Annotated in this window: 391 protein-coding genes, 5 tRNA genes, 1 rRNA gene, 2 pseudogenes and 3 riboswitches (2 of these 402 only partly in view); of the genes and pseudogenes, 196 read left to right on the top strand and 203 right to left on the bottom strand. The window is 52.8% G+C overall.

All coding sequences use genetic code 11. The features are described from left to right. Positions 1-1,262, bottom strand: partial view of an aspartate kinase gene (locus CCALI_RS02545; RefSeq protein ID WP_016481905.1) — the 5' portion only. It extends 139 nt beyond the left edge of the window; the window shows 1,262 of its 1,401 coding nt (coding positions 1-1,262); its start codon is at positions 1,260-1,262; the stop codon falls past the left edge of the window. Beyond that, a complete protein-coding gene (locus CCALI_RS02540) occupies positions 1,259-1,846 on the bottom strand; it encodes an ACT domain-containing protein (RefSeq protein WP_016481904.1) in 588 nt (195 codons plus the stop codon). The genes CCALI_RS02545 and CCALI_RS02540 overlap by 4 nt, the downstream gene beginning before the upstream one ends. 146 nt (positions 1,847-1,992) lie before the next feature. Here CCALI_RS02540 and msrA point away from each other — a divergent pair, with 146 nt between their 5' ends. The 7 genes from msrA to CCALI_RS02505 all read left to right on the top strand — a co-directional run bounded on the left by msrA (position 1,993) and on the right by CCALI_RS02505 (position 7,576). After that, entirely contained in the window at positions 1,993-2,469 is a 477-nt protein-coding gene (msrA, locus tag CCALI_RS02535) for a peptide-methionine (S)-S-oxide reductase MsrA (protein WP_016481903.1), read from the top strand. 520 nt (positions 2,470-2,989) lie between these two features. Continuing rightward, positions 2,990-3,328, top strand: coding sequence for a zinc ribbon domain-containing protein (locus tag CCALI_RS16885; RefSeq protein WP_155850454.1), 339 nt, complete (start codon positions 2,990-2,992; stop codon positions 3,326-3,328). A gap of 35 nt (positions 3,329-3,363) precedes the next feature. Then, positions 3,364-3,448: transfer RNA gene (locus CCALI_RS02525), tRNA-Ser, on the top strand. Between the two features lie 57 nt (positions 3,449-3,505). Then, complete coding sequence (locus tag CCALI_RS02520) at positions 3,506-4,021, top strand: tetratricopeptide repeat protein (RefSeq protein WP_016481901.1); 516 nt, start codon at positions 3,506-3,508, stop codon at positions 4,019-4,021. Between the two features lie 252 nt (positions 4,022-4,273). Next, on the top strand, positions 4,274-5,245 hold the full coding sequence (locus tag CCALI_RS02515; RefSeq protein ID WP_016481900.1) for an ABC transporter ATP-binding protein: 972 nt from the start codon (positions 4,274-4,276) through the stop codon (positions 5,243-5,245). Positions 5,246-5,249: 4 nt separating this feature from the next. Continuing rightward, a complete protein-coding gene (locus CCALI_RS02510; protein WP_016481899.1) occupies positions 5,250-6,023 on the top strand; it encodes an ABC transporter permease in 774 nt (257 codons plus the stop codon). A 2-nt stretch (positions 6,024-6,025) separates the two neighbouring features. Continuing rightward, a complete protein-coding gene (locus tag CCALI_RS02505) occupies positions 6,026-7,576 on the top strand; it encodes a tetratricopeptide repeat protein (RefSeq protein ID WP_016481898.1) in 1,551 nt (516 codons plus the stop codon). A gap of 76 nt (positions 7,577-7,652) precedes the next feature. Here CCALI_RS02505 and CCALI_RS02500 read toward each other — a convergent pair whose 3' ends face one another. The 3 genes from CCALI_RS02500 to dps all read right to left on the bottom strand — a co-directional run bounded on the left by CCALI_RS02500 (position 7,653) and on the right by dps (position 9,184). After that, positions 7,653-8,090: a DoxX family protein gene (locus tag CCALI_RS02500; RefSeq protein WP_016481897.1), complete on the bottom strand. Its 438-nt coding sequence runs from the start codon at positions 8,088-8,090 to the stop codon at positions 7,653-7,655. A 15-nt stretch (positions 8,091-8,105) separates the two neighbouring features. Then, on the bottom strand, positions 8,106-8,723 hold the full coding sequence (wrbA, locus tag CCALI_RS02495) for an NAD(P)H:quinone oxidoreductase (RefSeq protein ID WP_016481896.1): 618 nt from the start codon (positions 8,721-8,723) through the stop codon (positions 8,106-8,108). A gap of 125 nt (positions 8,724-8,848) precedes the next feature. Beyond that, positions 8,849-9,184 carry a DNA starvation/stationary phase protection protein Dps gene (dps, locus tag CCALI_RS02490; RefSeq protein ID WP_016481895.1) on the bottom strand — a complete coding sequence of 112 codons (336 nt, stop codon included), beginning with the start codon at positions 9,182-9,184 and terminating at the stop codon, positions 8,849-8,851. 134 nt (positions 9,185-9,318) lie between these two features. Between dps and CCALI_RS02485 the strand changes: the two genes are divergently transcribed. After that, a complete protein-coding gene (locus CCALI_RS02485; RefSeq protein ID WP_044949592.1) occupies positions 9,319-9,966 on the top strand; it encodes an SGNH/GDSL hydrolase family protein in 648 nt (215 codons plus the stop codon). A gap of 50 nt (positions 9,967-10,016) precedes the next feature. On the opposite strand, the gene CCALI_RS02480 is transcribed toward CCALI_RS02485, so the two are convergent. Further along, on the bottom strand, positions 10,017-11,210 hold the full coding sequence (locus CCALI_RS02480; RefSeq protein WP_016481893.1) for a cofactor-independent phosphoglycerate mutase: 1,194 nt from the start codon (positions 11,208-11,210) through the stop codon (positions 10,017-10,019). Between the two features lie 422 nt (positions 11,211-11,632). Between CCALI_RS02480 and CCALI_RS02475 the strand changes: the two genes are divergently transcribed. From CCALI_RS02475 to CCALI_RS02465, 3 genes are all read left to right on the top strand, one after another. Next, complete coding sequence (locus tag CCALI_RS02475) at positions 11,633-12,442, top strand: sugar phosphate isomerase/epimerase family protein (protein ID WP_016481892.1); 810 nt, start codon at positions 11,633-11,635, stop codon at positions 12,440-12,442. Positions 12,443-12,576: 134 nt separating this feature from the next. After that, positions 12,577-14,562: a PDZ domain-containing protein gene (locus tag CCALI_RS02470; protein ID WP_044948793.1), complete on the top strand. Its 1,986-nt coding sequence runs from the start codon at positions 12,577-12,579 to the stop codon at positions 14,560-14,562. A 24-nt stretch (positions 14,563-14,586) separates the two neighbouring features. Continuing rightward, the gene (locus CCALI_RS02465; RefSeq protein ID WP_016481890.1) at positions 14,587-15,528 is read left to right on the top strand and encodes a hypothetical protein; all 942 of its coding nucleotides are present in this window, start codon (positions 14,587-14,589) and stop codon (positions 15,526-15,528) included. On the opposite strand, the gene CCALI_RS02460 is transcribed toward CCALI_RS02465, so the two are convergent. The 7 genes from CCALI_RS02460 to CCALI_RS02430 all read right to left on the bottom strand — a co-directional run bounded on the left by CCALI_RS02460 (position 15,518) and on the right by CCALI_RS02430 (position 23,100). Continuing rightward, entirely contained in the window at positions 15,518-16,639 is a 1,122-nt protein-coding gene (locus CCALI_RS02460) for a deoxyguanosinetriphosphate triphosphohydrolase (RefSeq protein WP_016481889.1), read from the bottom strand. The genes CCALI_RS02465 and CCALI_RS02460 overlap by 11 nt on opposite strands. A 12-nt stretch (positions 16,640-16,651) precedes the next feature. Further along, a complete protein-coding gene (gene ppk1 / locus CCALI_RS02455; RefSeq protein ID WP_016481888.1) occupies positions 16,652-18,739 on the bottom strand; it encodes a polyphosphate kinase 1 in 2,088 nt (695 codons plus the stop codon). Between the two features lie 71 nt (positions 18,740-18,810). Beyond that, positions 18,811-20,250 carry a DUF512 domain-containing protein gene (locus tag CCALI_RS02450; protein WP_016481887.1) on the bottom strand — a complete coding sequence of 480 codons (1,440 nt, stop codon included), beginning with the start codon at positions 20,248-20,250 and terminating at the stop codon, positions 18,811-18,813. Between the two features lie 200 nt (positions 20,251-20,450). Further along, on the bottom strand, positions 20,451-21,092 hold the full coding sequence (locus tag CCALI_RS02445; protein WP_044948791.1) for a hypothetical protein: 642 nt from the start codon (positions 21,090-21,092) through the stop codon (positions 20,451-20,453). 167 nt (positions 21,093-21,259) lie between these two features. Further along, a complete protein-coding gene (locus tag CCALI_RS02440) occupies positions 21,260-21,496 on the bottom strand; it encodes a hypothetical protein (protein WP_016481885.1) in 237 nt (78 codons plus the stop codon). A 29-nt stretch (positions 21,497-21,525) separates the two neighbouring features. Then, positions 21,526-22,830 carry an Nramp family divalent metal transporter gene (locus tag CCALI_RS02435; RefSeq protein ID WP_016481884.1) on the bottom strand — a complete coding sequence of 435 codons (1,305 nt, stop codon included), beginning with the start codon at positions 22,828-22,830 and terminating at the stop codon, positions 21,526-21,528. Positions 22,831-22,866: 36 nt separating this feature from the next. Then, positions 22,867-23,100, bottom strand: a complete 234-nt coding sequence (locus tag CCALI_RS02430) for a hypothetical protein (protein ID WP_016481883.1) — start codon at positions 23,098-23,100, stop codon at positions 22,867-22,869. A gap of 462 nt (positions 23,101-23,562) precedes the next feature. Beyond that, positions 23,563-23,734, bottom strand: a riboswitch (M-box (ykoK) riboswitch). A 133-nt stretch (positions 23,735-23,867) separates the two neighbouring features. On the opposite strand from CCALI_RS02430, the gene nagA reads away from it, so the two are divergent. The 5 genes from nagA to CCALI_RS02405 all read left to right on the top strand — a co-directional run bounded on the left by nagA (position 23,868) and on the right by CCALI_RS02405 (position 28,422). Continuing rightward, positions 23,868-25,025, top strand: coding sequence for an N-acetylglucosamine-6-phosphate deacetylase (gene nagA / locus CCALI_RS02425; RefSeq protein ID WP_016481882.1), 1,158 nt, complete (start codon positions 23,868-23,870; stop codon positions 25,023-25,025). A gap of 81 nt (positions 25,026-25,106) precedes the next feature. After that, positions 25,107-26,294, top strand: coding sequence for a LacI family DNA-binding transcriptional regulator (locus CCALI_RS02420; RefSeq protein ID WP_016481881.1), 1,188 nt, complete (start codon positions 25,107-25,109; stop codon positions 26,292-26,294). A 73-nt stretch (positions 26,295-26,367) separates the two neighbouring features. Beyond that, positions 26,368-27,168: a DUF1559 family PulG-like putative transporter gene (locus tag CCALI_RS14705; RefSeq protein ID WP_016481880.1), complete on the top strand. Its 801-nt coding sequence runs from the start codon at positions 26,368-26,370 to the stop codon at positions 27,166-27,168. A gap of 66 nt (positions 27,169-27,234) precedes the next feature. Next, positions 27,235-27,423, top strand: coding sequence for a hypothetical protein (locus CCALI_RS02410; protein ID WP_016481879.1), 189 nt, complete (start codon positions 27,235-27,237; stop codon positions 27,421-27,423). A gap of 9 nt (positions 27,424-27,432) precedes the next feature. Further along, positions 27,433-28,422 carry a tetratricopeptide repeat protein gene (locus CCALI_RS02405; protein ID WP_016481878.1) on the top strand — a complete coding sequence of 330 codons (990 nt, stop codon included), beginning with the start codon at positions 27,433-27,435 and terminating at the stop codon, positions 28,420-28,422. On the opposite strand, the gene CCALI_RS02400 is transcribed toward CCALI_RS02405, so the two are convergent. Together CCALI_RS02400 and CCALI_RS02395 are read right to left on the bottom strand one after the other, a co-directional pair. Further along, positions 28,419-29,477, bottom strand: coding sequence for a protein-glutamate methylesterase/protein-glutamine glutaminase (locus CCALI_RS02400; RefSeq protein WP_016481877.1), 1,059 nt, complete (start codon positions 29,475-29,477; stop codon positions 28,419-28,421). The two genes, CCALI_RS02405 and CCALI_RS02400, sit on opposite strands and share 4 nt — an antisense overlap. A gap of 284 nt (positions 29,478-29,761) precedes the next feature. Next, positions 29,762-30,883 (bottom strand): hypothetical protein, encoded by a 1,122-nt coding sequence (locus tag CCALI_RS02395; protein ID WP_016481876.1) that lies wholly within the window; start codon positions 30,881-30,883, stop codon positions 29,762-29,764. A 212-nt stretch (positions 30,884-31,095) separates the two neighbouring features. On the opposite strand from CCALI_RS02395, the gene purN reads away from it, so the two are divergent. From purN to CCALI_RS02375, 4 genes are read left to right on the top strand one after another with little or no spacing between them, the layout of a single operon-like run. Next, positions 31,096-31,767, top strand: coding sequence for a phosphoribosylglycinamide formyltransferase (gene purN / locus CCALI_RS02390; RefSeq protein ID WP_052572313.1), 672 nt, complete (start codon positions 31,096-31,098; stop codon positions 31,765-31,767). Between the two features lie 16 nt (positions 31,768-31,783). Further along, positions 31,784-32,458: an OmpH/Skp family outer membrane protein gene (locus CCALI_RS02385; protein ID WP_016481874.1), complete on the top strand. Its 675-nt coding sequence runs from the start codon at positions 31,784-31,786 to the stop codon at positions 32,456-32,458. Between the two features lie 11 nt (positions 32,459-32,469). Further along, positions 32,470-33,660, top strand: a complete 1,191-nt coding sequence (locus CCALI_RS02380; RefSeq protein ID WP_016481873.1) for a sensor histidine kinase — start codon at positions 32,470-32,472, stop codon at positions 33,658-33,660. Further along, positions 33,657-34,085: an acyl-CoA thioesterase gene (locus CCALI_RS02375; RefSeq protein ID WP_016481872.1), complete on the top strand. Its 429-nt coding sequence runs from the start codon at positions 33,657-33,659 to the stop codon at positions 34,083-34,085. The genes CCALI_RS02380 and CCALI_RS02375 overlap by 4 nt, the downstream gene beginning before the upstream one ends. A gap of 47 nt (positions 34,086-34,132) precedes the next feature. On the opposite strand, the gene CCALI_RS02370 is transcribed toward CCALI_RS02375, so the two are convergent. Beyond that, complete coding sequence (locus tag CCALI_RS02370; RefSeq protein ID WP_016481871.1) at positions 34,133-34,951, bottom strand: succinate dehydrogenase/fumarate reductase iron-sulfur subunit; 819 nt, start codon at positions 34,949-34,951, stop codon at positions 34,133-34,135. Positions 34,952-34,970: 19 nt separating this feature from the next. Further along, positions 34,971-36,779, bottom strand: coding sequence for a fumarate reductase/succinate dehydrogenase flavoprotein subunit (locus tag CCALI_RS02365; protein ID WP_016481870.1), 1,809 nt, complete (start codon positions 36,777-36,779; stop codon positions 34,971-34,973). Between the two features lie 218 nt (positions 36,780-36,997). Between CCALI_RS02365 and CCALI_RS02360 the strand changes: the two genes are divergently transcribed. Then, a complete protein-coding gene (locus CCALI_RS02360) occupies positions 36,998-37,744 on the top strand; it encodes a ThuA domain-containing protein (RefSeq protein WP_016481869.1) in 747 nt (248 codons plus the stop codon). A gap of 7 nt (positions 37,745-37,751) precedes the next feature. Here CCALI_RS02360 and CCALI_RS02355 read toward each other — a convergent pair whose 3' ends face one another. Beyond that, the gene (locus CCALI_RS02355; protein ID WP_016481868.1) at positions 37,752-38,261 is read right to left on the bottom strand and encodes a Cif family virulence factor; all 510 of its coding nucleotides are present in this window, start codon (positions 38,259-38,261) and stop codon (positions 37,752-37,754) included. A 165-nt stretch (positions 38,262-38,426) separates the two neighbouring features. Here CCALI_RS02355 and CCALI_RS02350 point away from each other — a divergent pair, with 165 nt between their 5' ends. Both CCALI_RS02350 and CCALI_RS02345 read left to right on the top strand, forming a co-directional pair. Continuing rightward, a complete protein-coding gene (locus CCALI_RS02350; protein WP_172636616.1) occupies positions 38,427-39,071 on the top strand; it encodes an RNA polymerase sigma factor in 645 nt (214 codons plus the stop codon). 17 nt (positions 39,072-39,088) lie between these two features. Then, positions 39,089-40,306 (top strand): hypothetical protein, encoded by a 1,218-nt coding sequence (locus tag CCALI_RS02345; protein WP_016481866.1) that lies wholly within the window; start codon positions 39,089-39,091, stop codon positions 40,304-40,306. A gap of 38 nt (positions 40,307-40,344) precedes the next feature. Here CCALI_RS02345 and CCALI_RS02340 read toward each other — a convergent pair whose 3' ends face one another. Beyond that, positions 40,345-41,472, bottom strand: coding sequence for an exo-beta-N-acetylmuramidase NamZ family protein (locus tag CCALI_RS02340; RefSeq protein WP_016481865.1), 1,128 nt, complete (start codon positions 41,470-41,472; stop codon positions 40,345-40,347). Between the two features lie 24 nt (positions 41,473-41,496). Next, complete coding sequence (locus CCALI_RS02335; RefSeq protein ID WP_016481864.1) at positions 41,497-42,975, bottom strand: MiaB/RimO family radical SAM methylthiotransferase; 1,479 nt, start codon at positions 42,973-42,975, stop codon at positions 41,497-41,499. A gap of 155 nt (positions 42,976-43,130) precedes the next feature. Here CCALI_RS02335 and CCALI_RS02330 point away from each other — a divergent pair, with 155 nt between their 5' ends. The 4 genes from CCALI_RS02330 (at position 43,131) to CCALI_RS02315 (ending at position 46,829) form a co-directional block, all read left to right on the top strand. Beyond that, entirely contained in the window at positions 43,131-43,850 is a 720-nt protein-coding gene (locus CCALI_RS02330; RefSeq protein WP_016481863.1) for an MgtC/SapB family protein, read from the top strand. Between the two features lie 70 nt (positions 43,851-43,920). Continuing rightward, positions 43,921-44,706, top strand: a complete 786-nt coding sequence (locus tag CCALI_RS02325; protein ID WP_016481862.1) for an enoyl-ACP reductase FabI — start codon at positions 43,921-43,923, stop codon at positions 44,704-44,706. Between the two features lie 16 nt (positions 44,707-44,722). Next, positions 44,723-45,823 carry a pyridoxal-phosphate-dependent aminotransferase family protein gene (locus CCALI_RS02320; RefSeq protein WP_016481861.1) on the top strand — a complete coding sequence of 367 codons (1,101 nt, stop codon included), beginning with the start codon at positions 44,723-44,725 and terminating at the stop codon, positions 45,821-45,823. Positions 45,824-45,854: 31 nt separating this feature from the next. Then, positions 45,855-46,829, top strand: a complete 975-nt coding sequence (locus tag CCALI_RS02315) for a hypothetical protein (protein ID WP_016481860.1) — start codon at positions 45,855-45,857, stop codon at positions 46,827-46,829. Positions 46,830-46,917: 88 nt separating this feature from the next. On the opposite strand, the gene selB is transcribed toward CCALI_RS02315, so the two are convergent. From selB to CCALI_RS02270, 9 genes are all read right to left on the bottom strand, one after another. Beyond that, on the bottom strand, positions 46,918-48,831 hold the full coding sequence (gene selB, locus CCALI_RS02310; RefSeq protein WP_016481859.1) for a selenocysteine-specific translation elongation factor: 1,914 nt from the start codon (positions 48,829-48,831) through the stop codon (positions 46,918-46,920). Between the two features lie 10 nt (positions 48,832-48,841). Further along, complete coding sequence (locus CCALI_RS02305; protein ID WP_016481858.1) at positions 48,842-49,783, bottom strand: glycosylasparaginase; 942 nt, start codon at positions 49,781-49,783, stop codon at positions 48,842-48,844. Next, positions 49,780-51,432: an FGGY-family carbohydrate kinase gene (locus CCALI_RS02300; RefSeq protein ID WP_016481857.1), complete on the bottom strand. Its 1,653-nt coding sequence runs from the start codon at positions 51,430-51,432 to the stop codon at positions 49,780-49,782. The genes CCALI_RS02305 and CCALI_RS02300 overlap by 4 nt, the downstream gene beginning before the upstream one ends. A gap of 20 nt (positions 51,433-51,452) precedes the next feature. Next, complete coding sequence (dapF, locus tag CCALI_RS02295; protein ID WP_016481856.1) at positions 51,453-52,292, bottom strand: diaminopimelate epimerase; 840 nt, start codon at positions 52,290-52,292, stop codon at positions 51,453-51,455. A 24-nt stretch (positions 52,293-52,316) separates the two neighbouring features. Continuing rightward, positions 52,317-52,622, bottom strand: a complete 306-nt coding sequence (gene hfq / locus CCALI_RS02290) for an RNA chaperone Hfq (RefSeq protein WP_016481855.1) — start codon at positions 52,620-52,622, stop codon at positions 52,317-52,319. Between the two features lie 42 nt (positions 52,623-52,664). Next, positions 52,665-53,615 carry a tRNA (adenosine(37)-N6)-dimethylallyltransferase MiaA gene (miaA, locus tag CCALI_RS02285; protein ID WP_016481854.1) on the bottom strand — a complete coding sequence of 317 codons (951 nt, stop codon included), beginning with the start codon at positions 53,613-53,615 and terminating at the stop codon, positions 52,665-52,667. Positions 53,616-53,911: 296 nt separating this feature from the next. Then, positions 53,912-54,958 (bottom strand): coiled-coil domain-containing protein, encoded by a 1,047-nt coding sequence (locus CCALI_RS02280; RefSeq protein ID WP_172636615.1) that lies wholly within the window; start codon positions 54,956-54,958, stop codon positions 53,912-53,914. 101 nt (positions 54,959-55,059) lie between these two features. After that, entirely contained in the window at positions 55,060-55,707 is a 648-nt protein-coding gene (locus CCALI_RS14700; RefSeq protein ID WP_016481852.1) for a restriction endonuclease, read from the bottom strand. 478 nt (positions 55,708-56,185) lie between these two features. Beyond that, positions 56,186-56,914, bottom strand: a complete 729-nt coding sequence (locus CCALI_RS02270) for a metal-dependent hydrolase (RefSeq protein ID WP_016481851.1) — start codon at positions 56,912-56,914, stop codon at positions 56,186-56,188. 106 nt (positions 56,915-57,020) lie between these two features. Here CCALI_RS02270 and CCALI_RS02265 point away from each other — a divergent pair, with 106 nt between their 5' ends. Further along, entirely contained in the window at positions 57,021-57,551 is a 531-nt protein-coding gene (locus tag CCALI_RS02265) for a KdsC family phosphatase (protein ID WP_016481850.1), read from the top strand. A gap of 52 nt (positions 57,552-57,603) precedes the next feature. On the opposite strand, the gene CCALI_RS02260 is transcribed toward CCALI_RS02265, so the two are convergent. Beyond that, positions 57,604-59,361, bottom strand: coding sequence for a hypothetical protein (locus CCALI_RS02260; RefSeq protein WP_016481849.1), 1,758 nt, complete (start codon positions 59,359-59,361; stop codon positions 57,604-57,606). Beyond that, the gene (locus CCALI_RS02255; RefSeq protein WP_016481848.1) at positions 59,358-60,476 is read right to left on the bottom strand and encodes an aldose 1-epimerase family protein; all 1,119 of its coding nucleotides are present in this window, start codon (positions 60,474-60,476) and stop codon (positions 59,358-59,360) included. The genes CCALI_RS02260 and CCALI_RS02255 overlap by 4 nt, the downstream gene beginning before the upstream one ends. Before the next feature lie 238 nt (positions 60,477-60,714). Between CCALI_RS02255 and CCALI_RS02250 the strand changes: the two genes are divergently transcribed. Beyond that, positions 60,715-61,860, top strand: a complete 1,146-nt coding sequence (locus tag CCALI_RS02250) for a copper amine oxidase N-terminal domain-containing protein (protein ID WP_016481847.1) — start codon at positions 60,715-60,717, stop codon at positions 61,858-61,860. Between the two features lie 115 nt (positions 61,861-61,975). Here CCALI_RS02250 and CCALI_RS02245 read toward each other — a convergent pair whose 3' ends face one another. The 8 genes from CCALI_RS02245 to CCALI_RS02210 form a co-directional block, all read right to left on the bottom strand. Then, positions 61,976-64,789: a DUF499 domain-containing protein gene (locus CCALI_RS02245; protein ID WP_016481846.1), complete on the bottom strand. Its 2,814-nt coding sequence runs from the start codon at positions 64,787-64,789 to the stop codon at positions 61,976-61,978. A gap of 162 nt (positions 64,790-64,951) precedes the next feature. Then, positions 64,952-67,915, bottom strand: coding sequence for a DUF1156 domain-containing protein (locus CCALI_RS02240; RefSeq protein ID WP_231730012.1), 2,964 nt, complete (start codon positions 67,913-67,915; stop codon positions 64,952-64,954). 29 nt (positions 67,916-67,944) lie between these two features. Continuing rightward, the gene (locus tag CCALI_RS02235; protein WP_016481844.1) at positions 67,945-68,439 is read right to left on the bottom strand and encodes a hypothetical protein; all 495 of its coding nucleotides are present in this window, start codon (positions 68,437-68,439) and stop codon (positions 67,945-67,947) included. Between the two features lie 3 nt (positions 68,440-68,442). Next, complete coding sequence (locus CCALI_RS02230) at positions 68,443-69,720, bottom strand: ATPase domain-containing protein (protein ID WP_016481843.1); 1,278 nt, start codon at positions 69,718-69,720, stop codon at positions 68,443-68,445. A 147-nt stretch (positions 69,721-69,867) separates the two neighbouring features. Beyond that, complete coding sequence (locus CCALI_RS02225; RefSeq protein WP_016481842.1) at positions 69,868-73,314, bottom strand: helicase-related protein; 3,447 nt, start codon at positions 73,312-73,314, stop codon at positions 69,868-69,870. A 584-nt stretch (positions 73,315-73,898) separates the two neighbouring features. After that, complete coding sequence (locus tag CCALI_RS02220) at positions 73,899-75,026, bottom strand: type IV pilus twitching motility protein PilT (RefSeq protein WP_016481841.1); 1,128 nt, start codon at positions 75,024-75,026, stop codon at positions 73,899-73,901. A gap of 112 nt (positions 75,027-75,138) precedes the next feature. Continuing rightward, positions 75,139-75,795, bottom strand: coding sequence for a hypothetical protein (locus CCALI_RS02215; RefSeq protein WP_156415917.1), 657 nt, complete (start codon positions 75,793-75,795; stop codon positions 75,139-75,141). A gap of 107 nt (positions 75,796-75,902) precedes the next feature. Next, a tRNA-Ala gene (locus CCALI_RS02210) sits at positions 75,903-75,975 on the bottom strand. Positions 75,976-76,143: 168 nt separating this feature from the next. Between CCALI_RS02210 and mutL the strand changes: the two genes are divergently transcribed. From mutL to metH, 3 genes are read left to right on the top strand one after another with little or no spacing between them, the layout of a single operon-like run. After that, positions 76,144-77,970, top strand: coding sequence for a DNA mismatch repair endonuclease MutL (gene mutL / locus CCALI_RS02205; protein ID WP_016481839.1), 1,827 nt, complete (start codon positions 76,144-76,146; stop codon positions 77,968-77,970). Between the two features lie 20 nt (positions 77,971-77,990). Next, positions 77,991-78,746, top strand: coding sequence for an SDR family NAD(P)-dependent oxidoreductase (locus CCALI_RS02200; protein WP_016481838.1), 756 nt, complete (start codon positions 77,991-77,993; stop codon positions 78,744-78,746). Between the two features lie 35 nt (positions 78,747-78,781). Further along, positions 78,782-82,504, top strand: a complete 3,723-nt coding sequence (gene metH / locus CCALI_RS02195) for a methionine synthase (RefSeq protein WP_016481837.1) — start codon at positions 78,782-78,784, stop codon at positions 82,502-82,504. Here metH and CCALI_RS02190 read toward each other — a convergent pair. Together CCALI_RS02190 and dacB are read right to left on the bottom strand one after the other, a co-directional pair. After that, positions 82,491-83,615: a zinc-binding dehydrogenase gene (locus tag CCALI_RS02190; RefSeq protein ID WP_016481836.1), complete on the bottom strand. Its 1,125-nt coding sequence runs from the start codon at positions 83,613-83,615 to the stop codon at positions 82,491-82,493. The two genes, metH and CCALI_RS02190, sit on opposite strands and share 14 nt — an antisense overlap. A gap of 4 nt (positions 83,616-83,619) precedes the next feature. Continuing rightward, entirely contained in the window at positions 83,620-85,137 is a 1,518-nt protein-coding gene (gene dacB / locus CCALI_RS02185; RefSeq protein WP_016481835.1) for a D-alanyl-D-alanine carboxypeptidase/D-alanyl-D-alanine endopeptidase, read from the bottom strand. A gap of 106 nt (positions 85,138-85,243) precedes the next feature. On the opposite strand from dacB, the gene CCALI_RS02180 reads away from it, so the two are divergent. From CCALI_RS02180 to CCALI_RS16435, 9 genes are all read left to right on the top strand, one after another. Beyond that, entirely contained in the window at positions 85,244-86,464 is a 1,221-nt protein-coding gene (locus CCALI_RS02180; protein ID WP_016481834.1) for a tetratricopeptide repeat protein, read from the top strand. Further along, positions 86,461-87,255: a bifunctional metallophosphatase/5'-nucleotidase gene (locus tag CCALI_RS02175; protein WP_016481833.1), complete on the top strand. Its 795-nt coding sequence runs from the start codon at positions 86,461-86,463 to the stop codon at positions 87,253-87,255. The genes CCALI_RS02180 and CCALI_RS02175 overlap by 4 nt, the downstream gene beginning before the upstream one ends. Further along, entirely contained in the window at positions 87,252-89,324 is a 2,073-nt protein-coding gene (locus tag CCALI_RS02170; protein ID WP_016481832.1) for a hypothetical protein, read from the top strand. The genes CCALI_RS02175 and CCALI_RS02170 overlap by 4 nt, the downstream gene beginning before the upstream one ends. After that, a complete protein-coding gene (locus CCALI_RS02165; protein WP_016481831.1) occupies positions 89,314-90,621 on the top strand; it encodes an ArnT family glycosyltransferase in 1,308 nt (435 codons plus the stop codon). Before CCALI_RS02170 ends, CCALI_RS02165 begins: the two co-directional genes overlap by 11 nt. 201 nt (positions 90,622-90,822) lie before the next feature. Then, on the top strand, positions 90,823-91,602 hold the full coding sequence (locus CCALI_RS02160; protein WP_156412875.1) for a hypothetical protein: 780 nt from the start codon (positions 90,823-90,825) through the stop codon (positions 91,600-91,602). Then, complete coding sequence (guaA, locus tag CCALI_RS02155) at positions 91,595-93,145, top strand: glutamine-hydrolyzing GMP synthase (RefSeq protein ID WP_016481829.1); 1,551 nt, start codon at positions 91,595-91,597, stop codon at positions 93,143-93,145. The genes CCALI_RS02160 and guaA overlap by 8 nt, the downstream gene beginning before the upstream one ends. Further along, positions 93,142-93,714, top strand: a complete 573-nt coding sequence (gene hpt, locus CCALI_RS02150; protein WP_016481828.1) for a hypoxanthine phosphoribosyltransferase — start codon at positions 93,142-93,144, stop codon at positions 93,712-93,714. Before guaA ends, hpt begins: the two co-directional genes overlap by 4 nt. Before the next feature lie 387 nt (positions 93,715-94,101). Next, on the top strand, positions 94,102-95,391 hold the full coding sequence (gene rho, locus CCALI_RS02145; protein WP_016481827.1) for a transcription termination factor Rho: 1,290 nt from the start codon (positions 94,102-94,104) through the stop codon (positions 95,389-95,391). Positions 95,392-95,418: 27 nt separating this feature from the next. Next, complete coding sequence (locus CCALI_RS16435; RefSeq protein WP_016481826.1) at positions 95,419-96,018, top strand: bifunctional nuclease family protein; 600 nt, start codon at positions 95,419-95,421, stop codon at positions 96,016-96,018. Between the two features lie 109 nt (positions 96,019-96,127). On the opposite strand, the gene CCALI_RS02135 is transcribed toward CCALI_RS16435, so the two are convergent. The 16 genes from CCALI_RS02135 to CCALI_RS02060 all read right to left on the bottom strand — a co-directional run bounded on the left by CCALI_RS02135 (position 96,128) and on the right by CCALI_RS02060 (position 112,619). After that, positions 96,128-96,430 carry a hypothetical protein gene (locus tag CCALI_RS02135; RefSeq protein WP_016481825.1) on the bottom strand — a complete coding sequence of 101 codons (303 nt, stop codon included), beginning with the start codon at positions 96,428-96,430 and terminating at the stop codon, positions 96,128-96,130. 24 nt (positions 96,431-96,454) lie between these two features. Continuing rightward, positions 96,455-96,862 carry a response regulator transcription factor gene (locus CCALI_RS02130; protein WP_016481824.1) on the bottom strand — a complete coding sequence of 136 codons (408 nt, stop codon included), beginning with the start codon at positions 96,860-96,862 and terminating at the stop codon, positions 96,455-96,457. Positions 96,863-96,976: 114 nt separating this feature from the next. Then, complete coding sequence (gene gcvPB, locus CCALI_RS02125; RefSeq protein WP_016481823.1) at positions 96,977-98,506, bottom strand: aminomethyl-transferring glycine dehydrogenase subunit GcvPB; 1,530 nt, start codon at positions 98,504-98,506, stop codon at positions 96,977-96,979. Continuing rightward, positions 98,496-99,851 (bottom strand): aminomethyl-transferring glycine dehydrogenase subunit GcvPA, encoded by a 1,356-nt coding sequence (gene gcvPA / locus CCALI_RS02120; RefSeq protein ID WP_016481822.1) that lies wholly within the window; start codon positions 99,849-99,851, stop codon positions 98,496-98,498. The genes gcvPB and gcvPA overlap by 11 nt, the downstream gene beginning before the upstream one ends. Continuing rightward, a complete protein-coding gene (gene gcvH, locus CCALI_RS02115) occupies positions 99,852-100,238 on the bottom strand; it encodes a glycine cleavage system protein GcvH (RefSeq protein ID WP_016481821.1) in 387 nt (128 codons plus the stop codon). It abuts the gene before it with no gap. After that, complete coding sequence (gene gcvT / locus CCALI_RS02110) at positions 100,235-101,368, bottom strand: glycine cleavage system aminomethyltransferase GcvT (protein WP_231725958.1); 1,134 nt, start codon at positions 101,366-101,368, stop codon at positions 100,235-100,237. The genes gcvH and gcvT overlap by 4 nt, the downstream gene beginning before the upstream one ends. Before the next feature lie 25 nt (positions 101,369-101,393). Continuing rightward, the gene (locus CCALI_RS02105) at positions 101,394-102,218 is read right to left on the bottom strand and encodes a hypothetical protein (RefSeq protein ID WP_016481819.1); all 825 of its coding nucleotides are present in this window, start codon (positions 102,216-102,218) and stop codon (positions 101,394-101,396) included. A 110-nt stretch (positions 102,219-102,328) separates the two neighbouring features. Then, on the bottom strand, positions 102,329-103,042 hold the full coding sequence (locus CCALI_RS02100) for an ABC transporter ATP-binding protein (protein WP_016481818.1): 714 nt from the start codon (positions 103,040-103,042) through the stop codon (positions 102,329-102,331). Position 103,043: 1 nt separating this feature from the next. After that, a complete protein-coding gene (locus CCALI_RS16430) occupies positions 103,044-105,272 on the bottom strand; it encodes an ABC transporter permease subunit (RefSeq protein ID WP_016481817.1) in 2,229 nt (742 codons plus the stop codon). Positions 105,273-105,274: 2 nt separating this feature from the next. Continuing rightward, positions 105,275-106,420, bottom strand: coding sequence for a branched-chain amino acid ABC transporter permease (locus CCALI_RS02090; RefSeq protein ID WP_016481816.1), 1,146 nt, complete (start codon positions 106,418-106,420; stop codon positions 105,275-105,277). 13 nt (positions 106,421-106,433) lie between these two features. Further along, positions 106,434-107,633: an ABC transporter substrate-binding protein gene (locus tag CCALI_RS02085; protein WP_016481815.1), complete on the bottom strand. Its 1,200-nt coding sequence runs from the start codon at positions 107,631-107,633 to the stop codon at positions 106,434-106,436. A gap of 1 nt (position 107,634) precedes the next feature. Next, complete coding sequence (locus tag CCALI_RS02080; protein WP_016481814.1) at positions 107,635-108,474, bottom strand: homocysteine S-methyltransferase family protein; 840 nt, start codon at positions 108,472-108,474, stop codon at positions 107,635-107,637. Beyond that, the gene (locus CCALI_RS02075) at positions 108,461-108,859 is read right to left on the bottom strand and encodes a CBS domain-containing protein (protein ID WP_016481813.1); all 399 of its coding nucleotides are present in this window, start codon (positions 108,857-108,859) and stop codon (positions 108,461-108,463) included. Before CCALI_RS02075 ends, CCALI_RS02080 begins: the two co-directional genes overlap by 14 nt. 53 nt (positions 108,860-108,912) lie before the next feature. Further along, positions 108,913-109,545 (bottom strand): hypothetical protein, encoded by a 633-nt coding sequence (locus CCALI_RS15625; RefSeq protein WP_075060760.1) that lies wholly within the window; start codon positions 109,543-109,545, stop codon positions 108,913-108,915. Between the two features lie 220 nt (positions 109,546-109,765). Then, a complete protein-coding gene (locus tag CCALI_RS16880; RefSeq protein ID WP_425481500.1) occupies positions 109,766-110,269 on the bottom strand; it encodes a phospholipid carrier-dependent glycosyltransferase in 504 nt (167 codons plus the stop codon). A gap of 211 nt (positions 110,270-110,480) precedes the next feature. Then, positions 110,481-112,619 carry a YfhO family protein gene (locus tag CCALI_RS02060; RefSeq protein ID WP_016481810.1) on the bottom strand — a complete coding sequence of 713 codons (2,139 nt, stop codon included), beginning with the start codon at positions 112,617-112,619 and terminating at the stop codon, positions 110,481-110,483. Between the two features lie 190 nt (positions 112,620-112,809). On the opposite strand from CCALI_RS02060, the gene CCALI_RS02055 reads away from it, so the two are divergent. Together CCALI_RS02055 and CCALI_RS02050 are read left to right on the top strand one after the other, a co-directional pair. Beyond that, positions 112,810-113,550 carry an MTAP family purine nucleoside phosphorylase gene (locus tag CCALI_RS02055; RefSeq protein ID WP_016481809.1) on the top strand — a complete coding sequence of 247 codons (741 nt, stop codon included), beginning with the start codon at positions 112,810-112,812 and terminating at the stop codon, positions 113,548-113,550. 72 nt (positions 113,551-113,622) lie between these two features. Continuing rightward, complete coding sequence (locus tag CCALI_RS02050; protein ID WP_016481808.1) at positions 113,623-114,006, top strand: RidA family protein; 384 nt, start codon at positions 113,623-113,625, stop codon at positions 114,004-114,006. Between the two features lie 128 nt (positions 114,007-114,134). Here the strand turns inward: CCALI_RS02050 and ftsY are convergent, their stop codons facing one another. The 5 genes from ftsY to CCALI_RS15615 all read right to left on the bottom strand — a co-directional run bounded on the left by ftsY (position 114,135) and on the right by CCALI_RS15615 (position 120,452). Beyond that, positions 114,135-115,031 (bottom strand): signal recognition particle-docking protein FtsY, encoded by an 897-nt coding sequence (ftsY, locus tag CCALI_RS02045; RefSeq protein ID WP_016481806.1) that lies wholly within the window; start codon positions 115,029-115,031, stop codon positions 114,135-114,137. A 45-nt stretch (positions 115,032-115,076) separates the two neighbouring features. Beyond that, positions 115,077-115,997, bottom strand: coding sequence for a carbohydrate ABC transporter permease (locus tag CCALI_RS02040; protein WP_172636614.1), 921 nt, complete (start codon positions 115,995-115,997; stop codon positions 115,077-115,079). 423 nt (positions 115,998-116,420) lie between these two features. After that, positions 116,421-116,912 (bottom strand): helix-turn-helix domain-containing protein, encoded by a 492-nt coding sequence (locus CCALI_RS02035; RefSeq protein ID WP_016481804.1) that lies wholly within the window; start codon positions 116,910-116,912, stop codon positions 116,421-116,423. Positions 116,913-116,958: 46 nt separating this feature from the next. Further along, positions 116,959-117,975 (bottom strand): tyrosine-type recombinase/integrase, encoded by a 1,017-nt coding sequence (locus CCALI_RS02030; RefSeq protein WP_016481803.1) that lies wholly within the window; start codon positions 117,973-117,975, stop codon positions 116,959-116,961. Next, on the bottom strand, positions 117,972-120,452 hold the full coding sequence (locus CCALI_RS15615) for an extracellular solute-binding protein (RefSeq protein WP_016481802.1): 2,481 nt from the start codon (positions 120,450-120,452) through the stop codon (positions 117,972-117,974). Before CCALI_RS15615 ends, CCALI_RS02030 begins: the two co-directional genes overlap by 4 nt. Positions 120,453-120,667: 215 nt before the next feature. On the opposite strand from CCALI_RS15615, the gene CCALI_RS02020 reads away from it, so the two are divergent. Further along, complete coding sequence (locus tag CCALI_RS02020) at positions 120,668-120,976, top strand: hypothetical protein (RefSeq protein WP_016481801.1); 309 nt, start codon at positions 120,668-120,670, stop codon at positions 120,974-120,976. Positions 120,977-120,990: 14 nt separating this feature from the next. Here the strand turns inward: CCALI_RS02020 and CCALI_RS02015 are convergent, their stop codons facing one another. From CCALI_RS02015 to CCALI_RS02005, 3 genes are all read right to left on the bottom strand, one after another. Continuing rightward, positions 120,991-121,515 carry a hypothetical protein gene (locus tag CCALI_RS02015; RefSeq protein WP_016481800.1) on the bottom strand — a complete coding sequence of 175 codons (525 nt, stop codon included), beginning with the start codon at positions 121,513-121,515 and terminating at the stop codon, positions 120,991-120,993. Positions 121,516-121,590: 75 nt separating this feature from the next. Further along, positions 121,591-122,265: a 16S rRNA (guanine(527)-N(7))-methyltransferase RsmG gene (gene rsmG / locus CCALI_RS02010; RefSeq protein WP_016481799.1), complete on the bottom strand. Its 675-nt coding sequence runs from the start codon at positions 122,263-122,265 to the stop codon at positions 121,591-121,593. Beyond that, complete coding sequence (locus CCALI_RS02005) at positions 122,259-123,281, bottom strand: RluA family pseudouridine synthase (RefSeq protein ID WP_016481798.1); 1,023 nt, start codon at positions 123,279-123,281, stop codon at positions 122,259-122,261. The genes rsmG and CCALI_RS02005 overlap by 7 nt, the downstream gene beginning before the upstream one ends. A 268-nt stretch (positions 123,282-123,549) precedes the next feature. On the opposite strand from CCALI_RS02005, the gene CCALI_RS02000 reads away from it, so the two are divergent. Continuing rightward, a complete protein-coding gene (locus tag CCALI_RS02000) occupies positions 123,550-124,170 on the top strand; it encodes a hypothetical protein (protein ID WP_016481797.1) in 621 nt (206 codons plus the stop codon). Between the two features lie 41 nt (positions 124,171-124,211). On the opposite strand, the gene CCALI_RS01995 is transcribed toward CCALI_RS02000, so the two are convergent. Next, positions 124,212-124,297, bottom strand: a tRNA-Ser gene (locus CCALI_RS01995). A gap of 34 nt (positions 124,298-124,331) precedes the next feature. Further along, positions 124,332-124,404, bottom strand: a tRNA-Arg gene (locus CCALI_RS01990). A gap of 118 nt (positions 124,405-124,522) precedes the next feature. Here CCALI_RS01990 and CCALI_RS01985 point away from each other — a divergent pair. Further along, on the top strand, positions 124,523-125,497 hold the full coding sequence (locus CCALI_RS01985; RefSeq protein WP_016481796.1) for an ornithine cyclodeaminase family protein: 975 nt from the start codon (positions 124,523-124,525) through the stop codon (positions 125,495-125,497). Between the two features lie 3 nt (positions 125,498-125,500). Here CCALI_RS01985 and CCALI_RS14685 read toward each other — a convergent pair whose 3' ends face one another. From CCALI_RS14685 to tgt, 6 genes are read right to left on the bottom strand one after another with little or no spacing between them, the layout of a single operon-like run. Next, a complete protein-coding gene (locus tag CCALI_RS14685) occupies positions 125,501-127,900 on the bottom strand; it encodes a response regulator (RefSeq protein WP_016481795.1) in 2,400 nt (799 codons plus the stop codon). Between the two features lie 12 nt (positions 127,901-127,912). Continuing rightward, positions 127,913-128,866: a Rossmann fold nucleotide-binding protein involved in DNA uptake gene (locus CCALI_RS01975; RefSeq protein WP_016481794.1), complete on the bottom strand. Its 954-nt coding sequence runs from the start codon at positions 128,864-128,866 to the stop codon at positions 127,913-127,915. Between the two features lie 2 nt (positions 128,867-128,868). Next, complete coding sequence (gene thrC, locus CCALI_RS01970) at positions 128,869-129,924, bottom strand: threonine synthase (protein WP_016481793.1); 1,056 nt, start codon at positions 129,922-129,924, stop codon at positions 128,869-128,871. A 55-nt stretch (positions 129,925-129,979) separates the two neighbouring features. Then, positions 129,980-131,338 carry a 3-keto-disaccharide hydrolase gene (locus CCALI_RS16425; protein ID WP_155850449.1) on the bottom strand — a complete coding sequence of 453 codons (1,359 nt, stop codon included), beginning with the start codon at positions 131,336-131,338 and terminating at the stop codon, positions 129,980-129,982. A gap of 33 nt (positions 131,339-131,371) precedes the next feature. Further along, positions 131,372-132,169 (bottom strand): HD domain-containing protein, encoded by a 798-nt coding sequence (locus CCALI_RS01955; protein WP_016481791.1) that lies wholly within the window; start codon positions 132,167-132,169, stop codon positions 131,372-131,374. Further along, positions 132,162-133,307 (bottom strand): tRNA guanosine(34) transglycosylase Tgt, encoded by a 1,146-nt coding sequence (gene tgt, locus CCALI_RS01950; RefSeq protein ID WP_016481790.1) that lies wholly within the window; start codon positions 133,305-133,307, stop codon positions 132,162-132,164. The genes CCALI_RS01955 and tgt overlap by 8 nt, the downstream gene beginning before the upstream one ends. A 225-nt stretch (positions 133,308-133,532) precedes the next feature. Between tgt and CCALI_RS01945 the strand changes: the two genes are divergently transcribed. Beyond that, the gene (locus CCALI_RS01945; RefSeq protein WP_044949550.1) at positions 133,533-134,492 is read left to right on the top strand and encodes an aldo/keto reductase; all 960 of its coding nucleotides are present in this window, start codon (positions 133,533-133,535) and stop codon (positions 134,490-134,492) included. A gap of 55 nt (positions 134,493-134,547) precedes the next feature. On the opposite strand, the gene rsmI is transcribed toward CCALI_RS01945, so the two are convergent. Both rsmI and srlD read right to left on the bottom strand, forming a co-directional pair. After that, positions 134,548-135,306 (bottom strand): 16S rRNA (cytidine(1402)-2'-O)-methyltransferase, encoded by a 759-nt coding sequence (gene rsmI, locus CCALI_RS01940; RefSeq protein ID WP_016481788.1) that lies wholly within the window; start codon positions 135,304-135,306, stop codon positions 134,548-134,550. A 2-nt stretch (positions 135,307-135,308) separates the two neighbouring features. Next, the gene (gene srlD, locus CCALI_RS01935) at positions 135,309-136,100 is read right to left on the bottom strand and encodes a sorbitol-6-phosphate dehydrogenase (protein WP_016481787.1); all 792 of its coding nucleotides are present in this window, start codon (positions 136,098-136,100) and stop codon (positions 135,309-135,311) included. Between the two features lie 292 nt (positions 136,101-136,392). On the opposite strand from srlD, the pseudogene CCALI_RS16975 reads away from it, so the two are divergent. Continuing rightward, positions 136,393-137,474: pseudogene (locus tag CCALI_RS16975) on the top strand (aldose epimerase family protein). A gap of 8 nt (positions 137,475-137,482) precedes the next feature. Here CCALI_RS16975 and CCALI_RS01925 read toward each other — a convergent pair. From CCALI_RS01925 to rph, 3 genes are read right to left on the bottom strand one after another with little or no spacing between them, the layout of a single operon-like run. Continuing rightward, on the bottom strand, positions 137,483-139,162 hold the full coding sequence (locus tag CCALI_RS01925; RefSeq protein WP_172636613.1) for an alcohol dehydrogenase catalytic domain-containing protein: 1,680 nt from the start codon (positions 139,160-139,162) through the stop codon (positions 137,483-137,485). A gap of 50 nt (positions 139,163-139,212) precedes the next feature. Continuing rightward, positions 139,213-139,836, bottom strand: a complete 624-nt coding sequence (gene rdgB, locus CCALI_RS01920; protein ID WP_016481785.1) for an RdgB/HAM1 family non-canonical purine NTP pyrophosphatase — start codon at positions 139,834-139,836, stop codon at positions 139,213-139,215. A gap of 3 nt (positions 139,837-139,839) precedes the next feature. Continuing rightward, the gene (gene rph / locus CCALI_RS01915; RefSeq protein WP_016481784.1) at positions 139,840-140,565 is read right to left on the bottom strand and encodes a ribonuclease PH; all 726 of its coding nucleotides are present in this window, start codon (positions 140,563-140,565) and stop codon (positions 139,840-139,842) included. Between the two features lie 497 nt (positions 140,566-141,062). On the opposite strand from rph, the gene CCALI_RS01910 reads away from it, so the two are divergent. The 4 genes from CCALI_RS01910 to CCALI_RS01895 all read left to right on the top strand — a co-directional run bounded on the left by CCALI_RS01910 (position 141,063) and on the right by CCALI_RS01895 (position 145,583). Beyond that, a complete protein-coding gene (locus tag CCALI_RS01910; protein WP_016481783.1) occupies positions 141,063-142,421 on the top strand; it encodes an ammonium transporter in 1,359 nt (452 codons plus the stop codon). Between the two features lie 77 nt (positions 142,422-142,498). Next, a riboswitch (TPP riboswitch) is annotated at positions 142,499-142,599 on the top strand. Between the two features lie 98 nt (positions 142,600-142,697). Beyond that, the gene (locus CCALI_RS14675; protein WP_016481782.1) at positions 142,698-143,501 is read left to right on the top strand and encodes a type II secretion system protein; all 804 of its coding nucleotides are present in this window, start codon (positions 142,698-142,700) and stop codon (positions 143,499-143,501) included. Between the two features lie 4 nt (positions 143,502-143,505). After that, positions 143,506-144,165 carry a thiamine diphosphokinase gene (locus CCALI_RS14670; protein WP_052572311.1) on the top strand — a complete coding sequence of 220 codons (660 nt, stop codon included), beginning with the start codon at positions 143,506-143,508 and terminating at the stop codon, positions 144,163-144,165. Beyond that, positions 144,162-145,583 carry a sodium:solute symporter family protein gene (locus tag CCALI_RS01895; RefSeq protein WP_016481780.1) on the top strand — a complete coding sequence of 474 codons (1,422 nt, stop codon included), beginning with the start codon at positions 144,162-144,164 and terminating at the stop codon, positions 145,581-145,583. The genes CCALI_RS14670 and CCALI_RS01895 overlap by 4 nt, the downstream gene beginning before the upstream one ends. Position 145,584: 1 nt before the next feature. Here the strand turns inward: CCALI_RS01895 and CCALI_RS01890 are convergent, their stop codons facing one another. Then, positions 145,585-146,688: a Gfo/Idh/MocA family protein gene (locus tag CCALI_RS01890; protein ID WP_016481779.1), complete on the bottom strand. Its 1,104-nt coding sequence runs from the start codon at positions 146,686-146,688 to the stop codon at positions 145,585-145,587. 347 nt (positions 146,689-147,035) lie between these two features. Here CCALI_RS01890 and CCALI_RS14665 point away from each other — a divergent pair, with 347 nt between their 5' ends. Continuing rightward, positions 147,036-147,833 carry a DUF1559 family PulG-like putative transporter gene (locus tag CCALI_RS14665; protein ID WP_016481778.1) on the top strand — a complete coding sequence of 266 codons (798 nt, stop codon included), beginning with the start codon at positions 147,036-147,038 and terminating at the stop codon, positions 147,831-147,833. Between the two features lie 42 nt (positions 147,834-147,875). After that, positions 147,876-148,121 (top strand): hypothetical protein, encoded by a 246-nt coding sequence (locus tag CCALI_RS01880; RefSeq protein ID WP_016481777.1) that lies wholly within the window; start codon positions 147,876-147,878, stop codon positions 148,119-148,121. Positions 148,122-148,211: 90 nt separating this feature from the next. Here CCALI_RS01880 and CCALI_RS01875 read toward each other — a convergent pair whose 3' ends face one another. The 9 genes from CCALI_RS01875 to CCALI_RS01835 form a co-directional block, all read right to left on the bottom strand. Beyond that, positions 148,212-148,505: a YggT family protein gene (locus CCALI_RS01875; protein WP_016481776.1), complete on the bottom strand. Its 294-nt coding sequence runs from the start codon at positions 148,503-148,505 to the stop codon at positions 148,212-148,214. 4 nt (positions 148,506-148,509) lie between these two features. Beyond that, the gene (locus CCALI_RS14660) at positions 148,510-149,169 is read right to left on the bottom strand and encodes a tetratricopeptide repeat protein (RefSeq protein ID WP_172636612.1); all 660 of its coding nucleotides are present in this window, start codon (positions 149,167-149,169) and stop codon (positions 148,510-148,512) included. 183 nt (positions 149,170-149,352) lie between these two features. Beyond that, positions 149,353-150,609 (bottom strand): HEAT repeat domain-containing protein, encoded by a 1,257-nt coding sequence (locus tag CCALI_RS01865; RefSeq protein ID WP_016481774.1) that lies wholly within the window; start codon positions 150,607-150,609, stop codon positions 149,353-149,355. Next, positions 150,575-152,029, bottom strand: coding sequence for an Asp-tRNA(Asn)/Glu-tRNA(Gln) amidotransferase subunit GatB (gatB, locus tag CCALI_RS01860; protein WP_016481773.1), 1,455 nt, complete (start codon positions 152,027-152,029; stop codon positions 150,575-150,577). Before gatB ends, CCALI_RS01865 begins: the two co-directional genes overlap by 35 nt. A gap of 30 nt (positions 152,030-152,059) precedes the next feature. Further along, positions 152,060-154,648, bottom strand: a complete 2,589-nt coding sequence (locus tag CCALI_RS01855; protein WP_016481772.1) for a beta-mannosidase — start codon at positions 154,646-154,648, stop codon at positions 152,060-152,062. A 220-nt stretch (positions 154,649-154,868) separates the two neighbouring features. After that, positions 154,869-155,456 (bottom strand): MarR family winged helix-turn-helix transcriptional regulator, encoded by a 588-nt coding sequence (locus CCALI_RS14655; protein WP_016481771.1) that lies wholly within the window; start codon positions 155,454-155,456, stop codon positions 154,869-154,871. 200 nt (positions 155,457-155,656) lie between these two features. Further along, positions 155,657-156,541 carry a DUF58 domain-containing protein gene (locus CCALI_RS01845; protein ID WP_016481770.1) on the bottom strand — a complete coding sequence of 295 codons (885 nt, stop codon included), beginning with the start codon at positions 156,539-156,541 and terminating at the stop codon, positions 155,657-155,659. A gap of 18 nt (positions 156,542-156,559) precedes the next feature. Then, the gene (locus tag CCALI_RS01840; protein ID WP_016481769.1) at positions 156,560-157,120 is read right to left on the bottom strand and encodes a TlpA family protein disulfide reductase; all 561 of its coding nucleotides are present in this window, start codon (positions 157,118-157,120) and stop codon (positions 156,560-156,562) included. 49 nt (positions 157,121-157,169) lie between these two features. Beyond that, positions 157,170-158,258, bottom strand: coding sequence for an alanine racemase (locus CCALI_RS01835; protein ID WP_016481768.1), 1,089 nt, complete (start codon positions 158,256-158,258; stop codon positions 157,170-157,172). Positions 158,259-158,431: 173 nt separating this feature from the next. Here CCALI_RS01835 and CCALI_RS01830 point away from each other — a divergent pair, with 173 nt between their 5' ends. The 4 genes from CCALI_RS01830 (at position 158,432) to CCALI_RS01815 (ending at position 163,267) form a co-directional block, all read left to right on the top strand. Next, complete coding sequence (locus CCALI_RS01830; RefSeq protein ID WP_016481767.1) at positions 158,432-159,355, top strand: proline dehydrogenase family protein; 924 nt, start codon at positions 158,432-158,434, stop codon at positions 159,353-159,355. A gap of 172 nt (positions 159,356-159,527) precedes the next feature. Beyond that, positions 159,528-160,574, top strand: a complete 1,047-nt coding sequence (locus CCALI_RS01825) for a sensor domain-containing diguanylate cyclase (protein ID WP_155850446.1) — start codon at positions 159,528-159,530, stop codon at positions 160,572-160,574. Between the two features lie 181 nt (positions 160,575-160,755). After that, on the top strand, positions 160,756-162,228 hold the full coding sequence (gene lpdA, locus CCALI_RS01820) for a dihydrolipoyl dehydrogenase (protein ID WP_016481765.1): 1,473 nt from the start codon (positions 160,756-160,758) through the stop codon (positions 162,226-162,228). A 4-nt stretch (positions 162,229-162,232) separates the two neighbouring features. Next, positions 162,233-163,267: a BMP family lipoprotein gene (locus CCALI_RS01815; protein WP_016481764.1), complete on the top strand. Its 1,035-nt coding sequence runs from the start codon at positions 162,233-162,235 to the stop codon at positions 163,265-163,267. Positions 163,268-163,348: 81 nt separating this feature from the next. Here CCALI_RS01815 and CCALI_RS01810 read toward each other — a convergent pair whose 3' ends face one another. Next, positions 163,349-164,188 carry an HDOD domain-containing protein gene (locus tag CCALI_RS01810; RefSeq protein ID WP_016481763.1) on the bottom strand — a complete coding sequence of 280 codons (840 nt, stop codon included), beginning with the start codon at positions 164,186-164,188 and terminating at the stop codon, positions 163,349-163,351. A gap of 271 nt (positions 164,189-164,459) precedes the next feature. On the opposite strand from CCALI_RS01810, the gene CCALI_RS01805 reads away from it, so the two are divergent. Genes CCALI_RS01805 through CCALI_RS01795 form a run of 3 tightly spaced genes read left to right on the top strand, consistent with a single transcriptional unit; the run spans position 164,460 to position 167,366 of the window. Then, positions 164,460-165,422, top strand: coding sequence for a hypothetical protein (locus CCALI_RS01805; RefSeq protein ID WP_155850445.1), 963 nt, complete (start codon positions 164,460-164,462; stop codon positions 165,420-165,422). A 9-nt stretch (positions 165,423-165,431) separates the two neighbouring features. Beyond that, positions 165,432-166,280, top strand: coding sequence for a dihydroorotate dehydrogenase electron transfer subunit (locus CCALI_RS01800; RefSeq protein ID WP_016481761.1), 849 nt, complete (start codon positions 165,432-165,434; stop codon positions 166,278-166,280). A gap of 39 nt (positions 166,281-166,319) precedes the next feature. Continuing rightward, positions 166,320-167,366, top strand: coding sequence for a C39 family peptidase (locus CCALI_RS01795; RefSeq protein ID WP_016481760.1), 1,047 nt, complete (start codon positions 166,320-166,322; stop codon positions 167,364-167,366). Positions 167,367-167,375: 9 nt separating this feature from the next. Here the strand turns inward: CCALI_RS01795 and CCALI_RS01790 are convergent, their stop codons facing one another. Beyond that, positions 167,376-168,239, bottom strand: coding sequence for a sugar phosphate isomerase/epimerase family protein (locus CCALI_RS01790; protein WP_016481759.1), 864 nt, complete (start codon positions 168,237-168,239; stop codon positions 167,376-167,378). 5 nt (positions 168,240-168,244) lie between these two features. After that, positions 168,245-169,258, bottom strand: a complete 1,014-nt coding sequence (locus CCALI_RS01785) for an SMP-30/gluconolactonase/LRE family protein (protein ID WP_016481758.1) — start codon at positions 169,256-169,258, stop codon at positions 168,245-168,247. An 83-nt stretch (positions 169,259-169,341) separates the two neighbouring features. Between CCALI_RS01785 and mnmE the strand changes: the two genes are divergently transcribed. The 14 genes from mnmE to CCALI_RS01715 all read left to right on the top strand — a co-directional run bounded on the left by mnmE (position 169,342) and on the right by CCALI_RS01715 (position 188,088). Beyond that, the gene (mnmE, locus tag CCALI_RS01780) at positions 169,342-170,736 is read left to right on the top strand and encodes a tRNA uridine-5-carboxymethylaminomethyl(34) synthesis GTPase MnmE (RefSeq protein ID WP_016481757.1); all 1,395 of its coding nucleotides are present in this window, start codon (positions 169,342-169,344) and stop codon (positions 170,734-170,736) included. A 76-nt stretch (positions 170,737-170,812) separates the two neighbouring features. Further along, positions 170,813-171,739, top strand: coding sequence for a hypothetical protein (locus CCALI_RS01775; RefSeq protein WP_016481756.1), 927 nt, complete (start codon positions 170,813-170,815; stop codon positions 171,737-171,739). Then, the gene (locus CCALI_RS01770; RefSeq protein ID WP_016481755.1) at positions 171,736-172,557 is read left to right on the top strand and encodes a Cof-type HAD-IIB family hydrolase; all 822 of its coding nucleotides are present in this window, start codon (positions 171,736-171,738) and stop codon (positions 172,555-172,557) included. Before CCALI_RS01775 ends, CCALI_RS01770 begins: the two co-directional genes overlap by 4 nt. Continuing rightward, positions 172,554-173,390 (top strand): PPK2 family polyphosphate kinase, encoded by an 837-nt coding sequence (locus tag CCALI_RS01765; protein ID WP_016481754.1) that lies wholly within the window; start codon positions 172,554-172,556, stop codon positions 173,388-173,390. The genes CCALI_RS01770 and CCALI_RS01765 overlap by 4 nt, the downstream gene beginning before the upstream one ends. Then, a complete protein-coding gene (locus CCALI_RS01760) occupies positions 173,380-174,570 on the top strand; it encodes a class I SAM-dependent methyltransferase (protein ID WP_016481753.1) in 1,191 nt (396 codons plus the stop codon). Before CCALI_RS01765 ends, CCALI_RS01760 begins: the two co-directional genes overlap by 11 nt. Positions 174,571-174,771: 201 nt before the next feature. Then, entirely contained in the window at positions 174,772-178,068 is a 3,297-nt protein-coding gene (gene secA, locus CCALI_RS01755) for a preprotein translocase subunit SecA (RefSeq protein WP_016481752.1), read from the top strand. A 14-nt stretch (positions 178,069-178,082) separates the two neighbouring features. Further along, positions 178,083-178,607: a peroxiredoxin family protein gene (locus CCALI_RS01750; protein WP_016481751.1), complete on the top strand. Its 525-nt coding sequence runs from the start codon at positions 178,083-178,085 to the stop codon at positions 178,605-178,607. 175 nt (positions 178,608-178,782) lie between these two features. Next, a complete protein-coding gene (locus CCALI_RS14650) occupies positions 178,783-182,115 on the top strand; it encodes a CBM96 family carbohydrate-binding protein (RefSeq protein WP_016481750.1) in 3,333 nt (1,110 codons plus the stop codon). Between the two features lie 213 nt (positions 182,116-182,328). Beyond that, positions 182,329-183,243, top strand: coding sequence for a pyrroloquinoline quinone biosynthesis protein PqqB (pqqB, locus tag CCALI_RS01740; RefSeq protein WP_016481749.1), 915 nt, complete (start codon positions 182,329-182,331; stop codon positions 183,241-183,243). A gap of 18 nt (positions 183,244-183,261) precedes the next feature. Further along, positions 183,262-183,984 carry a pyrroloquinoline-quinone synthase PqqC gene (gene pqqC / locus CCALI_RS01735; protein ID WP_016481748.1) on the top strand — a complete coding sequence of 241 codons (723 nt, stop codon included), beginning with the start codon at positions 183,262-183,264 and terminating at the stop codon, positions 183,982-183,984. After that, on the top strand, positions 183,984-184,304 hold the full coding sequence (gene pqqD / locus CCALI_RS01730) for a pyrroloquinoline quinone biosynthesis peptide chaperone PqqD (RefSeq protein WP_016481747.1): 321 nt from the start codon (positions 183,984-183,986) through the stop codon (positions 184,302-184,304). The genes pqqC and pqqD overlap by 1 nt, the downstream gene beginning before the upstream one ends. Further along, positions 184,301-185,395: a pyrroloquinoline quinone biosynthesis protein PqqE gene (gene pqqE, locus CCALI_RS01725; RefSeq protein ID WP_016481746.1), complete on the top strand. Its 1,095-nt coding sequence runs from the start codon at positions 184,301-184,303 to the stop codon at positions 185,393-185,395. The genes pqqD and pqqE overlap by 4 nt, the downstream gene beginning before the upstream one ends. 15 nt (positions 185,396-185,410) lie before the next feature. Further along, a complete protein-coding gene (locus CCALI_RS14645; RefSeq protein WP_016481745.1) occupies positions 185,411-186,943 on the top strand; it encodes an HAF repeat-containing protein in 1,533 nt (510 codons plus the stop codon). Then, the gene (locus CCALI_RS01715; protein ID WP_016481744.1) at positions 186,943-188,088 is read left to right on the top strand and encodes a DUF1573 domain-containing protein; all 1,146 of its coding nucleotides are present in this window, start codon (positions 186,943-186,945) and stop codon (positions 188,086-188,088) included. The genes CCALI_RS14645 and CCALI_RS01715 overlap by 1 nt, the downstream gene beginning before the upstream one ends. A gap of 266 nt (positions 188,089-188,354) precedes the next feature. Here the strand turns inward: CCALI_RS01715 and feoB are convergent, their stop codons facing one another. The 3 genes from feoB to CCALI_RS01695 all read right to left on the bottom strand — a co-directional run bounded on the left by feoB (position 188,355) and on the right by CCALI_RS01695 (position 191,717). Next, positions 188,355-190,514, bottom strand: a complete 2,160-nt coding sequence (gene feoB / locus CCALI_RS01705; protein WP_016481743.1) for a ferrous iron transport protein B — start codon at positions 190,512-190,514, stop codon at positions 188,355-188,357. Beyond that, entirely contained in the window at positions 190,511-190,876 is a 366-nt protein-coding gene (locus CCALI_RS01700) for a FeoA family protein (protein ID WP_016481742.1), read from the bottom strand. The genes feoB and CCALI_RS01700 overlap by 4 nt, the downstream gene beginning before the upstream one ends. Before the next feature lie 73 nt (positions 190,877-190,949). After that, positions 190,950-191,717, bottom strand: coding sequence for a metal-dependent transcriptional regulator (locus tag CCALI_RS01695; protein WP_016481741.1), 768 nt, complete (start codon positions 191,715-191,717; stop codon positions 190,950-190,952). A gap of 261 nt (positions 191,718-191,978) precedes the next feature. Here CCALI_RS01695 and CCALI_RS01690 point away from each other — a divergent pair, with 261 nt between their 5' ends. The 5 genes from CCALI_RS01690 (at position 191,979) to CCALI_RS01670 (ending at position 197,407) form a co-directional block, all read left to right on the top strand. Next, positions 191,979-192,788, top strand: coding sequence for a type II secretion system protein (locus CCALI_RS01690; protein ID WP_016481740.1), 810 nt, complete (start codon positions 191,979-191,981; stop codon positions 192,786-192,788). A gap of 241 nt (positions 192,789-193,029) precedes the next feature. Next, complete coding sequence (locus CCALI_RS14640) at positions 193,030-193,908, top strand: lipase family protein (protein ID WP_016481739.1); 879 nt, start codon at positions 193,030-193,032, stop codon at positions 193,906-193,908. Between the two features lie 52 nt (positions 193,909-193,960). After that, entirely contained in the window at positions 193,961-194,527 is a 567-nt protein-coding gene (locus tag CCALI_RS14635; protein ID WP_016481738.1) for a GNAT family N-acetyltransferase, read from the top strand. 88 nt (positions 194,528-194,615) lie between these two features. Next, positions 194,616-195,413: a menaquinone biosynthetic enzyme MqnA/MqnD family protein gene (locus tag CCALI_RS01675; protein WP_016481737.1), complete on the top strand. Its 798-nt coding sequence runs from the start codon at positions 194,616-194,618 to the stop codon at positions 195,411-195,413. A gap of 170 nt (positions 195,414-195,583) precedes the next feature. Continuing rightward, complete coding sequence (locus tag CCALI_RS01670) at positions 195,584-197,407, top strand: AMP-dependent synthetase/ligase (protein ID WP_016481736.1); 1,824 nt, start codon at positions 195,584-195,586, stop codon at positions 197,405-197,407. A 47-nt stretch (positions 197,408-197,454) separates the two neighbouring features. On the opposite strand, the gene CCALI_RS01665 is transcribed toward CCALI_RS01670, so the two are convergent. From CCALI_RS01665 to lepA, 3 genes are all read right to left on the bottom strand, one after another. Beyond that, positions 197,455-198,309, bottom strand: a complete 855-nt coding sequence (locus CCALI_RS01665) for a phytanoyl-CoA dioxygenase family protein (RefSeq protein ID WP_016481735.1) — start codon at positions 198,307-198,309, stop codon at positions 197,455-197,457. A 1-nt stretch (position 198,310) separates the two neighbouring features. Then, positions 198,311-198,817 (bottom strand): HEAT repeat domain-containing protein, encoded by a 507-nt coding sequence (locus CCALI_RS01660; RefSeq protein ID WP_155850444.1) that lies wholly within the window; start codon positions 198,815-198,817, stop codon positions 198,311-198,313. 214 nt (positions 198,818-199,031) lie between these two features. Then, entirely contained in the window at positions 199,032-200,831 is a 1,800-nt protein-coding gene (lepA, locus tag CCALI_RS01655; protein WP_016481733.1) for a translation elongation factor 4, read from the bottom strand. Between the two features lie 99 nt (positions 200,832-200,930). Here lepA and metF point away from each other — a divergent pair, with 99 nt between their 5' ends. Together metF and CCALI_RS01645 are read left to right on the top strand one after the other, a co-directional pair. Continuing rightward, the gene (gene metF, locus CCALI_RS01650) at positions 200,931-201,848 is read left to right on the top strand and encodes a methylenetetrahydrofolate reductase [NAD(P)H] (RefSeq protein ID WP_016481732.1); all 918 of its coding nucleotides are present in this window, start codon (positions 200,931-200,933) and stop codon (positions 201,846-201,848) included. Positions 201,849-201,934: 86 nt separating this feature from the next. After that, entirely contained in the window at positions 201,935-202,414 is a 480-nt protein-coding gene (locus CCALI_RS01645) for a hypothetical protein (RefSeq protein ID WP_016481731.1), read from the top strand. Here the strand turns inward: CCALI_RS01645 and CCALI_RS01640 are convergent. The 5 genes from CCALI_RS01640 to CCALI_RS01620 form a co-directional block, all read right to left on the bottom strand. Beyond that, complete coding sequence (locus CCALI_RS01640; RefSeq protein ID WP_016481730.1) at positions 202,411-203,598, bottom strand: glycosyltransferase; 1,188 nt, start codon at positions 203,596-203,598, stop codon at positions 202,411-202,413. The two genes, CCALI_RS01645 and CCALI_RS01640, sit on opposite strands and share 4 nt — an antisense overlap. A gap of 75 nt (positions 203,599-203,673) precedes the next feature. Beyond that, a complete protein-coding gene (locus CCALI_RS01635; RefSeq protein WP_016481729.1) occupies positions 203,674-203,943 on the bottom strand; it encodes a hypothetical protein in 270 nt (89 codons plus the stop codon). 2 nt (positions 203,944-203,945) lie between these two features. After that, a complete protein-coding gene (locus CCALI_RS01630; protein ID WP_044948765.1) occupies positions 203,946-204,464 on the bottom strand; it encodes a hypothetical protein in 519 nt (172 codons plus the stop codon). 98 nt (positions 204,465-204,562) lie between these two features. Continuing rightward, positions 204,563-206,380: an alpha-L-fucosidase gene (locus CCALI_RS01625; RefSeq protein WP_016481727.1), complete on the bottom strand. Its 1,818-nt coding sequence runs from the start codon at positions 206,378-206,380 to the stop codon at positions 204,563-204,565. Positions 206,381-206,444: 64 nt separating this feature from the next. After that, the gene (locus tag CCALI_RS01620; RefSeq protein ID WP_016481726.1) at positions 206,445-207,221 is read right to left on the bottom strand and encodes an alpha/beta hydrolase; all 777 of its coding nucleotides are present in this window, start codon (positions 207,219-207,221) and stop codon (positions 206,445-206,447) included. A gap of 192 nt (positions 207,222-207,413) precedes the next feature. Between CCALI_RS01620 and CCALI_RS01615 the strand changes: the two genes are divergently transcribed. The 5 genes from CCALI_RS01615 to CCALI_RS01595 are packed head-to-tail and all read left to right on the top strand — an operon-like array spanning position 207,414 to position 212,344. Then, on the top strand, positions 207,414-209,042 hold the full coding sequence (locus CCALI_RS01615) for a DHA2 family efflux MFS transporter permease subunit (RefSeq protein ID WP_016481725.1): 1,629 nt from the start codon (positions 207,414-207,416) through the stop codon (positions 209,040-209,042). A gap of 5 nt (positions 209,043-209,047) precedes the next feature. Further along, on the top strand, positions 209,048-210,316 hold the full coding sequence (locus CCALI_RS01610; protein ID WP_016481724.1) for an MFS transporter: 1,269 nt from the start codon (positions 209,048-209,050) through the stop codon (positions 210,314-210,316). A gap of 59 nt (positions 210,317-210,375) precedes the next feature. Further along, complete coding sequence (locus CCALI_RS14630) at positions 210,376-211,170, top strand: inositol monophosphatase family protein (protein WP_016481723.1); 795 nt, start codon at positions 210,376-210,378, stop codon at positions 211,168-211,170. 20 nt (positions 211,171-211,190) lie between these two features. Further along, positions 211,191-211,421, top strand: a complete 231-nt coding sequence (locus CCALI_RS01600) for a hypothetical protein (protein ID WP_016481722.1) — start codon at positions 211,191-211,193, stop codon at positions 211,419-211,421. A 17-nt stretch (positions 211,422-211,438) separates the two neighbouring features. Then, complete coding sequence (locus tag CCALI_RS01595; protein WP_016481721.1) at positions 211,439-212,344, top strand: phytanoyl-CoA dioxygenase family protein; 906 nt, start codon at positions 211,439-211,441, stop codon at positions 212,342-212,344. 26 nt (positions 212,345-212,370) lie between these two features. On the opposite strand, the gene CCALI_RS01590 is transcribed toward CCALI_RS01595, so the two are convergent. Beyond that, positions 212,371-216,084 carry a trifunctional glycoside hydrolase family 18/polysaccharide deacetylase/glycosyltransferase family 2 protein gene (locus CCALI_RS01590; RefSeq protein WP_052572307.1) on the bottom strand — a complete coding sequence of 1,238 codons (3,714 nt, stop codon included), beginning with the start codon at positions 216,082-216,084 and terminating at the stop codon, positions 212,371-212,373. After that, complete coding sequence (locus CCALI_RS01585; protein ID WP_052572306.1) at positions 216,047-216,892, bottom strand: polysaccharide deacetylase family protein; 846 nt, start codon at positions 216,890-216,892, stop codon at positions 216,047-216,049. Before CCALI_RS01585 ends, CCALI_RS01590 begins: the two co-directional genes overlap by 38 nt. A 168-nt stretch (positions 216,893-217,060) precedes the next feature. On the opposite strand from CCALI_RS01585, the gene CCALI_RS01580 reads away from it, so the two are divergent. Together CCALI_RS01580 and CCALI_RS01575 are read left to right on the top strand one after the other, a co-directional pair. Then, complete coding sequence (locus tag CCALI_RS01580; RefSeq protein ID WP_016481718.1) at positions 217,061-217,885, top strand: outer membrane lipoprotein-sorting protein; 825 nt, start codon at positions 217,061-217,063, stop codon at positions 217,883-217,885. Positions 217,886-217,887: 2 nt separating this feature from the next. Beyond that, positions 217,888-219,441 carry an ArnT family glycosyltransferase gene (locus CCALI_RS01575; RefSeq protein ID WP_016481717.1) on the top strand — a complete coding sequence of 518 codons (1,554 nt, stop codon included), beginning with the start codon at positions 217,888-217,890 and terminating at the stop codon, positions 219,439-219,441. Positions 219,442-219,445: 4 nt separating this feature from the next. Here the strand turns inward: CCALI_RS01575 and CCALI_RS01570 are convergent, their stop codons facing one another. The 9 genes from CCALI_RS01570 to CCALI_RS01530 form a co-directional block, all read right to left on the bottom strand. Beyond that, positions 219,446-219,964 carry a BsuPI-related putative proteinase inhibitor gene (locus CCALI_RS01570; protein WP_016481716.1) on the bottom strand — a complete coding sequence of 173 codons (519 nt, stop codon included), beginning with the start codon at positions 219,962-219,964 and terminating at the stop codon, positions 219,446-219,448. A gap of 11 nt (positions 219,965-219,975) precedes the next feature. Then, the gene (locus tag CCALI_RS01565; protein WP_155850443.1) at positions 219,976-220,479 is read right to left on the bottom strand and encodes a hypothetical protein; all 504 of its coding nucleotides are present in this window, start codon (positions 220,477-220,479) and stop codon (positions 219,976-219,978) included. A gap of 152 nt (positions 220,480-220,631) precedes the next feature. Beyond that, the gene (locus CCALI_RS01560; protein WP_016481714.1) at positions 220,632-222,254 is read right to left on the bottom strand and encodes an HlyD family secretion protein; all 1,623 of its coding nucleotides are present in this window, start codon (positions 222,252-222,254) and stop codon (positions 220,632-220,634) included. Positions 222,255-222,259: 5 nt separating this feature from the next. Next, the gene (locus CCALI_RS14625; RefSeq protein WP_016481713.1) at positions 222,260-222,835 is read right to left on the bottom strand and encodes a MarR family winged helix-turn-helix transcriptional regulator; all 576 of its coding nucleotides are present in this window, start codon (positions 222,833-222,835) and stop codon (positions 222,260-222,262) included. A gap of 56 nt (positions 222,836-222,891) precedes the next feature. After that, positions 222,892-223,818 carry an alpha/beta fold hydrolase gene (locus CCALI_RS14620; RefSeq protein ID WP_155850442.1) on the bottom strand — a complete coding sequence of 309 codons (927 nt, stop codon included), beginning with the start codon at positions 223,816-223,818 and terminating at the stop codon, positions 222,892-222,894. 113 nt (positions 223,819-223,931) lie between these two features. Next, positions 223,932-224,387: an OsmC family protein gene (locus tag CCALI_RS01545; protein ID WP_016481711.1), complete on the bottom strand. Its 456-nt coding sequence runs from the start codon at positions 224,385-224,387 to the stop codon at positions 223,932-223,934. Between the two features lie 130 nt (positions 224,388-224,517). Next, on the bottom strand, positions 224,518-225,378 hold the full coding sequence (locus tag CCALI_RS01540) for a polysaccharide deacetylase family protein (RefSeq protein ID WP_016481710.1): 861 nt from the start codon (positions 225,376-225,378) through the stop codon (positions 224,518-224,520). Between the two features lie 17 nt (positions 225,379-225,395). Then, entirely contained in the window at positions 225,396-226,115 is a 720-nt protein-coding gene (locus CCALI_RS01535; protein WP_016481709.1) for a fused DSP-PTPase phosphatase/NAD kinase-like protein, read from the bottom strand. Between the two features lie 20 nt (positions 226,116-226,135). Next, positions 226,136-227,941, bottom strand: a complete 1,806-nt coding sequence (locus tag CCALI_RS01530; protein ID WP_172636611.1) for a polysaccharide deacetylase family protein — start codon at positions 227,939-227,941, stop codon at positions 226,136-226,138. Between the two features lie 222 nt (positions 227,942-228,163). Here CCALI_RS01530 and CCALI_RS01525 point away from each other — a divergent pair, with 222 nt between their 5' ends. From CCALI_RS01525 to CCALI_RS01505, 5 genes are all read left to right on the top strand, one after another. Further along, the gene (locus CCALI_RS01525; protein WP_016481707.1) at positions 228,164-228,832 is read left to right on the top strand and encodes a hypothetical protein; all 669 of its coding nucleotides are present in this window, start codon (positions 228,164-228,166) and stop codon (positions 228,830-228,832) included. 226 nt (positions 228,833-229,058) lie between these two features. After that, complete coding sequence (locus CCALI_RS01520; protein ID WP_052572304.1) at positions 229,059-230,615, top strand: ABC transporter ATP-binding protein; 1,557 nt, start codon at positions 229,059-229,061, stop codon at positions 230,613-230,615. Between the two features lie 2 nt (positions 230,616-230,617). Continuing rightward, positions 230,618-231,754, top strand: a complete 1,137-nt coding sequence (locus tag CCALI_RS01515; protein ID WP_016481705.1) for an ABC transporter permease — start codon at positions 230,618-230,620, stop codon at positions 231,752-231,754. Next, positions 231,751-232,659: an ABC transporter permease gene (locus CCALI_RS01510; RefSeq protein WP_016481704.1), complete on the top strand. Its 909-nt coding sequence runs from the start codon at positions 231,751-231,753 to the stop codon at positions 232,657-232,659. Before CCALI_RS01515 ends, CCALI_RS01510 begins: the two co-directional genes overlap by 4 nt. A gap of 171 nt (positions 232,660-232,830) precedes the next feature. Next, positions 232,831-234,279: a clostripain-related cysteine peptidase gene (locus tag CCALI_RS01505; protein WP_016481703.1), complete on the top strand. Its 1,449-nt coding sequence runs from the start codon at positions 232,831-232,833 to the stop codon at positions 234,277-234,279. 51 nt (positions 234,280-234,330) lie between these two features. On the opposite strand, the gene CCALI_RS01500 is transcribed toward CCALI_RS01505, so the two are convergent. Then, positions 234,331-235,455: an aminopeptidase gene (locus CCALI_RS01500; RefSeq protein WP_016481702.1), complete on the bottom strand. Its 1,125-nt coding sequence runs from the start codon at positions 235,453-235,455 to the stop codon at positions 234,331-234,333. 192 nt (positions 235,456-235,647) lie between these two features. On the opposite strand from CCALI_RS01500, the gene typA reads away from it, so the two are divergent. From typA to CCALI_RS01485, 3 genes are all read left to right on the top strand, one after another. Further along, positions 235,648-237,477 carry a translational GTPase TypA gene (gene typA, locus CCALI_RS01495; RefSeq protein WP_016481701.1) on the top strand — a complete coding sequence of 610 codons (1,830 nt, stop codon included), beginning with the start codon at positions 235,648-235,650 and terminating at the stop codon, positions 237,475-237,477. A gap of 280 nt (positions 237,478-237,757) precedes the next feature. Then, on the top strand, positions 237,758-238,930 hold the full coding sequence (locus tag CCALI_RS01490; RefSeq protein ID WP_016481700.1) for a site-2 protease family protein: 1,173 nt from the start codon (positions 237,758-237,760) through the stop codon (positions 238,928-238,930). A gap of 75 nt (positions 238,931-239,005) precedes the next feature. Continuing rightward, positions 239,006-240,202: a C45 family autoproteolytic acyltransferase/hydrolase gene (locus CCALI_RS01485; protein WP_016481699.1), complete on the top strand. Its 1,197-nt coding sequence runs from the start codon at positions 239,006-239,008 to the stop codon at positions 240,200-240,202. Here CCALI_RS01485 and CCALI_RS14615 read toward each other — a convergent pair. The 4 genes from CCALI_RS14615 to tsaD all read right to left on the bottom strand — a co-directional run bounded on the left by CCALI_RS14615 (position 240,186) and on the right by tsaD (position 245,520). Further along, positions 240,186-241,454: an FAD-binding oxidoreductase gene (locus tag CCALI_RS14615; protein ID WP_016481698.1), complete on the bottom strand. Its 1,269-nt coding sequence runs from the start codon at positions 241,452-241,454 to the stop codon at positions 240,186-240,188. The genes CCALI_RS01485 and CCALI_RS14615 overlap by 17 nt on opposite strands. 102 nt (positions 241,455-241,556) lie before the next feature. After that, positions 241,557-242,828, bottom strand: a complete 1,272-nt coding sequence (locus tag CCALI_RS01475; protein ID WP_016481697.1) for a transaldolase family protein — start codon at positions 242,826-242,828, stop codon at positions 241,557-241,559. 399 nt (positions 242,829-243,227) lie between these two features. After that, positions 243,228-244,496, bottom strand: a complete 1,269-nt coding sequence (locus tag CCALI_RS14610) for a TrmH family RNA methyltransferase (protein ID WP_016481696.1) — start codon at positions 244,494-244,496, stop codon at positions 243,228-243,230. A gap of 10 nt (positions 244,497-244,506) precedes the next feature. Continuing rightward, positions 244,507-245,520: a tRNA (adenosine(37)-N6)-threonylcarbamoyltransferase complex transferase subunit TsaD gene (gene tsaD / locus CCALI_RS01465; RefSeq protein WP_081648424.1), complete on the bottom strand. Its 1,014-nt coding sequence runs from the start codon at positions 245,518-245,520 to the stop codon at positions 244,507-244,509. Between the two features lie 348 nt (positions 245,521-245,868). On the opposite strand from tsaD, the gene CCALI_RS01460 reads away from it, so the two are divergent. From CCALI_RS01460 to CCALI_RS01445, 4 genes are all read left to right on the top strand, one after another. After that, positions 245,869-248,454, top strand: a complete 2,586-nt coding sequence (locus CCALI_RS01460; RefSeq protein ID WP_016481694.1) for a GH116 family glycosyl-hydrolase — start codon at positions 245,869-245,871, stop codon at positions 248,452-248,454. 203 nt (positions 248,455-248,657) lie between these two features. Then, a complete protein-coding gene (locus tag CCALI_RS01455) occupies positions 248,658-249,680 on the top strand; it encodes an NHL repeat-containing protein (protein WP_016481693.1) in 1,023 nt (340 codons plus the stop codon). A gap of 289 nt (positions 249,681-249,969) precedes the next feature. After that, a complete protein-coding gene (locus tag CCALI_RS01450; RefSeq protein ID WP_016481692.1) occupies positions 249,970-250,977 on the top strand; it encodes an NHL repeat-containing protein in 1,008 nt (335 codons plus the stop codon). 193 nt (positions 250,978-251,170) lie between these two features. Next, positions 251,171-252,148, top strand: a complete 978-nt coding sequence (locus tag CCALI_RS01445; RefSeq protein ID WP_016481691.1) for an NHL repeat-containing protein — start codon at positions 251,171-251,173, stop codon at positions 252,146-252,148. A gap of 105 nt (positions 252,149-252,253) precedes the next feature. Here the strand turns inward: CCALI_RS01445 and clpB are convergent, their stop codons facing one another. The 6 genes from clpB to CCALI_RS01415 form a co-directional block, all read right to left on the bottom strand. Then, positions 252,254-254,881, bottom strand: a complete 2,628-nt coding sequence (gene clpB, locus CCALI_RS01440; RefSeq protein ID WP_016481690.1) for an ATP-dependent chaperone ClpB — start codon at positions 254,879-254,881, stop codon at positions 252,254-252,256. A 93-nt stretch (positions 254,882-254,974) separates the two neighbouring features. After that, positions 254,975-255,910: a ribonuclease Z gene (gene rnz, locus CCALI_RS01435; RefSeq protein WP_016481689.1), complete on the bottom strand. Its 936-nt coding sequence runs from the start codon at positions 255,908-255,910 to the stop codon at positions 254,975-254,977. A gap of 6 nt (positions 255,911-255,916) precedes the next feature. After that, positions 255,917-256,822 carry an aldo/keto reductase gene (locus tag CCALI_RS01430; RefSeq protein ID WP_016481688.1) on the bottom strand — a complete coding sequence of 302 codons (906 nt, stop codon included), beginning with the start codon at positions 256,820-256,822 and terminating at the stop codon, positions 255,917-255,919. Between the two features lie 53 nt (positions 256,823-256,875). Next, positions 256,876-257,760, bottom strand: coding sequence for a sugar phosphate isomerase/epimerase family protein (locus CCALI_RS01425; protein ID WP_016481687.1), 885 nt, complete (start codon positions 257,758-257,760; stop codon positions 256,876-256,878). Between the two features lie 58 nt (positions 257,761-257,818). Continuing rightward, positions 257,819-258,664, bottom strand: a complete 846-nt coding sequence (locus CCALI_RS01420) for a GNAT family N-acetyltransferase (RefSeq protein WP_016481686.1) — start codon at positions 258,662-258,664, stop codon at positions 257,819-257,821. A 7-nt stretch (positions 258,665-258,671) separates the two neighbouring features. After that, entirely contained in the window at positions 258,672-259,325 is a 654-nt protein-coding gene (locus CCALI_RS01415) for a riboflavin synthase (protein ID WP_016481685.1), read from the bottom strand. 251 nt (positions 259,326-259,576) lie between these two features. Here CCALI_RS01415 and rimO point away from each other — a divergent pair, with 251 nt between their 5' ends. From rimO to CCALI_RS01385, 6 genes are read left to right on the top strand one after another with little or no spacing between them, the layout of a single operon-like run. Then, positions 259,577-261,022 (top strand): 30S ribosomal protein S12 methylthiotransferase RimO, encoded by a 1,446-nt coding sequence (rimO, locus tag CCALI_RS01410; protein ID WP_016481684.1) that lies wholly within the window; start codon positions 259,577-259,579, stop codon positions 261,020-261,022. Between the two features lie 22 nt (positions 261,023-261,044). Continuing rightward, positions 261,045-262,943 carry a hypothetical protein gene (locus CCALI_RS01405; protein ID WP_016481683.1) on the top strand — a complete coding sequence of 633 codons (1,899 nt, stop codon included), beginning with the start codon at positions 261,045-261,047 and terminating at the stop codon, positions 262,941-262,943. A gap of 9 nt (positions 262,944-262,952) precedes the next feature. Further along, positions 262,953-264,440 carry a glutamate--tRNA ligase gene (gene gltX, locus CCALI_RS01400; RefSeq protein ID WP_016481682.1) on the top strand — a complete coding sequence of 496 codons (1,488 nt, stop codon included), beginning with the start codon at positions 262,953-262,955 and terminating at the stop codon, positions 264,438-264,440. A gap of 24 nt (positions 264,441-264,464) precedes the next feature. Then, complete coding sequence (locus CCALI_RS01395; RefSeq protein ID WP_016481681.1) at positions 264,465-265,187, top strand: amidohydrolase family protein; 723 nt, start codon at positions 264,465-264,467, stop codon at positions 265,185-265,187. 6 nt (positions 265,188-265,193) lie between these two features. Next, on the top strand, positions 265,194-265,931 hold the full coding sequence (locus CCALI_RS01390; protein WP_016481680.1) for an amidohydrolase family protein: 738 nt from the start codon (positions 265,194-265,196) through the stop codon (positions 265,929-265,931). Between the two features lie 50 nt (positions 265,932-265,981). Next, positions 265,982-266,830 carry a sugar phosphate isomerase/epimerase family protein gene (locus CCALI_RS01385; protein WP_016481679.1) on the top strand — a complete coding sequence of 283 codons (849 nt, stop codon included), beginning with the start codon at positions 265,982-265,984 and terminating at the stop codon, positions 266,828-266,830. Positions 266,831-266,923: 93 nt separating this feature from the next. Here the strand turns inward: CCALI_RS01385 and CCALI_RS01380 are convergent, their stop codons facing one another. The 4 genes from CCALI_RS01380 to CCALI_RS01365 are packed head-to-tail and all read right to left on the bottom strand — an operon-like array spanning position 266,924 to position 272,888. Then, positions 266,924-268,387: a DUF1501 domain-containing protein gene (locus tag CCALI_RS01380; protein WP_016481678.1), complete on the bottom strand. Its 1,464-nt coding sequence runs from the start codon at positions 268,385-268,387 to the stop codon at positions 266,924-266,926. 12 nt (positions 268,388-268,399) lie between these two features. Further along, on the bottom strand, positions 268,400-270,937 hold the full coding sequence (locus CCALI_RS01375; protein WP_052572300.1) for a DUF1549 and DUF1553 domain-containing protein: 2,538 nt from the start codon (positions 270,935-270,937) through the stop codon (positions 268,400-268,402). A 19-nt stretch (positions 270,938-270,956) separates the two neighbouring features. After that, complete coding sequence (locus tag CCALI_RS01370; protein WP_016481676.1) at positions 270,957-272,411, bottom strand: WD40 domain-containing protein; 1,455 nt, start codon at positions 272,409-272,411, stop codon at positions 270,957-270,959. A 21-nt stretch (positions 272,412-272,432) separates the two neighbouring features. Then, entirely contained in the window at positions 272,433-272,888 is a 456-nt protein-coding gene (locus CCALI_RS01365; protein ID WP_044948758.1) for a c-type cytochrome domain-containing protein, read from the bottom strand. A gap of 451 nt (positions 272,889-273,339) precedes the next feature. Between CCALI_RS01365 and CCALI_RS01360 the strand changes: the two genes are divergently transcribed. The 4 genes from CCALI_RS01360 to CCALI_RS01345 all read left to right on the top strand — a co-directional run bounded on the left by CCALI_RS01360 (position 273,340) and on the right by CCALI_RS01345 (position 279,032). Then, positions 273,340-275,391 carry a choice-of-anchor tandem repeat GloVer-containing protein gene (locus CCALI_RS01360; protein ID WP_016481675.1) on the top strand — a complete coding sequence of 684 codons (2,052 nt, stop codon included), beginning with the start codon at positions 273,340-273,342 and terminating at the stop codon, positions 275,389-275,391. Positions 275,392-275,569: 178 nt separating this feature from the next. Beyond that, entirely contained in the window at positions 275,570-276,517 is a 948-nt protein-coding gene (locus tag CCALI_RS01355; protein ID WP_016481674.1) for an undecaprenyl-diphosphate phosphatase, read from the top strand. Positions 276,518-276,520: 3 nt separating this feature from the next. Continuing rightward, positions 276,521-278,302, top strand: a complete 1,782-nt coding sequence (locus CCALI_RS01350) for an FAD-dependent oxidoreductase (protein ID WP_016481673.1) — start codon at positions 276,521-276,523, stop codon at positions 278,300-278,302. Between the two features lie 244 nt (positions 278,303-278,546). Further along, the gene (locus CCALI_RS01345) at positions 278,547-279,032 is read left to right on the top strand and encodes an SRPBCC family protein (protein ID WP_016481672.1); all 486 of its coding nucleotides are present in this window, start codon (positions 278,547-278,549) and stop codon (positions 279,030-279,032) included. 143 nt (positions 279,033-279,175) lie between these two features. Here CCALI_RS01345 and CCALI_RS01340 read toward each other — a convergent pair whose 3' ends face one another. From CCALI_RS01340 to pdxT, 3 genes are all read right to left on the bottom strand, one after another. Continuing rightward, positions 279,176-279,439 carry an RNA recognition motif domain-containing protein gene (locus tag CCALI_RS01340; protein WP_016481671.1) on the bottom strand — a complete coding sequence of 88 codons (264 nt, stop codon included), beginning with the start codon at positions 279,437-279,439 and terminating at the stop codon, positions 279,176-279,178. Positions 279,440-279,745: 306 nt separating this feature from the next. Continuing rightward, a complete protein-coding gene (locus CCALI_RS01335) occupies positions 279,746-280,513 on the bottom strand; it encodes an SDR family oxidoreductase (protein WP_016481670.1) in 768 nt (255 codons plus the stop codon). A 30-nt stretch (positions 280,514-280,543) separates the two neighbouring features. Next, a complete protein-coding gene (gene pdxT / locus CCALI_RS01330; protein ID WP_016481669.1) occupies positions 280,544-281,155 on the bottom strand; it encodes a pyridoxal 5'-phosphate synthase glutaminase subunit PdxT in 612 nt (203 codons plus the stop codon). 141 nt (positions 281,156-281,296) lie between these two features. Here pdxT and CCALI_RS01325 point away from each other — a divergent pair, with 141 nt between their 5' ends. The 5 genes from CCALI_RS01325 (at position 281,297) to CCALI_RS01305 (ending at position 287,902) form a co-directional block, all read left to right on the top strand. Next, the gene (locus CCALI_RS01325; protein ID WP_016481668.1) at positions 281,297-282,187 is read left to right on the top strand and encodes a polyprenyl synthetase family protein; all 891 of its coding nucleotides are present in this window, start codon (positions 281,297-281,299) and stop codon (positions 282,185-282,187) included. A 190-nt stretch (positions 282,188-282,377) separates the two neighbouring features. Continuing rightward, positions 282,378-284,618: a hypothetical protein gene (locus CCALI_RS01320; protein WP_044948756.1), complete on the top strand. Its 2,241-nt coding sequence runs from the start codon at positions 282,378-282,380 to the stop codon at positions 284,616-284,618. 88 nt (positions 284,619-284,706) lie between these two features. Then, on the top strand, positions 284,707-285,672 hold the full coding sequence (locus CCALI_RS01315) for an aldo/keto reductase (RefSeq protein WP_016481666.1): 966 nt from the start codon (positions 284,707-284,709) through the stop codon (positions 285,670-285,672). A gap of 102 nt (positions 285,673-285,774) precedes the next feature. After that, positions 285,775-286,293 (top strand): peroxiredoxin, encoded by a 519-nt coding sequence (locus CCALI_RS01310; protein WP_016481665.1) that lies wholly within the window; start codon positions 285,775-285,777, stop codon positions 286,291-286,293. Positions 286,294-286,354: 61 nt separating this feature from the next. Then, on the top strand, positions 286,355-287,902 hold the full coding sequence (locus tag CCALI_RS01305; RefSeq protein WP_016481664.1) for a phytoene desaturase family protein: 1,548 nt from the start codon (positions 286,355-286,357) through the stop codon (positions 287,900-287,902). A gap of 22 nt (positions 287,903-287,924) precedes the next feature. Here CCALI_RS01305 and CCALI_RS01300 read toward each other — a convergent pair whose 3' ends face one another. From CCALI_RS01300 to gyrB, 8 genes are all read right to left on the bottom strand, one after another. Then, a complete protein-coding gene (locus CCALI_RS01300; protein ID WP_016481663.1) occupies positions 287,925-289,769 on the bottom strand; it encodes a cation:proton antiporter in 1,845 nt (614 codons plus the stop codon). Further along, complete coding sequence (locus CCALI_RS01295; RefSeq protein WP_016481662.1) at positions 289,766-291,919, bottom strand: outer membrane protein assembly factor BamB family protein; 2,154 nt, start codon at positions 291,917-291,919, stop codon at positions 289,766-289,768. The genes CCALI_RS01300 and CCALI_RS01295 overlap by 4 nt, the downstream gene beginning before the upstream one ends. 73 nt (positions 291,920-291,992) lie before the next feature. Then, entirely contained in the window at positions 291,993-292,955 is a 963-nt protein-coding gene (mdh, locus tag CCALI_RS01290; protein ID WP_016481661.1) for a malate dehydrogenase, read from the bottom strand. Position 292,956: 1 nt separating this feature from the next. Continuing rightward, positions 292,957-294,036 (bottom strand): isocitrate/isopropylmalate dehydrogenase family protein, encoded by a 1,080-nt coding sequence (locus tag CCALI_RS01285; RefSeq protein ID WP_016481660.1) that lies wholly within the window; start codon positions 294,034-294,036, stop codon positions 292,957-292,959. Between the two features lie 65 nt (positions 294,037-294,101). Beyond that, positions 294,102-295,334 carry an alpha/beta hydrolase gene (locus CCALI_RS01280; protein WP_016481659.1) on the bottom strand — a complete coding sequence of 411 codons (1,233 nt, stop codon included), beginning with the start codon at positions 295,332-295,334 and terminating at the stop codon, positions 294,102-294,104. A 58-nt stretch (positions 295,335-295,392) separates the two neighbouring features. Beyond that, positions 295,393-295,650: an NIL domain-containing protein gene (locus CCALI_RS01275; RefSeq protein ID WP_016481658.1), complete on the bottom strand. Its 258-nt coding sequence runs from the start codon at positions 295,648-295,650 to the stop codon at positions 295,393-295,395. A gap of 98 nt (positions 295,651-295,748) precedes the next feature. Then, positions 295,749-297,824 (bottom strand): amylo-alpha-1,6-glucosidase, encoded by a 2,076-nt coding sequence (locus CCALI_RS01270; RefSeq protein WP_016481657.1) that lies wholly within the window; start codon positions 297,822-297,824, stop codon positions 295,749-295,751. A 109-nt stretch (positions 297,825-297,933) separates the two neighbouring features. Beyond that, positions 297,934-300,006, bottom strand: a complete 2,073-nt coding sequence (gene gyrB, locus CCALI_RS01265) for a DNA topoisomerase (ATP-hydrolyzing) subunit B (protein ID WP_016481656.1) — start codon at positions 300,004-300,006, stop codon at positions 297,934-297,936. A gap of 260 nt (positions 300,007-300,266) precedes the next feature. Here gyrB and CCALI_RS14600 point away from each other — a divergent pair, with 260 nt between their 5' ends. Genes CCALI_RS14600 through CCALI_RS01245 form a run of 4 tightly spaced genes read left to right on the top strand, consistent with a single transcriptional unit; the run spans position 300,267 to position 303,328 of the window. Further along, positions 300,267-301,064 carry a phytanoyl-CoA dioxygenase family protein gene (locus tag CCALI_RS14600; protein ID WP_016481655.1) on the top strand — a complete coding sequence of 266 codons (798 nt, stop codon included), beginning with the start codon at positions 300,267-300,269 and terminating at the stop codon, positions 301,062-301,064. Between the two features lie 5 nt (positions 301,065-301,069). Continuing rightward, positions 301,070-301,642 (top strand): CDP-alcohol phosphatidyltransferase family protein, encoded by a 573-nt coding sequence (locus CCALI_RS01255; protein WP_016481654.1) that lies wholly within the window; start codon positions 301,070-301,072, stop codon positions 301,640-301,642. A 22-nt stretch (positions 301,643-301,664) separates the two neighbouring features. Continuing rightward, positions 301,665-302,387: an endonuclease/exonuclease/phosphatase family protein gene (locus CCALI_RS01250; protein ID WP_016481653.1), complete on the top strand. Its 723-nt coding sequence runs from the start codon at positions 301,665-301,667 to the stop codon at positions 302,385-302,387. Continuing rightward, positions 302,384-303,328 carry a transglutaminase-like domain-containing protein gene (locus CCALI_RS01245; protein WP_016481652.1) on the top strand — a complete coding sequence of 315 codons (945 nt, stop codon included), beginning with the start codon at positions 302,384-302,386 and terminating at the stop codon, positions 303,326-303,328. The genes CCALI_RS01250 and CCALI_RS01245 overlap by 4 nt, the downstream gene beginning before the upstream one ends. Before the next feature lie 324 nt (positions 303,329-303,652). Here the strand turns inward: CCALI_RS01245 and CCALI_RS01240 are convergent, their stop codons facing one another. Both CCALI_RS01240 and CCALI_RS14595 read right to left on the bottom strand, forming a co-directional pair. After that, complete coding sequence (locus tag CCALI_RS01240) at positions 303,653-304,042, bottom strand: YtxH domain-containing protein (RefSeq protein ID WP_016481651.1); 390 nt, start codon at positions 304,040-304,042, stop codon at positions 303,653-303,655. Between the two features lie 247 nt (positions 304,043-304,289). After that, positions 304,290-304,853: a YbjN domain-containing protein gene (locus CCALI_RS14595; RefSeq protein ID WP_016481650.1), complete on the bottom strand. Its 564-nt coding sequence runs from the start codon at positions 304,851-304,853 to the stop codon at positions 304,290-304,292. Between the two features lie 253 nt (positions 304,854-305,106). Between CCALI_RS14595 and ygfZ the strand changes: the two genes are divergently transcribed. The 13 genes from ygfZ to fabF all read left to right on the top strand — a co-directional run bounded on the left by ygfZ (position 305,107) and on the right by fabF (position 316,903). Continuing rightward, entirely contained in the window at positions 305,107-306,090 is a 984-nt protein-coding gene (gene ygfZ, locus CCALI_RS01230; RefSeq protein ID WP_016481649.1) for a CAF17-like 4Fe-4S cluster assembly/insertion protein YgfZ, read from the top strand. Continuing rightward, the gene (locus CCALI_RS01225) at positions 306,087-307,001 is read left to right on the top strand and encodes a DMT family transporter (protein ID WP_016481648.1); all 915 of its coding nucleotides are present in this window, start codon (positions 306,087-306,089) and stop codon (positions 306,999-307,001) included. Before ygfZ ends, CCALI_RS01225 begins: the two co-directional genes overlap by 4 nt. A gap of 156 nt (positions 307,002-307,157) precedes the next feature. After that, the gene (gene recG, locus CCALI_RS01220) at positions 307,158-309,260 is read left to right on the top strand and encodes an ATP-dependent DNA helicase RecG (RefSeq protein WP_016481647.1); all 2,103 of its coding nucleotides are present in this window, start codon (positions 307,158-307,160) and stop codon (positions 309,258-309,260) included. A 48-nt stretch (positions 309,261-309,308) separates the two neighbouring features. Continuing rightward, on the top strand, positions 309,309-309,797 hold the full coding sequence (gene coaD / locus CCALI_RS01215) for a pantetheine-phosphate adenylyltransferase (protein ID WP_016481646.1): 489 nt from the start codon (positions 309,309-309,311) through the stop codon (positions 309,795-309,797). 28 nt (positions 309,798-309,825) lie between these two features. Beyond that, complete coding sequence (locus tag CCALI_RS01210; protein WP_155850439.1) at positions 309,826-310,512, top strand: hypothetical protein; 687 nt, start codon at positions 309,826-309,828, stop codon at positions 310,510-310,512. Positions 310,513-310,524: 12 nt separating this feature from the next. Beyond that, positions 310,525-311,076 (top strand): YceD family protein, encoded by a 552-nt coding sequence (locus CCALI_RS01205; RefSeq protein ID WP_016481644.1) that lies wholly within the window; start codon positions 310,525-310,527, stop codon positions 311,074-311,076. A gap of 101 nt (positions 311,077-311,177) precedes the next feature. Further along, entirely contained in the window at positions 311,178-311,378 is a 201-nt protein-coding gene (rpmF, locus tag CCALI_RS16840; protein ID WP_016481643.1) for a 50S ribosomal protein L32, read from the top strand. A gap of 21 nt (positions 311,379-311,399) precedes the next feature. After that, positions 311,400-312,440, top strand: a complete 1,041-nt coding sequence (gene plsX, locus CCALI_RS01195) for a phosphate acyltransferase PlsX (protein WP_016481642.1) — start codon at positions 311,400-311,402, stop codon at positions 312,438-312,440. A 31-nt stretch (positions 312,441-312,471) separates the two neighbouring features. Then, positions 312,472-313,488 carry a beta-ketoacyl-ACP synthase III gene (locus CCALI_RS01190; protein ID WP_016481641.1) on the top strand — a complete coding sequence of 339 codons (1,017 nt, stop codon included), beginning with the start codon at positions 312,472-312,474 and terminating at the stop codon, positions 313,486-313,488. 7 nt (positions 313,489-313,495) lie between these two features. After that, entirely contained in the window at positions 313,496-314,458 is a 963-nt protein-coding gene (gene fabD / locus CCALI_RS01185) for an ACP S-malonyltransferase (RefSeq protein WP_044948754.1), read from the top strand. Next, positions 314,455-315,198, top strand: a complete 744-nt coding sequence (gene fabG, locus CCALI_RS01180; RefSeq protein WP_016481639.1) for a 3-oxoacyl-[acyl-carrier-protein] reductase — start codon at positions 314,455-314,457, stop codon at positions 315,196-315,198. Before fabD ends, fabG begins: the two co-directional genes overlap by 4 nt. A gap of 139 nt (positions 315,199-315,337) precedes the next feature. Then, positions 315,338-315,580, top strand: coding sequence for an acyl carrier protein (acpP, locus tag CCALI_RS01175; RefSeq protein WP_016481638.1), 243 nt, complete (start codon positions 315,338-315,340; stop codon positions 315,578-315,580). Positions 315,581-315,658: 78 nt separating this feature from the next. Next, positions 315,659-316,903, top strand: a complete 1,245-nt coding sequence (gene fabF, locus CCALI_RS01170) for a beta-ketoacyl-ACP synthase II (RefSeq protein ID WP_044949443.1) — start codon at positions 315,659-315,661, stop codon at positions 316,901-316,903. A gap of 32 nt (positions 316,904-316,935) precedes the next feature. Here the strand turns inward: fabF and CCALI_RS01165 are convergent, their stop codons facing one another. Beyond that, positions 316,936-317,784 (bottom strand): mechanosensitive ion channel family protein, encoded by an 849-nt coding sequence (locus CCALI_RS01165; RefSeq protein ID WP_016481636.1) that lies wholly within the window; start codon positions 317,782-317,784, stop codon positions 316,936-316,938. A gap of 129 nt (positions 317,785-317,913) precedes the next feature. Here CCALI_RS01165 and CCALI_RS01160 point away from each other — a divergent pair, with 129 nt between their 5' ends. Then, a complete protein-coding gene (locus tag CCALI_RS01160; RefSeq protein ID WP_044948752.1) occupies positions 317,914-318,441 on the top strand; it encodes a DUF5658 family protein in 528 nt (175 codons plus the stop codon). Here CCALI_RS01160 and CCALI_RS01155 read toward each other — a convergent pair. After that, on the bottom strand, positions 318,438-318,665 hold the full coding sequence (locus tag CCALI_RS01155) for a cold-shock protein (protein ID WP_016481634.1): 228 nt from the start codon (positions 318,663-318,665) through the stop codon (positions 318,438-318,440). The two genes, CCALI_RS01160 and CCALI_RS01155, sit on opposite strands and share 4 nt — an antisense overlap. Positions 318,666-319,108: 443 nt before the next feature. Here CCALI_RS01155 and CCALI_RS01150 point away from each other — a divergent pair, with 443 nt between their 5' ends. Together CCALI_RS01150 and CCALI_RS01145 are read left to right on the top strand one after the other, a co-directional pair. Continuing rightward, positions 319,109-320,674: an aldehyde dehydrogenase family protein gene (locus tag CCALI_RS01150; RefSeq protein ID WP_016481633.1), complete on the top strand. Its 1,566-nt coding sequence runs from the start codon at positions 319,109-319,111 to the stop codon at positions 320,672-320,674. Then, positions 320,674-322,212 (top strand): phytoene desaturase family protein, encoded by a 1,539-nt coding sequence (locus CCALI_RS01145; protein ID WP_016481632.1) that lies wholly within the window; start codon positions 320,674-320,676, stop codon positions 322,210-322,212. Before CCALI_RS01150 ends, CCALI_RS01145 begins: the two co-directional genes overlap by 1 nt. A 60-nt stretch (positions 322,213-322,272) precedes the next feature. Here the strand turns inward: CCALI_RS01145 and CCALI_RS01140 are convergent, their stop codons facing one another. Continuing rightward, positions 322,273-323,646 carry a Gfo/Idh/MocA family protein gene (locus CCALI_RS01140; RefSeq protein WP_016481631.1) on the bottom strand — a complete coding sequence of 458 codons (1,374 nt, stop codon included), beginning with the start codon at positions 323,644-323,646 and terminating at the stop codon, positions 322,273-322,275. 404 nt (positions 323,647-324,050) lie between these two features. Between CCALI_RS01140 and CCALI_RS14590 the strand changes: the two genes are divergently transcribed. Beyond that, positions 324,051-325,178, top strand: a complete 1,128-nt coding sequence (locus CCALI_RS14590) for an LCP family protein (RefSeq protein ID WP_016481630.1) — start codon at positions 324,051-324,053, stop codon at positions 325,176-325,178. Between the two features lie 64 nt (positions 325,179-325,242). Here CCALI_RS14590 and rpsU read toward each other — a convergent pair whose 3' ends face one another. Beyond that, on the bottom strand, positions 325,243-325,452 hold the full coding sequence (rpsU, locus tag CCALI_RS01125) for a 30S ribosomal protein S21 (RefSeq protein WP_016481629.1): 210 nt from the start codon (positions 325,450-325,452) through the stop codon (positions 325,243-325,245). 125 nt (positions 325,453-325,577) lie between these two features. Between rpsU and CCALI_RS01120 the strand changes: the two genes are divergently transcribed. Both CCALI_RS01120 and CCALI_RS01115 read left to right on the top strand, forming a co-directional pair. Further along, positions 325,578-327,188 (top strand): hypothetical protein, encoded by a 1,611-nt coding sequence (locus CCALI_RS01120; protein ID WP_016481628.1) that lies wholly within the window; start codon positions 325,578-325,580, stop codon positions 327,186-327,188. Beyond that, positions 327,188-327,883 (top strand): CAAX prenyl protease-related protein, encoded by a 696-nt coding sequence (locus CCALI_RS01115; protein ID WP_016481627.1) that lies wholly within the window; start codon positions 327,188-327,190, stop codon positions 327,881-327,883. The genes CCALI_RS01120 and CCALI_RS01115 overlap by 1 nt, the downstream gene beginning before the upstream one ends. Positions 327,884-327,944: 61 nt before the next feature. Here CCALI_RS01115 and CCALI_RS01110 read toward each other — a convergent pair whose 3' ends face one another. The 12 genes from CCALI_RS01110 to CCALI_RS01055 form a co-directional block, all read right to left on the bottom strand. After that, positions 327,945-328,286: a cytochrome C oxidase subunit IV family protein gene (locus CCALI_RS01110; protein WP_016481626.1), complete on the bottom strand. Its 342-nt coding sequence runs from the start codon at positions 328,284-328,286 to the stop codon at positions 327,945-327,947. A 3-nt stretch (positions 328,287-328,289) separates the two neighbouring features. After that, positions 328,290-329,054, bottom strand: a complete 765-nt coding sequence (locus CCALI_RS01105) for a cytochrome c oxidase subunit 3 (RefSeq protein ID WP_016481625.1) — start codon at positions 329,052-329,054, stop codon at positions 328,290-328,292. Continuing rightward, the gene (locus CCALI_RS01100; RefSeq protein WP_016481624.1) at positions 329,051-330,760 is read right to left on the bottom strand and encodes a cytochrome c oxidase subunit I; all 1,710 of its coding nucleotides are present in this window, start codon (positions 330,758-330,760) and stop codon (positions 329,051-329,053) included. The genes CCALI_RS01105 and CCALI_RS01100 overlap by 4 nt, the downstream gene beginning before the upstream one ends. A 65-nt stretch (positions 330,761-330,825) precedes the next feature. After that, on the bottom strand, positions 330,826-331,854 hold the full coding sequence (coxB, locus tag CCALI_RS01095) for a cytochrome c oxidase subunit II (protein WP_016481623.1): 1,029 nt from the start codon (positions 331,852-331,854) through the stop codon (positions 330,826-330,828). Positions 331,855-331,857: 3 nt separating this feature from the next. Continuing rightward, positions 331,858-332,712, bottom strand: a complete 855-nt coding sequence (locus tag CCALI_RS01090) for an SCO family protein (protein ID WP_016481622.1) — start codon at positions 332,710-332,712, stop codon at positions 331,858-331,860. A 150-nt stretch (positions 332,713-332,862) separates the two neighbouring features. Beyond that, a complete protein-coding gene (locus CCALI_RS01085; RefSeq protein WP_016481621.1) occupies positions 332,863-333,429 on the bottom strand; it encodes a hypothetical protein in 567 nt (188 codons plus the stop codon). Then, positions 333,419-334,642 carry a hypothetical protein gene (locus CCALI_RS01080; protein WP_016481620.1) on the bottom strand — a complete coding sequence of 408 codons (1,224 nt, stop codon included), beginning with the start codon at positions 334,640-334,642 and terminating at the stop codon, positions 333,419-333,421. Before CCALI_RS01080 ends, CCALI_RS01085 begins: the two co-directional genes overlap by 11 nt. Then, the gene (locus CCALI_RS01075) at positions 334,639-335,388 is read right to left on the bottom strand and encodes a c-type cytochrome (RefSeq protein WP_016481619.1); all 750 of its coding nucleotides are present in this window, start codon (positions 335,386-335,388) and stop codon (positions 334,639-334,641) included. Before CCALI_RS01075 ends, CCALI_RS01080 begins: the two co-directional genes overlap by 4 nt. Beyond that, complete coding sequence (locus tag CCALI_RS01070) at positions 335,385-335,918, bottom strand: DUF3341 domain-containing protein (protein ID WP_016481618.1); 534 nt, start codon at positions 335,916-335,918, stop codon at positions 335,385-335,387. The genes CCALI_RS01075 and CCALI_RS01070 overlap by 4 nt, the downstream gene beginning before the upstream one ends. 26 nt (positions 335,919-335,944) lie before the next feature. Continuing rightward, positions 335,945-337,399: an NrfD/PsrC family molybdoenzyme membrane anchor subunit gene (gene nrfD / locus CCALI_RS01065; RefSeq protein WP_016481617.1), complete on the bottom strand. Its 1,455-nt coding sequence runs from the start codon at positions 337,397-337,399 to the stop codon at positions 335,945-335,947. After that, a complete protein-coding gene (locus CCALI_RS01060) occupies positions 337,392-340,589 on the bottom strand; it encodes a TAT-variant-translocated molybdopterin oxidoreductase (RefSeq protein ID WP_016481616.1) in 3,198 nt (1,065 codons plus the stop codon). Before CCALI_RS01060 ends, nrfD begins: the two co-directional genes overlap by 8 nt. Before the next feature lie 39 nt (positions 340,590-340,628). Then, positions 340,629-341,375, bottom strand: a complete 747-nt coding sequence (locus tag CCALI_RS01055; protein ID WP_016481615.1) for a cytochrome c3 family protein — start codon at positions 341,373-341,375, stop codon at positions 340,629-340,631. Positions 341,376-341,835: 460 nt separating this feature from the next. Between CCALI_RS01055 and pyrE the strand changes: the two genes are divergently transcribed. The 4 genes from pyrE to CCALI_RS01035 all read left to right on the top strand — a co-directional run bounded on the left by pyrE (position 341,836) and on the right by CCALI_RS01035 (position 347,013). After that, the gene (gene pyrE / locus CCALI_RS01050) at positions 341,836-342,423 is read left to right on the top strand and encodes an orotate phosphoribosyltransferase (protein ID WP_016481614.1); all 588 of its coding nucleotides are present in this window, start codon (positions 341,836-341,838) and stop codon (positions 342,421-342,423) included. Positions 342,424-342,492: 69 nt separating this feature from the next. After that, positions 342,493-344,964: a DUF2231 domain-containing protein gene (locus tag CCALI_RS14585; protein ID WP_016481613.1), complete on the top strand. Its 2,472-nt coding sequence runs from the start codon at positions 342,493-342,495 to the stop codon at positions 344,962-344,964. Positions 344,965-344,974: 10 nt separating this feature from the next. Further along, positions 344,975-346,207, top strand: a complete 1,233-nt coding sequence (locus CCALI_RS01040; RefSeq protein ID WP_016481612.1) for an ornithine cyclodeaminase, nickel-pincer nucleotide-dependent — start codon at positions 344,975-344,977, stop codon at positions 346,205-346,207. Next, entirely contained in the window at positions 346,204-347,013 is an 810-nt protein-coding gene (locus CCALI_RS01035; RefSeq protein WP_016481611.1) for a dimethylarginine dimethylaminohydrolase family protein, read from the top strand. Before CCALI_RS01040 ends, CCALI_RS01035 begins: the two co-directional genes overlap by 4 nt. On the opposite strand, the gene CCALI_RS01030 is transcribed toward CCALI_RS01035, so the two are convergent. Both CCALI_RS01030 and CCALI_RS01025 read right to left on the bottom strand, forming a co-directional pair. After that, positions 346,999-348,333 carry a neutral/alkaline non-lysosomal ceramidase N-terminal domain-containing protein gene (locus tag CCALI_RS01030; protein ID WP_016481610.1) on the bottom strand — a complete coding sequence of 445 codons (1,335 nt, stop codon included), beginning with the start codon at positions 348,331-348,333 and terminating at the stop codon, positions 346,999-347,001. The two genes, CCALI_RS01035 and CCALI_RS01030, sit on opposite strands and share 15 nt — an antisense overlap. A gap of 4 nt (positions 348,334-348,337) precedes the next feature. Then, positions 348,338-349,258, bottom strand: a complete 921-nt coding sequence (locus tag CCALI_RS01025) for a GHMP family kinase ATP-binding protein (RefSeq protein WP_016481609.1) — start codon at positions 349,256-349,258, stop codon at positions 348,338-348,340. 100 nt (positions 349,259-349,358) lie between these two features. On the opposite strand from CCALI_RS01025, the gene CCALI_RS01020 reads away from it, so the two are divergent. Then, a complete protein-coding gene (locus CCALI_RS01020; protein WP_016481608.1) occupies positions 349,359-351,296 on the top strand; it encodes a putative alpha-L-arabinofuranosidase in 1,938 nt (645 codons plus the stop codon). A 19-nt stretch (positions 351,297-351,315) separates the two neighbouring features. Here CCALI_RS01020 and CCALI_RS01015 read toward each other — a convergent pair whose 3' ends face one another. Next, positions 351,316-352,311, bottom strand: a complete 996-nt coding sequence (locus CCALI_RS01015) for a GHMP family kinase ATP-binding protein (RefSeq protein WP_016481607.1) — start codon at positions 352,309-352,311, stop codon at positions 351,316-351,318. A 117-nt stretch (positions 352,312-352,428) separates the two neighbouring features. Here CCALI_RS01015 and CCALI_RS01010 point away from each other — a divergent pair, with 117 nt between their 5' ends. Then, complete coding sequence (locus CCALI_RS01010; protein WP_016481606.1) at positions 352,429-353,412, top strand: ROK family protein; 984 nt, start codon at positions 352,429-352,431, stop codon at positions 353,410-353,412. A gap of 22 nt (positions 353,413-353,434) precedes the next feature. On the opposite strand, the gene CCALI_RS01005 is transcribed toward CCALI_RS01010, so the two are convergent. Both CCALI_RS01005 and CCALI_RS01000 read right to left on the bottom strand, forming a co-directional pair. Further along, positions 353,435-354,439, bottom strand: coding sequence for an ABC transporter substrate-binding protein (locus CCALI_RS01005; protein ID WP_016481605.1), 1,005 nt, complete (start codon positions 354,437-354,439; stop codon positions 353,435-353,437). A gap of 37 nt (positions 354,440-354,476) precedes the next feature. After that, positions 354,477-355,496, bottom strand: a complete 1,020-nt coding sequence (locus tag CCALI_RS01000; protein ID WP_172636610.1) for an ABC transporter permease — start codon at positions 355,494-355,496, stop codon at positions 354,477-354,479. Between the two features lie 228 nt (positions 355,497-355,724). On the opposite strand from CCALI_RS01000, the gene CCALI_RS00995 reads away from it, so the two are divergent. Then, on the top strand, positions 355,725-356,780 hold the full coding sequence (locus tag CCALI_RS00995; RefSeq protein ID WP_016481603.1) for an endonuclease/exonuclease/phosphatase family protein: 1,056 nt from the start codon (positions 355,725-355,727) through the stop codon (positions 356,778-356,780). On the opposite strand, the gene CCALI_RS00990 is transcribed toward CCALI_RS00995, so the two are convergent. The 13 genes from CCALI_RS00990 to gspE form a co-directional block, all read right to left on the bottom strand. After that, entirely contained in the window at positions 356,777-357,571 is a 795-nt protein-coding gene (locus CCALI_RS00990) for an alpha/beta hydrolase (protein ID WP_016481602.1), read from the bottom strand. The genes CCALI_RS00995 and CCALI_RS00990 overlap by 4 nt on opposite strands. A 6-nt stretch (positions 357,572-357,577) precedes the next feature. Next, positions 357,578-357,988 carry a peptide-methionine (R)-S-oxide reductase MsrB gene (gene msrB, locus CCALI_RS00985; RefSeq protein WP_016481601.1) on the bottom strand — a complete coding sequence of 137 codons (411 nt, stop codon included), beginning with the start codon at positions 357,986-357,988 and terminating at the stop codon, positions 357,578-357,580. A 192-nt stretch (positions 357,989-358,180) separates the two neighbouring features. Beyond that, a complete protein-coding gene (locus tag CCALI_RS00980) occupies positions 358,181-361,024 on the bottom strand; it encodes a secretin N-terminal domain-containing protein (RefSeq protein WP_016481600.1) in 2,844 nt (947 codons plus the stop codon). Further along, entirely contained in the window at positions 361,021-361,899 is an 879-nt protein-coding gene (locus CCALI_RS00975) for a hypothetical protein (RefSeq protein ID WP_016481599.1), read from the bottom strand. Before CCALI_RS00975 ends, CCALI_RS00980 begins: the two co-directional genes overlap by 4 nt. Further along, entirely contained in the window at positions 361,880-362,476 is a 597-nt protein-coding gene (gene pilO, locus CCALI_RS00970) for a type 4a pilus biogenesis protein PilO (protein WP_016481598.1), read from the bottom strand. Before pilO ends, CCALI_RS00975 begins: the two co-directional genes overlap by 20 nt. Next, positions 362,463-364,493 (bottom strand): pilus assembly protein PilM, encoded by a 2,031-nt coding sequence (pilM, locus tag CCALI_RS00965; RefSeq protein ID WP_016481597.1) that lies wholly within the window; start codon positions 364,491-364,493, stop codon positions 362,463-362,465. Before pilM ends, pilO begins: the two co-directional genes overlap by 14 nt. Before the next feature lie 41 nt (positions 364,494-364,534). Then, entirely contained in the window at positions 364,535-366,328 is a 1,794-nt protein-coding gene (locus tag CCALI_RS16700; RefSeq protein ID WP_016481596.1) for a helix-hairpin-helix domain-containing protein, read from the bottom strand. After that, positions 366,325-367,242, bottom strand: a complete 918-nt coding sequence (locus CCALI_RS00955) for a PulJ/GspJ family protein (RefSeq protein ID WP_016481595.1) — start codon at positions 367,240-367,242, stop codon at positions 366,325-366,327. The genes CCALI_RS16700 and CCALI_RS00955 overlap by 4 nt, the downstream gene beginning before the upstream one ends. Further along, complete coding sequence (locus CCALI_RS00950) at positions 367,239-367,658, bottom strand: type IV pilus modification PilV family protein (protein WP_016481594.1); 420 nt, start codon at positions 367,656-367,658, stop codon at positions 367,239-367,241. The genes CCALI_RS00955 and CCALI_RS00950 overlap by 4 nt, the downstream gene beginning before the upstream one ends. Positions 367,659-367,660: 2 nt before the next feature. Next, positions 367,661-368,215 (bottom strand): pilus assembly FimT family protein, encoded by a 555-nt coding sequence (locus CCALI_RS16695; RefSeq protein WP_016481593.1) that lies wholly within the window; start codon positions 368,213-368,215, stop codon positions 367,661-367,663. A gap of 3 nt (positions 368,216-368,218) precedes the next feature. Further along, the gene (gene gspG / locus CCALI_RS00940; RefSeq protein ID WP_016481592.1) at positions 368,219-368,647 is read right to left on the bottom strand and encodes a type II secretion system major pseudopilin GspG; all 429 of its coding nucleotides are present in this window, start codon (positions 368,645-368,647) and stop codon (positions 368,219-368,221) included. 30 nt (positions 368,648-368,677) lie between these two features. Beyond that, the gene (locus tag CCALI_RS00935; RefSeq protein ID WP_016481591.1) at positions 368,678-369,925 is read right to left on the bottom strand and encodes a type II secretion system F family protein; all 1,248 of its coding nucleotides are present in this window, start codon (positions 369,923-369,925) and stop codon (positions 368,678-368,680) included. A 5-nt stretch (positions 369,926-369,930) separates the two neighbouring features. Then, the gene (gspE, locus tag CCALI_RS00930; protein WP_016481590.1) at positions 369,931-371,691 is read right to left on the bottom strand and encodes a type II secretion system ATPase GspE; all 1,761 of its coding nucleotides are present in this window, start codon (positions 371,689-371,691) and stop codon (positions 369,931-369,933) included. A 246-nt stretch (positions 371,692-371,937) separates the two neighbouring features. Here gspE and CCALI_RS00925 point away from each other — a divergent pair, with 246 nt between their 5' ends. The 11 genes from CCALI_RS00925 (at position 371,938) to rfbD (ending at position 384,833) form a co-directional block, all read left to right on the top strand. Next, on the top strand, positions 371,938-372,501 hold the full coding sequence (locus tag CCALI_RS00925; RefSeq protein WP_016481589.1) for a heme NO-binding domain-containing protein: 564 nt from the start codon (positions 371,938-371,940) through the stop codon (positions 372,499-372,501). Next, complete coding sequence (locus tag CCALI_RS00920; RefSeq protein WP_016481588.1) at positions 372,502-374,472, top strand: bifunctional diguanylate cyclase/phosphodiesterase; 1,971 nt, start codon at positions 372,502-372,504, stop codon at positions 374,470-374,472. A gap of 165 nt (positions 374,473-374,637) precedes the next feature. After that, complete coding sequence (locus CCALI_RS00915; RefSeq protein WP_016481587.1) at positions 374,638-375,219, top strand: formylmethanofuran dehydrogenase subunit E family protein; 582 nt, start codon at positions 374,638-374,640, stop codon at positions 375,217-375,219. 50 nt (positions 375,220-375,269) lie between these two features. Beyond that, positions 375,270-375,343: transfer RNA gene (locus CCALI_RS00910), tRNA-Met, on the top strand. Positions 375,344-375,523: 180 nt separating this feature from the next. Then, on the top strand, positions 375,524-377,653 hold the full coding sequence (locus CCALI_RS00905; protein WP_016481586.1) for a right-handed parallel beta-helix repeat-containing protein: 2,130 nt from the start codon (positions 375,524-375,526) through the stop codon (positions 377,651-377,653). Between the two features lie 15 nt (positions 377,654-377,668). Beyond that, positions 377,669-380,740: a hypothetical protein gene (locus tag CCALI_RS00900; protein WP_016481585.1), complete on the top strand. Its 3,072-nt coding sequence runs from the start codon at positions 377,669-377,671 to the stop codon at positions 380,738-380,740. A gap of 231 nt (positions 380,741-380,971) precedes the next feature. Beyond that, positions 380,972-381,421, top strand: coding sequence for a polysaccharide biosynthesis C-terminal domain-containing protein (locus tag CCALI_RS00895; protein ID WP_016481584.1), 450 nt, complete (start codon positions 380,972-380,974; stop codon positions 381,419-381,421). Continuing rightward, on the top strand, positions 381,418-382,473 hold the full coding sequence (gene rfbB / locus CCALI_RS00890; RefSeq protein WP_016481583.1) for a dTDP-glucose 4,6-dehydratase: 1,056 nt from the start codon (positions 381,418-381,420) through the stop codon (positions 382,471-382,473). The genes CCALI_RS00895 and rfbB overlap by 4 nt, the downstream gene beginning before the upstream one ends. 2 nt (positions 382,474-382,475) lie before the next feature. Next, entirely contained in the window at positions 382,476-382,961 is a 486-nt protein-coding gene (gene rfaE2, locus CCALI_RS00885; RefSeq protein ID WP_016481582.1) for a D-glycero-beta-D-manno-heptose 1-phosphate adenylyltransferase, read from the top strand. Positions 382,962-382,970: 9 nt separating this feature from the next. Continuing rightward, positions 382,971-383,945 carry a decaprenyl-phosphate phosphoribosyltransferase gene (locus tag CCALI_RS00880; RefSeq protein WP_016481581.1) on the top strand — a complete coding sequence of 325 codons (975 nt, stop codon included), beginning with the start codon at positions 382,971-382,973 and terminating at the stop codon, positions 383,943-383,945. A gap of 12 nt (positions 383,946-383,957) precedes the next feature. Then, entirely contained in the window at positions 383,958-384,833 is an 876-nt protein-coding gene (gene rfbD, locus CCALI_RS00875) for a dTDP-4-dehydrorhamnose reductase (protein WP_016481580.1), read from the top strand. Positions 384,834-385,913: 1,080 nt separating this feature from the next. Here rfbD and CCALI_RS00865 read toward each other — a convergent pair. The 4 genes from CCALI_RS00865 to CCALI_RS00845 form a co-directional block, all read right to left on the bottom strand. Then, complete coding sequence (locus CCALI_RS00865) at positions 385,914-386,909, bottom strand: hypothetical protein (protein WP_044948738.1); 996 nt, start codon at positions 386,907-386,909, stop codon at positions 385,914-385,916. Between the two features lie 10 nt (positions 386,910-386,919). After that, positions 386,920-387,480, bottom strand: a complete 561-nt coding sequence (locus CCALI_RS14575; RefSeq protein ID WP_016481578.1) for an RHS repeat-associated core domain-containing protein — start codon at positions 387,478-387,480, stop codon at positions 386,920-386,922. A gap of 80 nt (positions 387,481-387,560) precedes the next feature. Further along, on the bottom strand, positions 387,561-388,187 hold the full coding sequence (locus CCALI_RS15885; RefSeq protein WP_155850437.1) for a hypothetical protein: 627 nt from the start codon (positions 388,185-388,187) through the stop codon (positions 387,561-387,563). A gap of 717 nt (positions 388,188-388,904) precedes the next feature. Further along, positions 388,905-389,237: an RHS repeat-associated core domain-containing protein gene (locus tag CCALI_RS00845; RefSeq protein WP_044948735.1), complete on the bottom strand. Its 333-nt coding sequence runs from the start codon at positions 389,235-389,237 to the stop codon at positions 388,905-388,907. A gap of 566 nt (positions 389,238-389,803) precedes the next feature. Between CCALI_RS00845 and CCALI_RS00840 the strand changes: the two genes are divergently transcribed. From CCALI_RS00840 to CCALI_RS00815, 6 genes are all read left to right on the top strand, one after another. Continuing rightward, on the top strand, positions 389,804-390,250 hold the full coding sequence (locus CCALI_RS00840) for an RrF2 family transcriptional regulator (RefSeq protein ID WP_016481574.1): 447 nt from the start codon (positions 389,804-389,806) through the stop codon (positions 390,248-390,250). A 27-nt stretch (positions 390,251-390,277) separates the two neighbouring features. Then, positions 390,278-391,213: a cysteine synthase A gene (cysK, locus tag CCALI_RS00835; protein ID WP_016481573.1), complete on the top strand. Its 936-nt coding sequence runs from the start codon at positions 390,278-390,280 to the stop codon at positions 391,211-391,213. A gap of 12 nt (positions 391,214-391,225) precedes the next feature. After that, positions 391,226-392,071 carry a DUF6807 family protein gene (locus tag CCALI_RS00830; protein WP_016481572.1) on the top strand — a complete coding sequence of 282 codons (846 nt, stop codon included), beginning with the start codon at positions 391,226-391,228 and terminating at the stop codon, positions 392,069-392,071. Between the two features lie 8 nt (positions 392,072-392,079). Then, on the top strand, positions 392,080-393,084 hold the full coding sequence (locus CCALI_RS00825; RefSeq protein ID WP_016481571.1) for an ABC transporter ATP-binding protein: 1,005 nt from the start codon (positions 392,080-392,082) through the stop codon (positions 393,082-393,084). A 141-nt stretch (positions 393,085-393,225) separates the two neighbouring features. Continuing rightward, on the top strand, positions 393,226-394,794 hold the full coding sequence (locus tag CCALI_RS00820; protein WP_016481570.1) for a tetratricopeptide repeat protein: 1,569 nt from the start codon (positions 393,226-393,228) through the stop codon (positions 394,792-394,794). Next, positions 394,794-395,015, top strand: a complete 222-nt coding sequence (locus tag CCALI_RS00815) for a hypothetical protein (protein WP_016481569.1) — start codon at positions 394,794-394,796, stop codon at positions 395,013-395,015. Before CCALI_RS00820 ends, CCALI_RS00815 begins: the two co-directional genes overlap by 1 nt. A gap of 87 nt (positions 395,016-395,102) precedes the next feature. On the opposite strand, the gene CCALI_RS00810 is transcribed toward CCALI_RS00815, so the two are convergent. The 5 genes from CCALI_RS00810 to CCALI_RS16275 form a co-directional block, all read right to left on the bottom strand. Further along, positions 395,103-396,353, bottom strand: coding sequence for a (Fe-S)-binding protein (locus tag CCALI_RS00810; RefSeq protein ID WP_016481568.1), 1,251 nt, complete (start codon positions 396,351-396,353; stop codon positions 395,103-395,105). 3 nt (positions 396,354-396,356) lie between these two features. Further along, a complete protein-coding gene (locus CCALI_RS00805) occupies positions 396,357-397,151 on the bottom strand; it encodes a class I SAM-dependent methyltransferase (RefSeq protein ID WP_016481567.1) in 795 nt (264 codons plus the stop codon). Continuing rightward, positions 397,148-397,954, bottom strand: coding sequence for a dolichyl-phosphate beta-glucosyltransferase (locus CCALI_RS00800; RefSeq protein WP_425481496.1), 807 nt, complete (start codon positions 397,952-397,954; stop codon positions 397,148-397,150). Before CCALI_RS00800 ends, CCALI_RS00805 begins: the two co-directional genes overlap by 4 nt. Positions 397,955-398,104: 150 nt before the next feature. Then, the gene (locus CCALI_RS00795; RefSeq protein WP_016481565.1) at positions 398,105-399,238 is read right to left on the bottom strand and encodes a metallophosphoesterase family protein; all 1,134 of its coding nucleotides are present in this window, start codon (positions 399,236-399,238) and stop codon (positions 398,105-398,107) included. A gap of 10 nt (positions 399,239-399,248) precedes the next feature. Continuing rightward, on the bottom strand, positions 399,249-400,058 hold the full coding sequence (locus CCALI_RS16275) for a DUF1559 family PulG-like putative transporter (protein ID WP_052572293.1): 810 nt from the start codon (positions 400,056-400,058) through the stop codon (positions 399,249-399,251). A gap of 262 nt (positions 400,059-400,320) precedes the next feature. Here CCALI_RS16275 and CCALI_RS00785 point away from each other — a divergent pair, with 262 nt between their 5' ends. From CCALI_RS00785 to lon, 3 genes are all read left to right on the top strand, one after another. Continuing rightward, positions 400,321-401,079, top strand: coding sequence for a hydroxypyruvate isomerase family protein (locus tag CCALI_RS00785; protein ID WP_016481563.1), 759 nt, complete (start codon positions 400,321-400,323; stop codon positions 401,077-401,079). Positions 401,080-401,369: 290 nt separating this feature from the next. Next, positions 401,370-401,810, top strand: coding sequence for an Hsp20/alpha crystallin family protein (locus CCALI_RS00780; protein ID WP_016481562.1), 441 nt, complete (start codon positions 401,370-401,372; stop codon positions 401,808-401,810). Between the two features lie 68 nt (positions 401,811-401,878). After that, complete coding sequence (gene lon / locus CCALI_RS00775; protein WP_016481561.1) at positions 401,879-404,419, top strand: endopeptidase La; 2,541 nt, start codon at positions 401,879-401,881, stop codon at positions 404,417-404,419. 114 nt (positions 404,420-404,533) lie between these two features. Here the strand turns inward: lon and pgi are convergent, their stop codons facing one another. From pgi to CCALI_RS00745, 6 genes are all read right to left on the bottom strand, one after another. Beyond that, the gene (gene pgi / locus CCALI_RS00770) at positions 404,534-406,183 is read right to left on the bottom strand and encodes a glucose-6-phosphate isomerase (RefSeq protein WP_016481560.1); all 1,650 of its coding nucleotides are present in this window, start codon (positions 406,181-406,183) and stop codon (positions 404,534-404,536) included. 87 nt (positions 406,184-406,270) lie between these two features. After that, on the bottom strand, positions 406,271-407,044 hold the full coding sequence (gene cobS, locus CCALI_RS00765; RefSeq protein WP_044948731.1) for an adenosylcobinamide-GDP ribazoletransferase: 774 nt from the start codon (positions 407,042-407,044) through the stop codon (positions 406,271-406,273). Beyond that, positions 407,034-408,089 carry a nicotinate-nucleotide--dimethylbenzimidazole phosphoribosyltransferase gene (gene cobT / locus CCALI_RS00760; RefSeq protein ID WP_016481558.1) on the bottom strand — a complete coding sequence of 352 codons (1,056 nt, stop codon included), beginning with the start codon at positions 408,087-408,089 and terminating at the stop codon, positions 407,034-407,036. The genes cobS and cobT overlap by 11 nt, the downstream gene beginning before the upstream one ends. Positions 408,090-408,114: 25 nt before the next feature. Continuing rightward, entirely contained in the window at positions 408,115-408,825 is a 711-nt protein-coding gene (locus CCALI_RS00755; RefSeq protein WP_016481557.1) for a Dph6-related ATP pyrophosphatase, read from the bottom strand. Further along, positions 408,822-409,406, bottom strand: coding sequence for a bifunctional adenosylcobinamide kinase/adenosylcobinamide-phosphate guanylyltransferase (gene cobU, locus CCALI_RS00750; protein WP_016481556.1), 585 nt, complete (start codon positions 409,404-409,406; stop codon positions 408,822-408,824). Before cobU ends, CCALI_RS00755 begins: the two co-directional genes overlap by 4 nt. Further along, positions 409,381-410,343 (bottom strand): ABC transporter substrate-binding protein, encoded by a 963-nt coding sequence (locus CCALI_RS00745; RefSeq protein ID WP_016481555.1) that lies wholly within the window; start codon positions 410,341-410,343, stop codon positions 409,381-409,383. Before CCALI_RS00745 ends, cobU begins: the two co-directional genes overlap by 26 nt. Before the next feature lie 146 nt (positions 410,344-410,489). After that, a riboswitch (cobalamin riboswitch) is annotated at positions 410,490-410,629 on the bottom strand. A gap of 241 nt (positions 410,630-410,870) precedes the next feature. Here CCALI_RS00745 and ruvC point away from each other — a divergent pair. The 3 genes from ruvC (at position 410,871) to CCALI_RS00730 (ending at position 416,732) form a co-directional block, all read left to right on the top strand. Further along, positions 410,871-411,365, top strand: coding sequence for a crossover junction endodeoxyribonuclease RuvC (gene ruvC / locus CCALI_RS00740; RefSeq protein ID WP_016481553.1), 495 nt, complete (start codon positions 410,871-410,873; stop codon positions 411,363-411,365). Positions 411,366-411,544: 179 nt separating this feature from the next. Then, on the top strand, positions 411,545-414,559 hold the full coding sequence (locus CCALI_RS00735; protein ID WP_016481552.1) for a tetratricopeptide repeat protein: 3,015 nt from the start codon (positions 411,545-411,547) through the stop codon (positions 414,557-414,559). Positions 414,560-414,734: 175 nt separating this feature from the next. Next, positions 414,735-416,732: a DUF6785 family protein gene (locus CCALI_RS00730; RefSeq protein WP_016481551.1), complete on the top strand. Its 1,998-nt coding sequence runs from the start codon at positions 414,735-414,737 to the stop codon at positions 416,730-416,732. A 162-nt stretch (positions 416,733-416,894) separates the two neighbouring features. Here the strand turns inward: CCALI_RS00730 and CCALI_RS00725 are convergent, their stop codons facing one another. From CCALI_RS00725 to CCALI_RS00700, 6 genes are all read right to left on the bottom strand, one after another. Next, positions 416,895-417,149, bottom strand: a complete 255-nt coding sequence (locus CCALI_RS00725) for a hypothetical protein (protein ID WP_016481550.1) — start codon at positions 417,147-417,149, stop codon at positions 416,895-416,897. Between the two features lie 752 nt (positions 417,150-417,901). Further along, entirely contained in the window at positions 417,902-419,128 is a 1,227-nt protein-coding gene (locus tag CCALI_RS00720; RefSeq protein ID WP_016481549.1) for an MFS transporter, read from the bottom strand. A 298-nt stretch (positions 419,129-419,426) separates the two neighbouring features. Then, positions 419,427-420,964: ribosomal RNA gene (locus CCALI_RS00715) — 16S ribosomal RNA — on the bottom strand. Positions 420,965-421,209: 245 nt separating this feature from the next. Continuing rightward, the gene (gene pth / locus CCALI_RS00710; protein WP_016481548.1) at positions 421,210-421,794 is read right to left on the bottom strand and encodes an aminoacyl-tRNA hydrolase; all 585 of its coding nucleotides are present in this window, start codon (positions 421,792-421,794) and stop codon (positions 421,210-421,212) included. 415 nt (positions 421,795-422,209) lie between these two features. Then, the gene (serS, locus tag CCALI_RS00705; RefSeq protein WP_016481547.1) at positions 422,210-423,502 is read right to left on the bottom strand and encodes a serine--tRNA ligase; all 1,293 of its coding nucleotides are present in this window, start codon (positions 423,500-423,502) and stop codon (positions 422,210-422,212) included. Positions 423,503-423,541: 39 nt separating this feature from the next. Then, a complete protein-coding gene (locus CCALI_RS00700) occupies positions 423,542-424,810 on the bottom strand; it encodes a cellulase family glycosylhydrolase (RefSeq protein ID WP_016481546.1) in 1,269 nt (422 codons plus the stop codon). A 258-nt stretch (positions 424,811-425,068) separates the two neighbouring features. Between CCALI_RS00700 and CCALI_RS00695 the strand changes: the two genes are divergently transcribed. The 8 genes from CCALI_RS00695 (at position 425,069) to lexA (ending at position 434,589) form a co-directional block, all read left to right on the top strand. Next, positions 425,069-426,112, top strand: a complete 1,044-nt coding sequence (locus tag CCALI_RS00695) for a S1C family serine protease (RefSeq protein WP_016481545.1) — start codon at positions 425,069-425,071, stop codon at positions 426,110-426,112. A gap of 169 nt (positions 426,113-426,281) precedes the next feature. After that, on the top strand, positions 426,282-427,448 hold the full coding sequence (gene mqnE, locus CCALI_RS00690) for an aminofutalosine synthase MqnE (protein ID WP_016481544.1): 1,167 nt from the start codon (positions 426,282-426,284) through the stop codon (positions 427,446-427,448). A 4-nt stretch (positions 427,449-427,452) separates the two neighbouring features. Beyond that, positions 427,453-428,406 carry a S66 peptidase family protein gene (locus tag CCALI_RS00685; RefSeq protein WP_016481543.1) on the top strand — a complete coding sequence of 318 codons (954 nt, stop codon included), beginning with the start codon at positions 427,453-427,455 and terminating at the stop codon, positions 428,404-428,406. Positions 428,407-428,572: 166 nt separating this feature from the next. Next, positions 428,573-429,688 (top strand): prenyltransferase/squalene oxidase repeat-containing protein, encoded by a 1,116-nt coding sequence (locus CCALI_RS00680; RefSeq protein ID WP_016481542.1) that lies wholly within the window; start codon positions 428,573-428,575, stop codon positions 429,686-429,688. A 20-nt stretch (positions 429,689-429,708) separates the two neighbouring features. Then, a complete protein-coding gene (locus CCALI_RS00675) occupies positions 429,709-430,737 on the top strand; it encodes an AAA family ATPase (RefSeq protein WP_016481541.1) in 1,029 nt (342 codons plus the stop codon). Between the two features lie 10 nt (positions 430,738-430,747). Further along, positions 430,748-431,647, top strand: a complete 900-nt coding sequence (locus tag CCALI_RS00670; RefSeq protein ID WP_155850588.1) for a DUF58 domain-containing protein — start codon at positions 430,748-430,750, stop codon at positions 431,645-431,647. Further along, positions 431,647-433,791, top strand: coding sequence for a BatA domain-containing protein (locus CCALI_RS00665; protein ID WP_016481539.1), 2,145 nt, complete (start codon positions 431,647-431,649; stop codon positions 433,789-433,791). The genes CCALI_RS00670 and CCALI_RS00665 overlap by 1 nt, the downstream gene beginning before the upstream one ends. Before the next feature lie 162 nt (positions 433,792-433,953). Next, positions 433,954-434,589 (top strand): transcriptional repressor LexA, encoded by a 636-nt coding sequence (gene lexA / locus CCALI_RS00660; RefSeq protein WP_016481538.1) that lies wholly within the window; start codon positions 433,954-433,956, stop codon positions 434,587-434,589. Positions 434,590-434,683: 94 nt separating this feature from the next. On the opposite strand, the gene CCALI_RS00655 is transcribed toward lexA, so the two are convergent. Then, entirely contained in the window at positions 434,684-435,367 is a 684-nt protein-coding gene (locus CCALI_RS00655; protein WP_016481537.1) for a Bax inhibitor-1/YccA family protein, read from the bottom strand. A 174-nt stretch (positions 435,368-435,541) separates the two neighbouring features. Here CCALI_RS00655 and CCALI_RS00650 point away from each other — a divergent pair, with 174 nt between their 5' ends. Genes CCALI_RS00650 through CCALI_RS00640 form a run of 3 tightly spaced genes read left to right on the top strand, consistent with a single transcriptional unit; the run spans position 435,542 to position 439,772 of the window. After that, a complete protein-coding gene (locus tag CCALI_RS00650) occupies positions 435,542-437,665 on the top strand; it encodes a right-handed parallel beta-helix repeat-containing protein (RefSeq protein WP_016481536.1) in 2,124 nt (707 codons plus the stop codon). Further along, positions 437,662-438,729 (top strand): alcohol dehydrogenase catalytic domain-containing protein, encoded by a 1,068-nt coding sequence (locus CCALI_RS00645; RefSeq protein WP_016481535.1) that lies wholly within the window; start codon positions 437,662-437,664, stop codon positions 438,727-438,729. Before CCALI_RS00650 ends, CCALI_RS00645 begins: the two co-directional genes overlap by 4 nt. Continuing rightward, positions 438,726-439,772 (top strand): zinc-dependent alcohol dehydrogenase, encoded by a 1,047-nt coding sequence (locus CCALI_RS00640; RefSeq protein WP_016481534.1) that lies wholly within the window; start codon positions 438,726-438,728, stop codon positions 439,770-439,772. Before CCALI_RS00645 ends, CCALI_RS00640 begins: the two co-directional genes overlap by 4 nt. Here CCALI_RS00640 and pruA read toward each other — a convergent pair. Together pruA and CCALI_RS16875 are read right to left on the bottom strand one after the other, a co-directional pair. Then, positions 439,769-441,328, bottom strand: coding sequence for an L-glutamate gamma-semialdehyde dehydrogenase (gene pruA / locus CCALI_RS00635; protein ID WP_044949398.1), 1,560 nt, complete (start codon positions 441,326-441,328; stop codon positions 439,769-439,771). The two genes, CCALI_RS00640 and pruA, sit on opposite strands and share 4 nt — an antisense overlap. A gap of 60 nt (positions 441,329-441,388) precedes the next feature. Beyond that, the gene (locus CCALI_RS16875; protein ID WP_016481532.1) at positions 441,389-441,769 is read right to left on the bottom strand and encodes a DUF192 domain-containing protein; all 381 of its coding nucleotides are present in this window, start codon (positions 441,767-441,769) and stop codon (positions 441,389-441,391) included. 224 nt (positions 441,770-441,993) lie between these two features. Between CCALI_RS16875 and CCALI_RS00625 the strand changes: the two genes are divergently transcribed. Continuing rightward, complete coding sequence (locus tag CCALI_RS00625) at positions 441,994-442,209, top strand: cold-shock protein (protein WP_016481531.1); 216 nt, start codon at positions 441,994-441,996, stop codon at positions 442,207-442,209. A 225-nt stretch (positions 442,210-442,434) separates the two neighbouring features. Further along, positions 442,435-442,758, top strand: coding sequence for a thioredoxin (gene trxA / locus CCALI_RS00620; protein WP_016481530.1), 324 nt, complete (start codon positions 442,435-442,437; stop codon positions 442,756-442,758). A gap of 72 nt (positions 442,759-442,830) precedes the next feature. On the opposite strand, the gene CCALI_RS00615 is transcribed toward trxA, so the two are convergent. Beyond that, positions 442,831-443,502, bottom strand: coding sequence for a hypothetical protein (locus CCALI_RS00615; RefSeq protein WP_016481529.1), 672 nt, complete (start codon positions 443,500-443,502; stop codon positions 442,831-442,833). Between the two features lie 88 nt (positions 443,503-443,590). Between CCALI_RS00615 and CCALI_RS00610 the strand changes: the two genes are divergently transcribed. The 4 genes from CCALI_RS00610 to CCALI_RS00595 all read left to right on the top strand — a co-directional run bounded on the left by CCALI_RS00610 (position 443,591) and on the right by CCALI_RS00595 (position 447,268). Then, a complete protein-coding gene (locus tag CCALI_RS00610) occupies positions 443,591-444,307 on the top strand; it encodes an N-acetylmannosamine-6-phosphate 2-epimerase (RefSeq protein WP_016481528.1) in 717 nt (238 codons plus the stop codon). Between the two features lie 42 nt (positions 444,308-444,349). Beyond that, positions 444,350-444,658 (top strand): hypothetical protein, encoded by a 309-nt coding sequence (locus CCALI_RS00605; RefSeq protein ID WP_016481527.1) that lies wholly within the window; start codon positions 444,350-444,352, stop codon positions 444,656-444,658. A gap of 244 nt (positions 444,659-444,902) precedes the next feature. Beyond that, complete coding sequence (locus CCALI_RS14565) at positions 444,903-446,183, top strand: vitamin K epoxide reductase family protein (RefSeq protein WP_016481526.1); 1,281 nt, start codon at positions 444,903-444,905, stop codon at positions 446,181-446,183. Then, positions 446,180-447,268 (top strand): carboxypeptidase-like regulatory domain-containing protein, encoded by a 1,089-nt coding sequence (locus CCALI_RS00595; RefSeq protein WP_016481525.1) that lies wholly within the window; start codon positions 446,180-446,182, stop codon positions 447,266-447,268. Before CCALI_RS14565 ends, CCALI_RS00595 begins: the two co-directional genes overlap by 4 nt. A gap of 11 nt (positions 447,269-447,279) precedes the next feature. Here CCALI_RS00595 and CCALI_RS00590 read toward each other — a convergent pair whose 3' ends face one another. After that, positions 447,280-448,302, bottom strand: coding sequence for a Gfo/Idh/MocA family protein (locus CCALI_RS00590; RefSeq protein ID WP_016481524.1), 1,023 nt, complete (start codon positions 448,300-448,302; stop codon positions 447,280-447,282). Positions 448,303-448,649: 347 nt separating this feature from the next. Here CCALI_RS00590 and CCALI_RS00585 point away from each other — a divergent pair, with 347 nt between their 5' ends. Continuing rightward, the gene (locus CCALI_RS00585) at positions 448,650-449,210 is read left to right on the top strand and encodes an RNA polymerase sigma factor (RefSeq protein ID WP_016481523.1); all 561 of its coding nucleotides are present in this window, start codon (positions 448,650-448,652) and stop codon (positions 449,208-449,210) included. 233 nt (positions 449,211-449,443) lie between these two features. Here CCALI_RS00585 and selD read toward each other — a convergent pair whose 3' ends face one another. Further along, complete coding sequence (gene selD, locus CCALI_RS00580) at positions 449,444-450,508, bottom strand: selenide, water dikinase SelD (protein WP_269431618.1); 1,065 nt, start codon at positions 450,506-450,508, stop codon at positions 449,444-449,446. A 515-nt stretch (positions 450,509-451,023) separates the two neighbouring features. On the opposite strand from selD, the gene pyrR reads away from it, so the two are divergent. Genes pyrR through lepB form a run of 6 tightly spaced genes read left to right on the top strand, consistent with a single transcriptional unit; the run spans position 451,024 to position 457,286 of the window. Then, positions 451,024-451,605: a bifunctional pyr operon transcriptional regulator/uracil phosphoribosyltransferase PyrR gene (gene pyrR / locus CCALI_RS00575; RefSeq protein ID WP_016481521.1), complete on the top strand. Its 582-nt coding sequence runs from the start codon at positions 451,024-451,026 to the stop codon at positions 451,603-451,605. Positions 451,606-451,630: 25 nt separating this feature from the next. Next, positions 451,631-452,563 carry an aspartate carbamoyltransferase catalytic subunit gene (locus tag CCALI_RS00570; protein ID WP_016481520.1) on the top strand — a complete coding sequence of 311 codons (933 nt, stop codon included), beginning with the start codon at positions 451,631-451,633 and terminating at the stop codon, positions 452,561-452,563. A gap of 1 nt (position 452,564) precedes the next feature. Continuing rightward, entirely contained in the window at positions 452,565-453,857 is a 1,293-nt protein-coding gene (locus CCALI_RS00565; protein WP_016481519.1) for a dihydroorotase, read from the top strand. After that, complete coding sequence (locus tag CCALI_RS00560) at positions 453,850-455,478, top strand: amidohydrolase (RefSeq protein WP_016481518.1); 1,629 nt, start codon at positions 453,850-453,852, stop codon at positions 455,476-455,478. Before CCALI_RS00565 ends, CCALI_RS00560 begins: the two co-directional genes overlap by 8 nt. 27 nt (positions 455,479-455,505) lie before the next feature. Continuing rightward, the gene (gene carA / locus CCALI_RS00555; protein WP_016481517.1) at positions 455,506-456,636 is read left to right on the top strand and encodes a glutamine-hydrolyzing carbamoyl-phosphate synthase small subunit; all 1,131 of its coding nucleotides are present in this window, start codon (positions 455,506-455,508) and stop codon (positions 456,634-456,636) included. Next, positions 456,633-457,286 (top strand): signal peptidase I, encoded by a 654-nt coding sequence (lepB, locus tag CCALI_RS00550; RefSeq protein WP_016481516.1) that lies wholly within the window; start codon positions 456,633-456,635, stop codon positions 457,284-457,286. The genes carA and lepB overlap by 4 nt, the downstream gene beginning before the upstream one ends. A 123-nt stretch (positions 457,287-457,409) precedes the next feature. On the opposite strand, the gene CCALI_RS16805 is transcribed toward lepB, so the two are convergent. Beyond that, positions 457,410-457,727: a hypothetical protein gene (locus CCALI_RS16805; RefSeq protein ID WP_016481811.1), complete on the bottom strand. Its 318-nt coding sequence runs from the start codon at positions 457,725-457,727 to the stop codon at positions 457,410-457,412. 78 nt (positions 457,728-457,805) lie between these two features. Between CCALI_RS16805 and CCALI_RS00540 the strand changes: the two genes are divergently transcribed. The 3 genes and pseudogenes from CCALI_RS00540 to CCALI_RS00530 all read left to right on the top strand — a co-directional run. Beyond that, complete coding sequence (locus CCALI_RS00540) at positions 457,806-458,987, top strand: hypothetical protein (RefSeq protein WP_156412888.1); 1,182 nt, start codon at positions 457,806-457,808, stop codon at positions 458,985-458,987. A gap of 16 nt (positions 458,988-459,003) precedes the next feature. Then, positions 459,004-460,704, top strand: a pseudogene (gene carB / locus CCALI_RS00535) (carbamoyl-phosphate synthase large subunit); the annotation flags it as partial. 16 nt (positions 460,705-460,720) lie between these two features. Further along, positions 460,721-461,373 carry the 5' portion of a class I SAM-dependent methyltransferase gene (locus CCALI_RS00530; protein WP_016481512.1) on the top strand. The gene runs 151 nt beyond the window's last position, so only the first 653 of its 804 coding nucleotides appear in the window; it begins with the start codon at positions 460,721-460,723; its stop codon lies off the right edge, out of view.

Below are 461,373 nucleotides of genomic sequence, written 5' to 3'. Positions count from 1 at the left end.
CCAGCATTTGTTAACAGCGCATATATCCGAGCCATCACGCCTGGCATGGTGCGATGCCCGCTCGTAATGACCGACACCATGGTACAACTTTCGATGACACTGGCATTGACGTCTATCACGTGCACATGCTGCTCGAGGGGACGGAGCAGGGGGCGTTGCACGCTGTAGGCAAGATCGAGCCCTTCGGAGAATTTAAAAATATAGAAGGCTGCAAGGCGTCCTGTTTCATCCGGTTGTTCGAATGTGATGGGCACCACCATGCCATCGAGCAGATCGCGGGCGATGGGATAGACCTTACGCTCGACGGCAAAGGAGAGCGAGCGATTACTGAAGGTGACGAGGTAGATGGAGACGCCCGCGCGTGCCATCATGCGATAGACTTCGCGCTCAATAAGCGGTTTGTATTCGGTCTCTCCGATCTCGAGGCGAATATAGACAATTTTTCCGGTATGGGTAATGCCGGTAATGCGCGGGTAGGTCGCTTCAGAGGCTTGACGTCCTACAATGCGTGTTCCGGGCGCGTCGGAAAAGGTTGATTTCACCCATAGGGGGATATTGTAGTCCATAGCGATCTCCGCTGCACGGGGATGGACCACCTTGGCTCCTTGATGAGCGATCTCGGCGACCTCCTCGTAGGAGCAGACGTCGAGGGTACGCGCGGTTGGGACGATATCTGGGTCGGCTGTTTTCACGCCATCTACGTCGGTATAGATCTCAACGGCTTCAGCGCCTAAGGCAGCACCGAGCGCTGACGCGGTGGTATCGCTGCCTCCGCGACCGAGGGTGGTGATAGCTCCATGTTCATGGGTATCTTCCGGCTCAGTGGTTCCCTGAAAGCCACAGACTACGGGAATGTAGCCCTGTTCGAGCAAGCGCAGGATATATTGAGGGCGTATTTCGCGGATACGTGCATCGCCGAACTGCGGATCGGTGATAATGCCGGCTTGCCCACCGGAGAGCGCGATGGATTTATAGCCGAATGTTTGGAGGGTATGGGCGAACACCACGGTGGAGATGATCTCTCCGCAGGCCATGATCATATCGAGTTCACGTGGGGCTGGGGGCACTTGGGGGTCTATGCTTTTTAGAAACTGCACAAGGGTGTCGGTGGCATAGGGAGCGCCCGCACGCCCGATGGCTGAGACAACGACAACGGGATAATAGCCGGCCTCTCGCGCTTTGATGACCTTGCGGACGGCCATCTCTCGGTGCTCTTTGGTATCTACAGAGGTACCTCCGAATTTTTGGACGAGGATTTTCATGATGGCAGCTCTTGAATGGGCAGATGCTCTTCGTGGATAGCACTCTTATCAAGATGAAAAACTTTACACAGCTGCTCGATGGCGGCGGGAACTCGATCGGCCTCGATGAGACACTGCACGGTATCATGCGAATCGCCGGCTTCATAGATGCGGGCGCCAGCTTCATAGAGGGCGTCGGCAATGTCCACCATGATGCCGGCCATCTCTCTCATGGAGGAGGCAACAACGGTTACCATGGCGAGGTCTCGCCTTGTGGAGACATCGTACCCAGCAGTTTGCAGCACCTCTGCGGCTCTGTCAAGGTAGGCACCGGCAAGTGCAAAGGTAACGGAAGAGCGATGAAGTTTGATAAGAAAAAGAGGGATTCCCGCTTTAGCAACGGTGTTGAACAGGTTTTGGATAGCGTCTGTTCGGGAATCGGCCTTAGGAAAGCGAACAACAGCATGGGCGACATCGCGCAGGATACGCAATGCATAGACCCCACGTTCACGCTCGTAGAACACATCACGTGCGCGCGAGGGTTCTGACGAGCTTGGAGAAGTAGCTTGATCCATAGTGATGGCGTCAGCAGTGACTTTGTGCATAATTTCACTAATCAGTATAGCATCCTATTGTTGGCGGTGTCAACAGTGCGAACTTTTCCTTATCCCCTATGAGCTGGGTTACTAAGGGGAACGGATGGGCAGCGGATTACGTTCTATGGTATAGAACTTTTTTAGGGGGTGACCGAATGGCCACGGAAAAAGCGATGTTCGGTGCCGGGTGTTTTTGGGGAGTCGAGGCAACCTTTCGTAGGGTCCCTGGGGTTGTTAATACAACAGTGGGATATGCGGGGGGGCATACGAAGAATCCAACGTACGAGGAGGTTTGTACAGACCTTACCGGTCATGCTGAGGTCGTTTTGGTGGAGTACGATCCAGACCGTATCCGTTATGATCAGCTCCTAGAGGTGTTTTGGAACTGCCATGATCCGACCCAACTCAATCGGCAAGGGCCGGATGTAGGTACTCAGTACCGCTCCGTGATTTTTACTTTTACGCCGGAGCAACAAGAGGCGGCAGAGGCCTCACGGGAGCGTTTGGAGCGTTCTGGGAAATACTCTCGACCTATTGTGACACAGATTTTACCAGCACCCGAATTTTATCCAGCGGAGGAGTATCACCAGCGCTATTTAGAGAAGCGTGGGTTGCGGTCTTGCCATTTGTAACTTTTTCGTGAACGGGTACCTTAGTAAGCATGAAGTGCGGACTCTCGGCTTGAGGCGACACGGGGAAGCGTCATCGTCAAAGTCGCCAATGCCAACAAGCGTGAGACCGCTGTTCAGCAGAGCAGAAAGCGCTCCTGCACGGCCAACGCACAGGCGGGCACCATCTGCTGCGGAAGGGGCGTCTCTCCCTTGGGGTTGCTGTCAGGCTCGCAGGGGCTGAGCCTGTCGTTGTGCAGCTGCCCTCGGCATAGACCTATTCGGAAGCAAACGTTTCTACAAGGGCACCTATCCAACGTGTTCGCAGAAAGTGCAGCCGTCTGCGCCAACTTTTGCAACCGAAGAAGACCCGTTTAGCGGGCAAGCAGCTTCAGAAAGTACGGCGGAAAGAGAGCCGGTTTGTCAGAAACGAAAACACCGTATTTCCAAAGACCTAGTTCCTCTTGCCCTCAACCGACAAAGGGCACTCACTTGCAAAACCCTGAGAGGGGTTCGGCAGCGAGGAGACGGTTTGGAAGGGGAGATGCGAGTCGAACTCCATGCGAGGACATTTAACCGACTCAAGCTGTTTCTGGGGTATGAGGGGCGTTGTAGGGGTGCTGTCTTGATCGAGGGAGACCTATGCTCCTCTTCACAGCCTTGCTCAGCATGTGGTCACTGCGAAGATGCGAACCGCAAGAGCCAGGAGAAGTTGGGAGGTGTTCGTTGTGGCTTTGAGGCCAATGCGGACTTCCATGCCGCGCTGAAGCTGAAAGCAGGGGGGCAAATTGTCAGCGCTCTGATGTTCTGGGAGGAAGCAGACGCTTCCCATCAGGAACAAGCTATCTTCCTTAGGGGACAGGAGCTGACTTGGCCTACTTGACGAAAACTGGCATTCTGGGTTATCTTAGAAAGACTGGAGAGGTGGCCGAGTGGTTGAAGGCGCCTGTCTTGAAAACAGGTTACCCGCAAGGGTACGCAGGTTCGAATCCTGTCCTCTCCGCATTTGTTTTTGAGTTGGAAGGCTGAAGGCGGCTCGGTCCTTGGAAAGAGGCTGCGAATGGCGATCGAAGGTTGGTCGGGCTCTGCCGGAGATGCTGAGGAGGGTTTTTGGCGCGCCTATGCGCTTTATAGCGCAGGGAGTTGGCGTGAGGCCCTCACGATGCTAGAGGAGCTCATCGGTAAGGAGGGTGTTCCGGCGGAGGCATGGTGGCTTCGGGCTGGGCTGATGCGAGGGGTTCATGGCGATTTTGACCCACGCGTTCTTTCTGCTTACGACGAGGCTTTAGTGCACGACCCGAGCAATCCCTATGTACGTGTGGAGCGCGCCGATATTTTGAGGAGTTTAGGTAGAACTGAGGACGCCCGTTCGGAATATGAGGCGGTAATGGCTCAGATAGTGGAGAGCGCTCTGCGGTGTGAGGTGGCCTTTAAGCTTGGTTGCGTTTATTTGGCATTAGATAGTCCTAGAGAAGCTTTGGCGGCTTTTCATACGGTGTTGGAGCACGATCCGGCGAACGCAGAGGTGCGACAGTTATGTGATAGGTTGTCGGGTGAGTTGGGCTTAGGAGATTAGTTTTGAGATTAGGTGTATGCAACGTGGGTGTAACTCACCGAGATGTTTGTGACAAAACCTGCGTGAAAGTACGTAATTAAGACGGGAGAGTGTAGCACTTCTCGTATTTTTAAGATTGTGCGCTGCCCCAATAGGATGGTAAGGTATAATACGCCGGTTTGGTGGTCTCCATGGGAGACCGCTGCTGTACTTCATCATTACCCAAACACAAAACAACAGCTCCGTTACGTGCGGAGGGAGGAATTCTAACCTATGACCACTGCGATCTCTATCCGGGGTCTCACCAAAAAGTACATTGATGTCTGGCAGAGGCAAGAGGTTGTTGCTGTTAACAACCTTGACCTCGAGGTAGAAGAGGGAGAGATATTCGGGTTTCTCGGCCGTAATGGTGCCGGTAAAACCACAACGATCAAGATGCTACTTGGCCTCATTTTCCCTACGGCGGGGGATGCGACAATCCTCGGTAAACCAATGGGAGACAATTCGGTGAAGCATCTGATCTCCTATCTTCCAGAAGAGACCTACTTTTATGAATCGATGACCGGTTGGGACCTGATGGACTTTTACGGGCGTCTATTCCGCATTCCTCAGCCGGAGCGAAAGCGCCGAATACAGATATGCCTCGAGAAAGTTCGTCTGCAACCAGATGCCTGGCATCGAGCCATTCGGGGTTACTCAAAGGGAATGCGCCAACGCATCGGTATTGCCCAAGCGCTGATCAACGATCCACAACTTCTCTTCCTCGACGAGCCCACTTCGGGGCTAGACCCTATTGCGCATGCTGAATTGCGCGATATTGTGGCCAGCTTGAAAGACGAGGGCAAGACGGTCTTTCTCTCTTCGCATCAGTTAGCCGATGTAGAGATGATCTGTACGCGAGTTGCCATCATTCATCGCGGCAAATTACTGAAGACAGGTACCATTAAAGAGTTGGTGGAGGGGGAGCACACGGAGATCACCGTTCGGGGGAAAGAGTTGGCAAACGGGCTCATCGATCGGCTGCGTCCCATTGCCACGAGCGTGGAGCCTATAGGTAACGATACGCTAAAGCTCTCCAGCAACGACCCGGAACGTGTTTCGGCACTTATCGATCTGGTGCGAGGCGCGAAAGGGCAAGTTATCTCTGTGATGCCTCATCGACGAACATTAGAGGAGGTCTTTGTGGAAACAGTACGTAAAGAAGAGCTGGCTTCGATAGGAGCCGCTTCAGAAGAGGGAGTCTGAACGGATGTTTGCAGCTATTTATGCAATCGCTCATCAAACAGTTCGTGAGGCCTTACGGCGACGCGTAATGTGGATTTTCCTCGTTACCGGGATATTTCTTATCGCCATGGGGCCGGTGTTCGGTTTTCTCAGCCCGCGGGATAGCCAAACCGTGTTACGCAGCCTTGGTTTGGCGGCGATTCTATTGGCGGGGCTTTTCACAACTATCGTCACTTGCATCTACCTTATCCCCGTTGAGATAGAGCGCAGGACGATCTACACGGTGCTATCTAAGCCAGTTCAGCGCTTTGAGTTCGTCTTGGGGAAGTTTCTCGGTGGTTTTGCGGTGGTGTTCATCAACATTGCCGCGATGGGGATCGTCTTTTTAGCGATGCTGCGAATGCAAGAGCATCAGATACCGCCGGAGATGGTGCGCGGAGTTATCTTCACCTTTTTCCAAATGATGCTCTTGGCGGCCCTCACCATTTTCTTTTCCACCTTTGCCACTCCAGTGGTCAACTTTTTCCTCTCCTTTGGGATCTTTTTGGTGGGGAATTTAAGCTCCGTAACGGATACTCTAACGACCTCTCATAACAAGATATCTCAGATGGTCGGTTTAGCGATTCACTATCTGCTTCCACAATTCGGCAACTTTAACGTGCAGAACCAGCTTATTCACCCCGAAGAAGATATCGTGAATATGTCGGTCTATATGCGCAATAATATCGCCTATGCGCTTCTCTATTCGGCCGTTTTGCTAGCTCTGGCGGTCTTCATCTTTGATCGGCGAGAGGTGTAGCAATGGCGGCTGTAACCGAGAAGCGACCGGCAAAAATCATTCCCGTAGACGTACAACGTCGTGGGCGAGGGCTGATTGTCTTTATTGTGATACTGCTGATCATAGCGGGGGTCGTGCAGCATAAGGCTGTTGATCCCTATCGTAAGCAGCTCGATAAGACAGAACGCAACGAGGCCCTAGCTCTTGGAGGCCTTAACAGTGAGTTTCTGTTGCTGCCTTTGTTGGGGTTTCGCGAGGCAGCAGCTGGACTACTGTGGGTTCGTTGTGATGAATTTTTCCACAGTGGCGATTACGACGCCATCTTGCCGTTGGTTCGTATCATCACGTGGCTTGATCCTCATGCGGCCAACGTTTACGTGACCGGGGCATGGCACATGGCCTATAACTTTACCGACTCGACCGGTGAACGTTCCGATAGACGGTACATCGCGCCATCGGAGGCCTTACTCAACGAGGGCATTCGTAACAACCCACGTATTTATGACGTGAAGTTTGAGAAAGGGTGGGAGAATTTCGATAAGATCAAGAACTACGCCATCGCCGCGGAGGCCTTTCAGGATGCCATCAACACGCCGGCGAACAAAGAGGTTGATTCGGACGACTACCCCTACGGTGCCCCGTTGAAGGTGTGGCATATTCTGGCACATACCTACGAACGAATGGGGCGCATTCCGGATGCGATTGCTGTGTGGGATCAGGCGATACAGATCAGCACACAACGTTTAAAGCAGCGTGGAGGTCGAACGAAAGACTTTGCCGACTTCGAGCTTCATCAAGCGGAGTTGCATAATCGTGCAGAGGACTATCAGCGGTATTTCGACCGATATACTAGCATAAACCACGATCACGTGAATACATCGCCATATCCGGGAGTAGAGTGGCCTTTCGGAGGCAGCAGCAAGCCAGGCCCTTGGGATGTTAGCTTCTCGGCAACCGTGACGGTGAAACGACCCAAAGTTCTCGATATCAAAGGCTATTTCAATGCTGCCGACGGTGCCAGAATTGATGTACTGCTTGAGGATTGGGATTACAAGCCGCACATTGTCAACAATACAACCACCGCTTTTGCGGTGGACCCAAATCAGACCATCATGATGGACTCTATTGCTGTGCGCAAAGCGGAGTTCGAGCGTGAAATTGATATGAGCAAGGACCCCAAGATGTACAGCTTTGCTCATGAGTATTATCGCCTCGTGCTAAGTTATGACCCGCGCACGACGGCCCCACACCTTCAAGATCGTTTCGGATGGAGCGGGGAGGGCATGACAGACAGCAATGCGGCTCATGTGGTTGTTGACAATACGCCCGAGATGTTGGGCACAAAAATGATAGATGGCTTTGGAGGAACAGGACCTAATTGGGACGGAAAAACCATTCCGGTTTGGGATGGCCACACACCGCCCCGAGACGTCTATCCTCCATCCCAACCTCGACGACTTATTATGATCACGTACAAACTGTCGAGAGACCAGATTCTGGGTTTGAAGCCCATCACAGATAAGGACATCGTGCCTAATCAGATTATGCCGTTAGGGCCTGGGCAAGAGCCGTAAGGTTTTTGCCCACGAAGTTTTAGAGAGCCTCAATTGAGGCTCTCTAAATTTTTGAGGGGGTTATTAAAGTGGCGGACTAGCTTGATTGTGTGGTTTGCTTTGCACGGAACCATTCCACAAGGGAGATGGGACCTGCACCTCGAATGAGAATCGCCACACCAATAAGGAGTTGAGTGAGCGCATACTCGTAACCATTATTAGTGATGTCGAAGCCTTTTGACCAATGCACGAGAACAATGGCTCCGAGCATGATGATGCTAATAACGCCGCCGCCAAGACGCGCAAGCACACCGGTGAGCATAGCTAGTCCACCACAGAGTTCGCCAAGCCCAACAAGAAAGGCGATCGGCACCGATAGATGGGTGAACCGGGCAAAATTCTGGATACCGGGGCCGCCAATAATCCCTAAGATGTGTGTACCGTGATAGAGAAATGCAGCGGCCGATGCAAGACGAATGGATAACAAGGCGAGTGCCTCCTGTTTCTCTGTGAGCGATAGAGTGTTCCACTGCATTGTGCCTACTCCTTTTTAACTAGCTTTTGACGTTTTCAATGCACGGGCGACCTGTGTTACCCTTCTGCCTTGGAAACGTGCGGCAGCGAGAGCACTTTCTCCAGGTGGATTCCCTTGCGGGCCGGAAACGTGGGTGGCGCCGTAGGGTGTGCCTCCTTGAAACATGACAGGGTCGGCGTAGCCTGTTGGGACGATGATCAGCCCAAGATGGGCCATAAAGTTGTACATACTAAGATTGGTGCTTTCGTTGCCGCCATGCATTGTTTGGGTAGAATTGAAAGCACTACCAACTTTGCCGTTTAGTTTGCCTTGGAACCAAAGCCCACCAAGGCTATCCACAAACGCTTTAAGTTCGGCGGAGACGTTGCCAAAGCGGGTCGGAGTGCCGAAGATGATGGCGTCGGCCCACTCAACATCAGCTTCCGTTGGCGCTTCATAAAGGGCGTACATACGGTCACGATTTTCTGCCCAACCAGGTACGCGTTGAATAATCTCTTCTGGAACAAAATCGCGCACGCGGCGAATACGTACTTCGGCTCCTTCTGCCCGTGCTCCTTCTGCGACGGCAAGAGCCAGTTTCTCCGTAGAGCCGTTACGAGAATAGAACACGATCAATACATTCGGTACAGACATGCGGATACTCCTTTCTATCAAAGATTCGGAAGGCGTTGAGTTTGGAGACGGGAAGTGTTAGTCTCTTGAGCGGTCTGGTTGCTTTCTCGTGCCTGAAGGCGCTCGGTTAAATGATGTGCTGCTACTTATCGGCTTGCAGATGCGCTTTCGCGACCGGTTGTAATGCTGAGAGGATATTCATAGAGGGAAGATTTTTCTGCCGCAACACGGGCAGTGCCTAGGGCGACGCCACCGAGCTGTACGGCGCGTTCAGCGAGAAGGTCGGCATAGTCTTCAACGGCTTCGGCCACCTGATCGAAAAGTTCATGGAGAGCGATGAAAGCAGGACCTTTAACGTTCCAGTGTGCTTGCTTGGTTTGTGTGTAGAGGTCTATGGCGTCGGCAAGGCGGGCGTTCAAGAGCTCAATGATCTGCTCCCGCGTCGCTTGTGGCAAGTCGTTGTGGGTTGGATAGAGTTCCATTACAACAATCTCCGTGAGAATTTTTGAACGCCAAGGTTATTAGCGTTCGTCTTCGTTTACGCTCTGTGGAGGCAGGAAGTTGCGGCTTCTATGTTGGAATAACAGGAACAACAACTTTACAAAGGGGGCTACGTGTGAAAATAGAAACGGGACAAAAACTGCTTATGATCGGCGATTCGATTACTGATGCCGGTCGCGCACGCCCGGTGGGGGAGCGCGCTTTCGGTGGATTAGGACAAGGCTATGTCTGTTTTGTGGACGCCCTTCTTGGGGCAGTGTATCCTGAGAAGCAGATTCGAGTGGTGAACATGGGTGTGAGTGGCAACACCGTGCGCGATCTAAAAGCGCGATGGCAGAGCGATGTCCTCGAGTTAAAGCCCGATTGGCTTTCGATAATGATTGGGATCAACGATGTGTGGCGCCAGTTCGACGCACCATTGAACCCCACTCTTCATGTTTATCCGGATGAGTATGAAAAAACGCTTGAGGATCTTGTTGTGCAGACAAAGCCGTTGCTACGCGGGCTTGTGCTCATGACTCCTTTTTACATCGAGCCAAATCGAGAAGATGCAATGCGAGCCATGATGGATAGGTATGGGGCGATTGTGCGAAGCATTGCAGAAAGGCACTGTACCTACTTTGTAGACACGCAAGCGGCTTTTGACGAAGTCATGCGTTATGCCTATCCCGCCTCTATCGCCTGGGATAGGGTTCATCCAAACCCTCTTGGCCATATGGTGCTTGCAAGGGCGTTTTTACGAGTTTTGGACTTTCAATGGTAAAACGAAAGGCTATTCTAGCTCTAGCGCTTAAGATCTTCCTGCTGAGGTGACTAGGCATCATCGAACAGGAAGCGGATAAGTTTCCAGCCTTCCTCGATGTGTACTGAGGCTCGTGTTAGCGCGCTCTCGTCGAACAGGACGGGGTTTGGTGATCGGGATATTCGTTGAGAATCGAAAAAGAGGAAGGGCACAGGGCCTTTTGCATGTCCTCGTGTTGAGATAGGGGTTTTATGATCGGGTGCACATAGGAGACGAAACGGTTCTTGCCCTCGAAGGCCTTCCACGAGAGTGCCGACGATCCAGCGATCGAAGTTTTCGATCGCTCGAATCTTCTCCTCGACATTGGCCTGATGCCCTGCCTCATCTGGTGCCTCAAGATGAACCCAGACGAATCCATGACGTTGTAGAGCAGCGAGGGCATAGCGTCCTTTTGCAGCGTAGTCTGTATCGAAATAGCCGGTGGCTCCTGGAACGTTAACCACTTCGAGGCCAGCCAGACGACCAAGGCCTCTAATGACATCGACAGCGGCTATCACAGCACCTGTAGTGCCATGGAGATGGGGAAAAGGGGTGAGTTCGGGCATTTTACCGGGGCTCCAAGGCCAGAGCATGTTGGCGGGCAGTTTACCTTGGGCACGGCGTTGTTGATTGAAGGGGTGGGTATCTAGCAGAGCGTAAGACTCCTCGATGAATTGTCGTAGTTGTTCAGCGCCTTCGCCTTTTGGATAGATATCCTGCAGCGCCTTGCCCATACTTTCATGGGGGAGGGCGGTTTGGGCATGGGCTGGTCCGTTTTTCCAGATCAGAATATGCCGGTAGCTCACTCCGGGGTAGAGACGGCGAAAAGGGGTGGCGAGGCGTTCATTGATCCATTCGATCAGGGGACTCGCCTCTTCGGTGGTGATATGGTCGGCGCTATAGTCTACAAGCTGCTTTCCGTCGGTAGAGATAAGCGAGCAGCGAAAAGCTACATCCTCTTGGTCGAGTAGAATACCCATTGCAGCGGCCTCGATGGGACCTCTGCCCGTATAGTACCGTCTGGGGTCATAACCAAGCAGAGCCATATTGGCCGCATCGCTACCAGGGTACATATCGAGAGGGGTCACTTGTACGGTGCCCACTAAGCCAGCACATGCGAGCTCGTCGAGATAGGGGGTTCGTGCCACCTGCAGTGGGGTACGGTTATTGAGTATCTCTAGGGGTTCATCTGCTGCGCCGTCAGGGACAAGCAGGATACGTTTCATACTGACATTCTCCATATGAGTACCGCGCTCTTTAGGAGTTCGGAAGCAGCGTGGTCTCCTCTGTTCTTCAAACTGTGCGATAAGTTGACACTTGAAACAAAAATAATGATGGATGGTAAGTGGTCGCGAATGGTGAATAGCGGATGGCGAACAGGGCAGGAGAACCACTCGCTATTCCCTCGCTAGGGCAAAGGCAAAGCCATTGCGTGCTAGCCAGACGGTATTTACCGTATCATAAGTATACCTCTTCTACGAGAGTAAGGAACCCCGTTTCACTGAGCCTCCGTAGAAACTTCACAAGAGGAAAGAGAGTTGTTCAGATGGGCTGCAGGAATCTCCCTTGGCAAGAGCGTATATGTTCGCATAAACGCAACGAAGTCGGCCAAATGCACGACTCTAAAAAGAGGGAGGTAAGAAGAAAGATGGAACTTGGGTGCAGCACGCTTTTATATGGTGGTTTCCCCGTCGAGGTGGCTTTGGATCACATAGCGCGGACTGGATATCGGGCTATTGAATTGGCGGCGATACCTGGAATGGGAGATCATCTTTCGCAGGAGGTCTATCAATCTCCAACGTTACTCAAGGAATTAGGTCGCAAAATTGCCGATAGCGGTCTAGCTCTAGAGTCCATTGGGGCTAGTACAAACCTACTGAACCCTGACGCGCGCCAACGTTTTATTCGCCTCATGGAGGCAGGCAGTATTTTGGGGGCGCCAGCTATCACAACCGGTTCTGGTGGTGTATCTGATGACGAGGAATCGTTCAAAACGGTTGTAAATTTGCTGAACGAATTGTCGCGAGTGGTGCGAGAGACGGGAGTAAAGATCAGTATCAAGCCGCACGTGAACTGTGCTGTCTACTCTACGCGAACCGCTTTACGACTTATGGAACACGTAGATGCGAACTACATCGGTTTAAACGTGGATGCATCTCATCTTTGGCGCACGCCGGAGCAGGAAAACCCTGAGGAGACGATCCCGTCTCTACTGCCCTACCTTTGCACAGCTCGCATTCGAGATACGAAGGGGCGTGAGAAGCCGATCGGTCCGGTGGAGGAGCAGATACCCGGTGGAGGTGCCATGAACTTGCCTGCGATCATTGCGGCATTCAAGAAGAAGTCCGATCTGAAGTATCTTACCCTCGAGATTGTAGGCACAAAGGACTATCCGCTGGAAAAGGTGGATGAGGTAGTGCAGCGATGCTATCAGGCTCTCGCTCCTTTGGTAGAATAAGTGGGGGGTGCGTTTGGAGAGAGGAAACGATGAAGCGGTGTCTTTCAGTGTTATTTTTGAGTGGCTTGCTATTAGGTACTGGAATCGCTTGTACCGGTGCACGGCCTGTGAAGAGAGGGATTTCTTCATCGGTAATGCATCACAGGGTGGAACTCATAGACACGCTTCACAAGGAGATCGCGTTTGCTAAGGCACGAGTGTATCCGGCATTAGTAAATATCTTTGTTGTCTATCGCTATTACGATGGAGGTCGGGCTCAGCGCGATTTAGCGGGTGGTAGCGGCGTTATCATCAGTCCGGACGGCTACGTTATTACCAATTACCATGTCGCTGGGCACACGACCTATATTGAATGTACTCTTACCGATGGGGAACGGATAGAAGCGAAGGATATCTATGATGACCCGCTAACCGATATCAGCATCTTGAAGCTTAATTTAAACCAGAGGACGAACCCGAAGGCGCCTCTGCATTATGCTGTATTAGGAAATTCGGACGCTCTTCATGTGGGCGATTTCGTGTTGGCCATGGGCAATCCATTGATGTTATCTTCTTCAATGACATTAGGAATCGTCTCAAACACTCAGCGTGTATTTACAGACTTTACCGGAAACCGCATCGAGCAGGTGGAGCTAGATAATGGACAGCAGACAGGGCTTTTAACTCGATGGATTCAACACGATGCACTCATTTTACCAGGGAATTCCGGTGGACCTTTGGTGAACATGCAGGGTGAGGTTGTGGGGATCAATGAGTTGGGAGGGGCTGGTGTTGGCTTTGCGATCCCTTCTAATCTTGTACGGAGGGTATTTGAACAGGTTCTCGCGCATGGGAAAGTGGTTCGTGGGTACCTAGGATTTGAGCCGTTGCCGGTAGATAAGTTAGGACGCAAGACGGGTACATTGGTTGCCGCCGTTATTCCAAAATCACCGGCAGCGGAGGCTGGGATGAAACCAGGAGATGTACTGTTAAGCATTAATGGGGTGCCTACCAACGTCCGATTTTTAGAACAGGTGCCACTACTTTATCAGCAGGTAACCGCTATAAAGCCCGGCACTCGGGTGACCTTACGGGTGTTGCGGCAGGGGCGGGTGCTTACGTTACATACGGTGGTGGCGCCCATGCAGCCCTATTTGGGGCATGAGAGCGAGCTAGCGGATCTAGGGCTGACCGTTCGATCTATCACTCCGATGATGGCTCTGCTTAATCATCTACCGGATACGAGCGGATTGATGGTGACAGGGATACGCCCAGGCTACCCTGCGGATAACTCTCAGCCAAAGCTTGCTGTAGGCGATGTGATTCGAGCGGTAGATGGAAAGCCGACGCCGAATTTAGCTGCGCTGGAACAGGTGGTGAAGGCCGATGAGCGGCAAGGGCGTCTAGTAGTTGCCTATTTGCGACAGAACCAGAGCTGTTTAAGCGTATTGCGGATGGAGAAGCCGGAGACCTCCAGCACCGATTTTGAGCTTCCCCATGCCTGGCTTGGAGTACGCACGGAGGTCGTGACGCCTGAGATTGCGGAAGTGTTGCATGTTCCGGGAACACAGGGCTTTTTGGTAACGGAAGTCTTTCCAGGAACCAACGCAAGTGAGGCAGGGTTACGTGTTGGCGACATTATAACCTCATTGAATGGGCAGAGTTTAGAGGCCTCTCGCCCTCAGGACGAGGAGATGTTAACCCATGCCATTGAGAACTTGGATGTTGGCAGTAAGGCGGCCTTAGGAATATTGCGAGGGGGTAAGCCGCTTACTATTGAAGTAACTTTGCAGGCATCGCCCAGCTCGGCATCGGAGGTTCCATCGTATCAAGAGAAGACGTTTGAGTTTACTGTAAGAGATTTGACGCTTTATGACCGGATCGAGCGGCATTTGCCGTTAGATCAGCAGGGGGTTATTGTAACCGAAACGACGGAAGGAGGATGGGCGAACATTGCCGGCTTGAACGTAGATGACATCATACTATCGGTAAACGGGCAATCGATCAAGGATGTAAGCAGTTTCAAGCGGGTCATGTCTGAGGTGGTACACAGCAAGCCAAAGGTAGTAACTTTATTTGTGCATCGTCAAGCATTGACGTATTTCGTGTTTATCCAGCCGGACTGGGCTCATTTAAACTAGGGGGTAAGGGAGGGGACATAGACGATGTCGGTTAGTCATCATATCATAACAAACTTTATCGGACAATTTATTGCGCTTACAACGCTCTGTGGACTTATAGGAGTAGCTGAGGCTCAGCAGACGCCTGAGAGTACTTTGCTTTCGGGGCACGAGTCACAAAACCCGGTTCAGCTCATGCAGAGGTTGACACCAGCGCTCGTCACTGTAAAGATTGTCTACAAGACTCAGATGAGCGCAGAAGGGCAATCAACAACTTCAGAAGGCAAAACCGAGGCTACGGGCGTTGTGGTATCTCCGGATGGGCTTATCATGCTGGCAACTAGCAGCTACTCGTTCGATTTTGGTGGCTTTTTAGGTAACTTTGGAGGTGGCGGAGATAACACAGATTTTAAGTCCAAAACCATCCCAACCGACTTCAAGGTTACGGTAGGACATGAACAGAAAGACTACAATGCCACGCTGGTCGCCACGGATACCATATTGGGGTTGACCTTTATTCAGATTACCGATTTGCAAGGCAAGAAGTTAGATGCGGTGGACATGAGCCAGGCCGCCCAGCCTACGTTAGGTGAGAAGGTCATCCTCTTCTCACGCCTGAGCAAGGGGTACGATTACGCACCCTATTTCCACATAACCACCATTTGCGGAGAGATACAGATTCCGCGCCATGCCTATCTGCTAGATGGGGCCGGTTTACCGATAGGGCTGCCCGTATACGACTTAGGCGGGAAGCCCCTAGGCATACTTACCACGTTGGCACCTACGGTTGTTGACACCGATTCGAGTGGAATGGGCATGCAGATTGTACAGCGTCTGTTTAGTGGAGGTGGGTTCGGCCAGATATTTTTGGTTCCCGCCGAATCGGTGAATACGATTATTATGCAGGCCAAGGAGCGTGCGGCGAAGCTATCGGCTACGACATCATCGAGCTCCTCAGGTACTACGGTGGCGCCCTCTAAGAAGTAGGCATTCCATCGCGCCGGATAGGTTTGGGAACGAAGTGAGCAACGAACCGAGACACAGCATAGCGGTCGGTCATACCTGCTATGAAGTCGCACACGTTTTGTGCACGCTCTGCCGGAGAGCATTCACGCAGATGCGTTTCGCCCTTCATGAGCTCCGGCTGCTCCATATACAGATGGAAAAGCGCACGAATGACATGCTGGGCTTTCCTCAAATCTTCGTTTCCTCTGGCCGCGTTCCAATAGACCCGTTCAAACATAAAGTCTTTGAGACGATCAACACACTCTGACATCGCTGCAGACATTGTTACGTCGGGGCGGTCGCAGCTTGTGAGCACGACATCCTCCACCATTCTGGCAATACGCTGTGAATAGGAGCGCCCCAGTGTTTTCATAATATCTTGAGGCAAATCGGCATAGGTAATGACCTTTGCCCGGATGGCGTCGTCTATATCGTGATTGATATAGGCCACGCGATCGGCTATCCGAACTACTTTTCCCTCGAGAGTGGTGGGCAGATCGGTTTCCTGGTTAAGGTCTGCTTTGCCTTTACTATGTCTTGCAATCCCATCTTTTACTTCCCACGTTAGATTCAGGCCAGGCTGTTTAGGGGTTCCGTCGGGGTTTTCGGTGTTGTCTTCGGGGACGAAATCCGTGCGATATTCTAGCAGTTCCACAACACGAAGGCTCTGCTCATAATGTCGAAAGCCTGCATCCGGTACAAACTCGCGATAGGCAGCATCGAGAGCTTCTTCTCCGGCATGACCAAAAGGCGGATGTCCGAGATCATGTGCAAGAGCGATGGCTTCGGTAAGGTCTTCGTTCAACCGCAGGGCACGGGCGATGGTACGCGCTATTTGGGCGACTTCGAGGGTATGAGTTAATCGCGTGCGATAGTGATCCTCCTCAGGATCAATGAAGACCTGGGTTTTATGTTTTAGACGGCGGAAGGCCTTAGAATGGAGGATGCGATCACGATCTCTCTGAAAAGCCGTACGGACGGGATCAGGTGGCTCTGGCTTTTCTCTACCGCGCGAGAGAGCAGCTTTGGCCGCCCAAGGGGCGAGATAGCTTAGTTCCCATTGTTCCTGTCGTTCACGTGGTGTGAGAGGCATAGAATAACGCTCCTATACATTTGCTAATCGCTGTAGCAAGATACGTTGCGAGCTTCTTTCGGCTTCCCCAAGAGCTGGGTGACGTCGTGTGTAGCATCCATCGGGGTGGAGGTCCCAGGCTTGAATGTTATCTTCGAGCATGATCTGGAGGACCTCTAGGAGCTCTTTACGATTGTTAGGGTCAAGAATGGGAACAACTACTTCGATACGGCGATCGAGATTGCGCGGCATCCAATCCGCGCTGCCAATGTAGATGTCTTCACTTCCGCCATTACGGAAGTAGAAGATTCGGCTATGTTCTAGGAAGCGCCCTACGATGCTGATGACTCGAATGTTCTCGGATAGCCCAGGTACACCTGGGCGAAGGCAGCACATACCGCGAACAATAAGATCAATTTGCACGCCCGCTTGAGATGCTCGATAGAGGCTTTGGATGATCTCTGGGTCTACGAGCGCATTCATTTTTGCAATGATACGCCCTGGGGTATCAGGGCGATGGACAGAGATCTCTCGTTCAATAAGCTCCAACAGGCGAGATCGGAGATTAATGGGAGCCACGAGGAAGCGACGATAGTTTTTTTGATGAGAATAACCGGTAAGGTAGTTAAAAAGCTCAGTAGCATCGGCGCCGAAGTCGTCATCGCACGTAAGAAGCCCGATATCCGTGTAGACGGTGGCGGTACGAGGATTATAGTTTCCGGTTCCGACATGAAGGTAGCGTCGCAGGCCATGTGACTCTCGGCGCACGACAAGAGTCACTTTGCAGTGTGTCTTAAGGCCGAGCAGCCCATAGACCACATGAACGCCGGCGTTTTCCAGCTGTCGCGCCCAGGTGATGTTATTTGCCTCATCAAAGCGCGCTTTAAGTTCTACAAGACAAGCCACTTGTTTTCCATTAAGGGCGGCGTCCATGAGAGCGTTTAGGATAGGCGAGTCGCCGCTGGTGCGGTAGAGGGTGTGTTTGATAGTGAGCACGTTCGGATCGTCTGCAGCGGCGCGCAGAAAGTCGGTAACGCAGTCGAAGGACTGATAGGGATGATGAAGCAGGATGTCTTGTTTCTTAATTGCGTCGAACGGGTTTTGGGCACCTCGCAGGGCTGGGGGAATAGATGGTGTAAAAGGGGGATCGCGTAGCTCAGGGATATCGAGCGAGGCGATAGGCATGAGATCGTTAAGAGCGAGCGGGCCATCTACAGTGTAAACTTCTTCTTCCAAAGCTTTCACTCCGGCTATAATCGTACGACGAATCTCGCAAGGCATTTGACTGGAAAGCTCCACGCGCTCGACCTCACCAAAACGGCGACGAACGAGGGCCTCTTCGATGAACTCAAGGAGGTCGGTTGCGACGTGTTCTGGTAGCTCGAGGTCGGCGTTACGCGTGATACGAAAAGGATAGGCACCTAGTATCTCCATACCGACGAAGAGCCGGTCGAGATGCGCCATGATCAGCTCTTCTAGGTAGATGTAACGGTAGGTATGGCCAGGTACGGGTACCATGCGAGGGAGCGTAGAGGATTCAGGCACTTTAACACGGGCGAAACGTTGTTGACCCGATAGAGGGTCTCGAACGATGACCGCCAAGCTAAGACTTAAGTTCGATATATAGGGGAAGGGGTGGCCGGGATCCACCGCGAGCGGGGTTAGCACAGGGAAGACCTGTTTTTCAAAGTAGGTTGTTAATGCCGCTTTTTCTTTATCACCGAGGTCCTGGTAACTATCAATATGGACACCGTGTTGGGCTAGGCAGGGGAGCAGGGCGCGATAGCAGTCGTACTGTGCTTTAAGAAGCGGCTCGAGGCGCGCTTTGATAGCACGAAGATCGTCGAGATAACTCTGTTCGGTGGGCAGTTTGCCGGTTTCTTGGCTCACCCGTTCGCGCATGCCGGAAACATAGATCATGAAAAACTCATCGAGATTGCTACTAAAGATGGCCAGAAACTTCAAGCGTTCCAGCAGTGGATTCCTGGGGTTGTTTGCTTCATCGAGTACACGTGCATTAAATTCAAGCCAGCTCAGTTCCCGATTGAAGAAAAGGGGTGACTGAACTTTTTGTTTCAATCTACGGTTTGGTTTGCGGCTTTCGAGCGGTTCGTGCTGCATGGAAGCTGCCCCTCATATAAGTACGTATCAGCGCTAGAAACTATTTTTCGATTTTTGTCAACGACTAGTAGTCACGAGGTTTGTGCGTCCAGCTGGTGTTCTGCGAGATGTTCGTTTACAACCCAAGCTGATCCCTGTGTTTTAGGGGAAGCGGAGTAGGAAGGAAGCAGACCTAGAGCAGAGGCGAGCGCGCGTGGCGAGTTGCCTACGATCTGAAGGTCGAGGCCCGATAGTTCTCGTGCCTGTGCGACGGTAAGGTCATCGAGAAAGAGGGTATTATCCCGAAGGCAGATACTCGGAATAAATACCGTTTGACGGCAGTCAGGAAACTGCGCGAGGTGATGAAGAATATCTTGTGCTGTAAGGAGTCCGGCGATGTGTATGTTGCCTCCAAAGAAATGGTTTTGAACCACACAGACGTTTAGCTCGATTCCCTCAATACGATTAAATAGAGCGGCCAATTGCTGGATTTGAGCGGCGGGCAGCTCGGCCGTAACAAGGGTAGCGGAAACTGGGTAAGGCGCTTTGCGAGGCAGTCGTGGTGCTATACGACGCAGTTCTTCGAGGAAGAGGCGCATGGTGCCGATGCCGTCTTCTAGTTGAGGAAACTCTTCATAGTGCGCGCGACCCGGATAGGGATATTGAGCTACGTAGTACCACTCGTCGCCGAGCCATGCGAAGCGAGTTCCTAGCATTTTACGAAATCGGCGTGTATGACGTTGTACTTGCGCAATGAGCGTACGTGCATAGTCTCGATCGGCACAGCGAAGCGGCGTAAGTTTTGTGCGGAAACGGGTAAGCCCTACAGGCACAATGGCAACGGAGCAGACGCCAGCTCGCTTGCCGGTGATAGCACGATGTTCTGCGGCAAGTTCAACAAGAGTCTGATCGAGCGCGGGACCATCGTTAAGATCGGGGCAGAGAACGATTTGGGCGTGGACATCAATGCGGTTATCTGCGAGCATGCGTAGTTGGGGCAGAATAGGAGCTGGCTCTTTTCTGCCCAAAAGCCGGCCACGTAGGATGGGATCGGTGGCATGGACGGAGACATAGAGGGGGGAGAGGCGCTGTTCAAGAATGCGTTCCCACTCCTGTGTGGTGATATTAGTTAGGGTAACGTAGTTGCCATGCATGAAGGAGAGTCGAAAATCGTCATCCATGAGATAGAGAGAGCGGCGCATACCTTTAGGTTGTTGGTGAATGAAGCAGAAGACGCAGCGGTTTTTGCAGGTATGCACCTTATCACCAAGTTCATGCTCAAATTCGAGACCTAAGTCCTCTTCAGGCTCTTTGTATAGCTCGAACTCTAGTTCATGTTCGCTCCGTTGGATGGTGAGACGCAGCTGTTCCTCTGCAGCGTAGAATCGATAATCCAAAATATCGAGTATCTGTTTTCCATTGATGCGTTTTAGCAGGTCGCCCGGACGAATGCCGACTTGTGCAGCTGGACTGTGGGGTACCACCTGCGATACAACCAGAGCATTGAGATTTTTTACAAAGATTTCTGACATAGCAGGATCTATTTTACCGGAAAAATGATTTTTTCGCGAGATGGAGAGGGGGTTAAGGGGCGAAGAGAATGGTATACCTTGATCGGGTGCTGCTAGTGCTGTATTGAGTGCCTAGAACCCTTCAAACATTTAAGCAACTGAGCAAAAGTAGAAAGGGTGAGATACCCATAAGGGTATCTCTAGATAGGAGTTACAAGCCACTATTTAAACAGCTGCACGCTCCAAGTGATGACGGCATAGGGAAAGAGGCGATGGTGGCCATGATTGCTGATGTAGACAGCCGGATTGAGACTGAGGTTTGGGGTGAGGTAGTAGGTGCCACCGATCGTGCTGGCATTTTCCCCTCCACCTTGGTGGTCAAGCATGAGCGTGAAGTGCGAGGATATTTGGTACCCAAAGCCGACGATAGGCTCAGTACTGTGCCCTGTATATATTGCGCCTAATACCCATTGTTGACGGCCCGCATTGGTACCAAACTCAAACAGTTCTTGAGGCCCGCCATGGGAGATGGGCCAGTTTAGAAGACCTGTGGTAACAGTGAAACCGGTTTTGAGTTGAACAAGGGCATACTGAAAGTTTATTAGATCTTCTTGTGTGGGAGTGAAGTTATGGAACCAGTCTATTGAAAAATTTTTTGTGAGCCCAAGTTCGAACTGAGTCTGCCAAGGGGTACCGATGTGAGCATCTTGAGCTTGGAGGGTTATGCTGAGTACGCCTTTGGGGTGGGTTGGCGGAGTTGGTATTTGGTTAAGCCCGATTACATCGGCATGGGCTTGCGGTTTTAAGGCGCAGAGGATGCCGAGGAGGATTGGGCAGGATGCGAGTTGAAAGCGTTTCATCATTTCATCTCTCCTTTGACATATCTGTTTTTGGGGTTACTTCGCACGAAAATTACTGTATAGAGAACTCTATCGTCCCGAATTTTTACAAGCATAGGTATCTATAGGACATCAGTAGGTGGTAACATCCCAACTTTTTTATGTTATTGTTCGGGACGATAGAGGGCAATCTAGCTATGTGGGCCGTGGCTGCCGAAGAGGTGCATTTGGACAATAAGGCGATAGAGCAGCAGCAGCCCCATAATGATCAGGTAGGCTCGAAGGGTGATCAGAGAGAACTTCACGCTGCGGCTCATGGGCATAGGCCCGGCCTTCTCGGGATCGCACTTCTCTTCCGGTTCATCCTCAAGCGGATGAACCACATAGTAGACAAGATTGTCATTGTTTTTCAGTTCAGACACGGTCATTTTTTAACCTCCTTGACACTAAATTGTTTTTAGGACGATGCGGGAAACAGGTTCGGTGCGATCACTTGAGCTGCGAGGATAAAGGAGAGCGCGAACAACAGGATGATAATGATCCAGTTGATCCAGTTGTTCCAAGGCTTATTGGTGAACTCTTCTCCTAAAAGCTCGCGATCGTTGAGCAGCAGTTGCAGGAAGACGATGGCGGCAGGGAGCATAATGCCCGCGAGCACCTGCACGCTGATAATGATAAGCTGCAGTGGGGCTCCTGGGATGAGGACGATACCTGCTGCCAAAAGCACGCAGATGGCATAGATGCTATAAAAGCCTGGCGCTTCCTTAAATGTCGCATTGAGGGTGTGCTTCCAGCCTTTCACTTCTCCAAAAGCCCATGCGCTAGAAAGAGAGACTGCGGTAGCGCCTAAAACGGCAGCATTGCACATGAGCAACAGAATGGCGTATTTCACGAAGGGGCCAATAATTGGCCCAAGCGCCACAGCCATTTGAGCTGGATCCGTATAGTTGATATGGTGCCGATAGGCCGCATCGCCGGCAAGCATCATGCAGCCAGCCACAATAATGGTAAAGCAGGCACCAAGAAAAGTGTCTAGACGTTCCCATTTAAGATCGGAGAAGCGAAGGCGTTTATCGGCCACGCAGGACTGTTGGAAGAAGAGCTGCCACGGTGCGATCGTTGTTCCCACCAGGGCGATAACGAGAAACACCAAGTTTGACGTGAGGCCTCCGGGCGGAATGTTGGGTACGATCGAGTCGTGGACAACTTGTTTGGAGACAGGATGGCAAAGCATTGCGACAATGAGCCAGATACTATCGAGTAGGCAGAGAACGATAGTGGGGCGCTCCCATCGCAGGTAGTGACCAGTAACAACTAGCACGATCAAGCCAATGGCGAAGACCGGTACGGCGATATAGGGGCTGACGCCCATTTTTTCCCAAGCCAGAGCAATCGCTGCAAACTCAGTGACGATGGTTAGAAAATTAACGATGAGGAGATCCATCAGGGAGAAGAACCCCCACCATTTTCCAAATCGCCGATAGATCATGGCTGCATGGCCTTGACCGGTGGCGATTCCAAGCCGTGCTACCATCTCTTGAACGAAGTAGGTAATGGGCAGGAGCAGAAGGAGTACCCATAAGAGGTGGGTTCCATACTGCGCTCCTGCCTGCGTGTAGGTTGATACCGCTCCGGCATCATTGTCGGCCTCCATAACGATAAGCCCAGGCCCAAACACGAGAAGAAAGGTGAGTAGCTCCTTTTGCCAGCGGTGACGTACCACATGGCCTTTGGTTTTTGTTTGCTCTTTAAGAATAGTCATTTTCTCGTCCTCGCATTGCTGTTATTCACCTTAAGCTTAAACTGCAGCTATGCCGATGTTTTGCGGTCGACTCAAGGGTTCCCATTCGGCGGGTTCTTCCGTTTGCGTCTCCATCAAGTCGTTTGCGCGATTGGGGGTATGAATGGGCTGATGGATCGGCTGGGGCTGAGACGCTTCCAACAGATAGGTAAGCGGAGGTGCCTCTGCGGCAACCACCCATTTGGGCACCAGCTGCCCCATTTCATTCTTAAACCAGACCATTTTGAGCATAGTGCGCCCTCCTCTCTAGCTAGTTGAGGTCGATCTTATCCCGTCGTGCGCTGCCTTAACAGGCGGGAGTAGGCGCGTGTTACATGAATGCATGAATGGAGGAAGAAATCATTCATGCAAGATGTAACACACTGCGGTCACCTGCCTAGAAGGCGGCGCACGCGGCGTTTTAGAAGGAGGGACGGGCAAGAGGTAGAGGTGAAGAGAGGACATACCTCGCACGTCCCGTCGGCCCTGCCGTGAGCCGAGCGGGAGTGCCAGGTAATAACCTATGAGGCTAGAGAAGCATTCCGTCGGCTACACGGCCAAGTTGTGCTTTGCCTCCTTCATGCGGAGGCTCGATACTGTTGGTATCCATAGTGCTACAGATATCTCCGTGTGCCAAGGGCTTTAAGACGTTTACGACGCAATAAAGCCCGCCTTTTGAGCGAGAGGCGGGCTTTGTACTCGAAGCTAACGTCCACAACAACCCACTCGCTCAAGATTTGGCACCGCGTACCCTAGAGGCTTAAAGCCTCAGCCACGTTAGGTAGACCCTTCAAACGGGAATACCTGTTAAACCCTCCTTGTGTCTCTGGACACGAAAGGGCAGTGGCATCTATGTATGCGGGAGCCTCACCTATCGAGGTGAATTCCCTTTTTCGATTATCGGCGCGCCAAGTAGACTACGCCAGATTTTCATACGAAGTATACTAAATCTGAGTTCCACTTGTCAAGTCAATTTCGCCATGTTTTATCCCACTCTACAGACGATCAGGAGGTTTACAATGCGTATTTTGGCGAGCGTAGCTGCGGATGCCCTATCCTTTAGGGAAAATGCTCTTGTATCGCTTGAAGAGGGCCGAATCCGTTCGGTTGAAACTTGGAACAATGCGACCACAGCGCAAACGGGGGACTTGGATGTGCGCAGGTGGAGACTTGTTCCAGGGTTTGTAGATATCCATGTTCATGGTGGGGCGGGGCGCTCGGTAATGGAGGCAGATGAGGAGGCGATACAGGAAATTTCGTACCATCTTGCACAGCATGGAGTGACTAGTTTTTTACCGACAACGATCACCGGCCCTCGAGATCGTTTAGCATCCGTTTTAGAGGTAGTCACTCGTCTAATGCAAAGTGGGGATTACGAGGGGGCTCAAATTCTCGGTTGTCATCTTGAGGGGCCTTATATCAATCCGCAGAAAAAGGGGGCACAGCCCGAAGCGTACATTTTGGAGCCAGATGGTGGTGATTTCTTGCGTTGGGCTGGGCCCTATTTGGAAACGGTGCGGATCATGACGCTGGCGCCGGAGTTGCCGGGTGCGGAACAGATGATGAGTATCTTAGCGACAGCAGGAGTTATTGTATCTATTGGGCATACCAACGCCACCTATGTGGAAGTTGATAGGGCTATTGGATTTGGAGCACGTCATGTAACGCATTGTGGCAATGCAATGCGTGGTATGGAGAGCCGAGAGCCAGGGGTTTTGGGGGCTGCACTCGCCCGATCAGAGTTAGTGGCAGAGCTGATTTGGGATAACATCCATGTGCATCCTGCCGTTTGTAAAGCTATTATAGAGGCAAAGGGAGCACACGGGGTTATCCTGATTTCCGACGGTATTCCGGGGGCGGGCATGCCAGATGGATATACCTTCTCCTTGGGCGATCTACCCGTGGTGGTAGCTAGCGGTGCAGCGCGTTTGCCGGATGGAACTTTAGCCGGCAGCTTATTGACCCTCGATCGCGCATTTTCCAATGCAGGAGACTATGACTTACGGAAACGTACCTGCATGTCATCCTATAACGCCCTATGCGCTTTGGGGTTGAATCATCGAAAGGGGCGCATCGCCCCTGGCTATGATGCCGACTTAGTGGTTTTAGATGAAGAGGGAACGGTACGCCTGACGATAGTAGGGGGGCGTATCGTTTACGATAAACGGGAGAATTAAGCGAAAAAATTCAGAAAAACGCTTGACAAGATCTGGAATTGGTGATATAATGAGTCTATACTACTAGGTAGCTAGGAAAATATGTCATCGCAGTTGTTAAAGCCAATGACGGTTGAGCTCGGAGCCGTGCGTGTCGTGAGAGACGGGCCTTTGCCGCGTCATCTCCAAGTAAAGCAGATTCTTCGCGATCTTGTGCACCGTGGGGTGTGGAAGGCGGGTGACAAAATACCGGCGGAGACAGAGATCGCTAGCAGTTTGGGAGTCAGCAAAATGACGGTGAATAAGGCCATCTTGGCTTTAGTAGAAGAGGGGCTTTTCTACCGAGAAGTGGGACGAGGCACCTTTGTGAAGGACACTTCTGCTAGTGGGGTTCGTACGCATCGTAAACGGGTTTCCGATTGGCCTCGCCGTCAAACGTCCACCATCTATCATGTGATAACGGTGGGCCCTACCGAGATGGTTGCTGACAACGAGTACCTTTGCGCGCTCCTGTTAGCGATGCGCTGTCAGGTAAGTCCCCTAGAGGTAACCCTGATGCTTCAACAGGTGCGTGGGCAGGATTATGTGCGTTTCTGGCGCGCTGATCATAGTGCTGGTTGGATCATTGTAGCGCCGCGCCAGGAGGACGTAGAGGGACTGTATGCTCTTGCTGCAGAGGGAGCAAGAGCGGTGGTTGTTGGAGCATCCTGGCAGGGTGTGCCGCTTCCCTGTGTGGATAGTAATAACCGCGAAGGCGCGGAAATGGCCGTGGATTACCTATTTCGTTTAGGGCACCGCAAGCTTGGTTTAGTTTATGCCGAGCCAAATGCGATCAACACCCAAGATCGAATTCTTGGTTTTCAGGCCGCCTTACAAGCAAAGGTTTTGCCGTTTCGGCCGGATTGGATGATAGACGCTGGAACTCCAGAGGGTATTGCGGAATCTGCCCGCTCCAGGCTGCGTGAGCTTCTTAGCGCGCCGGAGCGTCCAACAGCCTTTTTGGCTGCCGGTCCCTTTTTGGCGCGGACTTTGCTGGAGCTTGCTCAGGAAGAGGGCATAAGTGTTCCGGAACAGCTTTCTATCGTTGGGTTTGACGATCCGACGGCGATGGCTCAGGCAGTACCTAAGCTAACGACCGTTAAACAACCATTGGAAGCTATGGGACGAGAGGCGATCAAAAAGCTGCAGGAGATGCACGCGAAAGGCATGATCAAGCTCACCGAGCCTGATCGAGTCTTTCTATCTTGTAGCCTCGTCACACGTGAATCGACGGCTCCGCCTCCGCCATAAGGCGTGAACGAACCACTGTCTGTGCCAAACAACAACGCACAGAGCTATCAAAAACACTATAGGAGGTATGGTAATGAAAACCAAAAAGGCGTTTACATTGATCGAATTGCTTGTTGTGATCGCAATAATAGCGATTCTTGCAGCAATTCTGTTTCCGGTGTTTGCGCAGGCACGCGAAAAAGCGCGCTCGATCTCATGTCTGTCAAATCTCAAACAGATCGGGCTAGCGACGATGATGTATGTGCAAGATTACGATGAAACCTTCTTCCAGCTGCCCTGGCATCAAAACCCTGGAGACACAGGATGTCCCCCAAACCCGAACGCTCCCTGCCCAACTGTATGGTGGAGCGATCTACTGATGCCCTATATTAAGAACCAGCAGCTCTTCAGCTGCCCTAGCAATAGCGATACGCTATTCAGTACGTGGGGATATACTCCACCTAACTATCGTGTAACGTATGGTTTGAGCGATTTTATTTTCGATGAAAATAACGATCAGGGAGGACCTTATACTTTAGCTCGTCTTCAAAGCCCAGCTGATTTAGCGATTATTAGCGATGATCGTTATGGATGGAATTGGCATACCTGTCAACCAAACGGTACAGGAGGGTATGCCTTTTATTGGGATTGGTCGGATCCTCTATCCATATGGGCTGGTTATGGCGACTTCAAGGGGAATTCGCGAAACCCGCGTCATTTCAATGGACAAAACTTCGCTTATGCCGACGGCCACGCGAAGTTTGGCGTGCTGAGTGTTCCTGCACCAGATGCTGGACAGGGTTTTGCAAATGGGTTGTACTACGGAGCCTTTCGTAGTGCCAAGGTGTACGACCAGAACTACAGCGACAAAGGTTGTAGCCAACCAACGAACTAGCAGCCGATCTAAAAGCATAGGGAGGATTCCATTCCTCCCTATGTAATTAGCTCTAGGAGAAGAAAAATGCGCCAGAACGTGAACCCGGTTGTTGCTGGGATCATATTTGCTGTGATCGTCGTTATCCTGATCCTTATCGGGATCAAGGTGTTTGGAGGAGGAGGCGGCTCAAAGCCGCAGCCGATGGACTATAAGATTCCGCCGCCCGCGGCTAGTGCCGCGCACTCGGAGATCAAACATCCAACTTCCCCTTAGATAGGAAGAATGGACTCTACGGCTCGGATCAAGGGCGGCCTTATCGTCGCAGCTTTTCTTGTTGGCGCTGCACTCTGGTTCCGGATGCGCTTTACTGAGCCCACCCTTCTTATGCAGCGCTATATGGAGGCTGTTCATCTTGCGGAGACTGGCGACTACGAAGATGCCATTGCCATTTGGCGGCGTCTAATGGTGGAGTATCCCTCTTTTCCTTACACCTACTTTCAGCTAGGACGTTTTTACACGAAAACCGGACATGCCGCACAGGCCGTTCCCCTATTGCAGAGCCTCGTAAGTGAACATCCCACGTTTCCGGAGGCACAACAGACTTTAGCAGAGGCCTGTTTGGCAATAGGTGATGGACAATGCGCCTTACAGGCCGCGAAACAAGCTGTGGCCCAATCGCCCCATTCGGGGACAGCTCATGATCTACTCTCTGCTGCCTATGGTAAAAGTGGTGATCTTGGGGATTGTATCCGAGAAGTTCTAACGGCGGAGCGTTATGCTCCCTCCAATGCAGCAATATGGCTGCATGGAGCCAACATTTTCCAGCAGGCGCAAGACGTCCGTCTTACAGAGCAGCAGGCACGACGTTGTATTCAGCTCGATCCTAACAACGCGCGGGCGTGGTACCTTCTCGGATGGGCACTGAACAACGAGCCAGGAAGACCAGAGAGCCTAGAGGCGCTGCATGCCCTACAGCGTGCAACTGCGCTGCAACCACAAGATCCTCTTGCGTTGGCGGAACTAGGTGCTGTCTACTTGAAGTTGCAAAGAAATCGTGAGGCCGTGCAGACTCTGTTGAATGCTCTTCATGTTACCGCTGTTCCCGATGCGAATGGGGGCTACAGTCAGAAGCATCTTCTAGCTCGCGCGCGTGTAGCTCGGTTACTTGGGATCGCGTTTTTGCGAATGCATAAGCCGGATGCCGCACAGAAGATGTTCACGGAATGCCAAGTTCTTTCGCAGAGAGCAGATAAGGCACCTATTAGGGATTAAGCACTCATGGGGGGCCGCATGTTTTCTAGAAGGCGAACAATCTCTTGCGCGATGCGCGGCAAGGGGAGAACGAACTCGGCAGCTCCCAGCGCGATGGCCGCTCGCGGCATCCCGAAAACGACACTTGTTGCCTCGTCTTGAGCGATGGTGAGGGCCCCAGCTTGCCGTAGTTGATAAAGCCCACGGGCTCCATCCTCTCCCATACCGGTAAGCAGTACGGCAATGACGTTGGCCTTGGCGCTATCTGCAGCCGAGTTGAAGAGGGCATCTACGGAAGGCCGATGCCGATTGACCGGCTCGGATTTTTGGACCTGAACATAATAGCCTGTGTAGGCACGATGCAGGGTGGTTTGAAAGTCACCTGGAGCAAGCAGGGCGAGTCCAGGTTGAACTCTGTCGCCATCTTGTGCCTCCTTTACATGGAAGGGGCATAGCTTATCGAGGCGCTGTGCGAAGGAGGACGTGAAGCCAGGAGGCATGTGTTGTACCATGACGATGCCGGGAATATTAGGGGGAAGTGAGGTGAGGATTTCGCGTATGGCCTCCGTGCCGCCGGTGGAAGCGCCGATGAGAATCACTTGATGCATGAGCTGCTGAGGCGCTAGTTTCGCTACGAGCGCCTCGGATCTACTTGCTGATCGGCGAACAACGCGAGCAGAGGCGGCAGCCTTCACTTTTGCAAGTAGCTCTAGGGCGGCGTCGTTTGACGTGTTGAGCTGTTGTAGAGTAGGCTTTGGGAAGAAATCTACTGCCCCAAGCTCCAGCGCTTTAATCGTTGTTTCGCACCCATGTTGGGTTAGGGAGGAGACCATGACGACAGGCAATGGATGGTGGTTCATGAGATCGGCTAGGAAGGTTAGCCCATCCATATGAGGCATCTCAACATCGAGCGTGAGCACGTCGGGCGAGAGCTCTTCAATTTTCTGTGAGGCTTGTAGGGGATCTGAGGCGGTACCCACCACCTCAATTTGTGGGTCGGAGGTAAGCAGCTTAGTGAGCAAGAGACGTATAAGCGCGCTATCGTCCACAATAAGAACTCGAATCCGTTTCTCCATACAAGGAGAGCCTCCCCTTGACTCCGTGAAATCTACTCTATTGTTGGCTATGTGCGGAGGGGTCTTAAGTGTGGTTCTTCGTAAAATGTGCACTGGGGTAGGGGCGCAGGGCTAGTACGGGCGCAACGCCTTGCGTCCTCCATTCGCACCTGTTTGGCTGGGCTAGCGGATGAGATTGCGGCTGGCCCTATTGCCAGTCGGCCGCTGTAAACCAGCCATGCGACTCGGAGGCAGCCTCGTCTGTCGCGCCAGAGCAAAGCCGCCGGCTTAAGGCGCACGGTCGTTTACTCATACAGTTTGCGGAAGACTCCTGCAAATATCCAGCCGACGATGACCACGATGGGTGACCAACCCATAGCGAGGTGGGCTATGAGCTGCAGTGGATTGGTTTGTACTCCGGCGAAAGGGGCGAGCCATTGCGCATCGAGGTGTCCAAGCCATGCCGGCTGAACGACCAGGAGCGACAGGCTGCCGACGATGAGACAGCCCATGAGACCAGGGTTCGTGTTATGGCGCAGTAGGGAGAGGATAATGTAGATGACAAGACCAATGAGAGGACCGAAGAAGAAGACGAGACCGATGACCAAAGGGAGATCGTCAGGATCTTCATCGAACCAGGGCACCACCCGCATGACGGGCAGCAGGAGACCTCCAAGAAACTGCGCGAGCAGCATGGGCGCCCAAAACAGATGTTTCTGATAGATGGGGAATAGCCCGGCAAAAGCGAGGAGTAGGGCAAGGACGGCGGCATAGCGGGCGGTGATAGGCCAAGGATTTGGCGGGGCGTAGGCCTCTAGCTCTTCCGCCGCAGTTGGGCGTGGAGTTGGTTGCGTAGGTTGAGATGGCTCTTGTTGAGGAAGAGGAGTTATGGAAGGCGCCGACTCAGCGGATGTTGACGTTTGAGATGGAAGGTTGGATGCTGGTGGCAGAGAAGTTTCCGTTGAAGCTTGGGGGGCATCGGCAACCGCAGGGGCCTGGGTTTCAATGGTTTCCTTTTGAGGTAGCTTAAGGTTAGACAGAACCGAGGCGAGCGGATCAGGAGCTTTATTGGAGTAGGCCGGGGCGGGCGTGTTGTCTATGGTCGTTTTCGATTCAAGAATCTCCGAGAGGGAGGCCACGCGGCGGGACGGAGGAGGGACTGCGGGAGGGGGGCTATGTTTTGCACCACCAAAAGCAGGAGTGGAATGCTTTTTGGCTGGTGGAACGATGGCCGGAGCGGGACGATGTGCTTTAATGATCTCCTTCTTTTGGGGGGGCGTTACCGTGGAATCGGCCACAGGCACGCTCTCTTGGGTAGCCTCTGTGGTGGTTTGTTCTGCGGTTTCTTGGGTCGGCTGTAGAGGAAGACCACAAACGCTACACCGATCGGTGGTGGTGCTTTCCATGCCGCAGTGTTTGCAGATCATCGCTAAAATCTATCTCCTCACCCAAATTGAGGGAAGCCTATCCTTGCTGAAAACGGCCCTTACCTCAGTTATTATAGCATAGTTCATTTCATCGGCACGAATTGGCCTTTGGATACGCTAGAATCTTCTAACACAGCGCTTTACAGAGCGTCTAAGAGAACGGGTGATCTCGCGTTAACACGTAAGGGGCACCTAGTCGGGGGGAACGCAGCTTGACTGAGATTTTGGAGCCTCTGGGAGAGGCACAGATAGCTGTATTCGTGTCGGGAGAAGCCCGAGGCAGCAACATGCAAGCGCTGCTAGATGCCTGTATGGAGCAGCGGATTAAGGGTGAAGTTCGTGTTGTGATCGGAACGCGAGCAGAGGCTCCTGCGTTGACACGAGCGCGCGAGGCCGGAGTGGCCGTTCATGTCGTTTCTCCAAAAAAGTATGAGGGGCAAGAAGAAGCGTATGCGCACGCCCTTCTACGCCTGTTGCGCCGCTATGAGATCAACTTAGTCTGTTTAGCGGGCTACCTCCTACGGCTACCGGCGCCGATCGTAGCGGCTTATTCCTACCGCGTGCTTAACATCCATCCGGCCTTATTGCCGCTATTCGGAGGGAAGGGAATGTATGGGAGACGGGTTCATGAGGCCGTCATTGAGAGCGGTATGAAGGTAACCGGTTGTACCGTGCATTTTGTGGATAATGATTACGATACGGGGCCGATCCTCGTGCAGCGTGCGATACCGGTGTTCGATGAGGATACGCCGGAAACGTTGGCCGCGAGGCTTTTACCCGAAGAGCATCGGGCCTATGTGGAGGCTGTGGACATACGCACGTCGAGATGGTTGTGCGTGAAGGGGCGTCGAGTGCTCGTATATGATCCTTTCAAGTCGTGCTAGTAAAGGAGGAAAGAGAGTGAAGGTAACACCGTTTTTACATATGGGCGCATTTACGCTGGCTCTGTTGATTGCGGCGGGAGGACTGCGAGTCAACGCGGGAGATAACCAGAGCGCTTCATCGCCACTGCTCCGGTCTGACATTGCAAGAGTAGATATGCAACGGGTCTATGAGGCCTCAGATGCGCCGACGGTTGTAGAGCAGAAGTATCAGGACGCCATGCTGAAAGCGGCCGATCAGTCGCGCCAAGCGCGGCGTGTGGCCTTTCTCACTCCGGAGGAGCTAGGCGAGTTTTTACATCTTATCACCTTGGACAACCCCACGCCGGCGCAGCAGGCGCGAATAAAGGAGCTGCAGAACCTTTCCGATCAGCGCAGTGCACAGCTGAACGCTCTAATTACGAAGCCGGATAAAGAGTTGACCGCTGCCGATCGCACCACCATGCAGACGCTGCAAGCGCGTCAACAACAGTATCTACAAGACATATTGCCGGGCATTGACAAGGAGCTTAGCGATAAGGCGCTTCAGACGGTGGATGATTGCCGTAAAGATCAGTTAGAGCAGTTACGCAACCTGGTCGCCGAGGTGGCGAGAAAAAAGGGAATTCATGAGGTATGGAGCGCCGACTCCCTCGTCTATTCCGACAACGACATTACGAATGACGTTATTCAGGTCTTGCAGAAGAAACACTAAAGGTAGTGCCCATGCAGAGCGTAACAGCGATGGAGGCTGCCGCCCAAGCTCTTCTCTCTCATCGCCGCAAGCTGTTGAGCGAATGGTGTCAACAGGTTAGCCGAATTTTATGGCATTTAGATCCTTCCTTGCTTGGGCCTCGCGGTGAGCTGAGACAGGCGGTATCCCAAATCTATGACTGTGTCGTGCGGAACCATTTACTTCAACAGTCGCTCGACCCGGTAACAGAAGAGGAGGCGCTTCTGGCGGAAAAGATCGCTGAAATGCCGCTTGAATGGGGCGATTTGGGCGCTTGTTTCAAGACTCTCGCACGGTTGGTTACGAAACAACTTGATTCGATGCCAGAGGGTGGAGCTACAGCCGCCTATCTATGTAGTGCGTGCATTAACGACTTCCTCTTGCGTGCTGCCTCGCTACGCCTGCATAAAAGCGAGGCAATAGAGATCGCTCGGCGTGATGCGGAGGTGGTAAGGCGCCATCAACTCATGCGGTTTCTCTCTAACGCTTCCCACGATGCCCGAGCCCCTCTTACGACCTTGCTAGGTTTTACAGAACTTTTGCAAGAGGAGACCTATGGACCTTTAAACGAGGCACAGCAGACTGCTCTTGGGCATATCTACCACGCTTCCCTCCATCTGCAAGAGATACTTGATAATCTCTTCGATCTGTTGAGAATACAAGATCAACGACGGGAACTTCATCCCAGGGTCTTTGATCTCAACAGCTCTCTAAGGGAGATCGTCGAAATGTTGCAACCGTTAGCTCAGCGACAAGATGTGCAGCTGAGGTACGATGCGAACCTCCCGTCGTGCTGGATTATCGCCGACGAGAGCCTCATACGGCATATTGTCTACCAGATAGTACACGAGAGCCTTCGCTCAAGTAGAACGGAGGGGGTTGTTGACCTGAGAGCCCATGTGGGGGGAGAGGAGCTTATCCTTGTGGTGTCCGATTCGGCGGCACCCATTTCCCAGCAAAAGCTTTCGACCATCTATGGTCTTTCGTTGGAGAGGGAGCCGTATGCTGCTGGAGGTCTTGAGTGGGATTTTGGTCTGTCGTTAGCCTGTCGTTACATCGCATTGCATCAAGGAAGACTGGAGGTAAAGGCCAACGAGGACAATAGCGGCAATGTCTTCACTATACACCTGCCGGTGCGTATTCATGTGGACTACGAGGCGACGATGGAGTCGAACCAGCCATGAAGGGACGTATGCCGCTTGAGAGGGGCTCTCAGACGGAGATTCGTGTTCGATATGCGGAGTGTGATCCTATGGGGGTGGTTCATCATTCGAACTATCCCATTTGGTTTGAGGCTGCACGCAGCACATTTTGCAGAGAGCGGGGCATTGACTACGCACAGATGGAGCGCGACGGCTACGCCATGCCCGTGCTGGAACTGCATTGCCGTTTTATAAAACCGGCGTATTATGAGGACTTAGTCGTTGTACGAACATGGCCTATAGAGTGTCGGCGCAGTTTACTAAGAATGGGCTATGAGGTATGGCGTGGGGAAGAGCTTTTGACGGAGGCCGAGACGTTGCAGATGTTGATCGAGCGGGCGAGCGGCAAACCACGTCGTTTTTCTGAAGCATTGTACGAGCGATTTATGAGCCCAAAAATAGTTTAGCCGGCTACCTCGTTGCTGGTGCCGGCCTGTCACAAAGACACGCTCTTCTACTTTCCGGGACGCGGACTTTTGCTCATAATTTGCGTTGTGCTTTGAGGCACACTGCTCATAGGTTGCTTCTGTTCGTGCTGAATAACGCCAATGCGTCGGAGGATACGAGTAACCGGATCGAAGTAATCGTCAGCGACGCGTTCCTTTAGCGGAATGATGGCGTTATCCGTAATGTGGATATGTTCGGGGCAGACCTCGGTACAGCATTTGGTGATGTTACACATACCGACTCCTGCCTCGCCCACAAGTTGTTCACGCCGATTGAGGTTATCCATAGGATGCATGTCGAGTGCAGCGATGCGAACCATCTGACGAGGGCCGAAGAACGCATCTTGGCGATTGTGCTCACGCAGAATATGACACACATCCTGACATAAGAAGCATTCGATGCATTTACGGAACTCCTGAATGCGGTCTACATCGGCTTGTTGCATTCGGAAGGGTTTTCCTGCAACCTCGGGTTTGGGCTGCAGAGGTGGGATTTTTGCTGCAACGCGATAGTTCCAAGAGACATCAGTCACAAGATCTTTAATGAGCGGGAAGGTGCGCATAGGACCGACGGTAATAACCCCGGAGGGAAATTGATCCACGCGAGTTTTGCACATCAGGCGTGGTTTTCCATCGATCTCAGCGCTGCAAGAGCCGCATTTGGCTGCCTTACAGTTCCACCGGCAGGCTAAGGTTGGGTCAATATGCTGTTGAATATAGTGGATGGCGTCAAGCACAACCATGCTTGGTTGCACAGGTACCTCGTAGGAGACCATGTGACCTCCATGGATATCTCCTCGAAAAACACGGAGGGTAACTTTCTCCATAGGTTTTTCTCCTCATTTCTCACTTAAAGAGCGCTTTCAGGCGTTCGGGCATTTCTGGCAGGGGGCGCGGCTCTATCTTAATGTGCTGTCCATCCTTTACCGCGATAAGGTTGTGTTTGCCCCAGAACTCATCATCGCGGTCGGGATAATCGAGACGCCATTGGGCACCGCGGCTCTCTTTACGTTCTAGGGCGCAGCGTACAATGATTTCGGAAGTTTTGAGCATAAAGCGTATCTCACGTGCAGCATGCCAACCCGGATTGAAGCAGCGATCCCCATCTACATGGAGATGTTCTGCACGTTTTTGCAGCTCTTGAATCTTCTCCAAGGCTTCTAGGAGTCCTTTCTCCGTGCGAGCGATCATTGCGTGTTTTTGCATGGTCTCCTGAAGCTCACGATGGATGTCGTAGGGGTTTTCACCCTCTTTTGTCTCCAGCGGTAGGAGAAGATAGTCTTCCTCTTCGGCGATCTGTTGTTCGTCTATCTTACCCAAGTTCACGGTTTTCGCATAGAGAGCCGCATGTTCACCTGCGCGCTTTCCGAAGACAAGAATGTCGGACAAAGAGTTACCGCCGAGCCGATTGGCCCCATGAAGCCCTGCCGCGACCTCTCCCGCCGCATAGAGCCCTGGTACCGTCGTTGCGCACGTTTCTGGGTCTACCTTCACCCCACCCATGGTATAGTGAATCGTCGGATAGACCTCCATGGGTTGTTTGGTGATATCCACGTCACCGAGGGCATGAAACTGTTCGTACATGCTTGGTAGTTTCCGTTTGATGTAGTCCGCACCGCGATGACTAATATCAAGGTAGACGCCGCCGTGTTCAGAGCCACGTCCCTCTTCGACCTCACGATAGATCGCGCGGGATACAACGTCTCTTGGCAGCAGTTCTGGGGGACGACGGTTGTTCTGTTTGTCGGTGAGCCATCGCTCCGCTTCCTCTTCGGTCTCTGCAAACTGGCCTCGATAGAGCTCTGGCATGTATTTAGGGTTAAACATAAAACGCTCTCCCTTACCATTGCGCAGAATGCCGCCTTCTCCGCGCACTCCTTCCGTCACGAGGATGCCGCGCATGCCAGGAGGCCAGACCATGCCGGTGGGGTGGAACTGCACCATCTCCATATCGAGCAGTTCGGCTCCGGCCTCAAAGGCCATCATCACACCGTCGCCGGTTCCCTCCCAAGAGTTGGAGGTATAGCGGTACATGCGCCCCCAACCACCGGTTGCGAGGACGATGGCCTTCGCTCGAAAAACAATGAAGTTGCCGGATTCGCGATAGTAGCCAAAGGCTCCTACGACCCTATCCCCATCTTTGAGGAGGCGAGTGATCACGACCTCCATGAAGACATCTATGCCGAGGCTGACCGCTTTATCTTGGAGGGTTCTGATGATCTCCAGACCCGTACGGTCGCCTACATGGTTGAGACGACGATATTTGTGACCTCCAAAGGGGCGTTCCGCTATGAGGCCGTCAGGCGTTCGGTCGAACACGGCACCATATTGCTCGAGTTCCAATACACGTTCCGGTGCCTCTTTCGTGAAGATCTCAACCATCCGCCAATTGTTAAGGAAGGCACCGCCCTTCATGGTATCAACGAAATGAACTTCCCAGCTGTCCGGCTCTTTGGTACCGTCGGGCTGATCCATATTGCCAAGTGCTGCGGCGACACCGCCTTCGGCCATAACCGTGTGGGCTTTGCCCAGAAGCGACTTGCAGACCACCGCAACACGACAACCGGCCTCTCTAGCCGCTATAACCGCTCGAAGGCCCGCGCCGCCTGCCCCGATGACCAGTACGTCGTAGTCGTATGTCTCGTAGTTTTCCATGACTGCTGCACCTAGTTTCTAGCGCTCTCAAACCCTTTCTACGTCTATCTAGAATGATAATAGCACAGATCCGACATAAAAGTGAATGAAATGTTAAAATAGGAATTAGAAGTTATTCTAATAGATGGCGCGTCGAGGAACTTGATATTTGAAAGTAGAATAAGAATACACCAAAATTTGATAGACTGGTCTACAGACCTGTAAGGGAGGAAGCGATCTTGGAGAACCGTTTCATTCGCGTTACTGTATGGGGTGAAAATGTGCATGAGAAGCGTCAACCGGAGGTACGGGCGATCTATCCTCAAGGCATGCACACCACGATAGCAGAGGGTATTAAAAAGCATTTGGGAGATAGGGTAGAGGTTCGGACGGCCACACTGGATCAGCCCGAACATGGGTTAACAGAAGAGGTATTAGATACCACCGATGTCCTGACATGGTGGGGGCACATGGCCCATCATGAGGTGGAAGATAGAGTTGTTGAGAGAGTGCATGAGCGCGTGTTAAGTGGAATGGGATTGATCGTGCTTCATTCCGGCCATTGGTCGAAAATCTTTATCCGCCTTATGGGAACGACCTGTGCCTTGCGTTGGCGTGACGACGATAGGGAGATCGTCTATACGGTGAATCCGGGGCACCCCATCACGCGCAATGTGCCACCAGTTTTTATTATCCCTCAGCAGGAGATGTATGGAGAGTACTTTGATATTCCTCAGCCGGACGAACTGATTTTTATTAGCTCTTTTCGAGGCGGAGAAGTATTTCGCAGCGGCTGTTGTTTCACGAGAGGACAAGGACGCATTTTCTATTTTAGCCCTGGGCACGAGACATATCCGGTGTATCATCAAAAGGAGGTTCAACAGGTTATTGCTAACGCCGTGGAGTGGGCCTATTCGCCGCCGAAGCCCCGCTATGCCACTTCAACGTGCATCCACTCTCCGTTAGGGTGGTACGAGCAGCTGTAGGTAAAGTTCAGAAATCACCAAAGTTATCGGGGTTTGGGCCGGTGGTTTCCGCGTGCACAATGCGCCATTCAACCGTGTGATACAGTCCAAAGAGATGCGTTATTGTGACCTGGCGAAAGTAGAGCGTAATGCGCCCTTCGTACTCGTCGGAGGTATAGTCTGGCCCTTGATCGCGCAGATTGAGGTCGAAAGACACCGACGGTTCGTCGGCATCGGCATGGAACTGGACGTCGCTAACACTGGGTTCGGGGTTCTGCATGGTGCGGAAGGCTCGTGCCAACAGCAGCCTGGCTTTCTGGGTGTCCATATCGCCAATAAGGCGTGCGTTTGGAGCAACATAGTGCATAATGCCTTCGACGTCTTTTTGACGCACCGCCACTTGCAGATCGTGCAGAATCTGCTGCGCTTGGGTGGCGTCAAACGGCTTTGGTCTTGCTTGAGAGACGAAATAACTCACCACCAGGATTGCGATAAGGAGCACACTCAATCCCAAGGCGATCCAGGAGCTGCGTTGCATATCTTTTCCCCTTTGTGCAGTGTAACATTGTATTCTAGATGCGGTAGCACGTCAAGTGGATCGTAGGAGAGCGAAAGTAAGGCTTGTATGAACCCTTTGCCGCCTAAATACAACAAAAAGGATGGAGCTGCTGCAAGTGAGACAGAAGCACAGAGAGCATCCGTCATGTCTGCTTATCCGGAACACGGCAAATCGCTGCCGGCGCAAAGACCTGTAAAGAACGAGGTTGCTTCCCGTTCGCTTAGGTTGGCGGACCAGGAGCTGGTCGCCAAGATCGTTGCGGGCGACAAGGAGGCATTTGCCCAAATTGTAGATCGCTTCAGCGTTCGTATCTACCGCTTGGCTTACCGGATGTGCGGATCTACGATGGATGCAGAAGACCTAACCCAAGAGATATTTCTCGCGATCTATCGGAGCCTGCAGAGCTTTCGGGGCGACTCTTCTCTCTCCACTTGGGTCTATCGGATTGCGATGAATCACTGTGTAGATTTTCAACGAAGACATCGTCCACAGACTCTGTCGCTTGATGAGCAGCTCATTGTAGTGACGGATAGGTGGTGCGATAACCCTCAAGAAGCGCTCCATAAGGAGGAGCTGGGAAGGCAGATCGAGGAGGCGTTATCGCATCTTGCTCCGCACCATCGCGAAGTTGTCATATTGCACGAACTGCACGGGCTAACCTATACCGAGGTGGCCAAGGTGCTACAGATACCGGTGGGCACGGTGAAATCGCGCTTGTCGAACGCTTTTCGACAGCTTAGGGAGCTCCTGAGAGATTATGTAGAGGACGAGGAGGATGAGGTCTCCTAGGTAGAGTGAGGTGTTTTATGCGCTATTATCATTATTTGCGATCTCAGCTGCATGCTTGGTATAGAGGTCAGTTAAAGGCCTGTTTGGATGGGGAGGTTTCTCCGCTGGTCTATGCCCTCTTGCGCCATCATATTGCACGATGTAGGGAGTGTCGAGATGAGCTCGGCGCCTTGCGCCGTATTGGCTCGCTGCTTCAGGTGGGTGTGCAGGAACCGACCCCGTGGCCTGGGCTGGCGTCACAGATTTTAAGCGTTATTCCTGAACAGCCCGTGAGACCGTCCCAATCAACAGACAAGAAGAAGGGGCTGTCGTGGCAGCGCGGCGGATTTGCGATAGCGGGCGTTGTTGGCGCTATCGGTTTGTGGGCTCTCGCCCAAAGCTACCTGCCTTATCTGAGAGCGCCAGGGAGGCAGCAGATGCCTTCAAGTTCTCGCATTTCGGCGGACTCCAACCGAACGTCGTCCCAATCCCAAACGGCAACTTCAAATAGGCCATTGGTGAAAGATCCGTTTTTGGCGGAGAGTGGAGCTCGAAACCGTCAGAAGCTACCGATAGCAAGCCCTAAGACGGAAGAGCCTTCCACCCAGCTCGCTCAAAAGCGTCGGGAGGGCGAAATCCTTCCTCCCACTCCTCATGCGACGCCTTTTGGGAGCGGAACGCCCAGCGATCCCCTGCGTCTTTCCGTGGCCGTTGACAACATCGGTGCCTCTTGTGCCCACTTAATGGACGTTGTACAGCGCTATGGGGGGGCGCTTACAATGGCCAGCAAGCCGATAGATAGCGCTTACAATTTGCCGGTGGATTCTGACCCAGAAGCTTGTTACCTGTTGGTTCGCCTGCCAGCGAGCCATGCAAAAGCTTTCTACCTGGAGTTGCGTCGGATGGCAACCGGTCTGCCCGGACGCCCTATGCAGACCAGCAAGCCGTCAACGAGCCCGCCTGAAACGGCCTTGAAGGAAAGCGCTTCAGCCTTGAATGGGTTCAGACCGCCGATCGCCTTTGTGAAGCCGTCGCCATTTCTGTTCGATTCGCCTGTCCCCACGCAGAAAAGCCACGAAGCAAAGAGGCCCTCTGCGCAACCGTCGCCTGATCTCCCGCCGCATCGTCAGCAGCCATCGGGTATATCTCTTGCTAACCCGGTGGGGCCTGGTGGGACAGTCGTCTATGTCATTCGCTTGCATGTCCAAAATCCAACCTCGAATCTAACGGAAAGAGGGGCGTTCTTAGACCGTTAGGATCTGGCCGCTATTGCCGTCATCACGGAGTTCACATCTCAATAGAGCAGGCAAGCAGCGATGCGCTCGCGGAATGCCTGCTCGTCTTCTTCGAGCATCGTAAAGATCTCCTCTTTGGGGGCGCCCTGGATTATAGCCTGGAAGACCTTTTGATTCGCCAGAAGTCTAAGATAGTTCTCCGGTTCCCAATGTTCTGGGAACAGTTGGCGTAGCGCTAAAGCGATCGTGAGGCCGGTTCGCACGGGGCGAAACACCTCTCGATGAGTAACGATGATCTCCACCCCAGAGCAGGTTTGCCCCGCATACTGGCGGGTAGAAGGTTGGAATTGGACGGGGATGAAGCAGACCCCCGGCAGGGAGGCTGCATTGAGAGCCGCAGCAAGTTTTCTGGCATCTATCCAGGGGGCGCCAATCCATTCGAAGGGGGTATCCGTCCCCCGCCCTACCGAGAGGTTCGTGAACTCTAACAGGCCGATGCCGGGATAGAGGAGTGCCTGGCGCAGGGAACGCATATTGGGCGAAGGATTGATCCAGGTTAAATTTGTGGCATCCCAATAGTCGCTGCGCTTCCACCCCTCGAGGCGAACGACGTCGAGCTGGAGAGGTAGTTTCAGCTCCCGCACATAGAGGGTAGCCAGTTCACCTAAGGTAAGCCCGTGGCGGATCGGAATAGGGTGACAGGCGGTGAAGTCGAGTCGATCGGCATCGGCCAGCGGCCCTTCGATCTGCTGACCCCCAAGTGGGTTTGGGCGGTCAAGAACGAGGAAAGCGATTTGGGCCTCGGCGGCCGCCTCGATAGCGTATTTCAGCGTGCTGATATAGGTATAAAAGCGTACTCCGATATCTTGGATATCGTAGACGAGAACATTCACCTCCAGGAGTTGCTCGGGTTGAGGGCGTAGTCGTGTTCCATACAAGCTGTAGATAGGAAGCCCGGTGATGGGATCGTGTGCGTCGGATACAGCATCATCGGCAACGCCCCGAAGGCCGTGTTCTGGAGTGAAAAGAGCCGTGAGTTTAACACCGTTAGCGTTATAGAGAAGGTCTATGGTTGATCGCCCGTTGCTATCGCGTCCAGAGTGATTGGTGATAAGCCCCACTCGTTTGCCCTTCAGTAGGGAGAAGTTCTCTTGGGAGCAGCGATCGATTCCAAGAAGTACAGCCATCTTTTAGATTTCCTTAAATGGGCGTCAAGAGAGAAGCTGGCCGGATAGGGTTGCTAGGGGAAGAGAATGGGAATCTGCAGGAGGTTCTGGCATTGGTTCTAGCGTATCGTCGCCGATCTCCCCTATGGCTCCGTCAAGGGTGGTCTCAAGCAGTCGTACTTGTACGAGTTTTCCAATAAGGTGAGAACCTCCGGTGAACTGCACCCGAATATAGTTTCCCGTATAGCCTCCAAGCAGGCCAGAGGGCTCCTCTTTTATAAGAGGGATCGATTCGTTCTCGGAGGAAGGTTCGACTGCAGCGCCTTTTCCCTCCACAAGAACCTCCATTGTACGGCCGAGGTAGCTTTGGATAAACCGCTTTTGGGTTTCACGACAGAGCGCGATCAGTTCCTGACTGCGAGCCTCCTTTTCGGCGTCGCTAACCTGATCCGCCATGGTTGCTGCCGGCGTGTTGGGGCGTGGAGAGTACCGGAAGACGTGGGCGCGCGCATAACCCACTTCACGAGCGACGTAGAGAGTCTGTTCGAAATCCTTACGGTCTTCTCCGGGAAAGCCGACCATGATATCGGCGGTTATGGCCAAGTCGGGAATGCGAGCTTTAGCCGCGGCACAGCGTTCTAAGTAGAAGCGCTGGTTATAGGGTCGGTTCATGGCAGCGAGAATTTTGTCGGAGCCGCTTTGCAGCGGAATATGCAGGTGCGGACATAGCTTTTGTTCCGACGCAAAGGCTTCGAGGAGCCGATCCGTAATCTGGGTGGGCTCGATCGAAGAGAGCCGAATCCGCCGAATCCCTTCTACCTTAGCTAGCGCTAGCAGGAGATCGGCCAGATCGGGGCGTTGATAAATACGGTCTGGTGTCCAGGCCGTACCGCGCGGCAATCCTTCAGAACGCCCTTCGAAACCTGGCTCTTGACCGTAGGCTCCCACGAGCACACCAGTTATAACGATCTCGGTGAAACCCTGATCGGCAAGCCTCTCCACTTCGGAGACGATCTCCCCCATCGGTCTAGAAACCATTTGGGTACGGGTATAGGGGATCGAGCAAAAGGTGCAGAAGACATCGCATCCATCCTGAACCTTGATGGTGGCCCGTGTACGGCGATGGAGGGTAGGTGCTGTTGAGGATGGGGGCCGACTGTTCTGAAGAGAGGCACGAATCTCGGGAAACGCCTCTAGGAGGCGGTTAAGGGTCTGCATCTTATGGGGGTTAGGAACGATCAGGTTGACCTCTTCAAAAGCTTCCCCCTTAATGCGCGCCATCTCTGCATAGCAACCAGTCATAACAACGATAGCGTTCGGGTTGAGGCGGCGAGCACGGCGGAGGGTATTGCGCGATTTTCTTTCGGCTGCCTGGGTAACGGAGCAGGTGTTAACCACATAGATGTCAGCAGGTCGGTGAAACTCGGTAATCGTGAAACCGTGACGTTCGAAATCGTCTAGGATACGCTGCGTTTCGTACTGATTGACTTTACACCCCAATGTCATGAAGGCTGCAGTTGGCATGGGCTTTCAGAACATTCCTTTAAAGCAGGAGGTTCAAGAGAGTTTGTGTAACATTTTACTACATACAGGGCTCAGGCGTTCTGGGTTCCCATCGGATAGCGTGTCGTCGTTGAAATGGGTGCATAGAAAAGCCGATGTGAGACGAGGAGGGCGTGGTGGAGGCAGAGAGATTTTTTTGGTTCCATATTCCATCTCAGACGATGTGGGGACAGGTGTTTGCGCTGCTGCTGTCCGTGATCGTAGGGGGTGTGATCGGTTTCGAGCGGGAACGGCGTGGCCAGCCGGCTGGCTTACGCACGCATGCGCTTGTTTGTGCAGGCGCGGCCCTTATTGCGATCGTCTCACAAGGCTATGGCAATGGCCTCGCCGGGCGTATACAGGACAGTCCAGCCCGCGTAGCAGCCAATGTGGTGGTGGGTATAGGTTTTTTAGGAGCCGGTGCCATTGTGCGCGAGGGAATGAGCATTCGTGGACTCACCACGGCCGCGAGTATTTGGGTCGTTGCTGCGATGGGAATGGCTATCGGAACCTCTCCTCGTCTTGGCGAGGTGGCTTGTATCTGCTTTGTTATCGTATTAACCACACTGACCCTGTTAAATCGTTTTGAGCAGATCTTGAAGCTAAAGGGGCGCTTTCGCGAAATGGAGATAGGCGTGAATCCCGCACTGCTGCGGCCCGATAGGCTACTAAAGATTCTGGAGGAGCGGCGCATCGGGGTGTTGTCGTTTCAGTTGGAGACTCAGAAAAGCGCCCAGGGCGAACCTTACACACAGGTTCGGCTGCGAGTTCGTGTACCTGATGACTTTGACCTAGTGGCTTTTCAGCACCACATCGTGAATCTCGACGGGATTGTGAGCTGCACGGTAGAGGCTTGACGTAGATTTCGGGTAGAATGGCCGATGGTCTAAGCTGGGATCATCTAAAAATGACGACAAGGAGATATGGATGCCGCAACTAATGGAGGGGAAGCGCATTCTTGTGACGGGGGTGCGCAATAAATGGAGTATTGCGTGGGGAGCTGCGAGCGCTCTGCGACGAGAGGGAGCCTCGCTGGCTTTTTCCGTGATGGGCGATCGTGAAGAGGGAAACGTTAAAAAACTCCTTGAAGAGGAGAAGCTGGAGGCGCCCATCTTTCAATGCGATGCCTCGGATGATGCACAGATAGATGCGCTGTTTGAGCAGGTTGGGCGCCATTTTGATGGAGCCCTCGACGGATTCGTCCACTCCATTGCTTTCGCCAATAAAGATGAGCTTTCCGGCGAATACATTAACACCTCCCGTGAGGGATTCGCTCTGGCCCACGATCGCAGTGTCTACACCTTAGTGCGCATGGCACGTGCCGCAAGACCTCTGATGCAGGCGGCAAATGGTGGTTCCATCGTTACGCTGACCTACCTTGGCTCCGAGCGTGTCGTGCCGAACTACAACGTGATGGGGGTGGCCAAGGCTGCTTTAGAAGCGAGCGTTCGCTATTTGGCAGCGGATCTCGGCCCCGATCAGATACGCGTCAACGCCGTTTCGTCCGGGCCTATTAAAACCTTAGCGGCTTCGGCCATAGCGGGGTTCGATGCCATGTTGCAGCGTGTCGAGCAGACCGCCCCATTGCGGAGACGCGTTACGATCGAAGAGGTGGGAGACACGATCTTGTATCTGCTGAGCCCTCTTGCAAGGGCAGTGACCGGGGAGGTTATCTATGTAGATTGTGGCTACCACATCATGGGCATGGTCTAGTAAGCAGGAGCATAGGATGCAAACCCCTTTACCAAGAGTGCTATTAGGACCTGGGCCGAGCAGCATTAGCCCAAAGGTGCAGGAGGCCCTTAGTCGGGCTCCCATCGGCTATCTTGATCCGGAGCTCTTTGAGATCACGGATAGGATCCGCGCGCGTTTACGAACGGTGTTTGGGACGCAAAATGCGTTCACGATCCCCTTAACAGGCACAGGAATGGCGGGCATGGAGTGCTGTTTTGCCAACGTTATCGAGCCCGCCGATAAGGTGCTCGTAGGGATTCATGGCTTCTTCGGGCATCGCATGGCCGAGATCACGCGGCGCCTTGGGGCCGAAGTCATAACCGTTGAGGCCGAATGGGGCGAGGTGCTAGAGCCAGCCGCGATCGCCAAGGCGCTAGACGCTGCAGGCAAAGTGAAGCTGGTTGCCTGCGTTCATGCCGAGACCTCTACAGGCATTTGCCAGCCGTTGGAGGAGATTGCGAAGTTGGCTAGGGAACACGGTGCCCTGTTTTTGGTAGATACGGTGACCTCTTTGGGAGGGATGCCTGTGGAGGTCGATCGCCTCGGAATAGACATAAGCTACTCCGCGACCCAGAAATGCATTGGAGCCCCTTCAGGGATCTCGCCGATCACCGTTTCTGAGCGCGCATGGGCGGTAAGGCAGCAGCGGCGAGCGCCGGTAGAGTGGTACTTTGACTGGGTTCTTCTCAAAGATTACTACGATGCGCCACATACTTATCACCACACCGTGCCGGCGAATCTACTCTACGCCCTGGACGCCGCTCTAGAGGAGATCGAGGAGGAGGGATTGGAGGATCGATGGCGGCGCCATGTGGCTGTCAGCACGCTTTTGAGAGAGCAGCTGAAGGAGCTTGGCATTAAAGCCTTTGGCCGGGCTGAACATCGGCTGCCGACATTAAACGCCTTTTACGTTCCGGATGCCGTTGACAATGAAGCGAACGTTCGGGCCCGGCTGCTTCAAGACTATGGCATCGAGATAGGGGGAGGCCTTGGCAAGCTAAAGGGCAAGATTTGGCGCATTGGAACGATGGGAAGTTCGGCCACACCTCGTAATGTTTTGCTGCTATCCGCGGCCTTAAGAACCGTATTGAATTAGAAAAGCGATCGTTTTAGGAGATAAAGCAGATATGCCCCTTTTTCCGGCAGAAGCGGTTTCACCGGCCGACGCGCCCGCGCGTATGCGACTGACACGCGAGCTTGGCACTCGTCGTTTATTGACGGTTTTTGTCGCCCTCCTTGCCATTTGGTATGTTGCAGGCCAGATACAGGATCATTTTCTACTCTCGCGGCACTGGCCGCCGTTGCAGCCCGACCTCAACGGTTTAACCGTTGTCGGGGCCCTGAACCCGCATACGGACTATGACCGCAACTTTTTCAAAATCTTCACGGAGAACACGGCATCGAGAGTCTGCCTAACGGAGTATGGCTGGAACTCGATTTTTGATCCGCGCAACGGACCGATGTGCAGCCCCCAGGTGGCCGGAGCCATTAAGGCGGCTCTCCAGGTCAACGATAGGGCGGGGTACGCGATGTTAGCCCCTTATATCCGCGCCGCCGTTCGCTTTCTTGGTGGGGATAAGAACGCTTTCAAGGAGATCCGTCCCGATCAGCTCATAACGGTTCCCCCCGATCGAGAAGGCGGCAAACCGAAGACGATGACCTTAGCGGCGCTGATCAAGACCTACAGCGGCAACGGGGATTCGGGCATGATGGCTTCCACTGAGGAAGAGAGCAATCAGAGCGCGAGTGGGCGAAGCGTGGAAGATGTCATTACGCTTACGCCGGAGGTAGCAGCGGAGACTCTCCCTGTCGTCCTTACAGGCCGCATGTTTACGAGTGCCCAGTTGGAGGAGCAGCCTCCAACGTTGCTGGTGGGGCCGTCGTATACGGTCTCACTTCATTTAACGCCGGAGGGGCGTTCTCGCTTCTTCCAGTGGTCTCACGCGCATCGGGGTGAGAATCTCCTCTTTATTTTAAAAGGGACGGTGGTTGCGGCGGGTTACATTCGCGACGTGTTAGACACCAACGAGTGGGATTTAACCAACATTCGGGACAAAGAGGCCGCGCAATCTTTGGTAGACTATGTAAACTCCCAGCATTAGGTAGGGCGTTGAGGCGGGGGTTACTCGATTCGCTTTTTTAATTTGGTCTACCTTAACAAACATTATCGGACGTTATGAAAGCGCCCAGCTACTCCTCGGCTGATGCGTTAACCAGGATGCGTTCCGTGTCGTTGATGCGGCGGGTGAAGCCGCAGGCGTCCAGATATTCGAGCGCGATGAGGCAGGCTTTTCGGTTGGTCTGTGTAATATCTCGGAGCTTTGCCACCGTGATCGAGCCATGCTGTTGGATGTAGTTCCGCACGGTAGCCTTCAGTCTGTTCAGGGTGCTTTGCGGGTAGTAGAGTCCCTCTGCGACGCGTACAAAGCGCCCTTGCTCCAGCCCAATTCGTAAAAGTGTGGCAATGGCGTCGGGGGGAGCTTTTACCGCTCGGCTGACCTCCTCAATGGATGGGATGATCAGATCGCATTCGGTGTAGAACTTCTCAATGCGCTGAAGTAGCCTCTCTTGGTGCGGGTTAAGTTGTACCACGAAGTTGCTAAGGCGCACGATACCTGCGGCCGATTTGACGATCTCGCGAGATGTCCAGTAGGCAAGAAGGTGGTTCAGCGCCTTGCCATCGGGTGGCAGGCCAAGGGCGGTTTTCAGCTCCTCTTTAGGCATGCCCGCGCGGAGAGGATAGCGTTGATGGTAGGTTTGCAAGAGGTGCTGAAGCCGTTCGGTAAGGGCTTGCAAGCAGGTGGTGTGGATGACATAGCTCTCTTGGAGATGGATCACCTTCTCTTGAGCCTGTTGCAGAAGCGCCTCTAGCTTGTCCTCCTCAACCGAAAGTTTCATCGCGAGCTCTCTTCGAGACAGCCCATGAGGGGCGGCAAGCAAGACGCTCTCCAACATATCCTCCACCCGCCCCTTTTCGCGGGCCTGAAGGGCTTGAAGCAGCTGTGGAGTTACTTTGCGGTGGAGGGGGGCATTGGGGTCGAGCACCATCCCTCCGCCGAGCAGTTGCATCGGAGAGTAGGAGCGGATGACGAAGCGATCGCCCCGCGCGCAGACAAAGGGCTTCTCGGCTCGGAACTGAATGTAGCCTTGATCGCCTGGAGGTATCTGCTTTGAATCGTTGAGAACGACCAGGCGTCCAATAACCTCATCCGTTCCAACATAGAGCCGAACGCGGTCGTGCGTGCGAACAGGTTTGGGCGCCTCGCCCAGTATTTGAAGCACCGCGTCCATTCGAACGGTCGGCACAAGAACGCCAGGTGCGCTGATCTGAGCCCCTCTTTCGAGTTGTTCGGGAGAGATGCCGGCCAGATTTACAGCCACCCGGGAGCCTGCTTCCGCTCGATCGACTTTGACGCCATGAATTTGTAGTCCACGCACGCGGCTGATAAGCTTTTGCGGCAGGATCTCCACAGGATCGCCCACTTGGATGGTGCCCGATACCAGCGTGCCTGTAACGACGGTTCCAAAGCCTTGTACGGTAAAGACGCGGTCTATAGGGAGGCGATAGGGGAGGGCGGTGTTTCTAGCCCTCGCCCGACTGACCGCCGATAGCAGCGCATGCCGAAGTTTTTCAAGGCCTTTACCCGTTATCGCCGAGACGGGGATGATGGGAGCTTGAGCTAAGAACGTATCCTTAAGGTGTTCGCGAATATCCTCTTGAACCGCCTGCATCCACGCCTCATCCACCAGATCGCTTTTCGTGACGGCCACGACGCCCTGGCGGACATCGAGAAAGCGCAGGATGTTCAAGTGCTCCACGGTTTGAGGCATAACGGATTCATCGGCGGCGACGACGAGCAAGACGACATCCACGCCAGTAGCCCCAGCCAGCATATTTTTTAAAAACCGTTCGTGGCCGGGCACATCCACAATGCTTACCGTAGTGCCGTCGGGCAGGGTAAGGGGGGCAAAGCCGATGTCAATCGTCATGCCCCGTGCCTGCTCTTCCTTCAGCCTATCGGGGTTAACGCCGGTCAACGCTTGGATGAGGGTTGTCTTTCCGTGGTCTACATGTCCTGCGGTGCCAATGATGACATGTTTCATCGGTAGCGGCTCAAAGATGCGGTAGGCTCTGCGTCAACGTAACGTAGCTACCCTCTTGGAGAAGCCCTTCAGGGTGCTCTGTCGAGGCGATCGCCCAAATCCAGAGGCGATCCGGTGCCTGAAAGCCGGTTCGCGTAGCGGCGGCTCCGCAATCTCCATCTTTGCGAAGGGCAATAAGGGCGGCCCCATAGGGACGGCATGTTTCGGGAGGTCTTTTACGGAGGAGGTAACGTAGCGCCTCTTCGCAGGCTTGCTGGGCCGTGTAGCCTCTCTCTAGCAACATGACGGCACGATATGAGAGGCAGACTTTCATGATCTCGTCCCCATCGCCGGTGGCCGCTGCGGCTCCCAGTTCGTTATCCACGTACAGCCCCGACCCAACGATCGGCGAGTCGCCGACTCGGCCGGGAAGCTTCCAGGCCAGCCCGCTGGTGGTGCAACCGGCAGCAAGGTTGCCGTTTTTATCAAGGGCGCAAAGCCCAATGGTGTCGTGCCCCTCTTTCGAGAGCCGGTCGAAATGCGCCACTTCCGCCCCTGTTTGGTTCGATCTCCATGCGAGCCAACGCTGTCTTGCGGCCTCGGTCAGCAGCTCCTCCTCGACAAACCCCGCCTGCAAAGCGAAGCGTTTGGCATTTTCACCAACAAGCATCACATGCGGTGTGCGCTCCATCACGCACCGGGCAACGGATATGGGGCGGCGAAAACCCGTGAGGGCAGCCACCGCTCCGGCGGTGTGTTGGGCTCCATCCATGATCGCCGCGTCGAGCTCTACGACGCCTTCCGCATTTGGAAGCCCCCCATAGCCAACGGAGTTCACGTTGGGGTCCTCTTCCACGACATTGGCTGCAGCCTCGATTGCGTCGAGGGCAGAGAGGCCTTCTGCGAGCAGCGAAAAGCCTTTTGCGCAGGCGGCTTGCCCAAAGCGCCATGTGGCGAGGATAAGAGGGTTCATGCTGAGTCAGCTTCAAAAGGTTTCATCAGGTTACGATGGGCAACCTGTTGTTGATAAAGGTTTTCAACAATGCGATGGCGCGCCTCATAGTAGGGTTTAAGCGTGAGGTTCGGCTGCACCACGCGCCCACGGTGGCACATGGCGCGCATGGCGGTTAAGACATCCGGATAGGCTTGCGAGCCCACTGCTGCCAAGATCGCGGTTCCAAGCAGCACGGCCTCCTCTTCGGCGGGTAGGACGCAGGGAAGGCCGGTAGCGTCGGCCAATGTCTGCAGCCAGAGCGGGTTTTTCGTAATGCCGCCGGTTACAAAGAGCGTGCCTATGTTGAAGCCGGCCTCATTAAGCGCTTTAATAACAAGATAGTCCACCGAGCAAACGCCCTGTATGGTGGCTAGGTAGCGCAGGGCCTGCGAGTGGATCGAGTTATCGAGGGTCAATCCATCGAGCACTGCGCGCGCATGCGGATCGGCGTAGGGCGAGCGATTTCCGAGATAGAACGGAAGGATGTGGACGTCTTTGCTAAGAAGCGCCCAATGGCTGTCATTGGCCTGTGTTAGAAGATAGGAGTTAAGAATTTCATGGGGGGTGCAGCCGCGCTCCGCGGCCTCGGCCTGCAAGGAGGGGGCGTTGGCATGATCGATGACCGCTTGGTCTATAGCGCTCCCTGCCGAGCTTTGGCCTGCTTCGATCAGCCACATGCCCGGGATCATGGCGCTGTAGTAAGGGCCCCACACGCCCTGCAGAAAACGGGGCTCTTGTGAGACCGCCATGTGGCATCCGCTTGTGCCTCCGATGTAGGCGAGGGCCGTATCAAGACGGGCGGGATCGAGGGGCTCGCCCTCTTCCCAAACGGCGCCGAGCAGCCCAATGCCACCAGCGTGGGCATCAATGATTCCCACTCCCACGCGACATTCAGTGGTTAGGCCCAGATCCGCGGCCGCTTGTGGCAACAGCTTGCCCAGCGGGCTTCCCATGGGACGAATGACGTGGCCGGCAAGGTCTCGCTCCAAAACATCTTCAAGGCCAATGGCGCTAAAGTAGTTGCGATCCCATGTGCCGTTCTCGCCACTGTGTCCAAGGTAGGTCCATTTACAGACGACGGTGCAGAAGCTGCGTGTGTCGTTGCCTGTGGCGCGATAGGTAAGATAGTCGGCAAGATCGAAGAAGCGACGAGCCTTTTGCCACGTGTCTGGCAGATGTCGCTTTAACCAAAGCAGTTTGGGCGTCTCCATCTCCGGGGAGATCTTCCACCCGACGTAGCGGAGAACCTCATAGTGTCCTGCGTTGATCTCTTCCGCCTCGGCAAGCGCGCGATGATCCATCCATACGATGATGTTGCGGTTGGCATCTCCCTCAAAGTTCACAGGCAGGGGTCTATCTTGATCGCCGAGCACCACGAGCGAGCAGGTGGCATCGAAGCTGATGCCTCGAACCTCTTCAGGCCGACATCCAGCGCGTTGGCAGCAGGTGCGCACGGCGATAGAAACCGCCCTCCAGATATCCTCTGAAGACTGCTCTACGTGGAGTGGGCGAGGCCGCCAAATCTGTATCGGCTCAGCGGCCATTGCGAGGAGTTTGCCACGAAGGTCAAAGATCCCCGCACGTGCGCTACCTGTGCCGACATCTACACCGATGACATAGTCACTCATGCTGATTCACCGACTAGGTTTTAGATTGGAAAATCGCCTTCGAACACCTCTTCCGCTGGGCCGGTCATCATAACACGTTGGTCGCCCATCCATTCAATGCGCAGGTCACCTCCGGGCAGATGAACGAGCACGTGGCGTGTGGTTTTATTATTCAGGACAGAGGCCACGACCGCGGCGCAGGCGCCCGTGCCGCAGGCAAGCGTTTCGCCAGCTCCGCGTTCCCATGTCCGCAGGATGATCTCGGTTGGGCTGCACACCTGGACGAACTGAACGTTTGTGCGCTCGGGGAACGCCCGATGGTTTTCTATGAGCGGGCCGAATCGAGATACAGGAAAGTGGTCTATGTTGTCCACAAAGATAACCACATGAGGGTTTCCCATAGAGACGGCCGTGATATCGAAACGTTGTCCTTCCACCTTCAGCGGTTCATTAAGCACCTGTTCGCTATCTTCGCCGCGCATGGGAATCTCGGAACGCCTCAGGCGCGGGGTTCCCATATCCACGCGTACGGATTCCACCTTGCCGCCTCGGGTTTGTAGTTTAAGGTTCTTGATGCCGGCTAGCGTCTCCACCTTCAGTTGGGTCTCTGGGTGGAGGCCGTGCTCATAGACGTATTTGGCAAAGCAGCGGATTCCGTTGCCGCACATCTCCGCCTCGCTGCCATCGGGATTGAACATACGCATGCGATAGTCGGCCACGCGAGAGGGCAAGATGAGGATGAGGCCATCCCCTCCAATGCCGAATTTACGATGATTCATGCGTCGGCTAAGTTCCGGCAGCATCGCCTCTTCGATGGGCTGATGAATGGCATTTACTACGATAAAATCGTTGCCAATGCCATGCATTTTTGTGAATTTCATAGGGCCATACCGTCTCTCAAAAAATCAGCTTTGTGAGGTTGTGGTGGAAGCGGGTTGTTGTTCTCGCTCCAGTTTTTCGCCGCTGAGTTCTCGATGCACTTCCGAATAGAAGTTAGGAACGGGGCGGGCAGGGACGATGGAGGTAACCGCATGTTTGTAAACGAGTTGTGTGGGTTTGCCTACCGATTCGAGCAGGATCGTAAAGGCATCGAAACCACGCACATGTCCTCTTAATTGAACTCCGCCGATGAGATAGATGGTGACTCCAATATTTTCTTTGCGAACTTGATTCAGGAACATATCCTGAAGGTTTAATGGTGATTTGTTCATTATTTTGCTCCTCCCCAAAAAGTTGTAAGGGAAATCGAATTTTTAACACACCGCGCACGTGGTGTCTTGTGTGACTAGACGTTGGATAATGGCCTCTGCAACCTCTGCATGCTCCTTATTTTCGATGGAAAGCCACTCTGCACAGGGAACGGCACGGAACCAGGTCAGCTGTCTCTTGGCGAAGCGGCGGGTATTTTGCTTAATGAGTTCTACGGCTTGCTCCCTCGTTATTTTACCCGTTATATAACATACAAGTTCATGGTACCCTAGCGATTGCATAGAGGTAAGGTTTGGGGAGTAGCCTTGTGCAAGCAGCTGACGCACCTCTTCCTCCCAACCGGCCGCCAGCATGGCCTCCACGCGTTGTTCAATGCGTTGATAAAGGAGAGGCCGGGGCATGGTAAGGATAAACTGGCGTGCCTGGAGCGGTCTGGCCTCCGCTTTGTTCACGCGCTGCCACTCAGAGAGCGGTTTGCCTGTTAGGTAGTACACCTCGAGCGCGCGGACGACTCGTACGAGGTCGTTTGGATGAAGGCGCGCTGCGGTTTCCGGATCCACCTCCTGCAGCCGAGCGTGTAAGCTAGCTCGCCCCTGCTGTTGCGCCTCATGGTGAAGCTGTTCTCGAAGCTTCGGATCGCGGGGGGTTCCCGCCAGGTTCCAATCCTCCAAAAGGGCTCGAAGATACATCCCCGTGCCGCCGCATAAGATGGCCTGCTTGCCACGCGCGGTGATATCGGCAATGGCCGCAAGGGCACGCTCTTTCCATTCGGCAACGCTAAAAGGGTAGTCTGGCGGGACGATATCTATGAGATGGAAGGGAATCCGCTGTCGTTGGTCGGGGGTGGGTTTGGCGGTACCGATGTCCATGCCAATGTAGACTTGCATCGAGTCGGCATTTACGATCTCTCCGGCCACGCGCTCTGCAAGCGCCATGGCCACATCGGTCTTACCGACCGCCGTGGGGCCTGTGATGACAATAATGGGTCGATCCATTTTGGCGAGCGGCCGCAAGCCGCTTTTCTGGCGTTTTTGTTTTGAGTATATCCATGGGGCACCAAATTGTCAAGCGGGGCTTACCTTTCACGTGCGACTTTCCCGCGTCACAACTCTTTACTGCTGTCGTTTCGATTGCTCGGCTCAGCATCAACGTTGATGCGGCTCGTCTTTCGGTTTTCCCTCCGGCTCTCCCGCTCTGGCTCCATCCTGCCTGCTGTTGACGCGGTTTGTCTCGTCTGGCGGTCTTCCGCTGGCGCGTCGCTCATGGCTCGCCGGCGCTCTTCGGCTCTCTCCTATGGCTGTTCGTCTAAAATCTTCACGTCACCAGCAGGAAGGTAGATTATTGAAAGGTTCCTTGAGATGACGAAACACCAATTCTGATTCTTTCCAACAACCGCCACATAGCAACCGGCAGGATCTGTTCCTACAATCGACGAGTTAACATCCGGTGCGGAGTAGCAGGGTGTGTTTCTGATCGTTTGACCAAGTGAAAAATGGATTGACGTGCCAGAATCGTTGTGATCAGGTGAAAGCGTGTGCAGTTGTTCTGCTATACTGCTCAGCTTCGCGTTATCTTCCGCTATCTCCTGCTTGCTCTGTGAGATACCGTTGGTATAACTGTCGACGGCTGCTTGTATTTGCTCACGTTGACCTTTTAACGATACCAATTCGGAGTTTATCTCAATGGCGGCAGAGCGAACTTGATCGGCTTGAGACATAAAGCGAAATTGATCGGCTTGATGCATTTCGAAAGCGTTCCGAGCCTCTCTTGCCGCTTTGTCTGCTGCTGCATTCGCGCGCTCAAGCCTGCGTTCCATGGTCTTAATGTTGCGGTTCTGAATCGCTAAGGCTTGAAGCGTAAAGTGAAGACCGTTCATGTTGTCAGCCAAGGATCTCCATGCGCGAACAAGGTCGGTGTATATGGTGTCTTGTTCTTCGCGTAACTGTTTAATCGTCGCCTGTATTTCGCGTTCCCGTTGCCATTCTGCTGCCTGTTGGGCGCATTTGTCGCGAAACTTCCTGACTTGATCGTTCCACTCTTCGACCGTTACCCGCTTGTAGCGAAGCTGTTCTATGGTGCCGTTAGCGTCTGGGATGTTAAGAGTTATCTGGTCATTTCCCCACTTGCCGGTAAGTGTGGTTCCTTGAAGCCAAGTCACTTCAGACTGTAAGCCGAGTCGGATCGCTTCACCGTCAACTTCGCCGGATATATCGACTTTGCTGATTTCAATACCTCCGGGTTGATCCACAGCAGCCTTCAATGCTATCGCTTGACCCTTGACCGTCTTATCTACTTGTGTTAGTTCGAGGCATCGTAAGACGGTGTCTGTTTTATACATGTAGGTTCCGGTTACCGTGGCGTGTCTACCAAAGCAACCGGTCAATGTGAGCAGGGGCAGTAACAGACAGCCAACAAGGAACCTTTGTTTACTTAGGCCCTTCATGGTGATATTCTCCCGTTTCCCTCGGTCTGCTGTAGGTTACTTTCTGCCAGGGTGCGACGTTGAAAGCTTTGTATCCATCGGGCTAACGTTTCGCGGTCAACGAGTACGCAATGCGTAGACCGCGCTAACTCTTTTGCGCCCGACGTAAAATACCAGTTGGTGACAACCATTGCTTCCTGACAACCGTAGTGCTGTTTCCCGGCTACAGCGTCGCTAACGGCATTTCTCGGAATATTGTCACTGGACCGCTTGCACTGCACGGCATAACTAACGCCGTTCTTGCGTGCGATTATATCTACACCTAAGTCACCGGAACCTTTGGTAACGGTCGTTTTGAAACCTTGATGTTCCATCAGCCGCGCAACATAATGCTCGAATGTGTGACCGGACATAGTGTCTACATCGGCCAGACGCAGACACCGCAAGCGTTCCATTCGCACCCAATGTGGATAGACTTTAACGAAGAAATAGAGAGCCGGCAGGCCGACGAAAACAGCGAAAATCAGAAAACAACGGAACAGTTCAGATGATAACCAAAGTAATACCAGTTGTGAAAAAATGGCCATTAGAATAAACGCTAACGAGATCCTAACCAGCAACAAAGATTGAGAGTCATCGTATCTTCGTTTTCGTCGCCGGGCCATGACGGAACCTCCTCAGTGTGCTGCTGGTTGTTGCTTAATCCCTTCGTTCTCTGCCGATCGAGCGTATTGCTACCTTCCGTTCTCCTTCGCGATGGGAAGGAGTATGCACGCCTGGCAGTTCGTATTGTACACGGAATCCCAATGTTTGTAAATATGTGTGGTGTATATATTCCAAGAGGCTTCGCGCCTGTACAATGCTCCGGTCAGTCAATCGGAGTATTTTCGTATGACGCCCCACAAGGACAACATTATCGTGGAACGAGTACGGCGGGCAAGACTATCGGCGAAACCGGCGGTGACGCAGGAACCGTTAGCCGCTCGCTATCTCAAAGGCGTTAGGTGTTACGCCCGGTTGGTTGCTTCACGAAGACAAGCCGAAATGATAGAGCGATAGTATCCGCCCAAATTGTCAAGCGTTGAAGGCAAGCTAGGGGCGCCGATGGCGCCCCTAGCCTGTCGATCGCGATGAGGTCGTTTTTTATTTAAGGGTCTCGCCGGGTTGAAGGATGTGAACGTTCACGTTAACAAGCAACTCTCTCAAATGCTTCTGGAACTCTTCTACGGTTCCGGTAAGCATGGGCATCGAGTTGTAGTGATAGGGGACGACATGGCGAACGCCAAGGAGTTTGGTCGCATGAGCCGCCTCTAAGGGGCCCATCGTAAAGCGATCGCCGATAGGCAGGAAAGCCAACTCGGGCGCATAGATCTCCTTTAGCAGCGCCATGTCTCCAAATACGCCGGTATCCGAGGCGACATAGAAGGTAAAGCCGTTCTCCATTTTAAGAATAAAGCCGGTTGGGAAGCCTCCATAGACCATGTTGCCATGGGCGTCTTCTCCACCGTTGGAGTGAACGGCCTGCGTAAGGGTAATGCGAATTCCATCGAAAAGGATACTGCCGCCGATATTGAGCTGCTCGGTTTTCTTGGCGCCTTTCTTTGTCAAGAAGCGTACGGTCTCAATAATGCCCACCACCGTGGCGTCCGGGTTCGCCTGGATGACCTCTTCGAAATCCGCCACATGGTCTGCGTGAAGGTGGGTAACCAGGATGGCATCGAGCTTTCCTAGCCGGCTAGGCGAGTGCCACTCGGCGGGGCAAGCGGGATTGGAGCGAAGCCAGGGATCGATGAGGAGGCGTTTATGTCCGGGCGTTTCCACGAGCAGCGTGGCATGACCCAGAAAAGTGATCGCGGTATCGCGAGCAAGCATGTTCTCATACTCCTTTTATGCTAAGACTATAGGGTGGGCTGCTTTGCCTTGCAGAGGGCAACGTACCCAACTATATAATGTACCCTAGATAGAAGGAGGAAGCGATATGGAGGAGAGCTTACGTTGCAAGCTTAGGGCGGTTCAGGTGTTCGCCATGGACGTGGACGGTGTTTTGACCGACGGGGGCCTCTATTTTGGAAGTGACGGCAGCGAGTTGAAGCGGTTTCATGTCCACGACGGACTGGGGCTAGTGATGCTGCAGCAGGTTGGAATACGCGCGTTATGGCTATCGGGGCGGCAGCACGAAGGGGTAAGGGCAAGGGCATCGGAGTTAGGGGTCTACTTGGTGCAGGGAGTCCACGACAAATCTGGGGTGTTGCGAGACGTTTTGCAGGGGTGGGGTATAGATAGCGGTCAGGTAGCCTACATGGGGGATGATTGGAACGATTACGAGGTGATGCGGGTAGTTGGGGTACGGCTAGCGCCCTGTGATGCGACGGAGCGTATAAAGCGTTTCGCGGACTATGTGACGACTCGTCCTGGCGGTCACGGTGCGGTACGCGAGGCGTGCGAGTTAATTTTAGAGGCTCAGGGACGTTTAGAGGAGGCGTTCGGGGGATATATTTCGGGTCAATAACAAACTTTATCGGAAGTTTATACCCGTAACGTAAGTTTTCAACTTCTGGCTTTTAGCGTCCCAGCTCGACTCGGTAGATGCTGGCCTCTTGGTTCGAATAGACCTCCTTCAGATAAGAGGGCAGTGGGGAAAGCCCGCGGAAGATGGGGTAGAGCCTATCGGCGTCCATATCGTCGGGGGCTTTTTGGCTAAACAGCAGATACTGCACATGCATTTTCTCAAGCAGGGCGATGCGTTCTGCGTCCGAGGTTGACTCAAGGCCGAAATTCATCAGCTCTTTTAACTTGGAACCGTAGTCCGGTGTCTCTCCCCAGTGCCCACAATAGACATGACGCCCCGTATACCCTGGGAGGATGCAGGCCATGGTCATGTCGGTGGGAGCGAGGTAGCGGTGCGTTCCGTCGGGTGACTGCAGGATATGCACCCACGGCAGCGGCTGAATGGCCTCTGAAGGTCGCGTGTGGTGGGCTATCCAGCCCAGCGCTTGCAGCTCCCCTTGGCTTATATAGGCGCGCTGCAGATCCGTTTGCACCTTGTTGAGCGTGTCGTTATAGATGTCTCTCACCACAAACCGCATGTTGGTGAGGCTCAGCAGCAGGGTGGCGATGCTTAAGATCAGCATACGCTGCCGCGGGGCCACTTTCCCACGCAACCGCTGTTCGAGGAGATAGGCGGCTCCAACCCCGGCTAAGATAGCAAGAGGGAAGTGCTCTCCCTGCAGCATTTTTCGCTGGAACGAAACCGGCAGATAGGCCACACACAGCTGAGCGATGGCCCAACAGACATAGAGCCGAACGGCGTCCCCGCTCTGAAAAGAGGAGTTAACCGGCACGCTCTCCGGATCCGTGGTCGCTTTGGTCAGCAGGTAGAGCGTATACAGCGTTATCAGCAGCTCACCGCCATAACCCAAGAAGACCCACGGTAGGCCGGCGGATAGCGTTGGGACGTTGGCTCTATCACGAAAGATGGGGTTTGCATGGAGCTCATACGCGATGAGGGCCGTGCCTGGTAAGGCCACCAGGGCCGTCAGCGCGGCTCGTAGCCACGACGACACGTTGTCTTGCAACGAGACAGACCGGGCGCGCACGAGGAGGAAACATCCCCAGGTGAGGGCCAATCCCACCACATCGTAGGTGTGCGTGAGGCCGATCAGCAGTCCAATGAGCCCTGCCGCCATGGCGAGCTTCCAGCTGCGCTCCTGCTCCGCTTTGAGGGAAAGCAGCAAGAACGCCACCTGCAGCAACATGGAGAAGGCAAACAGGGGGCTAAGGTAGAGCGATAGAAACGTGATGGCCTCGGGTTGCCAGACGTCTACAGGGGTGTGGAAGATGTTGACAGCTCCGCCAGATGGCCAAAAGAGCGGCAACCAACCAAACCCGGACGAAAAGCAGACGAAGAGAAACGCCGCTCTGCGGGCCAGCAATGAGGAGAGCGTGTTGCGAAGAAGCAGCCACACCACCCACAAGAGAGCGAAACCCGCTGCAAGGCGAGCCAGGTGAAACACGGCAATGAGGGGCAGATGCAAAAGGGAGGCGACAAGCCCCAGAAGAAAAAAGAGCGGGTTTGGAAACATTCCCGGCTGCGGCTCGGTTGTAAACAGGTTGTGTTGGCGCAGGTGTCCCTGGGCTGCTTGCTTCATCCAGGAGAGATAGACGCAGGCATCGTCGAGGTTATATCCGAGCCAGAGATAGTGGCGCCCGTTCGACAGCCCGTATCCAATGAGATAGGGGATAAGGGTTAGCAAAAGCGTTAGCCCTATAAGCGACAGCGCCCATCTATTTTCCGATTCCCGCAAAACCGTTGGTTTCATGCCGGCTGCCCGGCGGCCTCGAGCATGTGCTGGCACTCTTGTTCCGCGTCGTGAATCGCCTCCATGCCCCATAAGACGTCTAACGTGATGTCGTATTGGCGCACCTCGCCCGGCTCGAGGAACTGCAGTGTCCCCGCTTTGCGCTCATGGGCGCGCCCCAACACCAGACAGTTTGCCGGTTCCAACCCAACCACATAGGTGCCGGCATCCAGCATTTTCCACTCGGAAAACCGCGGCAGCTGCGACGGACGGTAACGGCACCGAAAGCCGAGCCCTTTGACGCCCCCTACCTGTAGGTTTGGGTTTACCAAAGAGACGGCCACCTGATCGGTTTGGGGTGGGAACTGATGGAAATAGACCTTTTCCCGATATCCCGCTTTGGGGGCATCGAACTCGGCATAGCGTTCGGCATCCTCTTCGGCATCGGCGTCGCGAGGCGTTGCGTTGAGGGTGGGGGCAATCAGGCGAGCGCCATCGGCGATGATAGGAAATCCGATGTTGATATGATAGAGAATCATATGTTCCGTGGTACGATAGCCCAGATTCGCCACTTCGTCATGAATATGCAGGGAGGGTGAGCCCAGATAGGTGGTTATCGTGCGGGTTAGCTCAAGGTTTTCGCCGAAGACGGTGGCTTCCCGTACCTTGCCCCGTACCGTCAGGGCATACTCGTCGCCTTCCCATCGGGTTTCGTAAGAGACATTATAGGCGGGAAGGTTGCTAATGCGCCCATGAAGCCCATAGAGCCGGCCTTCATCCTCGCCATTTGCGCCCGCGTAGGTAAGGCCACAGGTGACCACCAGCCCCCCATAAAAACTGCGAAGCCAGCCGCGACCTCCTTCCCCTTCGTGATCGAAGTAAGCCGGATGCGCATCGGTTGTGGCAGAGCGCCAGGCAAGCGCGCATCCGTTGAAGGAGGCGGAAGAGATGTCCATACCTCGACTGGCCAGCACCGTGTAGCGTAGCCCTGAACCGTTGAAGACATCCAGCGCATAGACTCCGTCTTCTTTGCCTTCCTGCAGCCTGTAGGGAAGGACACGCGCGATCTGCGATAGATCGCCAACATAGGTTAGCAACTGTTCTTTGGTGAAGGACTGCCCATAGAGTGCGACCATCAGCGTCTCCCGACAAAAGTTTTTAGCCATTAAATTTTACTTGGAGAGGAGCCCATTTTGGATGTTTGCGGATCGGATATGGGGATAGGAGGAACTTATTTCGTGCGGCGCTAGTCAGACTATTAGAAATTGCGGAGGGAGCTCAAAGAGAACGTCACGATCGATGGCTCCTTTTCGTAGGATTGAAACAGAGACTCAGATAGACAGCTGAAACAGACCGAGTAAGGAGGGTCTACAGATGAAAAACAGTTTTGCGGCAAACCTATTTCAGAAAGGGTTGCTCTGCGGGGTTCTGGCGGTTGGGCTTGCCGGTTTGGCGCCGGCTCTGGCCGATTCGGGCGGTCGCGTGGTGCTGCCCGCGAACTCCGTCATACCCGTTAAGCTCAACACCACGCTTAGCTCCGCGACAGCGGTGAAGGGCGATCTTTTCACCGCCACGGTGGTTACAGACAACGGGGTGGACTACGGTTTGCCACCTGGCACCCGCATTGACGGTTACGTCGATGATGTACGTCGGCATGAGGGGAATCAGCCGGGAATGCTCGCATTGAGCTTTCGGCGCATTCGTCTGCCAGATGGCCGCACCTATCTCATTGACGGTGCGCTCATCGGCCTAGACAATAAGAGCGTGGAGAAGACCTCCGATGGTCGTCTCATCGCCACCCCAGGGCACACGGATAAGCGCTGGACCTATGTTGGCTACGGGGCTGGAGCCGGGCTGCTCGTCGGCCTGCTTACCAAGCATACCTTTGAGGATCTTCTCATCGGGGGCGGCTTGGGCTATCTGTTCGGCTCCTTGCAGAAATCTCACGCCACCGCACGTGACGTGGTTTTGAAATCGGGAACGGAGTTGGGAGTCCGATTAGACCGTGAAGTGGCTCTGAACATGGATGAGCAGAGCGGCTATCGTTTTCATGAGGAGGGCGATAGCCGGGCACGGCCAGCGGTTGAGCGCGAGGTCACTCCGATCACGAACACGTCCCACACCTACACGTCTGCAGCGAACATCGGCGTGCTCATTGGCAACCGGAACGTAGATTTCACCTCGAATGCAACGCCTGTGCGGGATGGAAAGGCCATTCTGGTGCCGGTACGTCCGGTGTTGGAAGCGGCGGGCATTCCTTTTAAGTTCGACGGTCGCGTGTTGCATGTGGATGCGACGGGGCGCACCGTGAGTCTGGCCGTGGGCAGCCGCGTCGCCATTGTGAACGATGGCGAGCGCAAGTTACTGGAAGCTCCGGCTCAGGTTTTGAACGGCACATTGTACGTGCCGATGCGTTTCTTTGAGAGCGTCACGGGGCAGCCGGTGCAGTACGATTCGGCGAGTCAGACCGTGATCATTCAGACCAGTTCCACGTCGGATATGTCCGATACGGGGAATTAGCAGAGGTATAGGCAACCCTCCTGGGAGTGCAGACTTCTAGTCTGCAGGTAAAGAAATCTAATTTGCAGGCAGGGATGCCTGCGCTCCCAGCGTTCCAAGAGTCTGCCGTGCGCCCCTACAGGTCAGACTCTTGGATTTCCACCGTGTCCGCCAGGGCGAGATCGGCGAGGGTCTGCCGCAGCTCCGACAACAAGCTGTCCGCTAGGTCGCGGCTGACCTTTACGGAGAGGTCAATGCGGAGCTTGAGCTCGGAGCCCGGCTGAAGCTTCGGCAAGACCTTCACCCCGAAACGGCTCCACACTTCGGGCGGAAGGGCACCCACCAGACGCAGGGTTTTCGTCTTAACCTCCGGGGCAATCTCCATGCTCGGCTTGGCCGCGATGCTGACGTCTGGACGGTCTGTAAGACTGTCTTTAAGACTGTCTTTAAGACTGTCTTTAGGAGGGGCTGCCTGCGGTTCCAGCACAAGGGAGGCCGTTAGCGAAACCTCCGACGTCAACGACTGCGCTTTGGTTTTAGTGAGGAGGAACACATCCGGCTCGAAAGCCACTTCGTCGGGTGAAATCCGCTCCTGAAACCAGACTCGCTCGTAGGTTCCATCGGGTCTCTGCCCAAAAGCGAGGCCGAAGTCGCCCCTCTCCACGAACTCAACGATCTTCGTGCGTAGGGTCGTGTCGGGATCGGGCAAGCGTGTAAGCGAGCCGTTGAGGAAGCTCTGCCGTAAGCTAGCGAGCGGCCATGCTCCCGCTTCCTTGAGCGCGGGCGGCCACTTCCGATCGAGATATCCTGCTTCGAATGAAAAGTTGAGCTCCCCAGCCGACTTGAGGGCGTCGATGACTCGGCTGCACAAGGTCTCATTGTTGCTGGAGTAACCGGATCCGAGGTCGAACACCTTGAGGCCATCGTTCTCCTCGTAGTCGGCGATCACTACGAACCGATAGCCTCCCCAGACCTCGTTCCTGGCGGCCTCTTCGGCATCCTTCACCTTCAAGTGGATATCGTCCCGCTCCGCTCGGTCGAACTCCCCGCCAAGCGTGCCGTTGGCCAACTCCTGGGCGACCTTCTTCCACGCAAGCCACAGCTCGACCCTCTCTCGCAGCTCACGGCCTGGCTTTTTGATACACCACACCAGCGCTCCAGGGTAGAGGCGCGGCAGCTTGCCCCTGTATTTCGTCCATTCGGCGATCTGCTCTCGAAACGCGTTCTTTCCGTTCCACTCCGCCTCCGGATCGGTGACAATAAGCGTGAGCCTAGGTGAGTCGGGAACCTCGGCCCCATCGCGAGGGAATAGAACCAAGGGAATGCTCGCCCCACGGCGGAACTCGCTCTCGACGAACTTGCGAATGGCGGGTTTGATCTCTTCCTCTTCATCCAGAGAGGCGCGCCGGTCGTTGACCACCTTCTTCAGCGTGGGCTGGTAGCTGATCTTGAACCCGTCCGAGCCCATTCGGCGGATGAAGTAGGACTGGGCTTCCAGGGCAAAGGCCGCATTGTCCACAGACGTCGTGTCAATGCCTGGCTCGCCGAGGGCGAAGCGCAGCTCCGGCAAATGAGCCACCTTATCCGTCTGCCCGCCTGAGGATTCGAAGAGGATCGCCGTTCCCACCCGGCGGTGGATGTCGCGCAGCAGCCCTTGCGTGTCGGCGTCTAGCGCCCGCGCATGCGAATGCTGCCCGGCGATGTCCGCCTCGATGGCCGCGGCAAGCCGAGATTCTCCCAGTTGACCGAAGATCGTGCTGCGAAACCCCATGTCGTGAAGTGGAGCCGACCCAAGCGTGATCAGCGGTTCTCGCCGAGCCGTCGTGAAGCCGTCGCGATACGCCCAAGCGATCCACTGAGCCAGCATCGCCAGCGTTCCACGCGTCTGCTGATACTGCGGGAGAGCTTGCCACTTCCGCTGAAAGACCGAGAGGGTGGCAGGGTGAAAGGGATAGCACGCCTCAAACCGCCCGCGGAGTATCTCCTTCGCCTTGGCTTCCGACGCCACGGTGTCCACAGCCGTCCACTCCCGCGGGAGTTGCGCCCGTCGCTCGAAGCACCAGTCGGCGAAGGCCCTCGCCACGTTCTTCCGCACGTTCTCGTTTCCCAGGTGCTCGAAGAGCCGCCGCCGGACGACCTCGCTGATCGCCGTCTCGTCGTTGACGATGAGGTCTTTGGACACGCGGCGAACCACCTTGGTGATCCTGTCCTGCCACAGCATGTCCCAGTCGGTCATCTCGACCTGACTGCGCGGGAGGCTGATCACCGCCGCGCCGTGGGTTGTTCCCGTCATAGCCACGGTGAGATTCTGAATGAAGGCATGGAAGGCTTCCGCCATGCCGCGATGCCGGTTGAGGAAGTTCAGCACCTCGTCGAAGAGGATGAGCACCGGCGCCTCGGCCGCCTGGAAGACGCGCGCGAGGGATTCGGTTCCCGGCGGGACCGTCCTTGCGGAAGTCCCAAGCGCTGCGACGCCCTTGTGGCCCGCGAGCTGGCGGGCAAGGTCGATCCACGGGGTCTCCCGGCCTTCCTGTGGGTCCCAGGCGTTTCCCACGAAGACGCCCACTCGCGCCTTCGGAACCGACGTGAGGCCCGATTCGCGTAAGAGGTCACCAACCCCTGGGTAGCTGGCGGCCCTCTCGCCGCTCGTGACAAGGTGGTAGAGAGTGGTTAGCGTGTGGGTCTTGCCGCCGCCGAACTGGGTGATCAAGGTCAACACCGGCGCCGTGTTGTCGGTTCGGCCCGATAGCCTGCGCAAGACCATGCCCACATGCTCGCGCAGCGCGCGCGTGAAGTAGGTGCGTGCGAAGAACTGCGCAGGATCCCGATAGTCTTCGGGCGCCGTGCCGGCCACGACCTGTTCCAGGGCAATGGCAAACTCATCTGGGTTGAAGGATCTTCCTTCCCGAACTTCCTCTCGCGGTGTGGCAACTTTATACCAAGCTTCCATCACGTTCCTCCTACGGTCTTTATCTATGGGCGAACGGCTCGGCTGCCGATCTCTTCCGTTGTGCGCGGTTTGCGCAGGCAGCGGCTGCGCAAGCTTTATGGCAGCAAGAGAATCCGCTATCGAGAGCCATCGGTCCGTACCACGTCTCCGTGCGAGTGGCCATCATCGCGGCACCGCCAAGAGCATCGCATCCAGCAGGCGCTTCTCCTCGCTGCCTTTCGGATAGAGGGCCGAGAGCGCGTTGGCCAGGCGCAAAAAGTCCGGCCCGCGTTCCTGCTCGGCTTTCAGAAGCGCGCGCAGGGCGCTCGTCTGGCCCCACGCCTGCAGGAGCATGGCCGCATGGAGGCGGTCGAGGGTGGTCGCCGCCCGATCCTGCGGGAATTCCACGTCGCCTGGGGTCATGAGGGCCTTGCGCCTCCCATCTCGGCGACCTACCTTGGGCGCGCGTTCTCCCTCCAGCTCGGAGAAGAGCGTCAGCTGGGAGGTCTTCGCCGGAGCCTCAGCGATCCACTCGGCGGAGGCCATTGCGCCGTCGTCTGCGAAGAGCTGTCCGGCACGCTCGCTGACGGCCAGCAAGCGGACGACGCCTTTGTTGGTCTCGATGATCCGCCTTTCCCAGCTAGGGAGGTCGATCCCTAAGGGCTGGGCGAAGCGGCGCACCACGTCGAAGACCAGGCTGTAGCCCCTCGTGGCTCCCTTGGAAGGCGATTCCTCGTCCTCCTCCGTCTCCTCCTCATCGTCTTCGGTAGGGTTTTCGTCTCCGCCGTTCTGGCCTTCGGTGGTTTGCAGCGTCCAGAGGAAGAGCGCCGTGAGTCGGGCATCCTCCTCCAGCGCTCCCGCGGCCCCGTTTCGCGCTTTGGCTTCCTCCGTGCCGAGGACGTTCTCGAGCGCCGTGCGCCCGACCACCTCCCAGACTTTTTCCAGATACGCGGCCAGTTTCACCTCGCGCCCCTCGGCGGTCTCGACCTTGCGGTAGCGGCTGAAGATCTCGAGCGCCGGCCCGATGCAGGCAAACACCAGATCGGCGCCGCGGATGCCTTCGGCCTGGAGCCGCTCCATCCAGTCTCCAACGCGCTTGGGCAGCTCCCGCAGCACATCCGCCCAGTCGCCCACCGGAGCATCTTCGGGCCGTGGGCGGCAGATGAGATGGACGCTCGTGGCGAGGGCGGCGGACTCGCGAGCACGCAGGCGCGAGGCCATCTCGGTGGCGATGGGCCAGGAGCCGGTGATCGTCCAGCCGCCTTTGATGAGCCCGGAAAGCAGGGCCTCCCACCCCTCGGTGGTCTTGTGGGCGAAGACCACGGAGGCGACGCCATCCTCCCGCAACACGCGGCGGCCTTCCGCGAAGGCGCGGCGCATGCCTTCCTCGAAGAAGGCTTTGTCCTTATCCGCGTAACGATCGGGATTCCAGTGCTTCATCTCGCAGACCTCGCGCGCCTTGGGTGTGAGCGGATTCTGGGGATCGAACGGGTCGCGCAGGAGCGGATGCCCTGGCAGGGCGCGCTTGAGCCAGACGAAGAAGAAGTCGGAGAGGTCGGCGTAGGGAACCGCGAAGTAGTACGGCGGGTCGGTAAACCAGACATGCGCCGTCTCGTCGGGCAGCGGATGCTCGGCGGCATCGGCGGGCTGGACTTGGCCAGGGTGAAAGCCGCACTGGGCGCGAGCATATTCTGCAACCCATTCAAACATACTTGCGAGGCTTCGAGTCGCGTCCGCGAAAATGCAAGCCTCAGCAAAATCCCAAACGATTGGCAAGGCTTGGCGAGAATAGTTGTTGCTGATTTTCTCAGGGCCATTCTGCCACCTAGTCAGTGACGAATTCCCGTCCGCGAGCCGATTCACCACCAGCGCCATTTCCTCGCGCACCGCGCCGTCCTCGCTCGCCGGCCGCTCACGCACCAGCCGCGCCAGCGTCACCAGCGCTACCTTCTGCCGCGCCGTGAAGAGGTCGCCCCAGCGGTTCATCCCGTAAATCGGGACGTTGAAGGTCCCGCTCATTAGCGGCAGCGGCTCATCGGGCACCGGGCATAGCCCCTGCTTCCCGCCGCGCTCCCACTCCTCGAGCAGCTTCGCGAGGCGTTCCTGCGCGCGGTACACGGCTGCGTAGTCGCGCTCCGTCGGGAGGCGGTAGTGTCGTCCCGTCTCGCCGGGCTTGAGCGTCACAACGGCGAGCAGCCGCGCCCCGCCGATGCGCCGGCCCTTATCATCGAAGACGACATCCCCGCCGCCGCGCTGCGCGACCAGTTGCGCTCGCACCCGCTCGGGTGGAAGCACCATGCCGCAGCAGAGACAGGTCGCTCGCGCACGGCTCACGGTGCCTGGGGGCACCTCTCTCTCGCTCGCCGGCTCGAAGACCTCAAAGACGACCTCCGGCGGCTTTCCCCATGCCCTCTCCACCCGATACCGAAGAGCCCGCTTTCGGTTCGGCTTTTTGCAGAGCCAGAACGAGCGCATGAGCGGAATCTCCGCGCCGCAGTTGGGCGATTCGCAGCGCACCGTGCGCGCCCAAAGATAGGCGATGGGCGTGGCGCCATCCGGATCTTTCGGGTAGAGCTCCGCCAACTCCATCTCCGCCTGGCGCTTGATCTCCGCGCCCACGCGGCGCAGCTCCTCGGCCAGCTTCGGCCCATGCCGCGGGATGACTTCGAGCATGACCTTGAGGATTAGGCAGGCAACCGGGTTGAGATCGCTGGCGAACGTTTCGCATCCGAGCCGTAGCGCCTCGAGCGGGATCGAGCCCCCGCCGGCAAAGGGATCCACAACGAGCGGCGGTTCCTCCGGATAGGCCGCCTGCACCAGCGCCCTGGAGACCTCAAGGTAGGTCTGGTTGGTGGCGAGATCCCAGTTGGCGAAGTCGGCGATGAACTTGAGAAGCCCTCGCCGCAACGCCTCGTCGCTCTCGCCACTGCCGCAACCCACCTTCGGCAGCAGTTCGCGCGCTTTCGCTTTGAAATCTCCCGGACAGAGCGGATCGCACGGATCGGGGAAGAGCAGTCCAAGCAGTACCGCCCGGCACGATGCCAGTGGTCGCCGCGCCCACCATAGGTGCAGCGTTGAGGGATGTCCGTGTCGGATCGACTTTTCCCGCGCCGCTTGCTTCGAAACCTCCGCGATCGGGAAATCCACCTCGGCCAATCGCTTGCAGCCTTTAGGAATCACGGCTGGGCCCCTTCCCAAATCTCGCGAATGTTGGTGCACCGTTGATGGAGCGTAAAGGCGATCTGGTGACGTTCGTGGGCCATCTTAAGAAACAGGCCCGCTGGAATCCGGGGCAGCTCGTCCTTGTCCCGTCCGAGCTCGTCACACCACCAGGTGAGGAGATCCTTGTCGCCCTTGGATTTGGCGCAGTTGCTGCACGCGTGAACAAGGTTTTGGACGCCGACAGGCCCTCCCAGCCGGCGAGGTATCACCTCAACGGGCACTGTCTGCCCCTGCCTTTGGCAGAACGCACAGATGCCGGGCTGCTGCGCCTCTTTTTGGATCTCCCTGTCGTAGTCCGACATTTTGATCTCGCCGCTCTTCAGCTTCTTATACCGATCCATAATGAATCGGTAGTTGCCTCCCTCGCCCGCGGAGGCGGCGATGACGAGCTTGGCATAGTAGTAGAGAATGTAGTCTTCAACGATTTCTGGCACGGCTTTGGATGGCATCTGTCAATCCTCCACAAAAAGGTCTGGCCAGAGCGTCTTCAGCAGGCGCTCCAGGTCGGAAACGGGGACGATCTCGACCGATTCGGCGACCGGTGGTTCGTCTTTGTTCGGCCGCAATTTACCCAGCTCACTAGCGCACTCTTCCGCGATATAGAGCCTCTTGATCCTTCCCTTTTGCGGGTCGGTCAAGAGCTTGGCCAGGGCGGCGAGATACTTGTTTTCGGGCCGACGGATCCGGCGCGTGAGATCCAGCTCCCCAACAAACAGCGCGGCCTCCGGCACGGGGCGTTGCAGGTAGGAACTCAGCAGGGCGACCGCTATCGGCAGATCCAGCTCCTCCCGGTAGCGCTGCTGACGGGGCACGTAGCAGTTGATCTCATAAGAGAGATCGGTTAGATCGACCTCCTTTATGGTGCTGAGAACGCTGAGGAGCTGCTTGACCTTCTTCGACGGCAAGAACGGCGCGTTGAGCTCCGGTCGAGACCCGTAGCGCGGAAGAGTCACAGAGGCTTGACCTTCGGCCAAATCCTCTCCGATGCCCGCATAGCCGAACACGGCGGCGCTTTTCGCCGCTCGATGGGGGGATTCTACGAGCCGACCGCGGTTGTCCATCATGAGAACGAGCGGATCGAGAACGGCCGGCCCAAATCGGTTTTTGGGCACGAAGAAGGGGCGAAGACGGAACGCTCGTCGAATGTACATGATGCAATCAACGTTGTGCTCAAGATCTTTGGGGCCGGCGATCTGCCCCTTTTTGGTAACGTGCCCGATCAGGATCGAGACCAGACCCTGCGCCTTGGCATTTTCGGCGAATTCATAAAGCGCCCGATATTTTTGAGAAGCTGTTGACGCCAACCCCCTGCCTTGCACCGAGTCCACAACAATGGCCTGAACGTCGTGATAGGGCTCGCCCTCCGTGAGCACCCGTCTGGCGAGAAATCGCGGAAGCGCGTCGATGTCGTCGATCGAGTCATCAAGAAAGAAGTTCTCTCGTATCGGCTGCGGCAGATCGCCGTTTGCGTCTCCGTGAATACGTAGAATGGCGCGTTTAAGGTCACCGAGGCCTTGTTCGGTGGTTAGGAAGAGCACCCGGATGCCCTGCATCGCAAAATCGCCGAGCACCTGCATGGCCAGTGTCGTCTTGCCGATGCCAGGTTCTCCTGCCAGAAGGTAGACACCCCCACGAGTGAAACCGGGAGCGATCGCGCGGCCCAACCAAGGTAGCGATGGAACGGGGATAAGTTCATGTCCCTTCTCTGCAATATCTTCAATTCTCGGCATGATGCTCCTCCCAAAGAAAGGCGTAGTTCCTACGTATTTTTATTGCACTCTTCCGACGCTTCGGAACGGCGATGCACCATCACGAGTCGATGAAAGGCAATGGATGCGCGCTCCAGTGACCTCATGAGGAGACAAGAGGATAACATCTTAGTCTTGTTCCTCCTCTCCATAGGGCGTCGAACTCTCTCGCACCTGCATCGGCTGGGTGAGCGCATCCACCGAAAGAGAGTAGTGCGCCACCTTCGTGACCTCGTGCCAGTTGAGGCGAGCAGGGTCTTTGATCGGCTCCTGAAGCTTGGGCTCTGTGGCGCAGTTCGTGACAATGTAGAGCCAGTAACAGTCGCGCCGGTCTTCGGCGACGCGGCGTTCGTTGGGAGTGAGCAGGATCGTCCCGGTGGCGCCGGCCAATCCCTTGATCTCGATGAGCCGCAACTCGCCGGAGTTCCGATCAAGGCTTTTGATGTCATAGCCGAGGTTCTGCTCATGGACGTCTTCAACCTCCCGACCTTGAGCGCGTTCATACGCCATGACGACTTCCATGGCGATGGCCTCGGTCTCCGGATTCGCCAGGAGCCGCTGCACCTCGGGCGCGGCGCGATCGGGATGCGGCAGCACCAGTACGCTGGCGAGCCGTTCAACCCCTTGGATGGAGAGAGCACGCTGCTGTTTTAGCTCATCCTGACGGCGGTTCCGACGCTCAATCAGCTCCGTCTGCCGGTTCCATGCCATGGTAAGGCGGCCTGACGCTCCCGGCTCGCCGCGTTCTGCAGCATCCTGTGCCTGACCAACGTCCATATCCGCCCGTTGAATAAGCGCCTTGAACGAGAGTTCGACATGCTCTTCAATCCGGTCGACTTCCGCGCGTCGCTCCTTGCTGGTCTCTTCGAGGAAGGACTTCAGCACATGCTCGTAAAGCCATTCTGTCTCTTCGGGAGCGTTCGCGATCGCTGGCAGCGGGTCCGGCGGCTCCGCCGGCGTGAAGTTCCCAAGTATTTGGGGCTCTCGGAGGCGCGGCTCCCGGTCGGTTGAGATCTCCACCGCGAAAAGACGCTCGTGGACAATCTGCCCAAGCCCGTCTACCACACGGGCTCGGTAAAAGTCGATCCGGGCAGGCGCGTTATGCTGCAGGGAGTAGAAGGTCGCTCCCGTTCTGAACTCTTTGAGGGCCCGCGTATAGGCGTTCCGCCGAAGCGCCTCGAAAAGCGGATGGCCAGGCGTCACCCACTCCAAGTTTTTCGTGTCGGCCGTCTCCCTGTCGGTAGAGAAGCGAGGGTACTTGTTGGCCAGGGCGGGAAGTTTCCAATCCGGATCGCGCTCATAGCGGTGCAGCCCCGGCGGAGTGCTGCCCGGGTCAAAGGTGTAGGGAAGGTGGGTAACGGGTTTGAGGGGGAATCTTGGCTCGATCTGAGCCGCCTCCTGAATGAATCGCGCGATGGTCTCGGGCACCAGGCGTCGCTCTTTGGCCTGCGCTCGGCGCTCTTTCAGCATCTCTAGGTTGAGTTTCTTCACGGCTAGCCCTTCGAGAGCGTTTTGGCAGATCTCGCGGAAATGACGTTCGTCCACATCCTGGAGGAGGCGATCTGCGAGGTCTTCAGGGCCTATACGCTCGGCGTAGTAGTCGCGCAGCACCCGCTCCACGTGCGCTGCAGGCAGGATCTCTCCAACCACGTTGAAGACGGCGTCGTCGTCGAGCGCGTTACGGATCTCCTGGAGCTTCTCCAGAAGCCGCTTCAACACGCGACCCTCGATGGTGTTTGTGGCCACGAAGTTAAAGATAAGGCAGTCTTTGCGCTGACCGTAGCGATGGATGCGGCCCATGCGCTGCTCAAGGCGGTTCGGGTTCCATGGGATGTCGTAGTTGAAGAGCGTATTGCAGACCTGCAGGTTAATGCCCTCACCGGCCGCTTCGGTGGCGACGAGCACCTGAATGGCGCCCTCTCGAAACTGCTGCTCGGCATAGAGGCGCGTCCCCGGCTCGTCTCGCGAGCCCGGCGGCATGCCCCCATGAATGCAGCCGACACGAAAGTTCCAAGACTGCAGCTGTTCCATTAGGTAATCGAGCGTGTCCTTGAACTCCGTGAAAATGATGAGACGCTTTTCGGGATCCTTAAAGAAGCCTTCCTCGTCGAGAAGCTGCTTGAGCTTAGAGAGTTTGGCTTCGGTGCCGGAGTCCTCGACCGCCTTGGCTTGACTTGCGAGGCACTTGAGCTCCTGGATCTCTTCCTGGATTTGCTCGGCATTGCTCGCGAGGGTGAAGCCCTGCAGCATCTCCTCGAAGCGCTCGCGCTCGCTCTCCTCCATCTCCTGCTGCTCGTCTGGGTCGGGAAGATCTGGGGGAGCCTGACCGAAAAGAGCCTGCGCTCTCTCCAAGCCCTCTTCAAGACGTCTCACGCGGTTCTCGAGGGAGCGCCGCATCGCGTAGGTGCTCGAGGCCAGCCGCCGTTGGTAGAGGGACATCAAAAAGCCCACCGCCCGAGCGCGTGGATCCCTGTCCAGGCTTGCCGCCTTTTTGCTCTGCTGTTTCACGAAGCGGGTGACGGCGTGGTAGAGCTCGTCCTCCTGCCCTTCGATCTCGAACTGCACCGTGTAGGGGATGCGCTTCGTGAAGATCTTCTTTGCTTCCCATGTGCCTGTGCCGTCTTGGCGGGACTCAGGAAAGTAGACCATCGCCTCTTTGGTGCGACGGAGGTAGAAGGGTGCGCGACCACGCTCCATGGCGGCTCGGACGGACCTGACATCCGCGTAGACATCTGCGTCGAGAAGCTGAAGGAAGAGTCTAAAGTTCTCCGGGTCGCCCTTGTGCGGCGTTGCCGTCAGCAAAAGCAGGTGATCCGACGTGTCGCGTAACAGCTCGCCCAGCTTGTAACGATCGGTCTTGTGATCGGAGTCGGTGGCGCTCATGCGATGGGCTTCGTCTACCACCACCAGATCCCAATGGACTTGCCGCAACCCTTTGAGGATCTCTTCTCGCTTGGCAAGGTCGAGCGAGGTGATGACTCGATTCTGCTCCAGCCACTGGTTAATCCCGTACTGGTAGCGGATGTTGCTGCCCTTGAGGACGATGAACGTCTGGTCGAACTTCTCCTTGAGCTCGCGCTGCCATTGGAAGGTGAGGTTGGCGGGGCAGACGATGAGGATGCGCTCGACAAGGCCACGCAGTTCGAGTTCTCGAATCAAGAGACCGGCCATAATGGTCTTGCCGGCGCCGGCGTCGTCGGCGAGCAAGAACCGAACTCTGGGCAGCTTGAGGAGGTATTCGTAGACGGCCTCGAGCTGATGCGGCAACGGGTCTACCCGAGTGATAGAGAGGCCGAAATAGGGATCGTACTCGTAGGCGATTCCTAAGGAGTACGCTTGTAGACCGAGGCGAAGGAGGTGGCCATCTCCTCGATACGTGGGCTTTGTGCCCTCAATGGTGAGGTTTTCGAGGTCGCGCTGAGTAAGGGACACCAAGCGGAACTGCTCGGACTGCGTGCCAACCAGTCCGACCTCCCAGACGTCGGATCCTGTCGCGCGGGCGGTCACTACCCGCATGGGCTCTTTGAAGAGCGAGCCGGTGAGGATCTGTCCCTCCTCCAAACGCAGATTGTCCATCTTTGCATCTCCTCTAGGGCACTATGCTATGTATGGATAGCACACAAGCTGTTATCGTCCACAGATTGTGCATAGCCTGGCGAGATGTGTGTTTTTCGTTTTGTGTTTTAAGTTTCTCGTTGTTCGTTGCAATTCGTGTGCTAAGAACTAGAAACTAGATTCAGTATACCGGCAAGCGAGTTATTCTCATGTCAGGCGGTTTATTGCGCTGCTTTTTGATATGTCAGAGCCATCTGCCGGCGGTCACTCTCTGCTGAATGACCCCGCCGAGCAAGATAGTGTGCGGAAAGAGGAGGTTCTCGTTCGAAAGTGTTGCATGGATGGCACGGGTAAGTTCTTATGCGCAAAGCGCCGCCGATGGCATTCCATGTTGAGACGCCCACGCGTCCCCGCTGGTTCAAGGGAATTTGTAGCGAGGCCGAAAGAAGCCTATCCCTATCCCCAGCGGCTGCACAAGTCGGCGTACGCTTCTGCTGTCTCGGTAAACTGGCACCGAAGGTTAGCACCCGTGTTTGACTCGTAGACGTTGAGAGCAACAGATGCCATAGCACCAAAGCTTCGAGCGCTGAACGGAATGCCTTTGACTAGCGCCGTTGCGCGTGGGTACCCGTTTGCTGCGGTTTGATCTCGCCTCGGTTGATGGCCATGCGGATCATTTGGCGGAGCTCGGTGTAGTTCCCCGCGTTCGCGAGGGCGTCCTGTTCTGTGATTAGCCCCGCTTTAAAGTAGCGGAGTAGGCACTGGTTCATCGTCTGCATGCCCCAGTAGGCCTCCATACCGGCCTGCCGGATGGCGTTATAGATCTCGTCGGAGCGGCCCTCTTCAAGGAGCTTCGCGATGGTCGGCGTAACGTCCATCACCTCGGTGGCCGCAATACGACCGGTGCCGTCCGCACGGGGAAGCAGCTTTTGAGAGACGACACCTCTTAAGGAGACGGAAAGCCGCAGCCAAAGGAGCGGGCGCTCGTGGGGTTGGAACATATTCGAGAGGCGGTCGAGGGTTTCTGCAGCGCTCGCCGTATGAACCGTTGCAAACACCAGGTGGCCTGTTTCGGCCGCCTGTAGCGCCACGTTCATGGTCTCCAGATCGCGCATCTCGCCGATGAGGATGACATCGGGCGCTTGACGTAGGACGTGGCGCAGCGCTTCGTTGAAGCTTTCCGTGTCAATACCTACTTCCCGTTGGCTAATAATCGCCATTTTATCCTTATGGACAAACTCAATGGGGTCTTCAATGGTGACGATATGCACCCGACGGCTATTGTTGATGAGATCGATCATGGCCGCCAGGGTGGTTGTTTTTCCACTGCCGGTAGGCCCTGTAACGAGCACAAGGCCATCTCGGTGCATTGTGAACTCTTTTACTTTCGGAGGGATACCTAACTCCTCTAAAGATCGGATGCGGGTGGGAATAATGCGTAGGGCTGCGGCGATCTCCCCGCGCTGAAAATAGACGTTCATACGGATGCGAATGTCCTCTCCCACGGAGAAGGCGGCATCCATTTCATGGGTATTCTCAAACTCACGGCGCTGACGCTCCGTTAGCTTGGCGTAGACAAGCTCGCGGATCTGGTTTGCCGATAGCACCGGGAATTCTGTGGGGGCGATCAGGCCGTTCAGGCGAATGTACGGGGGGGTATCTGCTCGTATAAAGAGGTCTGACGCTCCCTTACCTCCTGCCCAAAGGAGCATCTCGTCAAGACTTAGGCTCATCGTCATGGTTTCCTTTCTTGGGTTGTTGGGCTGATACAAGCCACAACGGTGTCGTAGAAGGCCTTTCTCTTCTTAAGGAAAACAGATGCGAACATAGCGTAGTTCCCGAACCCTATCGGTGACGCCTTGACAAAACATACGCCACTGCTAGGAGAAGTAAAATACATCCTCCTATTGTTACGTTTCGAAGAAGCACGATTCCTTCTGTTTTCTTGCCAGATTTTTCTTCTGACGGTTTTGGGGGATTTGTGGGCTGGCTGACGGTAAGCCGTAGCAAGGCGTTGGGGTCTGCTAGGAGGCCTGTGTGTTTTTTGATCGCAAAAATATAACGGTACAGGCCATTTTCACACAGCAACGTCTCGACATAGTCTGGCGTTGAGAGCACATGAGGCGGCTGCGCTAGGGCGGAGGGCCATAAAAAATCGATCTCGATGGTGTTGAATCGTTGAAACGCTTGGAGATAGGGTTGTATCTGAGGGCCGGCAGGGGAGAATTGAGGAGCGTTTTGAAGGGTTAGCAGGGCTGCGGTTGTCGGCGGCTGATTCGGCAGCATGGGGCTGTTGTCAACCTGCATATCGGCAATGTGCCAATGACCCGCGGCGGTAAGGCGATCCGCATCGGCCTGGACCTCCTGCTTTGGCACGCTTCGATCGTAAGCGATCCCCACGCGCGCGCCGTCTCCGATAGGATGGACAAAAACAACGACGGCCACTTTTTTACCGGAGGTGGAGGCCGAATTCTCCGGAGGGGCGGCCAAAACCGGCCTCAACTTTCCTGCTGCGAGGAGGAGACAGCAGGCCAGGGCGGTAGAGTAAATAAAACAGGTCTGATACCAGATATCAGACCTACGTGGATAGCGTGGCATTTTTCAAAAAATGGAGCTGAGGAGGCTCGAACTCCTGACCTCTTCAATGCCATTGAAGCGCTCTCCCAACTGAGCTACAGCCCCACTGTGCTCTCTTCGACTTTTCTGCCCTCATTATACCAAAATTCTGTGGCGGTTTGCAAGCCTTTAAGGGCTAGGTGCGGAGAGCCCTCACCTGTTTTGCTAGATAAAGCCTTTTTGTGCTACGCTAATAGGTGTGTGTTAAGAGCTGTTTGGGAGCCGAAGGGTAAGATGGCAGTTGATCGGGTGCGTTTGCTAGACGAAAACACGGCTAACCGCATAGCGGCCGGCGAGGTTGTTGAGCGGCCGGCCTCCGTTGTGAAAGAGCTTGTGGAAAATGCGATTGACGCCGAGGCCACGCATATCTCTATTGAGATCGCCGATGGGGGACGCGAAGCGATCGTGGTCTCGGATAACGGTTGTGGAATGACACGTAACGACGCTATCTTGGCGCTTCAGCGCCATGCGACCAGTAAGATCCGTTCTGCAGACGATCTTTTCGCCATTCAGAGCTTGGGGTTTCGGGGAGAGGCGCTGCCCTCCATCGCCTCCGTGTCCTTGCTGGAGTTGACGACGAAGCCGAAAGATGAGGAGGTGGGGGTGCGTATTGAGGTTAAAGGTGGCGAGATCGTTTCGGTTGAGGAGGCCGCTGTTCGCGATGGTACCACGGTGAATGTAAGGCACCTTTTCTTCAACACACCCGCAAGGCTGCATTTTCTCAAATCTGTGCCCACAGAGCTCGCTCGCGCCCTGGATGTGGTAGGGCAGCATGCGATTGCTCAGCCTCACATCGCCTTTCGCGTACGTAGCGACGATCATGAGGTGTTTTCAACGCCGGGCACCGGGGAGACCCTGCCGGCTCTCGCGGCCGTTTGGGGGCGGGACATTACCAAAAAACTGATTCCGCTGGAATATGTGGGGACGTCGGTTAAGGTGACCGGCTTTGTCGCCACACCGGACTGCACGCGTCCTGGCCGGAGCCACGAGCTTTTCTTTGTGAACCGCCGTCCTGTTAAAAGCCGTATCATCGGCCATGCGCTGGAGGAAGCGATGCGCACGCTCACGCCCGAATCGCGTTTTCCTATCGCCGCCATTTTTATTGAACTAGACCCTAGTTTGGTGGATGTGAACGTCCATCCCACAAAAGCCGAGGTGAAGTTCCGTCGGGAGGGAGAGGTTCACCATGCCGTGAGCCAAAGCGTTAAGGGGGCGCTAAAGGCCTATGGAATCAAACCTCATCCGAGAATCTCGGTTCCACCGCAAACCGGGCCTCAGGTGTTCGGGAAGTCGCTTTTTGGAAACTTCTCCTTCCTGCCCTCAGAATCGAGGGAGGCGGTGGCACAGGGTGGGAGATCGCAGCAGGCCGATGAAAACGATCCTTTTGCCAGCATCCCGTTTGGCAATGAAAAGGATGGCGCGGGTGTTGAGGAGGCGTTTGTTCCCCAACTTCCCGAGCGTCCCAAGCCCTTCGCCGAACAGTTACGCGAGTTTCGGGTTCTGGGACAATACGTGAATACTTACATTATTGCGGCAACCCCAGACGGCATTGCCATTGTCGATCAACATGTGGCCCATGAACGCGTTCTTTATGAGCGTCTTACCGTTCAACATAAGTCGGAAGGGATGCCTATGCAGCGCCTTGAGCCGCCTTTAACGCTGCAGTTAGGGCGTCGTGAGGCCTTGCTGCTCGCCGAACACTATCGTTCGTTTGCACCGGCCGGCTGGGAGATCGAGCCGTTTGGCAAAGAGAGTTTCGTGGTGCGCGCCATACCCGCTCTGCTGGCACGAAAGCCCTACGAGCAGATTTTAAGAGATATGATAGATGAGTTGGTAAATCAGTCTATTTCGAAGCGGCTGCTTGTCCAACAAGACCATGTCACGATAACGAACGCGTGTAAAATGGCGGTCAAGGCGGGAGATCCTCTTACGATGGAGGAGATGACGGCCCTCCTGAACCAACTGGCGGAGACCGAGAACCCCTATTTATGTCCTCACGGCCGGCCTATTATCGTGATGGTGACCCTTCGAGAGATAGAGACACAGTTTAAACGAGCATAAGGAGCAGGAGAGTTTCGTAAATGTTATTAGAGGGTAAGGTGGCTTTAGTCACCGGAGGTGCGCGCGGGATTGGCGCGGCCATTGTGCGCGTTTTAGCCCGGGAGGGGGCGGCGGTGGCCATCAACTATGCGCATAGTGGCGAGCAGGCGAAAGCGTTGGCACAGCGCATCGTTGAGGGAGGAGGAAAGGCCCTCCCTTATGCCGCCGATGTTCGTGATGCGGAGGCCGTGCGACGCATGATCGCTCAAATTCGGGACGACTTCGGCCGCCTAGATGCCGTGGTGAACAACGCCATTGCCGGCCGACAGCACGGGGCGTTGACGGAGGCGAGCGATGAGGATTTCCGGACGGCGTTTGATTTCGGCTGCATGGCCATTATTCACATGATACGAGCCGTGCGCCCCGTGATGCGCGAGCAGGGAGGTGGGCGGATTATCAATATTGTGACCGAGCTGTGGAACCTAGCACCGGAGGAGTGGTCGGTCTACATGGCGGGCAAGGGAGCCATGGTGGGCATTTCGCGCTCCCTAGCACGCGAGCTAGGGCCAGACAATATAACCGTGAACATGGTGGCCCCTGGTTGGATGGCGGATGAGAAGGTGGATACGGAGTCGGAGGGCTCAAAAAACTTCGCGCGCTCTTTGCCTTTACGCCGTCATGGCAGCGCCGAGGAGATAGGAAACGCGTGTGCCTTTTTGATGAGCGACTTGGCTAGCTATATTACCGGTGCCTACATCCCCGTGACGGGCGGGCGTGTGACTCAGGTAGGGCTTTAGAGGCGATCTTTGTTGTAGGAGCAGAGGACATCGATATGACAACCGAAGAACAGTTGCATGCTCTTTTGAAACAGCGTATCCTTATTCTTGACGGTGCGATGGGCACCATGATACAGCGCCATGGTTTTGAGGAGCGAGACTATAGAGGTGAGCGTTTTGCCCATCATCCTGTTGATCTAAAGAACTGCAATGAGGCCCTGATGCTGGTGCGGCCTGATGTGATCGAGGAGATTCATTGGCAGTATCTGCAGGCCGGCGCGGACATTATCGAGACGAACACATTTAACGCTAATCGCATTAGTCTGGCCGATTTTCAGCTCGAAGACCTAACCACGGAGATCAACCATGTTGCGGTGGCGATCGCCCGTAGCGCCGTGGAGAGGGCAAAGCATCAGAACCCGGATCGCGCCTGCTTTATTGCCGGCGCCATAGGCCCAACAACGCGTAGCGCTTCCGTCGTGGTAGATGCCGAGCGTCCTGAGTATCGTGCCGTTACGTGGGATGAGCTGGTTGTTGCCTATAAAGAGCAGGCGCGCGCCCTCGTGGATGCCGGGGTGGATATCCTCCTCTGCGAGACGACCTTCGACACTTTGAATCTGAAGGCAGCGTTGTTTGCCATCCAAGAGCTTTTCGATGAGGGGCTTCGTCGTGTTCCGGTGATGGCCTCGTTGTTTGTGGACTTGGCGGGCGGCAATCTCTCCGGTCAGACCCTGGAAGCGGTCTGGTACTCCATTATGCATGCTCCCTTGCTAAGCGTGGGCTTGAACTGCTCGTTTGGGCCAGACCTCATGCGGCCTTTCATTGAAGAGCTATCGGGTTTGGCGCATATCTATGTGAGCGCCTATCCCAACGCGGGCCTGCCGAACGCCTTGGGAGGCTATGATCTCGCCCCGGATGCGATGGCGGCCATGCTGAGAGAGTGGGCAGAGAACGGATGGCTTAACATTGTTGGAGGATGCTGTGGAACAACGCCGGAGCATATTCGGGCTATCGCTGAGGCCATGCAGGGGCTCGCGCCTCGTCAACCAGCCTCCCCATCGCCCTACACCTGTCTCAGCGGCACTCGCCCGCTCGTTATTCGGCCCGAGACCAATTTTGTTAACATCGGTGAGCGCACCAATGTAACGGGCTCTCCGAAGTTTGCCAAACTCATTTTGGGAGGGCAGTTTGAGGAGGCCTTGGGCGTGGCTCGCCAGCAAGTTGAGAACGGAGCCCAGATGCTCGACGTCAACATGGATGAGGGGCTGCTTGACGGCGAGCAGGCCATGCGCACCTTCCTTACGCTCATACAGGGAGAGCCGGATATTAACGTGGTGCCGATCATGATTGATAGCTCTAAGTTCTCTGTGATTGAGGCCGGGTTAAAGTGCACACCGGGGAAGAGCGTTGTCAACTCGTTGAGCTTGAAGGAAGGCGAAGAGAAGTTTAAGGAGCAGGCGCGCCTCGTGCGCCGCTATGGGGCCGCAGTCGTGGTTATGGCTTTTGATGAGCGGGGACAAGCGGACACGTTTGAGCGCAAGATCGAGATCTGCGCCCGTGCCTATCGGATTCTGACACAGGAGGTGGGTTTCCCACCCCAGGATATCATCTTCGACCCGAATGTACTGACGATTGCCACGGGGATCGAGGAGCACAACCGCTACGCGATCGATTTCATTGAGGCCACTCGCTGGATAAAAGCGAATCTGCCTGGATGCAAGGTTTCTGGAGGCATCAGCAACATCTCGTTCTCGTTTCGTGGTAACAACATCGTTCGCGAGGCGATGCATAGTGCCTTTCTGTATCATGCCATCAAAGCCGGGCTGGATATGGGCATCGTGAACGCGGGCCAGCTTGCCGTCTATGAGGAGATACCTTCAGAGCTGCTCGAAAGGGTAGAGGATGTGCTGTTCAATCGTCGGCCCGATGCAACCGAACGGCTGCTGGCGTACGCTGAAGAGGTAAAAGGACAAAAATCGAAGAGCCTGGATAAGGAAGAGGCTTGGCGGCAGGGAAGTGTGGAAGAGCGCCTCGCCTACGCGCTGCTGAAAGGGGTAACAGACTATATCGAAGCGGACGTTTTAGAGGCTCTTGAAAAGTATCAGCGTCCGCTCGCCGTGATCGAAGGGCCCCTGATGGATGGGATGAATGTGGTGGGCGACCTGTTTGGGGCTGGAAAGATGTTTTTGCCTCAGGTAGTGAAGAGCGCCCGTGTCATGAAAAAAGCCGTTGCCGTTTTGATGCCCTATATGGAGGCCGAGAAGGAGGCTTTGAGAGCGCAGGGCGGCAATGTCGAGCCCCAGGGCAAGATCGTGATGGCGACGGTGAAAGGAGATGTTCATGACATCGGGAAGAATATTGTGGGCGTTGTGCTGAGTTGCAACAACTATGAGGTGATTGACCTCGGCGTGATGGTGCCATCCGAGACGATTCTGCGGGTCGCTAGAGAGACCAATGCGGACATAATCGGGCTGAGCGGCCTCATTACCCCCTCTTTAGATGAGATGGTGCATGTGGCGAAAGAGATGGAGCGTGAGGGGTTTGAGATACCGCTGCTGATTGGCGGTGCGACGACAAGCCGGACACATACGGCCTTGAAGATCGCCCCCGTATATCATGGCCCTGTTATTCACGTGCTCGATGCCTCTCGCGCTGTGGGTGTGGTAAGCAGCTTGCTGTCCAAAGAGCAACGAGACAGTTTTCTGCAGCAGGTGCGCGCTGAGCAGGAGCAGCTGCGCAATCAATACGCCGCCCGCCAGACGGAGAAGCGGCTGCTGCCCCTTGAGGAGGCGCGTAGAAGGGCCGTTCCGATCGTTTGGAAAGCGGAGGATATTCCCACCCCTGAATTTATTGGAGTGCGTGTGCTGCGCGATCTGCCTTTAGAGGAGTTAGTGGACTATATTGACTGGTCCCCCTTCTTCCATGCTTGGGAGTTGCGGGGGCGCTTCCCTGCCATCTTCGAGGACCCTGTGGTCGGCGAAGCCGCACGGAAGCTCTATGAAGATGCGCGTCGTCTTCTTGATGAGATCGTCCGAAATAGGTGGTTGACCGCACATGGGGTTTATGGACTTTTTCCGGCCTGGCGATTCGGGGATGATGTGGCCATTTATGCCGATGAGACGCGCCGTCAGGAGATCGCTCGATTCCACTTCCTGCGTCAGCAAGTAGATAAGGGAGGCGATGACGAGGAGGGGACCATCAACTACTGTCTTGCCGACTTTGTGGCCCCCGCGGAGACCGGTTTGCCCGATCACATCGGCGCCTTCGCCGTGACCGCTGGGCATGGCTTAGATAGGCTTGTGGCACGCTTTAAGGCGGAGCATGATGACTATAGTGCCATCATGGCGGAGGCGTTGGCCGACCGACTTGTGGAGGCCTTCGCAGAATATCTGCATAAGCGTGTGCGAGCGGAATGGGGCTATGGCAAAGACGAAAACTTGACCAATGAAGACCTGATTCGCGAACGATATCGCGGCATCCGGCCGGCCCCCGGCTATCCGGCTTGTCCCGATCACACCGAGAAGCGCATCCTGTTCGATCTGCTCGATGCCGAAAGAAACACGGGCATCTGCCTCACTGAAAGTTTCGCGATGCGGCCGGGGAGTTCCGTCGCAGGGCTTTACTTCGCCCATCCGGCCTCCCGCTATTTCCCGGTTGGCAAAATTGGGCATGATCAGGTGGTAGAGTACGCCGAGCGTAAAGGAATGTCCGTTGAGGAGGTGGAGCAGTGGTTGGCGCCCGTGCTCGGCTACGAGCCTGCTCGCGCTAAGAGTCTATAGGACCGTTAGGGGTGATGAGGGCTTTGATCACGCGCTGCTGCTCCACATCCTCGAGGGCGTTTGGCACTTCGTCGAGTTGGTAGGATCTGGAGATGAAGTGCGACCAGTGAATTCGGCTTTCAAAGCGCTTTAATATCTCAATGGCGCGATAAAAGTGCGAGAAATCCGAGCCCCAGCATCCCCTTATCTCGAGATGTTTGCGGTTGATGTGAAGATGCGGATTGATCAATACATCGCCGTTGTCGGTGTACTGCCCCACGATAACGTACCGCCCACCATCGCGTACAAGCTCGCAGCCCTCAAGAATAGCTTGTGGGTTGCCGCTAGCCTCAATAACGACATCGGGCCCGCGATTACCGGTCAGGCTTTTGATAGCGTTCTGGCGCTCTTGTAACGTTGTTGTTTGGATGTTGAAGGTCGCATCTACCCCGAAACGGCGCGCGAGCTGAAGCCGCAACTCGGGCGCGCCGACGACTCCAACCCACCCAGCGCCGGAGAGCAGCGCCAAAGCGGCACAGGAGAGGCCGACAGGGCCGCTCCCTTGGATGAGAACGCGATCGGCGAGGCGAATCTGGGCTAGTTCGATGGCATGCGTGGCCGTCGGCAAGCCGCACCCACCGCCCATCCATGTGGCTGCGGAGACTTCCGTGGGCAGATGAAGGAGCTTCGTGTTGGGGCGAAGATATAGATATTCCGACCAACCGCCCGCAAGACCGGGGGGATCTTCTGCCCCATAGGTGATCCCATAGACCCTGCGATGAGGGCAACGGGTGGTGGCCTTGGCAACAAGACAGTACCAGCAGTTGTTGCACGTTGCGTGCACATCTAGAAAGGTTACCCGATCGCCTAGATTGATCGGGCGACCTTCTACATCATACACAGCCCCGTTTTTTTCTTCCACAATGCCAACGGAGACATGTCCAGGAATAAGCGGGTAGGGGACTCCTTGCAAGCGTCCATGAAACAGATGGACGTCCGTTCCACATATCTCCGATGCAAGCACACGTAAAAGAACGGCGCCAGGCTCCAAATCGGGAATAGGGTAGCGCCTTATTTCAGGAGGATGATTGGGCGCTGGGTAAACAAGGGCGCGTGCGTATCGTCGTGACATCGGTTTAAGGCCTCTTGAGAGCCGTTTTTGTATCCGACCAGTTGGCTAGTGTCTCCACGATCTGGTCTTGAGCGGCGGTGCAAGTTGAGTAGGGGGCTAGGCAGTTATTGAACATGATCGAGAATACGATGCGATCCCCGTCTTTATCCGTGACATAGCCGCTTAGGGTATTGACTTGAGAGACATAGCCTGTTTTGGCATGACAGTTCTCGGCAGCCGCCGTTCCCTTCATGCGATAATAGAGACTACCATCTACGCCAGCGATAGGAAGCGAGTCGTAGAACACGTCGAAATAGGGTTGTTCCGCAAGATAGGAGAGCGCAAGGACAAGATCGTGAGGTGAGACGAAGTTGATGCGCGAGAGGCCCGAACCGTCGGCTTGGCGTATCTCATCCATAATAAGCCCTGCCTGTTGGAAGATATGCCGTGCCGTTTGCACGGCGCTGCCGTCTATGCCACCGGTTCCTTTACCGGTGGCTTTAGCACCTACCGTCTTTAGAAGGCACTCGGCAATGAGGTTATTGCTTGGTTTGTTCATGAGGCGGAGAATGGTTGAGAGGGGTGCAGAGGTATGGTCGGCGAGAGTCACGGCGTCATTTGGCTCCTGAGAGATGTCAACTAGGCGCGTATGGTCAAAGTGGATTCCCTCTTTTTGTAGGTCATTCAATAGGATAGTCGCTGTATATCGTGCTGGGTCTACTATAGTGAGTCGAACGGTGGGTTCATCACTCGATTTGATGTCTCGTGGTAGCTGACCGGTGATCAGGAGGACGTTGCGTCCTTCTAATCGGGTGCAAAAAAGAGTGTTTTGAGATTTCGATGGGCCTGTTACACCGAGGTTCTCAACGCGCACATAGTTCGCTATCGGGCTTATTTCAACGCGTACAGGAGCACCGACCTTTTTCCCGGGCATTAGATGCACGGTAATAAGATTACCATCCACATTCAATGCACTGATCTCTGCAGAGTAGTAGTAGGGTTCATCGTCCCACGCCCAGACGTCTCCGAGCCATTGCCGATCAAAGAGGCTATCGTCATAGAGGAGCGTGCCGAGCACCCGCCTTAAACCCTGTTTCCGCGCTTCCTCTGCCATCTTCTGCAGGTCTGCATCGGTCAGAGTGGGGTCTCCCGATCCTTTAATGATGAGGTTTCCGTGCAGCACACCGTCGCGGGTAAGGTGTCCGGCAGCGAGCAGGGTTGTATGATAGGTATAGGTGGGTCCGAGCTCTACGAGAGCGGCGAGGGATGTCAAAATCTTGTTATTCGAGGCGGGCAGAAAGACCCTGTCGGCATTACGTTCATAGAGCACACGCCGGTCTCTAAGCCGTTGAATAAATACTCCCTCGAACGCCGTATGAAAAGCAGGGGCATCAAGAATGGAATCTATGGTCTTGGCTAGGGGTATGTCGGAGTTGTCGCTATTCTGTGCATATCCAAAGACCGTGGACAGGCTGAGGCAGGCTAGAACGAGAAGGCAGACGTTGCAACGGCGGGCAGCATGAAAACCGCTTTTTTCTTTCATAATCTATCTATTCACCAATGAGTCGAAAAAATCCTACTTCTCAAATCTTGACAAAGCGGCTCGTACTTATGTAGATTAGCCACAAAATAAACAGAAGGAGTATTTAATGCGTTCCTTTTTCTTGACAGCAACCATTGTGAGCGCTCTTCTGTTGGTAGGGTTGCGGGGCTTTTGCCAATCTCAGGGGACCGTAACGAAGCCATCTCCACCCATGGCTCCTGTTAAGCCTTCTTTTGAGTCCCTAATGAACGCGGCGCGTCAGGCGTATTCCCAAAACAAGCTGCAGGATGCAGCGAATGTGCTACGACAAGCTACGCAACTTTATCCCGATCAGCTGCCTCCGCATGAACTATTAGCTTCTATCGATTTGCAACTCAAGAACTACACAGAGGCGGAGACGGAAGCGCAGAAGGCCATTACATTAGCGGAGAATCAGCCCGCTCCCTATGAGCTGTTGGCAGAGGCCTTGTCGGGTCAAAAGAAGTACGCAGCCGCCGAGCAGGCGCTGCGAAGGGCGATCGCTCTTGAGCCTTCGGATGCCTCTCTATGGCTACAGCTTGGCAATACCTACGTACAGACGAAGAACTATCATGAGGCGGCGCAGGCTTACTTAGATGCCCTTGGGTTATCGCCGGATAGTTTGGAGGCCCATGCGGCCTTAGGGGATGTGTACGAGCAGTTAAATGAGCATGATCGAGCCGTGTTGGAGTATGAGGCGGCCCTCCATTTACTGAATCAAAGCCCACTAGCGAAAACGCAGCCCGGCCAGCAGCTTGGCCGACAGATACAGATGGGGCTGGCGAACGCGCTGGCAGGGACAGGGCGTTATCTGCAGGCTGAGAACCTCGTAAAGCAGCTTATCGCGCAAGACCCCAAAAATGCGGACGCTCTCGCGACTCTTGCAGAGGTGTACGACACGGAAGGGAAGCATCAGCAAGCGATTGAGACGTACCAGCAAGCTTTGGCTCTCAACCCAAAGGACGCGATTTTGTGGGGCAATTTAGGTTGGGCGCAGTACAATGCGGGCGATTATGATGCCGCGATCGCTTCCAGTGAGAAAGCGCTTCAGCTCGACAAGACGCTGGCGTATGTACAGTTCAACCTTGGGCTTATCTACGCGGTAAAGGGAGATTGGGCGCGTGCGAAACGCGCTTACGATGCTGGTTTAGCTGTGGCCTCCCGAACGGATATAACCTCGGCCTTGTCGGATATTTACCATGCTATGTCGCGCGATTCGAAGAGCGTTTCGTTGCGTGAGGCCTATAGTTACTTAGAGAACGCCTACTTTCGAACTTTTTCATCCGAATCAAACCTTATCGGATCATGAGTTTTTTTATTTTACATACCAACGACTTCCATAACAAACTGACTTCCGAAAAGGCCGAGCGGATCCGGGAACTGAAGCAATCGCTGGGAGATCGTTGCTTGCTGCTTTTAGATGCCGGGGATGCCATCTCTGCAGGTAATCTTAACTACCATCTTCGGGGCGAGCCGATCCTCGATCTAATGAATGCCTGCGGCTACGACGCGATGACCCTGGGGAACCGCGAGTTTCATTTTACGAAGGTGGGGCTACGCTGTAAAATTGGTCGTGCGACGTTTCCTATCCTTTGTGCTAATCTATATGAGAAGGACAGCTCTTTCACATATTCCCGACCGATGGACACCTATTTCGCTTCATCGCCAAGCTTGCCTCTGCAGCCCGCCTTCATCCGAACAGCGCCACTCCAGCAGAAAGTTCTGGTGGTTGGCCTCACGGTTCCGATGATCACCGCCCGTATGGCGAGCCGTTCCATCTCCGCCTATCTGTTTGAAAATCCCCTCAAAGTTGCCACAGAGATGATCCCGCGTCTTCAAGCGTGGGTTCAGCCCGATCTCACCATTGCATTAACTCATATCGGCGTTGCAATGGATAGGAGGTTGGCGGAGTCGGTGCCCACCCTCGATCTTATCATTGGAGGGCATACTCACGAGCTGCTCCCGCAGGGAGAGTGGGTAGGGGACACGCTCATCGTTCAGGCGGGCTGCTATGCGAGGCACATTGGGTATGTCGAGTGGGATTTTCAGCGGGGTAGAGGGGAGAAGGGGCGTCTCACCGCCAGGGTTGAGGCTTTATGATAGCGCAGCAACTCCTGTCTCTCCTTCTGGCTCTGCTGTTGTTCGTTATCGCCTCAGGAGTTGGCCAGACACTCTTACAATGGTTTGATGCGCTGAAGCCCTACCCCTTGGAGCGTTTTGTCTACGCCACCGCTCTTGGCCTGGGCATTATCGGCTACGGAGTCTTCTTCCTTGGTCTTGCCGGTTTTCTCTATGTGCACTTTGTGGTCGCTTGGTTGCTTGTATTGGCCATCGTGGGGCTGCCGGGGACTATCCTCCAAAGTGGAGAGCTCAGGCGATGGCTGACCACATGGCGCCCTGTTCGTACGAACAACTTCTCCGTGGACACGATCGTCATCCGGTTTTGTCTGCTCTCATTGGGCTTAATTGCCATTGTGAGCGCTGTTTTGGCCATGCGTCCTCCTTCGGCGATGGAGTGGGACGTGCTGGCATATCATCTTGCTGATCCCAAAGTTTTTATTGCCAACCATCGTGTGGTCCCTCTGCCGACCGATCATCATAGCAACTTTCCGATGCTTATGGAGATGCTCTATGTAATAGGTCTACTGTTTGGCGGCTCTACTTTGGCGAACTATTTTCATTGGATGACCCTCCTCTTGCTTGTTTTAGGGATTATCGCTGCCTGTTCCCGGCACTATGAGGCGCCGGTTGGGTTTATTGCGGCTCTCATCCTTGCTACTACACCTCTTATCGTATGGGAGGCGACGACGGCCTATGTGGACATAGCCGGCGCCTGCTATTCCACGTTGGCAGTGCTTGTTCTGCTGCCTGTTTTAGATAATAGGCTCTTCGCCCCACGAAGTTGTTTTCAGTGTTGCTTGCTTGCAGGGATACTCATGGGGTTCAACCTGGGAATCAAATATTTGGGGCTCATTCCTTTCGGGCTGCTCGGCGGCTTGCTGCTCATGCGGAAAGCGTTGCTGCGATATGCTCTGATCTATTTTATCGCTGCGCTCCTGGTCGGTTCCCCATGGTACATCAAGAACGCGATCCTGTTGCATAACCCTGTCTATCCTTTCTACTTTCGGCTATTTCCGCACAGTTTGTACTGGAGTCTTGCACGGGAGAAGGCCTATAACTCCGAACAGAATCGGTTCGGATTTCCCCACGCGCTGCTGCGCGATCCTCATGAGGCTTTGATCAATCTGCTGCTAGCGCCCTGGCAACTGCTGGTAAGCGTGCCAAGATATTTCAATGGGGGGGAGTATAACTTTGGTGCTTTGATAGGTGGCTTGTACCAGGCGTTCTGTTTCCCCCTCCTTCTTGTTCGGCGCCTACCCCGTACTGTGAAAATCGTGCTTCTCCTGGGCATCTGCCAACTGGTCATTTGGTTTTTTCTAGCTCAGATAGGTCGCTATCTCATTCAGATGATGCCTCTCTTTGCTATCGGAGGCGGGTATGGGGCATGGCAGCTTTTGCGTCGATCATCAAGGGCAAGACTGGATATCCTCATTAAGGTCGTGGTAGCTTTGCTGATCGCCGGTCAGGTGGTCTACTTGCTCTGTGGATTGACTCTGTTTCCTTATGGCGGCCAGAGCGCGGTTGCTTTTATGCAGCAGACCGGCTTGCCGGCCAGCGATCTGAATGTTTTACAAGTGCTCCATGTCCTGTCGAGTAAGGCGAATGAGCAGAAGTTTTTGGAAGATACGATAGATGTCTACAATTGTGAGGATTGGGTGAATCATCACACAAAGCCACGGGATGGCGTTCTGCTCTATGAGGAAGACAGGGGGTACTATCTCAACAGGCCTTACCTGTGGGGTGATGCAGAGCACTCCGCGTATATTCCGTATAGTCGGTTTTCGAATGCCGCTCAACTGACCTCGTGGTTCCTGATGCACGGGTATCATTATGCAATCATCAATCTCAACTGGTCTCCAATGAATACCCAACACGTCCCTATTCCTTCCGATAGTGCGCTGTCGCTGCTTTTTCAGTGGTATACATCTCCTTCGGATAGTTTGACGTACTGGAGAAAGCTCATTGGGCTTGCGATCAGTCAACACTTCTGGGTTCCCGTCTATGTCAGCCATGGATGCGTGGTGCTGAGGCTTGGAAATGACCACTAGTCGTCCTCTGTTAAGTCATCGCGTTGCGTTGCATCTGCCCTTGTTGATCTTGCTTTTTATCTACCTCTGTGGGGCTTTGATCCACGCTTGGCTCGTTCCGATAGGCCAGACGGGCTATCAGGACGCCCCCGATGAAAACGCTCACGCCCAGTATGTTCGCACCTTGTCACTAGGGCATCTGCCCTCGTTCCGCGACTGGCAGAACGATGCCACAAAACAAAATTATGAGTGGCACCAGCCACCGCTTTACTACCTTCTAGCGCTGCCATTTTATCGCATGGGGTATAGAGCCGTTCGGCTCCTCTCCATCTTTTGTGGCGCAATCGTGATTGTGCTGACCTATCTCGTTGGCAGAAACCTGTTTCCCGACAGGGACTTACTCGCTTTTCTGGGGGCGGGCATTGTGGCTTTGCTCCCAGGTCACATCATGCTGACCTCCGTCATCAACAACGATGCGCTCCTTGAGGTTTGGTTTGCTGCCGCTTTCCTCGCGATGGTGGTCAGCTTGAGAGAGGGGCTTACTCTCTCTCGTAGTTGCTGGATAGGTTTGAGCCTAGGGCTGGGGCTCATAACAAAAGTAACTGCTATCCTCCTCATCCCAGTTTTTCTCTTCTTCTTATGGCTTATGTATCTTTCTGGTCAGCAAACGAGAAAACTGGTGATCTCAGCGGCAGTGGTTAGCTGTATGAGCCTTTTGGTGGCAGGTTGGTGGTATATAAGGAACGTCATTGTGTATGGCGAGCTGTTTCCGCTCAAGGAGTTTTCGCAGACTTTTGCTGGAACAGCACAGGCGTCTGTAGTGGCACAGCATCTTGGAGGATGGGGCAGCTACTGGTGGCACAGCCTGTTATGGAGCTTTATGAGTTTCTGGGCTGTTTTTGGCACCCCTAAGCTTGCTGCACAGGGTATACCCGCCTACCTGCCCGGAACCGTCTACCTGCTGACGGCGCTTATTAGCCTAATGATGGCCGTTGGACTAGCAAGGGTTCATCGACAGCGCAAGGGATTTGCGACCTACCAGATTCACGGTATTTGGCTGCTAATGGCGTCCGTGGGGATTGTCGGTATCGCGTTTATTGTCTTTCTGTCTCACTATTTTCAAGTTCAAGGACGATACATGTATCCGGTGATACTGCCCTTGGGGATTCTGATGAGCCTAGGCTGGTGGGGGATTTGGAGAGACATCCTTCCGGAGCGTTACTTGAAAGTAGCGTGCTATCTTCTCTTAGCGCTACTAGGTGCGCTTTCTCTCATTCTCCTTGGCGCCATTCAGTCGGCAAACGCGCCGACATTTTAAGGACTTATCGGGTAGCATAAAGGGTAAGAACGATTCCGTTCATCGAAAATCGCAAAAAACTAGAAAGGAGGGAGGCGTGGAAGGAAGCCAGCGCTAAGCCGTGCTTCCTCCCTGCGTTTATGCGCAGGAGGTTCCACGCTACTTCATGAGATGACGGACGAGCGGCATGCAGTCCACTATTCCTTTGTTGATGAGGAATCGTTGGACAGTACAGAGGACGTTATTGAGCAGAACGATCTCGTGCTTGAAGCGTTTCTTAACTGGATGACAGATTTGACAGACCATACATCAACTCAAGTAACATGGCATTATGCGAACGTGGAGGCCTTTCTAGAATATCTCTCCACCGTCGCTCAGACGACAGTGTTCAACCTGAATGAATTCGACCTGAGATGGTTTTTGTTCCACTACTACATTCGTCATGATAGTAGTTACGTGGAAGAAGCGGCCGCGCATATCCTCCCAGCTTCGTTAGGGCTCTTTTTTCAGTTTCTTGATGAGGAGAGGGGATGGAAGACGCCGCAATGGATACTGGATGCGCTCCGAAATCAGGCTTGGTTTGAGAAACGGTTGATAGATTATCGAAAGCTCTCTGCTCTCGATCTCGAAGCCGCCGAATTGGCCTATGTACGCTGGAATCAAGAACTTTTGGAAGATTTGGATAATCGTCTCCTTCTGCTTCCGAAAGAGCTTGTGGAAGGGGTTTTGTGGAACGAACCGGCCGGCTGGCGTGAGGCGGCTTTGTATCGGCAAGCCTCGAGGCTATGGCTTCGACTGCGTGAGGAGTTGTTAGCCGATGCAACCCTAAGCGAATCTGATGTTCGTGAGGCACTTCTCTCGGCCTACACGAACTGGGTTCGAACACCGCAGGAACGACTAGAGAACCAGTCTCCCATCGAGGTCATTTTAGCGGAGCGTGATGAGCGGGCCGGGCTCATGCAGGGTGAGGATGGCTTGGAGGAAGTGGAAGAGGATGAGTAGCGCCAATGAGCTGGTTTTAGTCCTTGATTTTGGGGCTCAGTATACCCAGCTTATCGCGCGTCGAGTGCGCGAGTGTGGGGTTTATTGTGAGATCGTTCCTGGTGACATTTCGGCGGAACGTCTCGCGGCCCGCCACCCAAAAGGGCTTATTTTGTCTGGCGGCCCGAGCAGTGTCTATGAGCCGCAAGCTCCTAAGGCCGACACGGGAATATATGCCCTCGGTGTGCCGATTCTCGGCATCTGCTACGGGCTGCAGCTGATGGCTTATCAACTTGGAGGGCAAGTAGAGCCTGCTTCGCATCGGGAGTTCGGGCCTGCGGAGATAACACTGTTGAAGGCAAGTCCTTTGTTTCAGGCGATCGGTCAGGAAGGCTCTCGTCTCTCCTGCTGGATGAGCCATGGAGATAAAGTGCTTAGCCCACCCGCCGGCTTCGAACTGCTGGCTATGACATCGGCTACCCCTGTGGCCGCGATGGCCGACAGACGTCGGCACTTTTATGGGGTTCAGTTCCATCCAGAGGTTGAGCACACTCCCTTCGGGAAGGAGCTAATTCGCACGTTTCTGTATGAGATCTGTCGGTGCAGGGGTGGGTGGAACACGCAATCCATTCTGGATCAAGCAATTCGTGAAATATGTGAACGCGTTGGTGACGGCCGTGTCGTGTGTGGTGTGTCGGGCGGTGTGGATAGCTGCTGTGTGGCTGCCTTGCTTCATCGGGCTATTGGAAAGCAGTTGACCTGTATTTTTGTGGATCATGGTCTTCTGCGCAAGGGGGAGGCCGAGCAGGTACGTAGGGATTTCGCAGAGGCCTCCGGCATCCATTTGATATATGTAGACGCACAAGATCGCTTCCTGGCACGACTTAAAGGCGTAACGGACCCGGAGCAGAAGCGGAAGATCGTTGGGGAGGAGTTCGTGCGAGTTTTTGAGGAATGTGCCTCAGAAGTTGGAGGGGCCAGGTTTCTTGCACAGGGTACGCTTTATCCCGACGTTATTGAGAGTGGCGCTAGCAGCAAAGCCCATGTTATCAAGACCCATCACAACGTCGGCGGACTCCCTAAGGACATGCAGCTTGAGGTCATCGAGCCCTTGCGCATGCTATTCAAAGATGAAGTGCGTGCCTTAGCTCTCTCCATGGGTCTGCCGGAAAGCATTGTGTGGCGTCATCCGTTTCCTGGTCCCGGCCTAGCGATTCGCATTATTGGCGAAGTGACCCCTGAGAAGCTGCACATTCTTCGCGAGGCTGACGCCATCTTTGTTGAGGAGCTGCAGAAGGCCGGCCTGTATCGTACGCTCAGTCAAGCGTTTGCTGTTCTTACCTCTATCTACAGCGTAGGGGTGATGGGTGATCAGCGAACTTACGCCTATCCTATTGTGCTCAGAGCGGTGACAACGGAGGACTTTATGACAGCCCAGTGGGCACGTCTGCCCTATGAATTTCTCGAAAAAGTGAGTCGTCGTATCGTCAACGAGGTCGTCGGAGTCAATCGTGTCGTTTATGACATCAGCACCAAGCCGCCGGCAACTATCGAGTGGGAATGAACCGTATGTCTGACATTACCGAAGCTCTACCACCTCATCGAGTGGTGCCCTTTATCACCGAGGAGCAGATACAGCATCGGTTACAACAGTTGGGCAAGCAGATCACCGAGGACTATCGAGATGTCCATCGCCCATTGCTGTTGGTAGGGGTCTTAAAAGGCGCTGCCATCTTTTTGGCGGACCTTGTACGCAGCATCTCACGCCCTGTGGAATTCGACTTTGTAGCCATCTCATCTTATGGAAAAGCAACTCACACTTCCGGCGAGGTGCGTATTCTGAAAGATCTTGACGCCTCAGTAGCGGGCAAGGATGTGATCATTGTAGAGGATATTCTAGACACGGGGTTAACTCTGAGGTTTAGCTATCTGATGGAGAACATACGCAATCGGCATGCTGCCAGCGTATCCGTATGTGTACTGCTTGACAAACCCTCAAGGAGGCGAGTTCCGATTGAGGTGCGCTATTGCGGGTTTCGAATTGATAACCATTTTGTGGTAGGTTACGGCATGGACTATGCCGAGCAGTACAGAAACCTTCCTTACATAGGAATCGTAGAAATAAGTGAATAACATACGAGAGATAGCAGAGACACGCTCGGTGGAGAGCGAAAAAATATGAAGGTATGATATAATAGTATTAGGAACGGTACAAGGTAAACTCTTTTGGCGATAAGTTTGCGCCAAGCAGTTAAAGTCTACCCACACTCAACAGACAATACTTTCGTAAGCTCCTCGGTCGGTTATTCTCGAAGCTACCGAATTTCTCCCAAAATTTCCATAAGTACTTTCGGCACCCCGATGGAGTGATAGAACAATACTCTCATCCATGCGTCTATTGCAAGAACTGTTGCATCATTGTGCTTGCAGCACAATGATAAACACCTATATCAACCAGCGTTTTTCAAAAAATCAAATCCATGACTTATCTTCTTTTAGTAACGAGGTGATTTAGTATCTATGGAAGACACAACAACCACCAGCTTCGACCTATCCATGCTCGAAAATAAGAGCCTTGCTGAGCTTCAGGAGCTAGCTAAGGAACTCGGCATTCCGCCTAGCTCAAACGGCGTTCGCAAGGACGAGCTGATCAGCAAGATACTTCAGGTTCAGTCTGAAAGAAATATCATGATCTTCGCGAAAGGCATCCTCGAGATCATGCCGGAGGGGTGGGGGTTTTTACGCCGCAGCAACTTCTCCCCGAACGCTGAGGACATCTATGTGGCCCAAGCGCAGATCAAGCGTTTTGGCCTAAAAACCGGCGACGAGGTGGCGGGTATGATCCGCCCACCTAAGGACACGGAGAAGTACTATGGGCTTTTACGCGTAGAGACGGTGAACGGCGTAGACCCGGAAGTCGCTCGTAATCGCGTTAACTTCGATGACCTTACCCCGATCTATCCCAATGAGCGGTTAGTGCTTGAAACGAGCCGTACCGAAATGACCGGGCGAATTATGGACCTCATTTGCCCGATAGGGAAGGGACAGCGCGGTCTTATCGTCGCCCAACCGAAGGCCGGAAAAACAACCCTCCTGAAAACCATTGCCAATGCCATCACCACGAACCATCCTGAGTGCGTTCTGATCGTGTTGCTGATCGATGAACGCCCTGAGGAGGTAACGGATATTCGGCGTAGCGTTCGGGGTGAGGTTATTAGCTCCACGTTTGATGAAACACCGGAAAACCATATGCGCGTGGCCGATATGGTGCTTGAGCAGGCCAAGCGACTGGCAGAGGGTAAGCGGGATGTGGTTGTCCTTATGGACAGCTTGACGCGCTACACACGGGCATCGAATCTTACGGTGAACCCAAGTGGACGCACGTTAGCGGGTGGACTTGACCCCGCAGCTCTCTACAGGCCGAAACGATTTTTTGGAGCAGCACGTAACATAGAAGAGGGAGGTAGCTTAACCATATTGGCTACCGCTTTGGTAGATACCGGTAGCCGCATGGACGACCTGATTTTCGAGGAGTACAAGGGAACCGGCAACATGGAAGTTGAGCTTGACAGAAGCCTAGCAGACCGCCGGATCTTTCCAGCTATCTCCATCGTTAAATCAGGTACGCGACACGATGAACTCCTCTACGACGAAGAGACCTATCGCCAGATTACAAAACTGCGTCGGCTGCTCTACAGCCTCGATCCGGCAGAGGCTCTTGAGTTACTGCGAGATCGTTTGCAACATACAAAGTCAAATAAAGAGTTTCTGGCGATGGTGGAGCGCACTTTGAAGAAGGATGTGGACTAGCGCTTTAGGGCGTTAGGAGGCGATCGTATGGGAGAGAGCGATTACAGAGATCGATATGGTGATGAGCCTCAAGAAGGAAAGGAGCAATCCGAGCCTTCATCGGAGCCCGATAAGGAGTCCATTGAGGAAGCTATGCGGGAGCTTTTTCGCAAGTGGAATCTCGATGATGAGAGCGCAGAGCTTCCCGCTCGTTCCCCCGATCGGCCCCTTGAAGCTCGTCAGGTACAGGTTGTCAATGTATTTCAAGAGACCCACAGTATGTTTCCCGATGTTGGGTCGGATTCGATCTTTGTTCTCCTAAAAGACAATCTTGGAAGGCGTCTCCGCATTCATATCGAAAAAGGGGTTGCATTTGCCATTGCCTTTGCTCTGCAGGGGGCTACCCCCGATCGGCCTGGCACGCATGATCTGCTGAAAGTAGTCATCGAGCGTTTAGGGGCCACGCTTGATCACGTGATCATTGACGATCTCTATCAATCGATCTTTTATGCCAAGATCGTGCTATCTCATGAGGGAAAGCTGATTGAGATCGATTCGCGTTCAAGCGATGCGATCGCGCTGGCTTTGCGTTTTGATGCGCCGATTTATGTGGCCGAGTCGGTGCTAGAGGCAGTGCAGTCGGATTAGTCGGCGTTTCGTGTTCTGGGTTATGTTTTCGTGGCCGTTGTGGCTGCAAGATCTAATTTTTTTTACATACCTTGTCTTATCGGACATTCGTTTTTAACACAAAATGTCCTTATACATCGTCCTTAACGCGCGACGAAGTACGACGCCGACCGCGACCTCTTTTCTCACGTGACGGCTTTTCGTTTAAAACAACTCCAATTTCCGGTAACTGCGATTCGATCTCACGGATTTTCTCATAGCAAGCCTGAAGAATTGAATTCGCATCGCGCAAATGATGCGCCACATCGTGTGCAGCTTGTTGGCGCATACGCCAGCGCCAGATCGCGTAAATCGTTATAGCACCGCCGATAGAAGCAGCGGTGCTGGCGAGAAGGATCGCGGTATTTCGCCGGCTCAAGCTTGTCTCACTCAACGTTATCTAACTCCCAACAACTAACTAACCGAGATCAAGCACATTACCACCCTCATTCGACTCCATAGAGCTAAAAATACGCTTCACGAAAGAAACAAGCTCCATGGGGTTAAAGGGTTTGGTAAGATAGAGGTCAACTCCACTGGTGTACCCGCGGAACACGTCCGTATCTTGTGCTTTGGCGGTTAGCATGATGACCGGCAGATCGCGTGTTTCCGGGTTCTTCCTCAACTGTTGCAATACCTCAAAACCGTCCATGTAGGGCATCATTACGTCAAGAACAACGAGGTCTGGCTTTTCCGAAGCCACCTTTTCAAGTGCCTCTTTACCATCGTAAGCCGTTACCACCTGGTAACCCTGCCGTTCAAGATTAATCTGTACAAGGCGCACAATGGCCCGCTCATCATCTACCGCTAGTATCTTCTTGGGCATATCCTCAACTTCCTCATCTCAACGCCGCTATCTAGCAGCGCTTCATTTGGCTTCATTATATCTCAGAAACCGCTTCAAGTCAAGAACCCCTTTAGAATTAGAAACGGTACTAAGTCAGGTACCCTTCTTCGCGAACAGAGGTTCGTACCTCACGTCCAGTTGCTTTACCGCTTTCGCTTCATCAAGGCGAGATACCGGAGTTCCATGCGGAGCCGATTTCACGAGTTCAGGGTTTTCCTTTGCCTCCTCGGCAATTTGGATCATGGCCGCTATGAACCTATCTAGAGTCTGTTTACTCTCCGTCTCCGTCGGCTCGATCATTAGAGCCTCCGGTACGATCAGAGGAAAGTAGTTTGTCGGGGGATGGAAACCGTAATCCATCAACCTTTTCGAGATATCGAGCGCGCGTACACCTGACTCCTGCTTCTGGCGTTTTGCCGATAGCACCACCTCATGCATACATACAGGTGAGTTGTAGGCTACGTCGTAGTGTTCTTTCAGCAGTGCACGCACGTAATTGGCGTTGAGTATGGCGTTTTCGGCGACCTCACGCAGTCCTTTCGGGCCTAAAGTAAGGATGTAAGCGTAAGCTCTCAACGCGACAAGAAAGGCACCGTAAAACGAGTGTATACGCCCAATGGAACGCGGACGCTCGTAGTTCAGCCGATAGATTTCCCTCTCTCCCTCCGTTTGTCGCTCGACCACGGGCACTGGCAGGAAGGGATCTAGATGCTTCTTTACGCTGACTGCCCCACCCCCAGGGCCACCACCCCCGTGAGGCGTACTAAAAGTCTTGTGCAAGTTAAAATGCATGATATCAAAACCCATATCTCCTGGCCGAGCGATGCCAAGTAAGGCGTTCATGTTTGCTCCATCACAGTAGACGAGCCCTCCTACCTCATGCACCAGAGCACATATCTCGACGACCTCCGTTTCAAATAGCCCAAGTGTATTCGGATTGGTCAGCATAAGAGCTGCCGTGCGCTCGCTAAGCACCTTCTTTAGCTCTTCCAGCGCGACACAGCCGTCACTACCGGATGGAATAGAACGCACGGTAAACCCACAGCGCGCTGCGCTCGCTGGATTCGTGCCATGGGCCGAGTCGGGAATGACGATCTCATTCCTCTGATAGTCTCCCCTCTCTAAATGGTAAGCCCGTGTCATCATCATGGCGAGCAGTTCCCCGTGGGCACCTGCTGCTGGCTGTAGGGTCGTTGCATCCATACCGCTGATTTCGGTTAGAAAGTTTTGCAGCCTCCATATGATGGAGAGCGCACCCTGCACTGTTTTCTCCGGTTGAAGAGGATGCAACAGCGCGAACCCCGGCATGCTAGCGATCTTTTCGTGTACCTTTGGGTTGTATTTCATGGTACAAGAGCCCAAAGGATAAAAGCCGACATCTATACCGTAGTTGCGCTGAGAGAGACGGGTAAAGTGACGGACGACATCTAGCTCGGAGACCTCCGGAAGCGGCAAATCGTCTCGAATCAGATGGGCTGGCAGCATCTCCTGCAGCTCGTAGTGCGGTACGTCTTCCTCGGGCAGGTTGGCACCGATCTTTCCTGGACGGCTAAGCTCAAAGATGAGCGGCTCATGACTATCTAAAGGGGTTGGATTACTCGTTTGGAGATTGTTATTTAGCATAGGCAGTCATTTCCGTAACTACACTCTGCAGTGTCTCAGCATAACGATCGATCTGCTCTCGTGTCTTTGTCTCCGTAACGCATACCAGCAACGCATTACCGAGTTCTGGATAATAGGGCTGTAGAGGAAGCCCTCCCATAATGCCTTTCTCAAGCAGCTTGTCACAAACGTCTTGGGCGGGAATAGGGAGTTGAATGACAAACTCTTTGAAGAAAGGCCTTCCAGGGAAGGGATCGGTGATATCTGGAATGCTGCAAAGCGCCTCTCGTGCATAGTGCGCCTTGCGGATAACGAGTTCAGCGACTTTCCGAAGGCCGTTCTTACCCAAAGCGCAGAGGTATATCGTTGCAGCCAAAGCCAGAAGCGTTTGGTTGGTGCAGATATTGCTCGTCGCCTTTTCCCTGCGGATATCCTGCTCACGAGTACGAAGGGTCATGGTATACCCTCGCCGTCCTAGCTGATCCGTTGTCGCTCCAACGATCCGTCCGGGAAGGTACCTCGTATACTCCTTCCGGCAGGCGAAGAAACCTAGCAGCGGGCCCCCATACCCAGGAGAGATACCAAGTCCCTGCCCTTCTCCTACGGCGATATCCGCCCCCACATCTGCCGGTGTGCATAGAATCCCTAAAGAGATGGGGTCCACAATGGTGACTGCCAAAGCTCCTACGGCGTGAACGATCTCAATCGTATTTGCAATGTCGGACGCTACATACCCTAAAAAGTCTGGTTGTTGCAGGACAACACAAGCGGTTCTCTCTGAAAGCGCTGCAGAGATGGCTTCCAAGTTGGGCGCAACCTCCTTGTAAACGAATTGCGCCCAGTGAAGATACGTTTGCAAGACCTGCCGATAGTGAGGATGCACTGTGGATAAAACGACAACCTCATCGCGATTGGTAATATCCGTTGTCATCATGGCGGCCTCGGCAAGCGCCGTGGCACCATCGTACATCGAGGCGTTCGCGATATCCATACCGGTCAGTGCACAGATGAGCGTCTGGTACTCATAGAGAACCTGCAGCATACCCTGGCTCATCTCCGGCTGATACGGCGTATAGGATGTCAGAAACTCCCCACGTTCTACGAGCACTTCAATGATCGCCGGTCGAAAGTGATCATAGATGCCTGCCCCTAAGAATGAAAGCGACGAGGAGATATCCTTGTTAAGTGCAGCCATCTTCTCGCAATGGCGCAGAAGTGCTAGCTCGTCACTGGGGCCGGGGAGATTAAGCAGACGTTTGAGTCGGACTGCCTCGGGTACCGGAGCAAACAGATCTTCTATACGGTCCACTCCGATGGCGGCGAGCATCTCCTTGCGCTCATTATCGGTATTGCTAATATAGCTCATCTAGCTCTCCTCGCAATACTTTGCGTAGGCGCTGGCATCCATCAATCTATCAAGCTCGCTTGGGTCGCTCATCTCCACCTTTATCAGCCATCCTCGCCCAAATGGATCCTCGTTAATGACTTCAGTGCTATCTATAATAGCTGTGTTCACTTCAACAACTTCACCACTCACGGGCGAGTAGAGCTCCGAAACCGCTTTAACCGACTCTACCTCGCCAAAGGGTTCATCGTATTTGAGAATGCGCCCCACTTCGGGCAAACTTAGATAGACCACATCGCCAAGTTCCGACTGCGCGTGATCGGTGATACCAATCACCGCGATGCCGTTTTCCACACGCACCCACTCGTGCGTTTTGCTATACTTTAGGTCTTCAGGAATAAGGCTCAACTTTTTTCCTCCATGTGCGGTTTCTGAAGCAGCTCTTTCTTGGGCACAACCGTAGCCGTGTGTCTTTGACCACGAATATCTATCTCCACGGTTAGGTGGGGACGCGCCACTTCGGCATTGAGAAAGCCTAGAGCGATGCTAGCCTCTCGGTGTGGAGAGAACGTACCGCTCGTCACAACTCCTACTTCTTGATCCTCGTGGTATATAGTATACCCCTGCCGAGGGAGCGCCCTCCCCTGTACAAGAAGCCCCATTAGCCGGCGCCGAGGGCCTAACCGCTTCACCTCGATAATAGCTTCACGGCCAATAAAATCGCCCTTTTCTAGCTTAACAACCCACATAAGCCCCGCTTCCACGGGCGAAATATCTTCATCAATCTCGTGCCCATAGAGCGGATAGCCGGCCTCAATACGTAACGTGTCGCGTGCTCCTAACCCGCACGGAATCGCTCCTACAGCCAGCAAGCTCTCCCATATAACCTGCGCGTACGCGTTAGGAACGATCAATTCGAAGCCATCCTCACCTGTATAGCCAGTACGGCAACATAAAAGTTCCGTACTGACTCCCCCCTTTTTAACCACAATAGTCCGATGCGCAAATCGTTCTATCTCTTTTAATTCTGAGGTGTCAAGTGCCGTTGCGAGAACAGTTTCCGCCTTGGGACCTTGCACGGCGATCATGGCTGTGTGCGGCGTTATGTTCTCTATGTGGAGCTCTTCGCCGACGCCCTCCCCCTCCGTTTGCAGTGAGAAAGATTCTATCCATGCGATATCTTTAGCGGTATTAGAGGCGTTGACTACAACCAAAAATTCATCCTCATTCATTTTATAAACAATGATATCGTCTTTGATCCCTCCCTGTTGATTAGCCAATAGAGAGTAATGCGCCATACCGCTGGACAGAGCCTTAACATCGTTCGTGGTCAAAAACTGTAGAAGAGAGGCAGCATCTCGACCTACAATTTTAAGGCGTCCCATGTGCGATATATCGAAAATACCCACATGATGACGTACACTCCGTGCTTCCTCGAGAATCGACCTATAAGATAAGGGCATCTCCCATCCCGCAAACGGGGTAAGCCGAGCTCCTAGTCTCACATGAGCTTCGTGGAGAGGAGTCCTATAAAGCATTTGGTTCATTGGGGGTACCGCCTTTCTAAGGGCGCTGGCCTGCCGACGCCTCCGGCAGCAAGCAGCTTCCTCTAACTATCAACATTTCACTTCGACACTGTAGATCATCTATCATGAAAAAATCCCCTACTCCTAGATCAGAGGCTAGATCTACCACCGGATTTATCCGTGTGAGAAGTAGGGCCGTTTGTGATGGATCGAGGAGGCGTCCATTAAGTCTGACAACTGCCCCAGTAAGACCAATCGCAGTAGGTGTGACGATGGTAAGTTTCGAGCGAATATCCACAGGCAGTTGCTCACCAAGAAAATTTAGTTGGCCTCTTAGGTGAATCTCTTGATTAGGCAGAATGGTAACAGAAAAATCTGAGAAGAGCCCTCGATATTTCTTGGCAATAAAATCGTGGAGATCGGCTGAAGAGAGAACGATCTCTCCAGTTCCGCATCCGGCATCTCGCACCACGAGTCGCCCCTGGTAGTAGGCATATCCTAGATCATAGGTCAGTGAAGGAATATCTGCAGCGAACTCTTTGACCGGATAGCCGGAAACCGTTAGGTCATGTAACTTTACGATAAGGTGATGGATCGAGCCTTTCCATCCCGATTTAGGAAAGCGGTACAGTGGTGGACGATTTAGCACGACGTGTGAGGTTTCTATAGAGATGGATTCGAGATCGTTGACCTCAAACCCAAAGAAGCCTCGTGGCTCAATATCTACATGAATTGGGGCACTACCGTTAAAAAGCAGCGCAGCCTGTCGTTGAACATTCATATAGGCCTGACGTCCCAGACCGATATGAATCATTGCCAGAGCAATGAGCACCATGCTAATATCTAAGAAGGTATCGTTCATAGAGATACAGCGCGCATCCCCTCTTATAACGATTTAGAAAGGAGCGCACTCCTTTCTTTGCTTCAAGACCAACGCCTTCTCCTCGCTATTCCTGTGTTCCTAGGTCTGCGCTACGATGTCTCTCCTAGATAGGCGCTTCGTACCATAGGGTTATTCAATAGATTGGCAGCCTTGTCTTCTAGCACGATACGGCCGGTTTCGATAACATAGCCACGATGTGCGATACGAAGAGCCTGATTTGCATTTTGCTCCACCAGAAGGATGGTGACCCCGCTTGCATTGATCTCCTGGATAACTCGAAAAATCGTTTGCACCAGATTGGGGGCTAGCCCCAAGGAAGGTTCATCAAGCAGAAGCAGTTGTGGCCGAGCCATCAATGCCCGTGCGATGGCCAGCATCTGTTGCTCGCCGCCCGACAACGTGCCTGCCAGCTGAGTTTGGCGTTCCTTCAGGCGCGGAAAGATGGTAAACATCCGTTCTAAATCCTCTCGCACGGAGGCTTTACTATGCTCACGAACATAGGCTCCTAAGCGCAGATTCTCCATGACGGTCATTTCAGCAAAAACGCGCCTGCCCTCTGGGGCGTGGGATATGCCTAATTGTACGATCTCATGGGGGGCCAAACGGTGTATGGCTTTACCTAGGAAGGTTATTTCCCCTGATCGAGGCTTTACCAAACCAGAGATGGAGCGCATGGTTGTGCTTTTCCCTGCTCCGTTAGCCCCTATCATCGCAACGATTTCGCCGGGCATAACCTCGAGGGACACTCCATCGAGCGCGCGCACCGCCCCGTAATAAACCGAGAGATTTGAAACGGTCAGCATTTTACAAAGCCTCCTCGGCGTCTTGAATGCTTACACGATTCCAACTGTCATCTGCCGTCGGCTTGCTGAGATGCTCCTCACCTAAATAAGCCGCTATCACCTCTGGATTGTTTCGAATCTCTTCTGGCTTACCTTCTGCAATGATACGCCCATAATCCAAGACGTAAATCCGCTCGCAAATGCCCATAACAAGTTTCATATCGTGTTCGATCAAAAGAACCGTCAACTCAAATTCCTCACGGATACGTCGAATCAGTTCCATTAGCTGCATCTTCTCTTGCGGGTTCATTCCTGCAGCGGGCTCATCGAGCAACAGCAACTTTGGTTGAGTGGCCAGCGCCCGCACGATTTCGAGGCGGCGTTGGTCACCGTAAGGCAGATTGCAGGCAAGTTCCTTTTCAAAGCGTAGCAGGTTGAACCGATTTAACAGCTCTCTCGCTTTTCGAACGCTTTCTTGCTCCTCCTTCTGCAATCGCTCCGAGCGAAACAGTGCATCAAACAGGTTCGTGCTCCTTCGCAGGTAGGCGCCTAGCCGCACGTTATCGAGCACCGAAAGGTTAGCAAATAGACGAATGTTCTGAAACGTTCTGGAAATTCCTAACTCTGCCATTTGGTGAGGTTGCAGACCGGGCAAGTAGCGGTTGGCACGCCAGCTTACTATGAACGCATAAGCTGCAAAACTCAGTGTAATAATCCATTCCAGAACGTGTTCCACTTCCAACGTGTGAACATTGCGGTGTGAAGATGGTAAAATCGAGGTAGCCAAAATTGTGCCCAGAATCCAACCTCCAGCGCCCCCAAAAAGCGTGTCACGTAGCGCACGAACGAGATGCGGAGCGAAGGGAGTGGGTCGTTTCCCTGCAATCGTTTTTCCGCAGAAGAGAATATGTCCCTCTGTGGGCTCGTAGACGCCGGTAAGAATATTGAAGACGGTTGTCTTGCCGGCACCATTAGGGCCGATTAATCCCACGAGTTCGCCTTTGCGTAGGTAAAGATTCACCTCCGATAGAGCGGACAAACCTGCAAACTTCTTGGAGAGATTCTCCACGACTAGCACCTGTTCGGTGGGACGGACGCCCTCCCTCTCTGCGACAGCATTCCCAACCTCCTGATCTTGGGCCCATGATACGGAGGTAGTCTGTTGGACGGAGGAAGAGGTTGGAGTTCGGCCTCTCCTGCTTTTTAAACGTTCCACCAACGGCTTAAGGCTTAACTCTCCCATCCCAAAGGCGCCCTGGGGACGTAGGAGCATTGTTAAAATCAGCAAAAGCGCATAAATCACAACCCGATAGGCATCGGGCAGCCCAAAACGATGCTGCACTGGCTTCAGAAACTCTGGTAGAACAACAAGGAAGATCGCTGCTAGGGTGGTGCCGGTAATGCTTCCAGAACCTCCTAAGACAACCATGATGACGTAGTTCATTGAAAGAATAAAGTTAAATGTAATCGGCTGAAAGAACTCAGCATGTGCATAGAGAGCGCCACCAACACCTGCAAAAAAGGAACTGAGCACAAAGGCGATGACTTTGGTGTAGGTAGTTGGAATACCCATGGCCTCGGCAGCCACCTCATCCTCTCGAATTGCCATAAACGCAAGCCCATGGGCAGTGAATTTGAGGTTCCAGCACAGCAAAATGACAAAGGCTGCCGTAGCATAGATGATGAACACGTTCGATATGAGAGGAACCTGGTAATAACCACTAGCGCCTACAAACCCAACCGCGCCTCCTAAAAACTTGAGGGATGGGCTGATCTCCGCAGAGTTTTCAATAAGCACTCGAATAATCTCACCAAACCCAAGAGTTACAATAGCGAGATAATCTCCTCGCAAGCGAAGGCTAGGTACTCCAACCAAGTAGCCGCAGATACCCGCTGCGATGCCTCCGCCCAACATCGCAACGAGAAGCCATTGAAGTCCTAGATTTTGGTTTTGGCCATGAAAATAGGCCATTTCTACCCAATAGGTAATGCTCGCCCCCGTATAAGCGCCTACGGACATGAATCCAGCATGTCCAATCGAGAACTGCCCAGTAAGTCCGTTAACGATGTTGAGGCTGACGGCTAGAATAATGGCAATACCGCACTGCTTAATGATCTCTGTCACATAATCATTGATGGTATTGCTAACCACGAGATTAAAGCAATAAGCGGTTATTAAGATCAGAAGGACGATCCCGACTCTCGCGAGCGCTCTATATACTGGGCGAATGATGACTCCTTCTCTTCTCATTCTCAGACCTTCTCTATGTATCCCTTGCCTAAAAGGCCAGTCGGTCGAAACAGCAGTACGATAATCAAGATAGAGAAAGCGACAGCATCACGAAAAGACGAGAGCACAGAACCTCCAGTAAAAGTCTCCGCAATGCCCATTAAGAGCGCTCCTAATACGGCCCCCTCTATATTGCCGATCCCACCAAGTACGGCCGCAATGAAAGCTTTAAGGCCTAGCTCAATGCCAACGTTTGTATCAAACGTAAGATGCGTAAGCAGATGATTCAAAAAACCAGCCGCGCCGGCTAGGGCCGATCCAATAAGAAAGGTTATTGCGATGGTGCGATCGGTAGGGATACCCATAAGAGCTGCAGCATCTGGATCGTAGGAGACCGCTCGGATGGCGCGCCCTAAGCGCGTCTCATGAATGAGATATACCAGAAGGATTGTCAGCAAAACGGCAGCGAGCAGTACGAGCAGCTCCCCCTCACTAATATGAAGAGTAAGCCGATTTGCAGGTGTAGTCCCTTTCCACAAAACGATGCGCGTCTCTCCGGAAACGCCGCGTATCTGATAGGCTCTAGGATCGGCTCCAAAAATGGCGAGTCCCTGATTTTCTAGCAATAGTGACACGCCAATGGCCGTTATCAGCGCCGCCAAGCGCCCTTTCGCCGGTTTAATGAAAGGGCTAATACTTGAGAGCAGCCTGCGAAGAATTGGAATGAGAATAAGGAAAGCAATTAATGTAAGAATCACAAAGTCAGCCCACGAAGGTATCTGCGGAGCATGTTTCCGAATGGCTATACTGCCGAAGAGAGCCACATAAAGGCTCCAGAACAGCGCCCACGGCACTGCATCTTTGTCGCTAAGCCCATTACGCAAAGGACGGTAAGCAAGACGCTCGATAAAGACGCCAAGGAGGGCACACCCTAGCATGCTTAGCAACAGCGATATACCCCCCTGCACAACCGGCGAGGTGTGTACAAGCAACACACTCGCTGCGAAGAATCCTATGTAAGCGCCCACCATGTAGACGTCGCCATGGGCGAAGTTAATAAATTTGAGCACCCCATAGACCATGGTATAGCCCACGGCAATGAGAGCGTAGACGCTTCCTATCTGGATGCCATTGATGAGTTGTTGGAGAAACCCTTGGACAGCGCTCAACGGTGTTTGCTCCTCAAAGCTTTACGCTGCCGGGTGGCAGAGGTGCATATGGGTTCGTTATCGTTGCCGCTAAACGAAATTTGCCGTTTTCCACTTTAATGATCACCGCCGGTTTATCCGCATTTCTTTGCGCGTTGATCGTGATGTTGCCGGTAACGCCCGGAAAGTTCTTTGTGGCTGCGATGGCGTTTCGAATATCTTCTGGTTTAAGCGAAGGAGCGCGCTCCATTGCATTAAAGAGCAGATTGGCCGCATCGTAGCCTAGCGCCGCAAGAGCGTCTGGCTTATGATGATACTTCGCCTCAAAAGCAGTCACAAATGCCCGAACCCTTGGGCTTGGATCGTCTATGGAAAGATGGTCAGAGAAGTAGCAGCCGTTCACCGCGCTGCCGCCCGTCTTAAAGAGATCTTGGGAATCCCACCCGTCGCCTCCTAAAAGAGGGCACGTGATGCCAAGTGCGCGGGCTTGTCGTGCAATACTGCCCGCATCGTTGTAGTAGCCTGGGATTAAGATGGCCTGAGGGTTAGCTTGCTTTATTGCTGTCAATGCGCCGCGGAAGTCTGTATCGGTAGAACTATAAGATTTTTCAATGACGATCTGCCCACCCATTGCTGTGAATGCTTTTTTAAAGTTCTCACTAAACCCTGTGCTGTATGCTTGATCCTTATTCGTGAAAATGGCCACTCGCGTCGCATGAAGGCCATCGTGTGCGAAGCGAGCAACAACAGCAGCTTGGAATGGATCAATGAAGCAGACGCGAAAGATATAGTCCCCTAGCTCGGTAACGGCGGTGTTCGTAGACGACGGGGAGATCATCGGGATATGGCGCTGCTGGCAAACTCGGCCACCTGCGAGACTGCAGCTACTAGCGACTTCCCCGAGGATGGCGATAGCACCATCATCTATCAGATGATTGACATCTGTTGCCGCCTGAGCCGGCTGTCCCATATCATCCTCAACTTTAACAACGACTTTCTTTCCCTTAATGCCTCCCTTTGCATTGATCTGATCTGTAGCTAACTGGATAGCATCGTTAGTAGAGATACCGAACGATGCCTGGGCACCCGTCAGGGAGCCATACTCACCAACCAGTATAGTACTACCTGTGGCACCGTTCGTTGCGGTTGAGTTATTCTTACATCCTATCGGTATCAGTGTGGCTGCAGTGAGCCCAAACGCCAGAACCAGTCTCCCGAGCTTTACTTTTGACAAGCTAGCGTCCTCCTTTAGAGTAAAAATAGGTTTGATAAAGAAGTTCGATATGTCTTGGGCCGATACCACAGCACCCCCCTACGATATCAGCTCCATTCTCATAAAGCTGTATTCCTACTCTTACGAAGTCTTGTGGCGCCACGCTTTCCGGTGTCCTATCCTGTCGTTTTATACCTGTTCCTGGCTGGAAGAGGAGCCATTTTCTTGTGCGTTGCCGCATCAAGCTAGCAATCTCAGGAAATAGATCTAAAGCGTCACCGCAATTTGCACCTAAAATATCTACATCGTTTGCGTTCAGGATCGTCACTGCCTCCTCCACAGAAGTTCCATCGAGCATTCGCAGTCTTACGTCAAAATGAGAAGTAACAGCGATAAGACCATTCCATAGGCTGCGAAGTTTGCTTACCGCTCTCACAGCCTGAGTGATATCGGTATTGGTCTCTAGAAGAATAATGGCAATGTCGCTTTTGTGACGCTCGATGAGCTCTCCAATAAAATCGATCTCCAAGGGCACTAGGCTCGATATCAAGGAAAGCATCACACCTACCGGCCGCTCCGTCAGTTGGGCACACTGGAGAGCATGGCTTACCCCAGCTTCTACGGCTTTGTGCCAGTATCCATCCTGTCGCAATCCAAACGTATTCGTTGTGATGAGATCCACTCCTGCATGGAGATATCTTTGGTGGAGGAAGCGTACCCGGTCGGGCGCCACGCAGTTTTGCAAAAGTATCTCATCTGGTGAAACATTGAGGGCAATAAGTTCTGTGCCTATTGCGCCATCGCCCAGCAGCTTCCTGCCTTCAAGCAATCTTTGGCGAAGAGTGGCACTACTCACGAGCATTCTTCTCTCCTAGCTTGGCGCGGTAGATATCCACTATAGATACGAGACCTACTACTTTTCCTTTGTCATCTACTACGACAAGGCGATGACAACCATGACGTTGCACGTAGCCGATCGCTTCCTCGACACTGCTCTCCTCTTTTAAAACAGGAATGTCACGGTTTATTAGCAAAGCAATATCATTTTGCTGGGCAGAAGTATCGGATGGCTCTTTAAGTAGTCGCTCGATGTTCTCTTCCCCGAAGGTTCCGAGTAAGGTACCATCGTGGCGCACAATTGGAACCAGGACGAGTTGGTGTATATCCATTATGTCCAGAACCTCTTGCAGACTCATCTCTGGACTAGCGGTTGGGATATGAGTTCGTATGAGTTCGCGCACGTACATACCCTATCAGCATAGCACAAAACTCCTTTTTTGTTAAGACGTTTTAAGGCGTTTTACCCTCTTTGGGAGTGCAGCGGTTTCGTTTTAGGAGAACTGCTTTCTCCTGGCCAATTCGGTGGAACCTCATAAAGACCAATAGTAAAAAACGGGCGTAGTATATGTCTAAATGCATGAATGCGCCGTTTCGGGTCAACAAGATCAGGGTAGTGTTGAACCCACCATCGTTCTCTCCAGCGATGGTCTTTGCCGTTATTATCAAGGATGAGAATATATCTTGGTCTTCCTGCAAACCGTTCTACAGGATGATGATCATTGCACAGACCAGCGATCATGCAAATGGGGAGAAGGTGGTTGTTGATGCACAATCCTGGCGCTACCGCGCCAAACACAACCGCATTTTGTGGAAGATGTTCACCGAGCCATCTGTCGGCCGCCTCTTGGCGATAAGTGAGGTGGGTAAGCCAATCACTAACCCAGTAGGTATTGACCAGCCCCCATAGAAGAAGTAGGCCCGCAAGCACTGCTTTGCCACGACGTAAGTTCTCTGTTATCTGCTTTAGTCCTACAGCCGCAAGTATGGACAGTGCCGGATAGAAAAGCACATAATAGCGAGATGGCGCATAGTTTACGACGCATAGAAAAAGCGTAAAGACACAAATCCATCCGACTAGGTAGAGGATACTCATTTCTTGTATGTTGAGATATCTCTTTTGTAAATGTCTCACTATTGGTCTTAACGTAGTTGCAAGTAGATAGATGGTCATGAGAACCTCGATTGGCATATGTTTTATGAGATATGGCCAAAGTCCCCTACCCCAGCTAAAGAAAGCTTCCCTCACATTGTGCCAGAGCTGAGTTATGCTATGAGGCTCAAGTTGTACCGCGATATAGTAGTGATCCATGTGCTCAATTTGGGCGGCATGTGGGAGATACCACCAGAGGAGATAGAAGAGGAGGGAAGCGAGGAGCCCTCCACTCCACCAGCCCAACAAGCGCCCATCGTCTTGTCCATCCCAACACCCCCCAACGGCACCCCCCCACACCAGCGCCCCAAGCCCTCGAACCCCATACACCGCTCCCAACACCGGACCCACTCAGCCCCATCCACACCCCGCCTCGACCTCTCTCTGCCGCGAGCAGTCCTTCCACCCACAACGCCCACCCTAAGCTAAGGAAGAAAGCTCCGGGAGTGTCCATGAGGGCGAGGCGGTTGTAGAGGAAGTTGGCATGGCTCAGTCCCCACAGGAGGGTAGCGAGGAGGGCGGTAGGGGTATCGAAGAGGCGTTGGGTTGGGAAGAAGAGGAGGGGGAGGGTCAGGAGGGAGAAAAGGACGCTGAGGAGGCGGTCTTGGAGGAGGCCGGTACCGAGGAGGTGGAAGGTAGCGATTTGGGCGTAGTGGAGGTAGGGCATGATGAGCTCATTATTGAAGTCATCGGTGATGGGGTGATGGAAGAGGAGTTGGTTTCTGGCGTTATGGAGGTAGAAGCCTTCATCGGTGAGGAGGGCGCTGCTCCAGGAGAGGCGAGGATATGCATCGCTGTCTAAAGCGTAGACACGAAAGAAAATCATAAGTCCAAGGGCTACAAGTACCAAAAGGAAGAACAGAGGCTTTTTCCAGTGGTTAGTTCCTTGCTGCACGAAAATGGCACCTCCACTTGCACATGTATTGAGAGAGAAGCATACCGATCAATACAGATAGGGTTGATAAAGACATGTAGCTTCCAATGGCAAAAGCGGCCGGGCAGTAGAAGAGAGACAGGCGGTGTGTTCCTGGACTGAGCGGAAACCCCATAAATGCCATGTCCGTGGAATAGAGGGGTATATCATGTCCGTTTTCTCTGGCATGCCATCCGGGTTGTGCAGTTACAGAACAGACAACGAATGTAGGGTGCGATGTCTGTACAAATATCGACAGGGTATCTGGCGACTTCCATACGGCCTTAGCGACAACCGACTTTGCAGGCATCAAAGGGTTATAGACCCAATGAGAATGAGGAGGTAGTCTTTTTAGGACGGCCTGCTTTAACGGGTCGAAATGTGGGGAAGCCATAATGTCTTCTTGTCGCATGAGATTGTCGACGGCAATGAGCTGCTCCACTGTCCAAACCTGTGCGTGTGGGTAGAAGTTCAAGTAGGTTCTCAAGGGCCCATACGTACTTCGTATTTCGTTAAGCCACGGATTGGAAAAATGATATATGCGTGGCAATAGCAAAGCGGAAACATTCATCAGCGATATAAGGCGGATGGCATTAGGTTCGCCCAGGGAGATCGCTAGGCGAGTCATGCCATCAACCCGGGCTGCGGCAGCAATAGGGACAGGCTCGTAGGCAGAGGCGGAGGGCAGGTCTGCGTTCATATTGAGGTTCGGAAGAAGTGTATGTAGCCGCAGTTGCAGGAATCGCCGCGAGCTCTCACCATAGTCAGCATAGCCCTCGGTCACGAAGCGACTCCAGTAGGTCGAGTGTTCTGGCGTGTATATTCGGGAAGCGAAAGACAGCCGAATCGGTGTCTGGGTAAGTGTTAGGCGATCTGGAGAAACCATAGGCAACCAATCCGTTGTGTAATATACGAGAGGAAGTGCTGTAAGTATCACAGCAGAGCAGGTTACGTAGATTGCTCCTCTTTGCGGTAGCTGTTTTCTAAAGATGCCATAGCCGTGAGCGGCTAGGACACATGCGGCGAAATGGAAAACAATCAAAAATCGAGCCGGATCATGGAAGAGCGCGATCCCGGGCAGTACGTAGAAAGCGATCCAATAGAGCCCCATAGAAATGCCGAAGCTCAGCCACAGTGCGAAAAGCAAAACTGTACACCAGAAGCGAACATCCGGCGAGTACCTCCACGACAAGAGCGCATATCCTATAAATATTAGAGGTATCCAACCAATAAAAACGGCAATCTCCCAAGCGTTACCTGCACCCCAGTAGTTCGCATAGGCGGGGCTCCCGAAGAAATGAGGGAATAGGAGGCCTAGCAGATCAAGAGGATGAAGCACAAAACGATTGGCTTGCCATGGAGTGAGATGTTCACGTGAGCTATCCAGCGCCAGTTGTAGAACAGGAAATAGCTGACAACTGCTAAGGAATATCCCCCAAATGATTCCGGCAACGCAGCCGTAAAACGCCTTGAGAGGACCTGATGACTTCTTTTGCACTGTTCTTGTTGGACGTCTAAGACTATGCAGGCGAAAAGGAAGATAGGCGAACAGTAACAGGAAAGTAAGATAAGCAACCTGGGGATGTGCGGCTAAAATTAAGAGACAAACAGCGATCGCAATTTGGATTTTACTTATAAAGGAGCCCCTCTGGATCGCATTCTCTACGCTATAGAACACACAGGGAAGGTAGCACAGGCTAAAGAGCATCGGCGGGAATTGGGCTTTTCCCAAGAAGGCGCCGCTTCCACTAAAGACGATTGCTCCGAGGAGAGCTGCGGAGGTACTTTGTGTTCTCAGCTTTAAAAAACCGTAACAAAACAGAGCAGCAAGGTAAGTGTGAATCAGCGCAGCTAACGTGATGTATTGCCAAGCCGAAAGCCAAAGCAATAGTGCGGAAAAAGGATAAAATAGGCCAATCTGCGGGTTTCCTACATAAGGCTGTCCACATAGCAAAAAAGGGTTCCAAAGAGGCAAGCGTCCCCGTTGTATCTCCTTTGCAGCAAAAAGGGCCATGGGTTGAAAATAGTAGAGAATATCTCCCCAATAGAGCGTTTTGCCTTCAAAAAACTCGCGATAAAGCAGCAGAGTATAGGCGAGCAGCATGATGGGAACGGTCAATCTTCGGAAGCACTGAGGTATTCTACTGTACTGGGGAAACCATAGTTTTCGACGTTCTGAAGGAGAGCTGAAGAACATTATCCCTAATGGCACGTGTGTAATGTAGGGAGTTTAGCACGGATCCGAACATTGCGTCAACAGACTCTACTTGTAATGAAATGAGCGGAGAAGGAGTATGGGCAATTTAGCGATCATAGGAGGCACCGGATTTGAAAAGCTGCCGCCCGAATTCTTTGGAGAGACGATATCGGTAGATGTTGCCAATACGGAAGTAGAGGTCATGAGTATTGCGGATAACTATATCGAACCACGGTCTATCTACTTTCTTTCGCGCCATGGGCGTGGTCATCATCTGGCACCTCATCAGATAGACTATCGAGCAAACATCGAGGCCTTGGTCAAGCTAGGGGTGAAAAAGATTTTAGCAACTAATGCCGTTGGCAGCCTGCGAGGCGATCTTACTCCTGGCACGCTGCTCATTCCCCATGACTTCATAGACTTTACTCGCAAACGACCGTTGACTTACTTTGTTGGTTCAGAATGGCGACATACCGATTTTTCCGAGCCATATAGTCCTGTTATCAGGAACGCCCTACTGCGTGCAGCGGAAGAGCTTGATGTACCTGTCGTATCACGAGGGATCTACGTCGCTGTGGATGGCCCTCGGTTTGAAACGCCTGCGGAAGTGCGTATGTTTGCACTTTTAGGCGGTGACGTTGTGGGGATGACAGGCGTTCAAGAGGCCATACTCTCGCGTGAGGCTGGGCTCGAATATGGCACAGTATGTCTTGTGACAAACTATGCAGCCGGTTTAAGTTTGGAGCCCATCGATCATGAGGCGGTTTCTAAAATGATGCGAGATCATATCCCTACGATTCGAGAGATGCTCTTTCAGGCAGCACACCTCCTCTGCTAAAAATAGTTTGAAGGAAAGACCATCTAGAGGGTATTCTGTTGAGGTAATTTCATAGGCTGTAGTGAGGTGGTAATGGAGAAAATTCCAGTCTATACTGGGGCAATTCAGCTAACGGCGCCCTATACTCCGGGAATACGCGTAGGTAACCTGGTCTTTGTGTCTGGACAGATACCTCTTGATCCCTCCACGCAACAGATCGTGCGCGACGATTTCGAGCGGGCGGTGCGCCAATGTATCGAGAACGTACAGCGTGTTCTCTCCCATGCTGGTACAGGATTGGAACACTGCGTGAAAGTAACGGTCTTCCTGAAAGACATGAACAACTTCGAGAGGCTTAACAAAGTATACGTAGAGTATTTTGGGCTTGTCAAACCGGCTCGCACCTGTATTCAGGCTGCTGGTTTGCCGCTGGATGTAGATGTAGAGATCGAGGCCATCGCGGTGGTTCCTGATTGATGGAATCTGTTCAGAAAGTACAGGTGTTCGGAATGGAATCGCAATGTCCGATAATGTTAAATATGTTTTTTGATGCCCCATGGGGCATCAAAAAACACGCGGGCGGCGCCAACGGCGCCGCCCACCCTCTAAACCTCTAACAACCTATCCACAAAACGACGAGCGTTAAACTCCTCTAACGCTTCTAATCGCTCTCCAGTCCCTACTAACTTTATCGGCAACTTCAAATCATCCGCTATGCTAAGGACAATACCCCCTCGCGCCGTCCCATCTAACTTCGTCAAAACTATCCCTGTGATAGGGATATACTTCATGAACAGTTTTGCTTGACTTATTGCGTTCTGCCCCGTAGTCGCATCGAGAACTAAAAGCACCTCGTCCGGAACACGCTCGAGCTCCCGCTCCGCAACTCGGTGGATTTTCCTTAACTCCTCCATCAAGTTCGAGCGAGTGTGTAGACGACCGGCCGTATCAGCAATAACATAATCAACGCTCCTCGCTCGAGCCGCCCGAATCGCGTCGTAAATAACAGCAGAGGGATCGGCCCCCTCCCGATGACGAACCAAATCGGTTCCTGTACGCTGCGCCCACTCCGCTAGCTGGTCAATGGCTGCCGCGCGAAAGGTATCTCCGGCTGCTAGTATCACACGCTTACCGCGGCTCTGCAGCATATGCGCGATCTTCGCGATCGTGGTCGTCTTCCCTACTCCATTTACCCCAACGACTAGATAAAGCGTTGGAGGCAAAGAGGCCTCCTTGAGACCCATTGTAGAAGGATCGCCAACCTCTAAGATAGCCACCATCTCTCGCTTTAAAGCTTCCACAGCCTGTTGAATAGAGCGTATTCCCTCTTCTTCTACGGCTCTTCGGAGAGCACCTATCAGACGCTGCGTCGTCTGCACGTTAATATCTGCCTGAATGAGGGAAGCCTCAAGCTCCTCATAAAGCTCCTCATCAACCCCCCTACCTCCACCGACAACCTGCTCTATGGTATTCCGTATCTTTTGAAACAGCTGAAACGGCATCTCACTTCGTCTCCCTAAAACGTTCACTGCCATTATAGCCGATCTTCATCCTTTGATACCCGTGAGTGTCACTCCTTCAATAAAGTAACGTTGTGTGAAGAAGAATATCACTAATACTGGCAGCATCACCATGGTGGAGGCGGCCATCATCATCCCCGGCTCTCCACCGTGCGCATTCTGAAAAAGCTGTAAAGCATAGGCTAACGTTTCATGGGCAGGAGAACTGATGTATATCAGCGGCCCTCGAAAGTCGTTCCAGGCTCCCATAAACGTCATAATGGTAACTGCAGCCAAAGCAGGCTTAATCTGCGGCAGCATAATGCGCCAATAGGTCATGTAAAACGAACAACCATCTATCTTCGCCGCATCTTCTAACTCGTTGGGGATACTAAGAAAGAACTGTCGCAACATAAAGATATAGAAGGCCGAGCCGAAAAAGGCGGGCACCCACAAAGGTTTAAGAGTATCGATCCAGCCAAGCCAACGAAAGATCAGGAAAACCGGCATCATCGTGACCGCTGAAGGTAACATCATCGTCGCAAGCACCAGCATAAAAAGAGCGTCACGACCGGGAAACCTCAGACGAGCAAAACCATAGGCAACGGTTGATGCAGAAAATAGAGCTCCTAAAATAGATAGCACTGTTATCTCTACTGTATTGATGAGAAAAACCAGCCCGTAATGGGTTTCAGGTGGAAGAAAACGTAAGGCATCCACATAGTTCTGCCATTTTGGTGCAAAATGCCTTACCTCATGCATCGCAGCGCCCGAAATCCATAACCGCTGTCCACGATAAATCCCCTTCGAAATTACCTCCACAGGCCGCATGCCATGGGTAACATCACCGAGAGCTGCAACAAGGAGTTTATTCCCCCGATATTCGGTCCAGTAGACCGGATAATCTACGCCATGTAGACGTACATGATCTTGCTGAGTAGGTATCCAAACCGGCGGAAATCGACTCATCTGAGAATCATCTTTCAATGATGTGGAAACGAGCCATGCAAAAGGAACCAGAAAAAGGATTGAGCCGGCGATAAGAATCATATGTAAAGTCGTTTGACGAGCCGATTCCCTGATGTACTTCAAGCTTTGCCAAGGGAAAGTGCGCCGAATGAAAAATCGGTAGAGCCATACTTCCACTCCAAGACAGGGGATCGAACTCACTAGAGTCTTCCACACAGGAGTAAAAGGTAGTATGGCCATTATCAGTACCCAAAGAGGTAGTAGACAAGCTAGAATAAATACGATGGACTTTGCGCGTGCGTGAAACGCTCCCAACACAAGAGGAATCCACGCTCCCACAAATACAACCGCGCAAAAGACGGCTAATACAACCCATATGGGTGCCAATACAGAACTATTCATATCCTCTCCCCTTAGCTATTCTTACTCACTGTCACCCTTACGTTTTAGAATTCGCCCTAGTAACGCCGGAAAGCTGTGACCGTCTCCATTGCGGGCGTTTGCCCGATCAAGTTTGTTCTCCTCCTTTGCTTTCAGCAAGTCCACGAGAGCTTGCTGAAGTCTCTCATTAGACTGGAGGGCATCCTTAAGCAGTAGGTAAATTCTATCTATTTCGTGTTGTAGACGCCCCTGCTCATGACGCAGCCCATCCAGCAAGGCAATAACGCGATTAAATCGTTCGTCGTATTGTCTGAATCTTTCAGATAATTGTCTGACTTCTTTAGACAAACCCTCTTCATCCGAGATTATATTCTGGAGTAATACTCGAATTTTACCCGATGTGTTGTCTGTCTTTAGTCTGCCATTTTTGACATACCGATAGATCGTTCGTTCTGATACACCTAGCCGACGAGCTGCCTCAGAAATGGTTACCCCACGAACGGTGTTCTCTATGTGTTGCTCAGTCGTATCCATTTGAGCGTCCTTGATATGGTGTCCAACTTAGGCTTGATAATGAGTATTATACAGACTTCGATGAGGCCTCATCAGACAGATATCTGGAGAGCATGTCGCTTATCTCACCCTGTAAGTCCTGACGGTTATCGTCATATACTTGAAGCGTCTCTAAACGTGCGTGTCGTGAAAGACGCTGAACCCGGCGAATATCGCCTTTGGAAAGATCGAGAGCCAAAGTGATAGCGGTGTGTCGTAAACGGTGAGGACTGACGGGCTTGCCAATACCGCATGCTTTCGCACGCGTGCGCACAATCTTGTAAACACCATCTGCCGTAAGAGCCTGCCCCCGGCGACAGTTACTGAGGCTGATCAATAGAGGTGCAGAATCGCTACCCCCATGTCCACTAGCTTCTAGATAAGTCCGCAATGCCTCTTGCAATCGGGCAGAGAGGCGGATGCACTCTTTTTGTGTCCCCCGTCCTTTACCTGTTATTGAAAGCGTCCCCGAGACCGCATCATAGTCTCCAACACGCAAAGCCACAATTTCGGCGCGACGCAACGCATTCTCTAGAAGGAGCAACATTAATACGGTATCGCGCTTCCCGACAAGGGTTGTCGTATCTATGGAACTTACTAGTTCACGAGCCGTTACACCATCAACCCCTGTGGTGTCACGATAAGGTCTCACTCGCTCCCCAACAATGCGTCCCTCTAAAACTACATCGGTAAGGCCTAAGCGTCTTGCAAAGCGGACGAGGCTTTTTATCGCCGCTAATCTCCGATTTACGGTCGCCTCTGCCAGCCCTCGCTCCATGAGGTGGGCTTTATAACGGAACAACAGCGCAGTCATTTCAGCTGCTGTCAGGCTTAAAAACCGCCTTACGCCCTCTGGCGTCGGAAGAACTCGAAAGGCAAATCGAAAGAAATCGTTGAGATCGGCTGCATAAGCGCGCCGCGTATTTTCACTTCTGCGGTCAGCAAGCAGCAGGCCCACGATGTCATCTTGAATGAACTGCCGGGTCTTCAAGAGGTCGGTGTCGCTCTTTTCTGGTAGATCAAGGGAATCCGAACGATCATTCATCGTTTCTCTGCCTCGTAGTAGACCCATCTAGGTGCTAGCTTCAGTTGAATGAGCGTGAGCAGAAGGATGATCACAAATAAAAACCAGGCAAGCGCAGAGGCAAAGCCCATCTTGAAGTACTGAAAGGCGTTCTTAAAGAGATAGAGTACAGGCATAAGAAGACTGTCCAGCGGACCGGCCGGCTGGCTCAAATCTCCCCCGGATAATACATAAACACTGTCAAACTGTTGTAGGGTGCCTATGATGCCCATAATCACGTTGAAGAAAATGTAGGGTGAAAGCATGGGCACGGTGACGTTGCGAAATTTTGCCCACCAACCAGCGCCGTCTATTTCAGCGGCCTCATAGAGATGTTGCGGGATACCCTGCAAACCAGCAAGCCACAGGATCATGCCAGAACCTGCTCCCCATAATCCTTGTAAAATAAGGGCAGGTTTCGCCCACGCAGCGTCAGCTAACCATCCCGGAGGTGCCCATCCAAACCACCGATCGAGCGTCGCCTTCCATGCGGCATCAATTAGACCTCGATTTGGGTCGCCATTGAGGAGCCATATCCATAAGACAGCACTAGCGACCACGGGCACAATAGAGGGTAAGTAAAATGCAGTTCGGTAGAAGCTCATGCCCTTTACCTTCGCGTTGAGCAGCAGGGCCACCGAAAGGCTCGTAACGATTCCAAGAGGGATGCCTATAACAGCTACATACATTGCATTAAATAGAGAAACACGCAGATAGTACCCATCGTCACGACCAAACATCTCGACATAATTATGCAAACCAACCCATCGAGCCGGATGAAGCACATCGTAGTCGCAAAAGCTAAAGTAGAGAGAGGCGATCATAGGTCCTGCTGTAAATATCAAAAAGCCTACAAGCCAAGGTGCGATGAAGACATACCCCGCAATTGCCTCCGCTCTGCCCAGCTGACGCATACGTAGAATCTGGAATACTCGCCATAGGGCTATGCCGAGCACAACGCATCCTGCTATGACACTTAAGACGATAGGCACGACAGGTGGAATCAAAGGATAGGTGTCCTCCTCAAAAACCTTATCAAGCTCGTGTTGGACAACACGTGTCGCTTCATCTAGAGCCGCTTGTGGTGATTTTTGATGATGTGTCGCAACATCCATGGCTCTTACTTGCTCGTCCCACAGCCTCTGTCCCACAAAGGTCACCGGCCGAAACCTCGCGTGATCCATCATGGAGATAAAAAGTTCCATGGCTTTTTTAAACTTCGGATCTTTAGGACCGTATTTAGCAAACACAACCCGATTCGTCATGCGATTTGCCGAAAGACTCGGTACAAAGGGACGTCCTTTAGATGCATCGTAAGCTTTGGTAGCTTCTGCATCAATTAAAGCGGCCTGAGGGCTAGTCATCCATTTAATGAACTCCCAAGCAGCCTCGACATGACGAGCCCCTCGAGGAATAGCGTAGGAGAAGCCTCCTGCCCAAGTTACGAAAGTATCCTTATCGTGTGCAAAACGGCCACGATGATAGTACCGATCTGCGGGCACCGGAGCTGGGGCAACGCCGAAATCAAGGTCTGGTTTGTACCGCGCAATAGATGCGGGTACCCACGAACCGTCTATCTTCATCGCGACTTTGCCTGTCAGAAAGGGATCAAGCTCATTAGGCTGAAATCCCGATTGGAATGCACTGATCTTGTTAATCCCGCCCAAGGCGTCATAGACTTTCACCATGTAGGCCAGCGCCTCGACGTTGGGTTTGGCATTCATTGTGCAATGCTTTCCATCTGGAGACATAAACTCGCCATCGTTCTGCCAAGCGTAAAGATAGAGCCAAGAGTTTCCATAATTCGGAATAAAACCAATACGGTTGATAGTACCGTCGGGATTGTACTTTGTGAGCTTAACAGCGTCTTGTAGAAGCTCATCCCAAGTGCGCGGCGGCATAGGATTCCCTTTCGCATCTACTATCCCCGCTTCACGAAACAGCGCTTTGTTGTAAAATAAAGCTCTATCGTCCGTGGAATCCGGTATTGCGAACACATGTTTCTCCCCGGTCTTGGGATTTGTATAGGTTGCCTCTCGCCAACAAGCTGGATAGTAATCTTCCGGCCTAACCCCAAAGGGCTTGTTTCTGTCCCGCGCAATGAGATTGTCTAAAGGGAGAAAAGTATCCCTTGAAGCCCAATCCCCTATGGTAAACCTGTCTTGGTGAATAACATCTGGGGGCACATTGCCAACGATGGAGGTCATCAGCTTCTGAGGGTCCATGTTTCCTGCCCCCATACCGAGCACGCTCACAACGATGTTGGGATGCATCTTTTCAAATGCAGCGATACGTGCCTCCAGCCCGGCCGTCTCTTCTCCAAGCTGCATACCCCACACAACCAACTTTATCTTGCCAGGCGGCACTTCGGGCGCAAAACACCCTTCCAAAGCACATAGTGCGACAATAGCTATTCCAATGCAGATAACCTTTGATATTCTCAGTGGCCTCCGAAACATCTGTATTCCCTCTCTTAAAACGGCTCTGTTTCAGCTTACCCGCTAATCCGGTCAAAAGGCTCCAATCACAGAAGCAAGCCCATCCTCACGCAGAGAATACATCCATCAAGATGCTGCAACCTAAGCTCATCCTTTACGTAGTAGTATATGAGTAAATAGCGGTACGTCAAGGTTGACAGACACTCAAAAGTTCGCTTTGCTGAAGGAGACTTTCTATGCTTAGCTTCTTTCTTCTGTGGGTACTGCCCATTTTGCTTGGCATCGGAGCACAATGGGTATCAAGTAAATGCCGTGGCAGGAACGCTCAGCAAGCTTTCCGCTACCTGGGCTGGGGCTTTTGGCTACTTCTGCTTTGGGCACTGCCTCTAGGTCGGCTTATCCCCTTTTTCCCAGGCTTCCTCGAACCGTTGCTACTCCCCATTAAGCTACTACCGTCGGCGATCCTGTTTATTTTAGCTGGTAACAGCATCTTGAAAGAGATGCGTGCACAACAACGTGGTGAGTATACGGACCCCGCGGTATAACTCAACACACGCATCTATTGCACTACGAGGTCAACGGCAGAAAAGTGCTCATGGCCGGCTATCTGATAGGTATTTTCGCTCTGGATGCGAATTAGGTAGGTGCCGGGGTCCGTAATCCGGAAACGAATCATACCAGTGGCCACGGTATGAGGCTTAAAATCCATGGTGAAACTGTTATCCACAACCCCAGCGGATCCACTCGGATCGGGCACCGGCTTCTGGCCAGCCTTTTGTTCGTGCACTACAAAAAAGTGAACGCCTACATTCTTAAGCACACCATGGGGATATTCGCACTCCATGCGCCAGTGAACCTGTATTTCGCTTCCTGCCATTACCGTGAGAACGGGCCGCTTATTCAGGCCCCCCTCTGGCGGCGTTTCGTCAGTGAACGCCTGAACACTCTGCCCCCCAGAGGATACAGCAAGCAGTATACCGAAATGTTCGGCGCGGGCGAAAGCCTCTCGATGCCCCAACACAGTGAAAAGTCCACTAAAACCGATAGCTACTATCAGAAAAAATGTCAGACGCTTTCTACGCATACTTACCTCCGAGTTCAGGGCTCTACAGAGAAGTTGTTCATCTGCTTGTTCCACACAGCCGCGCAGCTTTCCTGCTTAAGAGCTACTCTGCTTTCGCACAAGGACAAACTTCCTTTCAATTTCGATGAATGGTAGCGCAACAGAGACGACACGTTCTATAGAGCCGTTAAAGGTCTTAATCGCTATTCTCAACTTATCTAGCTCTGCATCTACACTGCTCCCCTTATAGGCAACAGCATATCCCCCGGCCTTGACAAACGGTAGAAGCCACGGCAGCAGGCGTTCCATAGGAGCAACCGCCCTGGCAACGGCAAAGTCAAATACACTGCGATTAGAAGGAATTTTAGCAAAATCTTCGGCCCTGTAGTGAAAAACACTCACATTTCTGAGAGCGAGACTTTCAATGACCATGCGCACGAACTCAACTTTTTTACGCGTCCCATCGATCAGCACAAAGTGGACACGCGGAAAGGCGATGGCTAGCGGAATACCTGGAAATCCAGCACCAGTTCCTACGTCAAGTAGGCTCGATCCAGCAGACAACTGCAAGACCTTGGAAATTGCCAGAGAATCCAAGAAATGAAGTTCAACCATCTGATCCACAGGTATACGGGTAAGATTTACAAATTTGTTTGTCTCATATAGAAGAGCTCCAAAAGTCGCAAACTGATCACAATGCCACTCTTCCAGAGATATGCCAAACTGTTTGGCTCCTTCTACGAGTCGTCTGCGCTGTTCCATCGTCAGCATGGTGCCGTCTCGTCTCCATTCACACATATCTCTTCTAGAGCCGAGATCAACGCTTGCATGGGTTCGGGTGGTTCGGTGTGAAAATACAGCCGCTCTCCAGTAACCGGATGAAGAAACGCTAAGAAATAGGCGTGCAAAGCCTGACCTGGCAGTCTATCCAGCAACTCCTCTAGTTTCTTGCGCACCTCGAAGGCGAGTTTCGTCTGCGGCAAGTTTCGGTCGCCCCCATACACAGGGTCTCCCACAACAGGATGATGAATGTAAGCACAGTGAACGCGAATTTGATGAGTTCTTCCTGTGTGCAACTTCGCTTCGAGCAGGGTAAATAGAGAGCCGAACCGCTTTTGAACCTTTAGCTCGGTCCTTGCCTCCCGCGCCTTATGCCGTGTGTCTTCAATGACAGCCATCTTCTTACGATCTACAGGATGCCGCCCTATGGGCGCATCAATAACAGCCTCATTAAATCGAGGCGCTCCCCACACCAGCGCAAGATACCGTCGTTCCATCTGCCTCGCCTGTAACTGCAACTGTAATTGGCGAAGGGCGTAATCGGTTTTTGCAACTACGAGAAGACCACTTGTATCTTTATCAAGACGATGTACGATACCAGGACGCTCGTCTTCACCAACCTCTGAAACCTTCTCGGTATGAGCTAATACCGCGTTAACGAGTGTTCCATGTGGAGAGCCAGGAGCTGGATGCACCACCATTCCCTGTGCTTTGTTGACGACAAGTAGGTCTTCATCCTCATAGAGGATCGTTAAAGGTAGCGCCTCCGGAAGGAGCGTGATAGGTTGAGGTGGTGGAATTTGAACAGCAACTTCATCCCCTTCCCGTAAACGATAGCTAGGGCGCGATGCCTGGCCATTTACCCAAACACCTCCCCAGCCTAACGATGTCTGTTCAATCCAGCGGGTAACTGAGGAACGAGAAGTCTGAGGGACCATCCGTGCAACGAACCTATCAAGTCGTTCTCCAACATCCTCTTTGAGGATAGTGTACACCCTCTTTTCCAAATCTCTCCTCCTGATTCCTCCTAAGCGGAACATACCCTAGAAAGAGGCGATCCTGCAACTTTTGCTCGTTCTGAGCGACTAAGATAGTGACAGGAGATGACTTATAGTGAAACTTTTTTCAGAGTTCGCTTGTTAAAGTATATAGATGCATCTGCTCTCGTACTATGTTAGTACCTGCAGAATAGAGCAGCATCTGCGACTCGCCCGTACACAATGAGGTGGACTGCACTTATGAATAGAACCCTTCAGGAAAGGATAGAGACACCTCATGGGCAAGTGTGTAGAAAAATATACGACCATCTATGTTGCTCTAGGAACCATCTTGGGAGTAGGGCTTATTCTCCTACTTGCCCCAAGTCACTCTCTCAAGCAACTGCATGCGGCCAATGGAGCTGCAACAATCGTACGCCAGGCCGATGAAATCTGCTCAGAAAGTTTCCTTCACTGCACAGCGCTAACCCAGCCTATCTATCACTCCAAGTACTACTGGGCAGGCCCCCGTAGCCAACCTTACGACGTATGGGAAACAACAGGCATTACCGATTCCGGCCCTGTTCAAATGATCTTCGACGCTCACTCCAACGATCTGACCTACTTCAATCGCGAAAACTGTCAGGTGGTAGAGGATTCAACAGTGCCTGTTACCGTCCCAAACAAGACGCAAGCTGCTTTTGCAAGCGCTAATATCCTTGAGACGTTACATCTCATTCCGCGAGGTGCCTCCCTTCGTCTCGCCATAGCACCTTATCTCCTTTGGGGAGGCAACGTATGGGAGACGGTTTGGATCGTCCATAGTCCACATCAGTCCTCATTCCGCGTCAGCCTCACGATTGCAAAGCGTGGTGGCTACCTGCTGAATTTAATAAAACGGCGCCTGCCATCATCATAAGCAGGCGCCGTTTAAGATCAGTGACTTACTCCTCAACCTAGCGGAGAGAGTGGGATTCGAACCCACGGGGCTGTTTAGGCCCACGGCTTTTCGAGAGCCGCACCTTAAACCACTCGGACATCTCTCCTAGTATATCCTGCCGTCTCAAAAGAGAGCAGTAGCGCCGTCGGAGGGAATCGAACCCCCGACGCCCTCCTTAGGACGGAGGCGCTCTATCCACTGAGCTACGACGGCAGATTCGATTTTATTTTCTCATAACAAGACCGATTCTGTCAACGTCTGCCGCTTTAACGCGCTACTTAAAAATTAAGATACAATATGATTCGCTAGAGGCTACTACGGAGCTAGTAAAATGGCGCTTTTCCTTTCCGAAAAACAGGTTTCTGAACTGCTAACTATGTCGGATGCTCTCCAGGTCCTTGAAGAGGCCTTTCGGCATGCCGCCGACGGAGAGGTGCTGCAACATCCACGACGCCGGCTCATCATGCCGCGGGGAATCTATCATGTGATGTCTGCAGCCGATCTGCGAACGGAAACGTTTGGAATCAAGCTTTATACCTCTTTCCCTCCTCGTACGCGTTTCCTGTTTCTGCTCTACTCATCGCAAAATGGGGATCTGCTGGCCATTATAGAAGCCGATAAACTTGGTCAAGTGCGTACCGGAGCTGCCTCGGGCATCGCCACAAAGCTCCTCGCCAATCATTCCGAGCCACTACGTGTTGGCGTATTCGGGGCTGGTTGGCAGGCTGAAACCCAAATAGAAGCTGTCTGCACAGCCTGTACAACCCAACAAGTGCGTGTTTATAGCCGTAGCCCTGAACGACGAGAGACCTTTTGTAAAAAGATCAACGCTCTCCTGTCTCTGGATATAAGCCCTGCAGAATCTCCAGAAGAAGTCGTACGCAACAGCAATGTAATCATTACTGCCACCAACTCGATAAGTCCCGTGCTACAAGGGGAATGGCTCTCCCCCGGCACACATATCAACGCTATCGGCAGCAATATGCTCATACGTCAGGAGTTGGATGTAGAGGCCATACGCCGAGCCGACCTTATCGTCGTCGACTCCATCGAGCAGGCGCGCCTCGAAGCGGGCGACCTATTACCGGCTTTTGAGAGAGGCTATTTCCGATGGGAACAGGCCGTGGAGTTAGCGCAAATTGTTAGTGGGCAGCACCCCGGCCGAACACATCCAGACCAGATCACTCTCTTCAAATCGCTTGGCATTGCGTTAGAAGATGTTGCTGTGGCCACACATATCTATAAAAAAGCACTTCATCAAGGCATCGGCGAGGAACGATCTTTTTGGGCGGCGCTCTCTCCGTAATCCTTAAATAAGCCCTTTTTCAATAGCCAGTCGAACGGCTTCCGTTCGGTTAGCAGCACCCAGCTTTGCAAAGATGTTCGACAGATGATGTTCTACGGTTTTTGGTGCGATGAAAAGCTCTTGGGCTATATCCTTGTTACGCGCTCCTTTGGCAACTAACCGGAGGACTTCCAACTCCCTTTCATTGAGTTCAACATCCTCCCTACTATCGCGCCGATGAGCATTCAACTCGGTAAGCCACGCACTTACCCCAGGTGACAACACGATCTCACCACGATGTGCCGCTTCAATGGAGGATACAAGCTCCGATGGGGTGGCATCCTTCAGAAGAAATCCTCTGGCACCTAAACGTAGTGCTGCGGTCACAGAGTCTTCAGTAGGGATGCTTGCAATTAAGATCGCAGTTGGGCGTGGCTCCAAACTTGCGAGCTGCTTGAGCGCAGCGATGCCTCCCCCTCCAGGCATCTGTAGATCGAGCAAAACAACATCTGGGCGAAGTTGCTGTGCTTTTATAATGGCCTCATCTACGTCTCCTGCCTCACCTACCACAAGAAAAGGCCCCGTCTGTTCAAGCACCGCACGCATACCCTGCCTTGTTAAGGGATGATCGTCTACAATGAGCAGACGAAGCTGCTGTAGTGGTTTCTCTAGGGGTAACGCCTCACCAGCAATATCCTGCTTTGGGGGTAATGCCTCTGCGCTTATGTTGCTAGCTCTCTCAGGGAGCACCTGACTTGGCGGCAAGCCCGACGGCATTTCATAAGGCAACCGAACGGAGATCTGTGTGCCCCAACCTGGAGTACTCTCAATCTCCACTTCTCCCCCTAAAGCGCGCGCTCTCTCTTTCATACCAAAAATCCCATAGCCGCCTTGCCGATTTGGCGCCATCGGCAGAGTAGGGTCAAACCCTACGCCATCGTCTTCAATTCGCATGATTATGGCTTCCGACTCATAAAGCAATCCAACACGTACTCGACTTGCTTGAGAATGGCGTAGGGCATTGTTGAGAGCTTCTTGTGCGATTCTCAAAAGCGCAAGACTTTGCTCTTTTGATAAAGGTATCTCATTGCCTGAGATTACAAACTGAGTCGCGATCCCTGCTCGTTCAAGCGCTTGGAGTTCTTGGGCGATCACTTGCGCAGGCGTCATCGTCTCTAGTTCAGGCGGTGAGAGAGCTTCAATGGCACGTCGTGTATCATTAAGCGCTTCTCGCGTTAACTCTAGCGCGGCGTTCAAAAGCTTCTCTGTCTCTATAGTATTCTCTTGCCGTAAGAAACTCTGTGCTGTTTCTAACGTTAAAACCAAAGCTCCTAGCGATCTTGCCACCGTATCGTGCATCTCTCTACCTAACCTAGTGCGCTCTTGAATGGTGGCGTATCTTCGCTGATCTTCAAGAAGCCGCGACATCGCAATACCTAGGGTGGCGATGTCGGCTAATCCCTGAAAGGCTGCAACGTCTGCAGGAGCAAACACGCGTTCATCTTTCAAATAGATCACAAGTGCACCACCGATCTGATCGTGCAGCTGTAACATCGCCATCCAAACAGCACGGATGCCCTCTCGCGCTAAGCGCTCTCGCATCTCCTTGGTCAAAACAGAACGATCATTCACAGTTCGGTAGATCGGCATCGTAGAGGCGAAAGCGCGAGGCCTGATACTTTTACTTGCAATGCGTGCAATGTCTCTCCCAAACTCCGCCGAAATGTTTCTTAGAGCTATGGGCTTAATCTCCTCCCCGTCCTTCAAGAACAGCCCTACTATCTCGGCACGAAACCGACTGGCCACCATCTCTAGAAGCATCTGGCCAATATCTTGCAGCGATCGCTCTTCAAGAATAGCCGCGATCACGTCACGTAAATATTGACGTCGCTGGACTTCTTCCTGATAAGCGTTTGCAAGGCGTTGTAGTTCCACAAAAAGCCCTACTCTTTGGGCGACAGCACGCACTCGTTCATGCCATTCCGGCGATTCGACATCTGCCCTTGGGTCTACCTGTCCAACAAGCACCGACAAGACATGCTTTTCAAAAGAAAGAGGCACTATCAAAATTCGTTCACAAAAACGCTCTGATAACGGATATGGTAACAACTCCGAGTCTTCTATGAGCTGATATTCTCCCGTCCGAACGACTGTAGCAATGGCTCCAGCCTCCTCCAATGAGACTCCCCATAGCCGAAAGTTCTCATCAGTATAACCTACTGTTAGCACCCCACAAACCCGTCCCTCAGCTGGTACATGCGATAGGGCTGCCATATGGCTACACTCCAGCATTTTGGCCGCATCTTCCACGGTATGCCGTACGATTTTGTGTAACTCGTCTGGCTCGAGTGGCACGCCCGAAACAGCGGATAGCCCACTATAGCCATAAGTATTGGCTTGGTTGTCAGACCCTACGTCCATCATCTCTGTTCTTCACTACTCCTCCTGGCTTGATTGCAGCCATGAGCGAAAATCGGACGATATAAGCTCAGCACCGGCCTCATGAAGCCGCCGATTACCCTCCCGACCTGTCTCCGTGATGAAAACATGTTGGCCCCGCTGGATCGCCCGCAGGCACTCCTGATGTAGAATCCCATTTTCGCGTATATCAAGTGCAACAATGATGTCAGAGAGAGCGATAATTAGCTGATCACGGCGACGATTGTTCTGCCCTAAACAGTGATCGTCTAAACGGAACGGAGAGAGCACAAGGTCCCGATCACCACAGAAATCTATTGCGTGAATGCGGGCAGCAGGGAAGAGAGCTTGATCAAAACGCTCTCCCATAGCCTCACGAAGCCCTCTATCCAGAACATAGATCACGGGGTGAATGCTGCGCTGCGCGGTTAGTGCTAGCCTTTGATAAGGAAGCCGATCATGTCCTGTTACTGGAATGCCCTTACAGGCTATAAGCTCTGAAGCGATCTTCTCCAAATTCGTATAAGTCTCTTCAGTAGCACCATTCGAAACCAAAATAGTAAACGTAAAGCCTTCTGTAGAGTCATCTAGCAATTGATAGCGTCCTAACCCATAGAGAATGGGCGGTGGAGAGGGATCATAGGTCTCCAACCGACTTGGATAGGTTAGCTGGGTACGTGTTACACAATGCAAATTGTAAAAGCGAACTACACGTACAAGAGCCTCCGCCTTTTCCATCAAGGGCTCCTTTTTGCCCATAAGATATGCAATAGCACGAGAAGCCAAACCAAAGCGTTCTTTAAGTTCCACCGAAGAAAAGTTTAGAAATTCTCCTAGCGTCACTTGCTCTACGAGGAGGCGACTGAGAGCGTGTTCGAGCTGCTTTGCTCCAATGTAGGGCACGTGATGGAGCAATAAGGCTAGCTTCAAATAGCTAAAATTTGGAACGAATTGGCGAATCTGATCGCTCATGGCTATACACCTAAAGCCTGTAACACAGCCTCCCGTTTGGGCGGAATGCAAACGATCTGCTGAGAAGCAAGATGCATGGCTGTATCGGGATCCTTTAATCCGTGACCAGTTAGAGTAACCACAACCGTAGATGGCTCAGAGAAAAACCCACTCGTGGCTAGTTTCTTAAGCCCCGCTATAGGGGCGACACTTGCAGGCTCGGCAAAAATGCCCTCAAGCGTAGGCAATAGACGATAAGCTTCCAAAATCTCCTCATCGGTAACGGCCTCGATCACACCCCCTGACTCTTCTTTCGCCGCGATCGCTCCGTTCCAACTTGCCGGGTTGCCTATTCGAATGGCAGTCGCCACCGTCTCTGGTTTGGTAATCGGCCTGCCCTCCACCAATGGTGCCGCCCCCGCCGCCTGAAAACCGAGCATTTTCGGTAGTTTCTTACTTCGCCCTGAATGATGATACTCGCAGTAACCCATCCATGCCGCCGTGATATTGCCCGCATTACCCACCGGCATAGCATGATAATCTGGAGCATCTCCTAAGGCGTCCACAATCTCAAAGGCCACGGTCTTCTGTCCCTGTAAACGATACGGATTAACCGAATTGACGAGCGCAATGGGATACTCCTCACAAATGGAACGGACAAGAGCGAGGGCCTCATCGAAATTGCCGTCTATGGCTAACACTTTTGCTCCATGCATCAGCGCCTGCGAAAGCTTCCCCAACGCGATCTTCCCTCCGGGAATAAGCACAGCGCATTCAAGCCCAGCGCGAGCCGCATAGGCTGCCGCCGAGGCAGAAGTATTGCCAGTCGAGGCGCACATCACAATATTCTGCCCAGCCTCCACAGCCTTGCTTACTGCCACTGTCATACCTCGATCTTTGAAAGAGCCTGTTGGATTGAGGCCTTCACATTTGGCGTAGAGAGTAATATACGGACTTATGGCTGCTGCAAGACGTGGCAAAGGAACAAGAGGCGTATCCCCCTCCATTAGCGTCACAATAGGAGTGGCTGCACTTACCGGCAGCCACTCTCTATATCGTGCGATCACCCCCGAGTACAAAATGGCGCCCTTCCTACTTACTAGAAAATTGTGCGCCTATATTCTACTCTATACCCTATCGTTTAGCCAAATCATGTGGTAATCCTGGCCAATGCAGCTGTTGGATAGCCGCCCGCTGCTCTGGTAGCAGTGGTAGTTCGCGAATATAGATGTTTTTAAACCATAGGGGTGTCCAGTGGTGCTGCAGCTCAATAGGGCCGATAGGATAGATGGGCTTGTCTCGCTCCCAATAGTTTTCTAAGGTTACATTCCATACAACCAGCTTGTTATTCAGGTAGACGGTCACTTTGTCGCCGATCATCAGGATTCGAAAACGGTTCCATTCTCCAATGGGATTATCCGCGAATACGATGGGGTTGCTTGGATTCTTTTGATTGTTGTACAATCCACCAGAGCCGATTGGATTATCCCATATCTGTACCTGCGGACTGCCGCGTAAATAGATTCCACTATCCCCATGCGGCGGAATTTTCCAGTCTACAAGCAGCTCGAAATTTCCATAGTCTCTCACTGTACATAGATTATTATTCTTACCATCATAGGTTATAACTCCATCTACCACTTTCCAGTGCTTAAGAGCCTCTGCGGTGGCACGTTTTACCGCGGCAGCCCACTCGGCTTCAGTCATTTTGGCTCGCGTAGGTGGGTCACCAGCCCATCCACGCCAACCTCTCAAGTCCTTACCATCAAACAGCGCTTTAAAGCCATGCGGAGGAACGTTGTCAGGTCGCGGATGACTTAGGTCCTTGATGTAGATATTTTTGAAATCTACCTCCGTGGGCTCATGCCCCAACAACCCGATATGACCTGTGTCTCGCAACATTCCAGGATGATGCATCAGTATGGTCGGATCAACAATTTTGTTCAGATCGGCATCAACCACCATCCTACCATTGATCACTACCCTGATATGTCGTCCGATCGCCGTGATCTCTTCGTGGTTCCACTCTCCAACCGGTTTCAACGCCCCTCTCTTCGCAGGAACAACATTATAAATAGAACCACAATACTGCCACGGTTGGAGATGTTGGTACATGGGGCCGCTGTCGTCGAGTATCTGTATCTCCATGCCCATATAGGCAGCATCTCCTTGTAAGGGAGCACGTATACCGATACCATTGTTAGCATTTTGAGATAGACGGAAATCAACATCCAACACAAAATCGGAATACTCTTTCTCGGTAAAGAGATTCCCAGAGCACCCGGCTGGACAGATGATCGTCCCATCACGAACCTCATAGCCGGGGGCCTGTCCAACATAAACCCACCCATTTAAATCCTTCCCATCGAATAGCGGCTCGAACCGAGGCTCTGCCCAGCAGGAGGACGGAGATATAGCTACTCCCATCCCGACGAGAACGAACGCCAAGAGAGCGAACAACCATGAACTTTTCTTCACCGAAGCCATCATCATACTCCTTGATGTGTATGTTTTTGAAAGCAACGCCTACATTTGAACGTCATTGATCACAAGCCGAAAGCGACAACCTAATACACCGGCAGCCTTCCGGCACATGACCATTCGTTCGGCAAAAATCTCGAAATACTCCATGACGGTTGCTTTTTCCGTGTCTACAACTAGCTCGAGCGAAATGATCTTCTGGACAGCATCTATAAGTATATGCGACTTTTGCACGGCATTGTTTACACGATCATGGATATCATAGGTAGATGGATCTGGATTTTGGACCCTAGTATAGTGCACGTCGGACTTATCTGCAATGATCACGGCTGCTGTCACCGCATTGATCGGCACACCTTCCGGCTCCTCATGATTTCCAATAGCTCCCACTACAAGAGCGATTTCGGCGGCCGGCATATTCATCTTCTCAAGGATTTGGAAAGCCATCGTGGCCCCGATCTGCGGATGATAGACTCGGTGGATACAGTTGCCAATATCGTGTAAGAAGCCGGCGATAGCGGCAAGCTCTGCTGTCCGTGCCTCCGCTCCCAACCCCAGTAGGATATTGCGTGCGATTGAGGCCACCAATCCAGCATGTCGCAGGCCGTGTTCCGAATAGCCTATCGCTGCCATTTGCCGGTTGGCGGCATCAATGTAGGCGCGAATTCGTTCGTTGTTTCGTATATCCCGTAAAGTAATGACCTCTGCTGCCTTTTCCTGAGCTGCCAAAATCGGCTCTTCCACCTCTTTTATGGCCGGTGATTTTTCGGCAGGGGAAGCTGTTTTACTTGGGGGCGGCGATGCCACCCGATTTTGTGCAATGACTTCTCTGGAGTCACTCATCTATCGTCTCTTCCTCAGTCTGATAGGTGCTTCGAAAGCTCTTGTAAAAAACCTCAAAAGTTCCCTCACGCAGATGATGGCGAATGCTTCTCATCAATCGATGATAGAATGCTAAGTTGTGGTACGTCACGAGTCGGGGCCCTAAAATCTCCTTTGCCTTGAATAGATGCCTTATATAGGCCCGCGTATGACGCCGACAGACTCGACATTCACATTTCGGGTCAAGCGGTGTAAAATCCTGCTCATAACGGGCATTCCTTAGATTGATAACACCCTCCGAGATAAATGCTTGTGCGTTACGTGCGTTGCGTGTAGGTAAAACACAATCAAACATATCTACCCCACGCCGAACAGCCTCCAAAATATCTACCGGCGTCCCCACACCCATTAAGTAGCGAGGCTTATTCTCAGGCAAAAAACGCACCGTCCAAGCCACGATCTCATTTCTAACTGCGGCTTCTTCCCCAACGGCAAGGCCGCCGATGGCAAAACCATCGAAATCTAATTCCGTCAGTACCCTCGCACTCTCAGCCCGTAGCTCATAGCTTATGCCACCCTGAACAATACCAAAAAGTGCCTGAGGCCACCCACCTACGGCCATACGCCCATGACGTATATGCTCCTCTAGGCAAATCTTTGCCCACCGATGCGTCCGCTCCATCGCCTGTCGAATATACTCTTCCGAGACCGTGGATGCCGGACATTCATCAAAGGCCATGATGATGTCGGCCCCTAGCTGACGCTCGATTTCAATAACGATTTGTGGAGTGAAGAGATGACGGCTCCCATCTATATGAGACTGAAACTCTACTCCCTCCTCTCCAATGCGGCGCAAGCCCGATAAACTAAAAACCTGATAGCCTCCACTGTCCGTAAGAAGAGCGCCACTCCATCCCTCAAAACGATGCAGTCCCCCTGCACGCGCTATCAGTTGCTCACCAGGCCGAAGATGAAGGTGGTATACATTTCCCAAAATTAAACCAAATCCGATCTCCTCTAACTCGTCTGGAGTCATCGCCTTCACTGTGGCCTGCGTGCCCACAGGCATAAACACAGGAGTTTCTACCGTTGCATGAGGTAGATACAGCAAGCCACACCGCCCTAGCACACCCTCCTCTCGCGAAGGCGATGTGATCATAAATGTGGGGGTCGTCCATTCTTGAGTCAACTTATCTCTTCGAACCCTCTTGGTATCGCTGAATCCTTCCCACCACTAGCTCGAAATACTATTATACCGTCGCTCCCTCAAGTCCAGAGAGCAGTATCTTTGAAGACTTTCAGCGACACCGATTCGTACAAAAGGAGGATGTTAGGCGCTGATTTCGAACCAACCACCAGAAAGGAGATAACAGAGATGACAACACTGGAAAAACGCCGACTAGGGAATAGCGATCTCGAAATCACCCCTATCGGTTTTGGTGCATGGGCCATTGGAGGAGCAGGATGGGAGTTCGGATGGGGATATCAAGACGATCGCGATTCCATTGCCGCCATTCATGCCGCACTCGATGCCGGCATCAACTGGATTGATACGGCAGCCGTCTACGGCATGGGGCACTCGGAAGAGATTGTTGCAAAAGCGATCCGCACGAGCTCCCACCGTCCCTACGTCTTCACCAAGTGCTCCCTTCTATGGGACGAAAAGGGAAAGGTTTACCACAATCTTAAATCTCAATCGATCCGTAAGGAGGTTGAAGACAGCTTGCGCCGTCTTCAGACCGACGTTATCGATCTTTATCAAATTCACTGGCCGATTCCAGATGAAGATATCGAAGAGGGATGGAGTACCCTAGCGCAACTTAAAGAGGAAGGAAAAGTTCGTTATATTGGTGTATCCAATTTTAACGTCTCCCAAATGGAACGCATACGGCCTATCGCCCCCATAACCTCTTTACAACCTCCCTACTCGCTCGTACGACGTGATATCGAAGCAGAAATCCTTCCCTATTGCCAGCAACATAATATTGGTGTGATTGTCTACTCTCCCCTTCAGTCGGGACTTCTTAGTGGGAAGATGACTCCTGAACGCGTCGCATCCCTTCCAGATGACGACTGGCGAAAGCGAAGTCCAGATTTTCAAGAGCCACGCCTTTCACGTATCCTTAGCTTCGTAGAGCGATTACGACAGATCGGGGCGCGTCACCATCAACCCCCCGGGGTCGTCGCTATTGCCTGGACACTTCATCACCCCGCGGTCACCGGCGCCATTGTTGGCTTCCGACGCCCCGATCAGGTTCACGAAATGCTCGGTGCTCTTACTTTTCGACTTTCAGAACAAGAAATAACGGAAATTGAGCACCTGCTTCGCCAATACGATCTCTAACCGATACGCTCCCTCAAAGGCTTTCGTCGCTCTATGTAGAGCGACGAAAGCCTGTCTATTTTTTTCCTTCAGATCTATCAGATCGTTCACAACCGGCTATTAGCAACACAAATTCACCCCGCAGAGTCAGCCCCCGAACAACCGCTAGAATTTCCGATAGCAGACCTCGATCTACCCTTTCAAATCTCTTAGTCAAGTCGTTGGCAAGTGCCGCCGGTCTATCCCCAAAGACTTCCAAGGCCATTTCTAGACTCTCAATAAGGCGATAAGGGCTTTCATAGTAGATAAGTGTATGGGGCGAGTCTCTATCCATTTCAAAAAAACGCCGTCGAGGCCCTGCTTTACGTGGAGGAAAACCACGAAACGTGAAGCTATGACTCGGTAATCCCGACAAGACTAGCGCCATGACAAAAGCAGCTGGGCCGGGCACCATCGTAAGTGGAATGTTCTCTTCAAGAGCCTTTCTAACAAGGAGATAGCCAGGATCTGCAATTCCCGGAGTTCCCGCATCCGTCACTACCGCCACATGCTTCCCTTGCCGAATAAATGCCAGTATCTGCTGAATAGCTCGTTCCTCATTGTGCTCGTGAAGGGAAATTTGACGCTTTTCGATAGCGTAGCGCTTCAGCAAAAGACCGGTCTTTCGAGTATCTTCACTTGCGATAATATCTACACTTTTCAATATCCTGAGGGCACGTAAGCTTATATCCTCTAAATTCCCAATAGGAGTGGCCACCAATACAAGAGGGGGCCACTCCTCTTCATCTACCCCATTTGTAGGAGAATCCTCCGTCATTTTCCGTACTTTTGACAATGCTAGCGCATCTCCTGGCCGCCAGTAACGTTGATTGCCTGTCCCGTCATATAACTAGCTTCATCAGAGGCTAAAAACACCACCACATTACATACATCCTCATAAGTACATCCACGACCTAAAGGTACCTGGGCTTCATACTTGAGACGAACTTCCTCCTTGGTAAGTCCTTGCGTGCGGGCATATTGCTCATAAAGGCTTTCCTGCCACAGAGTGCCATCTAAAAGATTACCTGGGCACACGGCATTTACACGGATCCCATAAGGTGCCAGATCAAGAGCAATAGACTGGGTAAGCCCTATTCCTCCAAACTTGCTTGCTGAATAAGCACTGTTTCGAAAACTCCCTTTCTTCCCCGATTTTGAATTGATTTGAATGATATTCCCTTTCCGCTGATTTACCATTACCCTTGCCGCTGCGCGAGCACACAAAAAATAGCCAAACAGGTTCACATCTATAACCCTTCGCCAAGCCTCAGCGGGAAATTCGGTGATGTCATAAGCAATCAAGATGCCGGCGTTGGCCACGAGGAGATCAAGCGCCCCGAATCTACGCACGGTTTCCCGTGTCATCTCCTCTACCTGCTCCTCGTTGGTTACATCTACCTGTACGGCAAGCGTCTCGGCCCCAGTAGCTCGCGTTATCTCCTCTGCTGTCTCACGCGCCTTCTCAACTTTAATGTCAGCGATAGTAATGGCACGACATCCCTCTCGGGCTAGACGATGAGCTATTGCCTCGCCTAGACCCTGTGCACCACCGGTAACAATAGCCACCTGGCCTTTCAAACGTTCCATTCTCTCATCGCTCCTGAATAGATTTGTACACTTAGCAGGAACTACCTTTCATAGCGTCGAACTCTAATTCGGCTTTATTATCATATCACATGCGCGCCACCTAAACTTCGGAGGAATCGTGGATCCTCTAGGATTGAGGGGAGGGTGCCGGCCTTGAGGAGGAGACACCTATCACTTCTCATAGTACCGGTGAACATTCCGGCCTCACTTATATTATCCTAGCAACCTCAGCAGGACTCGCCCCAAGCAAGCATCACACTCAAAACATTGCCATCATCAATACTTTAAATAATTGTCCGCCAAAGTCGGACACAATAGGGAGTGTAAGTTGATTAAACAAGAGATATTTGGAAAGCTGCCCAATGAAGAGCCTGTTTCGATTTTTACGCTAACTAACTCTCACGGCTCCACGGCACGCGTCACTAACTATGGAGCTATTCTCACCTCCTTGGCCGTACCCGATCGCAATGGGAATATCGGTGAGGTCACCCTTGGTTTTGATCGGCTTGAAGACTATCTTAATCCACACCCTCACTTCGGTGCCACGATTGGCCGAGTTGCCAATCGTATCGCCAACGCGGAGTTCACTCTCCATGGGAAACAGTATGTCCTAGCGGCCAACCATGGCACACATACACTTCATGGCGGCAAAATGGGGTTTGACAAGCAGCTTTGGCAAGCAACGCCGCAAAGCGAAAACAATGCCGTTACCTTCTCTCGCCTCAGCCCCGATGGGGAAGAAGGGTTCCCAGGGAATCTTCGTGTAGAAGTCACTTTCACCCTCACTGAAGACAATGCCCTCCGCCTCGACTATTTGGCAACCACCGACATGGATACTCCTATCAATCTTACAAACCATGCCTATTTTACCTATCGGGAGAAGGAGATATCCTTGACCATGAGCTTACGCTCAACGCCTATCTGTATACACCTACAGACGACGAGCTTATCCCTACAGGAGAAATTTGGAGCGTTAAGAATACCCCACTCGACTTTACTCAACCAACGAGGATCGGAGCCCATCTTCATGAACTGCCTGCGGTGATCGGAGGGTATGATCACAACTTTGTCCTTCACAAATCAAATGAAGCAGCCGTAGCGCTCACTTTCGCGGCACGGGTATATGCACCCAAAACAGGGCGCATTATGGAGGTCTACACAACAGAGCCTGGGATACAACTCTATACAATGAATCGGATTCCCGATAACCTGTATAGTCGTGATGGTAAACCCTATTCACCCCATGCAGCGCTCTGCCTAGAAGCCCAGCATTTTCCTGACTCGCTTCACCAAGCGCACTTTCCTTCGATTCTGCTTACACCCAACAGCGTTTATCGGCAAACAACAATTTATCAATTTAAAACAGATCACTAAGATCACCTTTAAAGCAATAGCCGAAAAAGTTCTTCCTCGGCCGCTCTTGTCCAAAACTGGCCATCTTCTAGCAGTCCATATACAGAAGGCAGGACATCTTTCAAATCGGGTAAAGCAGTTAGTGGCAGCTGGTGAAGGTGAGGGAAAATAAGAGTCTTTCCTGGAAATCTCCCTTCCTTCACGGCCTGAAGGCCGTCACGGGCAGCTTCCATCCCACCAATTGCTGCTAGAGAGGCATTTGTATTGAGCGTGGCCTGCTCTACACGCGCCAAAGTTTCCCTCATGGCGGCCAGGGAAGAGCCACTGCTGCCAATAAACCGACAACCATCCCGCACGATACGCGTGCAAGGTACGCCGATTTTTGTTCCTCTAGCAACCCCAGCAAAGATATTAAACCAACCTCCATTTGCTAGAAGCTCTACTGCCGCTTCGATCGCAGCTGCATCAGCCACCATACTAACGATATCATCAAATGCTCTGCCACGCGTGAGCTCCATCAGCATTTCTGCCTGCTGGTCAGTATCCATCCCACGCACGTTGCGCGTAATCAGCTCTATTTGACGCTGTCTCGCTAATCCTCCAAAGCGCTTATTTAAGCTCTCCAACCTATCATCATGTCTGTCAGTTACAACAATAAGCTCGGGAGGTTCTGGCAACTGCAAGGCTCGCTGCACATGCATCTGTCCCATAGGCCCAGCCGCGCCAATGAACCATGCACATCCTCCAGCACGCAATTCTGCGGTACGCGGCTCTTTATAGGCATCTGCCACCCTATTTCCTTTAGCCCCCATATAAAAACGACGGTTATAATGGACTCGTCCGATGTCAAGGGCAATCTTCGGCGGAAGAGGCTCAGTTAAGGCAAGTACCACGACCCCATCATCGGCCGGCATATCACAGACTTTCTCTACAAGCTCCGCATCCCAACAACCGGCAATAATAATATCATCAAAATTTCCGATGCGGCCTTCCATGAGATCGCTTACAGAGCGACGAGTCATCTTTACATTTGTTGCCTCGATCTGCCTTATAATAGGAGTAACATCAAGTCCTTCAGCCGTTATGAGAACTACTTCTCGCGGCACGGGCGACGTGAGCGTCGCCCCAATCACGTCCCCGATCTCAATATTCTCGCCATCTTTTCCTACCACAAGCAAGAAGCTGCCCCCAGGCTTAGGGTGTGAGCGGTGGGCGATTGCGTAAGAGGCAACCACGCAGGCCCACGGCTCTACCAACGCAGCCTCTGCATAGCCTATTGCTGCTTGAATCGGCAATAGATAGCAGCCCTCATCCCCCTCGATCATCTCTCGCGGAATGATGCCGTACTCGGATAGACCTCCCCGAAACACGTAGCCATATGCCATAGATTTGCCGTTATGGAATACGTCGGCCTGAATAACGTAGCGTTCTCCGCGTTCGAAGTGTCCCTCTAACTCGCTCCCTACATCCACCACGGTGCAACAAACCTCATGACCTAGCGTCACAGGCTCTCTCGTAAGGTCACGTCCTATTAGTCGCGGATGTTGCGAGCCAAGCGAGACCACCTTCGTGTCGGAATAGCATAGACCACACGCATCATGGCGCACCAACAGTTCATGAGGGCCGCATTGGGGTATCTCCTCCACTTCAGGAGCGCCGCTACGTCCAAAGTTCTCTAGACCAGCTCCATACAAATTCCATCGTAACATCTTCGTAGGAATAGTTCCTAAAACCCTACGGTACCGTTCCAACTTATCCATTAGCGTTCTCTTTCATCGAGTCGAAATAGGCTTCTTAGAATTGGAATTACTCCCTGTAAAGCCATTCCACGATGACTTATGCGATGCTTCTCGTCGGGGGTTAGCTCCGCCATATGTCGTTGAAGCTGGGGTAAATAAAAGATAGGATCGTATCCAAAACCATAGTGACCACGTTTTTCATAGGCGACTAAACCCTCACATACACCCTCACTAACGAACTCTTGTCCATCCGGAGTTGCAACCACGACAACACATTGAAATCGACAGGTGCGCTCTGCATCTGGAACATGCCTCATGAGCTCGAGAATTTTGTCCATCTTTTCATCAAAGGAGGCATCCACACCTAAAAAACGATGGGAATGCACGCCAGGTGCTCCATTTAATGCATCTATTACCAATCCCCCATCATCAGCGATGGCAATCCTACCTGTGTGCTTTGCAGCGGATACCGCCTTTAAATGGGCGTTCTCATAAAACGTCTCCCCCGCCTCTTCCACAATAGGCATGGGTTCTACATCATTTAAAGTCAATAATGTTAACTCAGGGCAATAGCTTCCAAGAATCTGAAGCATTTCGCGCCCCTTCTTGGGATTCGTGGTCGCAACAAGCAACTCTCTATTCATAGCCTACAGAATCCCCTCCAGAGCGGCACGCTGCATCTTGAACAGCTGTTCCAGGCCAACCTGGGCGAGATCAAGAAGACGTAAAAGCCGATTTCGGTCAAACGGAGTCATCTCGGCAGTCCCCTGTATTTCAACGTAACGACCTTTGTCGGTCATGACTACGTTCATGTCCACGGCACAACGATGATCCTCTTCATAGCAAAGATCGAGCAACTCGTCACTGCCAACGACACCTACACTTACTGCGGCCACCATGCCCGTCAGAGGCATTCTTGTAATAGCACCCTCATCCACTAATTTTCTGCAGGCCTCCGCAAGCGCCACAAAAGAGCCTGTAATGGCAGCACAGCGCGTTCCGCCATCCGCTTGCAGCACATCACAGTCTATCAAAATCGTCCGCTCTTCCAAAACCGGCATCTCAACAACAGCCCTTAGACTCCTTCCGATCAATCGTTGAATCTCAACCGTTCTACCCGAGGGCCCGTTTCGACCTTCCCGAGGCGTACGAACGTTGGTTGAACGTGGCAGCATCCCATACTCCGCGGTAACCCACCCCAGCTCCCCTTCTAGCTTCCTAAAAGGTGGTAGCTTATCCTCTACAGACGCCGTACAGATTACTTTCGTATTCCCCATTTCAATAAGGCACGAACCTTCTGCATTGGGCATAAATCCTCGTGTGATCTTTGTCGGGCGCAACTGAGCACTCCCACGTCCATCAAATCGCGGCATAGGCGCTCCTTTCTCGCTAAATATTTTTCTCTGCCTATCTTACCCTCTATCTCGTAAAAAATTGCGGTGCGAGGCCCCTCCTACAGGTATGGTAGAGAAGACGCAAAGTAGCAAGGAAATAAAAAGAGGCGAAAGCAGATGATAATATCTCCTCTATTCCTCTGACCTCACTCATTCTTTGATATTGACTCGCGACCGCAACGCGTGCCAAAATGGAATTATCACGCTCACACAGCTGTGAGCGTCTCATGATCCTCTTATCAGACCGACGGCGCAGTCGGCATTAGAGCCGCCTAGTGGCCGAGCAGTCCTAGTCATAAGGACCATCAAACCTTATCACAAGAGGGCAGGCTGCCCACGACAAGGATGTGTCTCGGCTAGCCGTCTGTCTGAGGAACGAGGTTCCTCCTTCAGGCGGTGGCGTTCTTTTACGTTCACTCAGTGTTTGAATCTATCCGCAATGCAGCCTATCTACCACAGGAGGAACCTAACAAAGCATGTTTCACAAATTTATCAAATCGAACACCCAAATAGCTCTAACCGCAGCAACAACGCTTCTTATCATTCTGCTTGCCAATGCAAACGCCTGTGCCCAGCCCCCCACACCCTCTTCTCCTGCTATTAACACGGGTGACACCGCCTGGATGCTCGTCGCTGCTGCCTTCGTGATGCTAATGACGCCAGGCCTCGCTTTCTTCTACGGCGGTATGGTGCGTTCTAAAAATGTACTTAATATGCTTATGCAAAGCTTCGTGGCGCTCGGCATCGTGACCTTTGTATGGCTTCTCTGGGGCTACTCCCTCGCTTTTGCGCCAGGGAACCCTTTCATAGGTAGTCTGCAATGGTTTGGACTTAACCATGTAGGTGAAACCCCTTCCCCTTACTACGCTCCTACCGTCCCGCACCAGGTTTACATGATCTACCAACTGATGTTCGCCATCATCACCCCAGCGCTCATCAGCGGGGCGATCGCCGAACGCATGAAATTTTCGACCTATGTGGTCTTTATTACCCTCTGGAGCACCTTCATCTACTGTCCACTTGCCCACTGGGTTTGGGGACACAACGGTTGGCTCAATAGCCTCGGAGCACTGGATTTTGCAGGTGGTACTGTTGTGCACATCAGCAGCGGGGTTTCGGCGCTGGTCCTCGCTATCGCACTTGGCAGACGCTACACAGATACGCTACATACCGGAGAAGAGATGCGTCCCCATAACCTCACTATGACCCTGGTAGGAACCGCATTACTGTGGTTCGGATGGTTCGGCTTTAATGCCGGCAGTGCCTTGGCCTCAGGCGGACTTGCCTCCTCCGCCTTCGTCGCCACCCACATAGCTGCGTCTATCGCCGGACTTACATGGATACTCATTGAATGGAGTATCTACAAAAAACCTACAGCGCTAGGCTTTGCCACGGGTGCGGTCGCAGGTCTTGTAGCCATTACACCGGCCTCAGGCTATGTCGGCCCCATTCCGGCTTTGCTCATCGGCGTTGGAGTGGCCTTCATCTCCTTCTATGCTATCAAACTTAAACACCGATTTCACTACGATGACGCTCTCGACGTGTTTGGAGTGCACGGTATGGGAGGGATATGGGGAGCGCTCGCAACAGGCCTCTTCGCTTCCGTCCTCGTGAACGGCTCCGGAAGTAACGGCCTTTTCTACGGTGGCGGCCTTACTCTGTTCATCAAACAGACTATTGCCGTTGCCAGCGCTGTTGCATATGCAGCTATAGGCACTTGGATACTTACGAAAATTCTTAGCGCCACCATGGGCCTGCGCGTCAACGTGGAAGATGAAAACATAGGTCTCGACCTTACCCAGCACGGCGAGTCTGCCTATGTCATGGCTGAGTAAAGCCATGTTGTCATGAACTCTAACGTAAGTAAGTTGACAAATGCTTCCAAATGCAGGTAGAGTCTGACTATATCCTCATTCTATGCTAGGGGTGCTGTAAAGCTGAGAGGGCTACCTAGCCCAACCCTATGAACCTGATTCGGGTAATGCCGACGGAGGGAAGCAATGACTCATTTATGCAGCCATCGCTCCCAAAGCTCGGAGCGGTGGCTTTCTGCTTTTCGCCCACGATTTGACTTTTGGAACGACACCGCGTTGGACCACAAGGAGAAAGTAATGGTTCTACCAATCTACCTCAAAAAAGCATTTACGCTCATTGAGCTTCTAGTAGTTATCGCGATAATAGCTGTTCTTGCAGCTATCCTCTTTCCTGTTTTTGCTCAAGCACGTGAGCAAGCCCGCCAAGCCGTCTGTACTTCGAATGTCCGACAGCTAAGCATGGCGGTGCAGATGTACCTTCAGGATTACGATGAAACGTTTCCCATCTTCTATGCCTACAATACCTGGGACCCTATCCACAATGTCCCCGCGCCTTCTGGAACACCCGCTCACAAAGGGGTAGAAGTTGAGTTGATGCCTTACGTCAAAAATCATCTTATTTTCAAGTGTCCGGATGATCAGGGCGGCCCCTCACTCTATACTACCTATCAAAATGACGGCTGCCCAAATACAAACACCTATTTTGACTGCTATGGTTCAAGCTATCGCTTCGATCACGGCATCTTTACCACCATCGCAAATGAATCGAGCCAAGATAACATTCTCTATACCACGACACAAGTGGTCACTTTAGCCTCACTAGCACTGCCAGCAGAAACACGCCTCATGCGAGATGAGATGATGCCTTGGTTTGGAACAAATCCAAGCTATGGCTACATTCCCGGCTATTTTCAACAGTGGCATCCGCGCGGAGGAGGAATCGTGTTCGCAGATGGACACGGCAAGTTCATCGTCTCAAGTGCAGCCTTCGACAATGAAGTCGTGTGCCCAGGAGGTGAGCGCAGCGGACAACTCGACCCCAATGCAGCCACCGACGGCAATCCTGGAAACCCACCTACTTACTATTGGCTCTGCGATTAAGAACATGCACGTACTGATCCTTGCTAACGGCTCGCCACCCCCTCGCGATCTAGCTCAACGTGTTGCTGCTACAGCCGATCTGATTATCGCTACCGATGGCGCTGCTATGAAAGCGTATGATCTTGGACTTCAGCCTCATCTTATTTGTGGCGATTTCGATTCTATAGATAAAGCTCACGCGAGTCAACTGTTTCCAGCAGCAGAAATCGTCGTCGCACCCAATCAGGACTACGCAGACTTAGAAAAGTCGCTTCAACTGGCCAGAGATCGCGGTGCGACTCAAGTCACTGTGTTGGGAGCTACAGGTGGCAGGCTCGATCACACGCTTGCAAATCTCGCTCTCTTACTATCCTGGCATCGAACAATGACTCTATGTATTCAGGAAGCAAACACCTTCTTGTGGTGCCTCTCTGCGAACAGGAACTCCCCGAGCAAACGCATACTGCCCACTCAGCCAGACGATATCATCTCCGTTATCGCAATTGAACCTGCTATCCTTTCTATTCATGGGGTGCAGTGGGAGGCAGATCACCTATTGTTGCAACCTGGCACGCGGGCGGTGAGCAATAAAGCGCTCGGACGGAATGTAGAAATCGAGTTAGTGCAGGGTACGGTTTTTCTCTGCTTACTAAGCTCCTCCATCAGGGAAACACCAGCCCCATGACCAATCCTCATTTTTCCCTATACGACTGGTTGTTTTTAATTGTCTACTTGGCTTTTCTGCTATGGGTTGGGCTACGGAGAAACCACATTACTACTGAAAGCTACTTAATCGCAGACCGCAACCTTAGCTTGCCCATATTCGTTGCCACTCTCGTGGCTACATGGTACGGTGGAATCTTGGGTGCTGGGGAGTTCGTCTATACCGACGGCCTTGCGGCGTGGATGGCGAACGGCGTACCCTACTATCTGTTCGCCATCCTCTTCGCGCTCTTCTTAGCAAAACGCGTTCGTCAAGCGGGCACGAACCTCTATACCATTCCCGATCGATTGGAAATAGAGTACGACAGGAAAACAGCCCTGCTAGGGGCCTTTCTTGCCTTTCTTTACGCTACCCCATCGCAGTATGTGCTGATGCTCGGAATTCTCCTGCAACTCCTCTTTGGATGGCCGCTCTGGCTGGCGATGCTAATCGGAACGCTCTTCTCGATCATCTATGCGCTTATGGGCGGTTTTCTTGCCGATGTACGCGTTAATACGTTACAGTTTCTGTTAATGTTTTCTGGTTTTATTTTAACGGTGGCCTTTTGCTTAGCGAAATTCGGTGGTGTCCGGCAGCTTCTTCATGCCGATCACCTCCCACCGCGTTACTTCACTGTGCTTGGTACCCATAACGTGCTATGGCTTCTGGCATGGAGTGTCATCGCACTCCAAACATTTACCGATCCAGGGTTTCATCAGCGATGCTACGCCGCGAAAACTCCGTACGTCGCTTCCCTAGGCATTCTCGTTGCTGTTGTCTGCTGGTTCACTTTTGACTCCCTTACTTTTCTCACTGGGCTGTTCACACGTGTTCTTTTTCCCAATCTAAGCGATCCTACCTTAGCTTTTCCAACTATTGCTGCCAAGGTTTTGCCGCACGGCCTTCGTGGCTTTTTCTACGTCGGGATGCTAGCCCCCATCATGGCCGCGACTGTTTCCTATACTTTTATCTCAGCCATGACCATTGGGCGAGATTTTATATGGCGCCTTCGGAACGAAAACGGGCCTCAGAATGTGCCTCGCTATACTCGCATCGGACTGGTACTTACGTCCTCTATCTCTATCGGTATCGCTTTGATGGTACGCTCTGTTGTAGAACAGTGGTACCTTTTTGGAAATCTCATCGTATCAGGTCTACTACTGCCATTAGTCGGGGCATACCTCTGTCCTCCAAAATGGAAAATCCCAGCCCGTTACGCCTTTCGGGCGATGCTCTATGGCTCCCTTGTTGCCTTCTTAGATCTCGGGCTTGGTTGGTATTACTACCACGGCAATTACCGAGATCTCTGGGGCCTTCCACCCCTGATACCTGGGCTACTAGTAAGTGGCAGCTTTTATCTCCTCGGCATCAAGCAAACGGCAAAAATGCAAAACATCTAGCCTACAGCGGGAGGGCCGTAGATTTAGACAACGCCTTTACCTCTTCCGCCGTTACCTCTTCGCCACGCTCTGCCGAAAGATAGATACCTTCTGAAATCAGCATAGTATTTAAGGCGATCTCTGCCGTAGGCAACAGCGAAACGCGCCCCTGTAAAGCAGCTATCCAGTGCTGCTGTGAGCTGCCAAACAGCTCACCTTCTCCGCGCAAGCTATTCCAGCGAAATCGAGCTCCACTCAAATTCGCGGTTGCGTTTAGGTCAAGATCGCCTACACTATGATAGTATCCGAATGGCTGTAGCCGTATACCACCTTTGGTCCCAACCAGCGATGAACCCTCAAAGCCATCTAACTCAATCGCCCAAGCCTCAATGATATCCATTGTCAAATCTCCTTCAAATCGCACAAACCCCATAGCCAGCTCTTCCACGCTGTAACCAGCCGTCCGTCGTCGCTCCTCATCCATCGGCAGCTTCTGATAGGTCTTGCCGGTAATACGCTCTACCTTCGGGTTGCCGAGCAGATAAAGGAGTTGTGAGATATGGTACACCCCCATATCATAGAGCGCTCCCCCACCTGCGATGGCTTTTTGTACAAAGGGCGCTTTCCCGTAGCCATCCACATAGGGCCTTCCTCTTCTGCGAAAACCAGTAGAACGTGCATGATATATTTCACCTAGCAAACCACTATCAATGAGCTCTTTAGCTGCGCGCGTCTCATCGGAGTAGAGAAAACCGAGTTGGATATGGAGCATCTTCCCCTTCTCGCGTGCGCACTCTAGCATAGTTACTGCATCGCGGTAGGAACCAGCCATCGGCTTTTCACAATAGACATGGAAGCCCCGCTCCAAAGCAGCCACGGTTGCAGGCATGTGGAGATTGTTATGAAGACACACATCTACAGCATCAAGGTCGTCTCGTTGAAGTAGCTCTTGCGTCCGATAATATACGTTGGGGATAGAAAATATCGCCGCAGTGCTATCCGCCGCTGCAGCATCAATGTCGGCACAGGCCACAATCTCGACCCCTGAAATGCGTGAGTAGTTCTGAAGATGAATCTGGGCGATCTGCCCACAACCGATAATGCCGATACGTACAGGCCTTTCCATCAAAACCCCTTTCTATAGACAGTTTGATGCTTAACTTCGACACTTAATGCATGATCTCCTGTTATTCCCCCTCTATAGCTTGAGCCCACAAAGCCTGAAAATCTAATCTGAATTCCCTGTACTCCGCGCATATCCCTAGCGACAGAATAAAACTAGTAGAATGTCTATTGACAAGCCGACCGTGAATGGTGTATAATCGAAACAGTTCGATTAATGGAATGAGAGCCTGACTTTAAGGTGAATGAAACGATAATTCAGCCATCGAACCCTTTCAATCATTGGCTCTTGTTCTCCACACTTTGAACTAAACTCGACTGATGTTACACAACCTACTGGGAGATATGTAAATGCAACGAAAAGCTTTTACACTCATCGAACTGCTTGTCGTGATCGCGATTATAGCGATTCTGGCAGCCATTCTCTTCCCTGTGTTCGCACAGGCACGCGAAAAAGCAAGGGCAATCTCCTGCGTCTCTAACGAGAAGCAGCTTGCAACCTCGATCCTGATGTATACCCAAGACTATGATGAGGTTTTCCCCACCGGTCTGCAGCAAAGCTGGTACGCAAACACGTGGTACGTTCTTGTGCAACCTTACGTGCAAAACTTGCAGGTCTTTCGCTGCCCCGACGATCCTATTGGAACTCCCCCCTCCTGGACCCAACCTTGGGGCGGCATCCGCCTCTCCTACGCTTCCAATGGCTATATGAAATGGGACGGTTCCAACTGGAGCGTTTTTGGTGTCATGGGTATGTCGCAAAGCTGGATGGGCACGACCACCACTTCACAAGCTCGTATCGGACGCCCTGCTGAAACTATTCTCTTTACAGAAAAGGACGCTCTGCAACCTAATATCAACACGATTCCGGGGAACCTGCTCGATTTCGGCCCCGGCTGCATGTTCACTGGAGTAAACTGGTGGGATAGTTTCTCACCCGGTGAGATTCCTAATGGAACTATACCGGCTACTTCTGTGACCAATCCTTACGATCCAAATGGACCAAACGGTGCCGTGACGGCGGTCCACGCCCAAAAGGCCAACTTTGCCTTCGCAGATGGTCACGTAAAAGCCATGACGCCAACAGCTACTAATCCCGATCCGGTTAATCAACCGCAGAATAATATGTGGGACGCAACTCGGCAGTAAGTTCAGTACCACCACTAACTCAAAGAAAGGTCTGAGATAAAAATGCCTAAAACCCGATATACACGGATCGCCCTTGGTCTGCTAGTGGTGCTAGCTGGGTTGGTTAGCTTCACGGGTTGCAATGTGGATAATACCATGTCGCCTGAGGACATAAAGCGTATGGAAACTAAGCCACCTCCCGGAGGACCACCCCCAGAAGCACTGAAAATGATTCAAAAACTCAACGAAGAGGCCCGACAGAAAATGTTGAACCAAACACAACAGCAAGCAGCTCCAACTCATCCTTAATTGCTCACTCCTGAGCAAACCGCCCCGTTAGCAGCTCCGGGGCGGTTTTTTTATAGAGATTTAGGGAAATTATCTATGCCTCGCGTCGTTCTAGGGGCCGATCTGATGAGCTACAAACTGGGCAACAACTTGCACCGCAATGATCAAAATCAGAGGGGATATGTCTATACCACCCAGCTTCTCAGGTGGAACGAGGCGACGTATAGGTGCCAGCATCGGTTCAAAAATCGAATCTAAAAAACGTGCCACTGAACGAAATGGCCCTAGATCCACGCGAAAAACTTGCAGCCATGAGATAATTACATAGACCAGCAGCAGAAAGTTCAATAGGTTCAACAGCCACAAAATGATTCCGCCGATACCAACGGGTTCCCCGAAATACATTCTTCTACCCTCCTGAACGTTGTTGAACGAGCTTCTCTTTTATTCGCTTTAAATGAATGCTCGCAATAGGGTCGTCTGGATACTGAGCAGCATGCTCCCAGGCCGCTTCGGCTTTGCTCCACTCCCCTAACTGTTCGTAACAGTGCGCGAGATTATGCCACGTAAACCAAGGACACTTAAACTGAACGGCTTTTTCGTAATAGGGAATGGCCGACTTTGGATCCTTCAAATAAAGCCAGTAGAAATCTCCCATCTCATCATACATATAGTAGGTATCAGGATTCGCCTCAATACCCCGTTTCAGAGTCGCGATCCCCTCTTGTGCTCGATCGGTAGACCATAAAAGCCACGCATTGTTAGCATAGGTTTCGACATTATGAGGGTCACCCTGTGCTACAATCTGGTTGAGGTTGATACAGTGATTATACTCGCCCGCATCGAAATGCGAGTCGGCTTGTTCATATAGATAGCGTAACACCTCTGCAGTGATGGCATCTGCTGTAGCTGGTTCGGCAGCAACGTCTCTTAATATGTTGCTACCAGGAGAATCTACCTGCTCTGGCGTTTTGGCGTTTGAAAAGGAGACCGGGTGCGGTTTTTTATTCCCTGTAGGCCCATCCGCCATTGCCGCTCCTGTCATAAAGACAGGTAGCATAAGCATCATTATCCAACCACTATATTGTCTGACAATACTTCTTAATCGCTCGATTCGCTTCTGGTACATAGCCTGTACATCCCTGTTAAAATCTTGCATGGCCGCGAAATCCATCCAAACTAAGTATACGGTAAAATTAACACGTTCCAATAACTCTATTTTTGTCTACTATGATTTCCCCATAAGAATGGGCTACCTCCCAAATTGGGTTAGTGCCCATTTTGCCGCCTCACGAACGGTAGGGTCCGAATTTCGAGAGAGTTTCTTGAGAGCCGGCAATGCGCGTCTATCCTTTATACGCCCAAGCGCGAGCGCTGCCGCCTTTGGAATCGCGTCGTCTGTATCATGAAATGCAGCATAGATCAATGCAGGCACAGCAGTTCTGTCTCCAATAAGCCCTAACGCCTTGGCACTCTGCTCCCGCACATCCTCATTAGAGTCGTGTAAAGAACGTATTAGCGCAGGAACCGCTAACCTGTCGCGCAACCGTCCTAACGCTTGAGCAGAAGCGAATCGCACCAGCACAAAGCGATCGTGCAGGCCTAAGATCAATGCCGGCACCGCACTTTTTTGGCCCAACCCACCTAGCGCGGCTGCGGCTTGTGCTCGCAAATAGCGATTCTTGCCATCCTTCAGCGCATTTATGAGGGTGGCCTCTGCCCGCCTATCCCCTAAGCGCCCTAAAGCATAGGCAGCATAATACTTCAAATCTGAATCGGTGGTTGTCATCTGCATCCGCCGCAGTAAAGCAGGTACCACACTACGATTGCCGATCTGGGCAATAGAAACTGCGGCAGCGATTCTCACGTTTTCGTTGGAATCTTGTAGAAGAGACAATAGTTTGTCGGCGGATGTGGGGTCACGTAATCGCCCCAAGGCCACAGCCGTCTCCAACCTTACCCGCGGGCTGACATCCGTTAGCCGTCTCCATAAGACCTTTGCTGCTGCAGGATCACCGATCTCTCCAAGTGCTGTTACAACTTCCACTCGAACGAGAGTGGAAGCATCATCCATGGCGGATTCAAGAGCAGGTAGTGCCCTTCGATCACCTAGAATACCTAGAAGTTCTGCCGCTCCTGCACGACGGTATACGTCCTTGTCTTTAAGATAGGGTATAAGTATCGGCACATCTTTTGGTTTTAGAATATTTGCTAGTCCGCGTAAGGCATTGGCACGGACGGAGGCTACGGGATCACCCATGGCCTTCAGCAGAGCGGGGATTGTACGCGGATCTTTTAACACGGCTAACGATTGCGCAGCATCCACACGCTGCGAGACCTGCGGCGAAGCGAGCGCCCGTATCAAATCGTCTGTCCGATCGGCTTTGGCTTCCGTTGCCCAAAGAGCAATCGCCAAGAGGCAAACGCCCCATAGCCCCTTCAACGCCTTGCAAGCGTTTCTGAGGAAAATAGGTTTAACGAACTTTTTGCTCTTCTGCCAACATCTCATCTATTAAGCGGTTCACCTTTGTTGGATCGGCCTTGCCTTGGGAGAGCTTCATCACTTGTCCTACAAGAAAGCCTTTTTTCTGTACGAGACCTTTTTCCAAGATATCGGCAACGATTTTCGGGTTCTCAGCAAACACCTGCTGAACCATCTGCCTGATTGCCGATTCGTCACGCAATGTGACAAGCCCTTCACGCGCAGCAATTTTGTCAGGGTCTTCTCCACTCTGATACATGTGCTCAATAAGCATTTTTGCGATCTTGCCACTGATAGTACCATCGGCAATCATCCGAATCATGCTCCCGAGCTGACGCGGCGTTATGGGGCAGGCATCTATCTCTTTCCCTTCCGCATTTAAAAGCCGACTCAAATCGCCCATAATCCAGTTTGCAGCAGCTTTGGCGTCTCCTGCATGCTTGGCGGTCTCCTCAAAATAGTCGGCAAGCGCTCTTGTTTCCGTCAGATAAGAGGCATCATAATCTGAAAGTCCATACTCACTCATGAAACGTGCCTTCTTTGCATCAGGAAGTTCTGGCATCGTGGCCTTTATCGCCTCAATCCATTCCGGGGTGATCTGCAGCGGCACAAGATCTGGTTCAGGGAAATAACGATACTCTTGTTCGACCTCTTTAGATCGCTGAGGAAAAGTGGCCTGTCGCGCCTCGTTCCACCCACGAGTCTCTTGCACGACTCTTTCGCCTCGTTCAAGCAACGCGATCTGGCGTGCGATCTCATACTCTATTCCCTTCTGGACAGAGCGGAAAGAGTTCAAGTTCTTTATCTCGGTCTTTGTGCCGTACTCCTCAGTTCCCTTCACCCGCACGGAAACGTTTGGCTCACAACGTAGAGACCCCTGCTCCATTTTGCCGTCGCATACCCCGATGTAGGTCAGAATAGCACGTAGCTTTACCAAGTAAGCCCTCGCCTCCTCAGGCGTATGGATATCAGGTGGAAAATCGGTTACGATCTCCATCAGAGGAACACCGCTACGATTCAGGTCAATGTAGCTCTCGTTTCCGGCCATATGAAACAGCTTGCCGGTATCCTCCTCTAAATGAACCCTACGAATGCGTACGCGCTTAATCTCTCCGTTGACCTCAATATCCAAATACCCGTTACGGCCAATCGGCTCATCATATTCGCTGATTTGGTAACCTTTCGGCAAATCGGGATAGAAATAGTTTTTACGGTCGAACTTGGCCTTCGGATTGATTTCACAGTTGAGAGCAAGCGCCGCCCGAATTACATGCTCCACCGCCTGTCTGTTTGCCACAGGCAAACTTCCCGGCATCCCTGCACATACCGGGCAGCAACGCGTGTTCGGCTCTCCACCGAATTCGTTCTTACAGCCGCAAAACATCTTGCTCTCTGTTAGCAGCTCAGCATGGCATTCCATGCCGATGCATGCCTCATACTCTCTCATAAACACATCTACCCTTTCTCATCCCATATATTAAAACGTTCGAATGTGTAGTAATTGACGAATGACTTCCTCCGAAACCGGCACTCCCTCCAGCTCGAGCGAAACCTGCTTTTGCTCACCAGGACGTAAACAGAAAAAGTTATCGCTGAATCTCCCATGGGCTCCATTTCCCAAACGCAGCCAGACATAGGGGGCAAAGCGCTGAGAACGAAGTGCAAGAGTCCATAGATTATCACTCCCGGCAAGCTCCCACTCTAGTCCGGGATCGGCGCGAACGATATCCTTTGGCTCGCAAAGGAGGATGAGAGCTTCAGAATGCTCACCATCAGTTCCCTCGAAATAACCCCACGCAAAACTTTCTCGACGAGCGGCTTCAGACAAATCCAAAGCAAAGCGACCCACCTCCATGGCATCATCGGCAGCTACGCGTACTTCGTACGACCTCTGTAGAAGAACCTGTCCACTAAAATTACAGATCTCCACATTTAAAACACCCTGTAGGGGTTTTGCAGAGTCCTGAACGATCCAGGCCACAAGGACATTATCTTCTAAAAATAAGGATATCACAAGTGGGGCGTAGGCACGCTTGATGGCATAGTAGGCCGCTTTCGGCACGCCCTCATAATCTATCACAGACCAAGACTGCACAGGCCAACAATCGTTCCATTGCCAAAAGAGAGTACCACGGCATCGCTGCTTACTTCGCCGCCAGTGCTCAATGCCGCATCGCAACGCCTCTGCTTGATTCAGTTGCGAATAGTAGACAAGCTCCTCTAACTGACGCGGGTACGGAAAATGCAGGGCAATAAGTCCTAAATAGGTCTCGTATCCTTTCCGAGTCTTATCATGCCAACGCACTGCAGGGGAATGCGCCCAGCGCATTTCGGAAGAAAGCCACCGCTCCCAACAAGTTAAGCTACAAGAAGAAGCGAATCCAAACTCGGAAATAAAGCGGCCTTTATCCTCGCGATAGTGCACCCAGTCACCAGCACCATGCCATACGTTCCAATTATGTCGGTCACCCATCTCTTCGCTGTTGGGGTTCTCCCCCCCATAAGGAGAGCCAGGCCAGTAAGGCCGATCGGGGTCCTCCTCCGCCACAATCTTGGGAAGTATCTCTTCGTAAAGCCTCTCACCCAAAAATCGGACAGGCAGATTTGATCTTCCAACCCAGCCATCATGATGCATCTGCTGGTTCTCGTTATTCCCACACCACAAAGCCAGAGAGGGATGTAAGCGTAAACGCCGAACGGCCGCTCGCGCTTCGGCGATAGCTTTTACCTCGTACTCTCCGGTATCTGGATAGTAGGAACAGGCATAAGGAAAATCTTGCCACACCAGAATGCCAAACTGGTCACACAATGAGTAAAACTGCTCGGACTCGTAAAGCCCACCACCCCATACTCGTAACATATTTACACCGGCATCGGCCGCTTGACGTAAAAGGTTGTACACCTTGTCGCTGTACACCTTGTTAGATTTTGCACTGGAATTGACGGAGGGCAGATGTTCAGGAAAAGAACTTGCCGGAATCCAGTTTGCTCCCTTAACGAATAGCTTCCTACCGTTGATTAGAAATTCAAAGCTCTCACCATATTCGTCCGACTGACGTACAAGCTCTATCTTTCGTAAACCTGTTTGGCAGCAAGCAACGTCCACCGTTTGCCCATCGCACTCCAGCATCCATTCTGTTCTATAGCTTGTCCCCCTTTCCCGATCATCAGCACACCCATTCGGCCACCACAATTGAGGGTTCTCAACCGTCAAGTCTAGACTAGCCTGCACATATCGTGGACCCGATGGAACCTCTGTTTGGCCAACGATCGTTCCATTCTTTCCAATCATTTTTACCTTTAGCGTCAGAGAATGCGGACTCTGCTGCGGATTACGCTCGACCTCTGCTCGGAAGCGTACTACAGCACGCTCTTCCGATAAGGAGAGCACCTGGTATTGCAGATGCAATAGACGCGCTATCGGCACAAACAGTAGTCTCACATCTTTCCAAATTCCACAAGAGACCAACTCAGGGCCCCAATCCCAACCAAACATGTATTGTGCTTTACGCACAAAGGCTCGTGGCCCCCAAAGAAACCAATGTTCCGGTAGGGTAACATTACCGGACTCGCCCCACGCGCGCAAACGCTCACGGCCAACCCGTAGGGCAGAGTAGAAGCGAACACGCAACACGTTCCGCCCTATCTCACCGGTCCCACAGTTCAAAAGCTCTCTCACTTCGAATTCATGGGGACTAAACATATTATCTACCGCCCCTAAGGGCTGGCCGTTCAGCTCGATTTCGGCGACCGTATCGAGTCCTTCAAAACAAAGATAGGCCATTCCATCTGGAAGGCATTCTAGATAGAATACGCCCTCATACTCCCAATCGCGCTCATCCACCCACCGCACACTGCGTTCTTGAAGATCGGTGTAGGGATGCGGTATAGCCTTCTGTCGCAACAGGTCAAGATGCACAAACCCCGGCACCGACGCCGGCATCCAATCAAGCTGGGAGGATGGAGAGATATTCTGGCGGGGAACCTCACGAAAACGCCATACTGCTCCTGCTCCGGTAGCCAGTGAGCGCCGATGTACTCCTACAACAGTTTCTGAAAAAGGCACGCTCCCCTCCTTTTCAATTATCTTAGGCTCACAAGGCATAGAGGGAGAATACTCTGTAGACCCCCACCAAATTATACCAAAAACAAAAGGTCGTCCCACAAATGCAAGGAACGACCGGCTAAAGCGGTACTACCTTCTCAGCGACGTGCGTAGGCTACCGCTACCTCGTGTCTATCGCACATCCTAATCGTCTCTAAAGGCGTTTATGCGGAGAAGCCCTCTAGCTGATCGGCCCGCCCTTTCGTCGCGCTCCGTAGCGATGAGCGGGCATATACCAGTCTGGCACTGTCGGCGCCGTCCGCAAAAGCATCTGCAGCGACTGTAAAAGGGCCCGACGTCTCGCCTGAGGCAGTTGCGCGAGAGCAGCCTCAGCACGCTGTACTCGCAGAGCCTTTCGCTCCTCCATTAATTGGCGTCCTTTTTCAGAAAGCTGCAGCATGCGTGTGCGCTTGTCCTGGTTGCCTACCATCCGAACAACAAGACCAGCCTGCTCCAAGCGGTCCGCGAGCTGTGTAACGGCACTAACCGTAATGCCCATCTCCTCGCTCAGTGAAGATAGATTCCTCGGACCGTACTGCAAAAGCGTACACATCCGTAGCTGAGCTAGTGGCATCTCGCTGGTAGGATGGTCTAGAGATAGCGCATAAAGCCAGCGCACGAAATAGGGTAGAAGCTCCTCTAATCGCTCCGCCTGTTCCCGTAACGAAAGATCATCACTTTGAGGAGTTAATGCAGACAGTTCCTGCGTCGTTACCGGCGAGCGCTCCCACTCCTCTAGGTCGCCCGCGAAATGTTTAATTCGAGACATGATCCAGGTACCTACCTATAAACGAGTTTAAATATGTTTCGCATGGGTTCCAACTTCCATGCCTTTTATTCCTCAAACGAAACTATCATATACCTGTTCGTTTGAGTTCTTTTCTAGTATACCAGATCGCATTTTATTTTGCAAGTCGTTTCCAAAAATTTATACCCGTACTGCATTATATCCTTCTCTCATACACGCGATTAACGCAACAACCCCATCTTCCGCAAGGAACGTAAAGCAACTTCCTCCAACGACAGGTCGGAAGAGACGCGCAGATAGTCTGCACCATACCGACGGCAGTAAGTCGCAATCTCGTTACAAAACCCCTCCAACGTTTGTCGGTAACGTTGCAAGAGCTGAGGCGTTATACTCAGTTCGCGGTTCTCACTGGTTTCGCTGTCAATAATTCTCAGATCACCTCTTAATGTAGGTTCCATTTCGTCGGGCGCCAATAGGTGGAGCACCGTTACTTGAAACCCCCGGGCAAACAGCGCTTTTAAGCCCTCTTGCCAATTTGGATCGAAGAAGTCAGAAATGACCATGGCAAGCCCCCTACTTTGCGCCCCAGCCGCAAAACGATGGAGCGCTACCGCAAAATCAGTGCGCTCCGCAGGTTCTAACTGCTGCAGATAGGCAAAGAAAGGTGCGATGCCAACTCTTCCTCGCTGAACTGGCAAAGGTTTCCGCAGTGAGGATGAGTAGGGCTGCACCATCACTCTGTCGTAATTGACAAGTCCGATATACCCTACTGCTGCTGCTAGCCGTATCGCACAGTCTATTTTACGCGGCTCACCAAATCCCATCGAACGGCTACTATCCACCAGTAATGCTAAGAAAAGGTCTTCCTCTTCCACAAATAACTTAAGATAGAAACGCTCGCTTCTAGCCGCCATATTCCAATCCACGTAACGCAAATCGTCACCGGGTATATACTCGCGATAATCAGTGAACTCGACACTGCTTCCACGGCGTGTGGAACGCTTTTCACCCTTCATTTGGCCTGGAAACGGCTTCCTACACACCAACGATAGTCGCTCAAGCTTTCTGAGAAAGGCGGGGTCGAGAAGTTGGACTCCTGTTGGCATAACTTTATCCTCTTACATCTACTTCTTTGATTGGCGGCTCCTCACGCCTAATAAATCGCGTATCTCTGAGTCAAGCTTATCAGGGTCAATTTGCCCCACAATGCGTGCTCTTAGTTTTCCATTTTTGTCAAAAACATACGTCCGAGGTATGGCGCCATCCATCTTCGGATCATAGGGTTTTAAAAATTGAAGTGCGTCGTTAGTTGAAGTGATATAGGCTGGCATCGGTGCATCGTGCTTTTTTAAGAAGGTAACAACCTGCCTCTTTTCGGTAGGCACATCCACCGATACCGTAATGAAGCGAAGCCCGTAAGGCGCATACTTCTTGGCGAGCGTCACAAGCTCCGGGAACTCGGCGACGCACGGCCCACACCACGTAGCCCAGAAGTTGATCAACACCACATGCCCACGTAGCGCGCGTAGCTCTTCACGCAGAGCTTTCGCTGTTACGACCTTTACAACTATTGCTTGGTTTGCCCTTCCCGTATAGGAATGCTTCGTCGGGTTAGCGCTTGCTACGACACCCCCACAAAGCATGCCGAAATAGATCGTCATGAGAGTAGCTGAAAAGTTTTTCATTGCTTTCATCCCTTGCTAGTTTTTTCAAAGGTAACCTTCTTTTCGCTCTCTACAGAAACTTCCCTCTCGCTCGGATCTCCCAAACATCCTCCACCTCTTCTCCCTTCACTACATACATGCGCTCATGCAGGTTCACGCAGGTGCAAGCATGATTCGGCACGATTCTCACTTTATCTCCAACACGTAACCGAGTGCCTCCCTCAGCCTGCAAATGTCCATGTTCCTCACTGGCTGCCACAAAACGTAGAGAGGTGTCTTCCAAAACCTCACCCATCGTCTGGTCTGCGAATGGCTTGTCGCTAGCTAAGGCTTTGGTGCCAGCATCCACAATAACACGGCCGTCCGGTCGCACGCTTATCACCGTGGTAAGCACCGTTAAAGCACAGCTCTCCTTGGGCGCACCCCGCGCTACCTGCATGCGATCGTTGAAAACGTAGACCCCACAACGTAACTCGTCAAGCCCTGGAACCGGTGCAGTAAAGCGTGCCCCCGGCGTAGACCCAACGCTTGTAACAGAAATCGCAAACCCCTGCCTTACGAGGCTTTCCCTCAAATCGGCCAATGTCTCTGACATCCTAGCGATCGCTATCGCACGCTCCTGATCGCTGTTGGCCTGATAAAGATGCCCCTCATAGGTGAAAATTCCGTCCAACTCCAGATTCGGCAGTTTAGCGAGGGCATGTGCCAACGCTATCGCCTCCTCCTTCGTGCGCACACCGGCACGGTGCAGCCCTGTGTCCACCTCCAACCGCACACCGACTCTTACTCCAGCACGCCTAGCTGCCTCGCTCAAAGGGACAGCTACCTCCAGACTATCTACCCCAACCCTCAACGTACATTGGCGTGCAAGTCTTACCAGGCGTTCTAACTTCTGCTCTCCTACAATCTGGTTCGCAATAAATATATCCGTGCATCCAGCTTCAGCAAAAACCTCTGCCTCACCTAACTTCGCAACAGTCAAGCCTACCGCACCAGCGGCAAGCTGCATCTGCGCGATCTCTGGCGTCTTATGGGTCTTTGCATGAGGTCGCAACATCTTACCATGACAGCGGGTTAGCTCCGCCATGTTATGGAGGTTGGCTTCCAACCGATCTCGGTCAACAAGCAGTGCCGGCGTATCAAGTGCGTGATATTTCACCTGCCACTTCCTGACAACATTTTTGGTTTAATTTCTCCATTCTATCCGTATCTCCTTCTTTGAAACCTCCTAGGTGTCTCCATACGTAAACCGAAATGAAGGGGTTCAAATGACACCTTATGCTTAAGATTAACAACTGCTTTGCCGAAACTTCTCAATGAGGAGAGTTTCCTATGTTGACCCGTACCCTTCTATTGCAAATGGCACAAAATCGTAGCCTCGAAACCTTCGCCCGCAAAAACTCCCTTGCGGCTCGCCTTGCTCGACGCTTCATCGCCGGTGAAACCCTTGAAGAGATCGTAACACCTGTTCGTATGCTCAATCAGGCCGGTATGACCGTTACGCTTAATTACCTTGGCGAGAGCCTTACCTCCGCAAAAGATATGGAACGGATGGTTATAACCTACCTTGATCTCATGAGCCTTATCCGTCGCGAACAGTTGAAAGCGAGCATCTCCTTAAAGCTCACGTCGCTTGGCCTCGACATGGACCCCAAACTTGCCCAACAGAATCTCGAGCACCTTGTAGAGGTAGCCTTGCCAGATATCTTCATTCGTATAGATATGGAAGGCTCGGCCTATACGCAAACAACCCTCGATATTTTCTACACGATCCTCAAAAAACGACCGGAATACCGAAATCACCTTGGCGTGGTTATTCAGGCCTACCTCTACCGCAGTGAGGCCGATATTGAGGAGCTGATCCGCCTGAAAGCGCGTGTCAGATTGTGCAAAGGAGCCTATAAAGAGCCTCCCTCTATTGCTTTTCAGAAACCGGACGATATTCGCGCTAACTACCTCAAACTCATGCAACGCCTCTTATTAGAAGGAAACTACCCGGCCCTTGCAACACACGACCTTCAGCTGATTAACGCGGCAAAACTCTTTGCTAACGAGCATAACATCTCTAAAGATCGTTTCGAATTTCAAATGCTCTACGGAGTTCGACGCCCTCTCCAGCAGCAAATCGCTAAGGAAGGCTATAACATCCGCATCTATACCCCCTTTGGTGATCATTGGTACCCCTACACCATGCGCCGTCTGGCCGAACGCCCAGCCAACCTCTGGTTTGCCTTGCAAAGTATTGTGCGAAAATAGGGTTTCCTTGGCCGTATAGAACTTAGGATGCCTCACTGAACTTATCGGGCTTTGAATCGGTCAATATCTGTAGAGTGACCTCTAATAGGAATAGCTTCGGTTAATAGGAATAGCTTCGGTGACCGCAGTCTACAAACAGAACCCTTTCGGGGATACAGAGCCAACTAAAATAATGAAGAAAAACGCCGGAAACACCGGTGAACCGGTGCTACAAATGATCACGTCCGCAGAGAAACCTAGTACGCCTACGCCACACTTCGCCAATATCGCCGATATCTATGAGCTAGTCGCTACCGCAATAGACGACGTTGTGAGCCTGCATACACTCAATGGCGCCTTTCTGTTCGTCAGTCCTTCGGTACAAAAAGTTTTGGGCTATACACCTGCCGAACTGATCTACAGTTCCATTACTGACTTAACACACCCGTCTGACACTAAACGTCTGCGCCCTCTGGCACTGATGCAGCAGAACCACCATAAAACGCGTACGATCCTGTGGCGATGTCGGCATAAGACCGGCCACTTCCTCTACCTCGAAACAAAGGCTACACTTCTTTTGGATGACGAGGGACGTCCAGTGGCTATCCTTTGTGCCTCTCGTGATGTCACCGAACGCGAAAATCTGCTGGCTAAACTTAATGCCAGCCGTAAAGAGCTAACTCGACAAAAGCGCGAACTCGAGCGCGCGAACGCGCGTCTTTCTACACTTGCCACTATAGATGGACTTACCGGATTGAAAAACCATCGCGCCTTTCAGGAACAGCTTGAAATCGAGTTCCGCCGCGCACGTCGCTACCAACTGCCGCTCTCCTTACTGATGCTCGATGTTGATCACTTCAAACTTTATAACGATACCTACGGCCACCTCGCCGGAGATGAAGTCCTGCAGCATGTTGCTCGCCTGTTAACTTTGGTAGCGCGACAGACCGATTTCGTCTGCCGATATGGGGGTGAGGAGTTCGCTGTCATTCTCCCTAACACTCCGGCCGATGGAGCCTTGGCGCTTGCGGAAAGATATCGAACGACCATTGCTTCGGAGAATTGGTCTTTGCGACCTATCACTATAAGCATTGGTGCGGCCTCCCTTACACCTGAAATTCAATGCCGTGCAGAGCTCATAGAAAAAGCGGATCGGGCGCTCTATCACTCCAAGCAGAACGGCCGCAATCGTGTTACCCACATTCGCGAAGTAGAACCGATCCTACAAGCCGCTAGCTGATGCCATAAACAGCAAACGTTTTCCCCTTCCCCCAACGTTGACCTTACTAGACCCGGTGTGCTATACTTCCTACATGAGGCTAACGTGTTCCTATAGTGACCCTCTTCGCTCTTATAACCGACTCTTCCACTTCCTTTGCACACCGCTTTCAGAAAAACAATCTTCGGAGAACAAATAGCTTATGACGTCGCAATCCTCCTTTGATGCCGACGTAGTCGTGATCGGCTCCGGCCCAGGTGGCTACGTTTGCGCCATTCGCGCCGCTCAACTCGGTGCCCGCACCGTTTGTATAGAAAAAGAAGACACCGAATGGGGTGGAACCTGTCTCAACTGGGGCTGCATCCCCACCAAAACCATGATCGCTAGCGTCGAGCGCCTACATCACGTTAAACAGGCCGACGTCATGGGTGTTCAGATTCAAGGGCCTATCACCTTCGATTTCAATGTGATGATGCAGCGCAAACAGAAGGTCGTTACCACGCTCCGTAAAGGTGTGCAATCTCTTCTCAAAAGCAATCACGTGCGAAGCATCATCGGAACCGGTCGTTTCAAGGATGCCCATACAATTGAAATTACCAAGCCCGACGGCTCTACGGAGGTCATTACTACCCAAAATACGATTATCGCTACCGGCTCAGAACCGATCTTCCCTCCTATTCCTGGCCTTGAACGGAATCCTAAAGACAAACGCGGGGAAAGCAGTAACGGCATCTGGACAAGCGATGAGGCGGTTTCCGCCAAAGAATGCCCAAAACGCATGGTCATTCTTGGTGCCGGTGCTGTTGGGCTTGAGTTTGCCTATACCTTCCGTGGTTTGGGAGCCGAGGTCACTGTGGTAGAAATTGCTCCAGAGATACTTCCTACCGGTGATAGGGAGATCGCGGCGGAACTTCGAAAAGCCTTGTCGCGACAAGGTATTGCTTTCTTCATCAATTCAAAAGTAACTCAGGTGCATCATCAGCGCTCCTCCAGAATGGTCACCATTGAGGATGCAAATGGCAAGCAAACCGAAATAGAAACCGATGTCGTTCTCGTTGGCACCGGGCGACGCCCCCGTATAGCCGATATCGGCCTTGAAGCCATCGGTGTTCAAACGGTAACCGACGGCCCTCTCTCACAGCGTGGCATCGTAGTAGATGAGTACTTACAGACCAATGTTCCTCATGTATACGCCATCGGTGATGTAACAGGCAAGCAGCTACTCGCTCATCTTGCATCGCATATGGGCATCGTTGCAGCCGAAAACGCAATGGGACATAAGGTTAAAATGGACTATCGCGCCGTGCCCGCCCCCATTTTTACCTCACCCGAAGTGGCCTCTGTCGGTCTCACTGAAGAAGAGGCACGTAACAAAGGATATGATGTGGTAACCGGTCGTTTTCCGTTTCGTCCCCTCGGCCGCGCAATGGCCATTAATGAACAAGAAGGCATGATCAAAGTGGTCTCGGAGAGAAGATATGGAGAGGTGCTTGGTGTACACATCGTTGGCCCGTATGCCACGGAGCTTATTCACGAGGCCGTAGTCGCCATCAAGCTAGAGTCTACAGTCGAGGAGCTGATGTCAACCATCCATGCCCACCCGACGCTTTCCGAAGCCATGGGCGAAGCTGCTCTAGATACACAGGGCATTGCCATTCATAAATTGAGGCCATAGTCCGATGCAACATCGTCATCTCCTTTTTACCGGTCTCCTCCTCCTTGGCACCCTTCTCGGTATAGGATGTGCAAATAGCCCAACTGCCCCCAAAATCGCGGCCTTGGTTCTTGATGTTGGTGGCCCTGATGATCGCTCCTTCAACCAGAGCGCTATTAACGGTCTTAAATGCGCTCAACAAAAGCTGCATCTCTCTCCAGATTCTCTGAAATGGGTCGAATCTCACAGCCCTTCTGACTACCAGACCAATCTTACCAACATGGCCCGGCAAGGCTATAAAGTGGTTTTTGCCGTGGGCTACGCCATGGAAGACGCCCTAAAACAGGTGGCTCCCCAGTTTCCTAACACGAAATTTGCCATCATAGATGACCCTGGCCCTCATCTTCCGAACTGTGCCGGCCTCGTTTTCAAAGAACAAGAAGGCTCATTCCTTGCCGGCTTTCTCGCTGCATCTGTCAGTAGAACGAAGAAAATCGGATTTGTAGGGGGACAACAGATCCCGCTCATCGAGAAGTTCGAGGCAGGCTACCGCGCAGGCGCAGAAACTGCAGACCCCTCGGTGAAAGTTACCGCAACCTATACAGGTGATTGGAACGATGTTCTCAAAGGACGTAGCCAAGCCGAGCAGCAGTTTGCTGCTGGTGACGATATTATCTATCACGCCGCAGGAAAAGCTGGACTAGGTGTTATTGAGGCTGCTAAAGCGCGAGGGCCAGGCTACTTCGCCATTGGAGTTGATCAAGACCAAGACTATCTTGCTCCTGGCCGTGTCCTTACTAGCATGGTCAAACATGTCGATCGAGCCGTGTGTGACACCATACAACGCGTGGTAGCAAACCGCTTCACACCCGGAGAGCATATTTATGGCCTGAAAGAGGGTGGTGTTGGCCTTAGCGAAATGCGATATACCAAACAGCTTATTCCACCAGGCGTGCTCAAAAAACTAGCGATCATACAACAGATGATTATCGAAGGCAAAATCGTTCCACCAACCTCCCTCGCACAGCTGAAAACCTTTCGTCCTCCTCATATCCCTTAGAGCTTTTTCTTCCACCAACATCTGACATGTATACTCATGTATACTGATGTGATGCTTAAATGTAAACCGATAGCTCTACCATTAAAAGCTCAGCTTCGCAACCTCCGTCGCTATGATTCTTGCTAGTGCGTCGAACTGTTCTACATCTAGATCTAGTTCGGCCACTACCGCTTCATCGTACCCTGAGTCGGGTTCGCCAAGAATGCAGGTTATCCCGGCACGGTGCGCTAAGGCGTTGCCTACATGCACAAGTAAGGCAAGCATATCAGGCTCATGAGCAGAGGACAGTGGGTTATGGTGATTCCCTATCGCTTCATGATATACAGTAGGTAATTGCCAACGGCTTGCAACCAACCGCCCACATTCTTGATGCGTAAACTGCATAATGGAATACTCTGCCTGAAATTGGGTTAGGATCTCCGATTGCACCGTCTCATGAACCAGATTCATCTGTAAAGGAAAAAACATATAGAGAGCCGGTTTCCCAATATCATGTAACAGCCCCGCGATGAAAGCTAGTTCCGGATCGGAATAGTGAATCATCGCAGCAAGCACTTTGCAGCTACAAGCAACTGCCAGTGAGTGCTGCCAAAACGATTGCGGATTGAAGAGTTTATGAAGGCGTTTGCCATTTAGGGAACTATGGAAGGCGGCTGTAATACATATGGAGCGTACTGTGTTAATTCCAAGCCGAGCGATAGCCTGCGACAGGTTGGTTAGGCTTCCATCACCCCCATAATACGCAGAATTCGCCGCACGGAGAATATTTGCCGCTAAAGCCGGATCACGTAGGATAATGCGTTCGTACTCGCGAATATTTTTATAGTGATCTGCCAATCCCATGATCTCAGTTGCTGCGCTCGACAGCAAGGGAAAGGATGGCGTTCGCGCAATCCGTATTTCGAGTTGGGAAAGCTCCATGGTTCAAACCTTATCTCGATTTCATACTCTATTTTCGGCATCCTTTCGTCATCAAATGAGACTATTTTTACTTAAACTTGGGTTCTGTTTTCTACTCACCCAACCTACGCACGCACAATCTGTCCCGCCCATTTCCTCAACCCATAGCCTCATGAACCGTTCCATCTGTAGTGCTTCGCTTCAAACAGACAAAACACTGACAGTAAAAGATTTTGGGAAATTAGTTTCTCTCGACAAACCTATATCTATTTTTAACCCCCATGATCGGCAGATGTACCATGTTGAACTTCTCGGCTATGTCGCCCCCTCTGAAGATAGTTCACTTCGCTTTCGCATCTATGCTCCCGAACGCTCTGATGCTGAACTTGCGGAAAAAGTAGGGCTTTTTTATTTACTTCTCTACCATGAAATCCACAAACACCTCCATCTCGATCATCCAGCTCAGCAACCGATTTCCGTTTGGCTCTCACCAACCAACTATACAAATGCCGATGTTGGAGGGGAACAGTTCCGAGACCAAATTTACATTTACAATATCTATGCCAAACGCTCTTCTATTGAATGGTGCCGTGAGCTTGCTCATGAATACGGCCACTATATTCTCCCTGGGGTAACCGGCTACACAGCCCCAGAGCCATGGGCGAATGGCGTCCTCGGTGAACGCCTCTTCCTTTACTGGCTTTCTCATGATGTAACAGACGGTACAATTCCTGCCTCGAGTCTTCCGTTCTGTACTCCTGCGGACCTCGAAGCGTATCTCAACCTTCAAATTTTTCCCCTTATCTCTCGCATTGCGCTCGCCCAACGCTTTTCCTCATCCTGGCTCTCTCGTCAGGACGCCGTCGGTATGGACAACTACACGGCTATCTGTCTCTACATTGATGACATCTACGGCAGCCATACTCTCCTTGAAGCGATGGCCTTTACCGAACCCTCCTCGAATAGTCCGTTAGTCACCGCGCCAGACTTCCTGAACGGCTTTTACAAAGCCATGCAGAATCTCTCATCTATCACCCTTTCAATACCCCTAATCCCCCATCCCTTACATCGCCTGCTCCTCTATCTTCCGTCAGGCCTCTGGCACATACCGAGTAATATAGCTTGGCAAGTCGTCAATGACAAGCTGGTCATCAAAAATCATACTCTCTTTGTTCCGCAATCGGGTTGGTACGCGATTCACTTTACGACATTGCCCTCTCTAATTACGCTGACTCGCACGCTCCCATCAAGGTAAACTAAACGCATGTACTCTACTCAAGAATCAGCGATAGTGCCCCCTCTCGCACGGCAAGAGATCATGGCCAAGATTGTGACGAAGCGACGTATCGCGCAGAACGTTTTTGAAATGGTATTCCACGCCCCTTCGATCGCTCATACGGCACAAGCTGGGCAATATGTCGAAATCCTCTACGGTCAAGACTACGCCCCGCTTCTTAGAAGACCTTTCAGCATCTACCGAGTCGACCGCGCTCAAGAGACCTTTAGCATTCTTTTTCTTGCCCGTGGCTCTTTTACCTCCGGACTTTCTCAAAAACGTAGGGGTAGCTTTATCTCCATCATCGGCCCGTTAGGTCGCCCGTTTCAGTGGGATACTGTTCAACCCAGACAACATATTCTTGTGGCCGGTGGTATCGGAGCCCCTCCTCTCTACTTTCTAGCCGAAACGCTGCATAACGCACGCGCCTATCGTGATGTTGGCGATATTGTTGTGCTAAATGGTGCCCGTACCCGTAGCCTTCTGATCGGAATTGTCGAATTTAGCCGTCTTAATGTTCACCTTTATACGATGACCGACGATGGAACCCACGGGGAAAAAGGGCTCGTTACCGACAGGTTGCGCTTCCTTCTCGAACAGCCCTGTCACCTACCGCGTACTCTCTACGCTTGCGGCCCCAACCCTATGCTGAAAACCGTTGCCACCATCGCAAACGAATTCAGGGTTCCCTGTCAGGTATCCGTCGAAACTTCGATGCCATGCGGCATCGGGTTCTGCAACGGCTGCGTTGTCGCACAAAACACACCCCAGGGGACTCACTATGTACGTGCATGCTGGGAAGGCCCTGTCTTCGACGCAAACACACTGGTGTGGTAGTCTATCTACTCTTAAGATGCTGGAGAATAATGTAAAAACATGAGCCCTGAATATCGTGGCACCGTCTTCGTTGAGGTAGAGAGACAGCAACTTACTCTTTCAGGACCGAACAGTTGGGTCTCACCGCAGATACAACTTCCCATTCTTGCTGATCAGCTTATCCTCTCTTGGAATGCTATTATATCGCAGCAAACAGGTATAACCCTAGAAATACGAGCCTTCTGCCACGACCGTTGGACATCCTATTACACTGCAGCTCATTGGTCACCCAGCCCGCAATACTTTCCTCGCCAGAGCGTTGCCGGTCAACAAGACAACGATGGAATGATGGATACGGACATTCTTAGACTGCATAAACCGGCATCAAAAGCTCAACTTCGCCTTACCTACCGGGGAGTAATCCCCCCTCAATGGACATTCCTCGCGCTTTGTGCCACTGATACGCAGGCTTCCTTTGATGAGCTTCCACCTTGTGCAAAAGCCTGGGGCCGTGAACTGGTCGTACCCGAAAAAACACAGCTTGGTTGGGAAGGCGGCACGGGATGGTGCAGTCCAACGAGTACAGCAATGGTGTTAGCCTATTGGGCCAAAAAGCTGCACCGCTCCGATCTCACCTACGATGTGCCGGAAGTAGCCGCAGCTGTCTACGACCCAACATGGAACGGCACCGGCAACTGGTCGTTTAATACCGCCTTCGCCGGGGCGCATGCTGGTATCCGTGCTTATGTAACTCGCTTTAGTGATATCTATGAACTTGAACATGATATCTATGAACTTGAACAATGGATTCTGGCAGGCGTTCCTCCAATTGTTTCCGTCTCCTATGATCTGCTTAAAGGCAAAGCAGAAGCCCACGATGCCGGCCATCTTATGGTATGCATCGGCTTTACGAAAACAGGAGACCCAGTCTTTAACGACCCCTACTATCGCCCAGAGCATGGCGAAACGTGCCGGCGGGTTTTTCCACGCATCAACTTTCTACGAGCTTGGAACCACTCCCACAAAACGGTCTATCTGATCTATCCTTCTGACCATTCTATCCCCCAGACCACTTATCATCATTGGGCATGCTCCGCCAAATGCTAGCCCAAGCACCTATTCCTCACCGAACGCCCGATGCATCACGCTGCGTGTAGCAGCGCCAACCGTACGTAATCGCTCCTCATCCGAAGCAAGGTACGCCAACTCGGCTTTGAAAGGCTCTGGGGTTACCGGTCCGTCATATCCAATATGCCGCAGTGCACGCAGAAAGTTGGCAATGTCAATAACCCCTGTCTCTCCAGGCAGCGCACGTCGGTTATCAATTTGTTTCTCACGAGGTATTCCATCGGGGGCATCGTTAATGTGAACATAGACGACATCTTTTTTGCGCAGCTTAAGTATCCCCTCAACAGTTCCACCAGAGGTATACCAATGCCAACTATCTAATAGCAGCCCCACATTCGGCCCAATGGCTTCGGCCAACTCAAGCATCTTCTCCATGGTGTAAATGAAGGGATAAAGGTAATTTCTCCGTGAAGTTGCCGGACCAATAAACTCTAACCCTAAAGAACATCCTACATCGGCCAAGATCTGGGCAATGGGTTTGAAGCGCTCCACATGAAATCGCCAGTTCTCTACAAATGTTAGCTCGTTCGATGCAGGAGGCACCCATGTCGCAGTACGATAGCAGCCAATCGCAGCAGCAGCTCGTGCTAAGCGCGGTAGCTGCGCTAAACCTTCACGCCATTTCGCCTCCTCACCTCGCCAGTCTACCGGCAACCCAAACGCGCCGGGGCGGATAGCTGCGTGGGCAAATAGGCTATTTACGTAATCCACCCCCTGCTTTTCCTCAAGATCGGCCACCTCGAAGGGGTTAAATTCAACCCCCTCAAAGCCACCGATCCGAGCGGCTTCAATGGCTTCTTTTAAATTGGTAACCCGAACTCCGATAGCCCCCGGTGACAAACAGGTAAACATCTCTCTCAACCTCCCTTTGCTCTATGTGGTGGCGCACAAAAAAGCGTTAACCCAGGCACTTTCACACGGATTTTGTAAAGGGAATTGGTGCCCGGATCGGTTATATAAAGCGTCCGCATATCGCTGCCCGCAAACTCTAGATTCGTCGGTCCCGCAGCCTCCTCTCCCTGATTTATCGGCAACTGAACTCGACGAACAATCTGTCCATTCCCATCAACCTCTAATACCCGATGCTGCCCATAGTGAGCGATCCATAGGTGCCCCTGCCTATCTATAGCTAACCCATCGGGATGTCCAGGCCCATCTGCGTCGAGTACAATGAACACTTCCGGTAAACTGAGATGGCCATCCTTGAGAACCCGAAAACGAATAATTCGGTTTAAGTTATCCTCACAAACATAAAGCCATTTGCCATCGCCACTAAACGCCAAACCGTTAGGGAAAGCCAACCCATCTGCTACTTTTATCGCCTTTCGGGCAACAATATCCACTCTATAGATAGCCCCGATGCGATGCGCAGCGTCAGAACCGGTAGGGTCTGTAAAGTAAAGATAGCCCTTTGAATCAAAAGCTAGATCGTTCGGCCCTCGAAAAGGCTGTCCATCACACCGATCTACGACGAGTACCTGGTGTCCGTCAGGATAGATGCGTATAATTGCATTTCTTTCAAAATCACACACAAAAAGAGAGCCGTCTCTATAAAACGTCATACCGTTCGTCTTGAGAAATGTGAAAGGCTTATCACCCGTGCGGTTTGCCCTATAGGCGATCTCAACTCGCCCATCTGGGCCTACTTTGGTGATATAATCCGCCGCACAGTTTGAACAGTAGATATTTCCTTGTCCATCGTAAGCGGGTCCCTCGGGAAACTTGAACCCCGATGCCACCAACACTAATTCTGGATCAGCAGCAGCGGTCTCCTGAACATCCAATTTCTTGAAAGAAGGAGTGAAAAACACACTGAGGCACGTTATCAGCCAGAATCTACGAACCCCTCTCTTACCTCGCGCAATGAGCATGATGCACTTCCTTCCTCAAAAACGTATTTATATTTCAGCACGAGCCGTAAATATTCCTGCAAACCACAAGTTACAAGCTCTCAATGAACCGAGAAGACACTATCGTAGCTGTTGCCACAGCGATCGGCGAATCGGCCATCGCCGTTGTTCGCCTGTCTGGACCTACAGCCCTACCTATTGCGCAGAAAGTTTTTCGCGGAAAGAGGAAGGAGGATATTACTCTACTTCCGGGCTATACAGTTCGCTTTGGACGCTTCGTTGATCCGCAAGATGAGACCATAGACCAGGGACTGTTGACTCTCTTCCGTGCTCCCCACTCCTATACGGGCGAGGATATGGTGGAACTGTCTTGCCATGGTGGACGTGCCATTGTTAGTCGCATCCTAGAAACTCTAACTCAGCATGGTGCACGCTTGGCAGAACCAGGAGAATTTACCCAGCGAGCCTTCCTTAATGGCAAATTAGATTTAGCCCAAGCAGAGGCCGTTGCCGATCTCGTGAAGGCGAAAACGGAACGTGCGCGTCGTGTAGCCCTAAATCAACTCGAAGGCAGGCTGTCTGAAGTCATTCATGGTTTGCGTTCCGACATCATCGGTGCTTTAGCGGCCGTTGAGGTAACCATTGACTACAGTGATGAGGTAGGAGAGCTCAACTATCATGAACTTGAGAGTCGTTTAGCCCCTATCTGCCAACAAGCTATCTGCCTTGCCAACACCGCACGCTTCGGGCGTATTCTGCGGGAAGGCATGCGCGTAGCCCTCATCGGCCCTCCGAATGCAGGAAAATCTTCTCTCTTAAACCAACTGCTCCAAACGGAACGCGCCATTGTAACTCCCATTCCTGGCACAACGCGAGACCTCATAGAGGAATCGCTATCCATTAACGGCATCCCTATTGTGCTTACCGACACAGCCGGCCTTCGAGTTACAGCCGACCCTGTAGAACGCATTGGAGTAGACCTTACCTTAAAAACCGCAGAACATGCTGATCTGCTGCTTTTTATCGTGGATGCTTCCGATCTCTCTTCCCTCGATACCCTCTCGCCGCTGCCCGTCATGGAGCATACAGGCCGGCCGACTCTCTTTATCCTCAACAAAAAAGACCTTATTACCAACCAAGCCCTCGAACAAGCTGCCAGCCAGGTGCGCCAACGGTTTCCCCATTGCACCGATATTATCTCAATCTCCGCACTCACAGGGGAGAACATTGGGCTGCTTCGAGATAAACTGCTACAGTTAACAACCGCGAGTGCCGACATAGAAGGTGTCTTGATCACGTCAGCTCGCCATTCTCAAGCGATTCAAGAGGCTGTTCATCACTTACAAGAAGCCCTTGCTACCACACGACAACGACTTCCAGGCGATTTCATTGCCCTAGACCTGCGTGAGGCTCTTCACGCTCTTGGCAAAATCACTGGAGAAACAGTAGATGATGAGATCATCCATCGTATTTTCCAAGACTTCTGTGTCGGCAAATAGATTGACTCTCTATTGGCTTTCTTGACCACCATGCGGTACAGTGTTATCACCCCATATCAAAGGGATGTTGGGTTCTATGATGCCAATAACACCACGTAAGCTTAAAACCGCAATTCGCCTACTCGGAAGTGAGAACTGGCATGCTCATACCTGGGCTACCGACGTGCTACAACATGCCGACCATCTAGCCTACCCCTTGCTGATAACAGCTGCATCCGCAACAACACCTAGCCCTCGTGCTATCTATGCAGCACTTCTTCTCCATCAACTTGGGTATCCGGAAGGCGGCCAACAGCTTGTACGTCTTATTGATCGTCCCTCTAGTCGTGAAGGCAGTTGCGCCCCCCTGCTTCGTCATGCCGTCTTGAAAACAGTTAGTCCTGTGCCTTTCCTTCAAAAACTGGCCTCAGCTCTCGCACAGCTAGAACAGCGCCCCGATCTTCCTCGACCGCTTGCTCACTTTCATCACAATGCACAAATCCTTCTATTCCTGCGCTCGGAGCTGCCACTTCCTCTCCTAAACCGTGCGCTCTTGGTGCGTGCTATCGGAGGCGAAAATCTATCTGTCGTCCGCTTAATTTTAGAGGAAGTATGTGAACCGAATCTGGAACACATCAGCCTTGTTCGAAGAGATTCTGCAACGCTCCTCATTGGCTCAACCACGAAAGAACAGGCTATGCAAGTCTTTATCAACTGCCTTCTTCACCCAAATCCCGCAGTGCAGCTTACCGCTATGTTTGGGCTAAAGCTCTTAAGACTGGCTCACGCGATCAACGCGCTCTACCCCATTGCGCGGGATCCCTCTAGTCCCGTCCGCGAAGATGCGCAGAACCTCATTCGCTTTCTTAACTCACAAGAGTCCGATCCGTTCGTGCTGCTTCGCCCTATAGATGAAGAACAATTTGCTCAAGCCTCCCTACTACGAGCCTCAAAGGCTCATCAGGCCGACCTGCTACGACCACTTTTTCCATTACCTAATCCATCCGAAAGGAGTACCCTTTGAACACAACCTACCGGCTCTGCGCTATAGACCTCGATGATACTCTTCTGAATTCACACCACGTCTTGTCCGATGCAAATCGAAAGGTGGTACAGAAAGTCGCACAAATGGGGGTTATCGTCATAATCGCTTCTGGACGAATGCACGAAACCACCTTGCCAACTGTTCAGGCTCTAGGACTACAAACGCCGGTTATTAGCTACAATGGAGCCATGATTCGAAATCCTATTACCGGTGAGACCTGGCTTAATGAAACCGTCCCCCCCGAACTCGCCGACGAAATACGGGCATTTGCAAGGGAAAACCGTTTTCAACTAAACTACTATCTTGACGACCATATCTATTCGGCCGAACATACCCCTTGGATGGAGCTGTACCAACAACGAACAGGTGCCCACTTCGAGATTCTTCCGGACTTCTACGAGAGACTCAAAGGAACCGCTCCCACTAAACTGATCATCGTGACCCACCCCGCCACCGTTCAAGAGCTGCTACCTATTATGCAGCAACGTTACCAAGGGCGCCTCACCGTTATGCGCAGCAACGTCGAATATCTCGAGTTTTTACCACTCAATGCAAGCAAAGGAAAAGCTCTCGCCATCGTAGCCGAGCGCTTCCAGATCCCCGCCGAAGAGACGATCGCTATCGGGGACAGCTGGAACGACATCTCTATGTTACAGTGGGCTGGACTTGGAGTCGCCGTTGACAACGCGAAACCAGAAGTGAAAGCGGTAGCAAAACGCACCGTACCCTCCTGCGATGAAGACGGTGTGGCCGTCGCTCTCAATGAGATCTTTCAGATAAAGGAGAACAACACATGACCTACCTAAAACCGCTTGACGGAACAAAAAAGATTCAACTGCATGACATAGACCCTTCCTACCATGCTGGACTGGATAAAGAGGAGGGGGAAAAACGCTCGGCCGAACTGCTTGCAGAACTCGCTGAACTCCAAGAACTGCTCTATGCCGCCAGCACGCACGCAGTGCTCATCGTATTACAAGGGATAGACACCGCAGGAAAAGATGGAACCATCCGTCACGTCTTCTCAAGCGTTAGCCCCCAAAGCTGTCGTGTTGCCTCCTTCAAAGTACCGACGCCTGAAGAGGCAGCCCACGATTTTCTATGGCGAATTCATAAACAGACGCCAGCAAAAGGTTCAATGGTTATTTTTAATCGTTCCCACTACGAAGACGTGCTTGTCGTTCGAGTCCATAAGCTTGTGCCGGAAACCGTATGGCGTGCACGCTATGAGCAGATAAACGCCTTCGAACAACTTCTTGCTACAAATGGCACGCTTATTCTCAAATTCCTTCTCCACATCAGCAAAGAAGAACAAGAACAACGTCTGCGCGAGCGAGAAAAAGATCCCACAAAGGCATGGAAGCTCTCCGTAGCCGATTGGAAGGAGAGGGAACTTTGGGACGATTACCAAAAAGCGTTTGAAGATGCCCTAAACCACTGCGCAACCCCCTTCGCCCCTTGGTACGTCGTGCCTTCTAATCATAAGTGGTTTCGCAATCTAGCGATTGCCGAAATATTGGTGGAAACGTTGCGCCCTCTACGCCAGGAATGGTTAAAACAGCTAGAAGCACGAGGGAAAGAGGAACTTGCTCAAATTAAGGCCCTCCGAAAGGATAAAGATGCCTCCTAACACACGTACCTTATCCCTCTCAGAGTTCAGAACCTACCTCACAAATCTGCTTGAAGACGATGCCCTCTTTGTTGCAGCTACGCTCAGAGGGAAAGACGGTACCAACGTCACCGACCCAAACGGCTCCGTCCTCATCCACCCGGTGCGGATTAAAGCTCAAAAGTACTTCCAATTCGCCTATCATAACTTTCAAAAAGTAACCCATCGTAATCTGCCCCTATTTGACGCAGTTGAGCACCTCATTGAACTGCTTCATGCCTCAAATGGTCGGCTGAATATTCGTACCACGCAAAGTGACGAGCAGGTTGTACTCCTTCCGAATGGCACCCTAAAGCTCACTACGCGCCCAACAAAGCGTCGCCCGGCCCCGTTAACGCATGACCGCGTCAAAAACTATATCCTACAAGAGGGCCAATATCTGCCGTTTCTCCATGCACTTGGCATCATGACCCAGACCGGGCAGGTGGTACCCTCTCGCTACGACAAATTCCGTCAAATCAATCGCTTTCTCGAAATCGTCCACGATATCGTCAAACACCTCCCTAAACAAGGGCCGCTCCATATCGTGGATTTTGGGGCAGGAAAGGCCTATCTTTCTTTTGCCCTCTATCACTATTTTCATTCGGTCTTAGGGCGTGAAGTGCGTTTATACGGTGTTGAACAAAAGTCTGACTTGGTTGCTTTCTGCCAACAACTCGCCGAAAAGCTGCAGTGGACAGGACTATCGTTCGTTTGTAGTTCCATAGAAGCGTTTAAGCTGGACTCTCCCATAGACCTTGCCGTTAGCCTTCATGCCTGTGATACCGCCACAGACGACGCCATCGCTAAAGCGGTGCAGTGGAATGCAAAGGTCATTCTCGCCGCTCCCTGTTGTCAAAAGGAACTCTACCAACAGCTTAACGCCGAAGCGCTGCAGGCCATGCTGCGTTATGGTGTGATTCGGGAACGCCTCACTAGTCTGGTAACCGACGTTTTGCGCGCAGCACGCCTAGAAGCTGCAGGGTATGCCGTGCAGCTTCTAGAGTTCATCGAAACCGAACATACACCCAAAAATCTTCTCATCCGCGCTGTTCGCTCGCCTCATGTTCACCGTCAGGCGGCCCTACAAAACTATCAACAGCTGCGCGATTTCTGGCATGTGCTCCCACGCATCGAAAAGAATCTTCCTCTATCTTCATGAGCCCTTATTCTAGAGAGAATGGCACCTTAGATCGCCGAATCACGTATAGGGTATACTAGAAAGTTGATTATACCGTGTTATGCCCGTCAACTACATCTCGTTTTCCATTAACCACGTGGCATCGTACCGTGAGGTCGAACGCGGAAACAACGCGGTGTGCCCCACCCCATCAATCTACCCTTGTGAGGAAATAGCAAAACAATGGCATTGCCTGGTTTTCTGAAAAGATTAATAGATAATAACGAGCGTGAGATTGCACGCTATTGGAAAGTCGTTGAACAGATAAACGCTCTCGAACCTGTCTATGAGAAATACACGAATGAAGAGCTTCGCGCCAAAATTGACGAGTTCCGTCAACAGGTTCAAGAAGAGTATCGAAAGAAACGCGCTGCAGCCGAGCCTAGCTGGCGAAACCTTACCGACCAGCAGATTCGTGAAGCCGATCGGAAAATCTACGATCCGATTCTCGACGAGATACTCCCCGATGTTTTTGCCATCGTACGTGAGGCCTCTAAGCGAACTCTCGGCATGCGCCACTTCGATGTCCAGCTGATTGGGGGAATGGTGCTTCACGACGGTCGTATCGCGGAAATGAAAACAGGGGAGGGAAAAACACTTGTTGCTACTCTTCCCCTTACTCTGAATGCTCTGCTCGGTAAGGGCGTCCATCTCGTTACCGTAAACGACTATCTCTCCCGGCGAGATGCCGTTTGGAATGGCCCTATCTATCATCTCCTAGGCCTAAGCGTCGGCATTATTCAAGGGCAATCTCCCGAAACCGGTGAAGAGGGCGGCTCGTTTCTCTACGACCCCGATTACGATGACCCCGATCCGCGCTATAAGTACTGCCGACCTATAACCCGCGCTGAAGCCTATCTTTGCGATATCACCTACGGAACCAACAACGAGTTCGGCTTCGACTACCTCCGCGATAATATGGCATTTAGCAAGGAGGAACTGCGTCAACGAGAGCTTCACTATGCTATCGTGGATGAGGTCGACTCTATCCTGATTGATGAGGCGCGCACCCCTCTGATCATTTCGGGTATGGTTCAGCAACCAACCGAAATGTACTACAAGATAGATAGCATTGTGCGCAAAATGAATCGCGGTATTGATGACCCCAAACGCGATAAGGATAACCCAAATGCCGATAAGCACAATCCCAATATCCATTACGTTGTAGACGAAAAGCAAAAAACGGCAACCCTTACAGATGCCGGTGTCGCCTTTGTTGAGCGCGAGCTTGGAATTAAAAACCTCTCCGAACATCACGAGATCATGCACTATCTTCAGGCGGCACTGAAAGCCCATGGCGTCTTCCGAAGAGATGTTGACTATGTGGTGAAAACCATCAACGAAGAGGATGGCCCTGAAATCATCATCGTGGATGAAAACACGGGTCGTCTTATGTTCGGACGCCGCTATTCCGATGGGCTCCATCAGGCCATTGAGGCCAAAGAGGGTGTGAAGGTAAAAAGCGAGAGTCAAACCTTAGCTACCATCACCTTCCAAAACTACTTCCGCCTCTACTCCAAACTTGCCGGAATGACGGGCACCGCCAAAACAGAGGAAGAGGAGTTCCGCAAGGTCTACGGTCTCGACGTGGTCGTCGTCCCCACAAATCGCCCCATGATCCGTATAGACCATCCCGATGTCATCTATAAGACTGAGGAACATAAGTTACGTGGCATTGCCGCAGAGATCTTACGGGTCTACTGCAAACAACAGCCCATTCTGGTCGGTACACGCTCCATTGAGATGAGCGAGCGTGTCAGTCAGCGTATAAGCCCATCCAGCCTCTCCATACTTTGCATGATCGAGGTGGCTCGTGAGGCGCTTGAAAAGAACAAGACAATAGATGCCGAGAAAAAGCGCAGCTATGTCGCCCTACTCAATACTCCCCTCCCCCAGCTTTCCATGGCGCGCCTTAAACCTCTCTTGAAAGAGCTGGGAATTAACGAAGATCCTCTCACACCAGAAAATATGAATACCATCGCCAGACTCTTTCAAATCGAGGATTCAGGCCTTGAACGCCTAGAAGAAGCGCTGACACATGGCATCGGCCACAACATCCTGAACGCAAAATATCACGAAAAAGAGGCCCTCATCATCGCAGAGGCCGGACGCAAAGGTGCCGTCACTATCGCCACGAATATGGCAGGGCGTGGGGTGGACATCCTACTGGGTGGTAAGCATATCCATCAACCTCTCCCCACCGTAGATGGCAGCCTCCGATCGCTCACACAGGCCGACAAGCTGGCCGATTCAGAACAACCAACGGAGACTTCGGAAGCCACAGAAGGGGAGCAAAGCTATCGCCGATATGGAAAGCCAGCCGTCCTTGAAGCGGTGACTACGGGTGCGCTTACTGATGAGGAGCATAAACGTGCCGCCGATGAGGTACGCGCCTTAGGTGGCCTGTTCATACTCGGCACAGAACGCCATGAGAGCCGGCGAATAGACAACCAGCTGCGTGGCCGCGCCGGACGCCAAGGAGACCCAGGTGAAAGTCGCTTCTATGTCTCCCTCGAAGATGAACTCTGGCGCCTCTTTGGCGATCGCTTCAATTCGCCCCTCCTCCGCGGGTGGGAAGAGCATCTTCCGATGGATGCAAAGGTCTTCTCGAAACTCATTGAGCGTACACAAAAGAAGGTCGAGGAGCACTATTTCGAGATTCGTAAGAACACGCTGAACTACGACGATGTCATGAACCGACAGCGCGACGTTATCTACAAGGAGCGTCGCCGCATCCTTGAGGGGGTCGATCTAAAAGAGACCATTCTCCACTATATCCGCACCAATATTGAAGATGCCGTATATGCCTACTGCTCGCCAGAGGCCCCTGCCCAAGAGTGGGACATTGAAACTCTCTATAACGAGCTGAACGAATATTTCATGCTCTATCCGGAAATTACGGAAGAACAGCTTCGTGGGAAACGACAGGACGAGATCATTGAGCTGATCTATAATCACGTCGTCGGCGTGTACGAGGCTCGTGAAAAAGAGTTGGCCGAACTTCAGGGCGACCCGAACGCCATGCGTCAACTTGAACGCTTCCTCGCGCTGCGAGCCATCAACGATCGCTGGATGGAGCACCTCGCGAATATGGATTACCTCCGTGAAGGCATCGGACTTCGAGGCTACGAACAGATCGATCCTCTCCTTATCTATCAGAAAGAGGCTTTTGAGGAGTTCGAGCGAATGCAGCAGGCCATTCAAGACGACATCGTCCGCAATATCCTTCGTATCCAAGTGGTCGTCGAACCCCAGCAGCCAACTTTCGCTCCCGTTGTACCCATTATTCCCCTGCCAGAAGAGCTTCCAAAGCCTAAATACAGCGGCATCACCAACATCGCAGACAATGTCACGGGGAGCAACGGAAACCTCCGTGCTACGAAAGACACGCCACCACCAGGTTGGAAGGGCGGACGAAATGACCCCTGCTGGTGCGGAAGCGGCCTAAAATACAAAAAATGCCACGGTAAAAACGCTTAGGAGGAAGGACAAAAATGAGCGCAGATGCGATGCCCCAACCGCTACAAACAGGAGATAAGATTATAGACTTCGAACTGCAAGATGCCCATGGACGGCTCTACTCCACGGCCGAGCTAAGAAAGAAAGGTCTGCTGCTCCTCTTTATCTTTAAAGTTGGTTGCGGTACCTGCAAATACTCTGCTCCTTTCATTCAGAGGCTACATCGCCAATATGCAGAAGGCTCCGACGGTAAATTCACCGTTCTCGGCGTTTCCCAAGACGACGCAGCGGCTACCGAAGCTTTTGCAAAGGAGTATGGAAATCTCACTTTTCCCATTGTCCTCGACAGCAATCTCGACGTTGCTGAGTGGTATAACCTCATCGGAGTGCCCGATCTCTATCTTTTAGGTAGCCAGGAAACTATCCTTTATGCAATTCCTGGTCACTTTAATCAGACCGGCTTTAATGAGATCGCAAAACGTGCTGCCGAAGCGACAAATAAACCCTATACTCCCGTTGTTCTTCCAGAAGACGACGCCCCCTCCATAAAACCCGGCTGAGGTTCCAAGCGCCGCCCTAGGTCTGGGGTGTAGGTTATCTTCTATCACGATTGAAAACACAGGAACTTTTTAGTGAGTTCCTGTGTTCTTATTATAAAAATGCCCATATCATACCATGGCCCTGACTACGGTAGCCCAAGGTGACTAGCGACTTTTATTCAAAGGAGAAGATACTATGCGCCGGCTTCGTGATCGCACCTGCTCGATACGCACTGCAGTTATTGGCCTCATTGTCTGGCTCGTTCTAGCACTGCCCCTGTCCGCTCAGGTCTCTGTACTTACCCAACATAACGATATCTATCGTTCCGGCGCAAACCTAAACGAGACCATCCTTAATACTTCCAATGTAAACGTTCAGAAATTTGGTAAGCTCTTCACCCGTCACGTAGACGCTGAAATCTATGCACAACCGCTCTATGTGCCCCATCTACTCGTTCCAGGAAAAGGCATCCATAATGTTGTTTTTGTCGCAACAATGAATAACAGCGTCTATGCCTTCGACGCGGACGACCCCAACCAGTCAGCACCACTTTGGCAAGATAATTTCGGCCCTCCTGTTCCGGCCTCCGATGTTCAGTGCTGCTGCACCGATATCTCTGTCCGCGTCGGCATTCTCAGCACACCCGTCATCGATCCAAGTACTAATCTGATGTACTTAGTTAGTCGTAATAAAAACCCGGATGGTACCTATCATCAATGGCTGCATGCACTTGATATCACCACCGGCCAAGAACGGCTAAACGGGCCGGTCGAGATCACCGCCTCCTATGGCAATCTAACCTTCGATCCAAAGATTCAAAACCAGCGTCCAGCTCTCCTCCTCTATCGTGGCGCCGTCTACATTTCGTGGGCATCTCATAACGATTGCGGCCCCTATCATGGATGGATCGTTGCTTACGATGCCTCGAATCTGCACCAAATTGCCACTTATTGCGATACCCTCAATGGAACAGAAGGGGGCATATGGCAGTCCGGTGAGGGACCCACTGTTGGGCAAGATGGCAATATCTATATCATGACGGGCAATGGCACATTCGATGCGAACACGGGCGGCCCTGACCTAGGCTGTAGCTTCATAAAGCTTAGCCCCGCTATCCCTAATCAGGGTGGCCTTAAAGTACTTGACTGGTTTACGCCCTACAACGTGGACAGTCTCAATGCGGCCGATCTGGACCTAGGTTCCTCCGGCGTACTCGTTATCCCCAATACCCCTTATATCATCGGTGGAGGAAAACAAGGCGTCTTTTACCTATTAAATATCCATAACCTTGGCCACTTTAATCCAGGTGGAGATACCCAAATCGTACAGAGCTTCCAAGCAGGCAACGGGCACATACACGGCTCTCCCGTCTACTATAATAGCCCGGTGAATGGCCCTTGCATCTATGTCTGGTCTGAAGAGGACTATCTGAAAGTCTTTGCATTTAAAGGCACCTACTTCAACGCAACTCCCATCGCATATAGTCCCAACAGGGTTCCCGATGGCATGCCTGGAGCCATGCTTTCCATCTCTGCAAACGGCCAAAAGCCAGGTACTGCGATTATTTGGGCATCTCATCCCTATCAAGGTAACGCCAATAATGCCGTGGTACCGGGTATTCTTCAGGCTTTCGATGCCAACAGCATTTCGGTGGATAGCCAAGGTATCCCTCGTCTTAAAGAGCTGTGGAATAGTAGGATGAACGTCAGCCGAGATGATATTGGCAAATTTGCTAAGTTTTGTTGCCCCACAATCGCTAACGGCAAAGTCTATATGGCTAGCTTCGGTGCGCCTAATGACCCCATCGGAGCTGGACAACTTGTTGTCTATGGCCTGCTCGATTCCGTCCGCCCCACCGCTCCATCCTCCTTAACTGCTTCCGTAGGCGATCAGCAAGTTGCCCTCTCGTGGACACCCGTCTCCAATGCCGATAGCTACAACATCTACCGAGGAACGATAAGTGGGCAGGAGACATTGTATAAACAAAATGTCTCTCAAAACTACTTCACCGATACCGGCCTCCAAGACGGAATTATCTACTATTATCGTGTTACCGCACAGAATAACGGAGGCGAAAGCCCCCCTTCTAACGAAGTGGCTGCAAGTCCACAGCTCGGACGTGGGGGCACTAAAACTCTCTCCCCTACTTCCGACGCCTATACTTGTGCAGGAATCTATGCGAATCAGAATTTTGGCGCGGCTCAAAATTTGAGAGTCAGCAACGACTCTCTAAATGATACCTGCTATACATTTCTCAAATTCGACCTCTCTGGACTATCATCTCCGCTGAGTGGGGCCTTTCTCGCTCTCTTCGGCTCTAGTCAAAACGGCCGCGTAACTCTAGTAACTGCACAAGCCGTGTCGAACAGTACATGGGATGAGAGAACAATAACTTGGAATAACATGCCGTCGCTGCTCTATCCCTTTGCAAATACACGAATCTCACCAAACGATCAATACTATCGCTGGGATGTTAGTCTCTACTTCCTAAAACAGATAGCCACTACAAATAAACAGTTTTCCGTCGCTCTCACACCCTATCGTGGGCTTAAGGATGTTATGACCAATTTCTACTCCCGTGAAGCTGGTGTCCACCCACCGTTTCTCACTGTCTGTAGCCCCGGCGGTCCTCCGGCGGCACCAACCGAGCTGGTAGCCAACCCCGATATCTTGCAAGTCAACCTCCAATGGGACCCCATCGGAGGAGCCTCTAGCTACAACATCTATCGTGCCACCGCCTCAGGAGCTGAAACTCTCTACAAAACCGGTATCACCTCACCTTCTTTCTCCGATACAGGCGTGCAAGCAAATTCAACTTACTATTATCGAGTTGCTGCCGTCAACAGCTTTGGTCAAAGTGTGCTTTCCAACGAGGCGAGCGCAACGCCGCTTCCAAAAATACTACCGAACTACCCCTCGGGCTTCAGCAGCTCAGGCAATATCGTGCTGAATGGCGGTGCCACTTTCGACGATACCCGTCTGCAACTCACCAACAGTGCCACCTACTTTGAAGCGAGCAGCGCCTTCTTTAAATATCTCGTAGACGTACGAAAGTTCCACAACCACTTCACTTTCCAAATCCAAAATGCACAAGCCGACGGCTTTACCTTCACCATCCAAAGTGATGGGCCGACGGCGCTAGGTGCTGCCGGCGGGTCGCTGGGCTATGAAGGCATTAATAACAGCGTCGCCATAAAGTTCGATCTGTACAACAATAGCGGGGAAGGCACCGACTCTACAGGCCTCTATACGAATGGAGCACCCCCTACCGTCCCTGCCATTGACCTCTCCAACACTGGGATTGATCTCCATAGTGGCCATATCTTCGCCGTAGATATGGTCTACGATGGCACTACCCTCCAGGTTACCATACGCGACACCCAAACTTCTGCAACGGCTACACAGTCTTATCAAATAGACATTCCTAACACCATCGGAAGCCCTATAGGCTATGTCGGCTTTACTGGAGGAACCGGCGGACTTACTGCTACCCAGGAGATACTCACCTGGACCTATACCGTTCCATAAAAACCACACTCCATAAATCTATAGCTCATCAAGGAGGTAACAAAAAGATGCAAGAGTGGACGACTCCTGACTTTGAAGAGATCAGCGTCAACGCAGAGTGCTCAGCCTACGTACTGTGTGACGAGAATTAGCGTCTTGTTGCGTACGAGGAAGCAGGGTACTTTCAAGTAACTACCGCTTCCTTATCTGCCCCTACTCACACCTATAAAAACCATGTACGTACGCCTATTAGGGACCGCAGCAGGTGGCGGTTTCCCACAATGGAACTGTGCCTGTCTCTGCTGCTCTAAGGCTCGTTCCGATCCGAATACCGTCAAGCCACGAACACAATCTTCAGTGGTTGTAAGCGCTGATGGACAGAACTGGTTCATTTTGAATGCTTCGCCGGATATCACTCTCCAGATCGAAGCCTTCCCAAGGCTTCACCCCCATCCGGCGAGGCATACTCCTATTCAAGCTGTGTTGATCACGAATGCCGATCTCGACCATGCCCTAGGTCTCTTCCTGCTGCGCGAGCACTCACCGCTCGTTCTCTACACCACCCCAACCACGCGCCAGACACTCATCGAAGGGCTCGGCATAGAACGTATCCTTAGTCCCTACACCCAGCTCATATGGCGTCTTCTTCCTCACATACCGCAGCCGCTTCTGCTAGCAGACGAGTCGCCATCCGGTCTGCTTGTCCAAGCCATCGACCTACCTGGAAATCCCCCTCGCTATAGGCTTCAATCAAGAGACGCTTCGACGGAGCATATCGTTGCCCTCTCTCTAACCGATGCCAAAACCGGTAAAAGCCTCCTCTATCTCCCAGACCTTCCGTGTTGGCCTGACTCATTAACGGCAGAGTGTGCTCGTTGCGATCTTCTACTCATAGATGGAACTTTCTGGGAAGAACAGGAGATGATTGCACTCGGCTTCAGTAACCGCACCGCGACACAAATCGGCCATCTTCCTATTTCAGGTCATAACGGCAGTCTGTCCCATCTCATGGCTATTCGCACCTGTTGCAAAGTCTACGTGCATATCAACAACACCAACCCTATCCTTATACCCGACTCCTATCAACGCCGAATCGTCGAAACGGCTGGATGCCTTGTAGGAGAAGATGGTATGGAGTTCGTTCTCTAAACGAGAAAGGAAAAAAGAATGACAGAAATCTGGGATAGAGAAACATTTCTACAGCGCTTACGCGACGTTGGCAAGGATCGCTATCACCATCTTCATCCTTTTCATATCGCGATGAACGCCGGACGACTCTCTCAAAATCAGATTCGCGGCTGGATAGCCAACCGCTTCTACTATCAACAGAACATTCCTATAAAGGATGCTGCCATTCTTTCCAACTGCCCACGGCCGGAAGTTCGTCGCATCTGGATTCACCGAATTCTCGATCACGATGGTCAAGCTCAAGGAGAAGGGGGTATTGAAGCCTGGCTTCGACTGGCTGAAGCAGCCGGTCTATCACGTGATGATGTTTGGAGCCATCGCTACCTCTTGCCAGGGGTGCGTTTCGCCGTGGATGCCTACGTCAACTTCTGCCGTACACAGCCTTGGCCTATCGCCATTGCAGCCTCTCTTACAGAGCTTTTCGCTCCCGACCTTATGCGCGAGCGACTTGCTGCCTTTGAGAAACACTATACCTGGATCGTTCCAGACGGGCTGCAGTATTTCCGTGCGCGACTTATGCAAGCCCGGCGTGACTCGAACGAAGGTCTCGAGCTAACGCTTACCTATTGTAACACACGTGAATTGCAAGAAAAGGCCGTCGAGGCCCTCGCATTCAAATGCGATCTGCTCTGGGCTATGTTAGATGCTATTCAACTCGCCTATGGCGGCGCAACACAACCGTCAAAAGAGGAAACAAAATAATGAGTTCTAACTCCCTACCTCTAAATGCTATTCCTATCCTCTCTTCTTACGCCCGTCTCCAACAAGATCGGGTCACTGGCAAAATGGTCCTTGTGTACCCAGAAGGTGTGCTTCTTTTAAACGAGACAGCTTCCGCTGTTCTCAAACTCTGCGACGGCTATACCGATCTGGCCACGATCTGCTCAAAGCTATGTGAGCAGTACTCTGCCTCTGCCGAAAGCCTTATCGCTGACGTGCAGGCCTATCTCCATCGCCTTCACCAACGCAATCTTATTATTTTCGAAGACGAACCTCCATCGTCCGATCAAAACCGACAATGAACACCCGTCCCTTTGGTCTTCTAGCCGAACTTACCTACCGATGCCCTCTCCGCTGTCTTTACTGCTCTAATCCTGTGCGCTATCCGCAAGGGCATGCTGAGCTAAATACGGACGAATGGACACATGTCTTCCGACAAGCTGCCGATCTCGGCGTTCTTCATGCCCTACTCTCCGGAGGGGAGCCCCTACAACGTAAAGACATCGAGATGCTCATTGAAGCGGCCCACGATGCTGGTCTCTACACCAATCTTATCACGAGTGGAGTAGGACTTACTCTCTCCCGTGCAAAACGCCTTAAAAAGGCAGGGCTTGATAGCGTTCAAATTAGCTTCCAGGCCGACGAGCCGGCTCTCGCCCTTAGTATCGCCGGTACAAATGCCTTTCGTTCAAAACTCCTAGCAGTTCAAGCTGTTCAAGAAATAAACCTTCCACTAACCATAAATGTGGTGATTCACCGTTTCAACATTCATCGTATCCCTCAAATCATCGAATTTGCCGTTAACCTCAAAGCCAAACGCTTAGAGCTGGCAAATACGCAATACTACGGTTGGGCTTTCAAAAATAGGAGAGCCTTGTTGCCTTCCGCTCAACAGATCGAGGACGCCGCGAAAGCGGTGGCAGAAGCGCGAAAAACATACAAAAATCGCATCGAGATACTCTATGTCCTTTCCGATTACCACAGTCTGCGTCCAAAACCCTGCATGAACGGCTGGGGACGACGCTATCTCTGCGTAAATCCTATAGGTGATGTTCTCCCATGCCCTACAGCTTATGAAATACCTAATCTAACTTTTGACAGCGTACGAGAGCGCTCCCTGCAGTGGATCTGGGAACACTCTGAGGCATTCAACCGCTTCCGAGGCACCGAATGGATGCAAGAGCCTTGCAGTAGCTGCCCCTATAAAGAGATAGACTTCGGAGGGTGTCGTTGCCAAGCCGCGCTACTCACAGGCGATCCCTCGGTAACCGATCCCGTCTGTGTTCTCTCTCCCCATCATCCTCTTCTTGAACGACAGCTGCAAGAGTCTCGTCAGTCGCTATTGCCCCAAGATGAAATGAAGAATATAATAAGTTATCGCACCTACTCCTAGTCCAAAGAGAAACCCATGCTGCGTTCAAAAGTGCTACTCATTCTCTTCCTTCCCATCCTACTGGTTTTTCAAGAGCCACAGGAAGGCATCGAAACCCCTCCCCATAATTTGACTAATAAGATACGCTACCGCGTGGCCGATTTAGGTCTTATCTCAACACCAACAGACAACATCGGTCCAGCAATCAATCAAGAGGGAGCAGTAACCGGTTGGCATCCTGCTAAACTTAATGAGCACCCCACTGCCTGGCTTTGGCATGAAGGGCAGCTTAAAATATTGCATGGACTGCCCAACTATCCCGATACTTACGCGACGGCGCTCAACGACAAACTGCAGGTTGTAGGTATCGCCCGCTCTGCCCAAGATGTCCGTTTTATGCATCCCTTTCTATGGGAAAAGGAATCTATGCACGACCTGGGCGGGCTAGGCGGTTCGTTTGGTGCCGCTTTGGACATCAACGCACAGGGGGATATCGTCGGGTTTAGCCAGCTTGCCTCCGGTTTCACACATGCCTTTCTCTATCATAATGGTAAGATACGCGATCTCGGTACCCTGCCCAACGGGGATTTTAGCATTGCCGAGGGGATCAACAACAAGGATGCCGTTGTGGGGATATCTAATAATGCCCCGAAAGCGGTAAGCCGAGCCTTTGTATATGTCCAAGGAAAGATGAGTGATCTTGGTCTGCTTCCGGGTGGCTCTTTTAGCCACGCCCATGCTATCAACGACGCAGGGGTGGTTGTCGGTTGGGCCAACACAGCAGACGGAGATATCCATGCCTGTCTTTGGAAAAATCATAAAATTGTTGACCTTGGAACTCTTGGTGACTCTCCCTCTACAGCATGGGGCATCAATGCACAAGGGCAGATCGTAGGCTCCTCCGCCGACCGTTATCAGCACCAACATGCTTTCCTATGGGAAAATGGGCACATGGAAGACCTAAACCATTGCATCCCCTCAAACTCCGGTTGGATACTCCAACGCGCTTTTCGCATTAATAATCGCGGACAGATCGTTGGTATCGGGCGCTTGGATGGAGAAACCCATGTCTTTTTGTTGACTCCGCTTACCACCGACACTAAAGCCGACCCAGCTCCCAACTTTCAGCTCAAGGACACGCAAGGCCGTTTACACACTCTACGCGACTATATTCACCGTCCTTTAGCGCTTTTCTTCTTTTGTGGATGTCCATGGTGCCAAGAATGTGCACGCGCGTGGGCGGCCGTTCAACAAAGCGGGAAGTTACCATCTACCTGCCTTACCCTTATCGTCTTCACCGGTTCGGCAAACGATGCAAAAACATTCCTTCAGGAAACGCAACTCGACATCAAAAACACCCTACTCTTGTCCGATCCGTCCATGCGGGTGGCCTTACTCTACAAAACACCGGTATGCCCGCGTGTTTTTATTCTCAATACGGAACAACAGATCATCTACACCAACGATCATGCTGCCGATGCCCCTCAAAAAGCCACAGGCATAACAATTACATTAAATGCCGTCCAGGCAATTCAGCAGTTAACCAATAAAACATCGGAGACCCACTAATGCGCCTCTTACAAGTCTCTCCGCTATTGACATTCCTCCTCATAACGTCGGCTTCCATCGCATTAGCTCAACCGTCCGGTCTCGTTGTGCTATCTTCCAAACATCCTCCCGCTAGTGTCTCAGTATATGACTTTGGTATCGTAGACCCACTCCAGACCAAAACGCTGAAATGTAGTTTTCACCTGCACAACAATACGACCAACCCCATTACCATCGAACAGATTCAACCCTCCTGCGGCTGCACTTCCCTCCTTCTCTCCCCCTCTATAGAGTCCAACGGGCAGACGATCATCGCCCCGAACGAAACCGTTACGCTTGATGCCGACATCCAAGTAGACCACCTCAAACCAGGCGATTTCACCAAATACATCTATGTGTTCACGAAAGGCGATCTGTCCCCGGCAGTGTCTTTGGAGATGAAGGGTACGGTGTTGCCTCTTATCGAATTCGATCCACAGGTGGTGGATTTCGGCACGGTTCCTTTTGGGCAGTCTCATTCCCAAATGCTCAAGGTTCGCATAGACGCTCGTTTACTGAAAAACTTCCACCAACCGCTACGGCTAGGCATGACACCTTTGTCCGCTCCCCAGCCTTCGGATCGACAACGGAGTTTACCATTTATCAAAACCGTTTTAATCTCAAAACCGCATACGGTTCAATGGCATTCACGCACCGCCATTGAAGCGGCCTACCAAGTGACCCTAGAGCCTTTTGCGCCCCTAGGACCGCTTCAGGGAACCCTCTACCCCACTGTCCCCTATCCGTCAAATACCATAGCACATGATATAGCCTACTTCAAAGCCAACGTCGTTGGCGCCTTCCAATGCGATCCGCATGTCCTCGTGTTAGGTTCCGTCTTTCAGGGACGTACGGCTTACGATAGAGTCACCTTAAAAACTACTCGCCCAGATCTATGGCACGACCTTACCATCCGTACCTCCGCTCCCTACCTTAAAGCTTTTCTTCTGCCCGCTCCAACGACCGTCGCTTCATCCAATTCATCGTTAACACGCATTCTGCAGGTTCAACTAACCCCTAGCGCACCCGCCGGAGCGCTTACTCTTCACGTTTTCGTACAAGCGATCGATCGGGAGCAGATGGACATTCCTGTCTACGTCAACGTTATGCCAAAAAACCGCAACTAGTCTAACCCTTGTCTATCCTCTCTCTTCGCTGGGCGCGAGTAAGTGTAAATAGTAGAGATAGGAACTATCTCATTAGGTCGGATCGAACTAACTCGCTTTTGCTTCTTATCGGCTGCCTGCTTTAACTTGACGAGCGCGCATCCTTGACAAACCTTGCAGATACTCCCCTCTCTCCAAAAAGACTGCACCATGCGCCAGATATAGCAGACTAGATAGAGTGCTGCGGCTCCAACCATCCCAAATGTAGTAATCTGTTGCCAATTCATCTAATGCATCCCCCAACCGAACAACAACCCTACATGGTATACAGCAAACGTAACTATCCATGCCAATGCTGTCATATAAGCGATTTGGAAGAGAGGCCATTTCCAGCCGTTTGTTTCCTTCCTTACAACTGCAACCGTAGACATGCACTGCATTGCGAGCACATAGTAGATCATCAAACACACCGCCACCAACGGGGTAAAAACGTGTTGGCCCGTTGCGGGGTCAATATCGGCCTGCATGCGTTTTCCAAGATCGGCCTGTCCTGCCCTTGAATCCGTGTCGGCCACGTTGTAGATGGTGCCCATCGTCGAAACAAACACCTCTCGTGCGATAAACGAGGAGACGATGCCAGCCCCCATCTTCCAATTGAAACCTAGAGGTCGTATCGTCGGCTCGATCAGACGGCCAAGTTGCCCCAGATAACTTTTTTGAAGCGCCTGATCCGGTGTGAGATGTGGGTACTTAGGATAGCTTGAAAGGAACCAAACCACGATCGCTACGGAAAGTATCACCGTGCCTGCCCTGCGTACGAACAGCCCTGCGCGTTCCACCATTTGGATGACAGCTGCTTTTACGCTCGGCAGGCGATAGGGTGGTAACTCCATGAGGAAGGTGGGCGATACCCCCTTCAAAAGGGTTTTATGAAACAGCCAAGCCATGCCAAAAGCTGCCGCCATCCCCAAAAAGTAGAGAGCGATAAATGTTGCTGCCGGCAGGGTTAAGAGCGTGACAGATCCAATGCCGAACACACGCCGATTGGGAATGAAAGCGCTTGTCATCAATAGATATACCGGCAAGCGTGCTGAACATGACATTAAAGGCGCAACAAGGATGGTGATCAGTCGTGCCTTTCGATCCCCAATGGTACGTGTGGCGAGAATTCCTGGAATAGCACAAGCAAAGGAGGATAGTAAAGGGATAAACGACTTCCCATGAAGCCCTACACGGCTCATCAGTCGATCCATTAAAAAGGCGGCACGTGCCATGTAGCCTGTATCTTCCAGCAAACTAATGAAGAAGAACAGCAGCAAAATCTGCGGTAGGAAAGAGAGTGTTGTGCCCACCCCACCCAAAACGCCATCATTTAACAGATCACGCAGATCTCCTGCAGGCACATACCGTGTGAGCAAGCTACCGAGTTTGGCGATACCATCCTTTATCGCGTCGGCAGGCGCCTGCCCTAAAGCAAAGATAAGCTGAAAAACTACCGCCATAAGGCCAAAGAAAATAACATACCCCCAAAACGGATGCATCAGCACCTTATCTATGCGCTCGTTGAAAGAGAGGGGACTATGCTGGGCGACACTCTTCGGAACCAATAAAACCTTGTCGCAAACTCCTGCGATCCAGCGATATCGTGCCTCAATAACCTGGGTGGCAAAGTCTATTCCCTCCTTGGCTAGCTGCTCTCGCGTGGAACGTATGCGCTGCCGTACCGACGGCCTCATCTTCTCCATGGGGACTAAGTCGCTCTCCTGCATCAAGAGGGTTACGGCCTCGGCGAACGCCTTTCGTGCATCTAAAGCATGCTCTTGTTGTAGAGCCTCCTGCAGACCAGAGATTCCCTGCCGAATCTCCTCAGGTACTTCCCACGCTAAAGAAGGTGCTGGCATTCCGGCACTCTGCTTCAAGGCCTCTAAAAGTTGTGGTAAGCCCTCTTTTTTAGCAGCTACCACAGCAACTACCGGCACACCAGTAGCACGTTCCAAGGCGTCGGTATCTAACTGCTTGCCCTCCTTTCGCACCATATCGGTCATGGTGAGGGCGATGACTACGGGCACACCTAGATCCAAGAGCTGACTGGTAAGGTAGAGGTTGCGCTCTAAATTAGAGGCATCTACCACGTTAAGAACGACGTCAGGAGGTGGAGTATCGGCTCGAAGGCCCAGAAGCACCTCACGGGCGATAAGTTCATCAGGAGAATGTGGCGTGAGGGAGTAGAGGCCAGGAAGGTCAAAAAGTACAAGCTGCGTTCCATCCTCCAAGGTAACACGCCCCTCTTTACGTTCTACGGTCACGCCCGGATAGTTGCCTACCTTTTGACGCAAGCCGGTAAGCGCGTTGAACAACGTTGTCTTCCCACTATTCGGGTTGCCAATAATAGCAACGGTAAAGATTCGCGCTCCTGTTAGGCGCGTCTCCACCGACAGAGAGCTCATGACCCTTCCTCGAAATCGGCTAACAGCACTGCTGCTGCCTCTTCCCTTCGTAAAGATAGCTGATAACCACGAACGAGCACATCTAAAGGCCCACCAAATGCGGCCACACGCAAGACCTTTACATGTACTCCAGGCGTTAGGCCCATCTCCATCAACCGCAAGCGCTCACGCGCCGTCCCGGTCAAAAACAGCACATCCGCACACTCCCCAGGACGCAGATCTGCCAAACTACGAGGCCCTTTTCCATCTTGAAAAGCCTCTGCGCGTTCCAGAGCCCCTTGCGCCTCCTGCATGCGATAAAGCCACCGAGAAAACCAGCATCCTGGCTTTTTTCCCTTATGACGATGTGGGTCTGCCCTCATTCTTTTTCGTTGCTCCACCCTTGTTTATTCCATACCTACGTACTCACTCTGACGCAACACTTAGCATAAAGTTTCATTGGGAGTCCGTCGTCGTAGGAGAACTTTGAATCTCCTCTTGCCGACAAACCCATACACTATCTGCCACCTCACGTCCCACAGCTACGGGCATTTCGCGCCCCTCTACATGTAAAGTCATCACATCGCCGAACGGAGTCCGGTTCATAACCTCTATTTTTGTGCGCGGAACGAGACCGATCTCCAGTAGATACGCCAAAAACTCCGCCCTTTCATCTGTAATGCGCACCACACATAGCTTATCCCCGGTGAGACATGTTGAAAGTCGCACGGAACCATCCCGTACGCGCGCATCTATTGGGTTGCCGTGCGGACAGGTTTTCGGATAGCCCATGGCGTGCTCGATCCTATCGGCTACCTCCTCACTGAGATAGTGCTCCAGCTTACAGGCAAGCTCATGCACATCATCCCAGGGCAACTCCAAGAAATCCACCAACATGCACTCCACCAGCCGATGCTTGCGCAAAAGTTTTAGCGAAAGCTCCTCACCCTGAGACGTAAGCCGAACGCCATGGTACGGCGTATGCTCTGCAAGCCCTAACTCCACAAGGCGTTTCAACATAGTGGTTACTGACGCAGGGGAAACACACATATATCGCGCGATGTCCCCTGTGCTCACCACATCTAGCTCCTCTTGGAGGCGGTAAATGCCCTCCGTATACTCTTCAATACTCTCGGTTAACTCCTGACGTGCCCTGTCTCTTGCTGCCGGACGACAGCTGGCAGGTACCCTTAAGGTAACCTCCCTCACTTCCTTGCTGGCCATCTCAATTATCTCCTCTTACTCTATTTTACCTCCGAAACATCCAAAAGAATTCCTTCAAAACAAAATTTTCGACTCTTAGTTCTATTTGGATATTCTTGTATTTTTAGACTTGACAAATATTTTTTTTGACTATATCTTGACTTGTAAGTTTTTTAGTGGTAGATTCACGTTTGAGACTCGCCTCATTTACGCATGTTGGCGGTATTTACGCATGTTGGCGGTCAAAAAACTTAAAACCTCTTAGTCCAAAGGAGTTCCAACATGAAACACCATACACAACATTCCAATAAAGGATTCACCCTCATAGAGTTGCTTGTCGTGATCGCGATAATAGCGATATTGGCGGCGATTCTTTTCCCGGTCTTTGCTCAAGCCCGCGAGAAGGCTAGGCAAGCAGCCTGCCTTTCTAATCTTCGACAAGTTGGCTTAGCGGTACAAATGTATGCCCAAGACTATGATGAGAATATCGTTCATACCGAACTCGGCGGCGATATAGACGATGCCCACGAGTACTACTGGGGCGACATGCTCCAGCCTTACCTCAAAAACTGGCAGATGCTCGTATGCCCTAGTGCCAGTTCACCCCTGAAGTTCAAATCCGCAACAGGCTATAGCGAAGAGTGGTCGTATAACTATGCGATCAATGACATTCTGGACAGCTCAGATGCCTGCACTCCAAATGGTAGCGGCGGCCCAGATAGTCCCGCCTGTGCTCATATCGGCGTAGCAGGCCATCCTCTCGCCGCAATCACCTACCCATCCGATACCATCCTCATAACCGACAATGTCCCTGCATCCGGTGATACAGGTGAAGAAGATGTCTCGCGCGGGGCTACGCAAAATCCTAACGATATCGCCCATAATCGTCATGAGATCGGTTGGCAACTCGGCCATCGAGACAACCGCTACCTCCAAGTGAACGGTGCTGCTCAAGATGGATACCCGCGTCACTCAGAAGGTTTTGTTTACGTCCTCACAGACGGCCACGCACATTGGCAGCGACGCGCCCTTCAAAATGGTCTCTATACCGGCGGGACACAAGATTATCAGTGGATCGCTACCCGTCCTTAAAATATGAAAATCATCGGGCTGCAACAGTTGTCTGTTGCAGCCCGACGCCTATCTTAACACATAGTTCCTGAACACCCCCCTCCAAACACTCAATCGCTTCCTTCATTGCATTCAACTACGGCTCGAGAAACACATTTGGGAATATATTATGCTATAATAAGTAAATTTGAATAGTAAGGTACGGTGTGCTCGATGCCCAATCATTAACCTCCCAATCTCATACAATAAAGAGCTGACGATCATGACAAATATCAATCTTCGTGAGGCGATTCTCGCTGGACTACTGACAAGGGAAGCCGAAGCGATGCCGTCTACAGATGGCTTCAATGGCCGTAAGCTAACGATTAACAACGCGACTTTTTCTGTTATCGCCACTATTTATGCGAAAGAGCTCTCTACGGACCTGATGCAAAGACAAAACTACGTCCCATTCGGATTCATAGCGTGTTCTGATTCGCATGTGGTTATTGCGTTTCGAGGTACTGAGACGATTTGGGAGTGGATTCATGATGCTGAGTTTCTTACAACTCCCTATGGCTTTGTGTCCAACGCAGGAGAAACAGACGACGGCTTTACCGATGTCTACGCGTCTCTCTGTACGAATCCCACCGCTCCCTCACAGCGGCTTGTCGATTCTATCCCGTCCCTTTTAGGTGACCGCGTCTCCGACACAAGCATTATCGTCTGCGGCCACAGCTTAGGTGCAGCTGTTGCATCTCTTTTTGCACTCGATGCCGTGGGCAATAGCGTGTTGCCTTCGTGTACTGTGGTCTATACCTTTGCAAGCCCCTATGTAGGTAATTCGCAGTTCGCAAAAACCTATGACGCAAAAGTGCCTAACACCTTCCGCATTGTCAACCGTCTCGACATCGTTACCCATCTCCCACCACGAGCAGCTTTTAACTATTCCCCAATCGGACAACCCTATGTACTGACTCCGAAGGATGTGAGGGTAGATATCTCTTGCCAACATCACCTTACTACTTATCTGCATCTTCTCAGCCTACAAGTTGCTAGCCCAACAGGAAATGCGATTATCCCCTTAGACCCTGCATGCCGCCTGCGCTCCTCCATATGGCAATGCTGCATGCTCTGCCTTCTGAAAGCCCCTCGAGGCTAAGCGGTCACCCTCATTAGAAGTGCCATCCCTTCTACGCAGGTATAATAAATCTATGATCGCGGAAGACCCCTGGTTGGCGGAGAGGTCACGTCTACTCGAACGCATCAAGGAAGCTAAGCCTATCGCCTACCCTATTCGCAAACCCGACGCTCAACTTTGCGTGGCCATCGCCACCCCAGAAGAGATTCCCATCGTGTACGACATTATGCGTATCGCATTTGCAGAATACACCGGGAAGCTCGATCCTCCTTCCGGTGCCACACTGGCTACTCTGCAGGATGTGCAAAAAACGATACAGGAAGGCGGGGCGGTGCTCGGCCGCATTGAGAAACAGCCAGTCGCTTCTGCCCAATTCCGCGTACGACCCGATCATCTCTATATTGGACGGCTTTCGGTACTCCCTACCTGCCGCGGGCGCGGTATCGCTTCCGCCGTTCTCAATTACATGGAGTATATTGCCCGTCTACTAGACAGACCTCAGCTCCGTCTAGGGACTCGACTTAGCCTGCCGAAAAACATCGCCCTCTATCGCCGACATGGCTTCGAAATTGATGCCATTGTGCGTCCCTCTACAGGCGCCGACTCAATAGTCTGGATGGTAAAATCTCTCTCATCCTAACTCACCGCCCTCGTTACCTAAGCCGGTACTTTCTACCGCTATATCGTGCTAATGTGGAACGTATTTCATTTAGAGGACAAACTCCAACATGACGTTGCGAATCGGTAGTGTGCCCTATCTCAATGCGAAACCGCTTGTAGACTGGTTCCATAGCCCAGACTGTCGCGTCGATGTCGAGATCGTCTACGCCGTACCCTCTGCTCTTGCCACGATGCTGGAAAACGGCATCCTAGACGTGGCTAACGTCTCGGTCTTTGAGGCCTTACGCAATCCCGATTTAACGATCCTACCTAACATCTCCATCTCGGCCTACGGTGCTGTTAAAAGCGTTCGACTGTTTGCCAAAAAGCCTCTTCACAAGCTGGCTAGCGTGGCCTTGGATTCCTCCTCACTTACCTCTTCGGCTCTTACCCGCATCCTGCTGGCCGAGCAGTTTGGCGTACACCCGTCCTTTGCTCCCCATGCCCCAGATCTCAGAACCATGTTGGTGCAGTACGATGCCGCCTTAATCATTGGTGACCTTCGCCTCTTCGAGCTGCTACCCGACACCTTCGTCTACGATCTGGGCAGTGGCTGGCTTGAGCTCACAGGACTTCCCTTCGTCTATGCCTGTTGGATCGCTCCCCAAAAACGTGTCTCGGCTCAAATGCTCTCCCTTCTCCAACAGGCAAAGAATTGGGGGATTCAACATCTCGACCAGCTCGCCATCAAGTGGTCTCAAAAGATGCATATCCCCTTCGACCGCTGTTGGGACTATCTGCACTGCGTCATGAATTACGATCTTACCGATGACCAGCTCGAAGGACTAAAAACCTTTCAAAGAAAGTGCGTTGAACATGGACTTATCGCGCAACTCAGGCCACTGCAGATCTATGCTTCTCCATGAACCGACCCGCCAGTACGTCCCAAATGGCTTTAGGGGCGCTTGTTAAGATGTCTAATGATTACTGTATTTGCTATATTTTATGCGGTATAATGTTTGCGTAGCATTCTGAATTCCCAGGTTTCTGGTTTTGTGCTCCCAAATCTATAATTTATAAAAAGAAGGACAGCGCTATGCAACCCCGCAGTCTCTACACCATGTTCCAACAGACGGTACAAACCTACCCCAACGCTAACGCAGTAGGATTTCGCTCCTCACGCAACCAGGACTACACTTTTTGGACCTACCAACAGCTCGATGCCGAGGTCCGCGCTTTTCGACGTGGGCTTGACGCCTTAGGACTTCGCAAAGGCGATCGCCTCGCCCTTATGTCCCACGAAAATCGCGTGGAGTGGGCTATTGCCGACCTGGCCGCTCAATCTCTCGGCATTGTTACCGTGCCTATCTACGGCACGCTTACCGCTACCCAGGTGGCCTACTACCTACGGGATTCTGGAGCGCGTATGGCCATCGTGGCTGATCAGAAGCAGCGCCAGAAAATTCAAGCCCATCGTGCCGAATTGCCCTCGCTTGAGTTCTTAGTTAGCATGACAGAGACCCAAGCGGATCTAGAATCGGCAGAAGCTTTAGCCTTTAATGAGGTGAAGGCCCTCGGTATTCGAACGGGGAAGTCGGAGGCTGAACTCGACGCCCTGAGCGCTCAGGTACAACCGGATGATCTGGCAACCCTCATCTATACCTCGGGGACTACCGGAGAGCCAAAAGGTGCCATGCTTACCCACGCCAGCCTCCTTCATACTCCCGATGCTGTCGTAGAAGAGCCGATCGCTCAGCTCGGCCCCGGAGATGTCTTCCTCTCTTTCCTTCCACTCAGCCACATCACTGAACGTGTTGGAGGCTACTACCTTCCTCTCCGAGTCGGCGCTTGCATCGTCTACTCTTTAGGGCTAATGACCTTCATAGATGAACTTCAAAGGCTGGTCCGGCCGACCGCTTTGCTCTGTGTGCCTCGACTTTGGGAGGCCATCTACGAAAAAGTTGAGGATACCATCAAAAAAACCCCGCCCCAAAAACGTCGTGTAGCTGAGTGGGCACTTGCTATCGCGCGAAAGGTAGCTCGTAAACGCTATGGCGCTGAAGGCTTCCAACATCTTGACCCCTTGCTAGCATTGCAGTACGCTATCGCAGAGCGCCTGGTGCTTCGTAAAATTCGAGAGCGGGTAACTGGAGGAAGGCTTCGCTACTGTGTTTCCGGAGGTGCGCCTTTGGCTCCCCACCTCGCTGAAATCTTTCTAGGGCTGGGAGTGCCCATCATGGAGGGCTATGGACTTTCAGAAGCAGGAGTGATCACCATCAATCGTCCTGGTCAACAGCGCATCGGAACGGTGGGCACACGACTCCCTCACGTCGAACTCAAACTCTCTCAAGATGGCGAAATTCTTGTACGTAGCCCTGGTTGTATGAAGGGCTACTATAATAAGCCACAAGATACCCAAGAGACCATTGATGAGGAAGGCTGGCTCCATACTGGCGACATTGGCGAGCTTTCTGCCGATGGCTATCTTAAAATTACCGACCGCAAAAAGGATATCCTTGTACTCAGCAACGGTAAAAAGGTAGCCCCCCAAAGCATAGAAGCTCTGCTAAAGCAAAGCCGCTTTATTGCTGAGGCGGTGCTCTTCGGTGATCAACAATCTCTTGTATCCGCTCTGATTGTGCCAGACTTTGAGAGGCTGGAAGCCTGGGCCAACGAAACAGGCCTCCCTACCGATAATCGTGAAACCTTACTGAAGAGCCCGGAAGTCCAAAAACTCTACCGCAACGAAATAGATGCCTATACCACCGACCTAGCCGACTTTGAGAAAGTGCGTAGCTTTCAACTTGTGCCCAACGCTTTTTCCATCGAAGGAGGAGAACTCACACCCACCCTCAAAGTCAAACGCCGATTTGTGGCAGAAAAATATGCTGCCTTCCTCACCGCGATGGAGAAACGCTAAGATCCCTTCTGGCACTTGCTTCTCGGAAGCTCCCGACAACGTGAGGGTTACCAAACACGCCAAGAGTTTTCACCTGTTCCCTCACGATAGAGCACCGGAAAGTAGGGGCCAGCGAAATAGTCGCCATCCTTACCGCTTAGCAAGCGCACATTCATATGTCCATCGCCGGGTGTACCAGCACGATACCGCGTTCCTTCTGGCATAAGATGCACCACAAGAGAACGGCGTGGTCGAGAACTGCGGTTCGGGCCGCTGCCGTGAATAGTTAGACAGTGGTGAAAACTGAGCGCCCCAGCCGGTAAAATGCATGAGACCGTACGAAAACTCCGACCACTTACCGCCTCAATTCGTGCCCGCAATGCATCGAGATCTTTGGCAAAAAAGTCACCTTCCGGCAGTAGTCCCCACTTATGACTACCCGGAACCACTTGCATACATCCATTCTCCTCGGTCACATCGTCAAGAGCTACCCAAGCTGTCAACAACTCCGGAGGGTCGGTGCACTGCCAATAATGATAGTCCTGGTGCCATCCCACGTTGCCCTTTGTACCGCTGTCCGGGGGCTTTAACAAGAGCTGGTCATGCCAAAGCCTTATGGCACTAGCACCTGTCAAGCGACATGCCATCGCCCCAATCAGCGGATGTAGCGCCAACTTGGCCATGGTGGCGTCAGCCCAGTGAGAATTATCTATCTTCACAATACGGTCAATGGGCTGTCCTGGTGGTGGGTCGTGAGACCAAGGGCTACGCGTCGTTTCATAGCACCCTGCTACCACACGCGCATGGTGCTCGCGCAACGTCTCCAACTCCGTGTCCGAAAGGATACACGGTGCCAACCAATAGCCGTTCTCACGGTAGAAAGCCACATCCTCAGCGGACGGCAAAAGCGCTTCCCATTCCATTTTAGTCTCCTTGAGGGGGTTCTGCCCGTTCATTCGATAACAGAGAAACGTTCTCCTCCTCACCAAAATGCATTGAGAATCGCTCATATGGCACGCCTCTGTCTTTTGGAAGAATATGAAGAAGCGTCTTTAACTCCTCTACGTGCCTACCAACGGGCTGTAACAAAAGTGCAGGTGGATCGGAGGGCAAGGTGCCAGCCCGCAACAGCAAGGAACGAGGCTCTAAATAGAGGATAGCTCGCCGTATCGAGGGTATAAATCCGATACCGCGTACATCCTCAAGCTCACGCAGCAGAGGGAGCGCACGCCCATCGCCTAGCTTGGCCAGCGCCTCAGTAAATACCTCGCCCCGTTCCCGCCAGCCTGGATGCTGCATCTCTACGGTGACTCGCAGCGCATGAACAAGGTGAGGCACCGCGCTGCAATCCCCCGCATCGGCCAAACGCATTGCAGCGTCAATGGCAACACGACTATCTTCCGAGAGCAATAGAGGGGCCAATTCGTGCACGAGAGCGCTGCAGGGCTGTCGCCAACATCTCCGCCTTTGTAACCAAGCAAAAAGGTCTCTCCCAACAAAATCTATTCCTAAAAACCCCAGCGTAAGAACACTGAAGGATAGGAATACACCACAAGCAAACTGTAGAAGAAACTCCTCTAGCCTCAACATGTACGCTCCATCCGAGTTATGCAGAACGTGTTGCGGTCGCTCCCATCCTCCTCATCTAATCCCCGATCTTTAGAACGCTCAAGAAGGCTTCTTGCGGCAACTCGATGCTGCCCACCTGCTTCATACGTTTCTTACCCTCTTTCTGCTTCTCCAGAAGTTTGCGCTTTCGTGTGATGTCACCACCATAACACTTCGCTGTCACGTTCTTACGCAGCGGTTTCACCGACTCAGCCGCGATGATCTTGCCCCCAATTGCCGCTTGGATGCGCACCTCAAACTGCTGGCGCGGCACGACCTCCTTTAATTTTTCCACAATCTGACGTGCGCGCTCGTAAGCTTTGTCTCGATGCGTTATGAACGATAAGGCATCTACGGGGTCTCCGTTCATCAGAATATCAATCTTTACCAATTTCGATTCGCGATAGCCCGCCAGCTCATAATCGAAACTCGCATACCCCCGCGTGCGCGATTTGAGCTGGTCAAAGAAATCCATCAAAATCTCGCCAAGGGGAATATCGTACTTCAACAGCACCCTATCTGGGGCCGGATACTCCATGTGCACAAACTCGCCCCGCCGCTCCCGACACAACTCCATAATAGGTCCCACATACTCCTTCGGCGTCAAAATAGTGGCCGCGACATAGGGCTCTTCGATATGATCGATCGTCGTCGGTGGAGGCATATGAGCCGGGTTATCTACATCCACTACGGTTCCGTCCGTTCGATAGACCTTATAAACTACCGACGGGGAGGTCGCAATGAGATTAAGGTTAAATTCACGCTCCAACCGCTCCTGCACCACATCCATGTGCAGCAACCCTAAAAAACCACACCGAAATCCAAAACCAAGCGCTGCAGAAGTTTCTGGCTCAAAAGAGAGTGCGGCATCGTTCAATTGAAGCTTGGCCAGAGCATCTCTCAGGTCAGTGTAGTCTGCCCCATCTACAGGATAAAGCCCACAGAAAACCATCGGTTTCGCCGTTCGATACCCTGGCAGAGGCTCCTGGGCGGGTCGTGTGGCATCGGTTATGGTGTCCCCGACGCGAGCATCTCCAATGGTCTTAATACCTGCCGCTAAATAGCCGACCTCACCCGTTGCCAGCATCTCTCCGGGCTGCCGCTCTGGAGTAAAAGTCCCTACCTCCAAAACCTCAAACTCCTTGCCAGTAGACATGAAACGTATGCGCTGCCCTGGCTTGATCTGCCCGTCCACAACGCGCACATAACAGATGACGCCAAGATAAGTATCGAACTTGCTGTCGAAAATAAGAGCACGTAGAGGCGCGTTAGGGTCGCCTGAGGGCGGAGGAATCCGCTGGACTATCGCCTCCATAATCTGCTCTATCCCCACTCCGGTCTTGGCGCTCGCCAAAATTGCCTCAGAAGCATCTATAGCCAGAACGTTTTCGATCTCCTCTTTCACACGCTCTGGATCGGCCGCGGGCAGGTCGATCTTATTAATAATGGGCACGATCTCCAAGTTATTTTGATAAGCAAGGTTTACATTCGCCAAAGTTTGCGCCTCCACTCCTTGGGCTGCATCCACGACAAGCAAGGCCCCCTCACAAGCCGCTAGCGAACGTGAAACTTCATACGTAAAGTCCACATGCCCAGGAGTATCAATGAGATTGAACTGATAAACCTGCCCATCCTTTGCCTTATAATACAGCCGGACCGCGGTCATCTTGATGGTGATGCCTCGCTCCCGCTCCAACTCCATGGTGTCAAGCAACTGCTCCTGCATCTCTCGTGGGCTCACCGCACCGGTCGCCTCGAGAATGCGATCCGCCAAGGTGGATTTGCCGTGGTCAACATGCGCAATAATACAAAAGTTACGAATATGACTTTGATCCATAGAGTCCTATTTGCTACCGAGGATTCGATTATCTACGGTCTTATTATAGCATGCCGTCTCTCGAATGCTGAGGTATCATAAACATTGAGGAGACACGAAATGCACATCTGCGACATCTTTGCCGCACATCGCACAACCTTTAGTTTTGAGTTCTTTCCACCGCATACCCCAAAAGGTTGGGAGCAGCTTTTCAAAACAATCGAAGACCTAATGCCCCTGCGTCCCTCTTTTGTTTCGGTTACCTACGGAGCAGGTGGGTCTACCCGAGAAAAAACCCACGAACTGGTGGTGCGTATTAAAGAGCAAATCGGCTGCGAACCTATACCGCATCTTACCTGCGTTTGTCATACGGAAGAAGAGATACACGCGATCCTCCAACGCTATGCCGCACACGGCATCTCCAATATCATGGCGCTCTCGGGGGATATCCCCCGTGATAAGCCTCATCACGACCGCACTAAAGATGCCTTTCGTTACGCTGCTGAACTTGTTCGTTTCATTCGAAAATTTAACGAAAGTGGCCTCCACCCAGATCCGCGTGGCTTCGGCATCGGCGTTGCAGGCTATCCAGAAGGACACCCCGATACCCCAAATCGCCTTAAAGAGATGGACTACCTGAAGGCTAAAGTGGATGCGGGCGCTAACTATATAGTAACCCAACTCTTCTTCGACAATCGTGATTTCTACGATTTTCGTGAACGTTGTGAGCTAGCAGGTATTCATGTTCCGATCATCGCCGGCATTATGCCTATAACCTCCATTAGTAATATGGAGCGCATCGCAGAGCTCGCTCGTGGCTCCCGCATTCCCGCCGGGCTGCTCCGTGCCGTCCGTCGTTGCGGAGACAATGAAGAGTATGTGCGCCGTGTGGGGATTCAGTGGGCAACAGAGCAGTGTCGTGATCTCCTTGACAACCACGTGCGAGGCATCCACTTCTACACCCTAAATCAGTCTTCCGCCACACGTGAAATCTACGCAAATCTGGGAGCTCGTGACTCGAGCGCGTTGGAAACCTGAGAGATATGCACCGTTGAATTACGTATATACTGCGGCGCCTTTTTGACTCTGGCGGCAAACCAACATCAAATCATGAGGAGAGCAGCATGCCCATTGAACTCATTCTGCACAAAGCAACTACATCCGAAGGACAATCCTATCAAGACCTGAAAGCCTATTTAAGCGGTTTGCCAAACGCGGTACCTGAAGGAGATGATTTTGTCTTCTGCGATGAGGAACAGGGCCTCTATGTTGTTGTGCAAATAGGAAATCTCGATGGGGAAAGCTTCCACCCCGGCCCCAACCCCTATCAGCAATGTAATGCAATTCTCATCCGCATTCCCAATGACCCACCCAATTCTCTGATAGAACCCCTTGCAGAGTTCGCTTTTAACATCGCTCGTCGCTTCGGCTGGGCTGTCTATGAACGCTCTCATCAGACCCCCATCGCCGACGAGCAGTCGCTCGCTAAACGTCTCTCCGGTCTGCCTGTTCCGCTACCAGTAGCTTCCTCAGGCTGCATGGGCATATTCGTGCTCCTTCTAGCGCTCTTGCTCCTCAATAACCTCATGCTCAGCTATCACTAAGAGGGGCCCCTCTTACCTACCAGGGTGTATGGCCTTCGATAAACAGGCGCATAAACCTGTATTGCCTCCTCGTAGATGCACCGCGTCTGTTGGGCAATACGCGGCCAAGAGTAACGCTCTGCATACTCCTTTGCCAACCGCTCTAAAGTTGCCCTCCTCGATTCATCGTTCAACAACCGGTGCAGATGCCTGCGGCAGTCCTCCACATCTCCTGAGCGAAATAGCTCTAAACAGGCAATACGGCCCACGATCTCTCGAAAACAGGCCAAATCCGACGCTAACACGGCCTTTCCGTAAGCCAACGGAATTGTGACGGAGTAAGAACCGGTTGCTTCGGTATGAGGAGCCAGCACCACCGTGCTTGCTGCCATCGCCTCAGCCACTTCCTCATCCGGTAGATAACCTGTTACGATCACCCTATGCCGTTCCCCCGATGACTCTATAGCCCTTACCAACTGGGCGAAATAGGGTTCCATCGCAGCGTTTCGAGGCCCACCGGCAATAACAAGCTTAACGTCCTCCGGTAAAGAGGGGAGCAGCTTTAATGTCAACTCATAGCCCTTATTAGGAGCTGTATAACCAAAAATGGTGATCAAACGATAGCCCTCCAGCCCAAAACGGCGTCGAAAAGCTTCGCCACCCGTAGTGGCCGCAACAACTTCCGGCACACCTGCCGGCAAGACGTGTATGAACTTCGGATCGGCCCCTCGCCCCACTAGCTGCTGCTTGGCCTCTTCCGTGTGAACGATGGTAACCGCTGTGACAAAGGGGGCTACCTGTACACTATCTACCCATGCATGATTACGTAGTAGAACCCACTTCGCCAGCTTTTTCAATAGGCGCCGCTCCGTGCGGTAACGCAGCATCTCCTCTGCAGTGTAGGTCGTATGGGCCGTCAGCACGATCGGCTTCGTGATGAGATACCGAAACTCCCAATATGCCGAATGCCCAGGCAAAATCCCGCCCCAAAAACTGTGCTCGTGCTGCACATGTACCACATCAATATCGTCCGCGTTAAGCCGCTCCGCAATCGCTAAATAGTGCCCCCTCGACTGCTTTCCCTCGGTAATGGGCACAATTTCTACTTCCGTTTCAGGCAACAAACGCAACGCATTGACCAAAGCTTGTGTATAGGCTGCGATGCCACAGCGATCGCCAACGGTGGTGTACATCCCGATTTTCATAGGCGCCCATCCCTATCTGCTATACGTAGTTTAGGGAAGTATAACACATCGAGCGCTCTACCGTTTTGTCTCTACTTAGCCACGAAGATAGAGAGCTAGCCCAGCAAAAGCGAGCGCGGCCAAACACAGCAGAATCGCGCCCCATGCCAGAAGATGCGACTCCCACAACGGTTTCGATAACCGGCGCATGGCGCGCAGACGTTCGTTTTCAGCCCGCAACCGCTCATTCTCCTGCAATAACGCCTCTAAAGAGGCCTTTTCACTCTCCGCAGCACTTGTAGAGGAATAAGGACGCCAATTCGGCACAACGAGCCCGTTGCGGAGAGGCGCCATTGGTTTTGGCATGCCTAAAATCCTCGTAAGTACTTCAGACGAGATACAAAAGCGGCCGCAGCCTCTTGCGTCTCGCCAGTGGGTGCATAGAGCAGGGTTGCTGCCGGAAAGCTGTGGTAAATGCAAACTCGCAAAATGAAAGGCTTATCAGAAGCCAGTTCCATCCACAGCTCCTCAATGTTCACAATACTCTCTAGAGGGGTGGAGTGCATGCGAAAACCGTTTGCAAAGGCTAAAAACTCGAAAAGCGTCTCTCCCTCTATTGCCAACCCTTGTAAGTGTGGACGATGCACCGCCTCCCATCCATACGACCCGTCGCTGAAATAGCTCGGATCTACCTCATGGGAAAGATAGGAACCGCGCAGATTCGGATGCGATTGTGCAAACTCTTCTAGCAACCCTTCAATACGCCGAAATATCCCTGGGCTTAACTGAAGTTCATATAGTCCGTTCCGAAACCGATGGACAAACGACGCTGCGCTGCTGCTAGGCTGCCCTGAATCGGTCATCCGTGGGATTCTTTCTGCCGACATAAATCTCTCTTCTCCTTCGCACACCTCACACAAACCGTTACGGCCTCCCAACCCTCTCAAGATGTGTCTCCTGATTATCGGCTACGGCTTGTAGAGGCTTAAGACTGAGGGATCAGCTCTATAGCACGCAGATTCATCACTGCTCCATGAGGCATCGTTATGGGTATTACCTTCAAGGTAACGACACCAGCCTGCAGGTGCAGATGCCCCTCTAGCGCCATTGAACGGAAATCATCCCATCCTCCCGTCGCTGTGACCTCTCCACTTAGTCGAGACTCCGGCGCGTCTTTTGATGCGACTACCACTTGAAATGTGCTACCTGCGCTTGCTGGCTCACAAGCATAGATAAGCCGTACCTCGTAGTCCCCGCTCTGAGGAACCTTCAAAAGCCAACTCACCGTATCATGCACATCCGTCCAATATCCGATGTTCGGTTGGCCTCCCTTAGTCTCCAGCTGAGCGTGCTCGCCATGAATATCGGCATCTGTCGCCGGTAGCCAAAAACGACCATCCCCACCAGGCTTTTCCACGATGGGTACGTTCTCTACTTCCGGTGCTCCTGCAAGCTTAAGGGCAATAACGGTCGCTGCAGGATCAAGCCTATCCGGTTTGCCGATCATAACACCATCTGCGCCTGTCGTCACCGGAAGTCGCTGGTTATTCAACAGGCATCTCGCCTCCAAAACCCTTGTTTTGAGGCCTGGCAGGCGTAGCATCCCATCCTGTGGCCAGTTAAATACTTGCAAATAGAGTCTGTTGCCTTTTTTCGTGCAGCTTCCATCAAACGGTAGACGACGAAACGGCCCAGCCTCGGTGCCATAAATAGAAGCTCCATTCACACGCAGCCAATCCCCTATGGCGAGGAGGCGATCCACCTCTGGTTGGGGAATGATGCCCTCCGCCGTCGGCCCTACGTTTAGGAGAAAATTGCCGCCCCTTCCCACGATCAAGCAAAGATCGCGAATTAGTTGTGTCGCCGATTTGAAATCCGTGTCGTTCTTCGAGTAGCCCCATGTGTTGTTGATCGTCATACAAGTTTCCCATAACCTACCGTTAGGGAGCGGTGCCGATGGAATGGTCTGTTCCGGGGTAGAGTAATCCTCCGGCAAATTCAAACGATCGTTGATAATGATGTTAGGCTGAAGAGAGCGGATAAGTTGGACGATCTCGAGAGCGTGCTCTTCCTGCGCCGTATGCTCCCAACCGCCATCAAACCACAAAACGCTAATGGGGCCGTATTGCGTTAACAGCTCACGAAGCTGTCCTTTTACATACTCCACGTAACGCTCCAAACTTGCTCCCTCCGTCGGGCGCGTATCCCATGGACGACGCGGAAGATAGTCTGGAGCATGCCAATCCATAAAGGAGTAGTAAAACCCAAAATGCAGACCTTGTTCCCGACATGCGCGAGCCAAGTCGGCCATCGGATCATGGTGATAGGGAGTGGCATCCACGATATTGTAGGAAGTTAAGCGCGTACGAAACATACAGAATCCATCATGATGCTTGCTCGTAATGACGATATATCTCATACCAGCCCGTTTTGCGATAGAAACCCACTGTTCTGCGTTGAATTTCACTGGGTCGAACTGTTTTGCAAACTTTTCGTACTCCGCAACTTGCAGATGCCTCGGCTTGCCGGTTGCTGGGTCAATTGTGGTGTGATTGGAGAAATACCATTCCGCCGCACCTTGCGAGGAATCGGCAGGAACGGCGTAGATGCCCCAGTGAATGAACATCCCAAATTTGGCCTCCCGCCACCAGGCCGTTCGCTTAGCAAACTGTGCCTTTGTCTCATGAGTCTCAGGATTCACCATGAGATCAGGCCACGATTGTGCCAGCAGTCGCGAGCCAATAGTTATGCAAGCTCCCGTTACAGCACAAAAAACAAGTCGCTTTGTCCTCTTGCTCCACATGGCCTCCGAACTCCTCCATCCTGTCGTATTATTTTATTAACTTCGACCTTCTAGCATGATTCTCCTACTTAAAGCGCCCACCAACCGATTTTGCCCCCACACGCTGCGCAACCCACGGTAATGCCGCACGAAAGGCTCGGTCCCAGTAAGGCCAGGTATGATAACCAGGCTCTTCCTTATACTCATGCCCATAACCGATGAAATGGAGATGGTTATGAAAACGTCGTGTGCTTGCTAACAACTCATCCTGCAAGCCACAATCGATCCAAAGAGCTGCCCGTTCGTAGGGGTAACGACAAAGAGCCTCTTCAGCTAAAGCATAGACGTTGTGCTGCCGACGAAAGCGTCTACATGTCTGCAGATCGCCGAAAACCGGGTGAGGGTGAGTACTTTGTGTAATGTCGAAAGCGCCACTATGACTCACAGCAGTACCAAAGAGCTTGTAGTGCCTCAATGCAAGCTTAATGGCCCCATATCCGCCCATCGACAACCCCTCAATCGCCCAAGCCTTCCCAGGCGGGGCTATTGGAAGTGTGGCCTGCAAATGAGGTATCAGACAGGCGATCAGGTCGGTCTCATAAGCCCCTGAACCATCGAATGCATCCGTATACCACCCATCGTCCCCTTGAGGACAAACCACACAGAGGTAGTAACCGGCCAAATATCGAATCGCACGGGTCTGCTCGAACCAATCTCTGTGGCTCCCACCCCTTCCATGCAGTAGGATGAGCAAGGGCAGCTGTTCATTTCTATTCAGCTCCGGCAAGTAGACACTAAAAGGTTGAGTGCGCTTTAACGCTTGAGAATAGTAGGTGCGCTCTTCCACTCTCCCGACGCTCATACGCTTACCTCCGTCTCTGCTCAAAACTACGTTTCACACTCGTCTCTTTTCGATCCTGCTCGACGCAGCCTCAGAAGAACCTCATCTGTTTATGCCTTTCGTAAGCGGATAAAGCAGCAACTTGGTTAACTCCTTCGTATATCCTTAGGGAAATACCTCAAAATATGCCAAAAATGAGAAAGTTAATCACCTATGACAGCCTCTAACCTTGCTGCTAAGAACGGGCGTCGTGTTGTTTTGACCGATACGGGTGAAGAGCTGTCGCCGTATCGCTGGATTATTCTCGTGGGGCTGATCACTACAGCCATTCTCGAGGTTTTGGATACCACCATCGTTAACGTCTCTCTGCCGCAAATGGCCGGAAACGTGGGGGCAACGACAGAGGAGATCAGCTGGGTCGCTACCGGATATATCCTCTCTAACGTGATCGTCCTTCCGCTTACCGCTTGGCTTGCCTCACGCTTTGGGCGAAAGCGCTATCTTGTCAGCTCTATTATCCTCTTCATCTCTGCCTCCTTTATGTGCGGCACCTCACGCACTCTCGGAGAGATCGTCTTGTGGCGAATCGTTCAAGGAGCCGGCGGAGCGGCGTTCATTTCGACCGTTCAGGCCACCATTCGTGAGATATTTCCTCGAGAACAACAGGGCACCGTGCAGGCCATCTACGTAATGGGAGTCATCATCGCTCCAACTCTCGGCCCCACCATCGGAGGCTGGATTACCGACAACTACACCTGGCCGTGGATATTCTTTGTTAACGTTCCTATCGGAATTGTAGCGGCCCTCATCATAGGACTCTTCCTAACAGAAGCCAAGCATAAAATGCAGATCGAAAAGGTGGACTGGCTCGGCATAAGTCTTTTAGCGGTTGGGCTTGGCTCACTGCAATATGTTCTGGAAGAGGGCAATCGTAACAACTGGTTTGATGATCCCGTTATCACGCGACTAACGATTCTTTCGGCCATAGCTCTCATCGCTATGGTCATATGGGAGCTTTCACCGCGTAATACATCGCCTGTTGTTAACTTTCGTGTCACCCGAAATCGCGATCTCAGCGCCGCGCTCATTCTCTTTCTTATCCTTGGTTTTGGCCTTTATGGGGGTGTTTTCCTCTATCCCCTTTTCGCACAAAACGTTCTCGGCTTTACGGCGACCCTTACAGGTTTGGTGCTTATGCCCGGTGGCATCGCAACCGGTATCGCCGCTATGTTCTGTGGCAGAATGCTAAACGGAAAAGTGATGCGGGCTGACCCACGCATCTTCATTTGGACTGGTCTTACCCTATTTATCTACTCGATGTGGTCCCTAGCCCACCTTACCCCCCAAAGTGGTGAGCCGGCCGTACGTCTCGCCCTTATTATTCGTGGGCTTGGGCTAGGCCTCCTGTTTACTCCTATTAACCTCGTGGCCTTCAACAGCCTTAAAGGAGTGGAGATCGCCCAAGGCGCCTCCCTTCTGAACCTGTGCCGTCAGCTCGGCGGCTCGTTCGGGATCGCTATCCTAAGCACCTATCTTGATAACATGGAACGCTTCCATGCCACGATGCTAAGTACCCACCTCTATCCCGAAAATCCTTACTTTCAAAGCCGCCTTACCATGCTACAACACTATCTCATGACACGAGGGCATGACGCCGTCCAAGCCCACAAAATGGCCTTGGCGCTTATCTCCTACACGGTCCAAAGTCAGGCGGCCACTATGGCTTTCAACAACGCCTTCCTCCTCATCGGGATCTCTACTCTATGCGTCTCACCACTCGTGCTGATCATGCGCGTGCGCCGTAAGCCCTCCACCAACGCGGCGGCGGAGGCCATGCACTAAAGGCAATGCTTGGCGCGCTGCAAGCTTTTTGTCCTTCTTCCCCTTATGCGCGACGTCTCATTCTCGTGCGTGGGGTAAGAGCTGTTGGACAAGGAGCTATGATCGTCTCCTTTACCCTTTATCTACGTGAGCTAGGCTGGAGCGCTGCCGCTATTGGGCTGCTGCTAAGTGCAATTGGCCTTATTAACGCCGCGCTTAGCCTTTTCTTCGGTGCCCTCGGCGATAAAATGGGGCCAAAACGGTTGCTTCTTCTCCACCAGTCGCTCGTCGGCCTCATTCTACTCCCGATGCTGTTCTATTCCGGCCGCTTTCTCATTACCGTTGCAGCCTTTGTGGGGAATCTAGGGCGTGGACAAAACGGAGCAGCCGGACCGTTTTCGGCCGTAGAGACAGCCTGGCTCGCCGGTTTCTTACACTCCCAAGAGCGCGGAAACGCCTTCAGTTTAAACTCCGCTGCCGGCTTTTTTGGCATGGCTGTGGGCTCGCTCCTAGCTGCTCTCCAACCTCTATGGCAACCCTTGTTTCATGGGGATAGTGCGTTTCGACCGCTCTTCCTGCTTCCTATCCTCGCCGCCATCTTCGCCGTTGGTGTGCTCTCTACCGTGCCCGATATCGCGCCCAAACCGCCCATCCAATCTCCTCACTCCACAAGTCCCTCTATCCGCATCCGCATACAAGAGGGGCTACGCGACTTTCGCATGCTGATTTTGCTCTCTCTTACGAACGCCTTCAACGGCTTTGCCATCGGGATGACAAGCCCCCTTATCTCTTATTGGTTTGCTGTTCGCTATCATGTTGGGCCTGAACGCATCGGTTCGGCTTTTCTATTTACTTTTCTTCTGACCGGCATCTCCGCCTTACTCACAGGACACCTTACCCAACGGGTTGGGCTCATACGCTCCGTCGTTATCCCCCGCAGCATAGGCCTTCTCTTGCTAGTGCTTCTACCGTTGGCACCTACCTATCCACTCGCCGCTCTTCTCTACATTCTCCGCTCTGCCTTCAATCGCGGCACCGTCGGTGCCCGCCAAGCCGTAGCTATCGGTCTGATTCCGGAGCGTTGGAGGGCGCTAGGTATCAGCATCAACAATATCTCCTCTAGCTTCCCATCCGCAGTGGGCCCCTCTCTCAGCGGATGGATGCTCCAAGCCGACGAGCTCGCCCTTCCCTTCTACTGTGCTGCGTGCCTTCAAGGCTTTTACCTCGTGCTCTACTTCCTGCTTTTTCGCCATGTAGATAACCGTTCGAACCTCCCGAATCCGGAACTTACCTAGCTAATTGCGGGATCCTGGTAAGATGATTCCGTATCTTAAAACGAGAGGAACCTTGTCCAGTGGTAGACATAGATAGCGATTTTTTATGCGCCCTCGCCCGTGAAGCCGGCAGTCACGCCCTTGATATGGCAGAAAACCTCCATGCCGAACTTAAGCCCGATCAAACCTTTGTCACTCGCGTAGACCGTGAGATCGAACGGTTCCTTTATGAGCAACTCAAAAACCGATACCCACATTTTGCCTTTCTTGGAGAAGAAACGGGCTGGCATGGCTCTACCGACGGGCCTCTTTGGGCTGTAGACCCTATTGACGGTACCACAAACATGGTCTACAATATCCCCATTTGGGGGGTCTCTATTGCCTTACTTCTTGACGGTGAGCCCGTCGCCGGTGTGTTCTACATCCCTCGCCTCGATGAACTCTTCTATGCGCAATTGGGGCAAGGCAGCTACTGCAATGGCATACGCCTTCATTCCCCAGATCGTACAGTGCTCCATCTTGAAGATACCATCGGATTCACTAGTGCGGCAGCCAAAAACCTTCGCACGAAAGCGCTCCATGGCCGGATACGCTGTCTCGGCTCCATCGCTGCTGATATCGCCTATGTGGGGCGCGGCAGCCTCGCCTGCCTCGTTGGATGGAGCGAAGGCGCTTACGATATGGCAGCAGCTCTCCTTGTGGCGAAGGAAGCAGGATGCGTAGCTCGCTACTTTTCCGGTCAGCCGGTTGAACTTAAACCCCTTCTCACGCAAGGCAAAACACGAGAACCCTTCATTATCGCCCCACCAAATACCTATGAACTTGTACGAGCTGAACTAGCAATAGATAACTTACAAGACTCAAAAGAGGTATAACATACCGAGAGGAGTTCGCTATGGACGACGAAATTAAAAAGCTTCTCGCTGACGAAGTTGAAACCGAGGCCGAATCGCATTTTGGTGATAAGGCGAAAGAGTTAGCTGACCAAGCCCTTAGCTACTTTGGACTAAAACCTAAGGCAGATAATCCTGACGCAGCTACCGACCAAGCTTCAGCTCAACCTGCAGCCCCTAGTCAGGACACTGACGACGATTCTTCCAATACAGCAGAGGATAACGATCAGTAATAGTACGGAGGATAAAAATGTCTACTGCATCGCTTCCTGCGCTCACATGCCTACACAAACCGATAGATACCTCGCCTCACAAATTTGGCTGGCTTCGCGACTCTTCGGATATCGCCGACGACCCAGAAGCATTGCGCCAGCGTATGGCAGAAGAGGGCTATCTCTATCTCCCCGGCTACCTTGATCGCCAACAGGTGATAGAAGCACGCCGTGAACTAACGAAACGCCTTGCAGAAAAAGGACTGCTTCAGCCGGACACCGACCCAATGGAAGCCATTGCCAAAGAGGGCATCAACGTTGGCTTCATGCCAGAACTAGCTCATGATAACCCTTCGCTCTGGCAGGTTCTCTACTCGGGGCGCATGATGAAGTTTTACGAGCAACTTCTTGGCGGTGAAGTCCGTCACTTCGACTACACCTGGGTCCGCGCCGTAAGCCCTGGAAACTCTACACCCCCTCATTGCGATATCGTCTATATGGGACGAGGCACCCATAACCTCTTTACTTCCTGGACACCTATAGACGATATAGACCTTATGGAAGGCGGCCTTATGATACTGGAAAACTCCCACAAACACTCCCGCCTTAGAGAGGTCTATTGCCAAAAAGATGTGGATACCTGGTGTGAAAACCGCCCCGATAAGAGGCCGGGCACTGGCGCCTTTGGAATGCTTTCCAAGAACCCATCGCGCCTTCGAGACCATCTAGGAGGGCGTTGGCTTACGTCGCCTCTCTTCCGTATGGGCGACCTCCTTGCTTTTAACGTGTATCTCGTGCATGCAAGCCTCGATAATCGCTCAAAGCGCATTCGTCTGTCTACCGACTCACGTTACCAACTCGCCTCAGAGCCGGTAGATGAACGCTGGGTGGGAGAACACCCTATGGGACATGGCGGGGCAGCGCTTCGACCCGTCATCTGCTAATTAAGTGGTTAGCCCATTGCTAGCTCTCACAACTTGCCGGCCTTTGGTGGTTCGATCAGCTCTGGCGTAACCGTCTCTTTGACCCCAGGTACAGGCAAAGGCTTTTTTATGCCCAACTGAGCCGTGCCGCTTCGCTCTAGCTTGTTCCACCCCACAGCCGAACCGCGCGTGGCTACCCAAAGCGACTTCAAGACCACGTAATACATCAATTGACGATAAACAAAGCGTTGCAGAGGTAAGTACCAAAGCAAGCGCCGATTGCCATGATCCATGCACAGCGCTATCCAAGCTGCTAGCATCTCAATGCCCGTCATTAACGCAAAAAGCGATCCGAAGGCGATAAAGTTATGTTCTATCAACGCATACAGAATTCCAATGTCCATGAAGGGTGATACGGCGGGAAAGAGAATTTGATAGACCCATAAGCTTGGCAGTGCGACCCAACCAAAGGTGCCTTCCTCGAACAACGCGTGGCGATGTTTCCATAGACACTGAAGGGTACCGAAAGCCCATCGAAAGCGCTGCCTTGCTAGAGCATTTAAATGCTCGGGAGCTTCTGTGTAGGCCCACGCAGAGCTGTCATTCCGAATACGCCAACCGGCTCGACGCAACTTCCAAGTTAGGTCGGTATCTTCGGCTAAAGTATCCGATGTATACCCGCCAACCTCCACTAAAGCAGATCGCCTTATCGCACCAGCAGCACCAGGCACCACAGTAATGCAGTTGAGAAGATCATAGGCACGTCTATCGAAATTCTGGCTTGTTATGTACTCTAAGGATTGCCACTTCGTGATGAGATTTCGCGCGTTGCCAACCCGAACGTTTCCTGAAACGGCTCCTACCTGTGGGTCGGCAAAATGGCGAACCAATCTCCAAATCGTGTCAGGCGCGAACAATGTATCCGCGTCAAGCGAAACGATAATCTCTCCACATGCCTCTCGAATTCCCCGATTTAAGGCGGAAGCTTTGCCTCCATTCGGCTTACGGATCAGTTTCACATTCGGCACACCGGCAAAACGCTCTTGTACAAGTGCTGCCGTTTTATCTTTACTACCATCATCTACGACCACGATCTCGAGATTTGGGTAGTCGCTAGCTAACAATGCCTCCACCGTCTTGCAAATCACTTTCTCCTCGTTGTAAGCAGCGATCACCACAGAGACCGTAGGCTGATACCTCGTAGGAAATACCCGCCTTTTCTCTTTGAAGTACTGCGGAATAGCTAAAAGCATGAGAATCAGAACGCGACTTATTCCAAGTACGATGGAGAGCAGAAACAGTGTGGTGAGCACGCGTTGAAAGATGTAAGAGAACAAAAAGACATAGTGATCGGTTCCAGCTAGGACAACATCTTTTCCTGTAACCGGTGGCATAAGTCGTGTTCGGGGAATAGAAACAAGATGGGGAAGATCGACAAATCGGTAACCACGTGCTCGCAGACGGGTGATAATTTGAGGCAAAGCTGCCACCGTTCGACTTCTATCCCCTCCAGCATCGTGAAGCAACACAACACTTCCTGAACCGATCTGGTTCAGAACATCGTTGACTATGGACTCAACGGAGCGCGGCCGGGAGGGATCAGGAGTGCCCGTACCCGGCTTTAGATCATATAAACGCCAGTCCTGCGGGTCATCCATCTCTCCCACCGTGATATAGTTAAGCTTTCCCGCCAGCACCAGAGGGCGTATTTCACTTCCCGTGGTAGGTTCAACGTCTCCTCCATAAGGAGGTCGAAAAAGGACTGTAGAGTGCCCCGTGATCGCCTGTATCACACGCTGTGTTGCGTTTAACTCCACAATTTGTTGCGCCGCAGGCAATTCGTCAAGTTCGGGATGATCCCAGGTATGGTTGCCTATTAAATGCCCCTCTTCCCACTCTCGCTTTATGAGATAGGGAAATGCTTCCGCATTCCGACCACAAACAAAAAAGACCGCTGGTACCCGGTACCGCTTCAGAATATCTAAGATCTTGGGAGTCCATTCGGGATCGGGACCGTCGTCGAAAGTGAGAAGCACCTCTTTGTGTCGCAAATTGTCGGCCCCTCCATAGCGCCGGATAAGATACGATGTAGGAAAAAGAAAGTGCCCTTGCGCATCCTTGCGATAGGCCTCCGCTACCGCTAGCCCCGTTTGTGTATCCAGAGTTACTGTCCTCTCACCAACATGCGGTTCTGCCTTTGGTTGTAGTAAAGCCCCCTCACCATCAAAATCCACTAAGCCTGCACCGGCAAAAACGATTCGGTCTAGGGCACCCTTTGCAAGGATCTGTTCCCAATTGCCATGCCATAACGCCTTGTGATAGAAACTCCAGATAGTTGGGTCTTCGTCGCCTAAAACCCATAGCGCGCCCCCGCGCACATGGTATTTTCGTCCAATAACGAGTTGGTCATAGGCGCTAACCGCATCAAGCATCCAAACCACGTGCTTCTGAGCAAACCGATTGCCAGAGGCATCCACAGCATCTTCCCAGTAGGAAAATACAGGGTTTAAGCTCTTTGGATCGAGATGTACCACAGCATCAGGCTGGCTTTCACGCGCGGTCTCGACAGCCTCTTGATAACTTAACGACACCGCATCGGTCTGCCCTGGCTCGTCCACCCAATTGTAGGCATAGTTCCCAATGCCCATCACAACCTTTTGCGGCGGGACCTTCTCTAACAACAGCTTTAGATCATGCCGTGTCCAATCTATCCCGGCAATCGGCCCCGGAGAAGTGCCTCCAGCATGTTCGTCATAGAACATCGGCACAATCCAATCGCACCATCGCGCAAGTGCTGGAATATCATAAGCTTGATTCTCTAGCTCTACCTCCTGTGTAACCAAGAGACCATAAGGATGTAGAGCACGATACAGCTCGCGCATGAACTCGACAAGCGCCTCTCGATCATCAACATCTATTTGCTCAAAGTCAATATTTATCCCTTGCATGTGATGGTCGAGCAGCCAAAGGCGCAATTGAGAGATAAAATTCGCCCGCGCGTCCGCATCGGTCACCAATGCATCCACGGCATTGGTGTCCCATTGCCCATCGCCTAGCTCTTGTCCAGGCCTACTCGTATAATTGTTAATGAGAGGAAGAATCGCTACATGGTGTGCACGCGCCAGCTGAATTAAGGCTCCATCCGATTTCGGTCGCGCATCTACAAAAGGAACCTGTGATGGATCCGCATAATCGAAGCCGGAGGGCTTCAGATGCAACCATTCTGGAATGAGATGAGTTAAATTATCTATGTGCTGCTCAGCAGAGACAATCGAAGTATGCTCCCAATCCACATAAAAACCGGCGACCACAGGCCCACCTCGGTCTAACATCCTCGGTGCCTGCGCTGCCAACAGACGAAGATAGGCTTGAGCTCGTTCATGACGCCTCAACCGCAACATGCGCCGTTCCTTCTGGATGGCCAGTAAAGCTTGCTTGTCTCGCTGCAACTTCACGTCGAGCTCGTGTCGTTTAAAGACAGCATGCTCTGTGGCAATAGGATCTAAATTTCCCACATCGCGCACGGGTGCTAACTTAGGTAAAGCTGTATAAGGTACTAAAGGCCTAGCAAACAGGCTTACTACCAGTACAACAAAACCTGCAAAAACTGCTCCGAATGTCAGAAACAGCACGCGACGCACCACTCGCCAACGCCGCTGTCCCGCATCATAGAAGACGGGTTGCTGCCTTGGCTCATCCCAATTAACGGTATCGAGTTCCGGTCTATTTGGTTCTGGTGTTGAATCTTCGGAAGGAGGCAAGTTGAACTCTCTCGGCATGGGGAGTGTTATCCAAATGTTCAATCATTTCACGAAGGGTAACAAATGTATAGCCCGCACGGCGCATACGCTCGATAAAATCAGGGAGCATCTCATAGGTCTGCTCAATACCATCATGCAATAGGATGATAGCTCCAGGACTTACATGATGAAGCAGCCTGTCTTCGATGACATCGGCAGGGGGACTCTCATAGTCGGCCGGGTCGTCTGTCCACAACACCGTGATCATGTGGTGCGCCGCCGCTTCATGGATCACAGCAGGATCGAACTGCCCTCCAGAGGGCCTAAAAAAGAGCGGCGTATAGCCACAAGCCCGATAGATGGCATCGTTACACATCTCGATCTCAGCTGCTGTCAACTCTGGCGGCCCTGACTTCAGATCGAAGTGATGATAGGTGTGGTCGCCGATCTCGTTCCCATCCTCAAGCATTCTCTGTAGCACCCATGGTGCCTGATCGACCTTCCATCCAACCACAAAAAAAGTGGCGCGCACATGAAGCATCTTGAGCAACGCCAAGAGGCGTAGTGTGAACAGTGGATGAGGACCGTCATCAAAGGTTAGTGCGATCTCTTTTCTTTGTGGATTTCCTCGCACAATAGCGATGAGATGGTTGCCTTCCCATAAAGTATGCGGTTTAGAGGGCAAGAGCCAGGGGTCCACCCCATGAGCGAACAGGCCGCTCGTAGCAACATGGCGCATATCCTCCCCATAGGCTGCCCCATAGGCTACAAGAATAAATAGAGAGATGAATAACCACCAACAATATCGCCAATTTGATGTCTGCTTCATTCTCACCCTTTCTTTATTATTACGACGCACCCCAGTCCTCCGAATACTGTTTTGACATTCCGCCTCTCTAAAGGCTATACTAACGATGAACAGGCTGTCTACTGAAAATCCTTGTGCCTGTAATTATACGTTAAATAGACACGATTCTATATTCAGGAGATAGGACAGTTGCATATCTCAGCAGGCTCTAGGAGGGCCACTCTGCAGTCTCGGAAAGGAGATGTCTCCCCATGGCCGTTCCTGTGCTTTATTCTGTTCCTATGCTTTGTTGGCTCTTCCCTGCGCGCACAGCATATCATAACTCGCAAAGCACCTAACGACCCTGACCTCGTCTCCCAACTTACCGATCTTAAATCTCTCGAAGCGATCCTGCATATCACCTCTAGCAATTCTGAGGTGTTAGCACATATCGGCCCTGATTTTGCACGCAACTATGCTATTCATAAACTGCTCTTACTCTACAAAGCGCCTGATAAGCTGCGACTCGACGGACAATCCACAGCCTTTGGAGATGCGGTACTGATCTATAACGGCCCCTACCGCTTCTACGCCGTGCCTAAACTGCATCTAAGAAAAAAGGAGGACCTAACAGATCACCCCGTTCAGCGTCAGTCGCTTCTTGAATATGTAGGATTGATCACTTCCGAGACATTAGATTTTATGCAAGCGCATTTTGTTCAGACAGATGACAAGCAGGGTCATCAGCTCCTTGTCTTCGAATTGCACTATATCCATCATCCCAATAGTACCTTCTACCGTATTTGGCTCGATCCGGAAAAACACTTTGTCGTCAAACGAGAATGGTACTCGGCAGATGGCAAGCTAAAGGCAGCGTTTTGCTATCTTATGCCGCGCCAAGTGGCCCCTTCTCTCTGGATACCTACACACATTCAAGTTCGCGACGCTGAAGGCAACATCGCAGCCGATACGGAACTTGAGAAAATTCGCGTGGACGAGCCGCTTAGCGACGAACTGTTCGCTACAGGTAATTGAGAATGCAAACCCCCTCCTATCGCCCACTACAAACAAAAAAAATTCATCTTGCTGCGCTTCTCTTTCTGCTTATTACCACCCTGCTACGCCTCCCCCTCCTTAAAGCCATTGATCTCGTTCCCGACGAGGCTTACTACTGGGATTGGTCACGACATTTGGCACTTGGTTACTACGATCAGGGCCCCTTCATCGCCTATCTTATTCGCCTTACCACGGCGATCTTTGGTACAAATGAATTTGGCGTTCGTATTGGCGTTTGCCTGCTAACGGCTGGGACGCTTCTCTGCGTTTATCAGCTCGCCCTTCTTTTCTTCTCGCCACAAGTCGGTTTCCTCACCCTCGTCTTATTAGCCCTATCTCCCCTAGTTGCGGTCGGCAGTCAAATTGCCACCTACGACCCTCCTCTTGTTTTTTTCTGGACACTTACCCTTCTTCAGATAGCAAAAGCCCTCTTTGTCTACAGCCCCTATTCCGCTCAACAACGTCGAGCATGGCTCATCGCAGGCATCTTCTGCGGGTTTGGACTGCTAAGCAAACACACCCTGCTTCTTCTGCCCGGAAGCCTTCTGCTCTACCTTCTCCTTACACCGCCCCAGCGTTTCTGGTTAAGGCGCTGGGAACCTTACGCTGCCCTTGGTATTATGTTGGTCATGTATAGCGGCGTCCTATGGTGGAACGCGCAGCATCATTGGTGGACCTTCTTGCATCTCTTTTTCTTAGTCCACCATCATGGAGGAAATCCACTGCATCGTTTTGGGGATTTTCTAGCCTCTCAAGCCCTGTTTATAGGACCAGTTATTTTTTTGGGTAGCTTCGGTGCGAGCCTCTCTGCTTTGTGTACAAAGGCGCCGTTACCACACCGATTTCTGGCCTTCATGGGTCTGCCTTCCTTGCTCCTGTTTTGCCTTCTGGCCTTCAAAACCAAAGTGCAGGCTAACTGGGTTCCTTTTGCCTATCCCTCTCTTTGTCTTCTTTGGGTCGGCCGTTACCTCTCCGTTGAAAAGCAGCGCAAACCGTTCACCAATATCTTTTGGTTTAGCCTTGCTGCTATCTCCACGGCATTTCTCACGCTGCTTCTTTTCTTTCCTCGACTGCGCCTGGCCGTTGGCATCCACATTCCACCTAAGTCCGACATTACAAATACAGCTTTTGGATGGCGCACGCTTGCCAAAAAAGTACAGCAAATTCGCTCGGAGATGGAGATGCAGGGGCATAAGGTTTTCATTTCAGGCAATGGCTATCAATATATCGCCCTCATGGCCTTCTATTTGCCCGACCATCCGCCCACTTACGATCTCTTCCTCCACTATCGGCTCGATATGTATGCGGCCTACGTCCAACAACTGAAACGACATATCGGTGAAAACTCGATCTTCATCAATGCGGGCAAAGCGAACGATGCCGATCTGCATAAGGTTTTTGCACGGGTTCAGTGGTTACCGCCCGTCCATCTCTACCGACGCCCACTCTATAGGCACCCTATTGCGACGATCTATCTTGCAAAATGCTATGGATATCGCCTCTACACCGGTCTCCGCTGGGCGCGGGGCGGATAGCCTACTATTTTTTCACCTCAAACGTGCAAGAAACCGATGGGCGCGCCGTGCGCGGCATCGTTGTCAGAATGGCCAACAGTGTGTATTTTCCTGGTTTGAGAGGCGGAATGCCCTCCGGATGTTTCGCATCTTGAGGATAGATCGTCTCTTTGTAGAGGATCTCCTGTCCAGGCGCAAGTGTTTGCTGTAGAACCACCTGCCCAAACAACCTTCCCTTCGACCATCGCCAGATCACAGGACCTTTTACATCTCCAGCATGAATCTCAAAATCGTAATGCTGAGTTGTGGCAAAAGCCAGCCGCTGTGAGGTTTTAGAGACGTTGGTTACCCGAAACTGTACCACGATCGGTTCATCGGGACTATAGGTCTGTTTGTCGAGTTTCAATGTTAGCTTCAAAGGGTTTGAGGGCATAGGCATCGGCGTCTCATTTCCGTCTCCCTGAGCGAATCCAAGAGTACAGCTCCCAACAAACCCAAAAAGAACAAAGAGGCTTATGCCAAATATTTTTTGCCAAAACCTCATGCTCGGCCTCCTTACTCCTGAGGAACACCCCCAGGCATAGTGCGGTAGATGGCCTCGATCTGGTCTTTCTCCCGCTCGCAGGGCGCGTTATTTGGGTCTACGGCAAGTGCCTTGCGATAGAGTAATAGCGCAGCACGATACTTGATCACCGGCTCAAGTTTGTCGCTTACATACTCGATAGTATGCGCGTAGTTATAGGCTGCATTGACATAGGCTTTCTTTGCATTCGCGTCATTGGGATGTGCCTTAAGAGCAGCCTCTGCCTGCGCATACTTCTGCGCCAAAGGCTTTAAAGAGGGATCGTCCATCGGGGCCTCGGCGAGTGCTTGAGATAGCGTGGGCTTCTTTTCCTCAGAAGGAGCGGCAGGAGACGTAGCCACGTTCGTTCCAGCAAACGCATCAGGTGTATTGCCACGTGATGCTGAACCACTGTTTGCCGGAGCCGTATTAACGCTTTGGCACCCAGCAAGCACGACTAATAAACTCCCCATTCCTATTGCTGTGCGGACTCTCATCAAGAAGAATTTGTTTCCTTTCCTCAATATACTTACTGATTCATAATACCCTGCCACCACTTCCAGTGTTCCTATCGTTTCATCCACAGAGCACAAAGGCGGGTTCTTAGCACGAACCCGCCCCAGCAGATCCTATAAATAAATGAGAAGCCCTACTTTACCTTCACGCTAACTTCTACAGAAAGTCCTGCACGCAACTTGTCCAATCCTGGTTGTTTCGGATCGAATACGATCTTTACAGGTACTCGCTGCACAACCTTGGTAAAATTCCCTGTCGCATTATCGGGTGGTAGCAAGGTAAACACCGCTCCCGTACCCGATGCTAACGAGTCCACATGTCCGTGATAGGTTATACCAGGAAACGCATCCACGTGGATCTCCGCGGGTTGGCCAGGCCTCATATTGGTGATTTGAGTCTCTTTAAAGTTCGCTACAACCCAGATGTCATCATCTGGCACAACGGCCATAAGAGCCTGACCGGGGGCAACCTGCTCACCGATCTCTACGGTCTTGGCATTGACTCGGCCGGTTACTGGCGCATAGATACGGGTATCCTGCAGATGAATTTCCGCCTCATGCAAAGCAGCAGCCGCCTGTGCGATACGTGCTGCAGCTGTATGAGCGTTTGATTTTTGCACAGCTACTTGGGCAGGGGCGGTCTCTGCTTGCTGAAGTTGAGCTTCAGCCTGTTGAACACGCGCACGCGCTGCGTTTACACCCTTCTGAGCAGCTAAGTACTGGGCTTGGGCTTGCTTCGCGCTGTCTTTTGCCACCTTAATGCCATAGAGGGCTGCTGCGTACTGTGCACGAGCCTGCTGTAAATTGGCCTGAGCGGTTGTCACCTCTTGTTGGGCAGAATTCAAGGCCGCCTGCTGCTCTCCCACCAAAGCCTGCGCCTGGCTAACAGCTTGTTGAGCACTTTCGAGAGCAGCTTGAGCAGCAATAGCCGCTGTATCCGCGGCATCTCTCGTCTGGGCACTCACGGCATCCTCTTGATAGAGTTGATCATAACGCTTGGCATCCGTGGCCGCCTGTTTTGCTTTGGCCTGAGCAGCTACGACATTGGCCTTCGCCGATTGTAGGGTAGCCTCTGCGTCGGCGAGTCTCTGTTTAGCCGCCTGCACACCCTGCAAAGCCTTTCTATAAGCGGCTTCGGCCGCTACAACACCTGCCTGTGCGGTCTTCGCAGTCTGCAGAGCTGTCTGCACCCCCGTTTGTGCTGCTGCGTAAGCAGCCTCAGCTCGGCTGACGTCTGCAGAGGCCGTCTCAACTCCGGTCTGTGCTTGGGTCACCCCTGCCTCTGCCTGCGTAATCTGGGCCAGAGTCGTCTGTTGGGTCAGACCAACCCCAGTAGATGCCCCTTGAGCGGCGGCAATAGCTGCCTTTAAATTTGCCTTCGCCTGTTCTACAGCCGCCCGGTAGGTCGAATCATCTAACATAACAAGCAATTGTCCAGCTTGCACATGCTGGTTATCAGTTACATAAACCTTTGCGACACTACCGCTTACTTGCGGCGTTATCTGAACGACATCCGTCGTGAGATAGGCGTCGTCGGTAGAGACATGGGTCGAGGCATAACGCCAGTAGGAATAGCCTACGATGCCCCCAATGATGAGGGCAAAGAACAGGAGCACTAAACCTACAACTTTTATCGTGGCTTTTCGCTTTGGTGCTTCTCCCTCTTCTGCCCCCAATCCATCGGAAACGGTTGAGGGGGTCTCTACTTTCTGCTCTGGCTCAAGCAAAACGCGACTATCGCGGTTCTCGTCACTCATTTTCTTTACTCCTCCGTTCTCACCTCACAAATCGGTAATGACCTCTCGATGCCCGTTTCCAATAGGGTCTTTTCAACGCTCTGACGTAACTTGAGCAGAAGATGCGTTAACATCCGTCGTTCCTCTTCCGACAGTTCGCGCCAAAGATGCCGAATCCAACGATACTGTTCTGGCATGAGCGTCTTTATAAGCGCTTCCCCTTCCTCCGTAAGCTCTGCAAGCACCACGCGACGATCATGTGCACATGCCTTTCGTCGAATCAGACCGCGACGCTCGAGCGCATCCGCCAGCTTCGTGATATTGGATGGAGAGACGGCAACATTCATATGTTCGCCAATATCCGACATCTGGCGCTGCTTATCGGGCGCCTTGTAAAGCACGACGAGAAAGTTATAGTGCGCTGGGGAAAGCTCCCATTCCACCAAACGTGCGGCGAGCGCTTCATAGATCACCTTGTGTGCTCTTAACAGGTGCACAAGGTTTTCGATAGCTAAGAGTGTGCACAGATCATCTTCCTCCATGCGCTCGCGAATGGAACGAGCAAGATCCTCGTCCCGCAAAAGGTTTCTCTTTGTTTTCATGCTTCTCATTGCCTTGTTTTTGTTACATCTATTTCTCGGACAAATTAGATAGTGTTTTAATAATTGCGATCTTTGCTCGGTGTTTCCACCCGATCAAGGAAACTGAGAATCATCCTGAGAAACTCGGGTTTCATTGGTGTGTTAAAATGATCCGCTCCAGGAACGACGCGGATATCCCCATGACCAAAAGCTTGACGAGCGGCCTCTACATAGTGCCTAGTGGCCTCCGAGTCCCTATCACCGTATAGGAATAAAATAGGCCCCTTAAAGCGTCTCAATTCCGATTCTTTCACAGTAATCTCGCGAAGGCTTTGATTTGCCATGACAAGAGCAGTACGATCCGGTACCCCAAACAGTAAAGCGGACAATTCCTGAAGTCCTCTATCTTTTTGCCATTTCTCTAAAAAGGCGTCGTTCTGTTTTAAATCCTCAGGCCCCCAACGAACCACTGGGGCACCACCTCCAAAGATCGCCCCAAGCACACGTTGAGGATAAGAGGCGACGATCTTCCCGGTGAGAATCGCTCCCATAGAATAGCCGATAAGATAGGCTTGTTGAATATGCAAGTGATCTAGCAGCCTCACAACATCTAAGGGCATTGCACAGCCATAAGCTTTAGGATCGTGTGGCTTGTCACTGAGACCATGCCCCCGACCATCCATAGCGATAACATGAAAATTTTTTGAAAGGCTCCAGAAAATAGAGTTACCTCTTTGTTCCGTGCCCCACATTTTGGCACTTGCCATCCATCCATGTATCAGTACAACGGCCTGACCAGAACCCGCCTGAACATAATGTATTTGAACCCCATCCGAATTGAAGTATCCCTCCTCCGCCCAACACACTTTGGCGGGGAATAGATGCAAGCCAAGCAGCCCCATCACAATGCCTAGCTTCACTTGATAATGACTGATACCTCGATGCCAAGTTGGGAGAAAAGATTGTGCTTGCACCATGAAATTATTCACCGGTAAATAATACACCGGAGAATATTCAATGGTTCCACTAAATGTCAGATTTCCCGCGAGGCACAAAAAAGTTAGGGCGCAAAGCCCTAACTCGCGTCTCCTTTACCTACCTGCACTCCATCGCCACTTTAAGCGTTGACGATCTCGGGTTCTACGCTTATCGCCACATTGCCGCGCAAGGCACAAGATATCATACAATACTCCTCTGCCTTGTGCGCACATTCGATCGCCGTTTGCTGTTGAGCCTCGTCTGCATTTACAAGGAACAGTTTCGTATGTAATCGGATCGCCGAAAACTTTAGCACTCGGTTGGGTTGTCGTATTACCTCACCCTCCGCATCCACCACGATGCGTTCAAGCGGAAGACGCCGCTTTTCTGCTAAGATAGACAGCGTAATGCTATAACAAGCGATCACAGCTCCTAACAGTAGCTCTTCCGGGTTGGTGCGCCCTGGCTTTCCCCCGAATGCCTCCGGCACGCCAAAAGGCAGATTGGTTCCCCGTGGGGCGGTAAGCATCCCGTCGCCATCAGAGTTTCCATTCCAAACCCCATGTAGAGTAAACAGATGTCGCTCTTCGTTCATTTCTATCCCCCAAAGATGCTTCTTTTCGATGATGTACTATTAAGTAGTAAGATCTACGCTCAAGCTGGCAAAATTAAACTAATTCGCAAAGAAACAGGCACGAGCGATGCCTCCTACCCGTTGCCTGTACTCAGTGCCAGGCATGAGCGACATCGGATAGCGCCTGGTCAAAGCAGAGAATGGCAGCATATCGGTGTACCAAGTAGAGATTTGGTGAGGCACAAGCATTGCCCCTATCCTCCGTGAAAGCGATCTCGTACCCTGTACGATAGACGTCTTCCGCAACTCGCAGATCGTGTTTGTCACAAGGATAAACAAAGGCGTAAACCGGTATTCCTAGATGCAGTTCAATAGAGCGTCTAGAGTTCACTAACTCTTTGACGATCTGCTTGTCCGATAGCAATAGAATGTTTTCAGGGTGGCTTTGGGTTAAACTCTGCACATCAATCAGACCGCTCTGCACCATGGTGCGAAGCATATCCCAAGTGTTATGACGCTTGTCAGTCGTTACCCCCACATAGCCAGTATGCACAAATAGGGTCGCAGGATAGCCATAGCGACGTAGGAGCGGAAATGCATAGTAGTAGATGCCCTGATTGTTATCGTCAAACGTCAGCGCAATAGGTTTCGGAGGAAGTGGTGTACCTTTCGTGAGATGATCATATAACTGACGCAGCGTAATGACATGAAAACCCCCTCGATGGATCAACTCGAGCTGCCTACGAAAGGTAGATAAAGTTGTGTCGAACCAGACCTGCTTGGTTTTTGGTACGATATCATGCCAAACCAATACGGCAGCGAACTGTTTCGCTGCCCCTGGTACCGGCTTCGGCAACATTCCCTCAGAGAGTAAGGGTGTCTTCTTTTGGACCAGCTCACGCCGATGGACACCGTGATGAAGCTCACCCCTAACCGCGCCAACTTCAAGCCAGAGCCCTACGAACAGGCAACAGATGCTTGCCCAAAGTACTGCATATCGAAAAGCGCGCATAAGCCAACCCCAATTTGCTAAGGTTTTATGGTTTCATGCTCCAACAGAGCGTCCACTTTCGCTCTTTCTGACTTTGCCTCCGGTGAACCTGGTTGGTACTTTTGCACCGTCGCAGCAAGCTTGTGCAGATAGGGTTTAAAGCCATATCGCCGCATCTCAGAGTAGGTTTTTTGGTAGTTCCAGCCCTCATAGATCTCTCGGTAAAGGCCGACCATACACCCTGTTCGATCGGCTCCGTACTGACAGTGCACATAGACCGGCTCTTTGTTAGGATCGCGCACTATCGTCAAAAACGTGTCAATCTCTTTCTGCGTCGGTGGTTCAGCGCTCATGGGCAGATTCACGTAGTGCATTCCAGCAGACTCCACCAGTTTGCGCTCTGCCGCCACATGTTTTGGAGCGATCCGTAAATCTATTACGGTTCTTATCCCTAATGCCTTCAAACACGCAACACCTTTTGCTGTTGGCGCAGCACCCCGCAAGAGAAACGGTTCTACGACATGCACGTTCGCGATGGTATGCTGAGCCTCTTTGAGCGCACCCATATTCAAATCCGTCGGTTTTGTAGCATGAGGTAGGGCAGGCCGTAAACCCGAAGCATTCTCGGCACTTGTCACTTCGCTAGTGGGCGCACGAACGTTTGTGCCCTTTTTGGCTCCTTGTTCTGTATTATCACAGGCCCCAAGCACGTAAAGAACTAAGAGGCTGCAAGCCAACCAGACTCTGCTGTGTCGCAAGTTACTTCTCCCTAAAGCTTCTACCTATGTCGTCTACGATGTCGCCGATAGTAGTTAGCTGCTCCAGCGGTGCTATCGGCAGAAAGGGCATCCTGCAGGGTCGCGGCCCCTTCTCCTGCTGCAAGCGGCGTATCCGGCGGAGGCGGTGGGGCGTCCGGGGCGGCGTTCCCGATGAGGAACAGCGCATGCGGTACAGGACGGCTTGGAACTCCAGGCTCTGAATGTCCAGAAACCAGTACATGATTCTGCCAGATAAGGCTAGTGCTAAACCCCGAATCGAGGAGCCAAGCCTCCTGAACCCCCATCTTCTCCAACAGATGCGATAACACCTCTGTACTAATGCTATCTCGCGTCGCACCTAACATATAACGGCCCTGCGCATCAATCCCAACAAAAGCACGATGCCGCGGATCGTTGAGATCAGAGGAGGACCAACGTCGCATCTCTTCAGGCGGCAGTGCCTTTCCATAGTGAACGATCCAGCCTCCTGCCAAAAAAGCATCGGTGACATCTGGTAAGAGCTGTTGCAGAACGGCTTGTGAGCTACCAAAACAGGCCGCATAAGGCACCACTAAACAGTGGGTGGGGCTAAATAGGATAAGCGGTCGCCCCTCCAGCCGCGGATCATCTGAAGGATCAGAAGGCTGGTAGGTACCGTTTACGCTGCTCAGACAAGGCCCGATCATCCCGCCTGCATTGCTTGCGATACGGGCATCCGCAAAGAAAGTGCCGTTCAAGGCGGCTATCGCCCCCACCTGCTGAGCCATATCTCCTACGGTGTCGCGATGATCGAGCGTTTCCGTAGTTAGGCTACCCCCTGCAATCCAGTCTACAGGATAAGTACCTCCTGTAAAGGTGCCTCGCTCTAAAGGACTCGCTCGAATAGTCATCAGACGCGGTAAGGGCGGTGCAATTGCCTGTTGACCTCGCCAAACCGCCAATACATCCTCTATGCGCTTCGGTGTCAAACGCGGTAGAAAATAGCGCGGAGCAGGGCTAGCAGCCCACCCCCTGTTCATGGTAAAAGCAGCGAGATAACCTGCCTGCTGGGCCGCCAAGGCCACACGTGCATCACAGTTTCCACTCGGATAAGCTAAAAAGAGTGCCGGATGCCCCAAATGGTACTCGATTGAGTGCTTGGACACCTCCATCTCCTCTTCAAGTTGATGATCGGAGATCTTAGTGAGATCTTCAGGATGTGTCACGGTATGAGATTCGACGGTGATCAATCCGGTACTTTCTGCCTCCTTCAGCTGCTCCCACGTCATATGGGGCTTTACCGTGGTAACTCCCACCGACCCGGTCTGCACAAAAAAGACGGCGGGGAAACGGTACTTTTCGAGAATCGGTAGTGCCTGCGTAAACTGCCCCAATGTGCAATCGTCAAAGGTAAGCAGAATCGGATGCGTGGGCAGGGGTTTACCTGCACTGAGATGATCATAAAACTGCTGAATCGTTATCGGATGCGCCCCAGCTTCCGCTAACTCCTGCATCTGACGGGCAAACTCCTCTGTCGTCAGATCGAACCAAACCTGCTTGCGGGGCACCACATCATGATACATAATCACCGGAATGGGCTGGGTTCCAGACGTCAACAGCCCTGGAGTGTCGGAGCTCGGGTTCGTGCCCAGACTTGAAAGCACGTTGGAAGTTGCAGCAGAAACACTTTGTACGATACCGGGAATTGAAGGTGGACGACGATGCATCCAATAGTGCCATCCAAGTAGAGTGCCAAGCGCTCCACATCCAAACGCAAAACAGACCAGAAAGCTAGCAAATAGGAGCCGATGTAGGGTGCGTCCCCTTCTAGATTGTGAGGTTCTCATTGGTTGCTGGCGTCTCATATGCCTCAAAGAATACCTCAGAAATGCCCTGTACGTCGAACCTCAAACATACAAGACCATCCTTTCGCTTGACACCGTTATAAGAGTATGATACAATATTCAATGGTACTATACTCAAAAGTAACTCATAGCTTTCCCTGAGGAATTTAAATCAATGGTTATTTTCCAATTATATAATAAACTTGCCATTAGGAGGAAACAACCATGAAATCTGCTCGTCTACATGCAGCACTGGTAGGCCTCCCTTTTTGGGGGCCCGCCATCGTCGGTCTGCTTCTTGCAGCTGGATGCGGAGGCAGCTCTTCCGGTGGTCTTCCAGGCGGCTCTACGACCTTAGCGCAGGTCACACGCGGTCAATACCTTGTTACCTCACATGGCTGCACCGACTGCCATAACGGCGGAAAAGACGATCCTAGTGATCCTCAGTGGCTTGCGGGCTACACGAGCTCACGCCCTACCGCCCAATTTCAGATTGGTCCCTTCACCACTTACGCCGCCAACATCACCCCGGATACGAACACCGGTCTAGGCAACTTCACCGACCGACAAATCTACAATGCTCTCAAATATGGCCTTGATCCCATGTTTACACCCGATGTCGTCATTACCTCCACAACTCCTGGGCAAGGCAACTTCCCGTCCACACCGCACTACCTCGCCCCGCCCATGCCCTGGCCTTCGTTCCGCCACCTGAGCGATGATGATCTGTGGTCTATCGTCGCTTATATCCACCACGGCATCAAGGCCGTCAGCAATCAGGTGCCGGCAAGCCAAGGGCCTCCCGACTTTTGGGCAAGCACCTACAATCCAAACGCCATCGGCCCGGCCACCATTCCCCCCTATCCATCGGGCAACGAGCAGTTTCAGCCGTAACAGCCCAACTCAATTTTCAGAGATTGGGTAGGACGCATACTCCTCCCCTGGATAGCACCGGGGGAGGAGTAACAATTCAAACTAATTGTCAGGGACTGTGACAGGGAGGTGTCACCGTCTCTGCCACTCCAATTGACTTCGATTTCCTCGCTCCGCTAAAATATCTGCCATGGTGCTTTCATCGCCTGAACTAAAGCCAAGCTCCCACTCTGACTATATCGTGAGAATGGAACATATTACTCGCCGTTTCCCCGGTGTCATCGCAAACGATGACGTGCATCTCTACGTTAAAAGAGCCACTTTTCATGCTCTCATTGGGGAGAATGGCGCGGGCAAGTCTACCCTTCTTGGCATTCTGTATGGTCGTATTCTGCCGGATGAGGGCCGCATCTTTCTCTATGAACGCGATGTAACGCAAGAACTTCGCTCTCCAGCTGATGCGATTCGTCTCGGAATCGGTCTCGTTAGCCAACACCATGCGCTGATACCGGCGCTTACCGTGCTCGAAAACATCTTGCTAGGTGTTGAGCCAATCCTCGCCGGAGGCCTACTTGCTCCGTCTCAAGCACTCGAACACATTCAAGAATTGGCCGTGCAGCTCGGTCTGTCCCCAGTAGTTCTGAAACAACGCGTTGAGCAGCTCTCGCTGGCTACCCTGCAAAAGGTCGAAATTCTGAAAGCGCTCTATCGCAACGCCAAAATATTGCTCCTAGACGAACCTACTGCTACGCTCGCTCCTGCCGAAGTCGAGGCGCTTTTTAGCCTCCTTCATCGGCTCGTTGAAACCGGAACTACGGTCATTTTCGTTACTCATAAGCTGCGGGAGGTCATGGCTCATAGCGAATATATCACCGTACTACGGCGTGGTCGGAACGCCGGTGACTTTCAAACGAGCCATGTTCAACCAGAGCAGCTTCTTGCAGCCATGCTGGGCTCCTCAGAAAGCGACATCCAATCTCGTCTCCTTTCTGGAGCAACAGTCTCTACCGTTACTACCCCTCAATCAACCGCATCCGACAGCGCTCTTCCCCCGCTGCTAAAGCTTGAACATATCTCAGTGCGTAACGATCACGGCGCTTTAAGCCTCCAAGATATCTCTTTGCAACTCTTTCCTGCAGAGATCGTAGGTGTTGCCGGAGTGGATGGCAGCGGTCAGAAGGAACTTGCGGAGGCCATTGTTGGACTACGAGACGTGGAATCTGGGCGTATCTTTCTCGACAACGAAGAGATCACATGCCAGACCGTTGCAAGCAGACGGAACAGAGGCATCGCCTACATCCCGGAGGATCGCCATCAAGAGGGTTTAGTACTCGATTTCAGTGTGGCCGAGAATCTGCTCTTAGGGCACGAGCTTCAAACGCAGTGGGGCGGAGGATACTTTCTCAATTACAAGGTGCTTCATCAACAAGCTACCGATATCGCTAACCGCTACGATGTTCGTCTCGGGAGCCAGGGTGTACAAGCCCCCGTTAGAACGCTTTCAGGTGGCAATCAACAGAAAATCGTTATTGCTAGGGCTTTGGAAAGCCGACCATGTCTCCTCATTGCCTATCAACCAACGCGCGGCCTCGACATAGGGGCTACTCGATTTGTCCACAACGCACTGCAAGAAGCGGCCTCCAAAGGAGCGGCCATTCTCCTGTTTTCCCTGGATTTGGATGAGATACTGCTTCTCGCCCATCGAATCGTCGTGCTTTACAACGGGCACATCGCTGGCATCCTACCTCGTTCCGACGCTAGCGTGGAACGCATAGGTCATCTCATGACAGGAAGCAACACATAAATATGGTTCCAACAGTTATCTCACGTCCTGGACTCCTTCGCTCTCTTATAAGTGTTGCAGCCGCTCTACTCCTGGCCGCTTTGCTTCTCGGACTGTCCGGCTATAACGTCGCTATGGCGTTCGGTACCCTCTGGAGCGGAGCAACCGGTATTATTGCCGGGCCTGCTCATGGAAGCCAACAGGTTCCGTTAGGGTCTTTTCATCTCGATCTCTTCCAGCTCGCCCAAACCCTTACCCAGTTTATCCCCCTACTGCTTTGCGGCCTAGCTGTCGCCGTAGGTCTGCAAGCCGGCCTTTTTAATATTGGCGGTCAGGGCCAATTTATCGCGGGTGCTGTTACTGCCGCCGCCGTGGGCGTCGCATGGCCTACCCTGCCCTCGTTTTTCCATCTCCCTCTTGCCCTGCTTACCGGAACGCTCGCCGGTGCCGTTTGGGGAGGGCTTGCCGGCCTTCTTAAAGCATGGCGCCAAGTAAACGAAGTGGTCTCTACCATCATGCTCAACTACGTGGCAGACAACATCGCGAACTACCTCATCACGCATAGCCTCAAAGACCCTCACAATCAGGCTCCACAAACAGCCGCCGTATCGCCAAGTGCTACCTTGCCGATTCTTGTGAGGCATACAAACCTCTCTACCGGGCTCTTCCTCGCCTTGCTTGCCGTGCCCGTGCTCGGCCTCCTTGTCCAGCGCACGGCGCTGGGCTTCCGAATTCGAGCGGTAGGGCGAAACGCAAAAGCCGCACGCGTCGCTGGGGTTCCTGTAAAGCATACCATCGTCATCACCATGGCTCTCTCTGGCGCCCTGGCAGGCCTAGCAGGTACCATCCAGGTACTTGGGGCACAACATCGCTACTTCCCGAACCTAGCGGGCACCTATGGGTTCGATGGTATTGCGGTCGCTCTCCTGGCCGGCATTGATAGTACCTCCGTGTTTTATAGCGCCCTCTTTTTCGGCGCTCTTGCCGGTGGGGCAGGCTACCTGCAAGACCAAACAAATATCCCTGACTCTTTAGGCCGCATCATCCAGGCTATCATCATTCTTTTCGTTGGTATGCGCTTCTTGCTTTATCAACGCAAAAGAAAGCAGACGCTAACTCATTCCGAAACGATGCCAGTTCAGGATTCCACAGCTCTATGACCTCCTTATCAAGCCTCCAGGCGCTTCTCGTCGCAACGCTCTATAGTGCTGTTCCACTCATCTTGGCCGCTATGGGCGGTGTGCTATCCGAACGCTCTGGTGTCGTTAATATCGCTCTTGAGGGCTTTATGCTCATCGGTGCCTTTGTAGGCATATGGGGCGAATCCGCCGCCGAGCATCACGGCTTCCATGCTCTTGCTGCGAGCCTCCTAGGCATCCTCCTTGTCGTCGCCGTTGGAGCCCTACTCGGTCTTTTGCATGCATTTTTCACGCAGCATACCAAGATGGACCACGTGGTAAGCGGCCTTGGCATCAATCTGCTTGCTGCAGGAGCAACCCACTATGCCTATCTCACGCTCTATCCAAATGGAGTAATGGTAACAGGCCTATCAAGAGCCTCCTTCCTCTATCTAGCAGTGCCGCTGCCCCTCTTCATCTTCGGGCTTCTCTACCGCACCCGCTTCGGATTGCGCCTACGAGCCTCCGGTGAAAACCCTGAAAACGCGATTCTTAGCGGTATGAAGCCTATTCCCATTCGCTATGCTGCCGTTACACTTTCAGGCGTCCTAGGTGCACTTGGTGGTGCATACCTCTCCATGGCAGATGCCCACAGTTTCTCCACCGACATGTCGGCTGGAAAAGGCTATGTGGCTCTTGCCGCAGTGATCTTTGGCAAATGGAATCCCATCGGAGCTGCCCTCGGTGCACTCTTCTTTGGCTTCTTCTATGCCCTCCAAACCCAACTCCAAATCAGTAATATCCATCTTACTTTCCTTGGTGTGGACTGGAGCAATCCCTATATTCTCGATACCCTACCCTATCTTATGACGGTGGCCGCTCTGCTTAGTGTGGTTGGACGCATCGTACCCCCAGCCTCCTTAGGCCGTACCCTCGATGAAAATTAGAGAAAACTTCTTTAGTCCTAGTCCAGTCTAAAAAAGTGCCTTCGGTCTCTCTTCGCTAAGAGCGACCTGTCACGTTATCGTCAAATCTATGTTAAAATACTCGTATCCCCCACCCCCTTGTTCATAGCGCGGCCAAGAATCACAATTTAGGCAATAGGAAAAAAGTGAACAATGAATATCCGTTTCAAGTTCTCTCGTCTTAGCATGCTTGTGGGTGTTTTAGGGCTAGTCAGTGCCTCGCTTTCTGGTTGCGGTGGAGGAAGTTCCAGCGGTGGTGGAGGCCCCGTTCCTTCTGGGTTGCCGGCCCCTGGCACCAGTCCCTACACCAGTTCTCGCCAGGCCACGGCTGCGGCCTGCCAGCCGAATCCACACCAATCTGGAAGAGCGCGTTGGACAGTACTTGTCTACATCAACGCCGCCAACAATCTCCAACCAGATAGCCTACTGAATGTGGGCCAGATGGCCTCTGTCGGCTCCGATGGCACAAACCTCAACATTGTTATCCAATGGAAACAGGCGAATAACTGCCCCTACTTCTCTTCTGTCAACAACTGTGGCAACCCCTCTTTTGTTGGAACCCACCGCTACTACATTCTGCACCACTCTGCGGCGGACGTGGCTGCCATAGAAAACGGCGATACCTCTTCTCTGGAAGACCCTCAAGAGCGCCTTCCCGATCCTTCTACCAATGTCAACGGCACTTCGGATATGGGAGATTGGCACGTTCTTGCCAACTTCATCCAATGGGGTGCCACAAACTATCCCTCCGACCACCTCGCCGTTGTGATTTGGGATCACGGCTCCGGCGCGTTACCGGTGCTGAATCGTTCCGCTGGGCGTCAGGCCGTCACGCGGGCGGTCTCTCAAGATGCAAATACAGGCAATCAGATCACAACCCAGCAACTTGCACAGGCACTTGCCGCCTCCCCTCGTCCCATTGACGATCTCATCATAGACGCCTCGCTGCAATGCACTGCGGAGGTGGCCTACCAAGTCCGCAATGTGGCGCGCGTCATGGTGGCGAGCGAAGAGAGCCCTCCGGGCACTGGTTACCCCTATGATACCTGGTTACAAGCCATTAAGAACGGTGGTGGCACCAATCCGTGCGATATGGGCAATATTCTTATTCAAGACACCCTCTCCACCTACGCCAGCCCCAGCTATACCGACATCACACAAGCCATGGTAGACCTTTCACAAATGGGCAATGTGGCACAGACCATTAACGCCTTCGGAGGCAGCCTGCTGCAGCACGTAAACGACCAGGCCAATCTTATCTACAACGCGCGCTATAACGCCCAATACTTTGAATTCCCCGAATATAAAGACCTCTACGATTTTGCCGACCTCGTCCGCACCTCACCTGGGGTTCCTTCCGACCTCGCTCAGGCAGCCTACAACGTTGAAAACGCCCTATACGGCCCTTCGGGTGCTATCCTCGCCTTTGGACACGGCTCTTCCAACGAGGCCAAAGCCAGCGGCATGTCCATCTATCTACCCGGGCCCCAAGAACCAAGCTCGGTAGACTATGCAGTAGGTTATGACCCTGTCTACAGCGGCCTGGCGCTCGCACAAGATGCCCCAAACTGGCCGCAGTTCCTCCAAAATCAACAAAAGTGATCCCTTGCGTTAAGTGCCTAGGAGCGCGCGCTCCTAGGCACGATCGCTCAGCTACATAACGAGCCTATCTGGGTTTAGACCTGCGAGCTCCTCTAAAACGAACAGCCCATCTTTACGTATAAGTTTATCATCAAAGTAGATCTCGCCTCCTCCATATTCGGGCCGCTGTATGCAGACCATATCCCAATGTATCTGCGATCGGTTTCCGTTATCCGCCTCTTCATAGGCCTGACCAGGGGTAAGATGAAAGCTGCCTGCGATCTTCTCATCAAAAAGAATGTCCTTCATTGGCTTTAGAATCCAGGGATTGAAGGCTAGAGACCACTCGCCGATGTAGCGCGCCCCCTCGTCTGTATCAAGAATGGCGTTGAGCTTTTCAGTCTCGGCCTGGGCCGTTGCCTCCACAATGCGCCCTCTCTTGAAGGTAAGACGAATGTTCTGAAACAGCGTTCCCCGGTAGAGCGTCTCACAGTTAAACTGAATGGTACCCTCCACCGAATCTCTCACGGGGCAGGTAAATAGCTCTCCATCCGGTATATTACGCTCTCCGGCGCATCCCACAGCAGGAATACCCTGAATGCTAAAAGTAAGTTCGGTGCCTGGCCCAACAATTCGCACCCTATCGGTGCTTTCCATCAGCTCTCGCAACGGCTCCATTGCCTGCGCCATTTTTGCATAATCTACTTCCGTACAGACACGGAAATAAAAATCCTCGAAAGCCTCTGTGCTCATACCGGCAGCCTGCGCCATACTGGGATGAGGCCATCGAAGCACGACCCAACGCGTCTTGGGAACACGCACCTCGGAATGTACATAATGCCACCAAAACTTCTCATAAAGCGCCATCTTCTCCGATGGTACATCCGATAGCTCCGTGATGTTGTGGCTCCCTCGTACCCCTACATAGCACTGTACCGCCTCCATACGGGCGCGCTCTACCGAGCCTATCGTGCACATCTGGTCTTCCGTAGCCACCTGAAAAAGCGCTCTCAAAACCTGTTGATGATAGGTGCTCACGAGAGGTTCACCACCTGCCTCCGCTACGGCTCGTATCAACGTGACCGTAAAGTCCACAGGAATATCGAAAGCCTCAATCAGCACCTTATCTCCCGACTTCACTTTCATTGAGTGGGTCACCAATAGTTTGGCTAGTTTCTCATACCGTGGATCTCTCATTATCTCCTCCCTGCAGCCTTACTGAGTAGTTTCTTCTGCTCAAACGTCCAAAAATCCTGCCTCCTCTCATTCTTTTTTGACATCGCTTCGCTTTTGAAGCAAAATAGGGTATTCTTTCTATTGAAAATGCGTCAACTGTCCATAATTTGCACGCTGATTTCTGATCATTCAAGAGTTAGATAGATTTTCAATATGTATCTGAATACCGTTCGTAATATCGCTATCATCGCTCATGTAGATCATGGCAAAACGACCCTTGTAGATGGACTGCTGCGTCAGGGAAACGTCTTCCGGGCAAACCAAGATTTAGGGGAACGCATCCTCGATAGTAACGACTTGGAAAGAGAGCGCGGCATTACCATTGTTAGCAAGAACACCTCCGTCTTCTACAGGGATACCTTCATCAACATTGTGGACACTCCTGGTCACGCCGACTTTGGTGGGGAAGTCGAGCGTGTGATGAGCATGGTAGATGGTGTTTTGCTCCTCGTGGATGCAGTAGATGGCCCCATGCCACAAACCCGCTTTGTAACTGCCAAAGCCCTTGCAATGGGGCATAAGGTAATCCTCGTGGTCAATAAAATTGACCGACCAGATGCCAGACCCGACTGGGTCGTTGACCAAACCTTCGACCTTCTCGTGGAGCTAGGGGCTAACGACGCTCAACTCGATTTTCCTATCGTCTATACCTGTGCCAAGGCCGGCACCGCTACACTCGATCTCTCCCAACCTGGTCGTGATCTCCAACCCCTCTTTGAAACCATCCTTGCTCACATTCCTGCCCCGCAAGGTGACCCCACTGCCCCCTTCCAAATGCTCGTATCTAATCTCACTTACGACGACTATCGCGGACGCCTGGCGGTGGGCAAAATCTTCGCCGGCACCGTCCATCCAAACGACAATATCGCCATCATTAGTCGAGATGGTCAGCTTCGACCCGGAAAAGTCGTTAGCGTATTCGTTTTTGAAGGGCTTAAAAAAGTGCCGAGAGCTCAAGCTCAAGCCGGAGAGATCGTGATTCTCTCCGGCCTCGAAGATGTCGCTATTGGTGAAACCGTAACCTCGCGTGACACCCCACAACCTATTCCACCTATTCAAGTCGAAGAGCCAACCCTCCGCATGAGCTTTGGAGTCAACACCAGCCCCCTTGCCGGTAGAGAAGGGCAGCACGTTACCAGCAGAAAACTGCGTGAACGTCTTTTCCGAGAGCTAGAAACAAATGTGAGCCTTAGAGTGGAAGAGACCGAAAGCCCAGACGTGTTCCTTGTCAGCGGGCGAGGCGAGCTTCACCTGGCCATCCTCATTGAAACCATGCGGCGTGAGGGCTTCGAGTTCCAAGTCTCTCAGCCGGAGGTGATTTTTCATCAAGATGCCGATGGACAGCAGCTTGAACCCTATGAACAGGTACAAATTGAGGTTGCAGAAACCTATCGAGGCATCGTCATCGAGCAGATGGGGCGTCGTCGGGGCGAATTGCAAAACATGTGGCAAGAGAGCGGTAATGCTCATTTCATCTATCTCGTGCCTACACGAGGTCTGCTTGGCCTTCGCAACGAACTGCTCACGGCCACCCGAGGTACCGCTGTCATCAATAGCCTGTTCGCGGGCTATTACCCTTACGCCGGCGACATTAGTCGCGCTAGTCGCGGCTCCCTCCTCGCCACCGAAATGGGTACAGCGACTCACTTCGGCCTCTCCAATGCAGAAGAAAGAGGCATCCTCTTTATCGAGCCGGGAACCGAGGTCTATCCGGGTATGATCGTCGGGAAACACCAGCGAGATAGCGATCTCGAAGTGAATGTGTGTAAGACAAAGCACCTCACTAACATCCGCTCTTCAACTTCTGAGATCGCGGTGCGACTCACTCCTCCTGCCATCCTAAGCCTCGATCAGGCTTTAGAATATATTGGTCCGGACGAGCTTGTGGAAGTCACCCCGAAATCCGTTCGTATGCGAAAACGCATCCTCGACTCTAACCTTCGCCGTCGCTTAGAGAAAGCCCCTATCGGCGCAAAATCCTAAACACATCCTTTCGCATTAGCATCACCGTTTTCTATCTCTCCAAAGAGTGCGTGGTCGAGCTTAAGCATCATCAAGAAAGGCGCAAAACCTTAGCGGCCACAAAATCTTCTTCAAAATACCATTCTCTGACCACTGCACCACCTTTTTGTTAAAAAGGAAGATAATTGAGCTGAATAAGGTATGTATATAGGGCATAGGGAATCTGTCCCCTCGTCATAATAACAGGCGTATCTATCGAGTATCTCTGCGTAGATCAAAAGAAAGCGGAAAGGAGTTTTGTATGACACCCATCCCACCACAACCACCAGAACATCAGTCGGCGTCGCCATTCCGAAGGCCCCAAAATCCGTTCGATTCCGGCTCCTTTCTTTTAGCGGTGATCGCGGGTATCCCGATACGCATTCACTTCACCTTCTTACTGCTCCTCGTCCTCGTTGCCGCAACAGGGATCGGAGGCAATCAGGGTCATAGCCTGATCAGCGTTATCTATGTGATCCTGCTGTTCGCTTGCGTAGTGCTCCATGAACTCGGTCATGCTCTTACCGCCAGGCGTTACGGCATCCGAACCTACGACATCGTCCTTTATCCTATCGGGGGCGTAGCAAGGCTACAAAACCTGCCGGATGTGAAGTCGGAGCTCTGGATTGCCCTGGCTGGTCCTGCAGTCAATGTCGTTCTTGCAGCTCTGCTTGGCATCGCGATCGCCGCAGCAGGTGTTCCCTTCGATCCCTCGCAAATACCTGCCCCCTTACCACGCCTCGTAGTCGATCTCTTTTGGTCTAATATCGCTCTCTTCGCCTTCAACATGCTGCCCGCATTTCCGATGGATGGGGGACGTGTTCTGCGCTCGTTTCTTGCAAAATATCTGGATGTGTTGGTGGCTACTCGAATCGCCGCCAGCATCGGCCAGGGGCTGGCGCTGCTTTTGGGACTTTGGTCCCTCTTCACCCTCAATCCGCTTCTTCTTCTCATCGCCGTTTTTGTCTTTGTGGCTGCCGGCCAGGAGGCGAACGCCTACCAGACGCATCTGCTGGCCACGGGTCACACCGTACGTGAAGCCATGCTGCGCGATTTTCATACCCTGAGCGTTGGCGACACGCTGCGCACTGCTGCCGAAAAACTGCTCTCGGGCAGCCAACACGATTTTCCTGTTGTCTTCGGTGAGGAGGTACAAGGGGTGTTGACACGTGCCGACCTGCTGCGTGGCCTAGCACAGGAGGGACCCGATGCCTACGTCGCCGGTGTCATGCAACGTGACTTTACCTACGTCTATCCCAATACCGATCTCGAACAGGTACTTCAGGCGTTCACACCCAATAAACCCATTCTTGTTATGGAGCCACCTCAAACGCCCACCGACTCGCCGAAGCTCATCGGCATGCTGAACCAAGAGAACGTCCTTGAATTCCTGATCATCTCTCACTTCAACTCTCGCCCACACCGTCTGGACTAACGGCATAGCAACCTGCAGGAATCACGGAAAAAAATGGCGAATTAGTATTTTTAAGCTACAAAAAGGAGTCTGGCTATGCGCATCATTCGTTATGCTCTTGCCTTGCTGATGCTTACCATTGGCATCTGCCCACTGCATGCAGCACAACCCCGTGTAAATGTGGCTTTACATGGGAAACGCTTTACTATTGGAGCCGGAGACAATCGCCTAACCGTGCTCTACCTGAGGGGTACACCCTATGAAATGGGCTATGCGCACGGGAAACTTTGCGCAAAAGAGGTACGCTATCTTGCAGAGCAGGTGGCCCCGATGATGATGCTGGGGATGGGGTGCTCTCCTTCTCGTGTAGATGCCATCTGGAAGCTCTATGCGAAGCACCTACGCCCCGACTATCTGGAAGAGCTGAAGGGGCTAGCCGATGGTTCTGGCGTTCCTCTAAGAGATATCGAACGACTATCGGCCATACCCGACATCTCTCAATGGAGCTGCTCTTTCTTCGCTGCTGATGGGAAAGCAACGGAACACGGTGATCTTATCCAAATCCGAGCGCTCGACTATACCACCGATGCTGGTATTCAAAAGTATCCGGCCCTCATCGTCTACGCCCCAGACCATGGAGTGCCTTTTGTAAGTGTCGGTTGGCTGGGATTCGCCGGAGTGGTTACCGCGCTGAATGCTGATACCATCGCCATGTCTGAAATAGGTGACGACTGGGACAAACAAACGAATAACTTCGATGGACGCCCCCTTACCTATGTCATGCGCGATGCCGTTCAGTTCGGTACAACGCTTCAAGAGGCGATCCATCAGGTGCGCGACTACCCTCGAACGCTCTCCATCCTCTACTGCCTTTCGTGGGGTAAAACAGGGCAGATGGCTGCCCTACAAACAAGTCACGATAAGTGCTACGTGTATAATTCGACCGATCTGCCGTTCCCTACCAAGCCTGGCATGGTCTATATGTCAATGGGGATGCATAGCGACTGGAACGCCAAGCTTGGTCATGTGCTCCTTCAAGACTATGGGCACATTACCGTCCCGGTCGCAGAGCAGATCATGCACCAGCTGAAAACCGGTAGTTTGCACGCGGTGGTCTTCAAACCGGCCACAGGCGACCTCTGGGTGGCCAACGCCACAGCACACCAAATGGCTTACGATAGGCCGTTTCTCCATTTCAACCTGTTTAAGGCGCTGTCTGATCCCTTCTTCAAGCAACCAATGCCTACTTCTACAGCGCAGAAAACCTCTCAAGTCCCTATAAATGCCCGATAAAACGGCCAGGGCTGAAGGTGTTGTGCGGATCGAGTGACTGTTTGAGAAGTTTTTGCAACGGAAAATCCGCTCCCAAATGGCCCCATCGCTCGGTATCTTCAAGTTCAGGAGTGATGGGGTCTAACCGTGTCCAAATCAAACGGGTTCGCGGCGACGGCAAAAGTTCACGGACACGCTTTGGCGAAAGTAGCTCAGGTGCCGCTGCAGCGATCTCTACGATCCCGCAGGCACAATCTGCTGTTACTTGCAGGTCTGGTGCATCGCCAATGCGCTCTAAAAGCGACGCGACTTCGGTCGGCAAACAAGAGATGCGCACAGCTAAAGGTGTCGCATCGGATAACCGTGCAAGGCGATTTTGCCATTCCTGCTGCCTCTCCTGGGATAGCTCTTCAGGTGCCATCGAAACACCAAGCTTTCTCGCAAGATCGGTATACGCGTCTGTTTGCCAATCCACGCGTCTGCGAGTACCCTGCAAAAATAAGACGACCTGAGGACGTGAGGCGACCTCATTCGTGACCCAGTAACCTACAGCGGCAAGTTGCGCTTGATAAAGCTCAAATGCGATCCTTGCTCCCGTAGCAAGATCAGCGACTTCCCAAACGAGAGTGCGCTGAAATGCTGGTGCCGTATGGACTTTGAACGTTAACTCGGTAAGAAAGCCTAACGTTCCCCACGATCCGGTAAAGAGTTTGCTAATATCGTAACCAGCTACGTTTTTCACAACCTTGCCACCACCGCGAACCTCAACACCTCCCGACATCATCGCACGAACGCCGATCAAAATATCGCGAGGTGTTCCATAAGCTGTCCGCCAAAAACCGCTTTGCGCACTGGCCACAATGCCTCCTAGCGTGGCCCTATCAGGCAGAGGCACATCGAGCGCTAAACGCTGATGACGTTTCGCTAAAATACCCTGCAAATCGGCAAGCGTCATTCCGGGCTCAACAGTTACCGTTAGGTCATCGGGTTGATAGTCTAACAGAGAATTAAGGTGAACACTACTCACCAAAACCACAGGCTTGCTCGGGCTGTAGCCGGTATGTAGTCGCGTGCCCCCGCCTACCGGTACAATGCCAACATCAGCCTCTTCTAGAGCACATATCAATGGAGCAAGCTGAGACTTCTCCTTCGGACACAATGCAGCAAGAGGAGGCGATTGCCACCATCTTGGCCAAGGGAAATCGTCAGCGGAGAGGACGCCATCATCCCCAACGATGTCGCGTAGTAAAGCAAGCAAACCTTCGACTGTCACATGTTTTCATTTCGCGAAAGCACCGCGGAAATCCTGCTGCCTACAAGTCAAGAGGGAGAGCACAGCCCTCCCTCAACTTTACCGTTCTACGGCTGGTTGTCCTTAGGCTTCCGCGATCAGTTTACGGATGCGAGCATCTAGTGCTTCCTGGTCAACAATGAACGACTGCAGTGCCGCTTCGGTCATGAGGTCGTCAAGAGAGGCTCGCCCCTTCCATCGAGCAAAATCGGGTATTTTACCTTTCTCGCGAATCGCCTGCTGTTCCTCCGATGTGAAGTTGCTAAACAAGCGGGTTCCATGGTCTCGATCTGCCTGCCGAAGGTCGTTCCCTGTTAAGTGCACGCCACCTCGCGCAGCAAGCTCTTTTGCAAAAGCTTTGAACGCATCATCTACCGTCCAAAGGAGCTCAAGCTGCCGATGGGTTTCAGCATCGGCACCAGGGTTCAAATGCACCTCATAATCCTTGTTCAGACACGATTCGATGCTCTCCGGCCTCGGGTGAGCAGCGTAGAACTCCTCTACCGCCTTCGGAGGGGCCGTATACACATCCACTCCGGCCAGCGTTAATAGCTGCTCTCCACTCCGCATCGAAGCGGCAATTTGGCGCGTTGGAATATCTGGGTGGTGCTCACGTAACTCCCGTACCACTCTCTGCGAAGCCAGCGTCGCCTTCTCACCAACGAACCTGCCATCACCCAGATGATTATCGGCCACCACCGAGTTTAATCTTCCTAGAAACACATTACAGTAGTTCGGCTTCGAGAGCAAAGTGGCCAAATAGTTCTGTCGGGCAGAGAAGCCAAGCGTGTAGTTGATGGGAATGCCCTCGGCACGAGCACGAGCCACGGCACAAAACCCTTCTGGAGTCATAGGGATCTTTACAATGAAGCGCTCGGGATGAACCGCATAGTATCTTTGCGCATAACGCACCGTCTTCTCGATGTCATGAGCAATTGAGGGATGCAACTCCACGCTAACGAAAGCATCGAACGCGCTCACAAGCCGAAGAGCGATGTGACAGTTAATAACGAACCCGATGTCCATCACCAAATCGTCCGGGGCGACACCCGGCTCGACATCCCGAATCCGTCGAGCCGCCTCTTTAATATCTTCATCCATAATCCCCGTCTGAACCACCTGGTTAGCTAAGGTGTTGTTGGTGGTTAGAGCCGAGAACTCCTGTCTCCACAGCTTACGCGCAGCCTCTAAATCCCCTGTATCCATCCAGAGCTGTGTGCCCAATTGGCGCAATTTTGCCAACGCGGGATCACTAGCCACGTCACCCACCCTTGCGGGTGGGTTCTTCACTTGGGTCGCCAATTCGGCGACAAGAGCCTCACGCCGCGTCATATCCGACAGAGAAATCGTTGCCATTCTGTTTACTCCTTTCCTGTTTTCTTATCAGGAAAAATTTGCGAAGCTCACCACCGCCTCGAGCGGTATCGTTGTTCCACAGAAAAGGCGGCAAGTGAACTGCTATTCCTCCGATGTCATCCGGCTACATCGGAGCACATCTTAATTTCATGCGCACTCCATTGTTGTACCATACTCCAACCCATCCCCATGCAGTCCTAACCCCCTGTTTAAGGCGCTTTGGCGACGCGCTTCCAAACGCCACGCTAAGCTTTCTCCTCCCTACCGACACCTTCAATAGAAAAACGAAATTGGGCAAGCCAACTTGCCATTCTTGCTGATACGTGGAGAGAGGATAGCAACCTGCAGGCTACCCTCCAGCATGCGACTTCCCAGCAGGAAGCAGACGCTATGCTACCTCTATTTTACTATGGAATTCACCCTCATATCTCTACGAGAGCACTCGGCGTATAGTCGCCGCTGTATTTCGTAGAGCAGAATGCCCGCGGCAACCCCAACGTTTAGCGAATCCTGGCCTGCTACCATAGGAATCCGAACCTGATGGGTGCATACCTCAAGCACCTCTTTTGTTAGGCCGTTTTGCTCATTGCCTACCAGCAAGAGCAAAGGAGGTCGAAAATCTAGCTGCCAGAGAGTCTCCTGCGCCGAACCGGTCGCGCCTATCACCTGAGTACCCTTTGCCACAAAGGCATGCAGGGCAGTCCGCAAATTATCGCAATACAATAGCGGCAATCGTCCTATCGCTCCTCGTGCCGCCCGAATGCAGTTTTTATGGAACGGATCCGACCCTTCTCCTACCACCATAACTCCCTCTGCTCCAGCCGCATCGGCAGTCCTCAATATCATTCCAAGGTTATCGGGATTGGCAATATTTTCGGCTATGAGCAGGACAGACCGCGAGCCTAGCTGAAAATGAGTCAGCGAACGCACTCCTGTCTCAACGACCGCTATCACACGTGGAACCGGCCGTGTTGTGGTGAGCTTAGCCATTAAACCTCCACTCAGACACGCCCTAGGCACCTCTTGTAAGCAGGCCTGTTCGTACAGTTGGTAACCTAGGGGATCGCTCTTTAACTCCGGAGTGTAAAGCAACCAGTGAATCGCTAGTCCATCCTCAACGGCACGCAGACATAACAAATCTCCTTCAATGGCAAAGTATCTTCGAGTTCTGCAAGATGTTTCGCGCAAAAGAGAGCGAACTTCAGCCAGAACACCGTCCTTACTCCCATCCACCATGTGCTCTATCACAGAACGCCTGCCACGCCTTCGCCCTGTTACCTTGTAAACAGTCTCGTTCTCCTTGTTTTCTTCCTGCACGTCTATCAACTCAGTAATCCCGTTACGCATCCACTCGGCCACGTATTTCAATTCAACCCAATGATCCCTAGGTAGCCTCAAAAGAAGCTCTCGCACGGCCCGCTCACCGCAAGCATACATCAGAAAGGCCTTGCACGCCTCATCGCTCATACCTAAAGCCATTACACCGTCCATTTCGCCACCAAGGCCCCTATAGGTAATCCATCGAAGCGCTGTAGAGCTAGAAAGGCCGATCCATTTGCGAACTTGAGCATCGAAATGGTCAGCAGTGAAGCCCGACCGCCCTGCCATGCAATCCTCGAACAGCGTCTTTAGGGCAGGTGACTCCTTTAAAATTCCTAACAGTTCCACCGTTTCCCTCTTAAGCAAGTTGGAATGTGGCAAGCGGAGCCGTTGCCAGCGTGTCAAAACTCAGGGCATCTGCTCCACAGGTGCGGTATCGCCAGTAACCGGCGGCAGCGATCATAGCCGCGTTATCGGTGCAGAGCGTCGGTTCAGGCATCACCAAATGAAGGCCCTCCTCAACGGCCATCGCTCGCATCCGACGCTGCAGCAGCCGATTGGCTGCCACCCCTCCCACAACACAGGCGGTCTTTGCTCCCGTCGCTTGCAAGGCACGACGTAACTTTGCCACTAGCACGTCTACAATAGCGGCCTCATACGAGGCTGCTATGTCCGCCAATGAAGTGGCACCTTGGTCTTTTTCTAGAAAGGTACGCAAAGCCGTTTTGAGCCCGCTGAAGCTAAAATCCAACCCCTCAGAGATCATGCCTCGCGGGAAAGAAATACGACTTGGATCTCCGCCCTCCGCCAGTTTCGAGAGGTTAGGCCCCCCAGGATAGGGTAGACCAAGCAACCTAGCTCCCTTATCAAAAGCCTCACCGGCCGCATCATCACGAGTAGCGCCCAACAGGGCGTAACGCCCATATCCTTCCATCCAAACCAGTTGCGTATGCCCTCCGGAAACGATCAGCGCAACGAGCGGTAGCCTCTCATAAAGCGTGTTATCTGCAAGAAAAGCCGAATAAAGATGCCCCTCTAAATGGTGCACAGCCACAATGGGCCGCCTCAAAGCCATGGCCAGTGCTTTCGCCGCCGAAACACCCACCAACAGAGCGCCCAATAACCCAGGCCTATTTGTTACGGCGATAAGTCCCACATCATCTAATGTTGTCTTGGCACTTGCCAACGCTTCGCACATTACCGGTATAAATCGCTCAACATGATGCCGTGAAGCGACCTCTGGCACGATCCCACCATACCGCGCATGGAGGTCCACCTGGCTAGCCACAATGTTCGAAAGAACTCGCTCCCCCTCTTCCACAATGGCTACCGATGTCTCGTCGCAACTTGTCTCTATGCCTAAAACTCTCATCTTAGCCGCCATTATACCTCTACCGCCGTCAAGACTGCCCTGCACCGAATCTTCACTTTTTTCGTGAACCTTCACCGCCCTTTTCCTTACCCATCAGAAAGTTCTAAATCCCACACATCCCCCTAATCATGGGGATTCGCTGAGTGGGTGAACCGGCTCACCTTCACCACTTGACCGCTGAAACTCTTGCTAAATTTGGTTCAGGTAAAGTTGATTGACGACGATGAACAATCTATCCCTGTGGGCAAGCCACTAAGAGTTTCTTGCCCCCTTATTCTATTAAAACAGGAGTCGGGGAAACAAATGGCGAATAACCCGTTTAAATTACCCACTTGGTCTAGGAGGTCTATGCCAAAGCAATCTACTCCATACCGCCATATCTATCGCGGGAGTAGGCTATGTGAGATCGCCTTTCCACTCGGTGGCATTGGCACCGGCACGATATCACTGGGTGGCCGCGGCGACCTGAGAGACTGGGAGATATTCAATCATCCCGGTAAGGGCTTTCACCTACCCTTTACCTTCTTTCTCGGCTACTTCGAGAGCGAAAATGACAAAGGTGTTGCTCGCGTACTTGAAAGCCGTATCCCTCCGCCCTACAGCGGTGCATCCGGCCTGCCAACGGGCAGGGTTCCGGGCCTCCCTCGACTTCATTCTAACACCTTTCGCGGAGAATATCCCTTCGCATGGCTTCATTTTCATGACGACCTTCTGCCCGTTCAACTCTCTCTTGAAGCGTTCAATCCCCTTATTCCCATGGATGTGGAAAGCTCGTCGCTCCCGGTCGCTTTTTTCCGGTGGAGGGTGCGCAACCCTACAGAACATGCCCTATCTGCCACCATCGCCCTGTGCCTTTTAAATCCCATTGGCCTCACCGGCCACGAACTTCCTGGTAGCCGCTATCATCAACAGCTTGGGAGAAATCTCAATACCTGGCAAGAAGAAAACGCTTTACATGGCATCTTTATGACCGGTGGAAAACCCCAACCCTCCGACCCTCACCACGGCGATATAACCTTAATGACCGACTGGTACAACGTTAGCTACCGCCTACGCTGGGAACGTGCAGGTTGGTGGGACGATGCCCAAAACTTTTGGGACGATTTCGTGTCCTCTAAAGGACACTTATCCAGCGATCCTCAAGCTTCCCCCTCTCCCGATCATCAAACCGACGTCGCCACTCTCGCACTCCACGCGCATCTTGCACCCAAAAGCCATGTTGAGCTACCTTTCCTCATTGCCTGGCGTTTCCCCAACCTTGTTAACTACTGGAACTCGGAACCGGAGGTGCATGGAAAACATATCGGCAACCACTATGCCACCCGTTTTCAATCCTCATGGGAGGCTGCTCGCTACACTTTCGAGAACCTTGCTAGCCTTGAAAAGACAACGCGCGCTTTTCATCATGCCCTCTATCGCTCCACATTGCCACCTTTTGTCCTCGATGCCGTAGGAGCGAATATTTCTATTCTTCGATCGCCTACGGTTTTGTATACTGCCGATGGACGCATGAACGCATTTGAAGGATGTGGCGATCGAGGAGGCTGCTGTCCGATGAACTGCACACATGTCTGGAACTATGCGATGTCCGCCGCTTTTCTCTTTCCCTCACTTGAGCGCAGCGTGCGCCTCACCGATTTTTGCCACAATACTCGTCCTAATGGACATATGGCGTTTCGAACCCTGCTGCCTCTTAGCTCAACCCTATGGCAGTTTAAACCAGCCGCCGATGGTCAAATGGGCACAATCCTCCGCGCTTACCGTGAATGGACACAGTGTGGAGATAGAAAGTTTCTCCAAACCATCTGGCCAGGCGTCCAGCGCGCTCTCGAATTTGCCTGGCAGCCAGGTTCTTGGGATTCCGATCAAGACGGCGTCATGGAAGGAGAACAGCACAATACCTACGACATTGAATTCTACGGCCCAAATCCCCTTTGCAGCGTTCTCTATCTCGGTGCCCTCCGGGCTGCCGAAGAGATGGCTAGAGAGCTGGGATTTTATGAGAAGGCCAGCGAATATCGGAATCGCTACGAACAAGGCCGCACCCGTCTTGTGGAGCTTTTGTGGAATGGGGAGTTTTTCCGTCAAATCGTTACGACAACAAACTCCGGTGCAGTGCAACAACAGTCGCCTAACCAGCTCCCACTCGAACCGGAGCCGCTCCACCAGTTTGGGGCAGGCTGCCTTTCCGACCAACTCCTAGGTCAGTGGATGGCCCATGTTATTGGCCTCGGCTACCTACTGCCGCCCGAGCTTGTTAAAAAAGCCATAGGATCCGTCTTCCGTTACAACTGGAAGCCCGATCTGTCACAACATGCCAGCGTGCAACGTTGTTATGCACTTAACGACGAATCGGGCCTTCTTTTGTGCACTTGGCCGCACGGCAGGCGTCCACGCTACCCGTTTCCCTACGCCGATGAGGTGTGGACAGGTATCGAATATCAGGTAGCCAGCCACTTAATCTATGAAGGAAAACTCGAAGAAGGCCTTGCCATCGTGCGTGGCGTTCGGAATCGTCATGATGGGGTACGCCGTAACCCATGGAATGAGTTTGAATGTGGGCATCATTATGCCCGTGCGCTCTCTTCCTGGGGCCTACTGCTTGCACTAAGCGGCATTCGCTACTCGGCTCCTGCGAACCGCCTAGAAATCCTTCCCAGGTGGTCTGCCGATCCGTTCCGATGCCTCTTCACCGCCGGTACCGCCTGGGGCATCGTGCATTTAGATAGGGAAGGAGTTTTAGAATTGGAAGTGCTCTGGGGCTCTTTTGCACTTACCGACTTATGTTTACCGCCCATCTTCGGGCAAAACACGACAGTTTGCCTTCAAAAACAGCAGGTACCTGTCGTCTATCAGGATGCGAGGCTTCATCTGAGCCCTACTCTAGCTCTGAAAGCAGGTGATAAGCTTCATGTAGAGGCCTCTAGCAGTTGATTGTGAGGGAACCTGCGACCTTTCTCACTCTGTCAAAAAACTATTCGAAGAATTTCAAGCGAATTTTCGTGTGTCACAAACTCCATGCAGGATTCTGTAGGGGAAAGTGTCAAAATAAAGGGCGTGCGTTTATACACGCCGATCACACGTAATAAACCCAATCCAACGTTCTTCGAAAATCTCTAACTTCGGGGGGAATATGTATGGATAGACGTCAGTTTTTGCAACTTGGCCTTCTCGCCCCGTTCGCTCTTTTGGCAGGCTGCGGTGGAGGCGGTGGTAGCCCTAGCTCTTCACCAGGAGGAGGCTCTTCAGGAAGCGGTTCCGGTGGTTCTGGCAGTGGTGGCTCCGGTGGAAGCTCTTCAGGGCCGACTATTTATGTTACTGACCAGGGGAATGGACGCGTCGTCAAATTCAACGACTTCACGGGAACAGGTTGGACGACCTATGGATCTACAGGTAGTTCACAAGGCCAATTCAATCTGCCAGGCGGACTTAGCGTGGATACTCAAGGGCGTATCTACATCTCAGATTACCAGAACGCCCGCCTCGTGCGCATCAACGATATGACCGGTGCCGGATGGGTTGCTCTCGGTAGCACGCTTTCCCTAGTAGGTCCCTATAATGTAACTCTCGATAGCTCTGGCTACATCTACATTGTTGACTTTGGTGGTCAACGCATCGTCCGTGTCTATGACATGAACGGAACAGGCGCAGTGGCACTGGGGCAGCTAAATAATCCTGGCTCTGCTGTAGGTCAATTCCACGGTCCTGTAGCGGCTGTTGTGGATTCTACCGGGCATATCTATGTCGTCGACTCCAATAACCACCGCATTGTCCGTGTTGACAACATCAGTGGGCTCAACTGGACGACCTATGGCTCCCAAGGAAATGGCCAAGGACAGTTTAATCAGCCCGGCGGCATAGCGCTGGATAGCAGCGGCCGTATCTACATCTCCGATACCCTCAACAATCGCATTGTTCGCATCAACGACATGACGGGTGCCGGATGGACGGTCTTTGGAACCCCAGGTACTGGGGTCAACCAATTTCAAGCTCCCGTCGGAATTGCCATCGACTCGCAAAATCGCATCTATGTGGCTGACAATGGCAACAATCGCATCGTGCGTATCAATGATATGACCGGAACAGGCTGGGTTAGCTACGGCTCCCAGGGCAGCGGTGTTGGCAACTTTATTAGCCCATTCGGTATCGCACTTCACTAACCACCCCCAATGAACTGTGTGGCGGGCGTCCACCCTCCAGGGCTGCCCGCCCTCTTTTCTTGCCGCTCCTTGATACGCTTCACCAACGGGGCGACCACTCCCTAGCAGGATGCAAGGCTTCTCTCACTCTGTCAAAAAACTATTCGAAGAATTTCAAGCAAATTTTCGCGTGTCACAAACTCCCTATGGAAATGTGTTAAAATAAAGGGTGTGTGTTTATACACGCCGATCACACGTAATAAACCCAATCCAACGTTCTTCAAAAATCTCTAACTTCGGGAGGATATGCATGGACAGACGTCAGTTTTTGCAACTTGGCCTTCTCGCCCCGTTCGCTCTTTTGGCAGGCTGCAGTGGATGCGGTAGGAGCCCTAGCTCTTCACCAGGAAGAGGCTCTGGAGAAAGCGGATCGGCTGGCTCTGGAGGAAGCTCTTCAGGGCCGACTATTTATGTTACTGACCGGAATAATGGACGCGTCGTCAAATTCAACGACTTCACGGGAACAGGTTGGACGACCTATGGATCTATGGGTAGTTCACAAGGCCAATTCATGCTGCCACGTGGACTTAGCGTGGATCCTCAAGGGCGTATCTACATCGCAGATTACCAGAACGCCCGCCTCGTGCGCATCAACGATATGACCGGTGCCGGATGGGTTGCTCTCGGTAACACGCTTTCCCTACAAGCTCCCAATGATGTAACATTCGATAGCTCTGGCCACATCTACATTGTTGACTCTGGTGGTGATCGCATTATTCGTGTCGATGACATGAACGGAACAAACCCAGTGGCACTGGGGCAGCTAAAACAGCCTGGCTCTGGGAAAGGTCACTTCTACGGTCCTTACGCGGCTGTTGTGGATCCTACCGGGCATATCTATGTCATCGACTGCTTTAACCACCGCATCGTTCGTGTTGACAACATCAGTGGGCTCAACTGGACAACCTATGGCTCCCAAGGAAACGGCCAAGGACAGTTTAATCAGCCCGGCGGCATAGCGCTGGATAGCAGCGGCCGTATCTACATCTCCGATACCCTCAACAATCGCATTGTTCGCATCAACGACATGACGGGTGCCGGCTGGACGACCTTTGGAACCAAAGGTACTGGGACCAACCAATTTCAATATCCCTACGGAATCGCCATCGACTCGCAAAATCGCATCTATGTGGTTGATACTGATAACAATCGCATCGTACGTATCGATGATATGAACGGAACAGGCTGGATTACTTACGGCTCCCAGGGCAGCGGTGTTGGCAACTTTGCTGGCCCATACGGTATCGCACTTCACTAACCACCCCCCAATGAACTATGTGGCGGGCATCCACCCTCCAGGGCTGCCCGCCCTCTTTTCTTGCCGCTCCTTGATACGCTTCACCAACGGGGCGCCCACTCCCTAGCAAGTTCCACGCCGCAAAATCGGTTATACTAAACGTGGTTCCTACTAGGGAGAAGTAGAAGTCAAAGATACAACGAAGGGAATGGGAATGGAGCGACGTAAGTTTCTTCAGGTCGGGATGCTTACCCCATTTGTTCTGCTGGCGGGCTGTGGAGGAGGAAACGGCTCCCCTGCATCGGGCAGTGGCGGCAATAGTGGCGGTCCCGGTCCGACCATGTATGTGACCGATCAAGGCAATAATCGCGTTGTTCGATTCAACGACTTTATCGGCACAGGATGGACAACCTATGGCTCACGCGGTAGTGGCACTGGGCAGTTCGGTCTGCTTGGAGGCATCACCGTAGATAAGCAAGGACATATCTATGTGGCGGACTATACCAACGCACGTGTTGTCTCTTTCAACGATATGAGCGGCACAGGATGGACAGTTCTCAGCTCCGCTATCTCTTTGGTCGGCCCCTACGGTGTGGCGATAGATAGCAGCGGTCTCCTCTATATTGCCGACTTTGGCGGACAACGTATCATTCGAGTCAACGACATAACGGGTGCCGGTGCGCTCTATCTGGGAACCTACAAACAGGCCGGCACGAACCAAGGCCAATTTAACAATCCCACTGCGGTAACCATCGATTCCTCCGGGCGCATCTATATCGTGGATTCCAATAATAATCGCATTGTCCGCGTCAACGACATGACGGGAGCCGGCTGGATAACTTATGGCGTTGCAGGCTACGGACAAAACCAGTTCAACCTCCCGAGCAACATCGCCCTCGACAGTAAAGGCAACATCTACATCGCTGATACGCTTAACCATCGCATTGTGCGCGTGAGCGACATGAACGGTACCAACTGGACCGCCTTTGGGACTCAAGGCAATGGCATTAACCAGTTTACCGGCCCCACGGGTATCGCCATTGATAGCCAAAACCGCATCTATGTGGTAGATAACGGCAACAACCGTATTGTACGCTTCAACGATATGACAGGTACAGGATGGATAAGCTACGGCTCAGGAGGTCATGGAGTGGGCAACTTTAGCAGCCCATTCGGCATTGCCCTCCATTAATGCAGTCCTTAAAAATAGTTGCCCTTTGGGCATCCATCGTTTCGTTTACCGCTAAAAAGAAAGGGGAAGCGGTAATAGCCCCGCTTCCCCTCGCTGTTGCTCCCTTTAACTTCCCACGACCGTTGTCTCAATGACCTCCGGCGCACGCTGGAAGGAGAGGACCCCTTCTGCGTTTGCGTCTACAAGAATATGGTCACCTTCACGGAACTCGCCGGCCAATAGTTTCTGAGCCAATGGGTCGGCGATCAACCGTTGGATTGCCCGTTTAAGCGGTCGCGCCCCATATACCGGGTCGTAACCCGCCAGAGCAACCGCCTCGCGTGCCTTGGGCGTAAGTGTTAGGGTGATCTTCTTTTCGGCCAAGCGTTTGCGTAAAAGCCCGAGTTGTATCTCTACAATCTCTCGAATCTCTTCCATCGTCAAGCTCTTGAAGAGGATGATCTCGTCAATGCGGTTTAGAAACTCCGGCCTGAAGTGAGCTTGGACCGCCTCCATGACCCGCTGGCGCATGAGAGCCGGGTCGGTGAGCGCAAGTTCCTGGATAATGTGACTTCCGATATTCGAGGTCATGATGACCACGGTGTTCCGGAAGTCCACCGTGCGACCCTGTCCATCGGTCAATCGGCCATCATCCAAAAGCTGCAGCAACACGTTGAAAACATCCGGATGCGCCTTTTCGATCTCATCAAAGAGAATCACCGAGTAGGGCCGGCGCCGTACCGCTTCCGTCAGCTGACCTCCCTCCTCATAGCCCACATATCCCGGCGGGGCACCGATCAGTCGCGCCACCGAGTGCTTCTCCATATATTCGCTCATGTCAATGCGCACCATGGCGCGCTCGTCGTCAAAGAGGAACTCGGCCAACGCACGTGCCAACTCCGTTTTACCCACACCGGTCGGGCCGAGAAACATGAAGCTGCCGATGGGTCGGTTCGGATCGGCCAAACCGGAGCGTGAACGCCGTACAGCGTTAGCCACCGCCGTAATCGCCTCATCTTGACCGACCACACGCTGGCGAAGTCGCTCCTCCATGTGGAGCAGCTTCTGCATCTCACCCTCCAACATGCGGCTCACGGGAATGCCCGTCCATTTGCTGACGATCTCGGCGATATCGTCCGCTGTTACCTCCTCTTTCAACAGGGCCTGACCACCCTGCTGCACCTCCCGAAGTTCGGCTTGTTCCTGCTCTAAGCGCTTGTTCAGCGCGTGCATTACCCCGTACCGAAGCTCAGCGGCTTTCGCTAAGTCGCCCTCTCTCTCTGCAGCCTCCGCCTGCAACCGAGTCTGCTCGATCTCCTGCTTCGTCTTGCTGATCTTTTGGATCACCCGCTTCTCATTCTCCCAACGAGCCTTCAGTTGTGCCGACTGCTCGCGCAGTTCGCTTAACTCCTGCTCGATCTTTGCAAGACGCTCTTTGCCGGCTTCATCGGTCTCCTTCGACAACGCCATACGCTCGATCTCTAACTGGCGTATCCTGCGCTCCACCGCATCAATCTCTGCCGGCATCGAGTCGATCTCGATACGCAGACGTGAGGCAGCTTCATCCACTAGATCTATGGCCTTGTCTGGCAAAAATCGGTCGGATATGTAGCGATGCGAAAGCACCGCTGCTGCCACCAGAGCGCTGTCGGTGATGCGCACGCCATGATGAACCTCATAGCGCTCCTTCAAACCTCGCAAAATGGCGATTGTGTCCTCTACAGATGGCTCGCCAACGTAGATCGGTTGGAAGCGTCGCTCAAGAGCGGCATCTTTCTCGATGTGTTTTCGGTACTCATCGAGCGTGGTGGCACCGATGCAGCGCAGTTCACCGCGTGCCAACATCGGCTTCAGCATATTGGAGGCATCCATGGCGCCCTCGGCTGCACCTGCTCCAACAATGGTGTGGATCTCATCTATAAACAGAATGATGGAGCCTTCAGCACGCGCGATCTCTTTGAGAACAGCCTTTAGGCGCTCCTCAAACTCGCCACGATATTTCGTGCCTGCAATTAAAGAGCCGAGATCAAGCGCGATGATGCGCTTATTACGTAATCCCTCAGGCACGTCTCCTTCCACAATGCGCTGTGCCAAACCCTCTACAATAGCCGTCTTCCCGACTCCAGGTTCTCCAATTAAAACCGGGTTGTTCTTTGTACGCCGTGAGAGCACCTGAATAACACGGCGTATCTCTTCATCACGCCCGATCACCGGGTCTAACTTCTGCTTGCGTGCCTCTTCGGTTAGATCACGACCATACCTCTCCAAAGCTTGGTATTTCTCTTCGGGGTTGGGGTCAACAATCCGCTGATTCCCGCGCACGTCGCGTAATGCCTGCAATAAGTTGTCCTGCGTTACTCCCTGCGCTTTAAGAAGCCTCGCCGCACCGCTCTGGCCGTCCGCAACGATACCGAGTAACAAATGCTCTGTGCTTACGTACTCATCCTGCATCCTCTCGGCCTCTGAAAACGCGATGTTAAAAACGTTGCGAAGGCGCGGGGATATCGTTGATCCATGCTCCGCCGAGCCGGAAACTTTAGGTAGCTTCTCAATCTCCGCTTCAAGTTGACGTTCCAGCACCGGCACGTTCACTCCGAGTTTCTGAAGAATAGGTTGAGTTACACCATCCGTCTGTTGAAGCAAAGCGGCAAGCAGATGCTCAACGTCAATCTGCACGTTCTGATGTGTCACAGCCTGTTGCTGGGCGTCCTGCACCGCCTCTTGAGCTTTGATGGTCAATTTATCCATGCGCATAGGGCATCCCTCACACTCTTCAAAGTTAGCGTCTCGTTATAATACTACATTAGTGTGATATTATAAAGTTCCTGCCCGATATCGCCTCCAAGCTCATTGCGGCTCACGACGAGGCACCTCATAAACCATAAAGTCATAGGCCACAAGGGTGTTGGGGAAAACCGCCTGCGCTTCCTGCAACAGCGTATTCATCTTATCACCGGTTTCGTAGCGCGCACTAAAGTGGGTCAAGATCAAGCATCGCACCTCGGCCTCGGCCGCTGTCCGTGCCGCCATCTCAGCGGTGGAGTGCATGCCGCGTTTGGCATGCTCTAACTCCTCATTTGTATAGGTTGCCTCATGAATTAACAGATCGGCTCCTTTGGCTAACTCTACAGCTTTGGGTGTGTAGATGGTGTCTCCACAATAAACCACCTTGCGCCCTGGACGCGGTGGTCCAACAAGAGTTTTGCCATCAATAATGCGGCCATCCTCTAGCCGAATCACCTCCCCTGCTTTTAGCCGTCCATAGAGGGGGCCCTCGGGTATTCCAAGGGCCCTCGCGCGCTCCACATCAAAACGCCCCGGCAACGGCTTCTCTATTACCGCATAGCCGTAACACTCTATTCGATGCCGCATGGGGGCTGCCCAAACTTCAAACCGCTTATCTTCATAAATCAAGCCGGGGCGAACCGTTTGTACGGCAATGGGGTAGTTTGGCCGCGAACGGCTGATATCCAACGATAGCCGAACATACTCCTCTAACCCGACCGGCCCATACAAGGTAACGGGTGTGGTGCCACCGTTTTGCATTGCTCGGCTTGCTAGCAGCCCGGGTAGTCCAAACAGATGATCGCCGTGGAGATGAGTAATGAAAATGCGCTCGAGATGACTCAATCGCAATGGAGAGCGTAAAATCTGGTGTTGTGTCCCCTCCCCACAATCGAACAGCCATAGGACACCCTGCTCCGGAAGCTGTAGAGCCACGCTGCTTACATTGCGATTGCGAGTCGGAGCCCCAGAGCTCGTCCCAAGAAACGTTATTCGCATATGTCGCTAACTAAGGGATACCCAGTCGGCTTCGGCCACCTCCTTCCAGCGCCTACGTATCGCCTCAATCTGCTCTGGTTCTAACCCCCCTGCCTCCAGTAGTTTGGCATTCTGTTGCCAGCGCTCCGGCTTCGTTGTGCCGACAATTGCCGTATGAACCCCCGGTAACCCGATCACGAAACGAAGTGCCGTTGCTGCTGCCTCTTCAGGATCGTCCAAAAAACTGTACTGAAGTTTCTGCAGACGCTCCCAGTAAGGCGCGATATAGCCGTTTGAAGGCCGCTCTTTATAAAGCCATACTGCATTCGCTATGGGCCGCTTTACAATAACGCCGATGTTATTCTTCTGGGCCACCGGTAGCAGGAGATCGATGCCACGCTGGTCGGCAATATTAATCGAGGTTTGTAAAGTATCGAAAGCACCACATTCAAGCGCGTAGAGTGCGGCCTCATTATCTCCACTGTAACCGATAAAGCGCGCCTTGCCAGCATCCCGCGCCCGTTGCAGCACCTCGATGACCTCTCCGCGTTGTAAAATCTCGAGCGAGCATGTATGAAGCTGAATAAGATCCAGATAATCCGTGCGTAAGCGCCTCAAACTCCTCTCTATAGACCTCTCTAGCAAGGTCGGGCTCCAGTCAGGGTAGTCTAGCCCGGAAGCATGGCCACACTTGGTGAACAGATAGCACTCGGATCGCCGATGTGCAATCGCCGCACCGATAAGCTCTTCGCTTGAAACTTGGCCATTGGAGTAGCACTCAGCCGTATCAATTACGTTCAGGCCGGCATCCAAGGCACTGTTGAGCAGACGTTCCACAATGGAAGCTTCTGCTCCGAGGTAGCCTATCTCCGCGCCACCAAACCCAAGCACACTGACCTCTAAACCGGTCTTTCCTAAAACTCTTCTTTCCATATCCGTTCTCTCCTTTCTCGGCGAAATTGTCCTTCCAATCGAGAGGCCACACCTCACGCGATCTGAATAAGCCTCTCCAAAAACTGGCGTCCTTTGCGTAAATTCGCTCGTCTTTCCGCCTCAGTATAGCGCCCCAACGACTCGTCCTCCACACAGAGATCGCGAGAATATCCTGCCTGCTTCAACAAACGTACATAGCGGCTTAGGTCAATATCCCCCTCGTCTATTGGCGAGACATAGCGCCCATACTCATAGCCAATGGAGCGTTCGCTTTCTCGGATCTCTTCCGGATAGGCAATGTTTTTAATATGCGTATGCTTCACATCACCAGCGAAACGCTCAAAAATGGCATAGACCTTAGACAGAGGCCAACCGCGCCAGTAGAAGTTGCCCGAATCCAATGTTAACCCTAAACGAGGCGAATGGACAGCGGAGAGCACATAGCCCAGAAAATCCGGGTCGTTGCCAACACTTCCGTGGTTCTCGATTCCTAAATCCACTCCGATGCCAGCCGTACGCTGTAGTATCTCGTTTAAAGCGCTAACAACAAGGGTTTGGGCTTCCTCAGCAGCTCGATGGGGCTCCCCTTTCAAAAGCGGGTCAATCCGAACGACTGGTATGCCCAACTGAGCAGCAGCCTCCACGGTGCGTACCGCCCAAGAGACCTCAGCTTCTCTATCCGCGGCGTTGAAGTTGTTGCCCATACAGAGAGCGCAAACCTGCACGTTCAGGCTTTCTGCCTGGCGCTTCAGCTCTGCTAGCTCCTCCGCGCTGGAAACCCGAAGACGCTCCTTACCCTCTACCGGTAAGAGCGCCGGCACCGTGTCATCGCGAAGCACCAACAGCTCTACGGCTTGATAGCCTAAATCCTTTAACCCTTCTCCAAGCTGCTTGTACCCCGCAGCGAAAACGATCTCATCTCGAATAGAGACAAACATAGGACCTCCACCTTCGATTTCTTGACACAAAACCGATACATTCTACACTTTTTCTGCCCTATTTACGACCCGATGCCTCCTGCGTATCCTCCAAATAGAGTAGGCCCCACATCGAGACCTCTCTAAAACCTAATCGCCGGTACAATCTGCCAGCCACGGGGTTCTCGTAAAACAGACAGGGCAACTTGCCGTCTTTTTGGAGATCTAAAGCCAACGCCGCCGTACACGCCGCCGCATAGCCATGACCACGCGACTCGGGCCGCGTATAGACACCTCCGATAAGCCCAACATGTTGACTTTCCACGTTTAGCAGGGCACAAGAAACAATCCGCGTTGCGGAGGGTTGACCCATCTGCTCCTCCACCACAAACACCCGACCGCTGGAGAGCTTACTCATAACGTTTGGACGGCTCCGATACATGTTGCCCGCCCCAGCATAGAGATCGGCTAACTTATCGAGGTCAGCTATCGTCGCTCGACGTGCTAGCCTCAGAAGCGACTCCTCACACTGTGGTGGGCTGTCCAAACGCATAAACGGACTCACCTCCAACCCTACAACGCGGTAGCGCCGCAAAGCAGCCCGCAAACCATAGATCGTCTCTAGAGACCCCCTTGCGCCTAATAGTCCCTCCTGACCGTCTATAATAGAAGCGAAACTTGCCGCCGTGCGTCCGTCTCTGTCTACAACGACCACCATATTTGCATAGCGAAACAGTACCCCCTCCAACCTCCCTTCGTCAAAGGCTCCCCACGAAGGTAACGCTCCATTTTGGTATCCGTAAACCTCTAGGTTAACGCGAGAGGTAAGGAAGCGGTTTACATCGGTATCAAAAAGGCGCGCACAGGCCTCCGCGTCCGCTGCAACCAGAGGACGTACCTGCAGTGCAGAGGCCTCACGCGCCATCTGTCTCTCAGCACCCCTTCTCAAAGGACTTCACGTAGTCAGGCAAGACATCCATTAAAAGCCTCTCTACATACTTTCCAATGAGATCGCACTCCAAATTCACCCTATGCCCTGGCTGACCTTTTCCTAACGTCGTCGCCTCACAAGTGTGCGGGATGAGCCAAACCGTAAATGAATCGGGCGCTACCGAGGCAACGGTCAAACTGACACCATCTACGCAGATGGAGCCTTTCTCAACAATATAACGCCGCAATGCAGATGGGAAGGTTATTTCCATGATCCGAGCGTTTTCGGCATCTTTGACCTCTCTAATACGCCCTACTCCATCCACATGTCCCTGCACAATATGGCCGCCGAAGCGCCCATCCGCCTTCAGCGGACGCTCCAAATTCACTGGATCGCCGTCCCGTAGGTCGCCTAAATTCGTTCTGACCATCGTCTCAGGAACAACATCGAAACGGAGAATCACACCTCCAACATGTGCGTCCCGGCTTATCTCCTCTCTGCCCACAACGGTAAGACAGCAGCCGTTTACCGCTAGGCTATCTCCCACGTCCGTGCCTTGGCCTGTTTTCGAGACCTCTATCTCGATTATAGCCGATCGCTCCCTGCTCTGCACAGAAACGACCGTTCCGATCTCTTCAACAATGCCCGTGAACATACAATACCACCCACCTCCTCTTTCCTAAACATAATACCGTATCCCCATTCGTTTCAACCTATCCAGTCGTCGGAGGGCTCCGTGTTGCTACGATGTGGTGCAGCAGAGCACCGGACACGCCATCTCGCGTTTGGGGTATACTTAATAGCTCGAATCAACATTGCAGCATTATTTGGGATCGCCGGCATCTTGCTGGTCAATCCAGAGCGTAGATAAAATAACTCGAACGAATCCATATCGCGGCAGTCGCCATGTCTCAAACCCAAATAACAGTAGACAAACGCACCATAGGTCTTATTAACCTAGGCTGTGCCAAAAACCAGGTAGATAGCGAGGAGATGCTAGGCCTTCTAAAAGAGGAAGGCCACACCGTGCGTTTCATTCGCTCCCCCAAGGAGCTGGCCTCTATCGCCGCCGATGTGGTTATCATCAACACCTGTGCATTCATCGAATCGGCACGCGAAGAGTCGATCAATACCATCCTCGAAGCGGTTGCTCAAAAACAACAGGGAAATGTCAAGAAAGTTGTTGTGGTCGGCTGCCTTGCGCAAAGATACCCTCAAGAACTGGCCGAAGCCATTCCTGAAGTGGATGCTTTCCTAGGTACTGGACAGATCGAGCGCATTCCAAAGATCACCCAACAGGTACTTATTCGCCCTAACCAACTTGTGGAAACCGTCTCTAAACCACACCACCGCTGGGTCAACATGCCAACAAGGGTGCGATGGGGCACGCCTTGGTCGGCCTATCTTAAAATCTCCGAAGGCTGCGACCACGCCTGCACTTTTTGCGCCATCCCCTCTTTCCGTGGTCGCCATGTCAGTAAGCCCTTTGAAAAAATCATCGAAGAGGCGAGCTGGTTAGCGGCTCAAGGAGTACGCGAGCTGAACCTGATCGCCCAAGATTCAACGCAGTACGGTTACGACCTTTATCAGCGCCCCCGACTGCCCGAACTACTTAGAGCCCTTTCAGAGGTGGATGAGCTGCACTGGATTCGGCTCTTCTATTGCTATCCATCGCGCGTTAACGACGAACTTATTGAAACGCTGGCAACGACATCGAAGATATGTCACTATATTGATATGCCTCTCCAACATGCCGACGACGCCATCCTGCGCAAAATGCGTCGTCCCATGAGTTATCAGGGCTATATGGAACTTCTTCGGAAATTCCGTCATGCTATGCCGGATGCCGCCATTCGCACAACCTTCATTGTGGGCTTTCCTGGTGAAACCGAGGCGCACTTTGCAACCCTGGAACGTTTCCTTGAAGAAGCCCAATTCGATAGAGTCGGGGTCTTCACCTACTCGCTCGAAGAAGGCACACCGGCCGCCACCATGCGCCCAAAGGTCTCTGAACGAGTCAAACTTCAACGACGAGAACGGCTTATGGCGCTCCAACAGACCATCTCTTATGAGCGTAATCGTCAGTGGATCGGACGAACTCTAGAGGTACTTATCGAAGGACGCTCACCTCTCGATCCAACGATTGCGGTGGGGCGTTCCTTCCGTGATGGTCCTGAGGTTGACGGCAAAGTCTACGTGAAACGCTGTTTCGCCCAGCCCGGTACCTTCGTTACAGCCCGAATAACGGAAGCTCGCACTTACGATCTGATCGGCGAGCCTCTTGAGTCACCTACAACAACGTTAACACATACATCACTGCTATCTACAGCGAAACATTCTATAGCTAGCTGAGCTAGCAAGGGGGAATATAAACGTGGCCACTGCCGCACCACAAAAACCGGAAGAACAAAACAAAGATCTCACTCTGGCCTCGCTCTATGCTGCCGACCTCATCTGCAACACATTGCTGCAGGCCGGAACAGCGCTACGCACCATAGATATCGCTCGTGACATCGCCCTGCCCGAGTTCGATGCGAAACTAGCACGCGTCATCCTGATAACCCATCGTGAGCGGTTTACCCTTGACCCAACTCAGAATAATCAGCGTGTGGCACCACGCGAACGGCGATGGACACTTTGGCTGCGGTATATGGATACCTCGCATTCCTTCGACCGGAATCTGCAGCGCATTCTTTTGGAAGCTGGCCGTCCACTCCGTATCGAAGTTCTTGCACGAGAAATGAGCGCGATCTACCATCGCCCCCAAGAGGTCTATGACGACATTATCCGGCGCTACGTCATAGATGGAAAACGCTACTTCCATGTTGAAAATACTACCATCGCCCTTACGAGCTGGCTTCTCGAAACGGAAGCTAGCCTTGAAGCCATCTTCAGCAAAACGCAGCAGGAGCGCGAAGAGGAGATCCTCTTCGATAACTTCTTAACCCCTGAAGAGGTCGGCCGCTATCTGCCTCTTGCCGAAGAGCTAAAACTGTTGTCAAACCCCATAGAGAAAATTCCTCTTTTTCTCGATAGGGTAGATGAACCGGTAAATGGTAAAGTACTGCAGTTTCTCGCCTACCATCTCGATCCAGAAAATTTCGACGCCCGCAAATTCTATACAGCCATCTACCGCAGCGGTGCTTTTCCGCTTCAGGGCAATCTATGGATAGGGTCGAAAACTGAGACTCGCCTGCGAGCGCTCTTCCCCATACTAGCTGAACAAGAGGTGGGCGATGAGGTTGAACTACAGAAGGAACAGGAGATTCTACCCCTCGAGCTCACCGATGAAGACAAAGAAATCCTCGTGCAAAAGGTGCTTCAGTCTGAAGGAACAACTTTTGCCAACAAACTTCTTGAAGAGCACTTCGAAATACCACCCTCTTACCCGACATACCAACAAGATCTGCAAACCGTTACCGAAGCGCTCAAAGAGGACCCCAGAGTGCTGTGGGTGGGTAGCTTGAGGTTTCGCCCGCAAGGCTCCCTTCCGCCATACGTCTATACGGTTCCTTCTATTCTCCACTATCCACAAGAGACTTACTTCGATGCCGATGGCAACCCCATAGATGTCCTACTCGAAGATGAAGGCTTCGACGGCAATCTCCGCCAGGAGATCCTTAACCCACTCGCCCAAGACGTACTCGATGAGGAAGAACCCCTTCCTGAACCGGACCCTAACCCGCCCACAACGGCCCGAGCGGTGATTAAATATCATCACAAACAGATCGGAACCATGCCGCTCTGTCAGTTTCCACCAGGCTTTTTCCCACCAAAGCCTACTATCCTGGAAACCGAATTCATGCTGCCAGGGGGGCATACAGCGCAGATCTGGGTCAACAACGAAACGCGCCTTCTTTATGGCCTTTTCGACTGGTTCTCGACAATTCCAATCGATTCAGGAGCCACCTTTACCCTCGAACGCCAAGCTCCGGATCGCTACGTCGTTAACTATAACGATGAAAGTGAACCAATTATGTTCATTAGCCGCAACCGCATCAATGAGTTGCTTGAGCTTCAACAACGCGCAGAAAACGAGCAACTCCCCAACTTTGAGATTTTGCGACACATCATGGAGCACTATCGAAAAGGCATCGAGTACCTTACCCTGCTTACCGAAGCAAACGTGGTACGCCGTATGAAACGCCGAATGGTTGCCTCGATTCTCTCCGGCTATCACTGCTTTTTCCAACGAGGCGGCGTATGGGTCTTTGATGCCCGCAAGCTTTCTCAGGGCTTCGACCGTTCTAAACGCAAATACATAATCCACTAAGGAGAATTTATGCCGGTTCGCGTCCGCTACGCGCCAAGCCCCACGGGCTCACCTCATGTGGGCAATCTGCGCACCGCGATATACAACTGGTTGCTCGCCAAAAAAGAGGGGGGGCAGTTCATCGCTCGCCTGGAAGACACCGATCGCACCCCCGAACGTTACGTTCCTGAAGGCGTGTGGGAGATCGAAGAGAGCCTACGCTACCTCGGCATCGTTCCTGACGAATGGTGGGTCACCGGCGGTCCTAAAGGTCCTTACATACAAAGCCAACGGCTCGACATCTATAAAGAGTATGCAGAAAAGCTCGTGGCCGAAGGAAAGGCCTACTACTGCTACTGCAGCAAGGAACGCCTGGAAGCGATGCGTAAAGAGCAACAAGCACGCGGCGTCCCCACCGGTTACGACCGGCACTGCCGCGACCCTCAACGTCGTGAGCAGATGCGTCTGAAGCGCCTAAGTGAAGAGGGCGTTGAACCAACCCCCGTGATTCGCTTGGCCATGCCGCTCGAAGGCCAAACGGTTGTGCACGACCTCGTGCGGGGCGAGATCGTCTACGAAAACCGCTCACAAGATGACCAGATTCTTCTGAAGTCAGACGGCTATCCCACCTACTTTCTCGCCTGCGTCGTGGACGATCATCTCATGGGGGTAACCCACGTTATCCGCGGGGATGACTGGCTCTCTAGCGCCGCCAAATTTATGGCCGTGATACAAGCTTTCGGTTGGGAACCCCCAAAACTGGTGCATCCTCCTCTCATACTCGGGCCCGATCGAAAAAAACTCAGCAAGCGTCACGGTGCCACACAATTCATGGAGTTTGTACGCGAAGGCTACCTACCTGAAGCCCTCTTCAACTTTCTCGTGCTCCTCGGATGGTCTGCCGGAGAGGAGAATCGCGAGATCATGAGCATCCCCGAAATCATCGAACGCTTCTCTCTTGAAGGACTTTCGGAACATCCTGCCGTTTTCGACTACGACAAACTGCGCTGGATGAACGGTTACTACATTCGTCACAGCGAACCAGGTCGTATCGTCGGGATGTGCCTGCCCTACCTCATAAAGTCCGGCCTTATCTCCGATCCACCCAAACCAGACGAGTTAGAGATGGCGCGACGTGTCATCCCTCTTGAAATGGAACGTATGAAAGTTCTATCTGAAGTCACCGATCTCGTCGGCTTCTTCTTTCAACCGCTTGACTACCCACATGGCTATGAGGAAAAAGCGGTGGCAAAATGGTTTGGGGTTCCTCATCTTAAACCGATGCTTGAAATGGAGATCGAAGCCTATGAAGCTCTACCAGAATGGAAGCAAGAGAGCCTTGAAAAAGCCACAAGAGAGGTTGCCGAGCGGCTTCAAGTGCCCTTTGCTCAGGTGGTTCATCCTACTCGCGTCGCTACAACCGGTCGTACCGTAGGCCCTGGGCTGTTCGATACGCTATGGGGCCTAGGGCGTGAACGTACTCTTATGCGCCTACGTCGGGTGCTACAAAGAGTGTAAGCGCTCTTCTCTCAGAGAAACAAAATGCCTGACATTACGGATGTTAATACCATCGTTGGGCCACTGCCCTCTGCCGGAGCCGATCTCTCGGTAGAGCATCTTCTCGAACTCATGGCAAAACATGAGATAGGACGTGCTTTTGTATGCTCTACCGTCGGAATCAGACTCTCCCACCAAATCGGCAATGCCATTACACGCGCAACGTGCTTGGATACGCCCGCGCTCTTACCCGCGGCCTCCCTCAATCCGACACACTATTTCGGAGATGAACACGAGCTGCATCAGTTGAAGGAGGATGGGTTTCGCCTTATCCGGTTCTTCCCCTTTTCGCAGGGCTGGCCAGTGAATCTGGCCTCATTCCGCGCTCTCCTACGGGCGCTGCGCCCCCTCGCTCTTCCTTTAATGTTCCAGATTCGACGTATGGGAGATTGTACTCTCCTGCAATCCCTGCTCAACGATTACCCTGCCACTATCATCCTTTCCGACGTGGACAGTAGTACTGTAGCGGAGGCTATTGCCGTTCTTAAAGAACAGCCCAACTGGTATCTAGAAACCTCCCATCTGCTCGCTCCAGGAGCGGTTCGACTGGTGGCTAACCATGTGGGGGCCGAAAGAGTCTTGTTCGGGACAGAAGCCCCCCAGCGGCCCATCGCCTCAGTCCTACGCACTCTGGAATTTGCCGAGCTCTCCACTCAGGAGCTAGAACTGATTCTGCATCGTAATGCAGAACGTATCTTTTCACTGTGAGGCACTATGTCTGTTATTGACTGCCATGTCTATATAGAAGGTAGCCCGATACCTTCGACCAACCAAACGGCTAAGACCCTCGCAGAGCTTCTTGCGGGAAGAGGGATCGATCAGGCCATCGTTATCTCTACGCGTGCTGCCAGGCTCGATCCGCTTTCTGGGAACACCATTCTCAAAAATATGCTGGAGCAAACCAACGGTTTGTACGGCTGTCTCGCTACCCACGTCCGCAACCAGGAGTCCTCTATTAATGCCGTGCGCGATCTTCTCGGCCACCGCCGCTTCCTCGGGGTACTGCTTACCGGCGATGATCCGGAAGAGCCGCTCCATCCCCTAAGTGCAGACGAGATTCTTAATGCCTGTCGCCGCTTTCAAAAGCCGATCTACCTTCATGCCCCTAATCGGCTCTGTGTGGAGGTTGGTCTAGAACTTGCCAAACGCTACCATATGCATCGTTTCGTGCTGCTGGGAATGGGAGGCCCCGACTGGAGAACCGCTATCATGGCGGCCCAACAGGCCTCCAACATATTTCTCGAAATTTCGGGTATGCTCGATCTAGGCCGCATCCCGGCGGCCATCGAGGCTGTCGGCTCTCATCGTCTACTGTTTGGCAGCGGCCTGCCCAATCTTGACCCCGCAGCGATCATAGGGCTTCTCGAAGACGCCGAGATCAGCCCCTCCAATCGCCGCCGCATTCTTTCGGAGAATGCAGAAAAACTTTTCCAGCTGGAACTAGGTGCGTAAAAAATGCAAACTCCTCTCCATAGGAGTAAATCTTTTTTAGGAGGTTTCTCATGTTTGTTGGCATTCTCACCGCCCCCTTCTCAGGTGAACCCCTCGAGGTAGTGGCCGCTTTCGCCGGAGAGCATCGCTTCGGTAGTCTCGAAATTGTTGCCGGGCCAGGCAGCAAACATATAGATACCAATAACTTCACTCCAGAAAGGGCGAAAGAGGTACTTACCCTCATGGAAAAACGCAACCTGCGCATCTCCTCTCTTGCCGCCTATACCGACCTCACCGCAGCAGACCCGGAACGACGCCGTACAAATATTCAAACTGTCTACAACGCCATTAGTATCGCGAAAATGCTGGGTGTAGATGTGGTGTGCACTATGGCTGGTTTGCCGCCCAACGGTAAAGATCGCATGAAAACCATCGAGGAGGACTGCACGGTGGTGTTTCCCCCTCTGCTGGAACATGCGGAAAAGAACGGGGTGAAGCTTGCTCTCGAAAACTGGACGGCCACGAATATTCAGAACCTCGCGCACTGGAAGCGGCTCTTTGAGCTTATTCCTAACAAGAATTTCGGTCTAAACTTCGATCCCTCCCACCTCGTCTGGCAAGGCATAGACTACATTGAAGCCGTAGATCGCTTCGCTGACCGTATTTTCCATACGCATGGAAAAGACACTGAAATCAAAGAGCACGTGAAACGTGAAGTGGGGATTCTTGGTCATGGTTGGTGGCGTTACGTGATCCCTGGCTTAGGGGTCATCCGCTGGGGAGAGTATATCGCCGCCCTTCGCCGTAATGGCTATGATGGGGTGATCTCCATTGAGCACGAAGATAGTGCCGTAGAGCGCGAAGAGGGCTTCTTGATTGGCAAGAAGTATCTCGACCAGTTCATCGCCTACTACGCCTAAGGTCTCCTCCGAAGCCTACAAGCAATAACAATAAAAAGCCTCTGAAGAGAGAGTCCCCTTCAGAGGCTTCATCATTAACAAACGAATCGTGAACTAAAACAACCCCAAGATCGGCTTCCCACTCACCAACGGTCGAGGCTGACCCAGATAGTTGGTCACAACTGTATCTGGTGGTATGCCCAGTGCATGATACATCGTCGCGAGTATCTCCCGAGGATGCACGGGGTTCTCCGCCGGTGAAGAACCTGTGGAGTCCGATTTTCCATAGACTTGGCCTGGTCGAATACCGCCTCCGGCAATGAGGGCTGTGTAACAATAAGGCCAGTGGTCGCGTCCATCGGGTGCATTGGAATTTCCCGAAGTCGAAACACCAAGCCGCGGAGAACGTCCGAACTCACCTATGGCAATGACCATGGTCTCTTCCAACAACCCTCTTTGGTGCATGTCTTCCAACAAGGCAGAAAGGGCGCTGTCGAGCTTGGGGCAGTGTAGATTGCGCAGCGGCCCGAAATTGGCAGCATGGGTGTCCCAGGCTGTTACTCGCGGATCGCCGTTGGCAACAGAAGGCCAGTTCACCTGCACAAATCGCGTACCGGCCTCGATGAGACGACGCGCCATCAGCACCGACTGGCCAAAAACATGGCGCCCATAGCGATCGCGCACCTTATCCGGCTCCTCTTTAAGGTCGAACGCCTTTCGCGCTCTCCCCGACAGAATAAGCCCCAATGCCTTCTCATAGTAGGAATCCAACTGATAGTTACTTACCGCCTTTTCCAGCGCCGGCATGCCCGAATCGATCAGCTTCCTCAGCTCAACACGTTTGGCCATGCGCGTTCGCGTCACCTCGTTGGCGAGCTGCAAATCCGCAATTTGGATTTTGTCCATTGCATTCGGATCGGTGTCGGCATTTGGCGGGTAGAGGGTATAGGGGTCGTAAGCACGCCCTAGAAAACCCGCGTTGCCTGCCTTGCCGATCACATTGCTCTCCTGCAGCGGGCGCGGCAACATGACAAAGGGCAACATGGGCACATCCGGGGGCTTGAACTCCACCACTCGGCACCCTACATTCGGGTAGTCTGCCGGAGAGGGCGGTTGCAACTGTCCAGATGGAGATACGTCGGTCGCCTGCTCTCCTGTAAGCATCTGGTACATGGCCGCCGTATGGTTGAACAGCCCGTTTGGCGTGTAGGAAACCGACCGAATAAGGGTCGCCTTGTCCATCTGCTTTGCCAGTAGGGGCATCACCTCTGTCAGCCAAATGCCCGGAACATTGGTTCGGATGGGCTTGAACTCTCCACGAATGTTATCCGGTGCATCTGGTTTGGGGTCCCATATATCTATGTGACTTGGCCCCCCTTGCAAGAAAATGAGGATAACCGATTTCGCTTTACCAAAGCCAGGCTTGTCCGTAGGCTTCGCAATAGAGCTTGCTTTGGCTTCTAAGGCCAAAAACTCCGGAAGGTAAAGCCCTAAAATAGAAGAGCCCCCGATCCTTAAAAGCTCACGGCGGGTTATGCCGTCACAGTCTCGAGTATGATTACCTGGAATAGAAAGCATGGCAATGCCTCCTTAATGGTTAAATAGGAATGCAGGGCTGTTGAACAAAGCCCACATCAGGTCCTGAGCGGCCTGTGCGCGGTCGCCTGCCTTTCGGAAGTAACTGAGCGCCGACTGCATCTCCTTTGGCGAGGGCGGGCGTGACAGCGTGGCCAGGAAAATCTCCTCAATCATCTCTTTGTCAGAAAGCTTCTCTTTAATCATCTTCGCAATGCGGCCGTCTGGAGCTGAGAGCGCTCGATTTACCGTCGGCCCGTTGATGAGATCGAGAGCCTGCACGATCCCCATATTGCTATTGCGCTCACATTCACAGGGCGTTTGGCGCGTGGGCCGTCCGAACAGATCAAGGAAACCATCGCTACTATCCTGATTTACCCCTGGCAGCTGTTGCGCGGTAAGACTTGGCGGAGCCCCCACATAATCGGGCTTGACTCCCGCAGCAAGGTTAATCGCATCGTAAAGTTGCTCCGCATCTAAACGCCTGGGTATAAAATGTGAGAAGTTGATATCGTCATCATCGTTCCATTTGTTGGTGACAATTGAGGACTGATAGGTTCGCGAAAGCACGATCTGACGCATTAGGTAACGCATATCGAAGTGGTGCATCACGAAGTCTTGTGTCAACGCCGCAAGCAGCGCTGGGTTAGAGGGCGGATTGTCGGCACGAATATCGTCCACAGGGTCTATAATCCCTTTGCCCAGGAAATAGCTCCATAGGCGGTTGGCCATCGCCATTGCGAAATAGGGGTTAGAGGGCGACGTCAGCCAAGCGGCGAAAGCCTCGCGTAAATTTCCATGATACTCCGCCAGGTTCACCTGCCCGAATGGCGGTATCGGTTTCGCAGGATCGTTTGTTCGCGGGTTGATCACCTCACCGCTGCTCTGCTCATAAAACACCATGTCGTCTGGTCGTGGGCCTGGCTTGCTTGTCATATGGGCAAAAAAGGCCCCTAAATTGTAATACTGGTTCTGTGTCCATCGCTCAAAAGGATGATCATGACAACGGGCACAGGAGAATCGAATGCCTAGAAACAGCTGGGTTATATCCTCTGTTGCCGTACTGGTATCTGAAATAACCCGGAGGTAGTTTACCTGCGGGTACGCATAGCAGTCTCCTGAAGAGGCTATGAGAGCGCGCACGAACTGATCATAGGGCATATTACGAGCGATCGCAAGATGAATCCAATCGCGGAATTTGCGCTCGCCTTCGGGTCCCATATACTTGCTATTGCAGTCCAAAAGGTCACACCACTTATTAGTCCAGCGGTCTACGTAAGCAGGCGAATTAAGTAGCCTATCAACCAACTTGGCGCGCTTCTGCTGGGTTGGTGTTGGATCAGCCAAGAAGGCCTTTACCTCTTCTGGAGTGGGAGGTAACCCGGTTAAATCTAAACTTACCCTGCGAATAAAGGTGGCATCATCGCATACAGGGGCGGGCAGCAGTTTCACCTTGCGAAGCTTGGCATCCACCAACCTATCAATATAGTTAAACTCCGGAGCTCCTGTCCAACGATAACCACTCCGATCGCCTAACACAGTGATGTTCACGGTGGAGAACAGTCCCTCATAGCGAACGAGCAAAGCAGCTTCTCCACGGCGCACAGCACAAAGCGTGCCAAGTTTATCTACCGATGCGACGGAGGGGGTGTTGCTGGAAAGAATGGCCTCGCGCGTCACATCCCGCGTGGTGCCGTCGGGATAGTGTGCGATAACCACCATCTTCTGATGCATACCTGGAAGGGTTAAGTGAGGCACACTCGGTAAGACGATTAAGCGGTCGGGTCGGCTTACTTTTCCTACGTCTGATCGCACACCCTGGGCGATCCAGGCCTTCAAGATACGATAATAGCGCGATCCCATCGGTAACACGAGCCCTCCGCGATGGGGCACCGTTTCCGTAGGCTTCAGCAGCATAAGGCTGCGTGCCGGGTCTGTTCGGTCGAAGCGACGCCCTGAAACGTCATAAACTAACGAATGATAGTCGAAAGCCGGGTCGTAGCCTCTTAAAGACAGTCGAAAGCCGTTCTTCCCATGTGCCGCTCCATGACACATCCCTGCATTGCACCCGATCTTACTCAGAATCGGCTCGACATCGCGCATAAAGCTGATCGGAGGATCTATAACACTCTTAACTGTGATCGGCACAACAGCCTTTTTCTCTCCTACCGAAACGATAAGCTTTGTATGCCCCACACGAATCGGATGCAGAAAGCCCTCAGCATCCATACGCACAAGGGGCTGTAGTACGCGCACTCGAGCTATCGGTGAGAGATCGATCGCGTAGCCAGCGGAGGTATGCCCCGTCACAATGAAGGTTCGCGCATCCCTCGCATTATTGAAAACTAGGGCCGACGGCTGCACCTCAATGGAAATAAGTGAGAGCGAGGATGTCGGTCTAAAAGAGATCCCCTGCCCACGTTTTGCAGCCTGAGCGCTAGGAATCGCCAGCGTCATGAAGCCGATCACCATAAAACTCACTAGCGGCCACATAAGAGCGGCAAAGCCCTTGGGTGTACACCTCTGAATAAGAGACCTCCATATGTTGCTCATGTCACAATACCCCTTCTGCCTAACCATGATGTCCTCTCCGTTGCACCGATAACACAGAGCGATTGGGTTTGCGGATGGGCACGGGAATAAACGCACGTAGTAACCGACCGCTTTGCACGTCATAATAACGCACATAGCCGTCAAAACCAGCGGTCGCCAAAACCTTCCCATCCGGTCGAAATGCGAGCGTAAAGACCGCCCCCCGCACCGGCGGCAGGCTCAACTGCTTGGTTCCACTGTTCACATCGTAGAGGTTAACCGTTCCTGCTTCCGATGCGACAGCACACAGGTTTCCGGTAGGATCGAAGGCCAATGCCGTAATGGTATCCGGCTGTCGCTCGAAAGCACGAATGAGGTTATGATCTTCGTTGTTCATGGTGCGGGCCTCGGTACGAAAGATCTTATAGAGGCGCGGAATACCATCGTCGCCCCCACAAAGTACCTGATCTTGGCCCGGTCTCCCTACCATACATCGCATCGGAGTGGTATGGGTATTGATATCGTCAATGAAAGAGCCGGTTTGCACCTGCGTGAGTTTCAACGCTTCGTCCCGGCTTGCGCTTACCACATACTTCCCATCGCGCGAAAAGACGGTGCCAAACACCCAGTCCGTATCGTTTTCCAGCATCATAATCTGCTTGCCATCGGGCACGCTCACGACCCGCACCGTATTATCCGCGCCTCCAAAGGCAAGCTCCTTATCGTCGGGCGATAAAGAAGCGCCGAATAGAGTGTCGTAGGTATAGCGCACCGACCGAATCTGTTTATAGCTCGACACGTCCCAAAACTGTATCTCTCCAAAGCGCGCCGGTGACCCTCCCACAGCGATCAGCAGCTTACCGTCTTTCGTGAACACGAGCGACTGAAGTCGCTGAGCGTCCCCCACAAGGCGCGCCTCCAAAGCTCCATTATCGGCGTTCAGCAGTAATACCTCATGATAGCCTGCAACGGCCAACGTCTTTCCATCGGGACTGAATGCCACAGCGCTGATGACTGGCGAGGAGGTATACACCGGCGGGTGCGCCGCATCATAGGCAGAATGCTCAGCAGGAGTATCGTCCACAGCGCCTTGAGCGATCCAGCGTTTAAACAGCTCTATTTCAGCCTTGGAAAGCGGCGGCCCTCCCTGAGGCATCAGCTCCGGTTTTCCTTCCAAATAGCCTATCACCAGACTCTTTTCCGGATGCCCCTTTACAAAAGCCGGGCCGTGTGCCCCTCCTTTCAGAAAGTCGGCATAGGAGATCAGCATCAGATGGCCACTGCGCACGTTCGGCTGATGGCACCCTTGACACTTCGCCTGCAGAATCGGCTTGATCTGATGATAAAAACTTACCCTCCCCTCACGACTGCGGGGCACAGCAGAAGGCTTTGCAATGTGGGGTCTTGGAGGAACGGCGAGGCAGAGCCATACAAGTCCTGCCCCGCCAAATACGACGATCAATGATATCAGATTACGAATGACGCTTGGTCGCATAAGTCAGCTCTGCTCTAATTTTTAGCGATGCGATACCTTTTGTTGAGAAGGTTTGCCGTGCGGCTTCGGCGTGTCATCCACAGCGCCCTGGGCTATCCACTTCTCGATAAGCGCTATCTGCTCCTTGGGCAACGGAGGCCCGCCCTTAGGCATCAGCATCGGTTTGCCGTGCAAATACCCAACGATCAGGCTCTTTGCCGGCTGCCCTTTGACGAAAGCTGGGCCGTGCGCTCCTCCCTTCAGAAGTGCAGCATAACTGGTGACATCGAGCATTCCTGCATGGTTGGCTGCGCTATGGCATGGCAAACACTTCGCCATAAGAATGGGACGAATTTGGTGATAATAGCTCACCTTTTCTGCGTGAGGAGCAGGGTGTGGTTTTTTCTTTGGCGGAGCGGCAACACAGAACCACCCTAGCCCCACAACGCTTATCCCTATAAGGCTCGTTAGAAAGACATGACGTTTGAAATGCATCATCAAACCCTTTCTTTATCTTTTCTTGTCTTATTCTACCCTCACTCCAATTTTCCTGCTTGCTCTTTTTTTATGAAGAAGGCCGATAGTAGTTCTAAGTAGTTTGAATCCTTCGACACAAAAAAGTTACAAAAAAAGAATAGCCAAACTCTTCTAGATCTTCTTTCGGATGCATGCCCATGCCTAACTAGCGCCCAACCTATCGGCATCTCTGCCTTTACCCTCGATTTCTATTTCCTGCACACATTCCAACTACCGAAAACCCCTTTGACCACAAGCTTGAGCCAATAAACCAGACAGACATAGAATGTAATTTTTTCTCCTGATGTGTGCATACATTTACTTGTATATGAAAATACACTGTGATATAATAGTTGTTAGAGGCTCTGGATAACTCCCTCTCGTTACCACGGCCTCTGCTTACCAATTAACCTGTTCGCAAAGGAGAAGACACATGCATGCACAGAAACACTCGACCCCTAGGGCCGTAGGAATGCTCGCCAACGGAGCAACACCTCTCTCTGCACCCTCTGAGATTGTCGTCTCAAAAGAGAGAAAGGGGATTTCCACACCCCAATTCCACCTCCGACGCACGCTGCGATTAGTTATGGGGATGCTTGCTGCCCTCCTCCTCTTAGGGCTTTTCGGGCAAGCCCACAGGGCGCAAGCGGAGGTTCCTGCCGTGACCATTTATGAGTTCGGCAGCAACTTCGATGATGGCTACCATCCGACAACCCTTCTGCAAGGCAAAGATGGAAAGCTTTACGGTACAACCGAGGGGGATTCCGTCGTCGGGGGAGGCACAATTTTTCGAATGGATCTGGATGGTTCGCACTTTCAAGTGCTCCACACATTCGACTTCTACGCCCAATCAATGCCAATCAGTCTGATACAAGGCCCCGATGGCACCCTCTACGGGACAGCTGTCCCGCTCAATCCCTATTCAGACTATGATTTAGGGTACCACGGCTATGTATTTAGCCTTAACCCAGATGGGTCTAACTTTCAGGATCTACACGACTTCAATGGCGACGATGGTGATTACCCAGACAGTCTCGTGTTAGGGAACGATGGGCTTCTCTACGGAACGTGTAGAGCCGGAGGTTCAAACGGCACTGGCACGATCTTTGCGCTAGCCACGGACGGCTCGTTTTTCACTAAACTCTATGACTTTTCTGCCTTATATGCAGCAAGGCAAAATCCGGATGGGGCAGCTCCAACTCATATCATCCAGGACAACTACGGGCTTCTGTTTGTAACGACCCTTGAGGGTGGAAACAACGGCAACGGCACCATCTTCTGCTGTGACACCGAGCCTTTCGATGTACATTTCACTTTCTACACGTTTTCGGCCACTAATGCCAGCGGACAGAATTATGACGGGGTTGGCCCTAGTTTCATTCTGCAGGGTCAGGATGGCTACTTCTACGGTACCTGTTACGGTGGAGGGTCAAGCAGTCATGGTACCCTCTTTCGGCTTTACCCCACAGGCTCTAACCTAACAGTGCTCCATGCCTTTTCAGGAGGACCAGATGGTGACAAACCTGTTTACTTTCTTCAAGCCGCCGACGGCACATTGTATGGAACGACGTTCCAAGGCGGCGCTACTGGAGATGGTGTTGCCTATCGCATCAGCCCCTATGGGACTGGCTTCCAGGTGATCCATTCATTTGATGCAAACTTCAGCCCAGGAAGTGGGCCAGGCCCTCTCATTCAAGCCAACGATGGATGTCTCTATGGAGAATGCACGTTGGGAGATAGTAGCATATATGGTAGCGTATATCGAATAGGGCCTAAGATATTCTATATCCTGCCCAATGTTATCCACATCCCATTCATCCCTCCGCCAGGCAATCCAGTCCCACCCTCCCCTCCCATAGGCCCTGGGCCCGTCTCTGGCGGAATATACATGTTCATCGTAGGGTCGGGCCTCACTCAAGACGACATCGTGGAGTGGACGCCCTCTGACATGCCAAACGTACGCATTCCCATCGACCCCATTGAGGTCTCTCGTGACGGGCGCTACCTGGCCTGCTTCATCCCAAGCACCCTCCTAACGACCCCAGGCATTGCTTCCGTCCAGGTCTATGACCCCGACAGCGGTCTTACGTCCTTGCCTCCTGATCCCTGCTACCTCATCGGAGATAGGGAGCCGCCAAGGCTCATTCTGAGATTCATCGAAATCGTCCGAAGACGTTCGCCTACAGGAGCTCCCGGCGCTGTAACCATTTACCTGCAGATCCGGAACGTAGGGCCTGGCACCGCCTATAATGTCCTCCTTAACTCCGCACAACTCACCGATAGCTCCAATAAAACATTTAAACCCCTTGGAGCTCTGCCCATCCCCCTCGGCAATATGGCGCCGAACACCGCAACGTTCCTTAGCCTCACCTTCCCATCTTCGGTCTCCTCGGGGAACGCAATGCTGCTGGTGAAAGGCAGCTATGTAACCGGTCTAGGCCAGAAGGGCACGTTCGGAGGCTCTGCCAAACTCAAAGTCCCCTAGCCCCTTTCGTGTCCATAAACGCGTTGTTGTTGCGGGCAGTACACGGTACTGCCCGCAACCTTTTTATCTTGACTATTCCAAAACTTAGAATCGTCTAAGCTTGTCACAACTTTGAGGGGAGACACTTTGCCGCTTTGGTATACTCTAACAGATTTGAGGTTTAGAGAGGATTTTCAGAATGAATTGGCTCCAAGCCGCCCTACTTGGCCTACTACAAGGCCTCACCGAATTTCTTCCTGTCAGCAGTACAGCGCACATGGATATCGCTTCACGACTTATGCTCGGTCATGACGTCGGGTCGGCCTTCTCCGCGGTCGTACAGCTTGGCCCTATCGTGGCCATTATCGTCTACTTCTGGAAAGATATCGTTCGGTACCTACGTGGCATTCTGCGAACCCGCACGCCCCTCAACATCCCTCCCCATGACACCGACGCACGCCTGGGATGGTACGTCGCGTTCGGCACCATTCCTCTGGCGGTTTTTGGGGTGCTGCTCGAAAAAAAGATTGACACAACCTTCCGCCGTTTCGACGTAGTAGCCGTTGCGCTTATTGTGCTCGCAGCTATTATGTTGGTGGCAGAAGTTGTTGGCAAACGCAAGAAGGACCTGGAGCACCTTAGCTTTCTCGACAGCCAGATCATTGGATGGGCCCAAGTGCTTGCCCTCGTTCCTGGCGCTTCCCGTTCTGGAACCACCATTACCGCTGGCCTCTTTCGCGATCTCGACCATGAGAGCGCCACCCATTTCAGCTTCCTTCTCTCCATTCCCGCTATCACCGCGGCCGGCCTCTACAAGCTGAGCAAAACAGCCCTCTTTGTGCTGAAACCCTCCGCATTTTCCCCCAACGAAGCTCATCGGTTGATGCCGTTTCATGTCGGCCCCCCTACTTTTACCGAACTAGGGATGTTCCTCTTCGCGGCACTCGTTGCAGGCATCTTTGCCTACATCGTCACCAAGTGGTTTATGGGCTATATGCGTTTCCATAACACGTTTCTCTTCATCGGCTATCGTATCCTACTCGGCGTTCTGATTCTCGCCCTCCTAAAGGCGGGAGTTCTGCACGAACATACTCCCGAGCGTACCGCCAATGTATCTCATCATGTTCTCTTATCCAAAAGGGAATAGCTTATGGAAATACACGAGTGCGACCTCCTCGTTGTCGGTGCTAGCACCGGTGGAACGGCAGCAGCCATGGCTGCCGCAGAATTGGGTTTAAACACCTGGCTCGTTGAGCCTACCGCATGGATTGGAGGGCAACTTACGGCCCAAGGTGTCTCTACCCCTGATGAAAACGCCTTCATCGAGACCTTTCCTCCCTCCCGCAGATATGCCTGGTTCCGTGCCTCCGTCCGAGACTACTATCGCACCCTCTACAAGCTCAGCCCTATCGGTAAAGCCATGGAACCCTTTAATCCGGGGAGGTGTTGGGTAAGTCGGATCTCCTTCGAGCCGAAAGTGGGCCAACGGATACTTTACGAGCGCCTTCATTCTCTTGAAGAGAATGGTAACCTGCACATCCTGCTGAATACGTGCTGCCTTCGCTGTGAGATGAGCACAGATGGGCGCATGCTGAACCTGATTATCTTCTCTGCTGAAGGGCAGACATTGGCTTTTCGCCCGCACTATGTGCTCGATGCGACCGACACGGGCGACCTGCTCCCGCTCTGCGGCAAAGAGGGAGTAGACTGGGTTGTCGGGGCAGAAAGCCAAGATCAAACGGGTGAGCCCGATGCGCCTCCCACCCCGCGCCCCGATTGGGTTCAGCCTTTCACCTTTCCGTTTGCCATTGAATGGTGCCCCGAAACAAAGGAACAAAACCTTATTGCGCCTCCACCTGACTATGAAGAGCTGAAAAAGCTGCAGCGGTACAGCCTTGTAGATGGGGCTATCACCGGACTTTTTAGCGGCAACTACCCTTGGTGGAGCTACCGGCGTATCCTTGCAGCCGAAAACTTCAACGATCCCCGCATTCCGCACGACGTCTCCATGATCAACACAGCCAGCAACGACTTCTATGGAGGCAATATCATCGGCGCTAACGCCGGAGATGAGAACCAGATACGCTCCACCCTTGCTCGCGCGCGTCGAGCCTCCATCGGCTATCTCTACTGGCTCCAAAACGAGTGTCCCCGTGAGGACGACCCAAACCGGTGTGGTTACCCAGAGTTCCGTCTACGAAAGGACTATTTCGATACCGAAGACGGCTGCGCTCCCACCCCTTATATCCGAGAGTCTCGACGCATCCTATCGGTAGACACCGTGCGCGAGCAGGATATTGTGGTGCGCGATTTTCAAGGAAATATCTGCCGCGGAGAACAGGCGCGCGCGGTCTTCATGCCGGATACAATCGGTATTGGCCACTATGCGCTTGATATCCACCAAAACGCCCACGGGGAGCCATCGGCCTATGTTCCCACCCGTCCGTTCCAAATCCCTCTGCGTATTCTTATACCTAGGCGTTGGGAAAATCTTCTACCGGCTAGCAAAAATGCAGGCCTCACCCACCTGACCAACGGTGCCTATCGTCTACACCCCATTGAATGGTGCATTGGCGAGGCAGCCGGCATCCTCATCGCGTACTGCATCGCCACAAACACGACTCCGCGCGAAGTCTATGCCCTTCCGTCAGCACTCAGCAAGTTTCAGACAAAGCTTTTAGAAGAAGGGCTTGTGCTGCACTGGTATACCGACGTGCCGCCGTACCATCCAGCTTTCTACGCCCTACAGCGTTTAGCCTGTAGAGGGCTCGGCCTTGGTAAAGAGACCGACCTACTCTTCCGGCCGAAAGAGCCAATGCAACCTGAGGATTGGGGTAGTTGGCGCGCTTTGCTGGGTCTACCGGCGCAAGAGTTGCCGCAAGTAGTGCATCGCGCGGAGGCGGTGCACTGGCTGGCACAGGAGCTAAAATAGGCTTTTCTATTCGCACGATACATTCGGCCACATCAAGCTCGATTGCGTTGCGCCACAAAAGGGTGAGAGGTAGTAGGGTGTTCCGTAGCCCCGGCACATAATAGCTTTGCTTATAATAACGTGGGTGTTAGAATAAAAAATCACATAAAATAGTTGACGAATATCTACCTATATTAGTATACTAGTTATGTCTGACCTACCAGGGAAGGACAGTATGATTTCAAATGAAGGAGGATGAGATGCTATGTCGTCTCGTGAAATCTGGCATGAGATTCGGATTAACGCTTCACCGAGGGACGTGTATGAGGCCGTGACCGACGTGGAAAAACTCGCCCACTGGTGGACAACCGACACCCGAGGGCGATCTGAAGTGGGCAAGACGCTGGAATTTTGGTTTTCCAAGTCGCATGCATCCGCCATTATGGAAGTGATGGCGCTCAAACCGCACGAGCTCGTTCAATGGCGGGTGATCGATTCAGGCACTGGGGGTGAGTGGATCGGCACCGAACTGGAATTCAAGATATTCCGCGATCAGGGGAGGACCGTGCTCCACTTCCGGCATTCGAAGTGGAACCTAGATGCGACGTCGTTTCCGGAATGCTCTATGACTTGGGCACTCTTTCTCCTGAGCCTTAAGGAATTCGTGGAAACGGGAAAAGGCCGCCCATATCCTTATGACATCCCCGTGAACTCCATCCAGCCTCCGAAGGCGACCTTGAATGAGGGATAACCTCCATAAGCGTATTCACCTATCTAAAAAATGGTCGTCAAGTATCTATCCGTATACTAACCACGTCTTACTGAGATGCAAAAACAATACCCTCCTCTTTACTTAACAATGAAGAGGAGGGTATGTTCTTGTAAGTCTCGGGTCTAGTAGCGACGTGCAGGGCGCGGGCGAGCCTCGTTAACGGTTAACGTCCTGCCGCCCATTGTCGTACCATTCAGCATGTTGATGGCAGCATCGGCCTCAGCATCCGTGCTCATCTCCACGAAGCCGAAACCTTTCGCCTGTCCGGTGTAACGGTCCGACACCAAGGTCACCTCTTTCACCGTACCAGCTGACGAGAAGAGAGCCTCCACATCCCGCTCGGTAGCGGAATAGGGCAGGCCTCCCACATAGATGCGCTTAGACATTCTTCACTCCTTCACACAAAGAGGACGCCTAAAAGATTGATCGTCCCCTGGGTTTCACATGCGCACATGGCGCGTTACAATACGGTCACACTTTCCGAACAGGAGTGGAAGCAGGCGCACCGAGGGAGATGCAATAGGGGCAGATAACTCCTCCTCACACAACCAAACCAACCGCACCCGTTCTTCAAACCGTGAAACCGTTAAGTTACTATACCACACCTTTCCAGAAATGTCAACAGGCTTTTTTGTAGTGCACACCATTTGCTTGGCACACGGCGCTGGAAAACGGCTAAACCTACAGATTCCCTAATATTTGGTGACCTGTTGGGTCAAACCACCATCCACGTAGTAGGTGCTGCCGGTTACATAGCTCGACTCGTCGCTGGCGAGAAATACGGCCACAGCCGCTACCTCCTCCGGCTTCCCAAAACGTCCCCACGGAATCTCACTAATGGCGTTAGCCCGCGCTTGGGGATCATCTAGCACCTGCTGGTTAATAGGAGTTGCAATGGCCCCAGGCGCAATGTTGTTGACGTTAATCTGGTAAGGAGCTAGCTCCAAAGCCAGATTGCGCATCAACATGCGCAACCCTCCCTTCGAAACACAGTAAGGGGCATACCCTGGGAATGGCACATCTTCGTGTACGGATGAGATATTGATGATCTTTCCACCCTGCCCTTGCTTTACCATCTGGCGCGCGGCGGTTTGACAAACTAAAAATGCCCCATATAGATTCACCGACAAAATTTTGTGCCAGTCCTCATCGGTCAAATCTAAAAAAGGTTTTTTCATCTCGATGCCGGCGTTGTTGACTGCGATATCCAAGCGCCCAAAACGCTGCACCACCGTGGCAACCATCTGCTCTACATCGTCACGTCTGCTTACATCTCCGGACACTGCGATACCTGTAACCCCAAAAGTTGTAACCTCCGTTTCCGCTGCCGCCTCTTGTGCGCCTACCGGTAGATAGTTCACCGCAACGTGCGCTCCCTCTGCAGCAAAACGTTCTGCAATGGCCTTTCCGATTCCGCTGCTCGCGCCCGTTACGAGTGCCACTTTATCCTTCAATCGCATGGAAGTTCTCCTGTCCCCAGATTTATAGAACTAGCCTCTGCTAGCTCTGTAGTTACGCGCCATTTCCGCCACGAGCGCATGAAGGCGCAAATTATCGGTTAGCTCGGGGTGGAAGGCCGTTGCTAGAAGGTTTCCTTGTCTCACGGCCACTATCTTATCCTGAAACTTACTGAGTATCCGAACATCCGGCCCAACCTTTGTCACATAAGGGGCGCGGATGAAAACCGCGCGTATCGGAACAACCTCCGCGCCAAAATCGAAAGGAATATCCGCCTCGAAACTCTCGATTTGGCGGCCGAATGCGTTCCTAGCCACCGCAATATCCATTAAATCGAGCGTTGGCTGTTCCGGACGCCCCTCAATGGTATGCGCCAACAGAATCATGCCGGCACAAGTGCCGTAGATCGGCATGCCGGCCTGGCCTCGATCGCGAATGGCCACATCCAAACCCGTGCGTGCCAGCAGCTTCCCAATGGTTGTGGATTCGCCTCCGGGGAGAATGAGCGCATCCACCTCTTCAAGATCTCGCTGACTACGCACCTCTTTGGCATGCAAACCCAATTTTCGGATCGTCTGCAGATGCGCATCGAAATCGCCCTGCAACGCCAAAACACCCACGGTAACATCTCTTGTCTCTTCCATGACCTACATTATATCTCAACCTCTACCGTGTCTCCAAATTGCGCCTCGATCTGCTTCCTCCTCCTTGATTTTTTGGAGGCCACCTAGTATACTAAGTATACGAAACCCTGTCTGGAATGCGTACCTCGGTGGAGACCTATCGTGTCGTTTTCATTGGCCGAATATCTGCAAAGCCGGCGCTATCTTATAGAACAAGCCCTTGAACGCTATCTTCCATCTCCTTCAGACCGACCACAACGTCTTCATGAATCGATTCGCTACAGCGTGCTCGCACCCGGCAAGCGCATTCGTCCCATTCTGGTCATCGCTGGCGCCGAGGCGGTAGGTGGTACGGCAGAGCAGGTTCTCCCAACGGCCTGTGCGCTTGAGTGTATTCACGTCTTTAGCCTCATTCACGACGATCTCCCGTGCATGGATAACGATGACTACCGCCGTGGTCGTCCCACAAACCATAAAATTTTTGGCGAGGCCCTAGCCCTACTCGCCGGTGACGCCCTCCTGGCATTGGCCTTCCAACTGATCGCCGAAAATGCGGCAAGCGTACCTCCAGAACGTGTTTTGCCTACTCTCCATCTCGTGGCAAAAGCCTCTGGTACATGGGGCATGGTGGGCGGACAGGTGGTGGATATGGAGTCCCAAGGCCAAACCGTAACTCCCGACACTCTGCATTACATCCACTCACATAAAACAGGGGCACTGCTTACCTGCTCGGTCGTTGCAGGAGCCACTTTAGCCGGCGGAAGTGCTCAACAGATCGAGGCCCTCCGCCGTTACGGAGAACATATCGGGCTTGCCTTCCAGATTGCCGATGATATCCTCGATATTGTGGGCGATCAGGAACGTATTGGAAAACCCGTTGGAAGCGATCAAAAGCAGGATAAAGCCACCTACCCCCGCCTGTTCGGCATCGAAGAATCACGTCAGCGTGCACGCCACGAGATGAAAGCCGCTCTCCAACAACTACAAGAGTTTGACGAAAAGGCCGATCCCCTTCGTGCGCTAGCACAGTTCATCGTTGAACGCGATATCTGAGAAGCTCAGGATAACTTGTTCGAACTGTAGGCCGTCTTTACGAGTGAAAAGTTATCTCTATCTTCCGCCATAATATATTTCACCTTTGGTGAAACGGAAGGAAATGAGAGGTCAGGAAAGATTCATACAGCGCTCATGTTGCCCTATCCTTAGACAGAGGAACCTTCCGCTTTGGAGTGTACCTCTTCTGTTGTTCTTGCTCGCTAATACTCCCAACCCAAAAGCCGCTGAACTTGGAACAGGGTTCGTTCCTACTCCATCTTGTATGGTCAATTTTCGTGACCTCCTCCCCCCTAACAACCATGGTTTTCTAAAAGTGGGACCGGATGGACACTTCCACTGGGCTAACGGCACGCGCGCCCGCTTTTGGGGCATCAATGTGTCGAGCACTCGTCTTGATATTCCCGACGAACAGATACAAAACGTCGTTCGCACTTTTGCCAATGCCGGCATTAACCTCGTTCGCTTCGAAGCCATAGATAACAGAGGCTGTTTGCTAGGTCCAGAAAATGCCCCCGACTCCCTGCACTTCGATTCTCACTATCTTGACCGCCTCGACCGATGGATCGCTACCCTGAAGCAGTATCATATCTGCTACTACCTCGACCTTCTTGATCTTCGTAGCTTCAAACCAGGTGATGGCGTGCCGAACGCCACAGCGCTTCACCGAGGAGCACGCCCCTATGCGATGTTCGATCCAAAACTTATCCAACTCCAACAACAGTACGCCCACGACCTCTTGTGTCACACAAACCCCTATACTGGGCTGAAACTTGTAGATGACCCCGATCTCGTTATGCTTGAGATCTGTAACGAAAGTGGCTTCTTCCTCCAACCCGACCAACTTGATGACCTTGTAGAACCCTACCGCACTGAGTTGAGGAAACTTTGGAATCAATGGCTCCTTGCGCGTTATGGGAATCGCACTAACTTAGCCTCCTCTTGGGGATCTATTCAAGGCTATCCGGTTTTGCGCCCAGACGAAGACCCCAACAATAATAGCGTAGACCTCCCGCTGCTTACACCTCCGCCTACCGATCTCCCTGCTAACGTCATTGATGTGCGTCATGCTCCAAAGCGTGTGCAAGATGGCGTCGAGTTTCTCTATACTCTAGAGCGCTCTTACTTCCATCAGATGGTTTCCTACCTGCACAGCATCGGTGTGAAAATCCCTATCACGGCCGTGGTCTCTAGCGACGCGCCAGCCGATCTGGCAGCTGTCGCCGAAGAGTGCGATTTCACCGCCGAAAACTGGTATGGCGAAACCTCTTTACCCGATCCACAAAATCGCAACCTATCTTATATCAGCAATCAAGACCCCCTCGCCAACGACAGTGGACTGGGTTTCGCCCCCTATACAGCCACCCTCCGATGGAACAACAAGCCCGTAGTGATCCGAGAGTGGGACGTCGGTTGGCCTAATCGCTGGCGCAGCTCCTCCGTACCGCTCGTCCTCGCCTACTCCGCCCTCCAGAATTACGATGCCGTGCTTCTATTTGGCTATCAAACAAATAGAGGGCCTAACGATTCGAGCCCGATGGCTCTTAATATGTACTCGGAACAAAGCGATCCGGCCATTTGGGGCCTCTATGCCATCGCAGGGCGTGTTTTTCTCTCAGGTCTTATTCAACCTGCCAACCACACCGTTACTTTCGCCTTTCCCAAACCCCAACTTTTTCACTGGCCTTACGACACACAACTCCTTGCACGTCTCGCGTGGTGCGTCCAACTGAACAGCACGAGCCATCCCACCGCAGCGAGTTTAGTTGTCACCCCAACAGGCACCGACCAAGATAATCGCCAACTAGATCGGCTTCTCGCCACCCTTTATCATCGAGGCGCTCCAATAGACCCAAAAAGTCGCTTTACAGGCCAGTGGATCAGCGATACGAACCAGATCCATTTCGACTCGGTGCACCGGTTGCTAACCATACACACTTCCTCGTTTGTGATGATCGCAGGCGCTTTCGAACCAAAGAAAACCTACCGTGTCGGCCCCCTTTGTCTCTCCACGGCCACACCTTACGGGGCGCTCATGGCCATTGCCCTGGACGGCAAACCGCTTAGAAGCTCTCAAAATCTGTTGATCAAAATGGTCTCCATTGCGGAGAATACCGGTCAGCAACTGCGTCGTGCTCCCCATGGTTCCCCAGCACCATGGGTGCTAGTGAACCCAGGGCACCCTCCGGTCACCACACACGGTCAACCCGCTTCGTTCCCCACCTCCGTTTGGCTTGCCCCAATGAAACCTACAGGACACGTGCGCTCCCTGCTCTCCCTCTATATGCGCAACGGAACATGGGAGCTACATGTCCAAGATAAGAAAGCTCAACTCGCCTGTGATACGCCTGAACTGCCTGTTAGCGTCTTGGGTATCCATACTCTCACCGGTATGCCGTCCCACATCATTACTTTCATTGCGCGCTGGTAGCCCGTATCTGGACGCTCGATTCTAGGCCGCTCCTCAAGCGGGAAATCGGGTACAATTTTACAATTCGAGGATGGAGCGCGCTTGAAGTATGGCTTTGATCAATATTCCGGGCACCGATCTTTACCCCTCCACCATTTGTCTTGGAACAGGTGAATTTGGTACCTCTCTTGATCGCGAAAGCTCCTTTCGCATTCTCGATGCATATGTGGAGTGCGGAGGCAACTTCATTGATACCGCCCACGTCTACGGCGATTGGGTTCCCGGAGAAAGAGGCCTCAGTGAGAAGACGATTGGAGCCTGGATTCAATCGCGCAAGAATCGCGATCAGATCATCCTCGCAACTAAAGGAGGACACTGGGACCTCCAGGCTCCTCATGTCTCCCGTGTCACACCAAAAGAGATTGTAAAAGACCTTGATGAAAGCCTACAGTTTCTTCAAACCGATATCATAGACCTCTACTGGCTTCATCGAGATGACCCCGACGTACCGTATGAAGCCATCATCGAAACCCTCAACGCGCAGCGGGAGGCAGGAAAATTGCGATGGTTCGGCGCCTCCAACTGGAGAACTCCACGTCTGCGAGCCGCTAATGCCTATGCAAAATCTCATGGACTTCAAGGCTTCGTTGCTGACCAAGTGCTTTGGAACGCTGCCGTTCTCGCAAAATATCCTTATGGCGACCCAACCGTTGGTTGGATGGATGAAGAGCGTTTCTTTTTCCATGAGGAAACGGGCATGGCGGCAGTGCCCTTCCAATCTCAAGCTTATGGGTTGTTTCATCGTATGGCCAACGGAACCCTCCACGAAATGAACCCCGGCTTTTTAAGTTTTTATCGCTTACCCGAAACCTCCCGTCGCTTTCACCGTATGCAGCGACTTGCTCAGGAAACGGGGCTCACCATAACCCAAATTGTGCTCGGCTATTTAAGAGGGCAGCCGTTCCCAACCATTCCCATCGTCGGCTGTCGCAGTGTGGCACAGGTACGCGACAGCATGACCGCGGCCGATATCGCACTTACAGCCGATCAGATCCTTTTCATTGCACACGGCTAGAGGCTTCCATCGTTTTTGGCTGCCAGCTTTCTAAAGTGGAACCGAACAAATCATTTCTGAGTAATATGATTGATGATACATGATGCTGAAAGGAGGTTCTCAGTGGCTTCGACTCTTCTACCGATAGGTGTTCCGGCTCCTGTCTTCGATATTCTTATGCCGGACGGCACAGCCTGGCCGACTTCCTATTTTCAGGGTAAAAAACGCCTAGTCCTCGTATTCTATCCTGGCGATTTCACACCCATCTGCACGGCACAGCTGTGCCTTCTAAGAGACCACTGGAACCAACTTCTGGAACATGATGCCCTCGTTGTGGGGATCAACCCTGCAAAACCATCTAAACATCGCCTCTTCGCCGAAAAGTTCGCCTTCCCCTTTCCTCTGATCTCCGATCAGGGGCATAAGATTGCAAAAGCCTATGGATGCTGTAGTTGGTTTGGCATAAATAGACGAACGGTGTATATTGTAGACAAAAAAGGCCTCATCGCTTATGCTTGCCGCGGGAACCCGAATATAGCCGAACTTCTACAGGTTTTACGTTCCTTGCACGACGAACCGCCCTACGCAAGCGCACACAACGGCATGGTTTCCACGCATACCGCACAGATCCCAGATCCCTAAGGCACAATGCAGAGAAGTTACTTCGGCAATAAGTCCCAAACAGATAGAGAGGTTGCTACTGATGTCGCAACATCCCTCCCTACAAAAGCATCGGTCATCCCCTAGTGCCATTATCGTCGGTGCAGGACTAGGGGGGCTAGCGGCTGGTATTCATCTGGCCCGCCATGGTTGGCAGGTCACGATCTTCGAAAAAAACAGGCATGCCGGCGGCCGAATGAATGTGTTGGAAGAAGCTGGGTTTCGTATTGATATGGGGCCAACAATGTTGATGATGCCGGAGGTTTTGCACGAAATCTTCTCCATCGGCGATCGCGACCCCCACGACTACCTCCCGCTTACAAAACTGTGCCCGGCCTACCGTATCTTATGGCCAGATGGCACTACCCTCGATATGGGGGTGGAAATGAACTGCCTTGTGGAGCAAGTGCGTAGAATTCAAGCAGCTGACGCCGCCCGTGTTCCCGCACTTCTGGCAGCCATGAAGGCGAAATACGAAAACGCTCGCTACCGTTTCATCGAGCGGTCCTTTAACTCGCCTCTCGATCTACTCCATCCAACAACGCTCGTCGGTCTCTTGAAAGCGCTGCCTCTTGAATCGGTTTACCAAATGGTCAGCCGCTATCTTACAAACGAAAAACTGCGCCAAGCCTTTAGCTTTCAAACCCTCTATCTTGGGATAAGTCCGTATCGCTGCCCATCCATCTACGCTCTCTTACCCTATGTGGAAATGGAGTTCGGAGTGTGGTTTCCCATCGGAGGCACTTACACCCTTGCCAGGGGTCTAGAACGGCTCTTTACTGAACTAGGTGGACAGATCCGCTACTGCCTTCCGGTCGATCAGATAGCAATTCAAGGCCGAGCTGCCAAGGGAGTGCGCACGGCAGATGGTTGTGAACACCTTGCCGATATAGTCGTCTGTAATCTCGATCTACCCTCTGCCTACCAAAAACTGATCCCAAATGCCTTGCGACGTAAATACTCCGACGGAGCCTTAGCACAAAAAGACTACGGCTGCTCCGGCTTTCTGCTCTATCTTGGGGTTAAAGGGCTTTCACTGACACACCTGCCACACAATTCTATCGTCCTCTCAGAAAACTACAATGAAGTTCTCGATCAGATATTTATACAACGCGCTCTGCCAACGGACCCCGCCATGCATCTCTGCGTGCCCACGCATACCGATCCCAGCTTGGCACCTCCCGACCATCACGTTCTCTACATCCTCGTGCCATGTCCCAACACGCAAAGCAATATCTGCTGGGAAACGGCAGCACCCATCCTTCGCGATCGCACCATCGGCAAACTCGAACGGCTCGGCCTTATTCCAAATCTGCACCAACACATCGTCTTCGAACGCTGGTTTACCCCTGTCGACTTTGAAAAACTATATGGCTGCTACGCCGGTGCCGCCTACGGTGGGCTAACACCCACCTTCTTTCAATCTGCCTATTTTCGCCCTCATAGCCGCAGCGAAGAGATAGAAAACCTCTATTTTGTCGGTGCCTCTACCCACCCCGGCGGCGGTGTGCCCATCGTGCTCACCTCCGGAAAGTTAACGGCCGAGCTTATTAGAAAAGATTATTATCGCCAGATCCTCAGAACGAACTAAGGCAAAACAGGACAGCTAAATCCTAAACAGCTCTATGGCTCGCCGCGGTAGCCTCTTGATGGGCCTGTACCCCATCTGCTTCTGGTCGAATCAAGCTAATTAACACATTCCCCTCCTTCGGTGGGGGCAATGGATTTTCAGCAGAGATCAGCACGCGACGATTATCCCCAATAAGAAATAGAGGGATAGCGTTCTCCCCGTAGTGCCGCAAATAGTCGGAATAGGTAAACTGCGCGATGAAGGTTGTCCGTTTAATCGTGGCCCCGCGCATGAAAAGCTCTTCGAGCTGTGCACTCGTCAGCTCTGCACGGAACAGATAACGCCCATATGGATGTACCCCTCCTTCTTCATGACCAACTTTCGTCAATCCCTCAGGGGGCAGCAGATAGACCTCGGCACGACCAAAAATTCCTCTAAATCTCAGTACGGCCAGCGTGTTCACTTCGTGGTTTGGAGTACATGCCAGGAGCCGCCCAATGCCATCAAGATCAAGGGTCTCTCGCACCATTCCAGAGAGCACATTAGCTCTTAACGCTGGCAAATCCTCCATGCGGGCGCTCAACACATTGGCTGGGTTGGTATCTACCAAAAGTAGCGGCAAACCCTCCGCCTTCAACGCCTTTGCCATCTCACGCACAGCCAAGCCAGCACCCAAAAAGAGAATACCTTGTGCTTCTTTCTGCGCTATACCTAGCCGTATCGCCACCGGCCGCGAAGTGAAACCTGCTAACGCAACAGAACATAGAATCACCCAAAATACGGTGGGTACCAACCGCTCGGCCTCAAAATGCCCTACGCTTGCTAACTTTAAAGCAAATACCGATGAGACCGATGCTGCCACGATTCCTCGAGGCGCTGTCCACATTAAAAACAATCGCTCTGCCCAGCGCAAAGGGGAGCGGAAGGTGCAGAGCAGTACCACAATAGGGCGTATCACAAAAAGTACAAACAACGTGTACAACATATCCTGTGCAAAATGGCTGAACATCTCACCAGGCCTAAGCCGCGCAGCAAGCACAATAAACAACATACCTAGTAATAAGGTGCGCAAGGTCTCCTTGAACTCCACAATATGCTCGACATTGACCGCCTGTTGATTCGCCAGCGCAATACCCAGAATGACAACAGCCAGCAACCCTGATTCGGGTTGAAGATGCTCTGCTAAAGCGTTTATCGTTAACACCAGTGCAAGCGTGAAGGGACTCTGTAGTTGATCGGGAATCCAGTAACATTGTAGAGCGACAACCAATAAGAGAGCCGCCCCTATCCCGATACAACCTCCATAAAATATCGTGATAAGTGTACTTTTTAGCACAAAAAGCTCAGGCCGATGGATATCTACCCCAAAAACAACCTCAAACGCCAAAAGTGCCAGTGCAGCGCCAATCGGATCTATGATGATGCTCTCCCATTTCAAAATCGCCCCAACAGGCCCCTTAGGACGTAACAACTGCAGCAGAGGCCCGATCACTGTGGGGCCGGTAACCACTAAAATCGCGCCCGTTAGCACGGCAATAGGCCAACCCATCCCAGCGAGATAGTGAGCACCCCACACACCTAAAAGCCAACTTGTTAACACTCCTACGCTCACCAAACTTGCCACAACCCAACCATGCTGCCGAACCTCATCGTATTTTAGGCTTAATCCTCCCTCAAAGAGCACGATGGCAACAGCGGAGGAGACAAAAGGCAACAAAAGATTGCCCAAAATGCGCTCCGGGCGGATCACCCCCATCACCGGCCCAGCCACAATGCCTGTAAGCAGGAGCAACAAAATAGAGGGTAGGCGCAGTTTCCAGGCAGCCCATTGAGCAAGCGTACCCAACAGAATGATCAGCGCGAGCTTTTCCAGTAAAACCTCGGTCATTTCATAACGCTAGGCGCGGCGATAGCCTGAACATCATCGGCCATCGTAGTTGTATACACTGTTTTTCCATCGTAGGCAGGTGTCGAGAAAATATTGCCTGGGCCTAGCTCATAACTCCACAGAGGTTTTCCATCGCTCGCGTCAAGCACAGCCACATGTCCTCGTACCCCCATAATGGCCAACGAATGGCCATCGGGGGCCAAAGACGGAGAGGAATCGTAAATGGTCTGTCCAATAGCCGATACCCAGATAGGCTGCCCATTGGCCGTACTTAAGGCATATACATTGCCTTTCGGACCTAGACCTGCCACAAAGATGGTTACTCCAAGAACGGTTGGTGAAGAGTAACCGAAGACATCGTCTCCATTAGGGGCATGCACTTCCCATACTTCCTTCCCCGACGACGTATCAAAAGCATGAAGCACACCGTCATCGGAACACACGTAGACCTTACCATCACCCAAAGCTGGCGCGGAGATAGCGGGGGAAAAGTAAAATAGCCGTCCTACATGGTCTTCCCAACGAGGTGTGCCCGTTTTTGCGTCAATCGCATAAAAGGTGTTCGCCCAATCGCCCATGTAGAAGGTCGTATCATCAGCAGCTACCCGAGACTGAAAGAACCCATTCGCTGGAGTCGTCCACAACAGCTTCCCCGTTCTTGCATTAAGCCCAAAGATCTTCTTATTCCCACCAAAGCAAACCACCCCACTAGTAATTCCCGCCGTAGAGAAAATGGGATCCCCCGAATCAAAGTGCCATAAAAGCTTCCCCGTGTGCGCATCTAAAGCGTAAAAGTAGTGATCGGTCGATCCTATATAAAGGATACCGTCGGAGATCACTGGAGAGCTTAGTACGGCACCTTTTGTAGCAAAAGACCATCGTATCTTGCCCGTCTTGGCATTTAGCGCATAGACTTTATGATCTAAAGAGGAGACGAAAAGAGTATCTCCATACAGCAATGGAGAAGACTGTATGGCGTCTCCTAAATTGATAGCCCACTCCCGTGAAGGCTCTCGAGCATCGTCACGCTCAACTTCGAAAATCAACTCGTCGCTGTAAGTCACCTTGTTGCTCGTCGTTAAGCGCACATCGCTCGAATGCACCCCCACCGGTATTGGCGCTGTAGGAAATACCACATGCCATATGTCCCGTGAATCCTTCTCCATAGGCCGATACGGGCCGCTATCAATACGATATTCGGCGCTCTCTTTCGAAGGGTCGTCCTCTGGTGAGCGTGGGTCGAGCAACGCGGCGATTCTGCGCCGTGCGAGATAAGGGACATCCGGATCGTCCCATCCAGCACGCAACTGGGAAGGACGTGGGGGGTTGATTGGCAATGAAGCAATAGTCACAAAAGTGCCTGGCTTTTCCGAAGAACCTCTCTCTAACGTCACCAAGTCAGAGCGTACATGTACCCTACAAAAAGGCCCGCCGTTATAAAGCGCCCCCACCATGAGGGTCTCAATACCGTTGGTCTTCCACTCGAGATTCTGGTGGCCGTGCCCTGTGAAAATTGCCACGACATTATGGCCGTTCAAGAGATGAATTAGGTCGTACTCATTGTCAACCATGCGTACATCGGGCGCGTCTCGACCGATCCAATGGTGCATGAAAACAAAAATGGGGGTTTCAGGCCGAACATGCTTTAGATCGCGGGCAAGCCAATCTAATTCACTCTGATCAAAATGCCCCCAATGCTCCAAAAGCACCGTTGTATCGAGCAAAATGAAGTGCACTCCCTCGTAATCAAATGACTGGTACAGCTTACCAAACTGCTGCTCGAATCCTTCCTTGCCAAGCGGGCACCAACGCACATCGTGATTGCCTGGCACAGCGTAGAATCGGATACCTGCATCCGCAAGAGGGGCGATCGCCACCTTGAAAGCCGCATACTCTTCTGGGCGCCCCGACTCGGTGATGTCACCGGTGTCAATGACAAATGCCGGACGGGGAGACATGGCAATCGCCTGAGATACTAGGTCACGAAGTGCTTTTGTACTTCCCTCAGCGGTTTGATGCGTATCGGTAATATCAAGAAACACAAAATCGCGCTTCTCCAGCCCCTGTGATAGGGCTCGGCCGGGGAGCAAAGCGAAAACCACCGCAACAAAGAGCGCCCCTAGAGACACATCCATCCCTCGAAAACGCATAACTTCACCCCTTGTCTTAGAGGAAAGGAAGCCCTCCATTTACAGCATGATGGTGGGCTTCCCTACCCTAGTGTCAATTGCGAGGCAGCAAAGGCGGATCAAACCCTTTCAGTGCTTCGACTAGATTCCGCACCGATTCAGCAGATCGATGAAGAGCTTCTCGTTCTGCGGGGGTCAACTCCACAGAAACGATCTTTTCTACGCCGGAAGCACCGATAACTGCCGGCAACCCTAGATAAAGATCATCTATGCCGTACCCCCCACCGTTTTTGCCCGTGTAGACCGAACAAGGCAAAATACGCTTTCTATCGTTTAGAACGGCATCTATCATCTGTGCTAACGCCGCAGAAGGTGCATAGTAGGCGCTTCCGGTCTTGAGCAACGATACGATCTCCCCTCCGCCCTTACGAGTACGCTCTACAATGGCCGCCAAACGTTCCGCAGGGATGAGCTTTTCGACAGGGACCCCACCGATATTGGTGCTTCCTAGCAGGGGAACCATATCGTCCCCATGACCGCCAAGCACATAGGCATTCACATCTGTCACGCTTGCATTTGCCTCTAAAGCGAGGAACGTTCGAAAACGGGCAGTGTCGAGGATACCCGCCTGCCCGAACACACGCCGTGGCTCAAAACCGCTGACATGCAATGCCACATGACACATAGCGTCCAGCGGATTGGTGAGCAAAATGAGAATGCTGTTAGGGGAGCGTGTTGTAACCTCCTTGGTGCAGCTGCCCACGATCTCAGCGTTCACTTTTAACAGGTCGTCTCTGCTCATTCCGGGCTTGCGCGGCAGGCCACTTGTAATCACCACGATATCACTATTGGCCGTCTCCTCCCAGCCGTTCGTGCCTACAATGCGTGCATCCGAACCAATAATCGGCATCGCCTCTTGCAAATCCAACGCTTTGCCTTGGGGCATGCCCTCCACAATGTCGTAGAGCACGATATCCACGTCGCCCCGAAGAGCCAACCAGTGTGCAAGGGTGGCACCGGTTTGCCCCGCTCCCACAATCGTTACCTTGCGTCGCATGCTAATGCATCTCCTCTAGCTTACGGATAATGGCGTCGGCCATCTCAGAGGTGCCTACAGCGGTTGGGTCGTTCCGATCGGGTTTCATGTCGTAAGTCACGTACTTTCCTTCGGCGATCACGGCAGCCACAGCTCGCTCTAGACGGTCTGCCGCCTCGTACTCCTTTAAGTGGCGAAGCATCATCATACCGGAGAGAATGAGCGCAGTGGGATTCACCTTGTTGAGTCCCTTATATTTAGGGGCCGAGCCGTGAGTGGGCTCAAAGAGCGCGATCTCATCGCCAATGTTGGCTCCAGGGGCTACCCCTAAACCTCCCACCAGGCCAGCACAGAGGTCAGACAGAATATCGCCGTAGAGGTTGGGCAGCACCAACACATCATACAGCTCCGGCTTTTGCACGAGCTGCATACACATGTTGTCCACTAACACCTCCTGGTACTCAATGTCCGGATACTCCTTGGCAACTTCTTGCCCCACGCGGAAGAAGAGACCATCGGTGTATTTCATAATATTGGCCTTGGCTACCGCGCTCACTTTTTTCCGCTTGTAAGCTCTCGCATATTCGAAGGCAAACTTGATGATCCGACGTGAGCCGGAGATCGAGATGGGTTTGATCGAAATCGCTGCATCTTCTCGAATCTTGCCAGGACCGGCCATCTCAATAATCTGTCTTGCCTCCGGCGTCCCAACATCGTACTCCACCCCCGCATATAGATCCTCGGTGTTCTCACGTACCACCACTAAATCTACATCGGTATATTTCGATCTTATGCCAGGGTAATACTTGCAGGGACGCAAGCAGGCATACAGATCGAGCTCCTTCCGCAAGGTCACATTCACCGAGCGAAAACCGGTGCCAATTGGCGTGGTAATGGGCCCTTTAAGGGCGACCTTATTGCGCCGAATCGATTCGAGCACTGCTGGAGGAAGGGGCGTTCCCTCTTTCTCCATGACATCTATGCCGGCATCCTGGATATCCCAGTTAAATGGAACTCCAGTTGCCTCCAGTACGCGCCGAGCGGCCTCCACCAATTCGGGGCCGGTTCCGTCTCCACGAATGAGCGTTACATTGTAAGCCAATTCACAGAACTCCTCTTTCCATAGTGTTTATGTACTTAAATTGAGAAATAGATATCTGTTACCTCTTATGGGGTCATCGGGTAGTCGCGCCATAGCCAGCGAAGAGTGCTCGGCAAAATCGCCTCGCCCTGGGCGCCACTATGAAACCCTTCTCCAAACACAAACTTATAGTCGTAACCCTTAAATGCGAGAGCCCTTGCCATCTGCTGGTTGCATAACGGCCAATTGCCCGCAATGTTGTCGAGGTCATGTGAGCCATCCTGCAAAAACACTCGAATGGGCTTGGGCGGAAGTCGTCGAATTAAGAAAGGATAGTTATGCCCGCCCTCTACAAGTGTTTTACCAGCTGCAAGATCGGTGAAACTACCGACCCATGACATCACCTTACTGAACTGATCGGGGCGGCTCCACGCCACGGTGAAGGCGCAAATGCCCCCACTACTAATACCGGCAACGGCCCTGCTTGCCGCATCTTCACGCAGCTTCACAACTCTCTCGGCTGCGGGCAGTATCTCCTCTAGCAAGAAACGCGCGTACTGATCGGACAACGTGTCATACTCGAAACTACGTTCCTCACCAGGGCTCCTACGGTTATCGGGAAAGTGACCTGGATCAATGAAAATGCCCACCGTTACCGGCATCTCCCGCTTGCCAATGAGATTGTCAAAAACTGTGGGAACAAAATTCTTGTAGTAGCCCCCATCCTGAAAGACCATAACACAGGCAGGGTGCTCCGGTGTGTATTCGGCCGGTACATAGATCCACCAGCTTCGCACCGTGCCCGCGAAGATGTTGCTATGCCAATCCGGCATTTGAATCAACTTACCATGAGCAACGTGGGTATCGTAGTTTGTCTCTGGTTCTCTTGCATAGACCTCTAAATTTCCGGATCGTGCACGGCGTCCATTCACTTCGTAAGTCCAGATCATTCCAGCCCCGTTTGGCAAATCTACAACCGCCACGTAGACGGGAGTCTGTCCAATGCGTTGTAAGGGAATGGTGTACTGCCCGGTATCCGAAAGCACCTTTGGAGGCATGGTGGCATCGGGAGCCTCTATAGCCCAAGCAGTCGTCAAACCGTCTACTCGTGGAGGAGCACCATCCTTTATTTCCGTTCGGCCAAACCAGCTTCGCACTTGGTCGGCCAGTTGATCCGCCATCGCACCTGTTGGATGGTCTGCGAGGCGTTGCTTTAAGATGAGGGGGGTGAGATCATCGGCATAGGCCGTAGATAGAAGGCCTTCAAGAAGAACGGCCATCAAACCTAATAGGATGTAACTCAAGACGCTTTTCTTCACTCAGCGCTCCGTTCGGTTAATGAAGTTATAGCTGCCACATCAAAGACAATAGGCTCTCCTAGACATTCCAATCCTCGGTCTCGTCAATAGGTGTCACAGTAATGCCTAGATCGTTTAGATAGTTCATAGCCGCTTCTAAATCCTCCTCTGAACCGTCTAACTCTAGAGCGATCCAGCCGCCCACACGACTATCTATCTGAGCACGACGTATGTTAGGGACCAATCGAAACTCGGTAACGAGATGATAGACCACCGGTTCGGCCACTCGATTCAACGGATAGTCCAACCGCACACGCACTGAACGCTTCGATGCCATCCTGATCGCCTCCTTTACCACGCTCGCCTAACCATGAGAGGCACTAGCCTCGTGCGGCAGAAGTCTTACGGCCGCAGCGCATTCATTGTACCCTACCTTTAAAAACGTTCCTTTTCACCCTCGACCTTCAACTGTCTCAACACCCTTAAGATCTCAGCGACGCTCCATGCCTGCGCAATACAGCCGTTGGGCCGCTGCGGCTCGCTACCATCATAGATCTCCGCCAACGATCCCACCCCGTACACCTCCATCTGTGTGGACAAAGGCAGGAGCATCCTACGCGCCTCCTCCCTGTTGCCAGTCATCTTCCATACCGCCTCGGCAAAAGCCCCCAGCAGCCAAGGCCAAGCTGTCCCTTGATGATAGGCCGTATCTCTGTGCCACACGTCCCCCTCATAACGCGCGGTATAGTGAGGGTCGTCAGGTGCAAGTGTCCGCAAGCCAAACGGCGTTAGCAACTTGTTCTGTACGGTACGTAGTATCGCCAGCGCGGTGGGATGCGCGGCATCGAACAATGGAAATGGAAGACTTAAAGCAAATACCTGGTTAGGACGAATAGTTCCATCTGGCTCTCCATTGGGCGGTGTATCGAGCACATCGTACAACCCCAGCCCATCAGCTCGGACAAAACGACTTTGAAAACTCGTTCTTACTCTTTCGGCCTCCTCGTCATAGCGCTGGGCATCGGGCGCTCTACCTATCTCGCGTGCCATCTCGGCAACGCATCGAAGCGCATTGTACCAAAGCGCATTGATCTCCACCGGTTTACCGATACGTGGAGTCACCACAAAGTTGCCCACTTTGGCGTCCATCCAGGTCAGCGCCACCCCCTCTGTCCCTGCATAGAGAAGATAGTCCCGTGCATCTACATGAATGTTGTAACGTGTACCCTGCCAATAACTCTCTATAACCCCCTGCAGTGCCGGCCACAACTCCTCAAGAAACGTCCTCTCTTTTCTTATTTTGTGGACGCGCCAAGCGGCTAGGACAAACCACAAGGAGGCGTCGGCCGTGTTATATTCCGGCTGTGAACCTGTATCGGGAAAGCGATTTGGGATCATACCTTGGTCTACAAATTGCGCAAAACTTCTGAGGATAGAACATGCAAACGCCTCCTTTCCAGTCGTTAAGCAGAGGCCTGGAAGAGAGATCATCGTATCCCGTCCCCAGTCTGTAAACCAGTGGTACCCAGCCACCACTGTCGCACGCCCTTCCGGTGGCTTCACAAGGAAGTCGCGCGTTGCAAGCACTAAACGGGCTTCGAAAGGGTCGGCATCAAGGCAGTGTGTCAGCAAAAGCTGCTGCTCCTTTCCTAGCTCGTCGAGACTTTCCGCCGGAGTAGGGAGTTCAAGTGGTTCGACACCGCTCTCTACTACAAGGGTTTGTCCTACGGCAACGGGCACTCTGAAGACACCCGGAGAATAAAGGTCTTCGCAGAAGTCGAACCCTCTCTCTTGTTCGCGGGGATGTTGAATACGATAGTACCAACAGGCGTTTGCTGAGAAAGAGGCCGCAGGATAAGGCTGCCCATCTCTTTTGCAAAGGCGCAGGAGAAGCGGTATCGGTGCCTCCGTTATCCCTTCGATCTGCGATAGGCGTAAACGTAGGCATCGATTCGTTTCACACCAAATTGCAAGGGGCGTAGACGGGGTGGCAGCCATTTCGGAATGATAGTCTCTCCAAGCTAGGAGAGGCACAAGCTCCAGGTGTATCTCGACATCCTTCGGTCCCTCTAAAACGCAATAAGCCACATAAACCGCATTGTGCCCTTTTGGCATCCACACCTGTTTAAAGATTTTAACCCCTTCCTCAACCCGCCACGTCCAAGTGGGCACGGGCAACATGTGCCATGCCTCTAACCACCGATACCCCGTCGGGTGTGTCACCGCTGGATAGAGGTTGGTAGAAAGCTCAAACCGCTTTTCTTGGTCTCCCTGTTTCACACACAACGTCTCTTCAAGCTTTGAAAGGAGCACGCATCTTCCAACCGGTGGCCTGAGCGCTGCAACCAAAAGCCCATGATACCGGCGCGTATTTGCATTTGCCAGTGTGGCCGAACTGTACCCTCCAATACCGTTCGTTACCAACCACTCGCGCTGCATGGCCTCGGCTTCGTTTTGGAGCAGTGTCGCATCGAACGCAATATCTGCCTTTCCTAAAACACCCTCGCTCATGGGATCCCTCCCCGTAAAAAATACAGCTCCTCTTACCTGAGGAGCTGCTAGTAAACTTCAAAACCCGGAAAGCAAAATCCTGCTAATTTTCTAGTTTTATCGCAGCCAACTATCCGTGCCAGTCAACGTCAGTAACCTCTTTTGCATGCGCAATGATGAAGTCACGACGTGGCTCGACCTTATCGCTCATGAAGATATCAAACAGCTCGATAGCGGCAGTGAGGTTTTCCGAGTCGATCTGCACACGCGCTAATTGACGCTTATTGGGGTCCATAGTTGTTTCTGCGAGGTCAGCTGCATCCATCTCGCCCAACCCCTTAAAGCGTTGAACCACCACATCCTTGCGTCCTCGCAGCGACTTCAAAATGCGGTCTCTTTCGGCCTCATCTTTAGCATAGTACTGCTCGTTGCGTCCCACCTTAATGCGATAGAGAGGCGGCTGCGCCACATAGACATGGCCTTCTTCAATAAGCGGGCGCATGTAGTACCAAAAGAACGTCAGCAGCAGCGTTCGGATATGGTCGCCATCCACATCGGCGTCGCTCATAAGGATAATCTTGTCATACCGAAGTTTCGAGAGATCAAAACCCTTACCGTTTCCGTTTTTCTCCTCCTCGGTCTCTCCGTTATCCTCGTCGCCATAGGTGATGCCAGTGCCAATAGCGGTAATAATGGCACGTATCTCCTCGTTCTCCAGTACCTTATCTACTCGCGTCTTCCCAGCGTTCAACACTTTCCCTCGTAGGGGAAGTACCGCCTGCGTGCGCCTGTCGCGTCCCTGCTTTGCCGATCCACCGGCAGAGTCGCCCTCTACGAGGAAAAGCTCGCACTTGCTAGGATCGCGCTCGGTGCAGTCGGCCAATTTACCAGGCAGGGAATGCGCCTCTAAAGCGCTCTGACGCTTTACCAGCTCGGCTGCCCTTCGAGCGGCTTCACGCGCTCGCTGAGCGGTGAGCGCTTTCTCAATAATGCGCTTAGCCACTGAAGGGTTCTCCTCCAAATACTCCGCCAGCTTCTCGCCTACCACCGAGTTCACTGCACCCTCCACGTCCGGGTTGCTCAACTTGACTTTCGTTTGCGACTCGAACTGTGGGTGGTGAAGCTTCACCGAGATAACCGCAGAAAGCCCCTCACGTACATCATCCCCTGTGAGGTTAGGGTCTTTTTCCTTCAATATGCCGGATTTGCGCGCGTAGTTGTTGAGCACACGGGTAAGCCCTGTTTTAAAGCCAGAGAGATGGGTGCCGCCATCAGGGGTATTGATGTTGTTGGCAAACGTCAAAATCGTATCTTGGTAGCCCATATTGTACTGAATGGCTACCTCTACGATGATGGTATCGCGTATCCCGTTGAAATAGATGGGCTTATGCAGCGGTTCTTTTGTCTCGTTGAGGTGCTGTACGAACTCTGCTAGCCCTTTGGGATAATGAAACACTTTTGTCTCCGGCATGGGCAGCTTACCTGGCTCTACATCCGTTGGCAGATCGCGCTCGTTGGTGAAGGTTAAAGTGACGGTGGGGTTGAGATAGGCCAGCTCCCGTAGGCGACGCTCGATGCGCTCGGCATCGTACTGGTGCTTTCCGAAAATCTCTGGATCTGCGTGCCAACGCACCAGAGTGCCGTGCTCGCTGGGCTTGGCCGTGCCGATGACTTTTAGAGGGACGGTTGTGACGCCCCGTTCGAAACGGATGTAGTAAATCTTTTTATCGCGCCATACCGTCACCTCCAACCAATCGGACGTCGCGTTGACACAGGATACACCGACACCGTGCAGCCCACCAGAAACCTTGTAAGCTCCGCTATCGAACTTTCCTCCCGCATGGAGCCGAGTGAGAGCTAACTCTACGCCGGGCATATTGTATTCTCGGTTAATGTCCACCGGAAAGCCTCGGCCGTTGTCCCGCACGGAAACCGAACCGTCGGCGTGAAGGGTCACATCAATACGATTGCAGTAGCCTGCCAAAGCCTCATCAATGGCGTTATCGCTTACCTCCACAAAAAGATGATGAAGCCCCTTCGCATCAGTACTTCCAATATACATGGCAGGGCGACGACGAACGGCCTCCAGCCCCTCCAAAACCTGAATCTGATCGGCACTGTAGTTGCCCGTTACACGCCCAATTGCACTCAGCTCTTCCTCGGAAATAGAAAGGACCTTCTCCTCTTCCTTCTCAAGTGCCATGCACAACTCCTCTCACAAATTCTAGATCTTCGCAAGCACGAACATAGTATAGCATAAAAGTAGACAAAAGTAAATCTGTTCGTTTGTGCCACCGCATGGTGGTTCCCCAAGAAAAATACGCAATTATAGCGATTCAGATTAGCCAAAGGGAAAGGTTCCCAAAGAAGGATTTTCTCATAACCACCTAGAAATAGAGGAAAGCGTAACATCACTTTCAACACACTTCAAGGCTCGCTATCAAACCCTTGGTGAGGTTTGCCATGCAACTACACACATTGGAGATTGAGGAGGACGTATTGTCGGCATGCTCCGCGCAAAGCGTTCTACAGCACTTCTACGATGCCGGGCTCGTCGCTATCTCCGGGCTTTATACTCCCCAGCAGATCGCGCAGCTGGAAATGGCTTTTCAGAAAGCTCTAGAACAGCATATTCAGGCTCACGGTGGTCTCGAGCAGCTTAATAAGAGGGCATTCGGGAAAAATCATATCGGCTTTTTTCCACCGCTCCTCCCGCCCTTTTCCAATGTTGAATTCGTGGCGCATCCGCACCTCATCCCGCTGCTCGAATCGCTTCTGGGTGCCGATTTTATCTGCTGCTTCTACCATACCAACACGGCCTACCCAGGATCGGAGTTCCAACCCGTCCATCGCGATCACCCTCCCCTGTTTGGCACTTCACTACCAGTCCCCCATCTTCCAACACATATGGTGCTCAATGTTCCTCTATGTGACTTCACAGAAGAGAACGGAAGCACGGAGGTTTGGCCGGGAACGCATCTTATCGTAGATTCCCCAGCCCAAGCGACCGTTTCCTTAGAGACTCGCGCTGCAGCAATGCCTTCTATCCGTATGAACGTTCCGGCCGGCACTGCGGTGCTCAGAGACCTGCGCACCTGGCACCGGGGTATGCCTAATCGCTCCGCCCGACCTCGCGCCATGCTGGCCATCGTCTACCAGCGCGCTTGTACCCACGCGGAACCGGTTGTTATTCCTAAAACGACTTGGGACAGCTGGCCGCAACGGGTACGGCAGATCTTTCGCCGCAACCATGTCGAGTAGAAACAATGCGCCACACCCCCTATGTCCTTATTGTGTTGCGCGTGCTGCTCGGCCCCACCATCTTTTGGATAAGCCAAATCAATGTCCATTCCAGCTGGCTCGCATTAGCGCTCATTGCAGCTTTTCTATCCGATATTTTCGACGGAGTTATCGCCCGCCGACTCAAAATCGTGACGCCGGCCCTTCGCGTAGCCGATAGTCGTACGGATGCGTGGTACTTCGCTTGGATACTCATCACCCTCTGGCGAACGCGACGCCGACTACTGCAGCCTTACCTCCTCTGGATTGCGCTCGAGATTGGTCTCCAGATTTTCTCTTATCTCTTTGATTACGTTAAATATCGTCGTATCACCTCATTGCACGCCTATAGCGCAAAGGTTTGGGGCCTTACCCTCTTTCTGGCCATCTATACCCTCCTGATCTATCGAAGGGCCTTCCCTTGGATAGATATAGCCATTGGAACAGGTATTATAAGTTTTGTTGACGGTTTGGCGATAAAACTGCTTTTGCCGAACTGGCAGCACGATGTGCCGAGCTGTTTTCATGCCCACCGTCTACGCAGCTCTCGATCGGGCTGAAGATTTGAAGATGCTCTAACAGATGCGTATCGTTAGTTACAATGTGCATGGAGGTTTTGGAATAGATGGGCGTTTCTCTATCTCCCGTATCGCCTCCCATCTAAACCAGTTGCGAGCCGATATCATCTGCCTTCAAGAAGTGCACGCTTTCCTCCCCTCTTCTCGGCTCTCTAATCAGCCCCGCCGCCTCGCGCGTGAGCTTCAGATGCGCCTCTTTTTTCAGCGCTGCCTTGGCCTTTGCTTTTGGGGGTTCGGCAACGCAATTGCCTCACGCTGGCCTATTCAGGAGATTCGCTCCCATCGCCTCCCTTCTCAACGCGAACCACGCGGGGCGCTTGAATGCCGCATTCAAACCCCCGTTGGCCCCATTACCGTCTTCAATACGCACTGGGGACTTCAACCCGCTGAACGCCTCCGACAAGCGAAAACTTTATCGAACTATCTTCGGCAAACACCGTTTCCTTACCTGCTCTGTGGCGACCTCAACGACCATCCCGAATCGCTTGCCGTCCATCTTCTTCTAGAACAAACACGCCTCCACGACGCAGTCCTCCTATCTGCACCCTTCGCTACCTTTCCTGCACTTAACCCACAAGTGCGCATAGACTACATTTTTCACACACCAAACTTTCGCGTGCTCTCCACCGAACAGGTAATCTGGCTCGCATCCGACCATCTGCCCGTCATTGTGGACTTGGCCCTCATACCAGAAAAGAACGTCACATTCAGAGGAGTAGCCCCATGAAATCAAAAACCTTCACGTTCTGCTCCATAGCCCTACTAGCCCTTAGGATAGCATCGTCTGTCCGCGCTCAAAGCTTACATTCGCCAATAAACCCTACTGCGCTTACTACGCAGTTCACTGAAGCCATCACCCTGCAGTCACCATCCCTCCAAACCAAACAGATACGGCTTTGGATACCGATTCCCTCCGATAGTCCCCAGCAACACATTTCCCAGGTTTCCATCCACGCGCCGGTGCCCTACCGGATCACCCAAGAGAAGCTCTATCATAATCGCATGGCCTATCTCGTCTTCGCTCAACCCAATCAAAAACCCATTTCCATTGAGGTAAGCTGGGTTGTTACACGCCATTCTAACCCTCAATATCCAGCGCAGTGGCTTTCCGCGTTGGTAGCCGCTCAGTTGCTCCGTCCAGATCGGCTTGTGCCCGTCGGAGGATCCTACGCTGCCCTTGCCCTCCTACAAACCGCGTCTGCATCTACCCCTTACGATAAAGTTAAGGACATTTTTGACTATGTTACGCAACACTTTGAATATGACTACACCGATACCTCACCGGAGTATGGGCAAGGAGATGTGGCCTTCGTCTGCAGCTACAAAAAAGGCAACTGTTCCGATATTCACAGCGTGCTGGTAACCCTTTTACGCAGCCTCGGCATCCCGGCCTACATCGCCTTTGGATTTCCGCTCACCGGTATTCCCGCCCCGAATCCTCTTCCCACTGAAGGCATGATTGGAGGGTATCACTGTTGGGTTTGGGCGAACGTTCCTCACAAGGGCTGGATACCTATGGATGCCGCAGACGCGATCCGATGGCACGACCACGGTTACCCTCAATGGCAAACAAGCTTTTTGGTGCTCTCTACTTACCTCGCACCGCGGTGGATATGTCCTGTGGACGAGACATCGTGCTCTCACCCCCTCAAAAGGCCGGCCCATTAAACTACTTCATCTATCCCTATGCAGAGGCGGATGGCAAGGCCCTGCCGGTACACTGGCAGCTCCAATTTAAAGTTTTATCGAGCTTAGTCTCAGCGCGTTAGGCTACCCATTGCCCCGCTCTTCGCCATTTCAAATGCAACAAGAGAGGCCTATCGCTTCATCCATAGACCCCTTGGGAGGTCTGCAACCAGAGTCGGGAACGTCTTATAGACCTATAAAAGGATCACACATGAGAAAAGGGACTTGGTGCAACACCTAGCCCCTTTTTCTACAAAACCACCTTAGCTGACCAAAACAATACGAGTATGTGCTGTGGCAAAGGGCTTAGGCCTCTTCTTGAGCTTCAAGTGATGGCTGCGCCTCGGCAGATGTCGAACTACTTCCATCTTTGACCACAGCGCTTTGGATGCGCTGCTTCACCTCTTGCGCCGATGAAGCAACGTTTTCCACAAGGCTACCCCAGCGCTCTTTGGCGGTCTTGGCAATCTCTGTGGAGTAACCGCTAGCCTTTTCTTTCAGATCGGAGGCTTTACTCTTCAGTTCAACTGCTTTATCCGACGCCTTGCTCTTCAGTTCGTTGGCCTTTTGTGCAAGCTGCTTTCGAGTCTCGGCCCCCTCCTGTGGCGCGAACAGCAGCGCGATGGCCGCTCCTGTTATAGCCCCCAACATAAAGCAGGCGACATAACCACTCCAGTTGTTAGAGTCTTTGCTCATAATCTCACCTCCTGGCGAATCTCTCTCCAACCATACTCCTCTAACGAAACAGCGCGGCCTGCGTGATACCGCCCTATTTCCTTCTAGTATAAGCGAAATAGCTCTATTTGTCAATTGGAAAGGCTACTGCCCAACCGTTAAAAAGTGGGTTATCCTCATCTGCATGCAAAACACGGTCGAGAACTGACTTGCTGCCCTCGACCGTACTGAAACAACCCAAATGTTCAACATTACTCAATGTTCAACATTACTCCTCCGAGGTCGTATCCCCATCTGCCTCCTCAAGAAGATCGGTCTCCTCTGTTTCCGCCTCGTGCCCCTCTTCTGTCTCCTCATCGCCCGACAATAGATTGCTGACTATCGTCTGGAACTCCTCGTTCCGACTATCGGGATAGATGCCCGTCTGAATTAATGAAAGCAGACGCTCCCGCTCGTTCATGGCTACATGAGTGAGCGTGTACATACAGCGATGCACCTGGCCTGCCGTAAGCGGGCTATCTTCTACTGGCAGTTCGATGCTCACCGTAATCTCCCCATCCTCCGGATCTACCCCGAACTTCAGCAGCTTAAGAGTGCGATTCTGTTCCATCAACTTCATAAGTAGCGCCTCGCGGTTGCGAGCGGCATTCAAATTCAGGTAACAGGGAATAATAAAACGCACATACTCCCCATCCTCCGCCAACGTGATGTAAACGAGCATCTGCTGGTTCTGATGCACGAAAGGATAGAGCAGCATCTTCTCGTTATCTGTGAACACAGCAGCGTTCGCCTCTTTAAAGATGTCGGTTAATTGTCCAAGTGTAACAGCCATAGCTTGTTCAGCTCCTTTTTATTTCCTTCCGAGCCATCAAGAGAGGAGTGGTCTACCCCTATCTATCAAGACAGTTTTCAGTGCCAAAAAATTCCCAAAATCTACAAAAAGTTTGTGCAAAGCATTGTGCTCTCTTGATAGCTAGCGAATAGGCTTCATCCATTCTGAGTCTTTTTTCCGCGACCCCTGCGGATTCTACCTACAGACGTAAATGGACGCCTTCAGGTATCATCAATAAGGAGGGTAGAATAGGATGGAACAAAACTTGGATAGCTACCGTGCCGCTCGTCATCAGGCAGCATGGATAGATAGAACAGACCATATCGGCCTTCTTTGTGCCATCGGCAATGACCGCCTTTTGTGGCTTCAAGGGATGGTAAGCAACGACGTACGCCTCCTGGAACAGGGGACAAAACGTCTACAGGCCTGTATCTTAAATCCAACTGGACATGTGCTTACCGATCTGACACTTATTGCCATCTCCCATGGGCAACTACCTAACCTACCCACCTGCATCCTGCTCGATATGCCACGCGAAAATAGAGAGAAAATCTGGCGCCTACTCAATCGTTTCCTGATCACAGAAGACGTCGAACTCAGAGACGTGACTTCGCAACTGGCCTGCCTCTCTCTTCAAGGCCCTGCTGCAGCCCAGCAGCTCCAGCAACTGTCAATAGAACCATCCCTCATCGTCGAAGCCGACCATACCGGCAGCGGAGGCTTTGACATCTACCTGCCTATCGAAATGCGCCACACCGTTCTTCATTCGCTGGACATACCCATTCTGGATGAGCAAACCGTCGAGTTGCTGCGCGTTGAAGCCGCCATTCCGAAATATGGTGCAGAGCTTGATGAGAGCGTTATCGCCCTCGAGGCCAATCTTCGTCACACGCATATAAGCCTTACAAAAGGATGCTATGTCGGGCAGGAGATCATGGCCCGTATCGAATCAAGAGGCCACACGAATCGGGGTCTTATCGGCCTCGTCTTTTCTCCAGACGAAATTCCCGAACGTGGTGAAGTCCTATACCCCGCGGAAGAGCCTGCCCGTGAGGTCGGCCGCATTACCTCTGTTGCCGCCTCTTCGCCTGCTATGAGCCATCGTCCTATCGCCCTTGCGTTTGCCCGGCATGAATTTGCGCTGCCGAACACCCTCTTGTACGTAGGGCCATCGCGCAAAAAGGCGGTCGTCGTGCCTTTGCCTTTCATCTCCGCCCAACGAGGTCTTACAGAGTGAGTGCCGCTTCCGCAACGCAGCCCGTGGAGAGTCAATCGCATGAGATTCGGCTGAATGCGGTCCTTCAACTGGCACTCATCAATATTCTTTGGGGTGCCTCTTCCGTAGCATCTAAGACAGCGCTCATGGCTTTCGGGCCGTTTACACTTACTTTCGTGCGCTTTGCACCCGCGGGGCTTATTCTTCTCTTATTGGCACGCCTACGACGCCGGTTGCCCCCTATCGCTCGGGAAGACCTGTGGCTGTTCTTAGCGCTAGGTGGCATCGGCATTGCCGCAACTTACGGTATATTCTACTTCGGCCTTCAACGCACCACAGCAACCGATGCCTCATTGCTATTCGCGTGTGAACCTATCCTCATCGCTCTTTTCGGCTATCTCTTCCTCAAAGAACGGCTTAGCTGGCTGCAATGGACGGGCTTTTTAGTGGGTATTACGGGCATCTGGCTCATTGCCGGCCGCGCTTTAGGTGACTGGCTGGCGCTTGCTGGTCTTGCCTGCGAATGCTGCGTTAGCGTGCCAGCAAAGCGGTTGGCCATGCGCTATCCAGGTCTCTTAGTGGTGGCCTATGAAATGCTTATTGGGGCAGCGCTTATGCTCCCTCTTGCCCTGTGGGAGTGGCATCATCATCCGCATGAGGTCTCTCTACGCCCCCTTGCCGCTCTGGCCTTTCTAAGCCTTGTCTGCTCCGTGTTCTGCTACGGCATCTGGTATCGCCTTCTTTCACGGCATGCGATCTCCCAAATGGGAGTATTCATTCTTCTACAGCCTCTGCTCGGCCCTCTATATGGTCATTTTTTACGTGGCGAGACGCTTCGTACCAACACGCTTATCGGCGCGCTTCTCGTCTTCTGCGGCATCGCGCTTACCATCTATCGGAAACGTTCCTCCACAGACTCTCTCCGTGGTTGACTACTCTATCGTTAAGATAACTATTCTCCAACCCCACGTGAACACCTTTGGGCTTCCACCATGTCAACGACTAAAAAGCCCCAAATTGACAGCCCATCTCATGCTTTGTTACAATATCCTGGCAAGAGCCGCTACAAAGAAAGATAAGCCACAGCCATGTCCGAAAAAACAGCGTTCCCTCTTACCCTCGATACACCCCTTCAATATGTGAAAGGCGTGGGACCGCTCATCGCTCAACGATTAGCAAAACTCAACCTTCACACAGCAGGAGACCTCCTTCGCCACTATCCACGAAGATGGGAGGATAGAACTCTGTTTGCCCATGCCGCACAACTGCGCGGCGGCGAGTTCGTGACGCTCTGTGGGCTACCCCTCTCCGTTAGTACCACCCAGCCACGGCCTGGACTGTCCCTTACAAAAGCTCTTCTCGACGACCAGGGCGCGGCTGTCATGCTTGTCTGGTTTAATCAACCCTATATGGAGCAGGTCTTCCGCAAACTGATCACGGCAAAACACCCCGTCGTGGTCTACGGCCAGGCAAAACGCTCCGGTATGATCGTCGAAATCCAAAACCCAGAATGGGAGCCCCTAGACGAAACGGGCGACTCGCTCTCAAGTGGGCGCATCACCCCCGTCTATCCAGCTACCGAAGGGATAACCCAAGCACGCCTTCGCCGTCTCACTGATCACGTGCTGCGTGAATGCTTGCCGCTTATTGACGAGCCACTGCCGCCTGAACTGCGCCAAAGATACCGCCTCATAGAGCTACGCGAAGCTCTTCAAAACATCCACTATCCCACCACCTTTGAGGCTCTCGATGCCGCGCGCAGGCGCCTCGTCTTTGAGGAGTTCTTCTTCATGCAACTCTATCTTGCCCTCCAACGTCACAAACTCCACACAAACTCGCAAGGCATTCGCTTTCATGTCTCCCTTGAGAAGCTGCACCAATCGCTCCAAGCCGTCCTCCCCTTCCCTCTTACCAAAGCGCAACAACGAGCCATCGCGGAGATCGCTTCCGACATGAGCAGTGGTCATCTTATGAACCGGCTAGTTCAAGGCGATGTGGGCAGTGGCAAAACAATGGTCGCTCTCGCTGCTATCCTTATGACCGTACAAAACGGCTATCAGGCCGCCCTCATGGCTCCAACGGAGATTCTGGCGCAACAACACGCCATCGTGCTGCAACGTCTCCTTGCCCCCCTCCACTTACGTGTGGAGCTAGCCATTGGCAGTCTCTCAAAACGTGAAAAACAGGAGGTTTATGAACGATTGCGCACAGGGGAAAGCCTCATCGCCGTCGGTACCCATGCACTCATTCAAGAGGAGGTCGGATTCGCTCGTCTCGGCCTCGCTATCATAGATGAGCAACACCGTTTCGGCGTACTTCAACGTCGAGCGCTCTCTCGCAAAGGCGATCAACCTCATGTGCTTGTTATGACGGCTACTCCTATCCCCCGCACCCTTACCCTCACCCTGTATGGAGACCTCGACGTCTCCGTGCTCGATGAACTGCCGCCAGGACGAAAACCGATTACGACTCACTGGCGAAGCCGCTCCAAACGCGAGCAGGTTTACGCCGCTGCGGAACGTCTGCTTTCAGATGGTCGTCAAGCCTATATCGTCTGCCCTCTCATCGAAGAGAGCGAAAAACTAGAAGCACAAAGTGCCGCGAAGCTCTATGACTACATTGCCAACAAAGTCTATCCTCATCGAAGAGTAGGGTTGCTACATGGCCAAATGCCGCCATCGGAAAAGGAGCAGGTCATGCTGCGGTTCAAAGCTCACGAGCTTGACGTGCTTGTCTCTACCACTGTTATCGAAGTAGGAATAGATGTTCCCAACGCTTCCATTATCATTATTGAGGATGCCGACCGTTTTGGGCTAGCTCAGCTGCACCAGCTACGCGGTCGCGTAGGCCGTGGAGAATATCCTTCTTACTGCATTCTTCTTGCAGACCCCAAAACTCCCGAAGGCAAGGCTCGTATGGAGATCATGGTAAAAACCTGCGACGGCTTCCGCATCGCGGATGAAGATCTGCAGTTGCGCGGGCCCGGTGAGTTCCTTGGCACAAAGCAAAGTGGCCTACCCAACCTTCATATCGCCGATCTCTTAGCAGACCGTGACGTCCTTGTTGAGACGCGTACCGCCGCCTTTGAACTTGTAAAACAAGACCCTACCCTCTCTTCTCCTCAGCATCGTACGCTGCGAGAAGCCCTCCAGCGAATGCACACACATCTTGAACTCGCCTCTGTAAGCTAACATTTTCTACGTGTTTGTAGTACAATATAAAAGAAAAAGTGGCACTTTATGACTTTAGCGCTTGTGCCGGGGAGCTTCGACCCCGTTACCAATGGGCATTTAGATATCATCCAGCGGGCCGTTGAGCTTTTTGATGAGGTACGTGTGGTTGTCGCTCGCAACAGTTTGAAGACACCCCTCTTCACTGTGGAGGAACGGCTCGAAATGTTGCGAGAGGTGTGCGCTCCTCTTGCCCGTGTGACTGTAGACTCTTTTGAGGGTCTTCTGGTAAACTACGCTTTGGAATGCGGTGCCACGGTGATCGTAAAGGGGCTGCGCTTCGTCTCAGACTTCGAGTATGAGCTGCAAATGGCGTTGATGAACCGCCGTCTCAATAGCGCCATTGAAACGGTCTTCTTGCCTACCGGTGCCCCCTATTCCGATCTAAGCTCGAGCATCGTTAAAGAGATCGCCCGCCTCGGCGGGTCGGTGGAAGGATTGGTACCCGAAATTGTCCAACAACGTCTCCGAGAAAAATACACCATCCAGAGCACCTGAGACCGCAAGCGCGGCAGCGCAAAACGAAATGCCGAAGCCAACGCCGCAGACGGCACGACCACTTGAAGGGGCCCCACAGTTCGTGGCCCCAACAAGAGGGAATATGGACATCCTCAAGCTCCTTTCAGAGCTTGAGGATATAGTGGATCACGCTCGACGCGGCCCTATGGGCATCCTAATCGGGTTTTCAGAGGAGCGCTTTCACATAACCCTTATGAAAATTAGAGCGAATCTGCCCGAAGAGGTGAAACGCGCCGCTAATATAGCCCAACAACGAGAACAGCTACTCGAAGAGGCCCGCCAACAAGCCGAGCGCATCCGACAAGAGGCGAGAGAAAGCCTTTTAGCGGAACAAGAGCGGAGACAGAATGAGTTGGCGCAAATGCGCCTTAAAATGCAACAAGAGCTCGAAGAAGAACGCAAGAGATTAGAAAAAGAGGCCCTGAAAATTTTGGATCAGGCGCGTGAACAGGCGCACCAAATTCTTAAAGAGGCGGAGGCGCGAGCGGCTCACCTTATCACAGAAAGCGTTATCTACAAAGAGGCTGAAAAACGCGCCCAAGCCCTTCGGCTCGAAGCGGAAAATGATGCCGCTGCTACCCGACACGGTGCCGATGAGTACGCCAAAACCGTGCTGAGCAGCATGGAAGAGGTGCTCCAACGCGCCTTGTTACAAGTACAAAAAGGAAAAGAACTGCTTTCTAACTCAAAATAACGGAGAGCTTCTATGCGCCTCGATATCTCCGAGATTATAAGAGAGCCAGGCAAAAGTGCCCACTACACGGTGCATGAACCGCCCCTGGTGGATGAAGATATCGAATGTACGGACGATATCATCGGACAGTTGGATTTTATCAATACGGGCGATGCCCTTCTTCTACGTGGAAGCTGCGATACATGCGTGATGCTGCCCTGTAGCCGCTGTTGCACCTACTACCAACAGCCGGTTTCGCTCGTCATTGAAGAACAGTTCGAACTTCGAGCCATCTCTACCGGGCCACGCTCCCTACCTCATATCGTCGTGGTGGAAGAAGATGAAAGCCCCATCGCCGGTAAACTGTTCGATGGCAATGTGTTCGACCTTACGGAAATGCTCCGCCAGTATATTCTGCTGAACCAGCCGACACAGCCCTTGCCGCCTCAGCACAAAGACCTGTGCTCCTTGTGCCATCGTCGGCCCGAAGAGGCGCTAGCCGAACTTCGTTCCGAACAGGATATCGAACCCAGCGGCCATCCAGCGTTTGCTCGCCTGCGAGAACTGCTTGAAGAGCAACCCTAACGCAACACCGAACCTGTAATGGATGCTCCTCTATTGGGGTAGAATCCTTTTTTATGTGTGTAAGTATGAAAATTAGAAACCAGTGAAAGAGAGGTGTTTTTATGGCGTTACCAAAACGACGTCATTCGAATCAGAGAACCCGTAAAAGACGAACCCATTACAAGCTGGCACATAAGCTTGCTATAGTGCCTAGCTTTGAGCAACCTGGTAGCTATACCCTTCTACATCATATAGACCCTGATACGGGGCGCTATCGCGGTCGTACTGTTTTTGAGACGACGGATAAACCTCAGAATAAGTAGGATAGGAAACGCTCCAAAAATATGCCCGTCGCGAAGCGGATCGCTGTTGACGCAATGGGAGGAGACCGCGGCCCAGCGGAGGTTGCGCGCGGAGTCTATGAGGCTGCACTCCATTCAACATCTCATTTCTACCTTGTAGGCCATCCGGACGTGCTTCAACAGGAGCTGAAAAAGTGGCATAACCGCCCCAAGAACATCGAGATCGTGCCCGCCTCCGAAGTCATCGAAATGACCGACCAGCCCGCTGTGGCGTTTCGCAAAAAGCCTGATGCCTCAGTGGTCATCGCAGCCCGCATGGTTCATGAGGGACAGGCAGACGCGCTCGTGACCATCGGAAATACCGGGGCCGCGATGGCCGTCGGCCTCCTTACCCTAGGCCGCATTAAAGGGATAGACCGACCTGCTATCGCCACCCCGCTCCCCTCCCTAACAGGTGGCACTGTCATTCTGCTCGATGCTGGCGCAACGGTGGATTGTGATCCGAATAACCTCTATGAGTTCGCACTGATGGGCAGTGCCTATGCCGAGCACGTGCTCGGCGTAACAAAACCCCGTGTGGCGCTTCTCTCTAACGGTGAGGAGATGAATAAAGGCAATACGCTTGTTAAACGAACCCATCAGCTGCTTTTAAGCGCATCCCAAATGGAGGCACCCTTTGAATTCGTAGGTAATGTAGAAGGACGCGATCTGTTTAAAGGCCAAGCCGATGTGGTGATCTGCGACGGATTCACAGGCAACGTGTTACTGAAAACAGCCGAAGGGGTCGCGGAAATGGTTCTTTCGCTTATTAAACAGGAGCTAGGCCGACACATCTGGATGCGCCCCCTCCTGGCACCCTTTCTGCCTGCCATGCGGCGCCTGCGCACCCGTATAGACTATGCAGAGCGAGGGGGTGCCCCTCTTTTAGGCGTCAACGGAATCTGCATCATAGGGCATGGACGCTCCACCTACTATGCGGTGGCCAATGCCTGCCGTGCAGCAGAAAAGGCGGTGGAACATAATATCGTAGAGGTTATCCGGTCGCGCGTATGCAAAGCTCCTTTAATGCCTCCAGCCACTTGAGAAATTTACTGGAAAGACGAGTTAAAGCCCGATGAGTAGTCCCCTGATCCCTACAAAAGAGTGCTTGGCCGCCATCCTCGGATTGGGAATGTGCGTGCCTGAACGCGTTCTCACAAACGATGACCTAGCCCAAATGGTAGATACAAGCGATGAGTGGATAACCTCCCGAACCGGCATTCGTCAACGCCACATTGCTGAGGAAAACATAACCACATCTGATCTTGCTGCAGAGGCGGCCAAACTTGCACTCGCGGATGCAAATGTCCACCCAGATGAGCTTGATCTCATTCTTTGCGCCACAGCAACCGGAGACTACATTTGGCCGGCTACCGCCTGCGTGGTGCAACGAAAAATAGGAGCCTACCGGGCGGGAGCTTTCGACCTCTCCGCCGCTTGTGCCGGCTTCTGTTATGGTCTGGCGGTCGCAGGGGCCTTCATTCAAAGCCACGCTGCCCAGCGCATCCTGCTCATCGGAGCCGATGCCCTCTCAAAACACGTTAACTGGAACGACCGCTCCACCTGTGTTCTTTTCGGAGATGGGGCAGGAGCCGCTGTTTTAGGCCCCAACGAGAGCGGCCAGGGTGTACTTACCTCTGTACTCGGTGCTAACGGCGATGGCCTCGAAATGGTGTGGCTTCCCCACGGTGGCACCCGTAGCCCATTAACCCCTGAACTTATAGAAAGCTCCCAAAATAAGCTCATCATGCAAGGCCGAGAGGTCTACCGATTTGCGGTGCGGGTTATTCCTGAGGCTATCCAACAGGCGCTTCAAAAAGCCTGCCTAACCCCTAGCCAAGTGGATTGGCTGGTTATGCATCAGGCGAACATACGCATCGTAGAGGCCGTTGCCGAACGACTTCACATTCCTAAAGAGCGCGTTTTTATCAACATCGACCGCTATGGAAATACCTCCGCGGCTTCAGTTCCTATCGCCCTCACCGAGGCCGTACAACAGAACCTCCTTAAACCAGGCCAGATCGTGGTGACAGCAGGCTTTGGCGCAGGGCTTGCTTGGGGGGTTAACATCATTCGGTGGAACGCAAAATAGAACCGCCATGAGTAAAGTCGCATTTCTGTTTCCAGGTCAAGGCTCCCAAAAGGTTGGCATGGGGCGCTCGTTTTACGAAAGCTTTGCTGAGGCTCGTGCGCTTTTCGAGCGGGCAAATGCCCTTCTCGGATTTCCGCTTAGCGATCTCTGCTTTGAAGGCCCCGAAGAGGTGCTGAAATCTACCGAAAATGCACAGCCCGCGCTCTACGTTACAAGCTATGTCGCCTATCGTTGTCTACAATCCCTCTGTCCGCGTCGCCCGGATGCCGTGGCAGGTCATAGTGTGGGCGAATATGCAGCTCTTGCCGTGGCAGAGGTCTTTTCTTTCGAAGATGGCCTCCGACTTGTCCGCCGCCGTGGAGAACTGATGCGTGATGCCTCTCGAAAACGCCCGGGCACCATGGCGGCTCTCCTCGGAGCCACTCTAGATATGGCTCGAGAAGTCTGCCTCGCCGCTCGAGATGCCGGCATCGTCAGCGTCGCTAATGTGAATGGTGCCGGACAGATCGTCATCTCCGGCGAGCCTGCTGCAGTGGAGAAGACCGCTCAGCTCGCAAAAGAGCGCGGGGTAAAGCGCGTCGTGCCCTTAGCCGTGTCAGGCGGCTTCCACTCGCCCCTCATGGTAGAAGCCGGCGATGCCCTCTATAACGATATCGCCGCCGTGCCACTTCGAAAACCTACTATTCCTATCATAGCGAATATCAACGCCCGCTATATCGAACAGCCAATAGATATAGTCTCCGGCCTCACTATGCAGGTAAGCGGTAGCGTCCTGTGGGAACCCTCTATGCAGCGCCTCGTTCAAGATGGTTTCCGTATCTTTATTGAGCTTGGCAGTGGTGAAGTGCTCACTGGCCTCATGAAACGCATTGCTCCCGATGTCACAGCGTTAAGCGCCTACGATGCACAAACTCTCTCCAAAGTTGCGGAACTGCTAGCCCACTTCGTACAGTCTGGAGTCAACGAATGAAACTACAAAATCGCGTCGCTATCGTCACTGGAGCCAGCCGAGGCATAGGTAAAGCGATTGCCCTTGAACTCGCTGCCGAAGGAGCAAAAGTGGTTATTAACTACAATCGCAATGCTGCCTCCGCAGAAGAAACCGCGAGAGTGCTCCTAGAGAGCGGAAAGGAGGCCTTTGCCTTCCAGGCAGACGTTGCCGACGCTTCTCAAGTGGAAAAACTGGTGCAGAGCACCATCGAACGCTTCGGCAGAGTAGATATCCTGATCAACAACGCGGGGGTCACTCGAGATAAGCTCGTCATGCGCATGAGCGAAGAAGATTGGGATGCTGTGCTGAATACAAACCTTAAAGGGGCCTTTCTCTGCTCGCGTGCGGTGACTCCTATCTTTCTTAGACAGCGCAGCGGCGTCATCGTTAACATTAGTAGCGTGATCGGTAAAGTGGGCGGGCCGGGTCAAGCAAACTATAGCGCATCGAAAGCGGGGCTGATTGGTCTGACAAAATCTCTGGCAAAAGAGCTAGGCTCTCGTAATATCCGCGTGAATGCCATCGCTCCAGGCTTTATCGAAACCGAAATGACCGACGTGCTGAAACCCGAACAACGCGAGGCAGCACTAAAACAGATACCCTTGGCGCGATTTGGAGGCAGTAGAGAGGTCGCACGCGTTGCGGTCTTCCTCTGCTCGGACGATGCTTCCTATATCCATGGTGAGGTCATCACCGTGGATGGTGGACTGTATATGTGAGTACGCACGATGCCTCAGGCGTGCTACAATAACCTAGTGTGGCTTTCTCAGAACGAGATGAGCACACTTGCTAAATATCACCATTTAGGAGAGAATTCCTTGTACAAGAGAATACTTACCTTAGGAGGACGAAGATAACATGTCTACAACTTTCGATCGTGTGCGTAAGGTGCTGCTTGATAGACTTGATGTCACTGAAGAGGAGATCGTTCCTGAAGCCTCTCTGGTGAACGACCTGAAAGCCGACTCTTTAGACGTGATGGAGATTGTGCTTCGTCTTGAGGACGAGTTCACCATAGATATCCCCGACGAAGATGCCGAAAAGATTGTCACCGTTCAAGACATCGTGGACTACATAGACAAAAAGGCTGCAGCCTCATGAGCCATCGCTCGATAGGCTCCTATTTTAGCAAGCTTTTGCATAGGAGTGGTTATGCAAGCGCAATCTCATAACCAGAGCGTGCCAAGGCGCGTGGTGATCACGGGTATCGGCGCCGTGACGCCCCTTGGGCATACTGCAGAAGATACCTGGAGAGCTTGCCTGTCCGGCTGCTCCGGCGTCGGCCCCATCACCTTCTTCGATGCCAGTGGCTACAGTACGCGCATAGCCGCCGAGATCAAAGACTGGGATCCTTCCCCTTACTTCGAGTCCCGAAAAGAGGCACGTCGACTGGATAGATTCGTCCAGTTTGCCGTTGCGGCCTCACGTATGGCCATCGAAGACGCTAAACTGGAGATCACCCCAGACAACAGCGAGCGTGTAGGCGTCTATATTGGCTCCGGTATCGGCGGTCTAGCAACTCTCGAAGAGTGGCACAAAACGTTGCTAGAACGCGGCCCCGATCGCATCACACCGTTTCTCATTCCCGCGATCATCTGCAACATGGGAGCTGGAATGGTCTCGATCCTTACCGGTGCCCGTGGGCCGAACTCCTGCATTACCACCGCCTGCACCACAGGTCTGAATAACATCGGCGATGCTTACGAGCTCATCAAACGTGGCGGTGCCGACGTAGTGATCGCAGGTGGGGCCGAAGCCGCCATCACTCCCCTCGGCATTGCGGGTTTCTGCGCCGCCAGAACCATGTCTACCCGTAACGAGGAACCTACACGAGCTAGCCGACCCTTTGATGCGCAACGCGATGGCTTCGTCATGGGAGAAGGGGCCGGCATCGTGATACTCGAAGCGCTCGATTCGGCCCTGGCTCGTAACGCCAAGATCTATGCCGAAGTAGTCGGCTACGGGATGTCCGGTGACGCCCATCACGTTACAGCTCCTCCTGACGATGGCAACGGGGCCATTCGCTGTATGCGCGCCGCACTCAATGAGGCTGGGGTCAAACCAGAAGAGGTAGATTATATTAATGCCCATGGCACTTCGACCGAGCTAAATGATCGCATAGAGACACTCGCTATTAAAGCGGTTTTTGGAGAACATGCCTACCGTATACCTGTCAGCTCAACAAAATCTATGACCGCTCACATGGTGGGTGCTGCCGGTGCCGTTGAGACGATCTTCTGCGCTCTCGCCATACGCGACCGCATCGTTCCACCCACCATCAACTACGAGTATCCCGATCCCAACTGCGATCTAGACTATGTTCCAAACAAAGCTCGGCCGGCCGACGTGAATATCGCTCTCTCAAACTCATTCGGCTTCGGCGGGCATAACGGCTCTATCCTTCTTAAAAGGTATAGCCACTAGCAGAGAGGCGCCTCCAAGCTTGGAGGCGCCTCTCAAGCTAAAGCGATACCAGCCTCAATGAATGCTTCCCGTAAAGCACCCCGCAAGCGCATCTGCTCTGTTGAGAGATGAATGGGGTCTGTTGCCAAACTTACTCGAATCGTCATCGAACTTGCAGAAAAGGCCATAATACCCTCCAATGTAGGGGCTTTCTTCAGTACGCTGCCCGGTGCCTCCACAAGCTGCTTCCCTATAGCCTCAACTACCTCCATAATCTTTTGCAAATCCGCGGAAGCAGCTACGTTGATCTCCACAAAGTCTACAATGGGATTACGCGATAGGTTCGTTACCGTTCCTATGTCCCCGTTGGCTATCATGTAGATGCGTCCGGAATTATCCACAATGCGCGTTACGCGCATGCCTATATTTTGCACCACTCCGGTTACTCCGGCAATTGTTACCATCTCTCCTACCATAAATGTATTATCTACAATGATAAAAAAACCAGAGATCATATCCCGTACCAACTTCTGAGCACCAAACCCTATCGCTAGCCCAATCACGCCGGCCGCTTCAATAAACGGAATGATGTTCACCCCAATCGCTTTCAGGATCAACACACCGAAGATGAAAAAAAGCAGATAGCTTAAAATGCTGCGCGCCAATCCCTGCAGGGTTTTCATACGTCCCAGCCCAGCTCCATCTGGGTGATGACGTACGATCCGCGCCATACCTCCATCTACGATACGAAACAATACGCTGCGCAGCACAAAATAGAGAAAAATAAGTACGACTACTTGAATTAAGGCCTCTAAGCCTCGATTCACGAACAGATGCCAAATGTTTTGCCAGTAGACCGGATCCAGATATCTTCCCAGCTTATGCTCTAGCGTTAAGGGCATGTCTCCTCCTCGCTTCAAAGATTTCCGCTTTTAACAATACCCCGCGAACTCTACAGGAATCGAGTCGTCCATCCGAATATCAAACAACACTCCCGCTAAGACGAACGACACAAAAGGGGGAAATCACGGTTGAGATCGGAGAAAACACAAAAACAGCGATTCACTGTCGAAAGCTGGCTCATGGCTCTTATTGGCCTAGCCGACCTTGGCAGTACCATCCTGTTTATAGAACGACATGGCGCGCAGGAAGCGAACCCCATCTTTCGCCATTTCTGGGAAATGGGGCTAGGAGCCTTTATTGTGGCTAAGCTCGTCTGCCTTATTGGGCCTCTACTTGTCATGGAGTGGGCGCGTCAGCGCCATCCGCTTTTCGTTACGGGAGCCCTACGCATCGCTATCGTCGGCTACCTTGCTCTTTACGGGGTAGGCGTGCTCCATCTAAACCACACAGCGAAAGCGGACATTCCCCTTGCAGCGAACGATCCTTCTGCGCTCCAACTCGATTATCTTAGCCAGCAAATGGCCATAAAGGTACAGATGATCGCACAGAGAGCCCATAAAACGCGGTTTGCACGTCCCCCACAACCTGCAGATGCCGAATTTTGTTTGCGTCCTGCCCCGCCTATCGTCAGAGGCAGGACGCCCTTCTTACGCTAGGCTTGGCTCGGTTCATCATCCTCAACTCTGGGGATTACACGGGTGGCGAGTCGGCCTTTCGGCCCTTCCGTTGCCTCGTAACGTACGAGTTGTCCCTCTCGTAACGTTCTGAACCCTTCCATCTGAATCACCGAGTAGTGCACGAAAACATCTACTCCGTCTTCGGCAACGATAAACCCATAGCCCTTAGCGTTGTTAAACCACTTTACTTTGCCCAAAAGCATATTGTCTGGTACTCCTAAGACCTGCACAACTTTCAGTGCGGACTCCCGGAGCGTCAACAACTCACGTTCACAAAGAGTGCACCAGAATCCTTACTGCAATTTGCGTGCCAATCCTACATAAATATCCCCTATTTCTAGGAAAAACGGAAAAATTGTTGGTCCGCTGCTACAAAAACCCTAAAAAGTACTTGACAGCCTCATGCTAGGGTGATAGAATATATTCGTCTTTATTAAAAGACGTTTTCCACCTCAAACGAAGCATCGCGAACTTGCAAAGATGCGAGCCCCCGCATCTTTCGCAAAGGTGCTCGTAGAGAACGGAAAACCCCATTATCGCCCCTTTTGATGGCGGCCGGGAGGAACCGACCGCCATTTTTATTTTGCAATGCGCCTCCATCCTGTCACTTTCTTAAGAGTCCAGGCGTATTACTGAGGGATAATATATGGAATCCACTCCCATGCTAGGCCATAAAATGCGCACGATTCGCTCCATATCCCCGCTTACCCAAGAGACTATCGGTTGCTACCCCATTGCAACCGAAGAAGAGGTGAATGCGACCATTCATCGCGCCAACAAGGCTTTACTCCACTGGTCGCGCCTTACGCCCCGCCAGCGTGGTGACTACCTAAAACAACTTCGCAGGGTGCTAGCAGCCCAAGCGGAACAACTCGTGTCAACCATTCACCAAGAGATCGGCAAGCCGCTTCAGGAGGTCTACGGAGCCGAGATCTTGCCCTCGCTCTCAGCCATTAAATGGCTTGAACAACAGATTGCCCACTACCTGCGCCCTCGTCGTCTTCGCCAGGTGACCCTTGCCCCCCAACCCTACGGTGTTGTAGGCATCATCGGCACCTGGAACTATCCCTTATGGCTCAACCTTACCCCTATTCTCTGGGCACTCGCAGCTGGCAACACCGTGGTATGGAAACCATCCGAGCTAGCTACCGCTTCGTCGTTCGCCCTGCAAAGCTGCCTTGAACAAGCCGAGCTCCCCGTCTTCCTTGTTATAGGCGATGCCCAAGTAGGTCAAGCGCTCTGTCGAAGCAGCATCCAGAAGCTTGCTTTCACAGGTAGTACGGCCACGGGCCGCAGCATTCTATCCACTCTAGCACAAGGGCCTACTCCTGCCGTTATGGAGTTATCTGGCAATGATGCTAGCATCGTAACCGCTTATGCAGACCTGCCATCTGCCGCGCGCTGTCTTGTATGGGCACGCTGTTGCAATGCCGGTCAAAGTTGCGTTGCTCCGCAACGTATTTTTGTTCATCAAAAATGCTATCATGAGTTTCTTACCCTATGCCAACAACAAATGGAACGGTTGCAGCTCGAACAAGAGCTAACCCCTCTGCGTACCGAAAACTTGCGAAGCAATCTCCACCAACGCGTTCAGGCAGCCTGTGCACAGGGCGCAGAGTTGCTTACAGGAGGATACGCGCTTTCACGCACAGGTTACTTCTACGCCCCCACGCTGGTCGCAGACTGCACCGACGACATGGCCCTTATGCAGGAAGACCTCTTTGGGCCTGTGCTCGCCGTTTCATCCGTTCATAGCGATGAGGAAGCCGTAGAACGCGCCAACCGCTCGGAATTTACCCTTGGCGTCAGCATCTGGACAAAAGACAGACAACACGGCCGCTTCTTAGCTCAGCAACTGCGGGCCGCAGTTGTTACCATCAACGAGGTGGAGCTGCTGATCGCTGCGAACCCTGCGATACCCTTCGGAGGATGGCGCCTAAGTGGTTTTGGGAAGCAGCGCGGGCGCGAAGGGCTGGATGAGTTCGTGGTGTGGAAGGCCATATACCATACGTCACCATTCAAACGGAGATATCATCTTTTCCCATACCATCATGCTAACGTGCATCTGCTTCGCTCACTTGTGGAGCTCTACATCCCTTCCTCGCTTCACCATCGCCTTCAAGCGCTTTTCTCTCTCTTTGCTGCTGTGCTAAGCTGGAGACGAGAACACCAATACGCTCTCAAAAATAACGTCCATCGAGGAGGTAAATAGTGCGAATCGCTGTTATTGGAGGCGGATTAGCAGGATTAGCCGCGGCCGTACGCCTCGCGCATGCCGGACATCGCGTAACCCTCTACGAAAAAAATAGTCACCTCGGTGGCAAAATGAACGTCTGGCAAGCAGATGGGTTCACCTTCGACATGGGCCCTACCATTATCACAAAACCGGAGGTGATCGAGCGGCTGTTTCATGCGGTCGGCCGTCATTACAGGGACTACCTTAACCTCGTTGCCCTTGATCCGCAATGGCGCGCTTTTTTCGCCGATGGTTCACATCTTGACCTCTACTCCTCTCTTCATCAAATGAATTCCGAGTTACAGAGGTTCGCCCCACAAGAAGTAAGTAACTATCTCCGCTTTCTTCGCTACAGCCATCGCATGAACACAATCGCCGAGCGATGGTTCTACTGGAAACCCTACGGCAGCCTGCGCGACCTGATGACAGCCAGCCCACTGAACCTTCAATCGGCTCTCCTCGCTCTTCAAATGGATCCCTTCACCACCATGCATCGCGCGATCCGCAAGCACTTCCAAGATGAACGATTAGCCCAACTATTCGAACACTTCGTACAGTACGTAGGTTCTTCACCGTTTGTGGCACCGGCCATTCTCTGCCTCATTGTATGGGTTCAAATCGGGCAAGGCTGTTGGTATCCCATGGGAGGTACCGGAGAAATTGCAAGGGCTTTAGGGGCGCTCTGTCATGAGTTTGGCGTGGACATTCGCCTTAACACCTTCGTCGAGCACATCGAAACAGCCGACGGCAAAATCGCCGGTGTATTGCCATCGGGAGGTCAACTTGAGCGGTTTGATGCCGTTATAGCGAACTCCGATATCGTGCACACCTTAGAGCGGCTTCTCGATATTCCTGAAGCCAAAGCTTATCTCAAAAACCGCCAGAAGCAGCTAGAGCCGGCCTGTTCCGGCATCGTGCTCTATCTCGGATGTAACCGCACATGGCCACAGCTTCAACATCACAACTTCTTCTTCTCTGCTAATAGCGACGCCGAGTTTCGCGATCTCTACGAACATAAAATCCCTCATCAAGACCCAACCTGCTATCTGGCCGTGCCGAGTATAACCGACCCTTCTGTAGCTCCGCCTAATACCACCGCCCTCTATGTGCTGGTTCACTGCCCCTATCTTACCGATGCCTTTAATTGGCAGCAGATGGGCACCGACTATCAACAATGTATTCTCTCAAAGTTGGAACGCTCCGGCCTAGTCGGATTGAGAGAATCTATTCAGGTTTCCTACATGCTTACGCCACAAGATATCGAACAGCTCTACTGGGCAAACCGTGGTGCGATCTATGGGGTCGTTACGCAACGAGGACTACGTTCGGCCTTTAAAACAGGCAATCGAAGCCATCTTATTAAAGGCCTCTACTTTGCTGGTGGCAGCGTGAACCCTGGCCCCGGTGTTCCTATGGTGCTTATGTCAGGGCAAATCGCCGCGGAATGTGTGCTTGAAGATTTTGGTACGGCAACGCATCCTTTGCAAAGAGAGTTCGAATCTGCCCATTACTAACCGTTACGCGCCTCTCGTGAAGAAAGGCGCGTAACTTCTTTTTCAAAGGGAACGGGACTGCTACATGTGATAACCGTGCCGATAGGTCGGATGAACGATGTGCATAACCTCAGGAGCGTTCGTTGCTACCATTCTCCTGGCATCCCATTCGATCTTCTTTCCAGCAGACCAAACAGCTAGATTGCCTAGTATCGCCATGGAAGCTAGTGGCCCTGCATAGTCTGGAAAGTTAGACATGGCAGGCACTCCCTCTTTGATTGCACGCACGAACTCCTCGAAATGGCCCGGAGATTGCGGGAACGAAACCTCTCCCACATCCACGCCCCCGATCAAAATATTGTTTTCACCATAATCGCCGGGGGAGTAGACTTTTCCCTTGGTGCCTATCATCAAGGAGCCGCTCGAGCTAATTTTGCCCGTCTTAGGGTCTTTTGGTACATCCGTAAGCACGTCATCTGGCGGCAGCTTTCCTCCATCGTACCAGTGCATGACCACAGCAGGCCGCTTAAATGGCTTTACCATATCGGCCGGCCAGGCAGAGGAGGGCGGCCCCACCTGCTCGGCTGGGCCGAAGTAGTAGTGAATAATAGACCAAGACGGATAGCTATCATGGTTCGTCCCAGATGTCTCGGCCTCTACCGCAATCGGATCTCGTAGGTCAAGCGCCATGAAGGGAAGATTCATAGTATGACAGGCCATATCCCCTATAGCGCCTGTGCCAAAATCCCACCAGCCGCGCCATGAAAACGGATGATAACCCGGTGCATAGGGCCGAAATGGTGCTGGCCCAATCCATAAGTTCCAGTGCAGATAGGAGGGCACAGGCTCGGGGGCAGGACGGCTAATACCTTGGGGCCATATGGGGCGATTTGTCCAGACGTGAACCTCCTGGATATCTCCAATAGCTCCCGCTCGCACCATAGCCGCAAATCGCCGCAAGCTATCTAATGCCGTTCCTTGGTTGCCCATCTGAGTAGCAAGCTTCTTCTGCCGAGCGACCTCCATCATGCGATGGATCTCATAGATACTGTGGGCGAGAGGTTTCTGACAAAAACAGTGCTTTCCCATCTCCATCGCCATGAGGGCTGCCGGTGCGTGCGAATGGTCCGGCGTGCTCACGGTTACCGCATCTATGCTTGACCCCATCTCCTCAAGCATCTTGCGGTAATCGTTGTACTTTTTGGCCGATGGGTATTTTTGAGCTGCGCGGTTGAGAGTGTTCTCATCCACATCACAAATAGCTACGACATCACCCAAACGAGCAGCATCCGCCGTATCGCTATCTCCTTTACCACCTACACCGATGCAGGCAAACTGAACTCGCTCGTTTGGCGACTTTCCTCCTTGGGCACGTGACGGGTCAGCGATCCATATGCTGAAACCGCCGACTAAGGCGCTGCCCAAAAACTCACGACGCGTACTCTTTAGGCTCATGGCTTACTCTCCATCTAATAACGTTCCGGCAAGGTGCAACCCTGCCTGTAAAAAGTGTTCCATTTTAGATTATACAAAGAGGCCCCTATCACCTGCTGAGTACAACGCAGCATTTGACTCCCCTTTGGAGGATGAATAGTTGGCCCTTGAATTTCGTATAAGATATCCAGAAACGACTTCGCCCGCAGGCAGTCACATGCCGAATGGCGACAATGATGCCGAGGAACATGCAAAGTAGCGTTCTGCTCTTGACAGACTGAAAGAGAGCGGTGTATACTTGCCTGGGATGAACCGCAATGAAAAGTTCTACTTTGCTTTGCGGATGATCGCTTTCATCCATTACCTCACTCGCCCACTCTTTCTGTCACATCTGAGGTACCCTACGCCTGAAAGGACTATGAATAATGAAAGAGAACCGCCCAACGACGAATGCTCTGAACAGCCAGCTTAATAAGCGTGCTCGAATTGCAACGTGGTTCAAACGAGGTCTCATCACAATCGTCAGCCTTGTCTTTCTTAGTATAGGAATCATCGCCGGCAGCTTTTATGCTCGAAGCCCTTTCATACGCAAACTAGTAAATAACTATTTCACCCCCCACAATATTGCATCTGTCATTGCACATCGCGATATTTTTGCGCCCTATGCAGTTTCACGCCAATTCCAAGGACAGCAACAACATAACCTGATCATTGCTCTCCTTGGCTGCGATGCCGACTATTACAACGATAAACCTGTGCCCATTCCAGGCTCACCCGGTCGTAGCGACGCCCTTCTAATCGCCCATGTGGATTTCGATAATAATACACTAAATATCGTCTCTATTCCACGCGACTCAGCAGTTCATATTCCCGGACATCGCGGTTTCGACAAGATTAACGCGGCACATGAATGGGGTCGCAATGCGCTGACCGATGCAACATTGCAACAGGATTTCGGCATTAATCCGGATTATACGGTAGCCCTCCATTTTGAAAGCTTTCAAAAAATTGTGGATGCAGTGGGGGGTGTGGACCTCTATGTAGATAAAGATCTCAACTACGACGATAATTGGGGCCACCTTCATGTCCATCTAAAAAAAGGATACCAGCATCTCAACGGCTATCAAGCAATGGGATTTGTGCGTATTCGCCATTGCGATAATGACTTAGTAAGGGAACAACGTCAACACGAGTTCTTGGAAGCGTTACGTGCTAAAGTAACGAGTCCAAAAACTTTCTTAGCTCTTCCCGATATCCTCAACACAGTGGCGGATGACATAGAAACCAACATGTCGCAAGGGCAGATGCTAGCCCTCGTGCATTGGGCTACCCAACTCCCCCAACAAAACATCCATTTCTCCATCCTACCCTGCGTAGAGGGGCGAAGCTATGTCTACATTAAACCTGCCGAAGCCACCAAAATGCTCGCTGATATGCTCTACAACGGGGACACCACAAAGGTAAGCCTCAATGTCGTTCCTCCCCCTAATAAATCGCTCGCTCTGAACCCCTACTCGCGCCGCCGTAGTCGTTACCGGCATCATACGTTGTAACAAAAAATAAAGGGGTGACCTTTATTGGTACCCCTATTCTCCTGTAAAAGCTTTAAACTCCGCTCTACCGTCCTTCGCGCGCTTCCGCTTGACGACGAGCGCGAAGTAGCTTGCGCTGGCGAGCGGCCTCCTCACGGCGGCGCCGATCACTTGGTTTTTCGTAGTGCTCGTGTTCGCGCGCCTCTTTCAGAATACCGCTCTCCATGATCATCTTCTTAAAGCGCTTCAGCGCCACATCCAAACTTTCACCAGGATTTACTTTTACCTGTGCCAAATGATTCGTTACCCCCTATTGACCGCGTACGGCCCGCATCATTCGCGAGCCTGCTTGAACTCGTGTCTGCTATTATACCATACTCTAGCTCTCGAATTACAAAAGAGAACGGGTAAAATAGCTTCATGTACGCCAAACCCCTCTTCTCCTTGCCACAGCACGTGCGAATCGTTGTTGTCTTAGGCATTATGATGTTGCTTTTCGGCGGTTGTTCCTTGCACTCTCCTCATCATCGTCTCATTGCCACTCCACCGCGTGGAACCGCGCCCCTACCATTGCAAATGCCTCGCGCGCTTCTCCTCCAAAATATGCTCGAAAGATGGAAAAAACCACTCTTAGGCCGACTTGACTCTTTCACTGCTATTCAACGAGTTCTGAACTTGCGTCCTCTTGTCGAAGAAGCTGCCGACCAAAAAGCGGCGCAACCCTACCTCAAGATGATAGCTCATAGCCACCACCTTTCGTATGAGCAGGCGAAGAAGCGTTGGGTGCTATTTCAGCTCGCAGATATCCTGGTTGAATCGGGGGGTGATGAAAATCAGATTTCATCGGCCAACGCGGCTGGCGTTGCACAGTGGATTCCCTCCCTAGCTCGTGAACAGGGATTGAAGGTAGCTCCACCTAAAGCGCAGCTCCTTACCCAGCAGATCGTTAGCCTTAATTTGCAAATCGCGAAAAATGCAGAGATGTCCTCTTCTGTACCTCCTTCACCTGCCCAAAACATGCTTGCCCTCCGCGACCAACTTGTCAATGAACGCGCTCAAATCGATCAACGTTTCAATACTCGCCTGGCTGTATTTGCCCAGACGCGCTATCTCTTACATCTCTATCCGCGTTTTCCTTCGCTCGCATGGATATTCCAAGCTTATCATGGTGGTCAGATGGGGGAACGAAAACTGCTTTACCTCTATACAGGTAAAACAGCCCCGACAAACTCTCTTATCCTTCACGGCGATCAAGGACACCCCCTGACCTACGCGCAGGTCTATCTTACCATCTCACCGCATCGCCACGTCCGTGCCTTCGATTACCTCTACAGCCGCGGCGATGACCACCGCCACTACTGGTGGAAGGTTCTCGAAGCGGCTCATCTCCTCGAGTATTTCCGGAAAGATCCGGGTGCGCTTTTCCCAACATGGAACGCCTTGATGCCAGGCCGGTTACAAGACGCCGTATGGTATCCCAAAGGCCCTACCTACGCTTTTGACACTCCTTCGGAAGTTGAGGAGGCCGTTAAAAAGCACCTTCTCCTGTCGGTACAAAACTTAACCGATGTTCGGATCTCTATCCCCACCTCGTCCAACCATCGTTTCCCGCTTCTACGCCCTGAAGCCTACGGCACACTTCGACTCATCAATGCCCTCTACAAACAATTTGGCGGTACGGAGCCGCTCACTGTCGGCGACTGTCTTCTTTTAAACCCATCCTCACCTTCTGCAAAAGCCGATTCCAACCCCGCTTCGAGCTATGTTGCTGGTACGAACTCTTCTGAGAATCGGCCACATGCAAACGTAGGGCCTCCCCTCTCCTTTAGTTACCATGCAACTGGTCTCGTTTTCGATCTACTCCCCCCTGCAGATAAAAAAAGCTTACATCGGCTAGAATATACTCTCGATTTCCTCGCTGACCGGCGCATTATTGCTGTGACACCTGCGCACGACAACGGCCTGGATCGTTGGCACATCTGCCCGAATCCACTCTATGGTCAAGCACTGGCTGAATGGAGTGCAAAATAATGTCCCCATCCCCAAATACGCCTCCTTCTCGCCTCCGCAATCCGCTTATGTTGGATTATATAGTTCCTACTGGCCTCTTTATTCTGTTCACTGTTTTTGAAGGCCTGGTACCAAAAACAAACTATCCACTTGTCTACTCGGTTAAAGTCATTACCGTCACTGTCGCTCTATGCATTTTCCGCGCACCCTTAAAGGACTATCAATGGCAACCAACCGCTGTTTTACCGGCTCTTGGTGTTGGGTTTGCCGTCTATCTTTTTTGGATTCCACTCGATAAGCTAACACCGTTTCATTTTCCATTTGGTCAGCGCTCGGCTTTTGACCCCTACCTCTTTTTACCAAAACCACTGGAACGAAACCTTTTCCTTCTCCTACGCTTCTATGGCCTGGTGATCATGGTGCCCATCATGGAGGAGATTTTCTGGCGCTCTTTCTTGCTTCGGCTCTTTACGACATCAAACGAGGACTTTCTTCAGCTTCCTCTAGAGGGTTTCTCGAATACCGCTCTCTTTCTCGGCAGTGCCTGTTTTGCGCTCGCTCACCCGGAGTGGTTGTCAGCTTTTCTCTGTGGCCTTCTGTATGCGCTTCTCCTTCGCTACACTCGCACCCTCACGGCACCCCTTATTGCCCACATGCTCACCAATCTCCTCCTCGGGCTCTCTATTCTCTACACCCACAATTGGAGCTACTGGTAAACACAAAAGGCCTCCGGTGATGGTACACCGGAGGCTGCCTAAGTAGGTTCAGAGGCCTAAATTACCATCCCATTGGGAGGTGAACCCACTCACGGGTAATGTAGTCACCTAACGTACCAAACAGCACTAAAAGCCAAATAAACCCAAACACCGACCATATCCAGGCAAGTCGAGAGGCCCATTTCACGCCCATAAAGATCAGGATCACTAAGGAAGTCTTCGCAACTGCGACCAACAACGCCACTATAATGTTTAGCGCCCCTAAGTCGAAACGCGATACCACCACCGTTAAGACCAGCAAAACGAGTAGGATCACGTAGACAAGGAAATAGGTGCCTGCTGATACCACATGAGGTACATGCTGCCCTTCCTCAGGCGTGTGAGTTGAACCATGTGTTGCCATTCGCTATTGCCTCCCGATAAGATAGACTAAAGGATAGAGAAATATCCATACGATATCCACGAAGTGCCAGTAAATTCCTCCGATCTCTAAAGGCATGTAATCCTCTACAGCCGGATGTTTCACGGCGATGAGTACCCAGAGACACCCCAACACAAGAATGCCGACGAGCACGTGCAGCCCATGAAGCCCGGTCATGATGAAGTAGAGGCTAAAGAAGAGTTGATGGGCGTGATGCTCAATGGGCTGAGGCGTATAGTTCCCCAAACTAGCGATTCCTTTCGGTGCTTGGCTCATCTGGATAAGCGGCGTGTTGGCCTCAATGTTCGCTTTGCTAGGAGCCTCCCAACGAAAGGTTGGGCCGGGAAAATGATGTTCTCTTATTTCCGCCGAGTACTCGAAATACTTCACCGTAAGGAAGCCAAAAGCGCAGAGAAGCGTTAGGCCCAGCCAGAACTTTGCTTGAGAACGAATGTCAAGCGTTTTCGCCCTTACGGCCATAGCCATAAAGAAGCTACTCGTGAGCAGGATGAAGGTGTTTAACATGCCTAGCTTCCAGTTAAGGGCGTTATGGGCCTCCTCAAAAGCAGTGGCATAGTTGTAACGGTAGATAGTGAGCGCCAAGAAAAGCGCCCCGAAAAACATAATCTCCGTTACGAGGAAAATCCAAATGCCTACGATATAGGCGTCGTTCTGCTGCTCTAGCTCCTCGAACTGATGCCCCACATGTTGGGGTGCAAACGTGGGATGTTCCAGTTCTACGGTACTCATTCTGTCTCCTTTATATACGGTTCTTCTGTCGTCATGAGAGGATGGCCTACGGCCGCCCCAGCTAGCTCCGCTTGAATCACCGGCTCATAATCATAGGCCTCCCAGGTAACGATGGGCACCTCATCGTAGTTATGAGAGGGTGGTGGAGAGGGGATCGTCCACTCTAACCCAACTGCCCCCCAAGGGTTGTTGCCAGCTGGGGCACCCTTAAACAGCGACCAGAGTAGGTAACAGAAGGGGATAATGTAACCCACTGCTAGCACGCTTGCACCCGCTGAAGAGAGAATGTTCCAGGCCTGGTACTCCGGTAAGTAGTAGTGATAGCGTCGCGGCATGCCAAGGTAGCCTAAAATGAACTGAGGAAAGAAGGTGAGGTTGAATCCAATGAACATGATCAACGCGGCCAGCTTAGCCCAGCTTTCCGGATAGAGGCGTCCCGTCATCTTAGGCCACCAGAAATGAAGGGCCGCCATGAACCCGAAAATGGCGCCACCTACCATAACGTAATGGAAATGGGCCACTACGAAATAGGTCATGTTAAGATGGACATCAACTGCCAAAGACGCAAGATACAAGCCGGTAAGCCCTCCAATGGTGAACAACCCGATAAAACCGAGAGCGTAGATCATAGGAGCCGATAACCATATGTTGCCCTTGTATAGGGTTGCCGACCAGTTAAACACCTTAATAGCCGACGGTACGGCGATAAGAAACGACAGCAAGGAGAACACCATGCCGCTGTACATCGACTCGCCGGTTACAAACATGTGATGCCCCCACACAAGGAAACCAAGGAGGGCGATGGCTAAGCTGGAGAAACCTACGAACTCGTATCCAAAGATGCGTTTTCGTGAAAAGCAGGCGATAACCTCACTTACCACACCCATTGAAGGCAGAATCATAATGTAGACGGCCGGGTGAGAGTAGAACCAGAACAGGTGCTCGAAAAGCAGCGGGTCACCGCCACATACGGGGTTAAACACGCAGAACCCAAAAATACGCTCCATCGCAACGAGAAAGAGGGTGATAGCTACCACAGGCGTCCCCAGGATCATGATAATGCTGGTAGCATACATCGCCCATACAAAGAGCGGCATACGGAACCATGTCATGCCAGGAGCACGCATCTTGTGAATGGTGACGAGGAAGTTGACTCCTGTTGCGATCGAGGAAAATCCGGCAATAAAAACCCCAAAGATCACCAAAGAGACGTTCGTGTCGCTATACACCGAGCTGTAGGGCGTATAGAACGTCCATCCGGTATCCACGCCGCCGAACATGATCGCCAGCAGCATGAGGAAGCTGCCCGTCATATAGAGGTACCAACTCAGCAAGTTTAGGCGTGGAAACGCCACATCACGTGCCCCGATCATCAGCGGCAGAGCAAAGTTGCCGAACACCGCAGGAATAGAAGGTACTAAGAAGAAAAACACCATCACGATCCCGTGAATAGAGAACAGCTTGTTGTATACCTCGTTCGAGAAGAAGGTATCGTGCGGCCTTACCAGCGCAATACGTATGCCCGCGGCAGCAGCACCTCCTATCGCGAACATAAACGTGATCCCTACAAGATAGAGGATCGCGATGCGCTTATGGTCTAGCGTTAAGAGCCAAGATGCTACAGTATGCTGAATGTTCAGATAGTTCTCTCGTTCCTTACGACTTTCTGGAACCGGTACAGCACCTGGTACGGTTATGCTACTCATTGTTCAACACCCCTTCTTTGTTACTTTCTAGAGCGCTTCTTCCGTTTTGTGAAAGCGATGCTCTATCATTTCTTTCCACCAGCCCCTTTTGAGAGTGGCGCTGTAGAAGACGACGTGGTTTTCAAAGCTCTCAGATTCTGACCCCCTAGCGATTTGATGTAGGCGATCAGCTCCAGAATCTCCTCCTCACTTAGCTGCCCTGGCCCGTCACCCACGGAATATGCCTGCATGAGGGGGGGATAGCCCGCTACGCGAACCGAGTCGGGATTTACGATGGATTGCCGAATAAAGTTGTCATCGACTGTCACTGTCTGCCCATTTTGCAAGACGACTTTCGATCCGTAAAGACCGTTCAACGTGGGGCCGTGCACACCGTCTTCACTTGCATGACAGTTAGCGCATCCATACTTATTGAAAAGGTCGTAGCCGCGCTCGGCCGCGGTCTCCCGATGCGCTACCTCCAGATTCCCACCATTCTCCTTCCACTGCAGATAATCGGCAGGCGTCATCACATAGACGAACCCACCCATCTTAGAGTGGTTGGTTCCACAGTACTCCGTGCAGTAGAAAGGATATTTTCCGACTTTGGTCGGAATGAACCAAACGGTATTGTAGTAGCCAGGCAGACAGTCGCGCTTCACACGAAAGGCGGGTACATAGAAACCATGGATCACATCCTGGGAGATCATGGTAAGCTTAATGGCCTTGCCAACAGGAATATGGAGCTCGTTATTTTCGCGGATACCGCTATCCGCATGTTGCAAATGCCACATCCACCGCTTACCGATAACCAAAATCTCCTGCGCATCCGCTGGTGGGTTATAGGCCTCTGCGTAAGGACGGGCAGACCATGCGAATATCACCAACCCGATGATGCCGGGGATGATAGACCAGGTCAACTCCAGAGGCAGATTACCAAAAGAGCGGTTGGCTCGGTTTGCTCTCGAACCTCTGTGGAAACGTACCACAAAAATCAAGAGCAGACAGAACACCAAAGCAGTGAAGAATATAGTAAGCCCTACTAGGGTGTAGAAGATGTGGTCCACCTCATCGGCAAAGGTAGAGGCTGCCGGTGGAATAATGGGTAACTCCATAACTCAGATCGCTCCTCCAGCGTTGTGTCGTTCGCCCTCTGTGGTTGATGCAGCCAGCGGCAGCTTCGGATGTTTCTTCTCCCAATAGAACAATCCCCCAATTAAACCAGCCAGGGCTAGCACAGTTAGGGTGCCCGCACCTACAATGACCCGCTGTATCACCACTCCATAATGTCCCGTGGTAGGGTTCCATGTACAGCAGATGGCAATGATCTGATCTATAGGAGAACCAATCTGATTCTGCGATGCTTTGATCAGCGCGATCTTCAGGTCAGACGGGTTGTAATCGGTACCGAAGAAGTAACGGTAGATACGTCCCTGCGGCGTCAGCACTAAGATACCAGTGGGATGCACGAACTGTTGGTACTGCAGGTTATAGTTGTAGTGAAATCCTGTGGCCTGTGCCAACGCCTGGATGTTTTTTTGGGTGCCTACCAAGAAGTGCCATCCCTCTGCCGCATAGGGCTGATTCTTCGTCATCTTCAGATAACCTTCTTTCGTCTGCGCCGCCAACTGCGGGGGCTCTAAGGGGTTGATACTTATCGTGAGAGCCGTAAAATCACGCCCTAACTTGTACTGAAGCTTCCCGAAAGCATCCGCCATTCCTTGTAACTCCAAGGTACAGCCCGCTTTACATCGGTAGAAGGGAGTAACGAGAATAACCGGATGTTTACCGTCAAAAAACTGCTTTAGGGCCACTACCTGCCCCCTAGAGTTCGTAAAGGTAAGATCTAGCGGTATCGCATGGTTAACCTTCTGCTCATAGTAAACTCCTTTCGTTGGGCTTGTGGCCGACTGGGCTACCGCTTGCGCCGCCACCTGTGACGAATTGGTCTGGGCAACCGCCCTAGTAAGCATCAAAGCCATACTCCCCGCAAATGTAGCTACCGCTATGCACTTCTTTCTTTCCAGCATCATGTTCATCGCCTCTCTCGCTCACAACACCCTAGGCCGAATTTGGACACTTCTATCTTAAATACGGCTCACCAGGGCTTTTCTACTTCATAGTTAAGGAGAACCCATCGAACTCATTCCCGGCTGGTAGGTCTCTGTAGAAATATTAGGGCGCGGCATACCCGTCTCGCTTTCTCCCTTCGCTCCTTGCATGGTTGCCTGCGGCAACTGATCGGAAGCTTGCCCTACCGTGTAGGAAGGCTCGTTCGGTTCCATCGGGTCGGGCTGTGCAGGGTTTGGACGTGTCGGTAAGCCCTCCCTAGCGACGATCTCCATAGCTCTCTCCACCGGAATATGGAGCCGATGAGAGATCGGATCTCGGCTGTACGTGTTTAAGATAAAATCCTCATCTTTACGCAAGTTCTCAATGTCTATGGTGGGGTTTGCCTGCAACCGAGGCTCCGCCGGCCGTACAGCCTCCCGTGGTATTGGAAACTTAGAGGTACGTTCTGGCGCCACATGCAGAATATAGGGTTTAAAGAGCCAGATGACAAAAGCTGCGATAGTAGCTAGAAGCGCCAGCCCAAAGAGCGTCATCGCAGCGGCTTGGGGTGTTAGATCACTTTTCTCATATCGCGCTCCAGGAGTAGGAGAGCCGCCATGACCGTGACTAGGATGCATGTGATAGCACCTCCGTTTCTAATACTTCTGTCGGTAGCCCTGCCGTGTAGAGCGGCACAAGGCGATTCCGTCGCAAATTAAACACAAAGAGAACAAGCCATAGACCGCCTAGAAGCAGGAAACCACCTAAGTAGGAAAGAAAACCATGAAACTGAGCGGCAAAGCTTGCGTTTAGCGACTGGAACATTGGCTCTACATTCCACACCATATCCACCAGACAGGTCACAAACTGTATAGTGGCCGTCATCGCCAGCAAGGCAGGCACCCGCTTCGTACGCCCAGAAAGCAGTAGTAAGAAGGGCACGAAGAAGTGGAAAATCACTAAAAAGGTGGTGAATGTGGCGAAAGCAAAATCGGTGTTCCGCCGTAGGTAGAACTCGATCTCGTAGGGTAAGTCACCCGACCAGATGATAATGAACTGCGATACGGCAAAGTAAGCCCACACCATGGTCATCACGAGCATAAGGTTTCCGAGGTCTTTTGTACGCTGCGGCGTAATCAGCTTGTCGTAGGGCGAATAGCCCTTTATTTTCAGCCAGCACACGAGGAAAATAGCAAAGGAGTGCGCCGTCAGCGCGCTGCTAATGCAGAAGTAAAAGCCATAGATGGTTGAGTACCAATGCTTATCCAGCGTCATCACCCAGTCGGTAATGGCAAAGGTTGCTAACAAGACGGAGAACACGAAAGCAGGAGCCGAAAAACTGGCCAACTTGTTCTCATAAACCACATCGCCCGTCTCATCCTGCAACCTCCTTAACTTCACCGCCTGAAAGGCGAACCAAGACAGAACCAAAAAGTAGAAGATAGTTCGCAAGAAAAAGAACGGGGCGTTCATATAGGGCGCACGCCATCGTAGAACGCTATCCTTGGCAACCTCGGCAGGATTCGCCCAAGGATAGAGATGATGCGTAAAGACCGCATAGATAATTGGTAAGGCCGCGACTCCTAGCAGAGGGAGAATTTTAGCACCCGCCTCATAAATACGCACCACAGGCACCCCCCATTGAGCGCGCACCATCCCTTGCAACAGAGTTAAGCCAAGGCATCCTATAGACAAACTCACAAGAAAAACCCACCCGGTGAAGTAGCCACGATAGAGCTGCTCCAAATTCGAGGCGTAGGGTATGAGACAAAGCGCCCCTAGGATGGCACATATAACCCCTAAAACCTGCAAATTTGTATAGGTTCTCGGAAAGCCCTGTTCCTGATTCATTTCTCGCTTCCCTCTTGATTAGTACTCATCGGTCCTCCATTTTCTGTTGATGAGATGGAGATATAGGGAGCCGTATAGGTGATGTTATGCCAGGCTGGCCCTGTATCCCCAGTGGTATGTATGAGCGGCAGCTGGTTGATGTCTACTCCAGGCGGTAGGTCTGAAGGCTTGGCATCTTGGCTGCGTTGAAGCACTCGAATATAGGCGACGATGCGCCATCGATCGTCCGGCTCGATGCGTGAGGCATAAGAAAACATGGTGCCGTATCCGTTGGTGATCACATCATAAAAATGGCCGATGGGCATCTTCCGTAATCGATCGGTGTGGTAGGTTGCTGGAGGCCGGCGCAAAGCTAAACCGCGCATGGCGATCATCCCCATCCCGTTGCCTAACGCACCGTGACATGGGGAACAGTAGATGTTGTAGAGCTCTTGCCCTCGCTTCAAATCTTCATAGGTAATCTTGAAGGGGAAACGTGTAACCAATCGCCCCATCACCAACTTATTGCCAACGTAGTGCGTGCCCACATAGCCCGTGTAGCGCCCCTCATCCGTCCAAAAATGCGTGCGGTCTACGGTATGAGCCGGTAAAGGACGCATGGTAGCGCCATCGGGAAACACCTCAGAAGGGCTATAGTCATCGGCTTTAGGCTGATCCCACATATCTTGATGACATCCGGCAAGCAGCCATAATGCCATCGCCGCTAAAGGCAGCCAGCCCCTCTTTCGCCACTGAACTAAACTCACTTTTCCACCTCCGACACCAGTTGAGCCCCTAGCCCACGTAGAAACTCCTCGGTTCCCTCTCGGTCAAACATGCCATCATCCGCTTCAATACAGAGGAAAAAGAGATCGGAGGTTGCTCGCTCGAATCGGGGCGCATTAAAGATAGGATGATGGGGACGTGGAAGCCCATTTAGAAAGATCGTTGCCAAAAATGCAGTTATACCGGCAAACAGAATGGTGCATTCGTAGGTGATGGGTATAAACTGAGGCCAGCTGTTGTAGGGCTTTCCACCAACGTTCCAAGGATAGTCAACAACCGCCGTGTACCACTGCATTAAGAAACCGAAAACGCAGCCAGTAACCCCTCCAAGAAAGATCAGCCAGGGCATACGCCAATCGTGTATCTCCAAGGCCTCTGAAAGGCCATGTACAGGGAAAGGCGTGTAGGCTTCTACCTTACGGTAGCCAGCCTCTCGTACCGCCTTAGCAGCTCTCAAGAGGTCCTCCGGATTGTTAAACTCGGCAACAAGACCGTAGAGGTTCGAGTTCATGTCTAGTACTCCTGTTGCATTCTAAGCTAGGCCTCTGTAGTGCCCGTCGTATGCTCCATCTCCGCTGTTTCAGCCCCGTGTTCGTGATGGCCGAAGTGGAAACGACGCCAAACGAGGTCGCGCATCTCGAATACGGAGATCATCGGGGCGAAGCGTACGAATAGGAAGAAGAAGAAAGTAAACAGACCAAACGTTCCTAAATACACCAGCACGTCCCAAATGGTGTTGGTATAGTACCCCCATGAACCGGGTAGAAACTGGCGAGTCAGCGATACAGCAACGATCACGTAGCGCTCAAACCACATGCCGATGCTGATGACCACCGAGATAAAGAAGAGCCAGTTAAGATTTCTACGAACCCATGGGATCCACAGAGCCTGTGGGATGATGCAGTTGGTAAGGATAAGGACCCAGTAGGCCCATCCGTAGGGCCCAAACTGCCGAAACTCCATCATCCGCCTGTCGAAGTAGTCTCCCCCAAAGTAGGCAAAAAAGCACTCCATAATGTAACCGTAGAAAACGATTAGGCCCGATGTAAGCATCATTTTGGCCATCCAGTCGAAGTGCTTCATCGTTACATAATCTTCCAGGTGGTACCACTTTCTTAAAGGAACTGCCAGCATAATCACCATAGCGAAACCTGCATACAAGGCTCCGGCTACGAAGTAGGGTGGGAAAATGGTGGCGTGCCATCCGGAAACGATCCCAACGGAGAAGTCGAAGCTCACCACGGAGTGCACCGACAGCACCAGTGGCGTTGAGAGACCGGCAAGGATAAGGTAAGCTGTTTCGAATCGCTCCCAATGGCTTGCAGCTCCACGCCACCCTAAGGAGAGGATAGCATAGACATACTTAATGACTGGGTTTTCCGCCCGGTCACGTACGGTAGCGAAATCGGGCACAAGCCCCAGAAACCAGAACAGCACGGAGATAGTGAAGTAAGTACCTACGGCGAAAACGTCCCACATAAGGGGGCTGCGCCACTGAGGCCACATGGCGAGGATATTGGGAAGAGGAAACATCCAGTAATCCACCCAAGGACGCCCTGTATGTAGAGCAGGAAAGATGCCTGCGCACATCACGGCAAAGATGGTCATGGCCTCGGCAAATCGGTTAATGGAGGCACGCCATTGCTGTCGCATCAGCGCCAAAAAGGCCGAAATAAGCGTTCCAGCATGGCCGATACCGATCCACCACACAAAGTTGATGATCGCCCATCCCCAACTTACCGGCTGGTTGATTCCCCAAATTCCTACTCCTTTAAAGACGAGATAGGTTAGAGAGATACCAAGGACGTTAAAAAACAGGAAACCGATTGCGGTCATGATCCACCAGGGCAGCTTGTGCTTGCTCTGGCTCAGCACAACCGAAACGATTCGTTCCGTTACGGTCTCAAACGTCTGATCGCCCTCTATAAGACCGGCAATTGCCGGATTCTCAGGGACGCTGCTTGATGACTGGATAGAGCTCTCGTTATCCAACTTGCTTCTCCGTTTCCGGTTCGATATCCGTGTTTGGATTGATAACTCGCGCTAAATAGGTGGTTCGTGGCCGTGTGTTCAAATCGGTCAGCAGGCCGTAGTTATGAGGCTGAATCTTCAGCGCATAGACCTTCGAGGCATGGTCTGTAATATTGCCAAACGTGATAGCCTGAGTTGGACAGGCCTGTTGGCAAGCTGTCAAAACCTCTCCATCTCGCAGATCACGGTTCTCGATTTTTGCCTTTTGACGGGCCGAGTTGATGCGCTGAATGCAGTACATGCATTTCTCCATGACACCGCGTCCGCGCACGGTGACATCCGGGTTAAAAACTAGCTGCTCCACTTTATTGGGCCGACCAAAAAAGTCATGATTGAAATGATTGTTGTAGTTGAGGAAGTTGAAGCGACGCACCTTATAGGGGCAGTTGTTGGCGCAATAGCGGGTTCCGATACAGCGGTTATAAACCATCTGGTTAATGCCCTCCACGCTATGTTGCGTCGCGCCAACGGGGCACACGTACTCGCAAGGCGCCTGTTCACACTGCATGCATGTTACCGGTTGGAAGTAGATGCGAGGATTGTGTGCGAATGTCTCAAAGTCGTCGGGTTTCGTTTCGTAGTAGGTATCCACCCGAATCCAGTTCATATGCCGTCCCCGCATGACCTGTGCCTTGCCGACCACTGGAATATTGTTCTCTGCCTGACAGGCCACCATACAGACGCTACAGCCAATGCAGGATTGTAGGTCAATGACCATACCCCAGTTATACGCGCCTTTGTGACTCATACCAGGCTCAGGCCAGGGAAAAGCTGGGTAATAGTCGGGTTGCCCTTTTCCGGTGCCCTCGGCCACGTTTGCTTGTTCTGCGTCCTCATCAGGAGCTAAAGAGGGGTGTCGTAGAAATTCCTTGATCGTTCCCACTCGAACGACGTCGCGATTGTCCATCATATGCGTGTACTGGGTCGTTGCTATTTGATAACCTTCCCCGGTGTACTCGATCTGTGCCGTCCCGTTCCAAGGGCTCTTCGATAAAAAGATCGGGTACACATTAAACCCAGTCCCCGTGCCCAGCACACCAGCACTTGTGCGACCGTATCCTAAGTAGACCGTAATCGCATCGTGAGGGTGCCCTGGCATTGCCCAAACAGCCCCTTTCACCGTTCTCCCATTCAGGTTGACGGTAATCACAGGGGAGGCTTTTGCCCCTTGCGATTCGTTCAACTTAGGAATAATCGCCCATCCGTCTCCAAGCGGTATCTGTAGTCGCTCAGCCGTCTCGGGGTTCATCAAAATCACGTTGTCCCAGGTGGCCTTAGAAAAGGGCTTGGGAAGCTCTTGTAGCCATCCATTATTGGCGAAGCGTCCATCCCAAATGGTGGGATCAGGCCGAATCATCACCTCAAGCGTCGTACCGCCCACGTTGACAGGCACCTGAACCTGCAGCGAACGCAAAGCTTCTGCACGTACCTGCACCTGCTTGACTTTCGCCTTTGTGTTCGGGATGACCCCATCATGCAAAAGTTTGTTGAAGGCGAAATCATACGGTTCATCTATGGGGTAGCCATGCTCTGCCCAGTACTGCCGAACAATGGTGTAACCGTCGCGTGGAGCAGCGCCCGCGTGCCCACCGGTCTCAGGCGTATCGAAAAGGCCTGAAAGCAACTCATAAGCCGATTTCGTGTCGTAGATGGGAAGGATGAGGGGCTGAATAATGCTAGCCGTGCCGTCGAAAGCTCTCAGATCGCCCCAAGCTTCGAGGAAGTGCGATTCTGGCAGATGCCACTGACAAGCTATCGACGTCTCATCCTCATATAGTCCAAGATGGGCACGAAATGGAACTCGTGGAAGCGCCTCAGCAAAGCCGATGTCGGCAGGCGCGTTATAAACAGGGTTACCACCAAGGATCAGCAAGATATCCACCTTGCCTGCATTCATATCGGCCACCAGATTTTGAAGCGCCTGTATCTGATGTTGTGGCCGAGCTTCTACGGGTTCCGTGTGGAAAACAGTTTTCCCCACGTTGCCAAGGCGCTCATTGATAGCATGCGCCAGAATATGGACCGCAGGGGTCTGAAACTCGCCGGGGATCACCACACTGGCGCCTGCGTTGTCCTTTAAGTCCTTCACGACCCCCGCAACAAACTTGGCTTGCTCCGCATCAAGCGTAGGCAATGGTTCCGTCCCCACATCTATTCCAAGCTGCTGCGCAATAGTCCGGGCAAGACCCTCTACCAGGCTGGCTCGTACCCGAATTCGGTTATCCGCCATCGCCCCGGTCAATGTGGGCGTGCTCTCTATGGCATAGAATCGCGATATCTCGGTGGTGCCCTGTCGTACCCTCCGACCGTCGGCAAAATCGCGTGCGTAGCGTACGCAGGCTGGGTTTGAAATAAGGAAATCGGAATCCAGCGACAGGATACGTTTCGCTTTGGCAAGGTCATAATAGGTGTGAACTGGCTCGCCAAAAGCGACTACAGCGGCCTCGTAGGCATGATTGGGGTAGGTTGGCTCATACTGAACCCATTGCGCTTCAGGAAAACGCTTTAAGATTGCCTGCAACTGAGCCGACAGAGTGGGCGACGTAACCGTCTCTGTAAGAATTCGTAAACCTGCACCTCTCACAGCGAGTTGGCGCTGCAGGAGCGGGCGAGCGGTGGCAAAGAAATCTTCCCAGGTGGAGAAATCGCCTTGATGGTTCACTATTTGAGAGCGATCGGGGTCATAAAGGGTCAGCGTGGCTGCTTGAGTAAAGATATCGGTGGCCCCCAAACTCGCCGGATGGCCTGGGTTGCCATCCATCTTTATAGGGCGCCCATCACGGCTCGTTACGATGGTACCTATGCCATATCCCCAAAAAGTAGGTGCGGCCGAGGCATAATACAACGGTATGCCCGGCGTCTCTTCCTCAGGCTGGTTCACATAAGGAACGAGTTTGTGTTGAGGCAGATAACGACACCCGCTCAGGCCGGCCAGAGCCAATGAAGCCGCACTTAATGTGAGGAACTGTCGGCGGTCCATATGTAAATCTATTGAGCGGGTGACATCGGGTATTTCATTGGCAACAACCTCGCGAAACTCCGGAGTGTCCGCGAGTTCCTCAAGCACACGCCAATACTTCTTGCCACGTGCAGCCGCCAGGCGCGCTTTAATAGTCGCTAAATCTAGCTTCGACCGATTTTCGTTTGCCATTCTTTCCACCTAATCTCCACCAAGTTCGCCTGCCCGCTATTAGTGATGACAGACAGAGCAGTTGGTAATCTGAACGGTGTGGATATGATACTCCTTCTTAAGACGCTCCCCCTCCACTAGGTCAGCCCCTTGATTTTCGTAGTACTTACCCTCCGCAAGCGCATATTCACGTGGCGTTAGACCGTCTTTACCGGTTGGATCCACTCTATCGCCATAGCGTTGAATGTCTTGATAGAGCTGCCACACAAACTGAGGAGGTGCTAAAAACTTCTCGGGCTGACGGTGGCAGTTAAGACAAAAGACCATAAAGAAAGCTTTGCCTTTATAGGTAATCATCATCTTCTGTATGGGACCGTGGCAGTTGTTACAGCTGATACCGCGTGCCACATGGATATCATGCGGGAAATAAACGAACCTCGGAACCCAGTTCACCTGATTCCACACGAGAGGTTTGTTTTCACGATAGCTATCACGCACCGGTTTCAGAAGCGGACTGTCGGTCCAAATCTGCGAATGACACGACATACAGATCTCCGAAGAGGGCAGCCCAGGATTGGGCGATCGCTCTACATCGGTATGACAATAACGACAGTCTATACCAAGCTCTACTGCATGATGCTCGTGACTAAAAGGAACCGGCTGAGCGAGCGGCACACCTACATTCGTGTTGAATGAGGAGCGCGTGATCGCACTACCCACAAGCAGTGCCACAATAGGGCCGGTGAAAGCGCAAAGCACCATCACACGCGCAACTGTGTTCGCAGCCGGATGGAAGAGTTGAGCCATCAGTACACTCCCTGTCTATTTCGATCCGCACTGGCTAGGTAAAATCCACACCTAGCCAAACAACGATACACCCACGTTACCGCTCTCTTTGCGAATCGCACTTTGTGCATTTTTTCACAATGTGGGACGGATATAACCCACATTCAGCTGTTCCTCATCGGTGGGATATTGCTTTGTACAGCTCTACAAGGGGCCTAGCGGTCTCTTGCTCGAACCATACTAGTATAGCACATCGCCGAAGCGATCGCAACCCCTCATAAGATTTTCGGTCTCTCCTCCGTGATCTTTTGAAAAAACCACATCGGAAACCGAACATCATTTTACCCCATACACCGCTTTTTCAATATCTACACGGCACAAGCGTCCCACAAAACCTGCGTGCAGCGAGGGTACTCATAGGCCTTCCCTGGATTGGGGGTCGTTTTCATCAGAGGTTAGATAGGGTATACTGAGCTCACCTATGGAAGCAGGATTGTCTCCAGAAAAAGTCCGTGAAATATTTCTCCAAGTTGGCGCTTTACGGACAGGCCACTTTCTTCTCTCTTCGGGGCGCCATAGCAATGAGTATTGGGAAAAGTTTTGGGTATTGCAATATCCTGAACATGTTCAAACGCTTTGTGCCGAAATAGCCCGACGCTTCCGCCATAACACGGTAGACGTTGTCCTCGGCCCCACCACAGGAGGCATTCTCCTGGCTTATGAGGTGGCGCGACAGCTGCACACACGCGCGCTCTATGCGGAAAAAGAACAGGGTATACGCTGTCTGCGCCGTGGGCTTGTACTGCCACCCAACACGCATACCCTTATTGTAGACGACGTTATGACCACCGGCGGTGCTACCCGTGAGTGTATCGAGCTGGCACAAAGACACCAGGCTAACATCGTGGGTGTGGCAGTGCTTGTGGATCGCAGTGGAGGGACCATTAATTTAGGTTATCGCCTCGAAGCCCTACTGACGGTCGAATCCCCCTCCTATGCGCCCGATGAATGTCCTCTCTGCCGTCAAGGCCTCCCTATCGAAGAGCCGGGAACTTCGCGCCTCCGATAAACGCTAAACTAGTAGCCATTTCCTCACTGTTTTCCACTGAATCACAGCACGCTTCGGAGTGAATCGCTCATGGAGATCGCACGTTTTATCGGTTTTTTACACCCGGCACTTGTGCATTTTCCCATCGTCCTGCTCCTTTTCGCTGTCGCTCTTGATCTTATCGGCTTCTTTCAACAAAACCCCAACATCGCACGATTTGCCCAACTTACCCTGCTTTTAGGCACCTGTGCAACCCTCTTTGCCTTCGTTGCTGGTAACTTTGCCGAAATCTGGGCGGCCCGCGATGGGGTTCCTCAAGATCCCATGGAATATCATGAGCTGATGGCTACTATCACCAGCTGGTCGTTCGTTTTCCTTGCCGCCGCACGGCTGTTTCTAGGTATCAGCACGCGACGTAGCGCCATGGCCATCTACCTCATCTTTGCGGTTGCTTGCTGCGCGCTACTGGGTTATACAGGCCATCTCGGTGCTATGCTTGTCTACCACCATGCCGCAGCTGTACAGGTTCCAGGTATCGCCCCAACTCCTACACATGAGGACCTCGCCATTCTACTACAACACCAGACGCAATCCGCCATTTTCTACTCCGACATGATGCACCATATCTTCGGCTGGTTGGTACTCATACTCTCCCTAATGCTACTTATCGATCTTCTCTCTCCCGAATGGGGCAGTCAGGTACGCCGGTTGGCTCCGTTGCTATTTCTTGCCGGTGGTGTTTTCCTCCTTATTTTTAGCGATCAGGATTCCTGGCCCCTCTACCATGTTCACCCATTCCGCCCCCTCACCGACAAAGAGGTTTTAATGCACAAAATCTACGCCGTCCTCATGATTGCTATGGGATTACATGGACTACTCAAACGTCAGCAGGTCGCTAAAATTGGAAAAGAACCTCAACACCGCCTGCTGGCCGTTTTCGCCTTGGTAGGGGGAGCCTTGCTTTTTACCCACGTTCACTCCAATGCACCCTATGCGAATGTAGCTGCAGGGGTCTATATCCATCATACCGTCATGGGGTTTGTTGCCCTGCTCATCGGCGCCGTTAAGTTAGCAGAAGACCACCTACAACAGAAACAGAAGCAAAGCTTTCCTCTTACTGCTCCGACACGGGTTACCCGCAGTCTAGCCATCGCCTACCCCTGTCTTATGATGTTCGAGGCGTTCCTTCTTATCAACTACAATGAAGGGCTTCCTTGGTTCTTAGGCTATGGACACCTAAGCCGCTCGGCCCCTCATCACGGCCTTGTAGCGCCCCTAGGTCATGAACGCGCCGAGTTGACCTATAACCCGGACACACAACGCTTCGATCTCTACCTTTATCATCAGAGCAACGATCTCCCCTACCCCATTAAGGTCTATAGCGCCCAACTCGTTATTAAAATTGGTGGTGACACCACAGCGCTCAAGCTACATCCCACAAATGCCGACCTTAGCCATTACACGGGCGTCGCCACTTTTTTGCATAACGTCACCTTCTTCGAACCACGAGCACTGCTCTGGCCTTCCGATCGCCCTCCGACCGCAGCGCCGCTCATCGCCGACTTCGAGCCGTGGATAGACCACAATGCGGCTTTTCCGCACAGCTACTTGCCCTATGTCTGTCCCATGCATTCAAACGTGGGAGCCACTCACCCTGGCTTTTGTCCTCTATGTGGCATGCCTTTAGAACCAAACAAACCACCGCGCCCTTGGGGAGTGCTGCACGACCCAGGCTACACGCTCGACTTCGCCATGCTCTCTAGTCCATCTCTTCCTTCATCTCCTCAAGCCCTTCTTACTTCCTCGAAGCGGCCACAAGCTGTATCGGAAGATACCATTCGCGCCAATGCCGAGGCGGGTCAACTACTCCTTCCCACCCAACATGCACAACTCAACCCCATCTCATCTCCTCGGCCTGATCAGCTCGTACGCTTGGTCTTTACGCCGCGCTACCAAGGGCAAATTCTTCATAACCTTGCAACCGTCCACGAAAAAAAGATGCACCTTATTGTGGTAAGCCAAGACCTCTCTTTCTTCGACCATATTCACCCGCAACTACAGCCCAACGGCACACTGCTTATAGACTATGCTTTTCCCTTTGCCGGCAATTTCCTGCTCTTTGCCGACATTACCCCATTTGGGGATAGAAATCAGGTATTTCGCATCCCGGTTCACGTCGTTGGTAGCCCTCCACCTCCTAAGCCGCTTTTGCTGACGCCGGCACAAGCAAAGGTATTTGGGCCTTATCGCGTGCAGATGCTTATGACTCCGAGCCACCCCTCTTGGCGCGATGAAACCGTACTTACCTACACCATTTGGAAAAATGGCCTACCCGTAACCGATCTTCAACCCTACCTTGGTGCGGCCGGACACTGTGTGGTTATCAGTCAAGACACCATGGGTTATTGCCATTCTCACCCTTTGGAAGTGGGTAAAAAGCACTACGGCCCAACGGTTCAGTTTCATGTTCTGCTGTCTAAACCTGGCATCTACAAAATTTGGACGCAGTTCCAACATGAAGGTAAAATTCTAACAACCGATTTTGTTATTAAAGTTCAATAGAGAGAGACGGATGCCCTCTGAGATCGTTCGCCTAGATGGACATATTATCGACTCGCTCACCCTCTCAAAAGTCCTCGACATCATCCTCAAAGAGGGGGGTGAATATCGTGTGCTGCGCTTTCAAATGGGCGCAACACGCTCCGATCCGAGTCATGCTGAGATAGAGATCAGTGCTCCAGATAATGAAACGCTGGAACGCATCCTTCATGCAACCGGCCAACATGGCACGGAGCGCACAGCGGGAGAGGTCCGATTGGTGCCTGCCCCGAAGGATGGTGTGCTTCCCGAAGGCTTCTACGCCACAACCAATCTCGAAACCCACGTGCGACTAGGTAACGAATGGATCCCCGTGCAGTTCATTGAGATGGATTGCGCCATCGTCGTCGAACACAAGGAGGGTACGCCCATCGCACGTTGTACCCCCATGCATCATGTGCGTGAAGGGGAACTCGTCGTTGTTGGTGATACCGGTGTGCGCGTTACCCCTGTTGAACGGCGAGAACCGGACGATGTGTTTAGCTTTATGGGGAGCGATGTCTCCACCGAACGTCCAAAAGAGCGCGTCGTCGCCGCTATCGTGCACGCGATGAAAGAGACGCGACAGGAGGGAAAGAAAATTCTGTTTGTGGGTGGCCCGGCTATCATCCACACAGGTGCCGGCCACTACCTCGAAGCCATCATTCGTGCAGGATGGATAGACGTGCTTTTCGCAGGTAATGCGTTGGCTGCCCACGATATCGAGGGAGCGCTTTTCGGTACCTCTTTAGGAGTCGAGATCGCCACTGGAACGGCCATGCCTCATGGCCATGAAAACCATCTGCGTGCCATCAACGCTATAAGGGCCTATGGCTCTATCCGTCACGCGGTTGAAGCAGGCTTTCTTCGATCCGGCATTATGCACGCCTGTATCACCACAAATACCCCCTTCGTGTTAGCCGGTTCTATTCGTGACGACGGCCCCCTGCCCGACGTCATCACCGACGTTGTCGAAGCCCAAGATAAGATGCGCCAACATGTACGCGGAGTCGGCGTTGCCATCATGGTAGCAACCACCCTTCATTCGGTGGCAACCGGTAATCTCCTGCCTGCCTCCGTTCGTACCCTCTGTGTCGACTCCGACCCAGATACGGTTATTAAACTGATGGATCGGGGAACCCATCAGGCGTTTGGCCTCGTAACCGACTGCGAATTCTTCCTTAAAGAACTGGCAGCTCAACTGCCAAACGTCAAAGTCGTGAAATGACCGCTGCCTCTACTATCCACCAGGTTTTAATGTGCCCACCTACGGCCTACGACGTCTGCTATGAGATCAACCCATGGATGCATCTTGAAAACCGACCCGATCGATCTCTTGCTGCTAAACAGTGGGATGCGCTCTATCAAGTGCTGGCCACTAAAATAGGCCTTACCGTCCATCTGATTCCACAGCCACCCGAATGTCCCGACATGGTGTTCACAGCAAACGCCGGCCTCGTTTACGAAGGGAAAGCGCTGCTTTCCCAGTTTCGATACCCGCAACGTCAGCCCGAAGTAGCTTACTTCCGAACCTGGTTTGAACAACAGGGATATCAGGTAATAACCCCGCCATCCAATTGCCATTTCGAAGGAGAGGGCGATGCGCTGTTTGTAGGAGATGTGCTTGCGGCTGGCTACCTCAAACGGAGCGATATCTGTTCCCATCGTTGGCTCGCCGACACCCTGGGCCTGCCTGTCCTTTCCTTAGAACTCGTAGATGACCGATGGTATCATCTCGACACCTGCTTCCTACCTCTCGAAGCCCATCTGGTCGCCTACTATCCCGAAGCTTTCGATGATTATGCCCGAACGGTTATCGAAAACAACTTTGAAACCATTCCCGTCTGTGAAGAGGAGGCCTTACGCTTCGCCTGTAACGCCGTGGTGATAGGCCACCAAGTTGTTTTGCCGACCGGTTGCCCCCAACTAACAGATGCACTGCAACAGAGAGGTTTCGTGTGCTATGCCGTGGAGATGTCGGAGTTCCTTAAGGCAGGAGGAGCTGCAAAGTGCCTTACCCTACTGCTCCGCTGAGGAGTTTCTTTCCTGCGATAATCCCCTCGATACAGCTCGCTCGAGAACGTCTCCTAGTTGAGGGCCGTAAAACGACATGCCCGCCTCATAGCCTCCATGCTGGTACTGTTTCGCAGTAAGTGCGTAGGCCAACCAGTCGTTAACGAGAGCCACTATGGCAACCCGATGATATCCCTTTTCCTCCGCCTCACGCCTCAGGGCTACTCCCAGAGCGCCTGTAGGCTCACAAGGCATGCCGATAAGTAGCAGCCGATGAATACAAACAAAGGATATTGTTGTGGTAGACGGCATGAGCTGCCTCACCCTGTTTTGAGCATCAGGAATGGAGATCCCTAAACTCCCTGCAGCAGCCAGATAAAGACCATTTGGTTGGCGTCTTGGCAATATCACGGAGGTTTGCCAAGCTTTTACCGGCACCGGCACGTCGTAAACGATAGTGGGAATAAGCCGTAGAACCGCAGCAGCCATGGCCTTCCCATACTGTTCAACTGCTTGCTCCTCCGTGAGCCCCCGCGAATCTGGAGGAGCGGCATCGCCTTCTGCGCCGTTCAAAAACAGACAGACGCCCCCGTAGCGCTTCTCAATCGCCTGTTCCATAACTCCAGGCCAGTCTGCGGAGATTTCTAGCATCTTCGCTGTGTAAATGGTTGGATGGGAAGCAAATACTACCAATTCGGCAATCGAGCGTAAATCTTTCCGACGAACAACGCGCAGCACCGTCAACTGCCTGTCCAACACCGGGTCGTCACGCCGATTGCGATTCAGTCCTTCTACCTCAGTTGTGGTGTAGCCTAGAAGTGCCGGCACGCGATTCTCATACGCCTGTTTCACAGCAAGCGCAATGTGATATGCCGTCCAACGAAGAAGCTGCGGATTAAAACAGCTCCAACCTTTGGGCTGCGTAAAGGTATTGGCAGGGTCCATTGCCAGAGGATCGGGAGCGCTGTGAGTATGCGTAGCCGCCAAGAACAGATGGCTACCGGTTAACTCGACCAACCTCATCTGCCGTAGGTCTTGTGCTACGGCCTGCACGATGCCCGAAGGTAAAAAGCAGAGATCTACCGAGACAATGGCGACAAGCTGACCTCCGCTACCAAGCACTAAAGCACGGGCGAAAACGGGGTCATGCACCCCCATCGCCAGAGCCCCCTTGCGAGCGGCATATCCTCCTAATGGCACCCTGACCGCAGCGCCAACGGGTGTGATGTTGACGCTTGCTGCACCCGCTACAAAAGCAGATGCCCCAAGGGCCTTCCCATCAGAAAAGAGGAGGCTCAGCATCCAACTCAAAAGGATAGCCACAGCAACCTTCTTTGTCATCAAACTACTCCTCACGCGTCACCTCCAAGCCCTTCCATTCGAAATGAAAAGGAATAATGCGTGCACCTGCTTTGGATAACGCCATGGCCACCTCATTCGCTTTGCCCTCCTTCGCACAGAAAAGCAGGCATCCGCCCCCACCAGCACCACATGCCTTGCCGCCAATGGCACCAGCCTTACTGGCCACCTCAAACAACAGTTCTATTTGATCGTTTGTTATCGAGGGGTCAAGCGCCTTCTGATGCTGCCAGTTCTCGCTCAAAATAGAGGCAAATTGGGCGATGTCCTCTCCTAATAACGCTTCACGCATCCGTAAGGCACAATCACGAAGCCCATATAGTGCTTGTACCGTTTGAGGAACTCCTCTCTTGAAAGCGCCCCAAACGTGCGCATGAATGCTGCCTGATAGCCGCGGCTTGCCTGTATAACACAGCACTAAACGCTGCTCTAACATTTCTATGAACTTTGGCGAGATGGCGAGCCTTTCCACATGCACTTTCTGATTGAACGTCATAAAGTTCACCCCACCGAAGGCTGCAGCATACTGATCTTGTTTCCCGCCCAGAATCCCTAACATCTCCTCTAACTGATACGCAAGTTCTGCAATGCGTGCTCTGTCTTCTTCTGAAGCGATCTGAGAGTGAATAAGGCTTAGCCACACAACATTCAGGGCAGCCGACGTTCCTAGCCCTGAGCCAGAAGGAAGATCACACCTATAGGCCACTCTTAAGCCCTCTTGGCTGCCTGCCAAAGCCACGGGAAAGCTCAACGCCTCTGGCTCTTCATAAACTTCCAGCTCTCCAGAAACATAGTGATTGATAGTAGCGTTCACTACAGCGCCCCCAGCTCCTAGTGCAAAAAGATTCACATCGGTCCAACCCCCAGCGAAGTCGATACGCACCGGAGCGTGGCTCTTAACCAACATCGTGCTATGCAAACCTCCATTGACGAAATTGCCTCAATCTGCCATGCTTGTAATGAACTCCATTTTGTTAGTAAAACCCATCTATTAGGAGGTACCCAAGATGCACCTCTCCCACGCGAGGAAATGGTTATACTATCTTTCTCTTCTCGTGCTAGGCCTCGGAGTTGTCCAAGCCGCCCATGCCCAAAATCTCGTCATCTATACCGGCAAACTAGAAAACGGCTGGCAGAACTGGTCATGGTGCCAAACAGAGCTTGGGAACACACGTTTTACGTATGCCGGTGAACCGAGTATTCAGGTGCACTACACAGCTCCTTCGCAAGGATTCTACCTGGCTCATGAACCATTTAAGACGGACGGGTATACGGCACTCAGCTTCTGGATTAACGGAGGGAACACGGGAAATCAGCACATACAGGTGGCAGGCCTGCTCGATCGCAAAGCGCAGCCAGCAGTGCCCTTGGCCTCCTTCATCAAGGGAGGCGCGATTTTAGCCGATCGGTGGCAAGAAGTCGTTATACCCTTAGCAGCGCTTCATGTTGATCATGCAGCTAACTTCACCGGTTTTTGGCTGCAAGATGCCTCTGGAACCGCTCAACCGCCTTTCTATCTCGCTGCTATTCGCCTGCTGGCTGCTCCTCCACCCGCTCAAATTCGGCTGGATGTAGATGTTCAGCATATTCTTCGAAACGTTTCGCCCATCGCCATCGGCCTCAATACGGCTTGCTGGGACTCTCATCTCAACACACCAGCGACCATAGAGCTGCTCTCGCCCCTTCATATTAACATTCTCCGCTTTCCCGGCGGCTCTACTTCTGACGGCTATCACTGGCAAACGAATAACTCCGACAACAATACCTGGAAATGGGCTACCGATTTCGACAGCTTTGCACACATCGCACAAGCGCTCCATACGCAGGCCTTTATCACCGTCAACTACGGTTCCGGAACTCCGCAAGAAGCAGCGGCGTGGGTGCGCTATGCCAATATCGAAAAACACTACGGTTTCAAATATTGGGAGATCGGCAACGAATGCTACGGAAACTGGGAAGAAGATCACCATCCGATTCCTCATGATCCCTACACCTATGCCGTAGAAGCGGCTCAATTTATTACCCAAATGAAAGCCGTAGATCCCTCTATTAAAGTTGGCGTCGTCGCTGTCGTCGGTGAGGATTCTTTCGCCAATAATAAAAATCATGCTGCCGTGAACCCACGTACCCACCAAACCCACTACGGCTGGACTCCAGTCATGCTCTCAACTCTTCACCAACTAGGAGTCTTACCCGACTTCCTCATCTACCACCGCTACGAACAAAATCCGGGCAACGAGAGTGATGCCTTCCTTCTCCAAGCCGCTCGCACTTGGCCAAACGATGCGGCGAACCTCCGACAGCAGCTCTCGGACTATCTTGGCAGCGATGGCGACAAGGTTGCGCTGGTGTGCACGGAGAACAACTCTGTTTCTTACAACCCCGGCAAGCAGACCACCAGTCTTGTTAACGGCCTCTATCTTGCCGATAGCGTGGCCAACCTTCTGAAAACGGAATTCCAGTCCATTTGTTGGTGGGACTTACGCAACGGCCCCAGCCCCAATAACAACAATAGTTCCACTCTCTATGGATGGCGCAACTACGGCGACTATGGTATTGTGTCGCCTCAAAACGACCGCTATCCAACCTACTACGTTTTCAAACTGCTTGCCTACTTTGCCAACAGCGGCGATCAGATCGTCAGCGCCTCAAGTAACTACGATCTGCTCTCCATCTATGCCGCGCGTCATCCAAATGGCTCCCTCTCGCTGCTCATTATTAACAAAAGCCCCGATCAGACGCTCACTGGCGAAATTCACTTGGCAGGCTTCAACCCCCAGCGTGCCGCACTCTGTTATTCCTACGGCATCCCTCAAGATGACGCTGCGCGCACAGGCAAAGGTTCTCCAGACCTGGCGATGACAAGGTGCACTGTTCCAGGGGCCACATTTCGTTTTCAGTTCGCCCCTTATTCAGCAAATGTGCTCCTCTTAAAAGGAAAGTAGCTGAAGCTAGCGACACCAGTTAGTTTTCCGCTTCTATCGTTAACCCCGGCCGAGGTGCTGGGGTTAATAGCTTTTCTGCGCCGGCGTCTAGTAGCGCCTGTACAACTTTTTCGTGATCCTTTACGAGCACGATAATTGTGCCGCCTCCACCAGCACCAGCAAGCTTGGCGCCCCACGCACCGGATCGAAGCGCAGCCTCGATCAAACGATCGTTCTCTAAACCCGAACCGCCTAATGCAGCAACTATCGCATGGTTTTCGTTCATGACCTCACCGAGCTTCTGCCAATCTTGCTCAATGAGCGCACGCTTCCCTCTACGTGCTAAAGCCATGATACGGGTATAGCCGCTCCTTACCTCTGTATCCCCCTCCTCCCAACGCTGGCGGGGAGATTTGTGAACCGTCCCAGAATGATGTTGAACACCCGTATGTGCCAGAAGAAGGGGTGGTACAGAACAGCGTTCAGTCAAAGGCTCAATGGTGGCTAAAGGCTCATCCTCCCTCTGTTCAAGGCTCTCTTTTCCATAAAAATCCATAAAGTTGAGGCCGCCAAAAACCGCCATGTGCTGATCCTGAAATCCACACAGTACACCAAGCAGTCTTGCCTCGATCTTTCGAACCGTCTCTGCTAAAGCATAAAGGTTGAACTGTAGGTTTTGCCAACGCACAATAGCGCCAACAATGGCCGTCAGCATGGCCGTAGATCCGGCCAGTCCCGCCTGCATAGGTATCTCCGTCCAAACCCGTACCTGAACTGGAGTGGCCCCTGGATCGATATCAAAATAGGCAAATGCAGCCCGTAGGATGTCGAGCTTATCTCCCCGCAGACGCAGATCCTCCTTGCTGCGCACGAGGCTATGTTGGTCTTCATTCTGAAAAAGTGTCTCCTCTCCACGAGGTTCTAGTTCACAAAAGGCGCGCTCTTGAGTCGTACAAGAGAGCACGCACCCCCCGTACATATCGGTTGGATTTCCGACAATACCGCATCGCCCTGGTGCGTGGGCACGTATCTTCACAATGCTACCTCCTCTCTAGCAGGAAAAAAGGGACTCTCTACGGAATGTTTATATACCCTTCTCTCTGCACTTACACTCTCGAAAATCTTTTTAGTTACCATTCAGATACCAAAAACTATGCCTGCTAACTATGTTCTCGGTTTCGACATCGGCGGTACGAAAAGTGCCGTTATTCTCGCCACAACAGATAGCACGTTGCGTGCGAGAATGCAGATGCCAACTCGCCCGCAGATGCGTGATGCCGAAACAGTTCTTTCAGAACTCACCGATTTAGCCCGGGCGCTCCTTGAAGAGGAAAATATAAGCCAGGATGATCTTGCCGGCATCAGCGTTGTTTGCGGAGGGCCGCTAGACCTCGAAAAGGGGCTTATCTGCTCTCCTCCAAACCTCCCAGGCTGGGACAACGTGCCGATCGTCTCTTTTGTGCAAGAGCGTTTCCACCTCCCCGTGGTTCTAGAAAACGATGCCAATGCCGGCGCCCTCGCAGAGTGGCTTTTTGGGGCCGGTAAAGGAGCCTCTCACTTAATTTATCTCACCATGGGCACCGGCATTGGCGGTGGTCTTATTCTGGATGGAAAGCTCTACCATGGGAAGCAGGGACTGGCCGGTGAGATCGGCCACCAAACCATCCTGCCCAATGGTCCCCTCTGCGCCTGTGGCAAACAGGGTTGCTTGGAAGCACTTGCCTCCGGCCCAGCCATCGCACGGCTCGCCAGGGAAAGCTTAATGTATGGCCGGCACAAACGTGTCCTTAGCATGGCCGACGGGAAACCAGCCAATATTACAGCAGAACACGTTATCGCTGCCGCTAAAGAGGGCGATAACTTCGCCCAGGGGCTTCTGGAAGAGGTGGGCACCTACCTCGGTATCGGCCTCGCTAACGTGCTTCAGATTCTTAACCCCGAATGCGTTATTCTTGGGACCATAGCGGTTCATGCTGGCGAGTGCCTACTGGAGCCGGTACGTAAGGCAGTCGCTGAGCGCTGCTGGGCAAGAATCGCCGCGGGCTGCCGTATTCTGCCGGCAGGGCTTGGCATACAGGTGCAGGACTACGCAGCTGTCGCCCCCCTCCTCTACCGTCTGCATCATGAAGAAGGTTAGTCGCCCTGAGCTCAAAGCCTGTTTATGAGCTACCCGGATGCAGTAACCTCTGAATCTGCGGGTCGTTTATGTTCTGCTGAGTCACCACCGTCACGCCACTATCAATAAAGCGCGGTTGGGGCGCTGGCTTTTTGGCAAGCGCGTTCAAGACCTCAATAACCCCTTGATAACCCATCTGATAGGGGTTCTGCACGATCAAGGCTTGAATAATGCCTTGTTTGAGGTCGTTTATCTCATCATCGGAAGCATCAAATGCCACGATTTTCACCTTACCTACCAGCCCACTCTGCCGTAGATAGTTAGCTGCACCAACTCCTCCAGGCTGATTGGCTGCAAATATCCCGTTGAGATCGGGGTGAGCCGTCAGCATGTTGGCCGTCTGGTTTACTGCCTTGCCCGTATCGCTATCGTCGTAAAGCGTCGTTACTACGGTGATGCCAGGATATTTTCTAATCTCCTCGGTGAAGCCCTTTAGCCGATCGTCGTTGGATGCCGCACCCTGTAGGAAGCCAAGAATACCCACTTTGCCTTTTTGACCTATCGCGGCAGCAAGGGCGTCCGCGGCCTTCTTACCCCCCTCTTCGTTGTTCGTGGCGATATAGCAATAGGAGGGATCCTCTTTCGGGTCTAGCCCAGAATCGATGGTCACCACGGGAATGCCTCGGCGTAGTGCATCCTCCACCGGGCGCAGCAAAGCGTGGGTATCACAGGCCGCCAAGACAATGCCCTTGACACCCGCATTAATTTTATCTTCTACAAGATTGATCTGGCCGGTAATATCTGTTTCCAGCTTCGGACCATCGAAATCTATTTTCACGCCATGTTCTCTGCCAGCAGCCTCAGCACCCGCTTTTACCCCCAACCAGTAGGAGTTCGCCGTTCCTTTTGGAATCACTGCAATGACAGTCTGGTTCGTGTTGCTTCCCGCCTGCCCACTTGGGCTAGCGCTCTTTTGACAGCCGCTTACCCCAGCTCCAAGTAACCCTAAAACAAGCAGAAGTGTACAGTAACTCCTATCGAATCGCATATTCTACTCCTGATTATTTACTCCTTTGTCATTTCAGCTAACTGGTGCGGAGCGCCCGTCGTCCTGGCCCAAATCGATCGTACAGCACGGCCACTACGATCACCAAACCGATGATAACCTCTTGCAGGTCAGGGCCATATCCCAGCAGAGCGCATCCGTTCCGAATGGTGTAGATAAGTGCTGCTCCCAAAATCGTTCCTGGAATACCTCCCTGTCCACCGAACAAAGAGGTCCCACCGAGGACGGCAGCTGCGATCGAGTCAAGCTCATAGCCCACGCCAGCATCACGCGAGGCCACGCTTGCCCTCGAAACGCTCACCACTGCCGCTACTCCAGAGAGAAAACCCGATAACATAAATACGGTAATGATCACTCGGGCCACACGAACCCCCGACAGCCGTGCGGCTTCCGCGTTACCTCCGATAGCATACACCTGGCGCCCCCACCGAGTTTTCGATAAGGCAATATGTACCACGATGGCTGTGAGAATCAGCATTAGCGCTGCATAAGGAATTCCATCACGCGTCGGACCACCGAATAGCTCTCCATAACCAAACACCTGAAACGACTGAGGGGTAGACACATCCTGATCGCCCGATAGCAACCCAGCAGCGCCATGCGCGACCTCCATCATGCCTAAAGTGACGATAAAGGAGGGAATACGCCCGTAGGCAGTAATCAGACCGTTGACAGTGCCAAAAATCAATCCGGTAGCACAAGCGATCAGTACGCCTATAGGCACACTTACATGATAGGTGTGCATAGCTACGGCTGCGGCTACTCCCGAAAACGCCATAATGGCTCCCACAGAGAGATCAATCTGTGCAGCGATAATAACTGCCGTCTGACCACAAGCAAGTATCGCCACAACCGCTGATTGAACAACGATCTGCTTGAGATTGTCCCGAGTTGCGAAATTAGGTGATAGGCGCCATAATACCAAACACAAGATCACTAAAAAGGAAAGAGGAGCGAGCACACCCGAGTAGGCAGCCCACATGGAGGCACGCTTCTCGGCTAGTAGGGACAGTGTTCGACCTTCTCTAGATATGGACAAACCGCGGAACCCCTCCTTAGTAACGCAAAAAACTTTCCGCACGACAATTCTTAAGCGCATGTAATTTCGCACCTAAGCGGCTGAATTCCTGCTCATTAAACAGCACTCACTCATGCCGTATAATAAAAAACAGCCCTTTACCCTTAGGGAAACGCTCATCCTAACCGATAAATTGGAAGCAAGACCATTTCACCCATAGACCCAAACGACATAGCTGGAGAAGAAAACGTGGCGATTCCCGCACGTCCGGTTGAGTGGCGCAGTTATCCCTCAGCACACTCCCAGCCGCGCATCCGTGCCCGCAGATGGCGCAGACGGCTTACCATTTTAGCTCTCTTGCAGTTTCTCTTTCCGGCACTCGCCACTCTACTCCAACTTTACGGACCCGAAAGAACAACTTTTGGCATTGTCGTTCTCTACTTGCCTTCATGGATATGGGGATTGCCGGCCCTGATTCTTTTGCTCCCTATGCTCCGCTATGCTCCGAGGAAATTGGGGCTACCTATCATCAGTCTTTTGTGGGTCGCCGGCCCATTAATGGGGTTCTGTTGGCATACATCCATTTCACCCTCTCATTCTATCCCAACCTTGCGCATTATGACCTACAATGTGAAATGGGGGCGACGCAACCCACAAGCCATCGCAGAAACAATCAGACGTTTTCATCCCGATGTTTTGGTGATGCAGGATTCTGCCAATATCCTTAACAGTCCTGTTCAAGGGGCTCTACATGGCTACTACACGAAAACGCTCTACCAATGCAGCGTGGCTAGTCGCTATCCTATTCTCAATGCACGCTCACTTTCACTGAGCCCGGGCGATCCAAACTACCACGCTATGCAGTTTCAGATTCGATTTGACAAGCACCTTGTTACGATCTTCTCCGTGCACCTTCTCTCACCTCGTTGGGCACTGCTCGATTTGATCAAAGGCCATACTGATGTTTTACAGGAGGATGCGCGACATCGTCTTGCTCAAGCCACTGGCCTTTTGAAGCTCCTGCCATCTCAGGAGCCAACCATCGTTGCCGGAGACTTTAACTCCCCTCCTGCCTCTTTGGTCTGTCGAATACTGGAACGAGAGGGACGTCTACAGGACGCTTTTTCCAAAGCAGGTCGCGGCTATGGCTATACCTACGGTCAATATCTGCTGCCTCCCTTTCCCTTTTTACGGATTGACCATATCTTCACCAGCCCGCAGTGGCAGATATACAACTGCCAAACGGGTGACGGCGTGGGCTCTGACCACTGTCCAGTCGTAGCCGATCTTGCGCTTGTAAGCTAAACCTGATCGAGACTCAATATCGGTCGGAAAAACTGTAAGGTCTCCTGCACATGCCGATCCCAATAAGACCAATCGTGTCCACCTGGAAACTCTTCGTACTGGTGTGGGTAACCAATCTCAGCAAGATAGGAGTGGAAGCTGCGATTCTGATCGAGCAAGAAATCTTCCGTGCCGCAATCAAAGCGTAAGGCTGGACGTAGAGATTGCGGAACCTGCTTGGCAAGCGCATAAAGATCGTTCGTGCTGCCTACCGGGTCTTCACCAAAAATCCGCACCATCTCACGCATCCAACGCCTTCGCTCCTCAAGGTTCGCGTCGTCCCCTACACTATCTACTTCCTCTGGTCTCAGGGGAAAATGGCCTATGCCCAACGCTCCGGAATGGCTAACAGCTGCGCAGAACTTGTTTGGGTATTTCAGTGCTAGCTTGAACGCCCCATATCCACCCATCGAAAGACCCGCCACACACCTTCCTGCTCGTTCTGCGCGCGTTGGAAAAAGCGAATCTACAAGGTTCATGAGGTCCAAGACAATAGCCGTTTCGCTTGCCGGTCCTTCAACGGCATCGGTATACCAACCACGACCGTTATCCGGCATAACAACGATAAGGGGAAGGTCTTGCACATAGCGCTCGATAGAGGTTCGCCGATGCCAAATCGTGTGATCGTCTGAAAGGCCGTGCAGTAGGTAGAGCACCGAAAAAGGCCCCTTCTTGCCTTCCGGTAGAATAATATTTGCCGCCGTCTGTTTTTGAAGCGCCGGGCTAAAATACTTCAGTTCGCAAAAAGCCATCGGTAGTTAGCCCTGCTCCTCTCTCTTATGAAACTGCAAGGAGGCGGAGTTAATGCAGTACCTCTTGCCCGTTGGGCGAGGACCGTCATCAAACAGGTGTCCTAAATGCCCTCCACATTTGGCGCAGCGCACCTCAATGCGATGCATTCCGTGACTGTAGTCGTCCAAAAGCTCAAGCTTTTGCTCATCTACGGCATCCCAAAAGCTCGGCCAGCCCGACCCCGATTCATACTTCGTATCCGATGTAAATAACACCTCACCGCATCCAGCACAGGCATAGACGCCCGTCTCATGATTTTTATAGTACTTTCCCGTGAAAGCCGGTTCGGTCCCTGCCTGTCGTAACACATAGTACTGCTCAGGTGTTAATATCTTGCGCCACTCTTCTTCACTTCGCACGATCTTCTCCTGGCCCATTTTCTCCTCCAACGTCAGGTTTCGGTAGAAAATGCTCTGTTCTCTTTACTTAAGAATACCCTATACCATAGAGTTCTGTTGTCAAGAAATGTAACGATGGACAGGCTAAACAGATTTTTATCAACCCATAAAAATGAGGTAGGGTACGGGAGCGACTACCGTACCCTACCTTACCTATCCCGCTTTCTCGTCCTACTTTTGTGGAGGAGGCACTGTTGTTTTGGAGGCCGGAGGCGGAGCAAGGTCAGGATGCTCCTTCTTTAAATCTGGCAACTGCTGAACCAAACCCTTCGATTCCTGCTGCGTCATGGTTTGAGCCTCTTGAGTGCTGTTGATCACAACCGGTGTGATAAACAACACTAGCTCCGTACGATTAGTAACGCGCTCGCGTTCACGGAAGAACTGGCCAATGATCGGGATATCCGAAAGCAGAGGAATCTTGTTGACGGTTAGCGTCTCCGTATTTTGAACGAGGCCCCCGATTGCCACCGTTTGTCCACTCTGTACAGTTATCTCAGTGTCTATGTTACGCTCATCCACCACAGGGTATTGGCTTGCATTGGCACCAGAACCCAGCGTCTCAAACTGCTTGAGCGTGCTGGCTTGAGCCACTGCATCTATGGTGACTAATCCATCTCGTGTGATGCGGGGTGTCATATCTATCTGATACCCAACTGGCACCGTAGAGATGTTGTTCGTCACGAAGTTCGACAGTCCGCTAATCGTTTGACCGGAGATATAGGGGATCCGCTCTACCACATTAACCAAAGCCTCCTGCCCATTAGAAGTAAAGACAGTTGGCGTAGCCATTACTTTTACACGGTTATCGCTTTCAAGAGCTTGTAGTAACGCGGTATAGTTCGCCCCGTTCAGCACGAACTGGGCACCTTCAGCAAGCGGATCCAATGAAAGTCCATTCGCGCCGGTGTTGAAACCCGGTGCTTGCAGACCAATCTGCCCAGTAGCTGTGTTCGTTTTACCGAAAAGGTCTTTAAACAGACCGTTCAAGGCAAAACCCAGCTTCTCGTCCTTATCGAGGCTAACTTCAGCCACAATCAACTTGATCATCACCTGGCGTGGCACAACATCAAGTTGATCTATCAGCTCCTTTACCGCCTCATAGTTATCCGGTGTGGTCGTCACTATAACGGCATCACCAGTTGGAGATGGGGTTACATACACGTTATTCTGCAACTGTAAGAGGTTGGCGTACTCTCCGTTGCGTCCGCGTCCATACTGCGGGCCGGTATTCTGTCCCAAACCACGCTGCTGACCGAAGAAACCGCCTCCGAACGGCCGGAAGAACTGGCGGGTCGGCTCTTGCCCAAGGGTGTTAGCCTGATAGGGATCGGTCGTGCCGGGACTGCTTCCACTCTCTACCGAGCCGGCGTCCGCCTGCCCCTGAGGAGCAGCACTATCCGGCGCATTTGGCGGCTGAGGAGGTGCGGCTGAGCGTGTGAACAGCGCGTTGTTGCCGAGCTGGCGATTGATCTTTGGTAGCCCAACTTGGTTGTTTGTAGATGCGCCACCCCCCTCAAAGAAGAAGTTATTAAAGTTGCCAAAACCGTTCTGCTGGCCGGTTCCGAACGCCTGTCCAAGAGCATAGGCGACATCGGCGGCGTTGGCATTCTTAAGTGGAAAAATAAAGGTAGTCGACTCGGCTGGTACCTCCTGGTCAAGCGCATCAATCAGCTTATTGATCGTCTGCATCCGATCAGGGGTTGCAGTAATTAGCACGGAGTTGGTTCGTGGATCGGCTACCACCTTCCCAAATGGGTCCGTGCTCTCCACGGTCTGCTGTTGTTGGTTGCCAAAGAAGGGGTTGAAGAACCCTCCAAACGCTCTCTGCTGGAAGGAAGCGTTCTGTTGATTGGCTTGCGTCGCGCCATACTGATTCGAGAGAACCTGATTCACCAAATTGGCCACATCGGTAGCGTCCGCAAAATTTATTTTGCGGACCACCGTCTGTAGCAGAGCATTCTGATCGGCGTCGAGTCGATCGATAATATCGTGGGCTACACGCTCCTGGTTATCTGGAGAGGCCACAACCAGCACCGAGTTCGTACGTGTATCGGCCACCGCAAAAACGGCGGGTCGGTTCTGCTGTACCTGAGGCTGTTGTCCTGGTTGAAATTGAGGCGGTCCAGGCCTTCCTGGCTCGTTAGCAGCAGGAGTTGTTGTGCCACTCATCTGTTTGAAGACGTTATTGATCACATCGGCGACATCGGTAGCGTTGGCATGACGCAGCGGATAGACTCTTAGCTCGGTTTTGTAGGAACTTTTATCTAACGACTGCACCAGGGCTAAGATGCGCTGCACATTGCTAGCGGTGTCGGTAACCACCAGCGAGTTGGTATCTTGTACCCCAATGAGGCTTGCCCCCTGATTGATCAACGGCTGCAGGTCCTGCGCTAACGACTTTGCATCCGCGTTCTCAAGTGGGATCACCTGCGTCATCACCTGGTTTCTCGGATCAACCGGGGTAGGCCCATTCGGATTAATTCCCGGATTGATCAAGGTGGTATTGCGTGCTGCAGTGGCAAAAGGTTCAATAGAGATGACTCCATTATTCTCGATCGCTGAAAAGCCCCGCACTGCTAACACCTGCTGAAGGATCGTGAAGGCCTGATCGAGCGTCACGGGTGTTGGATTAATGATCGTCACTTTGCCGGAAAGGCTCGGATCGGCCACGATCTCCACGTTGGCCATTTGGGCGTAGAACTGCAGCACATTCATGATGTCTGAGCCGCGGAAGTCAAAAGAGAAGCGCATCCCCTGTCGTCCAGCTACAGCGGCAAAGGGATTGCCACTTCCCCTTTGACGGAATCCTCCAAAGCCACCGGCACCGCCAAAACCTTGTCCGCCACGTGGCTCAATGCGGAACGGTGGATTGCCTCCCTGTGCTGGTGGCCTGCCGTTCGGCGGCCCTTGCTGCCCTTGAGCCCAAACGGGAAGACTAGCTAGGGTCAATAAGGCCACCACACACCCTTGCGAGAGCTTCGCCGAATGGTTCCAAGAGAACTTGTTCTGTCTCATCGTCCAGGGCCTCCATTAAAGAACCTACCACCAGAGAATCTGCCACCGCCCATCTGCCGCATCTGTCGCCAATAAGCACGCATCACGGCTCGATCTTGGTACTGCTGAGGATTGAACTGAGGCACCGAACCGCCCATCATCGGCATGGACATCGTTGGAGCCTGAGGTTGTCCCGCAGCTTGCGTATTCTGGGCTTGTGTATTCGTCTGTTGAGGCACCTCCGCATTCTTATCCAGTGGGGTAATAACAATGCTATCGGAGCGCGTGAGCACAAAAGGTTTATCCCCCAGTTTCATCATGACGACCTGATCGCTCACGTTCTGAACCTGCGCCCCCAGGAAGGAGTCACCGGTACGGATATACCGGCCCTCACCGGTTTTCGAGTTTTCAATGAGGGCGATCGTCTCGTTACCAATATGCACCGTACCGGTATAGGCCCAATCGGCAAACGGATTGACCGGCATAGGTGCCACCGGTGCAGGCAAAGTCGTTGGTTTCGCTGGCGGCGGGCTAGGTGGCTGTGGAGGACTGAACAGACTTCCACGAAGTGCGCTTAGATAGAAATCGAGACTTGGCTGCAGAGCGTGCGTACCTCCGATACCATCATTCACCGATCCAGCATCAGCCAATTGAAGAGCACCACTAGAGGTATTAACAGCTGCTGCCTTTACTTGCAACCGGTGGGTTGCATGTTTCATGTAAGCGGGTGCGGAGCGTAGGGCAACAATCGAAAGAACAAGCGCCCCTCCTGCAACACCGATAAGCGTCCATGGAAACTTTTTGCCTCGGATCTCCTTCTTGAAGAGGGTCTCATAAGGTGCACCGAAGAGCACACCGGGCTGGCCATTAAAACCGTCATTGATTCCCGTTATCATTTTCTTCTCCTCCTTCGCTCGATGCTGCCGAGCTTGCAATTGCGCGCGTATAAGCGGTGATCTGTAACGTTACGGACACCACCTGCTGATGGGTATCTCTTGAACCGACATCGAACTTCTCAACCACCAGATGTCCCTTCGGTTTCTCAATAGCGTAAAGAAACTTCACTACAGCAGGCTGAAAAGGCGCTTGGAAGCGCACTTGAACCGGCACACGCATTAATTGACCCGAAGGGGTTGTCTCTGGCCTTAAAGGCCTGATCTCCGCCAAATGCACCCCCGATTGGGCGGCGCTCTGTTCGAGCTGTTCGATGATTCTGGGCATAAGGGCATCCGGTGGAATATCGTAGGCAAGCGCTTCAATATTTTTTTGTAGGTTATTTTGCTGATCTTCTAATGATCTATACGAGGCCTCATCGGCCCTATACTGACGCTGCGCGACTTCCAGCGGCAAAATCTTTCCCGAAATGCCACCGGTATTCGTTGGTTTTGGCGCAGTAAGCTCCAACCAGGCAGCAAGCAGCACAACTAGCCCCAAGAGCACCAATAAGAACTTATCTCGCTTACCGAGCGTCACTTTGTCCGCCTCCTCCCACTAGTTGTGTCCGCATGGCGGCTTCAGCCACGTTTTGAGAAATCAGCGATGTCATAGCAGGATTCACTCGAAACGTGATCACAAAACTTGTCAGTGTGCCCGCATCTGCCGGAGTCGGGTTAAGCGGCGATGGCAACGTCTTTAGAGGCGCGGCGGCGGTTTCGTTAGTCCGCAGCGACGGAGGGTCATCCCCACGTGGAGTGTTGGGAGACGGACCGCTTAATGGAGGGGCTTGTGGAGGCACTTGTCCTTGAACGGTCGGTTGTGGAGGCCCTCCTGGCGCACCACCCGATTGGAAGCTAGGTTCTCCTCCAAACTGCGCCCGCCCATTAAAACCTGCTGGCCTCGCATTCGGACCAAAACGTCTGAAGGCCCCTCCTTGCTCACCCGAACGAAAACCGTTCATACCTCCGTTTGGCGCGGCAGGCACCCCCCTTTGACTATTTGAGCTGCCTATCCCTGAATTTGTAGAGGTCGGTGAAGGAGCGCTTGGAGACTGCTGCGAATTAACCGATGGGCGAGTCGGTTGGTTCGACGGTAGCGCTGTACTCGCTAAGGATGCGCCATTGCTGCTCTGGCTCGCATCCCCCATAAAACTGAGCTGTACATCAGTAAACGCCTTAGAACGCTGCAAACTTAGCAGTAGGGCTACTGCATCCGACGATTTTTTCGCGTTTCCACGCAACGTAATGACCCCGTTCCGCGTGAAAGAAAGCTGCGTAAGCCAAATGTTTGGCGTCGAGGGCATAGCCTGGGAAAGAGCAGTTAATATGTCCAGAAGTGGGTGGGAACGATCCAAGCCAGATTGCAGCTCCTGATGTACTGTCGTCAGCTTCGTTGTGGCATCCTGCAAGGGTTTCAGCCGATCGTGCTCGAACTTCTGAAGTTTTACATTAGCCTCTAACGTCTCCTGCTGAAGCTGTTCGTGCCTTTGCCACGCGCCGATAGCCCACGTGGTGCCCAAAAAGATCACAATCCCTGCCGCACCAATACCTACGAACCCAAGCCTCTGTTTTATCAGCCGCTGACGGCGTTCAGCAAGCTCAGCTGGAATAAGATTGATAGGCAACAACGGCTCCGATGTGGCCTGAAGTGCCAAACCAATCACACGTGCATAGGCCAGGGTAGAGGCATCGCTCTGTCCTAGCACTGCGCTCCAGGGATAGAACTCCACCGCAATGTCCAGGCTGCCAAGCAGACGGCTGCGTAATAACTCGAGGAAAGCGGTTGGTCCACCTAAAAGATAGAGATTTCCAATACTTCGCTGCCGATACTCGTTCTGATAGGCCGCTAACGAACGCACGACCTCCTCGGCAACGCGATCTGCATGAGCTACCTCATCTCCCCGGGCTCCAACCAACGCAATGCCACGAGTAAAGAAAGCCTGCAGATCGGGAACCACCAAATCCATGCTCTCCGATGTCGCAAACAAGAGAGCCGTTCCTGTGGGGAAATCTGTGCCAAGTTGTGCCAAAGCCGCAGAGGAGATGGTCAGATCGTGTAAGGTGAGCCCTAATCGCTCAAAGGCAGGCAGCACTGCCTCAATAAGATCTTTACGCATGGCAGCTAAAAGCACGCAGTCTACTTCAGCGCCGTCAGCAGCAATTTGTCTCCCTTCTAAGAGACAGTAACTTAAAACTGCCTCATCTACAGGATACAGAATATATTGCTGTGCTTCAAAGCTTACCATGCCCTTTAGCTCTTCCGGCGGCACATGAGGAAGTTGAATGGGGCGCAGCATAGCGAGATGGCGCGGTAAACAGGCAAAGACGTCCTTCGCCGAGATGTTGGCCTGCTGGAGGGCTTGACGTATAGTCTCTACCAGCGCATCGGTGAGTGCAGTTGGGTTCTCCCAAACTCCAGCCGGCAACGCTACTTGGGCATGCCGTAAGAGATGGGGCTGCTTTCCGAATTCACCGCTCGCCCCGCTTGCAACTTCTCCTACCCAAATAGACTCCACTCCTAAGTCTATAGTTACTATGGATCTCTGCGCCCGCATCTTTCGTCTCTCCTTCAATTCCTCATACACTCCTTCAACGGTTACTGCCCTCCGTTGTTGTAAGTCCCCATATTTGCGCCGGAAGTGCTGCCTGAACTCGGCGAAGGTAGCGGTAATAAGGGCGGTGCATTCCACTGGTACCATCCCGGCGCCCTCTGCACCTCGCGCCACTGAAGCACTTGAGGTCCGTTGGGCGTAAACTCCACTAGCGCTGATACCGCGTAGACTCTCGGGCTTCCCTGACGTCGTACAAGAATGTGGATAATATAGTCGGCTCCTTTGGTTGATAGCGAGCCAATGGCGTTCTCCAGCTCATCGTTGCTTACTTGCAAGCTAAACAGGTCTCCTAACCCCTGAAAGGCCTGGCCGCCCTGGCGATACTGCACAATAGCATTCAACAGATCGCGGCTCATACCAGGTACCATGGCCAAAACCTCAGGCGGAGCGGTGTTCACATCCACAACATTTTCGCGATAGGTATTATTATCTACCGTTATCTTATCGGCGATCTGCTGCATCAGTGCGGTGGTTACCCCCTGTACTTTTAAGAGATCACCTATCGAGGTGAACTGCCCACCTCCACCACTCGCTCCACCACCTCCAGGCCCTCCTCCGGGGCGAGGATTGCCCCCGCCACCGGCGTTACCTCCCGGACGTGGGCCGCCACCAGCGCCGCCAGGCCCTCCACCTACTCCTCCAGGACGTGGACCGCCGCCAGGCCCTCCACCTGCCCCTCCAGGACGCGGGCCACCACCGCCTCCTCCAGGCCTAGCTTGTCTATGGCTCGCAGCATTGGACGCCGCCCCAGATCCGCCCACACCGCCTCCATTCCCTCCAACAGCGCCACCGCCTCCTTGCCGATAGCTGACTATCGCTTGGGCAATATTGGCAGGGATGTTTAGCTGCTGCTCAAGGTCTTGTTCAGATGCTGTGTTGATATTAATGCGTTGTGTACCATCAGACGCCACGTTCAGTTCACGCGAAACGGTGGTAAAAAGCTGAGCTAGCGGCAACGTGCTATTCTGATAAATATCGCTAAAATCCTCTCCAGTTGTCCCATTGCTTGTCCCATTAGCGCCGGTTCCACCGGTGGTTCCTCCACCCGTCGTGCCACCCCCAAGCAGAGACTGCCGTGTCCTTGCCATATTACCGTAGCGATTCGCAGCACTTCGGTTGGTTGTGGCGCTAGAGCTCGTGCTTAGACTGTTTGTGGTGGTATTACCTAGGGTCTGTCCAGCAGCAGCCGGAGTACCTGCAACGGTGCCGTAGAGAATAGAGGGGGTCATTCCCTGTACCAGTAGAAGCTCTCCAATGGTATCGAAGGGAGCCCCCTTATTATCGTAAGGAGTGGGCAAACTTTCGTAGTTTTCCGAGCCCCCTTGCTGTGTGCTTTGGTCACTTGTCGGGGCAGCATTTGTTGTCGTGACGGCTGTACGCCAGTCAATAATCGCCTGCGCCAAGTTGGGGTTTTGGGCAAAAACCGGTAGCTGCTCCAGCGTATTGATGTCAACCTGATTGATGTTGATGCGTGAGGCGGTATCTACCGCCATTACCTTCACCCACAAGTCGCCTATCTGCCACCAACCGTTTTGGTCTGCCGAAGGATCAGGCTGTACCACCCCGTAAGTCGCCCCATTGTTGCTCGTCTGCTCTAAGGAGCTAATAGCGTAGTTCAGAGCACCTTTGGCCGCGTAGTAGTCCTCAACCTGCTCCACGAAATTGGCGCTTGCCCGCGCCTGATCGTGAGCGCGTGCCGCAAGGGTAACAGCCACGGCTACCAGCAGCAACATAGCTAGCAGAACGGGAATAAGCGCCTGTCCGCGATGTGCTCTCATTGTCCTCCTCCCGAACTCATCCCATTTGTACCGTTCATGCCAGAGCCGTTCTGCGAGCCAGATGAGCTACTGCTGTTCATCGGAGTGTTGGGTAAGAGTGGTTGTTGTGCCTCGATGGGGATCGTCGTAATAAACGTATCTGGGTTGCCGTCAGAGCCTTGAATCACCAACGTTATCTGCACCGCTGAGGGCAGCTGCATATCCCCCGTCGTAGCGCTATTGGTGGTTGTCGTCGCATTCTGGCTCTGCCCGCTTTGTCCTTGCGCACTCTGCTGGGTAAGTTGCTGCATCTGTTGTTGCCAATTGGGTTGCTCGAAATCCCAGCTGTCACGCCAAGTCTGTTGGTTTGGGTCCCAAAACTGTAGCTGCATAGAGATAACGTGATTCGCGATTACATCCGGTACGTTCGAGTTCGTCTGGGCAAAAAGCTGCAAGTTAGGCACATTCACCACCGTTCGATGCAACTCACCGGTAGTGGTATCTAACCAGTAGCGCACCAGGGCGCAATCCCATTGAGGCACCCAACTGTTTGCCGTCAGGGTGTTCGTATTGCTCGGCAATAGATTGGCATTCAGAGCCAACACCGGATCGAGATTGGGGTCGGTGGTCTGTATTCTTCCGGTTAGGGTGCTCAGATAGAGCAGACTAGGCGGCAGCTGCACCGAGCTCGGGGCGCCGTTTCCAACAAACAGAGAGGCCGCACTGTTGGCGGCAGGAAAAGCCGCCTCCAAGTCCTTCTGCAGGAAATGAAACACTGCGCGTGCCACCTCAGCATCTTGCTGATGGTTCTGCAGGGTGAGCTCGGCACGAATAGACGTAGACAGCGCCACCCCTAACGCGGCGGTAATGATGCCGAAGATGATGAGGGCCACAAGAGCCTCAATGAGGGTAAAGCCTTTCCGTTGCACGCTCATTGCCCTGTAAGCCCACTTGATGAGGTTGTCGAAGAGGAGGTTCCATTCTGTTGTTGAACACGCAGATAGGTTACAAAATCCCTCCCAACCGGTTGGTTCGGATCGCCCCACTCAATATGAACCGTCACTTTGAAAAGATCGGAGTACTGCGTTGGGTCCACCTCCTCTGTCCACCGATAGTCGGGGTATTGAGGGCCAAAATCTCCCTTTTGAGTGCCAGCGCTGAGGCTAGCCGATTGCAGCTCCAGCTCGGCAAGCTTCTCCTGGGCAAGCATCGCTGCTGTTTGCAGATGTTCTGCTCTCGACGCCAACTGTACACTTGCAGAGATGGCACCTAACGCCGCTGTTACCCCTATCGCGAGGAGCAGCGTGGCAACGATCATCTCCACGAGGGTGAAACCATGAGAAACTCGCATCGCTACGGTCCTTGGGTCTCAGAGCTTACGTTGGGGGATTCGATCTGACTTGTTGCCGGCTGCAACAGCAGATCGGTCTCATATCCCTGCGCACTTACCAGACTGATCTGCGCGCCGTCACACGTCCCATCACCGTAGAAGTTCACTTGCGTCATCCCCCCGAGCGAGCCAGACGTTACCGAGGGTTGGATGGGTGTGAAGCTCAACACGCGCACATCGTCGCCTAGCTCCACTAGTTGACTTTGAGGCATAGGTTGGGACGTTACATCTTGTTGCAGAGCTACCGGTGTGTCGGTAGGAGGCGGCTGCAGGGGAACCAGCAATAGAAAGGCGTTATGTGCCGGATCCCACTGCACAGTAACCGTCTCATCTAATGCTATAGCCTGGCGATGGGCCTCATTGAAGAGAGACTCTACCTCACCTACTTTTTCATTGAACTGTCGCTTGGCATAGAACCTATCGTAAGCTGGCACGACGATCCCTGCCGCAATCGCGATGATCAAGATCACCGTGAGCAGTTCAATGAGCGTAAAGCCTCTCTTACCTCTTTTTTTCAAGCACTACTGCCCTTTCAGATTCCAGTCCTGAATGTCATCAGATGTCCCTGGTTGACCATCCGGCCCGGCAGAATAGAGATCATATTCACGCCCATCGCTTCCTGGGACTTTATAGATATAGGGATGACCCCACGGATCGAGCGGAATATGGTCAATGTTCTTCAGGTAAGGCCCGTTCCACTTGCCACGAGGGCTAGGCGGTGTGATTAGCGCATCCAAGCTTGGCGGCACTGTGCCCATATCCAGTTTGTACTGGTCAATCGCATTGTCGAAGGCCTTGATATCGGCAATAGCCGCCGAGATCTTGGCGTCTTTTATGCGACTAATGACGTTTGGAACCACGATCGCTGCTAAGATCGCTAAAATCACTACCACGACGAGAATCTCGATGAGCGTAAAGGCACGCCGAATCTTTTTGGCTGGTTGACTCATACAGACTATCTCCTTATCTAAAAGTTATAACTATTTTACGAGAGTATTGGCTTTAAATATCGGTAAGAGAATAGAGAGCACGATGAACCCAATGAAAGCGCCCATCAGCAACACGACAAGCGGCTCTACGAGACTTGTTAATCGCCGCATGGTATTATCCACCTCGAAGTCCAGCGTTTCCGCTGTTCGAAGCAACATGCTCGGCAGCCTTCCTGTCTCCTCTCCTACCGCCGTCATGTGCAGAACAACAGGTAGAAAATCTCCACTTTTTTCTAGAGCGGAGTGCAGCGTCTCACCCTGTCGCACATGCCCACGGGCTTTTAACACCGATTCGGCCGCTACCTCATTGCCTAGTGCCGAGGCCGTAATACTCATGGCCTCGAGAATCGGCACACCGCCTGCCAACAGGGTTCCCAAAGTCCTCGCTAATCGCGAGGCAACCACCTTCCGATTCAACGTTCCGAAGAGAGGCATCTCCAAGAGAAACGCATCCAGTCGGCGCTTTCCTGTCTCAGTACGCAGCCAGCGTCTTAGGAGAAAGAGCGCCAACACAATCCCGATAGCGATGCCTAGCCAATAGCGCCCGATAAAGCCAGAGAGGCTCAGGAGAATGACAGTGGGCAGAGGCAAAGCGCTTCCCATATCGTGAAAGATACCTGAGAGTTTAGGTACCACGAAGGTCAACAAGAAGGTTACTGCGCCCACAGCCACCGTGATTAACACAGCCGGATAGGTGAGCGCCGCTGCAATTTGGCTACGACGTGTTTGCTCTTTCTCCATGAAATCGGCGAGGCGCTTCATCACTTCGGGCAGTTGTCCAGACACCTCACCAGCCCGCACCATATTGATGTATAGCGTGGAAAACTCTCGCGGAAACTTGCTCAGCGCCTCAGAAAGGGGCTGGCCAGCACGGATCTCAGCCTGCATAGACTGCAGCATGGGGCGAATGGCCTCACTCTCCATCTGCTCGATCAACGTGGAGAAAGCCCTATCCATCGGCAAACCGGCGTCAAGCAGGTCGGCCATCTCCCGTGTAAAAAGCAGAATCTGAGTGCGACCAATGCGTTTTTTGCCCTCAGATGCTGCAGGAACGGCCGTCTTAGCCTCTTTTTTCTTGGCCATCGCCCCGTTCGCTGCTTGTTGACCGGTTAGTATGCGCGTGGGATAGACCCCCAACGCCCGTACCTTCACTGCAGCATCCTGAAGGTCTTGCGCGTTGATAACCCCCGTCGTCAGGCGACCACTACGGTCGCGTGCCTCATACGTAAACTCTGGCATGGCGACTAGATACTAAACTCCTCCCTCTGGCACACACGAAGCACTTCTTGCACCGTGGTAAGCCCCTGCAACACCTTTTCTCGACCGTCTTGGAGCATTGTGGTCATCCCTCGATGACGCTGTGCATACTGTTTGATCTGATTCGATGGCTCATGACGTGTGATCATCCCGCGTATCTCCTCGTCCACCGTCAGCATCTCGAAGATACCGCTTCTGCCTCGGAAGCCCACACCACGACACTCCGGGCATCCCCGCCCTTTCATCAAAAGGTGAGCCTGCTCTGGCTCTATTCCGATCTCCCGCAAAGCCACTGCTTTCTCCTCGTAAGGCTCCCGGCACCGCTCACAGTTTATGCGCACGAGCCGCTGTGCCAAAACCCCAATAAGAGACGAGGCCACCAAGTAGGGCTCAGCTCCAATATCAAGCAATCGGCTTACAGCACCGGCGGCATCGTTGGTGTGCAAAGTAGAGAAGACGAGGTGACCGGTGAGAGCCGCCTGAATGGCGATCTCGGCTGTTTCTCTGTCGCGGATCTCTCCAACCATAATGACATCGGGATCTTGTCGTACGATACTGCGTAAACCATTGGCAAACGTTAAGCCGATCTGCGGCTGCACCTGTATCTGATTGATTCCTGAAAGCTGATACTCTACCGGGTCTTCCACAGTAATGATCTTTTTCTCGATGCTATATATCTCGCTAAGGGCCGCATAGAGGGTGGTTGTTTTTCCTGAGCCCGTGGGGCCAGTTACTAAAATAATGCCGTGGGGCTCCTGGATGAGCCGTCGAAATGTGGAAAACATCTGTTGGTTCATGCCCAACTCGGTAAGGCCTAACATGGCCGTTTGCTTGTCCAAAATGCGCATAACCACCGACTCGCCATATACAGTGGGCACAGAGGAGACACGAATGTCAATTTGGCGCCCCCCACTGCGAATGCGCATGCGCCCATCTTGAGGCAGCCGCCGCTCGGCAATGTCCATATCTGAAAGGATCTTGATACGGCTCACAATGGCTGCGTGGAAGCGACGTGGAGGCGCATTCACCTCATGAAGCACACCGTCAATGCGATAGCGCACGCGCAGTATACGCTCAAACGGCTCGATATGGATATCGGATGCCCCGTCCTGAATGGCCTGGTTGATAATAAGGTTCACCATCTGGATGACGAACTCTTCCTTCGCCATCTTCTGCAGATCGGCGATATCCAGGCTTTCCTCATCCTCGGTAACGGCGCGTTCGGCCTCCTCAACCCCTTGTATCATCCGCGACATGTAACTCTGCTCACACACGCGGCGTATGTCGGTAGCCGAGGCCAGCATCGGGGCGATATCGAGACCGGTCAGAAGATGGAGATCGTCAATGGCTTGAATATCTAGGGGATCAGCCATTGCCACCACAAGCGTCTCATCGTTGCGCCGAATGGGAATGAGCAGATGACGAATGGCAAACTCACTAGGAACCATCTTCAAGACTTCCGGGTCGGGCGGCTCCTGGTTCAGGTCCACTAGAGGCACTTCAAGCTGACGCGAAAGCGTTTCAAGAAGCCGCGCTTCCGAGATCGCGCGCATCGAAACGAGTATCTCCCCAATTCGCCGACGGCTTTCCCCACGCTGTTGTTCGGTCAAAGCCATATCGAGCTGGTCTTGGGTAATGGCCCCCTCTTCTACCAATAAGGTGCCCAAAAGGGCCCGTTTCAACTTTAGCAATGTCGTGCTCCTTTCCCTAACAACCTCTTCGGCGCGCACACGCAATTTAACCGTCATATTTGACGCACAACTCCTTTACGAGTTTCGGTCATTTTTCAACTTGGAAAATTGGAAACTGAAACGGCTAAGCACGACTCTACTATCCATCATAGCAAGGGGCGAGCTGAGGTAGGTTTCAGCGATTCTTAAGTTCGCCGCCCCTCCGGCCGATACTTAGATACCTCGCTTATGCAGCCTGTGGATAATGACCACGGCAAAGTTATATAGTCCAGTTAAACAACCCTAGTGCGAAAGGATCTTCCTATGAAAGGAATCGTATTTAATTTCCTTGAGGACGTCGTAAGCAACCGGTTTGGTGACGATACATGGGACGATATTTTAGAGGATGCACAGGTAGAGGGTGTCTATACAACCCTAGGTAACTATCCTGACGACGAGCTCTTCAAAATCGTTAGTGCGGCCTCCAAAATTCTACACATGCCATGCCAAGAGGTCATTCGATTTTTTGGTCAAAACTCTATTCCCTTAATGGCCACCGCCCATCCAGAGTTTTTCTCTGCTCATGGCAATACACGCGCTTTTATCTTGGCACTCAACACGATCATCCACCCCGAAGTGCGTAAGCTTTATCCAGACGCCCAAGTACCCGTCTTTGAGTTTGACACAAGCTCTTCCAACCAACTTATCATCACGTACTCATCGCCAAGGAAGCTTTGCAGATTTGCCCAAGGCCTCATCGAAGGAACTGCCGCGTATTTTGGGGAGACTATAGAGCTACAACATCTTGCCTGTATGCAGCAAGGCGATCCAGCCTGTATTCTTCAAGTCGTTTTCTCCACCACATCTGATCAAAAGGAAGGTAAATAGATGGTAACATTAACTCCATCGGAGGCACAAAAGCATATCGAACGACTTCAAAAACGGCTTGAACGAGAGCGCCAAGCACGTAAAGAGGCAGAAGCCATTGCAGAGAACGGATTAAGGCAGCTGTATCAGAAACAGAAAGAGATCGAACTTCTTCAGAATGTGGCAATCGCAGCAAACGAGTCTGCCTCGCTAATCTCTGCCCTTGAAAAAACTTTGCTCTTGGTATGCCAGTATATGGATTGGCCCGTAGGGCATGTTTACCTGCCCGATATCCAAAATAGCAACCAACTGATCTCTTCCCCTATCTGGTATTTTCATCTTCCCAATCCAGAGCACTATAACGACTTTCGTGACAGCGTACAAAGGTCGCCTCTTGAGAAAGGTGTAGGCCTACCAGGACAGGTACTAGATACCGGCAAGCCTTTCTGGGTTCCCGATATATCGCAGTGCACTAAGTGTCCTCGTGCTTGTCTTATCGTTCAATATGGCTTTCGATCTGGCTTCGCTTTTCCGGTAAATGTAGCAGGAAAATGCTATGCGATATTAGAGTTTTTCTACGGCGATATCAGTACCCCTGATCCGAAGATCATGGAGCTTACCGAGCACATTGCAACACAGCTCGGGCGTGTCGTAGAGCGTGAATTAGCCACCGAAAATATACGGCACTTGGCCTATCATGATACATTAACCGGCCTTCCAAACCGTCGCCTCTTTCAAGATAGACTCTATGTCTCGTTAGCGCAATGCACGCGTTATAAACGCGAGATGGGAGTCCTATTTCTTGATTTGGATCGATTCAAAGTTATCAACGATAGTTTAGGCCATCATAATGGCGACGAGCTCCTACGTCAGGTCGCTTCCCGCCTTGTCTGGTGCGTTCGAGAAGGAGATACCGTATCACGGTCTGGAGGTGACGAATTCGTCGTTCTCTTACCTGAAGTCGGCAGTCTTGAAGACATCCATAACGTTTCTAACCGCATCCTAGCGGCTATGCAACCGCCTTTTCGTCTTGGCGAGCATGAGATCTTTGTAACCTTTAGCATTGGTGGTAGCGCTTACCCCTACGCCGGTACAGACGCGGAGACTTTGCTAAAAAATGCCGATTTAGCCCTCTATAAAGCCAAGCAAAGGGGGCGGAACTGCTACGAAATGTTCACTCCTCAACTCGCCACACAAGCTCAAGAAACCCTACAACTTGAAACGAGCTTAAGAAAAGCTTTTGTAAACCACGAATTCGTCGTCTACTATCAGCCTCAGGTAGATACTGTTACCGGTCAAATCATCGGTATGGAGGCGCTTATCCGCTGGCACCATCCTGAGTTAGGGATGATTCCGCCCAGTGAATTTATTCCCTTAGCAGAAGAAACAGGTCTTATTATCCCTCTCGGAGATTGGGTGCTTCGTACCGCCTGTCAGCAAGCACAATTGTGGTATAAGAAAGGGCACCGACTTCGGGTTGCCGTCAACCTATCGCTGCGCCAATTCCAACAGGCCAACCTTGTAGAAGACATCGAGAAAATATTGACAGAGACACATCTTGACCCACAACTACTGGAATTGGAGATAACCGAAAGCGTTGCGATGTCAGACCTCGCTCGAACCATGCAGGTGCTACAAGCGCTCAAAAGACTTGGCGTACATCTCTCCCTGGACGATTTTGGGACAGGCTACTCTTCACTTAGTTCGCTCTCTCTTCTACCTGTTGATACGGTAAAAATTGACAAGTCCTTCATTCAGACGCTTCAAGCGGATCCGCGCAACGCCGCGATCGTTGAGACGATCCTCCATATGGCCCGCAATCTTCAACTTCATGTCGTTGCAGAGGGTGTGGAAGAGCCTCAACAACAGCAATTCCTTACAGAACGCCACTGTCATACCGTGCAAGGCTATCTCTTCAGCAAGCCGCTTACAGCACAGGACTTTGAATCCTTACTTGTTCAGGCCAATGCCGCTCTACCACGTGCGGCTTAAGGACGTAGGCATTCGTGGGGCGAGAGCTGGCTGTTTGGTCATCTCGCCCCAGATATACAAGCTCCTCTTACGCAGCACCTCTTTCCCAACCCGTTGACAACAGAGCATCCAATGAGTTAATCTACTACGGACTTCCCTTGCAAGCTTTGAATGGAGAAAATGGATATGAACACCCGCCTTCTACCAACGCTCGTAACTGCGCTGCTCTGTGGAGGTCTTGTCAGCAAACCCCTTCCTATGCAAGCAGAAACACCTCAAGAATGGGTCGCTCTGGGCCAACGCGTCCACGGTGCGTTTGGCTCCTATATCGCCCTCGGCATTCGTATTGGCTTAGATGCTCTCCAACGCCTGCATGCTCAGCGTACAGAGGTTAAAGTAACCTATCAATCGGGGCCTAAAGCGCCCTGCCCGTGCGTGGCCGACGGCATTATGTTGGCTACCATCGCCACTCCGGGTCGCGGTACACTGCGCGTAATGGCCGCCCCATCATCACAACCTGTCTTTGGCATAGCAACCATTACCGATATGAAAACCGAACAGACGCTGCGCTACGTCATCCCAGCATCGGCACAGGCATTTCTCGATCGGTGCAACCAATATAGTCCCATCAAACGTTACTGGGCGGTTATGAAAGCCGATCCAAGTTCTCTCTACCGAGTAACGCTTCTCCGCCCCACCAAATCCACCAAAACCGCTCCACCTAAATCGCACCCTTTAGCACACGCGCAGGTACAGCCATCCCGCTAACCCAGCCTCTTGACAAATCCGCCTGAGTTGTGCCATATTTAAAGCGACGTTGCGGGGTGGAGCAGCCTGGTAGCTCGTCGGGCTCATAACCCGAAGGTCGCCAGTTCAAATCTGGCCCCCGCTCCCTTTATTTTTAAGTCTCCACTTTCTCCATCCTCCTCAGTTTATACGGCTCGTACCGCTTGTACCAACGCCGTTTTGCGAGCTAGATGAGCTACTGCTGTTTATCGACGCGCTGAGCAGGAGAGCAGGAATCCCCTGATTGATGTCGAACCCACATAAAAACACCACGTAAGAGGGTCCTATGGCTATTTGGAAAACGCTTCCTTTCGGCAGTTTCAGCCTCTTGCTTATGCTTACTTCCATGCACTGCTTTGCAACGATGAACTTCTACGTGTCACCCAATGGCAACGATGCCTGGTCAGGGCGCTTTCCTTCCCCCAATCGCACCCGCACCGACGGGCCTTTTGCCACTCTCTTCAAAGCGCAACAGGCAGTACGTGCTTTCAAACGTCAACACCCCTCCTTAAAAGAAGGCATCACGGTATGGATAGAAGGAGGACGCTATGAGCTCCGTCAGCCTCTCACCCTCACGCGTGAAGACGGAGGCACCGCCCAAGCCCCCGTTCGCTACGCCGCATGGCACCATCAAACGGTTTCCATTACCGGTGGGAAGCTTATCTCGCGTTGGCAACCGATAACCGATCCCCACATTCTCGAACGCCTGCCAGCAGCAGCACGCGACCATGTGCTCCAGTGCGATCTGCGCAGCCAAGGCATCCAGGATTTTGGGCAGCTTACTCGACGTGGTTTTGGACTGCCCATCGTTCCTACTCCGTTAGAGCTCTTCTTTCGCGGAGAGCCAATGCAGCTCGCGCGCTGGCCCTTACATGGCTATGCTACAATTACTTCCACTCCGGCCGGCCCCCAAGGTGGTGAGTTTGGTTATGCAGGTAACGAGCCATCACGCTGGCGCAACGATCAGGATATTTGGGTACACGGTTACTGGACCTTTGACTGGGCCGATAGCTACGAAAAGATCGCCTCCATTGATACAGCGCAGCATCTCATCCACACCGTTCCACCGCACGGCGTTTACGGTTATCAGGTGGGTTCACGATGGTACGCATTGAACGTCCTCGAAGAGCTTGCTGCACCAGGCGAATACTATCTCGATAGAAATACCGGTCTTCTCTATTTTTGGCCTCCAGCCCCGATCCGCGAAGGGGATACCGAGGTATCGATTCTTCAAACTCCCCTCATCACCCTATCCGATGCCTCCCACATCATCCTCGACGGGCTTACCATCGAGTGCGGACGCGGCTGCGGCGTGCAGATAGTGGGTGGAGACCACAACCTTCTCATCCACTGCACCCTTCGCAACCTCGGAGAGTATGCCGTGAGTATTGGGGATGATACACAGAACTATCAAAACGCTATCTATGCTAACACCTTGCTGAATCGCCAAAGCGGGTCTCATAACGGTATTGAAGAGTGCGCCATCTACAACACCGGCAGCGGAGGTGTGTTCCTAGGCGGCGGTGACCGTCAAACCCTCACTCCAGGCGGCAACTTTGTGATCGGATGCACCATCCACGACTATAACCGATGGGACTTTACCTATCGAGCCGGCGTTAATATAGATGGGGTTGGCAATCTCATAGCCTATAATGCCATCTATAATGCCCCGCATAATGCTATCCTCCTTTCCGGCAATAACCACCTCATAGAGTTCAACGATATTCACGATGTCTGCCTCGATACTGGAGACGCCGGCGCCTTCTATATGGGCCGTGACCTAAGCATGAGGGGAAACACAGTTCGTTATAACTACTTTCATAATATTGAACCCCATATCCAACGGGCAAACGCTTTCGAGGGGGTTCAATCGGTCTATCTCGATGACTGCGCCAGCGGCACCACCGTCTACGGCAATATTTTCTTCCATGCTGGCTGTGCCGTGATGATCGGCGGTGGCCGTGACAACAGCGTGGAGAACAATCTCTTTCTCTACTGCGACCCTGCCGTCCATGTAGATGCACGCGGCCTCAGCTGGGCGAAGGACTGGTTCAACGGTAAAGACCCGGTTCTCATCTCGCGCTTAGAGGCCGTTCACTACAACCAGCCTCCCTACAGCATCGCCTACCCACACCTGGCCAATATCCTTCAGGACGACCCAGCGGTACCGAAATACAATGAGATCGTCCATAACATCTGTGTCGGTGGAACCTGGATACGATGGCTCGATGGCATGAACGACCGTATCGTCACCGTTAAAGACAATTTGGTGACCACCGATCCTGGCTTTTTAACCCCGCAGGCTCCCGAAAAAAGTGGCTTTGAACTTCTCGCTCATTCCCCTGCACTACGTATGGGCTTTCGTCCCATTCCCTTCAACCAGATAGGGCCGAAAGGTTTTACATCTAGCAGATAGGGGTAAAATTCTGTTATGAAGTCACACCTGTATGTCGTATTAGGCTGTTTTGTTTGTTTTTTGGCGGCCTGCTCTGCCTTTGCAGAACAAACCTTTTACCCAATAACCATTACGCCCAACACCGTTATTGAAGCCCGCTACCTGCTAAAAAACATCGGCAGCACCGTCCGTGGGCAGGCACGCACAGTTCCCGTTGGTAGTTATGTCCTCTATGCCTTTCCAACATCGGCAGGCGCTCTTTTTGAACTGAACCTTACACTGTCTGCCGACTCCGCCCTGCCTCGAATTGCCGTGCTCGACATGCACAATAAACCGTTGCCTTTTCGGCTCCAAACCGAACCAGACGGCACACAAACCGTGCTGTGCCAAATTCCACCCTCTTGGCCGTTTGCCGACAGGCTGCGTGTACGACTGGGGGCAAAGGTGGGCTCGTTTACGATTCAACAGCTCGTCTTACACGAACAACCCGTTTGCGATGCGAGTTCTCATCTTCCCATAGGGGTACTTCACTGGCTTTCTGGTGTGAATACCCTACAAGCTCTCAAGTTCCCGTGGAAGGAACACCAAACCGATCTGCTTTGGGATACCTCTGGACTGCCGACGCCGCAAACCGAGCTGCCAGTGAGCACGGCGCAGCTACCCTTGACCAACCTTTCGTCTACGGCTATCCGCGCATGGCAATCGCGTAATTTCACCGTCTTTGCTTCCCTTCCAACCAATCTTGCCCCCCAATATCTTCAGACACATCCCAATTTGGCGCAAACAGGGGCCGACGGGCATCCTATTCTTCTTAACCATCTTCCTCTTCTCGAGCCCATGCCCTCTAACCTGGCCTCTCTTACGCCAAATCTTTCTCTGCTAGCCTCTCAACCCCTTAACGGAGTCTCCGTGCAGGCACTACCCTACCTTGCTGATGCCGCCTTCTCCTCACCCTTCCAAACCGCCTGGCAGCAAAGCTATCATGTACCTTGGCAGCCGCCCACCGCTAATACCGCCGCGCGCTACCGCACTTCCGAGCTCATGGCACAGCTCGATGCCGATTTTCATGCAGCCCTTCTGCAACAGCTAAAAGCCCAAACCCATCCTCAAAGCCTCTTATTGGTACCCGATCCGCTAACAGCTCTCCTTCAGAACGAGATCGTTCCCTGGTGGCAAATTCTCCACAAAGCGCCCTACGATGCGATCGCTGCCCAGCCGAATTTAACCACATTGCTTCACCCCATATGGCTTGCAGGTGATAGACGCCCCGATCCGTTCTATAACGCCTACCTCATCGCATCGTGGCTTCAAGAGCTAACGCGTGGCCTTCGCACAACTCCCCGTTTTCCCCTGCTAGTGCCCTCCGCTGACAACAAAACGCTTTCGCAAGGCGAAGCCACCGACCTTTTGGAACAGCAGATAGTTGCCGCACTGCTGGCTGCATCCCCACAAGCCTTTTCGATCTACTCTTCAACCTCCCCAACCACCTCAATATCTAACCTTCAAGAACTGCTCAATATTCTGTCGGTTCTTAATGGGGTCGGCAACTATCCAGCTGCCCAAGACAACCTATCGCCTATTGGGCTACTTGTAGGAGATAGCATAACCTATCAGAGCAATGCGGCCAGCGCTTTAGATGACCTCTACGCACTTGCCTTGCCCATCCTCTCTCAAGGTATTCCCTGTGCGCTCGTCTCGTTAGAGCGATGTGTTGATCCCGGCTATCTCACCCCGTATAAAGTCTTAATTCTTACCTGCGATCCTCAAAAACCCATCGGCTCTGCCACCATGGACGCCCTCGCGAACTGGGTACAGGCTGGCGGTGTATTGGTTGTGGTCGGCGGCTCCAACGCCTATAACGACATCACGGATACCTGGTGGCACCAAGCTGGCTTCGAAACCCCCATCGCCTATCTGTGGCACCGGCTCGGTCTTCCCGTTGGCGCTTCCTCCGTCGTATCTCCCCCACAAGAAGCCTCTGCCCTTACTTCTATCGTCACCTATCCTGCCGATAACCCTCGCGTCGTCCGCACACTCAACCTTACTCCCTATCTCAGCGCGGATGGGAGCGTCGCGGTGCGCTTCACAAACCCTAGCAACACCGTAAATCGGCCTGCCCTTGTACACACTATCGAGCTGCGTGTGGGCAGTAAAGTTGTGGCCGCCTTTCTCGCCGGCAGCGAGGTAGAGAGCTATTTTCTCGTATACAATCATGGCTCCGACATCGCCCCCACCGGTCGCATCGCTTCTTCAAACGCCTCGTGGACATATCAGTTCGATCATCTGCCGACCAACCAGCCTATCGAGCTACTTGTAGACTGCGAGGGCCCTATTCAAATTGCCGCCGGTCCCGCCACCCCAGACTATGCACGAGGCTTGCTATCTGCCAGTCAAGAAGGCGATCTCACTCGGTTCTTCCCCCGTTTTCATCCTCCCTACGATTGTACTATCACCTCCTACTCTCTGCCAACCGAAGCGCAAAAGGGGATCGTTCAGCCCCTCTACCTACTACGTAACGGCACCAGCCCCATCTGGATAGCCCATGTCAATAACGGGATCGTTCTGCAGGTTGGGCTATCCCCTCACTATTTCGCTGCCAACGAACTAAGCGCCTCTCTCTTACGGGCGCTTCTCGAAGTCGCTGCCTACCACGCACGTCTCTCCCTGCCCGAGCACAGTTACCTGGTTCGCCACTACGGACCGATCTATGCGATCCGCACCTTCAACGACTCCTATATGCTTCCAGGTCGCTCTCTAGACCTCTTTTCTTTATCCCTCGAAGTGCGCCAAGACCGCGTTATTCCCCCTCATACCGCCGCCTTGCTCTTAGCTGTTCCCTCCTCCGGCACACCCGCTTTGCTGTTTACCAATGGACGGCTGCTTGCAGAGTCCACCGTTGCTCATCAACTCGGCTTCCTTGTTGCTGGCCCAGCGGGTACCCAAGGATTTGCGCGCATAGCCACGGCAAATCGTCCTCTGCTCGGTGTAAAGGCCATTGACCTCTACGGAGATCCGATTCCCATTCAAGTGTTAGATAGCGGCGATACCCTCCTGCTCACCTATCCAAATGATCCCGACGGCATCGCCATTCGCGTTCAGTGGAAATAGGAGCGTTTCCCGCATTGACAGTGTTTGCGTTCCTTATCCGACGCTTTTGCAGGAACGACATAAACTGAAAATATCACGCCTAAAGAACAACTAGCACTTCGAGCCGCTGGTTATGTAGCACCCTATGAGCCGTCGACCGGTGCAGCACAAGGCCTTCTGCATTTAACAAAGCCACGGCGCAAGCTGCTACAATAATAGCGTTCTTAAATATGGATTTAAAAGGAGCGATTTATGGATATTGAGGGGGTGATCCTTCGCCCGCTAAAACGTCATACAGATGCTCGTGGTTGGCTCATCGAGCTATTTCGAGATGACGAGCTGCCGGAGGCGTTTCGCCCCGCCATGGCCTACATCTCCCTTACCCACCCCGGAGTGGCACGAGGCCCTCATGAACATCGCTACCAGACCGACGGCTTCGCATTTCTCTCTGGACGCTTCGAGATCACCCTATGGGAAAATAGGCCTGGCAAAGAGCGCGTCAAACAGGTTATTCTTGCCGGTGAGGAAAACCCTATTTTTCTGCTGGTTCCTCCCGGAGTGGTGCACGCCTATCGTAACATTGGGGAGACCGACGCCTTCGTGCTCAACTTCCCCGATCGCCTCTATGCGGGCTGGGGGCGTAAAGAGCCGGTAGATGAGATACGCCACGAGGAGATCGACTCGGAGTTTAGGCTGTCATGACGAACGATACCAAAACGGTTTTAGTGACTGGTGGGGCCGGCTTTATCGGCAGCAACTTCTGCCGCTATATGCTACAGCACCATCCTAACTACCGTGTCGTGGTGCTAGATGCCCTCACTTATGCCGGCAACCTCTCCACCCTCGCCGACATCCAACAAAACCCAGCCAACGAGGCTCGTTTCCGCTTCTATCCCGGCAAAATACAGGACGAAACAGTTGTACGCGGCATCCTAGAAGCCGAGCAGGTGAACTACATTGTCAACTTCGCTGCCGAGAGTCACAACGACCGCTCCCTGCTTGACCCTGGTAGCTTCATTCAAACCGATGTATATGGAGTGTTCGTGCTGCTCGATGCGGCCCGACGTCATCATGTGGAGCGTATGGTCCATATCTCCACCGATGAGGTGTGCGGCACGATCTCTTCAGGCTGCTTCACAGAGGAAAGCCCTCTTCTGCCCAACACCCCCTACTCGGCCAGCAAAGCCGGCGGCGAACTGCAGGCGCGCGCGCATCACATTGCCTACGGTACTCCGGTGCTGATTACTCGCTGCGGCAACAACTTCGGCCCATTTCAGTATCCCGAAAAGCTGTTGCCTTTCTTCATTACCCGCCTTATAGATAACAAGAAAGTACCTCTCTACGGCGACGGGTCGCAAGTGCGCGATTGGGTCTACGTAATGGATCACTGCAGCGGCATAGACTTCGTGCTTCACCATGGTGTCGTAGGCGAGATCTACAACATCGGTTGCAACGAGGAGCACTCCAACAAGGAGATCGTGCGCCTGTTGCTAGAGACGTTAGGCAAGCCCGACACACTCGTGCGCACCATCCCCGACCCGCGGGGGAAGGCTCACGACCATCGTTATAGCCTAAGCACCGAGAAAATTCGTTCCCTCGGATGGCGGCCCTCTCACCCCTTCCGCGAAGCGTTACAGCAGACCATTCGGTGGTACGTTGAGAACGAAAGCTGGTGGCGCCCCATCGTCTCCCGCCCAGACTACCAAGACTTCATTAGCCGATTTTACGGCCCCTACTTAGGAGAAGATCTCTAACCATGGGGCAGTTCATTCCAGACTACCATCGCCTTGCCGAAATTCTTTCCACTCTTCGTGGCGAGGGGAAAACCCTTGTTACCACCAACGGCGTCTTCGATATTCTCCACATCGGGCACGTGCGCTATCTTCAGGCCGCTAAACAGCTCGGCGATCTGCTTGTCGTCGGTGTCAACACCGATGCCGGTACCAAGCGCCTCAAAGGCCCCGACCGCCCCATCGTACCCCAAGAGGAGCGTGCAGAAATTCTTGCTGCGCTTGCCTGCGTAGATTATGTAACCCTGTTCGACGAGCCGACCCCAGAAGCGCTTCTAGAACAGTTGCGGCCCGATATCCATGTAAAAGGTGGAGACTACCGCCTAGAAACCATCCCGGAAGCAGCGGTGGTGCACCGCTTCGGGGGAAAGGTTCTAACGATACCGCTGGTGGCCGAGCATTCAACAACAGATATCGTAAAAAAGATACAACGCTCCCTGTTACGAGGCTAACGGTCTTTTATGGAAACAAAGGCTTCTTCCTTGCCAGAACCACTACCGAAAACAGATCGCTCTCTAAAACGGACGCTGTGTGCGCTCCTAGAGGCGACTCGCCCCAAGCAAGCCACAAAGAATCTGTTCGTGTTCGCGGCGCTCGTGTTTGCCGGTGACCTCTTCAAGCCCTCGCTCTTTCTACGTGCCCTCCTCGCCTTTCTCATTTTCTGCATCACCACGGGCGGGGTCTATCTGTGGAACGATATTTTCGATGCCGAACGCGACCGGCTTCATCCCCAAAAGCGGCATCGCCCTATCGCCTCGGGTGCCCTTCCTGTTCCGCTGGCTTGGACCGCTGTTTTCCTCTTGGAAGCAGCGGGTAGCATCGCGGCTTTCTTCATTAACCTCCGGTTTGGAATCACGATCGTGGCCTATATCGTGTTGCAAGTGGCCTATGGACTTATTCTCAAGCAGATCGTGTTGCTGGATGTGTTTGCCCTTGCCGCAGGCTTCCTTTTGCGAACCGCGGGGGGAGGCTTTGCCATTCAAGTCGGCATCTCTCCGTGGCTGCTGCTTTGCACACTGGAGCTGGCGCTTTTCCTCGGCTTTGGCAAACGACGCCAAGAGATCGTCACACTTGGCCCCGATGCAGGGAAACATCGGCCTATCCTTGAGGAGTACAGTCTGCCGCTGCTCGATCAGCTTATCGGTCTCGTGGTCGCTATGACCCTCATCTCCTACTCCGTCTATGCCGTTGAATCGCCTTCTGCTCGATCGCATCCCCATCTCTGGGCGACCGTTCCAATCGTCCTCTATGGGCTTTTTCGCTATCTCTACCTGGTCTATCGAAAGGGTTGGGGAGGGGCGCCGGATGAGGTACTTTTGCAAGATCGGCCTCTCCAGATCACCATTCTACTGTGGTTTCTGCTGGTTTTAGTTCTTTTTGCCCTCGACGGACACACCAAAGGAGGACTCCTGGGCTACCTTATCCTTCACAAATAGGGGAGGAAACACATGCGTATTCTGGTCACCGGTGCCAATGGAATGCTGGGTACAGACCTTTGTTGCCTGCTCGAGCAGAGCGGCCATGAGGTCATTCGTTCTTCGCAAAGAGAGCATGCCGAAAGCGATGTAACTCTGGATATCCTCGACTTCTCCGCCACACGTGCAACGCTCCAACAGTGCAAACCGGATATGCTTATCCACACTGCCGCTTACACCCATGTAGATGGCTGTGAACGTGACCCAGACCGCGCGTTCCAGATCAACGCCTTGGGCACCTGGCACGTGGCGGCCGCCTGTGCGGAGCAAGACATCCCCATTGTTTACATCAGCACCGACTTCGTGTTCGACGGCCGCAAAACAACACCTTACACCGAGTTCGACCCACCAAACCCCATCAACCACTATGGTGCCTCCAAACTTGCGGGCGAGCAGGCCGTGCAAAAGCTCTGTCGCCGCCACTACATCGTGCGTACCCAATGGCTCTTCGGCGTTCACGGGAAGAACTTCCCCGGCACCATTCTCGAGTTAGCCCAGAAACGCAATGAACTGCCCGTTGTTGTCGATCAGCGCGGCAGTCCCACCTCCACGCTGGCCCTCTCCCGCGCGCTCATCAAGCTATTGGATACTCCTCTCTATGGCACCTACCACATCGCTTGTAAAGGGGAGTGCAGCTGGTTCGAGTTCGCGCAGAAAACGTTGGAGTTGGCCGGCATCTCGCATGTAACCCTTCACCCCATTCCGGCAGAGCAGTGGCCTTCGCCGACCCATCGTCCGGCCTACTCCGTATTGCGACGCTATGTGCTGGAGCTGCAGGGTCGTGATGACCTACCGGCTTGGCAAGAGGCCTTAGAGGAGTTTATAGAGCTCCTGAAAGCAAAAAAATAAGCCTGTGCTCTAACTACAGCACAGGCGCCATCAAACACGACGGTCTTCACATATCGAAAAGGAGGACATGCGCTGCACAGAACACTTCTCGGAAGGGCTCCCGAGGGCGCTCTGTACAATCTTTATTAACGTAAGTGAGCAGGGAAAAGTTCCTCCTTCGGGGAATCACCACATAATTCCGCTCTCAGCCATGCTACTCATTTCACAGAATGCTTCGCGTCATCCTCTGGACACTTGGGTTCAACTTTTGAGCACAGAGTTGCCGCTTTAGAGAGAGGCTTCCCAGGCCTCTCAAAGTGCGGAGAAGTGTAGAGGCATCAAGCCCGTAGGATGGACGTAACAGACACAACCGGTTCTCAACATGTTTCTGCTTCCATATTCGATATTTTCTCTCGGAATGCATTTCATGGAGATATTTTGCTGATACAAACGCACCCAACAGCTAAGAAACGTAAACACGAATGCAGATAGTCTCGCGGCGACATTTATAAACTCTCTATCGTCCAGCCATATAGGAGGAACTACCCTATAGACTTGCTCTATCTCAAACCCATCGTCTTACTCCTAACTCCCTAACCCATCGTAAACATACCAGCTCACACGCTGGTGCACCACGTCCCGACGATACGCCAAACCATGACCTCAACTCGAAAAACGATTCGATAAAGTGTTGCCAATTGTCTCGGCACCCGCCCAGGCCACTGGGCTCTTTGACTCGCCGGAGTAGCTGACGAGGCTTTGGCAGTTGCAAGGTGATATGCTAGATAGCCAAGCCCTTTTCTGTAGACTTTTTGTGTTTGCAGCTAACTTTGGCTTCCCAAAAAGAGCCAACAATCACATAGAAATACTGACAGAAGAGCTATGCAATGCACGGTCCAAGGAAGTTCCGACAGATGGAAGCAAAAAAGGCGTGTCACCCTCCTAAAGCATCCAAGAACTGCCCTATCGAGGCTAGAAGGCATCTGCTTTTTATTCTCATAGAGCTTTCGCCCTTTCAGTGATCTAGCCATATCGCGGCTGTATCTGTTACAGGCTTTATTTCCTACACCTGAAATGCACTTCTGCAACGTTGGCTAAGCTTCATTCCACCTCAGACCCATCGCACGCGCTTGGCCGCAGCAGCTCTGCAGACGTTTGACCCTTCACATCTTTCACATCCCCACGTAAAAGAACCGCCCGTTCCTCCTCACAACGTGGAGAATGTGCTGCCCTGCCTAAACTCTTCGCTTCCTCCAACTGTGACCTCGCCTTTGACCACTCCGCTAATATCTGACCCGCTACCTCCCCTATCTCTTCGCCCGCAAACTCCCTTTTGAGCCGCCTCAAGACCCTCGACAGATCCTGCGACATCCCACAGCCCTCCCGCACCAGACGAAGTACCGCTAAAACAAAATCGGGAGAATATCCAAGGCCCTCCTCCACATTGCTGAACTGGCCACGCCTGTTCAGCAGCGACGGCAAGGAGACACACAACAGCCTTACCACCCCCTCATCTTGCTGATTTTGAGGCTTGAGGGCCAGTAGATAGGGCACGAGCGTGCAACTTAGCAAATAACAGGATCTCCTATGCAGCACGCAGAGCTGGTTCAAGAGCAACTCCCACTGCGTCTCGGTAAGGCGGCTTTGATGATGGATCGCCTCATTCAGAGCTTGAACTATTGCATGCACACTGAGCCTGAAGGCTTTTGCCTCCAATTCGTCGTGCACTATCCTCCATCCCATAAAGAGAGTGAAGGGCAACGCGCACACAACTGCTGCGACCAGCCCATCTGCGTAGCGATTAAGACCAGTGACGCCGAAATACGCTGCTCCCAGTAGACCTACTCCCTGTAGAGCTACAACCGTTAGCATGTACTTGATGAAACAACGGACACCTCGCTTTCGACGCCAGTTATCGTATAGAGCCTTGGTAAGATGAAGCAGCTGCACGACAACATCCTGATTTGGCTGAGGAACCGCCTGAACCGTCAAGGTCTGGGCATCCAACGCGATGTCAGCAGAGGATAGGCCGGCTTGCGTCAAAGCCTTTTGAAGCATGTCCAGCCAAAGCTTACGGTAGTAGCGTTCAAGCATCATCGGTCTCCAGTCAATTGAGAATTTCCTCTGCAAAATAACCATCAAGGCGTCTCGCAAAACTGCCTTCTCCCATAGAGGTTTTTTCGTCGTCAATTTCCTGCTCTAATCTCTCTATTCTATCACGGTAGTTCTTGATGGTATCCTCGCCAGTTGGACGGAGAAAGGCATACCAGACGCCTGCCAGAGTACTTACCAGCCAGATAATACCCGACCCTACCTGTATATATATCTTTAAATCTGTATAACCCTTGGGATCATAGAACGCAGCTAGGGCAACGAAAAATACTTCAAATAAGCACCAGATGATAAAATCAACCCAATTTGATAGGGGTAATTTTCCAGTTCTATCCACCTGATTAACTGGATCATCTGCACAATAGACAAACCAGTTCACCCCATCCCTACTTGGGTCTTCGCTGATGAACCGGCCTAACACCGGATCCATGTATCGTGCCTGCATGTAGATGAGCCCCGTACTCCCATCGCTCTCATGGCCTAAACGCCCCACATACTTCTCAGAGCTGCTCCCCGCCTGACCGCCTTGCTCACCACCATACCCCCTTGTCTTCAACTTCTGCTCCCTAGCCCTATAGGTAAGGTGGGAGTCGGTCGAGGCATAAGCTTACTAGCTATCAACCCTAAACTGCACTCTCATTTCAACAACTCTTCTTCCTCTTCTACCCCATGGCTCGCTAGAGGATTTGCCGATGCTTGCACTAACTCCCTCGAATCAGACCTACTACCACGCAGGAGGTATCTCTTATCCGCATCGGTCGAGGCAAGCAGGCTCGCTAAACACGCTTCGGTACGCTTTTTTAAAGCCTCGACCCCCTCCCCTGGCCCCCTGGTATCTAATAAGAGGAGATACTCCTTTAGGTAGGGGATCGCCTCCTCATATCCTCGCCCCGACAGAACAGCCAAAATGCTCTCTTCCAAAGCTAAAAACTCGCTGCTCGTCTCACTGCCTTTATCCCCTACGCATACAAGCGGAAGCCGTACAAGAAGGATCAAGAGAACATCTAGGGTAGAAGAGGGCAGCTCCAAGTCATTGCCCGTCCTAACCTCCGGTCTCTTGAGCAACTGGCATAGCGCATCTGCAACGACAAGAAAACGCGAGGTCACCTTTTTAGATAAACGAAGCCTGGTATCGCCCTCTCGGGACTTGTAGGGGCATGTATTAAAATAGATGAACGCAAGCAGCAGGTTACTGTACCCCTCAACCTTCTGTCCTATAGGAACGTTCTCCTCTTCCTGGAAGAAAAGATAGGTTCTCTTCATACGGGCTTCCATCAACGATTTTCCTAGAGCTGGACCAGCAACCACAAACAGAAAAAAACAAACATGCATGAACATGACCGCGATAAGGTAGTGTTTCCACATCGGCTCTGGAAGACGCATCCAGGTCCAAAGCGATAGCACACCTACGCCTATCCAACCGAATAACAGCCCGCGATGAGTGTGTTGCACCCAAGATAGTTGACGGCTGTAGTAATCTGGGTGCCTCCGTTGCCTACAAAAGGTCGCTACTAGACAACAGCAAAGGAACATAAAGGAGTAGCTTGTCAGCATCGGCGAGAGGTGCTTGTTTAGCAGCCACTTAAGGCAGAAGTAAAACGTACTTATCAGCGTCCGAAGACCGTAGGCCATCAGCCACCACATGGTCATCAAATAGAAACTTTGGAAATCGTAGGACAGCAATATATCATGGTTTGAATGTCCATGATTTTTATGTAGAGGAACTCTTTTGCTAGACATTGTTTGTACTTTCCTGACAATAGTCCGAGTTATAAAATTCAATTATGGCACAAACTGCACCAACGATAACTCCACGTAGAAGGGCTACTCTTGTTATGAGACCAAGTTTGGCGATGGGGCAACACTTATTAAAGCGCTCAATCAGTTCACTCATGAACGCCCCGAGCTCCTCTGCAGCTGCTCTTTTCCTGTCAGCTTTTGGACCTACAAAGAGCATTGGTATCATGCCTGCGAGACCTGCTAAACCAGTTTCAGGTAGGTACAAGCGTAGCCACCATGATGTCCTGGATGTGTAGCTTCGATTAATTCTGTTGTAAGCATGTAGCCGATACATAGTCCTAACAGATAACAGAAAGCGCTCCAAAAGCCTTCGAAGATAGTAAGCGCTGCCTGTCTGTTGTTATCCACCTGATTAATAGGCTCATCTGCACAGTAGACAAAGCAGTTCACCCCATCCCTACTTGGGTCTTCACTAATGAACCGGCCTAACACCGGATCCATGTATCGTGCCCGCATGTAGACAAGCTCCGAGTTAGCCCTGTCATATTCCCCATGAACCACCTGTCCTGCCACTAGCTCCGCTACCTAACTATTCCCATCTTCCCACTCCCTATTTGGCACTGTAATTCTCTGTTCCTTTCACGCTATCCTGCTTGTTATAAATCGAACCCGTTTATTGAAGAGGTCGTTTTTGGTCTTTTACTCTAACGACGATAAAAGCGCTCGATGGTTTCATTAAATGGGGCAGATTCCGCAACCCTATCGCATCCTACACAAAAATCGTTATCCCCTTACGACTCGGTAACGGAGCTGACGTCCTTAAAGGCTACCGTTGGTGCAGCTTGGCTATTACAATACGTACACAATTATAGGTCTCAAAATTGGTCTCTGAATTCAAGTCTCTAGGGTCAGGGTTCTTCATTGCAGGCTAGAAGCCTACACACTTCTGCAAAGCGCCATCTTCTCGTTAGCGGAGGCCTAATAAGAGATACAACGTGTCTTACATGGGTTATTGTTTTGTGAGGAATATGATTGAAGGCACAGTTCTCACCCTCCCTACGCACTTGACAAGTGGAACCAATGACGCTATACTTACCTTATAAATTGAGTCAAGATTAAAGCCCAACGGTGATGTCTCGATGTCGTTCTTTAACGCAAAATTGCGCTATGGTCTTTGCGCCGCGGTAGATTTGGCGATGCAACCTCCTTCACGTGCCTGCCAAAGTCGGGAGATCGCGGCACGTCAAAATATTCCGGGGCCTTATCTCGACCAGATTCTAGCCGCCCTCAAAGGAGCCGGCATTGTGCGCAGCATTCGGGGCGCTGGAGGCGGCTATGTGCTCGCCAAACCCGCCGACAAGATCACTGTGGGCGATGTGGTATGTGCGCTGTTGCGAACCGATCGGCTCTTTGCAGGGCCGGAAGAACCGATCGCTAATGCCCCTAGCATCGCTTGGGTTGTCCACGAGTTCGAAGAGCAGGTGGAAGAGGCCATCTCAAACATCCTCTACTCGACGACTTTGGCAGATCTCGTAATCCGTAAACAGAGTTTGGATGATGCCCTTAGCATAATGCCCGGCATCTGAAACGTAGGAAAGAGTTTAAGCAACACCATGAGAATAGCTAACAACATAACGGAGCTGATTGGCAACACACCTCTAGTTCGTCTTAACCGCATTGCAGCCGGCCTTCGCGCTGAAGTGGTATGCAAGCTAGAGTATTTCAACCCTCTATCCAGCGTGAAAGACCGTATCGCCGTCTCCATGATCGAGGCCGCCGAGCAGGCCGGCCTGCTAAAGCCGGGAATGGCCGTGCTCGAGGCCACTAGCGGCAACACAGGCATCGGGCTGGCCTTTGTGTGCGCAGCAAAGGGTTACCCATGCGTTCTGGTGATGCCCGACACCATGTCGAGCGAACGAAGGGCGCTCCTGCGCGCGCTGGGCGCGCGTCTTGTGCTGACCCCAGGCATTGAGGGAATGCCCGGCGCCATCGCCAAAGCCGAGCAGATCGCCGCTAGCGCTCCGGGCGAATACTACATCCCTCGCCAGTTCGATAACCCGGCGAACCCAGAAATCCATCGGCGCACCACAGCCGAAGAGATATGGCGAGATACTGAAGGCCGATGCGATATCCTTGTGGCCGGCGTAGGGACCGGAGGAACAATAACCGGTGTGGGAGAGGTGATCAAAGCGCGCAAACCTTCCTTTCGCGTGGTGGCCGTGGAACCGCGCAACTCGGCCGTCCTCAGCGGCAAACCGCGAGGTCGCCACGATATTCAAGGCATAGGCGCTGGCTTCATCCCAAATGTCCTTAATACCCATATCTATGATGAGGTCATTCAGGTATGCGAAACCGATAGCATGGAGATGGCACGTCGGCTCGCGCGAGAAGAGGGCATCTTTGCCGGCATTTCGGCAGGAGCGGCCGTATGGGCTGCTATCGAGGTGGCAAAACGCCCAGAAAGCGCAGGAAAAATGATCGTGGTGATCGTGCCGGACACCGGCGAACGCTACCTTTCGACACCAACCTACTCGATCTATGAAGAATGAGGCTCGAAGCCCATGCTGCCAGAAGAAAGTCCTGTAACGCTTATCGCCCGGCCCGGACACGTGGAGTTTTGGATCTACGGTGGGCTGTTTGCCGTCTACCGAACCTCCTCCGCCGCTCCCTGTGGCTTTACCGCCATCTATGCTAAAGACCGTCGGCCCGTTCTCAAGCCAAACGAAGCCGGCATCGTGCTTGGCATCGCGCGTGAGAACGTGGATGGTTTCGACTTTACCCCCTCGGCAAACACCTCTCACTCCAAAGGAACCATCGTTCCCCTCTCTACCATGGCGCGCCGAGGCCCCTGTTCCGTAGGGCTTCGCCAAGACAACCTCTGGGTCACTCCACACGGGGAACCGATCATCGCCGAAACGCGCATCTTTCGTGCGCTGCCCGGCCCAGGTCCCTCTCGCATCCTCGATATTTTTCTAAACCTTCGTCCCTGCACTTCGCATGAAATCGTCTTCGGCAGCGCCCCACACGACCTGCTGCAGCTCTATGTGGCTGAGCCTTTCCTTCGTGAAACAGGCTTAGTACGCAATAGTAGAGGTGCCGTGGGCCTAGATCAGATCCATCGGCGCAGCGCGGCTTGGTGCGGCTTTGTGGGCGTCATTCAAAAAGAGACCGTCGGCTTTGCGATGATGGACCATCCCCAAAACCCCTTCTTTCCCACCGACTGGAATCTCTCAGCGGATGGAACTCTCTCGCCCTCCCCACTCCTATGGAGTGGGTTTGCGCAAAACCTTGCCAAAGCGATCTCGCTGCGCTATCGGCTTATTGTGCACGACGGCTATGTGGATTTCGGCTGGACGGGTGCCCGACTGCGGGATTTTGCTAAAGAGCATCTTCTTGGAGTGCCTTAACCGACCCGATGCCTCTGCTAGAAGTGCAAAACCTTCAGGTGCAGTTTCAAACTCCGGAACAGACGGTCTACGCCGTGAGCGACCTCTCTTTTACCCTCGACCGCAACGAGACCGTGGGGCTGGTAGGGGAATCGGGCTCCGGCAAAAGCGCCACAGCGCTTGCCCTCATGGGACTGCCCCCCGCTAAAATTACCGGCGGCTCTATCCGATTCGACGGCGAGGAGCTTGTCGGAAAACCCGCCGAGTTTCTCCAAAAGCTCCGTGGGCAGAAGATGGCCATGATCTTTCAAGACCCCTTCTCTTCCCTCGACCCCACCATGTCCATCGGTGCCCAACTGATCGAAGCCATCCGAATCCATCTGCCACTGAAAGGCAAGGCCGCTTACGCCTATGCGCTGGAACTTCTCAAAAACGTGCATATGCCCACCCCTGAGCAAAAAATGCGACAGTTCCCCCACGAGCTTTCCGGAGGCCAGCGCCAGCGGGTGCTCATTGCCATGGCCTTTGCCTGCAAACCGCTTCTCCTCATTGCGGACGAGCCCACCACTGCACTCGATGTCACCGTCCAAGCCCAAATTCTGGATCGTACGGCAGTCCTTCAACGCCAACACAGCTCCGGCCTGCTTCTCATCACCCACGATCTGGGCGTTGTGGCCGAGACCTGCCATCGAACCCTGGTCATGTACGCCGGCCAACTGATGGAAGCCGGCACGACCGAGCAGATATTTCGCAATCCACTTCATCCCTATACACAAGGCCTTCTTGCTGCCACCATCCCGCTCGAAAAGCCCGAAGCAAGGCGCCAACCTCTTCCTACTATCCCCGGCCAGCCCCCTAGCCTTACCCAGAAGTTTACAGGGTGCCCCTTCTTTCCGCGCTGCCGTGCTCGCATCCCTAATCTGTGTGATAAAGAGAAAGTTCCCCTCTATAGTTTGCCCTCCGGTCGGCAAGTGCGTTGCCTGCTCTACGCCGATCAAAGAAGTGGAACCTCATCGGACGTTTCAAGCGTCTAAACAGTTGAGCGTGCTGCATAAAAAAGTGGTTCTTGCTTCGGTAGCCAATTACGGTGTCACGAAGCACAACCCGCTACGTTATAGAAAAATAAGCCGGGCGCAGGTGCGTACCGACTGCAACCTGTTCCGAGGAGATAGCCCGTGAAACCACAGGTAACGGTAGGGCCTCTACCAAAACCTCCAGGAACGCGCGGAGTGACTTCAGGCCTTCCGAGTGAAGAAGCTCTCAGAAGCGCCACGGAGGTTATTCTGCAGCGTTATGGGGCGCGCGCCGTCTCCCTTCTCTCCTCACCGCGCCCCCTCGAGGATGGACGGCTCCTCCCCCCGCGCCTTAGTGCTAACGACTGTTATGTGGTTCTCGAAGAGGCCTGTCGTAAAATGGCTCGAGTGGCCCTCCGCCACTACCAAGCCAGCCTCCAACCCTACACCGATTTCGCTACCGCCCTCGACAGCCTCTTTCCCGACCCCGTTGCCTATCTCAGTCGTTGTATTCGATCGGTCATTAGCGATGCCGAAAGAATTGCACGTCGTGAAGTGCCAACCGTCTCCCTCGACCAGCCCATAGGAGACGATGACGAAGGTCTCTGCCTTCGCGATGTGATCGCCGATACCTCAGAGGAGGTCTATCCAGAAGCGACTCTTATAGATAAAGAGGAGCGGTCTCGTTTCCGCCAGGCCTTGGCAAAAGCGATGCGCGCCCTTCCTAAGAACTACCTTGAGGCCCTAAAGCACGACATTTTACGTGAGCGTCAACGCCAACAAGGGCAGCATCTACCTCCAGAATCCGACAGAGAGCGCCAAACAGTCTGTCGTGCCCGTGCCACCCTACTCCGCCTGCTCCAACAGCAGTGCGATGCCGACAACCCCTTCCTTTACGCGCTGCTGCATTCGAAAACCGCGCCGAGCCAACGCCGGAACGCTCAGCCGAAATCGTCTTCAGCCCCATGGAACGAGGCGCGCAAAGAGGCTCTACGCTCCCGATTGCTCCAAAGTACCTGGGCCGCCCGCTCCGCGAACACGCTCGATCCTCAAGGGAATGTGGAAGAGGCCATCGTCAATGAGGTGAGCTTCGCCGATGGGGTCGAGCCGCCCTCTCCACAAATGCGCAAAACCCTACGCGTTCTCGATACCTATACCATCGGCGATCGTCCCACTTCTACCTCCGAGGAGGCGCAGGCGCTCTACGAAAAAGCTTGGCAACTTCGCAAAGATGGAAAACTAGAGGAGGCTGTTGTATACTATAAACGGGCGTTCGAAAAAGATAACACGTTCTATCCTGCGCTTACCGAAGCCGGTGCCACTCTCATCCAACAAGGGCGCCTTCGCGAAGCGCTTCAGCTCTACCAGATGATCCTAACCCATCCACAAGCCGGTGATGAACGTTACATCGCCGCGAATAACATCGCAGATATCTATCTTACTTGGTTCGATGCCGGGCGCAATCGAGAGAAAAATATTGAAAGCGCTCTCTACTACGCGCAGATCGCGGTACAGAAACCAACACCGATGCGTGTGGTGAACCTTTTGTTAGCCTATGTGAAAGATCACTACTATATCGAGGCAAAAAGGGCGCTGGAAACGGCGCTGAAGGCGAACTGGCCCTCATGCCCGCCGGATAAACTTCTGCAAACTCTGTTCCAGATTCGCGATCCTGACCTGATCTCTTGGTGGAACTGGCTGGAAACCGAACTCGGAAAGGAAAACTCCTAATGAAACCATCTTCTGTCGTCGTAAAATGGCTTATCGGTGTGCCCGTGCTTTTAGGGCTGGCTTGCCTTCTCTTTATAGCGCAGGGCAAGCCGCATCAAATACGCAATCCATATAGCCTTACCCTAACAAAAACGGCTCCTCCAGCGACTATTGCTGACGATGGCATAGAAACTCATGGAGGAGGGGGAGGCAATAAGGGCAGCGGCCACTGGCACGCCTGATGCTCTGAAAGTGGGTGTTGTATAAGGGAAGGTAGGAGGTTTTGTACCTTCTACTATAAGTAGTTGTTTGTTGCGGTAGGAACTCTTTCAGGAAAGCGCTCTATCCAATAGCTCTATAGGATGGCATACTTTTATCGAGAGGTGGGCGTCTTCCACCCCCTGCTCAATCCACGCAAGGCACCCTGGATTGCCTGTTGCCACGTAGCTTGCCCCTGTCGAACGGATGTTCTCGATCTTGCGGTCGAGTAGCCTCTTTGCCATTTCCGGCTGAGTGATGTTATACACACCGGCGCTTCCACAACAGGTGTCTGCCTCTTCCAACTCCACGAGCTTGAGCTCCGGAATGGTCTGTAAGAGAGCCCGTGGCTGACTGCGAATACGCTGCGCGTGCGCTAAATGACAGGCATCGTGATAGGTCACCGTTACAGACAAGGGGCTCGGCTGAGCTGAAAGCCCTATCTCCATCAGCCATTCGCTGACATCGCGCACCTTCGACGTAAAACGACGCGCTGGCTCCGCATAGTCCGGATCGTCACCTAACAGCTCTGCATACTCTTTCAATGTGGAGCCGCATCCGGCTGAGTTTACCACGAATGCATCTATCTCTTCCAAAAACGGCGACAGAGCGTCCAAGAAGGTGCGAGCATATCGCCGAGCTTCGTTCAACAACCCTACATGCAGATGTAACGCCCCACAACAGCCCAAACGTGAAGGAGCGATCACCTCACATCCGTTCTTCTGTAAGACCCGCACCGTCGCTGCGTTGATGTTGGCAAAAAGCACTTGCATAACGCAGCCGGTGAGCATGCCAACCGTGTATCGCTTCTCCCCTAAAGCCGGGCTTCTTTCAGGCAAAGGGCTGGCCTCTCCGTGGCTTTGCGGTAACCGCACCGGCGTGTGAGCCGTACCGGCCAACAACCTTGCCGCAAAACCAGGGAGTTTACCCCGTCGAGCACTTGGCAGCAGACGCCCTGCCTTTAGGGAAAACGCTAACCTGCGAGGGTTAGCCAAGAGGTCTACAAGCTGTTTACGCGCCAGGCCTTGCAGAACCGGACGTTGGTGTTGCGTCTCTATTTCGGCACGAGCCATCTCGAGGATCGCCCCGTACTCCACCCCCGAAGGACAGGCGGTTTCGCAAGCACGACACCCCAAACAGGTATCGAGTGCCTCTACAACCTCTTCATTTAAAGGGATTACGCCCTCATGCCAAGAACGTACTAGATAGATGCGCCCCCGCGGACTGAGCGTCTCCCTGCCGGTTAAACGAAAGGTAGGACAGGCATCTAAACAGAAGCCGCAACGAATGCATTTGAGGGTCTTCTCTTCAACTCGGTCCATAGCTTACACCACCGTTTTTGCAGAACAGTCCACCCGGCTCTCTACCTCAAGCGCTTCCGGTCGCTCCGCAACGCATAGTATCGTTAGACCAAAAGGAAGCGAGAAGCGACAGGCCAACCGGTTCTCTAGCTTTAAAAGCGCGATGAGCGCCCGATTAATAACCTCGGGCACCATTGGCATCGCCGCCTGGGGGGGATCGTGCGGGGGACGTTTGGCGAGCAGACGCCGTTGCAAGGCCACCGCAGGATAGAGCAACGTCATGACATGCGTTATTTTTTGGATGCGAAAGCCTACCCGATTTACCCGATCCTCCAACTCGCGGCGCATATAGCGCCGGAAATGCATGAGGGCGAGGTCGTGCTCGCCCCACAGGTGGGGATAGGCTGGCACGGTGGCAATAAGCCGTCCACCCGGCTTTAAAACACGAAACAACTCGCACAGCGCCGCTTGGTCGTCGGGCAAGTGTTCTAAAACATCCATGCAAACCGCCAGATCAAACGAGGCCGTAGCCAGCGGTAGTCGCATCGCATCGGCGCGCACAAGATGCCGAAGACCGCGTTTGCGAGAGTACTCCAGCGCCAATGCCGAAAAATCGGTGGAGACCACCCGCCCCCACTGAGTAAGCCGACGCGAAATCGCCCCGGTACCACATCCCACATCTAAAATCACGGACGCCTCTTTTTTGGCAGGGTTGCCATAAAACCGTTGAAGAAGCTGCTCGAGTAGCGCTTGGCGGCCAACAAACCACCAATAGGCCTCTTCCAAGCGATACATCCGTTCATACTCTGCCGTTTTCATTGCAGGGGCAACTCTAAAGAGGGAGCCGTTATCCCCCGATAACGCGTGGTGCGAATGCGCCAAACAGCATGCACCATCCGTAGACCATCGCGCAGTAAATGAACTTTCGATCCTTCCTGATGCGCCCAGCGCACGGGCACCTCAGCAACCCGAAACTCGAAAACGCGTATCGCCAAATAGAGGACCTCGACGTCAAACGCAAAATGGTCAATACGACAACGACTAAAGATGGTGTGGGCAGCAGAACGTGAGAAAAGCTTAAATCCACACTGCGTATCATGAATGCCGGGAACGGTGATCAAACGCACAAAGCGATTGAAGGTCTTTCCGGCGGTCTCCCTCAACCAGGATTGACGCTTCACTAACTCCGAGCCCAGCATATCGCGCGACCCGATGGCGATATCATAGCCGGCGTCAAGCTTAGAATGGAGTTTTTCAATCTCTTCAATCGGGGTAGCAAGGTCGGCATCGGTGAAAAGCAGACGTTCGCCTTTAGCGCGCAGTATACCGTAACGAACGGCATGGCCTTTGCCCCGATTCGGCGTATAGGCCAGCAGCCGCACTTGGGAGCGACAAGCGGCAATGCGGCGTACAAGCTCCTCGGTGCCATCGGTGCTGCCGTCGCTCACAACGAGAATTTCGTAGGAGTAGGGTTGTGAATCAAAATAGGTCAGCATGCGCTTCAAAGAGGGGCCTAATCGTTTCTCCTCATTAAAGGCGGGCACAACGACACTAAGATAGGGAGAGACAGCATCGGGCGTGGCCGTCGCCTCCGTCTGGGGTTCGTGGCTCAAACAGTTCACCTCCAAGGAAACCGTCCGTGCGCAGCTCAGTTGCTCCCGGACCTCCTATATTATATACCCGCTCCCTGCAAGATCTATTCCCGCAGCGAACTGGACAAAAAAGAGCTAGCCGTGTAGGCTAGCTCTCCAAAATCGAGCCTTGGTCACGCGCTACCTTGTTGACGTCAGCTCCACCATCGCCGCTCTATGTGCAGGAACGACCACTTTAATATAGATGTGCCTCTTATCTCCTGGAACCGGCTCTTCAGATGCCGGCAGGGTTGTTTTCTTCCCTTTGTAAGTAATGGTGGCGGTAACCTTCTCATCATCCCCTACGCGAGGCAGCTCCAAATACATGGGTAAGTCTTGCAGTGTATAGTTCATCAGCATGCCAGCCGGGTCTTGAGGATCGGCCTTAAGGATCTCTGCGAAGAGACGCCATGGCTGCATCACGGTAATATGGATCTCTTTGCCGTCTACCTCGCATAAAAGGTAGTGCTGGAACCCACCATCCTCAACCGGTGCGTCGCTTGGCGCACCAGCACCACCAGATACGATGTAGTGAATGCCATCGTGCACTGAAGCATAGTAAAGGTGCTCATGGCCAGAGAAAACGTACTTAACCCCGTACTTCAAAAAGAGCTGGTGGAGCGCATCGCGATTGGTGGTATCAGAAAAACCCTCATCAGGATTTTTGGGAAAGAGCGGATAGTGCGTGAACACGACAATTAGAGAGGCATTTTTATGCTCTTCTAGGTCCTGTTCCAACCAACGCATCTGCTCTGGCCCCACGCCCCCCTTCATCCCAAAATCGGCCGTGTTCAAAGCGATGAAGTGAACCCCGCCATAATCAAAAGAGCCGTACAGGAGCCCCATGCGTTGTTCATAGAGCTTGGCCATCTCAGGCCGGTCGTGGATCTCGTGGTTGCCAGGGGCATTGTAAACGGGCACTTCCGCTAAAGCAGCGGCCTTTAGAAACGCGTCGTATTCCTGATCGGCCTCTGCCAGGGTATCGTCCGTGCCATAGATGGTGTCGCCCGTCCATAGAACCAAATTAGGTCGCAGCAAGGCCACCTCCGAGAATATCTGTGGCGCGGTTGGGGGCATAGGCACCCCTCGCCCAACCGACCTGTTATCCCCACCTAGCACGAAAGTAAAGTGCCCTGGTTTGCTCGGCTGCGTAACGAAATGGGCTGCCGGGGTTGGCAGTGGCGAGAGCATATGACTGCTCTCGCCGAAGCATGTTGCAGGCAAGGTAACGCCTAGTAACAATACAACGAGAAGCTTTATTCTCACGTGTCGCATCCCCTATCCCCTAACATCCTGTATTCCAAGGTGCCTGAGGTGGATACCACTGGTCGCCCCAAAGAAAGTTACTTGGATTGAGCGTCTGCTCAAAGCGAAGGAACTTTGCATGTCCATCGTAAAAGAGGTAGTTCGCTCCGCCGTTATGCCTATCCCATCGCACCCGCGTGATCTCCACCTTATCCTTTGGGCCGTTTAGGCCAGCAAGCGCCTCTTGCAAGGTCACATAGTGGTATCCATTGCCCAATGGCTGTTCATAGCTACAAATCTGCCCACCGTTCCTAGCGCCAGCAAAACCGCTCGTTCCTTTCCACTGACCGATCACGTATCCGTTGTTCTCTTTGTCGCGGCGCTCCGTTAACACGATGAGAGAAGCAGGGTAGTTATAAGCCGATTCGGGAACGGGAAGCCAATCGTGTGCGGGAATCACGTTGTAGTTATTGATATACGAGAATTTTGGAACCTGTGCGTCGCAGTTTAAACCCGGCGTCTGCCCTGCCAAGCACGGTGTCTTGGGAGTCACTGGGTTGGGATCGGAAGGACACACAAATATCTGCACGTTTTTCACGTAGAGCTGCAGTATAAACGACCAATGGATCTTCAAGACAGGCGATTCGTAGGTGGTCTGCATGAGCGTGTTGTCATAGTCCTGCGCGTACATCGCGAACGCTAATCCAAGCTGTTTCTGGTTAGACAAACAGGAGATGGCTCTCGCCTTCTCGCGCGCCTGCGCAAAGACAGGAAAGAGAATGGCTGCCAGTATCGCTATTATAGCGATAACGACAAGCAACTCGATAAGGGCAAACCCGCGCTTCATCATAGTAAGTCTCCTTTATTATGTAATCGTGTTCTGTTCCGGTTAAGTCCATGTCTAGTCTTGCGTTACTAGAAGTGTAGTCTATAAAAATTTAATGGAATGTTAATAAAAGATTGAATTTAAATTAAGACATTTTTTAGATTCTGCTTACTCGCAATAACCAACTCATCCGCCTTCAGACGAGATCGTGCAGGAGAATAGGGATATGACCGCGAAATAGTAGAGACATAGATTTCCCCCATTTTTACGAAAAAGGAGTTTTGCTATGGGAACGATCAAACAGTCGCTGGCGTGGTGGGGCTTTGCACGCTCCATAGAACCGGAGAAGCTCATTGCAGAGGCTAAGCGAATCGGCTATGCCGGAGTGGAGATGTGCCCTCAAGAGCTTTGGCCTAAAGTGGTGGATGCTGGCTTGCGCATCGTCACTATGGGAGGACACAAGTCCCTAACCGATGGGCTTAATCGTCGCGAGAATCATGACCGCATCGAGCGCGAACTTAAAGATAACATCGAACTTGCGGTGAAATGGGACATCCCCTCCCTCATTGTCTTTAGTGGCAACCGAGGTGGTATTTCAGATGAGGAGGGGTTAACCAACACTGTGGACGGTCTGCGCCGTGTGGCCAAAACGGCAGAAGAGGCTGGCGTTACCCTCGTTTTGGAGCTACTGAACTCCAAAGTAGACCACCCCGACTATCAGTGCGATCACACGGCTTGGGGGGTCGAGGTGTGTCGCCGTGTCGGCTCACCGCGCGTAAAGCTGCTCTACGATATCTACCATATGCAGATTATGGAAGGCGACATCATCCGCACCATCAAAAACCATATCGAGCATATCGGTCATTTCCACACCGCCGGAAATCCGGGTCGTCATGAAATAGACGACTCTCAAGAGCTCTACTATCCGGCCATTATGCGCGCCATTGCCGAGACGAATTATGACGGCTATGTTGGACAGGAGTTCACCCCCACACGTGATGCCGTCGCATCACTCGAACAGGCCTATCGAATCTGCAATGTCTAGGGCGCTTGATGGGTCAGTAGAAGCCCGTTTACGAGAAAACTTGTATCCGCCCCTGTCATAAGCGGTCGCCACGCTACCCGCTTATGACAGCAAGGAACCTTCGCGGAGGGAGTGAAGTATTATCATATAGATTTAGCGTACTATGCGCAATTCTCAACTCAAAATGCTCCAGCGCGCAACCGAGCAGGAACCTGCTGCGTAATCTTAACAGGTACGATTTCTATATCCTGTCCGTCGTAACTCTTAGGCTAGCTAAAAATAACAACGTTCATCGAACCGAGCGTAAACCTATGACACGCTACCGATTTGGCTTCCACCCGAACGAGCTTATCTTCATCCGTGTGGACGCCGAATTTCCTTTCGGCCCCGACAGCGTTCTGCAGGCACGCCCCTTGCGACCTGCTATAGACATGTATGAGATGGAAGATGCCCTCATCGTGAAAGTGGAGCTGCCCGGAGTACAGGTCGAACATATAGACATAACCCTCTCGGAAGAGACTCATCAACTTCTCGTGAGAGGAGAGCGCAAAGAAAGCGTTGCCGATATCGAGGGTCGCCGTAGATGCCATCACCTTGAAATCTACTACGGCGCCTTCGAACGCCTTATCGCCTTGCCACCGGAACTTCGGTTCGATGCAGAGAACCTGTCCGCTCATTATCGAGACGGCTTCCTTATTGTGCGCTTACCGCTGCTACCTGCAGCGCGTCGCATCCAGGTAGAGTCGTCTTAATTCAGCAATTATCACTTCACCAAACCTGTGCTCTCGCAAACTTTGCAAGAGCGAACGAGGAAAGAAAAATGGCCACAAACAAAGAACTTGACATACCTTTCGAACTCCTTGAGCGCAACGAATCAGAGACGAACGATGCCTCGCGCTCGGAGACACCACCCATTCCGGAAGAGTTGAACCTCCTTCCTCTGAGGGAAGTGGTTATCTTCCCTATGCTAGTGGCCCCTCTCGGTGTGGGACGCGAAAGCTCTGTACGCCTTGTGCACGATTCGCTGCAGGGCGGCAACCGGCTGATCGCCGTGACCTGCATGAAAGACCCCACCATAGAACAGCCCACTATTAACGACATCTACACCATTGGCACCGTTGTCGCCGTGCAGATGATGGCCCAGGTGCCCGAAGGTATCCGCCTGATCGTGCAGGGCTTGCGCCGATTTGAACTCGTGGAGCTGGTGCAAACCACTCCCTACATGCGCGCTCGCATCCGACTGATCCCAGAGCCGGAGGTTCCTAAGGAGGACGAACTAGAAGTAGAGGCTCTGCGTCGCTCCGTTAGCCAGCTGTTCCAACGCATCGTTCAGCTCTCACCCGACCTTCCGGACGAGATGCAGAGCCTGCCCTCGCGCGTGCAAGGCCCAGGCGCGTTGGCTGATCTCATCGCGGCTCAACTGCCACGCATCAGCTTCCAAGAGCGTCAGGAGATTCTCGAGATCATCCCCATCAAACAGCGCCTGCATCGCCTCTTGGAGCTTCTCTCGCGCGAAGTGCAGCTGCTTGAACTGAGCAACCGCCTTCAATCGGAGGTCGTGCAAGAGCTCGGCAAAACGCAGAGGGAATACTACCTGCGTGAGCACCTACGACAAATTCAAAAAGAGCTCGGCGAAGGGGATGAACGCACCCAAGATATTGAGGAACTACGCCAAAAGATCGAGTCGAGCGGCATGCCGGAAGAGGCGCGCAAAGAGGCCGAACGCGAACTGAACCGCCTTAGCAGGATGAACCCGGCTGTGCCCGAATATAACGTCACACGCACCTACCTGGAATGGATGACCTCTATGCCTTGGCAGGTATCCACCCAGGATAATCTTGACATCAAGCACGTGAAAGAGGTGCTCGACGCTGACCACTACGGCCTCGATAAGGTGAAAGACCGAATCCTCGAATATCTCTCCGTACGCAAATTCAAAACCGAAGGCCCTGTGCGACAACCCATTCTCTGCTTCGTTGGGCCACCAGGCGTGGGCAAAACCTCACTAGGACGTTCCATTGCCCATGCGCTTGGGAGAAAGTTCGTGCGCATCTCGCTTGGAGGCGTCCACGACGAGGCCGAAATTCGCGGCCATAGACGCACCTACATAGGTGCCCTCCCCGGCCAGATCATCCAAGGTATCCGTCGTGCCGAAACCAATAACCCCGTCTTTATGCTCGACGAGATCGATAAGGTGCAGGCGGATTTTCGTGGTGACCCCTCGAGCGCCCTCCTTGAGGTGCTTGACCCAGAACAGAACTGCACTTTCCGAGACCACTATCTCGATGTGCCGTTTGACCTCAGCAAAGTGCTTTTCATCGCCACCGCGAATGTACTAGACACGATTCTTCCGCCGCTACGCGACCGCATGGAGATCATCGAAATCGCCGGCTACACGGAAGAAGAGAAGATCGCCATCGCTCAGGCGCACCTCATCCCGAAACAGACGAAAGAACACGGCATTCAAAACAAAATCCACTTCACCCCAGAGAGCGTGCAACTCATCGTGCGTGGCTACACACGGGAAGCTGGAGTACGCAATCTTGAGCGAGAGATCGCCGCCGTGTGTCGTAAAGCTACACGTGACTTTGCGGAAGGGCGCTACAAGACGCGTAAAATTACACCGCGCGTTGTGGAGGAGTATCTTGGAGCACCCCGCTTCGAGAACGAGGAGGCTATGGAACGTGTGGAACGGCCTGGAGTGGCCACCGGTCTTGCCTGGACCCCAATGGGTGGGGATATCCTCTTTGTAGAGGCCACTGCCATGCCCATCACCTCTAACCGTCCCTCCACGCTTATCGTTACCGGCCAGGTGGGCGACGTCATGCGTGAGTCGGCGCAAGCGGCCCTCTCCTACGTGCGTGCTCATGCCGCCGAAATCGGTGCCCCGCCCGACTTCTACGAAAAACACGATATCCATATCCACATACCTGCAGGTGCCATCCCGAAAGACGGCCCTTCCGCCGGCATTACCATGACGGTGGCATTAGCCTCGCTCTTTAGCGGTCGCCCCACACGTCCCCTCATGGCCATGACGGGTGAAGTGACCCTCTCGGGCAAGGTGCTGCCGGTGGGCGGTATTAAAGAGAAGGTGCTCGGTGCGCGACGCGCAGGCATTAAAACGGTGCTCCTACCTGAAAGAAACCGGAAAGATCTCTATGAGGACCTAAAACCGGAAATCCGAAAAGAGATGCATTTTCACTTTATCAAGGATGTAAAACAGGCGCTCAACCTCGCTCTCGAACCACCACGGAAACACTCTGCAGAACATACTGAGACCGCCAACTCGAGAGAAAAGGAAGCGCCGGGCCAAAAGAGAATCCGCAAAGTAGAGCCGATCGCACCCTCCATGCCTGCCTGATGCACATGAGAAGAACCAAACCTAGGGGAAGTGCACTTCCCCTAGGTTTCTTTAGGATGCACGCTTCAGCTCACGCCGACATGAGCGCAAAAGGGAGATTGCGACCTAACTCCGTTACTCACGCAAACGGTGCCGTTTGTAATGATTGATGAGGCCATTTGTTGATGAATCGTGACCGGTAACCTCCTGTGTACCCTCTAGTTCAGGTAGAATCGCTTTGGCCAGCTGCTTCCCTAGCTCCACTCCCCACTGGTCAAACGAGTTGATATTCCAAATAACACCCTGCGTGAAAATCTTATGCTCGTACATAGCGATCAACGAACCAAGTGTGCGCGGGGTTATCTTTTGAACCAAGATAGAGTTCGTGGGCCGATTTCCAGGAAATACTTTATGCGGCACCAATTTCTCTAAAGCCTCCCCACTCATGCCTGCAGCCTCTAACTCTTTCCGCACCTCTTCTTCCGTTTTACCACGCATCAGGGCCTCGGTCTGGGCGAAGAAATTGGAAAGGAGGATCTTGTGGTGTTCTCCAATTGGATTATGGGTTTCGATCGGTGCAATGAAGTCACAAGGGATCAACTTCGTACCTTGATGAATTAACTGATAAAAAGCATGCTGGCCGTTGGTGCCTGGCTCTCCCCAAATGATTGGGCCGGTGGAGTAGTCCACTACATGGCCGTCTCTATCAACACGCTTGCCATTGCTCTCCATGTCACCCTGCTGAAAATAGGCTGGAAACCGATGCATGTACTGATCATACGGCAAGATGGCGTGGGTCTGCGCCCCGAAAAAGTTGTTATACCAAATGCCTAACAAACCCAACGTCACTGGAATATTCTGCTCAAAAGGCGTGTGCCGAAAGTGCTCATCCATCTCAAAGGCGCCTGTGAGCAACTCCTCGAAGTTGTCCATACCGATGTAGAGAGCGATGGACAACCCTATCGCAGACCAAAGCGAGTAACGCCCCCCAACCCAATCCCAAAAAACAAACATGTTCTTGGGATCAATGCCAAACTTCACAACCTCCTTCTCATTCGTCGAAAGCGCTACGAAATGCTTAGCAACGGCGGCCTCATCGTGCGCATAGCGCAAAAACCAGTCGCGGGCCGTATGGGCGTTCACCAATGTCTCTTGCGTAGTAAAGGTCTTTGAGGCAATGGAAAACAGCGTTGTCTCCGGATGCACCTGTTTGAGCGTTTCAACGATATGCGTGCCGTCTACATTCGAGACGAAGTGAACGCGTAAATCTGGCTTGCCGTAGGGCTTCAACGCCTCGGTCACCATCACTGGGCCAAGGTCGGAACCGCCAATGCCAATATTGACGATGTCTGTAATCGCTTTCCCCGTATACCCACGCCAACGCCCGCTGCGCACCGCCTCGGTAAACTCTCGCATGTGCGCTAATACAGCGTTTACCTCCGGCATCACATCCCTCCCATCTACATAGATGGGACGATTAGCGCGGTTCCTTAACGCTACGTGGAGTACGGCACGATTTTCTGTAACGTTGATCTTCTCACCGGAAAACATGCGCTCTATCCAACGATCTAGCTGCACCTCTCGTGCCAAAGCGTAGAGCAACTGCATCGTCTCTTCCGTAATGCGGTTCTTCGAGTAGTCTACAAGGATATCGTTGAACTGTAGATGAAACTTCTCAAAACGCCCCGGATCCTTTGCAAAGAGGTCGCGCATATGCAGTGGCTCGATCTGACGATAATGCTCCTGAAGTGCCTTCCAAACTTCAGATTCGGTTAACCGGCTCATCCTTTTCTCCTATCCGTTCTGTGCGGTTTACAGCACCTATAGTTTACTCCTCTTCCCTCTACCTGTCTATTCGTCCGCCACATCTCCTCATAAGAAATGCAGGATGAAAGGGCGTACATGAGATAGAGCTATCATCGTTAGCAGTTCCGATAGCGCTACAATAACCCCCAAACAGTCCCCAGAAAGTCCGCCAAGCTGACGCACAAAGTAAGCCGCCAAAAGCCGACTCGCGCTTCCTACCCCTAACAACAAGCCTGCAATGGGCACACAGCCGTAGATCAACCCGGTTGTAGCAGCCAATAGAGTGCCAATCCATAGCTCCTTACCTGAAACTTTTCCTGCGAACAATGCTACTGTCGAGTTTGGCACAGCCCGATAAGGGCTTCGATAGAAGGTAGCAAGAACGGCCCATCGTGCGACACATGGCGCCACAATCAAGGTCCAAGGGACCCATGAACGGGGCATGCTCGCCAGCAGAGCGGCCTTGAACGCGAGGAGAAAAAAGAGACCTACAACCCCAAACGTACCCAACCGACTATCCCGCATGATCTCTAGCCGTTTTTCGGGAGTATAAGCCCCAAAACCGTCGCACCAATCCGCAAATGCGTCCTCATGAAAAGCTCCCGTTAAAACAATGGCAGCCCCCATAGCAGCCAGCACTCCAACCGGTGCCGAAAAACGACACTCAAGCGCCGCTTTATAGGCCGCTGCACTTATAACACCTATAAGAAGACCGACCAGCGGAAAGTAGCGAAGGCTAGGAGCCATCTGTTCTGTGTGCATTCGTGCCCAGCGCGCGCAAGGCAGCCTTGTAAGAAACATCATGGCGGCTCCGAGATAGGCTAACTCTCTACGTAACATCTTGCTCTTCCCGCTCGCTGACCCCAGCCTCTGCAAAAGTCGCCATCTCCCTTAAAATGCGTCCTGCGGCCTCAACCAAAAAACTCGCTAATGCGGCACCGCTCCCCTCCCCAAGGCGCATGCCGAGATCGAGCAGTGGATTCGCTTCCAAAAGCTCCAGCGCATACCGATGCCCTAACTCCTCAGAACGGTGGGCAAAAATAAGTGCATCTCTTGCTTTCGGGGTTAGATGATAGGCTACCAATGCAGCTACCGTTACAATGAATCCATCCACGATCACGGGGATTTTACTGGCCGCCGCCCCTATCATACTGCCAACGAGCGCCGCGATCTCCAGCCCACCTACAGCGCAGAGCGCCTCAAAAGGGGTTTTCACCCACTCTCGATGGCGTGCTACCGCTCTAGCCACAATGGCGCGCTTGTGCTCTAGCTGTGCGTCCGTTAGCCCTGTCCCTCGCCCAACAACCTGCTCCTCTCTGGCTTCAGTCAGCAAACAGAGCAGCGCCGCTGCGGCCGTTGTGTTACCGATGCCCATCTCCCCCAAGCAGAGGATATCTACTTCATCCTCCGCCGCCTCAAACGCTAGCTCTATTCCAACGTTTAGCGCTTGCAGGGTCTCCTCAACCGTCATCGCTGGCTCATGCGCAAAATTTCGTGTTCCCCAACGCACCTTGCGGTTTTTGACCCCGACCACCGGCTCCGCAGCTACCCCCACGTCTACAACAAAAAGTTCACCACCCATTAACCGCGCTAACACATTGATGGCGGCTCCTCCTGCAGCAAAGTTGGCTAACATCTGCGCGGTTACCTCTCTCGGATAGGCACTAACCTTTTCCTCTGTAATACCGTGATCGGCGGCGAAAACAAGAATGCGCTTTCTAGCCGTGTCCGGCGGCACCTTGTGTTGAATCGCACAAAGCTGAACGGCCAGCTCTTCTAAACGGCCTAAACTTCCTACCGGCTTTGTCTTCCGATCAAGCTGCTCCTGAGCCGCTAAGCGGTGCTGCCGTGATAGCTCCGGTATCTCTGGTAGTTTTAGCTCCACTTTCCCTCATCCACCCCCTTTGTAGTTAAAAAGACCCCCTACGTCTTTCGCACTCTAGACGCCTCTCCGCAAGAAGTACATCGGCAAATACAAAACCATCTCGCCGTACGATCTCACCTACTACCACCGAAAGAGGATGACGAAACATCGGCCCTTTGTAGACAAAGGAGTGAAACTCCCCACGCTCTCCACAAGGGTCTACCCCCTCTGGCAGCTCCGACAAGAATGCCGCATCAAACACCCTCCCCACAAATGTTTCTGAAAGCTGCTCAGGGTTCACACAGGTGATCACAGCTTCCAAACCCTCCCTCACCATCTGCGCCGCTAGCTTATCCGTCGGCTCCCCCCATAACGGGAACAGAGGGGTAATGCCAGTCCCCTCCAGCCGAGTTTCACGATAAGCGCGAACATCTTCCAAAAAAAGATCGCCAAACGCCATGTGGGTAACTCCCATTTGGGGGCAGACCTCATAGACGATGCGGCGCATCGCTTCCTCATACTGCGCGTTCGTACACGGCCACGGAATCGGAACCCGAATAAGGGGCACCCCAGCCGCTTCGGCCTGTGCCTCAAGCAGCACCTCTCGAACCGCATGCATGGCAACGCGTTGAAACGCCGCGTTTACCGTTGTCAGCAACCCAACCACCTCGATATCCGGCATCTGCTGCAGGCGATAGAGCGTCCACGCCGAATCCTTGCCGGTACTCCAAGAGACGATCACACGCGCTTTCCTCAATCGCTTCCCTCCTGCGACTTGATTTTCAAGGGAATGCCACAAAACATCAACACCACTTCATCAGCTGCCGCCGCAATGATCTGGTTCGCCCTGCCGGCAATATCCTGGAAAAGACGTCCTAAAGCGGTAAGCGGATGCAGGCTTAGACCAACCTCATTGCTAACAAAAAGCACATCGGCCTCGCTCGCGCGTGCGGCAGCACAGAGACGCTCCACTTCCTGTCGAATCCGAATTTCGATCTGATCACGCGGCTGTTCTTGCATGGAAAGCAAAAGATTGCTCAGAAATAGCGTGATACAATCTAGGAGAATAACGTCGTACTGTCCCTTGCGAGCAAGAATGGCATCGGCAGCCTCTATTGGTACTTCAATGGTGTCCCACTCTTGAGGCCGCTCCCTTCGGTGATATGCAATACGCGCCGCCATCTCCTCGTCGGTCACCTCTGCCGTGGCAATGAAAAGCACCCTCCCTAAGCGCTGTTCGGCAAGCGTCTTCGCCAGATTTTGTGCATAGCGGCTCTTGCCGCTACGAGCACCACCCACCACGAAGATAAATCTAGCCTTTGAGAGCTGTGTGGACATGCTTTGTCTCCTTTGTGAAGAGTTCGGGGTGGAGGAAGTGGGCGAGATTCTTGATGCCATCTACCAACCTTGGGGTAGGCCGCACGAGTGTGCCCTGTGGACTGTCGTCCGGAAAAAATCGCCGATACCGAACCGCCGGCACGCTCTCTTTCCACCCAGGCATCCGTACTACATAAGGCACGAGATCTGGGCTGCATGCGATCACATCTGGCTGAGCCAGCACAACCTCTTCTGGAGAAAGAGTATCGTCTGCCGACAACGTGAGCGCTGCATTTCTTCCACCAGCATATTCGATGGCATCGTCAATAAATGAGTTCGAGCCTGTTGTGTAGATAGGATTCAATTGGTATATCATCAACACCTTTGGTCGGCGTTTCGCATGCGCCACGATTCGCTCTATTTGGAGAAGCCGTCTCTTCATGGTCTGCACTAGCAAGCTCGCCTTCTCCTTCTCTCCTACCGCACGCCCGATAAGCAAAATTGAAGCATAAACCTCACTAAGATTGTGCGGATCCACCACCAACGTGGGAACGTGCAGATAGCGCAGTTGGCGGATCTCCCGATCGTTCAGCCCGCCGAAAGCCAAAACTAAATCGGGATGGTAAGCCAGAATGTTTTCGATGGATGCGTTCATCATAGGCCCCACCTTCGGCTTTCGTTTTACAGACGGTGGGTAATCGTCGGCAGTGGTTACAGCAACAATCCGATCCTGAGCGCCTAAATCGTACACTATCTCCGTGTTGCTTGGCGCTAACGAAACGATCCGGCGCGGACACGCTGTAAGAACTAGCCGAAAACCCGTCTGATCGCGAAGAACACAGGGGGAGCCGCTGGAGGGAAAAAGCTTTGGCCGAACCTCGTGAGCAGCAGGATAACGGCCACAGCCGCCACACACGGCAGCAAGAAATACCATGCCGAAGATGAAATGAAACTTCACTTCCCTCTCCCACTTCTGCGATGCCCCTGCGCGCTCAAGGAGAGGGTATCACCTTGGCCGTTGAACGGCCTCAGAGGAGAACAGCTTAGCGAGGAACCACAGGCTGAAAAAGTTCTCAAACCCATCACACCCTTTGACGCGAAGGGCCTAGTGATGCAGCGTAGGTGGGCATTCGGACTCATCCTCTATAGGAGGACACACCGCAGCGCGACTGTGCCGGATTCTCACCGGACTTCCCCCCAACGTAGACCGGCCACGAACCGGTGCCTACGCCGTAACTGCTCTATTATACCTCTGCTGATTCGCGGATCCTACAGGGAGCCGCCATCTAGCAAATTACGAGAAAGGCCTAGGCAGGAGGCTACCTAGCGATGGCTCTCGCCTGCCTTCCGTCGTTTATCGCACTAGGTCATGTACTTGTACAAGCCCCCTTGTCCACGGATATGCAACGGCCTTCTAAGCACATCAGCACGTACTCCTCATGAGGAGGTATAACTAAAAAATAAATCTCCTAAAAGGCGTCCATTATGGTTATTCTTGGAATCGATCCCGGCACCGCTATCACCGGCTATGGCCTTCTTGAAGTGAAAGATCACAAAATTACACATTTGGCACATGGGGTTCTTCTCACCGATAAAAACCTCCCTACTCCCAACCGCATGCTCTCGCTCTATACACAACTCAACGATCTTCTCAGCCAATGGCATCCCGATGTGCTGGTCACGGAAAAGCTCTTCTTTGCCAACAACGTTAACACGGCTCTTGCCGTTGGTGGCTCCATCGGTGTTGTGCTCCTCGCCGCAGCGCAACGAGCGATCCCCTGGATAGAGTACCGGCCGGCTGAGGTGAAGATGGCGGTCGTCGGTTATGGGCGCGCCGAAAAGAAACAGATACAGTACATGATAACAAAGCTACTTGCACTTCCCAACCCGCCTACCCCCGACGACGCCGCTGATGCGCTTGCTATTGCCCTTTGTCATGCCCATTCCGCTCCACTACGTAAAGTCCAAAATCTGAGTTAGTTTTCCTCCTATTCCATCACTCGCTTTCGGCAATCGGTTATGCTAGAATATAGTTAGATAGACCGCATCTATTTCGTGGGATTCCCCCTTAAAATCAAGGTTTATCAAAACGCATCACACCCTCGTCTGCACGCTGTGGAAAGCCCTGCTGCACGAGAGAATAAGCCGGAGGTGATATAATGCGACTTCCTACCGGCCAAGTAACGTTTCTCCTCACCGACATAGAGGGAAGTACCCGCCTATGGGAATCTCACCCTGAGGAGATGATACTCGCACTTGAGCAACATGACAGGATCGCTATTCACGCTATCCAACAGTATGATGGGACTATCATCAAAAGCAGAGGAGAAGGCGACAGCCTCTTCGCCGTCTTTTCCGACCCGCTAAAAGCCACATTTGCGGCAGCACAATTTCAAATGTCTCTCCTTCAGGCGGCATGGCCTCCGGCGCTCGCCATCATCAAAGTACGTATGGCGCTTCATACCGGCATGGCCACACTGCGCGAGGGAGACTACTTTGGCCCTACAGTAAACCGTTGCGCGCGCCTACGCGCGATCGCACACGGTGGGCAGATTCTCCTCTCCTCCACCACAGCCCAGAAAATCGAATCGAACCTTCCAGAAGGCTTTTCACTGGTGCATTTAGGCACCCTCGCCCTACGTGATATCTATACTCCCGAGCCGATCTATCAGCTTGTGGCTCCCGGTTTGCCCACTCAATTCCCTATGCTTCCGACGTCATCTCCTCCCGATGCCATCAAAGGGTACCTTCCAACTCTTCTTACCAGCTTTATTGGCCGGGAGAAAGAGCTAAAACAGCTCGAGCAGCTTTTAAATCGAACCCGTCTTTTAACTCTTTCTGGCTCGGGCGGATGTGGTAAAACGCGCCTTGCCATCGAATTTGCCGAACGTCTTCAGGCCGAATTTTCCGATGGCATCTGGTTCATAGAACTAGCCTCGATCGCCGATCCAAGCTTCATTCCCCATGCTGTAGCGAATGCCCTTGGTGTTGCAGCTCTACCGATCTACCCATCCGCACAAGAGGCCATTTTGGAACATCTCAAAAGCCAGCGTGTGCTTCTACTCCTAGATAATTGCGAACATCTTATCGAGGCGGCGGCGCAGTTTGCCAATACCCTGCTTCATACCTGTCCCTACATCAAGATCGTGGCGACTAGTCGAGAACCGCTTAATATCACGGGTGAGGTCACCTTTCGTGTTCCCTCTCTTTCGCTGCCGCAGAACGATGACTTCGGTCTACCAGAACGATTAATCGAATCCGAGGCCGTGAAGCTCTTTCTGGAACGCGCCCAGGCCGTGACCAACGATCTCTCCCTCTCTTCGGAGAACTTGAACTACATTGCCTCGATCTGTAGGCGTCTTGATGGCATCCCGCTTGCCATCGAGCTTGCGGCCGCCCGATGTCGGGCCCTTTCGCTGAAAGATATCGAGTCTCACCTTGGCGATATGTTTCAGCTGCTTTCGCAATCTCCGCGTACCAGCATCTCACGCCATAAAACCCTTCGTGCCGCCCTTGATTGGAGTTACTCTCCCCTCACCCCGCCTCAAAAGCGACTCCTGCAACGCCTCGCTGTTTTCACGGGAGGATGGACTTTGGAAGCAGCCGAGGCTATCTGTGCAGATACCGATGACCGCTCGACCGATGCCGCCTTTTTGCCCACCTACGACGTCCTCGACACGCTTTCTCTGCTTACCGACCGCTCCCTCGTGAACTACGATACGCATGCCGACCGATTTTCACTGCTAGAGCCTATGCGTCAATATAGCCTCCAACTCCTTCGGCAAAGCGGCGAGGAGCCCATGCTCCGAGAACGCCATGCTCAGTGGTTTACGCAGTGGGTCGAAGAGGCCGCTGAGCGCATTCCCGGTCCCGATCAGGAAGAATGGTTTTCACGACTGGAGCGAGACAACGATAATCTACGGGCTGTGCTTACCCAGCCGAACGTGGCGATAGAGCTTCGTCTGCGCTTGGCCATCGCACTTTGGCGCCATTGGCTCGCACGTGACCAACTACAGGAAGGTCAAGACCTCCTTCAACATCTTCTTCGAGAGAAGGGAGTCCCTTCATCCCCACTAAAAGCGAAGGCCCTGCATGTACTCGCCTCCCTAGCTTGCAAACAGGGAAATTACGATATCGCTGAATATGCGATTCGAGAGAGTTTGCAGCTGTCATTACAACATAACGATCTGCTCGCCGCTGCCCATACTCGCGTGGTAGAAGGCGAGATCGCACATGCCCGCGGCGATTACGATGCCGCTTTCACTCGATTCGCCGCCGCCTACGAAACGCTAAAAAACTTCGACTCTCGTATCGACATGGCAGAAGCACTTCAAGGGCTAGGAGATTCGGCGCTTTCTCGCAACGAATGCCCCTCAGCCCGAGCCTACTATATGGAGGCCTTGGAGATTCGCCGTACCCTTAAAGACCAAAGAGGCATTGCGAATCTGTTACACGCTCTTGGCAATGTTGCCCTCTTTCTAGGCAAATATGCGGAGGCGGCAAAACAGTACCAGGAAAGTATTGAGATGCGCGAGAGGTTTCAAGATCGAAAGGGGATCGCTGCCTCTCTCAACAACCTCGGGGGCGTGGCTCTCCTGAACGGCGACTACGCTCAAGCAGAAGCATTTTGTCGTAGAAGCCTTACCCTCCGCCAACAGATTGGCGATAAACGTGGCATCGCTTTCTCCCTTCTTACCCTTGGCCACATTGCGCGAGAAAAGGGCGATCTGGAAGAGGCTCTTGATTATAGTGAACAGAGTGTCCAGCTTTTTCAACAACTTGGTAACCGTGTTAATGCGGCCACAGCGCTCTGCGACTGCAGTCTTACTCTCATTCGCCTTAACGAGCTCTCCCAAGCGGCGGCGATCTTGCATGAGGTCGTTGATTCCTGCCGTGAGATATCGAGCCACTTTCTCTGCCTTCTCGTCATCGAAACCGCTGCCGAACTCGCTGCTGCCCAAAAGAACTACGCCCTTGCCGCTCAACTGCTGGGTGCCTACGACCAACACGCGTCGCTTCTCGAAATGCCGATTCCCCCCATCCGCAAAAGCGCCCAGGAGCGGCTACGGTCTCAACTTAACGCCACACTCGGCTCAGAGCCCTTCCAACAAGCCCTCGAAAGCGGCCACCAGATTGCAACCCAATCCCTTTTTGAACAGATTCGCACTCTCTAGCAAGTATCAGAGGGGGTTTTTCTCATTCACTGCATTTTGGCAAAGAAACGCTCTATGAGGTAAACTGTAGGAGTAGTTTGCTGCTTTCTCCGACTTTAGGCACGGATATCGCAGTGCGTCTGGGATTAGCGTACTTCTGAATTGCATTCTCAGCAATCAACCGTAACAAAACAACGTGGCGAACTTTTCTAAAACCGCAGACAGTCTAGAAACAACCCTCTCAGAAGGTAGGCCTCAAGGAAGAGGCTGGATAAGCCTTCGCGTCACGCTCCTAGCGCTCCTTTTAGCCCCCTTAACAGCCTACTGGACGGCCGACCAGGTTGTAGATGTCATCTTCTCGCTGATGATTCCACCGGTCATTATGACCTTCGTCGTTGCCATCATCAATCTTGGCGTACGTAAAATCTCAAGGCGATGGGCACTTACCGAAGGAGAACTGATCATCTTCTACGGTATGCACACTGTGCTCGGTGCCATTTGTGCCGAGTGGATGAACATCGTTAATCCTCACATCGCCACCTATGCTCTCTACGCCAGCAGCAACTCCGACTACAGGAACAAAATTCTGCCCTACATCACCACCTGGCTGTTTGTGCCCTATCAAGACGCCGATAAGTTCAAAGATTATCGAGATGGTGGGCACGGCTTCCACTATTTTTTAACCCACCTCCATCTCTGGTGGAGCTATGTTCTCGGATGGACTCTCATTGTGGGGCTCGTCGGCTTCGCTATGCTCTGCATCAATAGCCTCATGCGCGATGAGTGGACAAATCGCGAAAAGCTTGCCTTCCCTATCATCCAGTTGCCACTCGCCGTCGTGCAGATGGGCGCCGGGCGTCTGCCTCTCTGGAAAAACCGCTACTTCACGGGTGCTTTCCTTATTATGTTCGCAATTGACATCATCAATGGGTTCCACCAGTTCTACCCAAATCTGCCCCTCATCAACGTGCGATTCATCGGTGATCTCCAGCAGCTCTTTCCTAATCCACCCTTTAATGCCATCGGTTGGACTCCCATCGGCATCTTCCCCTACATGGCCGTCATCGGCTTTTTTATGCCCACCGATCTCCTCTTCTCCTGCATCTTTTTCTTCTTTTTCCGCAAGGCGCTTCAGGTCTTTACCTACGCGATCGGCTACACACAAAGCGCGGGAGTTTTTGGCGGTGGCGGGCTCGTGCCCAGCCCACCCTACTTCAGCGAACAGAGTTGGGGGGCTTTCATCGGGCTCTTCGTCATGGCGATTTGGGTGGCCCGTGGCTACCTTCGGGAGGTGTGGCAACAGATACTTCATGGGCATCCTCCGGGCGATCGCGGAGTGCCCCACCGCGTCGCATTTGCTGGTCTTGTGCTTAGCGTCGTGGCTCTCTGCGTTATTGGCGTGGACATCGGTATTCCGTTATGGATGACTTTCGTTACCATTGTTCTCTTCCTCATCTTCAGTGTCGCTCTTACGCGTATGCGTGCACAGGTGGGCCCTCCCTCTCATGAAATGGCCTTTATGGGGCCGAACCAGATGATCGTAGATTTTGCCGGCACCCAAAACCTACCCGAAGCTGGGGTAAGTCGCATGGTCAACACCTTCTTCTTCCTAAACCGCATTCATCGCACGCACCCCATGCCGCACCAACTAGAGGCCATGAAAATGGGTGAAAGAGCGCGCATCAACCAGCGGGCGCTCTTCATTGCCATCCTCCTTGCCATGGTGGTCGGCAGCATTCTCGGACACCTCATCTATATCTATCGCGGATACGTCTGGGGAGCTGGCGATGTTGGAGGAGACGTATCCGGCACCGTCAGCTCTTTTACTACCAAACATCAGCCCCCTAACATCGTAGCGATCCTGTTCGTCCTTATCGGCTTCTGTGTCGTGCTGCTTCTCGATTTTATTCGGTTTCAGGTACCAGGCTTTCCTTTCCATCCAGTAGGGTATGCGCTTGCCATGAACTTTGGCCTCGACTACTTCTGGTTTGGTCTTCTTATCGTCTATCTCATCAAACTCTTCGTAGAGAAGTATTATGGTCTTAAAGGACATGATAAGTTGCACCAAGTAGCTTTAGGCATCATTCTTGCGGAGTTTTGTGCGGAGACCATCTGGGCAGTCTACAGTATGACGCACAACCATTTTGCGACCTACAGCGTCTCTATCAACGGGCGCCTCGGTTGGAATCAGTAGCTTTCCCAACATTCCCTGTCTTCGTGTCGTGGTTTCCGAATAACAGACTTCCTTCCATCACCTGACTGGGTTCTATTCTAAATACATAAGCCGGCGAGGCCTAGGCCCCACCGGCTTATGTGCTACAATGCTCAACTCAACACATTCTTAGCTATTCGCGGTTCACTTTTCACACGACCGACGCATGTTGCGAGCCAACGCCACACCGTCAGAGTTGCAAAGCACATATCGGGCACGAGCGGCGCGCAGACGTGCCAAACGCAGAATGTCGTTTTGTGCCTGCATGTAGGCATCGGTTCCCATTGGGTCGAGAAGAGCGATCAAACGCTCCACTGCCTCATGCTGCTGTTGTTGCCGCTTCGACAGCGCCCCTACCGCTGGCCGTGTATCTAGTCTCTCCCTCACTAAAGGTGCCATCTGCTTATCATCCTTTCTATTGTCGTCTCAAAGCCGTCTGTTTGGCAAGTTCGTAGCCCCCGTCCAAGAGGGTACAAAAATACCCGGCCTACTGTCAAGCAGGTGCGGGCTGTGTAACGGGGTCGTATGCCTATTTAGGAATGGCTTCTTTGGTCTAGCCATATCCTCGATCCCGCTCCGGCAGCCCCTGCATCACTTTCACGAAAAGCCCTATGCCCCGCTGCAGACAGCGACGGCCCATTCTTTTTCTCCATTTTTTGCATATGTTGCTTCTAAAGGCTTCTAGTTGCATCCACTAGTCCACTTTTTCATCTTTTGGCGTCTTTTCATATGCTTTCATTAGAGATAGACGTACAACTCGCCAAAAAGTTTCATTTTTTCGCATAGGCCTTCTCGACGATCCCCAAAATAAACGACCGCGGCGCAACAGACAGAACTTGCCCCCTGCTCTACGACCAGTTCACAGCCACCCGACTGGCAATAGAGCCGCGATCCCATCCTCTAGCCCAACCAATAAGAAATGTAGGCGCACGGGGCCCTATGCGCCTACCTCTTCCAATGCAATCTCTCGTTTCATGCACTCGGTCTTCACAAAAAAATCCCCGGCCTTTGCAGGCCGGGATATTACTAGGAGAGAGTGTCGCGGCGCATTCGCGGAGCCGCTTCGATTTTTATCATAGCCGCTCAAGTTTAAGAACGTATTAATGGGACGATAAATTTCGATTAAGAGCTCCTATCAGCTCCAACCTAATCTACCCCTCTGAAGAAAGCGACCTGTTACGACTAACCCACAGAAAAAGCGGTACTGCCATTAATTGCGTTATCATGCAAAACACAATAACTCCTATACGTGAATGGTCATAAAGAAAGCCCATCACCGCACTGCCCAAAAACCAGAATATGCCATAGCACGCCGTAAATAGCCCGAATGCAGAGGCACGGCGCTGCGGAGGTACCATCGGAGTAACAGTGGCAGGAATGATCGATTCATGAACTCCCATTCCCATGCCCCACATGGCCGCTCCGATCAGTGCTACCCAAAATCCACCGAGGAACACCAAAGGGGCAAACAACGATGCCACCATGGTGAGACCGACAAGCACCGGAAATCCATACCTGTCAAATAAGCGCCCAAACAGTAAGGATGCTCCCCCACTAACGGCCATGGCCACCGCATAGAAAATAGGGATCACTGCAGATGGCACACTATGCACACGCGCAAAGTGATAAGCGATCAACGAGTAGTCCGCAAAACCGATGGCAACCAGGGCAGCCCCCACAAGATAGACCCAAAACGCCCGTGAGTAGGAGGTCGGCGGACCTTGATCGATGAAAGCTGGTTCGAGGTCTTGCGGTCTCGGGTACAGCAGACAAGCGATCCACACAAAACCCAGTGTGATGAGCGCCGGCACCAACAGCACGGCGAAGGCCTCGTGATACTTCCCGTGATGAGCCAGCACCAGCGCGATAACGAGAGGCCCGCATAAAGCGCCGAACTGATCGCAAGCCTCATGTACTCCGAAAGTCCATCCATAGCCACCCATGTGTTTGGCCGCATGAGAAAGCATCACATCGCGCGGGGGGTTGCGAATGGCACGGCCTATCCGTTCAAGCACGATCAATGTCGCTGCCGCTTGCCAACTGCCTGTCAGCGCCAAGGCCGGTACCGAGAGCATTTGGACGGTATAGCCAAAAATCGTGATCGGCCAAAAACGCCCCGTGATGTCGGCTAAGCGTCCTGAGAAGAAGCGTAAGGCATAGCCGCATAGCTCTCCAAAACCGGCTACAGCACCTACCACGAAGGCGCTGGCACGTAGCGTTTCTAGATAGGGGCCGGTAATACTACGTGAGCCTTCATAAGTGAAGTCGGCGAAGAAGCTAAGAACGCTTATCAACAGCACGAACCGTAAAGCCGCACGACGTACGTCTATGGAAGTTGAAGCAGAATCGGTGGATGGCGAGGTAGGATCTTGTTTCATTTCATTGCTTCATCGGAGGTTTTTAAGAGGATCGGTTCCATCTTTTGGCCTGTTTCCTATGGGAGCGGGGCAAGACAAGAGATGTGCTGGGCCTTCAAGATGGCTGTACGAAGACTCACGAAAGAAGAAGGCGGAACAAAGCAGGGAAAGACAATCGTGTGACGACGGCTTGTGTGGGCTCTGTAGAGCGCGTCTTGCGGAGCACTCGAGCAGAGATATCGACATCAAGGTGGTAGGAGGTATGTAGAGAGGCTGAAGGTTTCAGCACTCCTCTCTATCCTCCCCCCATAACCCTTAGAAAGGAGGTGATCCAGCCGCACCTTCCGGTACGGCTACCTTGTTACGACTTCGTCCCCCTCGCTCCCCACACCTTCGGCGGCTAGCTCCCCTTGCGGGGTTGCCCCACCGACTTCGGGTGCAGGCAACTCAGGTGACGTGACGGGCGGTGTGTACAAGGCCCGGGAACGTATTCACCGCAGCTTCGCTGATCTGCGGTTACTAGCGATTCCGACTTCACGCAGGCGAGTTGCAGCCTGCGATCTGAACTGTGGACGGATTTTTGGGATTGCCTCCCCCTCACGAGTTCGGAACCCTCTGTCTACCGTCCATTGTAGCATGTTTGTAGCCCAGGGCGTAAGGGCCATGCTGACTTGACGTCATCCCCACCTTCCTCCGAGTTACCCCGGCAGTTTCCCAAGAGTGCCCGGCACTACCCGATGGCAACATGGGATGGGGGTTGCGCTCGTTGCGGGACTTAACCCAACATCTCACGACACGAGCTGACGACAGCCATGCAACACCTGTGTCGGCGTCCCCTTGCGGAGAACGTGGCTCTCACCACGGTGCGCCGCATGTCAAGCCCTGGTAAGGTTCTACGGTTTGTGACGTATTAAACAACATGCTCCACCGCTTGTGCGGGCCCCCGTCAATTCCTTTGAGTTTCAACCTTGCGGCCGTACTCCCCAGGCGGGATACTTACTGCGTTAGCGACGGCACCAGAGGAGTCGATACCCCTGACACCTAGTATCCATCGTTTAGGGCTGGGACTACCGGGGTATCTAATCCCGTTCGCTCCCCCAGCTTTCGCGCCTCAGCGTCAAGACAGCCCCAGGAGACCGCCTTCGCCACGGGTGTTCCTACCGATCTCTACGCATTTCACCGCTCCACCGGTAATTCCATCTCCCCCTAGCTGCTTCAAGAAGAGCCGTATCTACCGACCTTTTGGGGCTGAGCCCCAAACTTTTACAGTAGACGCGCTCCCCCGCCTACGCGCCCTTTACGCCCAGTAAATCCGGACAACGCTCGCCCCCTCCGTCTTACCGCGGCTGCTGGCACGGAGTTAGCCGGGGCTTCTTCCTTGGGTACCGTCACTTCCTTCTTCCCCAAGAAAAGGAGTTTACAACCCGAAGGCCTTCCTCCTCCACGCGGCGTCGCTGCGTCAGGGTTTCCCCCATTGCGCAAGATCCCTAATTGCTGCCTCCCGTAGGAGTCTGGGCCGTGTCTCAGTCCCAGTCCGGCTGACCATCCTCTCAGACCAGCTACCCGTCGTCGCCATGGTAGGCCGTTACCCCACCATCTAGCTGATAGGACGCAGGCCCCTCCTCAAGCCCGTGGCTCTTCGCCCGGTTTTCATCGTACAAAGATGCCTCCGTACGACACCATCCGGTATTAGCACCCCTTTCGAGGTGTTATCCCGGTCTTGTAGGGCAGGTTGCCTACGCGTTACGCGACCGTTCGCCGCTAGAAGAACCCCTTGCGGAGCTCTCCCCGCTCGACTTGCATTTCTTAGGCACGCCGCTAGCGTTCGTCCTGAGCCAGGATCAAACTCTCCGTTGAAAACCAGTATGCTAAACCGCCTAAAAGGCGGGTCGCAGACGTATTTGGTAGTGTTGATCCCTGCTCGATTTGTGTGGCACGCAAAACGTTGTGAACTCTACAGAGCCCACACAAAACGTCATCACACGATTGTCAAAGAGCTTTAGCCTTCGTGCTTCCTCTGAAGCGCTCATCCGAAGGCAAGGCGTATTATACGCCATAGGCCGCTGTGTTGTCAAGGGTAAAACCAAAAATTTTTTCCGCACCTACGATCGCGTCTCTGGTGTAACCTGCGGACGATTGAATCGACTCATTGCTTTGTTCCACCCCTCCTTCAAAACATACTCCACCGCATCCGCCGCCCTCATCGTCGCCTCTTGCACGAGTGGCTCCTCCTCCCTTTTGAAACGGGATAACACGTAGGAGACCACATCCCCATCGGAAGGCCTACCGATGCCTACTCGCACCCGCGGCACCGCCTCAGTGCCGAGGTGCTGCAGAATGCTCTCAAGGCCTTTCTGCCCACCCGAACTTCCCTGCGCCCGTAATCGAATCTGCCCCAATGGCAGGTTTACATCGTCTAAAATCACGATCATGTCCTCAGGCGGAATCCGATAAAAACGACTGATCGCTCCGACCGCCTCGCCTGAAAGGTTCATATAGGTCATTGGGAGAAAAAGACAGACAGGCTCTCCCTCTATGACTCCCCTGCCGTAAAGCGCACGAAAGCCACGTTCGCTCAGAGGAATACCGTGGCGCTTGCTTAAAAGCGTCACCACTTCAAACCCCACATTATGACGGGTTCCGGCATACTCACGCCCCGGATTGCCTAACCCAACAATGAGCCTCACAAAACTACTCTCTCCTTTCAACTGCCATTCTACCGCAGAAAGCCGCATCAAAAAATTGGCTCGTGCCCGCAACTACCTTCGGTGCACGAGCCAACCCTGCCCCGTTGCAGGGCTCTTGACAGGAGGACCTCATGTATCTTAGGAGAGAATTCGCTGCCGTTCCCAAAGGAATCCTCAGCGCACTCCCAATTTAGTCTAGTCCATTGCATATTAAGCTTCGTTTAAGGAACAAAGCGCTTCTATCTTCACGTCCTAAGAGGGGATAGCCCTCTCCCTAACCCTATTCCACCTCCCCTTTTACAGGCCGTCGCGTTGCCGTTTATAAAGACGCAGGTGGTGGGATTTGGAGAGAACAAAAAGAACAAGACGAGCTCGCACTTTAACTAAGCCTTGGCATTGCTGGCTAGTTTAGAAATCAGGAACTGGCCTCGATCCTCTCGAGGCCGTGAAGATAAGGACGTAGAATAGGAGGAATGGTCACACTCCCATCCTCGTTCTGATAGTTTTCCAAAATGGCTATCAGTACACGGGGGAGTGCTAGCCCAGAGCCATTGAGGGTATGTACAAACTCCGGTTTCGCGCCTGGCGCCGGACGGTAGCGGATATTGGCTCGACGCGCCTGAAAGTCACGAAAATTGGAGCAGGAGGAGACTTCAAGCCACTCACCCCCCTCCTCTCCCTTGCTGGCCGGGGCATAGACCTCGATATCGTATTGGATGGCGTTGAACTCTCCCTTCTCTCCGGTACAAACCAATACAACCCGATAGGGCAATTCAAGCTTTTGACAGACCTCTTCGGCCTCTTGCAGCATTATCTCAAGCTCAGCATCGGAATCTTCCGGGGCACAAAAGCGCACCATCTCCACCTTGTCGAACTGATGCCCGCGCTTAATGCCACGCACATCACGGCCTGCCGACATCTTCTCTCGACGAAAACAGGGAGTATAGGCCACATAGCGTAGGGGAAGTTGAGAGGCCTCCAATATCTCTTCTCGATGGAGATTGGTAACAGGCACTTCGGCCGTGGGCACGAACCAGTAGTCCTCTTCGGCGTCATGATAGAGGTTTTCAGCAAATTTGGGGAGCTGGCCCGTCCCGATGAGACATTCCTGCTTCACCATAAAAGGAGGGTATACCTCCAAATGCTTGTGCTGGTAAATATGGAGGTCAAGCATAAAGGTGATCAGCGCTCTCTGCAGGGCGGCGCCTGCGCCCCGAAGCACGTAGAAACGGGAACCGCTAATTTTAATGCCACGCTCGATATCGAGAATGCCGAGTTGTGCGCCGATCTCCCAATGCGGTTTCGGAGGAAAGGTAAAGGTGCGAGGAGTACCCCATGTTCGCACAATCACGTTATCCGCCTCGCTGGTTCCATCGGGCACCCGCTCATCGGGAATATTTGGCAGAAGGAGCATCCGATGATGCAGTTGGCGCTCTAGCTCCTCCCTCTGAGCGTCGAGAGCCGCTATGGTATCGCCAAGTTGACGTAGTTCAGCACGTTTCTGTTCGCGCTCCTCTGGGCTTAAACGACCGAGGGCCTTGGAAGCTGCGTTGAGCTCGTGACGCTTTTGCTCAACCTCCGTTTTCAGAGCGCGCACTTGGGCGTCGATCGCGCGAATAGTCTCGATCTCCTCGCGCGGAACCCCCATGCGTCCTAGGCCGGCAATCACCCGCTCCGGTTGCTCACGGATAAGCCGAATATCTAACATTCCCTCTGTTTCTCCCTCTAAAACAGCTAAAGTGCTCCCTCACTCCGTTCCAAAACTCTGTGCGGTGTTGTGAGTAGGTACAAGATATTGAGGCTCATTCGTGAGATAAAAGTTAAGCCCGTTCCCCCCTGCCGTTACCACAAAGCGCGCTCCAGTTAACCCAATCACCACGACCTTCCCGGTCAACTGCGGGATCTGCACTGGATGAGGGAGCGCCTCCGTTGTCCATACCGCCAAACGTGCTTGGTCGCCATGAGTGAACAGAAGGCAATAGTCATCCGGCGAGCCCAAACTGATGCGCTTCCGAAAAACAAAGCCATCCAGCGTGCGGGCCAGCGTTTGTGCCGCAAGGTAGGTAGATTTGGGCTGATAGTTATTAAAGACTGTTCCGAAATGATGTTCGGCATTGTGGGGGTCGAGGCCATCGTCATGCCAGTCGTACCAAATGGTGAGCAGTAGGCCGTTGGCGATGTTAGAGAGAAACTCACGAACGATATAGCGGCTCTGCTTCTCGAGATCAAGTCCGGGATAGAGCTCTGAGTAGCCCCATTCACTGGCCAATATCGGCACTGACTTGCCGGGTGGAGCATACTGCTGGATGAGTTGTCGCACATGCTCAAAATCGGGCGCAGCCGTCTCTGGTGCGCTGTCACGATAGGGATGAAACGAGACAGCATCCCAATATTGCAGCAGACCTCGTTTGAAGCACCCCTCAAGGAAACCAAAGTCCATGCCGGACATGCCCGGACCGATATACCACTCGTCTGGCGCAACACGTCGGATGGTTTGACCAACAGCCAGCGCGAGATCGGCGTACTGGTTCACATCGGGATGGGGCTGCCAAAAGCCGATGTTTGGTTCGTTCCACATCTCCCAGAGAATGCCCTGATGTCGGAAGTGGGTGACAGCAGCTGCTACCCACTTGCAAAAAGCCGACCGAGCCTCAGGCGTGGTGGGGGCCCCATGCTGATAGAGATCGTTGCCGTAGTCGAGAATGAAGAGAGCACGAATATGGTACCGACGTAGCCCCTCCATAAGACGGTCGTAATCGGAAAAGTTGTAGACGCCTCGCTCACGCTCCGTATCAGACCAGCTGAAATCCATACGGATCCATTTGAAACCAGCGGCGGCGAGAAGATCAAGGCGATTCGGGGCGGGATCGGTGAAGTGAATGTTGACCCCTAAAGAATCCGGAATAGAAGGAGTCGGCAGCGGATACTCTTGACGATATTCCGCCCACACAGGTTTGAGAAGGGTTGTTATGGCGAACAGGGTAAAGAAGAGGAGGCATCGTTGCTTGAAGAACATACTTTTCTCCTTTGGGAACCGAGCCGTTCGAGAGTATATCCAAAAATCAGACGCAATGCATTATACCCTCAAGCGGAAAATGGAAGGCTGAACGGTTCCTCTAGGTTTTTCCGGCGAGTGCTACTCTGCAAAGAGCACAACATCCTATTTCCAGTCGAGATATCCTAGTCGAAAGCATAGGCAGCAATTGAAACTAAATAGACAACCCAATACCTATATCGAATTAGAGATAACAGTTTGGAGGCAAGGACAGAAGCAATGGACAAGCAGGTTGAGATTGTTTCTCTAAACGGAGCGCAAACAGGTCCGGATGAATCCTACCGCGTGCAGCGAGACCCACTTACCACGGAGACAGAGGCACTCGATGCCTACTCGCAGGCGGTGATTCATGCGGCCGAAACGGTGGGGCCGTCAGTCGTCTGCATCGAGGTTGAGACCGTGGAGCGTGGACGACAGGGACACGGTAGCGGATCGGGGTTTATCTTTACCCCAGACGGCTACATTCTTACCAATAGCCATGTGATTCATGGAGCTCGTCGGGTGCATGTGACGCTGACGGATGGGCGTCGTGTCTCTGCCGATCGCATTGGGGACGACCCAGCAACGGATTTGGCCGTTGTGCGCATTGACGCACCCGACCTGCAACCGGCGCGATTAGGCGAAAGCAGTAAATTACGTGTCGGGCAACTCGTGGTGGCCATTGGAAACCCCTACGGCTTTCAGTGGACGGTAACCGCTGGAGTGATCAGCGCACTAGGGCGTTCCCTAAGGGGCATAGGTGGTCGAATGATTGATAACATCATTCAGACCGACGCGGCGCTGAACCCCGGCAACTCCGGTGGCCCCTTGGTGAACTCGCGAGGAGAGGTCATTGGGGTGAACACGGCAACGATCTTGCCGGCGCAAGGTCTTTGCTTCGCCATTGCCATTGATACGGCGAAGTGGGTGGCTGCTAAGCTCATTCAGGAAGGTCGCGTTCGCCGTAGCTACATCGGAGTTGCAGGGCTTACCGTAGAGTTACCACGCGTGGTGGTACGTCAACTTGAGTTAGCACATCACCATGGGGTTTTAGTGCAGGCCGTAGAGCCCGGTAGCCCGGCCGAGCGCGCCGGACTTCGCGTGGGAGACGTGATCATCGGTTTCGATGAGAAACCCATAGGGTGTGCGGACGATCTGCTTCGTCAGCTTACCGGAGAGCGCATCGGTAAAGAGATCCCCTTACGCATCCTTCGGCGTCAGGGGCGCCTGTTAGAGCCCCTCACGTTAACGGTAGTGCCTGTAGAGTTGCCTGAACGCAGGTAGTTCCCTAGAGCTGCGGAGAGGGTAGCGTTTGGTTTTATCTTCCTCCTAGGGCTGTTTGAATGGCCGCAAGGCAGAAGGTCCTAACGTAAAGAAGGGTGATCTGCTTTTTCCCAAAAGAGAAGCACGATGAGAGCCGGCAAGGTATAATGCATGCGAGGAAGCGAACGATATGAGTAATCCACGTCTCGTAGAACGCCTCGTTGGGCGTGACCTTATGGACATCTATGAGAAGGTCATCGCCCGCGAGCGATTAACTTATGAGGACGGTGTGCGTCTCTTTCAGCATCCGGATTTGACGGCGATTGGCTATTTAGCCAACATCGTTCGGGAGCGTCTGCATGGACAGAAGGCCTATTACGTCCGCAATCAGCACATTAATTACACCAATATCTGCAACAAATTTTGCAAATTCTGCTCGTTCTATGCTAAAAAAGGCGGGCCGGCACCTTACACGCTGAGCCTTGAAGAGGTACGACGGCGCCTTCTTATGCATATAGATGTGCCCATCACAGAAGTTCATATGGTGGGTGGCATCAATCCACGATTACCTTACCAGTACTATCTTGACCTTCTCCGAGTCGTAAAGGAAGTGCGTCCCAATGTCCACATCAAAGCGTTTACGATGGTGGAGTTGGTAGAGATTCAACGGCAGGCGCAGAAGCCTTTAGAGGAGGTGCTGCGAGAGCTGATGGCGGCAGGCCTTGATTCTCTTCCTGGCGGAGGAATCGAGATACTCTCCGAGCGTGTCCACCGTGAGCTGTTTGACCGGAAGATTGACGGAGAGGGTTGGATGGAGGTGGCACGCACGGTGGCAAAAGTGGGATTAACCCAATACGCCACCATGTTGTACGGACATATCGAGACCTTGGAGGAGCGTGTAGAGCACCTTGTGCGCCTCCGAGAACTGCAAGATGAAACGCGCCATTTCGTTACCATGACCCCCCTAGCGTTTCATCCCGAAGGTACCGAGCTAGCCGATCTCCCTCATTCCACTGGCGAAGATGATCTGCGTACCATTGCGGTCGCTCGCCTCATGTTGGATAACTTTGCGCATATCAAATCCTTCTGGATCATGAACACACCTCAGGTCACCCAAGTTGCCCTCTGGTACGGGGCCGATGACGTGGATGGCACCGTGCATGAATACGAGATAACCTATAAAGACGGAGAGCACGGCAATAAGCGGCAGGTTCTCACAAGGCGCCAGATGATACGGCTTATCGAAGAGGCAGGTCGTGTTCCCGTGGAGCGCGATAGTCTCTATCGAGAGATCGTGGCTCCGCCAGAAGAGCTTCAGCCGCAACGTCGTTTCGTTCCGTTGCCGGTTGTTGATTAAACGTATGCGCCCACCCCGCCGTCTGCAACCAGGAGACCAAATAGGAATCATCGCACCCTCCGGCCCGGTTCCTAGCGAGGAGCTGTTTCAGGCCAAAACCCTTATCGAGCGGCGTGGCTATAGGGTTGTGCTGGGGCCTCATGTGCTGGCTCAACATCCCACCAACAACTACTTGGCAGGAACGGACGAGGAGCGATTTTCCGATCTTCAAAGCTTTCTGCGCCGGACCGACATCACCGCCATTTTTTGTGCACGTGGAGGGTATGGGGTTCAAAGGCTCTATCCCAAACTAACCTCTGAGCTTTTCGACGGCTATCCAAAAATTGTGGCGGGCTACTCCGACATCACCGCGTTACATCTCGTTATTTGTCACTACACCGATTGGATTACCTTCTATTCTCCTAACGCCACCAGTCTCGTCCGCTTATCTGAGGGGAAAGACGTCGGCATGGAGACGGCCTTACACTGTTTTTGGACGATGCTCGAAAATCCCCAGTCGTTTGGCCTCTTGCCAGCATCACCGCAAAATATCGAAACTTTAGTCAGTGGAGTGGCGGAAGGGCCCCTTGCCGGCGGCTGTCTTAGCCTCTTGTCGCATGCCTGTGGGTCTCGCTTCCAACCCGATTTTCGTGGAAAACTGGTGTTGATCGAGGACGTGAACGAGCCGGTCTATCGTGTAGACCGCTACCTTACCCAACTTCTCAACGCCGGAATCCTGCAAGAAGCAGCAGGTTTCATCGTGGGCACGGTCACCGGATGGAGGAAGCATGAGCCGGAAGATTCGCCAAACCAACTCTACGCTTTATGGGAAGACCTACTGCTCCCTTTAGGGAAACCCACAATAGTTGGTTTCCCTTTTGGGCACGAGCCGAACCCTCTTACCCTGCCTCTCGGCGCGCGAGCAAGGTTGGATGCCGATGCCAAAACGCTGACAATATTAGAACCGGCGGTTGTTTAAAAAATCTTCAGCCACCCCCTCAAGCCACAACAGAACTTTATGAGTTAAAGCCCTTATGTTCTCCAACTGGGCGTAACTTAGAGGAGTTTCGAAGTATCTAAATAGAATATAATGAGAACATGGAGGGCGCATTCTAGCCAAAAGATGTGGAGGAGAAGACAAAAACATGAGACACCTGCTTTATAAGATGAGTGTGTATGTGGTGTTTCTGGCGATCTCTTTGATAGGAGCTCGAACCGCTGCCGCAGCACCGGACGCGCTAATCGCCCAAGCACAAAAGGCGGTGCAGAAAGGTATTAACTATCTGCATCGGGTGCAAGAAAAAGATGGCTCCTGGAGTCACTATCCCGGTACCACCGCCTTGGCCCTCGCTGCCCTCCTGCGCAACGGTCATAATGAACTAAACGACCCTGCTGTCGCGCATGGGATACAGTACCTGCTTCATCTAGTGAAACCCAATGGCGGAATCTATGACGACCGCGATCCCAATCTCGCTTTGCCTAACTACAACACCAGCCTCAGCATGATGGCTCTCTATCTTACCCACAATCCCGCCTATAAACCCATCATCGCCAAAGCGCAAAAGTTCCTTGAAGACTCTCAGTTCGGAGCCACCGACGGTATGAAACCCTCAAACCCCTTCTACGGCGGCATCGGCTACGGCTCCGATCCCGATGATCACCCAGACCTCTCCAACCTTGCAACAGCTCTCGAGGCCCTCAAAGATACTGGTGTGCCCGCTAATGCGCCGGTCTGGAAACGAGCCATCATTTTTCTGCAGCGTGTGCAGAACCGCAAAGAGTCTAACGACCAGGCTTGGGCGAAAACGGGGCCCAACGATGGCGGCTTTGTCTACGACCCGCTAGGCGGCTCGAAATCGCCTCAAGGCTATCGCACCTCCTACGGCTCCATGACCTACGAAGGCCTTAAGAGCTACATCTACTGTAATGTCTCACGAAAAGACCCCCGTGCCCAAGCGGCCTGGAACTGGATTCGCAGCCACTATTCCGTTACCACCAACCCGGGCATGGGAACCGCTGCTCTTTACTACTACTATCATACTATGGCTAAAACCCTTGCTGTATACGGCCAAAAATATGTAATTGATACCCATGGTAAACCGCACGATTGGCAGAAAGACCTTATCCAACAGCTCATTCGCCTACAGCATCCGGATGGCTCTTGGTTCAACACCAATGCGCGCTTTTGGGAAAACCAACCCGCCCTTGTCACTAGTTATACATTGATCGCTCTCGCCTATTGCCTTCATCCTAATTCTTGAAAGGAACCTAATTCGACTCGATGACAGTAACCTCATCTCAAACAACACAAGCCGACTTAGAGAGACTAAAGCAGCTTCGCGAAGCCTTCGATACGATGCGTGCTGAAATCGCCCGAGTGGTGATTGGCCAAGATACCGTTATCGAAGAGCTGCTTATGGCCATCTTCGCTCGTGGCCACTGCATTCTCGTGGGAGTGCCTGGTCTTGCCAAAACGCTCCTCGTTAGCACCTTGAGCCGAGTGCTCTCCTTAACCTATAAACGCATCCAATTCACTCCCGACCTTATGCCTGCCGACATCACCGGCACCGAGGTCATCCAAGAAGACCCTATCACACGAGAACGGAAGTTTGTTTTTCTGCGCGGCCCTATCTTTGCCAATATGATCCTCGCCGACGAGATCAATCGTACCCCACCAAAAACCCAGGCGGCGCTGCTCGAAGCCATGCAGGAACACCGCGTTACCGTAGGGGGGCATCCCTACCCCATGGCCGAACCCTTCTTCGTACTCGCAACCCAAAACCCCATCGAGCAAGAAGGAACTTACCCGTTGCCCGAAGCTCAGCTCGACCGCTTTATGTTTATGATCGTGGTGACCTATCCCTCGCCAGAAGAGGAAGTGGCCATCATGAAAGCCACAACGGGCGGCCAGCAAGTCGAATTGAAACCTGTTCTCACCGGTGAGGATATTCTGAAGCTTCAAGATATTGTACGCCGCATTCCTGTGGGAGAGCATGTGTTCCGCTACGCAGTCGCGCTTGCCCGTGCCACACGTCCTACAGAGCCGGAAGCACTCGACATCGTGCGCGAATGTGTGAGCTGGGGCGCCGGCCCGCGCGCCTCGCAGTATCTTATACTTGGCGCCAAAGCGCGTGCCGCCCTCTACGGCCGACCCTACGTCACCACTAGCGACGTTGCCTCCGTGGCACTGCCCGTACTGCGACATCGCATCGTGACCAACTTCAACGCAGAAGCCGAAGGTATCTCCGCAGATACCATCGTTCAAAAACTGCTGGAGCGAATCCCTAGACCTACCGACCCGGATAAATAGCAGTATGGTTATGCATCCGCGCACGCTAGCCGACCCTCAAACGCTGGCACGCATCACACGCCTGGAACTGCGTGCTCGTGCTGTTGTGGAGGGAGTTATCTCTGGCATGCACAAAAGCCCGCACCGGGGCAGCAGTGTGGAGTTTGCTCAACATCGGGACTATGTTCCCGGTGATGAGATCCGACACATAGATTGGAAGGTTTACGCCCGATCCGACCGATACCATATTAAGCAGTTCGAGGAAGAGACCAACCTCAAAGCTATTCTCGTCCTCGACACCAGCGAGAGCATGAACTATAAGGGCATTCGCTCCGCTCTCTCTAAACGCGAGTATGCCACGGTATGCGCCGCGGCTCTGGCTGTGCTTCTCATGCGACAACGCGATGCGGTTGGTCTCGCGCTCTGTGACGACGGCGTACGTCAGTTCATCCCCCCTGCCTCTACCTCCTCGCACATGCGCCTCCTCTTAGAGACCTTGGAACGGAAAGACAGCGCTCCCAAAACGGGCATCGCCGATACCTTCCACGATCTCGCGGAACGCGTGCGTCGTCGTAGCCTTCTGATCGTCTTCAGCGATCTCTTCACAAACCCTACCGACATCCTTCGAGGCCTTCAGCATTTCCATCATAGAAAACACGAGGCCATCCTGTTTCATGTCCTCGATAGAGACGAGCTTACATTTCCCTTTCGTGAAACAAGCCGTTTTGAGGGCATGGAGGGCGAAGCCCCCCTGCTGATAGAGCCAAATGCACTCCGGCAAGAGTATCTCCGCACCTTTCAAGCTTATGTGGAGGCCCTGCGCCGCGGTTGCCGTGAGCTGAATATGGATTATGTGCAACTGGTTACCGACCAGCCCGTGGATACCGCCCTTTCGCAATATCTCGCCGAACGGATGAGGCAATCGCACTGATGTCTTTCTTAGCACCTGCTTTTCTCGGCGCTCTAACACTGCTGGGTATTCCCATCCTCATCCATCTTATCCGACGCAGACGCCTTCATATCGTGCGATGGGCCGCTATGGAGTTTCTGCACCACTCGCAACGTAAGCTCCGACGTCGCCTCCGTATCGAGGAGCTTATTCTGCTAGCCCTGCGTCTCCTTATCGTTTTCCTAGCCGTACTTGCCTTTGCCAGGCCGGTGATCAAAGCTGTTGGGCTTTCCGTTCTTGGACAAAATGCTCACGTCTACGCCATCGTCGTCGTAGATAACTCTTTCAGCATGGCACAACGTATTCCCAATCAGAACACTGCCTGGGAAAGGGCTGTGCAGCAAGCAAAAACAGTTCTTACCCATGTGCTTCGCCCCGGCGACGCCGTCAGCCTTCTCCTTGCCAATGACCATCCTACGACGCTTATCGGCTCTCCAACATATGACCTACGCCTTGCCTATGCTCGCCTCAACGCTGCAAAACTCTCTACCCGTGGAACCGACTACCTTGAAACCGCCAAACAGGTGGTAGCCCTCCTCAAAAAATCTCCTCTCCCCAACCATGAGGTGTACTGGATCACTGATGACCAGGCAAATGCTTGGAAAAGCAGCCAGTCCGAATCGGCACATAGCATTTGGAAACAGCTTGGAAACAAAGCGCGTCTTATATGGATATCGGTCGGCTCCCCTGCCCCTCAGCGCGATAACCTCGCCGTGCATATGGAGCCGTTGGAGCGCGAACTGGTGACTCCTCATTTAGCGGCCCGTATCTCTGCCAAAATCAGCAACTATGGGACACGCTCTTACAACAATCTGCCTATTGTACTGCGCCTCGATGGGCAGCTGGCAGGCATGACGAAAGTGAATCTAGCTCCACACTCCGCGTCGCTGGCGACCTTTACTCCCTACTTACCACAAATAGGTATTCATGTGGGGCGCGTCGAGCTGGCCGATCCAGAGCACACCGATAACCTTCCTCTCGATAACGTCGCCCCTTTCGTGCTGGAGTCGCGCGCGACCCTCAGGGTGCTTGTGCAAGAGATGCAGTCACAAAGCGCCACCTACACACTAGCGGCGCTGGCGCCGGTTGGCGGAGGCAATATCTTTCAGCCCACCCGCATTGAGGGTGAAAGTCTCGACGCAGAAAATCTTAGCAACTATCAAGCCATCATCATCACCGGTCTCACTCATCTCTCCACAGAGGAAGCTCATGCTCTTGCGGACTACGTGCGTACCGGTGGAGGACTTCTCCTCTTCCCTAGTGAGGCCACCCAAACCGACGAGGTCAACGCGGTACTTAAGGAGGCCGGCCTACTCCCGGCAGCATTAGGCAAAATAGTTCGCTTCCCTTATGAAAATGCTCAGACCCTCAACCCAGGCTCTATTGGCAACTATGCGCCGCTCAGCCTTTTTAAGGATACCTCCAACATCAACATCGGGCTCGCTCGTTTCACTGCCTATCGTCAACTCACTCCCTTCGACGATTCCAGCAACCCTGGCGCTGTTCAGGTAATACTTCGATTTAGCGATGGCTCACCCGCCCTCGTGGAGCGACAGGTCGGCCGAGGTCAAGTGATATTGGCCGCAAGCAGTGCCGATACGTCCTGGAACGACCTACCTCTCACCGCCAGCTACGTGCCCCTGCTCTATCAGCTTCTGCTCGCCCTAAGCGCCAGCGCCGAGGTGCGCCATAACCTTGCTCTGGATATGCCGTTCCTGCTTCCTCTTCCGCTCTCGGCTGTAAACGCCCAAATTCGTATTACCCGCCCCGACGGCACGGTGGATACTCGTACGCCCGTTCTCGGCGCCGAAGGCGCTGAGTTGCAGTACCCCAACACCCAGATGGCAGGGGTCTACTTGGTTTCCGGAGGCCCTATCCACGAGGCCTTTGCAGTCGCCCTCCCTGAACAGGAGTCGGACTTAACCTACGCTGCCCCCAATACGGCTCTATCCCAAATCGGCTACCCTATAGCTCGAGCAACCTTTGTAACTACCCCAGAACAACTCAGCATGGCCGTCAACCGTTCTCGCTACGGGGTGGAGGTTTGGCGTTTGTTCATTGAGATCGCCATCGCTCTGCTTTTCTTAGAAAGCTTCCTCGCCTGGAAATTTGGCCGAAGAGGGTAGCTTTTGCGAATCCTAATAATTTTCGTTAGCGCCTCCCTATTACGCCTCTCTTTGTCACAGGAATTCTGAAGGGATTCAAAATCTGATGGACAAAATGTGGTATAATGGTTTCTAGTAGATTCGCTTACGCGGAGATATTCTAAACCGAAAGGAGGTCCGGCGATGGCGAAAGGCCTCACGGAAAAACAGCAACAGATTTTGGACTTTATTGTCAGATACATCGAAGAGAAAGGCTACCCCCCCTCCATTCGGGAGATCGGCAACGCCTTTAACATTTCAAGCCTGCGCGGCGTTACAGTCCACCTCGATGCCCTGCAGCGAAAAGGCAAGATAACTCGCCTCAGCACCTCACGCTCCATTACCGTTGTGGGACATACTGGCCCCTCTACTCGACAACGCGAGTTCTCGCTCGTTCCCCTTGTGGGTACTATCGCGGCCGGCCAACCCATCACGGCCACACAGAACATCGAGGGCTATGTGCCCGTACCGCCGAATCTCAGGGCAAACGGCAACCTCTTTGCCCTCCGCGTACGCGGAGATTCGATGATAGATGCCCATATTCTCGATGGCGATATCGTTATCGTAAAGGAGCAGAGCACGGCCAATAATGGCGACATCGTGGCTGTTCTGCTTGGAGATGAGGCCACCGTAAAACAGATACAGTTCACCCCACAAGGCGCTAAGCTCATCGCTGCGAATCCAGCCTATCCGCCTATTCCTATTCAGCGCGAGGATAGCCGCATCATGGGCAAGGTCGTAGGGCTCATTCGTAACTACGAAAGTGTCTCTCGGTTTTAAAAAGACAGGAACTTCTCTCGAACGGTAGTCTCCAACAAGTAAGGGCGACCTGATGGTCGCCCTTATCCAATTTCTTCCGAAACCAGTCCACCCTCTAATCGCGACGCTGTAGCTCCATCAGCAACTGCAGGATCAGCCAGAAGAGGTTGATGAGGTCTAGATAGAGGCTAATGGCTCCTACAATCTCCTCGCCAGGGTAGAGCCGACGCATAATCGCGGAAGTGTCGTATAAAACGTAGCCCGAAAAGATCAACACTCCCACAATGCAGTAGAGGGTATAGAGCGCCTGCACATGCACGAACATCATCACCAAACCGCCAACGATGAGGGCTATGAGCCCTACAAACAACATCCCTCCCAAAAACGAGAAGTCTTTCCCCGACTGCAAAGCGTAAAGGGACAATCCCGCAAAAACCGCCCCTGTCAGCACCGCCGCCTCTAACGGAACACCGGGCGCCACGCGCGAAACAAGTGTCATCAACGGGCCGATGATCATCCCCTCCGTCGCCGAGAAGAGGTAGAATAGCGCGATGTTCAAACCCGTGGTACGTCGTGTAAACGCCATAATAATGCCCAGTACAAGCTGCACAATGAGCAGGGGCAGCAGCATGGGCATGAGGGTAGCAGCGATGGCCTGCTGAGCACAAAAAGCGCTTACCAGAATGGTCACAAGCACAGAAACAAAGAACAAACCGTAGACCCGACGTACAAATGTCGCTCTTACCTCCGCAGGTGCGTCCGCCACCGTCCCATAGGTGGGAACAAACCCGTAGTTCATTGACTATCCTCCTAAAACACTTTTATACGCTAAGAATGCCTAAAACTCTGATTAAGTATACCGCCTCCTCGTAAATACGGTTCCCATATACGAAACCACACCTAGCAGGATTTCAGCGGTCGTAAGCAGAAGAGATTAAGAAGCTAGATAGAAAGAAAACTTTCGGAGAAGCCAATGAGAGCTTTTGTTATGTTGTTGGGGCTAGGCCTCCTTCTGCTTACCGGTGCCACTATGGCTTTAGCCGCCCGGCCCCATGCCGATTTCTACGTGGCCCCAAACGGTAACGATAGCTGGTCGGGACGCCTCGCTACACCCAACTCGCATCGTACCGACGGCCCCTTCCTTACCCTTGAACGCGCCCAAATGGCTGTCCGCACCTTTCGATCTCAGCATCCTAATCTGCATCGTCCCATCGTTGTTCTTATACGAGGTGGATTCTATCCTCTCAAACAACCCATGGTATTTACCCCGGAAGATAGTGGAACTGCCGAATCGCCCACCGTTTTTGAAGCCTATCCAGGAGAAAAGCCCATCATTAGTGGCGGACAGGTGCTTAACAATTGGCAGGCCGTGGCACCAGACCGATGGACGACAACACTGCCAGACGTCAAAAACGGCCTCTGGAATTTCTGCCAGCTGTGGGTCAACGGCGAACGACGCTATCGGCCCCGACTTCCGATAAACGGATACTACACCATTACACAAGAGGGCACCTCCTCTCCGGCTGCTCAAGGAAAGGGATTCGACCAGTTCGGCTACGCGCCAGGCAGCTTCAACCCTCACTGGCGCAACCTCAAAGATGTGGAGGTCATTGTGTTTCATACTTGGGCCGCCGGGCGCTACCACGTCGCATCGCTCGATACCAGCCGCTCCATCGTTACTTTAGTCGGACATACCCCAGGCACAGAGTGGTGGACAAGCTTCCCAAAAGGAAATCGCTACCTTATTGAGAACGTTAAGGAGGCGCTCTCTCAGCCCGGCCAGTGGTATCTCGACCGCTCCACCGGCGTTTTAACCTATCTGCCCAAAGCGCAAGAGCGACTGCAAAACGCCCAGATCGTCGCGCCCCGCCTGGACCAACTCCTGCTTCTGCAAGGTAACCCCAATGCCGATGTACCGGTCTCCTACCTGGTCTTTCGGGGGCTGACCTTTGCCTACTCCAACTGGAATCTGCCTCCTGAAGGTCATGATGCCCCCCAAGCTGAAGTGGACCTGCCGGCGGCTATCGAGGCGACTATGGCGCACAACTGCCTGTTTGACCGATGCCACATTATGCATACCGGCGCCTGGGCCATCTCCTTGGGCGAGGGCTGCCAGAACAATCACATCGAAAATTGTGCCTTCACCGACCTCGGTGCCGGTGGCATCAAGCTCGGAGAGACGATCATACGCGACCAACCCCAGCTCATCGCGTCAAATAATACGGTGCAAAACTGTCTTATCGCTGATGGGGGGCGCCTTCATCCGGCAGCAACCGGTATATGGATCGGCCAATCTCCCTATAATCGCCTCATCAACAACACGATTGGTAACCTCTACTACACGGGCATCTCCGTGGGCTGGACGTGGGGCTACGGCAAGAGTCTTGCCCACGACAATATCATCATGAACAACCGAATCGAAAACATCGGCCAAGGCCTGCTCTCCGATATGGGCGGCATCTACTTGCTGGGTATCTCGCCAGGAACGGTTCTCAAACACAACCTTCTATGCCATATCCGTTCCCTTACTTACGGTGGATGGGGAATCTACTTTGATGAGGGCACTAGCGATGTCCTCGCAGAGGACAACATTGTATACGACACAAAGTCGGGGGGCCTGCACCAGCATTATGGTGCCAACAATCGTGTCATCAACAATATCTTCGCGCTTAATCTCGAGGCCCAGCTCGTACGTACGCGTGCAGAAGACCACCTCTCGTTCACCCTGGAGCACAATATCGTCTACTATCGCCAAGGCACGCTCCTCGGCTCTAACTGGTCGGGCAACAACTATCATCTTGACTATAATCTCTACTGGAATGCTGCTGGTCAACCGGTTACCTTCGATGGAATGAGCTTTTCCCAATGGCAACAAAAAGGACAAGACCTTCACTCGCTCATCGCTGATCCCGAGTTCCTTGACCCGGAAAAAGGCGATTTTCGACTAAAGTCGAACTCCCCCGCCTTTCGAATTGGATTTAAACCGATCTCATTAACAGGTTTCGGATGTAATCTGGATCCGCGTGAAGTGGAAGCTGCGCTTCATACTCCACCGGCTTTTCCACTACCTCAAATAGATGTAGGACAGCGGCCATGAATGAACTACCCCACGCCATGCTCGCTGCCGTTTACAGGGGGAAAGATGAAATACGGCTTGAACGCCTTCCGCTCCCACCCATCAGTCCAAAGGAGGTTCTTATCAGGGTAGAAGCTTGTGGCATCTGCGGCACCGACCTCAAAAAAATACACCTCGGCTTGGTGGAACCGCCTCGCATCTTTGGTCATGAGATCGCCGGCCGTATCGCCCGAATCGGCGAGGATGTGGAAGGTTGGGAGGTTGGGGAGCGCGTAGCGGTGGTCCACCATGTGCCCTGTCTTCGCTCCGATTGCCCTTACTGTCGCCGTAGTGCCTTTGCCCAATGCCCGGTCTATAAGCAAACTGGAACAACCGCCGGCTATGAACCAGCGGGAGGCGGCTTTGCCGAGTTTGTGCGCGTTATGGAGCGGTGCGTAAAACACGGGATGATCCGATTGCCCCCCAACGTCACTTCGGAAGAGGCCTCTTTCATCGAACCGCTCAATACCTGTCTAAAGGGCGTTCGTCAAGCCAACATTCAGCCGGACGATGTGGTGCTTATTCTTGGTCAAGGGCCTATCGGGCTTCTCTATACCCAACTCTGCCGTAGAGTGGGAGCACAGGTGTTCGTTGTCGATCCGCTGGCCTCACGGCGTGCCCTAGCGCTACAGCTCGGCGCCGAAGTCGCCTTTGCTACTGCAATCGAAGCCAAAAGCTACCTTACCGAAAACCTATCAACCGGAGGGGCCGACGTGGCGATTTTGGCCGTCGCCAACAGCCACCTTGTTCAAACAACTCTCGATCTGGTGCGTCCAGCGGGTAAGGTGCTGCTTTTCGCTCAAACCTATCTGCAAGACTTTACCCAAATAGATGCAGGAGTTATCGGCATGCTCGAAAAACAGCTTCTAGGTTCCTATAGTGGGGACGTCACGCTGCTTCAGGAAGCCGCAGACCTCATTTTTCGACACGACATAGAGGTGCAACGGCTCATCTCGCACCGCCTGCCACTCTCATCCATGCAAGAGGCCATCGCCCTCGCTTCGCAACCCAAAGAGAACACCCTCAAAGTGATCGTTCAGCCATGAACACGATGCAAGCGGCCGTTCTCTACGGTCCGGAGGATGTGCGCATCGAAGAGGTGCCTATAAGAGAGCCTGCTGAAGGAGAAGTACGAGTGCGAATACAGGCGGCTTTAACCTGCGGCACCGACGTGAAGGTCTATCGCCGTGGCTATCATGCGCGCATGATTCAGCCTCCCGCTCTGTTTGGGCATGAGTTTGCTGGGGTCATTGAAGCCATCGGGCCTAACGTCCAGGGGTGGCAGATAGGTCAACGCGTCGTCGCGGCAAATTCGGCCCCTTGTGGTCGGTGCCTCTTTTGTCGGCGCGGGCAGTCGGAGTTGTGCCGCGAGCTCCTGTTCCTAAACGGCGCCTATGCCGAAACCATCCTCGTGCCCGCTCGCATTGTGGCAACGAATCTTTTACCCATCCCACCTCACCTCGATTTTGCAGAAGCAGCTTTGGTAGAGCCACTTGCCTGCGTAGTACACGGATTAGCGCGCCTGTCTATCCACCCTGGAGAGAGTGTGGCGGTGATCGGCCTTGGCCCTGTAGGGCTTCTCTTTGTACGCCTTTGCGTTTTGGCTGGAGCAAGAGTCCTCGCTATTGGGCGACGAGCACAACGGCTCACACTCGCCAAAGCGTTAGGAGCTGATAAGGTTTTCGATCTCCAAATGGGCGAGGAGGTACTTCAGCATCTCAAACGCTCTACCGACGAAGGATTAGGTGCCGACTGGGTCATCGAAGCCGTGGGTACCACACAAGCCTGGGAGCACGCTATCGCCCTAGCCCGACCCGGCGGAACGGTGTGCCTCTTTGGAGGCTGTCCCGCAGGAAGCTCTATCGCTCTAGATACCCATCGCATTCATTATGAGGAGGTTACACTCATCAGTGCCTTCCATCACACACCAAGCGCTGTGCGACAAGCACTAACCCTTCTTTCAGAAGGCAAGATTCCCACCCATCTCTTTCTGCAGCATCGGGCTACCCTCTCTCAGATTCCCGACGTCCTCGCCTGCCTAGCCAACGGCACACTCGACGCCATCAAGGTCGCTGTTACCCCTGCTTAGAAGCGCTCGGACACCGATTTAGCCTGCAAGAAGAGGCCGAGGTAGTCGGGTCCACCGGCTTTGCTATCGGTGCCCGACATGTTGAATCCGCCAAATGGCTGTACTCCTACGAGCGCACCGGTGCATTTACGGTTAATGTAGAGGTTTCCAACATGGAACTCGCGACGCGCCCGCTCGATATGCTCGCGATTGTACGAAAACAGGGCACCGGTCAAACCGTACTCCGTGCTGTTGGCGATCTCCAGCGCATGATCAAAATCGTCCGCTTTTATCACGGCAAGCACCGGCCCGAAGATCTCTTCTTGCGCGATGCGGGCGTTGGGCGCCACATCTCGAAAGATGGTCGGGTGAATAAAGTAACCGGTTTCGTCTGGCTCAGCGGGATCTACCCCGCCCATAACGAGTTCCCCTTCCGTTTTGCCGATGGCGATATAACTTTGGATTTTCCGATAAGCATCGGCATCTATCACCGCGCCCATATCTATACCATACTGCGCCGGGTCGCCGACGCGTAACCTCCGCGCCTGTTCTATAACCTTCTGTAGTAGCGGCTCGTAGAGGTTCTTATGTACAATGAGACGTGAGCAGGCAGAGCATTTCTGCCCCTGAAAACCAAAAGCAGACCGCACTATCTCGGTGGCTGTAGTGTCTAGCCCTACCCCATCATCTACGATAATGGCGTCCTTGCCACCCATCTCAAGGATAGCACGACGCAAAAACTTCTGGTTTGGCTGCACCGTTGCCACCTTTTGGTAGATATGTATTCCAACCTCCTTGCTTCCAGTGAAAGCAACAAAGCGGATTTTCGGGTGCGCCGTCAGTGCCTCTCCTACGGTCTCACCCGGGCCGGGCATCAAGTTGACGACTCCAGGAGGAAAGCCCGCCAAATCTAGCAGCTCCATCAACTTAGCAGCGATAACGGATGACTGTTCCGCCGGCTTTACAATCACCGTATTGCCCGCCACGACCGCAGCCATCGTCATGCCGGTGAGAATGGCTAGGGGAAAGTTCCACGGTGCGATCACCGCTCCAACCCCTAAAGGCAGATAGAAATAGACGTTCTCTTCTCCGGGGAAATCCACCGTGGGTTTACCTTGCCCCCATCGGACGGCCTCGCGCGCATAATACTCGAGAAAATCGATCGCCTCAGCCACATCGGCATAGGCCTCGCTCCAGCTTTTGCTGACCTCGTAGACCATCCAGGCCGAAAACTCGTAGATGCGACGGCGTAGAATGGCCGCCAGCTTTACCAGATGCCTCGCTCTCACCTCCGGCGAAAGGCTTGACCATGCCGGATAGGCCCGCTCGGCCTCTAAAACTGCCTTCTCGACTAACTCCGGTGGGGCTGTACAGACCTGTCCTACCACCTGGTGCGGCTTGGCCGGATTAATACTCACCAAACGCTCCGTGCTCTCAATGCGAGAGGTGCCTAAACAAACCGGATAAAGCTTGCCTAACTGCCCTGCAACGGCCTGCAGAGCCTCCTCCATCTTCTTGCGAGGGCGCTCCTCGCTAAAGTTCGGATATGGATACTCGTTCTGAAATGGCGTAAACATAGATTTGTTCCCTTTCTGAAAAATAGACATAAAAACTCTTCTTCCCCGTTTACTAGACTCTCAAAACTTGCTCTCCTGTTCCCGCGGAATCTTTACATAGTGTCTTCCTGGTTGTATGTTGACCTGTACAAGGGCCCCCGCAGGCATCTCCACAACAACCCGCGTCCCCCAAATCGGCCCGCAGATTCGCCATGGCTTTACATGAAAGGCTCTGTGCACCGCAAGACCACTCTTGTCTAAAAAAAGAAGGTCTATAGCAAAGCGCATTCCAAAGGTATGCACACCGTTGCATGGTTCAATCCACAACCCCTCGTTCTCGCTCAAACCTCTCTTGCCAAGTAGCCCAACCGCTTGCTTCCAAAAAGTGTCCGCAACATATAACTTCTCGATGACCACTTTACCACTTTCTACTTCCAAAAGCGAATACAAGACATCTCTCATGCTATTAAGTCTACCTCACAGAGCTCCACAGCCGCTGAAGCTAGCGCGTCAACTCGTCCTAAGCAAAAGATAGAAGCCCATAGACTTGCAATAGCTTAGAGCTCAACAAAACCTAGTATACGCTGCAAAAAATTCTTCTTGACAAATTGTCCTACAGGCTTTATACTTTTTTGATGACTACCGGGCATATGCCGGAATTCGTTTCCTTCTTTAGGAGGACGTGTATGCAAATTAGAGGTCGTGTTAAGTGGTTCAGCAACGCGAAGGGGTATGGATTCATCGAAACTCCGGAAGGTAAGGACATCTTTGTCCACTACTCCGCCATTCTACAAGAGGGCTACAAAACGCTCGCGGAAGGGCAAGAGGTCGCATTCGAGATCGTGGAAGGAGCAAAAGGCCCACAGGCCGCGAATGTTATCGCCATTAACCCAACGAACTAAGCACCTACGCCCTTGTCACCGGAGACAGCCTTTCTCTAGTCAAAACTCTATGTGAGAGATAGAGAGCCAACGCCTCTAGGAACTTCTCTCTAGGGTGGTTCGTAAGTGCTATCCGAAGCAGATCGTTGCGAGGGTTTTTCATCCTGCCCCTCTCGCAGCGATTTTGTATCCCAATCTACTTTCAAACGGAGGTTCATGACCTCTTAACGGTTAGGAGTCAACTCTATGAGTCACGCGCGCCCCCTTACCGCCTCCGATTTCGAGGCGGAAGTCATCAACTCAAATGTACCGGTTGTAATAGATTTCTGGGCAGAATGGTGCAATCCATGTCGGCTCATTGCCCCCCACGTGGAAGCGCTTGCCCAGGAATATGCGGGCAAAGCCAAAGTCTTTAAGGTAAACGTAGACGAGGAAAGAGAGATCGCCGAAAAGTACAATATTCTCCAAATCCCCACCCTTCTCTTCTTTAAAAACGGGAAGGTTGTGGATCAATGGATCGGCACCACCACGAAAGAAACTCTCGCCCGCAAGTTAGAGGCGCTGCTATAACGCCGCCCATATCAGGTAAGACCACCGGTGGTCGAAACCTCTCGATCACCGGTGGCTTAGTAAGTCTAAAGTCTATTTTTTGTCAGAGTTTGAGTTCGTAGTGCTGGCCGTTGCCTGTGCCTTTTGAAGCTCTTTCAAAAGCGGCACGATGTGATCGTAGTTGAGCAGTGCGCTAGCAACCCATAAGTTAAACCATTGCGCATCTGTGCCGGTCCGCGTCTTGAATTCCGGAATAGTATGAGCTAGCTTTACAGCCGTCCTTATCTGATCGTCCGTCAATAGAGGTCGGACGCTATTCGCAACAGCGGCAATATTCTTTTCGTTGATCTGGTCGCGCTCCTTCAGTACGGCACCTAACGCATCCTCGAACTTCTGCTGTAGATCGCTTGGCGGCTGCTTGCCTAAAAGCGCCTCCCGATGCGCCGCCTCAATCTTAGGAATGAGATCGGCAAAATACTTGGTTGCCACAGCCTTCATCTGCTGGTCGTAGTTCTTGATAGTCGCCTCAAGAATGGCCTCGATTTTGGTGAGCTGAGCGTCGGTTAGGTGGAGTGGGGTGATCAGTTGTAAGCAGGCGATCTCCTGCATTTGGCGCAGCAGCGCATCTGCCTCCACAGAGCTACCCTGCGCGTTCGCTCCTCCCGTATCCGCTCTTACCGATATACCACTCCCCCAAAAAACCACTCCGCAGAGCCAACACAACCCTAACAACAACCGTTTTGTTCGGGTAGAATAAGTTCGCATTCTTCCCTCCTTCCAAAAGAAGCTGTAGTGCCGATAGTACCGAGGCGGCATTGCCTAATAAGAGTGTAGCGCATCGAACACGAAAAAGATGATAGTTAAACAGCAAATCCTCCAACGCCTCAAAGGTGGCATCATCGTCTCCTGCCAAGCCAATCCATCCACCCCTCTTGGCCGCCCCGAGGTGCTTGCCGCACTGGCGGCGGCAGCAGAGCAAGGAGGAGCGGTAGGTATACGAGCGGATGGTCCGGCCAATGTCGCCGCCATTGCCGAACTAGTCTCTGTGCCAATTATTGCCATTTATAAGCAGGTTCATCCTGGCTTCGAGGTCTATATTACCCCCACCCCACAAGCGGCTCAGGAGGTTTTCGCGTGCAGTACCCCATCACCTGCTATCATCGCCTTCGATGCTACCGACCGTCCACGCCCCAATGGCTACACCTGGCAGGAGATTCTGCGTTTCATTCAAAACGAATTAGGCGCTCTCGCAATGGCCGATATCTCCACCTTTGAAGAGGGGTTGGCAGCCGCTGAGGCCGGCGTTGATCTCGTTGCCACCACCCTCAGCGGCTATACGGCCCCCACTGCATTTAAGAGAGAACAGGGTGGCCCCGACCTTGAGCTAGTCTCCCAACTCGCCCAAGAGGTTCCGTGTCCTATTATCTGCGAAGGGCGTATCCGATCTCCCCAGGAAGCCTATGCGGCGCTCTGTGCCGGTGCCTGGGCCGTTGTCGTTGGTACGGCGATCACTGCCATAGATCGCGTCACCGCTAACTACGTGGCCGCGATGAAAGCCTGTACCCGGTGATGTTTCGTCTGCCTCCTTTCGTAATCTGCATTGGAGAAACATATGGCGCAAAGTTTACTCGCTTTCTTGATATCACAATCTAAAAAGGCCTATCGAAGCTTCTTACAAGAGATAGAGACCATTACTCCCCAAGAGGCTCTCTACCATAGGCATCCCCATTGGCCACCACAACAGTGGGGCATCGGTCAAGATGGCTCCATCGCGGGCATTGTCTATCATGTGGCTGCCTGGAAACAGGCTGCGCTTTCCCTGCTGCGCGGTGAGGATGCCCTCTCTCCTATGGAGCACCCAGAAACTCTACCCCCCCTTCCATCCCTTGGCCCGAGGTCTGTAATTGGTATCGCGAGATAGGCGCCGTATGGTGTAACCAACTGGAGAAACTACACGAATCCGATCTCGATCGCAGCTGCTTTTTCTTTGATGACAAACCTATTACGCTGTCTGAACTTATCTCGGAGATCATGCTGCACGATGTTCAACATGCATCACAAATAGCGTATCTTCGTCAACACCTTCGCGCGGAAGAAATCACACGCTAATGCGTAAAAGAACAAAGAGGCTCTATAGGCCTGTACAACCCTAGAATGAGGTCGTTATGAAACGTATTCTCACAAACAACATTACCCTATTTCTCTCTGCCTTCGGTACTTTGTTAGCGGGCTATCTAACGCTTACCCATTTCATGCCCTCTGCACCGCTGCCGTGTAGTATGAAGGGAGCAGGATGCACGGAGATTCTGCATGGCCCCTACTCTCATCTGGGGCCCATACCTACCGCAGCGTTTGGATTGGGCATGTATCTTCTCGTTTTTGTGCTCGCCCTACTCCGTAGAAAGCTGCTACCCACGGCAGAAACCATACCGGCTGCCCTTCCCGAGCCAGCTCTAGCGCAAGTGGGCGCCTCTCAAGAAACCACTTCAGCTCTATCACCGGTGCGCCAGGCTTCCATTTCAACCGTCTCCGACTGGAAAGCCGCCCTCGCCCCAGCCGACCTCGCGCGCCTGCTTCTTTATGACCGTCTCATCTGGCTACTTACCGCTGCGGGCTTTTGCATCTCCTGGTGGCTTCAATATATCGCAATCTTTGTCCAACGCTCCTTTTGTCCTTACTGCTTCACTTCTGCCCTCACCGTAACCACGCTTGCTGCTATCGCCTGGTACGACTATGTGCAGCAAGGCCGTCCCCTCAATAGCGAACAAAAGATGCTGGGTTTGGTGTTAGGCTTTATCTTGGTACTACTGGGTTTCATCTATGTTCCCGGCATTGTTGGAATGTTGGGAAGTAGTATTTATACAGGTCCCGTTCAGCGCTCCATCAACATGCGCTCCATCCTCGTTCGACCTGGGTCACATATCTACGGCAACCCAAAAGCAAAGTATATCTTGGTGGAGTTTGCCGACTATAACTGTCCCCACTGTGCTGAGGCCGCCCAGGCTCTGCCAGATCTGTTGAAATCCCATCCCGATATCTGTCTCGTATTTCGCAATTTCCCTCTTGGCCTGGATACCGTTCTCCATTTCACCTATTCTGGCATGGCGGCTCAAGCGGCCGAAGCGGCCGCCCTTCAAGGCAAGTTCTGGCAGTACCACGATCTACTCTTCAAAAACCAGCCCGTTATGCAAGCTCCAGGATTCTCCCCAAGCCAGTTCGCCGACTTTGCTAGAAGCCTGGGAATGGATGTCCAAAAGTTTACTGCCGATATGAACAGCCCGGCCATTATCCAACGAGTGCGCCAAGACTACATGGACGGTCTACATGCCCACGTCAATTCCACACCCACCTTCTTCCTCATCACGCCAAACCATATCTACTCGTTTATAGGTATTGACGAGTTCGAAAAACTTCTCAAAGAGCCCAATAACGAGGTGTGGAAGTGAAACCCTTTTTCGCCATTCTAACCATAGGAATGCTGTTCTTACTCGGCGGGAGCTTTGCGGCTACGGCTACCGATGTGGTCTATGTCTCCGGTCAAGTCACCGATGCCCATGGGCAGCCCCTCTCCAACGCGCTCGTGGCCGTGTTTAACGACCGGAATCAGGTGGTGGACTATGCACATACCGATGATAACGGCAATTACATTCTCGCACTGCCAGTAAGCGCTCTCCATCTTCCCCAACATCATAGCCAAACGTTTTTGGCTCAAGTGTTTGACACTGCAGGCCATCTCGTTGGGGGACTTCTCGATTTTATCGCCAACCCACTGCGTGCCGGGGTGCATGCCGCGGCAGCCGGTGTAGCGGCCACGACCCCTAACCCCCTTGCGAAGGGTGGCATTGCCGTTGGCGCTGGTGTCGTAGACCAAACCCTCTTCGCCCTTTCTACAGATAAACAGACGTCCGTTCAACAGCAACACGACCGAAAGCAGCCCGGCATCCTCATACTTAAGGCGATTGCACCAGGCTATAAAGACCTTGCCGGCCCTACAAGCATCTACTGGATGGAAGAGGACACCTTCCACGTAGCCGGCCGAACTCAAAAGGCGACCGTAGCCTGGGTCGATCCGGTGCAACTAGCCTCTTTGAACGCTAAAGAGCCTTCTCATGCCGAATCGAACTATCTCACATTCACCCAAGCCCGCCTCTCCCCAAGCCTAGCGGCCTATGGCCAAACGGTGCGCATCGAGGCCTTTCTTCCCACACCATCCGTGCCCAAAGTCGCCATCGTGGTTGTTGCACGTGATAACCGCAACGGTCTCATCTGGCAACTCTATCCCAAAGGAGATGGCTGGTACGAGGGGGAGTTCACCATAGATAAACGGTTTCCTGTGAACGATCAGACGATCAGCGTTCTCGCGTATGGTGCGGACGAGCAGCACCCGGGCCGACGTCCCGATGTGGAACGTAGCATCCTTCGAGCAGGACTTTGGGACCCGAAGAAGCCTTTTCTGTACAATCCGCTTCTGGTATGTAGCCGCAATCGTGCCGACCTCACCCTCACCGTGCTACCACCAACACGACCATAACTCTTGCAGCTCTATACCTCCACTAATCGTCCCGTCCGCGCCGACGTGTAGGCTGCCAAAATAATCTCTACATTTCGGCGCCCCTCCTCTGGTGTCGCCCGTAAAGGAACACCTTCCAAAAGCACATCAAGAAAGTGGGCTATCTCGGCATCGAAACTCTCTTGCCAATGATGGTGCTCGATAAGCACCTGCGGCTCGTTGTTGGCGGGAAACCACACCAACCCGCGTCTAGGCCAAAACGCTTCGAGCGTAAGGCTGCCCTCGGTACCAAACACGGTCAGCAGAGGAGAGCCTCCTCGGTTGCGCGTCGCGTGTCCGGCAAATAGCTGCCCAAGGTGCCCCCGATCGAACCGAAAGTTCAGCACACCGGTATCCTCGCTTTCAGGCCCTAACTCCGGACGATGCTGCGTGGTCATCGCCTGCACCTGAACGATCTCACCACCAACGTGCCGGAGGATGTCCACATGATGAATTGCCGCATCCATCAGCTGCCCTCCACCTGCCTCTTCAGGCCGCGCGCGCCAGCCGCGGTTCATAGCCTCCGGCTGCCAGTGCGCGTAGGTCTGCTGCAAACCGGTTACAATGCCTATTCGGCCCTCACGGATCAACTCCATCGCTCGATTCACCACCGGATCCAGCCGCATGTTCTCTCCATGAAACAGAACCACCCCGGCCTCTCTAGCCGCAGCGATCATGCGATCGCAGTCTTCTAAGGTGTTGGCCAGAGGCTTTTCGCATAGAATATGTTTTCCAGCCCTCGCTGCCGCAATCGCATATTCCGCATGAAGATGGTGTGGTAGGCAAAGATCTACCGCATCAACGGTGGAATCGGCCAAAACCTCTTCATAGGAGGCCACAATGCGGCTTCCCACGCTCTTACCGAGTAGTTTTTCATAGTGCGCTCGCGCCCGATCGGCCTTTTCCATGTCGAGATCGCAGAAAACCGAGAGGGTGGCGCGCTCATACTGTTTTGCAAACGCAGCAATGTGTTGGGGTGCAATGACCCCACATCCAACCAGTGCAATCTGAAGCATAGTAGACCCCTTCTGGCACAGAGGAATGGTAAGTGCGATGTTCGCTGTGACCGCTCTTAACGCACATAGAGTCTACCGCATGTTCCTGCTCCAATGAGAACGGTTTAAGCCCTGCTGATGTGGGATCAGCAATCCAGAGGAACTTTTCACGATAATTTCACAATCCAGCGATATAATAGAAAGAAGTAAAAATATAAATTATATCATTTTTAGATGATGCATTTATGTTCTTATACAATGACTTTATCTCTCTTCTGCAGCAGTGACACTATTAGAAGCGAGATGGGTTTCAGTATCGTCGGAGAGGCCAACACACACCGTTACCCTACTTGCTACGGGAGAGAGAAATGCTATCACGATCCGAGCAGCGAGAGCAAATCGAGATACTCCGGTCTCAGACCGGAGCGGAGCGTCTTGATTATCTATGTCGCACCTATCGCGACAACATTCTACGTATCTGCTATGCAGTTCTTCACGAGCCCAACGAAGCAGAAGATGCAACTCAAGAGGTTCTCCTCCTTGCTTCGAAGCATTTCCTACAGTATCGAGGTGAGTGTGCCCTAACAACCTGGATTTGGCACATCGCCTATAACTACAGCCTCAAATGCTGTCGCCAGCGAGAGGCGCATGCTTACCTTCCGTTGCCCGAAGAGGCTCTCACACCTGATCGCAATGAACATACGCTGGAGAATATCCTCTTCTTTCGTCAAATGGAAAGCACAGTGCTCGCCCGTCTCAGCTCCTGCAACCGGCTCATCTACATTTATACCTTCCACTATGAGATGAGTTCGGAGGAGATCGCTCAAGCTCTACCTCTCGCCGAGTCGCTGAGCGCGAGTGCTGTTCGATCGCGGCTCTATCGGATCATTCGTCCAACCATTGAACAGGTTCAGCGCGAATTCGAGTAAGCTGCAAAAATTTTTTAAGATTCATGCAACAGCATAACAGGCACAGGATATCTATTCTAGTGTGATGCGGCTCCCTTCCAAATGACCTTCGGAACCGGCCAGGGACAACCGACATCTCTGCCATCAAGGCCCTTCGGTGCTCTCATTAATTCCATTTGAAAAAGGGGATGGGAGCGCCTTCTTTTTAGGCCTCTTCTGATACGTCCTTCAAGTGGTTTTTTCGCCATCGCCTCCTAGGCGAACACTCTGATCCGCAAAGCCACGTCCCTTACACAACGCCCGATTACCGCCGGCTTCGCCACCCCGTTGTCTCTCAAAGCCTCCAGCAGGGCGTCTACACTCTCTGGTGCCACAACAATGGCCAAGCCTCCAGAGGTTTGTGGGTCTAGCATCACGCTAAGACGAGTCGCAGCAACTTCCTCGGACACCTCTAAATGCGCGCCTAAATAGGCGCGATTCTCTCGCTCGCCCCGAGTCACATTGCCGGCAGCTGCTAAAGCCTCTACCTCTGGTAGGAGAGGAAGCGCCGAACTCTCCAGCTCCATGCCAACGCGACTTGCCCTTGCCATCTGGAACAGGTGCCCCAGCAATCCATAGCCCGTGATGTCGGTCGCCGCGTGCACCGGTAGGTCTGCACCTATTCCCAAAGAGCGCATGGCCGCTGCCGCTCCTCTGTTGAGCATGGCCATGCTTTGACAGGCCGCTTCGAGCACATCCGTTGGGCATTCGTCAAACTTAGCCGCCGTAGTGATGATTCCTGTCCCCAGTGGCTTGGTCAGCACAATAACATCCCCGGGACGCGCTCCGGCATTCGTGGCGATGTGTTCAGGATGTACCAGACCTGTAACGGCCATGCCAAACTTCGGCTCAGTGTCTTCCACACTATGCCCACCTAACAGCACTACCCCTGCCTCACGAGCCTTCTCTGCACCGGCCTCCAAGATGGCACGAAGCTCTTCGGCAGGGCGTTCCCGAACGGGATAACACAGAATATTGAGGGCCGTGATCGGCTCACCGCCCATCGCATAGACATCGGAAAGGGAGTTGGCTGCGGCGATAGCCCCAAACCAACGCGGGTCGTCCACGATCGGCGTAAAAAAGTCTACCGTCTGTACCAGCGCTGTTGTTTCGTTTAGCCGATAGACGCCGGCATCATCCGCCGTCTCGAACCCAACCAGCAGCGCTTGAGAGACGGATGGAGGCAGTTCGCGCAGCACCTGCGCGAGCTGGTCTGCCCCAATCTTGCTGGCTCAACCGGCACAACGCACCAGATGCGTCAGTCGTGTCCGCTGATCAATCGGCTCGCTCACAACCTCACCCCCTTTCTCGTTTGCCAATAGTTACGCAATCATCTTACCACTGAAAGCCCTAAAACCAAGACAAGGATGTCCGCCTCGTAGCCGTTGCCTAGGCCACAGGATCACATCGAAACCTCATTCGAACACATCTTTCCTTATCGCAGTTACCAGATTGGCGACTTTCAGCTATTTTGCGATCTCACTCCCCTCCGTTCACAGAGATCACACTCCTCTATTTTTTGCCCCAAAACCTACAAGAGGGCTTGCATGGCACGCATGTCTTGCGGTAGAATGATGGGGACGCTTACGAAAGTAGGCAGAAAAAGCGTGAACCTTTAAGTCGGTCCGGTGAGGCTGACAAGGGATGTGCGGTTTGTTCTATCCTACCTTGAAAACAACATCCGGCCAAAAGCTGGGTTAGGATTGACACAACACCCTCTCCGCCTCCCCCGGCCCCAGATCGCGGATGGTGGCATGCTGTGTCGTGCGCTCCGCCTCCGCAAGGAGAGATAGCCGTGGAGAGCGAACATCCAAAGACGGATGCCCAAAACAATCTACAAACGGTGCCCCTTATGGATGCCGATGACATCCGAAGGGCCCTTACCCGCGTTGCTCATGAGATCGTTGAGCGAAATCGAGGTGTTGAGAACCTCGTCCTCATTGGCATTCTCACCCGTGGTGCTCCCCTTGCTCAGCGCCTTTCGCGACTCCTTCAGCAGATAGAAGGAAGCTCTGTTCCTGTAGGTCGCCTTGACATTGGCCTCTACCGCGATGACTACGGCACAAACCCCAAAGGCCTGCCCGCCGTCGCCCCTTCCGATATACCGGTAGACCTAAATGAAAAGCGCGTCGTGCTTGTTGACGATGTGCTCTTCACGGGTCGAACCGTCCGTGCGGCACTCTCTGCTATCCTCGATCTGGGACGCCCGGCCTGCATCCAACTCGCTGTACTGCTTGATCGTGGGCATCGTGAACTGCCTATTCGCCCCGACTTCGTTGGCAAAAATGTGCCAACCGCACGGCACGAACATATCGCCGTGCACCTTAGCGAAACTGACGGCGAAGATCGTGTCCTCCTGCAAAGACAAGGGGTCTAGCAACAAAGGAAGGAACTTCTAGGGTATGCGTCATCTACTGACTCTGCGCGAAACATCGAAACAGGATATCCTGCATATCCTACAGACGGCTGCCAGCTTCAAAGAGATTTTGCAGCGCCCTGTTAAAAAGGTACCCACGCTGCGCGGCCGCGCTATGGTAACCCTCTTCTATGAAAACTCCACGCGTACCCGCACCTCTTTTGAAATGGCCGCCAAAATCATGAGCGCCGAAGCCATCAACATCGCCGTCGCCCAATCCTCGGTAGCGAAAGGGGAATCGCTCAAAGATACCTTGCTGACCCTCCAGTCTTTGAAGGCCGATTGCATTGTGATGCGCCACTACGCTGCCGGCGCCCCAGAATTTGCTGCAAAGCTCCTACAGATCCCCGTGGTGAATGCCGGTGATGGTCGCCATGAACATCCTACTCAAGCGTTGCTAGACCTTTTCACCATCCAGCACTACAAAGGCACCATTGAGGACTTAACCGTGGCCATCGTGGGGGATATCGCGCATAGCCGAGTCGCTCGCTCCAACATTTGGGGGCTTACAAAGCTCGGTGCTAAAGTGCGCCTTGTTGGCCCGCGAACCCTTATGCCAAAAGATGTCGATCGGCTTCCAGTCAGCGTTTATTACGACCTAAGTGCAGGGCTTGAAGGGGCCGATGTGGTGAATGTCCTCCGCATTCAGACGGAGCGTCAAGACCGTGGGCTTCTTCCAGGACTTCGTGAATACTCTCGGCTCTACGGTATCTCCGCCTCCACCCTGCGGTACGCAAAGCCGGATGTGCTTGTGCTGCACCCAGGCCCTATGAATCGAGGCGTTGAGATATCTGCCGAGGTCGCCGATGGCAAGTGCGGATTGCAATGTGCCGTAACCGAACAGGTGACCAACGGGATCGCCGTTCGCATGGCCGTGCTTTATCTACTGATGGGCGTGCCCCAATCTGAGGAGAGCTGAATTGAGAACGATTTTGGCCGGAGGGCGCATTCTCGACCCCTCTCAGAACCTCGATCGCGTGGGCGACCTTCTGATTGAAGACGGTCGCATTGTTGGTATTACCCCTCCAGGCGAAACCCGCCAAGCCGATGAGGTAATACCCGTGGATGGTCTTCTTGTAACCCCAGGACTTATAGATATCCACGTCCATCTGCGTGAGCCTGGCTTTGAATATAAAGAGGACATCGAAAGCGGAACGCGTGCCGCTGCCGCAGGTGGGTTCACTTCTGTCTGCTGCATGCCCAATACGAACCCAGCCATAGATAGCGCACCGGTTGTCCACTACATTCGTGAACGGGCAGAAAGATGTGGCTTGGCCAGGGTGTTCCCCATCGCGGCAGCCACTAAAGGCATGGAAGGAGGCCAACTAACCGAGATGGCCGATCTGAAGGCGGCCGGTGCCATCGCCATCTCCGACGACGCCTTCCCCATTCAAAGCGCCGAGACGATGCGGAGGGTGATGGAGTATTGTGCCATGCTCGACCTTCCGCTGCTGACCCATAATGAGGACAAATCGCTAACCGCCCACGGCGCCATGAACGAAGGCTACATCTCCACCGTGCTCGGCATTGCCGGCATGCCGCGGGTCGCCGAAGATATTGCGGTAGCTCGTAATATCCTCCTCTGTGAATATACCGGCTGCCGTCTTCACCTCCTGCACATCTCCTCGGCACGAACCGTTCAGATTCTGCGCCAGGCTAAAGCAAAAGGCTTGCCGGTTACCGGTGAGGCCTGCCCCCATCACTGGGCTCTCACCGAAGAGGCCTGCCTCGGCTACAACACCGACGCCAAAATGAACCCCCCTCTGCGTACCGCACAGGACTGCGAGGCGATTAAAGAGGCGTTGGCTGATGGTACCATAGACTGCATCGCTACAGACCATGCTCCGCATGCCGCTCACGAGAAAGAGACGGAGTTCGAAGCAGCTCCGTTCGGAATCGTTGGCCTTGAGACCGCCTTTGCCCTGGGCTATACCCATCTCGTGCTGTCTGGAAAACTCACCCTTAACGATCTCATCGCACGGCTAACCTACAACCCGGCGCGCATTCTGTCAATCCCACACAAGCTCGGCACGTTGCAACCAAATGCCCCTGCCGATGTGGCGGTGTTTGACCTCGATTGCGAATGGACGGTTGACCGCACAAAACTCCATTCAAAGTCAAAAAATACGCCGTTTCATGGAGCTACCGTGAAAGGGAAACCTCTTTTCACCCTGCTGAACGGCAGAAAAATAGAGGTGGATTCGCATGATTAGCAGAGCGCAAACGGTTTTTAGCGGAGGACCTATCCTTACGATGGAGCCGGAAAACCCCGTGGCAGAAGCTCTTGCGATCGGCTCCGATGGTCGCATTCTTGCCGTCGGAAGAGAATCGGAGGTTAAAATTCTCGCACGTTCCACCACCAAACAGATTGACCTCCAAGGGAAGGCCCTTCTTCCAGGCTTTTTCGACTGTCACATGCATATACTGCCTCTAGGACTTGCGCTCATGCAAGTAGACCTCTCTCCCTCGGTAGCCAAATCGACAGACGATATCGTTCGGCTCCTGCGCAAGCGTCTCGAAGAGCAGCCGGATGCACCATGCATTCTAGGTAATCGCTATGACCACAACCGTCTTACTCCGCCCGCACATCCCACACGGTACGATCTGGATAAGGTCTGTACCGATCGCCCGGTGCGCATCGAGCATACCTCTGGTCATGCGGCCGTCGTCAATAGCCACGCCCTCAAGCTTTTGAACATTACAAGGGAAACCCCAGACCCCATCGGGGGCACCATCGTACGCGACGCTAACGGCGAGCCAACCGGAGTGCTCCTTGAAACGGCCTCTTGGCAAAATCTTGACAAGATTATCCCTCCCCCCACGCGAGCACAGCAGCTTGAAGCGCTAAAACTTGCCAACCGTTACCTCGTTGAGCGCGGCATCACCTCTGCATCCGACGCCAATACGCTGCCTGAAGAGATCGAGGCTTACGTCCAAGCGGTGCACACCAAAGTACTGCAGGTACGTGTCAACGGCATGATCGCCTGGGCCGATGTCATGCGCTCCGCCAGAAACAACCCACCCGCTCCTCATGACTTTCACCATCCCGATATCAGCGGGCACCAGTTCCATATTGGGCAGGCAAAGCTCTTTTCTGACGGTGCCATCACCACCCGTACTTGCCGCCTATCGCAGCCCTTCCAAGACATGCCCGACAACTATGGTCTCTTCCTTCATCCACCTGAAGAGCTAGAAGCCTATATCCTGGCGGCTCACCAGAAGGGTTGGCAGATCGCCACTCACGCTATTGGCGATGCCGCCATAGATCTTGTCCTGCGCTGCTATGCTAAGGCGCAACGCGCCCACCCGCGCCCACGCCCTGGTCACCGAATAGAGCACTGCATGCTCCTCAACACCGATCTGATCGCTCGTCTGAGGCGCCAACGGATCTGGTCTATCGGTCAGCCGGAATTTCTTTCACAGCTCGGCGATGCCTATATCGCCGCTCTAGGGATGGAACGAGCCAATGCGCTCTCCCCCTATGCAACGCTCGAAGCCCAAGGAGTGGCACAAGCTTTCAGCTCAGATTGCCCTGTCGTTCCCGGCGCTCCTCTCGATGGCATACATGCTGCCATGGAACGCAAAACTCCTTCCGGCCTCGTTCTCAATGAACAAGAGAGGGTCCCGGTCGAAGTCGCCCTTTACGCCTATACCGCTAGCCCTGCCTACGCGACCCGCACCGATGATGATCGCGGTACTCTCTCTGCCGGGAAATGGGCCGATTTCGTTATTCTTTCTGAAAACCCCATGAAAGTTCCTCTTTCGGAATGGGAACGCCTCAATGTCGTAGCCACTTTTATACAGGGAGAGCGTGTCTATGGAGAGCTATCTTAGAAAAGGAATATTGAAGGAAAGAAAGCTATGAGTAAAGCGATACTTGTTCTTGAGGATGGAACCGTTTTTGAAGGCGAATCGTTGGGAGCATGTGGATACACCACAGGCGAGGTCGTTTTTAATACCGGCATGACCGGTTATCAGGAGATCCTTACCGATCCCTCCTATGCCAATCAGATCGTCACTCTCACCTACCCGCTCATCGGTAACTACGGCATCAATCCCGACGACTTCGAGTCGCGGAAGGTGCAGGTAAGCGGCCTTGTGGTGCGTGAGGTATCCGAAACGCCAAGCAACTGGCGCGCCGAGTGGAATCTTCACGATTTTCTTAAGGAGCGCGGGATCGTTGCCATCTCCAAAGTAGATACGCGCGCGCTTACACGCACCTTGCGCATCCGTGGAGTCATGATGGGCACTATCTCCACCGAGGAGACTCCTCAACAAGCCCTTGAACGTCTGCGTTCAGCGCCACGCTACGAATCGGCAGACCTCACCCGACTTGTCACCACCGAACAACCCTATCGGTGGTACCCAGGAGATAAGGCGCCAACTCCTATCGCTTCCCCTAAAACTTCGCACGAAGCGCGATGGCGCCTTGCCCTTATAGATTGCGGCGTAAAATTCAATATCTTGCGCAGCTTGGCCGCACTGAATTGTCAGGTTACCGTCTACCCCTGCACGGCTACTGCATCGGAGATTCTCCGAGAGAATCCCGACGGCATTGTTCTCTCGCCCGGCCCTGGCGACCCGGCACACCTCGGCTATATTGTGAACACCGTTCGCGCTCTGGTCGAACGCAAACCGATCATGGGGGTCTGCCTTGGCAACCAACTGCTAGGGTATGCCTTCGGCAGTCGAACCTTCAAGCTCAAGTTCGGGCACCGCGGCAGCAACCATCCTGTGAAAGACCTACAAAGCGGGCGCGTCTACATCACGTCTCAAAACCACGGATATGCCGTTGATCCCGATAAACTGCGCGATGGGATGGAAGTTGCCCAGATCAACCTTAACGACGGCACGGTTGAGGGGCTGCGTCATCGAGAGCTACCCATCTTCTCGATCCAGTATCACCCTGAAGCCTCTCCTGGGCCTAACGATAGCGCGAATCTCTTTCATAGGTTCATTGAGATTCTTGAGCAGGTAGAGGCGAAGAAATGAAGATCTTTAACCACGACAGCGATCGGGCAACACCAAGTGCCAACATTCAAGAGTTACCGCTGAAAAACAGAAATCGCTACTATTTTTCGCTCTTTCTTCTGCTTGTGCTTGGCTACACGGCCCTGGCCTTCACTACAGGCTACATCCCTTCCAGCTCTATGGAACCCCTGTTGAAGCCAGGCGACCATGTGCTGCTTATGCGAGCGTGGGCTGCTTACCCCTTTGGCATCCTCCCCTCCCGTGGGGATGTGGTGACCTTCCACTTTACAAAAGCGGCTCAAGAACGAGATGCTGCCAATTTTCCTGGCACCGACGCCACCTCCATTAAAAGCGGGGAGATCCTTATCAAGCGAATCGTGGCTTTGCCAGGAGAAACCGTGCAGATACTTGGCAATACCGTCTACATCAACGGCAAGCCGCTACATGAAAACTATACAACCATTCCGGTTAACAACCCAAACCTCTACTACCCCTACGCCGTCCTTCAACCACTAACAGTGCCATCCGACTGCGTCTTTGTCTTAGGAGATAACCGCAATAATAGCGACGATAGCCGCTTTTGGGGGCCACTGCATATCCGTGACATTACCGCCAAGTACGTCCTGACCCTCTATCATACCAAACCACCAAAAGATTCAGAGAGTCAATGAAGCCAAGCCAACAACATACAACAGACGTACCGACAGGGAAAGCCATTATCTTTAAATAATCGGCGAAACGTCCTTCCTTTCCTAGCTCTGCTTGGTCTCTTATTTGCAGTACGGCTCTACGCTTTAGACAGCGATGCATATCCTCGCCTCTCCTGGAGCAGCGCCCTCCTCACCGATGAAGGCTTCTACCTCCATAACGCCAGAAACCAACTCCTCTTCCATCACCCCATCACCGATGACTTCAATAATGAGCTCATCATGCCCTACCTCCACTACGCCCAAATCGCTACCTTCCACCTCCTCGGTACCGGCCTCCTCCAAGACCGCCTCCTCAGCGTCCTTTTCTCCCTCCTGACCCTCCCCCTCCTCTTCTTCCCAACCCAACGCCTCTTCGATACCCCTACCGCCCTCCTCGCTACCCTCCTGTGGGGACTGAGCCATGCCAACTTCCTCTACAACCGCCTCGCCCTCATGACACTCGGCGGAGCTTTCTTCCTTAGCTTAGGGTGGGCGTTGTGGGTGGAAGGACTGCTCGCGGCAGAGAGAGGTCGAGGCGGGGTGTGGATGGGGCTGAGTGGGTTGGTGTTGGGAGCGGTGTATGGGGTTCGAGGGCTTGGGGCGCTGGTGTGGGGGGTGCCGTTGGGGGTGTTGGGATGGACAAGACGATGGCGCTTGTTGGGCTGGTGGAGTGGAGGGTTCCTCGCTTCCCTCCTCTTCTATCTCCTCTGGTGGTATCTCCCACATGCTAAACAGATCCAACATATGAACCGCTACTATCTTAACCATCAGCTACTTCCTCATAGCCTGTGGGCATTACGTGAGAATATATTGGTAAATCTCTTTGGCCATCATCGAGGTATTGCTCCTTATCTCTTCCTTCATCTGCCCGTCGAGACGCTGCTGGTGCTTCTTCTTAGCGCAGCTCTGCTCATAAAAAAGGAACGGTGGTTCCAGGCACCCCAAACCGATGGGCTTGCTTTTCTCTTCGGCTGGCTAACAGTCTTCGTCCTCTTCTGTATCATTTCAAGCTATGCGCCCTCTCGTTACTATGTGCTGTTCTACCCAGCTCTCGCCGTGCTGGCCGCCGTGGCATTACAAAGGTTTCCTCTCGTATTCCGCACGGTAGCTACGCATCGCCCGTCGCGAAGTCTGCTGACAGGCTATGTAGGGTTTCAAATCGGTCGTCTGCTCAATCTGCCAGGGCGATTTGAAGATGGCATCCCGTTTCTTTTGGGGCTGTGTTGCGGTGGGCTCGCGTTTCTACTTATGCCGCCTCCAAAGCTGCTGACCCAGCCCTCGCTGAACATGCTTCGCGCTCTATGTATTGGGGTGTGGATATTTTTCCAAATTGCCTGGACAACCGATTGGCTGACCCATTTAAGCTATACCCAAAAACAGACGAGCCTTCAGCTAGCGTCGATGCTTCCTAAAAACAGCGTGTTGTTTGGCGATGCGGCTCCTGGGCTCTGCCTGTTCAATCGTTTTGTGAACGTGCCGGTACTGCCAGGTCTCTGCAACGATCGCGATCCACTAGCACACTACCGATCACATCCACGCTATCTCGCTCTGCTCGACGGGCGACGTAACCTACAATGGTGGCGTCGTAGATATCCTACGATATTTCAACAGAAGCCTTTACTACATTGCAAAGTTGTGGGCTTCGGCGTCGTTGTCTACGCTGTGCCCACCTCCATAGAGTAAGTCACAGAGAGGTACTATGCCAAAAGATAAGTCATTAAAGAAGGTAATGGTCATCGGCTCCGGCCCCATCGTCATTGGGCAAGCCGCTGAGTTTGACTATGCCGGCTCCCAAGCCTGTCGTGCTCTGCGTGAAGAGGGCATTTCGGTGGTGCTCATCAACTCCAACCCCGCCACCATCATGACCGACTCGGATATGGCCGACCGGGTCTATATTGAGCCGCTCAACGTCGAATTCGCCACACGTGTTATCGAACGCGAACGCCCTGACGGGCTGCTCCCCACCCTCGGAGGTCAAACCGGCCTCAATCTAGCTACCCAGCTTGCCGAAGCCGGTATTCTGGAAAAATATGGGGTTCGCCTTCTCGGAACACCCCTTGAGGCCATTCGAAAGGCGGAAGACCGCGAGGAGTTCCGCAACCTCATGCGGGCTATTGGGGAACCGGTTCCCGAGTCGTGGATCATCACCGACGAAGACCAGCTATCCGAGCCTATTTCAGCAGGAATCTGGCCGCTTATCGTGCGACCAGCCTACACGCTCGGCGGCACAGGAGGAGGCATTGCCCACAACGAAGAGGAGCTTTACGAGATCGCTCATCGAGGGCTTTCTCTCTCTATGCGCCATCAGGTCATGGTAGAGCGATACCTCAACGGGTGGAAAGAGATCGAATATGAGGTCATGCGCGATGCCAACGACACGGCCATCACGGTCTGCAACATGGAGAACATAGACCCCATGGGCGTGCACACGGGTGACAGCATCGTTGTGGCTCCTTCCCAGACGCTTACGGATAAAGAGTACCAGATGCTGCGCTCGGCCTCTCTCAAAATCATTCGTGCGTTGGGCATCGAAGGCGGATGTAACGTACAGCTAGCCCTCGATCCCAAATCGTTCGCCTACTATGTCATCGAGGTAAACCCACGTGTCTCTCGCTCCTCTGCACTGGCTTCTAAAGCTACGGGCTACCCCATTGCCAGAGTGGCCGCCAAAATCGCGATAGGGCTGCATCTCGATGAGATCGAAAATGCGGTCACCCGTAAAACTTTGGCCTGTTTTGAGCCGGCGCTCGACTACTGTGTGGTCAAAATCCCACGCTGGCCTTTCGACAAGTTCGTCTTGGCCGACCGACGTATCACAACCCAGATGAAGGCCACCGGTGAGGTTATGGCTATAGACCGCTCCTTTGAGGCAGCCTTGATGAAGGCTATTCGCTCTCTAGAGATCGGCATCTACGGCCTCACCAACCGAAAATCACATCTGTTAAGCGATATTGAACTGGAGGAGGCTATTCGTGTCCCCAATGACGAACGCCTATGGGCGATCACTGAAGGCTTCCGTCGCGGTATGTTGGTGGAAGAGATCCATGCGTTGAGTCATATTGACCCCTGGTTCCTGAGAAAGATTGAGGGGCTGGTGAAATTGGAGACAAAACTACGACTTAACGCACGCGCTATCGCGCGACTGGCTCTACAGGAAGAGGACTTGGGCAATGAGCCAACAAACTATCCCCTCGTCACCCGCCTCTTGCGAGAAGCAAAACATGCCGGCTTTCCCGATAGGGTCATTGCTGAGTTTGCGGAGATCCCAGAGGCGAAACTTCGCGCTCTTCGTAAACGTCTAGGTATCCAACCGGTCTATAAAATGGTAGATACCTGTGCCGCCGAGTTTGAGGCGGCCACCCCCTATTTCTACTCCTGCTACGACCAGGAGGATGAGGCTTTGGTGGAGACAACTCATGGCTCATGAAAAATACGTATTGGCCACCGGCGACACGGCCATCGAACGACTAAAGGTGGTCGAGGCCACCCACGGCCCCGACACCCAGGCCTTTCTTAAGCGTGCAGGCCTTCGAGAGGGCCTGCATGTGGCCGACATTGGGTGCGGTGTAGGGATCGTCTCCCAGTGGATCGCCCTCCAAGTGGGCTCTAGCGGCTCGGTTATCGGCGTAGATGCGAGTGCCGAGCAGACACAGACGGCCACACAGCTAGCCCAAAAGGCCGGTCTTACGAACCTCCGGTTTCATACGGCCTCAGCCTATGCCACAGGACTGCCCTATGGCACCTTTGACATGGTTTTTTGCCGCTTCTTGCTCATGCACCTTGCCCATCCTCAACGGGCGCTTCGCGAGATGGCTTCGTTGCTGAAACCAGGAGGTGTCCTGGCTGTTGAAGATGGTGATTTCACGGCGGTTTTCTGTTGGCCTCCTTCGCCCGCCTATGAACGCTGCTTCGAACTCTACCGGGCTGCCGGCGCTCAACAAGGAGCAGACTTCACCATCGGCCGCAAGCTCTTCTCCTTGGTTCGTGACCTCGGGCTTCACTCGGTTCAGGTGAACCTTGCTCAGCCCATCTTCGCAGAAGGCGCGCAAAAGCTTCTCCCAGGGTGGAC

It is taken from the genome of Chthonomonas calidirosea T49, from assembly GCF_000427095.1.
Lineage (GTDB): Bacteria > Armatimonadota > Chthonomonadetes > Chthonomonadales > Chthonomonadaceae > Chthonomonas > Chthonomonas calidirosea.
Note: the sequence above shows the minus strand (reverse complement) of the source record. Positions and strands in the feature narration are given on the sequence as shown.

Bases quoted from the DNA above. Each gene is read 5' to 3' on its own strand.
- CCALI_RS01010 (WP_016481606.1), top strand. From the start codon at position 352,429: ATGCCTGCTAACTATGTTCTCGGTTTCGACATCGGCGGTACGAAAAGT.
- CCALI_RS01030 (WP_016481610.1), bottom strand. From the start codon at position 348,333: ATGACAAAGAAGGTTGCTGTGGCTATCCTTTTGAGTTGGATGCTGAGC.
- CCALI_RS02450 (WP_016481887.1), bottom strand. From the start codon at position 20,250: ATGTCAGAAATCTTTGTAAAAAATCTCAATGCTCTGGTTGTATCGCAG.
- CCALI_RS02230 (WP_016481843.1), bottom strand. From the start codon at position 69,720: ATGCCGAGAATTGAAGATATTGCAGAGAAGGGACATGAACTTATCCCC.
- ftsY (WP_016481806.1), bottom strand. From the start codon at position 115,031: ATGCCGTTTCAGCTGTTTCAAAAGATACGGAATACCATAGAGCAGGTT.
- CCALI_RS00675 (WP_016481541.1), top strand. From the start codon at position 429,709: ATGACAGTAACCTCATCTCAAACAACACAAGCCGACTTAGAGAGACTA.
- CCALI_RS00640 (WP_016481534.1), top strand. From the start codon at position 438,726: ATGAACACGATGCAAGCGGCCGTTCTCTACGGTCCGGAGGATGTGCGC.
- CCALI_RS02375 (WP_016481872.1), top strand. From the start codon at position 33,657: ATGAAGGGACGTATGCCGCTTGAGAGGGGCTCTCAGACGGAGATTCGT.
- CCALI_RS01070 (WP_016481618.1), bottom strand. From the start codon at position 335,918: ATGAACTCGAACCTCTACGGTCTTGTTGCCGAGTTTAACAATCCGGAG.
- CCALI_RS01565 (WP_155850443.1), bottom strand. From the start codon at position 220,479: ATGAGAGTCCGCACAGCAATAGGAATGGGGAGTTTATTAGTCGTGCTT.
- CCALI_RS01845 (WP_016481770.1), bottom strand. From the start codon at position 156,541: ATGCCAACAGGAGTCCAACTTCTCGACCCCGCCTTTCTCAGAAAGCTT.
- CCALI_RS01035 (WP_016481611.1), top strand. From the start codon at position 346,204: ATGACCGCTGCCTCTACTATCCACCAGGTTTTAATGTGCCCACCTACG.
- CCALI_RS01100 (WP_016481624.1), bottom strand. From the start codon at position 330,760: ATGAGTAGCATAACCGTACCAGGTGCTGTACCGGTTCCAGAAAGTCGT.
- CCALI_RS01985 (WP_016481796.1), top strand. From the start codon at position 124,523: ATGGCGCTTTTCCTTTCCGAAAAACAGGTTTCTGAACTGCTAACTATG.
- CCALI_RS01790 (WP_016481759.1), bottom strand. From the start codon at position 168,239: ATGTTTACCTGTTTGTCACCGGGGGCTATCGGAGTTCGGGTTACCAAT.
- CCALI_RS02380 (WP_016481873.1), top strand. From the start codon at position 32,470: ATGCAGAGCGTAACAGCGATGGAGGCTGCCGCCCAAGCTCTTCTCTCT.
- CCALI_RS02260 (WP_016481849.1), bottom strand. From the start codon at position 59,361: ATGAAACCAACGGTTTTGCGGGAATCGGAAAATAGATGGGCGCTGTCG.
- CCALI_RS00905 (WP_016481586.1), top strand. From the start codon at position 375,524: ATGGCTATTTGGAAAACGCTTCCTTTCGGCAGTTTCAGCCTCTTGCTT.
- CCALI_RS00935 (WP_016481591.1), bottom strand. From the start codon at position 369,925: ATGCCAGAGTTTACGTATGAGGCACGCGACCGTAGTGGTCGCCTGACG.
- CCALI_RS01490 (WP_016481700.1), top strand. From the start codon at position 237,758: ATGACACCCATCCCACCACAACCACCAGAACATCAGTCGGCGTCGCCA.
- CCALI_RS01485 (WP_016481699.1), top strand. From the start codon at position 239,006: ATGCGCATCATTCGTTATGCTCTTGCCTTGCTGATGCTTACCATTGGC.
- CCALI_RS01090 (WP_016481622.1), bottom strand. From the start codon at position 332,712: ATGCTTACTAGGGCGGTTGCCCAGACCAATTCGTCACAGGTGGCGGCG.
- CCALI_RS02075 (WP_016481813.1), bottom strand. From the start codon at position 108,859: ATGTACGTGCGCGAACTCATACGAACTCATATCCCAACCGCTAGTCCA.
- CCALI_RS01615 (WP_016481725.1), top strand. From the start codon at position 207,414: ATGACAGCCTCTAACCTTGCTGCTAAGAACGGGCGTCGTGTTGTTTTG.
- CCALI_RS01600 (WP_016481722.1), top strand. From the start codon at position 211,191: ATGGACGACGAAATTAAAAAGCTTCTCGCTGACGAAGTTGAAACCGAG.
- CCALI_RS01140 (WP_016481631.1), bottom strand. From the start codon at position 323,646: ATGAGCCTAAAGAGTACGCGTCGTGAGTTTTTGGGCAGCGCCTTAGTC.
- CCALI_RS00795 (WP_016481565.1), bottom strand. From the start codon at position 399,238: ATGCGACACGTGAGAATAAAGCTTCTCGTTGTATTGTTACTAGGCGTT.
- CCALI_RS01700 (WP_016481742.1), bottom strand. From the start codon at position 190,876: ATGAGGGCAGACCCACATCGTCATAAGGGAAAAAAGCCAGGATGCTGG.
- CCALI_RS02440 (WP_016481885.1), bottom strand. From the start codon at position 21,496: ATGACCGTGTCTGAACTGAAAAACAATGACAATCTTGTCTACTATGTG.
- pqqD (WP_016481747.1), top strand. From the start codon at position 183,984: ATGAGTTCTAACTCCCTACCTCTAAATGCTATTCCTATCCTCTCTTCT.
- CCALI_RS01395 (WP_016481681.1), top strand. From the start codon at position 264,465: ATGCCTGACATTACGGATGTTAATACCATCGTTGGGCCACTGCCCTCT.
- CCALI_RS02040 (WP_172636614.1), bottom strand. From the start codon at position 115,997: ATGAGTCGATTTCCGCCGGTTTGGATACCTACTCAGCAAGATCATGTA.
- CCALI_RS01275 (WP_016481658.1), bottom strand. From the start codon at position 295,650: ATGGCATCGAAGCGTTCAGTGCGTGTGCGGTTGGACTATCCGTTGAAT.
- CCALI_RS02170 (WP_016481832.1), top strand. From the start codon at position 87,252: ATGATAGCGCAGCAACTCCTGTCTCTCCTTCTGGCTCTGCTGTTGTTC.
- CCALI_RS02105 (WP_016481819.1), bottom strand. From the start codon at position 102,218: ATGAACGATACCTTCTTAGATATTAGCATGGTGCTCATTGCTCTGGCA.
- CCALI_RS01690 (WP_016481740.1), top strand. From the start codon at position 191,979: ATGAAACACCATACACAACATTCCAATAAAGGATTCACCCTCATAGAG.
- gcvPB (WP_016481823.1), bottom strand. From the start codon at position 98,506: ATGCTAAATAACAATCTCCAAACGAGTAATCCAACCCCTTTAGATAGT.
- CCALI_RS00605 (WP_016481527.1), top strand. From the start codon at position 444,350: ATGGCGCAAAGTTTACTCGCTTTCTTGATATCACAATCTAAAAAGGCC.
- CCALI_RS01315 (WP_016481666.1), top strand. From the start codon at position 284,707: ATGGCTTTGATCAATATTCCGGGCACCGATCTTTACCCCTCCACCATT.
- CCALI_RS00585 (WP_016481523.1), top strand. From the start codon at position 448,650: ATGCTATCACGATCCGAGCAGCGAGAGCAAATCGAGATACTCCGGTCT.
- CCALI_RS02335 (WP_016481864.1), bottom strand. From the start codon at position 42,975: ATGCCAACTGCAGCCTTCATGACATTGGGGTGTAAAGTCAATCAGTAC.
- CCALI_RS02270 (WP_016481851.1), bottom strand. From the start codon at position 56,914: ATGCTTGCTCGCGATACCGCGATCACTTTTCTGGGTCATGCCACGCTG.
- CCALI_RS02355 (WP_016481868.1), bottom strand. From the start codon at position 38,261: ATGCAACGCAGCTCCTGGATCGCCTTGGGATTGAGTGTGCTCCTTATC.
- CCALI_RS01830 (WP_016481767.1), top strand. From the start codon at position 158,432: ATGTTGACCCGTACCCTTCTATTGCAAATGGCACAAAATCGTAGCCTC.
- CCALI_RS00560 (WP_016481518.1), top strand. From the start codon at position 453,850: ATGATTAGCAGAGCGCAAACGGTTTTTAGCGGAGGACCTATCCTTACG.
- CCALI_RS02100 (WP_016481818.1), bottom strand. From the start codon at position 103,042: ATGCTGACCGTTTCAAATCTCTCGGTTTATTACGGGGCGGTGCGCGCG.
- CCALI_RS01380 (WP_016481678.1), bottom strand. From the start codon at position 268,387: ATGCTTTCTATTCCAGGTAATCATACTCGAGACTGTGACGGCATAACC.
- CCALI_RS02420 (WP_016481881.1), top strand. From the start codon at position 25,107: ATGTCATCGCAGTTGTTAAAGCCAATGACGGTTGAGCTCGGAGCCGTG.
- CCALI_RS01875 (WP_016481776.1), bottom strand. From the start codon at position 148,505: ATGTATTTCGGGGAACCCGTTGGTATCGGCGGAATCATTTTGTGGCTG.
- rho (WP_016481827.1), top strand. From the start codon at position 94,102: ATGGAAGACACAACAACCACCAGCTTCGACCTATCCATGCTCGAAAAT.
- CCALI_RS00725 (WP_016481550.1), bottom strand. From the start codon at position 417,149: ATGGCACCTTTAGTGAGGGAGAGACTAGATACACGGCCAGCGGTAGGG.
- CCALI_RS01925 (WP_172636613.1), bottom strand. From the start codon at position 139,162: ATGTTACGATGGAATTTGTATGGAGCTGGTCTAGAGAACTTTGGACGT.
- ygfZ (WP_016481649.1), top strand. From the start codon at position 305,107: ATGGAACAAAACTTGGATAGCTACCGTGCCGCTCGTCATCAGGCAGCA.
- CCALI_RS01890 (WP_016481779.1), bottom strand. From the start codon at position 146,688: ATGGAAAGGCCTGTACGTATCGGCATTATCGGTTGTGGGCAGATCGCC.
- CCALI_RS01110 (WP_016481626.1), bottom strand. From the start codon at position 328,286: ATGGCAACACATGGTTCAACTCACACGCCTGAGGAAGGGCAGCATGTA.
- CCALI_RS00825 (WP_016481571.1), top strand. From the start codon at position 392,080: ATGCCTCTGCTAGAAGTGCAAAACCTTCAGGTGCAGTTTCAAACTCCG.
- gspG (WP_016481592.1), bottom strand. From the start codon at position 368,647: ATGAGTCAACCAGCCAAAAAGATTCGGCGTGCCTTTACGCTCATCGAG.
- gspE (WP_016481590.1), bottom strand. From the start codon at position 371,691: ATGACGGTTAAATTGCGTGTGCGCGCCGAAGAGGTTGTTAGGGAAAGG.
- CCALI_RS01385 (WP_016481679.1), top strand. From the start codon at position 265,982: ATGTTTGTTGGCATTCTCACCGCCCCCTTCTCAGGTGAACCCCTCGAG.
- CCALI_RS01625 (WP_016481727.1), bottom strand. From the start codon at position 206,380: ATGTGGAGCAAGAGGACAAAGCGACTTGTTTTTTGTGCTGTAACGGGA.
- metF (WP_016481732.1), top strand. From the start codon at position 200,931: ATGCACATCTGCGACATCTTTGCCGCACATCGCACAACCTTTAGTTTT.
- CCALI_RS01360 (WP_016481675.1), top strand. From the start codon at position 273,340: ATGCATGCACAGAAACACTCGACCCCTAGGGCCGTAGGAATGCTCGCC.
- CCALI_RS01630 (WP_044948765.1), bottom strand. From the start codon at position 204,464: ATGTCGGCAGAAAGAATCCCACGGATGACCGATTCAGGGCAGCCTAGC.
- CCALI_RS16275 (WP_052572293.1), bottom strand. From the start codon at position 400,058: ATGATGAAGCGCGGGTTTGCCCTTATCGAGTTGCTTGTCGTTATCGCT.
- CCALI_RS01425 (WP_016481687.1), bottom strand. From the start codon at position 257,760: ATGTTTGTCTCTATTCGAGATGAGATCGTTTTCGCTGCGGGGTACAAG.
- CCALI_RS14705 (WP_016481880.1), top strand. From the start codon at position 26,368: ATGAAAACCAAAAAGGCGTTTACATTGATCGAATTGCTTGTTGTGATC.
- msrA (WP_016481903.1), top strand. From the start codon at position 1,993: ATGGCCACGGAAAAAGCGATGTTCGGTGCCGGGTGTTTTTGGGGAGTC.
- CCALI_RS01375 (WP_052572300.1), bottom strand. From the start codon at position 270,937: ATGAGCAACATATGGAGGTCTCTTATTCAGAGGTGTACACCCAAGGGC.
- CCALI_RS01585 (WP_052572306.1), bottom strand. From the start codon at position 216,892: ATGAAGCAGACATCAAATTGGCGATATTGTTGGTGGTTATTCATCTCT.
- CCALI_RS01545 (WP_016481711.1), bottom strand. From the start codon at position 224,387: ATGAACGAAGAGCGACATCTGTTTACTCTACATGGGGTTTGGAATGGA.
- gltX (WP_016481682.1), top strand. From the start codon at position 262,953: ATGCCGGTTCGCGTCCGCTACGCGCCAAGCCCCACGGGCTCACCTCAT.
- ppk1 (WP_016481888.1), bottom strand. From the start codon at position 18,739: ATGCAGCACGAACCGCTCGAAAGCCGCAAACCAAACCGTAGATTGAAA.
- CCALI_RS01785 (WP_016481758.1), bottom strand. From the start codon at position 169,258: ATGCTCATTGCGCGAGGTAAGAGAGGGGTTCGTAGATTCTGGCTGATA.
- msrB (WP_016481601.1), bottom strand. From the start codon at position 357,988: ATGGGCCAGGAGAAGATCGTGCGAAGTGAAGAAGAGTGGCGCAAGATA.
- coxB (WP_016481623.1), bottom strand. From the start codon at position 331,854: ATGGAGTTACCCATTATTCCACCGGCAGCCTCTACCTTTGCCGATGAG.
- CCALI_RS00735 (WP_016481552.1), top strand. From the start codon at position 411,545: ATGCGACTTCCTACCGGCCAAGTAACGTTTCTCCTCACCGACATAGAG.
- CCALI_RS02510 (WP_016481899.1), top strand. From the start codon at position 5,250: ATGTTTGCAGCTATTTATGCAATCGCTCATCAAACAGTTCGTGAGGCC.
- tsaD (WP_081648424.1), bottom strand. From the start codon at position 245,520: ATGAGAGTTTTAGGCATAGAGACAAGTTGCGACGAGACATCGGTAGCC.
- CCALI_RS02020 (WP_016481801.1), top strand. From the start codon at position 120,668: ATGCTTAGCTTCTTTCTTCTGTGGGTACTGCCCATTTTGCTTGGCATC.
- CCALI_RS00900 (WP_016481585.1), top strand. From the start codon at position 377,669: ATGAAGTCACACCTGTATGTCGTATTAGGCTGTTTTGTTTGTTTTTTG.
- CCALI_RS00950 (WP_016481594.1), bottom strand. From the start codon at position 367,658: ATGCGAGTTTCTCATGGTTTCACCCTCGTGGAGATGATCGTTGCCACG.
- dacB (WP_016481835.1), bottom strand. From the start codon at position 85,137: ATGAAAGAAAAAAGCGGTTTTCATGCTGCCCGCCGTTGCAACGTCTGC.
- CCALI_RS01165 (WP_016481636.1), bottom strand. From the start codon at position 317,784: ATGCCCTTAACGCTAGAGCATAAGCTGGGAAGATATCTGGATCCGGTC.
- CCALI_RS01825 (WP_155850446.1), top strand. From the start codon at position 159,528: ATGAAGAAAAACGCCGGAAACACCGGTGAACCGGTGCTACAAATGATC.
- dapF (WP_016481856.1), bottom strand. From the start codon at position 52,292: ATGAAATTCACAAAAATGCATGGCATTGGCAACGATTTTATCGTAGTA.
- CCALI_RS02180 (WP_016481834.1), top strand. From the start codon at position 85,244: ATGCGTTCCTTTTTCTTGACAGCAACCATTGTGAGCGCTCTTCTGTTG.
- rfbD (WP_016481580.1), top strand. From the start codon at position 383,958: ATGCGTATTCTGGTCACCGGTGCCAATGGAATGCTGGGTACAGACCTT.
- CCALI_RS01805 (WP_155850445.1), top strand. From the start codon at position 164,460: ATGTACCATGTTGAACTTCTCGGCTATGTCGCCCCCTCTGAAGATAGT.
- pruA (WP_044949398.1), bottom strand. From the start codon at position 441,328: ATGTTTACGCCATTTCAGAACGAGTATCCATATCCGAACTTTAGCGAG.
- CCALI_RS01635 (WP_016481729.1), bottom strand. From the start codon at position 203,943: ATGCCAAAACCAATGGCGCCTCTCCGCAACGGGCTCGTTGTGCCGAAT.
- CCALI_RS01510 (WP_016481704.1), top strand. From the start codon at position 231,751: ATGACCTCCTTATCAAGCCTCCAGGCGCTTCTCGTCGCAACGCTCTAT.
- lpdA (WP_016481765.1), top strand. From the start codon at position 160,756: ATGACGTCGCAATCCTCCTTTGATGCCGACGTAGTCGTGATCGGCTCC.
- CCALI_RS01250 (WP_016481653.1), top strand. From the start codon at position 301,665: ATGCGTATCGTTAGTTACAATGTGCATGGAGGTTTTGGAATAGATGGG.
- CCALI_RS16425 (WP_155850449.1), bottom strand. From the start codon at position 131,338: ATGATGATGGCTTCGGTGAAGAAAAGTTCATGGTTGTTCGCTCTCTTG.
- CCALI_RS15885 (WP_155850437.1), bottom strand. From the start codon at position 388,187: ATGAAGAGAACCTATCTTTTCTTCCAGGAAGAGGAGAACGTTCCTATA.
- CCALI_RS02465 (WP_016481890.1), top strand. From the start codon at position 14,587: ATGTCGGTTAGTCATCATATCATAACAAACTTTATCGGACAATTTATT.
- rph (WP_016481784.1), bottom strand. From the start codon at position 140,565: ATGCCGCGATTTGATGGACGTGGGAGTGCTCAGTTGCGCCCGACAAAG.
- pqqC (WP_016481748.1), top strand. From the start codon at position 183,262: ATGACAGAAATCTGGGATAGAGAAACATTTCTACAGCGCTTACGCGAC.
- CCALI_RS02435 (WP_016481884.1), bottom strand. From the start codon at position 22,830: ATGACTATTCTTAAAGAGCAAACAAAAACCAAAGGCCATGTGGTACGT.
- srlD (WP_016481787.1), bottom strand. From the start codon at position 136,100: ATGGAACGTTTGAAAGGCCAGGTGGCTATTGTTACCGGTGGTGCACAG.
- CCALI_RS00685 (WP_016481543.1), top strand. From the start codon at position 427,453: ATGCGCCCACCCCGCCGTCTGCAACCAGGAGACCAAATAGGAATCATC.
- coaD (WP_016481646.1), top strand. From the start codon at position 309,309: ATGACTTTAGCGCTTGTGCCGGGGAGCTTCGACCCCGTTACCAATGGG.
- CCALI_RS02430 (WP_016481883.1), bottom strand. From the start codon at position 23,100: ATGCTCAAAATGGTCTGGTTTAAGAATGAAATGGGGCAGCTGGTGCCC.
- CCALI_RS02410 (WP_016481879.1), top strand. From the start codon at position 27,235: ATGCGCCAGAACGTGAACCCGGTTGTTGCTGGGATCATATTTGCTGTG.
- CCALI_RS01455 (WP_016481693.1), top strand. From the start codon at position 248,658: ATGGATAGACGTCAGTTTTTGCAACTTGGCCTTCTCGCCCCGTTCGCT.
- ruvC (WP_016481553.1), top strand. From the start codon at position 410,871: ATGGTTATTCTTGGAATCGATCCCGGCACCGCTATCACCGGCTATGGC.
- cobS (WP_044948731.1), bottom strand. From the start codon at position 407,044: ATGTTACGTAGAGAGTTAGCCTATCTCGGAGCCGCCATGATGTTTCTT.
- CCALI_RS14565 (WP_016481526.1), top strand. From the start codon at position 444,903: ATGAAACGTATTCTCACAAACAACATTACCCTATTTCTCTCTGCCTTC.
- CCALI_RS02265 (WP_016481850.1), top strand. From the start codon at position 57,021: ATGGAGGAGAGCTTACGTTGCAAGCTTAGGGCGGTTCAGGTGTTCGCC.
- CCALI_RS01715 (WP_016481744.1), top strand. From the start codon at position 186,943: ATGCGCCTCTTACAAGTCTCTCCGCTATTGACATTCCTCCTCATAACG.
- CCALI_RS01505 (WP_016481703.1), top strand. From the start codon at position 232,831: ATGAATATCCGTTTCAAGTTCTCTCGTCTTAGCATGCTTGTGGGTGTT.
- CCALI_RS01460 (WP_016481694.1), top strand. From the start codon at position 245,869: ATGCCAAAGCAATCTACTCCATACCGCCATATCTATCGCGGGAGTAGG.
- CCALI_RS01500 (WP_016481702.1), bottom strand. From the start codon at position 235,455: ATGAGAGATCCACGGTATGAGAAACTAGCCAAACTATTGGTGACCCAC.
- CCALI_RS01365 (WP_044948758.1), bottom strand. From the start codon at position 272,888: ATGATGCATTTCAAACGTCATGTCTTTCTAACGAGCCTTATAGGGATA.
- secA (WP_016481752.1), top strand. From the start codon at position 174,772: ATGGCATTGCCTGGTTTTCTGAAAAGATTAATAGATAATAACGAGCGT.
- CCALI_RS01335 (WP_016481670.1), bottom strand. From the start codon at position 280,513: ATGCGATTGAAGGATAAAGTGGCACTCGTAACGGGCGCGAGCAGCGGA.
- CCALI_RS01005 (WP_016481605.1), bottom strand. From the start codon at position 354,439: ATGCGATTCGATAGGAGTTACTGTACACTTCTGCTTGTTTTAGGGTTA.
- cobU (WP_016481556.1), bottom strand. From the start codon at position 409,406: ATGTCCACACAGCTCTCAAAGGCTAGATTTATCTTCGTGGTGGGTGGT.
- pdxT (WP_016481669.1), bottom strand. From the start codon at position 281,155: ATGGAAGAGACAAGAGATGTTACCGTGGGTGTTTTGGCGTTGCAGGGC.
- pqqB (WP_016481749.1), top strand. From the start codon at position 182,329: ATGTACGTACGCCTATTAGGGACCGCAGCAGGTGGCGGTTTCCCACAA.
- CCALI_RS14590 (WP_016481630.1), top strand. From the start codon at position 324,051: ATGAAAGAGAACCGCCCAACGACGAATGCTCTGAACAGCCAGCTTAAT.
- CCALI_RS16435 (WP_016481826.1), top strand. From the start codon at position 95,419: ATGGGAGAGAGCGATTACAGAGATCGATATGGTGATGAGCCTCAAGAA.
- hpt (WP_016481828.1), top strand. From the start codon at position 93,142: ATGAACCGTATGTCTGACATTACCGAAGCTCTACCACCTCATCGAGTG.
- rdgB (WP_016481785.1), bottom strand. From the start codon at position 139,836: ATGAATAGAGAGTTGCTTGTTGCGACCACGAATCCCAAGAAGGGGCGC.
- mqnE (WP_016481544.1), top strand. From the start codon at position 426,282: ATGAGTAATCCACGTCTCGTAGAACGCCTCGTTGGGCGTGACCTTATG.
- CCALI_RS14685 (WP_016481795.1), bottom strand. From the start codon at position 127,900: ATGATGGACGTAGGGTCTGACAACCAAGCCAATACTTATGGCTATAGT.
- CCALI_RS16875 (WP_016481532.1), bottom strand. From the start codon at position 441,769: ATGAGAGATGTCTTGTATTCGCTTTTGGAAGTAGAAAGTGGTAAAGTG.
- CCALI_RS02500 (WP_016481897.1), bottom strand. From the start codon at position 8,090: ATGCAGTGGAACACTCTATCGCTCACAGAGAAACAGGAGGCACTCGCC.
- CCALI_RS00830 (WP_016481572.1), top strand. From the start codon at position 391,226: ATGCTGCCAGAAGAAAGTCCTGTAACGCTTATCGCCCGGCCCGGACAC.
- lepA (WP_016481733.1), bottom strand. From the start codon at position 200,831: ATGGATCAAAGTCATATTCGTAACTTTTGTATTATTGCGCATGTTGAC.
- CCALI_RS01205 (WP_016481644.1), top strand. From the start codon at position 310,525: ATGCGCCTCGATATCTCCGAGATTATAAGAGAGCCAGGCAAAAGTGCC.
- CCALI_RS00895 (WP_016481584.1), top strand. From the start codon at position 380,972: ATGGATATTGAGGGGGTGATCCTTCGCCCGCTAAAACGTCATACAGAT.
- CCALI_RS14600 (WP_016481655.1), top strand. From the start codon at position 300,267: ATGCAACTACACACATTGGAGATTGAGGAGGACGTATTGTCGGCATGC.
- CCALI_RS00880 (WP_016481581.1), top strand. From the start codon at position 382,971: ATGGAAACAAAGGCTTCTTCCTTGCCAGAACCACTACCGAAAACAGAT.
- CCALI_RS00915 (WP_016481587.1), top strand. From the start codon at position 374,638: ATGAACACCCGCCTTCTACCAACGCTCGTAACTGCGCTGCTCTGTGGA.
- CCALI_RS00645 (WP_016481535.1), top strand. From the start codon at position 437,662: ATGAATGAACTACCCCACGCCATGCTCGCTGCCGTTTACAGGGGGAAA.
- CCALI_RS14665 (WP_016481778.1), top strand. From the start codon at position 147,036: ATGCAACGAAAAGCTTTTACACTCATCGAACTGCTTGTCGTGATCGCG.
- CCALI_RS02350 (WP_172636616.1), top strand. From the start codon at position 38,427: ATGTCTGCTTATCCGGAACACGGCAAATCGCTGCCGGCGCAAAGACCT.
- CCALI_RS00920 (WP_016481588.1), top strand. From the start codon at position 372,502: ATGGTAACATTAACTCCATCGGAGGCACAAAAGCATATCGAACGACTT.
- CCALI_RS02320 (WP_016481861.1), top strand. From the start codon at position 44,723: ATGCAAACCCCTTTACCAAGAGTGCTATTAGGACCTGGGCCGAGCAGC.
- mnmE (WP_016481757.1), top strand. From the start codon at position 169,342: ATGAACCGAGAAGACACTATCGTAGCTGTTGCCACAGCGATCGGCGAA.
- CCALI_RS16880 (WP_425481500.1), bottom strand. From the start codon at position 110,269: ATGCCCTACCTCCACTACGCCCAAATCGCTACCTTCCACCTCCTCGGT.
- CCALI_RS02480 (WP_016481893.1), bottom strand. From the start codon at position 11,210: ATGAAACGTATCCTGCTTGTCCCTGACGGCGCAGCAGATGAACCCCTA.
- pyrE (WP_016481614.1), top strand. From the start codon at position 341,836: ATGGAAGCAGGATTGTCTCCAGAAAAAGTCCGTGAAATATTTCTCCAA.
- CCALI_RS16805 (WP_016481811.1), bottom strand. From the start codon at position 457,727: ATGGCTCAGTCCCCACAGGAGGGTAGCGAGGAGGGCGGTAGGGGTATC.
- CCALI_RS01515 (WP_016481705.1), top strand. From the start codon at position 230,618: ATGGTTCCAACAGTTATCTCACGTCCTGGACTCCTTCGCTCTCTTATA.
- CCALI_RS14645 (WP_016481745.1), top strand. From the start codon at position 185,411: ATGCTGCGTTCAAAAGTGCTACTCATTCTCTTCCTTCCCATCCTACTG.
- CCALI_RS02050 (WP_016481808.1), top strand. From the start codon at position 113,623: ATGGAGAAAATTCCAGTCTATACTGGGGCAATTCAGCTAACGGCGCCC.
- CCALI_RS00720 (WP_016481549.1), bottom strand. From the start codon at position 419,128: ATGAAACAAGATCCTACCTCGCCATCCACCGATTCTGCTTCAACTTCC.
- CCALI_RS01105 (WP_016481625.1), bottom strand. From the start codon at position 329,054: ATGAGTACCGTAGAACTGGAACATCCCACGTTTGCACCCCAACATGTG.
- lon (WP_016481561.1), top strand. From the start codon at position 401,879: ATGGCCACAAACAAAGAACTTGACATACCTTTCGAACTCCTTGAGCGC.
- gcvPA (WP_016481822.1), bottom strand. From the start codon at position 99,851: ATGAGCTATATTAGCAATACCGATAATGAGCGCAAGGAGATGCTCGCC.
- CCALI_RS01355 (WP_016481674.1), top strand. From the start codon at position 275,570: ATGAATTGGCTCCAAGCCGCCCTACTTGGCCTACTACAAGGCCTCACC.
- CCALI_RS02280 (WP_172636615.1), bottom strand. From the start codon at position 54,958: ATGTATAAAACAGACACCGTCTTACGATGCCTCGAACTAACACAAGTA.
- CCALI_RS00975 (WP_016481599.1), bottom strand. From the start codon at position 361,899: ATGATAACGGGAATCAATGACGGTTTTAATGGCCAGCCCGGTGTGCTC.
- CCALI_RS01840 (WP_016481769.1), bottom strand. From the start codon at position 157,120: ATGAAAAACTTTTCAGCTACTCTCATGACGATCTATTTCGGCATGCTT.
- CCALI_RS00925 (WP_016481589.1), top strand. From the start codon at position 371,938: ATGAAAGGAATCGTATTTAATTTCCTTGAGGACGTCGTAAGCAACCGG.
- CCALI_RS01445 (WP_016481691.1), top strand. From the start codon at position 251,171: ATGGAGCGACGTAAGTTTCTTCAGGTCGGGATGCTTACCCCATTTGTT.
- CCALI_RS01645 (WP_016481731.1), top strand. From the start codon at position 201,935: ATGCCCATTGAACTCATTCTGCACAAAGCAACTACATCCGAAGGACAA.
- CCALI_RS02405 (WP_016481878.1), top strand. From the start codon at position 27,433: ATGGACTCTACGGCTCGGATCAAGGGCGGCCTTATCGTCGCAGCTTTT.
- CCALI_RS01340 (WP_016481671.1), bottom strand. From the start codon at position 279,439: ATGTCTAAGCGCATCTATGTGGGAGGCCTGCCCTATTCCGCTACCGAG.
- CCALI_RS02235 (WP_016481844.1), bottom strand. From the start codon at position 68,439: ATGCCATCCAAAGCCGTGCCAGAAATCGTTGAAGACTACATTCTCTAC.
- CCALI_RS01255 (WP_016481654.1), top strand. From the start codon at position 301,070: ATGCGCCACACCCCCTATGTCCTTATTGTGTTGCGCGTGCTGCTCGGC.
- pgi (WP_016481560.1), bottom strand. From the start codon at position 406,183: ATGAGCCGGTTAACCGAATCTGAAGTTTGGAAGGCACTTCAGGAGCAT.
- CCALI_RS01120 (WP_016481628.1), top strand. From the start codon at position 325,578: ATGTACGCCAAACCCCTCTTCTCCTTGCCACAGCACGTGCGAATCGTT.
- mdh (WP_016481661.1), bottom strand. From the start codon at position 292,955: ATGCGACGCAAGGTAACGATTGTGGGAGCGGGGCAAACCGGTGCCACC.
- CCALI_RS01240 (WP_016481651.1), bottom strand. From the start codon at position 304,042: ATGAGCAAAGACTCTAACAACTGGAGTGGTTATGTCGCCTGCTTTATG.
- CCALI_RS01270 (WP_016481657.1), bottom strand. From the start codon at position 297,824: ATGAGCGAGGGTGTTTTAGGAAAGGCAGATATTGCGTTCGATGCGACA.
- CCALI_RS00785 (WP_016481563.1), top strand. From the start codon at position 400,321: ATGGGAACGATCAAACAGTCGCTGGCGTGGTGGGGCTTTGCACGCTCC.
- CCALI_RS00815 (WP_016481569.1), top strand. From the start codon at position 394,794: ATGAAACCATCTTCTGTCGTCGTAAAATGGCTTATCGGTGTGCCCGTG.
- gyrB (WP_016481656.1), bottom strand. From the start codon at position 300,006: ATGGCACTTGAGAAGGAAGAGGAGAAGGTCCTTTCTATTTCCGAGGAA.
- feoB (WP_016481743.1), bottom strand. From the start codon at position 190,514: ATGAGCTCTCTGTCGGTGGAGACGCGCCTAACAGGAGCGCGAATCTTT.
- CCALI_RS02080 (WP_016481814.1), bottom strand. From the start codon at position 108,474: ATGCTCGTGAGTAGTGCCACTCTTCGCCAAAGATTGCTTGAAGGCAGG.
- CCALI_RS01810 (WP_016481763.1), bottom strand. From the start codon at position 164,188: ATGGAGCTTTCCCAACTCGAAATACGGATTGCGCGAACGCCATCCTTT.
- CCALI_RS02250 (WP_016481847.1), top strand. From the start codon at position 60,715: ATGAAAAACAGTTTTGCGGCAAACCTATTTCAGAAAGGGTTGCTCTGC.
- CCALI_RS01895 (WP_016481780.1), top strand. From the start codon at position 144,162: ATGACCAATCCTCATTTTTCCCTATACGACTGGTTGTTTTTAATTGTC.
- CCALI_RS14700 (WP_016481852.1), bottom strand. From the start codon at position 55,707: ATGGCCCGGCGACGAAAACGAAGATACGATGACTCTCAATCTTTGTTG.
- CCALI_RS00610 (WP_016481528.1), top strand. From the start codon at position 443,591: ATGATAGTTAAACAGCAAATCCTCCAACGCCTCAAAGGTGGCATCATC.
- CCALI_RS02340 (WP_016481865.1), bottom strand. From the start codon at position 41,472: ATGGCTGTACTTCTTGGAATCGATCGCTGCTCCCAAGAGAACTTCTCC.
- CCALI_RS14655 (WP_016481771.1), bottom strand. From the start codon at position 155,456: ATGTCTCGAATTAAACATTTCGCGGGCGACCTAGAGGAGTGGGAGCGC.
- CCALI_RS01020 (WP_016481608.1), top strand. From the start codon at position 349,359: ATGCACCTCTCCCACGCGAGGAAATGGTTATACTATCTTTCTCTTCTC.
- CCALI_RS00990 (WP_016481602.1), bottom strand. From the start codon at position 357,571: ATGGCTTTTTGCGAACTGAAGTATTTTAGCCCGGCGCTTCAAAAACAG.
- guaA (WP_016481829.1), top strand. From the start codon at position 91,595: ATGAGTAGCGCCAATGAGCTGGTTTTAGTCCTTGATTTTGGGGCTCAG.
- CCALI_RS02300 (WP_016481857.1), bottom strand. From the start codon at position 51,432: ATGAGTGACTATGTCATCGGTGTAGATGTCGGCACAGGTAGCGCACGT.
- CCALI_RS01750 (WP_016481751.1), top strand. From the start codon at position 178,083: ATGAGCGCAGATGCGATGCCCCAACCGCTACAAACAGGAGATAAGATT.
- CCALI_RS16885 (WP_155850454.1), top strand. From the start codon at position 2,990: ATGCGAGTCGAACTCCATGCGAGGACATTTAACCGACTCAAGCTGTTT.
- CCALI_RS01475 (WP_016481697.1), bottom strand. From the start codon at position 242,828: ATGGCAACGATTTCTCTGTCGGATATGACGCGGCGTGAGGCTCTTGTC.
- CCALI_RS02370 (WP_016481871.1), bottom strand. From the start codon at position 34,951: ATGGAGAAAGTTACCCTCCGTGTTTTTCGAGGAGATATCCATGGAGGT.
- CCALI_RS00670 (WP_155850588.1), top strand. From the start codon at position 430,748: ATGCATCCGCGCACGCTAGCCGACCCTCAAACGCTGGCACGCATCACA.
- fabG (WP_016481639.1), top strand. From the start codon at position 314,455: ATGAAACTACAAAATCGCGTCGCTATCGTCACTGGAGCCAGCCGAGGC.
- CCALI_RS00980 (WP_016481600.1), bottom strand. From the start codon at position 361,024: ATGAGACAGAACAAGTTCTCTTGGAACCATTCGGCGAAGCTCTCGCAA.
- CCALI_RS14625 (WP_016481713.1), bottom strand. From the start codon at position 222,835: ATGAAAACAAAGAGAAACCTTTTGCGGGACGAGGATCTTGCTCGTTCC.
- CCALI_RS00780 (WP_016481562.1), top strand. From the start codon at position 401,370: ATGACACGCTACCGATTTGGCTTCCACCCGAACGAGCTTATCTTCATC.
- CCALI_RS01245 (WP_016481652.1), top strand. From the start codon at position 302,384: ATGAAATCAAAAACCTTCACGTTCTGCTCCATAGCCCTACTAGCCCTT.
- CCALI_RS02060 (WP_016481810.1), bottom strand. From the start codon at position 112,619: ATGCTGCTCGCCTATACTCTGCTGCTTTATCGCGAGTTTTTTGAAGGC.
- CCALI_RS00865 (WP_044948738.1), bottom strand. From the start codon at position 386,909: ATGATGCTTGAACGCTACTACCGTAAGCTTTGGCTGGACATGCTTCAA.
- pilM (WP_016481597.1), bottom strand. From the start codon at position 364,493: ATGCGGGCGCAGAGATCCATAGTAACTATAGACTTAGGAGTGGAGTCT.
- CCALI_RS00615 (WP_016481529.1), bottom strand. From the start codon at position 443,502: ATGCGAACTTATTCTACCCGAACAAAACGGTTGTTGTTAGGGTTGTGT.
- CCALI_RS14595 (WP_016481650.1), bottom strand. From the start codon at position 304,853: ATGGCTGTTACACTTGGACAATTAACCGACATCTTTAAAGAGGCGAAC.
- CCALI_RS02520 (WP_016481901.1), top strand. From the start codon at position 3,506: ATGGCGATCGAAGGTTGGTCGGGCTCTGCCGGAGATGCTGAGGAGGGT.
- CCALI_RS00665 (WP_016481539.1), top strand. From the start codon at position 431,647: ATGTCTTTCTTAGCACCTGCTTTTCTCGGCGCTCTAACACTGCTGGGT.
- CCALI_RS02175 (WP_016481833.1), top strand. From the start codon at position 86,461: ATGAGTTTTTTTATTTTACATACCAACGACTTCCATAACAAACTGACT.
- CCALI_RS01695 (WP_016481741.1), bottom strand. From the start codon at position 191,717: ATGGCCAGCAAGGAAGTGAGGGAGGTTACCTTAAGGGTACCTGCCAGC.
- CCALI_RS02305 (WP_016481858.1), bottom strand. From the start codon at position 49,783: ATGAACCCTCTTATCCTCGCCACATGGCGCTTTGGGCAAGCCGCCTGC.
- CCALI_RS02365 (WP_016481870.1), bottom strand. From the start codon at position 36,779: ATGGAAAACTACGAGACATACGACTACGACGTACTGGTCATCGGGGCA.
- CCALI_RS01210 (WP_155850439.1), top strand. From the start codon at position 309,826: ATGCCGAAGCCAACGCCGCAGACGGCACGACCACTTGAAGGGGCCCCA.
- CCALI_RS02035 (WP_016481804.1), bottom strand. From the start codon at position 116,912: ATGGATACGACTGAGCAACACATAGAGAACACCGTTCGTGGGGTAACC.
- CCALI_RS01800 (WP_016481761.1), top strand. From the start codon at position 165,432: ATGTACTCTACTCAAGAATCAGCGATAGTGCCCCCTCTCGCACGGCAA.
- CCALI_RS02445 (WP_044948791.1), bottom strand. From the start codon at position 21,092: ATGATGAAACGCTTTCAACTCGCATCCTGCCCAATCCTCCTCGGCATC.
- CCALI_RS02220 (WP_016481841.1), bottom strand. From the start codon at position 75,026: ATGAGCCTAAGTCTTGACGAGATGCTCCTTTGGGCAGGAGGTAAGGGA.
- plsX (WP_016481642.1), top strand. From the start codon at position 311,400: ATGCCCGTCGCGAAGCGGATCGCTGTTGACGCAATGGGAGGAGACCGC.
- recG (WP_016481647.1), top strand. From the start codon at position 307,158: ATGTCCGAAAAAACAGCGTTCCCTCTTACCCTCGATACACCCCTTCAA.
- CCALI_RS01665 (WP_016481735.1), bottom strand. From the start codon at position 198,309: ATGGAATGGGAAGCGCTTTTGCCGTCCGCTGAGGATGTGGCTTTCTAC.
- CCALI_RS02470 (WP_044948793.1), top strand. From the start codon at position 12,577: ATGCATCACAGGGTGGAACTCATAGACACGCTTCACAAGGAGATCGCG.
- CCALI_RS14650 (WP_016481750.1), top strand. From the start codon at position 178,783: ATGCGCCGGCTTCGTGATCGCACCTGCTCGATACGCACTGCAGTTATT.
- CCALI_RS01540 (WP_016481710.1), bottom strand. From the start codon at position 225,378: ATGCGCGCTTTTCGATATGCAGTACTTTGGGCAAGCATCTGTTGCCTG.
- CCALI_RS01450 (WP_016481692.1), top strand. From the start codon at position 249,970: ATGGACAGACGTCAGTTTTTGCAACTTGGCCTTCTCGCCCCGTTCGCT.
- CCALI_RS01115 (WP_016481627.1), top strand. From the start codon at position 327,188: ATGTCCCCATCCCCAAATACGCCTCCTTCTCGCCTCCGCAATCCGCTT.
- CCALI_RS01530 (WP_172636611.1), bottom strand. From the start codon at position 227,941: ATGAGAACCTCACAATCTAGAAGGGGACGCACCCTACATCGGCTCCTA.
- CCALI_RS01865 (WP_016481774.1), bottom strand. From the start codon at position 150,609: ATGAGATGTTGGCAGAAGAGCAAAAAGTTCGTTAAACCTATTTTCCTC.
- CCALI_RS01350 (WP_016481673.1), top strand. From the start codon at position 276,521: ATGGAAATACACGAGTGCGACCTCCTCGTTGTCGGTGCTAGCACCGGT.
- clpB (WP_016481690.1), bottom strand. From the start codon at position 254,881: ATGCGCATGGATAAATTGACCATCAAAGCTCAAGAGGCGGTGCAGGAC.
- carA (WP_016481517.1), top strand. From the start codon at position 455,506: ATGAGTAAAGCGATACTTGTTCTTGAGGATGGAACCGTTTTTGAAGGC.
- CCALI_RS01040 (WP_016481612.1), top strand. From the start codon at position 344,975: ATGCCCTCTGAGATCGTTCGCCTAGATGGACATATTATCGACTCGCTC.
- dps (WP_016481895.1), bottom strand. From the start codon at position 9,184: ATGGAACTCTATCCAACCCACAACGACTTGCCACAAGCGACGCGGGAG.
- CCALI_RS02190 (WP_016481836.1), bottom strand. From the start codon at position 83,615: ATGTCACGACGATACGCACGCGCCCTTGTTTACCCAGCGCCCAATCAT.
- hfq (WP_016481855.1), bottom strand. From the start codon at position 52,622: ATGAACAAATCACCATTAAACCTTCAGGATATGTTCCTGAATCAAGTT.
- CCALI_RS01155 (WP_016481634.1), bottom strand. From the start codon at position 318,665: ATGCTTTTGGGCAAAGTAAAGTGGTTTAACAACGCTAAGGGCTATGGG.
- CCALI_RS00700 (WP_016481546.1), bottom strand. From the start codon at position 424,810: ATGTTCTTCAAGCAACGATGCCTCCTCTTCTTTACCCTGTTCGCCATA.
- CCALI_RS00655 (WP_016481537.1), bottom strand. From the start codon at position 435,367: ATGAACTACGGGTTTGTTCCCACCTATGGGACGGTGGCGGACGCACCT.
- CCALI_RS00695 (WP_016481545.1), top strand. From the start codon at position 425,069: ATGGACAAGCAGGTTGAGATTGTTTCTCTAAACGGAGCGCAAACAGGT.
- CCALI_RS00680 (WP_016481542.1), top strand. From the start codon at position 428,573: ATGAGACACCTGCTTTATAAGATGAGTGTGTATGTGGTGTTTCTGGCG.
- CCALI_RS02315 (WP_016481860.1), top strand. From the start codon at position 45,855: ATGCCCCTTTTTCCGGCAGAAGCGGTTTCACCGGCCGACGCGCCCGCG.
- CCALI_RS01595 (WP_016481721.1), top strand. From the start codon at position 211,439: ATGTCTACTGCATCGCTTCCTGCGCTCACATGCCTACACAAACCGATA.
- rnz (WP_016481689.1), bottom strand. From the start codon at position 255,910: ATGCGAATAACGTTTCTTGGGACGAGCTCTGGGGCTCCGACTCGCAAT.
- selB (WP_016481859.1), bottom strand. From the start codon at position 48,831: ATGAAACATGTCATCATTGGCACCGCAGGACATGTAGACCACGGAAAG.
- CCALI_RS01300 (WP_016481663.1), bottom strand. From the start codon at position 289,769: ATGACCGAGGTTTTACTGGAAAAGCTCGCGCTGATCATTCTGTTGGGT.
- CCALI_RS02015 (WP_016481800.1), bottom strand. From the start codon at position 121,515: ATGCGTAGAAAGCGTCTGACATTTTTTCTGATAGTAGCTATCGGTTTT.
- CCALI_RS00840 (WP_016481574.1), top strand. From the start codon at position 389,804: ATGTCGTTCTTTAACGCAAAATTGCGCTATGGTCTTTGCGCCGCGGTA.
- CCALI_RS01610 (WP_016481724.1), top strand. From the start codon at position 209,048: ATGCTTGGCGCGCTGCAAGCTTTTTGTCCTTCTTCCCCTTATGCGCGA.
- CCALI_RS15615 (WP_016481802.1), bottom strand. From the start codon at position 120,452: ATGTTTCGGAGGCCACTGAGAATATCAAAGGTTATCTGCATTGGAATA.
- typA (WP_016481701.1), top strand. From the start codon at position 235,648: ATGTATCTGAATACCGTTCGTAATATCGCTATCATCGCTCATGTAGAT.
- CCALI_RS01560 (WP_016481714.1), bottom strand. From the start codon at position 222,254: ATGAGTGACGAGAACCGCGATAGTCGCGTTTTGCTTGAGCCAGAGCAG.
- gcvT (WP_231725958.1), bottom strand. From the start codon at position 101,368: ATGCTTTATAGGACTCCTCTCCACGAAGCTCATGTGAGACTAGGAGCT.
- CCALI_RS02395 (WP_016481876.1), bottom strand. From the start codon at position 30,883: ATGATCTGCAAACACTGCGGCATGGAAAGCACCACCACCGATCGGTGT.
- CCALI_RS01190 (WP_016481641.1), top strand. From the start codon at position 312,472: ATGAGTAGTCCCCTGATCCCTACAAAAGAGTGCTTGGCCGCCATCCTC.
- CCALI_RS02165 (WP_016481831.1), top strand. From the start codon at position 89,314: ATGACCACTAGTCGTCCTCTGTTAAGTCATCGCGTTGCGTTGCATCTG.
- CCALI_RS16700 (WP_016481596.1), bottom strand. From the start codon at position 366,328: ATGAGAGCACATCGCGGACAGGCGCTTATTCCCGTTCTGCTAGCTATG.
- mutL (WP_016481839.1), top strand. From the start codon at position 76,144: ATGGCAGTTGATCGGGTGCGTTTGCTAGACGAAAACACGGCTAACCGC.
- cysK (WP_016481573.1), top strand. From the start codon at position 390,278: ATGAGAATAGCTAACAACATAACGGAGCTGATTGGCAACACACCTCTA.
- CCALI_RS14585 (WP_016481613.1), top strand. From the start codon at position 342,493: ATGGAGATCGCACGTTTTATCGGTTTTTTACACCCGGCACTTGTGCAT.
- CCALI_RS01150 (WP_016481633.1), top strand. From the start codon at position 319,109: ATGGAATCCACTCCCATGCTAGGCCATAAAATGCGCACGATTCGCTCC.
- CCALI_RS02460 (WP_016481889.1), bottom strand. From the start codon at position 16,639: ATGCCTCTCACACCACGTGAACGACAGGAACAATGGGAACTAAGCTAT.
- gatB (WP_016481773.1), bottom strand. From the start codon at position 152,029: ATGAGAGAGTATGAGGCATGCATCGGCATGGAATGCCATGCTGAGCTG.
- CCALI_RS02400 (WP_016481877.1), bottom strand. From the start codon at position 29,477: ATGGAGAAACGGATTCGAGTTCTTATTGTGGACGATAGCGCGCTTATA.
- CCALI_RS02255 (WP_016481848.1), bottom strand. From the start codon at position 60,476: ATGGTCGCACTCTATGGGCAGTCCTTCACCAAAGAACAGTTGCTAACC.
- CCALI_RS01760 (WP_016481753.1), top strand. From the start codon at position 173,380: ATGCCTCCTAACACACGTACCTTATCCCTCTCAGAGTTCAGAACCTAC.
- CCALI_RS00955 (WP_016481595.1), bottom strand. From the start codon at position 367,242: ATGAGCGTGCAACGGAAAGGCTTTACCCTCATTGAGGCTCTTGTGGCC.
- CCALI_RS01080 (WP_016481620.1), bottom strand. From the start codon at position 334,642: ATGAATCAGGAACAGGGCTTTCCGAGAACCTATACAAATTTGCAGGTT.
- CCALI_RS00590 (WP_016481524.1), bottom strand. From the start codon at position 448,302: ATGCTTCAGATTGCACTGGTTGGATGTGGGGTCATTGCACCCCAACAC.
- CCALI_RS01795 (WP_016481760.1), top strand. From the start codon at position 166,320: ATGAGCCCTGAATATCGTGGCACCGTCTTCGTTGAGGTAGAGAGACAG.
- CCALI_RS01640 (WP_016481730.1), bottom strand. From the start codon at position 203,598: ATGAAAATCGGGATGTACACCACCGTTGGCGATCGCTGTGGCATCGCA.
- CCALI_RS01055 (WP_016481615.1), bottom strand. From the start codon at position 341,375: ATGGCTCAACTCTTCCATCCGGCTGCGAACACAGTTGCGCGTGTGATG.
- CCALI_RS02540 (WP_016481904.1), bottom strand. From the start codon at position 1,846: ATGCACAAAGTCACTGCTGACGCCATCACTATGGATCAAGCTACTTCT.
- CCALI_RS02325 (WP_016481862.1), top strand. From the start codon at position 43,921: ATGCCGCAACTAATGGAGGGGAAGCGCATTCTTGTGACGGGGGTGCGC.
- CCALI_RS01570 (WP_016481716.1), bottom strand. From the start codon at position 219,964: ATGAGGTTTTGGCAAAAAATATTTGGCATAAGCCTCTTTGTTCTTTTT.
- CCALI_RS01975 (WP_016481794.1), bottom strand. From the start codon at position 128,866: ATGAGCGATCAGATTCGCCAATTCGTTCCAAATTTTAGCTATTTGAAG.
- CCALI_RS00805 (WP_016481567.1), bottom strand. From the start codon at position 397,151: ATGAAAACGGCAGAGTATGAACGGATGTATCGCTTGGAAGAGGCCTAT.
- CCALI_RS01060 (WP_016481616.1), bottom strand. From the start codon at position 340,589: ATGGCAAACGAAAATCGGTCGAAGCTAGATTTAGCGACTATTAAAGCG.
- trxA (WP_016481530.1), top strand. From the start codon at position 442,435: ATGAGTCACGCGCGCCCCCTTACCGCCTCCGATTTCGAGGCGGAAGTC.
- CCALI_RS01880 (WP_016481777.1), top strand. From the start codon at position 147,876: ATGCCTAAAACCCGATATACACGGATCGCCCTTGGTCTGCTAGTGGTG.
- CCALI_RS02055 (WP_016481809.1), top strand. From the start codon at position 112,810: ATGGGCAATTTAGCGATCATAGGAGGCACCGGATTTGAAAAGCTGCCG.
- CCALI_RS01025 (WP_016481609.1), bottom strand. From the start codon at position 349,258: ATGTTGGTTAAGAGCCACGCTCCGGTGCGTATCGACTTCGCTGGGGGT.
- CCALI_RS15625 (WP_075060760.1), bottom strand. From the start codon at position 109,545: ATGAGTATCCTCTACCTAGTCGGATGGATTTGTGTCTTTACGCTTTTT.
- nagA (WP_016481882.1), top strand. From the start codon at position 23,868: ATGCGTATTTTGGCGAGCGTAGCTGCGGATGCCCTATCCTTTAGGGAA.
- CCALI_RS00625 (WP_016481531.1), top strand. From the start codon at position 441,994: ATGCAAATTAGAGGTCGTGTTAAGTGGTTCAGCAACGCGAAGGGGTAT.
- CCALI_RS01575 (WP_016481717.1), top strand. From the start codon at position 217,888: ATGCAAACCCCCTCCTATCGCCCACTACAAACAAAAAAAATTCATCTT.
- CCALI_RS01085 (WP_016481621.1), bottom strand. From the start codon at position 333,429: ATGCATCCTAGTCACGGTCATGGCGGCTCTCCTACTCCTGGAGCGCGA.
- CCALI_RS00650 (WP_016481536.1), top strand. From the start codon at position 435,542: ATGAGAGCTTTTGTTATGTTGTTGGGGCTAGGCCTCCTTCTGCTTACC.
- CCALI_RS02475 (WP_016481892.1), top strand. From the start codon at position 11,633: ATGGAACTTGGGTGCAGCACGCTTTTATATGGTGGTTTCCCCGTCGAG.
- CCALI_RS02345 (WP_016481866.1), top strand. From the start codon at position 39,089: ATGCGCTATTATCATTATTTGCGATCTCAGCTGCATGCTTGGTATAGA.
- CCALI_RS01815 (WP_016481764.1), top strand. From the start codon at position 162,233: ATGCAACATCGTCATCTCCTTTTTACCGGTCTCCTCCTCCTTGGCACC.
- CCALI_RS01955 (WP_016481791.1), bottom strand. From the start codon at position 132,169: ATGAGTGACTCCAGAGAAGTCATTGCACAAAATCGGGTGGCATCGCCG.
- CCALI_RS01305 (WP_016481664.1), top strand. From the start codon at position 286,355: ATGTCGCAACATCCCTCCCTACAAAAGCATCGGTCATCCCCTAGTGCC.
- CCALI_RS01520 (WP_052572304.1), top strand. From the start codon at position 229,059: ATGGAACATATTACTCGCCGTTTCCCCGGTGTCATCGCAAACGATGAC.
- CCALI_RS01675 (WP_016481737.1), top strand. From the start codon at position 194,616: ATGACGTTGCGAATCGGTAGTGTGCCCTATCTCAATGCGAAACCGCTT.
- CCALI_RS14640 (WP_016481739.1), top strand. From the start codon at position 193,030: ATGACAAATATCAATCTTCGTGAGGCGATTCTCGCTGGACTACTGACA.
- CCALI_RS00570 (WP_016481520.1), top strand. From the start codon at position 451,631: ATGCGTCATCTACTGACTCTGCGCGAAACATCGAAACAGGATATCCTG.
- CCALI_RS02030 (WP_016481803.1), bottom strand. From the start codon at position 117,975: ATGAATGATCGTTCGGATTCCCTTGATCTACCAGAAAAGAGCGACACC.
- miaA (WP_016481854.1), bottom strand. From the start codon at position 53,615: ATGGATCGACCCATTATTGTCATCACAGGCCCCACGGCGGTCGGTAAG.
- CCALI_RS14635 (WP_016481738.1), top strand. From the start codon at position 193,961: ATGATCGCGGAAGACCCCTGGTTGGCGGAGAGGTCACGTCTACTCGAA.
- fabD (WP_044948754.1), top strand. From the start codon at position 313,496: ATGAGTAAAGTCGCATTTCTGTTTCCAGGTCAAGGCTCCCAAAAGGTT.
- CCALI_RS16430 (WP_016481817.1), bottom strand. From the start codon at position 105,272: ATGAGAAGAGAAGGAGTCATCATTCGCCCAGTATATAGAGCGCTCGCG.
- wrbA (WP_016481896.1), bottom strand. From the start codon at position 8,723: ATGTCTGTACCGAATGTATTGATCGTGTTCTATTCTCGTAACGGCTCT.
- rfaE2 (WP_016481582.1), top strand. From the start codon at position 382,476: ATGGGGCAGTTCATTCCAGACTACCATCGCCTTGCCGAAATTCTTTCC.
- CCALI_RS01430 (WP_016481688.1), bottom strand. From the start codon at position 256,822: ATGGAAAGAAGAGTTTTAGGAAAGACCGGTTTAGAGGTCAGTGTGCTT.
- CCALI_RS01620 (WP_016481726.1), bottom strand. From the start codon at position 207,221: ATGAGCGTCGGGAGAGTGGAAGAGCGCACCTACTATTCTCAAGCGTTA.
- pqqE (WP_016481746.1), top strand. From the start codon at position 184,301: ATGAACACCCGTCCCTTTGGTCTTCTAGCCGAACTTACCTACCGATGC.
- CCALI_RS02000 (WP_016481797.1), top strand. From the start codon at position 123,550: ATGGGCAAGTGTGTAGAAAAATATACGACCATCTATGTTGCTCTAGGA.
- serS (WP_016481547.1), bottom strand. From the start codon at position 423,502: ATGTTAGATATTCGGCTTATCCGTGAGCAACCGGAGCGGGTGATTGCC.
- CCALI_RS02130 (WP_016481824.1), bottom strand. From the start codon at position 96,862: ATGCCCAAGAAGATACTAGCGGTAGATGATGAGCGGGCCATTGTGCGC.
- lexA (WP_016481538.1), top strand. From the start codon at position 433,954: ATGGCGAAAGGCCTCACGGAAAAACAGCAACAGATTTTGGACTTTATT.
- tgt (WP_016481790.1), bottom strand. From the start codon at position 133,307: ATGATCACATCGCCTTCGCGAGAGGAGGGTGTGCTAGGGCGGTGTGGC.
- CCALI_RS02200 (WP_016481838.1), top strand. From the start codon at position 77,991: ATGTTATTAGAGGGTAAGGTGGCTTTAGTCACCGGAGGTGCGCGCGGG.
- CCALI_RS02225 (WP_016481842.1), bottom strand. From the start codon at position 73,314: ATGGACAATCTGCGTTTGGAGGAGGGACAGATCCTCACCGGCTCGCTC.
- CCALI_RS01910 (WP_016481783.1), top strand. From the start codon at position 141,063: ATGTTTCACAAATTTATCAAATCGAACACCCAAATAGCTCTAACCGCA.
- CCALI_RS01295 (WP_016481662.1), bottom strand. From the start codon at position 291,919: ATGCGTTTTCGAGGGATGGATGTGTCTCTAGGGGCGCTCTTTGTTGCG.
- CCALI_RS02505 (WP_016481898.1), top strand. From the start codon at position 6,026: ATGGCGGCTGTAACCGAGAAGCGACCGGCAAAAATCATTCCCGTAGAC.
- CCALI_RS00810 (WP_016481568.1), bottom strand. From the start codon at position 396,353: ATGGACCGAGTTGAAGAGAAGACCCTCAAATGCATTCGTTGCGGCTTC.
- rimO (WP_016481684.1), top strand. From the start codon at position 259,577: ATGTCTCAAACCCAAATAACAGTAGACAAACGCACCATAGGTCTTATT.
- CCALI_RS14660 (WP_172636612.1), bottom strand. From the start codon at position 149,169: ATGATGCTTATGCTACCTGTCTTTATGACAGGAGCGGCAATGGCGGAT.
- CCALI_RS01775 (WP_016481756.1), top strand. From the start codon at position 170,813: ATGATGCCAATAACACCACGTAAGCTTAAAACCGCAATTCGCCTACTC.
- rpmF (WP_016481643.1), top strand. From the start codon at position 311,178: ATGGCGTTACCAAAACGACGTCATTCGAATCAGAGAACCCGTAAAAGA.
- CCALI_RS01525 (WP_016481707.1), top strand. From the start codon at position 228,164: ATGAAATCTGCTCGTCTACATGCAGCACTGGTAGGCCTCCCTTTTTGG.
- acpP (WP_016481638.1), top strand. From the start codon at position 315,338: ATGTCTACAACTTTCGATCGTGTGCGTAAGGTGCTGCTTGATAGACTT.
- CCALI_RS01765 (WP_016481754.1), top strand. From the start codon at position 172,554: ATGACCTACCTAAAACCGCTTGACGGAACAAAAAAGATTCAACTGCAT.
- lepB (WP_016481516.1), top strand. From the start codon at position 456,633: ATGAAGATCTTTAACCACGACAGCGATCGGGCAACACCAAGTGCCAAC.
- CCALI_RS01415 (WP_016481685.1), bottom strand. From the start codon at position 259,325: ATGTTCACGGGCATTGTTGAAGAGATCGGAACGGTCGTTTCTGTGCAG.
- CCALI_RS01390 (WP_016481680.1), top strand. From the start codon at position 265,194: ATGTCTGTTATTGACTGCCATGTCTATATAGAAGGTAGCCCGATACCT.
- CCALI_RS14670 (WP_052572311.1), top strand. From the start codon at position 143,506: ATGCACGTACTGATCCTTGCTAACGGCTCGCCACCCCCTCGCGATCTA.
- metH (WP_016481837.1), top strand. From the start codon at position 78,782: ATGACAACCGAAGAACAGTTGCATGCTCTTTTGAAACAGCGTATCCTT.
- CCALI_RS01670 (WP_016481736.1), top strand. From the start codon at position 195,584: ATGCAACCCCGCAGTCTCTACACCATGTTCCAACAGACGGTACAAACC.
- CCALI_RS01345 (WP_016481672.1), top strand. From the start codon at position 278,547: ATGTCGTCTCGTGAAATCTGGCATGAGATTCGGATTAACGCTTCACCG.
- CCALI_RS14675 (WP_016481782.1), top strand. From the start codon at position 142,698: ATGGTTCTACCAATCTACCTCAAAAAAGCATTTACGCTCATTGAGCTT.
- CCALI_RS01370 (WP_016481676.1), bottom strand. From the start codon at position 272,411: ATGCGACCAAGCGTCATTCGTAATCTGATATCATTGATCGTCGTATTT.
- CCALI_RS02515 (WP_016481900.1), top strand. From the start codon at position 4,274: ATGACCACTGCGATCTCTATCCGGGGTCTCACCAAAAAGTACATTGAT.
- CCALI_RS01420 (WP_016481686.1), bottom strand. From the start codon at position 258,664: ATGGCGCGTGAGGCCTCTGCACTGCAGGTACGTCCTCTGGTTGCAGCG.
- rfbB (WP_016481583.1), top strand. From the start codon at position 381,418: ATGACGAACGATACCAAAACGGTTTTAGTGACTGGTGGGGCCGGCTTT.
- rsmG (WP_016481799.1), bottom strand. From the start codon at position 122,265: ATGCTGACGATGGAACAGCGCAGACGACTCGTAGAAGGAGCCAAACAG.
- CCALI_RS02245 (WP_016481846.1), bottom strand. From the start codon at position 64,789: ATGGAAGCTTGGTATAAAGTTGCCACACCGCGAGAGGAAGTTCGGGAA.